Origin of the sequence: Vitreoscilla massiliensis, assembly GCF_001457815.1 — a bacterium.
Classification (GTDB): Bacteria; Pseudomonadota; Gammaproteobacteria; order Burkholderiales; family Neisseriaceae; genus Vitreoscilla; species Vitreoscilla massiliensis.
Genome location: NZ_LN898221.1, coordinates 1,027,520 through 1,442,721 on the forward strand (window position 1 = coordinate 1,027,520; position 415,202 = coordinate 1,442,721).

The following is a 415,202-nucleotide window of genomic DNA, read 5'->3' on the forward strand; positions in this document are numbered from 1 at the left end:
GGGTACGAATGGGATTTCTTCAGGAGCGAAATGCGGTTTACCCATGTCGACGGTGATGCGGCCATCGTCCAAGATGTTCAAGACGATGATGCCACGCATGGTTTCCACCATCACCGAGGTTTTGTCGGTTAAACCATGTTCGGTCACGTATTTGGCAAAACAGCGCGCACCATTGCCGCACTGCTCGACTTCGCCACCATCGGCATTGAAGATGCGGTATTTGAAATCGCAACGCTCATTGTCTGAGGCTTCAATCAACAATAACTGATCAAAGCCGATGCCAGTATGGCGATCAGACCAGGTTTTGATGTTGTCAGCAGTCCAAGTCACAGGCTGATTCAAGGCATTGATGACGATAAAATCATTGCCCAAACCGTGCATTTTGGTGAAATTCAATGTTGTCATGGTGGTAACCATAGGCCAAAGCGGATAAGGCTTTCATTGTGGCATAAATTGCCACGCGAGCACAGTCTCTGTGACCGCATTCACAGTGTTTGCAACAGAAACGCCATTTTAAATGCTTACAGGCCGCTTGTACCTGTGTACAAGCGGCCTGTAAGAAGACTCACGACTTACCAACGGTTGTGTTCAGATGTATCAAGCAAAGGCCGCAAATCGGCGGCGATGACTTCGCGGGCGCGGAAAATGCGCGAACGCACCGTCCCAATAGGGCATTGCATCACTTCGGCAATCTCCTCATACGACAAACCATCCATTTCACGCAAAGTGATGGCACGGCGCAAATCTTCTGGCAATTTGGCCACCGCACTTTCTACCGTTTGCAAGATTTGCTTGTTCATCAATTCGGCTTCAGGAGTCAAGTTATCCGCCACTTGTTCGACCACATCCAAGACCTCACCATCGCTGTTGGCAATGTCGCTGGACATGATGGGGCGTTTGTTGTTATTGGCCAAAAAGTTTTTCGCGGTATTGATGCTGATGCGGTAGAGCCAAGTGTAAAAAGCACTGTCACCACGGAAATTCGGCAAAGCCCGATAAGCCTTGATAAACGATTCTTGTACCACATCGTTGACCTCATGCTCATCTTTGATAAAGCGCGATAACAAGCGTCCCAAGCGGCGGTGATACTTGGCCACCAGCAATTCAAATGCTTTGGTATCTCCTTTTTTCGCCCGCTCCACCAACTCTTGATCGATTTGTCTTTCATCCATGATTTTTATCACTTATTGCTGATTAACCCGCTGCACCATGCATTAGGTTTTGACAATAATGTATTGTCTTAAAAAAGCCAAAGCTTCATTGGCAAGAGGATATTGTGTACGCACGTCCTTGTCTTGTACTTGTGCCACCAACACGGTTTGGCTCGATGCATCATACCAGCACGGCCACAAATCTATCAGCACCAATGGCACTTTGGCTTGCTTTAATACCGCAATCAATTTGGTCAGCATGGGCTGAGTCACTTGATTGCGCAACAAACTTAAAGACCGTATCTGCCACTTGTCGTTGATTTGAGTATTCACTATGCATTCTGACATTGCAAGAGAATTGGTAAAAAATTCTCGCTTTGAGCCCAAATCTGCTCCGTTCAGCGCCTGTATCGCCGCCATCGCTTGACGTTGTACATTGCCCCATGCATACAGACGCATTCTGTCTACAAAAATCAAGTCTTTACCCAACATGATTTGATGCCTGGATTGCGGTTTTAACGCCAATTCTGTCAAAAAATGAGTTAACTGGGCTTTTTTCCATGCAGTTAAGCGCTGCATCTTGGCAAAATACAGCAATTGCTGTTCCTGTCTCGCCACACTCAAACTTAAACATTTTTTAAGTTGAAAAACCCCATGTTCATGCACAAACTGCCAATCCTGCACTTGAATTTCGGTCAACACCGCCAATTCACGTTGCATTTGTTCCACGCTGGCAAGTATTTTGTGTGCAAGCTCTGGGTGTTGGCTCAACATGTTCGGCAATATTTGCTGGCGCAACCAATTGCGCAAATAGTGTTCATCGCTGTTACTGGGATCGTCAACATGTTGCAAACCCCACTCTTGCGCATAGTCCAATATGAGCTGCTTACCGATGTGCAACAATGGCCGCCACACATAAGGCAATCGCTGATCGTTTTGCAATGGTCGCCACGCCGGCATGGCCGCCAAGGCCCGCACGCCACCACCGCGCAACCAACCCAAAAAAGCCGTTTCAATCTGGTCATCGGCATGGTGGGCCAACACCACCGTATCGGCTTGGGTGTCGGCATACACTTGGTAACGTGCCGCCCGCGCCGCCGCTTCCAGCCCCAAACGCTGTTGGTCGGCCACTTGCACCGCCACCGTGCGCAGCGGTATGCCCCAATCGGCACACAAGCGCTGACAAAAACGTGCCCATTCAGCTGCAGGGCTTTGCAATTGGTGGTTCACATGCACGGCTGAGAGTGCAAAACCCAATTGGCCTTGCAATGATTTCAGTAGATGCAACAACACCACCGAGTCGACGCCGCCACTGAGCCCGACTTCCAAATGAAAATGGTCAGAACCGCGTTCTGACCATGATTGCAAAATAGCCTGTTCTAGCTTATTTTTCAGCATACGTTCCATACGCCATGATGCGATCGAAGCGGCGGGTGAGCAAATCGGCCATAGGCATGTCTTGCGCTTGGCGCAATTGCTCGGCAATCGCCTCTTTAACGCTGTTCATCACTTCGGTGAAATTGCGGTGCGCGCCACCCAAAGGTTCGGGAATGACTTTATCAATCAAATCCAAATCGTGCAAACGTTTGGCGGTAATGCCCAAGGCTTGCGCCGCTTCTGGTGCTTTTTCAGCGGTTTTCCACAAAATCGATGCACAACCTTCTGGTGAAATCACCGAATAAGTCGCGTATTGCAGCATATTGACATAGTCGCCCACGGCAATGGCCAAAGCACCACCAGAACCACCCTCACCAATCACGGTACACACCACCGGCACATGTAAATCGCTCATTTCAAACAAATTGCGACCAATGGCTTCGGATTGACCACGCTCTTCCGCACCGATACCCGGATACGCTCCTGGGGTATCTATGAAGGTCAAAATGGGCAAATGGAATTTTTCCGCCAACTTCATCAAGCGCAAGGCTTTGCGATAGCCTTCTGGCTTAGGCATGCCGAAATTGCGGTAGATTTTTTCTTTGGTGTCACGGCCTTTTTGGTGACCGATGACCATCACCGATTGACCATTGAAACGGGCCAAGCCGCCCACGATGGCAGGATCGTCAGCAAAACTGCGATCGCCGTGCAATTCTTGAAAATCGGTGAAGATGCCTTCGATGTAGTCCAGTGTGTAAGGACGTTGGGCGTGACGTGAAACTTGTGAAACCTGTGCTGGAGTGAGTTTCGCAAAAATGTTTTTGGTTAAATCGTCGCTTTTCTTTTGTAATCGTTTGATTTCTTCAGAAATATCTACTACAGAGTCATCCTGAACAAAACGCAACTCTTCAATTTTTTGGCTTAATTCTGCAATCGGTTGCTCAAAATCCAAAAATACTTGCTTCATGCAGTGGTATCCATATGTCGTAAATTATCAATAATCATACGCTATCTTCCCCAAAGACGCAGCTCTTTTGCGCTTTATCCGATGGCGTACAAATGAAAATTGGGGTAAAAAATCGGCGTTCATTATGGCATACGTCGGTTTTATTTCAAACACTAAAAAACCCGCTTGCCACACACAAAGCCAGCCTTTAACAGTACAATAACACACTTATGCTATGGGAAAATCGATTATGAGTGAAATCAACACCATGCGCCTGGACAAATGGTTGTGGGCGGCACGCTTCTTCAAAACCCGTGCTTTGGCTCAAAAACACATAGAGCTCGGCCGCATCAAAGTGAATAATGAGCGCGTTAAGAACAGTAAATACATCGTCGTTGGCGACGTCATCGACATGAGCCTGAACAGCTTGCCATTCCGACTGACGGTGAACGGTTTGAACATGCAGCGCCGACCCGCACCAGAAGCGCGCTTGCTCTACAGCGAAGACGCCGACACGGTGGCCAAACGCGAACATATCAAGTTGCTCAACCAAGCGGCCGACATGCAAACGCATTACCCAGAAGGCCGTCCAACCAAACGCGACCGCCGCCAATTGGACCGCATCAAGCAAGATTGGTAAACGTATATTATCGCCACTGCTGTCCTTTTCAACACAGCAGCAATATGGCGAAAATACACATATGATTGCTACTAACACAGCCCATCATCGGGCTGTATTTTTTTACAGGCCGCTTATGAGTATGGCGAGCATCAGATGCAATCCATTGCGCGCTGTTGCTTTTTAGATGAACACACATCCATCCCAACAGCCCCATATGAACTGCTTGCGGGCAATGTCGCCTACAGGCCGCTTATCAAGATGTCTCGACATGCCATCAAACCACAATTCGGCCACCTTATTGCCAATATGCAGCCATACGCACTCATCCCGTACACGCTATTATTGAATTATTGAGTGACCCCGTTTACAGGCCGCATGCTTCACACCCCTACCCAACTTTCCTCCAATATTAAATCGGTTGATTGGGATTTTTAGATAAGCCAAGCCATCCGCTATTATCTTCAATGCTGCCTGTAACTTTATTTAAAGTTCTATCACTGCTGCTTACTCAGTACATCTCTACCCATTCCTGTAAATACCAATGCGGCCTGTAAACCTTTACAACACAAAAAAACAGCCATCTTAACGATGGCTGTTGTGTTACAGGCCGCTTACTCAACATCTCTACCCAACTTTCCTCAAGAATTGAATTGATTAATTACGGTTTCAAGAAGTCCCAATCTATTGCCAATCTAGTGCGGCCTGTAACATTACTTGAAGCGCTATCACTGCTACTCACTCAGTACATCTGCACCCATTCCTGCCAATACCAATGCGGCCTGTAAACCTTTACAACATAAAAAAACAGCCATCTTAACGATGGCTGTTGTGTTACAGGCCGCTTGTGGCTTAGTCGAACATGTACAACAAGCCGGCGCCGCCGCCAACATCGCCCATGCGGTTGGCTGTGGCCGAAGCCTTGAATACCCAGTTACCGCCTTCAGAGATGGATGAGTAACCCAAGGCATAACCCACTTCACCTTTATGCACGCCGGTGGCGATGGCCAAACCGCTCTTACCTGGCAGATACACTTGCGGTAAGTTGGCCACGGCTAAGGCAGTTGCCACACCCGCACGCGATTCGTCTTCCAAGCCATCAATGCGCGCATTGATTTTGTCGCCCATTTTTTGCATTTGACCCAGATTCACCGCGTCGTTGGCAGCCTTACCATCGGCCACATTGCTCAATGTCACCGGGGCATCGCTGTCGGCGTCGCCTTTGAGGTTGAGTACGTTTTGCGCCTTGCCATTGCCGTCTTTCACGTATTGTACTGGGCCGCTTTCGCCTTTAATCAAGCTGTCTACCGCTTGATTGGTCGCATACAATTGTGAGCCATTGATGGCATCGGTACTGCTCGCATCAATGCGACCGGCCGCCACATTGGTGATGGTGCGTTCGGCATCTTTGCTGCCCACACTGATGGTACCTACTGGCGCTGAACCAGCAAAGTCATACGTGGTGTCGCCTATGGTGATGTTTTTGGTGCCCACGGCGGCATCGACCGAGCTGCCATTGCCTAAGCCTACCGAGCCGCCAAAGGTGGCGCCATTGGCTTTGCTCATGTCAGTGGCGTCTTTGCCTATGCTCACCTCATTGCCCAACACAAAGGAGTTGTCGGCGTCGATCTTATTGTTGTTACCGATGCTGTAAGAATCGTTGCCGTTGATGATGCTCGGGTCGCCGATGGCGCCAGAACGATCACCGTTCACCTCATTGCCCGTACCAATGCTGATGGAATTGTCACCATTGGCCTTAGAACCATGACCCATGGCCACTGAAGATTTGCCATTGGCTTCGGTTTTGCTGCCGACAGACACGCTATCGGTCGCACCTTCACCTACCTTGGATTGGTAGCCCATGGCCAAGCCATTGGTCGCGCTGTCATCCACAATGGCATTCACACCAAAGGCCGACGAGTTTTTACCACCAGCACTGGCCGAGTTGTTGTCTTTGTTTAACAAGCCAGGTTCTTCACTCTCATCCGCAGCATTGGTATGCGCGTATTTTGTGCCCTCTTGGTTGACGGTATTGATCGCCTCGGTCAAGGTCAAATCGCCGGTCTTGGTTTGGTTGGCCACATCGTAAATGTCCAAATCCAATTTCGGCTTGCCATCTGGACCTACGGTAATGCCCAAGATGTCATTGTTGATGTTGGTTTGGTTGTCTTGCATTTGTTGCAAGGCATCGTGCAACTGGCCACCATTGATGGCGTCTTTGCTGCCCGCTTCTACCTTACCATCGGCCACATTGGTGATGGTGGTGCCATTGGCGCCGCCACCCAAAGTAATGCTGTCTTTGTTGACCGTACCATCGGCATTCTTATCGTATTGCACGCCGCTGTTATTGGCCGCACCAATGCTGTTGTTCACATCAGAAATGGCTTGGTCCAACTGACCTTTGTTAATCGCATCGCCTGCCGCCGTACCATCGGCCACATTGGTGATTTGATTGCCACCGGCATCAATACCGCTGCCACCGATGCTGACACTGCCACCTTTGCCATTGCTCACGGTAATGTTGCCAGCCGACACATTGGTGCTGTCGCCTGCGGCATTGGTGATGGTGTTACCGGTAGCGCCATAATTGGCATTGTTACCGGCCGCATCGCTCACTTGCGTGCCTGAAGCGGTGACATTGGTCACATCACCTTTCGCATTGCTGATGTTGCTGCCAGCAGCACTGCTGTTAAAGCTGTTGCCAGCTTTGTCGGTGAATTGGTTGCCAATCGCGCCATAGAAAGCATTGTTACCCAATGCGTCCTGTACGCGGCTGCCAGTGGCATCGACATAATTCACATTACCCAAAGCGTCTTGCATGGTCACGCTGCTCAAGTTCAAATCGCTGGACAAGGTCAACAAGATTTGGTTATCAACATCGTTGCTCACGGTCAAATTGCCATCGGCGCTGGCAAAGTCCACCGTTTCACCCACAGTCACCGTGTCACCGGCACCACCTTGGGCACTGATGTTAAAGCCAGCGTTGTTGATCTTATTGTCCAAATCGGCAATTTGACCTTCGGTAGCGGCGCGGTCGGCCTGTATGTTATTCGGGTCGTATTTGGTGTTGCTCAAACCGGTGATTTCGCCGCTATTGCCGTCGATGGCAATGTTGTAAGTATTGCCTGCCACATTGATATTGCCCGCACCAATACTGGTAGAGACATTACCGGCCGCCTCGGCAATGCTGATGCCATTGGCACCATAAGTCGCATTGTTACCCAAGGCGTCTGCCACTTGCGTACCAGCGGCAGTCAACTCGGTTTTGTCACCAGCAGCGTTGGTCAATACTGAACCAGCGGCATTAGTGCTGTAAGTATTGCCCGCAATGTCGGTCAAAGTATTGCCCAAGGCATTGCTGATATTGCTGTTGCCAGCCAAATCGATGAACGAGCTGCCGTTGGCGCCGTAAGATGCTTTGTTGCCTTGCGCATCTTCAACTTGTGTACCAGCAGTGTTCAAGACGGTTTTATTGCCCTGACCATCATCGGCGGTCACGCTTTGTACCGAAATCGCATTTGCCAATTTGAATTGGATACCGTTATCAACATTGTTGCTGATTTCGATATTGCCATCGCTATTGGTGAAATCAACGGTTTCGCCCAATTTGACCGTATCGCCAGCGCCACCGTTGGCACTGATGTTAAAGCCTTTGTTGGTCAACTGTTGGTCCAAATCGGCGATTTGACCTTCAGTCGCAGCACGGTCGGCCTGTATGTTATTCGGGTCGTATTTGGTGTTGCTCAAACCAGTGATTTCGCCAGTGTTGCCATCAATGGCAATGTTGTAAGTATTGCCTGCCACATTGATATTGCCTGCACCAATATTGGTAAAGACATTACCAGCCGCATCGGCAATGCTGATGCCGTTAGCGCCGTAAGACGCGTTATTGCCCAATGCATCTGCAACTTGCGTACCAGCCGCAGTCAACTCAGTTTTGTCACCGGCAGTGTTGGTCAAGACCGAACCTGTAGCTGTGGTGGCATAAGTGTCACCAGCAGCGTTGGTCAGATTAGAACCAGCAGCAGTGGTACTGTAAGTATTGCCTGCAATGTCGTTCAAGCTATTGCCCAAAGCATTGCTGATATTGCTGTTGCCAGCCAAATCAGTAAATGAGCTGCCATTCGCGCCGTAAGATGCTTTGTTGCCCAATGCATCTGAAACTTGTGTACCAGCGGTGTTCAGTACGGTTTTATTGCCCTGACCATCGTCAGCGGTGACGCTGTTGACATTGATGTCGTTGGCCAAGTCAAACGTCAAGCTCGAACCAGCAGCGGTAATGTTGATGTTGCCATCAGTATTCACAAAGCCGACTGTTTGACCAGCGGCCACATTGAAGGTATTGCCAGCAGTATCAGCGGCATTCCAACCCAAATTCAGTTTGCTGTTCACGGTAGTGATGGCGTCATCCACAGTATTCGCACCGGTGCCACCAATATTGCTCCAAGTGATGGTATTGCCATCGTATTGGGCATTGCCGCCAAAAATGTTGTCAGCCAAATTGTTGCCCAAGTTATCGAGCTGGCCTTTATTCACCGCATCGTCAGCATTCACACCCGCGCCAACACCACTCAAGGTATTGCCACCGAAGTTGACATTGCCATCAGCGATGGTGATGGTATTGCCGGCGGCACTGCTGATGCTGATGCCATTGGCACCATAAGACGCGTTATTGCCCAAGGCATCTGAAACTTGCGTGCCAGCTGCAGTCAACTCAGTTTTGTCACCGGCAGTGTTGGTTAAGACCGAACCTGCGGCAGTGGTGCTGTAAGTATTGCCCGCAATGTCGGTCAAGCTATTGCCCAAGGCATTGCTGATATTGTTGTTGCCAGCGAAATCGGTGAACGAGCTACCGTTGGCACCGTAAGATGCTTTGTTGCCCAATGCATCTGAAACTTGCGTACCAGCGGTGTTCAAGACGGTTTTATTGCCCTGTCCATCATCAGCAGTCACACTGTTAACATTGATGTCGTTGGCCAAGTCAAACGTCAAACTAGAACCGGCAGCGGTGATGTTGATGTTGCCATCGTTGTTCACAAAGCCGACAGTTTGACCAGCGGCCACATTAAAGGTATTGCCTGCAGTATCAGCGGCGTTCCAACCCAAGTTCACTTTGTCGTTTACTGAGGCGATAGCACTGTCTACGGTATTGGCACCAGTACCGCCAATATTGCTCCAAGTGATGGTATTGCCATCGTATTGGGCATTGCCGCCAAAGATGTTGTCGGCCAAGTTATTACCCAAGTTATCGAGCTGGCCTTTATTAACCGCATCGTCAGCGTTCACACCCGCGCCAACACCACTCAAGGTATTGCCACCGAAGTTGACATTGCCATCGGCGATGGTGATGGTATTGCCAGCGGCACTGCTGATGCTGATGCCATTAGCGCCATAAGAAGCGCTATTGCCTTGTGCATCTTCAACTTGCGTACCAGCAGTGTTCAAGACGGTTTTGTTACCCTGTCCATCATCAGCAGTCACACTGTTAACATTGATGTCGTTGGCCAAATCAAACGTCAGGCTAGAACCAGCAGCGGTGATGTTGATGTTGCCATCAGTATTCACAAAACCCACGGTTTGACCAGCGGCCACATTGAAGGTATTGCCTGCAGTGTCGGCCGCATTCCAACCCAAGTTCACTTTGTCGTTTACTGAGGCGATGGCGCTGTCCACAGTATTCGCACCTGTGCCACCAATATTGCTCCAAGTGATGGTATTGCCATCGTATTGGGCATTGCCGCCAAAGATATTGTCGGCCAAATTGTTGCCCAAGTTATCGAGCTGACCTTTATTAACCGCATCGTCAGCGTTTACGCCTGCACCCACACCGCTTAAGGTATTGCCACTGAAATTAACATTGCCATCAGCGATGGTAATGGTGTTACCCGCAGCACTGCTGATGCTGATGCCGTTGGCACCGTAAGTCGCGCTATTGCCTTGCGCATCCTCAACTTGTGTACCAGCAGTATTCAAGACGGTTTTGTTACCCTGTCCATCGTCAGCGGTAACGCTGTTGACATTGATGTCGCTGGCCAAGTCAAACGTCAGGCTAGAACCGGCAGCATTGATATTGATGTTGCCATCGTTGTTTACAAAGCCGACTGTTTGACCGGCGGCCACGTTGAAGGTATTGCCTGCAGTATCGGCAGCGTTCCAACCCAAATTGACTTTGTCGTTCACTGAGGCGATGGCGCTGTCCACGGTATTCGCACCTGTGCCACCAATATTGCTCCAAGTGATGGTGTTGCCATCGTATTGGGCATTACCACCAAAGATGTTATCGGCCAAATTATTGCCCAAGTTATCGAGCTGACCTTTATTGATGGCATCATCGGCGTTCACACCTGCACCAACACCACTTAAAGTATTGCCACCGAAGTTAACATTGCTGTCAGCAATGGTAATGGTGTTGCCGGCGGCACTGCTGATGCTAATGCCGTTAGCACCGTAAGAAGCACTATTGCCTTGCGCATCTTCAACTTGTGTACCAGCAGTGTTTAAGACGGTTTTGTTACCCTGTCCATCGTCAGCAGTCACACTGTTAACATTGATGTCGTTGGCCAAGTCAAACGTCAGGCTAGAACCGGCGGCGGTGATGTTGATGTTGCCATCGTTGTTTACAAAGCCGACGGTTTGACCGGCGGCCACATTGAAGGTATTGCCCGCGGTATCGGCAGCGTTCCAACCCAAGTTCACTTTGTCGTTCACTGAGGCGATGGCGCTGTCTACGGTATTGGCACCGGTACCACCAATATTGCTCCAAGTGATGGTGTTGCCATCGTATTGGGCATTGCCACCAAAGTTGTCGGCCAAGTTATTGCCCAAGTTATCGAGCTGGCCTTTGTTGATGGCATCGTCTGCGTTCACACCTGCACCAACACCACTTAAGGTATTGCCACCGAAGTTGACATTGCCATCAGCAATGGTGATGGTATTGCCGGCAGCACTGCTGATGCTGATGCCGTTAGCGCCGTAAGAAGCGCTATTGCCTTGGGCATCTTCAACTTGCGTACCGGCGGTGTTCAAGACAGTTTTATTGCCTTGACCATCATCGGCAGTCACGCTTTGTACCGAAATTGCATTCGCCAATTTGAATTGGATGCCATTATCCACATTGTTGCTGATTTCGATATTGCCGTCGCTATTGCTGAAATCAACGGTTTCGCCCAATTTGACTGTATCGCCAGCGCCACCGTTGGCACTGATGTTAAAGCCTTTGTTGGTCAACTGTTGGTCCAAATCGGCGATTTGACCTTCGGTCGCAGCACGGTCGGCCTGTATGTTATTTGGGTCGTATGTGGTGTTGCCCAATCCGGTGATTTCGCCGGTGTTGCCGTCGATGGCGATGTTGTAAGTATTGCCAGCCACATTGATATTGCCTGCACCGATGTCGGTGGTTTGATTACCGGCCGCATCGGCGATGCTGACACCATTGGCGCCATAAGTTGCATTATTGCCCAAGGCATCGGTGACTTCTGTGCCGGCGCCGTTCAAAACGGTTTGATTGCCCAGACCATCATCAACAGTCACGCTGCCCAGATTCACATCTTTGGCCAAATCGACGGTGATGTCGCCATTGGTGTTTTTAAGCACCACATTGCCATCGTTATTGCTGAAATCAACGGTGTCGTTAGGCGCCACAGTGTAAGTGCTGCCATTTTCAGTCGACACTTTCCAGCCAGCATTCGCTTGTTGGTTCACCGCATCCAAAGCGGCCTGTACGGTATTAAAAGTTGTGCCACCGACTGCCAAACCGGCATTGACCGTGCCTGTCGCCGCATCGTAAGAACTGCTGCCACCCAAGGCATTGGCGATGCTGTTGCCCACTTGGTCTAATTGGCCCTTGTTCACCGCGTCGCCTGCGGTCACACCGGCGGCCACATTGGTCAAGGTATTGCCGCCAAAATTGATGTTGCCATTGCTGATGGTGATGGTATTGCCAGCATTGTTGATGACCAAACCATTGGAGCTGTAGTCGGTAGTATTGCCGTTTTTATCAAACGCGGTCATGCCATCGGCAGTCACGTGGGTGACTTCACCATCTTTATTGGTCAAGATGGTTCCGCCCACCAAATATTGAGCGGTATTGTCACCATCGCTTAAATTGCTGCCCATTGCCGTGGTCACATTGCTGTAATTGTTGGACACCAAGATGTTGCTGGAGGCGGTTTGTACATTCACATTGCCCAATGCATCTTGCAAAACCAAACCTTCGGCATTCAAAGTCATGGTATTACCATCGGCATCTTGGGCCACCACACTGTTCACCACCAAATCATCGCTGGTGTTGATGGTAATCTCATTGCCCACGCGGTTCACATCGATGTTTTTGCCGCTGTTAATGGCAACGGTATCGCCGGCACGCACCGCGCTGGCATTGTCGCCATCGCTTTGCAAGTTCCAACCTTGGCTTAAATCGGCGACTTTATTGTCCAAATTGGTCACATTTTGGTTGGTTTGGTACAACTGACCACCGTTCACCGCGTCTTTAGAACCCACGCCCACCGTACCATCGGCCACATTGGTGACTTTTTGGTTGCCCGCGCTGATGCCATTCAAACCAATAGACACATTGCTGCCTGGGGTGCCATTGCTAAAGCTCAATTGCTGCTGGTTCAAACTTGCCAATTGGGTGCCGTCTTTGTTCAGCAACACCATGCCTTTGCTGTTCACTTGCGTGGTGTTACCGGCCGCATCTTGTACTTCAGTGCCTGACGCATTGGTTGAAGTTTGATTGCCTTGGCCATCGTTGATGATGCTGCTGCCTGCGCCATAGCTGGCCCAAGCACCATTGCCTGAGTCGACTTGCAAACCACCGGCATCCAAGATGCTGCTCTTACCACTGCCATCGACGGTGGTGACGCTGGTCAAGACCATGTCATCGCTGGTAGCGATGGTCAAAGTATTGCCCACACGGCTAATATCAATGTTGTTACCGCTGTTGATTTGCACGGTATCGCCGGCTTTGACGCTGCTGTCCACATCGCCATCGCTTTGCAACTTCCAGCCTTGGCTCAATTGGTCAATGGCATTTTTATTGTCGGCAATGTTTTGATTGGTTTGGTAAAGCTGACCGCCGTTCACCGCATCGGTAGACGTGGCCGAACTGATGTCACCTGCGGCCACATTGCTGATGGTTTGGTTGCCAGCGCTGATGCCGGTTTCACCAACAGACACGGCATTGGCCGAACCGGGATTGAACACCAATTGGTCGGCACCATAATGCGCTTCGCTGCCGCTGCTGTTGCTCACGTTCAGGCCGCTTGCATCCAAGACGCCATAAGTTGTGCCTGATGCGTCCTGTAAACTCACGCTGTTCAAATTCAAATCATCGGCAGTGGCGATGGTCAAGGTATTGCCATCACGGCTGACATCGATGTTTTTACCGCTGTTAAACTGCACGGTGTCACCGGCCACCACGCTGCTGGCGGTATCACCATCGCTTTGGATGCGCCAGCCTTGGCTTAAGTGGGCAATGTCGGCGCTGTTTTGGTCGACTTTTTGGTCTACCGCATACAATTGACCACCATTGACCGCATCTTTAGAACCTACTTCCACTTTGCCATCGGCCAAGTTAGAAATGCCCACCGCATTGGCGGCACCCACACCACCTAAAGTGATGTGGTTTTTATCGGTGCTGTCGTATTGCACCGCCAAGCTGCCCAATAAGCCCGCTTCGTCTTCGGCTTTTTTGATGTGCTCTTGCATCTCTTGCTGGATGTCGTACAGCTGCGAACCATTGATGGCTTCTTTAGAACTGGAAGAAATCGCGCCATCGGCCACATTGGTGATGGTTTGGTTGCCGGCATTGACGCCAGTATTGCCTATGGACACGGCATTGGCTGTATTGGGATTGAACACCAATTGATTGCCATTGATGACACTGCTGTTGCCCGATGCGTCCTGTAAAGTCACGCTGTTCAAAGTCAAATCAGCGGCAGTGGCGATGGTCAAGGTATTGCCGACACGGCTGACATCGATGTTATTGCCACTGTTGATTTGGACGGTGTCCCCCGCCAACACCGCGCTGGCATTGTCGCCATCGCTTTGCAATTTCCAGCCTTGGCTTAAATGGGCAATGTCATTGGTGTTTTGATTCACTTGCGTGTTGGGTTGAAACAGCTGATTGCCGGTAACCGCATCGCTAGAACCAGCGGCGATATTGCCATCGGCCACGTTAGAAATCCCAACCGCATTAGAGGCACCCGCACCGCCTAAGGTAATGTGGTTTTTATCGGTGCTGTCGTATTGCACCGCCAAGCTGCCCAATAAACCGGCTTCGTCTTCGGCTTTTTTGATGTGCTCTTGTACTTCTTGCTGGATGTTGTACAACTGCGAGCCATTGATGGCGTCTTTAGAGCTGGAAGAAATCGCGCCATCAGCCACATTGGTGATTTTTTGGTTGCCCGCATTGATGCCAGCATTGCCGATAGACACCGCATTGGCCGTGTCTGGATTGAACACCAAGCTGTCGGCGCCGTATTGAGCACTGTTGCCAGCGCTGTTGCTGACGTTCAGGCCGCTGCCAGTCAAGACGCTGTTGTTGCCTGATGCGTCCTGTAAGGTCACACTGTTCAGATTCAAATCGTCGGCAGTGGCGATGGTCAAGGTATTGCCATTACGGCTCACATCGATGTTTTTACCGCTGTTGATTTGCACGGTATCGCCGGCCAACACGCTGCTGGCCGCGTCACCGTCGCTTTGTAATTTCCAACCCTGGCTTAAATGGGCAATGTCAGATGTGTTTTGGCTGACTTGTTGGGTGGTTTGGTTCAACACTTGGTTGGTTTGGTATAACTGTGAACCATTAACCGCCTCTTTGGATGTGGCGGTTTAGGCACCGTTGCCGACATTGCTGATGGCTTGGTTACCAGCACTGATGCCATTGCTGCCCACACTCACGGCATTGGCAGTATTGCCATCTTTGGTAAAGGTTAAGGCATCAGAACCATAGTTAACGCTGTTACCGGTTTTGCTGTTGCTGACTTTCAGGCCGCCTGCATTCAACACGCTGTTATTACCAGCGGTATCGCTGAAGCTGACGCTGTTCAAAGTCATGTCTTTGGCGGTGGCAATGGTAATGGTATTGCCGGTGCGTGACACATCCATATTGCTGCCACTGTTAATCGCGACAGTATTGCCAGCTTTCACCGCAGTGGCGGCATCACCATCGCTTTGCAATTTCCAGCCTTGCTCCAAGGTGGAAATCGAGGTTTGCATGGTGTTCACTTTGCTGCCCAAAGTGGTGATGTTATTGCCCAACACATCCATTTTGCTGGTCAAAGCACTGTTCACCGCTTTTAATTGCGACACGTTCACGCCGTCGGTATCGGCAGAACCAGCAGCCATATTGGTAATGCGGCGTTCGCTGCCAGCTTTACCAATAGACACTTCACCCATCGCCGTACCCGCTACAGCCACTGGATTGCCATCTGCATCCAAGGGTTGATAAGCAGCATCACCAATGTGGGCACCATCGGCCACACTGTTCACACCCAAAGCCACAGAATTGCTGTGAGTTGATGATGAACCCGCACCTATGGCCACGGCATTGTCGACACTGGCCACACTTTGGCCGCCAATGGCAATGGCATTTTTACCCGTGGCTTGCGAACCTTTGACCGAATTGCCACCAATGGCAATCGCGCCATCGGCTGTGGCTTTGGTAGCGGTTGCAGGCGTATTACCACCCGAGCCAATGGCTGTAGCGTTTTTTGCGGTAGCGGCGCTGTTCATACCAATGGCTACCGCTTGTTGCGCCGTCGCTTGGGAAGCTGTACCGATTGTAGTAGCACCCTTGTCCAAACCCTGTGAGCGCGCACCAATGGCAACCGAGCCCGAACCTTCTGTTTTAGACGTCATACCAATGGCGGTACTGAAGTTGCCAATGGCCTGACTTTGCACACCCACAGCCACCGAACCACCACCTTTTGACTCCGTACTTGTCCACTGACTTTTAATCAAAGTCGTGCCCGTTAAAGCGGTGTATTCGGCACCGAATTTGTCAATCACCGAATTCACGTCATCGCCGCCAATGGCCACACTGGAATCACCTGACGCACGGGTATCGTTACCGATAGCCGTTGATTGGTCACCCGCCGCTTGTGACATAGAACCAATGGCGATTGATTGGCCAGTGCCCGCATCCACACGCGCACCATAACCCAAGGCAGTAGAACGGTCGCCTAAAGCTTGGGCGCTGTCACCCAAGGAGTTGATTGGCCATACTGCGCTTTGGCGTTGTTACCAATCGCAATTGAATTATTGGCACTTTTAGAGGATGTACCTACCTGCGCACCTTCGCCTATGGCAACATAATTATTACCAAATTGGCTGGAGGCCGCGTCTGAGCTCTTAAACGACGCATGAGCGGTGCCGCTCAAACCCATGACCATCACAGGCACGCTCAAGGCAGCGATAACGGTTTTAACTGTGGTGCTGCTTTTTTTGCGGGCAGTGGTGTTTTCCGCTACGGCCACATAAGTGCCAGTCGAGTGGTTATAAACAACGCGGTAGGTACGATTCATTGACTGTGTCCTTCAAAACGACGAATCCAGTCCAGCGCCGGTTCATTTTGAAAAACATGAACCCATAGTGTGAGAGTTGCTGTGTGGCGCAGATTGGATGTTTGAGTGTGTGTGACCCTAGCGAGTCTGCAAGTTGAAGGGAAAGTAACACATTGGTTTTGAAAATTTAAGCCCAAAAACCCCGACTTTTTTGGCTAAAAACCCTAAAAAATGACTATGTGCACTAAAACATTTTTGACAAATGTTTTGCATTTGCACGCTTTGCAGTGCATTCATTGCAAAGAAAATTTTGAGTTTTTATGTCAATCATCATGACATGTAAATTGAGCTTTCCACTCCAAACCCAGCAAAAAATTAGCATCTTAACCAAATCCTAAACCAAAATACATATTGCATAAATTTTTTATATATCAACGGCAAATAGCGGCAATATTCAATCAGGTTTTCACTCTAATTTGGCCATCACTCTAGTGCCTTTTTTCGGCCCAAAATTCAGCCAATTTAGCGCTTGAAAATGCTTTACTCTAAGCCTTGACATTTGCCTGAACTTCTCAAAACACGCAACAATATTCCGACGCAACGGTATCTTTATTTCAACATTATTTGCGTTAAATCAAATAAAGATAAGCTTAGAAACTATGGTTTATATGCAACACTTTTTAACTGCAAAATTAGAATAAGCACTAAAATTAGCACAATATGCCAAATAACTGCCAAGCCCTGCACATCCGTACTCGACACCGATTTTGCCGCTGCCAAAGCCGCGTACACAGGACGCTAACGGCAATTTCCGCTACAATGCGTTTTTGCGTCCCAATCTAGCTCCCATGCGCCTTAGCCACATCAAACTCGCCGGTTTTAAATCTTTTGTCGACCCCACCACCTTGCACGTTCCCGGCCAATTGGTTGCGGTGATGGGTCCCAATGGTTGCGGCAAATCCAATGTCATCGATGCGGTGCGTTGGGTCTTGGGCGAAGCCTCAGCCAAGCAATTGCGCGGCGAATCGATGCAAGACGTGATTTTCAATGGCGCGACCACGCGCAAAGCGGTGTCGCGCGCCTCAGTCGAATTGGTGTTCGACAACAGCGACAACCGATTACAGGGCGCTTGGGGGCAATACAGCGAGGTAGCGATTAAGCGCACCCTCACTCGCCAAGGCGAATCGCATTACTACATTAATAACCAAGTGGTGCGCCGCCGTGACATCACCGATTTGTTCTTGGGCACTGGCGTCGGTGCGCGCGGCTATGCCGTCATCGAACAAGGGATGATTTCGCGCATCATCGAAGCACGCCCGGAAGAATTGCGCGCCCACATTGAAGAAGCCGCTGGCGTGTCCAAATACAAAGAGCGCCGCAAAGAAACCGCCGCGCGCTTAAAAGACACCACCGAACACTTGCAACGCCTCGCCGACATCCAAACCGAATTGGAACGGCAAATCGACAAACTCACGCGTCAAGCCGAAACCGCCGAACGCTACCAAGCCTTGTCGCAACAATTACACCAACAACAAGACATTGCCGATTTTGTGCGCTGGCGCGAAGCCGATGCGGCCTTAAACCTCGCCACCAGCACGCAACAAACCTTACAAACCCAATTGGAACAGGCCGAAACCGAGGCGCAGCAATTGGGCGATGCCCATTACCAAGTGCAGGTGGACGAGCAAGTGGCACAACAAGGCTTGGGCGCTTTGAACGAACAAAGAGCGCTGCTGCGCGAACAGGCCGCGCGTTTGGAAGAGCAAATCCAACACGCAAAGCACAGTCGCGAGCGCAACGAACGCGAGCAGCAGCAAACCAACCAACAATTGCACAACATCGGCAGTGAACGCCAACAATTGCAAGACAACATCGCCCACATACAAGTGCAATTGGAAGAACAGCAATTGGCGCATGAAGAATGGCAGCTGCAATTGGAAAGCCTGCACGAGGCACAGCCCGAGCACGAATTGGCCATAGACGCCAGCAACCAAGCATGGCAACACCAGCAAGACACACAACACCGCATGGAGCGCGAGCTGGCCTTGCTGGCGCAGCAATTAGAGCAAAGCCAAGCGCGCACACTGGAATGGCAAACGCGCCAACACCAATTGCGCGATGAATTGGCGGCGCTGGCCTTGCCCGAAGCCGAAGTGGTGGCGGCAGCGCAAGAGCGCGTCGACATTTTGCAATTGCAAACTGCCGAATTGGAAGCGGTATTAGAAAGCCAAGAAGAGCAAGCGCAAGACTTACAGGCCGCATTGCACACCGCACAGCAACAACAGCAACACTGCCAGCAACAAGTGATGCAATTGCAAGCCAAACACGATGCCTTGAGCGCCTTGTTACCGCGCAGCGATGACAACGATGTGTGGGCCGACAGCGAGGCGGCGGTATTGTGGCAACACCTACAAGTGGCGCCACAGTGGCGCGAGGCAGTGCAGTCCTTATTGCGCGAGCGCCAGCATGCGCGCAATGCCGCGCCCGCGCAACATCCCGTCAAGCAAGCCGCCACTTGGCTCACCGGCAATCAAATCCCACAACACGTGTTGCCCGACAGCTTGGCGCAGCAGATACAGGTCGATGCCGGCTTTCAAGACGCCATCAATCTGTGGTTTGGCCACATCCGCTGTGCCGACAATTTGGCCGCGGCCTTGGCCGAGCAAGCGGAATTAAGCCAATACCAATGCTTCATCACCCCACAAGCCGAATTGGTCGACGCGGTGAGCGTGCAGTGTTTGGCCGCCAGCACCGACCTGGCCTTGCAACACCAAGCCGAAATTAACGAATTGAATCTGGCTTTGGACAGCGCGTTGCCAGCGCAAACGCAAGCGCAGCAACAATTGGCTCACTTGCAAGAACAATTGCAACAAAGCCAGCTGCAACACAAACAAACGCAAGCGCAGCACAAATTGGCACACGAACAATTGCGCAGTGCCAATACCGAAGCGACCAAGCTGCTAGAACGCATGCAACAAGGGCAGTTGCGCCATGAACACATCGCGCAAGAATTGGCGCAATTGGCCGAGTCTCTAAGCAGTAGCCAAGCCCAACAAACACAGTGGCAGCAAGAACAACAGCAATTGACGCTGTCCAAACAGCAATTGCAACAAGACTTTGCCGGTTTGAGCGCCCAGCGCGAGGCCTTGCAACAGCAAGTGAAACACAGCCAATTGCAAATCTTGGAAGTGCAACGCCAACAAGGCTTGGTGACTTTGGCCTTGCAAAAAAACCAACAAGCCATCGCCCACCAACAACAGCGTTTGCAACAATTGCACGAGCAAGAAACGCAGTGGTTTGAGCGTCAACAATCGCTGGCCTTGTTCAATGCCGAAGATGAGGCGCTGCAAGACTTACTGGCCGCATTAGACGCCTTGGCCGCGCAAATCAAGACTTTGGACGAGCACATAGGCATAGGCCAAGAACAGCTCAAGCACTTGCAACAACAGCGCGCGCACTTGCAACAGCAGCAACAACAATTGGAACAACAGCTGCCGCAGTGGCGGGCACAGTTGCAACAGCAATTGCTCAATGCCCAACAAGCGCAAATGAACAAGCAGCGCTATGGTGAACAATTGCAAGAACGCGGCGCCAATTGGCAAGCCTTGCAAGACATCGCCGATGTTGACGCCGGCAAGTTGCAACAGCAAATCTCCAGCATCGCCAAACAATTGCAAGCAATGGGCGCGGTGAATTTGGCAGCGCTGCAAGAATTGACCGAGGCGCGCGAGCGTTTTGACTATTACCAAAACCAGCGCAACGATGTGCAGCAAGCGATGGATGCGCTACATGAAGCGATTGCGCAAATCGACAACGAAACCAAAACCCTGTTTCAACAGACGTTTGATGCGGTCAACACCCACATGCAAGAGTTCTTCCCCACGCTGTTTGGCGGCGGCGAGGCACATTTGCAATTGATAGGCGACGACATGCTCGACGCCGGTGTCGCCATCATGGCGCGCCCACCGGGCAAGAAAAACTCCACCATCCATTTGCTCTCAGGCGGCGAAAAAGCCTTAACCGCGATGTCGTTGGTGTTTGCGCTGTTCAGCCTCAATCCAGCGCCGTTCTGCTTATTGGATGAGGTGGATGCACCGCTGGACGATGCCAATACCTCGCGCTTCTGCCGTTTGGTCGAGCAAATGAGCCAGCACACACAATTCTTGTACATCTCGCACAACCGCCTCACCATGGAAATGGCCGAGCAATTGATAGGCGTGACCATGCAAGAAAAAGGCGTATCGCGCATCGTCGAAGTCGATATCAAGCAAGCATTGGAATTGGCAGCGCAATAAGGCGCGATGGTTTTCCAACCTGATTTCTGCTATAAACCCTGCAGCAATAAGCGGCCTGTAACTTACAGGCCGCTTTTGTACAACACACATGAAGGAAATCTTATGTCGTTTTCACAAGATGTTTGGGCACGCAATTTGGATTTGTACCAAGCCACCGTCAACCACCCTTTTAACCAAGAACTGGCCGCCGGTACTTTGGACAAAGACGCGTTCATTCATTACGTCATTCAAGACGCGCATTACCTGTTGGCTTACGGCCGCTCTTTGGCCGTGACCGGCGCCAAGGCTTACCATCCTGACGATGTGATTCAATTCACCGAAGGCGCCAAAGGCGCGATTGTGGTCGAACGCAGCCTGCACGATGGTTTTATGGCCGATTTTGGTATCAGCCAAGCGCAGTTTGAAAACACGCCTTTGTCTATGGCCTGTCATCACTATGTCAGCTTTTTGCAAGCGACTGCATGGAGCGAAACCTTTCCGGTGGTATTGGCCGCCTTGTTGCCGTGTTATTGGATATACGCGCAAGTGGGCAACGACATCGTCGCCAAATCGGCACCGAACAACCCGTATCAAAAATGGGTCGACACCTATGTGAGCGACGAATTTCAGCAAGCGGTGGAAAAAGTGTTGCAAACAATTGATAAACTGGCCGAAAATGCTGATGCAAACACTCTAGAAAAAATGCATGCGGCGTATACGCGCGGGGCAGAGCTGGAATGGCTGTTCTGGGATTCGGCTTACAAACGCGAGACGTGGCCGCACATGATCAAATGATAAAGGGATAAACCATGCAAGAACGATTGCAGCACGCTCGAAACCAGTGGCTACAGGCTTATTATGACGGGGATGTGCCGCAATTGGCACAGCATGAACACCCGCAATTCCAATTGCACAATCGTTTCAGTGGTCACATCGAAGGCAGCGAGCGCCATCAGCACATCGCCTTTGCCGTGGCTCACCAAGCATGGAAACCCGCTCGTTGGCTCATCGCCAGCGAGCGTTTTCAATTCAGCGACGACGGCATGACCTGCCATATCGAATCCATAGCCAGTGCGCCTGCCGCCTTGATACAAGAATTTTGGATGTTGGACGGCGCTTGGCACATCGTGCAATTGGTGTTGTCAGCGCTTGAGTCAAATGAAGACGGCGAAGCTGAAGAAGCAGAAACCATGCTTACAGGCCGCTTATGAAGACCCAGCCTGAGCTGTTACAAGCATGGTTGGCCACACAAAACCTGCCACCTCTCGACCGCACTTATTTGCGCTTTGCCGCCGCCAATGCCAGCGAAGTCTACAAAACCACAGTCGGTGGCGGCCGCGATTGGTTTTGGGCGCAGCCCAACCCTGCCCCAGCGCCATGGCGCAATCTGTTGGGCTCACGCCTGCAAAAAACCCTGCCTTATGTCGATATGGTGGGCAGCGACATCATCAGCAAGCCGCAAGCCTTGCGCGAGCTGCCGTTTCAATACCATCTCAGTTGGAAAGACGGTTTTAACATCGTGCTCATTATGCTGGTGAGCGTGGCGATGATAATGGTGTGGATGCGGGTGGGTACGGTCGAAATCTATGCATGGCTGTTTGGCCTGTATCTGTGTCTGCTGTGCATCAGCAGCGGTGGCAAATGGAGTCGGGTGCGCGCTTTGCGTGCCCCACTCAAGCCGTGGCAACGGGCGCTGCTGTACTTAGAACACAATGCTTTTTGGCGCACACTCTTGTGTGGTCTGGGCGGCTATGGCGTGGCTTGGTCCCTCTTTTGGGTGTGGCCCCAGCTGCCATTTGGCGCGATTTTGGTCGCTTACGTCGTTATTTCCATGCTGGATACCGTGTTCAACAGGTATTTAGACCGCCAATTGGTGCAACAACAGCAGACTGAGCATTACCAATTGTGGCTGTACAACCGCGATGGTCAACGCATGTTGTACGCCCGCGCCAATGAGCGCGCCAGTTTGGCCTTGTTACAACAATGGTTGAATGCACAACAGCAAGCGTATTTTGATGCCCATCCGTTACAACGACCGCATTTGCAGCTTACAGGCCGCTTATGAAACTTGATACCGACTTATTGCAGCCATGGCTATTGCAACAAGGCTTAAGCGCAGACGAGCTGGCCTTGTTCCAAGATGTGTCTTTCGATGGCACACATTTCTACCACTACGATGAGGCATTGATGGCCTATGCCCAAGTCGCCGACTACCGCATTGTGTGCAAACCTGGTTGGCTACAGGCGCGCAAGCGCCGCCATATTTGGGGCAAGGTCTTATTGCTGGTGGCCATCGTGTTGGTACCCCTCCTCAGCAGTGTGCTCAAAGAATATGTGCATGCCGATGTGGCCAAAACCGTTTTCAATCTGTTTCGCGGCATCTTGCTCATCTACATCGTCTGGGTGTTGTGGCAGCTGTTCAAAAAATGGCGCACGCTGCCAGATGAGCATTATGAATTAAGCCTGTTAGACCACAATGGCAATACCAAAATCTTCGCCTGCGCCTACCGCGAACAAGTGTTGTTGCAATTGCAAACATGGCTTCAAAGTGGTGATTTTGTTAGCCACACTGGCATCAACACCACTACAGCCAAACCGCAGCCAGCGCCGACCAAACCTGATAGGTAAGCGTTTGTGGATGGCCTCCAGACCATCCGCCGCACCCTCCACCCTTAATACCTGCCAATACTTTACAGGCCGCATCATGGTATCGCTGCTGGATGTATTAAGCCCAAACTCAGGCTCTCCCGACTGGACACCAGCAGACCAAAGCCAGCTGGCGAACCTGCGCCTAGAACAAGGGCAACTCTATCGCGGCCGCAAAGCCTTGTTTGCCTTAGAGCAAGTCCGTGCTTACAGCATAGAACGCTGTGATGGGGAATACCTGAGTTTACAGGCCGCTGTTGTTGCCCTGAGTAAAGACGCGGCGGTGATGTTGTTGGTGTTACTGATGGCGTGGCTGTTGACGCGGCTATTGCCCGCTGCGGCTCTGCAGCAGTTGCAATACTGGCTGTCTCTTATTGCCAACTTGTGGCTATTGGGCATGCTGTTATTGCTGCTGGGACTGGCTTGGCGCCGACGGGCACGCGAGCCAAGCACCACCACTGCTGTTGCACACTACCGCGTCTGCGCCCATTTAGCGCTTGGACCAGCGCCGCGCTTGGTGTGTGCCCTCAGCAGCGAAGCGGGCGCGCTCCTGCTGCAACACTGTTTACAACGCGTCACCCACAACTTACAGGCCGCTCATGACACCTAAACCCGACCTCTTGGCATTGTGGCGCCAGCAACATCCCAGCAACGCTGCCGACACCGCCACTTTGCAGCAATACCATTGTGATGGTGTGTTGTGGCAACGCCAACCCGAGGCATACATCGCTCGTCTGGCCAATATCCAAGCCAGCAGCATCCACAGCACCCGCACGCAGCCAGCCCCGACACCCGCGCCCACCATTGTATTGATCATGTTATTGCTGGGTATGATGTTGGGGGCGCGCTGGCTGTCGCCGTGGCTGAATCAAGTATTACCCTTACATGTGCTGTTGCTGCTGTTGGTGGCGGTATTGCTGTTGTTTTTTGCTGCCTTGCTGTATCCACATCTGCGCCACCACCGCGCCCGCCACCGTTATAACTACCAATTGTGGCTATACCCTCACCATACTCCACCCATCTTGGCCATCACCCTCACCGAGTTGGATACTGTGCAAGCCTTACAAACATGGTTACACCAATACATGCCGCCAAACAGTGTGTGTGAGCCACGCCTGAATGCCGATGTGATACAGGATTGGCTGGCCGAACAACACACTACCTTGGAAAACATGGCCTTGCTGGCAGATTTGCGTTTGCAACAACAGGTGTTGTACAGCCAGCAACAGCCATTTCTGCCGCTGCGCTACATGCAGGCCTTGCACATCCACAAAGTGGCAGGGCCTTATCAAGCGCCGCAGTTAAATGAATATGCTGATTTTGTCGTACAGGTGTGGGTGATGGTGCTCATCGGCCTGTATTTTTATTTGCCTGATGAGCCTGTGCCCGCGCTGTGGCTGTGGGCGGTATGCACACTGGTGGCGGTGTTAAGCGCCATCCTCATGTTCTTCTCTTTGCCCGATGTGTTCCCAGCCATCCGCAAAAAATCGGCGCCGGCCGCGGCAGAAGCACACTATCTGCTCATGGCCACCAGCTCGCTGAGTCACATGGATGTCCCCATAGCCGCCGCTTACGATTTCAATTTACTCATGGGTTTGCGGCAATTGCTGCTGGAGCAACAACAGCCACGTTAATCCGCTGCTGGACATCAAGCGCCTGTGGCATTGTCCTGCACATTGGCAACGCCCACCTACTAAAGTGATGGTACTGCAGTGCAGCATAGTCAACATCAAAGCGGCCTGTAAACACAGTCACACAGCGCCAACCCTATCGCCATTTGTCGCCGCGCACATATGCACATACAATAAGCGCACGACGCTACCGTCTCTCTTTACAGGCCGCTTATGAGCACAGCGATGGACGCATACAGCCATTTACAACCCTTGCACCTGCCTGAGGCCGATTTGGCCTTGCTGGCGCCATTAAAAATGCGCCAACACACGCTGTATCACGGCCACAAAGCCCTCACCGACGTGCGCAACATCACCCGCCTGCACATCAGCAAAGCATCTGGCACGCCACCTTTGCCTGGCGCCAAAATCACCAAGTGGCTGGTCATCTTATTGCTGTTGTTAATGGTGGTACCGATACCGAACTGGCTGGAAGCACAGGCAGGGGTGATGGCCAAAAATCTGTATGTCAACAGCGTGTTTTTACTCAGCATCGTGGCGAGTGTGGCCGATGTGGCATGGCAAAAACGCCGCCGCCGTTTCCTGCCCAAACAGCATTACCAATTGTGGCTGAACACGCGCATAAAAAAACATGTGCTGGTGGCGCAAACGTATGAGCAAGCCAGCTTACAAGCCTTGCAACAATGGCTGCTTGGCCACATTCCCGCCAACAAACACGCCCACATCATCACCAACAATGCCTTACAAACATGGCTGTCCACCCAAATCACCGAGCCGAAAAACCTCGCCTTGTTGTCCCACCTCAGCGTACACCAACACGCTTTGTACTTTCACAATCAATTCGCACTGCGTTTGGCGAGCGTGCAAAGCTATGTGGTGGAAAAAGTCGATGGCAGTTGTGAACCTGCCAGCGCCAGTACAGGCAGCTTTCATTCGCCTTTTTGGTATGTGTGTATAGTCATGATGCTGTATTTCTTTCCAATGCAGGTGTTTACTGTGTTCATGGTAAGCGCAGTAACATTGGAGTTACTGTTCATCGCATTTGTCGTGTTGGTTTTCTTGGCCGTCATTTGGGCGTTTGTGAGCAGACAAGTGGGTAATACCGACAAGCCAGCTAGCCGCTACCATTACCGCTTGGTGGCGCACACCCAACACGGCAGCCTCACCGTCGCCCACGCGCACGATGCCTTATTGTTGTCAGAATTAAAACATTGGTTGCAACACCAGCCAAGCCAAGCAGCTTCTACCGTCAATTCAAGCGGCCTGTAAGCCGCACCGCCCTCTAGCAAGGAACAATATGAGCTTAATCCAATTAGACATCCACCAACACGTGGCCACAGTCATCCTCAATCGCCCCGAGCAAGGCAACAGCATCGATTTGGCCTCGGCCAAGGAAATGATGGATGTGGCCATACAATGCTCTGAAGACAGCACCATCCGCAGCGTGGTGTTAACCGGCGCGGGCAAAGCGTTTTGTGTCGGCGGTGACATCAAAACGTTTGCCGCCGATGCCGACGAAATCGGCGCTTCCATCAAACAAATTACCTCGTATTTTCACCAAGCGATTTCGCATTGGGTCAATATGCAAAAACCGTTTGTCGGTGCCATCAATGGTGTGGCCGCGGGCGGTGGCATGTCGCTGGCACTGGGCTGTGATTTGCTCTACGCCAGTGAGCAGGCCAAGTTTGTCATGGCTTACAACCAAATCGGTTTTACCCCCGATGGTGCTGGCAGCTATTTCTTGCCGCGCTTGGTCGGTGTGCGCCGCGCTTTGGAATTGCTGTACACCAACCGCGCCTTATCCGCGGCCGAGGCTTTGGACTGGGGCATACTCAATGGCGTGTTGCCGGCAGAGGCATTGTTGCCACATGTACAAGAATTGGCGCAGCGTTTGGCGCAAGGTCCAACTCAAGCGTTTGGCCAGACCAAACGCTTGATGTATCAGTCTTACCACAACAATGTGGATGCGCAAATGGCTTTGGAAGCACAAACTTTGGCGGCGCAATCGCAAAGCAGCGAAGGCTTGGAAGGCGTGAACGCATTTTTGGCCAAACGCCCGCCTTTATTTAAATAAATAAGATGAAAACAATGTCTCATTTAAGGTTTCTTTAAGCTTTGTTTGTTCTCAAAAAACGTAAAACCTTGAATGAGAATGGTATTGATAATTTAAAGCTATCAATGCGTTCTTATTCATAACTAAATAAAAATAACTCTCATTTACATTGAGGCAAACTGCGGCGTAAAATGGCGACCATTATTGAGAGTGCAGGATTTCTAGCATGTTGGTTGCGTTTTTAATCATGTTGCGTGAAGGCATAGAAGCGGCCTTAATCGTCGGCATCATCGCAGGTTTTTTAAAGCAAGCAGGCAAAAGCCATTTATTACCGTATGTGTGGTCGGGCGTGGCCTTGGCCGCGGCCTTGTGCGGCGTCATCGGCTACGTCATCCACATCAAAACCGGTGAGATTCCACAGAAGCAACAAGAATTGTGGGTAGGCATCATCGGTTTGGTGGCGGTGGGCATGTTGACGTATATGGTGTTGTGGATGAAAAAAGCCTCACGCCACATCAAACAGCAATTGGGCGACTCGGTACAGGCCGCCCTCAAGCAAGGCAAATGGCAAGGTGTGGCCTTGGTAGGCATGGCATTCTTGGCCGTGGCACGCGAAGGTTTGGAATCCATCTTCTTCCTCATCGCGGTGATGGAACAAGCGCCAACATGGCACATGCCTGTGGGCGCCATCTTGGGCATCGTCGTCGCCATATTCATCGGCTGGTTGATTTTCCAATGCGGCTGGCGCATCAACTTGGCCAAATTCTTCAAATTCACTGGTGTCATCATCATAGTGGTGGCCGCAGGCTTGTTCTCAGGCTCTTTGCGCGCCTTCCATGAAGCCGGTGTCTTCAATGCATTCCAAACCATTGCTTACGATTTACACCAAGTATTGCCAGTAGACAGCACGGTAGGTGTGTTGTTGGCAGGTTTTTTTGGCTATCACGACGCGCCCACTGTCGGCGAAGTCGGTGCATGGTTGTTGTACTTAATCATTGTGTTGTTTTTGTTTTTCAAGCAGGCCAAACCCAATACTGCCCAAGCTTAAAATATCTCCATAAGGAAAAATCATGAAATTATTCACCCTATCCCCCATCGCTCTAGGCTTGAGTGCAGCGTTATTGTTGTCAGCTTGTGGTGGCGAACAAGCGGCCAAACCAGCTGACACCCAAGCCGCCAGTGGCGCCGCTGCCGCACCTGCTGCCGGTGGTGAAGTGCAAGTGGCGGTAGACGACAAACAATGTCAACCAATGGAATTGACCGTGCCTGCTGGCAAAACCACGTTTGTGGTGAAAAACAATTCCATGAAGGCTTTGGAATGGGAAATTTTAAAAGGCGTGATGATAGTGGATGAGCGTGAAAACATCGCGCCGGGCTTGACGCAAAAACTGACCGTGACCTTGCAACCAGGTGAATACGAAATCACCTGTGGCTTGCTCAGCAACCCACGCGGCAAATTGATAGTGACTGAAAACGCTGGCTTCAAAGCCGATGCCAAAACCACTGAAATCGCCGCCTTGGCCGAACCTTTGAGCGCATACAAAACCTATGTGCAAGAAGAAATGAAGCAATTGGTGGCCAAAACCGAAGCGTTTACTGCTGCTGTCAAAGCCGGTGATGCTGAAAAAGCCAAATCTTTGTACGCCGACACCCGCACCCATTACGAACGCATTGAACCAATTGCCGAATTGTTTGCGGAATTGGATGCTTCTATCGACGCGCGTGCCGATGCATTTGAAACCCAAGAAAAAGACCCTAATTTCACCGGTTTCCACCGATTGGAATACGCATTGTGGTCACAAAAGAACATCAAAGACATGGGCCCGATTGCCGATAAATTGTTGGCCGATGTGAAGACTTTGCAAACCGAAATCGACAATTTGGGTTTCCCACCTAGCAAAGTGGTAGGTGGCGCTGCTGCCTTGGTTGAAGAAGTGGCCGCTGGCAAAATCACCGGTGAAGAAGAGCGTTACAGCCACACCGACTTGTCAGACTTCTATGCCAATATGGAAGGCTCTCAGAAAATCGTTGATTTGTTCCGCCCACAAATCGAAGCCAAAGACCCTGATTTGCTAAAAAAAGTCGATGCGCAATTCAAAATTGTTGACGATATTTTGATCAAATACAAACAAGGCAATGGCTTCAAAACTTACGATGCCTTAAGCGATGCCGACCGCACCGCCTTGAAAGCACCGGTACAAACTTTGGCTGAAGAATTGGCCAAATTGCGCGGTACTTTAGGCTTAGACTAAGCCGCATTGCAGTTCAGACACAGGCTGCCTTTAGGGCAGCCTTTTGCAAAGGAAGTTGTCACATGACCGACAAAGAAGATTTACAGGCCGCATCTGTCGCCAATCCTAGCCGACGCTGTTTGTTTAAAACCGCCGCCGTAGGCGCAGCAGGTTTGGCAGTGGGCGCTGCCGGTGGTTATTTGGTCAGCCACCAAAACGATACCGCCACCGCAGGACACTCAAGCACCTCCATTGATTGCCACGGTGTGCACCAAGCGGGCATTTTAGTACCGGCACACCAGCCTTGCGCCATCATCACCGCATTTGACATCACCGGCACGACCAAAGGCGATTTGCAAAAATTGCTGCGCATCATCACCGACCGCATTGAATTCTTAAGCAAAGGCGGCCGCTATCCCGATGCCCATCCGCAATTGCCACCCGCTGGTAGCGGCATCATCGGCATGAATGTGCCACCGGATGAATTGACCGTGACCGTGTCTTTGGGCAGCAGCGTGTTTGATGAGCGCTTTGGTTTGGCCAGTTTGAAACCCAAACACTTGCAACCGATGATGCGTTTTCCTAACGACATGTTGCGCGCCGAATACTGCCATGGCGACATGACTTTGCAATTCTGTGCCAATAACCACGAAACCAATATGCATGCACTGCGTGACATCATGAAGGCGGTGACTGGCTTAGCGGTGGTGCGTTGGAGCATAGACGGTTTCTTGCCCAAGGGCGAACCGGGTGCGGCACCGCGCAATTTATTGGGCTTTAAAGATGGCTCGGCCAATCCCAAACCCAAACAAGCCGATGATTTCTTGTGGACAGGTATGGCACCAAACAGCCAAGACGAACCGGCTTGGACCAAAGGCGGCTCTTACCAAGCAGTGCGCTTAATCCGCAATTTGGTTGAATTCTGGGACCGCACACCACTGAAAGAGCAAGAAATGATATTCGGCCGCGACAAAGCCCACGGTGCGCCTTTGGGCATGAAGAGCGAGTACGATGAGCCCGATTACAGCAAAGATGTGGACGGCAAAAAAATCCCTATGGACGCGCACATGCGTTTGGCCAACCCGCGCACCAAAGAAACCCAAAAAAGCCTGATGTTGCGCCGCCCTTACAATTACTCGTTGGGCTTGCAAAAATCGGGGCAATTGGATGTGGGCTTGATATTCATTTGCTACCAAGCGAATTTACAGGACGGCTTTATCGACGTGCAAAAACGCTTGGACGGTGAACCCTTGGAAGAATACATCAAGCCTTTCGGTGGTGGCTTCTTCTTCACTTTGCCGGGCTTTAAAAAAGGCGAATTTGTCGGCCAAAGTCTGTTAATCGCCGCCGAACAATTGACTTAACTGCGACTGCTTCGCGCTCAAAACACAGCCACACCAACAAGACGGTGTGGCTGTGTCATAATAAACCCCTACAAACACAAAGACATTGGCATGCGTATTTTATTGGTTGAAGACGATTTGATGATAGGGCAAGTGGTGTACGAAGGCTTGCAACAACAGGCTTACGCCGTGGATTGGGTCAAAGATGGCGAAGCCGCAGTATTGGCCTTGGCCACACACGAATACGATGTGGGCTTGTTTGACATCGGTTTGCCCAAGAAAAATGGCTTACAGGTATTGGCAGAATTGCGCGAGCGTCATTCTACCCTGCCGGTATTGCTGCTGACCGCGCGCGACACCGTTGACGACCGCATCATCGGTTTGGATGCCGGTGCCGATGACTATTTGGTCAAGCCGTTTGAATTTAAAGAATTGTTGGCACGCATCCGTGCCATCAGCCGCCGCAGCCAAGGTCAGGCCGACCCGATACTCGACAATGGCGTGCTAAAACTCAATCCCGCCACCAAAGAAGTCAGCCGTGGCGAACAAGTGGTGCGCCTGTCCTCGCGCGAGTTTTCATTATTGCTGGCACTGATGCAACACCCCGGCACCATCATGTCACGCAGCGATTTGGAAGAGCGCATTTACGGCTGGAACGAAGAAGTGGAAAGCAATGCGATAGAATTCCTCATCCACAGCTTGCGCAAGAAACTCGGCAGCGACTGCATTAAAAACGTCAGAGGTTTGGGATGGTTCGTCGACAAAGCGGCATAAATCAATCATTGCAGTTTCGGCTGGCACTGACCATCAGCGTGGTGTTGCTGGTGTTGGCCGCTTCGGCCAGTGTGTGGTCGTTTGTGCGCACTTACAACCGCGTGCAAACCATGCAAGACCGCCAAATGCATGCTTTGGTCAATATGGTGCAAGACGACAATGTCAGTTTGGTTGAAGACGATACCGCCAGCAGCGATGCCAATGGCAGCGGCACCAACACCGCCAGTGCGACCAGTGCCAGCGCCAATACCCCCGCTGTCAGCCACACCAAGCCTTTACCAACACCACCGCCGAACCCTCCTGGCCGCATCCCGCCACCGCACGAGCAGCAAACCATCATCGACACCGTCGACAATCCTGATTTGGCCTTATTGTTTGATTACGACGATGTGGCGGCACATTTGGCCACCCTGCCCGATGGCTTTAACGATTTGCAAGGCAAAGACGATACGTGGCGCGCCTATTTGCTCACCCAGAAAGACCAGCGCATCATCGTGGCGCAGCCCAATGGCTTTCGCAACCAATTGGCGCGCAACAGCGCATGGGAAGCCTTAATCCCGATGTTGGTATTGTTGCCGCTGTTGATTTTGGTGGTCTACATCACCGTGTATCAAGTGTTCAAACCGATACGCAGCCTGACCGAAGAAATCGCCAGCGTGGACCAATTGCATGCGCCGTCGCTGGCCAAACACAATATCCCGAGCGAATTGCGACCGTTTACCCAAGCGGTAGACGATTTGTTCACGCGTTTGAACGAAGCGATGCAATTGAATCGGCGCTTGATAGCCAATGCCGCCCACCAATTGCGCACCCCGCTCACCGCCTTGAGTTTACAGGCCGAGCAATTGCAACAACAGAATCTCAGCGCAGAAGAATTGGCACAACGCTTGGCCCAATTACAGGCCGGTTTGGCCAGACAGCGCGACTTGGTGTTAAAACTGTTGGCCTTGGCGCGCAGTGAGGAAGTGCTGACGCAGCAACAGCCGGCTTTTTTGCATTTGGAAGAAGAAGTCGGCTTGGTGTTGCAACAATGCCTGCCTTTGGCCTTGGAAAAAAACATTGATTTGGGTGTAACCGAATTGATGGAGGTGCAATTGGCGCTGAGCAGTTTGGATTTTCAGACCTTGTTGCAAAATCTGATTGAAAACGCTGTGCGCTACACGCCCGATGGCGGCCAAGTCGATGTCGCCATCAGCCAATTGCCGCAACACATCCAAATCAGCGTCATCGACAATGGCATCGGCATAGACGATGCCCACAAAGACTTGGTGTGGGACGCGTTTTACCGCGTCGATGACAACCGCCACAACAGCTCTGGTTTGGGCTTGGCAATTGTCAAAAATTTGGTAGAACGCTACCATGGCAACATCGTCTTGAGCGACCACCAGCCCCAAGGCTTGGTGGTGACCGTAACCTTTCCTGTGAGTGAGCAAGGCCATGACTGACAACAGTGTTTCTAAGCGCGTGATTTGGCGTTTGCATGCCGACAAATTGATGTTGTTACACCAAAACAATGTCCATACCGCCATGCTCGGTTACCAAATGGTGGCCAATTGGTTTAACCACACGCCGCCGTCTACCTTGGATATCGAATATGCGATTCAATCCATAGAAGATGGTTTGTCGCCTTTGCGGGCGGCGCTGCCTGAAGGCGCACAGTTTTACAGTGATGATGTGATGTTGAATGAGCTCAGCCAACGCATGGGCATCTTCAAGCGTGAACTCACACGCGAACAAGTGGAAAGCGATTTTGATGCCTTGGTATCCCAATTAAACCGCCCGATGGCATTTGCCAGTGCCCCGCTTGGTCAGCAAGCGATTGCTTACCAGCTCGTGTTGCGCGAGGCCATGCACCATTTGGACATGGCGGTGTTGAACTTGGGCATTTGAGTGCGCGCAGATTTAACACGATTTAACATACATCTAAGTTTGTACTAAGTTTGGTTTCCTATACTGCAAGCCATATGAACGAGATATCCAACACAGAGTTCATATCGGTATTGCGAACCCCACAGCAGGCAGATTCCCCTGACAGACAGTCTGCCTGCTGTCGCAAACCAAACCCCTCTTTGGAGTTTAACCATGAAATTACCACTGTTGCTGTGTGTGTGTTTCAGCTTGATGAGTTTGCCAGCTTGGGCTGAGAAACCAGCGAAACCCTACCCACAGTCAACTGAGCGCCCCTATCCCGACCACGAGCGCATGCACAAGAAAAAAGACCGCCCCGATGGCATGACGGGTCCACGCGCTGACGAACCGCGGGTATACCGCAGCAAGAAATTGCGCATCCATAAAAACGGCCAAGGCCGTTACGGCATGCCCAACCAGCCACAATGGCCAAGAAGCGATGATTGACAACCCTAAGCGGCCTGTAAAGATTTACAGGCCGCTTATCGATATGTGGCACAGGTTTAAATCCATCATCCACACTCACGATGTACTCCATTCCCAAGTTATCTGGGCAAATCAACAACCCGTTCACGTATCAATTGTTTCAAAGTGGCAATAGCCGCACCGTCGTGCTGCCCCATGCCGTAAAACTGCAAACTAACCATAGGCAAAGGCTGTGGTGAGGGCAGAAATTTCAAATGTGCAGGCACACCCACCGCAGTGCGCACCGTCACCCCCAATCCTGCGCCCACCGCTTCCCAAATGCCATTGAGACTGATACTGCTACAATTGATGTGCCATGCTTGTTGCTCACGATTGAGCATGTCCAAACCGATTTTTTGCATGTGACAAGGCTCGTCAAACACCACCATATCAACCTTAGCATCGGGTTTTAACACCGATGTTTGCACCGCGCTGCCTATCCAACGCAGCGGAAACTCGCCCAAGGTTTCAGCATGAAACGCGCTGGGATTCAAAGCCCAAATCACCGCAAAATCCAATTCACCTTTTTCAACCGCACTAATCAACTCGGCATTGCGCTGCAAACGAACATTCACCTGCACATTCGGCAACGCGCGTTGGTATTTCCCCAACACCGAGCTCAAAAAGCCACTGCCAAAATCCTCTTGTATCCCGATGCGCACCACTTGTTGCGATTGTTGCTGTTGCAAAGCCAACACCGCTTCATCGTTCAAATCCAACAGCCTCTGCGCATAGGAAAACAACAGCTCGCCTTGCGGATTCAGGCTCAAACAGCGACCTGATTTTTCAAACAAGGTTTGACCCAGTTGCTGTTCCAATTTTTTAATTTGCGAGCTGATTGCCGAATTGGAGCGACCCAGCTTGGCGGCAGCTTGGTTGAATGTGCCCAACTTCACCCCCACCACAAAAGTGCGCAATGCCACCAAATCCAAAAGCGTTTGCATGTACCATCATCCTAAAATATCGAAACATTCATCAATTATTTTCTGATTTTCAGAATAATTATCCTGAACTACAGTAGCACTTGTGTCAATGCCTATCCCTTTGCGCTTATGTACCCACTAGCAGCCTCTACCCTGTTCATCATCGCCAGTTCGGTATTGCTGGCTTACACCCTTTTTGGCATCTCTGGTTTTGGTACGGCCTTAATCGCGGCGCCCTTGCTCAGCCTGTATCTGCCGCTTCCCAAAATTGTGCCGTTACTGGCCTTATTGGATGTGTTGGCCGCCTGCAATAACGTTTATCACGACCGAAAATTTGCGCAGCGTTCAGCCTTAAAAACCTTGTTGCCCACCTTGCTATTAGGTGCATGCATCGGTGCCACATTGCTCCTACAGGCCCAGCTGCACACCCTGATGTTGGGTATGGGCGTGTTGCTGGTGGTGTATGCCATTTATGGTTGGTGTAAGCGCCCGCCTTCGGCTCGCATGGCACAGGCATTGGCCCTGCCGCTTGGATTGACGGGTGGCGTATTGGGGGCGGTATTTGGCAGTGGTGGCTTTTTATACGCCATTTACCTCAGTGCCACTGTCCCCGACAAGCAAGCCATACGCGCCACACTGTCCACCCTCATCGCTTGTAGTACCTTGTTTCGGGTAGTGCTGTACATGACCATGGGCACTTATGCCGATACTCAATTACTGCTTTTATGCTTGTGTTTATTGCCCTGCATGCTGCTGGGAACTTACTTAGGCCGCCGACTCAGCCACACATTGCCACCCGCCCAGTTTCAGCAAACCATACACGGGCTGTTATTGCTGACCGGCATCCACATCCTGTATCGCTATTGGAATTGAAACCATGCTGCCACCACCAAGCCACGTTGTGCTGAATCCCCAGCAACAAAGCGTTGCCGACGCCCTCGCCGCCTTAATCAAGCAGCCGCAAGCACAGTATTTTTACCTGTGGGGGCAAGCAGGCCGAGGAAAAACCATGTTGATGGACGCCTTATTACAACACTATCCTCACCCAGCCAAACGCTGGCACTTGCACCAATTGATGCGCGAAATACAGCAATTTTCGTTTGTGCACCGCCAACAAGACGCCATTGTGATGTTTGCCCAACAGCTGGCCAGCCAATACCGCTTATTGTGCCTAGACGAAATGCACTTACACGATGTGGCGGACACCCACATATTAGAACGCTTACTCAGCGCATTATTAAGCCGCAAAACAGCCATCATCTTGACCTCTAATTACCCACCCGCAGCGCTGTTAAACATACCGGGAAGACAAATGCACGCGACAAAACTCATCGCCTTGATAGAACGGCATTTTCACATCGAGCATTTACAGGGCGACATCGACTACCGCCAACTGTCTGCCTTCTCATCCTTAGCATCGCAGTTTGTGATGGGAAAAGATGCAGAGGTACAAACCCAACTGCAGCACCGACTGGCGCAACTGGGCATACCGCTTGACCAGCACGCTATTACCGCACCCATACACATCAATGGCCGCTGGATACCCGTGCTCTCGCAGCAAGACAGCCATATTTGGTTTGATTATGAGCACATCTGTTTAAGCCCCCGCTCCTACAGCGATTATTTGGACATCGCCACTGCCTGGCCCTTAATCATCATCAGTGGTCTGAGTGCTGAGAACCTCCATGATGCCAATGGCTTGCGCCGCTTTATTTGGTTGATAGACGTTTTATACGATGCCAAACGCCCGCTATTGCTGGGCACAGATGCGCCCATTTTGGAGCTGTTAACTCCGCATGCGCAGGATTTGGATACCAAACGCTTGTACAGCCGCTTATGTGAAATGCAATTTTGGCCTTTGGACAGCCCGTGTGATATGGCGCATCAGCTTAAGATTGAATGATTTCAATATAAGGTCTACATCGAATTTCAGCATGAAAAAGCGGCCTGTAAGCACTTACAGGCCGCTTTAAAATCCTATTGGCTTATATTGCTGGGCACAGCAGCCTCTATTGGTACTGTTAACACCGCATGCGCAGGATTTAGATACCAAACGCTTGTACAGCCGCTTATGTGAAATGCAATTTTGGCCTTTGGACAGCCCGTGTCATATGACGCATCAGCTTAAGATTGAATGACTTCAATATAGGGTCTACATCAAATTTCAGCATGAAAAAGCGGCCTGTAAAGGCTTACAGGCCGCTTTAAAAACCCTATGGTCTTAATCAGACTATTGCGTTGCTTGTATCGCGGTTAAGGCGATGGTGTAAACAATGTCATCGACCAACGCGCCACGGGACAAGTCGTTGACTGGCTTGTTCAAGCCTTGCAACATCGGGCCCACGCTCAAGACATTGGCGCTGCGTTGCACCGCTTTGTAAGTGGTGTTGCCGGTGTTCAAATCGGGGAACACAAACACCGTCGCTTGGCCGGCAACAGGGCTGTCCGGCGCTTTTTGACGGCCAACGCTGAGCACGCTGGCGGCATCGTATTGCAACGGGCCGTCGATGAGCAAATCAGGGCGCTTTTGTTTGGCCAAGTCAGTGGCTTCTTTAACTTTCTCCACTTCCGCGCCCGCACCTGAGGTGCCGGTGGAATATGAAATCATCGCGACTTTGGGTTCCACCCCAAACGCCTTGGCAGAATCAGCCGATTGTATCGCAATGTCGGCCAGTTCTGCCGCCGAAGGTTCTGGATTGACGGCGCAATCGCCATACACCAGCACTTGGTCTGGCATCAGCATAAAGAACACGCTCGACACCAAACTGGCTTCAGGCTTGGTTTTGATCAATTGCAAGGCTGGACGAATGGTATTGGCGGTGGTGTGGATGGCGCCCGAAACCAAACCATCGACATCGTTTTGCGCCAACATCATCGTGCCCAACACCACCGTGTCTTCCAATTGGCGCAGTGCCAATTCCGGCGTCAAACCTTTGTGTTTGCGCAGCGCCACCATAGGCTCCACGTATTGCTGGCGCAGCAAATCCGGATCGAGAATTTCCAAATCCACAGGCAATGTCACATTCAATTTCTCGGCCACTTCTTGCACTTCAGCCGGCTTGGCCAATAACACACAGCGCGCAATGCCTTTTTGTTGGCAAATAATGGCGGCCTGTACCGTGCGCGGCTCCGAACCTTCAGGCAAGACGATGCGTTTGTTAGCAGCACGCGCCAATTGCATCATGCGGTAACGGAATGCAGGCGGCGACAAGCGCACGTCTTTGGATTGACCAAGATTTTGCAATAAGGCATTGATTTGCAAATTCTCCGCCACATAATCAACCATGCTGTCCATACGGCTCAAATCGTCGGCAGGCACGCCGCTGGGCATGTGCGACAAGATATTGGCCGTATTGAAGGTATCGTGTTCGGTCAACAATACCGGTAACTCGCTTTTCAAAGCCGGCGCAATCAAGGCTTGTAAATTCTGCGATGGGATTTCATTGCAGGTCAAAATCACCCCAGCCAGCGGCGTGCCACTGATGACGCGCAAAGCGGTGGCCATCATCACATCTTCGCGATCGCCCGAGGCGATGATGACGGCACCGGCTTTAAAACGGTCAACCATGTGCGTGGCCGAACGCCCTGCCACCACTAATTCTTTCACGCGTGAACTGTCCAAAAATTCAGCGCCGTGCAACACCCGCGCATTCAAATAACGCGCCATGTCTTTCATGCGGAACATCGATTTTTCCGCCGCGTATTTCACCGCGCCCAAACAAGCCAATGGTGCACGATTCGAGGCAATGCGGCGCGACACTTCTTCCACAAATGGCACAAACTCTTGTTCGGCCACATTGATGGAATTCAACACAAAACCGGCAATGCGCACATGATCGTCGTCGTAATCATGTACATACAACGCCACTTGCTCAGCCACTTGTTCGGCCGTGGCATTGTAAGCGCTGACCACCAAGATGATTTCGGCCTGTAAAGCCCGCGCCAAAGCCAAGTTTTTATCGGCCAAGAACGGTCGGTCGCTGTCAGGCGATACACCTTCTATCACCACCACATCATGGGCTTGCTGCAAACGCAATTCGCTCAGGCGCTGCACCACCAGCTCGATCATGTCATCGTCTTTGCCTTGCGAAATCAGCATTTCCACTTCGCTCAAGGCCAATGGTGCCACCGTGGGCAGGTGGAACAACTCTTGCGCAAAATGCACCGCTGGATCAATTTGCTGTTCCAATTGGGTGACGTAGCTTTGTTCTATTGGCTTGAAAAACAGAGGTTTGTTATTGCTTTGTTCAAATGCACGCAAGATACCCAAACTGACACTGGTGAGACCTGCACGGTTGCTGGTTGGTACAATGATGAATGCTGACATAAAGTTTCCGGTTGTTAACAAACAAAAAAGGCTTTCAGTCGCCTGAAAGCCTTTCACCATACCTGATTACTTGCCTTTTATCACCCCTAAAATGGTGCGGGTGATGCTGTCGCTGATGGTTTTGGTGAGTTTGTTGGAGATGGTATGCCCCACTTGGGCACCGATTTTATTGCTGATATTGGCATTGTTTTTACGTCTGCCACCAAAAAGTCCGGTTAACAAACCATCCAATAAGCCGGGGTCTTCTTCCTCGGCTGCGGCGGCTTTGCTTGGAGTCGGCTCGGCGGGTGCCGAGGCTGCGGCTTCTGCGGCAGTCGCTTGCTGCTGTTCATATTCCATGATGGCTTCGTAAGCCGAATACGCATCTACAGCATCTTTGTAAGTGGCATACAAATCATCATGGTGTATTTTATCGTTTAACACATCGGCCTGTAACGGCGTTAACAAGCTGCTCGGTGGCAATACCCATGCCCGCTCTACTGGGGTCGGCATGCCTTTTTCATCTAAGAAAGACACCAAGGCTTCGCCTGTGGCCAATTCGGCGATGGTGGTGACCACATCGACACCGGGATTGCTGCGAAAGGTTTCGGCGGCGGCTTTGACCGCTTTTTGATCGCGAGGGGTGAACGCACGCAACGCATGTTGCACCCGATTGCCCAATTGACCCAATACCGTATCTGGCAAATCCAATGGATTTTGGGTAACAAAATACACGCCCACGCCTTTAGAGCGAATTAAGCGCACCACTTGCTCGATTTGTTGCAATAAGGCCGGCTCTGCGCTGTCAAACAGTAAGTGTGCTTCATCGAAAAACATCACAAATTTGGGCTGTGGCAAATCCCCGACTTCGGGCAATTGTTCAAACAACTCTGCCAATAACCACAATAAGAAAGCGCTGAAGATGCGCGGCGAACGCATCAAACGCTCGCCTTGCATGATGTTGATGACGCCTTGGCTGCCTTCGGTTTGCATCCAATCGTCTAAATTCAGTTCTGGCTCGCCGAAAAACACATCGGCACCATCTTGTTCCAACTGCAATAATTGCCGCTGTATCGCACCGATACTGGCCGCAGAAATATTGCCATACGTCCCACGAAATTCTTTGGCATGGTCTGACACATATTTGAGCATGCCGCGCAAATCTTTCAGGTCGAGCAAATGCCAACCCTTGTCATCTGCGACTTTGAATACCAAAGTCATCACACCGGCTTGGGTATCGTTCAAGCCCATCAAATGCGACAACAATAACGGACCCATTTGCGAAATGGTCACGCGCAAAGCAATGCCTTTTTCCGCAAACACATCCCAAAAACGCACCGGAAAACGGTGTAAATACTCGGGGCTTAAGCCAAATTCGTCCATGCGTTTGGCAACCATGCCTGCATGTTCACCGGCTTCGGCGATACCCGATAAATCGCCTTTAACATCCAATAAAAAAACCGGAATGCCAGCATCGCTGAAGCATTCCGCCATTTTTCGTAAAGTTACCGTTTTCCCAGTGCCCGTGGCCCCTGCAATCAATCCATGTCTGTTCGCCATTTTAGCGACGATGTTCAATTCATGTGCAGCAGCAGTGCGGGCAATGGTAAACGGTAGACTCATATTAGTTAGCTTCCAAGCGATGTTGTAACACAGTTAAACCATCGTTGTATTGGGCCATGAATTCATCGCGCACATAAGGACGCAACAAATTGAACACTTGCAACAAGCCACGTACTTTGGATTTTTCATCCAATTGATGGTTGTTCAACGAACCATCAAATACAAACCAGTAGCGGCAAATCAACCAGATGTTCAAGGCCAAGGCATCGATGTCCAGAACTTCACCTTTCAATGCACCGCCATCAATCAAGCGTTGCAAATGAGTATGTACCATAGGTGATACTTGTTTCCAAGTGAAGTTTTGGTATTCACCAGATAACTCGCTGTTACGCATCAACAAAGTGTTTACATCAGCAAACAAGAAACGGTAACGCCACATCACATCGAATACTTCTAAGAAGTAATCAATCATACCGTTCATGTCTTTTGGGGTTTCGCTGCGATTCAAAATCTCAGACAATTCTGAGCGATAGCGTTTGAACAATTGCAAGATGATTTCATCTTTATTACGGAAATGGTAATACAGATTACCTGGGCTGATGCTTAAATGAGCAGCAATGTGATTGGTGCTGATTTTGCGTTCGCCCTCAGTATTAAAGAGCTCCAAACTTGCATCCACAATACGATCGTAAGTGTTGCGTTTTCCTTGCTTAGCCATGTGTAAAACCTTTTTAGTGTGTGTGTGTAGTAAAAACAACTGCTAAAACGAAACTCGCATCATATGACATATGCACATGAGCAAGTTTGACCAAACTCAATTCTGAGCTTGCTCTTTGGTCCCAACGCCATCCACTCAAAGCAACAGCTTTGTTACCAAAAATTGGGTTCTGGGTGCAATTCAATCCCAAACATCTCGAAAATAGTATTTTGGATGTATTGTGACAATTCCAAAACGTCGGTGTGTGTGGCACCGCCTAAATTCACCAAAACCAATGCTTGTTTTAAATGCACGCCTGCCTTGCCTATTTGATGCCCCTTCAATCCTGCTTGATCAATGAGCCATCCTGCTGCAATTTTTACCCTACCGTCCTCTTGTGCGTATTGAGGCATGTTAGGAAAACGCTGCTTTAAATCCGCAGCCACGTCTGCAGCGACGATGGGATTGTGAAAAAAGCTACCAACATTGCCCGTAATGTGTGGATCGGGCAATTTTTGCTGGCGTATGTGACAAACCGCATCGCTGACCACTTGGGCCGTCAGGGTTTGTCCACTTGCCATGCGATTGGACACTTCTTCCAAATCCCCATATTTAATATTTGGAATAAACCGTTTACTCAGCTCGAATATTACCGCCCAAATGACATAACGTCCATTTTCTGCGTGCTTAAAAAAACTGTCACGATAAGCGAACTGACACTCTACTTTAGAAAAAGTTTGCCATTTTTTAGAGTAAGAGTCAAAACAAATTACAGAATGAATTCGATCTTTTACTTCAACTCCGTAAGCACCAATATTTTGAACAGGAGCTGCACCCACCTGTCCCGGAATCAGACTCAAATTCTCTAAGCCATTGTATCCTAAAGACAAAGTCTTCAAAACAAACTCGTGCCACACCTCACCTGCTTGAGCTTTTACTAGTACAGTGTCATTATTCTCTGCAATCAGCTCTATTCCTTTGTTACACAATTGTATTACAAAAGAATTTAATTTAGGCTCTAGAATAATATTAGAGCCACCACCCAACCAAGCAACAGACTGTTGCAAAAATAATGCACTTTGCACTAATTCTTCGAGTTCAGCTGCAGTTTCGATGCGGCAATAATGCTGCGCCGTGCTTTTCAGGCCAAAAGTATTTAAAGCGTCTAAAGCGTAATCCGATTCTATTTTCATACTTGTTTGCTCACGAAGCGTTGGCTGACGCGTGATAATAAGACAATAAATGCGATGGCTGCCAATGTTAATGAAAAGATGAGCGCGCTCCAAAAGCCATAGATGCCCATATTAAAATGGAAGCACAACACATAACCCAAGCACAAACCAAACACCCAAAACGCGATTGCGTGCACCACCATAGGCAAGCGGGTCACTTTATAACCGCGCAGCGCGCCGGTGGCAATGGTTTGCATCGCATCTGGTAATTGAAACACCGCATTGAACACCAATAAAGTCGCACCTATGGCAATGACGGCAGCGTCAGTAGTGTACATGGAGACGATGGAAGTGCGGAAAATTAAGATGACCAACACGGTCACGCAAGAAGCAGCCAAACCGATGGTCAAGCCCACGCCTGCGATGTAACGTGCTCTTTGCATTTGGCCACTGCCTACGGCATAGCCCACGCACACGCTCAAGGCCGCGCCCAGAGATTGGGGCACCATGTACACCAAACTGCTGATGTTAATGACCACTTGTTGGCTGGCGACGTACTCTACCCCCAAATTGGCAATCAAAATTGAAATGAAGGTGAACAGGCTCACTTCGATTAAAAATGACAAGCCGATGGGGATGCCCAAGACCACGATGCGTTTGAGCACAGGGAAATCCAAACCACTGGCCAAATTCAAACGGCCAAATTGACGGAAATACGCATCATAGCGAATGTACAACCACAAACACACGGTATTGATGGCAAACACACACACCGTACCAATGGCGCAACCTATGCCGCCCAAGCCAGGCAAGCCCCACATTCCGTATATCAACGCATAGTTAATTGGAATGCTCATGCACAAGCCAAACAAGCTGATCCACATCATCGGTTTGGGCTTGTTCAAACTGCTGGCATAGGCATGGAGGCTGCGGTATACCAAGGCAAACGGCAAGGCCATGGCAATCCAAAACATGTAATAGGCAAACACATGTTTCACATACTCGCCCAATTCAAAATAGTGATTCAAGGGCGCAATCAAGGCCCACATGATGAGCATGCCCACCAAACCCAGCACAAAAGCCAGCCACACGCCTTGGCTGCCCACTTGGCTGAGGTCAGAAATCTTTTGTGCGCCGTACAATTGCGACAAGATGGGATTTAAGGCCGTGATGACCCCCATCAAGCTGATGTACAGCGTCATAAACAAACTGATGCCCAAGGCCACTGCGGCCAAATCTTCGGCACCATAGCGGCCCGCCATCACGGTATCCACTACCCCCACACCCACTTGGGCAATTTGGGCAATGAACATCGGCCAAGCCAAATGCACGATCTTGGCGGCTTCTTGTTTGTACGTGCCCGCTCCAAAGCGGTTTAAATCAAATAACATCTCTTTTTCTGCTTTCAGGCCGCATCATGCCGCCATACAATAAAAACGACGCTGGGTGTTTGCACACTCACAGCGTCGCTTACTGGGTGTAAACGGGTCAATCGATGATTAAGCGCGTTTACGGAATTCGTTGGTACGGGTATCGATTTCGATTTTGTCACCGTTTTCAACAAAAGCTGGCACGGCAATTTCAGCACCGCCAACCAAACGCGCTGGTTTCATCACTTTACCTGAGGTATCGCCTTTCACAGCTGGCTCAGTGTATTCTACTTCACGCACCACGATGGTAGGCAACTCTACAGAAATCGCTTTGCCATTGTAGAAAGTCACTTCGCAAATGTCTTCCATGCCATCAACGATGTAGTTCAAGGCATCGCCCATGTTTTCGGCTTCGATTTCGTATTGTTCAAATTCTTGGTCCATGAACACATACATAGGGTCGGCAAAATAGCTGTAATTGCATTGCTTGCGATCCAAAACCACCACGTCGAATTTTTCGTCGGCTTTGTAAACAGACTCGGTAGCCGCGCCAGTCAACAGGTTTTTCAATTTCATTTTAACCACGGCTGCATTGCGACCTGATTTATTGTATTCAGATTTTTGCACTACCATAGGGTCGTTACCGACCATAAACACGTTACCGGCACGTAATTCTTGTGCTGTTTTCATAATATTTGTTTCCGCTTGAAAAAGATTTAAAACACGCTATTTTAACTGAAGCCGCATGAAATTGGCTAGCTGTGTTGCTAAACTCTGTTGTTGCCACAATTGCTTTCGCCACAACTGCAAAGCCTCAGCCAACTCAGCTTGCTGATTCAACACGGTGTGCCAAACCTGTGCACGCTTGCCATCGTCCAGCTCCAGCACGCCATTGAGTTCATCCGACAAGGCTTGAAACGCCTGCCACACATCCTCATTCAATGCGGCCTGTAAACTTTGTAACTGCTGCCAACAACACTGCCAAAACGCATGCAGCTTCACATGGTGGGCATTGTCATCTTGGCGGTAAATCTGCCACCAAAACAGCCGCCCTTGCCACAAAGCCCTTAGCACACTGTCTTCACCGCGCACCACACACACATCAGCGGCCTGTAACACCTCATCAAACGCGTCTTGCGGCACAAACGGCACCAAACACACGCTGACAGACTTCATGCGCACCACATCGCCCACTTGCTGCAAAGCCAATAATTCGGGGAAATGGGTTTGCAAATCCTGCAGCAAACCGCCTTGCGCCAACCACACTACCGTGCGTTGCTCGCCGTGCTGCCACATGCGCAGCCATTTTGGCCACATCGCATCGACATAGCCAAACACATACACATGCAAGCTGTTGATAAATTCAGGTAAATGGTGTTTTTGGCGCAAATACTGTTGCTGAGCCGCATTCACAGGCAAGCTTTGCTTCAACAAGTCTTGCTCATATGACACGCCGCCGGTTTTGCCACTGAAGCCCGGACAGAAAAAGTATTTTTTCACACCATTGCCTTGCAGCGACGGCAATAAATGCACGTCTTCTACCCACGCTTCGGCGGTCAAATACTCCAAATTCAGCCACAATACCGGTTTGCCCACCATCCATTGCTTCACCGCATCCGGCACTTCACAAGCAAACGTCTCTATCACCACATCAGCGTTGGGGACTTTCTCTAACAAGGGCGCAATCGCCTCATCTTGCCAACGCAACACCGCTATGCCCTCATAGCGTGCGTGTAAAGCGGTGGTATCCACTTGTGGCAACAAGGCTTGCAGCGCCGTCACATCGTCCACCCACAACACCACTTGGCACTGCTGCTCTTGCACCAATTGCTTGGCCAAACGCCACGACACGCCGATGTCACCGAAATTGTCTATCACGCGGCAAAACAGCCACACTGTGTGTTTTTTTGTATCCATGTCTTTATTATGCCTGAATTCACCTCACCCTCACCAATCAGGTATGTAGTGGGTTTACAGGCCGCTTACGCTATATATGGTGTTTTGCTCGTGATAAAGCCCTAGGCTTGATTTGTATCAGTGTCGTTGCCTGCTGCCGTCCAGAGATAAGCGGCCTGTAGAGCCCCATCTGTGCTATAATTTTTGTCTCTATAGACCATACATTCAGAGTTATGACCGATTCCTTATTTGCCAAAGAAACCATCGCCATCAGCCTCGAAGAAGAGATGAAACGCTCTTACCTCGACTATGCGATGAGTGTGATTGTGGGTCGGGCCCTGCCCGATGTGCGCGATGGTCTGAAACCTGTGCACAGACGCGTTTTGTACGCCATGCATGAGCTCAATAACGATTGGAATCGAGCTTACAAAAAATCTGCCCGTATCGTCGGCGACGTGATTGGTAAATACCATCCGCATGGCGATACCGCGGTATACGACACCATCGTGCGCATGGCGCAAGATTTCTCCATGCGCTATATGTTGGTAGACGGCCAAGGTAACTTCGGCTCGGTCGACGGCGACAGCGCCGCCGCCATGCGTTATACCGAAATCCGCATGGCCAAGATTGCGCATGAATTGTTGGCCGACATCGACAAAGAAACCGTTAACTTCGGCCCCAACTACGATGGTTCTGAATCTGAACCCTTAATTTTGCCTGCCCGTGTGCCGGCTTTGTTGGTCAATGGCAGCTCAGGCATTGCCGTGGGCATGGCCACCAACATTCCGCCACACAATTTGCGTGAAGTCATCAATGCCTGCGTGGAATTGCTGCACAACCCTGAACTGAGCATTGATGAAATCATCGACTTGATTCCTGCGCCCGACTTCCCTACCGGTGCCACCATTTATGGTTTGAGTGGCGTGCGCGAAGGCTACCGCACTGGTCGTGGTCGCGTGGTGATGCGCGGTAAAACCCACATCGAGCCTTTGCCGAAACACCCAGACCGCGAAGCCATCATCATTGATGAGATTCCCTACCAAGTGAACAAAGCCAAATTGGTCGAAAAAATCGGCGAATTGGTGCGTGAAAAAATCTTGGAAGGCGTGTCTGACTTGCGCGATGAATCGGACAAATCCGGCATGCGTGTGGTCATCGAGCTCAAACGCAATGAAAACGCCGAAGTCGTGCTCAATCAGTTGTACAAACTGACCCAATTGCAAGACAGCTTCGGCATCAATATGGTGGCCTTGGTCGACGGTCAACCGCGCTTGCTCAACGTCAAACAAATCTTAAGCGAATTCCTGCGTCACCGCCGCGAAGTGGTGACCCGTCGCACCATGTTTGAATTGAAAAAAGCGCGTGAACGCGGCCACATCTTGGAAGGTTTGGCGGTTGCTTTGTCCAACGTCGATGAAATCATCGCCTTAATCAAAGCCAGCGCCACCCCACCCGAAGCCAAACAAGCCTTGTTGGCGCGTGCTTGGCAATCGGATTTGGTCAACGACATGCTCAGCCGTGTTGAAGGCGATTTGAGCCTGGTGCGGCCTGAAAACGTCGACGCGGCTTGCGGTTTGCACGATGGCGCTTACCACTTCAGCGAAGCGCAAGCGCAAGCGATTTTGGAAATGCGTTTGCAACGCTTGACCGGCTTGGAACAAGACAAAATCATTGCCGAATACAAAGACATCATGGCAACGATTTTGGACTTGCTCGACATTTTGTCCAAACCAGAACGCATCAACCAAATCATTGATGATGAATTGGTGGCGATTAAAGAGCAATACGGCGACGAACGCCGCTCAGAAATCAACCCATTCGGCGGCGACATTGCCGATGAAGACTTGATTCCACCGCAAGACATGATCGTCACCTTGTCACACGCAGGCTACATCAAAGCGCAACCTGTCACCGATTACCAAGCACAGCGCCGTGGCGGCCGTGGCAAACAAGCCGCAGCCACCAAAGAAGAAGATTTCATCGAAACCTTGTTCTCGGCCAATACCCACGATTACTTACTTTGCTTCACCAGCTTTGGCCGTTGTCATTGGATTAAAGTGTACAAATTGCCGCAAGGCGGCCGTCAAAGCCGCGGTCGTCCAGTGAACAATGTGTTGGAATTGCAAGAAGGCGAAAAAATCAGCGCCATCTTGCCGGTGCGCGAGTTCATCGACACCGAATACGTGTTCATGGCCACCGCCAATGGCACAGTGAAGAAAACCGCTTTGACCGACTTCTCACGTCCGCGTACCGCCGGCATCATCGCCATCAATTTGGACGACAACGACAGCTTGGTCGGCGTGGCCAAAACCACCGGCAACGACCATGTGATGTTGTTCTCCAGCAATGGCAAAGCCATACGCTTCGATGAAAACGACGTGCGTGCCATGGGCCGTACCGCAGCCGGTGTGCGCGGCATGAAATTGCTCGATGATGCCAAAGTCATCAGCTTATTGGTATCCAACCCTTGTGAAGATGGCGCGTGCATGGTGTTGACCGCCACCGCCAATGGCTATGGCAAACGCACCCCAGTTGAAGACTACCGTTTGTCTGGCCGCGCCACCCAAGGCGTGATTGCCATCGACACCGGCGAGCGCAATGGCGAATTGATAGCCGCATCCTTGGTAGCCGACAGCGATGACTTGATGTTGATTACCTCGGGCGGCGTGCTCATTCGCACCAAAGTCAACCAAGTGCGTGAAACCGGCCGTGCCGCTCAAGGCGTGCGCTTGATTAACTTGGACGAAGGCGAAAACCTGGTCAGCCTCACCCGCGTGGCCGAGAGCGAAGAAGACGAATGCGAAGCCGAAGAAGGCATGGAAGACAGCACCGACAGCAGCGTCGACACTTCTGTTGATACTGATAACGCCGCACCAGACAACAGCGACGACGACACTGCGGCCGAATAAGCGCTGTATCAGTAAGACTCAATCAGCAAAGCCCACTTCGGTGGGCTTTTTTGTTGGATACGGGTTTAGGCGTTGTGAACATAGGCTATTGTTGTTCATCGCATTGACAAATCATACCTGACTACTTGCGACTCTATACCTTCTTAAATAGGGTTTTACAGGCCGCTTATTGACAATCAAAGCGGCCTGTAAGCCATCTTCACAACATTATTTGCGCTTATTGAATGTTTGATATCAAGGTAACGGCTCATGTTTACAAGCAATGCGGTGTGTTTCGGTATGGTTTTGCTATCACGCATCGGTTTGTATTCGCAGCAAAGCACGTGTCTTGATTTGTTCACCAGCACAGGCCTGTGCAAGATAATAACTTTCGGCCTCGGCACATAACAGCGTGTATGCATGAACATAGCGGCCTGTAAATCCATTTTAAAACTGTCTTTGTGCACATACACTACTGGATGAACATGATGTCGCTCTAATGGGATAGGCAGTGTTGCTGCAATCCAAACCCTGTACCCTCTTTTCTGCATACACACACTAGCTGACTTGTGCCCTCCTCGATTGCCATGGCTGCGAAGCAAACACAAGCCACTTACGCCATCCACATTCACAAGAAAAATGCCATCCCCTTGCCTCACCGTGTTTACAGGCCGCTTATAAATGGCAATATCCAGCACAATAAGCGGCCTGTAAGCTTTAAAACACTCTCATTTTGACGACCATGATGGTGATTTATGCAGCTTGTTACACACTAATTGCACACAAACCCAAACCCACTGCCGTGCTTGCCCTATCCACCATTATTTGCCCTGTTCACCAGCATAGCAACGCGATAAGCAGCGATCGTTTGGGGCAAGGAAATACCCTCTGCAAACCATGCACCCTGTGCTGCATATTGCTTGTTTCCGTGTGCAGCCCAAGCAGCTCTCATATCCAGTTCATCAAGATGCTTACAGGCCGCTTAGGAATATTCAATACGGCCTGTAAACTTCTGCCCAACAAAAAAGCCACCCGTTTGCACGGATGGCTTGGTGTTGTTGCAGATTTAAATGCTTACCATTGGTAACCGACACCAGCAGTACCGCCGAAGTAGCCTTGGGCATTACCGCTGGCGGCGGCTTTAATCACCCAATTACCTCCCTCAGAGATGGTTGAGTAGCCCACTGCGTAACCGGTTTGACCGCGGTACACGCCGCCAGACATAGACACCATGCTCTTACCTGGCAAGTAAGCTTGCGGCAAACCTGCCACAGCCATCGCGGTGGCCGTACCGGCATCTGCATTGTCTTCCACCGAGTCGATGCGATTGTTGATGCTGGCGCCCATTTGCTGCAATTGACGCACATTCACCGCATCGGTAGGTGCTTTACCATCGGCCACGTTGGACAAGGTCACTGGCGCATTGACATCGGCACCGACCAAGGTGGCGTTATTGGTGACCTTACCACCATTAGACTTGGTTGGGCTGTCGGCATCAGAGTATTGCACCACGCCTGCACCACCGGTTTTGATGTTCTCAATGGCTTTGTTGGTTGCATACAACTGGCTACCATTGATGGCATCGGTACTGTCGGCACTGATTTGACCTGCGGCCACATTGGTTACCGTGCGCTCTTCACCTGCTGAACCCACGCTCACCGTGCCCACTGGTTTGCTACCGGCAAACTTGTACTCCGTTCCTTGGATGGTGGTGCTGGCCGTACCCACTGGTTTGGATACGGTTGAACCATTGCCCAGAGCCACAGAGCCCATGAAGGTGGCACCATTAGACTTAGACATGTCGCTGGCGCTGCTGTCTATGGTCACCTCATTGCCCAACACAAACGAGTTGTCTTGTGTGATGGTGTTGTTATTACCGATGGCATACGAACCATTGCCAGACACTGTATTCGGGTCACCCAAAGCACCTGAGCTATTGCCCGACACTTTGTTGCCAGTACCAATGCTGATGGACTGTTTGCCGCTGGCTACCGAACCATGACCCATGGCGATGGCGCTTTCACCCAAAGCCTGTGAGCCTGAACCGATGGCCACTGCATTGGTTGCTTTAGAAGACACAAACGTGTTGTGACCCATGGCAACCGAACTGTCCGCACCCGCTTCAACGATGGCACCGACACCAAACGCGCTTGAGTTCTTACCGCCGGCGCTGGAATCATTGGTGGTACCAATCTTAGTTGGGTCGCCACCGTCGTTGGTGTGCGCGTATTTCACACCAGTGGTGTTAATCGCGTTAATCGTGTCTACCAAGTTCTTACGATCGGTGGTGGTTTGACCCGACACATCGAAGGTATCGAACAAATCATCCATGTTGCCAATATCATCTTTGATGTCATTGATGTTTTTGTTGATGACCGTGGTGGAATCGTTGATCGCTTTGTTCAATTGACCCACGTTCACCGCATCGCTGTCGGCCACACCGTCTGCCACATTGGTGATGACTTTGCCGCCGGCATCAATACCGTCTTTGGTCACGCTTGGGCCACCGGCTATCACCATGCCATCGCTGCTGATGGTGGTATCGCCAACGGTCAAACCGTTTTTATCCAGTTTGTTGCCGCCCACTTCGATGCTGTCCACTTTCAGGTTGTCGGCCAAATCAACGGTGATGTTGCCACCTTTGTTGCTGATTTGAACATTGCCATCGGTGTTGCCAAAGTCAACCGTCGCTCCCGGAGCCACATTGGAAGCCGAGCCACCATTGGCAGACACATTCCAGCCTGACGATGCGGTTTGATTCACAGCATCCAAAGCGCTTTGGACATTGGTGTAAGTGTTGCCACCCACATTCAAGCCAGTCACCACTTTGTTGCTGCCTGCATCGTAATAGCTAGATCCACCCAAGCTGTTCGCCACGCTGTTGCCCATGCCAAACAATTGGCTGCCATTGACCGCATCGGTAGAAGTCGCGCTGATGCTGCCGGCGTTCACCCCACTCAAAGTCACACCGCCAAAGTCGAGCACATTGCCACCGGTATTGCTGATGGTAATGGTGTCACCACCGTTGTTGGCAATGCTAATGCCTTTGTCGCTGATGCTGATCAAATTGCCGCTGCTGGTATTGCCCACGCTGACTGCATTGGCAGTCACTGTATCAAATACTGGACGCTCAGCAATTTGGATTTTCAAATTACCGGCCGCATCGGTGATGGTTTTCACGTTTTGACCACTGTAAGTGCCTGCAGTGGTCGCATCACCAACGATGGACAAGGTTTGACCCAAGTCTTTGTGGACGGTACTGCCTGCGTTGCCGGCGAAGTTCAAACCAGCCAAGGTCGCGCTGTTGCCCGCATTGTTCACCATATTGGTGACTTGATCCAAGTTCACCGCATCACCGCCAGTCGTACCGGCATTGACCCCACTCAAGGTATTGCCACCGAAGTTCACATTGCCATCATTGATGACGATGGTGTTGCCACCTTTGTTGACAATGGTGATGCCTTCGGCACCATAAGTCGCGCTGTCGCCCGCTTTATTGGTCACTTGCGTACCCGCAGCCGTTACCTCGGTCACGTCACCATTATTGTTGGTAATGGTGCTACCACCTGCCGTGGTGTTGTAAGTATTGCCAGCGGCATCGGTCAAGCTGATGGCGTTGGCGCCGTAAGTGGCGTTATTGCCCAAGGCATCTTCCACATGCGTACCGGCAGCGGTCAAGCTGGTGGTATTGCCGGCGGCGTCGGTCAAGACACTGCCTGCGGCTGTGGTGTTGTAAGTATTACCGGCAGCGTCTACCAAGGTATTGCCAGCGGCAGTCGTGGTGTTGGTATTGCCGGCGGTGTCGGTCAAGGTGGCGGCATTGGCACCGTAGACGGCTTTGTTACCGGCCGCATCGGTGACAGTAGTACCACCGCTGCCCATGATGCTGAGATTTTGGGTACCGGTTTCACCTGCCAACACGCTGTTGAAGAATGGGTTCTCGGCAATTTGAATTTGCAAGTTGCCAGCCGCATCGGTCACAGTTTTAACATTCTGACCGTCGTAAGCTCCGTTGGCGGTGGCTTTACCGACGATGGACATGGTTGCACCCAAGTCTTTGTGGACGGTGTTGCCTGCATTGCCGGCGAAGTTCAGGCCGGCTTTGCCCAAGCCATCCAACTGGCCTTTGTTCACGGCGTCACCTGCGGTCACACCATCACCCACACCATTAATCACGTTGCCACCGAAGTTCACATTGCCATTGTTGATGGTAATGAAGGTAGAACCGGCGGTGTCACCGATGCTAATGCCGTTGGCACCGTAAGTGGTTTGATTGCCCAAGGCGTCGGTCACGGTGGTGCCGGCTGCGCTCAAGTTGGTGATGTCACCGTTGCTGTTGGTCAAGATGCTGCCTACGGCTGTGGTGTCATAAACATTGCCAGCGGCATCGGTCAAGCTGATGGCGTTGGCGCCGTAAGTGGCGTTATTGCCCAAGGCATCTTCCACATGCGTACCGGCAGCGGTCAAGCTGGTGGTATTGCCGGCGGCGTCGGTCAAGACACTGCCTGCGGCTGTGGTGTTGTAAGTATTACCGGCAGCGTCTACCAAGGTATTGCCAGCGGCAGTCGTGGTGTTGGTATTACCGGCGGTGTCGGTCAAGGTGGCGGTATTGGCTCCGTAGACGGCTTTGTTACCGGCCGCATCGGTCACAGTAGTACCACCGCTGCCCAACACGCTGAAGTTACCAGAAGCGGTATCGCCTGCGGTTACGCTGTTGAAGAATGGGTTTTCAGCAATTTGAATTTGCAAGTTGCCTAAAGCATCGGTCGCGGTTTGTACGTTGCGGCTGCTGTAAGTGCCTGCCACAGCGGCGGCATTGTCAACAGCAATACCTGCTGCTGGGGTCAATGCACCCACGATGGACATGGTTTGACCCAAGTCTTTGTGGACGGTACTGCCAGCATTGCCTGCAAAGTTCAGGCCGGCACTGGTCAAGCTCTTACCTGCATCGTCCAACTGACCTTTGTTCACCGCATCACCTGCGGTCACACCATCACCCACACCATGAATCACGTTGCCACCGAAGTTCACATTGCCATTGTTAATGGTGATGAAGGTAGAACCGGCGGTGTCACCAATACTGATGCCATTGGCTCCATAAGTGGTTTGGTTACCGGCCGCATCGGTGACAGTAGTACCACCACTGCCCAACACGCTGAAGTTACCTGCGACGGTATTGGCGGTCACCGCATCGAAGAATGGGTTTTCTACCAAATTTATTTGCAAGTTGCCTAAAGCATCGGTCGCGGTTTGTACGTTGCGGCTGCTGTAAGTGCCTGCCACAGCGGCGGCATTGTCAACAGCAATACCTGCTGCTGGGGTCAATGCACCCACGATGGACATGGTTTGACCCAAGTCTTTGTGGACGGTACTGCCAGCATTGCCTGCAAAGTTCAGGCCGGCACTGGTCAAGCTCTTACCTGCATCGTCCAACTGACCTTTGTTCACCGCATCACCTGCGGTCACACCATCACCCACACCATGAATCACGTTGCCACCGAAGTTCACATTGCCATTGTTAATGGTGATGAAGGTAGAACCGGCGGTGTCACCAATACTGATGCCATTGGCTCCATAAGTGGTTTGGTTACCGGCCGCATCGGTGACAGTAGTACCACCACTGCCCAACACGCTGAAGTTACCAGCGGCGGTATCGCCTGCGGTTACGCTGTTGAAGAATGGGTTTTCAGCAATTTGAATTTGCAAGTTGCCTAAAGCATCGGTCGCGGTTTGTACGTTGCGGCTGCTGTAAGTGCCTGCCACAGCGGCGGCATTGTCAACAGCAATACCTGCTGCTGGGGTCAATGCACCCACGATGGACATGGTTTGACCCAAGTCTTTGTGGACGGTACTGCCAGCATTGCCTGCAAAGTTCAGGCCGGCACTGGTCAAGCTCTTACCTGCATCGTCCAACTGACCTTTGTTCACCGCATCACCTGCGGTCACACCATCTGCAACACCCGTCAAGGTATTGTCACCGAAGTTCACATCGCCATTGTTGATGGTGATGAAGGTAGAACCGGCGGTGTCACCAATACTGATGCCATTGGCGCCGTAAGTGGTTTGGTTGCCCAAAGCGTCGGTCACGGTGGTACCACCGCTGCCAATCACGCTGTAGTTACCCGCAGCAGTATCACCTGCAGTCATACTATTAACGCTGATGTTGTCTGCCAATTCAAACGTCAAGCTGGTGCCGCTGTTGGCAATCTCGATGTTGCCATCGGTATTGCTGAAGTCTACGGTCGCACCTGGAGCCACGTTGGTGGTCGTGCCACCTTCGGTGCTCACATCCCAACCACGTGATGCGGTGGTATTCACTGCATCTAAGGCGTCCTGTACGGTGTTGTAAGAGTTACCACTTACATCCAAATTGGCCGTAACAGTACCAGTGCTGCTGTCAAAACTGCTGTTGCCTCCCAAGGCATTGGCAGTGCTGTTGCCCACTGCATACAATTGGCTGCCATTCACCGCTTCGGTTGAACCCGCACCAATCAGACCTTCGCTCACACCCGCCAAGGTATTGCCACCGAAGTTCACATTGCCATCGGCAATGGTGATTACTGGGGCGTTGCCTTGATTGATGGTCAAACCGGTTTGACCCAATTCGCTGTAATTGCCTGTAACTGTGTCACCGGCTTTGATGGTGCTCACATTCAAATTGTCTGCCAATTCAAACGTCAAGCTGGTGCCGCTGTTGGCACAATCTCGATGTAATTGCCTGTAACTGTGTCACCGGCTTTGATGGTGCTCACATTCAAATTGTCTGCCAATTCAAACGTCAAGCTGGTGCCGCTGTTGACCCAATTCGCTGTAATTGCCTGTAACTGTGTCACCGGCTTTGATGGTGCTCACATTCAAATTGTCTGCCAATTCAAACGTCAAGCTGGTGCCGCTGTTGACCCAATTCGCTGTAATTGCCTGTAACTGTGTCACCGGCTTTGATGGTGCTCACATTCAAATTGTCTGCCAATTCAAACGTCAAGCTGGTGCCGCTGTTGACCCAATTCGCTGTAATTGCCTGTAACTGTGTCACCGGCTTTGATGGTGCTCACATTCAAATTGTCTGCCAATTCAAACGTCAAGCTGGTGCCGCGGTTGACCCAATTCGCTGTAATTGCCTGTAACTGTGTCACCGGCTTTGATGGTGCTCACATTCAAATTGTCTGCCAATTCAAACGTCAAGCTGGTGCCGCTGTTAGCAATCTCGATGTTGCCATCGGTATTGCTGAAGTCTACGGTCGCACCTGGAGCCACGTTGGTGGTCGTGCCACCTTCGGTGCTCACATCCCAACCACGTGATGCGGTGGTATTCACTGCATCCAAAGCGTCCTGTACGGTATTGTAAGAGTTACCGCTCACATCCAAATTGGCCGTAACGGTACCGGTGCTGCTGTCGAAGCTGCTGTTGCCACCCAAAGCATTGGCGGTGCTGTTGCCCACTGCATACAATTGGCTGCCGTTAACCGCTTCTTTTGAACCCGCACCAATCAGACCTTCGCTCACACCCGCCAAGGTATTACCACCGAAGTCCACATTGCCATCGGCAATGGTAATCACTGGGGTATTGCCTTGCTTGATGGTCAAACCAGCCTGACCCAATTCGCTGTAATTGCCCGTAACTGTGTCGCCAGCTTTGATGCTGGTCACATTCAAATTGTCAGCCAATTCAAACGTCAAGCTGGTGCCGTTGTTGGCAATCTCGATGTTGCCATCGGTATTGCTGAAGTCTACGGTTGCACCCGGAGCCACATTGGTGGTCGCGCCACCTTCGGTGCTCACATCCCAGCCACGTGATGCGGTGGCATTTACGGTATCCAATTGACCTTTGTTCACCGCATCACCAGAGGTTACGCCATCACCCACACCACTCAAGGTATTGCCACCAAAATTCACACCGCCATCGGCTATGTTAATGGTTTGGCCGTTGCTTGGATTGCTGATGCTGATGCCATCATTGTCTATGGTCACCACATTGCCAAAAGTATTGCCCGCCACAATGCCATCAAATTCTGGGCGTTCTGAGAATTGCACTTGAATGCCATTGGCAGTATGAACGGTTTGCACGTTTTTGCTGCTGTAATCACCTGCAGTCGCAGCATCGGTGTTTTCAGTCAAACCTGCTACCGCAGTGCTTGCACCGACGATGGACAAGGTTTGACCCAAATCACGGTGTACGGTGCTGCCATCGTTGCCAACAAAGTTCAGGCCGGCTGCGGTCAAGCTGGCGCCCGCATCTTTGAGCTGACCCAAATTCACCGCATCACCCGCAGTCACACCTGCACCAATGCCAGTTAAAGTGGTGCCTCCAAAGCTGACATTGCCATCGGCAATCACGACATTGCCTGTGGTGTTGCTAGGGTTGCTGATGGTGATACCGTTGCCGTTTAAAGTCACCGCGTTACCAGTGGTAGTGCTGCCCGCAGTCACTGTCGTGCCTGCGACGGTATTGGCGGTCACAGTATCGAAGACTGGTTTTTCAGCAAATTGTATCTGCACATTGCCCGCGCCATCGGTCACGGTTACCACGTTTTTGCTGCTGTATGCGCCACCGGTTGCGGCGGTAGCGGCTTGGTAAGCCAAGCCAGTGACAGCAGCCGTGGTATTTGCACCAATAATGCTTAAGGTTTGCCCCAAATTGCGGTGCACTGTTGAACCAGCATTACCCGTGAAATTCAGGCCGCTGTTACTGGCCGCACCGATGGCTTCATACGCTGCGTACAATTGCGAGCCGTTAATCGCATCGGTACTGAGTCTAGACACATTGCCTGCGGCCACATTGATGACTTGACGGGTATTGGTACCAGAACCAACGCTGACCACGCCATTGGCAGCCGAGCCTTGGCCTGCAAAAGAATAAGCAACGCCATTAATGGTCGCGCCCATTTCAGTGGTGGCGACACGGTCAGTTGAACCTTTGCCTAAAATCACACTATTGGCTTGCGTTGATGTGATGTTATTACCCATTGCAAAAGTATTGCTTTGAGCGATATTGTTGTTGTTACCAATCGAATAGGCATAATCGCCAGTGACCACAGTTGGGTCACCGATGGCACCTGAATTGCGGCCTGTAACCTTATTGCCGTTACCAATACTGATGGCATTGACACCTGTTGCATTGGCATTCACACCAATGGCAATAGCATTGGCTTGACCTGCAATCGAATTGGTACCCCATGCCAATGCACCCTCACCCAATGCAGTGCTCTTTTTACCGATAGCAATAGAACAAGCACCAGCAGCAATGGAATTAGCACCTATTGCAGTGGCACTGGTATTATTCGCACTGGCAAATGCCCCAAGTACAGTTGTATAAGTTGCTGTACCAGCAGCATTTGCACCCATTACCGTTGCATAATGTGAATATGAGCCTGTTTTAGTAAAGACGCCTATGGCGATACCGCCATCCGCATTATTAACGTGTGCTGAAGGACCAATGGCCACAGTACCTGTAGTAGCCGCAGATCCACCTTGATCAGATATCGCCCCACTACCAATGGCCACTCCATATGCGTAAGCTTGAGTATTCGAACCCACTGCAACACCATTGGTATCGGTTGGACCACCACCCACAGTGACATTATTGCCTATCGCCACTGAATAACTGGATTGTCCAACAGTCGCTGCCGCACCCGTACCGCCACTACCCGTTGCGCCTATCGCTACACTACCTGTTTGCCCTCCTGATCCTAATGTAAATGTCCCCCCCCCTGCAGCATAAGAAGCATGCGCAAACGGCATGGCCAATGAGGTAAACACACCCAACAAGGTCAACGTGAGTTTGCTGAAGGCATGAATTTTTCGGATAGGTCGTTTGGCTTCTGCTTGAGGAACACATGACACTTGTGACTGTACGGATTTGCCTTGGCTGGTTTCAATTTCAGAAACCGCCACATAAGTACCAGTAGATTCGTTGTAAACGACTTTGTATGCCTTATTCATTTTGTCTTCCTCTGCCAAACAAAAAACGCGCTGCCCGGATTTACAGGCCGCTTAAATGGAAATATATCTTTAAAAAAACCGAATTTAAACAATCTATTATTAAAAAATCACTTAAAAATCATCTTTTAATAATGGATTTCACAACTTACATGAAGCATCAAAACTTTTTTCAAACACAAATACAAAAGACTAGCAAAGCAATTTTCATACCAAGGACGGGAAAGACCCGTGCTTGCTCAATTTGAGACGGTATTGCTTCAATTTTTTAAACAGAAATGGCGGTATACAGAGAATGTGCATGGCTATGGACTTTAGCTTGACGCTTTCTTGCACTTTGAAAACAAAGGCAAATAAACTTGCAAATCAATAACCATTAACCCTTAGAGGCAAGATTATAGGCAAACAGCATAGGGAAACTAGTCTAAATAAAAACCAGACCTGTTTCGAGGTCTGGCTTGAAGCTTTTATGACACATTTACTCAATTTGCGGCAGTATTTTCTTCTGCCATGGCGGAGATGGTCAGCACTTTATCAATTTGGGCCAACATCGCCGTTAATTGCGTTTGCACTGCAATCGCATCCAAAGCAGGCTCGCCTGCTTCATCAACAAAATTGTGGGTAAACGCATCGACATACGGTGCAAACGTGGATTTCAGCTGGGCGATTTTGACCACATCCAAACGGGTGTAATGCTCGCCACCAAAACCCAATAAACCATGGTCGCGTTGCCATGCTTCAAATTGTTTGCGACTGATGCCAACGATGTGGCACAAATCTTCGGTGCTGAAGTAACGTTGTGCCGGAATCTGAATCAGATTATCTTTGCTTGTCATAATGATGTTCCACCATGCCTTTTAATTTTTGGCTTGCGTGGAAAGTGACAACACGACGGGCGCTGATGGGTACTTCTTCGCCGGTTTTAGGATTGCGACCGGGGCGCTGTGGTTTGTCGCGCAATTGGAAGTTACCAAAACCTGAAATTTTGACTTCTTCGCCACTTTCCAAAGCCTGACGAATTTCTTCAAAAAACAACTCGACAATGTCTTTGGCATCATTCTTATTCATTCCAGCCACTTTGTCGACCAAAATATCTGCCAATTCGGCTTTTGTTAACGTCATAGTCCTACTACCTTTATACTTAATGTGCGCTATTATCAGCAAAAAAATCTAATTATTCAATCTCTTGACAAATCATGCTCGAAGTGTTGCACCGCTTTCTTGGGCAATTTTAATCAAACTTTGCATTTCTTCATCGACCACGGCGTCGATCAAGGTCGCAGCAGCGTCCTGTAACATCACTTTCAAAGCCATGGATTTGTGTCCTGCCTCTATGCCCACACCAGTGTACACGTCAAACAAGTCTACCGATTTCACCAATGGGCCTGCGGCTGCACGCAAAGTGTGCAATAAATCAGCGGCTTTGACGCTGTCAGCGATGACAAAGGCCAAATCACGGCGCACAGGTGGGAATTTTGATACCGCTTGGTAAGTCACGGCTTGGCTTTGCAACAACAGGCTCAGCTCTACTTCGAATAACACTGGCGCTTGTGGCAAATCGTATTTGTGTACCCATTGTGGGTGCAATTGACCAATCACCCCAACCACCACACCATCGAGCAACAATTGTGCGCAGCGGCCTGGATGGAAGGCTGGGTGTTCAAACGCTTGGTATTGTACCGAAAGACTGCGGTGGATGAGTTGTTCCAAATCGCCTTTCACATCAAAGAAATCCACCAAACGACTGGCTTCACCCCATTGTTCTGGCACGGCATAACCATAGGCCAAACCGCCGACACGTTCGTTTTGCACAAACGCGCCTTGCGCATCTTTCTTGAACACACGCGCAATTTCAAACAAACGCACACGGCTTTGTTTGTAATTCAAATTGTGTTGCAAGGTTTTGATCAAGCCACCGATTAAGGTAGAGCGCATCACGCTCATGTGGCTGGCCAATGGATTTTGCAAACGGATGGGGTTGGTATTGGCGGCAAAGTCTTGTTCCCAAGTCTCGTCCACAAACGCATAGCTGACAATTTCACGGTAGCCGCGTGCGGCTAAGGCGTGGTAAACCGAGAAACGGGTTTTGCGGTTTTCAGGCCGCTTGAGCATGTGTAAGCGGCCTGAAGTGTAATCATCAGGGATTTTGTCATAGCCATACACACGACCCACTTCTTCAATGATGTCGACTTCTTGCTCGATGTCAAAACGGAAGCTAGGCGCAGTCACTTCAAAACCCTCGGCCGTGGCCACAGGATTCAAGCCCAAATGGTTTAAGATGGTGGCAACGGTGTCCACAGGCACTTCTATGCCCAACACTTGGTTGATGCGCGCAGTGCGCACGGCCACTTTGTTGGCAACAGGCAAATAGCCCAAGGCTTCGGTCACGGCACCGACTTGGCCGCCACAAATGCTGTGCACCAAGAAGGCGGCACGTTCAATGGCATCGGCCTGTAAACGGTAATCGACGCCGCGTTCATAGCGGTAAGACGAATCTGAACCGAAACCGTATTGGCGGGATTTATTCGCAATGCTGTTCGGTTGGAACCATGCTGATTCCAAGACCACGTTTACGGTGTCATCCGACACGGCACTGGCAGCGCCGCCCATCAAACCAGCCATGCTCAACGCGCCCGCTTCGTCGGCCACCACCAAGGTATCGGCTGCCAAAACCACTTCTTTGTCGTTCAAACACAATAATTTTTCACCGTCTTCAGCGCGGCGCACAATAATCGAGCCAGTCACTTTATCGGCATCAAAAATGTGCATTGGCTGACCGAGTTCCAACATCACATAATTGCCAATGTCGACCAAAGCCGAAATCGAGCGGATGCCAGAACGGTTTAAGCGTTGCACCATCCAGCTAGGTGTTGCTGCTTTGGCATCGACGCCTTCAATCACGCGCGCCAAAAAGCGACCACAATCGGCAGGTGCATCTATGCGCACGGCTTGCATGCGGCCTGTAGACACTGGCACAGTCGGAATGCTGAAGGCATTGTGTTCGCACTGAGTCAAAGCCACCACTTCGCGGGCTATGCCTTTGATGCCCAAGCAATCGGCGCGGTTAGGGGTGATTTTTAAGGTGAATAAGGCATCATTCAAAGCCAAATAATCACGAATATCGGCACCGACAGGTGCATCTGCTGGCAATACCATCAAGCCATCGACATCATCAGGAATGCCCAATTCTTTGCCTGAGCACAACATGCCATTGGAAACCTGACCGCGCATTTTGGTCGGCTTGATTTTGAAATTACCCGGCAATACCGCACCCGGTAAAGAGCAAGGCACTTTGATGCCGACTTTGACATTCGGTGCACCACAAACGATTTGGATCAATTCACCGGTGCCCGCATCCACTTGGGTAATGTTCAAGCGGTCGGCATCGGGGTGTTTTTCAACTTGTTTGACTTCGGCGATGACCACACCTGAAAACTCAGGTGCTGCAGGCTCTACTTCCTCGACTTCCAAACCCGACATGGTGAGCAAATGTGCCAATTCATCGGCGCTTTTATTGGGTGACACCCATTTTTGTAACCAATCATATGAAAATTGCATGATGTGCCCCCGTTAGAATTGATTCAAGAAATTTAAGTCGTTATCGAAGAACAAACGCAAGTCGTTCACGCCATAACGCAACATCGCAAAGCGGTCTAAACCGATACCAAACGCAAAGCCGGTGTATTTTTCAGGGTCTATGCCGACATTGCGCAACACATTCGGGTGCACCATACCGCAACCGCCAACTTCCAACCAGCCGCGTTCGCCCAAGATGTCGATTTCAGCCGAAGGCTCGGTAAATGGGAAGAATGATGGACGGAAACGCACTTGCATGTCGTCGCGCTCAAAGAAGTTGCGGATAAATTCGGTAAACACCGCTTTCAAGTCCGCCATGGTCACACCTTCTTCCACCCACAAGCCTTCGGCTTGGTGGAACATCGGTGAATGGGTGGCATCCGAATCGACGCGGTACACGCGACCTGGCGCAATGATGCGGATAGGTGGGTTTTTCTTGTCCAACATATAACGCACTTGAATCGGCGAAGTATGCGTACGCAGCACATCGCCATTTTCCACATAGAACGTGTCTGCCATCGCACGCGCTGGGTGGTTTTCCGGAATGTTTAAGGCTTGGAAATTGTAGAAATCTTGTTCAATCTCAGGACCATCGGCCACTTCAAAACCCATGCCGGCAAACAAAGACACCACGCGCTCTAAGGTATTGGTCACCGGATGCAAACCACCGATGTTTTGACCACGGCCCGGCAAAGTCACATCCAAGCTTTCGGCTTTCAATTGTGCAGCCAATTTGGCCGCATTCAATTCATCGCGCTTTTGATTGATGGCGTCTTGAAAGCGCTGCTTCTCCACATTGATGGCGGCACCGAATGTCTTCTTCTCTTCGATAGACAATGCACCCAACCCCTTCATCAAGGCGGTGATTTTACCGGTTTTACCCAGATACTCAGCTTTCAGCACTTCCCATGCTTGCAAATCGCCAACTTGCGCCACTTGCGCAATGCCGCCATCCACAAGTGCGGTGACTTCTTTCATGTCCATATTAATATGACCCTGCGAAAATTGAACGGGACGCCTTTATAGGACGCCTTAAAAGACAATAGTTTGCCAATTGATTTAACAAACAAACCAATGGGCAAACCATCGACAAAAAAGGGAGGCTATTAGCCTCCCTTCTGAATCTTACTTATTAACCGAGGTTGGCTTTAGCTTGTTCAACCAATTTAGCAAAAGCTGGTTTGTCGAACACGGCCAAGTCAGCCAAGACTTTACGGTCGATATTGATAGATGCTTTTTTCAAACCGTTCATGAATTTGCTGTAAGACAAGCCATTTTCACGAGCTGCAGCATTGATACGCACAATCCACAATTGACGGAATTGGCGTTTGCGTTGACGACGGTCACGGTATGCATATTGACCGGCTTTCATCACTGCTTGTTTTGCTACACGGTAGACGTTTTTACGACGACCACGGAAACCTTTGGCTAAGGCTAATACTTTTTTGTGACGAGCACGTGCGGTAACACCGCGTTTTACGCGAGGCATAATCTACTCCAATTAAGCGTAAGGCAACATTTTTTTGACAGACAAAGTATCGCTGTCATGAACTTGAGTGGTACCACGTAAGTTGCGTTTCACTTTAGTGGATTTTTTAGTCAAGATATGGCTTTTGAACGCTTTAGCGCGTTTGATGCCACCACTGCCTTGCACGATGAAGCGTTTTTTCGCGCTAGACTTGCTTTTCATTTTAGGCATGGAAAACTCCAAATGATTTAATTAGGCATTGGGCGGTTAGTAAAACCCTTTTTACTGGCCCAGCACCACGGTTTTTATGCTGACAAAACAAACAAAACTGCCAAGTCAGTCAGCCTCAACTTGGCAGCGCAAAATTATAGCCTTATTTTTTCTTTGGAGCAACCATCATCACCATTTGGCGACCTTCCATTTTTGGAAATTGCTCCACAGAACCCACTTCAGCCAAATCTTCTTGCACACGTTTCAACAATTGGGCACCCAATTGTTGGTGCGCCATCTCGCGACCACGGAAGCGCAAAGTAATCTTAACTTTATCGCCATCAGCCAAAAAGCGCTGAATATTGCGCATTTTGATGTTGTAATCGCCATCATCGGTACCAGGACGGAATTTGATTTCCTTGATTTGCACCTGTTTTTGTTTCTTTTTGGCTTCATCGCGTTTTTTGGATTGTTCGTATTTGAATTTACCAAAATCCATCAATTTGCACACAGGAGGCGTTGCATTTGGGGAAATTTCCACCAAATCAATGTCTTCCTCTTCCGCCATAGACATGGCTTGACGGGTTGAAACAATGCCCAGCTGTTCACCGGTACTGCTAATTAAACGCACTTCCTTGACGGTGATTTCACCGTTAATACGTGCTTCGCGTTCTTGAGCGATGGTTATACTCCTTAAGTTCTATCATCAATGAGCAAAAGCGGTGGCGATTTCTTGTTGCATAAACGCAATAAACTCTGCCACAGTCATTTGACCTAAGTCTTCGCCACGACGGCGAATGGCCACTTTGCCCGCTTGTTTTTCTTTGTCCCCAATCACCAATTGATAAGGGATACGTTGTGCGCTGTGTTCTCGGATTTTGTAGCCGATTTTTTCGTTGCGCAAGTCGGTTTCAACACGGAAACCAGCTTGGGTAAATTGTGTTGCAATATTGCTGCAATACTCTGCTTGATCAGAGGTAATGTTCATGATGACCAATTGCACCGGCGCCAACCACAATGGGAACGCACCCGCATGGTGTTCAATCAAAATGCCGATAAAGCGCTCTAAAGAGCCCAAAATCGCACGGTGCAACATCACTGGACGGGCGCGACCATTGTCTTCGGTCACATATTCCGCACCCAAACGTTCTGGCAAGACAAAGTCGAGCTGTATCGTACCACATTGCCAAGAACGACCCAAAGCGTCTTTAATGTGATACTCCACTTTAGGACCGTAGAACGCGCCCTCGCCCGGCAACTCTTCCCATTCCACACCACAGGCACGCAAGGCATTGCGTAAGCCTTCTTCGGCTCTGTCCCAAGTTTCATCTGAACCGGCGCGTTTTTCAGGCCGCAACGACAATTTCACCGACACATCGTTAAATTCAAACTGTTTGTAAACCTTCATCACCAAACGGTTAAACGCTTGTGCTTCGGCATCAATTTGGTCTTCGGTACAGAAGATGTGCGCATCGTCTTGCACAAAGCCACGCACACGCATCAAGCCATGCAAAGCACCAGACGGCTCATTGCGGTGGCAAGAACCAAACTCAGCCAAACGCAAAGGCAAATCGCGGTATGAGCGCAAGCCTTGGTTAAACACCTGCACATGACCAGGGCAGTTCATTGGTTTTACCGCATAGTCACGCTTTTCTGACTCGGTAATGAACATATTTTCTTTGTAGTTTTCCCAGTGACCGGATTTTTCCCACAAGATTTTGTCCATCACCATAGGGGTACGAATTTCTTTGTATCCCGCAGCATTCAATTCACCACGCATGTGTTGCTCAATGACTTGCCACAAAGCCCAGCCTTTAGGATGCCAAAATGCCATGCCTGGCGCTTCGTCTTGCATGTGGAACAAATCCAATTGCTTGCCCAATTTGCGGTGGTCGCGTTTTTCGGCTTCTTCGATGCGTTGGATGTATTCTTTCAATTGCTTTTTATCGGCCCAAGCGGTGCCGTAAATACGTTGCAATTGTTCGTTTTTAGAATCGCCACGCCAGTACGCGCCTGACAATTTGGTCAATTTAAACGCTTTTAAGAAACGGGTGTTGGGCACGTGTGGGCCACGGCACATGTCCACGTATTCTTGGTGGTAATACAAACCCATTTCGGTTTCGTCTGGCATGTCATCAATCAGACGCAATTTGTAGGTTTCGCCACGCGCGGTAAAAGTCTTGATCACTTCAGCACGAGGGGTCATTTTTTTGATGACGTCGTAATCCTGATCTATCAATTGGTGCATGCGCGCTTCAATCGCTTCCATGTCTTCTGGCGTGAACGGTTTTTCACTGAACACATCGTAGTAAAAACCATCGTCGATAACTGGACCAATCACCATTTGCACATCTGGGTACAATTGTTTGACAGCATGACCGACCAAATGCGCACAAGAGTGGCGGATGATTTCCACGCCTTCTTGGTCTTTGGCGGTAATGATGTTTAAGGCCGCATCGGCATCAATCACATCGCTGGCATCAACCAAGCGACCATTCACTTTGCCCGCAATCGTGGCTTTGGCAAGACCTGAGCCTATAGATTGCGCCACTTCCATGACGCTAACAGGATGGTCGAACGATTTAATCGAACCGTCCGGTAAAGTAATTTGAGGCATGACCACACTCCGTGCTAGCTTTATTATTCAGTGCCATAAGGTGCTCTAGTGCGCCTTATTGGCGAAAAAACAGCGAACATTTGGTTCGCTGGTTAAGAAACTTGGTAGGCATGATTGGATTCGAACCAACGACCCCCACCATGTCAAGGTGGTGCTCTAACCAACTGAGCTACATGCCTATACAGATACTGCAAAATAAGGCGATTATTGTAGCCATAAACACATTAATTGGCAACACACGAGCGCAGTGAATCGCTTATAATGGCGGTTTTATTTGCGTGCAAACCCTATGCTTAAATTTGAACTTTTAAAACAAGATGGTCTTGCTCGTCGCGGTCGCATCACCTTAAATCATGGCACAGTTGAAACCCCAGTCTTCCAACCTGTAGGCACTTACGGCAGCGTTAAAGCGATGACACCCAAGGACTTGGATGACATCAACGCCCAAATCATCTTGGGCAATACCTACCATTTGTGGCTGCGCCCTGGCCTTGACATCATCAAAGAGTTTGGTGGTTTGCATGATTTTATGAATTGGCACAAACCCATTCTCACCGATTCGGGTGGTTTTCAAGTATTCAGCTTATCGAACATGCGCAAACTCACCGAAGAAGGCTGTACCTTCAAAAGCCCCATCAATGGTGACAAATTATTTTTGTCGCCCGAAATTTCGATGCAAATCCAAACCGTGCTCAATTCCGACATTGTGATGCAATTGGATGAGTGCACACCCGGCGATGCCTCCGCACAGCAAGCACAAAAGTCTTTGCAAATGAGTTTGCGTTGGGCCGAACGTTCTAAAAACGAATTTGCGCGCTTGAACAATCCGAATGCCTTGTTTGGTATTGTGCAAGGCGCAATGTTTGAAGACTTGCGCGATGAATCTTTAAGCGGCCTGAACGCTTTGGATTTCGATGGTGTGGCCATTGGTGGTTTGTCTGTCGGCGAATCCAAAGAAGACATGTACCGCATCTTGAGCTACATTGGTCCGAAACTGCCTGCCAACAAGCCGCATTACTTGATGGGCGTGGGCACACCAGAAGACTTGGTTGAGGGTGTGGCCAATGGTGTGGACATGTTCGATTGCGTGATGCCAACGCGCAATGCACGCAACGGTTGGTTATTTACCCGTTTTGGTGACTTGAAAATCAAGAACTCTGCACACAAATTCGACAAACGCCCATTGGATGAAAGCTGCACTTGCTACACCTGTCGCCATTTCAGCCGTGCTTATTTGCACCATTTACACCGTGTGGGCGAAATCTTGGGTGCGCAATTGAACACCATCCACAATTTGCATTATTACCAACAATTGATGCAAGACGTGCGCGATGCCATTGATGCAGGCGAATTTGCAGCCTTCCGTCTGCGCTTTGCCGCCGAGCGTGCGCGTGGGGTGTAAGTCGTTGTAAATCTGACTTAGGTCTTTTGACATTTACCCAAGAGGCTTTAAAATAGCTGTTTATTCAATTCAACTAGAGATACATTAAGGATAATAATGAACGAACAAGTCATGTCGTTTCTGCCGATGATTTTGGTGCTGGCCGTGTTTTACTTCTTGGTCATGCGCCCACAACAAAAAAAGATGAAAGCCCATCAAAACATGTTGGCTGAACTGAAAAAAGGCGAGAAAGTCATCACCAGCTCAGGCATGGTCGGCAAAATCACCAAAGTTTCAGAACGCTTTTTTACCATCGAAATCGCTCCTAATGTTCAAGTTGATTTTGAACGCTCAGCAGTTACAGGCCGCATTGATGCTACAGGTGCTGCCGTCGAAGAAAAAAAAGACTAAATTAATCCAACGGCAAACCGCTCTCACATGGGCGGTTTGTTGTGTTTCGAAGGTCTAGGGAATGAATCGCTATCCTTTATGGAAATACTTGTTGATTGCCGTGTTGGTGGTACTGAGCTGTCTGTACACCATCCCCAACTTCTATGGGGAAACACCTGCGGTACAAATTTCCACCAATCGCCAAGCCATCCAAATCAACGATGCTTTGGCTCAAAAAGTTTCCACTGCTTTAACCCAAGCCAAAATCAGCACAGACGGTCAATTCTTTGACGGCGGCAGTTTGAAAGTCCGTTTCAACTCCGAAGAAGACCAAATCAAAGCCCGCGACGTGATTGATAAAACTTTGGGTGAAGGCTACATCATTGCGTTGAACTTGATTCCGAATACCCCAGTGTGGATGAGCCAAATTGGCGCCCGTCCGATGTTCTTGGGTCTGGACTTGCGCGGCGGCGTGCATTTCACCATGCAAGTAGACATGGCCGCAGCCAAGCAAAAAACCTTGGAGCGCATCGCCGGTGACATCCGCCGCGAAGCCAAAAAACAAAAATTCACCATCAGTGATGCCAAAATTGGCGCTGATAAAGTCACCATTCCATTCCAAAATGCTGCCGATGCCCAAGCCATTGTGCGCAGCATGAGCCGTCAATTGGGCACCGAAGCCAACATCAATTTGGTCGGTGACAGCACGGTCGAAGCGTCTTTGTCTGAAGCACAATTGCTCTCCATCAGCTCATCTGCGGTGGCGCAAAACATGAACACCTTGCACAACCGTGTCAATGAATTGGGCGTGGCTGAACCGGTGATTCAACAAGCAGGTGCCGACCGCATTGTGGTGCAATTACCTGGCGTACAAGACACCGCCAAAGCCAAAGACATCTTGGGCCGCACCGCCACCTTGGAAGTGCGCATGGTGTCGGATGACCCTGCGTTGATGCAACAAGCGATGCTTGGCACCGTGCCTGAGGGCTATGAATTGTTGCCCAACTCAGGTGGTCAAGGCTCGACTTTGGTCAGCAAACAAGTGGAATTGACGGGCGACAACATCAACGATGCCCAACCGGGATTTACCGAAAACAACCAACCCTCGGTGAACTTGGTATTGGACAGCTCAGGTTCGGACATTTTTGCCGACTTGACCCGTGCCAACAAAGGCAAACGCATGGCGATGGTGTTGAAAGACCAAGGCACTTCTGAAGTGGTGACCGCGCCCAATATCAATGAACCGATTACCGGTGGCCGTGTGCAAATTTCTGGCAGCATGACGTCTGCCGAAGCCAATGACACTGCTTTGTTATTGCGTGCAGGCTCTTTGGCCGCTCCGATGAAAATCATTGAAGAACGCACCATAGGCCCTAGCCTCGGTGCGGAAAACATCAAAAAAGGCTTCCACTCTACCCTGTGGGGTTTCGTGGCCGTGGCCTGCTTTATGATTTTGTATTACCGCGTGTTTGGTGTGTTCTCGGCCATTTCCTTGACCTTCAACTTGCTGTTCTTGATTGCCATCTTGTCGATTTTACAGGCCACTTTGACCTTACCGGGCATTGCCGCCATCGCCTTGACGCTGGGTATGGCGATTGACTCCAACGTGTTGATTAACGAGCGCATACGCGAAGAATTGCGCGCCGGTCACAGCCCGCAAGTGTCGATTAACAAGGGTTATGAACACGCTTGGGACACCATTGTCGACTCCAACATCACCTCCTTGATTGCCGGTTTGGCCTTGTTGGTATTTGGTTCAGGTCCGGTGCGTGGCTTTGCCGTGGTGCACTGTATCGGTATTTTGACCTCAATGTTCTCATCGGTGGTGTGTTCACGCGCCTTGGTCAACTTGTGGTACGGCCGTCGCAGCCGCTTGAAATCAGTGTCTATCGGTCATGTGTGGCGTCCAGATGCCGCGCCCAAAGCCGCTGCAGCAGAAAAGGAATAAGCAATGGAGTTTTTCAGAATCAAACGCGACATTCCGTTCATGAGTTATGGCAAGCTCACCACTGCCATTTCTTTGATTACGTTTGTGTTGGCCGTGTTCTTCCTGGTCACCAAAGGCTTGAATTACTCAGTCGAATTCACCGGCGGTACGGTGATGCAAGTGCAATACCAGCAAGGCGCGGATGTGAACAAAATCCGTACCGATTTGCACAAGCTCAATATTGGTGAAATCCAAGTACAGGCTATGGGCACCACCCGTGACATCATGATCCGCCTGCCTAACAAAGGCTCAGACCATGCGGCAGAACTGTCTAACAAAGTGATGACGGTATTGAAGCAAGGCGACCCGAATGTGAAGCTGTTGCAAAACGACTTCATCGGCCCGCAAGTGGGTGAGGAATTGATTACCCACGGTTTGGCGGCCATCGCCATGGTGTGTATCGGCATCATCGTCTATTTGGCGGCGCGGTTTGAATGGCGTTTTGCGGTATCGGCCATCATCGCCAATATGCACGACGTGGTCATCATCTTGGGCTGTTTTGCGCTGTTCCAATGGGAGTTCTCATTGACGGTATTGGCTGGTGTGTTGGCCGTGCTTGGTTACTCGGTCAACGAATCGGTGGTGGTATTCGACCGTATCCGCGAAAACTTCCGCAAACCGCAAATGCGCGACCACACCATCCCTGAAGTCATAGACAACGCCATTACCCAAACCATGAGCCGTACCATCATTACCCACGGCTCGACCGAGGCGATGGTATTGTCGATGTTGATTTTCGGCGGTGCTGCTTTACACGGTTTTGCAATGGCTTTGACCATTGGTATTGTGTTTGGCGTGTATTCTTCGGTTTTGGTTGCCAGTCCGCTGTTGATGTTCTTTGGCCTCAATCGCCAGAATTTGGTGAAAGAGCGTAAGAAAAAAGAAGAAGCAGTGGTTTAGTACAATATAAGCGGCCTGTAAGTTTACAGGCCGCTGTCACATTCACCATCGAGTTACCATGGAATTTTTCAGTTTTATCATCGATTTCATTTTGCACATAGACCAACACTTAACCGAACTTGCAGCGCAATACGGTGTGTGGATCTACGGCATTTTATTTCTCATCATTTTCTGCGAAACCGGCTTGGTGGTTATGCCCTTGTTGCCAGGAGATTCGCTGTTGTTTGCCGCCGGCAGCATCGCCGCCATCGGCAGCATGAACATCCATTTGATGGTGTTATTGCTCATCATCGCCGCCATTTTGGGCGATGCGGTCAACTTCATGATAGGCAAGTTTTTTGGTGAGAAATTGTTCTCCAATCCCCACTCCAAAATCTTCAAGCAAAGCCATTTGCACAAAACCCAACAGTTTTATGCCAAACACGGCGGCAAAACCATCATCATGGCGCGCTTCATTCCCATCGTGCGCACTTTCGCACCGTTTGTCGCTGGCATGGGTCACATGCATTACCATACCTTTTTGGCTTACAACGTCATCGGCGCGGTATTGTGGGTGACTTTGTTCTCTTATTTGGGTTATTTCTTCGGCAATATGGACGTGGTCAAAGACAATTTGAGTTTGGTGTTGGTGGCCATCATCGTGTTGTCGGTGTTGCCGGCCGTGATTGAAATCATTCGCCACAAACGCGCTGCCAACAAAAGCAGCGCTCAGTAAAGATACGCTATGACACAACGCATTCTTGCCCTGCCCGACCATCTGGTCAATCAAATCGCTGCTGGCGAAGTGGTGGAACGCCCTGCCAATGCGGTGAAGGAAATTTTGGAAAACGCCTTAGACGCTGGCGCCACCAAAATCGACATTGCCTTGCAACAAGGCGGCATCAAACACATCCGCATCAGCGACAACGGCAGCGGCATAGACGCCGACGATTTGGCCTTGGCGCTGCACCGCCATGCCACCAGCAAAATCCGCTCGTTAGGTGATTTGGAAAGCGTTGCCAGCATGGGTTTTCGTGGCGAGGGCTTGGCCAGTATTGCCGCCATCAGCCGCTTAAGCCTCAGCAGCCGCCCTGCCGATGCAGCACACGCCATGAGCGTCACCGCCATCGACGGTGTGGTACACGCGCCCACCGCCATCGCCCATGGCTTGGGCACCACCGTGGAAGTGGCCGACATTTATTTCAACACGCCAGCACGGCGCAAGTTTCTGAAGTCTGACAGCACCGAATGGGCGCACTGCTTAGTGGCGATAGAGCGCATCGCCTTGAGCCGTCCCGATGTGGCTTTCACGGTCACGCACAATCAAAAAAGCGTCTACCAATTGCCCGCACAAAACTTGAGCGAGCGCATGGCCGCCATTGTCGGGCAAGATTTTGCCGACGCCGCCTTGAGCATAGACGGCGACAATGGCTTGATGCACATTCACGGTTTTATTGCCAAACCCACGTACAGCAAAGGCAAGGCGGATAAGCAGTTTGTGTTTGTCAACGGCCGCTTTGTGCGCGACAAAATCGTCTTGCATGCGGTCAAGCAAGCCTACCAAGACGTGTTGCATCTGGCCTTAACGCCGGCGTTTGTGCTCAATATCGCGTTACCGCCCGAACAAGTGGACGTGAACGTGCACCCGACCAAATCGGAAGTGCGTTTTCGCGATAGCCAATCCATCCACCGTTTGGTCTTCCATGCGCTGCACCAAGCCTTGGCGCAAACCGATGCCACCCACACCGAATCGGTCAACAATGCTGGCAAGATTTTGCAACAAGTACTGCACACCCCCGCGCCGACACAGCCCACACAAAACCGTTTCGATTGGAGCGGCGCACGCTCGCCTTCTAACGAGTCTGCCACAGCGCGAACGCACACGCCGGTTGGCAGCTACGCCAGCGGCAGCTCGCGCCCGTTGAGTTTGCGCGAAAGCCAAGCCGCACTCGACACCTATGCGCAGCTCTACCAACAGCCCAACAAAGATTTGGCCGACTTACAGGCCGCTTATGGCAGCACAACAAGCACAGACACAGCTGTGAGCAGCGACGTCAGCGCTGCCGACAACAGCGTTGATACCCTAGCCGATAGCGACAACGAACACCCGCTTGGCTACGCCTTGGCGCAATTGCTCGGCATTTACATCTTGGCGCAAAGTGCCGATGGCCTGATTTTGGTCGATATGCACGCCGCGCACGAACGCGTCACTTATGAAAAACTGAAGCGCCAACGCGATGCCGGCCAATTGGCGACACAACAATTGCTGTTGCCACACAGCTTTGCCGCCAGTGCCATGGAAGTGGCCAGCGTTGAGCAATTTCAAGACGAATTGGCCGATTGGGGTTTGGAGTTAAGCCCACTCGGGACATCCATCGCCATCCGCGCCGTGCCGGTGTTGCTTGCACGCGGCAATGTCGAAGCCTTGGTGCGCGACTTGCTGGCCGAATTGGCACAAGTGGGCAACAGCGATGCGCTGTTGGCGGCTGAGAACCAATTGCTCGCCACCATGGCCTGTCATGGCTCGGTGCGCGCCGGCCGCCAATTGACCTTGCCAGAAATGAATGCCTTATTGCGCGACATGGAACAAACGCCGCGCGCCAACCAATGCAACCACGGCCGCCCCACTTGGGTAAAACTCAAGCTCAGCGACTTGGATGCGCTGTTCTTGCGTGGACAATAATGTTTAACCGCTGCTGTCCTTACTCGACATGGTTGCGATGATTTACAGGCCGCTTGTCTCGCACATGCGGCCTGTAAATCTTTTATTTGGGCATCCATCGTTTTGGCTCAAGCATCACGCAGCACTTGGGTAAAACTCAAGCTCAGCGACTTGGATGCACTGTTTTTGTGCAAGCAATAGTGTTTAACCATTTCTGTCCTTACTCGATATGGTTGCGATGATTTACAGGCCGCTTGTCTCGCACATGCGGCCTGTAAATCTTTTATTTGGACAGCAAGCGTTTTGATTCACACTTCACGCCCCACTTGCACAAAGTCGTGTGGCGGCATTTAATAGCCACTCTTGTTTCTCAACCCCACCACGCCCATGCTGCTCACACCCATTTTCCTGATCAAACTTTGCCTCACGCCGCTGTTGATGTGGGGCGTTTCGGTGGCCGCCAAAAAATGGGGCACGTTTTGGGGCGGCTTGCTGTCGGGTTTGCCACTGACTTCAGGGGTGATTTTGACGTTTTTGGCGGTCGAGCAAGGCGCAGGCTTTACCCAACACGCGATTTTGGGCGCGATACCCGGTTTGGCGGCAGTGATGGCGGCGTATTGGACCTATGTGTGTTGCAGCAAGCGTTACGCTATGTGGCTGACCGGCTTGGCTGCTTTGGCCGCATTTGTGCTGATGTCACTGCTGCTGACGCGCCTGCATACACTGGCTTTGGATGGGGTGTTGTTATTGGTGTCGATGGCGGTGATTATCCGCAAAACCGGCCGCGAATATCGGGCGCAAACCCTGATTGTCAAACGCAACCCTTGGGATTTGCCGCTGCGCATGGGCGCGTCTACCGCCTTATTGCTGCTGATTACCAGCGCCGCGCCGCATCTGGGCTCCATCGTCAGCGGCGTTTTGGCCACCATCCCGGTGATTGCGTGGCCGCTAACGCTGTTTACCCATGCGCAATACGGCCGCAATGAAATGCTGACGGTGGTGCGCGGCAATGCCATCGGTGCGCTTGGGGTATTGGGATTTTATGCGGTGATGTATGCGCTGCTACCGCACTGGCATTTGTTGCCAGTGGTTTTGGCTGCGGCAGTGATTTCGGTCGCTCTGCCGCTGTTGCTGAGTGCGGGCTTAAAACGTGTTGCTGTTTAAGACACAGGCTAAGCGGCCTGTAAACCTATTACTGCTTCAGCTATTTGAATGCGGCCTGTAAGCCTGTGTTTATGATTAACCAGACTTACAGGCCGCATTAAGCTGATTGATGCACCCTAATCAGCATTAAAACTGTGCTGGTTATCAATCATCATCAGCATTAACCATGTGCATGCGGCTGGCCATCGCTGTGGCAAGAACCATCGGCCAAGCTTTGGATGATGCCGCAAGTGGCGATGGTTTTGACGCCACCGCATTTTTCGCGCAAATCCCACAAGTGTTGCTGCAAATGTTGCAAAGCGGCAATGCGCTCTTCCACGCTGACGATGTGGGCATCGAGCATGGCATTGACCTCGGCACAGTCTTGCTGCGGCGCGGCGCGCAAACTCAATATGGTTTTGATTTCGTCCAAAGACATGTCGAGCGAGCGACAATGGCGGATGAATTGCAAACGCTCGATGTGGCTGTCGTTGTAGAGGCGGTAATTGCTGCTGCTGCGCGTGGGCTCGGGCAACAAGCCCTCTTTTTCGTAATAGCGTATCGTCACCACTTTGCAATCGCTGATTTTCGCCAATTCACCAATTTGCACTTGCATCGCCTACTCCTTTGATTTTCCACATTCAATGTTAACAGGCCGCTGTTGACTCTATAGTGACTATAGGCATTCTAATGACCAATAACAAGTACTCTGTCGTGAGGATAGCGATGAAACAACACCAACATTCCCATTGTTGTGGCACGGCCCACGAGGCGGCGGCTTTGCCCGTGGTGGATTTGCGCCCGCAACACAGCGCCGCCAAGCACGTGTCTTACCGCATAGACAATATGGACTGCCCTACCGAAGAGGCGTTAATTCGCAAGAAACTCGGTGGCATGGACGGCATCGTGGCCTTGGATTTCAATTTGATGCAGCGCGTGCTCAGCGTCAGCCACACCTTGCCCGACACCCGCAGCATCGAGCAAGCCTTGCAACACATCGACATGCACGCGGTAAAACAAACCAGCACGCTCAACACCAGCCGCATCGCCATCCAAGAAATGGATTGCCCTACCGAAGAAGCGTTAATCCGCAAAAAACTCGGTGGCATGCAAGCAGTCGACGAAATGCAATTCAATTTGATGGCGCGGGTGTTGACGGTGGCGCATGCACCGAATGCCTTGCCGGATATTGTGGCGGCTTTGCAGTCGCTAAGCTTTAATCCACAAGTATTGGACAGCAACACCGCTGTTGCTGCGACCACAGAGCCAGCTCCCGCAACTGAGAGCAAGCCGTATAAAAAATACTTGCTGGGCGCGGCTTTGGTGGCGGCGATGGCCGCCGAAGCGATTAATTTTGCCGGTGGCAGCACGCTTATCGAAATGCTGTTGGCGGCGTTTGCCATCTTGGCCAGCGGTCTCAAGACTTACCAAAAAGGCTGGATCGCCTTAAAAAACCTCAATCTCAACATCAATGCGTTAATGGCCATCGCCGTCACCGGCGCCGTGCTCATCGGCCATTGGCCAGAGGCGGCGATGGTGATGGTGCTCTTTACCATTGCCGAATTGATAGAAGCCAAATCGCTGGACCGCGCCCGCAATGCCATTCGTGGCTTATTGGATTTGAGCCCTGAAAAAGCCACGGTGTTACAGGCCGATGGTTCATGGCAACAGGTGTTGGCCAGCGCAGTCGCCATTGGTGACACGGTGCGGGTCAAACCGGGTGAGCGCTTGGCGGTGGACGGCGTGTTGACCTCCGGTACGTCTAGCATCAACCAAGCACCGATTACCGGCGAGAGTTTGCCGGTGGAAAAAAACATTGGCGACACCGTGTTTGCCGGCACCATCAATGAAGCCGGCTCGTTTGAATACCGCGTCAGCGCCGCCGCCAACCATTCTACCTTGGCTCGCATCATCGCCGCGGTGGAATCGGCGCAAGGCAGCCGCGCGCCCACACAACGCTTTGTCGACCAGTTTTCCAAGTGGTACACGCCCATCGTGTTTGTCATCGCCTTATTGGTGGCCATTGTTCCACCATTATTGTTGGGCGGCGCGTGGTCTGAGTGGTTTTACCGTGCCTTGGTGATGCTCGTCATCGCCTGCCCGTGTGCCTTGGTGATTTCCACGCCGGTCAGCATCGTCAGCGGTCTGTCCGCCGCCGCCAAGAAAGGCATTTTGATTAAGGGTGGTGTGTATTTGGAGCAAGGCAAAGACTTGCAATGGCTGGCCTTGGACAAAACCGGCACCATCACCCACGGCAAGCCAGTGCTCACCGACATGCTGTCTTTACAGGCCGACTTGGCCGCGCAAAACCAGCAATGGGCCGCCAGTTTGGCCGCCCGCTCCGACCATCCGGTGTCTAAAGCCATCGCCCAAGCCGCGCAAGAGCAAGGGGTGAACGTGTTAAGCGTCGATGATTTCGCGGCCTTGGCCGGTCGCGGCACGCAAGGGCAGATTAATGGCGAGAATCTGTTTTTGGGCAACACCCGTTTGCTACAAGAACAAGGTTTGCTCACGCCAGACTTGGCCGCGCAAATCGACGCCTTAGAGCAACAAGGCAAGACGGTGGTGACACTGATGAACGCACAACACGCATTGGCCTTGTTTGCCGTAGCCGACACCATCAAAGACAGCAGCACCCGCGCCATCACTGAGTTGCATGAATTGGGCATCAAAACCATCATGCTCACGGGCGACAACCAGCACACTGCCACGGCCATCGCCGCGCAAGCCGGCATAGACGCCGCCAAAGGCAATATGTTGCCCGAACACAAGCTCGCCGAAATCGCTGGCCTCGCCGCACACAGCAAAGTCGGCATGGTCGGCGACGGCATCAATGACACGCCCGCCTTGGCACGCGCCGACATCGGTTTTGCCATGGGCGCGGCCGGTGCCGACACCGCCATCGAAACCGCCGACGTGGCCTTAATGGACGACGATTTGCGCAAAATCCCGCAATTCATCCGCTTATCGCAAGCAACGTCGGCGATACTGAAACAAAACATCGCGCTGGCCTTGGGCATCAAAGCGGTCTTCTTGGTGCTTACCTTCACGGGAGATGCCACCATGTGGATGGCGGTCTTCGCCGACATGGGCGCGAGTTTGTTGGTGGTGGGCAATGGGCTGCGTTTGTTAAAGAAATAAAGTCTTGTAGTGATTTTTGCAAATAAAAGCGGCCTGTAAACGTTTACAGGCCGCTTTATTCATGATTCTCTGCCATTGCTGCACACATTATGGTGAGGTACCTCACCTGTTACTCATTGTCGTGCAGGTTCCAACGGTTGCAACTCAAACCGCAACGGCTCACCTTGCCACGGCACGATAATACCGTTATGGCTGATTAAGTCGAATTTAGCCCAAATGGTGTCACCGTATTTAAAATCAAATCTTTCTTTACGCGTCTGGCAAGGGTCAAAAGACACGTTCACTGTTTGTCCATAACCAACATCGGTCAAAAATCCTTGTGCCTCCGAAAAATCGGCTTTGCGGGACAAGTTGACATAAACAAGATAGTCCCGCACATTCAAATTGGCTTGCATCTTCCAGCTGATGCGCCCCGCATCACCCACCGTGGTTTCACCTTGGCTCACCTCATGTAACTTGGGGTATTGCACCCAAGCAGGCAACGGCAGACTCACTGCAGGCAAGACAGTAAAACTGTTCACCCGCTGCGCTGCCTCTACCCACTCTAAATCCACAGTCTCAATGACGCCTTTCTGCCATTCATACTGCAATTTTTCTAGCGGTGTTTTGCTGGTAAATGTGTATTTAAGACCCACTTGTAAAGGCTTTTTTGGGCGCAATTGTGCAATGCCGTTCAGGTAATTGGTAACAGGCTGATAGCCTATGCCACGTTGACCCAACCGTTGAAACTGCATGTTGTGCACATCCAATTGCTCGGTTTGTGGCCTAGAACTGATCTCAAGCCAGAACACCGAATCGGGATACACATTTTGAGTCTGCGTGTGCAAGTTATACAAAAGCCTTGTGCCACACGAAGTCGCCCAAGCCGAAACGGGCACACTACACGCCAGCAATATGCCTAAGAATGTTTTCATAGCGCCTCCTGATGGATTTTTCATGCCAATGGCAACACACTTTCAATGTATTTTGTTTTGATACGCTGCATCTCAGTATCACATCATCATACACACAGTCGCTGCAGTGTAGACACCAAGCCCACTCTGTCAGTATGAAGCTGTGGCATTACCAACACTGGCATTAAAGAGCGCCTTGTGGTGAATCTAAGCGGCCTGTAAATATTGATAGGACGCTTAAATAACCCACGCTGGCGTGTTTATCGTAACGTTATAGCCTTATTTACTGGTTCTTTACTTAGCTACTCGCTATAGAAAACCACTGTTGCCACTCCAATGGCAAAACTTCTTTCTGCTACTGCATAATGTCTTTTTTATTGCTGAAATTCACGGCTTAAGTCACATTTTTCCCAAATGGTTGGCATATTTGAAAAAATCTGTCGCGCCTATCATCACAATCGTTATAGCCTATGGTCACAATATGCTTAGAATCGACCTGGCTTAAATCTCCACTTAACATCTGGAAAATCGGCTTTGTTGGCTACAGTCATGTACACACAGTAAAAATTCATACAGATTTCATATTTAACCCATGAAAATCCGACATGGATTTTTTATATTTTTTGCATGGCTTAATCATGAGGAAGCAGCAAAATGACTGTATTTTTGACAGCGTTTTGCCAATTTTTATGGGCAACTGTAAAAGTCATTTTGGTGTTTATTTTCGTCATTGGCATTGCAATTTGGCTTATGCTAGGTGCGAAGTCTGATGAATATTATGAAGAAAATTTCATATGGAAGCACACTTATGACCAAAAGATGTTTGCGTCTCTAAGTAAACCAATGTTTTTTTATACACGTAGGCATGCCGGCGATTCTGGTGTTTGGGTGGTGGTTTACCCTTTGGATCGACAAACAAAAAATCAATTTGCCATGCTGATGAACAAGCAAATAGGACAACTGGCAGCGCCACAATCGGCACAGCGGATTGAATGCATCAAGCCCACCATTAAAAAGCGATGGAAAAGCTTCAAGTCCAATCTTCACTATGTTGAACCCAATACTTGGTCGGCACATCATCGTGATCATAAAGCACATGATTCATTTATTGTGTATGGTTCGGAAACACACATAAAGACTGTCGAACAGGCATGTAAGCAAACCAAATTTTTTGTTTTAAAAGATGACAGTAATGATGATAAACATGATTATTGGGCAATTTCTGAAAGCGAAAATCTTTTGTTTAGTGTTTATACCCGCAATTAAATTCGTGATTGATTGCTGATGCGATAAAGATTGGTTTCTCACCAACATTGTTCTGTGCTATGCTTTATATGTGTTTATCCATATATAAGGATATAGCAATGCTTACTTTAGACATGGTCGGCTTGTTTAAGCTCTTGTCTGACCCCACGCGCTTGGATATCGTGTGTGTGTTAGCCAAACATGGCGAGCGCTGTGTGTGCGATTTGACCGCACACCTGCAATTGTCACAACCGAAAATCTCGCGCCATTTGGCCTTATTGCGCACGCAAGGTTTGCTCAGCGACCAGCGCCAAGGTCAGTGGGTGTATTACCGCTTGGCCGACAATTTGCCGATATGGGCACAACACATCATCCAAACCATCGCCGCCGAACGCGATGATTTAACCAACCTACCCGCTGGCTCGTGTAGTTAAGCGGCCTGTAAACCTTTTACCCCCACCCATCCCATCATGAATTTTTTATTTTTGTGTACTGGCAATTCCTGCCGCAGCATTTTATCCGAAGCCTTGTTCAACGCCGCCTGCCCACCCACTTGGCATGCTGACAGCGCCGGCAGCCATCCGACTGGCCGCGTGCATGCGCAAACCTTGGCCGCTTTGCAAGCCACAGGCATAGACATAGCCGGCTTACACAGCAAAGCGATTGCCGACATACACACGCCAGTCGATGTGGTCATCACCGTCTGTGCTGACGCCGATGCCGCTTGCCCAGCATTCCCCGGCTCGGTCTTGCGCGCGCATTGGGGCTTGAGCGACCCTTCTATTGGTTTGCCTATCGACCAAGTCAGCACCCACCCAACGGCTTTTTGCCTCACCATCGCCCGCATCCAATTGCGTTTGCAGCATTTGTTTGCTGCCGATTTTGAACATTTAAGCCGTGATGAGCAGCAAGCCTGTTTGGATGGCATAGGACGCTTGTGATGCCTGCTGCTGCCAAACTGTCGTTTCTCGACCGCCATTTAACTTTGTGGATCATCTTGGCCATGGCCGTGGGCATGGTGTTAAGCACGCTATGGCCGAGCTTGCCCAGCCAATTGCAGCGCTTCAGCGTCAATGGCATCAGCCTGCCCATTGCACTGGGTTTGATGTTGATGATGTACCCGCCGCTGGCCAAAGTTGATTACGCCGCTTTGCCCTTGGTCTTGCAAGACAAGCGCACGCTTTATCTGACTTTGCTGCAAAACTGGCTCATCGGCCCAGTATTGATGTTTGTGTTGGCGGTGGTGTTTTTGCATGACCAGCCTGAGTACATGGCCGGCGTCATCCTCATTGGCTTGGCGCGCTGCATAGCCATGGTGTTGATTTGGAACCAGCTCGCCGGCGGCGACAAGCAATACGTGGCCGCCTTGGTGGCGTTTAACAGCGTGTTTCAAATGCTGTTTTTCAGCGCCTATGCGTGGGTGTTTTTGAACTGGTTGCCGATACAATTGGGTTTGGCTGCCCACAGCGTGCACATTGATTTTGCCCTCATCGCACAATCGGTGTTGCTGTATTTAGGCGTGCCGTTTGCTTTGGGTTGGCTCAGCCGTGCGCTGTTAACCCGCAGCCACGGTTTGGAGTGGTATCAGCAGCGCTTTTTGCCCGCCATCAGCCCCGTGGCATTGATTGCCTTGCTGTTCACCATCGTGATGATGTTTGCCTTAAAAGGCGCGGATGTGTTGGCCTTACCGCTGGACGTATTGCGCATTGCCATCCCGCTGACGCTGTATTTTGTGTTGATGTTTGGCAGCAGCTTCTTCCTCAGCCGCGCCATCGGTAATGACTACACCAAAACCACCGCCATCTCGTTTACCGCCGCCGGCAACAATTTTGAATTGGCCTTGGCCGTGGCCATCGCCTCGTTTGGCTTGGCCTCACCGATAGCCTTTACCACCATCATCGGTCCTTTGGTTGAAGTGCCGGTATTGTTGCTATTGGTGCGTTGGGCCTTGCGTTTACAGGCCGCTTATTTTCAGAAAGACTGACCCTCATGACTGCCTCTTTATTACAAACCGATTTATTGCCCGCCATAGACCACAGCGCTTTGGCCATGCGTGAATTGCCGCATCCGCCGCGCATTTTATTGCTGTACGGCTCCAACCGTGAGGTGTCTTACAGCCGTTTGGCGGTATTGGAAGCCGAACGCATTTTGCGCCACTTGGGCGCAGACACGCAGATTTTTCATCCCAAAGGCTTGCCGCTGCCCGAAGATGGCGACGCCTCGCATCCGAAAGTGCAAGAGTTGCACCAAATGTTGGCTTGGGCCGAAGGCATGGTGTGGTGTTCGCCCGAGCGCCACGGTGCCATGAGTTCCATCCTTAAGGCGCAAATCGACTGGATACCGTTGGCGGCAGGGGCCATCCGCGCCACCCAAGGCAAGACTTTGGCGCTGATGCAAGTGTGTGGCGGTTCACAATCATTTAACAGCGTCAACCAAATGCGCATCTTGGGGCGCTGGATGCGCATGTTGACCATCCCCAACCAATCATCAGTGCCGAAAGCATTTACCGAGTTTGATGAACATGGGCGCATGAAGCCGTCGGCGTATTACGACCGCATCGTCGATGTGATGGAAGAATTGATGAAATTCACCTTGCTCACGCGCGGCCAAAGCGCGTATTTGACCGACCGCTATTCCGAGCGCAAAGAATCGGCGGCTGAATTGTCCAAACGCGTCAACCAAGCCAATATTTGAGTTTGACTGGGCACTCGCAAACACGCTATGTGAGCGAGTCTGACTTGATTGAATACACAACATTAGATATGTTGGAATGTTTACAGGCCGCATCAAGCGGCCTGTAACACTCATTTCAGCTTCAATTTAAAGCGCTCAGGCTTATCCGTCCATGCAGTGAGGTGACCATCGTGGCTGAGCAAATCAAACGTCGCCCATACTGTGCTGTTTTTGGCAAACACATAGGCTTCGGGGCCGTATTGGCATGGACCAAAGCTGACACCAACCACGGTTTCACCGTTTAAGTCTTCTGGCTTAAGCACAAACGTCTTCGCCTGCTGCATATCCGCTTGCGCAGCCAACTTCAACACCACCAAATAGTCTTGGCGCGGCACATTGGTTTGCAGCGTCCACATGATGTTGCCGCTGTCGCCCCAAGCTCCTTGATGATGGCCGACTTGTTTTAAACGCGGGCGCTGTTGCCATGCCAGCGTTGGCAATGGTTTCGCCGCCGCTACCGTAAAGCGATTGGCCACCTCGCGCATATAATCGCTGTCGCGGCTGACATCGCGTAACAACACTTGATAGCCCAATCCGCTTTGCAGCGCTGGCGCCGGTTTGAATCCCGTATAAGCACCGATGCGCGTCGGCAAGGTTTGCAATTTCGGCACAGCCTTGCCCTCTTGTAACACATCGACATCGCTCACGGTAATCGGCGCTTGTGAAGGCATTTCATCCGAACGCAACCACAATACCGAATCGGGATAGACATTGCCGGTGTGGGTGATGGTGTAGGCCGGCTTGGGCACACAAGACAGCGACCAAGCGGGTGCACTCAAGCCCAACAACAAACCCAAACCACACAATATGTGTTTCATCTTCGTTCTCCGCCCATTCATATGATTGCCCACTGTAACAGCCATTTATTGAGCAGCCGCAGCTTGCGCCACTGCTAGCATGTGTTGCTGCCAACAGTAGCAAGCCACGCCACCGGTGTCGCTGTGCCCAAGCGGCCTGTACGGTCATGGTTTACAGGCCGGTTTTTTAAAACCAGATTACGGTGCCAAACGTTCTTTCACCCATGCGCCCGAGTCTTGCAAACGGTATTGCACGCGGTCGTGTAAACGGCTGGGGCGACCTTGCCAAAACTCAATGCGGTCGGGTATCACCACAAAACCACCCCAATGCGGCGGACGCGGCACGTTTAACGGATGCTTGATGCCTATGCTGGCAGCGCGTTTCATCAGGTGCGCTTTATCGGGGATGACTTGGCTTTGCTCGCTCGCCCACGCGCCAATGCGGCTGGCGTAAGGACGTGAAGCGAAATACTCATCCGATGCCGCCTCATCGAGCTTCACCACGCGGCCTTCAACACGCACTTGGCGCTCCAACTCTGGCCAGAAAAACGTCACCGCTGCAAACGGCTGCTCGGTCAAGGCGCGGCCTTTGCGGCTTAAGTAATTGGTGAAAAACACCAAACCCGTTTCGTTTAATTCTTTTAACAACACAATGCGCGCATTCGGGCGGCCGTGTTCGTCTACCGTGGCCACGTTCATCGCCGTCGGTTCATTCACCTTGGCGTGCATGGCGGCCTGTAACCATTTTTCCAATTGTGGCAACGGCAAATCGGTGCAATCGGACAATTCCAAACTCTGTTTGGCGTAATCTTGTCTGACTTCGTGTAAATCCATTTCGATACTCCAAATTCGTACAAATTTGATTTGTGATAAATTCAATCTAATTAAGTGATTAAGCCACTAGATGAGGTGTCGTTTTGTGGCGAAATGCGGTAAAATAGGCAGCAATATTTTTGGAGGATGTTTTCAACATGCAACTGACCGCAATCGGTTTAAACCATCAGACTGCCCCTATCAGTATACGCGAGCGCTTGGCGTTTGCGGCACAGGTGTTGCCTGAGGCGGTAAAACAAATTGTGCAAAACCATGCCGCGCGCGAAGCGGTGATTTTGTCGACTTGTAACCGTACCGAATTGTATTGTGTGGGACAGTCCAGCGACATCGTCGGTTGGCTGGCCGATTTTCACCGTTTGCCCGAAAACGACATACGCCCGTATTTATACACGCTGGACAGCGACGAGACCATACGCCATGCGTTTCGCGTCTCTTGCGGTTTGGATTCTATGGTATTGGGCGAGCCGCAAATTTTGGGTCAACTCAAAGACGCGGTGCGGGTGGCGCAAGAACAGTCCAGCATAGACACCACCCTCAATAGCCTCTTCCAAAAAACCTTTTCCGTTGCCAAAGAAGTGCGCAGTAATACTGCCGTTGGCAACAGCTCGGTATCTATGGCCGCGGCGTCGGTGAAAATGGCCGAACAAATCTTCCCGAAAATCTCTGATTTGAATGTGTTGTTCATCGGTGCCGGTGAAATGATTGAATTGGTGGCAACGTATTTCTCGGCCAAATCACCTAAGAAAATCACCGTTGCCAACCGCACCATCGCGCGCGCGCGCGAATTGTGTGCGCAAATGGGCGGTCGCAGCGACGCGGTCTTGCTCAATGATTTGCCTGGCATCATTCACGAATACGATGTGATAGTGTCGTCTACCGCCAGTCCGTTGCCGATAGTTGGCAAAGGCATGATAGAAAGCGCCTTGAAACAGCGCCGTCACCATCCAATGTTCTTATTGGATTTGGCGGTGCCACGTGACATCGAAGCCGAAGTCGGCAAAATCGAAGACGCGTATCTGTACACTGTTGACGACATGGTCAAAGTGGTGGAAATGGGCAAGGAAGCGCGCCAACAAGCGGCGGCCGAGGCCGAAGCCATCATCGACACGCGTGTGCATGAGTTTTTGCAATGGCAACGCGAACGCCAAATCGTACCGATGATTAAGGCCTTGCGTGACGAAGGTGAAATCCAGCGCCAACAAGCGTTGGCCACCGCCTTGAAACAATTGAACAAAGGCGTGTCGGCCGAAGAAGTATTGGAAAAGCTGTCGCTACAGCTCACCAACAAGCTCTTACACGCACCGACCGTGGCCTTGCAGCAAATCAATCACCATCCTGAATTAAGCGACGCTGTTTCCAGCATTTACCGCCTGCCAGAACATTTGTAGCGGCCTGTAAAACACAAGCAAGATGTGCTATAAAGCGCATCTTGCTTGTTTGCGTTTACAGGCCGCATCAACTTACGAAAGTCATCATGAAAGCATCACTACTCGAAAAATTACACCAATTGTCCGATCGCTTAGAAGAAGTGACCCATTTATTGGCGAGTGAAAACGCCACCGACAATATGGACGAATACCGCAAACTGAACAAAGAGTATGCCGAGCTCACGCCGTTGGTGGAAACCTATCAAGCGTTTTTGCAAGCACAGCAAGACAAAATCGATGCCGAAGAAATGTTGTCCGACCCTGACATGAAAGAATTTGCGGCCGAAGAAATCAACAACGCCATTGCCAAAACCGAGCAATTGGAACTCGATTTGCAAAAACTATTGCTTCCCAAAGACCAAGACGACGATAAAAACGTGTTTATCGAGGTACGTGCCGGCACCGGTGGTGACGAAGCGGCCTTGTTTGCCGGCGATTTGCTGCGCATGTATGTGCGTTTTGCCGAGCGCCAAGGCTGGAAAACCGAGATGGTGTCCGAAAGCGAATCCGATTTGGGCGGCTACAAAGAAGCGATTGTGCGCATCATGGGCACGGGCGTGTACAGCCAATTGAAATTTGAATCGGGCGCGCACCGCGTACAACGTGTACCCGCGACCGAAAGCCAAGGCCGTGTGCACACCTCGGCCTGTACCGTGGCGGTGATGGCCGAAGCCGATGAGCTCGAAGACATCACCATCAACCCAGCCGACATCCGCATTGACACCTTCCGCGCCTCTGGTGCCGGTGGTCAGCACATTAACAAAACCGACTCGGCCATCCGCATTACCCACTTCCCTACCGGCTTGGTAGTAGAATGCCAAGACGGTCGCTCGCAACACAGCAATAAAGCGCAGGCGATGAAGGTATTGGCGGCGCGTTTGAACGATTTGCAGCGCCGCGAAGCGCACGAAAAAGAAGCGGCCGAGCGCAAGAGCTTGGTCGGCAGTGGCGACCGTTCTGAGCGTATTCGCACTTACAATTACCCACAAGGCCGTGTCACCGACCATCGCATCAATCTCACCTTGTACAAATTGGACTTCATCATGGACGGCGATTTGAGCGAAGTCACTGGCGCGTTGATAGCCGAACACCAAGCCGAATTGTTGGCATCCATCAGCGATTAAACGCCGGTTCTGAACCTTACAATTGTCATCATCATATTATCTTCAAGCGTCCTGTAAACTGTCAGGACGCTTGTTTTTTCTGCGTTTCGCCATCATTATTAGCTGCAAAACAGGCAACCATTTATGCACTGCAACACGCATTTATCCGGCGGGTTTGCGTTTAGAGTTCATTCGGTATATGGTTAAGCGAGAACGAGAATAAAAGGAATCCCATCATGGCACATTATGCAATTGGCGACGTACAAGGTTGCTGCGATGAATTGTTGAAACTGCTGTCCAAAATTGCGTTTAATTTTGGCACCGACACGCTGTGGTTGACCGGTGATTTGGTCAATCGTGGCCCCAAATCCTTAGAAGTATTGCGCTTTGCCATGAAGCACGATTACTGCGTGCAAACCGTCTTGGGCAACCACGATTTGCACTTGTTGGCCGTGGCTTATGGCGGCGCGCGCCTGAAAAAAGGCGATACCCTCGATGCCATCTTGAATGCGGTCGACAACAAAGTGATGTTGGAATGGCTGCGCCACCAACCGATGTTTGTCGCCCACAACCACTATGCAATGGTACATGCCGGTTTGCTGCCCGATTGGGACATCGAACAAGCGCATGATTATGCCGAACAAATTGAACAGACTTTGGTGTCCGACCGCTTTGAATGGTTGCTGCAAAACATGTATGGCAACAAACCGAAACAAGAAGCCGATATCAGCAGCGAGTTGGAGCGTTTGCGCTTCAGTCTGAATGTGATGACGCGCATGCGCGTGATCACGCAACAACACGAATTGGACTTTGATTTCAAAGGCGAAGTCGACGACATTCCTGCACATTTGATGCCGTGGTTTGCTGCCGAGCATCCAGCTTGGGCCGACCACAAAGTCGTCTTTGGCCATTGGTCGGCGCTGGGCTTGCATGTGGATGAACATGTCATCGGTTTGGACACCGGCGCGGTATGGGGACGCGAACTCACCGCCATCAGCCTGCCCGACGGCCGCGTCACTCAGGTCAATGGTCACAAACAAGCACAGGATACGATGGCATGACTTCCAGCACCGAATTAACCGAACAGTTTGCGGCGCTGTACAGCGCCAGCCGCCAAGAATTATCGGTGCCGTGGAGCACGCGCAAACGGCGCTTGCAGCAATTACAGGCCTTATTAAAAGAGCAGCAAAAGCCTTTATTGGAGGCGATTGCCGCCGATTTTGGCCAACGCTCGCACATCGAATCAACCATCTTGGAATTGATTCCGTCACACAGCGGCATCAAACACGCGCTCAAACACGGCGAAAAATGGATGAAACGGCGCAAAGCCAGCACTTCATGGCTGTTCAAACCGGCCACTTGCTATGTGCAGCCGCAGCCCAAAGGCGTGGTAGGCATCGTGTCACCGTGGAATTACCCACTGTTTTTGATCATTGGGCCTTTGGTCGATGCCTTCGTGGCTGGCAACCGCGCCATGGTGAAAATCTCCGAGCATGTGCCACAATTTGCCGAAGCGATGGCGACGCTGGTGCCGCAATACTTTCAGGCCGATGAATTGACCATCGTTACTGGCGGTGCCGACATCGCCGCCGCCTTCAGCACCTTGCCGTTTGACCACTTGCTGTTCACCGGCTCTACCGCCGTTGGCAAACACGTGATGCGCGCTGCCGCCGCCAACCTCACACCAGTCACGCTGGAATTGGGTGGCAAATCACCGGTCATCGTGTCTGCCGATGCCGATTTGGCCAAAGCGGTAGACCGCATCATGTATGGCAAGATGATTAACGCCGGCCAAACCTGCATCGCCCCCGATTATGTGCTGTTGTCACACAGCCAATTGGACGAATTTGTGCGCTTGGCGCAAGCATGGTTTGACCAACACTATCCAAATTGGGACAGCAATACCGACTTCACCCGCATCATCAATGGCGCGCAATTGCAGCGTTTGCAAACATGGCTGAATGAGGCGCACAGCAATGGCGCGCAAGTGGTAACTTTGGCCAAACAACGCGCCGATTTCTTAACCCCGTGTTTGGTCCACCATGCGCCCGATGCTTGCCAATTGATGCAACAGGAAATCTTCGGCCCCATCTTGCCCATCGTCACCGTCGACAACGTACAGGCCGCCATCGATTACATCAATGTGCGTCCGCGCCCGTTGGCCTGTTATGTGTTTGCGCAGCAGCCCGAAGTGATAGAGCAATGTGTGAAGCACACGGTTGCCGGTGGCATGTGTGTCAACGATGTGGTCTTGCATGTGGCACAAGACGATTTGCCGTTTGGCGGCATCGGCCCATCTGGTATGGGTGCTTACCATGGTAAAACCGGCTTTGAAGCCATGTCACACATGAAAGCGGTGTTTGTGCAAAAACCGAAGAACATGGTGGCTTTGATGAGCCCCCCTTACGGCAAACGCGTGAAAACGCTGTTGAAGTTTTTGAAGCCTTAAGCTGTCATGTCTTATGTCTGACCTCTGTATTTGCTCAGACATCTAACGCAATAAAGCGGCCTGTAAAGTTACAGGCCGCTTTATTGTTGCTGTTGCGTGTGGTTAGCAACAACTCAATATGTATCTGAATCACCTCATATTGAGTCTGTGTTTGGCTGTGGCTCACAAGCAAACAGATGCGGCCTGTAAGTTTACAGGCCGTATTCATCATATTGATCATGTTGGTATAGAACAAACAACCTTTATTCTGCTGCGTTTATTCCGCCCCATTACAGTCTTGCCAAGTCAGCGGCACCCGCACTTGTTGCTTATTCGGGAAGGCATACACCGACACCACACTCATGCCGCCTTGCAAATACGGCCACAGCGAGGAATCGCCGCAGATCAATTGCATGCTCAAAATTTGGCCGATTTCGCCTTGCATGTCTGTCGGGCCAGAATCGCTGCGATTGAGCGCGTATTCGATTTCGACTTGATTGCCCACACGCCGCATCGCCGTCACGCTCATGCCGGTGACCACTTCTTCCGGATAGCCACGGTTTAATTCGGGCAAACGTGCATCCAATTCTTGTTCCAGCTCTGGTGTGGCCTGCGCCGAGGTGTGTCCCCCTAAAGCCAATAATGCCCACAACAATCCTGTGTATCGGTATCGCATATTGCACTCCTTGAGGGGTGAGCAGTAGATGTAGACATCATAGCAATATGCGATGCGCTTGCACATGCAAGCGGCCTGTAAACCTTACAGATGCAGGTTTGTATCCACAAAATAACACACCAGCGGCTTCAATCATGGTTTACAGGCCGCATTGCCCAAACAGAAAAGCGTTCTGTGACCCAATTCACAGAACGCTTTATTCCTACCCCATCAAGGTCTTATGCTTTGACAGCGCTTTCATTGGCTACGGCTTTCACCGCTTCGCCTATGGTGCTGAAGATTTGGTCGATTTGTGCTTCGTTAACGATTAACGGCGGTGACAAGGCCAAGGTTTCGCCCGTCAAGCGCATCAACACGCCTGCTTCGTAACATTTTTGTTGTACCAAGCCTGCGCGTTTGCCCAAGCCTTCGGCGCTGGTTTCCAATTCAATACCGGCCACCAAACCGATGTTGCGGATGTCTTTCACAAACGGCAAGCCCTTCAAGCTGTGCGCGGCTTGCTCGAATTTAGGCGCCAATTGGCCGGCACGTTCAAACAAACCTTCGTCGCGGTACACATCCAAAGTGGCAATCGCTGCCGCACACGCCAATGGGTGCGCGGTGTAAGTATAGCCATGCGCAAATTCAATCGCGCCTTCAGGAGCGGCATCGACCACTGTGTTGTAAATCTCGTTGCCCACCAACACGGCGCCCATAGGCACAGTACCGTTGGTCAAACCTTTGGCACAGTTCAAGATGTCTGGGGTCACGCCCATGGTGTTGGTGGCCCAATCGCCGCCCGTACGGCCAAAACCGGTAATCACTTCATCAAAAATCAACAAAATGCCGTGTTTGGTACAGATGTCGCGAATGCGTTGCAAATAGCCTTGTGGTGGCACAATCACGCCAGCCGAACCGCTCATAGGCTCGATAATTACCGCAGCAATCGATTTAGGATCGTGCAAGGTGAAAATGCGGTTTTCCAACTCGTCGGCCCATTCGGCGCCGTAAGCTGGCAAGCCTTTGCTAAAGCCATTGCGCTCGATGTCCAAGGTGTGACGGATGTGGTCAACAAATGGCAATAAGTGGTTAAACGCTTTGCGGTTGCCACCGATGCCACCAACAGACGTGCCACCGAAGTTCACACCATGATAGCCTTTTTCACGACCGATGAATTTCACGCGGCCGGTTTCGCCACGCGCAGCGTGGTAAGCCAAGGCAATTTTCAAAGAAGTGTCGGCAGATTCAGAACCTGAGTTGGTGAAGAAGGCCTTGTCAAAACCCTTAGGCGCCATCTCTACCAAGCGCTCAGCGGCTTTGAAACCAATGTCATGGCTCATGTTAAAGAAAGGCGCGAAATCCAATTTTTTAGACTGCTCAGCAATCGCTTGGGTAATGCGCTCGTTACCGTGACCGGCATTCACACACCACAAACCGGCACAACCGTCCAAAATTTGACGGCCTTTGTCATCGGTAAAATACATGCCTTGGGCAGAGGTCAAAATGCGTGGGTTTTGTTTGAAGGTTTTGTTGGCCGAAAACGGCATCCATAAAGCATCTAAATTCATCAGGTTCTCCTCGTTATCATTATGCGTCGTTCATGGGCTCACTTTAACAGCAGTAAAATAAAAGAACAGTGACACTTTGCGAGATTTCAGACTTACTGTACAGGGCATATTTCCTGTACAGTTAGGTTTCCGCACATGTTTACAGGCCGCAGCATGAAAACCTTGGTAGAAGAGCTGATGCAAACCATCGCCGCGCAAATTGAGCGCGGTCAATTGCCGCAGGGCAGCAAATTGCCGTCCATCCGTCAGGCGGCAAAACTGTACGGTGTCAGCACTTTTACCGTGGCCGAGGCGTATTCGCGTTTGTGCACGCAAAACCAAGTCGAAGCGTCGGCCGGTCGTGGCTATTTTGTTGCCCAACCCAGTTACCAACAGCCATTAGAGGCAGTGTTGCGCCAACCCTTAAACCAAGATTGGCTGCTGCAAGGCATATACCAAAGCGACGACGCCTTGTTACAGGCCGGCTGTGGTTGGTTGCCGCACGATTGGCACGATCCCGAATTGGCCAGCTCGGCACTGCGCAAACTGGCGCGTGCACCGTTACAACTGAACCAATACGGCGAGCCCAAAGGCTTGTTGCCGTTGCGACAATTGCTGGCACAGCGCTGGGCCCACCACCATTTGCCGATTTCGGCCGGCCAAGTCTTGCTCACCCAAGGCGCGAGCCAAGCTCTGGACATCATCACCGCCACCTATTGCCAAGCCGGCGACACCGTCTTCATCGACAGCCCTGGCTACACCAATTTGCTCACGCGCTTGCGCAGCAAGCAATTGCACATTGTCGGCGTACCGTGGAATGACGACGGGCCAGATGTGGTGCAATTGGCACAATTATTACAGCAATACCGCCCCAAGCTGATGTTCACCAATCCGGTATTGCAAAACCCCACCAGCGCCAGCTACAGCTTGGCCACCGCTCACCAAGTCTTGCACTTGCTCAGACAAGCCAGTTGTCTGTTGGTGGAAAACCAAGTGTCGTATTGGCTGGCGCACAATCCACCGCCGCCGTTGTCGGCGCTGGACAGCATAGCCCACAGCTTGCTCATTGGCAGTTTTACCAAGCATTTGTCGCCGATGTTGCGCGTTGGTTATGTGCTTGGGCGCGATGAGCGCATTGCCGCCTTGATGCAGCAAAAAATGCTCAGCGGCATGACCACCTCGGCCATCAATGAGCATTTGGCCTTGCTGATGTGGCAAGACAACCGCAGCGACAAACAATTGGCACAGTGGCGCAACCGCTTGGCAGGCGCACAACAACACTTGCAAAAACGCTTTGCTGCCTTGGGTTGGCAAGTATTTGGCCAGCCGCAAGCCGGCATGTATTTGTATGCCAAACACCCTGCCATAGACGATGCCTACCAATTTGCGCAAAGCCACCACGAGGACAACATTACCTTGGCACCGGGTTTGTTGTTTGCCATAGACCAGCAACAGGCAAATCCGTGGCTGCGTTTCAATGTCGCGTATTGCATGCGGCCTGAATTTGAATCGTGGCTGGAACAGGTCACACCACAAGACAATAGCCTATTGAAATTGAAATAAAAATCTCCATATTCATACTCTATGAAAAGCGCGCAAGCCCTTGCGCCATCACGGAGAACAATATGACTGCACCGTTTATTTTGAACAAAGAAGTTGTCCAGTTTCGCCTGAATTTGAAAGACCCGTTTTTGTTTGCTGGCCACCATTTTGATGCCTATCCTGCTGGCAAACACGACATGACCCCAATCGCAATCGACCGCCATGTTGAATGGGGGCAAGACTTTGACCCCAAAGCACCGTTTCGCATGTACCACGGCAATACCATTCCCGGTTTTCCGGCGCATCCGCACACCGGCTTTGAAACCGTGACCATTGTCGAGCAAGGCTATGCCGACCATTTTGATTCGCGCGGCTCCAGCGGTCGCTATGGTGACGGCGATGTGCAATGGCTGACCACCGGCGCGGGCGTACAGCATTCGGAAATGTTTCCCTTATTGTCTGGCGAGCAAGACAATCCATTGGAATTGTTCCAATTGTGGTTAAACCTACCCGAAAAAGACAAACAAGCACCGGCGGCTTACAAAATGCTGTGGCACGAAGACATTCCGGTCATTAAGGCGCAAGACGCCGATGGGCATGAATACTCGGTAAAAGTGATTGCTGGACGTTTTGCCGATACCCAAGCTTTGGCACCGACTCCGCATTCTTGGGCCAATGATGCTGCGCACGGCGTCAATATTTGGTTGATCAAATTGGCACCGCATGCGCGCATGGCACTGCCTGCCAGCGCCGCCGGCACCACCCGTTTTGCCTATGTGTTTGAAGGCAGCCACATTGAACTGAATGGTGAGCGCATTGAGAATAAGGAATTGGTGGATTTGGACGCCAGCGTGGCACTGACTCTGGTCAATGGTGAGCAAGCGGCACGGGTATTGTGGCTGGAAGGTCAACCGATAGGCGAAGGCGTGGAACAATACGGCCCGTTTGTTGCCAGCAGCCGCGCCAAACTGCTTGAAGCGATACAGGCTTACCAAGAAGACGAATTTGGTGGCTGGCAATGGGGACGCAGCGATCCAGTGTTTCCGCGCGAACAAGGCCGCATTGCCAAATTTGATTACGGTAATCGCATCGAGCTTCCGCCTAGCGGACAAAATTTGTAAGCATCGGCCGCCGCAAGGCGGCTTTTTGCTGGAAGCCTCCAGCAGACAAATGGCATAATCATGCTTTCTAAGCCAATAATCCTGAGCTTATGGCCAACATCCTCGGCATTACCGCACCCATTTTCATCCTAATAGCGCTGGGTTTCGCCAGTGTGCGCAGTGAATTATTAAGTCGTGAACACATCCGTGGCATGGGCATCTTTGTCATCAAAGTTGCCTTACCGGCTCTGGTCATCAATGCCTTGATGCACAAGAAACTGAGCGAGATTTGGCAAGCGCCATATTTATTGGCCTATGGTGGCGCTTCGCTGTTGGCATGCGCACTGGGCTTGTATCTGTACCACCGCCGCTTCGGTGAACCCTTACACCACGCCGCCATCATGGCCATGGGCGCGTCGATGTCCAATACTGGCTTCATCGGCTATGGCTTGCTCAGCATGATCATCGGCAACCAAGCGGCAGTGTATTTCTCCATGACCTTAATCATCGAAAACCTGTTGATGATCCCGCTGATTCTGACCATCGCCGAACTCGGGCGCCAACAAAGCCAATCCACCCAAACCAGCCTCATCCGCATTGTGCTCAATACCTTTGCCCATGTTGCCCGCAATCCGCTCATCATCAGCTTGGGCGTGGGTTTGCTCTTATCCGGCTTACAGGCCGACTTACCGCAACCTTTCGAGCGGGTGTTGGCGATGTTGGCCAGTTGCGCCGCACCATTGGCGATTTTTGTCATCGGTGGCAATTTGGTTGGCACCAACATCAAGGCCGCCGGCAAACACGCCCTCATCATCAGCGCCCTCAAGTTGGTATTCATGCCTTGTATCGTGTTCGCCATCTTGAGTCTGTGGCCGGGCGTGAACGAGGAAATGCGCTTTGCTGGCACCTTGCTGGCATCGGTGTCTATGGCCACCATGTTCAGCTTGCTTGGTCAGCAATACGGCATAGGTGAACGCAGCGCCGCCGTCTTGCTCATCACCACTTTATTGATGTTTTGCAGCGTCAGCACGGTATTGTGGTATTGGTCACATTATTTGCACCATTAAAACCAACACGGCTGTTCAGTTTCATAAAGTGTTTTACTACAGAATGAAAGCGGCCTGTAAACCTACCATCCCCTCTGTGCACGGTTTACAGGCCGCTTATTGTTGTCCATACTGCGCACATCTGTTGCGACTGCCATGATAATGGCAATAATCGTGTCAGGCTTTTTTCAAATTAAGTAAATTCTTGCTGATTTGCGCTGCCAAGGCACAGTGACTGCTATCATAAAAACCGTCTGTCAGACAGCAACACACGCGGCTGCTTTGCCTCGCAACGGTCGCTTGTGTCCCCACTTGGAAAGAACACACAATGAACACTTCCTTAAAACGCGGCATACAAATATTGGGCACAGTGGCCATCTTGGGCACCAGTGCCTGTGTGGTTGACCCATATTACTCTGGCGTGGATTACGGCAGTTACGGTGCTTATGATTACGATAATAGCTACACCACAACCACCCGCGTTATCGGCAATGGCAGCAATTTCGCCCTCAGCACCGGTTTTTTGGTCGGTAATTACTATTACTACGACAATTATTACTACCCGGTCAATTACTACTCTTATGGCGGCAGCCGTTATTACCGCCCAATATTCGACCGCCCTTACCGCATCCATCCCGATGCGCGCTACCGCAACCTCAATCGCAACCAATTGGAACAATGGCGCCGCCATCAGGCCATCCGCTTTGATCCCAATTACCATCCACGCAGCTATTGGGATGACAATGGCCGTTACCGTTGGAACGATCGCAACAAGGATTACACCGATAGCAATCGTGGCCAAACGGGTTGGGGCAATAATCTCCCGAATACCACACGGCCGACTGAGTCCACCCGTCCGATAACCCGCCCGACTAGGCCTACTGAGTCTACACGCCCGATTGTACGCCCCACTCAACCCACCGAATCGACTCGTCCAATAGTAAGACCCACTCGTCCAATCGAGTCGACACGGCCTGTGGTGCGCCCAACCCAACCCAATGGCGGCATCAACCGACCACAGATACAACCGAGCCGACCCAGTGTGAACAACACGCGGCCGCCGGTGCAGCAAGTCAGACCAAGCGTACCGCAACAACGGCCACTGATACAAAACCGGCCTGTAAACCAAAGTGCTCAACAAAGCGTGTTGCAGCGCAATGACAGATACAATGTCATGCGAAACATGCAGCAACAAAATATACGCCAACAACCCCAGCCGCGCCTGCGCGAACGTTAATCACCCTTTAACCGCAAGCGTTCGTCAGCGAACGCTTTTTTAACGCCCATCCATTGAAACAACTATGAACAGCATTCCCCGTGGTATTTACCAACATTACAAAGGCCAACAATACGAAGTATTGGGCTGCGCCCACCATTCAGAAACCGAAGAAATGATGGTGGTTTACCGTGCTTTATACGGCGATTATGGTTTGTGGGTCAGACCGCTTGCCATGTTTACCAGCACAGTAGTGGTCGATGGCAACATCCAACCGCGCTTTCGCATCGTCCATGCGCACAGCCACAGCTAAGCCGTGCGCCAGCACCAGACACAAAAAAACCCGCCATAAGCGGGTTTTTTAATGGTAAGCAGCTTAACTGCCTTTTTTGATGTCTTGCCACAAACGCACCGCCATTTTCAAGCTGTCTGGTTTCATCGGCAACATCATAAAGCCGTTTTGCAAATCCGCTTCGGTTGGGAAAATCGAACGGTTTTCGGTGTATTGTTTTTCCATCAAGTCTTTGGCTGGTTTACTTGCTGGCGCGTAAGTCACGAAGTTACCGTTTTTCGCCGCCACTTTAGGGTCTAAAGTGTTGTTGATGTATTTGTAAGCATTGGCCACGTTGGCAGAGTCTTTTGGAATCATCCAAGAATCTATCCACACACCAAAGCCTTCTTTAGGTACCAATACCTCAATATTGACATTGCTCTTCGCTTCTTTGGCGCGACGCGCGGCAATGTTCAAGTCACCACCATAACCCAAGACCACACACAAATCACCGCGGGCCATGTCATCGATGTAACCAGACGAGCTGAAACGGCGAATGTCAGGGCGGATTTTCATGATCATTTCAGAAGCGGCTTTCAAATCCTCGCTCTTATCGCTGTGTGGGTCTTTGCCCATGTAGTTCAGCGCCATAGGGAAGACTTCGGCGGCACTGTCCAAAATGCTGATGCCACAAGACTTCAACTTGTTAGAGTATTCTGGTTTGAACAACAAATCCCATTGGTTGTCTGGCAATGGGCCACCCAAGGCTTTTTCCACTTTGTCTTTGTTAATCGCCAAAGTGTTGATGCCCCAGAAGTAAGGCACGGCAAACTCATTGCCCGGATCGACATCGTTCATCAATTTCAACAATTGTGGGTCGATGTTGTTGTAATTCGGGATTTGACCTTTGTCGATTTTCAAGTATGCACCCGCTTTGATTTGACGGCCCACGAAGGTATTGCTCGGTGCCACCAAATCATAGCCAGACTTACCGGTTAACACTTTGGCTTCCAAAGCCTCGTTGCTGTCATAATAATCGTAAGTGACTTTGATTTTGTTGGCAGCTTCAAATTCTTTCACGGTTTCAGGATCGACATAATCAGACCAGTTGTAGATTTTCAAGCTGTCGGTTGCGGCGGCTGCAGGTGCCGTACTGGCCGTCGTGCCACTGCTGGCAGTACCGCTGCCTGCATCAGAAGTTTTCGATTGTGCTGCATTGTTATTGCCACCGCCACAGGCGGCTAAAAACATGACTACCACAGAAGATGCCAGAAGTGTTTTTTTCATAATGTTTTCCCAAAAGTTCAATCCACCTTGCACATGTGGGTATTTAGTATGGTGCAAGACACGAAATATTGTGTTGGTAGGCACTACCAAACTGCGTTTATTAAACTGTGTTTTTTATAACATGACAAGTAATTTAGTCATTTTTGCGCTGCAAACTTGAGGCGCTGAAATAGGTAAAATCACAACGATTCAGATGAATTTTGCATGGCCTTGCTGAAATGTTTTATTTGCCAAACATTTACAGGCCGCATAAGCCTTGCACACAAAAAACCCGCTGGCTAGCGGGTTTTTTGTGTGCTCCATTCAACTGCCTTTTTTGATGTCTTGCCACAAGCGCGTGCTCAGCTTCATCGCGTCAGGCTTGATTTCGTTCATCATAAAGCCATTTTTCAATTGCTCAGCACTAGGAAAGATAGACGCATTGTCGGCATAGTCTTTTTCCATCAACTCTTTGGCGCCTTTGCTCGCGGGCGCATAGGTGACAAAATTGCCATTTTTGGCCGCCACTTTCGCATCCAAGGTATCGTTAATGTATTTATAAGCATTGGCTAAATTGCCAGCGTCTTTCGGTATCATAAAAGAGTCTACCCACACACCAAAACCCTCTTTCGGTACCAAAATTTCAATATTGACCTTGGTGCCGGCTTCTTTGGCACGGCGCGAGGCAATGTTCAAATCACCACCATAACCCAAAACCACGCACACATCACCGCGCGCCAAATCGTCGATATAACCCGATGAACTGAAGCGGCGAATATCAGGACGCACCTTCATGATGACGTCTTTGGCCGCCTTCATGTCCTCTGGTTCTGAACTGTTCGGATTCTTGCCGATGTAATTGAGCACCATCGGAAACACTTCAGTCGCGCTGTCTAAAATGCTGATGCCGCAGGATTTGAGCTTGTTGGTGTATTGCGGATTGAAGAGCAAATCCCATTTATTGTCTGGCAATTGCCCGCCCAAGGCTTTTTCCACTTTGTCTTTGTTAATCGCCATGGTATTGATGCCCCAGAAATACGGCACCGCGTATTTGTTACCTGGGTCTACGCCTTCGAGCATTTTCAATAAGGTCGGCTCGATGTTGGCGTAATTCGGTATCAGGCTTTTGTCGATTTCCTGATAAGCACCTGCTTTGATTTGACGGCCGACATGGGAATTGCTTGGCACCACCAAATCATAGCCAGACTTACCGGTTAACACTTTGGCCTCTAAAGATTCATTGCTGTCGTACACATCGTACGTCACCTTGATTTGATTGGCGGCTTCAAAATCCTTGACGGTTTGTGGGTCGACATAATCAGACCAATTGTAGATTTTCAATTCTTTGGTGGCCTCTAAAGCCACCTTGGGTGCGGTACTTTCACTGGCCTTGGCTGGCGTATTAGCGCTGCCAGACGCATCGGCGGTTTTCGGAGTAGCCGCTTCTTTGCTGCCACCTCCACATGCTGCTAACAAAATCAAACTCACTGCTGAAGCAATAAACGTGTTTCTCATCATGTCATCCTTTGATTTCTGCTCAAACCTTGCCAGATGTTGTTTTGAGTATGGGCAAGAACCTGTTACGCGCTGTCACACAACCTCTCTTACGCTTGCATTAAACCTGCTATTTTTACTTATGACAATAGTCTTAACGCATTTTCTATCCCGTTAAAATGTAAAGGAAATCTGCAGAAGTTCACACTCTAAATCACCCTCATAGCCTATGTTGCAACTGCACATTAATCAGGGCAAAGTGGCGCAAATTGAGCTACAATAAGGGTCTGTGATATGAGGAATTGAAAATGTTGGTCTTGGGTATAGAGTCTTCTTGTGATGAAACCGGTGTCGCCATTTACGACACCGAGCGCGGTTTAATCGGCAACCAATTGCACACGCAAATTGCCATGCACGCGCAATACGGTGGCGTGGTACCAGAATTGGCCAGCCGCGACCACATCCACAGACTCGTGCCTTTAACCCGCGCTTGTTTGGATGAAGCCCATGTGGACTTGCAAGACCTAGACGCCATCGCCTACACCCAAGGCCCCGGTCTCGGCGGCGCCTTGCTCACCGGTACCAGTTTTGCCAATGCCTTGGCCTTTGCCAATGACAAACCCGTTATTCCGGTGCACCATTTGGAAGGCCATTTGCTCTCACCGATGTTGGCAGAAGACAAACCCGAATTCCCTTTCGTGGCCTTATTGGTATCGGGCGGTCATACCCAAATCATGGCCGTTACCGGCGTGGGAAAATACGAATTATTGGGTGAGAGCATAGACGATGCCGCCGGCGAAGCCTTCGACAAAACCGGTAAATTATTGGGCTTGCCCTATCCTGGCGGTGCCAAATTGTCACAATTGGCCAAACTCGGCGTGGCTGGCCGCTTTGAGTTCCCACGCCCCATGCTGCACTCGCATGATTTGAACATGAGCTTCTCCGGCCTCAAAACCGCGGTATTAACCGCCGTCAACAAAGTGAAAGAAGCGCATGGTACCGTGGATGAACAAACCCGCAACGACATATGCTTGGGCTTTCAAGACGCGGTGGTCGATGTGCTCAGTCGCAAAGTACAAGACGCATTGAAACAAACTGGCTTTAACTCGTTGGTGGTCGCCGGCGGCGTCGGCGCCAACTGGAAATTACGCGAACGCTTAAACCAGCTCAAAGTACGGGTGTTCTTCCCTCCCTTGTCTTTGTGCACCGACAATGGCGCCATGATTGCCTTCGCCGGCGCCATGCACTTGCAAGACGCCCGCGCCGTTGGCGCCTTCGATGTCAAACCGCGTTGGCCATTGATTGCCACACGTTAAGCCTTCTACCCATAAAAAAGCGGCCTGTAAACTTTACAGGCCGCTTTTATCTTAATCGCTAATGCCTTATTTCAATGCCGCCAAGGCTGCTGCATAATCTGGTTCTTCGGTGATTTCAGGCACCAATTGTGAGTAGATGACTTGGTTGTTCGCGTCCAAAACCACTACCGCGCGGGCGCACAAGCCTTGTAAGGGGCCAGACACCATGTCCACGCCATACGCTTGTTTGAATGCTGGGCTGCGGAAGGCCGACAACATCACCACGTTTTCTATGCCTTCGGCACCACAAAAACGCGCTTGCGCAAACGGCAAATCGGCAGAAACACACAACACCACCGCATTGTCCAAGCCCGCTGCATCTTGGTTAAAATGGCGCACCGATTGGGCGCACACGCCAGTGTCCACGCTAGGGAAAATATTCAAGATTTTGCGTTTGCCCGCAAAATCGGCCAAGCTTTGCTCTTGCAAGCTGCCATTGACCAATTGAAAATCGGCTGCGGCGGCGCCCGCTTGAGGGAAGCTGCCTACTACTTCAACTGCATTGCCTTTTAAAGTCACTTGTGCCATGTGTTACTCCATGTGGGTGGGGAAATATTCTTATGTGTCAGCGCAGGCGATGAACCAACCATGCCACCCGCGCTTCCGTGCCATTATAGCCTGAGCATGCGCGCGTGACTGCGACTATTTCACCTGCCTGAAGTTCATCTTCAATCAGTAGTTTGTTAACAGTAAGCTGCCAAACACGCATGCATCAGCCTGCATTTAACGCCCGCGGCACCAACACTGCTTAAAACTCGGTAAGACAAAGCAATGCTCATCAAATCAGTACTAGCGTGCTGAATAACACCACAAAATGCCCTAAATTCAGCCCATACACACAGCAAATCTGACAGCGGCCAGTAAAGCGCTGCTGCAAGCTTTGCAGATGGTGTTAAAATGGCGGCTCGATTTATGTGTGTGACATCATGATTTACATTCAAAACCTGACACTACAACGCGGCACCAAAGTCTTATTCGAGCTAGCGAACCTCACCATCAACCCCAACCAACGTGTGGGTTTAATCGGTAAAAACGGTACCGGCAAATCCTCGTTGTTTGCCTTGCTCAAAGGCGAATTGCACAGCGATGGCGGCGATGCCTCGGTGCCGGCACATTGGCTGATTGCCTCGGTGGCCCAAAATACGCCAGCCTTGGAGTGCTCGGCTTTGGATTATGTGTTGCAAGGCGATGCGCAATTGCAAAACTTACAGGCCGCTTTAAAACAGGCCGAAGCCAACAACAATGGCGAAGAAATGGCGCATATCTTGGCGCAATTGGATGAAATCGATGCCTACAGCGCCCCTGCGCGCGCCGGCAAACTGCTCAATGGCTTGGGCTTCTCTACCGAAGAACAACAGCGGCCGGTAAAAACCTTTTCCGGCGGTTGGCGCATGCGTTTGAACTTGGCGCAAGCCTTGATGTGCCGCGCCGATTTATTGTTATTGGACGAACCGACCAACCACTTGGACTTGGAAACGGTGTTGTGGCTGGAGCAGCATTTGGCCGGTTTGAATTGCACCCAATTGATTATTTCGCACGACCGCGATTTCCTCAATGCCGTCACCAATACTACGGTGGAATTGTCACAGCAAAAACTCACCGTCTACGGTGGCAATTACGATTTCTACGAACAAGAGCGCGCACAGCGTTTGGCGCAACAACAATCGGCGTATGTGAAGCAACAAGCGCACATCGCCCATTTGCAATCCTTTATCGACCGTTTTAAGGCCAAGGCCACCAAAGCGGTGCAAGCACAGAGTCGCATCAAGGCTTTGGCACGCTTGGAATTGATTGCGCCGGCGCATTTGGACAGCGAGTTCGCGTTTGAATTCATCGAACCGGCACACCTGCCCAATCCCTTGTTGAAACTGGATGAAGTCGATTTGGGCTATAGCGATACCGCAATCGTGAAAAAAGTCAGCCTGTCGATAGAAAGCGGCGCCCGCATCGGTTTGCTCGGCGTCAACGGCAGTGGTAAATCCACGTTGATTAAAACCATCGCCGGTGAATTAACGCCGCTGGCAGGTCAAATCATCCGTGCCGAAAAACTCAATGTCGGCTATTTCGCCCAACACCAATTGGAAACACTGCGCTCCGACCAATCGCCAATTTGGCACATCCAGCAATTGAGCCCACAAGTGCGTGAGCAGGAAATCCGCAATTTTCTAGGCGGCTTCCAATTCCAAGGTGACATGGCGATGCAAGCCATCGCGCCGTTTTCAGGCGGCGAAAAAGCGCGTTTGGCCTTGGCGATGATCGTATGGCAACAGCCGAATTTATTGCTGCTGGACGAGCCGACCAACCATTTGGATTTGGACATGCGTCATGCTTTGACCGTGGCCTTGCAAAGCTTTCAGGGCGCATTGATTGTGGTGTCGCACGACCGCAGCTTGCTTGAAGCCACCACCGATGGCTTTGTGTTCATGCACGAACAGCGTTTGCACCATTTTGATGGCGATTTGAACGATTACCGCCAGTGGCGTTTGCAACAAGACCAATTGGCACACCAATCCAGCCAAGGCAACGCCCCATCTAGCAGCCAAAACCGCAAAGATGTGAAACGCCAACAAGCACAGCTGCGACAGCAATTGTCACAACAATCCAAGCCCTTACAGAAAAAAATTGCCAATGCCGAAGCGACAATGGCAAAATTGGGCACAGAACAACAAGCGCTCGAAACATTCTTGGCGACAGAAGACGCGTATTTGGCCGACAACAAAGCCCAAATGCAGCAAAGTGTCACCCGTTTGGGCGAAATCAAAACACAACTCGCCACTTTGGAAGAAGATTGGTTGTTGTGGCAAGACGAATTGGAACAATTGTCTGCCAGCATCCAAGCCGAATTTGGCGAATAAGGGAAAAATCATGAAACGCATCTTCCTTCTGGGCTGTTTGAGCGCAGTGCTGGTGCCGGTGGCACAAGCGAATGTGTACAGCTGCGTGGTCAATGGCGAAAAAATCTACACCAATAAAAAAGTGGGCAATTGCCATTCTGAAAAATTGGACAAAATCGGTTCTTATACCAGCGACCGCAGCATCATTGAGCGCCAAAACCGCTTGAGCAATGAAAAAATCGCAGCGCAACGCGGTGGCAACCAAGACAGCAATAACAATACACCGGCGGTACAACAAGCGGCCGCACCAGCTGTACGCAGCCGTCCTGTCGTGGCCTCGGCACCGCCAGCCAGCCGCCCAGTCAGCACCGCACCTGTCGTCGCCAACAACACCCCTAGCACGCCCGCACAATCTCACCGCGACCAAGGTCGCCGTGAGATTTTAATGTCGGAATTGACCAATGAGAAAAAAGCCTTGGCGCAAGCGCGTTTGGCTTTGACCAATGGCAAACTCATTCGCAACCAAGCCGACGCACGCAAACAGCAATCAATGAGCAGTTTGCAACGTGCGGTAGACGACCGTCAGCAAAACATCCAAGCTTTGCAAAACGAATTGGCGCGCATGTAGGATGAATGCTGCATGAGTTTGCCCACCGTCTTACGCCCTGCCAAAGCCAGCGATTGCGATGATATCTACCAAGCGCACCTGTATGCGGTGCGCTATACCTGTTCCAGCACTTATAACGAAACCATCTTAACCGCGTGGTCGGCTTTGTTGTCGCCTGAGAGTTATTTGGAAACCATGGCCTTGCCCAATAAGGCCTTGTGGGTTATCGAGTACAAAGGCCATGTACAAGGCTTTTTCCAACTCGATACCGCCGAAGCGCAGCTCGATGCCTTGTATGTGCACCCGTTCGTGTTCAAGCAAGGCTTGGGCACGGCTTTGTTGCAACGCGCCGAAAAAATCGCGTTTGAAGCTGGCTTAAGTTTTGTGAAATTGTATGCCTCGCTCAATTCGGTGCCGTTTTACGAACTCAATGACTATTCCACCTTGGGCGATGCTGCGCTGCATTTGAATCCCGAGGTCACCGTTGCCTGCCAATTGATGCGCAAGTATTTACAGGCCGATTGAGTGTGTGTTGCGGCCTGTAAACGGCAATAGATATGTTTACAGGCCGCATGAATGCATTTTCACACTGCTTGGTTTAAAGCCAATACAACAAGGCCATGACTTATATCATGGCCTTGAGTGTTCACGTTCACGCGCTTAAATCTGCTAACTCACTCCCATTCACCAAGCACGTTTTGCTGCAAATACGTGCTCAAGTCTGCACCGCGCAGTCCTGCGCTCAAGCCGACCAAGGCTTTGGCATACGCCGTTTCCACCGTCCAACTGCCTGCCATCAATACGCCAGCGTCGCGCAAGGCCTTGGAGGCTTCGTAGGCCGCAGCGACATGGCCATCGGCCACTTGCGACACATTGATGATGACGCCGCCCGTGGCTTGGAATGCTTGCATGGCGGCGATGTCGGCGGCGCTGAACAAACCATTGCCATGCCCGAAACTTTGCACTATCACCACATCGGCTAAGCCTGATTGCAACAACAAACGCAGCGCCCATTGTTCACTCACTGGCACACAGTAATGGCTGGCAATGCGGGCATCTGTTTGCAAGGGCACACGCGTTGAGGGAGTTGCACTGGCCAATGTCGCAGCAGCGGCCTGTACACACCACTTACCTTGCTGCCACAGCGCCAACGGCGCATGGTTTTTATTGGCAAAGCCGTGCGCACTGCGGGTGCTGATTTTGCGGCTGCCAACGGCGGCGATGATTTCTCCAGCAAACACCATGCTCACGGCCTTGGGAGCCGCGTGTTGCAACAAGGCTTGTACCGCTGTATCCAGATTGAATTCTGCATCGCCGGCCGGTGTGCCCAATGGGTGTTGCGCGCCGGTAATGACCACTGGTGTGTCCAATTCGCCCAAGGCAAACGCCAACACCTGCGCGCTGTAAGCCATGGTATCGGTGCCGTGCAAAATCAACATGCCATCACATGCTTGCGCCCACACCCATTGCTGCCATGTTTGCCAATGCTCAGGCTTAACCTGCGAAGAATCAATCAAAGGCTCGCACACTTGCACATGCCAATCGATGTCGTTTTGATAGCGTGCTAAGGCTTCCAAAACCGTATCACTGCTGGGTTTCAAACCATTGTCACCGGCTTGCATGCCTATGGTGCCGCCGGTGTACAACACGGCGATTTTGCGACGTGGTGGTGTTTGCTCTGTCATGGGTTTCCTTTAGTTACCAATGCGGCCTGTAAACGTTTACAGGCCGCATCCACATTCCATACAGCTTAATGTGAACGGATCGGCTTGTGCTTAAACGCATTGCGCGATAACAGCGAAATCACCGCAATCGCACCCAGCGTCGAGGCACACATCATCAACGGCATCACAATCATCTTGCCCCCTGTTTCGGCGTGCAAGTCGGTGGTGAGCCAACCGATGCCAAAGGCAATCAACTGCATGCCCGAGCCCAGCAAGGCATTGGCACTGCCCGCTTCGCGGCTGAAGTAAGACATGTAAATGGCTTGGTTAGACGGCACAATCAAGCCTTGCGCGCCTATGGTCAACATCACCAACAATACCAACACCGGAAACGGTGGCAAAGCAATGAGGCTCCACACCACCATAATCAAACCGGTACAGATTTGCACCGCCAAGCCGCTGAGCAAGATTTTATGCGGCTGCGCACCATTTTTCAAACGAAACGCAGTCAAGCGGTTAAAACAGGCCATGGCGACAATATTCAGCATAAACGCCCATGCATATTCTTTATTGCTCAAGCCATAATAATGTTTGTACACCCAAGACGATTCGGTCAAAAACACAAACATGCAGCTAAAGCAAAAGCCTTGTAACAGTAAAAAGCCCATCGCTTCGCGCGTTTTCAACACCGCGCGGTAACGGCTAAACACCCCGCTCCAAAATGCCTCACCCGCAGCGCGCTGCGGTTTGTTCATCGGCAAAAATCGCCCCATGCTGCACAACAAAGCCACGCCATAAAGCAGCAAGAAACCAAAAATGGCTTGCCAACCAAACCAATCGTGGATGATGGCGCCAAACATCGGTGCAATCGACGGCGCTATCATGATGATGATGCCGATGGTGGCAAACATTTGTGCGGCCTGTACGCCGGTATAGCGATCGCGCACCATCGCCGGCACGATGACGGTGGCCATGCCCGCACCCAAGCCTTGCACCATGCGCATGCCTATGAGCCATTCCACTTGGGTGACTTGGGTAATGATGGCGGTGGCGACGATGAAGATGCACAGCCCAATCAAACAAATCGGTTTGCGCCCTTTCAAATCCGACAAAGAGCCGCCGATGAGCTGACCCAAAGCCGCACCCAATAAATAAGTGCTGAGGCTTTTTTCCACCAAATGCACACTGCTGCCCAAAGAGGTAGCAACATCGGTCATGGCCGGCAAATAGGTGTCTATCGAAAACGGCATGATGGCCACCAACATGGCCAATAGAAACGACAATTGCTTGTCGCTTAATTGAGGTGAGGTTTTATTCTGATTCATGGCTGCTACACAAAGAATGAAAGCCCTAAAAAAGGGCAAACTTGCTATGGTACGTGAATCATTCAGCATTGCCAAATGGCTAAGTCACCAGCAATGAGTTTTTGAAACTGAAGACCACGTAAGTCAAAATCATGCACAGCCACAAAGTGGCCGACACATACGAGGCATACACACACACCACTGCCGCTTGGCGACCGTAAAACAGCTCCGGCTGCTGGTCGATTTCACGCATGGCGGTGCGCCCACTGAGTATGCCGGCCAAAGAGGCAATCATGGGCAAAAAACTGAACGACAATAAGGTAAACAACACACAGAAATACACATGGCTGTTCAAGCGACGGGATACGGCAGACACCTTCATTTACAACTTTTTTACATTAATTAACGACATAATACACTAAAACCGCAGATTCATCGAATCCATTCTGAAAAAAACCATGCTCACTTTTCAACATGGTTTGCTAGCAGCGGTTTTAACACCTTGAATACACTACAGCCCAGTCAAACCTAACATGGTACTGACGACTGGGCCGCGCACCCCTCAATGGCAGCAGGGCAGTTAATGCAAGCCCCCAGCCATCACAAACACCGCCAACAAAGGCAAACCCAATAGCAATAACACGCCATCGGCAGCCAAGGTAATCGGCGTGACGATGGTGGCACCCAAGGCTTTGGCGGCGTTGACACTGGTGCGCTCTTGCACCACCGGCACATTGTATTGGCGGTAAAAATGCTCGCTGTTGCCATAGCTCACGCCGGCTTTGGGTGCATAGCGGTGGCCATAAATCGCCACCACTTTCACCAAAAATTCACCGGTGCCATCGACATCAATGTCGCGCAATTTGGCCACTTCGACAGCTTTTTGCTTTTGACTGTCGCTGGCAATGTTAAAGCCCAAGGCACGCGCTTGACTGAGTTCGCTCGGGTTCAATTTGCTCACTGGCAAGGCAAAAAACAGATTGCCATTGATGGGCAATTCATTCGCAGCACTCGGCTCTGGCATGCGCATGTTTTGGATGTCGACGATGTAGCGGCTGCGCAAATTGGATTTCAATAAAGGAATCACGCCCTGAGTCTTGAAAATATAGTGAAAGCGGTCAGACAAAATCACAAACTGACTTTGGTCTTGGCTGATGTAAAACGCATTGATTTGATCGTAATACGTGTGGTACTTGGTATCGGCCACATCGTCCCAAACCGAACGTGTGGCGCAACCACTGAGACCTACCGTGCCCAAAGCCGCGGTAGCCAAACAAAATTGACGTCTGTTCATTGCAATCCCCTATACAAACATTGACAAGGCGCATGTGGGCGCAAAAACATGTTAGTACAGTTTTACAGGCCGCTTGTAAGATTGCGATGCGGTGTTACTATGTGGCGCTCACAGTACAGCCACTTGCGACAATTCAGGCATTTTGAAACAGCGCCCAGCCGAAAAACACCACCGCTGCGAACATCAGCGCCAACAATACCAATTGCACATAACCGATGATTAAGCCCAACAAGGCCATGACGCTGCTGGATTCGTTAGGCTGATAACGCAATTGCCCACGCGCAATATGGCCGCAGACCACGCCGACAATGGCGCCCAACAGTGGAATGATGACCCAAGCCAACACACTGCTGACCAAGCTGACCACGGCCAACACATTGGTCGGTTCATCTTTGGGATATGGCTGCGAACGCGATGGTGGGGTTTGATTTTCTGGCAACATAAAGACTCTCCCATATAAATACGGTTTGAAAGACACAAGAACACTGCATTATGACAAAGTTTGGCTGGAATTTTGACACAGCCCATTTTAAACGGTTTAGTATGAAATCATGCCTACACAAGCGTAAAGGAAGAAGCATGTGCGATGTGACCCTGATTTCACCCTCTTTTTTCACCAGCAAGAGCGATGTCTTGACCATGATACAAGAATGCACGGCCGATTTGCTGGTCTTGCCGGCATGGGCAGACACCGCCACTACCGACGATGCCGTGTTTGACTATCCCAGTGTCGCCGAAATTCAAGCGGTGTTAAGCAAAGGCCAATTGCTGTATTGCCAACAAAGCCGCAGCAACAAAGCACCGCGCAATCTGATTCTCAGCCGCAAAAATGCGACCTCGCTTGGTCGAGTGTTGAGTGCGGAAGAAATCAATGCCGATGCGGCGGCATTTTTAAAGCGCTTGCGCAAACGCCGCAGCGTGGAAATCAAAAAACACCGCATCGTGTTTGTGTTCGCCGATGAAGCCAGCGCCTTGGCCGATGTGCCTGAAGTGGATTTACAGGCCGACTTATTGCTGTGCCCATTGAGCGTGCGCCCAATGCCCTGGACCAAAATCAGTCGCCCCTTGAAAATCCTCTCCAAAACCGCGAGCTTGGGCATGGTGGCGCACAACAATGGCAACAATATCAAAACCCTCAGCAAAACCACCACCAGCATCAAACTCATCAACCACGGTGAGGAAAACAGCGATGCCAGTGTGTGGCACGCCGACAGCAAGACGTTTACCTTAAGCATTCCTTTGGCTGATTAAAGCAAGCAAAACACTGCCACACATGAGCACAAGCGGCCTGTAAAGCCTTTACAGGCCGCTTGTGCGTTTGCTGTTATCCTATCATGTATTGCCAAACCAACAACGCTGTAACACGACACTCAACCAGCACGCTGGCTGTGCATGGCTGTTGTATCAGCCAATTTTATCCGCTTGTTTGTCTGCCTGTATGAACGCGTGTTGCATAAACTCACATACAAGCTGCGACACTGGTTCAGCCAGCGCTACTGATGCGCCATTCAAATCAAGTCATAACACTGAACAAGATGTCAATTTACACTGCCACAACGTGTTTGACTGAGAAAACATCAATCCACAAAAAAGCGGCCTGTAAATCGTTTACAGGCCGCTTTTAAAATCACACAGACTTAATCAAACAAATCACGCAATTTGTCCATAAATGACTTTTGACGTGGCGTTTGTGAACGCTCTTGGCCAGTGGAAATGGTTTCAAACTCTTCCAACAATTCTTGCTGGCGCTCAGTCAAATTCACCGGTGTTTCGACGATGATGTGACAATACAAATCGCCGACGCTGCTTGAGCGCAAAGACTTGATGCCCTTGCCTTTGATGCGCATTTTGCGACCGAATTGGGTTTCAGGCGCGATTTTCAACTTCACGCGACCGTCTATGGTCGGCACTTCCACTTCGCCACCCAAAGCCGCAGTGGTGAAACCAATCGGCACTTCGCAATGCAAATCCATGCCATCGCGTTGGAAAATATTGTGTTCTTTCACTTCGATGAACACATACAAATCACCCGATGGTGCGCCGTGTGTACCGGCTTCGCCCTCGCCGCTTAAGCGGATGCGGCTGCCAGTGTCCACGCCTGCAGGCACGTTCACTTCCAAGGTGCGACTAGAACGCACTTTGCCGTGGCCTTTACATTTCACGCATGGGTCTTTGATTTCCACGCCTGAACCTTGGCAGGTTGGGCAGGTTTGCTGTACTTGGAAGATGGCTTGGCGGATGTGTACCGTGCCGCTACCATGACAGGTATGACAGGTCACAGGCTCAGTACCGGCTTTGGCGCCAGAACCATGACAGACATCACATTCTTCATAGGTGGCAAAGGTGATTTTCTTTTTCACGCCATGCGCGGCTTCTTCCAAAGAAATCGCCAAATCATAACGCAAGTCGGCACCTTGGTAATTTGGTTGGCGTGAACGACCGCCACCGCCACCAGCACCCCCAAACATTTGGCTGAAGATGTCGTTGATGTCGAAATCGGCGCCGCCGCCAAAACCACCACCACCGAAGCCGCCACCGAAACCACCGCCGCCCATATTCGGGTCGACACCGGCATGACCGTATTGGTCGTAAGCGGCTTTTTTCTCAGGAGTGGACAAGATATCGTAAGCTTTTTGAACTTCTTTGAATTTTTCTTCGGCTTCTTTATCGTCTGGATTGCGGTCAGGATGGTATTTCATCGCCAATTTGCGATAGGCTTTTTTGATTTCAGCTTCGCTGGCGCCTTTGGATACCCCTAACACCTCATAAAAATCGCGTTGACTCATGTTAGTTGGACAGATTCAGTGTTAACAATGGTCGTTATATATGGGCACAAATGCGGGTTACAAGTGCTGCCCATGTATTTTGATTATTTTGCTGAAGTTTCGCGCTGTGGATGGGGCGCATCTTGAATGGCCAAGTCTTGCTGCGTCTGCGCTTGCACCACTTCCAAGGTTTCAGTGTGTGCTGCCGTGCTCAGCACATTGCTGGTGGTATTGATGGCAGCGGGCTCAGTGACACCAGATGCAGATGCGGCCTGTAAATCTGCTGTATTTGCTTTGACTGCCTCAGCAGTGCTAACCGGTACATCGGCAAGCATCTCCGATTCAGGTGTGGTATTGGCCACATTCGCTGCGCCATCAGCCTCATCCGTCTGCATGCTTTCGTCCAATAACACACCACCCACACCCGATTTCACCGGCATGGACACATACGGGCCACGCTTGGGACGTGGAATGACGGCTTGGGTCAAGGCGAATGCCAATAGCAAACCGGCCAACACCACATATTGCAAGGTAAAGCCATTAGCGCCCAAATACTTCATCAAAAAGCCCAATACCAGCGGTGACAAGAACGAACCGATGCAATAGCTGAACAACATGCTGCGGCCGATTTCCACCACATTGGAATGCGGCGGAATGCTGTCGTTGGCGCGGGCGGAGCTGAGCGAGTACATGGTGAACACGCCGCAACCCATTAAAAAGGCTGAACCAACCAATACCCACGGAAATTGCCCCAATAACCACATCAACAAGGCCGCGGTCAGCGCGAACGAACACGCCAAAATGATGCCGCTGCGGCGACCGAAAGCGTAAGAGAATTTGCCCATTGGTATTTGCACCACCAAGCCCGCGCACATCGCCGCCAAGATAAAGTGTGAAGCCACTTGGTTGTCCAAGCCGCGCAAGGCCACATACACCGGCGCCATGGTGATGAAACCACCGACCAAAAAGCCGGCGGTAATGCTGCCGAGCAAGGCCAACGGCACCACTTCCCACAATTTGGGAAAGCTGATGCCCATTTTCTGTGGCAATTGCGGCTGTTCGATGCGGGTGAGCATGATGGGAATGATGGAAGCGGCGGCCAAGATGGCACACAAAGCATACATGGTGGCGCTGGCGATTGGCGTGGCTATCACCACCGAAGCCAACATAAACGCCATGTAGAATATCATCGTGTACACGGCCAAAATGCTGCTGCGGTTTTTATTGCTGCTGCGCGCATTGAGCCAGCTTTCCACCACCATTAACAGGCTGTAATCACTGAAGCCCAAAATCACCCGTATCACAATCAAGGCAATTTCTTGTTTCACCACCACATGCAGCAACATACAAATGGTGATAAACGCCGTAAACAAAGCAAACGCGCGGATGTGGCCTACTTTCGCCACCCAACGTTGTGCTATGATGCCACTGAGCAATGCACCTAAATAAAAACCGGCATTGATTAGGCCAATTTTTTCGGAACTGACGCCGGCATTGGTCAGCTCAATATTGGAGAAAAAAATGAACAAACCGACGCCAGTGAATACCAATGCAACAGCGGTGAATAATGAAGACAAGGCCATGGTGGATTTCATCAGTTAATTCCAATATCATTAAGGTTCATCTGGCGTTTGGATACAGCCGGCAAGATAGCTGGATTATCACAGAAATAGAGAAAAAACCCCATCCTAAACAATAATAAATTTTTGCCATTTGGATAAACTATGCGTTTATACGACAACAGCCGCACAGTCAGCGATGAAGCGGCGATATTGGCTGACTTTCAACAGCGCAGCCTGCAAGCCTACACACACCATCCCCACAGCAGCCATGCGTATGGCGTGCATCCGCGCCAGCAATACGATGTGTTTGCTTGCGGTGCGGTCGGTGCGCCCATTTTGGTATTCATTCACGGCGGTTATTGGCAATGGTGTGACAAAAGCGATTTTGGCTTTATTGTGAACGCACCCTTGGCCGCTGGTTTTGATGTCATCTTGCTTGAATACCCATTAACACCGGAAACCTGTTTTGCCGAAGTGGTCAACAGCGTGGGCGTGGCCTTGGATTTTTTATCCAACAAACCCGAATTCAAAAACCGCCAAGTGTATTTGAGCGGCCATTCGGCCGGTGGCCACCTCAGCGCTTATTGGCAACGCCATCCGTGGATACACAATGTTTGCGCCATCAGCGGCCTGTACGATTTGGAACCAATACGGCACACGCACTTAAACGAAGCGCTCAATCTCAGCTGTGAGGATGTGCAAGACTTCAGTCCGATTCATTTTCCGGCAATTAAAAAGCCTTTGTATTTGGTTTATGGCGGCCAAGAATTGGTGGAATTGCAATGGCAATCGACCAAGTATGCGCACGAACTGAGCGAGCATTCCAACCATGCCAAATTACAAGAATTGAGTGAGTGCAATCACTACAGCATTTTGGATGCGGTGTTTGGCGAACAAGGCTATTGGCTCACACAAGTGGCCGCAGCGCATGCCCAATAATATTCGCTAATACCTACTCAATACGTTTACAGGCCGCATGTACAATCACATGCGGCCTGTAAACCATCACAGCGGCTTACAACGGTTTTTGCTCCGTGCCCGCTTGCTGTTGTGGCTTGCGACGCATGATGTAATACAACACCACCAAAGCCACGGTAAACGGAATGCCGAACAACAGCGTCGACTTGAACACATCGGTGAAATACGTGGTAATCATGATGGCCGCCATCAATACCGCGCCTAAGATGGTGAACACCGGAAAGCCGGGTACTTTGAATTTCAAGGTTTGACCCGTGCGCGCAATCTGGCGGCGGAAGAACCAGTGCATGACAAAAATCATGCCCCACGTCAGCATCGCGCCAAACATCGACAAGGAAATCATCACTGGGAAGGCTTTTTCAGGATTGAAGCTGTACACCAACGATGCCACCGCAATGCCACTGGCCGACAACATCAGCGCGTTCATCGGCACGCCATTGTCTTGGATCTTGCCCAAGAACGCCGGCGCATCACCAGCACGCGACAAACTGAACATCATGCGGGTGGAAATGTACAACATCGAATTCATCGCCGACAAAGCCGCAATGATCACAATCACATTCAAAATACTGTCGGCATACGGCACGCCCAATTCACGCATCACCGTGATGAACGGACTGGTTGCCTCACCGCCTGTGAGTTTGTTCCAAGGCACCAACATCACAATTAAGGTCAACGACAGCAAGTAGAAAATCACCAAGCGGTAAATGGTGGCGCGAAAGGCTTTTTTCACCGACTCTTCTGGGTTTTCCGCTTCACCCGCCGCCACTGCAATCATCTCTATGCTCAAATAGCTGAAGATGGAAATGATCACGCCTACCCAAATGCCCCAAAAACCATTCGGTGCAAAGCCGCCGTGCGCGGTCAAATTGTTCACGCCATCGGCCACACCGTGTTTGCCAAACAACACCACCGCGGCCAAGAGCACAAAGCCCAAAATCGCGAACAGTTTAATCGTGGAAAACCAATACTCGACCGAGCCAAACGCCTTGACGCTGTAAGCATTGATGCCGATTAACACCGCCGAAAAGCCGATGATCCACCACCACGAACTGACGTCGGGGAACCACATTTTCATGTATTCCGCCACCGCCGTGACCTCAGTGCCCACAGCGAGCACGATGCACGACCAATAACTGTAGCGCACGATAAAGCCGGCCAAAGGATTGATGTAATGCTCGGCATAAGCGCCGAACGAACCTGAAGTCGGGTGTGCCACGCTCATTTCGGCCAAACACGCCATCAAAAATAAGGCGATTAAGCCGCCGATGGCATAGCTGACAATGACACCGGGGCCAGCAAAACTGATGGCAAACTTACTGCCCAAAAACAAACCCGTACCGATGGCACCGCCGATGGCAATCATGCTCATTTGGCGGGCGGTGAGTTTTTTGTGTAGGCCGGCTTCCCGCGCCTGTATCTTCTCAAAATCGCTCATGTGTTTCTCTCTTTTCTCTTTAGCAGTTTGGGTTTACAGGCCGCTTATATTGATTGTTGTGCAGCGGCCTGTAGCCTAATAGACTGAACCTTAAGTCACTTCGCCGCGGCGGTGAAATTCAGGCGTGTCCCAAGTTTTGTTGTCCAAAATGTCTTTCAGATGCTGTACCGCATGCCACACATCTTCAAAACTCAAGTACAGCGGTGTGATGCCAAAGCGCATCACCTCAGGCTCGCGATAATCGCCGATGACACCGCGCGCAATCAAGGCTTGGATGATGGCAAAACCGTGTTCGTGTTTGAGGCTGACATGGCTGCCGCGCACCGCGTGTTCGCGTGGGGTAATCATTTCCAATGGATGGTTCGCGCATTCTTGCTCGACCAAGGCTATGAACAAATCGGTCATGGCCAAAGATTTGGCGCGAATTTTCGGCATGTCGGCCTGTAAATGCACGTCTATGCCACATTCGACCAAGGCCAACGAGGTAATCGGTTGCGTACCGCTCAAATAGCGGCGTATGCCAGCAGCAGGCGCATAATCCGTCGCCATTTCAAACGGCTGCGCATGGCCCCACCAACCCGATAAAGGCTGAGCACAACGGTTCACATGTTTGGCCGGCACCCACACCATCGCTGGCGCACCCGGGCCACCATTGAGGTATTTGTAAGTACAACCGATGGCAAAGTCGGCATCGGCACCGTTCAAATCTATGTCGACCGCGCCGATGGAATGGCACAAATCCCAAATCACCAAGCCGCCGTGCGCGTGTATCGCCGCGGTGGTGTCTTGCATAGGCCACAAATAGCCGGTACGGTAATTCACGTGCGACAACACCACTGCTGCCACTTGCTCATTCAATGCGGCCTGTAATTCTTCTGGGCCAGAAATCAATTGCAATTGGTAGCCTTGATTAAGCCACTCCGACATGCCTTGGATGATGTACAAATCGGTTGGGAAGGCTTCGCGTTCGGCAATGATGATTTTGCGCTCACTTGAGGCTTCGCTTTGAATGCGCAGTGCCGTGGCCAAGACTTTGAACAAATTGGTGCTGGTGGTATCGGTGATGGCGACTTCGCCTTCTTTGGCGCCGACCACTTGTGCAACCTTATTGCCAATGTTTAATGGCAGGTTCCACCATTGGTTTTTGTTCCAACTGCTGATTAAGTCTTGCTGCCATTCTTGCTCTACCACCGCTTGGGCACGGGCAGAAGCACTTTTTGGGCGTGCACCCAAAGAGTTACCGTCCAAATAAATGGTGTTGTCAGGCAAGGCAAATTGCTGCTTCATGCCTGCCAAAGGATCGACAGCGTCTAACTGTCGGCAATACTCGAGTGTTAACATGGCGTTTCATCCTATGCTGTGAGATTGGTGAAAGGGTTGTCAGTGTGTGTGACTACATGGTTTAAGAATAAGACATCGCCGCCAATACCGGCTCAGGCAAGGCTGGCAAACGGTGTCTTGGCATCAAAAACGAGGTCAATTCGGCGATTTCTTTGAAGATCATGTGGCTGTCGGCAGCGGCTTTCAAATAGCCCGCGCCCGAGCTGCCACCGGTACCGACGCGTTTGCCTATGGTGCGGCCAACCATGTGGATGTGGCGGTAGCGCCACAGCGACAATTGTTCGTCGATTTCCAATAGCAAACTCAGCAATTCATATGGCAATTGCAACAGCGGGTAATCGCGGTACATCATGATGAACAAGGCATTTTTGCTGGCACTTTGGCTTAAGCGGCGCTCGCTTGGGTAGGTATCGGCCTGTATGAACAATTGGTCGAACACGGCCAAATTGGCGGCTTCGGCTGGCGACAAATCGGCGGCGTAAGCACTGCGAAACTGCTGCCAAAAGCCTTGTTGCTCGGTATGGTGGTCGCGCCAATGCTGGCTGTGCTCGGCCAAAGGCATGCGCTCTAACCAACGATTGAGCAATACCAATAGCGAAGTTTGCTGCTCTGCGTCTTGCACGCGTTGGCGGTCTTGCTCGCTCAATTGCGAAACATAGTATTCTTGGCCGTGGCGATTGGCGTATTCCAAACCCAGCAAGGCCTCGATGGTTTTGAACTGTATGCTTTGAAAGCCAGAAGCGGGACGCAACAAATCGCGAAAATCCAAGAAATCCAGTGCCGTCATGGTTTCCAACACCGAAATCTGTTTCACCAACACTTCCAAAATCTCGCACACGCGTTTCAAGCGACAGACGGCATTGTAAATATCGGGCGAATTGTCGGACACATTCGGTTTTAAGAAGATTTCTCGCACTATGTTGATTTCGTGCAAGATTTGTTTGAACCACAACTCATAGGTTTGGTGAATAATGATGAACAACATCTCATCGTCGGCGCGTATGCCCTCTTTGGCACTTTCGGGCTGTTGCGCATTGAGAATGTTGTCGAGTTGCAAATATTCGGCATAGTAAACCGGTGGTCGTTGTGGCTTCATGTGTCTGTTCTTCTGATGATGTGATTGTGGAATAAAGCCTTGAAAACATGCCTTATTCATGAAATCAGTGTATCACAAGGCCAATTGCATAAAATTGCATATTTAGGCAGCCACCAAGTCAATTTTCAAATATTATGCACACATACCCATCAATTTTCGCAGGAATCACCATGTTAGACCAAATCGATGTCAAAATTTTGCGCCAACTGCAAGCCAATGGCCGCCTGAGCAACCAAGATTTGGCCGACCAAGTGGCCTTATCGCCGTCGGCATGTTTGCGCCGCGTGAAGACTTTGGAACAAGAAGGCTATATTGATGGCTACCATGCGCTGCTGAACGCGCCCAAGCTTGGCTACCGTGTCGAGGCGTTTGTGCAAGTGCGCATAGACCAGAGCAACGACGATTGGCACGACCAATTCATTGCCACCATCGCCGATTTGGACGAAATCGCCGATGCTTACATCATTACCGGCAATGCCAATTACCTGCTGCGCATCCGCGCGCGCGATTTTGAGCATTTCTCCACCTTCATCATTCATACGCTGAACCGCATCGCTGGCGTGCGCGACATCCAATCGAATATGGTGATGCAGAATTTGAAGAACAACGGCAAATTATTGCCACTGCCAAACAGCGTGCCGAAATAACAGCGAAATATGGGCGATGAAAGAAATGCTGAACACTGACAACCGTTTTGCAGCAAGCAGATACAATACTGTTTGGGTGCAACCAACACACTTAAGCAATGTGTTTAAGGAAGATGCACAGGCTCAGGGAGAGGACTGCTGCTTGAGTTGACACACATACTGTTAAATTAAAAGCAATGTTGTGTATTATTAAGTCCAAGCGAAACTCTTGTTGTTATGTCTGCCAAACACACAAAAGCGGCCTGTAAATAAGTTACAGGCCGCTTTTAACACTTCAAGCGCTTTACAGCACTAGGGCTTAGTGGTGATGACCACCAGCGCCGTGTACGTGACCGTGAGCGGATTCTTCTTCAGTGGCATCGCGTACATCGACGATTTCCACATCAAAGTTCAAGTCTTGGCCAGCCAATGGGTGGTTGGCATCGACAGTCACTTGGTCACCGTTAACGGCTTTAACCGTAATCACTTGCACACCTTCAGGGGTGTTGGCTTGGAATTGCATGCCAGGCTCGATTTGGTCCACACCTTGGAAGGCTTCGCGCGGAACATCGTTAACCAATTGTTCGTGGTACTCGCCGTAAGCTTCAGCAGCAGGCACTTTAACGGTTAATTTGTCGCCGACTTTTTTACCAGTCAATTCTTTTTCCAAACCTGGAATGATGTTGCCAGCGCCATGCAAGTAAGGCATAGGTTGGTCTTGTGATTGATCCAATACATCGCCTTGCGCATTGGTTAAAGTGTAATGAAAACTTACGACTTTGCCGTTTTCAACTGTCATTATGTGTTCCTTCACGTTAAATGTTTGGGCATCTTACCTTGTTTTGCAAATAAGCATCAAACGCGAAATTTCAAGAGTTGGCGTGTAAATTTTCATTTCACTGTGTTTGTTCCAATTGCTGGCTTTGTTTTTCAGTGATGTCGTCCAAGGTGCGTTGCACCGCTTGTGGCTTGGTTTCGCCACTGGCAGGCGCCACGCCCCAAGCCTTTTCCATCGCCTCTTGCGCCGCTTTGTATTCACCATCTTTTTGCTGGTAAATTTGCTCTGTGGCCTTGCCTTGCAACATCATCACAATAATCCAAGGAATCACCAACACCGCCACCAACATGATGCCACCAGCCAAATAGCGCTTGTCCGAACCCACTGACAAACCATTGCGGCGTGCATGCATCTTGATGCCCATTTGCTTGTTGTATTGGGCACGGCGCTTGTCATCAAGCAGGTAATTCTCTGCCAATTTCAAATAGCGTTCTTCTATGTCTTGGCGGTCACGCGCCAAGCGTATCGCCCGTTGGATGGCAATCACATTCGCGTCTTCCGGAATGTTCAAAATATCGTACAAATTCACCATTACCCGCTCCAAATACAAGGTAAGCGGCCTGTAAACCTTACTGTACTTGCTGCAGTAGGTTTAGCTCACAGGCGTGAGCAATTGGCCCTTATTGATAAATGCCGCCACGTTTTGCAGCAGCAACGCATCCATGTCCATACGTGTTTCGCGTGTGGCGCTGCCGATGTGCGGCGTCAACACCACCCGCTCGTCTTGCAATAAAGCGGCTGGAATATTGGGCTCGTGTTCAAACACATCCAAAGCCGCACCAGCAATGTGGTTTTGCGCCAACGCCTGCACCAACGCAGCCTCGTCTACCACCGAACCACGGGCAATATTGATTAAAAAACCGTGTTCGCCCAAGGCTTGCAATACCGCCGCATCGACCAAGTGTTCAGTCGCAGCGCCACCGGGGCAAGCCACCAGCAAATAATCGGCCCAAGCCGCCAAGTCTTGCAGCGTGTCGGCATAAGCATAATCTAAAGCAGACACTCTATGGCGATTATGATAAGCGATGTGCATTTTAAAACCTTGCGCGCGCTCAGCAATGGCCAAACCAATGCGCCCCAAACCCAAGATACCGAGCTTTTTGCCACTGACACGGCTGCCCATGCCAAAACGCTGCTTGCTGCCCCACAAACCGGCACGGACATAACGGTCTCCTGCGCTGATGCCGCGCGACACATCGATTAACATGCCCATCGCCACATCGGCGACACAATCGGTCAACACATCGGGGGTATTGCTCAAAGCGATGCCGCGTTGTTGCAAAGCCTGCACATCAATTGAATCATAACCCACGCCAAAACTGCACACCGCACGCAAATTCGGCAGCGCCGCTATTTGAGCGGCGTTTAAACCATAGGCCGCCGAAGTCACCACCAACTCAAAATCGGCACCAGACTGTTGTAAAAATTCGCCGCTTTGTGTTTGTTGCCACAGCGCACAAGCACTGTATTGGCGTTCTAAATGCTGATTCACGTCATTGGACAAACGTCCGATTTGCAAGATTTGCATCGTACTTCCTTAAAATTCGGTTAAAAAACGCTATTTTTTTCATATCGATAAACGATGACACCTTATTTACAGGCCGCTTAGCTCGCTTGTTGCATCGCAATAGAAAAACCGTCATGGTTTTTTGAATGGTGATATAATGCGCGCTTACAAAAAAACGATTAGATTTCAACGAGATTATGAGCAAACAAATTCGCAACATCGCCATCATTGCCCACGTCGATCATGGCAAAACCACTTTAGTGGACCAATTATTGCGTCAATCAGGTACATTCAGCGCCCACCAACAGGTTGACGAGCGCGTGATGGACAACAATGACATCGAGAAAGAACGCGGCATCACCATTTTGGCAAAAAACACTGCCATTGACTATGAAGGCTACCACATCAACATCGTCGACACTCCGGGACACGCGGACTTCGGTGGTGAAGTAGAACGTGTATTGGGCATGGTAGACTGCGTGGTTTTGTTGGTTGACGCACAAGAAGGCCCTATGCCTCAAACCCGTTTCGTGACCAAAAAAGCTTTGGCTTTGGGTTTGCGTCCTATCGTGGTTGTGAACAAAATTGACAAACCAGGTGCACGTCCTAGCTGGGCCATCGACCAAACATTTGAATTGTTTGATAACTTGGGCGCCACTGACGAACAATTGGACTTCCCTATTGTGTACGCTTCTGGCTTGTCTGGCTTTGCCAAATTGCAAGAAGATGATGTCTCTGACAACATGCGCCCACTGTTTGAAACCATTTTGAAACACACTCCAGAACCAGCTGGCTCTGCCGATGCGCCGTTGCAATTCCAAATTTCACAATTGGACTACTCAACTTATACAGGCCGCTTGGGCATTGGCCGCATCTTGAACGGTCGCATCAAACCCGGCCAAATCGTGTCTGTGATGCAAGCCGATGAGCAAATCGCTCAAGGTCGTATCAACCAATTGTTGGGCTTTAAAGGCTTGGATCGTGTGCCTTTGGAAGAAGCTGGCGCCGGTGACATCGTGATTATCTCTGGCTTAGACGACATCAACATTGGTGTGACCATTGCCGAAAAAGAAAACCCAGTTGGCTTGCCTATGTTGTCTGTAGACGAACCTACTTTGACCATGGACTTCATGGTGAACACTTCGCCATTGGCCGGTACTGAAGGCAAATTTGTGACTTCACGCCAAATCCGTGAACGCTTAACGCACGAATTGTTGACCAACGTGGCTTTGCGTGTTGAAGACACTGAAGACGCTGATATTTTCCGCGTATCAGGTCGTGGTGAATTGCATTTGACCATTTTGTTGGAAAACATGCGTCGCGAAGGTTATGAATTGGCCGTTGCCAAACCTCGCGTGGTGTACAAAGACATCAATGGCGAAAAATGCGAACCTTACGAAAACCTGACCGTGGACATGGAAGACAACACCCAAGGCGCGGTGATGGAAGAATTGGGTCGTCGCCGTGGTGAATTGGTGAACATGGAAAGCGACGGCAAAGGCCGTACCCGTTTGGAATACAAAATTCCAGCACGCGGTTTGATTGGTTTCCAAGGCGATTTCATGACCATGACTCGCGGTGTGGGCTTGATGTCTCACGTGTTTGACGATTACGGTCCGGTTAAAGCCGACATGCCAGGTCGTCACAATGGCGTATTGGTATCGCAAGAGCAAGGTGAAGCCGTGGCTTACGCTTTGTGGAACTTGGAAGACCGTGGCCGCATGTTCGTGAGCCCAGGCGACAAAATCTACGAAGGCATGATCATCGGCATCCACAGCCGTGACAACGACTTGGTGGTCAACCCATTAAAAGGCAAAAAACTGACCAACGTGCGTGCCTCTGGTACTGACGAAGCGGTTCGTTTGACCACACCGATGAAATTGACTTTGGAAAGCGCGGTTGAATTCATCGATGATGATGAATTGGTGGAAATCACCCCACAATCGATCCGTTTGCGCAAACGCTATTTGAGCGAAACTGAACGCCGTCGTCATTTCAAAAAATTAGACTAAGCCATGTGCGGTCTGTCTTTATGTCAAAGCGTCCTGTAAGGGACGCTTTTTTTATCGCAGTAACTTAATTTAAACCAGATTTACCCAGTATTGGCTTGTAAAGCCAGTGCTTGCATCCATGTAAGCGATACTTAACAGATTCCGATGGGAACCCTCAACACCATGATCAAAAGCTTGGGCAAATTTTTATTGGGTTTGGTTTTGGGCGTGGCCGCGCTGGTGGCCGCGTATTACGCGTATTTCACCTACACAGGCAACAGCAAACTCGCGCAAAACCAACTCAACACCGTCAGCCGCGAAGGCATCGTCACCCAAATCCACGAGCTCAATCGTTTGGAAACGATGGCGTTTCACATCGACACGGTGGTGAAATCCGAAAAAGAAGGCACATGGTACAAATTGTGGCAAGACCATGAAAAAGGCTTGTTTGTGGTGAAAGGCCAAGTCATTGCGGGTGTGGATTTGTCCAAACTCACGCCCAGCGATGTCACCGTGTCTGCCGATGGCAAACAAGTGGCGATAGATTTGCCGCCGGCCGAAATTTTCACCATTTCCTTGGCCGACATTCAAATGTACGACTACCAACGCGGCTGGCTTAACCCCGAACCCGTTAACCCAGAAGTGTTGACGCAAGTGCAAAGCGTGGCGCGCAGCCAAGTCAAACAATCGGCCTGTAAAGCCGAGATTTTAAAACTGGCCAACGACAATGCCAGCAAACAAGTTGCGAAATTGTTTGAATTAACTGGTATTAAGGTCTCAGTACAAGCGGGTATCGTGCCTTCATGTTAAACTGAGCTCAGCATATATCAATATGACATATTTTTATGTCATTTAACCAGCTGAGACAGGCCGCCATGTTACTTCCAGACGACCAGCCCAAATTTGATTTACATCCCGACCGCTTACGCGCCTTGGCCATCTTATTGAATTTGCCCACGCCCGCCAAAGTCGATGGCGCATCGATTTTGTTTTTGGGCGTGAGTTTGGGTGCCAACTTACTCGCCTTGGCCAGTGAATACCCGAAGGCCAAATTCACCGCTGTTTGCCTGAACTCCAATGATGCCAGCCAATTACAGGCCGCTTATACGCATTTGGGTTTGAACAATATCCAATGGCACTTGCAAGACGGTTGGTTTGCCAGCGACGCCACGCCACGCTTTGATTACATCTTGTGCCATGGCTATTACAGCTATTTGACCGATGAAGCCAAACAAACCTTATTGCAAAACATTCGTCACAGCCTCAATGATAACGGTTTGGCCTATGTGGATTACCTGATCGAACCGGGTTGGCAAGCGTTCACCACCTTGCAACACCTGATCGTCAACACGTGCGATTTTGCCAACAAACCCAGCCTAGAAGAAATCAACCGCGGCATCAATTTGGTTTATGCCAGCCTGCCGGCGCACAGCCCGCTCAAAGCCAGCATTGAGCACATCGTGCCGCGCATGGACATGCGCCACCATCCGGATTTGAATGGCTATTGGCCTTTATTGCCGGCGTTTGCCGACACCACCGAACAATTCATCAGCCGTTTGCATCAAGCCGATTTGGGCTATGTGTGCGACAGCGACCTCACCCGCTATTATTTTGATTCTTTAAGTGAAGCATTGCTGCAATTGAGCGGCCACGACATCCACTTGCGTGAGAATTTGTACGATTTGGTGCACCAACAAGCCAGTCGTGCCAGTTTCATCTTGCCGATAGATACTTTGTTAGGCTTTCGCATTCCCACCCAGCAAGACTTGAGCACTCGCATAGGCAGTTTGCACATTACCGGCCATTTTGACCTCAATGCCGATAAAAGTGCGTGGATGAATGTCGATGTTGCCGGCATCACCATCGTCGCCAGCCCGTTTAACAATATGTTGGTAGACTCGATTAACCGCGTCTATGCCGCCGACAGCACTTTATCGGTAAGCAAACTGTTGGAAGTGATCAGCACCAAATTCAAACACGTGGCCGACATTGATTTGCACGCACAAAAATTGCTGACCGACATGATTTTGTCTGGCATGGTGCAGGTGCGCAGCCAGCGTCATAACGGTTTTTTACATCGCAACAAAATGCTGTCTTTGCACCGTTGGCGCATGCAACACAATCCCTACCTCACCCCTGCCAATAAATGGTTACAGCCGTGGTCGGAACAAGACATACAGGCACAACTGGACAGCAATCGCGCCGCTTCCATACCGGACTGATGCTTACAGTCCATGAACTTGGCCGCCAGCTCTGTTAAAATGGCGGTCTATTGATTCTGTGGACGCTTGCTGTGAACGCTTTATTACCCGATACCCGCCCTTTCCCTACCGATCCAGTCAAAAACGATTTGTTGATGTACGCCGGCCAAATGGCACAAAACCCCAACAATGCCCAAGGCAAATTGGCCGCCGAACAATTGCGTAACCAAATTGCCACCATGTTGTTTGAGCGCCATATCTTAGGCCTGTCTGTGGCCATGTCCATGGCCGCCAATCCAGCGGTATACCAACAATTGTGGCTGTCTTTGAATGAAGTCTTGACCTCGCAAAGCGAAGACGAAACTCAGTGGATTGCCTTGCCTGTGGTGTTGGTAGCCGGCAGCAAACAAGCCATGACGCTGACCAATGCGACTCCCGTTGCCGCCTTACAAGCCTTCTTTGCCCAATACCCACAATTTGCCGCTTTGCAAGACGCCACGTGGTTGCCACATTTGGTCGACGGCTCTGAATTGGCCGCCATCAAGTCTGACAAATGGTTTGCCGCCAAAGAGTCTGCAGCGGCAGCGGCGTCCTTGGCCGAAATCTTGCCTGCGGCCAATTTGCACTTTACTGCCGGTCAAGAAGTGGTGGTGGTGTATGCCTTGGCTTATGGCTCTCATGCCTTGAAACAGGTGTTGGGTTTGGCCTTGCAAGATGCGGCCATGCCGTTGATGCAATTGTGGACCGAACACTTCCACGGCAATGGCGCCACCGTGTTCGCCAATCCCATGCAGCCTATGACTCCGATGATGGCCTTACAAGATGCCTCAGCCTTGCGCACACGCATGGCTTTGGATGTGTTTGCCGCCAATGCCATCCGCGCCATCCGTTTACAAAGCCCACGCGCCGGCGTGGTGGTGGCCTCGCAAGCCGGCGGCAAAATCCTGTTTGGCTTCAACGCCACCGATGCGGTGATGAGTTTGGCACCACAAGTGTTCACTTGGACTTTGGCATCTAATGATGACATGGATTTGATTATGGCCAATTTCATAGATTTGATGGTGGAATGCCAAGTGGAACACATCCGCGTGTTGCACGAAGCCTTGCCTGAGGGCACGGAATTGCCGGGCTATGCCAAAGCTGTGGACATGCTCAGCAGCAATCCGCTGTTCCCACAAACCCATTAATCCTGTTTACAGGCCGCATCTTGGTATCGCTACCATTAAGATGCGGCCTGTAAACCCTATACTTCATCTATAAAGGCTTGCGATGCAAAACATCTTATTTGTGTGTTTGGGCAATATTTGTCGCTCACCGATGGCCGAATTCATCATGCGCGATTTATTGCAGCAACAAGGCTTGTCCGCACGTGTGCAGGTAGACAGCGCCGGTACTTCAGGTTGGCACGACGGCGAAGACATGCATGGCGGTACTGCTGAAATCTTGGATGAGATGCACATCAACAGCAGCGGCTTTCGCAGCAGCAAGGTCAAAGCCAGCGATTTTGAGCATTTTGATTTTTTGGTGGCGATGGACCACGACAATTTGCGCCAACTCGAAGCCTTGTTTGGCGTCCATCCCGATAAAATGTTTGTCATCACCGATTTGGTGCCCGAATTGGGCTATCACGGCGTGCCCGACCCTTGGTACACGCACGACTTCAATGAAACGCGCACTTTGTTACAGGCCGCTTGTCAACAATTGCTGCACAAACTGTGATTTCTTTCGAGTCTTTACACACTCATGCACAAATCTGGCTTTCAAATAGACTTTTTACATTTAAAATTTAAGCCTTAATGCGGCTGATTTGTGGTCTTTCCCCCTTACAAAACCATTAACCGATTCAGTGACCACTCGGTCAAGAAACCAACCAGCACGGCAGCAACACACAGTCTGAATCTGCCCTACCAGACCCAGGGCTTCCTTCTTAACCGTGACCAAGCCGCCAGTGAACCGCCGCTGCAGAAATGAAATCCCGCTCAATCGCGTCATAACAGCCTTGCGATGAACATCACACACAAACTTGTTTCATCACAAAGTCACTGATATTAACGGGGTTTAGCGAATTTTAACGTCGCTTTTAAACCATTTTCCGGCCGATACTAACATGCAAGTCTGGCAAATATCGGCTAGAATGGCGCCTTATTCCTAGGCACAGCCTATTTACGCACTCTAATTGGAAGGATAGTCATGTTCTCTCGCAGTGTTACCATCGAAGCTTTTGACCCAGAATTGGCACAAGCCATTGCCCAAGAAGTTCAGCGCCAACAAGACCACGTTGAGTTGATTGCTTCTGAAAACTATGTGTCTCCAGCGGTAATGGAAGCGCAAGGTTCACAATTGACCAACAAATATGCCGAAGGTTACCCAGGCAAACGTTATTACGGTGGTTGCGAATATGTGGACGTGGCTGAGCAATTGGCAATCGACCGCATCAAACAATTGTTCGGTGCTGAATATGCCAACGTGCAACCTCACTCAGGCTCACAAGCCAACCAAGCGGTTTACACCTCTGTATTGCAACCAGGTGACACCATTTTGGGCATGAACTTGGCTCACGGTGGTCACTTGACCCACGGTGCGTCTGTCAACATCTCTGGCAAATTGTACAAAGTCGTGCCTTACGGCTTGGGCGCTGACGAAGCGATTGACTACGATGAAGTAGAGCGTTTGGCAGTGGAAAACCAACCTAAAATGATCGTGGCCGGTGCTTCTGCTTACGCTTTGGAAATCGATTTCAAACGCTTCCGCGAAATCGCCGACAAAGTAGGCGCTTACTTGTTCGTGGACATGGCCCACTACGCCGGCTTGATCGCCGCTGGTGAATACCCTAACCCAGTGCCACACGCGCATTTTGTCACTTCTACTACTCACAAAACCTTGCGTGGCCCACGCGGTGGTATCGTGTTGACCAATGACGAAGCCTTGGCCAAAAAAATCAATTCAGCCATCTTCCCTTCATTGCAAGGCGGCCCATTGATGCACGTGATTGCCGGTAAAGCCGTTGCCTTCAAAGAAGCCTTAGATCCAAGCTGGAAAGACTACGCCAAACAAGTGAAAGCCAATGCCAAAGTCTTGGCTGATGTGTTGACCGAACGCGGTTTGCGCATTGTTTCAGGCCGCACCGAAAGCCATGTGTTCTTGGTAGACTTGCGCGCCAAAAACATCACCGGTAAAGACGCTGAAGCCGCTTTGGGCGCCGCTCACATCACTGTGAACAAAAACGCCATTCCTAACGATCCAGAAAAACCATTCGTGACTTCTGGTGTGCGTTTGGGCACGCCTGCCATCACCACCCGTGGTTTCGATGAAAACGATACGCGTGAATTGGCACATTTGATCGCAGATGTGTTGGATGCACCGCAAGATGAAGCGAACTTGAAAGCCGTTGCTGTCAAAGTCACTGCTTTGTGCGACAAACGTCCTGTATACGGCAACTGATTAAAATAGCCTTATATATCAACAGCGTCCTGTTTACAGGGCGCTTTTTTTCAGGCAAATTTTGCAGGGTTTATTTTATTTAAAGTGAATAAACTAACTAAATTTTTAGTCTAATTGATGCATTTTGCATAATGGCATGATTAATGCTTGCCTTATCATACACACACGACACCTTCACACAGTGTCACACCACACACAAGGTTTACTACATATGCAATTATGGAAAGAATGCTCCATGCGCGAACGCATGTGGCTGATATTCTTTACTGTATCGTATGCATTACTGTATGGATTTGGCAGCATATCCTTACTCACCGTCGCGACCGCCTTCATGGGCAGCGTGTGCATGTTTTTAGGGGCCAAAGCCAAAATCAGTAATTTCCTACCTGGTGCCATCTATACTTTATTGTATGCATGGCAGTGTTACCTATTCGATTTCAAAACCGTCCTGTATCTGCACCTGTTATTCCATTTTCCTTTACAATTCGTCGGCTGGTATTTCTGGCACAAAAACCGCGTTGGCCCTGCTTCGATGCAAGAAGACATCGTGGTGCGGCAATTATTTCCACACGCGTGGATTGCGGTCTTGCTCAGCCTGATTTTGGTCAGCACGTTTTTTGCGCAAGTGGTGTTCAGCATCGGCAATGGTCAAGCAGAATTGGACATTTTGGCGTTTATTTTCAGCATCGCTGCACAATTGTTGATGATAGGCAGATTTATGGAGAACTGGGTTGCGTGGTTGTGCCTGAATGTATTTAATATAGCACTTTGGACCTATACCGCCATTACCGTCACTCCTACTTTCAGCATCGCCTATATGTGGCTTATTTTCATGGGCAATTGCGCCTATGGCTGTTACCGTTGGGTACAAATTGGCAATAAACAGACACAAATGTTTGCAGGGCCTTACAGCAAGCTGAAATTACGCAAAGTTTGACATAGCGCAACATATTACTGTTTTAATGTATTTGGCATATTTTACGGCATTGAGTTTGCTCTCAGTACCATGGAAAATAATATGTGTATCAATGATACTCATATCTAAACTATGCATTAGTAATGAAAAATAATATCAAGAAAAAGTATTAATGATTTCAAGGCACAGCAAACCGAATTCACATGCTGACAGCCGATTTGATGAAGATATGAAATTTTTTAATTGTATAAACGGTTTATTTTTGACTTTAATGGACGTTTTTTGGCACTCTAAAAAAGCACAATGAAAGCTCAATGATGAGACTAATGGATAAAATCATTCGATTTTGGCAAGAATGCACGACATTCGAAAAAATATACTGCGTGGCTTTTTCAGTCACCAGCATCGCCATATCCATTATTCAAGACGCTACTTTCATCAGCGCCCTCGCCTCCATTACCGGCATGTGGTGCGTGTTCTTGGTTGCCAAAGGCAACATCAACAATTTCTATTTCGGTGCGGTCTTCCTGGCCTTATCTGGCATCATCACCTTGCAATACGGCCTGTACATTACCTTGGCCATGCACGTCGGCTTTTACCTGCCCATGCAATTTGTCGGCTATTGGTTTTGGAAAAAGGCACCGCCGCTGTATCAAATCCACCATGAAGACATCGTGATGCGAGAATTGTTTCCACGCGGTTGGTTGGCGGTATTGATAGGCGTCATCATTTCCTCATTGATTTACATCCAGTTTTTGACCTTGTTCAACGTCCATTACTCGCAATGGGACAGCGTCACCCTCATCATCAGCATTGTTGGACAAATCCTCACCACCTTCCGCTTTGTCGAGCAATGGGTCACGTGGTTGTGTTTGGACATCTTCAATGTGATTTGGTGGTTCTTGGTCTTGTACCCGCAAAACGGCGATTTGACCATGGCGGTGATGTGGGCATTCAAACTCGTCAACGTCTTTTACGGCTGGTATACCTGGAACAAATTGGGCAAGGCGCAAACCAAGCTGGTTTCAGGCCCGTATTGCCCATATGAGCCGCAATTCACACGGCATTATTGACATGACAAACCGCGCATAAGCCGTTAAGCTGTGTTTTCGACACCCATGCTAATAAGGAGAGAAGATGACAGCTTTGCGCACCGATATTGATCCCGATGGTTTGTTGGAATATTCAGTGGTCTATACCGACCGCTCACTGAATCACATGTCACAAAAATTCCAACACATCATGCGCGATTTATCTGCCACCTTAAAACAAGTCTACCATGCCGAAGCTGTGGCCATCGTCCCCGGCTCAGGCACGTTTGCCATGGAAGCGGTGGCGCGCCAACTCACGCAAGACCAAAAATGCTTGGTCATCCGCAATGGCTTCTTCAGCTTCCGTTGGACGCAAATCTTTGACATGGCGCGTTTGCCACAAGAAGAAATCGTCTTAAAAGCACGCCAACAAGACGCCAGCAATCCCACTTCGCCTTTTACGCCGATTCCCGTTGAAGAAGCCGTGGCCGCGATACGCGCCAACAAACCCAATGTGGTGTTTGCCGCGCACACCGAAACCGCCGCTGGCATGATATTGCCCGATGATTACATCCGCCAAATCGCCGCTGCCACGCACGAAGTCGGTGGCTTGTTGGTACTCGATTGCATTGCTTCAGGCTGCATCTGGGTAGACATGCAAGACTTGGGCGTGGACGTGTTGATTTCCGCACCGCAAAAAGGTTGGTCTGCACCGCCTTGCTGCGGCATGGTGATGCTCAGCGCCGCCGGCAAGGCCGCAGTGGAAAACAGCAGCAGCAACAGCTTTGCCATGGATTTGAAAAAATGGTTGGAAATCATGCAAGCCTACGAAAATGGCGGCCATGCCTACCACGCCACCATGCCGACCAATGCCTTGGCGGTATTGCGCGATGTGATGGTGGAATCGTCAAAAATTGGCTTTGATGTATTGAAGCAACGCCAACAAACCTTGGGCACACGCATCCGTGAAGTGATGAAACAACGTGGCGTGCAAAGCGTTGCTGCCGATGAATTTGCCGCACCGGGCGTGGTAGTGTGTTTCACCGATGACGACAACATCTCCAACACCAAAAAATTCATCGCTGAAGGCGTACAAATCGCCGGCGGTGTGCCTTTGAAAGTAGACGAACCCGCCAGCTACAAATCGTTCCGCATCGGCTTATTTGGCCTAGACAAACTCGAAGACATAGACCGCTCAGTGGCCTTATTCAGCGAGGCCTTGGACAAAGTCTTAGCGAAATAAACCCACACGATATGCGGCCTGTAAGCTGCCTTAATACAGCTACAATGCTCAAACATGTTTGAATAGCGGCCTGTAAACCTTCCCTACGTTTACAGGCCGCATTGTTTGATTCTTGTGCTGATTACTAGGTATTGCTAACACAGCTTGCATTGGTAATGCAGCATCCATTCACACCATTCATTTGAGTAAGCTCCGCAGTATTATGAGTAGCGCATCCAACAAGTATTAGCATCAGCGACGGCTGTGCACGCACAAGCGGCCTGTAAGCCTCATAAAGCCTGTTGTCACGTGACATCAGCCTTGCCCTAATACCTAGGCCTCACTTAAGCGCAGCAACGCCTATCAATACAGTTCTCATCCAATTATCACCCACTTCAAGCATCAACGGCTAAGTACTGTCTGCGTCTTAGATGAACCGCCATCTATGCGGCCTGTAAATCTTAAAATCGACCACAAGCTGCCACGAGATTACATCTGGCTTGATACGCAAACATGCAGTCTATAAAACCTCCAGCACCATCGTTAATACTCACACCTTTTACATCACGACATTATCATGTGACACATAAACATGCGGCCTGTAAGACGTAACCGACCATCGTCAACGCCCTTGAAGCTTGTATGCTTTTTCGTCACCGAGTCAGGTGAGGCTGCGGCCTATCACGTTATCCAAATCACCACCCTAGGCACTCAAAGGCAGTAAATACGCGCTCGCATGTTGTATCAAGGCCTGATTCAGACGTTGCATTTTCGGCGATTGCACCTGCCAATAATGCCAATACAGCGGCACGTCCACATACGCCCCAGGCAGCAAATCCAACACATCACCTTGCAATTGCTGTTGTTGCACATCCAAAATCATGCCATAGCCCAAACCCAGCTCCACCGCCCGATAAAATGCCTGCGTCGAGGGAATCGTCAGTTGCGGGCTGATATCGGCATTGAAATGGCAAAATTCGCGCAAAAAGTCATGTTGCAAAAAGTCTTTGTGGTTGTAGCGCACCATGGGTGCAGTGCGCAAAGTCGCATGGTTAATGCCAGCAGCAAAATAGCGCTGCTGAAACTCAGGACTGGCCATCAAACGATAGCGCACCGTGCCCAAAGGCTTGGCTTCGCAGCCTTTCATCGGCGTGTCCTTAGAGGAAATCGCCGCCACTACCGAGCCGTCTTGCAATTTTTGGTGGGTAAATTCTTGGTCGTCCACACTCAATTGCAGCAAAACTTTTTCGGCCGTCGCCACCGGCGCCAAAGCCGGCAATAACCATGTTTCCAAGGAATCATGGTTGGTGGCAATGGGCGCGTGAATAAACGCTTCAGAATCGGCAAACGCCGAGGCGAATTCCTCGGCCAGCAATTTGGAGCGGCGCAAATACTGCAATAAGGCCCGCCCCGAGGCCGTCGGGCGGCACGGACGTGTGCGCTCCACCAGCGGCATGCCCAATTGCGCCTCCAAAGCGCGTACCCGTTGCGATATTGCCGACGGGGTCAAACGCAGCTCTTGCGCCGCACGTTCGAAGCTGCCGTGGTCAAGCACGGCCAACAAAGCCTCGGTTTGTTTGTTATCAAAGCGCTGCATTTTTGCCCCTAAATGAAGAAAAATTTAATCTTACTAAAATTTATTCAGTTTTGTTTCATTTATTTGCCGCTGTCGTGATAATGGCGACAACAAATCACATTTAGAAAGCACTGCAATGGTTTTTTGGCATGGTTTAATGGTGAGCGCGGGCTTGATTGTCGCCATCGGCGCGCAAAATGCGTATCTGCTCAAGCAAGGTTTGAGCAAGCAACACGTGGCTGTGGTGGCGGGCATTTGCTTTTTGGGCGACTTTTGTCTGATGTCGTTTGGCATCATGGGCGCGGGCAGTTTGTTTGCCAAATTTCCGTGGCTCAGTCTCAGTCTTGCCATCGTCGGTGCCTTGTTTTTAAGTGTGTACGCGTATCGCTGTTTCAAAAGCGCGTATACCGGCTCTTCTGCCATGCATTTACAGGCCGACCAAGTACAAAAACAAACGCGCAAACAAGTGGCGCTGATGGCCTTGGCCTTGACCTTCCTCAATCCGCATGTGTATTTGGACACGGTGGTGATTTTGGGCGGCATCGCCGGCACCTTGAGCATGGCCGACAAATGGGCGTTTTTGGGCGGGGCCTTATTGGCATCGCTATTGTGGTTTTTTGGTGTGGGTTACGGCGCGCGTTTGCTGTTGCCTTGGTTTGAAAAAGCGCGCACTTGGCGCATGCTCGACACTGGCATAGGCTTGTTGATGTTGTGGTTGGCGATAGGTTTGTACCGCTATGCCTATGTTTTAAGCACTGGAGCGGCGGCTTAAATCCCAGCACAAATGCATCTTTTGTTTGACAATGATCATTAACAGCGCAATAATAGCCGTACAAAAAAAGCGCCCCCGACAAGCGGGGGCAAACGGAACACACCTCATAAACTCCGTACTAACCGATTGCCAAGGCAGTCGGTTTTTGTTTGGTTGGCGTTAATGCCTCATGCAAATCTGCGGCAGTCAACGCCACAATTTCATTCAAATCGGTCATCAAACGGCCTTGCACCGGGCGCAAGCGGTACAGCGCTTGGCATTCCATGTTCAATGCGGCCTGTAAATCCATCCCTGTGCTCGCACACAAGGCTGATAACAATTCTCGGTATTCGGGCGACTGATACACCACTTCGCTGGCCTCAACTATCCAAACCAATTGTGCACATTGTTGGCCATGACCTTGTTCCAACAACATCACACTGGCCTGACCCGCCAAACGCAAGTGGCGTATGCTTTCAGTCACATCGGCAATCCACACACAGTAAGCGTCTTCCGCCCACACATACGGCACGTGACACACATACGGTGTTTGTGCGGCATGTCCGGTCGCCAACATCAAACGCTTGGAGTTCGCATGAATGTTGCGTAAGGTTTGTGGAACATCGTCCAGTTTGCTGTGCATGTTTGCCTCCCCTCGCTCGTTCGTTTTAAGCTTACGTGCATCATAGCCGAATAGAATTACCTTGTAAATGATAATAATTACTATTTACAAATAAATCATGACTTTTAGCGCTATCTCTTTGTTTTACCGACAATAAAAAATCCAGTTTACACTGGATTTTTAAATACATTACTCCATGCCTCGCATCGGCTTAATCAACAATGCGCTCTTCTGGCAAACGCCCAACCCAATCGCACACAAATTGCCACGCCACCCGTCCAGAGCGGCCTCCACGGCTCAAAGACCAGTTTAACGCGGCTTTGCGGGCGGTGTCGTCATACACCACATCAGCGGCCTGTAACCAATTCTCCACCGCTTGCAAATAGGCAATTTGGTCAAATGGATAAAAGCTTAACCACAAACCAAAGCGGTCGGACAAAGACACTTTTTCCTCAACCGCTTCTTGCGGATGCACCTCGCCTTTGTCGCCGGTATAACCGGTATTCTCGGCAAAATACTCTGGCAATAAATGGCGGCGATTGCTGGTGGCATACACAATCACATTGTCAGCCCGCACCGACAAACCACCGTCCAATGCGGTTTTCAAGGCTTTGTAGCCATCGTCACCGTGTTCAAACGACAAGTCATCACAAAACACAATGAATTTTTCAGGCCGGCCTTGTAACAGTTTTAACAAACTCGGCAAGGACGCCAAATCTTGTTTGTCGACCTCAATCAAGCGCAAGCCCAAATCGGCATATTCATGCAATAAGGCTTTGACCAACGACGATTTGCCTGTTCCGCGTGCGCCTGACAGCAAGGCATTGTTGGCAGGACGACCAGCCAAAAATTGCTCGGTATTGCGCACCAATTGCTTCATTTGGTTGTCCACCGCCGCCAAACGCGACAGCGGAAACGTGTGCGGCTTGGGCAAGGCTTGCAACACCCCTTGCTGCCCTACTTGCTGCCAGCGAAACGCTTCGGCCGCCCAGTTTGGCTCTTGCAAAGGCTGCGGCAGCCACGCATCCAAACGCTCCAATACCGATACCGCGCGCTTGAAAAACGTGTTGATGGTCTTAATCTTGTAATTGCTCATGTCATCCTTTCAGGACGCGGTGTGTGGCGTCGCTGTTGTGTGTTCACGGCATTGCTGCAATTGAAATTGCACCCAACGTGGGTAGATTTCGGTAGGCAGATTGTGCAATGCCAATTCAATTTTGTACGGCGTGCGCGGATTGCGGTCTAACAAGCGGGCAATGTGGTAAGCCAAAGGCTTGGTGCCCATCGGGTGCACATACACCTGAAATTGCCGATACTGCGGCTGTGCCAAAGTGTCTTGCATGTGCTTGGCGATGCGGTATTGTTTTGCAGGCAAAGCTTGCCACAAACGCGCATCTTTCTCATACAGTAAACGCTCAAAATAACGCTCACCCACCATGGTCAGCTGCTGCGACCACAACCAAATGCGTTCGTTATCGGCATTGATGCGCTCAAAGCCTTGTGCGGCCTGTAACTGCTGTTGCGCCGCATCGCCCACATCGACAATGATAAAATTCTCGGCCTGATTGCTGATGTCATCCACAAAAGACTTGGGTTTCACATGTTCAATAAAACCCGGCGCACCCAACCAAGCTTGTTTGCCCATCGCTGCGGTCTTACGACCATTGCCATCGGCGAATTGCTCGCCCTTATGCCGACCCAATAAGATACTGTCGCTGTCGTGCAGCGACACAAACGTGCCTATGCTGAGCTCAGATGCGCTAAACATGCGGTCAAAACCTTCATCGCCAAACAATTCCCGCAACATGCTCAGTTGCGCAATTTGCCTGCCCGTGCCGCATTCGGTACGCAAACGTCCGTGCACAAACGCGTCAAACGCAAGACTGTTGCGCCACAGCGGTTCATAGCGGCGGCCAAAGCTTTTGGTGGCGCGCCACCCTTGTGCTTCGCTGCCACCGCTAAAACTCAACCAACCGCTTTGCACCCAAGTAAAGCGAAAGCCACGGTTGGCAGACAATTTACGTGTCGCCTCAAACACAGCGCGTCTGACCTGCATTTGAAACGCACAGCGACTGCTTTGGCCATACAATGCGGCCTGTAAATCATGGGCGTGCCCTACTTGCAATTTCAACAAGCGTTGCGCTTGCGCCGCCTCCAAGCTCTGGGCTTGGCACACCGCCACGCTGTTAACATCACTGCCCCTATCATCGGTGGACACTGTTGCAGCGCTGGTTTGCCAACCCAATTGCTGCAATACTGTCAGTTCGCAAGCATCGGCATATGCCGCCGCAGACAAGCAAACACCGGCCCAAAACACGCCCAGTTTACACACCAGTCGTTGCAGGCCGCTGTGCATGGCTTAGTGGGTATGCACGATGGGCCAGCCATGCTCACGTGCATGGGCCAGCAAGGTGTCATCGGGATTCACCGCCACTGGATTGCTAACGTCTTTGAGCAAAGGCATGTCGTTGCGCGAATCGCTGTAGAAATAGATTTTGTCATAATCGGCGCGGGTTTTGCCTTGCGCCTGTAGCCACTGCTCCAAGCGGGTGATTTTGCCGGCTTGGTAGCTTGGCACACCTATATACTCGCCGGTATAGCGGCCATCGGCGCCAATTTCCAAGCTCACGCCTATCACTTCGGTAATGCCAAATTCGTGCGCAATCGGGGTAATGATGAATTCATTGGTGGCGGAAATCAGTAATAAATCGTCACCGGCTTGTTGGTGTTGCGTCACCAAGCCGCGCGCTTTGTCGGTGATGGTCGGGCGTATAAAATCGCGCATGAATTCTTGGTGCATTTCGGCCAATTCTGCCATGCTAAAGCGCGTGAGCGGTTCTAATTGGAACTCGAGAAATTCGTCCACATTCAACTGGCCTTGCAAATACTGCTGATAGAAATAGTCGTTTTTCTTGGCCACAAACGCGGCGTCGACGATGCCTTTGTGCATCAGGTATTTCGGCCATTCATTATCGGAATCGCTGGCGATTAAGGTATGGTCTAAATCAAATATGGCTAAATTCATGGGTGTCTTCAAGCAGTTGTTTGAGGAGTGGTAAGGTGATGCGGCGCCCCGTCATCAACGAGTAATCGTCTAATTTTTGCACCATGGTCACCAAAGAGTCCATGTCACGGCGCCAGTGTTGCAACAGGTATTTGAACAAATCATCGCCTATGGCCAATTGCCGCGTTTGCGCCAGACTTTTCAAGGCCTCGAGTTTTTCATCATCGTTCAAGGTTTTCAGCTCATACACCAAGGCATAGGCCATGCGCGTGCGCAAATCCTCGCGCAAATCCAATTGCAGCGGCGGCACGTTGGCGCTCATCAGCAAATAGCCATGGTGACCATCGCGGATTTGATTGAACATGTGAAACAAATCTTGTTGTTCGGTGTCGTCCAGAAATTCGATGCCATCGATGGCGATGAATTCAGCTTGTGCCGACGCCAAAGCAAACGGCCGTGTGCGCACGTCCCAATATTGGGCCGCGTGACCCAAACTGACGGCTTGCGCCGTCCAAGCCTTGAGCAAATGGCTTTTGCCACGACCTTCTGCGCCCCAAACATAGACCAAACGCTCGTGCGGGTTTTGTAAGACCTGCAAAAGTTCGCGATTGGCCTGACCCAAAAATTTGGCAAAATTCGGGTAAGCTTGGTTGTCAAAATTGAAAATCAATTGCGACACAGAAGTGGCTTTAATATGTGAATAGGGATGAGACATTGTAACGTGCTGCCACAGCTTCGGGCAACCGACAGCACGCTATCTGGGCTTACAGGCCGCTTATTCTTGATTGTGGCGTTGGTAATAAGGGCTGCGGAAATAGTATTGGGTCAATTCGCGCAGCAACACCAAGCATATCGCCGCCATCGGCAAGGCCAATAACATGCCGACAAAACCCAATAATTGGCCAAATGCCATCAAGGCAAAAATCACCCACAGCGGCGTTAAACCGATGCGCTCACCGACCAAACGTGGGGTGATGACATAGCTTTCCAATAATTGCCCGACCAAAAACACCGACCATACCGATACCAAGCCGCCAAACGTGCCAAACTGCAAGGCCGCCGCCAAAGTTGCCAACAGCAAACCGATGAAGGCGCCTAAATACGGAATCACCACCAACATGCCGGCCACCATACCGATGGCAAAACCCGAATCCAAACCCACCACCGTCAAACCACCGCCGTAAATCAAACCGACGATGATCATCACCAACAATTGGCCGCGCAAATACTCGCTCAGGGTTTTGTCAATTTCACCGCCTATGCGCAGCACTTGCTCCAAATAGCGGCGCGGAATCAAGCGGTGGGTGCCATCGGCCCAACGCGGCCAATCGGCCAAGAAGTAATACAGCAAAATCGGCAATAAAAACAAATTGGCGGCCATCAGCATCAGTGCCGTGCCTTTGTTGGCCAAAAACGGCATGACTTTGGTCAGGCCAGCGCGGATTTCTTCGCTGTTTTGGGTCACGTATTGGGTGATGACTTGACCATTCAGGCTCAAATGGGTGTGAAATCTTTGATTGATCATCGGTATCAATTTGTGTTGCACATAATTGACCATGTCTGGCAGCCGTTGCCACGCCGCCTCGGCTTGCTGTGCCATCATCGGCAGGATGAACAAAATCAGCCCCACCACCAACGCAATCGCCAGCAAGGTCACCAACATCGCCGCCAGTCCACGGCCCATTTTAAGGCGCGTCAGTTTGTTGACCACGGGATTGAGGATGTAGGCCAAGATGGCCGCGGCGATGAATGGCGTCAAAATGGTGCGCAAGTTGTACACCAACACCATCAAAATCACAAATACCAAACTGCCTATGATCCAATGCACATAGGGATTGCGAGCACGCACATACATGGCTAAGCCTTTATGACAATGTAAAAAGAAAACCGTTTGCATCGTAACACAATGCCAACGGTTTTAGACACCTACCTCTATGTTTCAAAGCATTTTTCAGGCCGCCATCAATTGGCGCAACACATAATGCAAAATGCCTCCAGCTTTAAAATACTCCACTTCGTTTAAGGTATCGATGCGGCACAACACTTGCGTGCTCACGCTGCTGCCATCAGCACGGGTGATGTGCAATTCCAAGGTTTGCTGCGGTTTAATGGCATCGCTGAGGCCACGGATGCTGATTTGCTCACGTCCGGTCAAGCCCAAGCTGCTGCGGCTTTCGCCATTGATGAATTGCAACGGCAACACGCCCATGCCAACCAAATTAGAACGGTGTATGCGCTCAAAACTCTCGGCAATCACCGCTTTGACACCCAATAACAGCGTGCCTTTGGCCGCCCAGTCGCGCGACGAACCGGTACCGTACTCTTTGCCCGCCACAATCACCAACGGGGTGTGTTCGGCTTGGTAGCGCATCGCCACATCGTAAATCGCTTCTTGCTGGCCGCTTGGCACATGCACACTGAAGCCACCCTCTACCCCGTCCAACATCTCGTTTTTGATGCGGATATTGGCAAACGTACCGCGCATCATCACCTCATGATTGCCACGGCGCGAGCCATAAGAGTTGAAATCAATCGGTGCCACGCCTTTTTCTTGCAAATAGCGACCGGCAGGTGAATCGGCTTTAATATTACCCGCGGGAGAAATGTGATCGGTGGTGACCGAATCACCCAACACCGCCAACACTCGCGCCGCTTCAATATTGCCAATGCTGCGGGTTGGCTCGCCTATGTGTTCAAAGAATGGCGGGTGTTGGATGTAGGTGGAATCTGCATTCCAGTCATAAGTCTGACTAGGTTTCACCGCAATCGCTTGCCATGTGGCATCGCCATCAAACACTGCCGCATATTCTTTGCGGAACATGGCGGTATCGACTTGGGCCACGGCATCGGCAATTTCGGCTGAGCTCGGCCACACGTCTTTCAAATAAATGTCTTCGCCTTGGGCATTTTGTCCCAATGGTTCGGTGTCCAAATTGATTTTCACGCTGCCGGCCAATGCATACGCCACCACCAACGGTGGCGAAGCCAACCAGTTGGTCTTCACCAATGGATGGACACGGCCTTCAAAATTGCGGTTGCCCGACAATATCGACGCCACGGTCAAATTGCCTTGGTTAATCGCCTCTTCAATTTCCTTGGGCAAAGGCCCTGAGTTACCAATACAAGTGGTACAGCCATAGCCAACCAAATTAAAGCCCAATTGGTTTAAAGCGTCGGTTAAGCCGGCCTGTAACAAATAATCGGTCACCACTTTTGAGCCTGGCGCCAATGACGATTTCACCCACGGTTTGCGCTGCAAACCTTTTTCCAAGGCTTTTTTCGCCACCAAACCGGCCGCCATCATCACGCTCGGATTGGAGGTATTGGTACACGAGGTAATCGCCGCGATGACGACCGCACCGTGTTTCAATTGGTGGGTTTGACCATCAATGTTGCAGGCGATGCTAGGCTCGTCTTCCAGCGACTCTTCCGCGCCCACGGCCGCACCCGCGCCGCCCTCACCAATCAAACGTGCCAATTCTTTCTTGCTCACCGGCGCACTACTGTCGACGAATTGTTTAAATGCTTGCGGCACTTGCGCCAACACCACTTTGTCTTGTGGACGTTTCGGGCCAGCCAACGAGGCTTCGACCGTGCCCATGTCCAATTCCAATACCGCGGTGAACACCGGCTCATCGCCAGCATGGCGCCACAAACCTTGTTGCTTGCAATAGGCTTCAACCAAGGCTATGCGGTCTTCATCGCGACCACTGAGGCGCAAATAGCCCAAAGTCACCTCGTCTACTGGGAAGAAGCCGCAAGTGGCACCGTATTCGGGCGCCATATTGGCGATGGTGGCACGGTCGGCCAATGGCAAATCGGCCAAGCCATCGCCAAAAAATTCCACAAATTTGCCGACCACGCCTTTTTGACGCAGCATTTGCGTCACCGTCAACACCAAATCGGTGGCGGTAATGCCTTCACGCAGTTTGCCGCTGAGCTTGAAGCCGACCACTTCCGGTATCAACATCGACACTGGTTGCCCCAACATCGCCGCTTCCGCTTCAATACCGCCCACGCCCCAACCCAACACGCCCAAGCCATTGATCATGGTGGTGTGCGAATCAGTTCCCACCAAGGTATCAGGGAAGGCATAAGTCTTGCCGTCTATGTCACGTGTCCACACCGTTTGCCCCAAGTATTCCAAATTCACTTGGTGGCAAATACCGGTACCTGGCGGCACCACGCGGAAATTGTCAAACCCTTGTTGACCCCAACGCAAGAATTGGTAACGCTCTTCATTGCGCTGCATTTCCAATTTCACATTCAAATCAAACGCATTGCCACTGGCAAAATGGTCTACCATCACCGAATGGTCTATGACCAAATCCACTGGCGACAAAGGGTTGATTTTATTGGCATCACCACCGGCTGTTTGCATCGCTTGGCGCATCGCCGCCAAATCCACCACTGCCGGCACACCGGTAAAGTCTTGCATCAACACGCGCGCGGGACGGTATTGGATTTCCTGCGTGCTGGACGTGGTTTGCAACCATGCAGCGATGGCCTTGATGTCGTCGGCTTTTACCGACACATCGTCCTCGAAACGCAACAGGTTTTCCAATAAGACTTTGAGGGATTTGGGCAGGCGCGACACATCGCCTATGTGTGCAGATGCGGCCTGTAAATCAAAATAGTGGTAGGTTTTGCCTGCCACTTCCAGTGTTTGCTGCGATTTGAAACTGTTTAATGAAGTGCTCATAAGGATTCCTAAAACAAATTCAACTGGTTCGGGAGTGATGTTTCAATGTGTTTCTTATTATGCAGACTGCAAGCGCCGAAAAAAGTTTGACGCTTTGACTTAGGCTATCACATCCATAAAAAAACGCACCTCTTACGGGTGCGTTTTAACTTAATCTTGCATGCTTATTCGCGTATGCCTTCGACTTGGATGCGCAATTTGGTTTGCATTTTGAAACCAAAATCTTTGCCATAGCCTATGCCAAAGTCAGAGCGGTCAAACTTGGCTGAAGCATCGGCACCACAAGTCTCTTTTTTGCTCATCGGGTTCACAAAACACTTGAATGAATCGACTTTCAAGGTCAAAGGCTTGGTCACGCCGTGTAAAGTCAATTGGCCTACCACGGCTGTTGGTTTGCCTTGTTTGAAATGGCTTAAGGTGCCTTTGTAAACCGCAGTTGGGTATTTGGCCACGTCCAAGATTTCAGGGCCTTTGGCATGGGTGTTCAAGGCTGCATTGCCACTATCAAAAGAATCCATTTTGATGACCGCTTCCAATTGGCCGGTTTTTTTGGCCGCATCCAAGACCACTTTGCCTGAAGATTGGGTGAATTTACCGCGCCAAGTCGAGATGCCACCGAAATGGTCGGCTTCAAAACTAGGGTAAGTGTGGTCGGGGTCGAAATTATAGGTCACAGGTGCGGCTTGAACGGCCATTGCGGCCACCATTGCCATTGCGCCCATCAAGCCCATTGCGGTTTTTTTCATGTCGGTTATCCTGTTAAGCGTTTGCGGTTGAAATTGCAGCCACTGTAAGCGATATCCACTGTCCTAACAAGCCGGCTACAGTCAATGAAGATTAACTGTTGGTTAATGATAGCGATTAAAAAAGCGGCCTGTAAACTTACAGGCCGCTTGTAAAGACTTAAAAGATACTATGCCCACACCAACAAAGCATGCAATTTTTTACCCCGACGGATGATGGTGTATTTGCCAAAGCGTTGGTCGGCTTCGGTCAACAAATACGCATCATCAGGCTTTTCGGCTGCATGGTTGGGATTGTTGGCTGTGGCAAGCGCACCATTCAAGGCCACGGCACCGCTGGCGACAAAACCACGGCCTTCTTTATTCGATTTAGCCAACTCGGTCAACACCAAGGCTTCGACCACATTCATGCTGCCACTGGCTTTGAATGTGGGTAAACCATCCAAAGCCAATTGCTCGAAATCGCTTTCGGTCAAATCGCTTTGGTCTTCAGCAAACAAACTGGCTGAAATGCGCTGTGCTGCAGCCAAGGCTTCTTCGCCGTGAATTAAGCGCGTCATTTGTTCGGCCAAAATGCGCTGTGCTTCAGGCTTGCTGCCGCTGGCTTGGTCGGCCGCCTCGATGGCATCAATTTCTTCCACGCTTAAGAAGGTGAAGAATTTCAGAAATTTGTACACATCGGCATCGGCCACTTTGAGCCAGAATTGGTAGAACTGGTAAGGCGAGGTTTTCTTCGCTTCCAACCACACCGCGCCGCCTTCGGTTTTACCGAATTTGGTGCCATCGGCTTTGGTGACCAAAGGCAAGGTCAAGCCGTACACGGTGTCTTTGTTCAAGCGGCGGGTCAAGTCTATGCCGGCGGTGATGTTGCCCCATTGGTCAGAACCACCGATTTGCAATTTGCAGCCATGGCGGCTGTTCAATTGGGTGAAGTCATAGGCTTGCAACAGGCTGTAAGCGAATTCGGTAAACGAAATGCCGACATCGTCGCGGTCCAAACGCTGTTTCACCGATTCTTTGTTCATCATCGCATTCACCGAGAAATGCTTACCGATGTCGCGCAAGAAATCCAAACAGCCCATGCCGCCAAACCAATCGTGGTTATTGGCCATGGTGGCGGCATTGTCGCCGTCAAACGACAAGAATGGCGTCAATTGATTGCGGATTTTTTCCACCCAAGAGGCCACGGTTTCGGGCGTGTTCAGGCTGCGCTCTACCGCTTTAAAACTCGGGTCACCAATCATACCAGTGGCACCGCCGACCAAGGCGATGGGCTTGTGGCCAGCCAATTGGAAGCGGCGCAAGGCCAAAACAGGCAATAAGTGACCAATGTGCAAGCTGTCTGCGGTAGGGTCAAAACCACAATACAAAGAAATCTGTTCTTGATCCAATAATTGTTGTAAGGCTTCCGCGTCGGTGGTTTGGGCTATCAAACCGCGCTGTTGTAATTCGTTGATTAATCCGCTCATTGCTGCTGTCTTTACAAAACGATGATAGAAAAAAGAGCTTTCAGGACGCCTGAAAGCCTCATAACATTTGTGCTGTGCGCCATTTTACAGGATAGATGGCCTTGGGGTCTAACCCAATTGCCAGCGCGTTTTACTCCACCACGCGCTGCCCATGCAATCCGATTAAGCCTTCTACACCGACTTTGTCCAAATAGATGCAGTATTTGCGCGGTATCACCACCGCCAGCAAATGCTCAATATCGGTGTAACCACCGGCCTCGTAGCGCTTCACCAACAAGTCTAGCATCACCTCAAACCACGTTTCTAATTTGGGCAATAACACCGGATCGAAACTCCACAAACGCGTCATGTACATGTATTTGAAGCTGCCGCTGGTGGATGCATCCAGATAAGAATGATTTAAACGCAAAAAAGCACAGCGCCCTTGAAACTGCTCATCTTGATACACCTCTTGCTGAAACGGCGCGCACAAGCTGTAGCGGCCTGAAATCTTGAACACACGCCGATACGGGGCCAAATAACTCTGCTCGATGCACCATTGTAAAAATGCATGCATGGCGGTGATTTCGTTTAGATTCTTAATCGAACTGCCAGCAGGATCGCGCTCAGGGGAACACACTTGGTAATTGCGCTGCACCGCTTGGTGGCCAAAGAAATGCATCACCATCTTGGCACCGGCCTGTAAAAACATCTGCTCGTATTCATCGGGTATGCGTTCACGCGACAATTCCAATACCACGATGTCTGCGTCTAGCGCCCGCTCCCGTATGCTTTGCAAGGTTTGCATGGTTTGCGCCACCCTATCGGCGGTCGGCATCAAGCCATAAGAAGTGACCAAGGCCGAAGACACGATGAATAAATCCCGATATGCCGCCATAAATTCCCCAAAACTGCACAAATTATTTTTTAAACGCGAAATACACCGCGCACAAGATAAAACCAAAACTGATGAGGTAATTGGTTTTAAAGCCTTCTTTGAGGTAGAACACCGCAAACAAGGCAAACACCGTCAGCGTGATGACTTCTTGCATGATTTTCAACTGAAACGGGCGTATGCCCCAAGCCGCACCATAATGGTTGGCCGGCACCGCCAAACAGTATTCAAACAAGGCGATGCCCCAGGAAATCATCACGATTTTCCACATGGGCATCAGCGCATTGCCCGGCTTGATGTGCCAATACCACGCAATCGTCATCAATAAATTGGACAATACCAACAAGCTTAACACCGTTGCCGTCTTAATCAACATACTCACTCACATAAAAAAACGCGCTCCCTAGCGCGTTGTGTTGCCACTGCCCAAGCTTAAGCAGCGTTTTTCTTCACCCAGGCCACATAGGCATCGACCCAGTTTTGCATAAAGCTGCCGGTACGCTCATTGAACTTGTCCTCTGCATCTATCATGCCATCGCGCCATTGAATATAGGCTTCAGGCTGATTCAAAGCAGGCATATTACAAAATACCAAGGTATTGCGTAAATGCTGTTGTGCCATGGAAGTGGCTGGTGCACCACTTGAAGTCCCCATAATACCCACGGCTTTGCCACTCCACGAGTTTTGTCCATACGGACGCGAGCCGTGGTCTATGGCATTTTTCAAGACGCCGGGGATGGAACGGTTGTATTCAGGGGTGACAAAAATAATGCCGTGTTGTTGTTCGATGTGTTGTTTGAAGGCGCCCACGACTGCGGGCTGATTGCCATCCAAATCTTGGTTGTACAAGGGCAAATCACCGATTTCAATGAATTCGGCGCTGAAATCAGGCGGTAACAATTTCGCCACCGCTTGCGCCAATTGACGGTTAATCGATTCTTTGCGCAAACTGCCTACCACTATGCCTATTTTATAAGTGCTCATGGGCTGCCTTCCATTTTTCAACAAAAAGATTGAAAACAAGATGTGTCTGTGTTGACTGCTCAAACCTCTTACTGCTGTTTTACCGTGACCAAAGCGGCCTGTAAAAACTCGTCCAGAAAATCATAGCCTGCATGGCTACCACCTTCAATCAGTTGTACCTCTTCTTGCGGAAAAGCCTGCTTGGCAATGCGATAATCCAACACCTCATCGGCCGTGCCCAGCATCACCAAGCGCGGGGCGAAATTGGATTCGGTGTAAGTTGCCTCATTCTTATACGCAGCCAAGCCCGGGTATTTTTTCAAATGGGTGTGGTAAAACTTCAAGGCTGGATTGACAATCGCCGCCGCCACCAAATGCAAGACCGCACTGCGATTGGCCCAATAGCCGCCCAAACTGCAACCGATGCACGCCACCACATCGTGCAAAGAAAAGATTTCCGCCACAATCTGATCGATGACAGGTGGCGGAATGTCGGTGTAATCCACGTTTAAGCCTATGAGTTCATACCCTTGCGCGCTGAAAAATGCCTTGGTGCGCGCGAATTTCTCGGTTTGGCAATTGGACTCGAAGCCATGAAAATAAAGGATGGTCTGCATGGTGTGTTTCCAAAACAAAGCGCCTTAAAAAAGGCGCTGTTGTTAATCAAACATTGAATAAGAAGTTGATGACGTCGCCGTCAGCCACCACATATTCTTTGCCCTCAGCGCGCATTTTACCGGCCTCTTTGGCTTTCGCCTCACCGCCCAAGGCAATGTAGTCGGCAAATGCAATCACTTGTGCACGAATGAAACCACGTTCAAAGTCGGTGTGAATCACGCCCGCAGCTTGCGGTGCGGTGTCGCCTTTGTGTATGGTCCAAGCACGCACTTCTTTCACCCCTGCGGTGAAGTAAGTTTGTAAACCCAATAAATCGTAACCGGCACGAATCAAACGGTTCAAGCCCGGCTCTTCCAAACCCATTTCTTGCAAGAACTCGGCTTTGTCAGCGTCATCTAAGTCAGCAATTTCCGCTTCCATCGCTGCACACACTGCGACAACTGGCGCGTTTTCTTTATTCGCCAACTCAGTCAAAGCATCCAAGAATGGGTTGTTGCTAAAGCCATCTTCGGCCACGTTGGCCACGTACATCGCAGGTTTAACTGTCAACAAACACAAAGGTTTGATGATGGCCAATTCTTCTGCGTCTAAACCGGCTGAACGCACTGGCAAACCTTGGTCCAAATGCGCTTGCAATCGTTCCATGATGCTGACCAATTTTTGCGCATCTTTGTCACCAGACTTGGCTTTTTTGCCTTCACGGATGATGGCTTTTTCAACTGAGGCCAAATCGGCCAAGGCCAATTCGGTGCCTATGGTTTCAATGTCGGCAATCGGGTCTACTTTACCGGCCACATGCACGATGTTGTCGTCGTCAAAGCAACGCACCACATTCACAATCGCATCGGTTTCACGGATATTGGCCAAGAATTGGTTGCCCAAGCCCTCCCCTTTGCTGGCACCAGCGACCAAGCCGGCGATGTCGACGAATTCCACGATGGCCGGTTGGATTTTTTGTGGGTTCACAATTTTGGCCAACTCATCCATGCGGGTATCGGGTACTTCAACAATGCCCACATTCGGTTCTATGGTACAAAATGGGTAGTTTGCCGCTTCAATACCGGCTTTGGTTAAGGCGTTAAATAAGGTGGATTTACCCACGTTTGGTAAACCAACAATGCCACACTTCAAACTCATAAGGCGTCCTGAAAAATCTGATGCAAAATAAAGCGCCCATTGTAGCATAAGCCTCTGTTATTGCTTATGCCACATATGCAAAAAGCCGAACACTGGGTTCGGCTTGGCTTTTTAAGACAGTTTAACGGTGCGGTCCCTTGCCTTGGCTGTGACCATAAGCACTGTTGCCTGGGTGACCATGGTAACCCTGTTTTTTATAATGACCATGACCGTTGCCACGACCACCATCGTGATACGGCACAATACACGCACTTAATAATAAGGCCATCGCTGTGAGCAACAGCACAGAGCAGTGTTTCATCTCATTTCTCCCATTCAACGACGGTAACCGCGGTAATCATTGCGCGGACCATAGCCATAACCATAACTTGGACGGCCATAAGTCGGCCTGTAAGACTGTTGGTAACCACCATAATAGCCATTGCCACCATAATAACCACGGTTATTGTCGACCAAACTGCCCAAAGCACCGCCTATCAACGCGCCACCGATGGCACCACGGGCATCGTGGGTAATCAGCGCGCCGGTCGCTCCACCCAAAACTGCCCCTGCAGCCATATTGGGTTGGTTGTACGGCGCCACCACACAAGCGCTGAGCCATAAAGCCGCAGCACTCATTAACAACTTAGCTTTCATCTTGTTTCCAATGTGTTGATGCTAACCATGACAGACCGCCATATTATCGCAATGTTACGCAACAATATGGCGGTCTTTTGCCGAAACTAACCCAGCTTAACGCGGAAAAGTCACAGTATTACTGGCGGTACAATTTCACTGGGCAGTTTTGGCCGGTGACATCACTGCAAAACTGCACCATGTTTTCATTGTCCCATTTGAGGTAATGCGCGTCTTTTTGACCGGTTTGGTCTACCGTATTGCCAAAGCAATCGGTCATGTTGTTGTCACTGACAAACGCCATATTCATTTGTGGCAAGGCCGGTGTTGCTTGAATGTCATAGCGGCCTGTAACCCGTTCTTGGTCACTGGAAACAGCAAATTGGCCATCTGCATCAAAGCTGTAAAGCTCAGAACATTGGGGATTATTCGGTACGGGCATCGCCCATTGTCCCACGATTGAATTTTCTGCCCATGCCAACATCGGTACGGTCAAACACATCACAGCCAATATCTGTTTCAATGCCATTTAGGCCTCCAAATGAATTTCCAAATTATCAATTAAACGGGTTTTGCCCAAACGCGCCGCCGCCAACACCACCACATGCGCGTCTCCGGCATGGGCGATTTGCAAATCGCCCGCATGGCGCACTTCAATATAGTCCACCACCCAGCCTTGGCCTTGCAAGCGGACAATCGCGTTTTGTTCCAATTTCGCATAGTCTTGACGGCCTGCGCGTATCTCGGCGGCCATCTCGCTCAATACTTGGTATAACTGCGGCGCTTGTGCACGTTCGGCTTCGGTCAAATAACCATTGCGACTGGACAAGGCCAAACCATCGGCGGCGCGACCGGTGTCCACACCCACAATGCGGATGTCAAAATTCAAGTCTTCGACAAAACCACGAATCACCGCCAATTGTTGGTAGTCTTTTTTACCGAAACAGGCCACATTGGGCTTCACGATGTTGAACAATTTGCTCACCACCGTGGCCACACCGCGGAAATGACCGGGGCGGAAAGCGCCACACAATTCATTTTGCAAATGCGGTGGTTCCACTTGGTAGCTTTGGCTCACATGTGGGTACAATTCGGCTTCATTCGGTGCGAACAACACTTCCACACCGGCCGCTGCCAATTTGGCCGCATCCGCATCCAAAGTGCGCGGATAAGACATGAAGTCTTCGCCTTGACCAAATTGCAAACGGTTCACAAAAATACTCACCACCACATGCGCAGCTTGCTCTGTGGCTTCTTTCACCAAAGCCAAATGACCATCGTGTAAATTGCCCATGGTCGGCACAAACGCCACTTGGTCCACGCCGCTGCGCCATGCACGCAATTCTTTAATTGTTGTGATAATTTGCATCACTGAAATCCTATTCTGGCAAGCACACAGGCTGTCAATAACCGATATTGACAGCCTGTTACGCTTAGATGACGCGTATCTTACGCGTTAAATTGATGCTCTGCAGCAGGAAATTCAGATTTTTTTACCGCATTGACATAGGCGCTGACAGCGGCCTGTATGCTGTCTTGGCCTTGCATAAAGTTGCGCACAAAGCGGGCAGTTTTACCGGGGAACACGCCCAAAATATCGTGCATCACCAACACTTGACCATCGCACTCCGCGCCCGCACCTATGCCTATGGTTGGGCAAGCGACCGCACGCGTGACTTCTGCTGCCAAAGCCGCAGGCACACATTCCATCAATACCAAAGCCGCACCGGCAGCGTCATGTGCTTTGGCATCGGCCAACAGTGCTTGCGCTGCCATATCGCCTTTGCCTTGTACCTTATAGCCACCAAACGCATTCACCGATTGCGGCGTCAAACCAATGTGGGCACACACAGGTATGCCACGCATTTGCAAGAATTCGGTGGTTTCTGCCATCCACACACCGCCTTCTAATTTGACCATGTGCGCACCGGCTTGCATCAGTTCTACCGCAGCGGCAAATGCCTGTTCTTTGCTTTGCTGAAAGCTGCCAAACGACAAATCGGTCACAATCATGGCGTTTTTATTGCCACGCGCCACCGCACGGGTGTGGTAAACCATGTCGGCCAAGGTCACAGGCAAAGTCGAATCGTGGCCTTGCACCGTCATGCCGAGCGAATCGCCTACCAACAACATGTCCACGCCGGCATCGCTCATCAAACTGGCAAAACTGGCTTCGTAACAGGTCAGCATGGCGATTTTTTCGCCCGCTTGTTTCATTTTATTTAAAGTGCTTACAGTAATCATGTTGTGCTTCTTTTATTGAGGCGTGGTTTCATTCAAATTCAAATAATGACGTGAGCCACGCATGTTTTGCATGGTATTGAGCAATAATTGAAAATGCTCGTCATTGTGAATGAAATCCAATTCATCGGTGTTGGCGATTAACAAAGGCGCATGGGTATACAAATGGAAGAAATGGCTGTATTCATCGTCTACTTGCGTCATGTAACCATTCGGGAACAATTTGTAATGCGCCGATTGTGAGCCATTGCTGTCTTGCTTGTTCGCCGTTTGTTTGCCTTGCAGGTAAATCACCAAATCCGGTACGGGGTATTCGGGCAAGACTTGTTGCTTTACCTGCCAGTATAAAGTGGCTTCATCGTCTTGTAACACGATAGGCACAAAGATTTGGTCTTTTTCCAACAGGAAATCACTGACCACACGTTGGTGTTGCCGGTCTTCTTCCAAGACGATGCTGGCGGCGGCGGCGCGTTCCATCAAAAAATGCAATTGCGTCGCCAAACCATGGTTGGCGGCATTCAAATAAAACTTGGTTAAAAATGGATTTTGTTCTGGTGCCTCACTCAACAATTCACATTCAAAATGCTGTGCCAATTTGCGACTGAGGGCGGTTTTGCCGCTGCCGATTGAGCCTTCAACCACCAAATAGCGATAATCCATGTTGACTCCTAATTAATGTGATGTGGCATTGCCATTCCATGCAGGCACGCTTAAACGCTCGATGTCGCTGACATCCACACCCTGCAACAGCTGCAGCACCGACCCATGCGCTCCCAACTCATGTTTCGGTACAATATCAGCCAATGGAATCAACACAAACCCACGCTCATGTGCGCGTGGGTGTGGCAACACCAAACGTTCTGTTTGCCATTGCTGGCCCGCATAATCAATCATGTCCAAATCCAAGGTGCGCGGCGCATTCTGAAAGCTGCGTTCACGCCCAAATTCGGCTTCTATCTGATTGAGCACCCGCAACAATACCATAGGAGCCAAGCTGGTTTCTATGTGCACTGCCGCATTTATGAAATCGGGTTGATCTGTGTAGCCCACAGGTGCGGTGCGATACAAGGCAGATGCGGCCTGTAAGCTAATGTGCTCTTGTTCGGCTAAGCATTTGATGGCGCGTTGTATTTGCGTCACCGGCTCAGACAAATTGCTGCCCAAGGCGATTAATGCTGACTGCATCATCATGCACTCTCAGATTTGTTGGCGGTTTTCGGTTTGCGACGGCGGCGGCGTTTTTTGGTGGCAGGCGTGCCCTCACCCTCTATCGCCACTGGCTGCGCTTGCACCATGGCAGCGCGCTCATCGTCCGACACCGCTTGGAAATGCTGCCACCACACCACGCTGTCGGTATTGTCCTCACCCACTTCATGACGCAACAATAAGAAATCATAAGCGGCACGAAAACGCGCTTGCGCCAACAAACGAAACGGACGTTGGCCTCGCTGATTGTCAAACTGTGCTTGCATTTGCCAGATTTCACGGCACATGGCGGTCATGCGGTGTGGCAAACCCCAACTGCTGCTGTCCAATTCCACCCGCACTTGCTCTATCGCCTCATTCAAGGCAAATTGGCTTTTCAGGCCGCTGGCGATACAGGCTTGCCACGCACTGCGCACTTTCGGCCACAACAAAGCTGCCAATAAGAAACCGATGGAGACGTGTTTGCCTTGTTTGATACGGGTATCAGTGTTTTCCAAGGCCAATTGTATGAAAGGCTCGTCCAAATCTTGGTCGATCAACACCTGTAAAAATGGGTGTACCGAAGTGTCTATGCCCAAACGGCGGGTATTGTGCAAACAAGCCAAGGCATGGCCTGACAACAATAATTTGATTAACTCATCCACCAAACGGGCGGGTGGCTCTGCTCCCAACCATGGTGAACACTCGGCCATCACCGCCGCGATTGCAGCATCCAATTCAAAACCCAATTTGGTCGACAAACGCAGCGCCCGCAATACCCGCACTGGGTCTTCACGAAAACGCTGTTTGGGCTCACCTATCATCACCAAACGCTGCGCCTTGATGTCGGCAACACCGTGATGGTAATCAATCACTTGATTGGCCATGGCATCGTAATACAAGGCATTGCAAGTAAAGTCGCGGCGTAACGCATCCTCGGCTTGGCTGCCAAAGGTATTGTCACGCATGATGCGACCTTGTTCGTTTTGTGTCACCTCATCGCCGCCACGGTAAGTGGTGACTTCTATGGTTTCCGGCCCCACCATCACATGCACAATGCGAAAACGGCGGCCGATGATGCGGCTGCGTTTGAACAAGGCGCGCACTTCTTCGGGCGTGGCATTGGTGGCAATGTCAAAATCCTTAGGTGTCAAACCCACCATCAAATCGCGCACGCCGCCGCCCACAACCATGGCATCAAAACCACTTTGGTGTAATTGTTTCACTACTTTTTGCGCCGCATTGCTCAAGCGCGACAGACTCAAACCAAAGTCTTTGCCGTCCAAAACCAATGCTGGCACCGTGCTGCCGTCTGCGGCAGCTGTTTTTCTTAACCGCTTATTTGTCATAGATTCCGACGCCTTACAGGACGCCGCTGCTGATTGTATCGGCGTGCATTATACGCTAAATGCTTGCTTTTCATGTTTGAAAACTGCGTTTGTGCCTCATCAAACTACCTAGTCGAGACAAGATTGGTTATAATACGGCTTTATTTACACCTCAGTGTTGGTTGTCCTTAGACCAACCGCATTCGGCAGAACAACTATGTACAACTACCAATCAGAATTCACCCAATTCATGAATGACTATCTGGAGAAAAACCCAGATGTGGCAGAAGGTCGTTTGACCAACCGTGGCAAATTGTGGGACGTGACGTTAAAAGACGAAGAACAAAACAGCTTTGAAGCCGCTGAATTGCCTAAACCTGCTTACACTTACCAAACCAGCGCTGATTAATTGTTGTGACGGTAGAAACATGGAGTATTGCGCCCGAGTTGGCGCAATATTTGCACGCCATAGGCCCCAAAGAACCTGAAGTATTACAACGCTTGCGCGCGCGCAATACTGGGCATCGCTTAGGCAAAATGAGTCTTGCGCCGGAACAAGCACAACTATTGGTGTGGTTGGCCAAACTCACCCAAACCCGCAAATACTTGGAATTGGGTGTGTTCACTGGCTACAGCAGTACCGCCATGGCTTTGGCCTTGCCGGACGATGCGCACATCATCGCTTGCGATTTGAATGCCAGTTTTACCGACTTGGCGCAACAAGTGTGGCAAGAAGCGGGCGTGGCCGACAAAATCGAATTGCGTTTGCAACCGGCTTTGTTCAGCTTACAAGAGTTGTTGGAAGAAGGTCACGCTGGCAGTTTTGACATGGCATTCATCGATGCCGACAAAGCGCCGACGCCGCAATACGTGGATTTGTGTTTGGAATTGGTGCGTGTCGGTGGCATCATCGCCATAGACAATGTTTTGCTCGGCGGGCGGGTGTTACAGGCCACTCAAGCAGACAGTCCACCCAGTGTGAGCATCTTGCAGCAGTTCAACCGCGCCATGCCAGATGACCCTCGTTATGTGGCCATCACCTTACCTGTAGGCGACGGCATGACTTTACTGGTCAAACAAACTCAGGATTGAATCATGATGAAACGCGTTGGATTAAGTGGTGTCGCCTTCAGTGTCTTACTCAGCGCGTGTCAAAGCATCGCCCCTCCATCCAACACGGCCGCCACTGCCACACCCGAGCCTACTGTGGCTGCGGCTTCTGCTCCCAATCCCGATGGCCACATCAATCATGCAGCAACTGCGCCAGCCGTTGAATCAGAAGAAGCGGTGAATGAAGTGGAGATGCTGCAAGAGCATGTGAAACTGCTGGAACAAAACATCACCTTATTGCAAGAGCAAGTGCAGCGTTTGACCCGCCAACAAGTCGGCCTGAACCAAAGCATAGGCGTGTTGGCCAAGAACCAAGGCGTGCGTGCCAACACCACCCACATCGACACCACGGTCTTAAAAACCGACCAAACCTACAGCCGTGCCTATCAGCAATTTCAGCAAAAAAAATACAACCAAGCCATCCAAACCCTGCGCCCATATGCCAATGGTGGTGATGGCAGCAATGAAGCCAGCAATGGCATGTATTTGCTGATGCTGTCGCACAAAAACCTCAAACAATGTGAATCGACCATTGCTGTCGGTCGCCAATTCCAACAGCGCTTCCCGCAACACATTCGTGCGGCTGAGGCTTTGTACAGTGTTGGCCAATGCCAATACGACATGCAGCAAAAAGACATTGCACGCGAAACTTGGAAACGTGTGCGCGTACTCTACCCTCACAGTGCCGCTGCCAAACGCGCGGCACAACAATCGAAATAACAGGAAAGTTTACTATGGTACAAGTGGGCATCATTATGGGCAGCAACAGTGACTGGAACGTCATGCAACATGCTGCAGCCTTCTTACAACAATTTGGCGTGGCGTTTGAATGCAAAGTGGTTTCTGCCCATCGCACCCCGGATTTGATGTTTGAATATGCCGAACAAGCCCGCGCACGCGGCCTGAAAGCCATTATTGCTGGCGCTGGCGGTGCAGCACACTTGCCAGGCATGGTGGCGGCCAAAACCACTTTACCTGTCTTAGGAGTACCGGTTCCGAGTAAGTATTTGCGCGGCGAAGATTCTTTATTGTCCATCGTGCAAATGCCCAAAGGCGTGCCTGTGGCCACTTTCGCCATTGGTGAAGCTGGCGCTGCTAACGCTGCCTTGTTCGCCATTTCCTTGCTCGCCAATGACAATGCCGAATTGGCGGCGCAATTGGCCGAGTTCCGCCACAAACAAGAACAAACCGTTTTGGCCATGGACTTGCCTGAAATCGATATTTAAGGCACGACAAACGTTTACAGGCCGCATTATCGCTTGATTAGCCAAAGGATGCCCGATGAAAACCATGATGTCTGTTGCAGCTGCCACTGTGGCCTTATTGTGTGGTCAATACGCACTGGCAGAAATTGCCGCACCCGCCATAGCGGACAACACCGCACGCATCCGTTTGTTTGGTCAAAACGGCCACGCCAGCGTGGCCCATGTGGGCATAGACTGCAGCAGCAATGTGCGTGGCACCAAAATCAATGTTGGCGGCACTTTAGGCCAAGCCTTTGGCTCACTGGTCGGTGCGTCCAAAAACACCAGTTTGGGACTTGCGGCTACACCGGCCACGGAAAACTTAAAACAGCGCAATGGCATCTTGTCCAAAGCGTTTTATAAGGAAATCGTCGTACCGGCCGGCCTGCCATTGAATGCCAACAGCAGCGCCAACATCATGGGCACTTCGGCCTTGAATCCCGGCGTGAACTATGTCGTCAAAGACCGCAATTATGTGGCCGGTACGGTGTCGTTCATTCCAGAAGCCGGCCATGATTACGAAATTTTGTCGCTGCATGAAGGCCGCAAAGTGTTTATTGTTGTCAATGACATTACCCATGGCGACATGGTCAGCGTGACCACCCAACCCGCTTATACTTGCACATCACAGAAGCAAACATGACTCTCACTACCCCGATTTTACCCCCTGCCCGCTTGGGCATCTTAGGCGGCGGCCAACTCGGTCGCATGTTCACCGTGGCAGCCAAAACCATGGGCTACCAAGTGGTGGTATTGGACCCAGACCCATTGGCACCGGCAGCCGAATTTGCCGATGAGCATTTGTGCGCCGCGTTTACCGATGCCGAGGCTTTGGCCAAGTTGGCACAATGTGCGGCCGTCACCACCGAGTTTGAAAACGTCAACGCCGACGCCATGCGCCAATTGGCACAGCACACGGTGGTATCGCCCAGCGGCGACTGTGTGGCCATCGCCCAAAACCGCATCCATGAAAAAGCATGGATACGCAAAGCCGGTTTGCAAACCGCGCCTTACCAAGTGATAGAAAGCGCCGCCGACATCAGCGAGGCCTCAGCCGAATTCCTGCCGGGCATCTTGAAAACCGCCACCATGGGCTACGATGGCAAAGGCCAAATCCGCGTCAAAACCGTGGCTGAATTACAGGCCGCTTTTGCCGAACACAATGGTGTCGCTTGTGTGTTGGAAAAAATGGTCGATTTGCGGGCGGAAATCTCCGTCATTGTCTGCCGTTTGAACAATGAGCAAGCGCTGTGTTTCGACCCTGCGGAAAACCAACACATAGACGGCATTTTGGCCTATTCCATCGTTCCGGCGCGTTTGCCACAAGCCTTGCAACAACAGGCGCAAACCATGGCCAAACGCTTGGCGGATGAATTGGATTATGTCGGTGTGTTGGCAGTAGAAATGTTTGTGACCGGCGACGATTCAGTATTGGTGGTAAACGAGATGGCACCGCGCCCACACAACTCGGGCCATCACACCCTCAATGCTTGCGTAACCGACCAATTCCAACAACAAGTGCGCTTGATGTGTGGCTTAACCCCTGGCAATACCGCCTTGTTATCGCCTTGTACCATGGCCAATATCTTGGGCGATGTGTGGGGTGACGATGGCAGCGAACCAAACTGGCTCAACCTGCAACAACAAGCCAGCAGCCATTTGCATTTGTACGGCAAAAAGTCGGCACGCAAAGGCCGAAAAATGGGCCACTTCACCACGCTGGCAGACAATGCCGACGCCGCATTACAGGCCGCTCAAGCCTTGCATGGCAGCTTGAAAAAATAAGCATGCTTATATAATGTTATCAGTAACAACAAAAGCAGCCTTAGGGCTGCTTTTTTAATACCCATAGACTTTACAGGCCGCTTATCTTGCTTTACCAATGCATGCAGTAATACATCGCTTGGTCTTTATGTTCTCTGAATCTCATACTGCAAACACTCCTACTCGCCAACCGGCCTTATGTCTACACCGCCAAGGTTTACAAACCACCTAGCCGCTTGTTAAGGTAGGCTGTGCTGCCGCGCGGTTATGTCGCCTCGATGCAAACACAAGATTCGCCTTTTATCCTAAGCCAATGGACACCATATGTGGGAAACTTACCAACACTTTGCCCGACAACATTTTCCTGAACTGTGCCAACAGCGGCCTGTAGACAGCCACAAAGGCACGTTTGGCACGGTGGCCATCATAGGCGGCAATATCGGCATGAGCGGTGCCGTCATCATGGCGGCGCGAGCGGCATTGAAACTGGGTGCAGGCAAGGTCAAAATCGGTTTCGCCCAAGACAGTTTGCCGCTGCCGGTGCTGGAAAACCAGCCTGAAATCATGTTGTATACCGCCGATGCGCTGTTGCAACACCAAGACATCAGCGCTTGGTCTATCGGCTGCGGTTTGGACACGGATACGCGTGCGCTGCATACCATGCACCTTGCGCGCGAACGCTTCCAAACCGATACCCATGCGCAAGTGGTGTGGGATGCCGATGCCTTGAATCTGTTCAGCCTGCATGAGGATTTACAGGCCGCCATTCAAAGCCAACACATCATCACCCCTCACCCTACTGAAGCAGCGCGATTGTTGCACACCACGACCGCCAGCATACAGGCAGACCGCAAGACGGCAGTGGCGCAACTGCAGCAGCGCTTTGGCTGCATCAGCGTGCTCAAAGGCCACCACAGCTTGGTACAGGTCGCAGCACAAAATGCTTATGTGAACCTCAGTGGCAATGCCGGCTTGGCCACCGCCGGCAGCGGCGATATTCTGTCTGGATTTATGACAAGTTTATTGGCACAAGGAATGGATGCAGACATAGCTGCACCTGCGGCCGTTTGGCTTCATGCTGCAGCTGCTGAAGTTTTAGCTTTACAAAAGATCGGTCCTATTGGTATGGTAGCTACTGAGTTGATAGATGCGGCACGTTTCTTGCGTAATCAATTGAGTGTGGCAATTGAGATTTAATTTTTGATTGAACTTATGTTTCATCTGTTTGTCACACTAAGAAGCTAATATGCCCATATCAGCTTTATTGTATAACTTAATGATAATAACCACGAAAGGAATAAATCATGCAACATCGTCGCAGAATGCAGAACTTTCAAGCCTTATTGCAACACACGAACCGCCGTCAATTGGCAGAAAAAACTCAGCCACAACAACCTGCCCAACCGATAGAAACCCACTTGGTCAGCAGCGGTCGTTAAGCCATTCGGCAGAAACACTTAAGTCAGCAACAAAATAGCGCCATTCTTTTGAATGGCTTTTATTTTGCCATTTCCTTGCCACAAAGTTCCTTGCTCTAACTTTATTTTTTATTCATTCAATGTTAATGTTCTAGGGATTGTGTGCTGCAATATAAATGTGTAACCCACATCGTCTATGCAAGAATTTTGTGTACAAAGGAAAAAGAATGAACAAACTGTATCCCGATGCAGCCAGTGCATTGGCTGATGTGATTCAAGACGGCCAAACCTTGGCTGTCGGTGGTTTTGGTTTATGCGGTATCCCTGAAGCCTTGATTGCGGCTTTGCGCGATACCGGCAAAAAAGAACTGACCTGCATCAGCAACAATGCTGGCGTGGATGGTTTTGGCTTGGGCGTGTTATTGGAAACCCGCCAAGTGAAAAAAATGATTTCATCTTACGTCGGTGAAAACAAAGAGTTTGAACGCCAATACCTGTCTGGCGAATTGGAAGTGGAATTGACCCCACAAGGCACTTTGGCCGAAAAATTGCGTTCAGGCGGTGCCGGCATTCCTGCTTTCTATACCCGTACTGGCGTGGGCACACAAATTGCCGATGGCAAAGAAGTGAAAGTGTTTAACGGTCAAGAATACATCTTGGAAGAAACCTTGGTGGCCGATGTGGCTTTGGTCAAAGCCCAAAAAGCCGACAAAGCAGGCAATTTGGTCTTCAACAAAACCGCCCGCAACTTCAATCCAGAATGTGCGATGAGCGGCCGCATCACCATTGTTGAAGTGGAAGAAATTGTGGAAATTGGCGACTTAGACCCAGACCACATCCACTTACCCGGCATTTACGTACAACGCATCGTGTTGAATGCCAACCCTGAAAAACGCATTGAAAAACGCACTTTACGCGACGCTGAATAAGGAGCACAACAATGGCTTGGACACATGATCAAATGGCGCAACGCGCTGCACAAGAATTACAAGACGGTTTTTATGTGAATTTGGGCATTGGTTTGCCTACCATGGTGGCCAACCACATTCCTGAAGGTGTGGACGTGTGGTTGCAATCAGAAAATGGCTTGCTCGGCATCGGCGAATTCCCAACCGAAGCGACCATAGACCCAGATTTGATTAATGCCGGTAAACAAACCGTGACCGCACGCCCAGGCGCCTCATTTTTCTCCAGCTCTGAATCGTTTGCGATGATACGCGGCGGTGCGGTGAACTTGGCGATTTTGGGCGCGATGGAAGTGGCTGGCAATGGCGATTTGGCCAACTGGATGATTCCGGGCAAAATGGTCAAAGGCATGGGCGGCGCCATGGACTTGGTTGGCGGCGTGCAACGCGTCATCGTGTTGATGGAACATTGCACTAAAAAAGGCGATTCTAAAATCTTGCCAGAATGCACCTTGCCATTGACGGGCAAGCAAGTGGTGAACCGCATCATCACCGATTTGGGCGTGATGGACATCACTGCTGAAGGCTTGAAATTGGTGGAATTGGCCGATGGTGTGAGCTTCGATGATTTACAGGCCGCTACTGCAGTACCTGTGTTGAAATAAGCACTTGTCTCAATCAGGCAGCGTTCGCTGCCTGAACTTCTCCGTTCAATTTTTTCTTATCTTGCACTGCAACATTTGTGCTAACATAGCTCCAGCCTCTACTCTAAAGGATGGACTCATGGCAACAGAATTAAGCTCTCAATTAGCAGGTAAAGTCGCTTTGATCACTGGTTCGGCCAGTGGTATCGGTAAAGACATCGCAGAAACCTATGCACAAGCAGGCGCCGCTGTTGGCATCGCCGATTTGAACTTGGCCGGTGCGCAAGCTACTGCCGATGCCATCAATGCTGCCGGTGGCAAAGCCATCGCCATTGAAATGGATGTAACCAGCGAAGAAGCGGTACAGGCCGGCACTCAAAAACTCCTAGATGCTTTTGGTCGCTACGATATTTTGGTTTCCAATGCTGGCATCCAAATCATCGATTCCATCGACAAAATGCCGTACAGCAATTGGAAAAAAATGCTCGACATCCATTTGAATGGTGCATTTTTAACCACACAAGCGGCCTTAAAATCCATGTACGCTCAGCCTGAGCCCAGCACCGTAATTTACATGGGCTCAATACACTCACATCTGGCTTCGCCATTAAAAGCCCCTTATGTGACCGCCAAACACGCTTTATTGGGATTGGCTCGCACTTTGGCCAAAGAAGGCGCTGCTCATGGTGTGCGTTCGTATGTGATTTGTCCCGGCTTTGTGAAAACACCGCTCGTTGAAAAACAAATCCCTGAGCAAGCCCGTGAAAAAGGCATTACCGAAGAAGAAGTGGTGAAAAACGTGATGCTGGGCAACACGGTTGACGGCGAATTCACCACCACCGACGACATCGCACAATTGGCCTTATTCTTGGCCGCCTTCCCTACCGCCGCATTGACAGGTCAATCCTTCATTGCCAGCCACGGTTGGGAAATGAAATAAGGGATACTTATGGCCTTATTAGACACCGTCAAAAAATACGACAGTGTGGCGCTGCTGCTGCAAGGCGGCGGCGCTTTGGGTTCTTACCAAGCAGGCATTTACGAAGGCTTGCACAATGCCGGCATTAAAATCGACCGCATCATGGGCATTTCCATTGGTGCAATTAACTCTGCTTTGATTGCGGGCAATCCACATGGCAAACGCTTGGAAGCCTTGCGCGGCTTTTGGGACAAAATCACCCGCAACAATTACTCACCCAAAGGCGTGAACCCGTTTCGCTACACCCGCAAAACCTTAGAAACTTTGGACCACATTGATTTGTACGGCCATGCCATGCCGTACATCTTTGAAAACGATTTTCTGAAACAGCAATTGCGTGTGGCCGAATCCAGTTTTGAAGCCTTCCGCACCATGCTCGAAGGCCAGCGCGGCTTCTTTAAACCGCGCGGCTTTATCCCGTTTGATGCCACGCCCAATCACCTCAGCTATTACACCACTGACAAACTCAAGGAAACCTTGGCCGAGTTTGTGGATTTGAAACTGCTGAACAATCCCAAAAACATGAAGGTATCGGTGGGTGCGGTAAATGTGCGCACTGGCAATTACACGGTGTTCAGCAATGAAACCATGGAATTGACTTTCGACCACATCATCGCTTCGGGTGCGTTGCCACCGGGTTTTCCGGCGGTGGAAATTGATGGCGATTATTATTGGGATGGTGGTTTGGTTTCCAATACCCCATTGGACGATTTAATCGACAGTCCACAGTCGATTAATCAATTGATTTTCCAAGTGGATTTGTGGGATGCGCGCGGCCAAGTGCCGGAAAACCTGATAGGCATAGATGAACGCATCAAAGACATACAGTATTCAAGCAAAACCCGTTATGCCACCACGGTGATGAAAAAACGCCATACTTTTAATCACTTGGTGAAAGAATTGTTGAAACACATCCCCGAAGACCAACGCACGGCCGCTTGTTTCAAAGAAGCCGAAGCCATGACTTCGGTGGGCTTTACCAATGTGTTTCAATTAATCTACCGCAAAAAAGCGTTTGAACGTGGCCACAAAGACTACGAATTCAGTTCACACACCATGTACGAACATTGGAACACTGGCTTAGACGACATCAAAGCCACCTTGCGCCAAGAGCCTTGGTTTGAGATGTCGACCAATGGTGAAATCTTCGAGCAACACGACATTCATAAAGTGCGTCGTTACAGTTACGACAACGATTTGTAAGCTGTCTGTAACTCTGTATGTATCAAAGCGGCCTGTAAACATTTACAGGCCGCTTTTGTATGCCCTGCACTGATGCAACTTCAATATGAATGGCAATCAACACCCACATCCATAACATCCACATGAAATAATATTTACAATTTATTTTATTTATTAAAAACAAATAGATATAATTTATTTAATTCATTTATCATTTAATTATCGGTATGATTTCACCAAACAGGTGCGCTATTTGCTGTAAGCATTGCCAATAAGTGACCTGTCACCCAAATAAAATATCAAGAGGAAACAATGCAAATGGATCGTGGCCAAGCCTACCAATATGTGTGTGAATTACTGAAAGTGATGTTAAGCCAAAAAAGCAGTGATTTATTCATCACTGCCAACTATCCGCCAGCGATGAAAATCGACGGCAAAATGACCAAAGTAGGCCCGCAAAACCTCAGCCCTGCCCATACTTTGGCCTTGGTCAAATCGGTGATGATGGACAAACAAATACAAGAATTTGAAGCCAGTAAGGAATGCAATTTTGCCATTTCCCCCAATGGCATCGGCCGTTTCCGCGTCAATGCCTTTGTGCAACAAGGCTCTGCCGGCATGGTGATGCGGGTCATCCCGACCGAATTACCGACCATCGATGGCTTGGGCGCACCGCAGATTTTGAAAGAAGTGGTGATGAGCAAACGCGGTTTGTGCATCTTGGTTGGCGGCACCGGCTCAGGCAAATCCACCACTTTGGCGGCCATGGTCGATTACCGCAATGAGCATTCGTTTGGCCACATCATCACCATTGAAGACCCGGTTGAATTTGTGCACCCACACAAAAACTGCGTGGTGATGCAGCGCGAAGTGGGCATAGACACCGACAGTTGGGAAGTGGCATTGAAAAACACCTTACGCCAAGCACCTGATGTGATTTTGATGGGTGAAATTCGCGATGCCGAAACCATGGAGCACGCAATGGCCTTTGCCGAAACCGGCCATCTGTGTTTGGCCACCTTGCATGCCAACAGCGCCAACCAAGCCATAGACCGCATCATCAACTTCTTCCCCGAAGAGCGCCACCAACAGTTGTTAATGGATTTGTCTTTGAATTTGCGCGGCATGATTTCGCAGCGCTTAATCCCCAAAAAAGACAGCAAAGGCCGCGCCGCCGCCGTGGAAATCATGCTCAATACTCCATTGATTTCGGAATTGATTTTCAAAGGCGAAACAGGCGAAATCAAGGAAATCATGAAAAAAAGCCGCGAATTTGGCATGCAAACCTTCGACCAAGCCTTGGAAGATTTGTATAACGACGGCAAAATCAGCTATGAAGAAGCCTTGCGCAATGCCGATTCGGTCAATGATTTGCGCCTGTCCATCAAACTTAAGAGCAATATCAATGAGCCAAACGACCCCTTGTCATCCCTGAATTTAATGGATGATGCCGCCTTAGCAGAATCACTCAATTCATAGGCATAAATTAACCTAATTTAATGCCACAAATGGTCAGAAAACGCATTTGTGGTATTTTTTTCACGCTTCAAAAGCCTGCCCTACCTACCTCTTAGATTCTTACACGACCACTGCCGCTTCAAGTTTGACTCAATATCCCAATTTACATAAAGTGTCTATATTCAGGCACTAATATTGCATATCAATTACATAATTAAATTGCATGTTTTTGATTTTTATCATTGATTTTTCCACATAAAGCTCACATTACAAATCTTTCCTATGCTTTATGTGCTCAATTGAAGGAAGCCAACCATGAATAAGGCATACAAAGTCATCTACAATGAAACCACTGGCACGTATGTGGCCGTTTCAGAATTAGAGACCACACATGGCAAAGCAGCACATTCTATTAAGGGGATTTCATTTGCTCCATTGCGCGCACTGAAACCGTTCAAATGCATCCAACTCAGCCAATTCACACTGGCGACTTTGGGTATCTTTACCGTTTTGGCCATGCCCATGGCACATGCATCTTGGGTCAACCATTCCAGTGGTGGTGGTGGGGTTGCCAATGGGGGTACCAATATCGGCGGTAACGGTTATGGCGATGCCGCCACAGCCAGTTCTATTGCCATAGGTACCAATGATACAAGCGGTCGAGCCTTTGCTCGCGACAATAACACCACCGCAATTGGCGATGCTGCAGATGCCGTCAGCACAGGTGCCACAGCCATCGGCGCCAGCACCCATGCCGAGGGCAACGAATCTACCGCATTGGGTTTTAAAGCCACCACTTACAATGAAGGTGGAACCGCCTTAGGTTCAAAAACCATCGTAAAAGGCGTAGGTGCAACAGCCATAGGTTACAACGCCAATACCGATGGTGCCTCCAGCTTGGCAGTGGGCGCTGATACCGTGGTATTTGGCAATCGTGGCATTGCGATAGGCAGCAAAGCGCAAGCCTTAGCAGCACAAGCGATGGCCATAGGTACCGATGCGCAAGCCTTAGGCACTTACGCCATCGCCATTGGGGACCGCAATATAGCCTCTATGCAAGAATCCATCGCTGTGGGTTTACAAAACAAAGTATTGGGTGAAAAAGCCTCGACTTTTGGTCACCGCAATGTGGTTTATGATTACCATGGTTTGGCAGTAGGCCATGACAGTGTTGTTGATGGCGATGCCAGCGTATCAGTTGGTTCAGAAAGTTTGGTCGCAGGAGCCAACAGTGCTTCATTTGGCAATGACAACAATATTACCGGCACCTACAATACCGTCACCGGTATTAACAATAAAGTCGGCACCTCGACTTACGACGAACCTACCCTCACCTTTAATTTGGGCGATGCCTATGACAATGTTTCCATCTTAGGCTCAAACAATACCGCTTTAAGCAACAATGTCAGCATCATCGGCCTGAATAACACCATCAATAAAGGCTTAGACAATACCTTTATTATGGGTAACGATGTCAATATTGCCACCTCTGCCAATGATGTTTCCAAGGCCAATGGTGCGATATTCAATGGCTCAGTGGCTTTGGGCAATGACACCACCGTAACCGCTCCGATTGCGACCACGTCTTACACCATAGGCGGAGTGACTTACAATTTTGCCGGCATTAAACCTGTGGGTACGGTCAGCGTAGGCGCTTTAGGCAATGAACGTACCATTACCAATGTGGCCGCAGGCCGCATTTCAAACACCAGTACCGATGCCATCAACGGCTCACAATTGTTTGCCTTAGCACAACAAGTCAATTTACAAGCCAATGCCAGCACTTTGCATTATTTAAGTGTTAACGACAATGGTACTCAGGGCAATAACTATGACAATAAAGGTGCCCAAGGTAAAAACTCGGTGGCCATCGGCGTAAACACCTCTACTGCTGCGGCTGCCGACTATGCAGTCGCCATGGGTTACGCCGCTCAAGCCAATGGCATGAATACCATTGCCATAGGCACACAAGCCAAAGCCATAGGCAATGCCAACAACTCCAATACCGTCGTAATCGGCAATACCAGTACGTCTACCAACAGCAATGGCTCGCTCACTTTGGGCAATGGCAATATCACCAACGACAGTATCGAAACCATACAACTGGGTTCTGGCAATAGAGCCGATACTTCGCGCTCGGTTGCCGCCATAGGCGGCCTGAACCGTACTACTGGAAGCTTGGCTTCCAGCATGATAGGCATCAATAACTCATTGGTGGGCTCAAATAGCATCAGCATCACTGGCATCAATAATGATGTCGCTGGTTCGACATTGATCAATGTCAGCGGCTTCAATAACGATGTCACCAACAGCGTTAATAACTCGGTAATTGGTAACAACAATGCCTTAAATTCAGGCACCAATAACTTTATTGCTGGTTTTAACAATACCTTGGGTTCAGGTCTCAGCCAAACCCAAGTCTTGGGTTCTGGCATTACCGTCAGTAACAATGTCGGCTATGGCATCGCCATCGGCAGTGGCTCACAAATCACCCAAAACAATGCCGTGACCTTGGGTGCCAATGCCGTGGCCAGCCAAGTAGGCGCAGTGGCCATTGGTGCCAATTCCGTGGCCAGCACCGCTGCGGGCATTGCAGGTTATGTTCCTGCTTCTGCTAACGCAACCCAAACAACTGCCATTACCAATACCACAAGCACCGCAAGCGCTGTTTCTGTGGGCGATGCGCAAAAAGGTCTGTTCCGTCAAATCACTGGTGTGGCTGCCGGTACGGCTGATTCTGATGCCGTCAATGTGGCGCAATTAAAAGCAGTGGCAACTGCAGCCTCTGGTAACGCCATGCACTATTTCAGCGTCAACGATAATGGCGTAGCACGCAACAACTACAATAACGACGGCGCTACCGCTGTGAATGCCACAGCCATCGGTGCCAATGCTTTGGCCTCCAGTGCCAATGCTTTGGCGCTTGGTCACTATGCCAATGCAACCACCAACTCATCCATCGCCATCGGCACCGCCGCTTATACAGGTGGCGCACGTGCTGTCGCTCTTGGTTTACGTGCCAAAGCCAATGGACAAGATGCAATCGCCATAGGTGCAGCCGATGCTAAGGGTACTTATGCTGTGGCTATGGGTTTTGGAGCCACTGCAGCAGACCATACCGTCGCTATGGGTTATAACGCAAGTGCCTTTGGCTCATCCATCAATAGTGTTTACATAGGTTCTAACGCTGGTGATGGTGCGGCCAATATAGGCGCCAACAACACTGCTACAGGGTATGCATCATTTTCAAATGGCGCAGGTTCATTCAATTCCTATTTTGGCTCTCATTCAGGTAACCGTGCCACCGGTTCTAATAATATTGCTATGGGTCGATATGCAGGTGGTTCTGTATCTGGCGACAATAATATTGCCTTTGGTAATGCCGCGGGCTTTGGGGTAAGTGGTTCGCGCAATATCGCCATTGGTACTGATGCTGGATTAGACAATACCACTGCCAATGATACGGTTTCTTTAGGCACAGGCGCCATGGCAACTGTCGATAAGAGCGTGGCCTTGGGAGCTAATTCAGTCGCAATAGCCGCTGTAGGTACGGCATCCGCCAATTTACTCGGTACAACCTATACCTTTGCAGGTAGCAGTCCAATAGCCAGTGTCAGCGTGGGTGCAAAAGATGCCGAACGCACCATCACCAATGTGGCTGCAGGTCGTATCTCCGAAATCAGTACTGATGCCATCAATGGTTCGCAATTGTATGCAGCCTATGATGCCATAGGCACACTTTCTAGTATGGGCCTGAACTTCACTGGCAACAAAGGCGCTACCGTACACCGTAATTTGGGTCAAACCTTAAGCATTGTTGGTGCAGAAGACGGTACTTTGGTTAGCCCAATCAATTACCAAACCAATACCAAAGCCACCGCAGGTAATTACAGTGCTAAAAACGTCCAAACTGTGACCGGCAGCAATGGTCAAGTGCAAATTCAATTGGCTGAATATCCAGAATTTGTTGGCATTAAAGCCGGTGATGCGGCCGGTAATATTGTGAACATCAATAATACAGGCATCAACATTACCAAAGGCAGCAAAACCGTCATCATCGCTGGCGACAACATTAACTTTGGTGGCAATACCCTCACTGGTGTGAATCCGGGTGAAATCAGTGGTACTTCTACCGATGCCATCAATGGTAGTCAATTGTACAATTTGCAATTGGCCGCAGGTCAAGGCTGGAACATCCAAACCAATGGTGATACCGCTTCTTTGGTGAGTCCCGGAGCCACGGTAGACATTGGTACCAAAACCGGTGAAACCAACATCAAAGTCAGCCGCAATGGCAATACCATAGACTTTGAATTGAACAAAAACCTCGATTTGGGCAGCTCTGGCAGCATCTTATTGGGCAATACCACGGTGAATAACAACGGTGTCACCATCACCGGTGGCCCTAGCATCACCATCAATGGCATTGATGCTGGTGGTAAAACCATTACCAATGTCGCTCCTGGCGTGAGCTTGACCGATGCAGTCAATGTAAGCCAGCTCAACAATTTGGGCAGCAGTTTGACCGCAAGCGGCCTGAACTTCACAGGCAGTGATGGCGGTGTGGTACACCGTGATTTGGGTGCGACTTTGGGCATCGTCGGTGCCAGCAAAGTCGCTGGTACGGTTTATGAAGCAGCAGCCACAGGCACTGCCGGTGACTACAGCTCTAAAAACGTGCAAACTGTCACCGACCCCACTACTGGCAATATCCAAATCCAATTGGCAGAGCGTCCTGAGTTCGATGGCATCAAAGCCGGTGATACTGCTGGCAATGTCATCAATATTGATAACACGGGCATCAATATTGTTAAAGGTGGCAAAACGGTGATTATTGCAGGTGACACCGTCAATTTTGGTGGCAATGTCATCAACAATATTGCCGCAGGTGTGAGTTTGACCGATGCCGTCAATGTGAGCCAGCTTAACAATTTGGGCAGCAGCTTGACTGCAAGCGGCCTGAACTTCACTGGTAATAAAGGCGCTACCGTACACCGTGATTTGGGTCAAACCTTAAGCATTATTGGCGCAGAAGATGGCACATTGGTTAACCCGATTAACTACCAAACCAATACCAAAGCCACCGCAGGCGATTACAGTGCTAAAAACGTCCAAACCGTCACTGGCAGCAATGGTCAAGTGCAAATTCAATTGGCTGAATATCCAGAATTTGTTGGCATTAAAGCCGGTGATGCGGCCGGTAATATTGTGAACATCAACAATACAGGCATCAACATTACCAAAGGCAGCAAAACCGTCATCATCGCTGGCGACAACATCAACTTTGGTGGCAATACCCTCACTGGTGTGAATCCGGGTGACATCTCCAGCACTTCTACCGATGCCATCAATGGCAGCCAATTGTACAATCTGCAATTGGCCGCTGGCCAAGGCTGGAACATTCAAACCAATGGTGATACCGCTTCTTTGGTGAGCCCTGGAGCTACGGTAGACATTGGTACCAAAACCGGTGAAACCAACATCAAAGTCAGCCGCAATGGCAATACCATAGACTTTGAGTTGAACAAAAACCTCGACTTGGGCAGTTCTGGCAGCATCTTATTGGGCAATACCACAGTCAACAATAATGGAGTCACCATCACCGGTGGCCCTAGCATCACCATCAATGGCATTGATGCTGGTGGTAAAACCATTACCAATGTCGCTCCTGGCGTGAGCTTGACCGATGCCGTCAATGTGAGCCAGCTTAATAATTTGGGCAGCAGCTTGACCGCAAGCGGCCTGAACTTCACTGGCAGTGATGGCGGTGTGGTACACCGTGATTTGGGTGCGACTTTGGGCATTGTTGGTGCCAGCAAAGTCGCTGGTACGGCGTACGAAGCAGCGGCCGTTGGTACTGCAGGTGACTACAGCTCTAAAAATGTGCAAACTGTCACCGACCCTACTACTGGCAATATCCAAATCCAATTGGCAGAGCGTCCTGAGTTCGATGGCATCAAAGCCGGCGATACCGCTGGCAATGTCATCAATATTGATAACACGGGCATCAATATTGTTAAAGGTGGCAAAACGGTGATTATTGCAGGTGATACCGTCAATTTTGGTGGCAATGTCATCAACAATATTGCCGCAGGTGTGAGTTTGACCGATGCAGTCAATGTGAGCCAGCTTAACAATTTGGGCAGCAGCTTGACTGCAAGCGGCCTGAACTTCATTGGCAATAAAGGCGCTACTGTACACCGTGACTTGGGTCAGACCTTAAGCATTATTGGCGCAGAAGATGGCACATTGGTTAACCCGATTAACTACCAAACCAATACCAAAGCTACCGCAGGTGATTACAGCGCTAAAAACGTTCAAACCGTCACTGGCAGCAATGGTCAAGTGCAAATTCAAATGGCGGATCGGCCTGAATTTGCTGGCATCAAAGCCGGTGATACCGCTGGCAATGTCATCAATATCGATAACACAGGCATCAACATCGTTAAAGGTAGCAAAACGGTGATTATTGCAGGTGACACCGTCAATTTTGGTGGCAACGTCATCAACAATATCGCTGCAGGTGTGAGCCTGACTGATGCCGTCAATGTGAGCCAGCTTAATAATTTGGGCAGCAGTTTGACTGCAAGCGGCCTGAATTTCACTGGCAGCGATGGCGGTGTGGTACACCGTGATTTGGGTGCGACTTTGGGCATAGTCGGTGCCAGTAAAGTTGCGGGTACGGCTTATGAAGCAGCAGCCGTTGGTACTGCCGGTGACTACAGCTCTAAAAATGTGCAAACTGTGACCGACCCTACTACTGGCAATATCCAAATTCAACTGGCTGAACGTCCAGAATTTGATGGCATCAAAGCCGGTAACACTGCTGGTAACGTGGTGGTGATTGATGATAAAGGCATCAACATCACAGGTGGCAGCAAAACCATCGTGATTGCGGGCAATCAAGTGGATTTTGGTGGCAACACCCTCAGCGGTGTGAATCCGGGAGCCATTTCCAGCACATCTACCGATGCCATCAATGGCAGTCAATTGTATAACTTGCAAATTGCTGCAGGAACGGGCTGGAACATCCAAAGCAATGGCGATACCGCTACCCAAGTAAAACCGGGTGATACTGTGGACATAGGCACCAAAACTGGTGAAAACAACATCAAAGTCACTCACAATGGCAACACAATAGACTTTGAATTGAACAAAAACCTCGACTTGGGCAGTTCTGGCAGCATTGTCTTGGGCAATACCACGGTAAACAACAATGGTGTCACCATCACCGGCGGCCCTAGCATTACCATCAATGGCATCGACGCGGGCGGTAAAACTTTGACCAATGTCGCACCGGGTGTCAACGGTACCGATGGCGTCAACGTTAACCAATTGACCAACTTGGGCAATAGCTTGACCAGCAAAGGCTTGAATTTTGTTGGCAGCGATGGCGGTGTGGTACACCGTGATTTGGGTGCCACTTTGGGCATCGTCGGTGCCAGCAAAGTTGCGGGAACGGCTTATGAAGCAGCGGCCGTTGGTACTGCGGGTGATTACAGTGCGAAAAATGTCCAAACTGTGACTGACCCAACTACCGGTAATATCCAAATTCAATTGGCTGAGCGCCCTGAATTTGATGGCATCAAAGCCGGAAATGCAACTGGCAATGTGGTCACCATTGACAATCAAGGCATTAACATCACCGATGGCAGCAAAACCATTGTGATTGCGGGCAATAAAGTGGATTTTGGTGGCAATACCCTCAGTGGTGTGAACCCGGGAGCCATCACCAATACCTCTACCGATGCGGTTAACGGTAGCCAACTTTACAATGTCCAAACCTTAGCCAGCACTGGCTGGAAGATACAAAGCAATGGTGATGGCGCCACCCAAGTGAAACCGGGTGATACCGTGGACATAGGCACCAAAGTCGGGGAAAACAACATCAAAGTCACTCACAATGGCAATACCATAGACTTTGAACTGAACAAAAACCTCGACTTGGGTAGCACTGGCAGCGTCAAAATGGGCGATTTGACCATTAATAATGGTGGTTTGAACATCGTCAATGGCCCTAGCATTACCATCGACGGTATTGATGCGGGTGGTAAAACCATTACCAATGTGGCACCGGGCAAAAACGGTACCGATGCGGTCAATGTCGACCAATTGGAAGCAGTGCAAACCACGGCGGGCAAAGGTTGGAATTTGCAAACCGATGGTGACCAAGCCAGCCAAGTGAAACCGGGCGATACTGTCGACATTGGCGTGACCAAAGGTGAGAAAAACATCAAGGTCAGCCGCAATGGCAACACCGTTGATTTTGAACTCAACAAAAACCTTGATTTGGGTAGCACTGGCAGCATCGTCATGGGTGATGTGTTGGTGGATGGCAAAGGGTTCACCATTAACAATGGTCCGAGCATGACCGTTAATGGCATCAACGCCGGCAACAAAACCATTACCAATGTCGCCGCCGGTACCGCTTTGACCGATGCCGTGAACTTGAGCCAATTGAATCAAGCCATCGCTGGCTCGAAATACGCTGGCTTGCACGTCCAAAACGGCAGTGACACCATTTTGCCGAATGAAAGCCTCAACATTATTGGCAAAGATGGCACCACTGTGACTTACGACAAGGATTCCAACACCTATACCGTGTCTTCAAAAACCGGCGGCACGGGTACCGGCAGCATGGATGATTGGAATGTGACGGGCAAAGATGGCAAAGGTGGTTCTGTCAGCGTGCCAATTACCGATGGTAAAAACGTCGAATTTGCCGCCGGCAGCAAAAATGTCACCGTGACGCCAACGCAAACCACGACCGGTGCCCAAGTGCAAGTCGACATTGCCAGAGATTTGGACTTGAACAGTGTCACCACCAAAAATGCCGATGGCAGCAGTACCGTCGTCAATGGCAACGGTGTCACCATCAAGGGCAAAGACGGTAAAAACGGCGCCAGCATTACCCAATCCGGCATTGATGCGGGTAACCAAACCCTTACCAATGTGGCAGCGGGTAAGAACGACACCGATGCGGTGAACGTGAGTCAATTGAATGCGGTTAGCAACAACATCAACAACTTGAGCAACCGCATCAATGAGGTAGAAGACAATGCCAACGCGGGTACGGCCACCGCCATCGCCATTGCCAACTTGCCTCAGGCTTACGAACCAGGCGCCCGTGTATTTGCGGTTGCCGCAGGGACTTACGATGGTCAAACCGGTTACGCCGTGGGTTACTCAGCCATTTCTGATGGCGGTAACTGGATCATCAAAGCCTCTGGTACCACCAACTCGCAACAAAAATTCGGCGCGGGTGCAGGTGTTGGTTATCGCTGGAGATAAGCAATAGCATCATCCAAAGCGGCCTGTAATCATTACAGGCCGCTTTTTTGTTTGGCTTTAATACACCTGTAAGGGATATTTCCACCTCAAGATGGCATTCACCTAATGGTTAAACATGTATGGTATTGGGTCACAACTTGCTTCAATCCAGCGTAAGCAAAAAACTCAGCAGCGCACACATGGCAACCTAGCCACGATAACGCCACGTATGACTACATTATGACTGGCTGCACGTGGCAATAAACAAGCAGCCTCTCGTTAAGTGTTACGCTGAACAATTTTTCATCTTCCACATTTGCCCATGCTCGTGCATCAAATCCATCTGCCCACTCACATCCATTCAGTACTCATGCGTTTATATCCAACACACATAATAAGCGGCCTGTAAATGATTTACAGGCCGCATATCTATCTTCTAATGACCAAACAGGTTTGTATCTTTAAGCATCGACCAATGCTTGCACATGCACGGCAACGCTGCGCGACAGTGGTGATAACTCATAGCCACCTTCCAATACCGACACAATGCGCCCATCGCACAAAGTGTGGGCCCATTTGACGATGCGTTCGGTAATCCATTTGTAATCGGCATCGACCAAGCCAAAATTGCCCATATCGTCTTCCAAATGGCCATCGAAACCGGCACTGATGAAGATGATTTGCGGCTGGAACGCTTCCAATTTGTAATGCCACAAATCGGCCACCACTTCGCGCACTTCTTCACCTTTGGTGCCCGATTTGAGCGGTGTGTTCACAATATTGGGATTGCTGCCTATGGCCTTGTCGCCACAATACGGAAAGAACGGGTGTTGGAACAGCGACAGCAACATCACCCGCTCGTCGTTTTTGAAAATTTCTTCGGTGCCATTGCCATGGTGCACATCAAAATCCAAGATGGCCACGCGCTCAATGCCGTATTCGGCAATGGCATGCATCGCACCGACGGCAATATTGTTAAAGAAGCAAAAACCCATCGCCTTGCGGGTTTCGGCATGGTGACCGGGTGGGCGTATGGCGCAAAACGCATTCGGCGCTTGTTTGCCCATCACCATGTCTACTGCTTTGACCACCGCCCCAGCAGCATGGCGCGCCGCTTCCAAAGTGCCCGAATTCATTGCCGTATCGGTGTCCACGCGGTAAGTGCCGACGCTCGGTTGTACCGATTCCAAGTATTCGATGTATTTGGGCGGATGCACGCGCGCCAATTGTGCTTCGCTCACCTCCGGTGCATCTACTTGGTTGAGAAAATCAAACACTTGCGCCGCCATCAATCTGTCTTTGATCGCCGCCAAACGCTCCGGCCCTTCTGGATGTCCTTCGCCCATATTGTGGCCCAAACAGGCGTTGTGGGTAATGTAAGCGGTCATGCCGCTGCCACACAAGGATTGTTGTATCTCTTGTATCATTTGCCACCCTCTCCTCAAAATTTCTCTCACATGCATATCTTTATTTTTGATGAATTAAAAAACAGATGTTGATGTGTGGCGTATGAATTTTTTATCGTTGTGAACCCATCATACCCTCGTTTCATGGGACTGAACAGAATGCGAGCGCCGTCCACACGACAAAGCAGACTGCCATTTCCACTCGAATATGGTATGTTGGCGCTTTACCTATTTGAGACACCCCATGAAAATCGAAATTTGGTCTGATTTTGTTTGCCCGTTTTGTTACATAGGCAAGGCCAATTTATTCCAAGCCTTGGCCGAATTGAACATCGACAATGCCGAAATCGTGTGGCGCAGCTTCGAGCTAGACCCAACTTACCCTGCCAACGAGCGCCACAATCATTACCAATTGCTGCAAGACAAATACCAATTGGACTTACAGGCCGCTATCGACAAATGCGCTCAATTGGCGCACATAGGCAGCAGTTGCGGCCTGAACATGAATTTTGAAACGGCGTATTACGGCAATACCTTCTTGGCACAGCAATTACAGCAATACGCGACCACGCTCTCGTCTGCCACCGCCACCCAAATCAATGAAGCCTTATTTCAAGCCTCGTTTGAACAAGGCCGTGATTTGCATCAGATCGATACCTTGGTCGACATCGCCCAAGAACAAGGCTTGGATGCAGACGCTGTGCGCACTGCTTTGAGCACCAATGCGTTTGCCACCCAAGTGCGCGTCGATGAAACCGCGGCACAAGAATTGAATGTCAGCGGTGTGCCTTTCTTTGGTTTTGATGGGCGTTTGGCTGTCGCAGGTGCACAATCAATTGACGCATTCAAAGAAGTCATTCAACACATTTTGCACCATGATGCATCTGACGATGCCAAGATGTTAAGACACTAAACCAACAGAAAGGCCATATGGGCAGTTACGCGTATCGCAGTGTCATCATCGCCAGTTTGAGCACTTTGCTGGCTTTGGGTTTGTTCCGATTTGCCTATTCTGCCTTATTGCCTTTGTTGATACAGGCCGCATGGTTCAGCGCCGACACCGCCGTGTATTTGAGCGTGGCCAATTTGTGTGGCTATTTAATCGGCGCTTTGGCGGCCAATCCCCTCAATCGCCGTTTCAGCCATAAAGCCATCATCATTGCCGCTGCTTTGCTCGGTAGCCTCAGCCTGTTTGCCTGTGCCATTGCTCACCTGCCCATCGCTTGGTATGTGTGGTGGCGCTTGCTCGCTGGCATAACTGGCGCATTGCTGATGGTATTGGCGCCCGCTTGGGCCTTGCGCCAAGTCCCTGTGGCCGCTAAAAATCGCGCCTCGGCCTTGGTATTCGCCGGCATAGGGCTGGGCGTGTTGCTGTCGGCATTTTTATTGCCTTACATGCCGCTCTTAGGTTTGAAACACACTTGGCTCATCATTGCGGCCTGTAGCCTGCTGCTCAGTACCAGCATCATTGTCTTGTTTCGCGGTTTGCCCAAACCAGCAAGCACCGCCACTCTACCCACCGCTACCGTATCTGCCAACACAGCTACACCCGCGTCGAAACCGGCTTACCACAGCGCCATCTTCATCATCTTGGCTTATGGCTGTTTTGGCATGGGCTATTTGCCGCATGCCTTGTTTTGGGTCGATTATTTGGCGCGGGAATTGGCTTGGAACTTACACGCGGTAGACACACAATGGTTGCTGTACGGGCTGGGTGCGGCGCTCGGCAATGGCTTGGGATTTGTGTTGGTGAAACAATGGGGATGGATGAAGGCCAACAGTTTGTGTTTTATCCTCTATGCAGCCGCCATCGCCTTGCCTTTATGCAGTCAAAATGCCAGCATCTTGGCCTTATCGTCTTTTGTGTGCGGCGCTTTGGTGCCTGTGATGGTCGCCATGAGTTCGGGCTGTTTGCTGGTATTATTGGGCAGCGACGCCCATCAGCGTTTTTGGGGATATGCCACCGCTTTTTTCAGCGTGTGCCAATTTGGCGGCGGCCTCATCATGAGCCATGTGTTGAGCAGCAGCGGTCAATACGCATATTTATTTATGCTCGGCGCCGCCTTATTGTTTGGTGGCGGCCTGCTCAGCTACCGCCCTTATTACTTACAAAAACACTGATACCAGCGGCCTGTAAACTGTTTATTATTGGAAATCGCCATGCAACAAACCCTCAATACTCCCTCGCGCCAACTGCCTTTACAAGCCTGTTTCAACAGCCGTGATTTGGGTGGCTTGCGCAACCGCGATGGCCGCAGCATCCAAACGCAACGCTTGCTGCGCGCCGACGATTTAAGCAGTTTGAGCCACGATGACAGCGTGTATTTGCAATCGCTGCCCTTGACCACCGTTATTGATTTTCGCTCTGAAATGGAACGGCAACACAAACCCGATATTTTGCCCGCCTCTTGCCAACGCCATCTGCATTTGGACATTTTAAGCGGCAATATGGAGGTATATTTACAGCAAATGAAGTCGGCCAGCGCCAATGCTCGTGACATCATGTTTGAAATCTACCATGACTTGGTGTTAAACCCGCTCAGCCTGTCCCAATACCGCCAATTCTTTGCCGAATTGCAGCAAGCGCAAACGGGCAGCCTGCTCTACCATTGCAGCGCCGGCAAAGACCGCACCGGCATCGCCACCGCGCTGATTTTAGAAGCCTTAAACGTCGACCGCGATACCATCATGCAAGACTATTTGCTGTCGAATCAATACCTCATCAGCAAATACAGCCATTTGTTTGAAGCCTATCCACACGCTTACGATTTTCTCACAGTGTCAGCCGACTTCCTGCAATACGCATGGGATTTGATTGCGCAACACCACGGTAGCAGTGAACGCTATTTGACGGCAGTCTTACACATTGATTTAGACGCGCTGCAAACACAGTATTTGCAGCCGTAAACAACGGTGAATGCGGCCTGTAAAGCCAAACCACCTTGTGCGCTGGCAACAAGGTGGTCAAAAGGCGATGCTGGGGAGTGTTTAAGCGGCGATTTGCGCGCGGTGTTGGCGCCACAAGGTTTGCGCATAAGCACGAATGTAAGCGACTTGCACGGTTTTTAAGGCGATGGCCGGTCGGTTTTGCAAGCATTGTGCATCGCTGACATACAATTGCCCAAAACGGCGGCTCACGTCATACCAAGCATGGTGGGCATAATGGTATTGGCCCAAATGCAATTGCTGGCTAGGCTGAGCAGGATTCACCCACCACACGCCGACGATGTCGGAACCTTCTACGGATTTGAACACCAGTTCACATTGGATTTCTGCAAGATAACAATGGCTTTGCATGATTTGATTCTCTCTTATTTAGCGTTTATACGGTCGCAAGTCAGTTAAATCACCGGACATAAAAAAACCTTCCGCGAGGAAGGTGGCAGTGTTCTCCATACTCGCTTGTTTGTTGGCCGGGCCAACCTCATCTTTTCTCCACCTTGCCCGAGCGGCAGGTTGGCATGGCATAAAGCCAAGTCGGGATGAATGCTTAGCATCATAATGCCTCGCGTTTTGTTTGTCAAAATTTCTCTTCGCACTGCAGCAATGATTGCCACATCAATCACTTAGCCGTGACTTGCGTGTCTTCTTTTTTCGCTTCCGCCAACGATTCGGGCTCCAATTCCTCGGCCGCACTGTTCAATTTCACAAACACGCCCCAGCCAGCCAATAACAGCGCTGTTGCCACCAACAAAGCCGCTGCATACAGCAATTGCTGCGGTTCTTTCTGCGCTTTAAAACTGGCAATCAAACCCTCTATGGTCAAGGCCACCACCAACATCACCAAGAAACGCGACAAAAAACGGCGGATGCGACTGGGGCCGCTGATGTGCACATCGCGGATGATTTCTTCTTCCAAGATGGTTTGTGAAATTTGCACCGACACAATCGCCGCTGCCAAAATGCCCAAGGCTTCCACCACATACACCACCGCGCTGCCAAGCGCAGTCTCGCCCCAAACCTTAAGCCCAGTTTGCGCCGCCAAATAAACCAATAGCAACGCCGCCAACAAGAACATCAGCGCGATGACGGCGTGAACCAGCATGTACACATGGTGTATGAATTTGGGCATGGTTTTTCTCCATAACAAACATCAAACTGCAATCACAGACACATGGCAATATTGCCTGTTACAAGTGGCCTGTAAAACCATCTTATCCATCTTACAGGCCGCATCTGTCCATCAATGCTGGTCCATGTCTTGGTGCAAGATGCGCCGAATTTCCAAGATGGCTTGCGGGTTTTCTTGCACGCTGTGACCTGAAACGATGATTTTCTCCGATTGTGCTCGGGGCAGATGTGCACTCAAATACGGCACCACCCCATCGCTGCTTTGGCTCAACTCGGTTTTGGCGTTGAATTTGGCGATAATCGAATGGTAAGGAATGCGCTCAGAAATCTTGATGTTTTGGCTGGCGATGATGAACGGGTCTTTTTCATCCAAATTGTCTATGCTGTTGGGCACCAATACCCCCCGTTGTTGCAAACGGGTGAGTTCGCGTTTGTTATTGGAAAACGCATCGGTCAAGGCTTGGTCCAGTGTTTTTAAAGTGCGAAATGGCAATCGCACCACTTTGCTGACCAATTTACCGACTTTGCCGCCGGCAACATGGGTGCCATTGTGGGGCGCGGCAATGAAGATGACACGGCCGATTTGCGGCACCGGTTGAAAATGCGCCAATTCCGCAATGCTGGCAGGAATTTGTTTCGTGCCCAAGGCCTCGGTCAGCCAAGGTTGCAAAGCGCCATTGTCATCGGAAATCATCATGCGGCTGATGACACCACCCATGCTGTGCCCCACCACCACCATGTCTTTGGAGGCATTATGGATGCCATTCGGGTCGAAATGGCGCAATGTATCGTTGACCGCATGGCGTATGGCCACATGATTCAAGGCTATCGGCATATTGGTCGGGTAATACACTTGCCAAATTTGGTAATGCTGCCGGATGCGCACATCGCCCATCAAATCATTGGCCATATTCACCCATGCTTCAGGGCTGCTGGCCAAGCCGTGTACCATCAGAATAATGCGCCGATTCGGGTCGTAAGGCTGCATCAAAAACACATGCGGCCGCTCTATGCCCCCCTCGCGACCAAACAGCGTTTTCAACGATTGCTGCGCAAAACCCGAATCCGCCAGCCACACCCCATATGCACCGGTAAAATTGGCCGCCAACGGCACAGTTTGCTGATTCACCGTCACCGTATCATGGCTAAACGGGTCTATGCCTTGTAACACCACATCATGGCTGCGCAACACCTCGTCCAAAGTCTTGCCTTTGAAATGAAGCAACACCGTAGCTGGTGCCGCATTCATCTCACTGAAGGTGCGCTGCCTGTCGGCCTCTTGATTCTGATTCACCACCGCCACCAGCTCTGCCCCAAAACCATCGCGTTGCGACACATTGCGCAGGCCTTGAAAACGCAATTGTGTCGCCGCAATCAATTGGTCAGGCAAGGTCACATTCTGTGGCAAATGCAATTGCCCCAAATCCGAGCTCAAAGTCCATGCTCCCAGTTTGACCACCCCATGGCGGCGGCTGGCCTCGATTTCGGCATTGGAATAGCGTTTGAAATTCTCATTCACATAAGTCTGTACCGCATAATTGTAATAATCGGCCACCTGCATTTGGCGGCTATCTAACACCCGCTGATTGACAGGCGTGCTGGCAAAAAACAAATACGCATAAGCATAGCGGGCGCTTTCGAGCAAAGCATTGTGATAAGCATCCACTTGATTGGCCTGTTTTTGCAATTGTTGGGCTTGGTACAGCCACAACTCCGACATGGCAGCCAAATAAGCCGGCGATTGTTGCTGCAATCCAATTTGTTCAATGGCGTCGATGCAGGAGTTGATTTGGTGTTCACACTCGCGCCGATTCTTGGCCACCACCCCGACCACTTCCATGGCCGAAGCACTCAGGTGTTTGTCGCTTAACACATCGGCACGTTTGGACATAATGTAGTCGCGCGTGTCTTGTGTTTTCAACGACACCATGGCACAGCTGCACAACACACTCACCCACACACACAGCAGCAAATTTTTCAACATCGCATCCATCCCCCCCAAAGTAAGCGAGAATCATCATAATAGAGTGTCAAGCCAACTGACAATCATTTCGTATGCGAATTCACTTACAGGCCGCTGAAACTGTCTGTATCAGCACCATTTGCTATACTGACACATTTATTGACCCTCGCCACCATGAGCCACACCGACCTCGCCATCCGCGACCAATTACTATCGCTGGACTTAACACTGTTTCGCCTCAGCGTGACCGCCGCAGCCAGTCAAAAACTGCCGCTTAAAATCCCGTTAAAGCCGATGAAAACCGTCGCCCATGCCATAGACAAGGTCAAATACCTGCGCTTTAGCCGCAGTAAAGGCTACCGCATCGGTTTAATCCCCTTAGAGCCCACCACATGGTGTGTCTTGCAAACTCATATCGCAGCCGAGCTGCCCGCGCTGTTGGCCAGCTTTGGTATCCATGTCGCCTATTGCAATGTGTTTTCCGCCAGCGAGCAACAGTGTTGGATCAGCACAGACGCCGCCTTGCTATTGCAAAACCATGCCGAACTCATCGCCGCCTTAAATACGGCCAACATCGCATGGCACATCTTGCCTTGTGACACAGGACTGGGTTTGTTGGCTGGGTTTCAATACGACTAGATTTTCTAAGCAAGTGAAACATCAAAAGCGGCCTGTAAAGATTGACAGGCCGCTTTGAATACTCTTATTGATTCATGCGGATTTATTCATCTGGTTGTTGTGGGTTTGCTGGATTTGTATTTCGCAGCACACGCCGTTTGGCGCAAAGCTTGCGCACACGCCGGTATGTCCACACGCCCACCAGCAACAACACCCACAGCGGCCACACCGCCAACAGCACCACCACCACATTCAAAACCCCGTTCCAACCCCATTGCAACGCTTGCAGCGCCTGTTCACCAAACGTGGTTTCCACCACCGGCACGGCCGCGCCCACATCGACATCGTCGTATTCACGGATAAGGTTGTTTTGCTGCATGGTAATCACGATGGTGCTGTAAGCCAAACGGTCTTGTACCTCCAATTGCAGCAAATGGCTGATGTCGTTTTGCTGCTTCACCGGCGCATCAGCAGGCACGATTTGCACTTGCGCCATTTTCTCGTGCAACAATTGCAATTCATAACGCTTGGCGTGGTATTGCTGCTGATTCATAAACTGCATCAGCGGCAGCAATTGGTTCATAAACTCCGCCGCCTGCGCACTGAGCACACGCACCGTCATCTGTGCATACGGGCGCACTTTTTCATACACGCGCAGCTTGCCCTTGCCCAAATCATGCACCCTGCGCTCTAGCGATTCAAACTGGATGTCTTTTTGCTCGATAAACCCGCCAGCATTTTGCGCCAGCTTCTCCACTTCCAAACCGGCGGCAATCACATCTTTGGCAGTAAAATCCACCTTGGCCTCCCGCACCATGCGCCGCGTCGCCTCAACTGGATTGTTCGTCTGGCCGATGATGGCTGCCGGCCGATTCTGTTCTACCGTTGCCACCGCTGGTTCTGATTCTGACTCAGGCGCGGCCGCCGCAACGCCATCCATGCTCTTGGCCACAGGCGCCGCAGACAACTCAGCTGCCGCAGGTGCCGACGCCGCCATCGTCTGCGCATGCTCCGCCGCTTGCTCAGGCGCTTTGCCACACGCCACCAACATCCCCGCACACAGCCACACCGCCACATACCGTTTCATCGCCCTCTCCTTATTGTTAGATGCTGCTGGATAGATTGCGAATTCAGTATGGCGATGCTTGATGCTAAGGCCGTGAAGTCACAGTGAAATTTGCAGATAAAAAAGCGGCCTGTAAATGGGTTACAGGCCGCTTTAAAATCATTTCTTTGAATGCTCTTCTTCTATTACTTCATTTTTCAACAATTTTTTTTAAAAACTCAGGTTTAACAAATGTAATATTATCTTTTTTAAGTTTTTTCCAATTATCTTTTAACAAACCTGTAGTTAAAACCTCAAAGCAGAAAATCCAATACTTATCCATTTCATTTTCAGCCTTGAGTTTTGCATACTCTTTGTATTTACCAAGTACACTTTTACCAACTCTATTTTTCTTATCATACAAATATCCGAGCAATAGCAATACTGCATCATTAGACTTTTCAATTTTTTCATAGTTATGGGTAGATAAACTCAAATCATAGCCAATTGCAAAATAAAGTGCATAACTTACAGCTTCATAGGTCTTTTTCTCTAAACCCATGTAATAAATATCATTAACAACCTCTTCAAGCTTTTGCTTTGAAATCTCTCTTTGAGTAAATACATATTCCTCTAATAATGGAATAAGATAAGGATAAATCAAAATCCAGTGGTGCAAGGTATCAATAAAGTATTCATTGGCTGAATCTGTAAGCTTTGTATATTGCAAAATTTTAATCACATAATTCAGTATTGCTGAATTCTTGTGTATCAACATTAAATTCACAGCAGTATCTAAAATTGCAGCTAATTGGGGATATGTGCATTCAACATCTTCATCCAAATTTTGGGTACAGAGATTTAACTCTCTAATCCAATTTTGCTTACTTACCAATGGTAATTTTAATATTTCAGTTTTTTTATGGTTTAAGCTTAATCCATATTTTTTCAATGCATCAGATAAATCTAATAAAAACCGTTCAGCTTCCTCATGACTTTTTGTATAACATGAATAATCATCAACATTACGGATAAATTTGTAATTTCGACTCAACTCATTATCAACTGCCACTAAAATAATTTCTGATAAGACACTCGATGCATGTGGCCCAATTAGAATGCCATGTGTCTCCCCTTGTTTTAAACTTGACGATAACTTATCAATATCATTGTGCCATTTACCGAATCGCTCTTGTTTCGCAATGTCTTTCCCCACTAATGACCATGAAAGTGCATGTGTATAGATACTTCCAAAACAATTAGAAATATCTGCATTAACAAGATAAGTACTACGAATTAAAAGCTTTGAAACTGGATTTCCATCCTCTTTAAAATCTTTATAATTCATTGAAAACAGATTATCTCTATGACCACTTTCAAGCCAATACCAACTTGTGCCTTCATAATCCAATTGAAATATTTTTTTGCTATTTTCTGATATTTTCCTAATATGGATTCGACTTATTTTATGAGTCCAATCTTTGGAATTTTCATAGAAATGTTGACACAAATTTTCCCAATTTTTGGATAAGCACTCACATAAATTAAAGTATGCAAACGGGTTAGGAATGCCTAAAACCCTAGGAATATTAATATTTCGCATACTTTCATATTCAAAAAAACCTGTTTCTTTTACTGCTGTAAAATTTAAATTACTACCAGATTCAATATGGTTATAAAAAGCCTCTGAAGATAAAAATGGTGGTAGTTTTTCAGGAAATAGGCCATAACCAACCAATCCTTTTAACAATTCATCCTTCGAAATCCTATTCATTTGTTCAGAGTATGTTTTCATAACTTTCAATTCCAAATAAAAAAGCAGCCTGTAAACACTTACAGGCCGCCTCTTTATACCATACAACTAAATAATACTAAATCAGTCTGTTACAATACCGATTTCACTGCATTGACCACGTTTTCAGTGGTGAAGCCAAACTCTTTGAACAGAATCTCGGCAGGGGCAGATTCGCCGAAGTGGTCTATGCCCACCACCGCGCCGTCTAAGCCCACGTATTTGCGCCAGAAGTCGGTCACACCGGCTTCTACGGCCACACGTGGCAAGCCTTTTGGCAATACTGAGGATTGGTAGGCTTTGTCTTGTGCGTCAAACACATTGGTACACGGCATAGACACCACATTCACGTGTATGCCTTGCTCGGCCAATGCCGCTTGCGCGTTCAAGGCCAATTCTACTTCTGAACCGGTAGCCAAAATCACCGCTTGCGCGTCGCCGGCGGCGGCTTGCAACACATAACCACCTTTGGCGATGTTGGCCACAGTCGCTTCGTCGCGTGCCACGAATAGCAGGTTTTGACGGCTGAAAATCAAGCATGCTGGGCTGGTTTTGGCTTTCACCGCTTCAGACCAAGCCACCAATGATTCGGCGGTATCGCATGGGCGCCAAACTTTCATGTTGGGAATCATACGCAAGGTGGCGATTTGCTCTACTGGTTGGTGGGTTGGGCCGTCTTCGCCCAAGCCAATCGAATCGTGGGTGTAAACAAACAAGGTGTTGGTTTTCATTAACGCGGCCATGCGCAAGGCATTGCGGGCGTATTCGCTGAACATCAAGAAAGTGCCGCCGAATGGGCGCACACCGCCGTGCAAATTCATGCCGTTCATGATGGCGCTCATGCCAAATTCGCGCACGCCGTAATGGATGTAATTACCGCCGTTGTCGCGCGTTACCGATACCGATGCTTTCCAGTCGGTCAAGTTAGATGGGGTCAAGTCGGCTGAGCCGCCCACCAATTCTGGCAACACAGCAGCCAACACTTCAATCGCGTTTTGGCTGGCTTTACGCGTGGCAATTTTTTCGGCTTTACTGCAAATGTCTTGCAATGCGGCCTGTATGTGCGCATCGAAGCCCTCTGGCAATTCGCCTTGTTGACGGCGTTCAAATTCGGCAGCCAATTCTGGGTATTGTTGTGAGTAGTTAAAGAACAACTCAGTCCAACCTTGTTCCAATTCCGCGCCGGCTTCTTTGGCATTCCAAGCGTCGTACACGTCTTGTGGCACTTCAAACGCGCCATAATTCCAGCCCAAAGCCTTGCGTGTGGCTTCGATTTCTTCGGCACCCAAAGGCGCACCGTGGGTTTTGTGGCTGCCTTCTTTGGTGGCCGCGCCTTTACCGATTAAGGTTTTGCAGCAAATCATCGATGGTTTGTCGGTGACTTGTTGCGCTTGTTCTATCGCCGCTTTAATTGCAGCTTGGTCGTGGCCGTCTACGCCACCAACCACATGCCAACCGTAGCTCTCGAAGCGTTCTGGCACGTTTTCGCTGAACCAGTTGTCGATTTTGCCATCGATGGAAATGTTGTTGTCGTCATACAAACAAATCAATTTGCCCAAGCCCAACGTGCCTGCCAATGAAGCCACTTCGTGCGAAATGCCTTCCATCAAACAGCCGTCGCCCAAGAACACATAAGTGTAGTGGTCAACAATTGGGAAACCGTCGCGGTTAAATTCTTTGGCCAATAAATACTCGGCCAATGCCATGCCCACAGCATTGGCAATGCCTTGACCCAATGGGCCAGTGGTGGTTTCCACGCCATCGGTATAGCCGTATTCAGGGTGACCTGGGGTTTTGCTGTGCCATTGGCGGAAGTTTTTCAAGTCCTCAATCGACACATTGTAGCCAGTCAAATGCAGCAAAGAGTAAATCAACATAGACGCGTGGCCGTTAGACAATACAAAACGGTCGCGGTTAACAAAGTGTGGATTGGCTGGATTGTGACGCAAGAATTGGTGCCACAACACTTCGGCCATGTCGGCCATGCCCATGGGCGCGCCAGGGTGACCTGAGTTGGCTTGTTGAACTGCGTCTGCAGATAAAAAACGAATGGCATTTGCCAATTGAGAAGTCATGTTGCGATAGCCTTATCAATAAAATAATCGGTGTGCGAAGAATGGCAGCCATTTTACCTGATAGTGGCGTCTGTCGACACCTCAATTCAATATATACCATCAGGGTATATCTGCTATGGCAATTTACAGGCCGCATCCACACAAGCGGCCTGTAAACATTTCAAAAAGCGAAATCAATTACAAATAAATGTTCCAGTTTTCCGAACAAATTCATGAAATAAGCGTAACACAAGACAAATGATGCCGTGCTTGTTAGACTGGTCGTCTACACAGCAAAAGAGCACGGCCATGACAGAGACCGCGGTAAAGCCCACCATACAAGCGTATTTGGACATACTCAATCACAAAATCCTGCCCAAGCTGTTGGCTGAAGGCTTTAAGCCCAACATCATCAATGCCCGCGAAGCCTTGGCCAATGTCACCAAAACCTTGGTGACCAAAACAGTCGATTGCGCCAAAATCTGGGACGATACCTTAGACACGCAGCCTTATGCCGTGCCCGTGCGCATTTACCATCCACATCCCGAACAAGTGTTGCCGGTATTGATTTACTTTCATGGCGGCGGTGGCTCGGTTGGCAGCGTTACCGTGTACGACCCGATTTTGCGCCGTTTGGCCAATGCCACCTCGCACATCGTCATCGCCGCCGAATACCGTCTCGCACCTGAAAACCCCTATCCTGCTGGCCAAACCGATGCGCTCAATACCGTCAAGCATTTCAAACAAGTGCTGGAAGCGCGCGGCATAGACTACCAAAACCGCATCAGCATCGGCGGCGACAGCGCCGGCGGTGCCATCTGCAGCAATTTGGTGCGCCAATTGGATTTACAACAATACCCATTGGCGGCGCAGGTGTTAATCTACCCGTCGGTCGATTTTTGCATGGGCTCAGATTCGGTCCAGCAATTTGCCAGCGGCTATTTTTTAACCGCCGAACGCATGCGCTGGTATTTCGAGCGCTATTTTCAAAATGGCGAAGACTATTGCCAAATGTCGGCTTTGCATGCTGAAATTAACCCCTTAACGCCACCGACCTTAATCTTCACTGCTGGCTTCGACCCTTTGCGCGATGAAGCATGGGCATATGCGCAGAAATTACAGGCCGCTGCTGTTAAGGTAGAACACAAACAGTTTGATGACTTAATCCACGCCTACTTGAATTTGGAAGATTTGTGCGCTGAAGATTGCGCCGCCACTTACGCGCAAATTGGGGCGTTTTTGAATCGACCCATGCCTTAAGTTTTAAGGACACTTGCCCGCTTGCGGGTTTTTTGGTCATCACCATGAAATTGGTCTGACCAATAAAAATAACAACAATAATGCTATTGTGCTTTGATTATTAAGCAACTGTCTTGTAAGTACAGAAACAAAACCGATTGCTGACTTGACCACCAAACGGCCAACAGCATCAATCCCTCACAATAAGGTTTAGAAAAACCATGGAACAAACCCAGAGAAACCGATTAAGCAGCGCCGAGCGCGATGCATTGCAACAAAACCTCAAGCAAACGTGGCAAGACATGTATGTGTTGACCAAGCCGGAAGAAATCATTCCATACGAATGCGATGGCTTGGCCGCTTACCGCGAAATCCCATTGGCGGTGGTTTTGCCTGAAACTGAGGAACAGGTGCAGCGCGTGCTCAAGACGTGCAAGCAATTGAACATTCCGGTGGTGCCGCGCGGTGCCGGCACAGGTTTGGCTGGCTCGGCCATGCCGATACCTGATGGCGTGGTCTTGTCCATGGCCAAGTTCAACCGCATTTTGGAAGTGAACCAACAAGCGCGCACTGCCACGGTACAACCGGGCGTGCGCAATTTGGCCATCTCCGAAGCGGCGGCGCAATACCAATTGTATTACGCTCCCGATCCCTCCAGCCAAATCGCCTGCACCATAGGCGGCAATGTGGCGGAAAACTCAGGCGGTGTGCACTGTTTGAAATATGGTTTGACGGTGAACAATGTGCTGAAAGTGCGCGCCATCACCATAGACGGCGACATTGTTGAATTCGGCTCACGTGCTCCCGATGCACCGGGCTTGGATTTATTGGGTGTGTTAATCGGCTCGGAAGGCATGTTCTGCGTGACCACCGAGGTGGTGGTGAAGCTGGTGCCCAAGCCACAATTGGCGCAAGTGATTATGGCCTCGTTTGATGACATGGGCAAAGCCGGCGACGCGGTTGCAGCGGTGATTGCTGCGGGCATCATCCCTGCCGGTTTGGAAATGATGGATGGCCCTGCCACACAAGCGGCGGAAGACTTTTTGCACGCTGGCTACGACACCAGCGCCAAAGCGATTTTGCTGTGCGAGTCGGATGGCACACCTGAAGAAGTGGCCGAAGAAATTGCCCACATGGAAGCGGTGTTGAATGGCTGCGGTGCCACGCGCATCCAAGTATCGCGCAATGAAATCGAGCGTTTGGTATTCTGGTCTGGCCGCAAAAATGCCTTCCCTGCTGCTGGTCGTTTGTCACCCGATTACTATTGCATGGACGGCACCATTCCACGCCGTTCTATCGGCTCGCTGTTGCGCTCAATCGAAGAAATGGAACGCAAATACCAATTGCGCTGCATCAATGTGTTCCACGCTGGCGACGGCAATATGCACCCATTGGTGTTGTTCGATGGTCAAGACCAAGACGAATGGCACCGCGCCGAAGCGTTTGGCGCCGACATCTTGGAAGAATGCGTGCGCTTGGGCGGCACGGTAACTGGCGAACACGGGGTGGGCATCGAAAAAATCAATTCGATGTGTGTGCAATTCACCGAATTAGAGCGCGATGCGTTCTGGAGCGTGAAATTTGCCTTCGACCCCACGGGCTTGCTCAATTTCGACAAAGCCATTCCCACCCGCAACCGCTGCGCCGAGTATGGCAAGTTGGTGGTGCGCCGTGGCGAAACCTTGCCCCATCCTGAATTAAGCCGTTTTTAAGCAGCCTGAAAGACTCACAACATGCAAAACGAATTCAACCATTTACGCGAACAAATCTTACAGGCCGCATCTCAAGGCACGCGCTTGACCATACAAGGCGGTGGCAGCAAGGCTTTTTACGGTGAACAAGTTGCCACCGAGCACATTTTGGACACCAATGCTTACAGCGGCATCGTCGAATACGATGCGCCCGAATTGGTAATTACCGCCCGTTGCGGCACACCTTTATTGGAAATCGAAGTCGCCTTGGCCGAAAAAGGCCAAATGTTGGCATTTGAGCCACCGCATTTTGGCAAACACGCCACCATAGGCGGCGCAGTGGCTGCTGGCTTGGCTGGCCCACGCCGTCCTCATGCTGGCGCGGTGCGCGACTTTATCTTGGGCACCAAATTGCTCAATGGCAAAGGCGAACATTTGGAGTTTGGCGGCCAAGTAATGAAAAACGTCGCCGGTTACGATGTGTCGCGCTTGCTCACTGGCTCGATGGGCACTTTGGGCGTGTTGACTGAAGTGTCGCTGAAAGTGCTGCCGCGCCCAGTGGCCAGCAAAACCGTGGTGTTTGATTACGATGTCCACACTGCTTTGAAACAATTGAACGCGTGGATGGGCCGCCCATTGCCGATTTCAGGCACTTTGTGGCAAGACGGCCATTTGTATGTGCGCTTCAGCGGCGCGCGTGCGGCAGTGGATTACGCCATTGAAGTATTGGGTTGTACCTTGGTCGACGAAGACTTTGCCGCGACATTGTGGGCAGACTTGCGCGAGCAACAATTGCCCTTCTTCAGCGAACGCAAAGACAGTCAAACGCTGTGGCGCATCGCCGTACCCGATACCGCGCCGTATTTTGATTTGGGCGGCTCGCAAATCATTGAATGGGGCGGCAGCTTGCGCTGGGTCGCTACCCAAACCGATGCCCAAACCGTGCGCGATTTGACCGCACGCCATGGCGGCCATGCCACTGCTTTCCGTGGCGCTCAAGCAGACGTGCCTGTGTTCACCCCAGCAGAGCGCGCTCATTTGGCGATACAACAGCGCTTAAAAGACGCTTTCGACCCTGCGCACATATTCAATATCGGTCGTCTGTACCCACAATATTAAGCGGCCTGTAAAAGATAAAAACGAAGAGAACACCCCATGCAAACGACTTTAGCAGATTTCATTAAAGACACCGAGCAAGGCAAAATTGCCGCCTCGATTTTGCGCAAATGCGTGCATTGCGGCTTTTGTACCGCTACCTGCCCCACTTACCAATTGTTGCAAGACGAATTGGATGGCCCACGCGGGCGCATTTACCAAATCAAACAAGTCTTGGAAGGCACACCCGCCACGCCGAGCGTGCAATTGCATTTGGACCGTTGCTTGACTTGCCGCAGTTGCGAAACCACCTGCCCATCGGGCGTGGAATACGGCAAATTGATTGAAATCGGCCGCGAAGTGGTGGAACAACAATTGCCACGCCAAGGCGCTGACAAATTAAAGCGTCAGGCTTTGTTCAAACTCACCACCTCACCCAAAGCCTTCAATACCGCATACAAGGCCGGACAAATGTTCCGCTCGGTTTTGCCAGCCACTTTGCAAAAAAAGGTCATGGCCAAACAAGTATTGAAGCCGGTAAACGTCAGCAGCCACAGCCGTAAAATGCTGATGCTCGAAGGCTGTGTGCAGCCGTCTATGTCACCCAACATCAACCACGCCACCTTGCGTGTGTTAGACAAATTGGGCATAGAACTGGTGCGTCCCGCGGGTGCCGGCTGTTGCGGTGCCATTCATTTGCACAACCAAATGCACGACGATGGTTTGAATGACATGCGCCGCAATATTGACGCATGGTGGCCAGCAATAGAAGCCGGTGCCGAAGCCATTTTAATCAATGCCTCAGGTTGCGGCAGCACGGTGAAAGAATACGGCTTCCATTTGCAAAACGATGCTCGGTACGCTCAAAAAGCGCAGCGCATCAGCGAATTGGCCAAAGACATCGTGGAAATTCTCATTGGCGAAACCGAAGGCTTAAAAGCCTTGTTCAGCCAAGCACCAAGCGCGGCCACTTTGGCCTACCACCCTCCGTGCTCATTGCAACACGGCCAAAAACTCGGTGGCAAAGTCGAAACGCTGTTGTCAGGTTTGGGCTATCCCGTCTTGCTGCCGAAAGACAGCCATTTGTGCTGTGGTTCTGCCGGCACCTATTCTTTCTTGCAACCTGAGCTTTCAGGCCGCTTATTGCAAAACAAAGTCAACAATCTGGAAGCCTTGCAACCGAAAGCCGTGCTCTCAGGCAATATTGGTTGTATCGCCCACATCGGCAGCGGCACCGACATACCGGTGATGCACTGGATTGAATACTTAGACCAACAATTGGGTCTCTGAGATGAAGCTATTTTGGGCTTTGGTGTTGGTGGCTGTGGGCGCAGCCGTCAGTGCGTGCGCGCCCACACAAACACCCACCCAAAGCGCGGTTTCCACACCACAAGTGGATGAAGGCGCTTACAAAGCCCAATTCGACCAAAATTTTCAGCAATCGTGTTATGCCGGTTTTGAAAACAGCTTTGTCGAACAAAACATTGCTGCCAATGACGCAGATTTACAGGCCGCACAAAACGTGTGTGCCTGCATCGCTTACAACTTAGTCAATAACAACAGCGCCGCACAATTGCAAAGCCTAGAGAGTATGAGCGCCAGTGCCGCGCAAGAAGTCACCCAACCCTTGGTGGATTCTTGCAGCGAGCAAGTGTGGTCACACATGAACGCCGCTTCCGCACCGAACAGTGTCAGTGCGGCCAGTGGCAACTGACAAAAATTGTCAGCGTCATATTTAAATTACATAAGAGCATTTCAGATACGCTGATTATGCCTTCCCTTCCCATCTGTACATAAAGGATGCACATTATGCAAACCAAAGCCATTTTAGGTGAACAAGAAATCCAAGCCATGTTGCAAGCAGCAACTGCCAAAGCCAAAGAAAATCAATGGCAGGTGGCCATCGCCATCGTTGACGACGGCGGTCATTTATTGGGCTTTAGCCGCTTGGACGGTTGCGCACCCGTAGCAGCCCACATTGCCTTGGAAAAAGCCAAATCTGCGGCTTTGGGTCGTCGCGAAACCAAGGGTTACGAAGACATGATTAACGGTGGTCGTACCGCATTTGTATCAGCGCCGCTACAAGGTTTGTTAGAAGGCGGCGTTCCAGTTGTCATAAATGGTCAGGTATGTGGCGCGGTTGGTGTGTCTGGTTTGGCCAAAGAATTGGATGCCGAATTGGCAAAAGCAGCGGTAAACGCTATTATTTAAGATGATATTGACCCAAGTCAAAACGCCATCTCTTTAAGACGGTTTTGATTTGGGTTTATTAACAAAAGGCCGATGCCTACTGGATGATTTAAAGTATCTGTTAAAAACTTTCACTCTATTTACATATACATAAAAAGACAGAATTTATAATTCAGCTCCAACTCTAAGCCAGAAAAATTCCCTGCTCATATGGGTATTTACATGCAAGAAGCCTGCCAAAATCACTGATTTGCATCGAAACATTTTTGCTAAAAAAATGCAAAAAACGGTATCCTAAAGACGCAAAAAATCATCATAATATTACATCCGAATAGCACAGACAGAATGTGGATACCATGTCAGACCACCTCGCTCGTTATCCAGAATACAACCAAATCATCCAAGCGGTTTTGAAAGCGGATGCCTTGTTGTCTGGACAAAAAGAAGTCTTGGAACTGCTAGCAAAAAGAGCGCCACTTTTTCAAGTGTTGCACCGATTGGTATCCATCGTGGAAGAACAATACGATGGCACCTTCTGCTCTATTTTGTTGGTAGACAATGTCAACAAAACATTTAAAGCAGGCGTACGGGTAGAGTACGAAAAAAACTACAGCGAAGAAGAAACCGGCGTTTCCATCTTGCCGCCTTATATGGGACCGTGTTGTATGGCGTCGCATTTGCATGAGCCTGTTTTGGTTGCCGACATTGCCAACGATGCGCGCTGGCAAGCGCCGTGGCGCGATTGGGCCTTGAGCAATGATTTGCAGTCGTGCCGCTCGCAACCGATTTTCTCGTCTACTGGCGAGGTATTGGGCACGTTTGCGATGTACCACAAAAAATACGCTGACCCGACTTCGGCCAATTTGTACCAAATTGAAGTGACCTCGCACATTGCCGGTATTGCGATTGAGCGCAAAATGATTGAGCAAGCAGAATTGCTGAAAATCGAAGAAGAGCGCCGCTTGAATGCGGAATTAACCCAAGCGGTGAAATTGCGCGATGAGTTTTTGTCGATTGCCTCACATGAATTGAGCTCGCCACTGGCCTTGCTCAAAATGCAGACCGAATTGCACAAGGAAATGCTGGAAGAAGGCGAATTGACGCACGACGATATGGTGCAATTGTTTGACAACCATGCCACACGTTTGGACAAGGTCATCGCAGCAGTGCGTACCATGCTCGACTCTTCCAGCGCTTCTGCTGGCAAATTGGAATTGCGTTACCACGATTTTGATTTGGCCGATTTGCTCAAAGATGTGGTGCAACGCCTCAAGCCTTTGGTGGAAAAAGCCGGTACCCACATTAGCTTACAGGCCGATACCTCGATTTATGGGCAATGGGACCAATTCAAAATTGAGCAAGTGTTTACCAATTTGATTACCAACAGCATCAAATATGGTGAGCACAAACCCATCAGTATCCGCTTGACTTCAGACCAAGGCATCGCGCACTTGGAAGTGCAAGACCAAGGCATAGGCATCGCCCCAGAAGACCATGGCAAAATCTTTGAGCGCTATGAGCGCGTGGTGCCAACGGGCAACAAAGCTTCTGGTTTGGGTTTGGGTTTGCACATCGTTAAAGAAATCGTCGTCGCCCACCAAGGCACCATCCATGTGGAAAGTGATATCGGTTCGGGTTCCAAATTCATTGTGGAATTGCCGATACACGCCATGGCGATATAAGTCTGATTATTGTTATATTCATATTAAAAAGCGGCCTGTAAACATTTACAGGCCGCTTTTCTGCGTGTTTTTCTTACATGGCATCATTGGAAATCTTATCTGTTTCTTTTTTACTCTTCAAGAGGGAGCACGCCCACAGGGATTCGAACCCCGGTTGCCACTTTGAAGAAGTGGTGTCCTTGGCCAGCTAGACGATGAGCGCGACAGAAGATGACTGTGTTACAGCGCGCCAAGATAAACCAAAGCCTGTTGGCTGTCAAACACCCTGCCCCTTTCAGAAATATTAAAAATCGGTACAATAGCCAGCACAGGGGAATCAACACAATGAATATTTTAATTTGCAACGATGATGGCTATTTGGCACAAGGGATACGCACCTTAGCCAAAGTCACCGCCGAATTCGCCAATGTGCGTGTGGTCGCACCCGAACGTGACCGCAGCGCCGTCAGCAACTCACTCACACTAGACCGACCTTTGAGCATACGCCAAGCCGACAACGGCTTTTATTATGTCAATGGCACACCCACCGATTGCGTTCACTTAGGTTTGTATGCCATGCCTGATTTTGTACCCGACATGGTGTTCTCAGGCATCAATCACGGCGCCAATATGGGCGACGATACTTTGTATTCTGGCACGGTTGCCGCCGCCACCGAAGCCTACTTGCTTGGCATCCCCGCGGTCGCCTTTTCCTTGCATGATAAATCTGGCCGCTATTTTCACACCGCGGAAAAAGTGCTGTGGCAAGTGGCCGAGTATTTTTCCAAAAACCCACCCACGCAGCCCTTGCTGTGGAATGTGAACATTCCCAAAGTGGAACCGGAAGAACTCAAAGGCTTTAAAGTCACCCGCTTGGGTCGACGCCACCACATGCAATGCATCGTGCCAGCTGAAAACCCGCGTGGCCAACCGGTGTATTGGATAGGTTTACCAGGTGAAGCCGCCGACAATGAAGCCGGTACCGATTTTGCCGCCAGCGCCGAAGGCTATGTCACGGTAACGCCGCTGTCTTTGGACTTAACTGCGTACAATCAAATGGCCGATGTGGGCAAAGCCATACAATCATGGAGTCTGTGATGCCTCGCAGCGGCCATTGGCAAGGCTTTGACTGGCGACGCGAACGCATGGTGCACCGCTTAGAGCACATGGGCATACACAACCCTGCGGTTTTGCATGCCATGGCCAGCATTCCACGCCATTTGTTTGTGGAAGAAGCCTTGCGCTCACGCGCTTACGATGAAACCGCCCTGCCCATCGGTTTGGCCCAAACCATTTCCCAACCGTATACCGTCGCCATCATGACGCAATTGCTGCTGGCTGCCGGCAAAACTGGCCAAGAGAAAGTCTTGGAAATTGGCACTGGCAGCGGCTATCAAACCGCGGTGTTGCAACACATTTATGGCAACAATGTGTACTCAATAGAGCGCATTTTTGAATTGCATCAATTGGCCAAAAAACAATTGCGCAGCGTGGGTGCGAGTTTGGTGCGTTTGGCTTACGACGATGGCTATGCGGGTTTACCGCACGAGGCGCCGTTTGACCGCATCATCGTTACCGCCGCCGCACCCGAATTGCCATTGGCATTATTGCAACAATTAGCGATCGGTGGGCGCATGGTGTTGCCACTGGAAGAAGCCAATGGTGTGCAATACCTGTGGCTGATTGAAAAAACCCCACAAGGCTTTCATGAAACTTGCGTACAAGAAGCCAATTTCGTGCCGCTGATTAATGAGCAAGACGAAGAATTTTAAACCATGTAAAATAGCCGCTGTTTAAATGTCAGCGGCTGTGATTTAGCACTATACTGCTATTGAACCCCCATTCCAACTAACAAAGGTTATGCACAGATGCAACAATCGACGCTATTGAAAACTGGTTTGTTGACCATCGCCATCATGACTGTGGCGGCCTGTAACAATTTCAAACAACCCGCTGCTTCTGTAGAAAATGGCACCAGTTCCGGTACTGGCCAAGTGGTAACCAGCACCATTCCAGATAACAATCCCTATGGCACTGGCCCGATTACCGATAGCACCAATCCTTATACCCCACCTGTTACCTCTACCCCAAGCACGGGCACTTATGTCGGCAATTATGCGCCTGTGGACATCAATGCCATCTACCATACAGTGGCATCGGGTGACACGGTGTACAATATCACCAAACGCTATGGCATCAGCCAAGACCAATTGCGTGGTTGGAACAATATGGCCGACAACAATGTGCGTTTGGGCACGCGTTTGCGCGTGAAGTCGCCTGATTATGTGGCCAGCAACACCAGCAGCACGACCTCGACTTACACACCACCGGTAACCACAGTGGTGACCACACCACCTGTGCAAACGTCGACCACCACCACAACAACAAGCACCACCAGCAGCACTGCCAGTACCAGCAGCTCAGGCACACGCAGCGTCGGTGGCATCACTTGGATGCGCCCAACCACAGGTTCGGTGATTACCCAATTCAACGCCACCAATAAAGGCATTGATATTGCTGGTAACGCAGGCCAACCGGTGTTGGCCGCCGCCGATGGTAAAGTCGTGTACAGCGGCAGCGATTTGCGTGGCTATGGCAATTTGATCATCGTGCAACACAACACCACTTTCTTAACCGCTTACGGCCACAACCAAAGCCTGTTGGTAAAAGAAAATGACACGGTAAAACGCGGTCAAACCATTGCTTATATGGGCAATACCCATACCGATCGCAACAAATTGCATTTTGAATTGCGCCAAAACGGCAAGCCTGTGAATCCGTTGGATTACATTCCTAACTAAACATGTAAGCGGCCTGTAAAGCTTACAGGCCGCTTTTTTGTATTCAATATCGCCTGCGTGCGATATTTTTATTTGAGGCTATTATGTGGTTTAAACAAGTCAGCTTTTTCGTATTACCCCAAGACGCCGCATTGAATTTAGAAGACATGCAAACCAAATTGGAAGAAGCCCGTTTCAAACCTTGCCAAGGCTTGGATTGGAAAAGCGAAGGCTTTGCCCGTGCCGTACCCTTTCGTGAAGACTTGGTATTCAATGCCCAAGACAGCTGGCGCTTGAGCCTGCGCCAAGAAGACAAAGTCTTGCCAGCCAGCGTGATTCGCGAAATCTTGGATGAAAAAGTGGCCGAAATCCAAGCCACCGACGGTCGCAATGTCGGCCGCAAAGAAAAAATGGAATTGAAAGAGCAAATCACCGACGATTTATTGCCGCGTGCATTCACCCGTTCGCGTTACAGCGAAGCGATTATCGATGTGCCCGGCCAATTGTTATTGGTCAACCAAAGCAACAGCAACAAATCAGAAAACTTCGTCAGCCAATTGCGCCAAGCCTTGGGCGGCTTGCCTGCCAGTTTGCCACGCACCGCAGAATCGCCTACTACGTTGATGACCGCTTGGTTAGAGCAAAGCGAAGCGGCGGGCAATTTTGAATTGGACAGCGATTGCGAGCTCAAAGGCGTGGGCGATGTGGCTCCGGTGATTAAAATCAGCAAACAAGACTTGGCCGCCGACGAAGTCAAACAACACTTAGAACATGGTAAAATCTGCACCCAATTGGGTCTGATTTGGAATGAGCAAGTGCGTTTTGTATTGAATGAAGACTTGAGCTTAAAGCGCATTCAGTATTTGGACATGTTGCAAGAAGAAGCTGCGAATCAAGGCGACGACATGGAAAGCCTGATGACGGCCACCCAAATCATCATGACCCAAAACCTGAGTTTGTTAATCCATGAACTAATTGAACACTTGGGCGGCTTACAAGCGGCCTGAAAGAGACACTATGAGCATAAAATCCGACAAATGGATACGCCGCATGAGCGAAGAGCACGGCATGATTTCTCCATTTGAACCCAATCAAATCAAGCAATTAAATGGCGAAAAAATCATTTCTTATGGCACGTCCAGTTATGGTTATGACATACGCTGTGCGCGCGAATTTAAGATTTTCACCAACATCAATTCCACCATTGTTGACCCGAAAAACTTCGACACCCGCAATTTTGTTGAAATCGAAGACGATTACTGCATCATTCCACCGAATTCATTTGCATTGGCGCGCACCGTGGAATATTTCCGCATTCCGCGCAATGTGTTGACCGTGTGTTTGGGCAAATCGACGTATGCCCGCTGCGGCATCATCGTGAACGTGACTCCGTTTGAGCCAGAATGGGAAGGCTATGTGACTTTGGAATTTTCCAATACCACGCCTTTACCGGCAAAAATTTACGCCAACGAAGGCGTGGCGCAAGTTTTGTTTTTTGAGAGCGACGAAGACTGCGAAACCTCGTACAAAGACAGAAATGGCAAGTATATGGGCCAAGTTGGCGTGACGCTTCCTAAGGCTTAACTCTAATTTTATTTACCTGCGTTTGCAATTTAATGCTGTATTTTTGCAGGAAAATAGGTAGAATGGTTTCTGCAAATGTTTCCTCCTGAATATTTTGCATTATTCCCTTATTTTGAATTGATATTCAAACGCTGTATTGGCTATTCCCCTTGCCGTACAGCGTATTTTTTTGGAGGAAAGCATGAGCGTCTATTCCCATACACTCAACAGTTTGACTGGCGAATCCTTGGCTCTGAGCCAATTTCAAGGTCAAGCCTTGTTGTTGTTTAATTCTGCCAGCCACTGCGGCTTTACCCCACAATTGGCTCAATTTGAGTATTTACAAAAGCAATATGCATGCCAAGGTTTGCAGATTATCGGCTTCCCCTGCAATCAATTCAAACAGCAAAAACCTGATTCTAATCAAGAAATTTCTGAGTTTTGCCAAATAAACTACGGTGTTTCATTCTTAATGACTGAAAAAATCGAGGTCAATGGCCCGCATACCCATCCCTTGTGGCGAGAACTCAAAGCCGCCCGCCCCGGCGTTTTGGGCACGCAGCGCATCAAATGGAATTTCACCAAATTTTTGGTTGCTCCAGATGGCAGCATCGTCAAACGCGCCGCGCCTTACACCTCACCCTTAAAATTAATCAACGACATTGAACGCCTCTTAAGCCAAATAAAACCTTGAATCTTGGCCGTGATAAGCGGCCTGTAAACCCTGTGTGCACACCTGGGCAACTAATTCGGCCACAATCAAGCTCAAGCCTCGGTTTTATGGCAAAATAGGCCTTTTATTTGCGGCGAAGATTATGGCAGTTTTGGTATTGCAACACCCTGAGCTTACTCAATTGAATTGGCAAGCATGGGCCGATGTTTTTACACCCCCAACATCACCTTCATCTGTGTGGCGTTTGCCCGTAGCCGATGGTTTTGCCTTGAGCGCAGAACAAGACCAATTCTTGGCACAGCACCAAGTTGATGCGGTAATCATGCCGGATGTGGCGTTTGGCGATTTGGGTTTGATTATCAGCGACATGGATTCCACCCTCATTACCATTGAATGTATAGATGAAATCGCGGCTGGCAATGGTTTGAAAGAACAAGTCGCAGCCATTACCGAGCGCTCTATGGCTGGCGAATTGGATTTTGCGTCCTCTTTGCGCGAACGCGTGGCCTTGCTGCAAGGCTTGCCTGAAACCGAATTGGCTTATGTGTACGACCATGTATTGCAATTGACCCAAGGTGCTGAAACCTTAATTGCGGCCTGTAAACAATATGGCGTGAAATTCATGCTGGTTTCAGGTGGTTTTACCTATTTTACCGAGCGTTTAAAAGCCCAATTGGGTTTGGACTATGCGTATGCCAACGAATTGGAAATCATCGATGGTAAGCTCACCGGCAAACTTACAGGCCGCATGATAGATGCTCAGGCCAAAGCCGATTTGTTGCAGCAACATGCGCAAGAATTGGGCATCCCCTTATCCCAAACCTTGGCCATGGGCGATGGTGCCAACGACATCCCGATGATACAAGCAGCATGCTTTGGTGTGGCCTTCCATGCCAAGCCCAAAACCCGTGCTGTGGCAGACATTTGCATCAACTACGGTGGCTTGGATGCCATCTACCACTGCTTCGCTCATAAATAAATTTTATCATGCGTATTTAGCAACGACTTAATAGTTGACTGAATTAGTCGGAAATAAGATAATGTTCACATATTCAAGCAGGAAAGACGTATGCGACTAACCACTAAAGGGCGATTTGCGGTTTCAGCGATGCTCGATTTGGCCTTACACGACCAAGACGGCGCCGTGAGCCTGACCGCCATCAGTGAGCGCCAACACATCTCCCTCGCTTACTTGGAACAGTTGTTTGTGAAATTGCGCCGTGCCCAATTGGTCAAATCCATCCGCGGCCCTGGTGGTGGTTATGTGTTAAACCACCCCACCGACAGCATCAATATCGCCAATATTGTCAATGCGGTCGAAGACGGTTTGGATGCAACCCAATGCGGCGGCAAAGGCAATTGCCATGGTGATGCACCGTGTATGACCCACAGCTTGTGGGAAAACCTCAACAAAACCATAGACGATTACCTCAGCAACATCTGTTTAGACGATTTAGTAAAACAACAATACGCACCTCAGGAACACACGGTACGTTTTAACGAACCCACCATTAGTTAAAGAGAAAAATCATGGCTGTTCAAATCCCTGTATATTTAGACAATGCTGCCACCACCCGCGTGGACCCGCGTGTCGCTGAAAAAATGATTCCTTATTTGTCAGAAATTTACGGCAATCCAGCCAGCTCTAGCCATGCTTTTGGTTGGGTCGCTGAAGAAGCAGTTGAAACCGCGCGCGGTCACATTGCCGATTTATTGCACGCAGACAGCAAAGAAATCATTTTCACCTCGGGTGCGTCAGAATCAGACAACTTGGCCATCAAAGGTGCAGCCAATTTCTACCAAAGCAAAGGCAAACACCTCATCACGGTGAAAACCGAACACAAAGCCGTGCTCGACACCATGCGTGAATTGGAACGCCAAGGCTTTGAAGTGACTTACTTGGACGTACAAGAAAACGGCTTGATTGACTTGGAAGTGTTGAAAGCCGCTTTGCGCGACGACACCATCTTGGTATCGGTGATGTGGGTCAACAATGAAATCGGTGTGATTCAAGACATCGACGCCATCGGCGAAATCTGTCGCGAACGTGGCATAGTATTCCATGTGGACGCAGCACAAGCGGCCGGTAAAGTTGAAATCGATGTCACCAAAACCAAAGTTGATTTAATCAGCTTGTCAGCCCACAAAATCTACGGTCCTAAAGGCATCGGTGCTTTGTATGTGCGCCGCAAACCACGCATCCGCTTAGAAGCGCAAATGCACGGTGGTGGCCATGAACGCGGTTTCCGCAGCGGCACTTTGGCCTCTCACCAAATCGTGGGCATGGGCGAAGCTTTCCGCATCGCCAAAGAAGAAATGGCTGCTGAAAACGAACGCTTGTTGGGCTTGCGCAACCGCTTCTTAGAATTGATTGATGGCATTGAAGAAGTGTACATCAATGGCGACATGGAACACCGTTATGTCGGCAATCTGAACATCAGCTTCAACTTTGTTGAAGGCGAAAGCCTGATCATGGCAGTGAAAGAATTGGCAGTTTCCAGCGGCTCGGCGTGCACTTCTGCCAGCTTGGAACCTTCTTATGTCTTGCGCGCTTTGGGTCGCAACGATGAATTGGCTCACAGTTCATTGCGCATCACTTTCGGTCGCTTCACCACCATGGAAGAAGTCGAATACGCCGCCAATTTGCTCAAATCCAAAATTGGCAAATTGCGCGATTTGTCCCCATTGTGGGAAATGCACCAAGAAGGCATAGACTTGTCTACCGTGCAATGGGCAGAACACTAATTAACCTCATATTTTAGAGCAGCCCACGCTGCTCCCTAGGAGTACAACATGGCATACAGCGACAAAGTAATTGATCATTACGAAAATCCCCGCAACGTCGGTTCTTTTGACAAAGGTGACGACAGTGTCGGCACTGGCATGGTCGGCGCCCCTGCGTGTGGCGACGTGATGAAATTGCAAATCAAAGTCAGCGACACTGGCGTGATTGAAGATGCAAAATTCAAAACCTATGGCTGTGGCTCTGCCATCGCTTCTTCGTCTTTGATTACCGAATGGGTTAAAGGCAAGACTTTGGACGAAGCTTTGGCAATTAAAAACAGCGAAATCGCTGAAGAATTGGCTTTGCCACCCGTAAAAATTCACTGCTCTATTTTGGCTGAAGATGCCATCAAAGCGGCTGTGAGCGATTACAAAACCAAACACGGCGACAAATAAGACGCCTTACAGGCCGCATGTATCAATTCAGATGCGGCCTGTAAACCCTATCCTGTTTGAAGCAATACCAAGGATGCAACATGATTACCATTACTGAACGTGCCGCAACGCACATCCAAAACTTCTTGAACAACCGTGGCAAAGGCGAAGGCATACGCTTGGGCGTGCGCACCAGTGGTTGCTCGGGCATGGCTTACACTTTGGAATTTGCAGATGGTGCTTTGCCAGAAGACATGGTGTTTGAAGGCTTTGGCGTGAAGGTATTTGTGGACCCGAAAAGCCATGTGTATTTGGACGGCACCGAGCTCGACTACACCAAAGAAGGCTTGCAAGAAGGCTTTAAATTTGCCAATCCCAATGTCAAAGACGAATGTGGTTGTGGCGAAAGCTTTCACGTTTAAGCACAGCTAAGGTTTCAGGACGCCTGTTATGGCCATAGATTATTTTAAAATTTTTGCATTACCCAAATCTTATCCGTTAGATGCGGCAGTACTGGAACAAAGCTACCGCCGTTTATCGACCCAATACCATCCCGATAAAACAGCGCATTTGTCCGCTTTTGAACAAAAGCAAGCGGTGATGCTGTCGGCCACCATCAATGAAGCCTATCGCGTCCTCAAGTCTCCGCTAGACCGCGCTGCCTACTTATTGCAAGAACAAGGCATCAAAGCCGATGCGCCTGAAAACACGCATTTCGCGCCGGCTTTTTTAATGCAGCAAATGCAATGGCGTGAAGACTTAGAAGATGCCGGACATGATGAACAAGCCTTATTGGCATTGAATCGACAAATAGTGGTCGCCCGCGATGCCTTACAGGCCGCATTAAACCAAGACTTTGCTGATGAAAAATGGGAAGAAGCCGCCAATCACGTGCGTGAAGGCCGTTTCATTCACAAATTATTGCAACAAATCAAGCAAGCCTTACCTTAATCCTTTCAGACAGAACACTCTCATGGCTTTATTACAAATCGCCGAACCTGGCATGTCAGCAGCGCCACACCAACACCGTTTGGCTGTGGGCATAGACTTAGGCACCACCAACAGCTTGGTCGCTACCGTACAAAGCGGCAGCGCTCGTTGTTTACCCGATGAACACGGTCGGGTGACTTTGCCCTCGGTGGTGCGTTATGGCCAAGAGGTTGAAGTCGGTTTTGATGCCTTAAAAGCCCAAAAAATCGACCCACTCAATACCATCAGTTCGGCCAAACGCTTAATCGGTCGCCAAATCGGCGACTTGAATCGCAGCCAATGGTCGTACCGCTTCACCGACAACGACAAAATCATCGAATTGCAAACGCGCATGGGCTTAAAAACCCCGATAGAAGTGTCGGCCGAAATCCTCAAAGCCTTAAAAGCCCGCGCTGAAAACAGCTTGGGTGGCAGCTTGACCGGCGCCGTCATCACCGTGCCGGCGTATTTCGACGATGCCCAACGCCAAGCCACCAAAGATGCAGCGCGCTTGGCCGGTTTGAACGTGTTGCGTTTGCTCAATGAGCCTACCGCAGCGGCCATCGCCTATGGTCTCGACAACCGTGCTGAAGGCACGTTTGTGGTGTTTGACTTGGGCGGCGGTACGTTTGACGTGTCAATTTTGCGTTTGGAACAAGGTTTGTTCCAAGTCTTGTCTACCGGCGGCAACAGCGCCTTGGGTGGCGACGATTTCGACCACCGCTTGTATTGCTGGTTGCTTGAGCATGAAAAACTGTCGGCACTGAGCGAACAAGACAGCCAATTGCTGTTGAGCTTGGTGCGCGCGGCCAAACAAGAATTGACCAACAATGCCAGCACCACTTTGCGCGCGGTCTTGTCCGACGGTCGCGAAGTGGAAAGCAACATCACGCGCGAACTGTTCCAGCAATTGACGCAACACTTGGTGATGAAAACCATAGACCCCGTCAAACAAGCGATGCGTGACGCGGATGTCAGCAAAGCCGATATTGGCGGCGTCATCATGGTTGGCGGCGCCACACGCATGCCGCATGTGCAGCAAGCGGTGGCGACTTTCTTTGGTCAAACCCCGTTGAACAATTTGAATCCGGATGAAGTGGTGGCCTTGGGCGCTGCCATCCAAGCCAATGTCCTCGCTGGTAACAAAGCCGACGATGAATGGTTGTTATTGGATGTCACACCTTTGTCTTTGGGCTTGGAAACTTATGGCGGCTTGGTCGAAAAAGTCATTCCGCGCAATTCCACCATCCCAACGGCGATGGCACAAGAATTCACTACCTTTAAAGACGGCCAAACCGCGATGGCCATTCATGTGGTACAAGGCGAACGCGAATTGGTGGCCGATTGCCGCTCACTCGCCCGCTTCACCTTGCGTGGCATTCCGCCTATGGTGGCCGGTGCGGCGCGCATCCGCGTGACCTTCCAAGTCGATGCCGATGGCTTGTTATCCGTGTCGGCACAAGAACAAACCACCGGCGTACAGGCCGCCATTGAAGTAAAACCTTCCTACGGCTTGGACGACACCACCATCACGCAAATGCTCAAAGACTCAATGCAATTCGCGCAAGAAGACATGGCACAGCGTGCGCGCCAAGAAGCGGTGGTGGAAGCAGAAAGCATTATTGCGGCGGTGAGCGGCGCTTTGGAGAGCGATGGTGATTTGCTCAGCACCGCCGAACGCGCCGACATCGATGTGGTATTAAAACGCTTGCAACAGCAAATCGTGCAAGGCGATGCCGCCAGCATCCGCGCCAGTGTGGAAGCCTTAAACCATGCCACCGATGGCTTTGCCGCCGCCCGCATGGACCGCAACATCCAACGCGCCTTAACCGGCCAAAACATTGCCGATATTTAAGAGAAAGCGGCCTGTAAATGCCTTTGACTCCCGACCAAGTGACTGAAATGTTGGCTTTGCCTTATGTGGGCAAAACCGTCATCCAACGCCTGCAAGAAGTGGGCTTGGATGATGTGGCCGTGCTGGCCGACAGCGACAGCACCGAGGTCTTGGAGCTCATCGCCACGCATTTGCGCAGCAGCTGCTGGAAAAACAGCCCACAAGCCAAGCAATCCATCGCCAACATCATTGCTTGGGCAAAACAATACCCATAAGGATTTATATGCCAAAAATTACTGTGTTGCCTCATCCAGTATTGTGCCCCAATGGCGCGGAAATTACCGATGCACCTGTAGGACAAACCATTTGTGACGTGCTTTTAGACCACCATGTAGACATCGACCATGCGTGCGAAAAATCTTGCGCCTGCACCACGTGCCATGTGGTCATCAAACAAGGTTTTAACAGCTTGGAAGACGCCACCGATTTAGAAGAAGATTTACTCGATCAGGCTTGGGGCTTAACCCCAACTTCACGTTTGAGCTGCCAAGCGCGTGTGGCCGATGTGGATTTGGTTGTAGAATTACCGAAATACACCATCAACCACGCCCGCGAACATTAAGCGGCCTGTAAGCAAAGGAACACTCGATGAAATGGACAGACACCTTACGCATCGCCGAAGACTTGGTCGATAGCCATCCAGACATAGATCCCAGCACCATACGCTTTACCCAATTGCGCCAATTGGTGTTGGACTTGCCTGAGTTTGACGACGTGCCAGAACGCTGTGGTGAAAAAATCCTCGAAGCCATCCAACAAGCGTGGATAGACGAGCAAGAGTAAATAAAAACGTGCCCTAAAAGGCACGTTTTTTTGATGCTGCAAATCAGGGCAATCGCCCCAAGCTGCTTTTTAAATCTGCAAGGTATCGACCAAATCGATCAAATAATCAATGTCGGCATTGTCCTCCAGCACATGCCATTTGTGGATGTTGATGTCTTGCAACAAGCGCTGCTGGCCGCTGCCATTGATGAGGTTTAATTCTGATTTCAATCCTGCCACCAAATGTTGGTATTGCGGCGACAGCAACAACACATGGCTCAAACCCTCGACATCGTCTTTCATGGTTTGCACCAACGGTCGCATGCTGTTGCGCAGCGTCGCACTCCAACCCTCATAAATGTCAGTAGGCACAAACGCCAAATCCACTTCCGCATTCATCAATTGCTTGGCCGCCAGCAAATGGCTTTGGGTGCTGGAAAGCACCAATTCCTCATCGTTGACATTGGCCGCCTCCAACAAAATCAAACCCAAATGCTTCACCTCAGGGCTGTCAGCACAGGCGATGCGGTTTTGCCTGCCCTCCATGTCTTCAATGTGTTGGTAAGTGGCATCGTTGCGGCACAACACCACAATTTCGGTGACATCGCTCTCCGGCCTTGCCAAGGCGATAAAGCCTTTTTGCAACACCAAATAACTGCAATCGGAGGCACTGGCAAAAATCATGTCCACCTGCTCTTGCTCCAAGCCGGCGCGCAATTCCCCGAAATTGGCATAAGACGAAATGTCCATGCTCACATCGACCTGCTTTTGCAAATGGCGCAAAAAGATGTGCCACCCCGCCAAAAACTCAGGATGGATGTCGGGCGCAATCGACACGCGCAGGTTTGCCGTCACCATCATGCCACCCCATCGCGTTTAAAAGCCTCGATGCGGGCAATGGTTTCATTAACCTTAGAACGGGCGGGCTTGCGCCGCACCGAGGTGTAAGCCACCACGCGGCCATTGCGAAAATTCGGGTTAACCGATGCATACACCCAGTAATAACGGCCATCTTTGCGCAAGTTTTTCACATAGCCAAACCAAGACTTGCCGCTTTGGATGGTGCCCCACAAATCGCCAAACACGGCACTGGGTATGTCTGGATGGCGCAAAATGCACTGCGGTGCGCCGATTAATTCCTCACGCTCATAACCTGAAATATCAATAAAGGCTTGGTTGGCATGGGTAATGACGCCGTTTAAGTCGGTGCGCGACACGATCATGCGCCCATCGGGATAGGCCACTTCGTCGTCCACGGTGTACAAGCGACGTTGTTGGCCATCAGAAAAATGATGCAAATACTGCTTAGGTTCATGCGTCGTGGCCAAATCGGCTTCCGACATATCCTTCCATATATATGACATGATTTATCTCCTTGGTATGGATTATTTTTGGCTTTATAGCTCTTATCCATTACATTTCTATGTCATTGATTAGAGTAGAACTTTACTCCATTCCACCCATCTCCTCCTCGTGAACATCCCATAGGCGTCACGCTGATAAGAATGACAAATAGTTGATAAATTTTATTAACCTAGCTCAAACATTTGGCATAAAAAAAGACCCAGTGTCTTGAAACATTAGGTCTTTTTGCCATTGTTTGATGCAAATCAGTATTGCGTCATTTGAAATTATTTTGTCGCTTGTGCCAACAAATAATTCACCAACAAAGGTACAGGCCGGCCTGTAGCGCCTTTGCTCGCACCACTGGTCCAAGCCGTGCCGGCCACATCCAAATGTGCCCAAGCATAGTTTTCAGTGAAATAAGACAAGAACGCTGCGGCGGTAATCGTGCCGGCTGGGCGACCGCCAATATTGGCCAAATCGGCAAAATTGCTTTTGAGCAAATCGCGGTAGTCGTCAAACAAGGGCAATTGCCACACACGGTCGTTGACATCGTTGCCTACGGCCACCAAGTTATCGACCAAGTCTTGGTTATTGCCCATCACACCGCTGACTTCATGGCCCAAGGCGATGATGCAAGCCCCGGTCAAGGTCGCCACATCGACCACTGCTTGTGGCTTGAATTGCTCAGCAAATGCCAAGGCATCGCACAAAATCAAACGGCCTTCGGCATCGGTATTCAAAATCTCGATGCTGATGCCATTCATGGCTTTGACGATGTCGCCCGGTTTGGTCGCCGCACCTGAAGGCATGTTTTCACACGTTGGTACGATGGCTTTCAAATTAATCGGCAACTTCATCTCAGCCGCGGCGCAGAAAGACGCAATCACCGAAGCCGCACCAAACATGTCGTATTTCATCTCGTCCATGCCAGCGCCAGGTTTCAATGAAATGCCGCCAGTATCAAAGGTAATGCCTTTGCCGACCAACACATACGGTTGTTCACCCGCATTAGCTGCGCCGTTGTAAGTCAATTCAATCAAGTATGGCGCTTCGATGCTGCCTTTGGCCACCGCCCAGAATGAGCCCATGCCCAAGGCTTGGATGGCCGCAGCATCGTGCAACACGGCAGTGGCGCCAGCGGCTTCAGCGTGCGCTTTTGCTTGTTCGGCCAAGTAAGTAGGTGTGCAAATATTCGGTGCTTGGTTGCCCAAGTCTTTGGCAAAGGCCACCGCTTTGGCCAAGATGCTGGCTTTATTCAATGCGGCCTGTAAATCGCTGCTGCCAACCAATTGTACTTCAGTCAAGCTCACGGCTTTGGCATCGCGTTTGTGTTCGTCAAAACGGTAAGTCGCTTGTGCAAATGCCAACACCAACACATCGACCAAAACTGTCGCCAAAGCCGCATCAATACCGCGCACGTCCACGGCCACGCTGGTGGCTTTTTGTTCCACCACATACTGCGCCACTTTCAAGGCGTGCTTTTCCAATTTGGCACGGCTGGCATCGGCCGTTACTTGCAATACCGCTACTGCGTTCAAAACGCCTGCATTCACATCCAAACCACAGGCGCTGTCTGCTGCAGCGTCCGCATCCAAACCATTTTGCAATGCGCCCAACAGCTTAGCAGCCACCGCCGCTGTTTGATTTTCGCCTTTTACGCTGACCCAAACATAGGCAGCATTCTGTTCAAGCTGATTTTTTTCGCTAATTATGCTAAATTTCATGTCATTTATCTCCAGATTGTGGCGAATTGAATGCCCAAAACGTCAAACACACTGATTGTACCTGACGCGGCCTCCTGAAACCATGCCAGCTAGGCAAAAGCTTATATGATTTATCAACGCAAATTTATCAAAGAACTGTCCTTCACTGCCGTCGGTATTTTCGTGGTGTTGTTGGCGATTTTGCTGTGTACGCAAGTCGTTAACTTACTCGGCCGCGCCGCTGACGGTCGGGTCGCCATCGATGCCGTTGGCACCTTAATCGGTTTTTGGATGCTGGGCTTAACGCCTTTATTACTGATTTTAACCGCCTTCATCAGCCTGCTGACCGTGCTCACGCGCTATTGGCGTGACAGCGAAATGGCGGTCTGGCGCGCCGGTGGCCTGTCTTTAAGCCGTTGGCTGCGACCGGTGGCATGGTTTGTGGTGCCGTTTAGTTTATTGATTGCAGTATTGACCTTGGCAGTATTGCCGTGGGCCGAAAGCCGCAGCCAAGAATACGCGCAAATTTTGAAACAACAGCAAGCCTTGTCCATGGTCGAACAAGGCGTGTTTCGCGCTGTTGGCCGCGACCGTGTTTACTTTATTGAGCGCTTTGACAGCGAGCAAGGCATTGCCAAAAACCTGTTCATCCGCGAGCAAATGCCGGCCGGTAAAAGCGCCATCATCACCGCTCAATCCGGCAATTTCAAATTGGATGACCCGAAAGAGCGCACCTTGACCTTATTGAATGGCCGCCGCTATGTCGGCACCCCTGGTCAAGCCGATTATGAAGTAGTGAGTTTTGACAAGCTGGACTTGTTGGTACAAACCAATATCGACCCAGTGAAACCGAGCGAAGCGCGCCAAGCCATCCCCACCAGCAAATTGTGGAACAGCGACCAGCCACGCCACCAAGCTGAGTTGATGTGGCGTTTGTCCTTGCCTTTGTCTTTATTGTTATTGGGCTTGTTGTCCGTGCCTTTGTCGTATTTCAATCCCCGCGCTGGCCATAGCTACAATTTGGTGTTGGCAGTGGTGCTGTTCTTGATTTACCAAAATGGTCTGACCTTGCTGCGCCGTGCAGTTGAAGACGGCTTGCCATTTTGGCTGGGCTTTTTGCCGATGCATGTGTTGATGTTGTTATTGGGTTGGCTGTTGTTGCGTTACCGCAATCAACCCAGCGGTGCCTTTTGGCCGACATTGAAAGCCGCCTTGAAAGGAAACCGCTCATGAGTTTATTAACCCGCTACCTGCTCAAACGCTTGGGCGCGATGACGGTGTTCAGCCTGATTGCCTTGCTGGCGCTGTATGTGTTTTTCGATGTGTTGCAAGAAAGCGCCGACTTGGGCAAAAACGGCTATGGCGTGGGCAGCATGCTCGCTTATGTCGCCCTGCTCATTCCCGCGCACGTGTATGAATTGCTGCCGCTGGCGGTGCTGATTGGTGGCCTGATTGCCTTGTCTGGCTTGGCCAATAACAGCGAATTGACGGTGATGAAAGCCAGTGGTGTGTCGACCAAACGCTTTGTCAAAACCTTGCTGAGCTTTGGCTTAGTGTTTGCGATTTTGACCGCGGTGTTGGGCGAATGGGTGGCGCCGAAATCGCAGCAATACGCCGAACGTTTGAAAAACCATGTGCAAAAAAACGATGGCCCCGTCGGTCAATCGGGCGTGTGGATTAAGAATGAAGGCCGTTACATCAATTTTGGCGAATTGTTGCCAGACTTGAGCGTGCGCAACCTCACTATCTACAGCCACAATGCCAATTATGAGTTGTCCCAAGCCTTGCACGCTGATTCCGCCCACAATATCGGCGGCAACCAATGGCAGCTCAAACAAGTGGCCATCACCGATTTGAGCGCCAACGCCACCAAAACCCGCACCGAAGCGCAAACCACGCTGACCTTGGAAGTGGACGATGCGGTCTTGCGTGCCTTGCAAGTGGAGCCTGAGCAAATGTCATTGCTGGCCTTGGGCGACTACATCAAACATTTAAAAACCAATAGCCAACAATCTGAGCGCTATGAAATTGCCTGGTGGCGCAAACTCACTTACCCCATCGCCGCCTTGGCGATGGCCTTGATTGCGCTGGCGTTCACACCGCAAGCCACGCGCCGCACCAACACCACCATCAAATTGTTCATCGGTATTTTTGTTGGCGTCGGCTTTCACTTTGCCAACCGCTTCTTCGCCTTCAGCGCGCAGTTATACAATATCGCTCCAGCAATCGCGGCGATTCTGCCGACGCTGTTGTTCTTAATCGGCGCGATTTATTGGATACGCCGACAAGAAAGAAGATAAGTGCGCAGATAACAAGATTCATGTGTTTGCATGACCAAAGCGGCCTGTAATTGTTTACAGGCCGCTTATTTATTCTTAAAGCCACAATCAAACCTCTTATTCTATTTTTGCATCATTTTGTCATCACACTGCTGCGCCACAAAAGCACCATACTGTTTGTTTACGCAGCGTAATCCTGATTCACTGCTTTAACCGACAACGGCGCAGCACAACGATTGCATCGGTGTATGAAAGGTGACACCCCTTTGGAATAAGAAACCGACTGTGCATCCACACCCAGCGTTTGACCATTGAGTTTTTGAAACTGTTGGCAATATGGGCAAATGCCCAATACCAAGGTTGAAATGATGCTATAAACAATCCACACCGCAGCAATGCCAAACAACCAGCCCCAAACCACATTTGGCAGGGGTAAATGCAAGTATTTATGACAAAAAGCTGCAATTCCAAACAAAAAAACATACGGATAAAGCGCTTTGGATAGCAATAAACGCTGTTGAAATTTTTTGGCTGTGGCCAATGCTTCAGCTTTATCAATTTGGGCAGGGTCAAATTGAGCCGTAAACCCTGTTTTATTATTATCCACTTATCACCCCTTATCGTCAGTATTCACATTCCCATGTTTCAAACTAAGCATACTGCATGCCCTACACTCTGGCCACAAAAAAGCGGCCTGTAAACATTTACAGGCCGCTTTTTCAACATCAGCAAGGCTTATTGTGCCAAGGTCGCTACCATCACGGCTTTAATCGTGTGCATGCGGTTTTCGGCTTGGTCGAAGACGATGGAGGCGGCGCTTTCAAACACCTCGTCCGTCACTTCCAAACCGACAATGCCAAACGTTTCTTCTACCCAACGACCAACTTTGGTGTCGGTGTCGTGGAAGGCAGGCAAGCAATGCATGAATTTCACTTGGTCATTGCCGCTGGCGGCCATGATGGCGCTGTTAACTTGGTAGTCTTTCAATAAGGCGATGCGCTCAGCCCATGCCGATTCTGGTTCACCCATAGACACCCACACGTCGGTATGAATGAAATCCACGCCTTTCACAGCGGCCTGTAAGTCTTCGGTAATCAACACGCGTGCACCGCTTTTGGCTGCCAAGGCTTGGCAATGGTCTAGGACTTCGGCGCTCGGTTGCAAGGCTTTGGGCGCGGCAATGCGCACGTCCATACCCATCAAACAACCCAATTCCAACAAGGAATTGCCGGTATTGCAGCGGGCATCGCCAGTGTAAGCAAAAGCGATTTGGTTCAAAGGCTTGTCTGAGTGTTCACGCATGGTGAGCAAATCGGCCAACATTTGCGTGGGATGCCATTCGTCGGTCAAACCGTTGTACACCGGCACACCGGCGTATGCGGCCAATTCTTCGACGATGTCTTGACCGTAGCCGCGGTATTCAATCGCATCATACATGCGACCCAACACGCGCGCGGTGTCTTTGATGCTTTCTTTGTGGCCAATTTGGCTGCCTGAAGGGCCCAAATAGGTGGTGCTCGCACCTTGGTCGGCCGCGCCCACTTCAAATGCGCAGCGGGTACGGGTCGAGGTTTTTTCAAAAATCAAAGCGACGTTTTTGCCGCGCAACAACGGCTCTTCGGTGCCGTTTTTCTTAGCGGCTTTCAATTCGGCGGCCAAAGTCACCAAGTGCGCCACTTGTTCTTGGCTCAAGTCGGCCAATTTCAAAAAGTGTTTGCCATATAAGGATTGCATGTTGTTCTCTTATGCTGTTGCCAATTGTTGCAAAATGCGTTGGTAAATGTGCGATAAAGGCTCAATATCCGCCACATTCACGTGTTCGTCAATTTGGTGAATGCTGGCATTAATCGGACCCAATTCGATTAATTCGCGCGCGATGGCTTTGATGAAACGGCCATCGGAGGTGCCACCGGTGGTAGACAACTCGGCCTGTACGCCGGTTTCGGCCGCAATCGCCGCTTGCGCCACTTCGGTCAAACGACCTGCGCCGGTCAAGAATGGCTGACCTGATAGCGACCACTGCAAATCATAGTTCACGCCGTGCTCATCCAAAATCGCGTGCACACGTTGTTTGAGTTCGTCAGCCGTCACTTCGGTGCTGAAGCGGAAATTGAATTTCACATTCAAACTGCCAGCGATGACATTGGTCGCACCAGTGCCGGCATGGATGTTAGACACTTGAAAACTGGTGGCTGGAAAATACTCATTGCCCTCATCCCACACTTCTTGCGTTAACGCCAGCAAGGCTGGTGCAAACGTGTGCACGGGATTGATGGCCAAATGTGGGTAAGCGATGTGGCCTTGTTTGCCGATGACGGTAAGATTACCGGAGAGCGAACCACGGCGACCATTTTTGATGGTGTCGCCCAATTGTGCCGTGCTGGTGGGTTCACCGACAATGCAGTAATCAATCAGCTCGCCGCGCTCTTTTAATAAATCCACCACTTTGGTGGTGCCATCGTGGGCATCGCCCTCTTCGTCTGAGGTAATCAGCAAGGCGATGCTGGCTGGATAATCTGGTTGCTCAGTCAATAAGCGCTCACACGCGGTCACAAATGCAGCAATCGAGGTCTTCATGTCGGCAGCACCGCGGCCATACAATTTGCCATCGCGCTCTACCGGCACGAATGGATCGGATTGCCATTGTTCTAACGGGCCAGTCGGCACCACATCGGTGTGGCCAGCAAAACAGGTCAACGGTGCGGCGGTGCCACGGCGCAACCAAATATTATCGGTATCCCCAAAACGCAAACGCTCAGCCACAAAGCCGAGCGCAGTCAGTCTGTCGATTAAGATTTGTTGGCAACCTTCATCAAGCGGCGTTACCGATGCTCTGGCCATCAATTGCTTGGTCAATGCCAAGGTGGGATTCGTTGTCATACGCGGTCTATTCTTCAAAAGCAAAAAAGACTGTTTTTACAGTCTGGTTGTCTGTCAGGGTTGTCAGACTTAGCTTACCTGATATCCGCCGATTGTAAAAGTCTATTAAACCCGTTTCTACCGCACTGCAAAATACACTTGGCTCTATCTTCAATAAAGACACAGTTTTGCATCAGATAAAAACCCAAACAGAATAATGATACAGGCCGCTTAAAAAGCTGTGCGATAATAAATGCTTGCCATTCTACTCACCTCACACGGCGACCATGATGCAGTCTTTCTTTCAAAACACTTACTCGCGTTTGTTCCTGATTTTGCTGACCATGGGCAGCTTTTCCTTGGGCATGACCGAGTATTCGATGATAGGCTTCAGCGATGAAATGAGTGCTGATTTGCAATTATCATCGCAGCAAACCAGCCAAGTGATGAGCGCGTATGCACTGGGTGTGTTAATCGGTGCGCCCTTGTTGGCCATCTTGGGCTCCAAACTCAATCGCCACACCTTATTGGCGTATTTGCTGTTTTGGTGTGCCAGCGCCAATTTCTTGACCTCGTTTGCCGAGTCTTACGAGCAATTGCGCTTGCTGCGGGTATTCAATGGTTTTCCGCATGGCATTTATTTCAGCACCGCCGCCTTGTTGATTTATGAAGTCTTTCCCAAACACAAACGCGCCAGTTACATCGGGGTGATGTTTTCCGGCATAGGCATGGCCTTAATCATGGCCGTGCCGTTCAATACTTGGGTGGGAGAGGTGCAAGGTTGGCGCTATATGTACCGCTTCATGGCCTTGGTTGATTTGTTGATTTTGGTATTGCTGCACAATTTAAGCCCTGCCTTGCCTTTGCAACACCAGCGTTCGCTGCGCATGGGTTTGCTCTCCTTTAAAAATCCGGTGGTGTGGTGGATTTTGCTCATTGGCGCTTGTGTCATCAGTGGCAAAGTCAGCGTATTAACGTATGCCGAACACATTGCCTTAGACCTTGCCCATTTGCATGAAAGCCAGTTCCCACTGATTATTTTGTGCGTGGGCTTGGGCATGGCCAGCGGCAGTTTGGTGGGCGGAAAACTCGCAAGCATCCATCTGCACCGTACCTTGTTGGCGGCCATTTGTTGGGTCATTGCGGTGATGGTCATGGTACAGCTCTGTGGGCCACACATGCGCCCAGCGTGTATGTGGCTTTTTACCTGTTGGGAACAATTACGGTATTTATCCCAGCCTTACAAGTATTGATCATAGACCAGACGCAACCTTACGCCACCTTGCCCTCGGCCGCTTATCACTCCGCGCTCAATTGCGGCAATGCCGCTGGGCCTTTGCTCAGCAGCGTGTTGATTGGCGCTGGCTATGGTTATTTGTCCAGTACGTGGGTGGGGTTTGCATTGGCGGTGACGGCTTTGGTGATTTATGTGCTGGGCAAAACGTATTGGCGCCGCATGTGAATCACAAGACAGGTGTTTCTGCGGCTTCGAGACTTTCCGCCTGACTCAAGGCGGAACTGGCAATGCACAAACTCATGATGCAGGTAATCAACAAGGACACGAAAGGCACACCATCCAGCCATTCGATGTCCACCATCAAATACGCGCACATCAACAAAAAGCTGAACACGCAGACGATGTAATTCAAGCCAGCAATCACTTGAAACACGATGTGCACCCCGCGGCGTTTGGCGGAGGCATGCAAAAAGCGACGGCTGCTGTACCAGCCAGTGCCCACGCTCAGCAAGAATGCCGACATCCACACAGAGAACAACATTTTGCGCCTCGTTTTATGGCAAAAACAATGTAAACATTATAGCCATTTCTGTTAAAAAATACAGGCTTAAATGCAAATAGTCAAAATCATTGAGGAATGAAAACGGCCTGTGTTTACAGGCCGCTTGTGTGTTTCAATATGATATACAAATAATATTATTGGCGTTGATAATGCACAAACGCATAACCTATGCCTTTGGCACTGACATGGCTGCTGCGCTCGACTTCTTGCCACAGTGTTGATTCAAGCGCAGGGAAAAATGCATCGCCGTCCACATGCAAATCCACCTCGGTAATGCGCAAGTCGGTGGCCAATGGCATGGCCTCGGCATAGATTTGTGCCCCACCCATGATGATGATTTCAGGGGCTTGGTCACAAGCACGGATGGCGGCCTGTAAATCATGCACCACTTCTGCACCAAGGGACTCATAATCCCCTTGTCGGGTGATCACGATATTGCGGCGATTGGGCAACGGTTTCTTGGGCAAAGATTCCCATGTTTTGCGCCCCATTACCACCGGCTTGCCGCTGGTATAGGCTTTGAAAAATGCAAAATCTTCAGGGATGTGCCACGGCATGTCATTGTTGACGCCTATGCAGCCATTGCGAGCGGTGGCCACCACCAAGGTAATGTGTTGGCTCATACCGCTACCGCCGCTTTGATGTGCGGATCTGGGTCATAGCCGACCAATTCAAAGTCTTCAAAAGTAAAGCCAAACAAATCTTTCACCTCAGGATTGATGTGCATGTGTGGCAAGGCTTTGGGGGTACGTGTGAGTTGCAAACGTGCTTGTTCAAAGTGGTTGCTGTACAAATGCGCATCGCCCAAGGTATGGATGAATTCACCGGTCTGTAAGCCACACACTTGCGCCACCATCATGGTGAGCAAGGCATAGCTGGCTATGTTAAACGGCACGCCCAAGAAGATATCGGCGCTGCGTTGGTATAACTGGCAGCTCAATTTGCCATCGGCCACATAAAATTGGAACATCGCATGGCACGGCGGCAAAGCCATGTCGTCGACCAAAGCGGGATTCCATGCCGACACTATCATGCGGCGTGAATTGGGATTGCGTTTGATTTGTTCCACTACTGCCGCAATTTGGTCGATGTGCCGGCCATCGGGTGCCGGCCAAGAGCGCCATTGGTAGCCATAGACTGGGCCCAAATCACCGTTTTCATCCGCCCATTCATCCCAAATCGACACGCCGTGTTCTTTCAAATACTTGATGTTGGTGTCGCCTTGCAAAAACCACAGCAACTCGTGAATGATGGAGCGCAAATGCAGTTTTTTGGTGGTCAATACCGGAAAGCCCTCACTCAAATCAAAGCGCATTTGGTAGCCAAAAACCGAACGCGTGCCCGTACCGGTGCGGTCGCCTTTGTCATTGCCATGTTCCAACACATGGCGCATTAAATCGTGGTATTGCTGCATTTTAGAAAACCCAATATCTGAATGCCGTCATTGTACCCGATTCACTGTGAACACTAAATCGTCAGCTGTTTGCCACACCACCTGCTGCATGCGGCCTGTAAATTCGCACACAGCGCTTAAATCTTCATAATTCAATCATTTACATAAAATAAATACTCAAAATCAGGGTTGGTACAAGGTTTGCTTTCTATACTTTTGATAGCAAATTAACACAGTGTCTGGAACCATTATGCTCAACCCCAAAACCCCACGCATGCACCAACCGCTGCGTCTGCGCTTGTCCTTACAAGCGCGTTTACAATTTGCCCAATTGCTGTTGTGGCAGGTTTTGGCGTTTATGGCCTTGTTAGCGGTGTTTTTATTGCACCACTGTGATGTGCAAACGCTATTGTTGCAAACGCGTGATTTCACACGCATCAACACCTGGCAGCAATTGTGGCTACACGCCTCACCTGTGGATGTGTTTTGGCATGTGGGCGTATCGGTATTGCTCGTCCTGCTGGGCAAACACATCAGCATCAATTTCCACCGCGCCATTTTACCCACGCATTTGGTGATAGAGGGCAATCAATTATTCTGGCAAACCGCTGGTAACGGCAACCACATGGACATCGTGCCTTTGCAACATGTGGACACGGTGTTATTGCACGGCCATGCTTTGGACGATTTGTTACAGGCCGCAGCCAGTGACATCAGCGTGCATTTGAAACGCCGTTTTCACCCCACTGTCATCATCCGCCAAGAAGATTTCGAGCAAGCCGATGCCTTATTGCAATTGCTGCCTCGTCTGATGATCACCACCCATCCGAAAACCAAATTCCAGTTTTCTCGCCTGCCTTAACTGGCATCTGCGCTGTTTAAAGCCACATGCCAGTAGGCATATCCATGTGGTGAAACAGCGCGGATATGCAACAGTTTTTCAACATGGGCATATGGTCGCCCCGTGGCATTTATGCGACAATAATCACCATTCATTCTTATTGGGCGAACAGCATGTTAGACAGAGAAGGTTATCGCCCCAATGTTGGCATCATCATCGTCAACAACCGCAATCAAGTGTTTTGGGGCAAACGTGTCCGCGAATTCAACTGGCAATTCCCCCAAGGTGGTATCAAACCCGGCGAAAGCCCTGAAGCGGCCATGTACCGTGAATTGATGGAAGAAGTGGGTTTGTCGCCCCAACATGTCAAAATCCTCGGCCGTACCCGCGATTGGTTGCGCTACGATGTGCCCTCTACTTGGGTCAGACGCGAATGGCGCGGCTCTTACCGCGGCCAAAAACAAATCTGGTATTTGCTGCGTTTGACTGGACGCGAGTGTGATGTGTATTTGCGCGCCAACAGCAAACCCGAATTTGATGCATGGCGTTGGCATGATTACTGGGCACCAGTAGATGAAGTGATAGACTTTAAGCGCGATGTGTATTTGGGCGCTTTGCAAGAACTGGCTCGCTTTTTAAGACCCCTTGAAACTTGGGATGCCTTTTTGGAGCGCAAACAAGCCCTACCCGCCGCTGCCAGCAATCACCACGAATAACAGCAATGATGGTTCGCCATCATTGCTTTTTTAACGGGAGTACCATGAACACCAGCATTTTCATTGCAGCCGTATTATTTTCTCTGTTGTATCTGGTATTTTTATTGGGCTTGATGGCTTGGATGGCCAATAAAGCCGCCAAAACCAGCGCCCCTGCCATCAGCCACATTCCGGCCCAAGACAATATCCTTGCTGCGGTACAAGCGTTCGCCCAGAAAAATGGCTATAAAGAGCGGCCTGAATTGAGCAGTGAAGGGGAAAAAGTCTGGCGCAAAGGCATGGGTTTACTCACCAGTTTGACCCAAGTGCATGTTAGTTTACAGGCCGATGGCAGCGCCGAATTGGAAGCCCAAGAAGGCGCCAATTTCTTGGTGAAGATCTTGTTTTTCCCGATTACCGCTGGCACTTTTTTGGGTTTGCCTGTCAGACAGCGCAAAGTCAAAAAGCTCAATGTCTTGTTAAGCCAGTTGCAAGCCCCCTTATTGGAATTTCCCAAAGGCAAGCGCATTAAAGTGAAAAAGTCTTGATGCCACGCTGCTCGCCGTAATGCACTTAAACGCTTGAATTCAGCGCAACTGCCCTGATGTGTAGCACGTTGACACACGACCACCCGATACGCGGTATTTGTGGAAACCACTTAAAAACCGTTACACTAATCACTTATTCAGATGATTTAGCAGCCCATATGTCCGACTTACAGCAATATGATGAATCCAGCGTCACCGTCTTAAAAGGCTTAGAGCCAGTTAAGCAACGCCCCGGTATGTATACCCGTACCGACAACCCTACCCACATTTGTCAGGAAGTCATAGACAACGCGGCCGATGAAGCCTTGGGCGGCTATGCCGATACCATTGCCGTCACCATACACAGCGATGGCTCGATGAGCATCGAAGACAATGGTCGCGGTATTCCTGTCGGTTTGCACCCTAGCGAAAACGTCAGCGTGGTCGAATTGGTGTTTACCCGTTTGCATGCAGGCGGCAAATTCAATAAAAAAGACGGTGGTGCTTACGCGTTCTCTGGCGGCTTACACGGTGTGGGCGTGTCGGTAACCAATGCTTTGTCCACACGTTTGGAAGTGCAAGTCAAACGCGATGGCAAGATTTCGCAAATCGTGTTTTCTGGTGGCGACATCATCGAGCCTTTGGCCGAAATCGGCACTTGCGCCAAAAAAGACACCGGCACCATGGTGCGCGTGTGGCCAGATGCGCAATACTTTGAAGACGCACAATATTCCATTGCCGAAATCGAACGCTTATTGCGCGCCAAAGCAGTGTTATTGCCGGGGGTCAAAGTCAGCCTGACCTTGGCCAACGGTACCGAAAAAGAATGGCATTACCCCAATGGTTTGGAAGGCTATTTGCGCGATTTAATCGAGCAAAACAATGCCGAAATGGCCGTGCCGATTTTCCACACCGCCAATTACATCGGCAAGAAACACGAAGACTTTCAGGCCGGTGAAGGCGCGGCGTTTGCGATTACCTTCTTAGAAGACGGTCACATCAACAATGAAAGCTATGTGAATCTGATTCCAACGCCACTGGGCGGCACGCATGTGGCCGGCCTGAAACAAGCGATGTTTACCGCCGTCAGCAATTTTATTGAGCACCACAGCTTGTTGCCCCGTGGCGTGAAATTGCAATCGGACGATGTGTTTGCCAAATCAGCGTTTGTGCTGTCGGCACGCTTGCTTGACCCACAATTCCAAGGCCAAACCAAAGACAAACTGACCAACCGCGATGCCTTGCGTTTGGTGTCTACCGTGTCGGTGGATGCGATGGAGCTGGCCTTAAACCAAGACACCGAAATCGGCAAACGCATTGCCGAATTGGCGATTAAACAAGCGCAAGCACGCCAACGCTCGGTGAAAAAAATTGAAAAGCGCAAGGGTTCAGGCGTGGCCGTATTGCCGGGCAAGCTCACCGATTGCGAAAGCGAAGACATACGCGAAAACGAGTTGTTTTTGGTCGAAGGGGATTCGGCAGGCGGCTCGGCCAAATTGGCGCGCGACAAGGCCACACAAGCGATTTTGCCTTTGCGCGGCAAGGTGTTGAATTCGTTTGAAACCCATCCCGACCAATTGTTTGCCAACAACGAAATCCACGACATTTCCGTTGCCATTGGTGTTGACCCGCACCAAGTTGGCGACAAAGTCGATTTGTCCGGTTTGCGCTATGGCAAAATCGCCATTTTGTCCGATGCCGACGTCGATGGCGCGCACATTCAAGTGTTGCTGTTGACGCTGTTTTACCGCCATTTCCCAGAATTGATTGCGCATGGCCATATTTATGTGGCACAGCCGCCGCTGTTCCGTGTCGACGTCAATGCCATAGGCAAAAGCAAGCCAGCGCGCAAAATCTACGCGCTAGACCAACAAGAATTGGACGGTATCTTGGACCGCTTGGGCCAAGAAGGCGTGAAAGAAAACGCTTACAGCATCAGCCGTTTCAAAGGCTTGGGCGAGATGAATCCCGACCAACTCAAAGACACCACCATGCATCCCGATACCCGTCGCTTGATGCAGGTTTCCATCCCCGATAACGAGCACGATGACACGCTGGCCATTTTTGTCAAATTGATGGGCAAAGGCGAAGCCGCCAGCCGCCGTGCGTGGATGGAAGCCGAAGGCAACCACGTCGAAGTGGATGTGTAATCTTCTTTTTACAGCAACCTGCTACCCTGTTTACAGGCCGCATCTTGCGCCAGACAACAAGGACTGACATGAACGCTTACCCTTATTTGTTGCAACGCACACGCATCGGTGCGATGAACCTGCCCAATCGTGTCCTGATGGCACCGTTAACGCGCTTGCGTGCCAGCCTGCCCGGTGACATCCCGACCGATTTGATGGCCGAATATTACGCGCAGCGCGCCAGCGCCGGCTTCATCATCACCGAAGCCACACAGATTTCGGCGCAAGCCAAAGGCTACCAAGGCGCGCCCGGTTTGCACAGCGATGCGCAACAGCGCGCATGGGCCAAAGTTACCCAAGCCGTGCACGCACGTGGTGGTCGCATTGGAGTGCAATTGTGGCACACCGGTTTGATTTCGCACCAAAGCCTGCAACCGGATTTGCGCGCACCGATTTCTGCCTCGGCTACCCAAGATTTGCCTACCCGCACCAGCGTGCAAGATACCGCAGGTCAGGTATACCGCGTCGAAACCACGCCTTCGCGTGCGGCCAGCTTGGCCGAGATACAGCAAGTCATTGCCGATTTTGCTGCGGCCACCCGCCGCGCTCGCGCGGCCGGTTTTGACTTTGTCGAAATCCACGGTGCCCATGGCTATTTATTGCACCAATTCTTGGTGGCCGCCGTTAACCAACGCGACGATGCTTACGGCGGCAGCCGCGACAATCGCGCCCGTTTATTATTGGAAGTGGTCGATGCCTGCGTGGCCGCTTGGGATGCCGAGCACATCGGCATCCGCATTTCGCCAATAGGCAAATTCAATGGCATGCCCGGTGAATTCGGTGCCGACGATACCTTGTGGTTGGTGGATGAGCTGAACCAACGCGGCCTGATGTATTTGCACATTTCCGAACCCGATTTTGCTGGCGCCGCCTCATTAAGCGATGCCTACCGCTTGGAAATCCGCCGCCGTTTCGACCGTGCCATCATCGGTGCCGGCCTGTACACGGCTGCCAAGGCCAATCGTTTAATCGAAGCCGGTTTGATTGATGCTGCCGCGTTTGGTCGCGACTTTATCGCCAATCCTGATTTGCCTGAGCGCTTTGCCAACCAAGCCGAATTGAATCCCTACCGCGCCGAATTGGCCTATGGCGGCGGCGCAGCAGGCTATACCGATTACCCATTTTTAGAAGCACAATGCGAAGGAGCAGCGAATGACTGAAACAACAGCCAGTTTATTGCCTTACTTGGGCGTGTTGAAAGTCAGCGGTGAAGACCGTGCCTCATTCCTACATAACCAATTGTCTAACGACGTCAACAATTTGCCCATCGCACAAGCGTGTTACGCCACTTACAACACCCCCAAAGGGCGGGTGTTGGCGAATATGTTGGTGCTCAATACCGGCGACGAATTGTGGCTGATCATGTCGGCCGACTTGATTGAAGCCATCGCCAAGCGTTTGCGCATGTTTGTGCTCCGCAGCAAAGTGACTTTGGCAAACGCCAGCGACAGCTTGGGCGTGGCCAGCAACATCGTTCCTACCGACGAAGACTATGCCTTGCCAGAAGTGCCGCCTTTATTGCTCAATGCCGAATTGAACGATGGCGTTTGGCGCATTGCCTTGCCGCACGAAGGCGTGTTGTGCGTCGGCGATATCTCAGCCCTACCCGCTCACAATGAAAAAGCCGAATTGCAATGGCGCAGCCATGAAATCAACCACGGCTACCCTTGGATACGCGCAGCCAACAGCGAAACCTGCGTGGCACAAATGCTCAACCAACACTTGCTCGGCGGTGTGCATTTTCGCAAAGGCTGCTACCCCGGCCAAGAAATCATCGCCCGCGCGCAATACCGCGGCCAAGTCAAACGCGGCTTGGTGATGTATGGCTCCAACCAATTGGTCGAAGCCGGTGAAAAACTGTTTGACGATGCCGGTGAAGAAGTGGGCGTGGTCATCAATGCCATCCCGCAAGCAATGGGTTCATTGATTTTGGCGGTGGTGAAATACTCGGTCGAAAACGAACGTTTGAACACCGAAAAAGCCGCCGCTTTGGACTTCAAACGCCGTTTTTACACCGTGGCTGAAGAGGCGCAATAAGCATGAGTCTGAAGGCTTGGGCTTTTGCCAAACCGGTGCGCATGCGTCGGTTTATGAATGTGTGGCCACCGTTTTTGTTTGCCGGCATTTATGTGCAGGAGCTGTCAGATGACTACACGTTTTGCCGCGTCAAACTGCGCTCATGGCCGGCCACGCGCAACATCAATGGCAGCCAATTCGGCGGCAATTTGTTCGCCATGACCGACCCCATCTACCCGTTGATGTTATTGGGGGTGTTTGGCAAAGACTATTATGTGTGGGACAAAGAGGCGACCATCGAATTCATCAAACCCGCGTTTCGCGCCGCCTATTTTGAATGCCGCTTAAGTCTGGACACCATCGCCGCCATCAAACAAGCGTGTGCCGATGGCGACAAGCATTTTCCGGTATTGGAAAACCACATTGTCGATGCCCAAGGCAATGTCATCGCCAAGGTCAAACGCACGCTGTACATCCGTTTGAAGCCAGAACACCGGCCACAATAGTGTCCAATCTGTTTACAGGCCGCTTGTGGTATCTAAGCGGCCTGTAACTATCTACACACTTGCCAAGCCACTGCCCATGCTCTTTCAAGCTATACTGTGGTTTTGCCTCCCAGTAGATGGCCATGTCACACCTTCCCCAACTTGATGGCACACTGTATGTGCCCGACTTTATTGCTAAGCCCGATGCCTTGTTGCAGCATTTATTGCAACAAGTAGCGTGGGACACGCGCATGCAAGCGCGCCTCACCGCCAGCTATGGCAAGGCTTACAATTACTCGCAAATGACTTATCCCGAACAAGCGATGTTGCCCGCCTTGGCTGAGCTACTGCCAAGTATTGAACAGACTATTGGCTTTTTACCCAACAATTGCCTGCTCAACCACTATGCCGACGGCAGCGCCCGCATGGGCTACCATGCCGACCAAACCGAGGTATTGGACGGCGACACCGGCATCGTCATCGTGTCTTTGGGTTCTGAACGCAATTTCGTGTTTCGCAACAGCGCCGACCCCAGCATTAAAATCAGCCACACCCTCGCCCACGGCAGCTTGTTCTACATGAATCAGCAAGTTCAAACACAGTGGCAACATGCGATACCCACGTGCAAAACAGATGCCGTGCGTTTGAGTTTGACGTTTCGCTGTTTAAAATAAGAATGCACATGCTTACAGGCCGCTGTTTGCATGCTCATGTAGTCAAACCATGCCAGTGGCGCGTTGCTATCCATAACCAGCCTGTGCAGTGCTTTGCTGATTAAAGAACTGCTTTCAATCAGACTTTAACTGACAGGCTGTATTCATTGCTGATGCAACCTGTAAGCCCAATAAGGGTACTGTTGTATGCCTTCACAACATACTCATTTGCATTTTAAGCTTTATAAATGCTTACAGGCCGCATTAAGCGGCCTGTAAACATACATCCATACCAGTCAACAGACTAAACGAAACCAAAACTGCCTTTGGAGCCATTTTCTTTCAATGCGCATTCCGCTTGCAGCAATTCCAACAGGTGTTGGGCTGACGTAATCGGCGTGATGCGTGCGCACTTGGCCACCACGGCAAAGTCGCCGGGGGTGAGCATGTGTAACTTGCCCACGCTGTATTCCAAGGCCGCAGGGCATTCCAATTGGAAATGAGCGCAATAGGCTTGGAACAAACTCCAACGCTGCTCTAGGCGCAAAAAGCCAAATTCGATTTTGAAATCAAAACGGCGCAGCGCCGCTTGGTCCAAATGCTTCATCAAATTGGTGGTGGCGACAAACACCCCTTGAAACGCCTCCATTTGTGTCAGCATTTCGTTGACCTGTGTCACTTCCCACGATTGGCTGGCTTGGCGTCTGTCCATCAAGAAGCTGTCGACCTCGTCGAAAATCAGCACCGCGTTATCACGCGCCGCTTCTTCAAACGCAGCGGCGATTAATTGCTCGCTCTCGCCCACGTATTTGGACAGCAAATCCGAGCCTTTTTTGTACAGCAAGGGCTTGTCCATTTGCTTGGCCAACCATTTCACATACGCGCTTTTGCCTGTGCCTGGTGGGCCATACAAACACAAACTGCCCACTTGCGACTGGGCAAAACCATCGGCCAATTGCTGCAAATTCTGGCGGCTGTTAATCCACTGAATGTCGTAAACCGCGCCGATGTCGGCTTTGCGGTTCAGGTGCGAACTGATGCCTTGCGCCTTGAGGGTATTGTGCAATAACTGCTTGTACAAGACCGCTTGGTCGCGTTCGCTCAAGGCATCGCCCACTTCTTCGGTGACTTTGTGCGCACGTTCCAACATCGCCGGCACCAAGTCTTCGTGTTCGGCCAATTGTTCGATTTCTGCCTCGGTCAAAAAGCCGTGGGTCAAACGTGCAATCATGTCGCGGCGTTTGGCGCGTGGCGGCGCTTTCATCTCGATGACCATGTCAAAACGGCGTAAAAATGCCCTATCCATCACATCGACACGGTTGGTAATCCACACCGTTGGCACCGCATTTTGCTCCAACATGCGGTTGAGCCAGCCCTTGTTCAATTGGTAGTCTTTTTGGCCATCGTTGAACACATCTTCAACCTCATCAAACAACAGCAACATGTTTTGCTTGGCAAAAATGTGTTGTGCCGCGCGCAGTGCGCTCATGCGCGCCTCGCGGCTGGCAGGGTTGCCCTCATCATCGGCCCACGCCACTTCGATGCATTCCAAACCCAAGTCTTGCGACAAGGCGCGAGTGAATTCGGTTTTACCCGTGCCAGCCACGCCGTACACCAAGATATTGCAGCCTTTGTGCTGTTTGGCCACCACTTTGGGCAGGTAATGCTGCAAAGCCGGCACCAAAGTGCCCAAATGGCTGAAGTCTTGCAGATTCAATTCGGTGGTCGGTGCGGTGTGCACATGGCGCTTGAGCAATTCCACAGGGCTGATGACTTCTTGGCACATCCATTCGGCAAACTGGCTGCTCATCAAATCGATTTTGCTGCGCAGTGGGTATTCGCTTGAGTGGTCTATCTTCAACAAACCGGTGTGAAACAAGGCTTGCTCATGCCCCAAAGCATGGCGCACATCGGCCTCGGTCAATTGCAATACCACCGCCAAACACAACACCACTTGGCGGCTGTTGAGCTCGCCCATGAATTGCGCCGCCTGCGACAACACATTGGTTTGGTACATCATGATGACAAAGGTGAGGATTTTCGCCTCTACCGCGTTCAAACCTAGCAATTGCTGCCATGCCAAGATGTTTTGCTGCAACACTTCGGGCACGCCGTTTTGGTAAACCTCGTCCCATTTAATGGTTTTTTGCCATTTCACAAAATGCTTTTTCATGTGTGCACGCGCCGCTACCGGCTCGTAAGCATCGGCATCACTGAACCACAGATTGGCTTGCAATAAGGTCGCCACCGATTCATCATCGAAACCATGTTCGCCGATGAAATCGGACTGCCCGCCCAGCGGCAACATCATTTGCCATACCCACGCACGCAGCAAATCTGCGGTCTTAGGATCGATTTGATTTTGTTGCAAAATAGAAGGGGTATCGTTTGCGCTCATTGTTTCATTCACAGTATTCATCAAGACTCAGAGGGTGCAAAAAATCAAAGCATCAGTTTGATGCGGCCTGTAAAGCACTGTCAACCTTATCTTGCCACTATTGCACACTCTTTCAATCGCGGCGACAAATGTCCACAGCTTCTTGCAAAGATGACACACCATAAAGTGTCAGTTGAGGGAAATCTTGTTGATGGCGCGGCAAATTGGCTTTGGGCACGATGGCGTGGGTAAAGCCCAATTTTTCCGCTTCTTTAAGACGCTCTTGTCCGCGCGACACCGGTCTGACCTCGCCCGATAAACCGATTTCACCAAAGGCTATCATTTTCTCAGGCAATGGTTTGTTGCGGTAGCTGGACAACATCGCCAATATCACCGCCAAGTCGGCCGCAGGCTCCATGATTTTGACGCCACCGACGGCATTGAGAAACACATCTTGGTCAAAACAGGCAATGCCTGCATGGCGATTGAGCACGGCCAACAACATCGCCAAACGGTTTTGCTCCAGACCGACGGTCAAGCGTTTAGGGGTGAAGCCATGCGCATCGTCGACCAGTGCTTGGATTTCCACCAACAAAGGCCGTGAGCCTTCTTGCGTGACCAACACACACGAGCCGGGCACATCATCGCGGTACGAGGCCAAGAAAATGGCCGATGGATTGGCCACGCCTTTTAAGCCTTTGTCCGTCATTGCAAACACGCCCAATTCATTGGCGGCGCCAAAACGGTTTTTAATCGCGCGTATCATGCGGTAATTGCTGTGGCTGTCGCCTTCAAAATACAACACCGCATCGACCATGTGCTCCAACACCCGTGGGCCGGCTATGGCACCGTCTTTGGTGACGTGGCCGACCAGTAAGATAGTGATGCCTTGCTGCTTGGCCACCCGTGTCAATTGCGCCGCACATTCACGCACTTGCGATACCGAACCGGGTGCCGAGGTGATTTGGTCTGAATACAGTGTTTGTATCGAATCGATGACCGCCACTTTGGGCTGGCGCTCTTTCAGCATTTGCACAATGGCTTCAAGACGGATTTCGGCCAATAAATTGATGTGCTCAGGATGCAGCGACAAGCGCTGAGCGCGCAATGCCACTTGCTGCGCCGACTCCTCGCCCGACACATACAAGCAAGATCGGTCAGCGCCCATTAAGGCCGTTGCCTGCAACAACAATGTCGATTTGCCTATGCCCGGGTCGCCACCCAATAACACCACCGCGCCCTCAACCAAGCCACCGCCCAACACCCGATCCAACTCGGTCAAACCTGTTGTAGAACGTGGCACTTCTTCGGCAGTGACTTCGGCCAAGTTTTGTACCTTGCTGCTGGTTTGGCTCCACGCATCAAAACGGTTGTTGCTGGCGGGCAAGATGGCATTTTCTTGCAAGGTATTCCATTGCCCACAATGCGGACATTGCCCTGCCCATTTTGGGGTAGTACCGCCACATTCACTGCACTGGTATTGGGTTTTGACTTTGGCCATAGACTCTTTTGTAAACGCTATTTGCTTAATACCACCACTTCACCACTGCGTCCTCGTGATGCGCGGCTGGCCCAATACACAAAATCGGGCAGAATTTCGGCAATCTCATGACGCTCAGATTGGCTCTCACCGGGATGGGTTTTCACCCGCTGTGGGCTGTGCACCGGTCCAGGGATTAAAGTATTCACACGCAGATTGTCAAAGCGTTCCAACTCTTGCGCCAACACCTTTCCCAAATAGTTCAGGCCGGCTTTGGAAGCCCCGAAACCGCCCCAATACGCTGCAGGCTCTATGCTGTGGCTCTCGCTGACATAAATAATGCTGGCATCGTCCGATTTTTGCAGCAAAGGCATGCACGCACGGGTTAAGGCCATGGGCGCGACGGTATTGATCCGGTATTGGTTCATCCACTCGTCGACGGTTTGAAATGCAATTGGCGACAAGGTATACATATAGGCCGCGCAGTGCACGATGCCATCGAGTTGGTGTCCCGTCGCTTCGGCGATGGCAAACGCAAATTGATCAAACTCGGCTTCTTTGGCATGTAAAAAATCAAAACACAAGGCATAAGGTTCAATACTGCCTTGGGCCACAATTTGATCGTAAACTTTTTCCAATTTGCCTTGATGGCGGCCTGTAAGCACGACCGTGGCTCCGGCGGCGGCGTAAGCCAAGGCAACGGCGGCGCCCACTCCTTGGGATGCGCCTGTGATGAGGATGGTTTTACCGGCTAAGGCTTGCTTCATGCATTTTTCCAATCGGCCACACACATCGAAGCCGTAGCAAAGCCCGACTGCACGGCACCTTCTAAAGTCGCTGGATAGCGAGGATGACAATAATCACCAGCCAAATACAAACCTTGCTTGTTCAGCGCGGCCATCGGTGGCACAGCACGCTGCACGCACGCTTGTACCGTCGCCCGTTTTTCGGTAATGACCAGACTGTGGGTAGGCAAAGGCATATCGGCCTGTAAGGCCAACACATCTTGATGCACTGCGCTTACCCATTCATCTGGCGTTTTGTGTGCATGGGTTTCAGACACACTGATGACCGCAGCAAGCTCTTGTTTGGCGATGAGCAATTTGTCACGGTTAATCAGCCATTGGCTACAACCATACGCCGTGCCTTGTATCGTGTGCGGCAACGGCAATGGCACGTCATAGCGCAGATAAACCGTGGTGATGGCACTGTAACTTAATTGGTCAAAATGGGTTTTGACCGAAGTCGCATAGTGTTCACCCAAAACATCGACCACATGGTAAGGCGCTGTCGCAATCACCACCCGATCAAAGCTTTCACCTCCCACCACCCAATGGCGGCCATCGGCGGCTTTTTGCAAGGCGGTGATGCGGTTTTGAAAGCGGATGTTTACACCTTGTTGCTGCAAATATCGACATACCGGCTCAACCAACCAAGTGTGCAAGTCTGTCGTTGCCAAACAAAAATCGCTGGCGCGGCGCTTATTCAGCAAACCATCGTCCAAGACCACCGCCAAGGTATGCAAACTCGCCACATCCAGTGGTGTGTTCATGGTGGCCAACACCAATGGTCGCCAAAACTCTGCAATGTGTTTTTCGGGCACTTGGCGGCTGTTTAGCCATGCCAATACATTGGTATCGTGCGTGGGCAACCATTTCTGAGCGCGTTTTAGCGCATAAGCGTCCTGTAACCAACGGCGCTTGTCTGCAAACGTCCAAGATTTGGCAAGCAACATCCCCATTAATGCATGCAGCGGCGCCGGTAAGTGCCGTGTTTTAAAATCCAAACCATCCAATAAATGCCATTGCGACGGCAAACGCACCGTATGTTCTTCGGCATCGACACCACACATGGCGCGCAGGCGAAACACTTGCTCATACGCACCCAGCAACAAATGCTGACCGTTATCGATATGCACAAAGTCACTGTTGCTGTTTTTCAAACCGCGTGCACGCCCACCCGCTTGGCGACTGGCCTCAAACACCGTCACCAGCGCTTGCGAGCTTAACTGCGCGGCTGCCGCCAGCCCTGCCCAGCCTGCACCTATGATGGCAATTTTGGGTTTCATGGTTTAAATCCAAACAACCAAGTTTTTAAAGCAATGCGGAATTTACGCGGTTTGGGGATAGCAATTTTGTATTTCAACACGTTACCGCCACCATCTTTTTCAATTTCGCGCAATAACACATGGTAAATCGCTGCCATGACCAAGCCCACTTTTTGGGCTTTTTTGTCTGCTGCAGGCAGCAAAGCCATCGCCTCTTTGTACACTTGATTGGCCCTATCGATTTGAAACTGCATCAACTGGCTGAAAGCAGGTGTCACCTTACAGGCCATTAAATCGGCGGCAGGCACATTGAATTTTTGCAAGTCTTCTATTGGCAAATAAATTCGCTCTTGACGCACATCTTCACCGACATCGCGAATGATGTTGGTCAATTGCAAGGCCAAACCCATTTTATCGGCATATTCCAAGGTTTGTGTTTGCGTAAATCCCAAGATACGCACAATCAAACGCCCCACCACACCAGCAACACGATGACAATAAGTCTGCAACTCACGGTAGTTGTTATAGCGAGCTTGTTGCAAATCCATTTGCATACCATCGAGTATTGCCACAAATTCTTCTTGTGGCAATTGGTAGGTATCTTTAATAGTGGCAATGGCTTGGTGCACTGGATGTTCAGGCACAGCGCCTTCAATATAGACTTTAGCCAAATCTTGACGCCACCAATTTAAGGTTTGCAAGGCAACACTGCCATCGGTACATTCATCCACAATGTCATCGGCTTCACGACAAAATGCATAGACGATGGTCAAGGCATCTTTTTTGGCGGGTTCAAGAAATTTAAAACTGACTAAAAAATTAGAGCCGCTCGCGGCGGCTTTTTGCTGACAGTAGGCCAACGAATCCAAAACACGCTCCAATCATCCATTCTCTGTAATTCTAACGTGTTTTGGCAACATTAGCCTCAATTACACCAACTATATTTACATTTTCTCGCAGCCCGTGCGTGAGGTAACACTGTTAGCATCAGGGCATTTAAACGCATTACCGCTTTGATCCACATACAAGCCTTTTTTACTGGTATTAATCGGCGTGATATTGAAAAAATACTGCCCAGAACTTGTACCTGCAACTACATTAAAACCATAGTACTGATTCAGCCCATTTTCATTAATCATACCTTGAGCTTTAGAGTCTGTTAAAACATTTTGCACATTGACGACTATGGCTGCACTGTTAACACCTAAACTACCATCTCGTAATTTAATCCTTTGTACCTCTTGCTGTACTTGCGTTATAACAGCTCTAGCCTGAGTTAGGCGTGTTTTTTCAACATAATTTTGATACAACGGCAATGCAATAGCAGCTATAATCCCTATGATAATGACTACAATCATCAGTTCAGAAAGTGAAAAACCCTTATTTTTAATGCCACTTCCTCCCATAATTAACCTCCCCCAAACTAAACTACAGTATCAATTAATTTTATTTTCAACGCGAATAACAGATTGTAATGTTACTTGAGTGTTTGCATTTCGCCCCCATGCTCTCGCCGTCACTCGGTAGAGAGTGGTATCACCATCTTCAGCCAAACCTAAAAATTCAACAATATATCGAGGCTTCTTGGACACATCACTTCCTGCAACATTATATTCACGGCCATTGGTCTCTAAATACAACTTTCCAGTACCTGCATCTTTTCGTTCCCATGCGGGAATCTCCTCAATATGTGTACCTGCATTTAGATCTGTTGCAGCTGCAGCTGGCTCTTCAATGGCTGGCGAGCATTTACCATCTTCACAATCTGTTTTAAAAACTGAACCAATGAGAGTATCAAAAAAGTTTTTTGATTGTGGATTACCTGACAAAATCTCAGTTTTAATGGTGTTATCACCAAGTACATCATTTTTATGAATGTCAGTAAATGTATCTGCCTCAGCTGATTTTAATGTATCTTCAGCCAAACTGAATGCAAATTTTCGGTCTGCATCATTGGTACTTAATCTCATTTCTGAATTTAGAACTTGCCCCCCAACCAAAACCAAAATTGCGATAATGGCCATTAATACCAACACCATGTAAAGAGTAAATCCCTTTTGTTTTATCGATTGGCGCATGTATTGCCTCCTCGCATGGTTGCATCCATTACAATTGGTTCTAAATCTGTTGCATTTGTTGCAGTATCAGCTGTAGCATCTACAGCATCAATCTGAAAAGCACTTGGTGTTAGTGTCAATCTCACACCGGTTGGAGGATAAACTGCCCCGCCATCTTCCTTGAATGAATCTGTTCCAGTCACATACATTTCTGTACCAGCATTATTAGTAGAAGCTGCACATTTTGTGACATAAACGTAATTCGCTTCCATTTTACTGATATTGCGTGCCATTAGTTGGGGCGCAGACCAAGATCCATCATTTAACAACTCAAATCGGTATAATGAAGTGGCTTGAGTATCTCCAGGAATATTTCCAACAGCATAAACAACTGTTTGCAAATTACTTATGGTTGCTTGAACACCATACTGAACTTTCAATGGATCCGTAATAGCACCACCCGCAATTTCTTTAAATATCACCCCTGTTTTATAAAATGGGATATTTATTTGACTGGTAGCAGCTCCAGAATTTGCAATCGTAACCTCTTGACCAGAAACACTTAATTGATTTCTGTGCAAAATATCCACTCTGCCACAACTTGCTAAAACCACTCTAGCATCTGCAACAGTAGAATGAGAAAAATTACTAGCATTCTCTACCGTGAACTTACTTAATGAGTTGGTACCCACCAAGGTGGATGTCGACAATGATTGAGTGTTGACTCCATAGTTAAATATAATCATTTGTGAATCATTTTGAGGTACAAACGTACTATTGATATTTTGAATTACATTTCCAAATATGCCTCCTGCATCAGCAGCATTTAATATTCTTGATGAATAAACACGCTCAGCTACGGATACTGGATTTAAATCAAAATAGCTAGCATCATTATTAAAAGACAATTTAGTCGATTGATGATCCTCACTCAGTCCTGTTGAAGCAATATTTACCAAATTTGCACATCCAAATGTACCTGCATTACGAGCATCACGAATCAACATATTTCCAGCTAAGCGTAGCTCTTGTTGACGATTGACACGTGCTGTAGCGGTTTCATTAACTCTTTGGGTAGCCACATATGCGCCACCTATTGCAAGTAATACAATCAATCCCAAAATTGCGGCAACAATAAATTCTATTAATGTAAATCCAGTTTGGCGGGTTACATGAGAATATGCACCTAATCTTGATAGACTTGTTTTTTTTATCATTGGATTTGCTCACTAAATTATTCTCTATTGACCTAAAGTGGCTTGATAGCCATATAAAACAGCATTGTCTTTCAGTTTCAAACCTGAGTTTTGATATTTTTCAATATCTTCAACTTCTTGTGTCCACATGACTTTAATGACAGTATTCTCCCCACTCCCACCACATTCAATTGCAGTTCCTGCTGTATTTAATTGAGGCACTTTTGCTGAATCTGCAGAAGTTTCTTTACACATTTTCCAGTCGACAATTGCAGCGTTTGGAATTTGACTGATGCGTTTTACAAATGTACACAACTGTGCCGCTGCAATGGTATCTTTATCGATCCCAGTTGAAATATTCGTTACGTTTCCAGAAATCATAGACTGATCTTGATTACAAGAAGCCCCTGCCGCTTTAATAACACTGTAACTGTTTGTGTAACTTTCAAAACTTCGGGTCATCATTTCATCCCCTGAACTTAACGTTGATAACGTCAAATTTGGGTTCATCATCATACCTTCTAACAAAGTATCAGTTGCTTGTGCAACTATCGTTTGATTTTCCGCTTCACGCGCCGTCATTACAGTCTTAACTTGCATGGATACTAAAGCTAATAGGCCAAAACCCAACACGAAAACTGATACCAAAACTTCTAACAATGTTGAACCTTTTTGTTCTGTCTTGATAACATAACGTTGTTTCATATTCATTCCATTTCTATTATCTGAACCAGTTAAAATATCAAGACTCAAACTTGCATAACTTCGCAATTTTATTCCCAGAATTTTCTTTCTTAGCCTTTACACCGCAATTAATTACACGCCCTACTGGATCAAGTAACCCAACACTAGAAATCGTACTGTTATCCATGGATATCACACTCATTTGAAGAAAATTGCTGCCAATCAAAAATTCATCATCTGTACTACTTCCAACTCGCACTCCTACCTGGCCGTTAGGATAAAATTGTACAACGGGATTAGAACTTAAAGATGTACCTGAAACTGTGTTAGGCATTGCTTCGACATTGATAGTAACAACGGACTTCTGATTGCTATTTGGACTTTGAGTGACACGAATATTGATGTCTTTACCAGCTGTATAAGAATGATCACCATCCACATCACCAAATAGAAAAAGCCCTTCACTCCAATTCGCACCACAACCATTAGTTGTTAGTTGACCTGCCGAACTAAGATTTGCACCGCAGGCAACAACAGGAATATTCTGCCGAATCGCTTCATTTCGAGCAAAAGTTAAAGTGTTCATATATTTATTAACTGAACTTTTTACCTGTTGCTTTTCTATGAATGTTCCCATTGCAGGTAATGCGATAGCAGCCATGATTGCCATAACCGCAATGGTCACCATCAACTCAATTAACGTAAAACCAGTTTCTTTTCTCATCGCCTAACCTTATCGGGCATTTTACAGTGAGGATTCTTTACAATTACTTGCAGTATAGAGACATGCATTTCAATACTGAATTCATACCAGACCAATGGCACCTAGTCTAGATAAACGTTTTGCTATTAGGATATTTATTCATCATCAAATCCACCTTCAGGGATAGCGGCATTGTCAAACTTGGCAAACTGACCCAAGAATGTCAAATGCACTTTTCCTGTCGGGCCATTACGGTGTTTGGCGATAATGGCCTCAGCCAAACCTTTAAACTGTGTGTCTGGATTGTAATATTCGTCGCGGTACATAAAAATAATGATGTCTGCATCTTGCTCAATCGCGCCAGACTCTCGCAAGTCTGACATCATTGGGCGCTTATCGGTCCGTTGTTCTACTGAGCGAGACAATTGCGATAAAGCAATCACCGGCACACTCAACTCTTTGGCCAAACCTTTCAATGAGCGCGAAATTTCGCCCAATTCAGAAGCCCTATTGTCACTGCTGCGGCCTGAACCCGACATCAATTGCAAATAGTCGATGACAATCAAACCCAATTTGCCACCGTATTGGCGCGCCAAACGTCGCGCCCTAGCGCGCAATTCCAGCGCCGTTAAACCAGGGGTTTCATCTATGTACATCGGTGCGTCGGACAATTTCACTACGGCTTCATTGAGTTTGTTCCAATGTTCGTCACCCAATTGGCCTGTACGCAAGACATGTTGATCCAAGCGTCCTACCGATCCCAACATACGCATTACCAATTGCGTACCGCCCATCTCCATCGAGAATACCGCCACAGGCAAATGCTCATTAACAGCCACATGTTCGGCGATATTCATCGAAAATGCGGTTTTACCCATAGAAGGACGGCCAGCCACAATAATCAAGTCTCCCACTTGTAGACCCGACGTACGTTTATCTAAATCAATAAAACCGGTAGAAGTGCCTGTTACCTCATCAGGATTGTCGCGTGAATACAGCATATCGATGCGTTCAACCACTTCTTTGAGCAAATTAGGCATTTTTAAGAAGCCTTGCTGACCACGACTGTTGCTCTCAGCAATTTGAAACACTTGGTTTTCAGCTTCATCCAACAATTGACTGGCTTCACGACCTTGCGGGTTACGCGCCATTTCAGCAATTTCGGTTCCGACCTTGGCCAATTGGCGCCTGACCGAACGCTCGCGCACGATTTCCGCATAACGGCGGATGTTGGCCGCAGAAGGTGTGTTTTGCGCCAAACTGATTAAATACGGTAAACCACCGACAGCAGCCAATTCATCTTGTTGCTGCAATTGCTCTTGTACTGTCACCACGTCGGCAGGACGCGATAACTCTATCAATCTGGCAATGGCACGAAACACATAGCGGTGTTCTTGGCGGTAAAAATCTTCTTCGGTCAAAATGTCCGCAATGCGGTCATAAGCACTGTTTTCCAGCAATAAGCCACCCAAAACAGACTGTTCTGCTTCCACTGAGTGCGGCGGCAAGGATACGGCCATGACTTCATCATGAACAGCATCGTAATCGGGTGAATCAAAAGACTCAGACATGGTAATCCCCAAACAAATATACCAACATTTTAACATTGTTTGGTAAGCGCTTAAATCGAATAAACTTTGAACCTTAAGTTCTAAGCCCAGTCTGCTCGCATGGCTTACTTTATAGGTGAAAAAGCAGTAGAATAGGTAAGCAACATAATAGTTAATATGTTTAATTGATTAATGATGGATGATACGGAGTCACTCATGGAACACAAATTACCAGTTTTGCCATATGCTTTAGATGCTTTGGAACCACACTTGTCTAAAGAAACTTTGGAATACCACTACGGTAAACACCATCAAACCTACATCACCAACTTGAACAACCAAATCAAAGGCACTGAATTCGAAGAATTGTCTTTGGAAGAAATCGTGAAAAAATCTTCAGGTGGCATGTTCAACAACGCCGCACAAACTTGGAACCACACCTTCTACTGGTTGGGCTTCACTCCTAAAGGCGAAGGCAAACCTGCTGGTGATTTGGCTGCTGCCATCGATGCCAAATGGGGTTCTTTCGAGAAGTTCCAAGAAGCGTTTAATACCGTTGCTGCCGGCACTTTCGGCTCAGGTTGGGCTTGGTTGGTAAAAACCCCAGCTGGCGAATTGGACTTGGTATCTACCAGCAATGCCGCTACCCCATTGACCACTGACAACACTGCTTTGTTGACTTGTGACGTGTGGGAACACGCTTACTACATCGACTACCGCAACAGCCGTCCTAACTACTTAAAAGGCTTCTGGGAAATCGTTAACTGGGCTGAAGTAGCAAAACGCTTTGCTGCTTAATTCTGATTTATCAGATTAAAGCCTAAGTAATGATAGCGGCCTGTAAAGTTTACAGGCCGCTTTATTGTTTCTGTCTTAAGCATTTTCTTTTGTTTGTTCTGTACCTTCCGACCCTGCTCACACCCGCGCAAAAAACATGCTGACTTGCAATAGATAGTCATATTGGCTTTGGGATATCGCACACGCGCATGCGCAATCTAACCTTCACATAGCAAAACTACGGTCATTCATATTCTCCTGCCACCCACTCACCTGAACCTATGATGGCCAAACAGCAAAACGCCAATAAGCCCCAACCACAAACCAGGCTGACTCGTCTGCGTGTATGGTATTTGTTTGGAGGTCTGGTATTTCTCACCTTGGCGTTTGAAAAACTCAGCCATGCACAGAAAAAACACACTCGTGGCCACCATGAGTAAATACATCAGCAGTGATATTTGCATATGAGCCCCTCCTCTTATTCGCGCACACGAATGAGTGCGTTACCGCCTTTTAGATGACATCACATCACAAGACGCTGCTAGCTTTTTCTGTGTGTATTGCGCTTACTGCTCATAATAGACTCAACACCGATACTGACAATCTATTGCTAAATCCATTATGCAGGCTCAGGCTTCAAAGCCCTATCACCTTCCTGCTTGCTTACCAAGACAAGGCACTTATCATGACTGTGCAATCGCCTCTTATAGAGAACAAAATAAGAATAAGCGCTCCAGCAGACAACAAATAAGCTTGGTATGCGCGCACATGCGTGTGCCCATCTGCATCTTGCCAGCGCAGACTTAGCTGACAAGCACACAGGCTCTAGAGACCTATCATTTTAGCCATCGCATTTAGGGTATTAATCGCAATGAAAGCCATATAAATAAAGCGGCCTGTAAATGCTTACAGGCCGCTTCTTAATTTAATACGGTAATTGCTTAAGACTCAGAAGTGAGTTTTTGAGAACCAAGGACTTCTTTGAACTGGGTTTTCAGATAATTGATAAAGCCCATCAAGGTACCGTCGTTTTGGTTTTTCGCCAGCACATTCTTCATTTGATCATGCAACTCTGGCTGATCAGCCGCTTCACCAATTTTGTCCACCGCCACCAACACCGGTGCAGGCAAACCAGTTAGCAAGGTATAGCCGGGTTTGCCATTCACAGGGCTGACCGCAATCAATTCACGATACGCTTCTGGTGGCATGGTTTGCTGTGCTTGTTGTGGTGTTAACTCAGCCGCAGCCGACCATTTCAAGTCTACCGTTTCGCCTTTTTGCAATTTGGCCAAGGCATCTTTGGCTGCCGCCGCCGCCAATTTACCGCCTTCGGTCATCAATACCGCCTCTTTAACGCTTTCTTTTGCCTGTTCCAGCGTTAATTGGGTTTCAGGTCGCACTTCTTTGACTTGCACCACCCAATAGGTATTTTGGCCCACATCAATGGGCTCAGATACTTTTTTGTCTTTGATGGTTTTGGCATCAAACAACACTTTTTGCAAAGCTTCTGGCATTTGTGCCGACTTGGCTTGCGCTTCACTCACCCAATCACCCACAGGTTGCAGTTTCAGGCCGGTTTCTTTCGCCACAGCCGCAATGTCACTACCATGTTTCACTGCCGCGTCTACCAATTGCTTTTTCTTGGCATCGACAGCGGTTTTGATTTTTTCTTGCTGCAAAGTGTGGATGATGTCGGCTTTTTGGCTGTCAAAACCTTGGCTCACTTCCAACACTTTTAAAATGTGGTAACCGAATTGGGTTTCAACCAAATCGCTGACCTCACCTTGTTTCAAGGCAAAAGCTGCGTCTTCAAATGGTTTCACCATGGTGCCATCTTTGGCAAAGAAGCCCAAATCACCACCGTTTGGCGCAGAACCAGGGTCTTGTGAATACTGTTTGGCCAAGGCCGCAAAATCAGCAGGCTTGGCTTTCACTTTCGCCAATACCTCAGCCGCTTTGGCTTTGGCAGCCGCTTTGGCCTTATCATCCGCACCTTGTGGGAAAGCCACTAAGATGTGCGCCACATGGCGTTTGGCCGGTAAAGTGGCTTGATTTTTATCGAAGTAAGCCTTGGCTTCGGCATCGCTGACTTGAATTTGTTTGATGACATCATTGCCATTTAACACGATAAAGTCGAATTTCAAGCCTTGAGGCTGTTTGAAATTGGCCTTATGGGCATCGTAATATGCTTGCAAAGCCTTGTCTGAGGTGTCTACTTTGTCAAAAAATTGGTTTTGACTGAAGGTAAACGTGCGCACTGTGCGTGGCGCTTCAAACAAATGGATGGCTTGTTTGATTTGACTGTCCGCGATGATTTGGCTGGACTGAATCAAATTGAACATCGCTTGCAAGGTGAAATCGCTGCGCAAATTGTCCAAGAACGGCTCTTCTTTCAGATTGTTCTTGGCCAAGTAATCCTTGTACAAACTCTCTTTGAACACACCGTTTTCTTGGAAAGCGGTTTGTTGCATGATGATTTTTTTCAATTGCTCATCAGACACCACCACGCCCATGCGCTTCGCACCCTCAAGCAAATACGCTTGTTGGGTTAAGGCAGTGAGGATGTCTTTTTGCACTTGGTCGGTAATCTCACCATCACGCTGTTTGGCAATTTCACGTAATTTTTCCAAAGTGACCGGTTGATCACCTACTTTGACCAGATAACTGTCGCTTGCAACCGCGCCAGAACCCGCAACCACACCGCCAGCAACCACAAAAGTTAAGCCAATCACACCCAAAACGATTTTGGAAGCGGTGGAATATTTTTGAACAAAATCAAACATGATGGTATTCGTACCTTACAATAAGAAAAAAAAGGTGAACCAATTGTTCACCTTTTCATTAACGGCTATATGCCATTATAAAGCGTCTTTCAAAGCCTTACCAGCGCGGAATTTTGGTGATTTCGCAGCTGCAATGGTGATTTCCTCACCAGTTTTAGGATTGCGGCCTTTACGCTCAGCGCGTTCACCCACATAAAAGGTGCCAAAGCCTACCAAAGTAACGGTATCACCACTTTTTAAAGCTTCGGTAACGGCTGCAACCATACCGTCCAAAGCCTTGCCAGCAGCTGCTTTAGAAATATCCGCACTTTGTGCGATTGCATCAATGAGTTCAGACTTATTCACAATGAAAGTCCCTTTCTGTGGTTTATTCGTTGATAGAAATTATCGCTCTAAGCTTAAGCAATTCAATCCATACACGCTTTATAACAAGCCTAAAAACAGCATGTCAAGTGAGTGAGTGGTATTGCCGCTATTTTTACCACTGTTTTACCCACTCGCACACTATTGTTTGACAAAACTTAGTGCTTGGTCGCTTTACTGCGCGTTTTTGCAACAGATTTCTCTTTTGCAACCGGCAATTCCGCCGCCACTTCTTCACTGCCTTCTTCCCATATTTTCGGGGTTTCAGCCAAGCCCAAAGCCAATACTTCGTCTATCCATTGTACCGGATGGATGGTCAATTCTTGTTTCACATTGTCGGGAATTTCTTCCAAATCTTTGACGTTGTCTTTCGGAATCAACACATGTTTGATGCCACCACGCAAAGCCGCCAACAACTTCTCTTTCAGGCCGCCAATAGGCAATACTTCACCGCGCAAGGTAATCTCACCGGTCATGGCCACATCGGCACGCACAGGGATGCCTGTCAGCGCCGATACCATCGCCAACGTCATGGCAATGCCGGCACTAGGGCCGTCTTTCGGCGTCGCACCTTCAGGTACGTGCACGTGCATATCGTGCTTCTCATAAAAGTCTGGTGCAATGCCTACTGAAGCCGCACGCGTGCGCACCACGCTCATCGCCGCCGTAATCGACTCCAACATCACATCACCGAGTTTACCGGTGCGGATGATGTTGCCCTTGCCTTTTAAGGCTGTTGCTTCGACAGTCAACAATTCGCCACCGACTTCCGTCCATGCCAAACCTGTTACTTGACCAATGCGGTTCTCCGATTCGGCCACGCCGAAATCAAAGCGGCGCACACCCAAATAATCGTGCAAATTGGCCGCACTCACCACAATGGCAGCAGCAGTATCGGCTTTCACCTTGGCTTTGGCGGCTTTGGTTTTGGCCTTGTCTTCCGCCAATACCTGCTCCATCACCACTTTACGGGCAATGCGGGCGATTTCGCGATTGAGCGAACGCACACCAGCTTCACGCGTGTAATAGCGCACAATGTCGCGCACTGCCGATTCTTCAATCACCACTTCGTTTTCTTTGACACCATTGGCTTTGATTTGCTTAGGCACCAAATACTGCATGGCAATATTCACTTTTTCGTCTTCGGTATAGCCCGACAAACGGATGATTTCCATGCGGTCTAACAAGGCCGAAGGAATGTCCAAAGTGTTGGAAGTGGCAATGAACATCACGTCCGACAAATCGTATTCGACTTCCGCATAATGGTCGACAAAACTGTGGTTTTGCTCAGGGTCCAAGACCTCAAGCAAGGCACTGGCTGGGTCGCCACGGAAGTCTTGGCCCATTTTGTCGATCTCATCGAGCAAGAACAATGGGTTTTTCACACCGACTTTGGTCATGTTTTGCAGGATTTTGCCCGGCATAGAACCAATATAGGTACGGCGGTGACCGCGGATTTCGCTTTCATCGCGCACACCACCCAAGGCCATGCGCACGTATTGGCGGCCTGTAGCCTTGGCAATCGACTCACCCAACGAGGTTTTACCCACACCTGGAGGGCCTACCAAGCACAAAATCGGGCCTTTAATGCGGTCAACGCGTTTTTGTACCGCCAAAAATTCCAACACCCGCTCTTTGACTTTTTCCAAGCCATAGTGGTCGGCATTCAAGACCAATTCCGCTTTGGCGATGTCTTTGCTGACGCGGCTTTTTTTCTTCCACGGCAAATCCACCAAGGTGTCGATGTAATTGCGCACCACCGTTGATTCGGCCGACATCGGCGGCATCATTTGCAGCTTTTTGAATTCGGCCAAGGCTTTTTCCTCGGCTTCTTTGCTCATGCCTGCGGTTTTGATTTTTTGTTCCAGCGCTTCCAATTCGCCGCGCTCATCGCCTTCGCCCAGTTCTTTTTGAATCGCTTTCACTTGCTCATTCAAATAATACTCGCGCTGCGATTTTTCCATCTGGCGTTTCACACGACCACGGATGCGTTTTTCCACTTGCAAGATGTCCAACTCAGCTTCGAGTTGTTGCAACAAGGCGTCCAAACGCTCAGACACATTCAACATGCCCAGCAATTCTTGGCGCTGTTCCAATTTGATTTGCAAATGCGCAGCCACCGTGTCTACCAAACGGCTGGTGTCTTCAATGCCATTGACGGTATTGATGACTTCCGATGGGATTTTTTTATTCAGTTTGCTCAATTGCTCAAATTGCGACAATAAGGCACGGCGCATTGCTTCGGTGTCGACAGGGTCGTCTTGAAACTCTTGCACACGCTCAACGCTGGCGACGAAATAGTCTTGCTCACTATCGTTTAAAGACACCACTTGCGCGCGTTCTACGCCTTCGACCAAGACTTTGACCGTGCCATCAGGCAGTTTCAACATTTGCAACACATTGGCGATGGTGCCCATTTGGTGCAAATCTTTGGCCCTAGGATCTTCGTCGCTCGGGTTTAACTGCGCCAACAAGAAGACTGGTTCATCCTTATCCATTGCCGCTTCCAAAGCCGCAATCGACTTGTCCCGTCCCACAAACAACGGAATCACCATGAATGGGTATACCACCACATCGCGCAGTGGCAGCATGGGCAGGGTTTGTTTATTTTTTGCAGCAGAAGATCGTCCAGTCATACTGTCTCATCTTTCTATACAGGGTTTATACATTGTTTTGCAAATGGGTATCATTGGATAAAATTCAAGCCCTGATGGTGCAATACACCCATATGCCTTGGAAGTGTTTGCTTTTGCTGTCTATTCTGTTACAGGCCACATGGAGCCGAATTTTTGTCGCTTCGCCAACAATACTTGTTGATACCGCTTGAGCGCTGCCCAACCTTGCTCGCGCTCATCCTGAGCATACAACAACACACCTTGTAACAAATCCGCAATCGGCGCACCCAAGGCAAACATCACCGAATCGTATGCCAAATACGCAGGCGCTGGGCGCTTCCAATACCAGCGTTGCTGCAGCTCATGCGCCAATCGCAGCGCCGCCATCATCGCCTCATCGCCATGAGCAATCAATTGCAATAAGGTGTCTACACTGTCTCTGCTGGCAAACCACGGCAAAAACACCTGTTCAAAGTCAGCCAACAATCCAGATACGGCCTGTAAATCATACAATTTCATCTCACCGACCCCGACAGGACGCAAAAGACCATCAGACACAGGCTCCACCTCTTGAATCGGCACATAATCGCCCAAACCATCGTCCACCTCATCCTCATCCCAACTGTGATGCTGCTGCAAAAATGCACACACATCCGCCACCTCAGCATCGTCATGCGCTTGTTCGGCCAACCATGCCCACAAGCAGCGCAAATCCACGCCCACACCAAGCGACACATGCCATTGCTGCTCAAATTCGGTCAACAATAAAGACTGTTTCACCCCCGCCACCGCCGCCGTGCGCACCAAATAAAAATTTTTTGTCACAGGATGCACACGATAAGCATGGTCACGATGCTCCGTCACCAATACCTGCTGCCCTCGCACCGGATAAACCTGAAAGCCGTATTGTTCGGCCAAAGCGGTAACACTGTCTGCGCTGTTCATGCGTCTCCCTGTCTATTAATAGCCGTATACTTATTTATGTGTAGGACTTGTTTTTTGGGTTTACAGGCCGCTTCATATGAAGCATGCGGCCTGTAATGCTGTTTCACCATCAAACTAATGGTGCAAATGGAATGAGATGCTCTGCCTCCAGTTTGGCCTTAAATTCATCGGCGTAGCGATGGGCAAACTTCTCTTTTTCAGCTGTGGGAATTTGACAATATTGCTCATAACGCTCTTCTTCTTGCTGCATCGCCAGTTCATATGCAGCGTCATCCTCAGGGTATTCTGATGGCCCCACCACTTGCAAATACTGCACATAATGGCCTAACTCGTGTGGCAATGTGCGGTATAACTGTGTGGCACGGGCATACTTAGCTGTCATGTTCGCACGCAAACCGCGTTTGTCTGCTGTGAATTCATGGCCATCGGCAATCAGACGCTGCATTTCCACTTGGTCATCAAGCACCAATTTTCGGCGCCAGCGGATGCTAGAATTTAAATCAACCGCTTCTAAAATGATGGCAGGGAAATACGCGCCCTCAAACTCATAAGAATAAAGCAACCTGCCCCACACAGGTTCTAAAATGACTTCTTTGCGCTTGGGCTGTCTGAAGATGACCCATTTCAACTCACCATAGTCGCTGGCAGGAAGGTGGGACAAGATATACACCACATCGGCGACCGAACACACATGACAAAATCCTGCCGTGGTTTCCTCAAGCACAAACACAAACTCATGCCCATTGATGGTGTGCTTTTCTTTGCGATATTTGCCCAAACGCTCATAAAAAGCACGGCTGTCACTGCTGCTCTTACACCAATCATGGATGGTCAAGCGATTGTTTTGCCCGTGGCCTTGCTTCTTGGTACCAATATTGCGATTGCGTCTGACAGGATTGCCCATACTCATCTCCTCAACTCAAGCTTTACAGGCCGCATTCAGATACTTGGTGGCCGGCTTGTTGCCGCATATGTTGATACTGCAACAAAGCGGCTCGTCCTTGCACCCTATGACCATTGCAATACCACAACAGCCCTTGCAATAACTGCGCCAGCGCTGAGTCCAAGGCAAACATCATTGATTCATAATCGGTGTTAGCTAACGGCTGTTGCTGCCAAAACCAGCGCCGCTTTGATGCAAAACGGCGTGTCAACTCTGCCACCATCGCGGTATCACCTTGTTGAATCAGAGTTATCAAAGCAGCGACCTGTTGACGCTGTGCAAACCAAGGCACAAAGACATGTTCAAAGTCGGCCAATAAGTCTGTTGCGGCCTGTAAGCTGTACAATTTCTTGGCCCCCACTCCAATCGGGCGCAGACCACCATCAGGCAATGGTTCTACCGATTGAATGTGCAAAAACATGCCCAAACCATCGTCCACATATTCATCACCGTCTTCATTCATCGCTTCATCTGCGTCGTCCCAACCATATTCTTGCCGCAACAGCGACCACAACTCAATATCTTCAGCATACTCATGCGCTAAATTCTGCTGTGCCAACACCCGCCACTAGGCATGCACATCAAAGCCTGTGCCCAGCGACACCTGCCAGCGTTGTTCAAACTCGCTCAAGATGATTTTCTGTTTTAAGCCCACAGTGGCGGCATCACGCACCCAATAATGACTGCCGCGCACGGGGAAATATTCAAATCCATACTGCTGCGCCAACTTACCCACACTGTCCAAAGCATTCATGCATACCATCCTCACTGATGTTTACAGGCCGCTTATCCATCATATAAGTGAGTTGTATTGCGTGCCAGCCTAAAAATCAAACAAAAAACGCCACTGTCAGACACAGTGGCGTTTTGATTTATCAAGCAAAACTTAGCTGGCGGCTTTTTTGCTGCTGGCTTTGCGTTTGGGTTTGGTTTCACCATCGTAAACCAACTCAGGTTTGGCAGCGTCGTCGATAACAGCTTGGTTCACGATGACTTTTTTCAAGCCCTCGTGTTTCAAGTCGGGCAACAAATACATGGTTTCGAGCAAGACCGATTCCATGATGGAACGCAAACCGCGTGCGCCGGTTTTGCGCGCCAAGGCCAATTTGGCAATCGAGCGCAAAGCCGATGGCAAGAATTCCAATTCCACCCCTTCCATGCCAAACAACACTTGGTATTGTTTCACCAAGGCATTTTTCGGCTCGGTCAAGATTTCTATCATCGCCGCTTCGTCCAATTCGTTCAAAGTGGTGATGACAGGCAAACGACCGATTAACTCAGGGATTAAACCGAATTTAATCAAATCTTCAGGCTCAACGTTTTTAAACAATTCGCCTACCGATTTGCTTTCGTCTTTGCTGACCACTTCGGCGCCAAAACCAATGCCACCTTTTTCAGAGCGACGGCGGATGATTTTGTCCAAACCATCAAACGCACCGCCACACACAAACAAGATATTGGTGGTATCGACTTCGATAAACTCTTGATTAGGATGTTTGCGGCCACCTTGTGGCGGCACAGACGCAACTGTACCTTCCACCAGTTTCAGCAAGGCTTGCTGCACGCCCTCACCCGACACATCGCGGGTAATCGATGGGTTTTCGCTTTTGCGCGCAATCTTGTCGATTTCATCGATGTAAACAATGCCGCGTTGGGCTTTTTCCACATCGAAATCGCATTTGCTGAGCAATTTGGTGATGATTTGTTCCACGTCTTCACCGACATAACCGGCTTCGGTCAAAGTGGTGGCATCGGCCATCACAAACGGCACGTTGAGTTTGCGAGCCAAAGTTTGCGCGAGCAAGGTTTTACCCGAACCAGTCGGCCCTACCAACAAGATATTGCTTTTCGACAATTCCACTTCGTCTTGTTTGGCATGCGGGTAACGCAAGCGTTTGTAATGGTTGTACACTGCCACTGCCAATGATTTCTTGGCCGCATCTTGACCGATGACGTGATCGTTCAGGCTCACCACCATTTGCGCTGGCGTAGGCAAATCCTCGTCTGACCATTCGGTCACGGTGCTGGCATCATCGTCGCTAGACTGTTCAAACAACACGCTACAGGCCGCCACGCACTCGTTACAAATGCAACCTTGCTGACCTTCAATCAGATTGCGAACTTCGTTTTCGTTCTTACCGCAAAACGAGCATTCTTTTAATTTATCACTCATGCTTTTACGCTATCTCGGCTGTTAATCACTTGATCGATCAAACCATATTTATGGGCATCGTCTGCAGACATAAAGTTATCACGGTCGGTGTCTTTTTCCAATTGCGCCAAACGCTTGCCGGTGTGTTCAGCCATCAATTCATTCAATTTTTGCTTGATTTTCATCAGCTCTTTGGCATGAATTTCGATGTCTGAAGCCTGACCTGACAAACCACCCAATAAGGGTTGATGGATCATAATGCGGCTGTTAGGCAAGGCAAAGCGTTTGCCTTTGGTACCGGCAGACAATAAAAAAGCACCCATACTGGCCGCTTGGCCCAAGCACAAGGTCGAAACATCGGGTTTGATGAAATTCATGGTGTCGTAAATCGACAAACCTGCGGTCACAGAACCACCAGGAGAATTGATGTACAGGTAGATGTCTTTGTCTGGATTTTCACTTTCCAAAAACAACATTTGCGCCACCACCAAGTTGGCGCTCTCATCGGTGACAGGGCCTACCATGAAAATAATGCGTTCTTTTAACAAGCGCGAATAAATATCGTAAGCGCGTTCGCCACGACCGCTTTGTTCCACCACCATAGGCACTAAGCCCAAAGACTCAATAGTCGGTTGCATCAGGTCTCACCTCTTGTCACGATAGTCAAAAAAAGCACCAAAACAACACCTGCTGTTTTGGTGCTTATGTATTGTTACTGATTAAGCAGCAGTATTGCCCATTACTTCGTCAAAAGACAAGACTTTGTCAGTCACTTTGGCTTTACCCAAAACGAATTCTACGACTTTGGCTTCGGTCGCCAAGGCCGCTGGACCTTGTTGACGTTCAGCATCACCCATATACCATTCAATCACTTCCGCTGGATCTTCGTAGCTTTCAGCAAATTCGGCCACGATGTCACGGATGTCGTCGTTGGTAGGTTGCAACTGTTGTTCTTCTACCAATTGCGCCAAGATCAAGCCCAATTTCACGCGACGGGTTGCTTGTTCAGTGAACATGTCAGCAGGCAATTCTGGCAATTGTTTGGCATCGAAACCTTGGTTGATGAAGTTTTGACGCGCGTCTTGCATCATGCGGCCAGTTTCTTCTTGTACCAACGCAGCAGGCACATCAAATTCGGTCACGGCCAACAAAGCGTCCATTACCGCAGCTTTGTTTTTCTCAGCCACGCGACGGTTTACTTCGCGAGACACGTTTTTCTTCACTTCGTCGCGCATTTTGGCCACGTCGCCGTCAACGATGCCCAATTGTTTGGCAAATTCTTCGTTTACTTCTGGCAAAGTCGCTTCAGAAACATTGCGCACGGTGATGGTGAATACGGCAGTTTTACCGGCCACTTCTTTACCGTGGTAGTCTTCTGGGAAGCTCACTTCTACGTCTTTGCTTTCGCCTTCTTTCAAGCCTTCAACACCAGCTTCAAATTCTGGCAACATTTGACCTTGACCCAATACGAATGGGTAGTTTTCAGCAGAACCGCCATCGAAAGCCACGCCGTCAATTTTGCCAGCGAAATCGATGATGACACGGTCTTCTTTTTGCGCCGCACGTTCAACATGGTTGTAACGGGTGCGTTGACCGCGCAAAATTTCGATGGTTTTGTCAACTTCAGCATCGCTCACTTCGGTAGTGGCTTTTTCCACTTCTTGAGCAGACAAATCGCCCACTTTTACTTCTGGGAACACTTCAAATTGAGCATCAATTTTGAAGGTGTTTTCGTCGTCTTGGTTTTCCACTTCGTTAAAACGTGGCAAGCCAGCAACGCGCAATTTTTGAGCTTCAACCACTTCGTAGAAAGCTTTAACCACAGCGTCGTTCAACACTTCGTTGCGGATGTCAGCACCGTACATGGCATCAACCATTTTCAAAGGCGCTTTACCTGGACGGAAGCCTTGTACTTTTGCTTTGCGTTGGGTTTGAGACAATTTTTTGTCTACTGCAGCACGGATGCCTTCCCATGGCAAAGCCAAAGTGATTTTGCGGTTCAAGCCTTCCAAGTTTTCTACTGTTACGTCCATACCCATTAACCTTATCTGTTATTTAAATTAATCTTAACCACGCCCGCATCGGTTTACAGGACGCATATCAAAGCTCGCCCAGCCGTTATTTCTGCCAAAATGCCAAAAAACAGCTAGGACAAATAGTCCGCTAGTTTAGCATAATCGTATCAAATTGAAACCCGTCTACGCATTTTGCAAACACATCGCACGGCTGATTTCATGCCAATGCCCATCTGGCCGCAGTTGCAATTGTGCCCACCACACACTGTTCTCACTGCCGTCTTGACTGTGCGGCAGTGTCGCCTCAAGCGGCAAACGCAGCGGCGACAACAAGCGCTTCGATGGCACCGGCGCATAGCGACAGCCTTCTATGTGTGGCCACGCCGCTTGGTTTTCAAGGTAATCACCACGCCACGCATGCACATTAATCGGCGCAGCGACGGTATCGCCTTGCCAAAACCCCATGCCGCGCACAATCGATGCGGCCTGTAAATCCGCTTGCTGTATCTGATGTAGCTCACACCAAGCGGCAAACAAACCATGTTCATGCAAAGCCAATTGCTGCGTGAGTTTGGCGGCTTTGCTGGCCAAAGTGTCTTTGGCTTGTATGCCGCGCAAACCCTCGGGTGTGGCGCTGACATGGGCATAGTATTTACAGGTTAATTCCAAGTGGTACAGCCTATCGTTGATGCGCGTCACATAATCCAACGCGCCCACAGTCGGCGTTTGCGCCGTGGCTTGTAACACGATGTTCTGACCTAATAATTGGCAATGCGGCGCGTGCGCAAACCAAAACGCCAACAAATGCTCGGCATAAAAGCCCAAGCGGTGCGATTGCGGTTGGGCGGCCTGTAAATACTGGTATAAAGCCGCAGGCTGAGCATCCAAAGCGAGCAAATAGCGAAAGCCGCTGTCGCCTATCAGTTCGCGCCGCGACAATTCACAACCGCTGTGCCACAACGATGGCGCGGTGAGCAAACTGGCCAAATCGCGCACGGCGTCGCTTTTCAATTCCCACCACAAGGCATCCAATGAGTAATTCATGTCTTACAGGCCGCTTTCTCAGTCGTGTTTGACCTGTTTTTCAACGTTGTGAAAAAAGCCACGCAAGATGTCGATTTCTTCTCGCTCCAATTGGGCGCGGTCAAACACCGCTTGCATGCGGCGCATCAAGCGCTCAGGCGGACGACGATCGAAGAAACCCACTCTGTCCATAGCGGCCTGTAAATGGCCAACCATGCCAGTGACTTGCGCATGGGTGGCGTATTCGTGCTCGGGGCGCAAATAGTCCATGCTGACATCGACATGGCTGAACAATTCATAACACACCACTTGCACCGCTTGCGCCAGATTCAATGAGAAGTAATTTGGATTACCATTGATGGTCATGAGGCGGTTACACGCCATCACTTCTTCGATGCTGAGGCCAAACGTCTCATTGCCAAACACCAACGCCACTTTTTCACCACGACGCGCGGCGTCGATTAAGCTCGGGCACAGTTCGCGCGGCGTGTGCATGGTGGCGGTGAGTTCGCGTTTGCGGCTGGTCAAGGCGCAGCTCATGGTGGTATCGGCCAAGGCTTCTTGTAAAGTCGCGACGATGCGCGCATTTTCCAACACATCTTTGGCGCCGGAAGCCAAGACAAAGCTTTCTTCTGGCAACACAAAATCGGCGGCGGCTTCAGGGTTAAACACCGGCACAGACGGCGTCATCGGCGTTTCAATCAGATTCGGAGCCACCAACACCAATTGGGTCAAACCCATGGTCTTCATCGCCCGTGCGGCCGAGCCTATGTTGGCTGGATGCGAAGTGCGCGCCAGCACCACGGTAATATTCTGTAAAAAATCAGGTAATTGGGGTTTTTCCATGTCGTTTGCTTCTTGGGGTTGGGCGCGAATTCGTTTATAATGCGCGCCAAATTATAGTATTTCGATCTTTAACAGCTTTTTCTTTGCCGCCTCGTCGCACCCGCGACGAAAGAGGCTATTGTAACGCTACACCCGATTATTTTGGAACTCACAACATGACCCCATTTTTGAACACGGCCTTGAAAGCCGCTCGCCGCGCTGCCAGTATGATGACCCGCGCTTCTAACAATTTAGATGCCGTGGTTTACGACAGCAAAGCGTTTAACGACTTTGTTTCAGAAGTCGACAAAGAATCCGAACGCATCATCTTAGAAGTGTTGTCAGAAGCCTATCCGCACCACCGCATCACCACCGAAGAATCGGGCAGCCACGGCAAAGCAAAAGCTGAATACGAGTGGATCATCGACCCATTGGATGGCACCACCAACTTCTTGCATGGCCACGGTCAGTACGCCATCTCCATCGCATTCTTGCACAAAGGCTTGGTTGAAGAAGCCTTGGTCTTCGCCCCAGAACGCAATGAGTTGTTCACCGCTTCTAAAGGCAAAGGCGCTTTACTCAACGACCGCCGCATCCGTGTTTCCAAACGCAAAGAAATGAATGAGTGCTTAATCGGCACTGGCTTCCCTGTGGTAGACCAATCGATGATGGACCAATACTTGGCCATCTTGAAAGACTTCTTGGGCAAAACCGCTGGCGCACGCCGCGAAGGCTCTGCAGCATTGGATTTGTGCAATGTGGCCGCTGGCCGTTTGGACGGTTTCTTTGAATTCAATTTGAAACCTTGGGACATCGCTGCCGGTTCTTTGATTGTGCAAGAAGCGGGCGGCATCGTGACCGACTTTGAAGGTGAACAAACTTGGTTACAAACTGGCAATATTGTTGCCGCTCCTCCTAAAGTATTGGCACAAATGTTACAAGTCATCGAATCACACAAATAATCATTGCTGATTAAATCCCAATAGCGGCCTGTAAATTGTTTACAGGCCGCATTTTTATGTCCACACACCTTGTGGATAAATCTCCATCTGCGTGCACTGCAACAGCATTGCCTAATATTTCAGCAAGCGCAATTTTTCTTTGTAAGTTCAAGGCTTGAGACAGTTATCAACACCCTTATGCACACTAACTGTGCATGGTTGGCTGTTGATAAGTGCGCGCATCGGCGTCAATGCGCCAGTTTTAACCACAATAATGGCAAGGATTGCCACAATTGCAGCAGCGCCATCGCCGCCAACATCATCAACACCACTTTTTGAAACAACACCGGCGACAAACGCTGTTGCCATTTAAACCCAACCAACCACAACAGCAAGGCCACCACACACACCGCCAGCATCATGTCGGCGTCTTGCCAAGTAAACAGCCATTGCCCACCGACCACTAAGCCAGCCAGTTGACACAGCTTGGACAAAATAAAACACAGATTGGCCACTTGTATGGTTTCGCGGCGGTCTTTTTTCATCGCCAATAAGGCAATCATCAAAATCGGAGCCATCGCATTGGTGGCGCTGCCAACCACGCCAGCCAAGAAACCCAAGCTGTTAAACTGCCATGCCGGCATCGCTGGCGTGTTCAAGCTCGCTGGTTTCAACCATGCCCGCCCCACATACCAAATCATCACCACTGCCAACAGCAATTGCAGCCACAAAGCCTCAACCAGCAACAGCACATACACGCCGAGCAAACTGCCCAACGTCGCCAATATCGCAAACAGCGCATAACGCTTGAACAGCGTTGTCATGCTCACACCTTGCAGCAAACTCACCCCATTGAGCAATAAAGACGGTAAAATCGTCCACGCCACCGCGGTTTGAAACGGCATAAACAGCGTCAGCAACATCGTCATTAACATCGGAAACGCAAAACCGCTCAAGCCTTGCAACAAAGCCGAAACCGCCACTATGGCCAATAAGGCCCAAGACAACACATCCATACCACCCCTCATCTGATTCATGCCAGTTTAACCAAAACGCATGTCAGTCACCACCTTACAGGCCGCTTATGAATGTTTTATTTGTGTGCAGTAAAAACCAATGGCGCAGCCCCACTGCCGAGAAAATCTTTGCCGATTATGCGGGTGTGCGCACGCGTTCGGCCGGTACCAGCAGCAGTGCCCGCCATCGCCTGAATCGGCGTGATTTGGATTGGGCCGAGATGGTGATGGTGATGGAAGAGCGGCACAAAACCATCATCAAACAGCAATTCTCCGATTTAGGGCACAAAAAAATCATCGTGCTCGATATCGCCGATGATTACGCGTTTATGGATGAGGAATTGATTGCGCTGCTGCAAGCGAGTGTCACGCCGTATTTGCCATAAACAGCAACATGCTCAAGACAACACAATGCGGCCTGTAAACCCATTGCTTTATTCATGCACAAGGTTTACAGGCCGCCTCTTATTGCTGGTAATGCCGTGTCTGTGTTTATTTCAACACTTAATTTATTTCAAAACAAAGGTAATTTTCAAATTAACACGGTATTCCACCACTTTGCCGTCTTTCACCACCACTTTTTGCTCGTTAACCCACGCGCCTTCGATGTTGTCTATGGTTTTGCTGGCTTTGGCGATGCCGGAAGTCACGGCATCATCGAAGCTTTTCTTGCTGCTGGAACTGATTTCAATGATTTTGGCTATGCTCATAGTGCGCTCCTTGGTTGGTAGACAGATGCGTTAAAAACGCCGCCATTAGACAGATGCACACAGGATAAAAGTTCAATGACATATTCAGACTGCGCATTTAAAAACAAATATTTACACTCCATCCGCATACAGCTATGCTCTTCAACACCATCACAACCCCACCCGCCAGCATGCAAACTGTGTTTGGATCGAACGGCGCCAACTTAAGCCTACTTTGCTGTTGTTGGCTTATGTTGCGCAATACACGTTAAATACATGGGATGAAGACGCCATCCATATGGGTTTAAGCGCTACCGATACTTGGCAAGAACGGTATTATGATGATGTCTTCACAGGTATTCACACGCTGCGTTTGGCATTTGCACAGGATGAAAAAGACAGCACCGATTTGGTTTTTATCCGCATTGAATATGCAGCGCAGTTAAAGGCGCCGATTGATGTGGTGGTTTATGCTGCCCAAACACTGCTCTGACAGCCATCAAATTAAAATATTCTTAAACTTACAGGCCGCTTCTGTACTGATGCCTATCCTAGGCCAACGGCTTAATCAAGGTTTACCTGTCGGTGTTCACACCATTCGCCCGTTCCATGATACAAAGCAGTATTGCACTGGAAACCCGCCTCGCCATGAAATTCAATCCCAAGCGCCCTTTTTGGCAGCAATTTTTGCTGTTTTTACTGCCTTTGATCGCCACCAATATTTTGCAATCGCTGTCGGGCACCATCAACACCATTTTTGTCGGTCAAATGATGGGCGTGAACGCGATTGCGGCCATTTCGGTGTTTTTCCCGATTTTGTTTTGCCTGCTGGCCTTTATCATCGGTTTATCGGCTGGCGCCACCGTGTTGGTCGGTCAGGCTTGGGGCAAGGGTGAAAACGAGCAAGTGCAAGCAATTACCGGTGCGACTTTGTTCATGACCTTAATCGGCGGCGTCGTCATCGCCGCATTCGGCGTGTATTTCGCGCAAGACATCTTGCTCGGTCTGGACACTGACCCCAGCCTCATTCCACTGGCCTTGCCGTATGTGCAAACCATGCTCGCTGGTAGCCCGATCTTGTTTGTCTACATCATTTACACCTCGATTTTGCGCGGCGTGGGCGACAGCAAAACGCCGCTATTGGCCTTAGGGCTCACCAGCGGCATAGGCTTGATCGTGACGCCAGCGCTGATTAAGGGCTGGTTGGGCTTGCCGCAACTGGGCATCTTGGCGCCAGCGGTAGCAACGATATTGGGCTATGTGTTGGTGTTGTTGTTTTTAACCGTCTACCTCAATCGCCGCCGCCACATTTTGCGCATTAACCGCCATTTGTGCGCACGCATACGCTATTCGCCGACTTTATCGCCGCTCATCCTCAAGCTGGGCGTGCCCACGGGCATACAAATGGTCACCAATTCACTAGCAGGTTTGGTCATCATCGGCTTGGTCAACGGCTTCGGCCCGCAAGCCACCGCGGCTTATGGCGCGGTCAACCAAGTCAACAATTATGTGCAGTTTCCGGCGATGTCGATTGCGATTGCGGCGTCGATTTTTGCCGCCCAAGCCATAGGCTCGGGACAAATGCAGCGCTTGGCCAAAGTCACCTTAACCGCCTTGAGCATGAACCTCTACCTCACCGGCGGTTTAATCGTGTTGGCGTATTTGTTTTCTGAAAACTTGATGGCCTTGTTCATTACCGATGCGGCGGTGGTGGAGCTGGGCGGCGAATTGCTGCACATCATTTTGTGGAGCGTGTTGTTTTTTGGCGCGGCAGGCATTTTTGCCGGCATCATGCGCGCCAGCGGCACTGTGATGATACCCACCCTCATCAATATGGTCGCCATCTTGGGCATAGAATTGCCGGCCGCGTATTGGTTTAGCCACATTTGGGGCTTGCACGGCATTTGGATGGCGTATGCCTTGGCATTTGTGTGTTTGTGCATCATGCAAGGCCAGTATTACCACTGGGTATGGAAGAAAAAATCCATCCAAGCTTTGGTGTAAGATACCGCAGTATTTCGGTTTAACCCGTTGCGTGTTTAATGGCTAAGGAGTCTTACCATGTCAGAACCCATTTATCCGAGCGAAACCCGTTTTTGTGCGGTCTGTCAGCAAGATACGACGCACACCCTCCATGGCGTTTACATCCAAACGCCGAATTTTCTGCGTTTACCAGCCTTGGATTGCGCGCGTTGCAGCGTGTGCAGCCATTACCAAATCGATGCCGATGGCCACACTGTCTACACACAAGCGCCCACACCGTAAACACTGTTACAGGCCGCATTGTCTGAGCCAAACACACGAAAAGCCAAGATGCGGCCTGTAAACCCTACACACATTATTTGCAGACACTTGCAGCCAGTTCCGTCCAAGCCACACTGTGGCCAAGACTTGAATACTGCCTTTGAACGACACAAGTAAGGAGTTTTGTATGGGATTTTTCTCCAAATTGTTTGGCCAAAGCGCTGGCCATAAGCAGCTATCGAAACGCGAATTCACCGAACAATTGGCGCAAGAAGTTCAGCAAACCGTGCCAGATGCGCGCGTGGAAGTCAAAGATGCCGATGACGACGCCGAAATCAGCATCCACATTACATACCCGAATGCCGAAAGCAATATTGTCTATCCCGACAATTTGTACGCCAGTTACAGCCAAGGCCGTGCTGACTATGAGTCGTACAAGCAAAACATCCTCAACAATATTTACGACTATTATTACGGCGAAGAAGAAACCGCTACCTTGATGCCCAACATCAAGCACATAGACTGGGTGGCCGAGGTGGAACGGGTGACCGCCACGCAAGGCAAAGACGATGCACCACCACAACGCTTGGTCACCTTCCCGTTCGCAGGGGATTTGGTCACAGTATTGGCGCTGGATTACCCCAATAAAATGGGCTATGTGTTTGAAGCCGACTTGGCTGAGCACACGCCCGATGGCAGCAAAGACACGGCTTTGCACATGGCTTTGGAGAATTTGCGCGCTTATAGTGAGCATGTCAGCGTCGAAACGGTGGACGACACTTGGCACCGTGTCAGCTTAGATCAAACCTATGACGCCAGTTTGGCCTTAATATTGGACACGATTTTGCCGCAATTAGCATTATCGGCCGAGCCGGTATTGGCCTTGATTGCCCGCGACCAATTCATCGTCGTCGATGGCAATGCCAGCCGTGACCTAGAAGTATTACAACAATTTGCGGCCGAACAAGTCAAGCAAGTGCCACATGCCTTATCGGCGCACCTGTACCGCTATCGCGATGGCCGCATCAGTGTGTACGAGGCATTGCAATAAGGCCCATCTTCGCCTAAGGTAAGACCTCCACACCATAGGAGTCACCCATGAAATTGCGCTACCCTTTTGCAGCCGCCGTGTTGGGTCTGGTGATATGGGCAGCTTGGCCAGATGCCGCACCGACACCGGCGGCAACCACCGCCCCCAGTGTCAGCCCCGATCATGGCCGCGATGTCATCATTTTGCCCAATCCGCTGCATCCTGCTGCGTCCGATGCCCAAACCCAAGCGGCGCGAGCTTCGCCGCCACTGGTGGCCGCCGCGCGCAGCCAAATCGGCAAGACGCTGCATTACGACCCGGCTTACACCGAAATCGCCTACCCCAATGGCGATGTGCCCTTAATCAAGGGCGTGTGTACCGATGTGGTGATACGGGCGCTGCGCAGTTTGGACATAGACTTGCAGCAATTGATACACGAAGACATGCGCACCGCGTTTAGCGCCTATCCGCAATTGTGGGGACTCAGCCAAGCCGATGCCAATATCGACCACCGCCGCGTGCCCAACATCCGCCGCTATTTTGAACGCCAAGGCTATCAAGTCGATAATGGCGTGTTTCAAGCCGGCGACATCATCACTTGGGATTTGGGTCAAGGTTTGGTACACATCGGCATCGCCTCAGACCGAAGCAATGCCAAGGGCGAGCCGCTGATCATTCACAACATCGGCCGTGGCACCCAAGAAGAAGACATCTTGCACCGCTATGCCATCACCGGCCACTATCGTCTTCCTGCCACTGCAGCGCATCTGCTCGCTTAAGCTTAAGCAACACTTGCAAACCGCCACCGGCCACATTGTGCAAACTCAACTCGGCCTGATGCAAATCGGCAATGCGTTTGACGATGCTCAGCCCCAAACCATAGCCTTGTTTGACTTGGTCGGCGCGAAAAAAACTGTCGGTCAATTGCCCCAATAATTCTGGCGCCACTCCCAGCCCATTGTCGCTCACTTGCACCACCCAATCCTCGCCCTCAGCCAACACCGCCACTTTGATTACAGGCCGTTCTCCAGCATATTTGCGTGCGTTTTCGAGCAGGTTTTTCAACGCAATTTGCAGCAAAGGCGCTGAAGCCACGCAATACGCAGCGCAGGGCAGCTGCCACTCGGTTTCGATATCATCGTACCACTCAAATTCTTGTTGCAAAGGCACACACACATGCGCCACCACATCCAAGCGCTCCATACCCAACAAGCCAGCGCGGCTTTGCTGACTGGCGCGCGCCAATTGCAGCAATTGGTCGGTCAATTGCATCAAATCATCGATGCGCCGTATCAATAAGGTCATGGTTTCGGGAGATTCAGAGGTCAACAGTTCCAAATGCATGCGTATGCCTGCCAGCGGCGTGCGCAATTCGTGCGCCACATCGGCGGTAAAACGACGCTCATGCTCTAGACCTAAGGCGATGCGCTGCAACAAGCGATTGGTGCTGTCGACGATGGTGATCACTTCGGCACTGGCGTTTTTTTCCAACGGCAAGACGGCCAAATCATGGGTGGAACGCTGGTTTACCCCTTGCGCCAAATGCTCTAAAGGCTCAGTCAGGCGGCGTATCAAGAAATACAAGAACCCGACCGACACCCCCACACAAAAAAGCGCTGGCAACACAAATGCCAGCACCGATTCCATTTTTTCATGCTCAATTTTGGCTTCGATTTCGGCATCGCTTAAGTCGGCCTGTACCAAGATGGCCACTTGTTCTTGGCTTTCGTGCCACAGCCACAAAGCGGTAATGGTTTGCGTGAGCACCAAGACCGTGACCACCACCAATAACAAGCGTACTTTTAAGCTGCGTGTAAACATGCGGACACCAAGCGATAGCCTTGCCCACGCACGGTTTCGATTGCCCCTGCTGGCAATTTTTGGCGCAAATGGTGCACATACACTTCCAAGGTATTGGAGCCCAATTGGTCGCTCCAAGTGTAGACATCGCTGAGCAACAGTTCGCGCGCAACAATTTGGTCTATGCGCAGCAGCAAGCGGTTCAGCAGTGCGTATTCCCGCCCGGCCAATTTCAAATCCACACCGGCCCAATACACAGTTTTTTGTCCCAAATCCAAACTTAAGTTACCGCTTTGCAGCAAATTCAAGCTGCGCCCCTCACTGCGGCGCAATACCGAACGCATGCGCGCCAGCAATTCGCTGATGGCAAACGGTTTGACCAAATAATCATCGGCGCCCGCATCCAGTCCTGCCACGCGGTCTTGCACCTCATCGCGAGCGGTTAAAATAATGATGGGCACGCTGTTTTGCTGCGCGCGCAGGTGTTGCAATACTTCCAAACCATTGCCATCGGGCAAACCCAAATCCAATAAAATTAACGCATACTCGGTGGCATCCACCCATTGTTTGGCCTCGCGCACCGTGGCCGTGGCCTCGCAAAACCAACCATCACGGCGCAATGCTTCTTTGATGCCACTTTGCAATAAAGCATCGTCTTCTACCAACAAAACCTTCATCTTCCGTCCTTATGCCTTGCCTTGTGAACACGCATTCAATACATCCAGTTTGCCACTATACGCTTGCGTGTGCACGTTTAGGCCGCCCAATACCGTGTGGAACAAATTGTCTTGCGATACCGCTTGGCTTTTGGCCATGTTTTGCAAACAGCTGGGGTTTACCGCATGTTGTTGGTAAAACTGCGGATTGGCCCAGAACAGCATTTGGATATGGGTTTGCTCTGTCGGCGCAATCGCATACGGTGTGCCATGCAAATACAATCCTTTTTCACCCAAAGACTCACCATGGTCAGACAGGTATATCATCGCCGTGTTCACATCTTGTTGCTGCTTCAAGGTTTCGATCAAGCTGTTTAATACCGCATCGGTGTATACAACAGTATTGTCATAGACGTTGTTCAAGGCTTCTTGGCTGCAAGTATTGATTTCATTGGTGTTACAGGCCGGCTTAAACACCTCATATTGCTTAGGATAACGCTGATAATAAGCCGGACCATGGCTGCCATTCATGTGCAAGACCAAGAATTGGTCGGCCTGTAACGGCTGCTGCAAACGCTGCTGCAACGCACCTACCAATTGCTCGTCGTAACACAAGCCTTCGGGGCAATCTTGTTTCAATTGCTGTGTTGGCACCCGACCACACGTTTCTTGGCAACCGGAATTGTTGTCTACCCACTCGACTTTCACACCAGCGCGTTGAGTGATGTCGAGCAAATTGTCGCGCATAGGTGCATTGTCGATGTTGATGTCTTGACGACTCAAATCTGAAAACATGCACGGCACCGAATAGGCGGTGGCCGTACCGCAAGACTGGGCATTTTGAAAGCTGATGACGCCTTGTTGCTTGCTCAATAAAGGATTGGTATTGCGCGCATAGCCATTGAGCGAGAAGCGGTCACCGCGACCGGTTTCACCGACCACCACCACAAACAGCGTGGGCTTGTTCACCGTTGCAGGTTTGACTTGTTTGGCATCCATGCCCACATGCACATACACTTGGTGGGCATCGCGGTATTGGTGTTGCGCATAACCGACGCTGGCGGTAATGAAGTTAAACGGCACCAGCATTTTCACCACTTGCTTGTTATTGCGGAAAAAGCTGGCGTAGTTTTTGTAAATCGGCAAACTGGCAGCCAAACCCAAGGCCACACCCAATAGCGCAAACAACAGATGAAAACTCAGATTGCGCCACCATTTTTGTATTGGTCGACGTCCCACGCCCCACACATACAACATGGCCGGCAATAAAAACACCACCATCCACAGCAACAGCTTCAAAGACAGCAAATCTTTTGCCTCATGCACATCGGTGCGCATCACATTGGTGAGCATGTGCCGGTCTATGTAAACCTGATAATTGAAAGAAAAATACGCGCAGGCAATGCTGATGACAAACAACAGCGTCAACAGCGGTTTGGCAAATCGTCCCCAGCAAAACAGCAACAACACCGCCGTGGTCACCCCCAATACCAACAGCATTTGCGACAGCATAAACACCGCATCCATCAAGCTGGTAAGGTGCAATAATTGGTAAGTGCGCAGCCAATACGGGCTGTTAATCCAAAACGTCAACAAGGCCGCCGCACCAAACACATAGCCTATTTCAGGCAGGCTGTGCTTGAGCACGACTTTACCGGCAGCCTTGTTCGGCACGGTTTCCAAGGTTTCAACCAGACGCATAGCAATCTTTCTTAGACAGTATGCATACAGTTTAAAAAGCCAAGATTAATAAAACCTTAAGTCGCTGTCTTCCCTGAAAAAACCCTATAAGTAAACCCTATTAACAAAACCACATAACAAAGCGGCCTGTAATCGTTTACAGGCCGCTTATTCAGAACACACTCAGGCTGTCAGTTCTTATCGCCAGCCATCGCTTTGTACAACACCGCACCGATGACGGCACCGACGATAGGCGCCACCCAGAACAACCACAATTGCCCCAATGCCCAACCACCTTGGAACAAAGCCACGCCAGTAGAACGGGCGGGATTGACCGAAGTATTGGTCACCGGAATGCTGATTAAGTGAATTAAGGTCAAAGCCAAACCGATGGCAATCGGTGCGAAACCCGCCGGCGCACGTTTGTCGGTTGAGCCCAAGATGATGATTAAGAAGAAGGCGGTCAACACCACTTCAATGACCAAAGCGGCCATCATGCTGTAGCCGTTAGGCGAATGTTCACCAAACCCATTACTGGCGAAACCCGAAGCCGTGGCATCAAAGCCGGCTTTGCCCGAAGCGATGATGTACAACACCGCACCGGCCGCAATCGCGCCTATCACTTGTGAGGCGATGTAAGGCAATAAGTCTTTGCCATCAAAGCGCCCACCCACAAACAAGCCGACCGATACCGCAGGATTGAAATGCCCACCTGAAATATGTCCCACGGCGTAAGCCATGGTCAACACGGTTAAACCAAACGCCAGCGAAACCCCGGCGAAACCTATGCCCAATTCAGGGTAGGCCGCAGCCAATACGGCTGAACCACAGCCACCAAAAACCAACCAGAATGTGCCGAAAAATTCAGCCAAATACTTATTCATGTTTATGGACTCCCATAGTGTGATGAAAACGCCACAGTAGCAACCGTATTGCCCAGCCCGAACCTGCAACTGTTAACATCGGCATCAAGTTGTCACCAGACTGACAAACGACTGCAAAAAAACGGGTTACATGACATCAAAACACTCAAGCATTGCGGCCAAGCCCACCCATACAGATGGGCCATAAACTATTCGGCGGTCACTATCGGACGGCTGTTGTCGCTGGTCCACTCACTCCACGAACCCACATACAAACGGCCATCGCCCAAACCGGCGTGTTTTTGCGCCAATAAATTGACACATGCGGTCACGCCACTGCCGCATTGGTGGATCAAAGGCTTGCCATGCGCCACCGCTTGCCACAGTTTTTGTAAAGCTTGTGCGTCCAAAAACTGTTGCTGTGCATCCAAATTCAGTTGGAAAAACAAATTGGCTGCACGCGGGATGTGGCCTGAAACCTTGTCCAATGGATGCGGTTCGCCTTCAAAACGCTCGCTGCTGCGCGCATCCACCACCAATGCTTCTTGGGTTTGAATGTTGGCCATCACTTCGTCTGCACTGACCACTTGCAACAGGCTCTCGCCCGCTTGCCAGTCTGTCGCCGCAGGTTTTTCCGGCACTTCGGTACTCATCACACCACCGGCGCGCAACCATGCAGGCAAGCCCCCATTCAACACCGCCACCGCCTCATGGCCCAACCAGCGCAGCAATGCCCACGCACGCGCGGCAAACATGGTTGAACCTTGATCGTAAATCACCACTTGTGTGTCAGATGTCAGCCCATGGTTACGCAACCAGTGTGCCAAATGTTTGCGCTCAGGCAACGGATGTCGGCCATTGTGACCGCTCAGCACACCAGACAATTCCCTATCCAGATGCAGATAATGCGCACCGACGATGTGGCCTAGGTCATAAACCTGTTGTCCAAATGTGGCATCATTCAAATCAAAGCGCACATCCAACAGCAATACCTTGCCATTGCCTTGTAACAATTGTTGTAATTCTGAAGCGCTGATCAGTGTGGTATACATATGCTGCTCCTTTATGCAGATGCAATGTAGAACCACGCTAGCGCAAGCCCAGTCTTTTGTCCAGTGGCGGCTGGGCGAATTTGCCCTTGTTTGCGACTTATGGCTACAATCGCCACAAGCTCGGAGGAAACACCATGATTGCGATTATTGGCGGCAGCGGCTTGACCCGTCTGCCAGAAATGAATTTAAGTCGTCGCCAAATTGTGCGCACGCCTTATGGCTTACCCAGCTCCACTTTGCTGTTTGGCAACATCGGCAAACTGGAAGTGGTGTTTTTGGCGCGGCATGGCTTTGGCCACACCATCGCGCCACACAAAATCAACTACCGCGCCAATGTGTGGGCTTTGCACCATGTCGGCGCACGCTCCATCATCTCGGCGGCAGCGGTGTACAGCATGAACGAGGCCTTGCGCCCTGGCAATTTGGTGTTGCCATCGGACATCCTCGACTACAGTTACGACCGCGAACACACGTTTTACCAAGGTGAACACCAACAAGTATTGCACACGGCATTTGACGAACCTTACGACAGCGGCCTGAAAAAAATGATTGCACAATCGGCAAGCCAATTGGCGCAATTGGAATTGAAAAAAGAAGCGGTCTACGCCTGTTTGCAAGGCCCGCGCTTCCCCAGCAAGGCCGAAGTGCGCCGCCTCAGCCGCGATGGCGCCGATGTGTTTGGCATGACCGGTATGCCCGAAGCGATATTGGCCAAGGAATTGGGCATGCGCTATGTGCACTTATGCGGCATCATCGGCTGGGCGCCAGGAATGGAAGACACTTGCGCCACGTGCAGCCGCGCCCCAGGCGAGGAAACCGAATACCAAGCCATCGCCCACATCCGCGCCTTATTGGCGGCTTTGAGTTAAACCATTGCCTTTTTGTGGGTTTTACCATGTTTACAGGCCGCATTAAGCGGCCTGTAAACACATCTGATGCTGATTTAAAGCAATTTTTGTTTGAATCGGTAGGAATGAGCAGAATTATCAAATTATCGTTTAAAAATGATTTGAACTGATGACACCAAGCCAAATTTGCAAGTATGCTCGAATTGACAAGTTTAAATTGACCAAGCTTCCTCACAATAAACACATCTCAATAGGTGGTTTATGTTTCAAAAACTGCTTAAGCATATTCAATATTACTTTTTTACGCCCCACCAAGGTGTTCCACCTTGGTGGGTGAACTTAACTGTATTTTATATCGCTTTCTTTTTAATTTTTATGGTTTGGGCACCCATTAAAGTGAACACGGCAGAACCCATGAAGTTTTCTATGGAAAACAAGGATGATGTTTTTATTGTAGAAATGACTGGATACAGTTATATCAATATGAAGTCATTTTCAGACTGGATGAAGATGGAGTTTAATGGTCAAGCATATTGGTGTAACAACATATTGGTAAATAGAACTGCAAATACAAAACAAATTAGAAATCATCTTAAGCATCAAAGAACTAGGATTGATAATATTGAGATTTTAGTTATCAATAAAAAATATTGCCTTGTAACAAGTATCAATGAGTACAAAAATTCAAGTTCATTAAATGAGAAACAGATTCAAACCATGTTGAAAAGAATTGGCCCCGTTTCTACCTATTTTTTGTACAAGTTAATTACATTTATTCTATTAGGATTTTATTTATATTGGATTTACAGTAAAGCCGCGAAATCAAAGACACAATCATAAGAGAATCATTGAGATGGTCATCTGGTGATTGCAAAATGGCATACGCTGCAAGCAGTTAATGGCACAGCTATGCAGCTCACACAAGCAGTGGCATGGTTTCAGTAAACACACAGATTCGGCGATTTTGTCATGCACACATCACAATATGGGCAATAACATGGCCAACATCACTTGCACAAATGGATACGCTTTACGGCCATGCGCTACAAACATCCCTATCCATCCTTGCCCCTCCACAAACTTACAGGCCGCATTAAGCGGCCTGTAAGCTGGGTCAGATTCGGATTCAACTCAGTTTAAATCAGCTTTTTATTGCGCTGACACGCGCGTATCAGCAGCGTTTCCAATGAAGTGCCGCTGGGTGGGTAGACCATTTTGGCGCGGTGGTTTTCCCATTCTTTGATGACGCCGCCGGTGACATCGCGGGTGATGTCGCGCACGTATTTGAGCTTGCCTTGTTTGCAATCGGCCTCAAACATGGCCACGGTGGTACAGGTGTCCATGCGGTATTTGCTGACGCATTGCACGATGTCGGTTTTCACCAAGAATTGTGCCGGATGGCCGGCCTGAAAATGCGCGGTGTCCATAAACGTCTTTTGGCCAAACGCATCTTTGGCAATCAATTGCCATTTGCCGCTGTCTTTGGGGTCGCCAATGGCGGCCTGTACCGCCAAGCTACACCCCAACACCAGCAAGCCCAAGCAGATTGAGGTTTTCATTTACAGCTCAACCACCTCAAAACTGTGGCTCACCTCTGCGGCTTTGCCCAACATAATCGACGCCGAGCAGTATTTGTCTGCTGATAAACTCACCGCCTTGCCTATCGCTTCTTCGCTCAGATTGCGACCGCTGACGATGAAATGGATGTGAATTTTGGTGAACACACGCGGTGTGCTGTCGGCACGCTCGGCTTCCACCCGCGCTTTGCAATCGACGATGTCTTGGCGCTGTTTTTGCGCAATGCTGACCACGTCTATGCTGGAGCAACCTGCCATGCCCATTAACAGCATTTCCATTGGACTGGCACCGCGTTTTTCACCTTGGGTGCTGCTGCCGTCCATCACCACGGTGTGGCCCATGGCATTGCTGGCGACGAAGCAATTGCCGTCTACCCATTGTGAGGTAATGATCATGATACTGTCTTTCTGTAATAAATAGGTTAAGCCAAAGGCTCGGCGCTGACCAAGATGCCGTCTTCATCGCTGTACAAATAAGCACCGGGGGCGAAGTCAACGCCACCGAAGCTCACCAACACATCGACCTCACCAGCACCGTCTTTGGCGCTTTTGCGCGGGTTGGTGCCCAAAGCCTTGAGGCCGAATTCCATGCGGTTAATCACCACGCTGTCACGAATCACGCCATAGATGATGACACCGGCCCAATTGTTTTTACAGGCCGCTGCGGCAATTTGGTCGCCCATTAAGGCACTGGCCAAAGAACCGCCGCCGTCTACCACCAGCACTGCGCCCTTGCCTTCGCTGTTGGCCAATTGCTTTACCAAACCGTTGTCCCGAAAACACTTGACGGTGCGGATGCGGCCTGAAAAGCGTTGGTGTTTGCCAAAGCGTCGAAATTGCACCTCGCACGAAGGCGTATCGGGATGCAAATCAATCAAATCAGCGGTTTGTATGGCTTGGTACAAAGGCATGGCGGTTTCCTTTTTTGCAGTGGTTTAAGCCGTTCCGAACAAGCATGTAGGGCAGCGCAACGGATGCGTCGCAAGTTTGCATCAAGCGGCGCCCAAAGTAAAGGCGTCCTTGAATCAGGACGCCCATTGTAAATCATGGCATTACACTGTTTGCGAATAACGCGGCAGCGGCGAGGTTTCGGCTTGGCGCTGGCGCAAATACTGGTCAAACACCATCGCAATATTGCGGATTAAGAAGCGGCCTTTGGCGGTGACATTGAGGCCGTGTTTGTTGATTTCCAACAGCCCTTGCTGTTGTTGCAACAGCAATTCTGGCCACTCACGTCCAAAATACTCTTTGAATTGGATGCCGTATTGTTCTTCAAATGGCGCGAACAACAGGCTGAATTGGCACATCAAGGTTTGGATCAAATTGCGGCGCAGTAAATCGTCTTGCTTGAGCAGCAAGCCGCGCATCACCGGCAATTCGCCGCGGTCTATGCGCGCATAATACTCGGGCAAGTCTTTTTCATTTTGGACGTAGCTGACACCGACTTTGCCGATGCTGGACACACCTATGCCGATTAAATCGCAATCGCCGTGGGTAGAATAGCCTTGGAAATTGCGCTGCAAACGCCCTTGCTCCAAAGCTTGTGCCAATTCATCATCTGGCTTGGCAAAATGGTCCATGCCGATGAACACATAGCCTTGCTCGGTCAACCACTCCACTGCCCATTGCAAGATGTCCAATTTTTCCGTGCTCGAAGGCAAATCTTCGCTGGCAATGCGGCGTTGCGGTTTGAACAAATGTGGCATGTGCGCATAGTGGTACAAGGCCAAACGGTCGGGATTCAGCGCCAATACCTGTTCTAGCGTGGTTTGCATGCTGGCCAAGCTCTGATGCGGCAAGCCGTATATCACATCGACGCTGATGGATTGAAAGCCAGCATCGCGCGCCGCCGCCATCACTGCAGCGGTTTCTTCTATGCTTTGGATGCGGTTCACCGCGGCCTGTACTTTGGGATCGAAGTCTTGTATGCCCACGCTCATGCGGTTAAAACCGAGTTCACGCAAACGATACACCGTGTCGGTGCTGACTTTGCGCGGGTCGATTTCGATGGAGTATTCGCCGCGCGGACTGAACTGAAAATGGCGCTTGATGTGTGCAAACACCTGCGCCAATTGTTCGTCATTCAGAAAAGTGGGGGTACCGCCGCCAAAATGCAATTGCGCCAATTGGTGTTGGCCTTGCAAATACGGGGCAATCAAATCCAGTTCACGCCCCAAATAGGCGATGTATTCATCGGCGCGGGCGGTGTCTTTGGTGATGATTTTGTTGCAACCGCAATAATAGCAAATGGTATTGCAAAACGGCACATGCACGTACAAAGACAAAGGCCGATTGAGCGCGCCGACATTGCGTTGCTGCAAGGCATTTTGGTATTGCTTGGCATCAAAGCCTGTATGAAAGCGATCCGCAGTCGGATAGGAAGTGTATCTTGGACCATTCTTGGCCAAGGTTTCTACCAAATGCCGATCAAAGTCGACTTGCCGCTGTGGAATGTGCACTTTAGTAGCCTGTTCAGTTTTGTCATTGTAAACAAATTAATAATTACGCGGATTTTGCCACTTCCTAGCTGACCAAGACTTGATTTAAATCAATACATGATGTTATATGAGTAAGAATTGCGTTTTTTGATTCACATCATGTACTTAGTGAAGTAGAATAGCCATGGTAACTCATCACTCATTAGAATGTTAATTCGGATATTGCATTAAGTTTAAATTACACGCAATGAAACACCGAAGATGAGATGCCTCTTTATTCATCATTATAAAAAGTCTCTGCATGCAACTGAAAACTTTGTGCTCGACCTGTTCTTTGCGCGAACTGTGTTTACCTGTTGGGTTAAATCCTGAAGAAATCACACAATTGGATGCTGTGGTTCGCCAAAGTCGCCGCATCAAACGCGGTGAATATTTATTCCGTGCCGGTGAAGCTTTCACCTCTTTGTTTGCAATCCGCATTGGTTTCTTCAAAACCGTGATTGCCAGCCAAGATGGTCGTGATCAGGTGACGGGTTTCTCTATGTCTGGTGAATTGATTGGTTTGGATGGCATATCTTCTGGCTTGCATACTTGTGATGCCGTGGCCTTGGAAGACAGCGAAGTGTGCGAATTGCCGTTTGATCGCATGGAAGACCTAACCCAAGAAATCCCTTCTTTGCAAACGCATTTTTACCGCTTGATGAGCCGTGAAATCGTGCGTGACCAAGGCGTGATGCTGTTATTGGGCAATATGAAATCGGAAGAACGCATTGCCGCTTTCTTGCTGAACCTGTCGCAACGTCTGCAAAAACGGGGCTTTGCCGCGACGGATTTTATCTTGCGCATGTCGCGTGAGGAAATCGGCAGTTATTTGGGTTTGAAGCTGGAAACGGTCAGCCGCAATTTGTCGAAATTCCACCAAAGCGGTTTGATTGCGGTAGACCACAAACACATCCGCATTAACGACATCCAAAAATTAAAAGACATGGTCTCAGGCTGTAGCCATCAGGCACACTGATGGGGTTTTGATTTAACACGACAGCGCCCTGTTTACAGGACGCTGCTGTGTTAAATACGGTACGGTGTCACGGTATAACCACGTTCTCTGAGCAACACGATCAAACCACTGCCGCCAAACAAGTGCGCCGTTCCTACCGCCACCAATGTTGGCTCGGCCTGTAAATGCGCTTCTATCTTCGGCATCCACGCCACATTGCGCTGTTGTAACAAATCACCAAACAACCATTGCTTCCAAAACTGTCTGTCCTGCTTGGGATAATGCTTGACCGCATCATCGGCATCCAAAATCTTCGCTACCAACGCCTTGCTGTTGCCGCTGTGATATTGCTGCAGCATTTGCACCTGCTCTTGTTGTGCAATCTGCGCATAGTCTAAATCGGCGTCTATCGCACGTAATAAACGCGCAGTGGGAATGCGTTTGAACAGGTACAAAGGTTCTAAGGTTTCCAAAGCGACAATCTTGCGTTTCCGAGATTTAGCGGCCTGTAACAACAACACGTCTATGCCCGTATTCATGCTGTAACCGGGCATATTGTAATCGGTGGCCATCGCCATCCATGCCATCCACGGCGCCATGTCATCATCGGCCTGTAACATCAAGCTGCTGCCATTGCGGCGAAACGCGGCATTGATTCTCTTGACCCTGTCCATGCCTATGCTGTGTTTAAGCGGTGCATCGCCCACAATCAAAGCCGCCATTTGGCGCTGCAAACGCTGTCCTTGCGCCCCACTCCAATCGTCTTCATTCGATTCCACCAGCAGTGTTTTTTGCGTGGCCACTATGCGCGCATACGCAGGAGGCAAGACCGCGCCTTGTTTGCCCAAATGCACAGTGCCGATTAAATACGATACCGGTTGGCCTTGTTTGTGTACCTTCCACACAAAACCGCCATCGGTATCACCCGCCCACGCGCTGTTCAGCAACAGCCAACTCACACACCACAACAGCCACAACATTTGCGCCATGCACAATTTTACCCAAGCACATCTTGGCAATAGGCTCAAAACCTCATTAAGATGGCCGTTGTGCTGTAACAGACCATTTCCGACATGAATATTTTTCATTTTTCACCTTGACAAACCGACACTCAAACCCATATGGGATACATGAGAAAACCCGATACAGGAGTGTGCAATGCGTTTTGAACAGTTGACCCAGCGTTTTCAGCAAGCCTTACAGGACGCCCAAAGTTTGGCGATGCGCAATGATAACGGCTATCTGGAAGCGGTGCATGTCTTAAAAGTATTACTCGATGATTTTGATGGCGGCAGCCAGTCCTTATTGCAACAAGCGCACGTCGATGTGGCGCGTTTGCAAGGCGAAGTGCAAACCATGATACACGGCCTGCCCAAAGTGACCGGCCAAGGCGGCGAAATTCTACCCAGCCGCGAATTGCAAAATACCCTGAATTTAATGGACAAAGCAGCGGCCAAACGCGGCGATACCTTTATTGCCAGCGAATTGTTTTTTGTCGCTTTGTTACAAGAAAACGGTGCCACTGGCAAATTATTGAAACAAGCTGGCGCTTCCGAAGCCAGCCTGAACAATGCCATTGATGCCATACGTGGAGGACAAAGCGTGGACAACGCCAATGCAGAAGACCAACGAGAAGCCTTAAAAAAATACACCTTGGATTTGACCCAACGCGCACGCGAGGGCAAGCTCGACCCAGTGATAGGCCGCGATGACGAAATACGCCGCGCCATCCAAGTGTTGCAACGCCGTACCAAAAACAACCCCGTGCTCATCGGTGAACCGGGTGTGGGTAAAACCGCCATTGTGGAAGGCTTGGCGCAGCGCATCGTCAATGAAGAAGTGCCTGAGTCTTTAAAAGGCAAACGCTTATTGGTATTGGATTTGGCCAGTTTGATTGCCGGTGCGAAATTCCGCGGTGAGTTTGAAGAACGCTTGAAAGCGGTGTTGAACGATTTATCCAAAGACGATGGCCAAACCATCATTTTCATCGACGAAATCCATACCTTGGTCGGCGCAGGCAAGGCCGATGGTGCAATGGACGCCGGCAATATGCTCAAACCGGCATTGGCGCGTGGCGAGTTGCACTGCATAGGCGCGACCACTTTGGACGAATACCGCCAATACATTGAAAAAGATGCGGCCTTAGAGCGCCGTTTCCAAAAAGTGATGGTGAATGAGCCCAGTGTGGAATCGACGATTGCGATTTTGCGCGGCCTGAAAGAGCGTTATGAAATCCACCACAAAGTGGAGATCACCGACCCTGCCATCGTCGCTGCAGCCGAATTGTCGGCGCGCTACATCACCGACCGTTTCTTGCCTGACAAAGCAATCGACTTGATTGATGAAGCCGCCTCGCTGATTAAAATGGAAAGCGAATCCATGCCCGAAAGCATGGACAAACTCAATCGCCGCATCATCCAATTGAAGATTGAAGAAGCGGCCTTGAAAAAAGAAAGCGACGACGCGTCGAAAAAACGCTTGGAATTGATGCAAGAAGAATTGCTCGATTTGCAAAAGCAATTCTCCGATTTGGAAGAAGTGTGGAAAGCCGAAAAAGCCGTGTCACAAGGCTCGGCTGGCATCAAAGAGCAAATCGACCAAATCAAAATCAAGATGGCGCAATTGCAACGCGAAGGCAAATGGGAAGACTTGGCCAAACTGCAATACGAACAATTGCCTAAGCTTGAAGCGCAGTTACAGGCCGCTGAAACCCACCCTGCGGCCGAGAGTGGCAATAAATTATTGCGCACCGAAGTGGGCGCAGAAGAAATTGCCGAAATCGTCAGCCGCATGACCGGCATTCCGGTGGCGAAAATGATGCAAGGCGAGAAAGAAAAACTGCTGAACATGGAAGGCGTGTTGCACCAACGTGTGGTTGGTCAAGACGAAGCCGTGACAGCTGTGGCCAATGCCATCCGCCGTTCACGCTCTGGTTTGTCCGACCCGAACAAGCCTTATGGCAGCTTCTTGTTCTTGGGCCCGACTGGCGTGGGCAAAACCGAGTTGTGCAAAACCTTGGCCGGCTTCTTGTTCGACAGCGAAGACCATTTAATCCGCATCGACATGTCGGAATACATGGAGAAACATTCGGTATCGCGCTTAATCGGTGCGCCTCCGGGCTATGTCGGCTATGAAGAAGGCGGTTATTTGACCGAACAAGTGCGCCGCAAACCTTACAGCGTGGTACTTTTGGATGAAGTGGAAAAAGCCCATCCGGATGTGTTCAACATCTTGTTGCAAGTGTTGGACGATGGCCGTTTGACCGATGGTCAAGGCCGCACCGTGGACTTTAAAAACACCGTGATTGTGATGACGTCTAACATCGGCAGCATGCACATCCAAACCTTGGGCGAAACCGCTTCTTACCAAGACATCAAAGACGCGGTGATGGAAGACGTGAAAATCCATTTCCGTCCGGAATTGATTAACCGCATTGATGAGGTGGTGGTGTTCCACAGCTTGGGTCAGGCGCAAATCCGTTCCATTGCCAACATCCAGCTCAAAGGCTTGCGCAAACGCTTGGAAGGTTTGGACTTGCATTTGCAAATTGATGACGCGGCTTTGGATGTGTTGGCCGAAGTGGGCTTTGACCCAGTATACGGTGCACGCCCATTGAAACGTGCCATCCAAGCGCAAATTGAAAACCCATTGGCGCAAAAATTGTTGGCGGGCGTGTACGCACCTGAGTCCACCATCATGATTACCGCCAAAGACGGACAATTGGCATTTGAATAAAGTTTTAAACATAAAGCTGTGAATATGTTGTAATGCTTGCTGCAAAAGCGGCCTGTAAGTTTACAGGCCGCTTTTTTTATATCCAGATACCATTCACTATGTCTCTTGATATCCAGTAATCACCGTATTGAATCACTGTCTTTCATGGTCAAAAAAAAGCAGCCCTAAGGCTGCAAAAAAGGCAAAATCAAATCATCAAACCCAAGGCATAGGCGCTGACATCAAGTTCGTGGATGGTGATTACCGTCACTCGTACCATAAATATGGAGTTGGCAATGCTTGAGTAATACTATTTAAGAGCGTCATTTCATGATTTTAAGCACGACGTGTGGTTTTGATGAAATACGGCATTGTATGCCCCTCTGTTGCATCAATACATACCACTACCATCAACACAGCTTTAAGCAGCAAGAAACCCATCTACCAACTGATGCCAAGCAGTGACAGACAAAAAAAACGGCACCACTTATTAAAGTGATGCCCTCAAACGCTTAAGGTAAGCAATGAAACTGGTTTATGCGACTTTTTGAGAATTGCGGCTCCCCTTCTCTTGTAGCCATTGTTTGCGCAAATGTTGTGCTGCACGGCTCCATACCACGTAGCGCCCTGCATCGGCCCACTCGGCGTCCTCTAACTCGATGCCTTCTGGGAGGCTTTCGCGTTTGATTTGTGCCAAGACTTCCTCCAATTGATTCCCTATTTGTTCTGCTTCGTTCAAAAACACTTTTTCACTTTGCATGTGCTCATGCACATCTACCAACTTCTGCACATCGTCTAAGGCGATGTAATCGACCACGTCTGCCAATTGCTCGGTATTGAAATCCAAGGCTTGCGATTTCTCTGACACTTGCAATTGGTAATGCCCTGCTTCTTGTACCAAGCGGCCTGAAGCATGTGCCAACAACAGGTGTTGGCGTATCAATTCGCGATTGCGGTTGATGCTGTTTTTTTGCATCACCGTGATAGCCGCATTGCTGCCATCGATGTGCAAGTGCAGCAAGGCCTCATCGCTGTGATTGAACTGGCGGTATGCATGCAAAAATGCCGGCAGCTCTACCCATTCGTCCAAATAACAGGTGCTGGCATAAATGAATTGCGCGCCATTCACGCCTTGCAGCGGAATGACTTTGGCTTTGGGCAGGCTTTGCTGCGCCGAATGTGCCAACCACGAAGTCACCAATTCATGTTGCTGTATGTGCTCGGCACAAGCCAAGCAGGCGCTTTCATTGACCGTGTATTGCGTGGTCAACACATGCCCCAAAGGCTGTATCAGTTTGTGGAATTGCTTGGTCAAATTGCTCAACGCGTATTTGCCCAAATACTGCACTTGTTGCTGATCCAGCTCGGTAATGCGCTGCTCCAAGATGTTTTCCATCACCTCAGGCTCGTTGTGCAAAATGGTCTTGGCCACTTGCGCCGCCGCCACACGCACATCGTCTTGCCATTTGCCCGCTTGGATAAAGGCCACCAATTGGTCAAACCCGCTTTGTTTGCCCAAGCTTTGGGCACACTTGGCATTCACCGCCGGTGCCACATCGCGTGCCGCATTGCGGGTAGCGTTAACCAAGGCTTGCAAACTGGCTTTGTTCGGTTGCAACAAATAGCGGTAATGCATCGCCTGCACCACTTGCTCCAGCCAATTACTTTGTTGGCTGTCCAAGGTTTGGTTCAGATTTTTCTGAATTTGCGTGGCCTGTAACAACCAAGCTTCAGAAGCGTTATACAGTTTTTGTTGCAAATCCAATAAATACGGCTGCATCGCCAAAATCATTTTTTCGGCAAACAAATTGGCTTTGTACTTACAGCGCTCGATGAACAAGCGGCTCATGTGATCGGCCACGGTATCCAAGCTGTATTCTTTTGCCAACAAGCCGCGTTCTTTTTTATTCGCACGCTGCCATTGGCCTGACAAATCCTCCCACCAAGTGGCACAAGCCTTAATCGCATCAATGTTGTTTTCTTGCTGTAGCAAGAAATCTTGGTGCCATTGCACATAATGGATGATGATGCCTTCAACAGCGGCCTGTAAATCACTCAAACTGCTGTGACCTTGCTGCCAAGCGTGCCACATCTGGGTTTCCACAAACGCCACATGCGCTTCGGCCATTTGATTCAAGCGCGCATCGCTGTTTTCATAAAACAGCTCCGCCCCCACTTTGCGAAATTGCTTGTCGTAAATCGCGCGCAATTGGCTGGCGATGCTTTCTGCCTGTTCAAACCAATCGCCGCTGCTTTTTTGTTGCAATACCGTGGCGCTGTGTTGTTGCCAATCGATGTCGATATTGCTCCACACACCGATGTGCTCGCCGCAACTGTCTTCGTCCAATGTCAATTGCGTTTGCGTTAACACGCAGCCCATGGCCGTCAATTCCGCTATTTCCATGCTAATGGCTTGCGCAGGCGCCACGGTATTGGTCAATGAAGCCAATAATTTGGACTCACATTGCTCTACCAATAAGGTTTCCAAGGCTTCGATATCGAAGTCTAACGACGCTTGTAACATCGAAGCAAAGCGCGGCAACATCTTCGCGCTTTTGGCATTGCTCGGTTTCAAAATCTTTTGGTACTCTTGCGTCAGCGTTTGGCGCAAAGTGCCGTAATCATTGTGTCCGACATTGGACAAGGTCAATAAGGCATCAACAAATTGCAAGAATGTAGTGTCGTTTTGCACTTGCGGGCATTGCTGCAAATACGCGACCGCCCACAAGGGCTCGCCGCAAGGATAGTCTTCACCGCTATTGATGTCGCTCGGTGTCCAACGCCCTTGGCTGAGCTGACTCAATTCGGTTACCGCTGCACCGATTACCGCCGCTTCTTCTATGGCCAAGTTTTGCATTTGTGGCAATAAAAACACTGGGTAGAAACTTGCCAGTGGATAGCGCTCTTTTAAACCAAACAAACAGTCTATCCACACCGCACTGGCAAACGAATCGGCCATGTCAATTAAGATGATGATGTTGTGCGCTTCCACATTCGCTTCGCGCAAACTGCTGACGATGCTGCTCCACACCCAATCTTGGTGTTGCGAAAACAACAAACGCGCATAACGGCGCGATACATCAAAACCAGAAAACGGTGTTTTTTGCTCAAAAGCACCGGTGCGATTCAAAAATGGCAGCAGTTGTTTGAGCAATTGCCGCCGCATGTCTATGCAATGCGGCTGACCCAAAAACATGCTGTCAGTCAGGTTTTCTTGTGTCTTACTGCTGCATATCCGCACGGCGGCGTATTTCGACCCTGTCGTTGCGGGCACATAAGCATCGACATTGGCTGATGTTTTGAACAAATCACCCAAGCCTATGATCAGTTTTTGCTCGGCATCCATGTGCGCTCTCCGCTTCAGAAGCTGATGTGACCCAGCCCTACCCACTTGTTTTTATATAAAGTACTTATTTGAACGACAAATTTACCAGCATAGTCTTCATAACCATCAAAATAAATTAAAGTAAAAAACTTTAAAGTATCAATTCAGTTAACAATTAGTTGCATTAATCGAAATCTACTTTAAATAAGTTATCCACTCCAATTGATTTTTAAAATCATTCTAATCACTTCAATAAATAACAATTTTGGAAATAATATATTGCGGATATTGCAACTGTATACTAAGATTTATTGACTTAAAAAACTAATTTTTAAGCTTAACGAATTTAGAATAAATGCACATATTTATTTTTTCCGTTAAGCTAAGTATCAAAAATATAGGCGTTTTTCTGAAAACCACCGCTGTCATTGATATTGTTACCATTGAAATTACCACATATGTCATGAACATTAATATTGCACAGTGAGGCGACATCATGCAGCAAAAAAAATCGAATGAGATGTTGCAAACCTTGAAGCAACAACGGGTGTTATTGGCTATCTCCGTCTTCACCATTGTCACCGTATTGCTATTGATAAACAATTATCAGTTACTGCCCAGTAGTAATGAATCGGGTCGTTACGCGCAATTATTGGGCATCGCTTTGGCTTTGTTTGTTGGCATCATCGCTTATTTCAACATCACCCAGTCCAAACGCAAACAAGCGCAGCTGTTGGACACGCAACAACAAACTCACGCCATCTTAAAATCGGTTGGCAGCGGCTTATTCTTAATCAATACCGACTTAAAAATCAGCAATGAATATTCCAAACAATTAGAGAGCATTTTGGGGCAACACGATTTGGCGCAAAAAAGTTTGTTGCAAATTTTGTCACAACTGGTGTCAGAACCCGAATTATTGGTGATACAAGGCTTTTTAAAACAGCTGTTCGACAGCAAGGTCAACGAAAAACTGATACAGGAATTGAACCCGCTCAACCAAATCGATGTGCGCATCGTCAATACCCAAGGCAAACGCAGCAACCGCTGTTTGGATTTTCAATTCACGCGCATTTATGAGCACAAACAAATTGTGTCGGTATTGGTGAATGTGACCGACATCACCCGTTCGGTACAGCAACAACAGCAAACTGTGTTTCGCTCCGATTTACAGGCCAACTTATTGCTCGCCATCATGCATGCCGACCGCGATGAGGTGGCGCAATTCAGCAAACAAACCAAGCTGCAATTGGAAACCATACACGAGGTCTTGTCGCAAGAAAGCGGCTCAACCAAATCGCAAAAACTCAAAATCGAACCGCTGACCCAACACATACACCAATTGCGTTGCAATGCCAATCAGCTCAATTTGCAAATGTTGGTGTATTTAAGCGATGAGTTTGAACAGCATTTGCTGTATTTGAAACAACAAAACTACCTCAATCACGACGACTTCTTGCCTTTGGACATCACCTTAGACCAAATGGATCATGTGTTACAAACCATCAATCAAGTCCACACCCGTTTGCAACAAGCCGAAGTCCCTGTTACCGCCGCACCGACCGTCAGTATCGCCTCGCCGGAAACCACCTTACAGCGTTGGCAACTCGATGTGCAGCAATTGGCCAAGCGCCAACACAAAAACATCCACCTGATTTGTACCAATGCCTCGTTTCAAAACCTGCCGATACAGTGGGTAGACAAAATCCAAGATTTGACTTGGCATTTGATCAGCAATGCGGTGGTGCATGGCATAGAAAACGCGGATGAGCGCGAAGCCATGGCCAAAACCGAGCACGGCCAAGTCACGGTATCGCTGCTGGACATGGGACAAGAATACCGCTTGAGCATAGAAGACGATGGCAAAGGCATAGACTATGAAGCGGTACAAGCACATGCCGCTGATTTGGGTTGGTGCCAAGACGAATTGGGCGCACCGATTAACAAAGTACAAATGCTGCAATACCTGTTTCAGGCCGAGTTCTCTACCCTAGGACAAATGAGCAGCGATGCTGGCGACGGCATGGGTTTGTATTGGGTGCAAACTTGGGTAGATGAAATGCGCGGCCACATAGATGTGGTGACACAGCCACACCAATTCACCCGCTTCATCATCACCATACCCAAACCAACCAATGCCGCAGCGCTGTCAGACCAAGATGAGATGGAGCCAAACTCCGCTGCCAGCGATGCCGATGATGAGGAGCATTACATTGTTTGAACACAAAATCATATTTACCGGCCCAGTGGGTGCGGGTAAAACCACGCTGATTAAGGCTTTCAGTGGCACCGAACCGGTCTTAACCGAAGTGCGCGCCTCCGATGAAGTCTCTGAATTGAAAGAACAAACCACTGTTGCCATGGATTACGGTTCGGTGGTTTTGGATGAAGAAACCAAAGTGCACATGTACGGCACACCGGGGCAAAAACGCTTTGATTTCATGTGGGACATCTTAAGCCGTGGCAGCATGGGTTTGGCCATCTTGGTCAATGCCAAAGCACCCAAACCTTTGGACGATTTGCGCTTTTATCTGGATGCGTTCAAAGGTTTGATTGTTGAGCAAGATTTGCCGGTGGTGGTGGGCATAAACCAAGTCAATAAAGACCAACCCGAACCCAGCCGCGCCGAATTCAAGGCCGTGGCCGAAGAGTTTCGCCTAGGCATCCCCGTATTGATGATAGACGCACGCGAAGAAAAAGACGTGCGCCGCATGGTGATGACCTTATTGTTCAGTTAAGTTTCACACGCCCGACTACACACACCAAGGGCTAGCGGTCTGCAACCACCCACACAGGTTACAGGCCGCTTTTTTATGCCTGCCATCACCTCAAGCCTGATAAAACGCTTGCCTTACTTCAACCAACACCTGCAATACCGCCGCACTGTCAGGCACCTCTGGCAAACGGCACACCGCATACGCTTGTTCCACCTGTTGCATCAAGCGCTCAGCCCGTGTCAGCAAATCCGCATACGCAAATTCACCGGCCTTAATCGCCAACAATTCATCGCGATTGTCGCGCCATACCCGCACCTCACCATAAAGCGCAATGTCCAACGCCGTGTACAACAAGCGAAACGTGTGCATCATGTTTTTGCTGTCATATTCGGCGCCATGGGCAACATTGGTCTGATAGCGCACCTCGTTGCGCTCCGCCACCCAGCGCCAATACGCTTGGTATTCGCGCAAATAACTGCTGTAACCGTCTTGATTGAAACTCAAATACGCGCGCATGGGCACATGTTCAGGCACCGAACTCAAGCGCAGCGACGTTGATTCAGCCGCGGCCACACCGTGAAAACCCAAGCTGCCGTCTTCATCCACAAACAGCGCGTACACATCGTGGGCATGATTGAGTTTGACCAAGCCAATATGTGCGGCCTGTAAACCTTGCTGTTGCAACCATTGCAGCAAAGGCACAGTAGCAGCGGCCTGTAACACATGGCAAAAATCCAACAGCGTTTTCTTCTCCGCCGCCATCGGATTGACGATTTTCTTGTTCAAGCCGCGCGCTTTTTTAATCTGACCATAGGCATAGCCGGCAAATGTGTGCAGACATTGCTTGGACAACAGCCATTCAGGCCGCAATGCCTCCAGCAGTGGATGGCGGTATAACAAAGCGTGGGCAGGAGTATGGAGCAATTCCAATAAATTGGGGTTGCTGGCCAGCAGCAAAGACACGAATTTGCGCCATTCGTAATACACTATGTCATTGCTGGGATTGTTCAATTGCTCTGGCGGATTGAGCGCGTAAAAGTCGCACTCAGGCAACACAAACACGCCTTTGATGTCGGTGTCCGACTCGGGCGTGTCCAAACCATACGCGCGCGAACCCGACAGCGCTCGCAGCAACAAATGTTGTGTGCTGTGTTCCAGCTCAGACACATTCAGCATCGCGCCCTACCCAATTGCGGAAAAAAGCATTGATGTCAGCGCCATCGGCAATATCGCGCTCAGGCAACACCACCTCGGTTTGCTGCCACAAATTCGCTATCAATTGTTGCAAAGCCGCATCAGGCGTGAACACATGTGCTTCGGCTTGCTCATTTTTAAACATCACCAAATCCCACACCCGCTGCTGGGTGTCGCTGTCTTGCCCTTGCAGCAACTCGTCCAAAGTCATCGGCGGGATGGTTTGCCGCTGCGCCACCCACAAAGCCGCCAACAATGGCCGCAACACATAAAACCATTTTTTCAAACGGATAGCATCATCGTCCTGAAACGCCGCACTGGCGGTTTTGGCAATGCCACGGTAATGGTATAAGGCATTTTTAGGCTGAAAATACGCTTGCGCCAAGTCCCAAATCTGCGCATGAAATTCCAAATCGCCCTCGTAAATTTGCGGCGATTGCAACCATTCCAACACCACCGCATTCGAGCCGCGCAACAAGCGCAGCGTCTTGCGCAAGTCCCATGCACCCACATCAAACCAGTCGTCTTCTATCCATTCAAAGCCTTCTTCGGCCGCATCCACTTGCAAATATTGCTCAGGCGCTTGCACATACACCGCGCGCACATCGTAATCACTGTCGGGCGAAGCAAAGCCCCAGGCGCGGCTGCCGCTTTCTATCGCCCACAAAATCTGAATGTGGCGTTCGCGGGCGATGTGGCGCAATTTGGTTTGTATCACGGCTTGCATGGTCTGTCCTTGTATTGAAGCCCCATCATAACAGATGCGGCCTGTAAAACACTTGACCTGTGTTTACAGGCCGCATGTCACTGCTTGTGACACCTAATCTGTGCTGTCGCTTTGCCAATCAGGTAACGGATTTGCTATGCTGGCACACACCGTCAGAGCCAATGAAAGCCCGCCATGCCATGGAATCCGCAGGTATACGACCAATTCAAAGCCGAGCGGCAGCAGCCGTTTTTTGATTTAATCGCCCACATACGACCACAAGCGCAGATGCGCATTGTCGACTTGGGCTGTGGCACCGGAGAGTTAACGCTGGCGCTGGCCGAGCGTTTCGAGGATGCAGAAGTCATCGGCATAGACAATTCGGCCGAAATGTTGCAACAAGCACCAACCCACGCACGCGTACAATTTCGCCAGCAAACCATCCAAGACTATGTCGCCAACGGCGAGAGCGCCGATGTGTTGGTGGCCAATGCTTCGTTGCAATGGCTGGATGGGCACACGATTCTGTGGCCACAATTGATACACAAGTTGCGACCGCAAGGACAATTGGCGGTGCAAATGCCCAACCAAGCGCACAACCGCTTGAACCAATTACTGGGCTTGTTGGCACAACAAGCGCCGTATGCCGACTTATTACAAGGCTGGCACCGCCCAAGCTCAGTATTGGAATTGGACGATTACGCCCAAATACTGTTTGGCGCCCAAGCCCAAACGATGACCTTATACCAAAAAGTCTACCCACAAATCGCCGCCAGCAGCGAGGACTTGTACCAATTCATCGCCGGCTCCGCCCTTATCCCGTATTTGGAACACTTGCCTACCAGCGCCCATGCGGCGTTTATCGCCGCCTTCAAACACAGCATAGAACAAGCGTTTCCACACATGCCCGCTTTATACGCATTCAAACGCGTCTTGATGCACGCGCAGTTTGCTTAAACCACACAAAAGCGGCCTGTAAAGCCATAGTGAATGGTTTACAGGCCGCTTTTGTAAGAGAGTGAGCTGAGTTATAAATAGATGCCATAAACAAACTTACAGGCCGCTTATAAGAAGTGCGCTTGGTTCCAATTGATGCCTTGAACAAGACAGCGCTGTTGATGCCCATCTCATTGCCCCGCGCTTAAGGCACAGAATGGGATTAAAACAAGTCCGCACACGCGCTGGCCGAACAGATGCCGTAGCAGTCTAGGCACAATCACTGAAATTGGCGCAGCGCTGACGCGTTCAAACGGCTCAGTGGCACGGCATCGCATTCTCCGCACCACAGTGGATTGTGGGATTGCCATTGCCAATGTGCGCGGTTTTGACGCAATACGGCGATTCGCTGCGGTGTTCACGCGCTATGATTCCCCCCTGTCCACGCCCAGATTCAGCCACATTGTTATCTTCGCCACCACTCCAACGGCCTTGTCCCGCATGCGTGTCATGCATAAAAAAACACCACCTTGCTGAACAAGATGGTGTTTTTATCATTGCATAAGGCTTAAGCGTTGCCTTCAACCGCTTGGCCTTGTGATTGGTACATGGCTTCGAAGTTAATCGGCGCCAACATCACTGGTGGGAAGCCAGCGCGGGTTACCGTGGTTGAAATCGCTTCACGAGCATAAGGGAACAAGATGTTAGGACAAGCGACGCCCAACAACAAGTTGATGTCTTCTTCGTCGATGTTGGCAATGCGGAAAATACCGCTTTGTGTCACTTCAGACAAGAACATGGTTTTGTCTTCGTTTTCCAATTTGGCGGTCACGGTCACGGTCACGCTCACATTGTAAAAACCTTCTTCAATCAATTCACCGCGGGTGGCAACTTTCATTTCCACTTCGGGTGATTCATTGGTCAAAAAGACTTGCGGTGCGTGTGGCACTTCCAAAGACAAATCTTTTACGTAAATTTTTTCAATGCTGAACACAGGTTGGGTTTCAACTGCTTGGTTTTCTTCTGCCATTTGGTTTTCCATCTAAGTTACAAATTATTCGCCAGCGAGCAAAGGGTCCAGCTTACTGGCGCGATTGAGCGCATTCAAATCATCGAAACCACCTACATGGGTGTCACCGATGAAGATTTGAGGCACGGTACGTCGGCCTGTAATGTCCATCATGTGTTCACGCATTTTCGGATCGGTGTCTATGCGAATTTCTTCCACTTCGTTGACGCCTTTTTGCTTGAGCAAATTTTTTGCCATGGTGCAAAATGGGCACTGGGCGGTAGTATACATAATCACTTTTTGCATCGCATCTGTCCCGTTAACAAAACGTGATTCCAAGATAGGGGCAAACGGCACAAATTGCAAGGGCAGTGCCCAGACTAATGTGGCATGGCCATGATTTTGGTCACCACATTGTCCATTTGCGTTAAGGTTTGCGGCGTGTCTTTGCCATTGACCATCACCACGATGGCCAGCGTTTGCCCCGCGTCGTCCACGCCATAACCTGCCAAGGCATGCACATTGTCGAGCGTGCCGGTTTTCAAATGCAAGCGGCCTGTAAGCGGCTTAAAGCGTTTGCGCAGCGTGCCATCGACGCCGGCAATGGGCAAACTGTTCCAAAATGGCTCACGGTAAGGGCTGTGATAAGCTTTATTGAGCAAGCTGCCCATCATGCGCGCGCTGACGCGTTCGCGCCGTGACAAGCCCGAACCATTTTCCAATACCAATTGGCCATCGTTAATGCCATCGCTGTTCATTTGCTGCTGCAATTGCTGCAGCGCTTGCGTAGCCTCTACCTTATTGCCGGTGTCCGACAGCATCACCAAGCTGCGGGCGATGACGTTATTGGAATACTTGTTCATGGTTTCCACCACCTTGGCCACAGGTTCAGACTGGTGTTTGGCCAAGATGCGCCCCGCCGCAATCGGCGTGGTACTGACACGGTACGAATCGGCACCCATGCCGCCCATGCCGCGCCACAAGCCACTGAACGCCCGATACACAAACTCATCGCCGACCACGCCTTTGCTGTACATGGTTTGATCGGTACAGGCCGCATTGATGCTGCCTTTGAGCAAAATGGTGCTGCCCAACCACTGACTTTGCACTCGATTTTTCAATAGGCCGCAGTTTTTTTGGCCATTCCAGCGCAATTGGCTGTCGTCGACATTGACGCCGGCCAATTGCGGAAACAATTTCCAGCGCTCTTGCTCTTGATTGGTGAATTGCAGCCACACCACATGGTAGTCGAGCATGTGCGTATCGGGGTCGACGGTAAACGCGGCGTCGCTGTCATCGTGAAACGCCTCAGCCGTGGGCACGCTTTGCCACAGGCTTTTGTCCAATACCAACTGCCCTTGGATGTGGCGCACGCCCGCCGCTTGCAATTGCTGCATCATTTCTTGCAGCGCATTGTGGTCTAACGTTGGGTCGCCGCTGCCGCGCCAAACCAAATCGCCTTGCAACACGCCGTTTTCAATCTTGGCCTTGCTGTGCCAATAAGTGCGGATGCGGTAATCGGGACTTAAACGATTGAGGCTGTACCAAGCGGTGAGCAGCTTCATCGTCGAAGCCGGATTCATCGCCGCATCGGCGCGGTGCTCCGCTATGGTGCGGCCTGTGTCCATGTTTTGCACAAACACCGCCACCTCATTGTCTTTCAGGCCGCTTAAATCCAGCGCCAGTGCGGTCGGTGAACATACCACCGCCAGTGCAGCCAGAGTAAGACTGAATAGCGGCTTTGGTTGATGGTGAAACAAATGAATTAATTTTTTATTCAACATATTCAATGGATTGTTTATTTGTTTCATGAAATGAGACCTTGACACATTGTTGTCATGCAGCATTTGTCGTTATGATGAAAACACAAGAGCTAAAAGCCAAGTTATCACAATTACATAAAAAAGACTGTTTTTCTTGAGAGAGGGCCATTCAACACACCCATTAGGAGGTTGTATGCCCCAAGAAGCAATGTTTTTCAACGAGGTCGATGCGCTGCGCAGCCATCCCTCTCACTTCCAAGCCATGCACCGCTGGCTGGAAACCAACAGCCATTTCAAGCTGATGACGCTGAATCAGCAGGCTTTGTCTGCGTTTCACCGCAAAGGCGTCACCTTCACCGTTTACAGCGATGCCAAAAACACCGAACGGGTGATTCCGTTTGACATCATTCCGCGCATCATTACCCAACAAGATTGGGAGATACTGGAAAGCGGCTGTACCCAGCGCATCAAGGCTTTGAATGCGTTTATTCACGACATTTACCACCAACAAAACATCATTGCTGCTGGCATCATACCAGCAGAACAAATCCTCGTGAACGACTGCTTTGAGCCGTGGATGGTCGACATCGACTTGCCACAACCCATCTACACCCACGTCAGTGGCATAGACTTGGTGCGCAATGAAGATGGGCAGTTTTATGTGTTGGAAGACAATTTGCGCACCCCTTCCGGCATCTCGTATTTGCTCGAAAGCCGCCAAATCAGCGAACACTTATTGCCTGAGCTGTTCGAGGAATTCGACATCGCGCCCGTGCACCATTACCCCAGCATGTTGTTGCAAAGCCTGATTGAGTGCAGTGGCAAACCGAATCCGAAGTGGTGGTCTTGACCCCTGGTCGTTACAACAGCGCTTATTACGAACACACGTTTTTGGCGCGCAAAATGGGCGTGCCTTTGGCCAACAGCTACGATTTGTTCGTCGAAGACAATAAGGTTTACATCAAAACCATAGGCGGACGCGAACAAGTGGACATCGTGTATCGGCGCTTGGACGATGCCTTTCTTGACCCATTGGCCTTTCGCCCCGATTCGATTTTGGGCGTTCCCGGCTTGATGAGTGCTTACCGCGCCGGCAATGTGATGATTGCCAATGCCCCCGGCACCGGCGTGGCCGATGACAAGTCAATTTACCCGTATGTGGACGAGATGATTCGATTTTACCTGCAAGAAGAACCAATCTTGCGCAACGTTCCCACTTGGCAATGCCGCAAAAAAGACGATTTCGACTATGTGATGACACATTTAGACGAATTGGTGGTGAAAGAAACCCAAGGCTCAGGTGGCTATGGCATGTTGATTGGCCCCAAAGCCACCCGCGAGGAAATCGAAGCCTACCGTTTGCGCATCATCGCCGACCCTGCAGGCTTTATCGCCCAACCCACTTTGTCTTTGTCCACCTGCCCCAGTTGCGTGGAAGAAGGCATTGCCCCACGCCATGTGGATTTGCGCCCGTTTGTGCTCACCAGTCCGGAACAAGTGCGCATTGTGCCGGGCGGTTTGACCCGCGTGGCTTTGCGTGAAGGCTCGTTGGTGGTCAATTCGTCGCAAGGCGGTGGTGTCAAAGACACTTGGGTCTTGCGCAATGGAGGTTTGTCATGAATTTACTGCTTTCCAATGCCTACCATTTGTACTGGCTGGGCCGTTACATGCAACGCACCACTTGTTTGAACGAACGCAGCCACAACAATCACCCATCGGCACTGTTTCCGATGTTGCGCCATGTCGGCTTTCAAAATCCGATTAACCAACACAATTTTACCCACCACATCAATACCGAGGTGATCCCCGAATATCTGGCCTTGATTAACGACAATTTCCAAGCGGTGCGCGGGGTGATTGAAGACGAGGCGTTTGAATTGTTCCAATTGATGAATCGCCTTAACCAGTCGGGCAGTTTGCAATCGGCCTGTTTCCAAATTCGTGCCTGCGATGCCGCCATGCACGCACATGCGGCACCGGTGTCGACGTTTTGGCTGCTGGGTCATGCGGTGGAAACCATAGACGAGCGTTTGCGCTATGGCGACATTCAAGACCAAGACTTGCGCATTTTTGCCGATGCAGTGACGCGTTTGCCGACCTTCAGCGCTTGGGAAGCCTTGAAACAGCCGGCACAGGCATTGGTGTATTTGGCCAGCAGCCAGAAGTTTTACCAACTGACCGCACAATTGGAAACCTTATTTGAGGACGGGCTATGAACATCACCATCCACCACAACACCACTTATTTTTACGAGCATTTCAGCAAGAAAAGCATCCAGCTCATCCGCATGACACCGCAAAATTTGGCGCACCAACGGGTGGTTTTTTGGCAATTGAACCTGCCCAATACCAGCAGCCGTGGCTTTGATGGTTTTAACAATGTCTGCAATTTGCTCACCTTACAACAGCCGCACCAAGAGTTGTCGGTATTGGCACAAGGCGAGGTGCACATCGACAATGGCACCGAATACCAAATTGACGACAGCTTGCCGGCGCTGATGTATTTGCGCCAAACCGAATTGACGGAACCTGATGCCGCCATTTTGGCTTTTTGCCAAGGTTTACAGGCCGCCTCTGTGGCCGATTTACAAGCTTTAAGCGCGGCGATTTTAGTGCACATGCCGTATCAAACCGGCATCACCCATGTCGGCAGCAGCGCCGCCGAAGCGTTTGCCTTACAGGCCGGTGTGTGCCAAGACCACACCCATGTGTTTTTGTCGTGTTGCCGCGTGTTGGGCATCCCCGCGCGCTATGTGTCGGGCTATATTTACACCAATTCCACCGACCATTTGGCCAGCCATGCTTGGGCTGAGGCGTATGTCGACGGCAAATGGTATGTGTTTGATGTGTCTAATCAACATTACGCCATCCAAGGCCATGTGCAATTGGCAGTGGGACGAGACTATAACGATGCCGCGCCGATACGCGGTGTGCGCCAAGGCGGCGGCTTAGAAAGAATGGAATTCACTGTACATGTGTCCACAATTGACCAATAATTTGGCTTCAACTGCTTCATTACCCAACCCATAGAGCCCGAGCATGACTTACTGTGTTGCCCTCAATTTGCAAGAAGGCATGATATTTGCCAGCGACACCCGCACCAATGCGGGTGTTGACCATGTATCGACGTTTAAAAAAATGTTTCGCTTTGCCACTGAAGGCGAGCGGGTCATCTTCATCATGACTTCCGGCAATTTGGCCACCTCGCAAGCGGTCATCGAATTATTGCAACAAGACATACAATACAATGTGGAAAAAAACCTGCTCAACGTGCCAACCTTGTTCGATGCGGCGCAATTGGTCGGTCGCTGTGCCAGCCAAATCGCCCACGATTCGCAGCAAATTGGCCATACCCAAGACACGATGTTTGGCAGCAATTTCCTCATTGGCGGCCAAATTCGAGGGCAAGCGCCCAAATTGTATTCGATATACAACGAAGGCAATTTCATCACCGCCACCCAAGACACACCATTTTTCCAAATCGGTGAAAGCAAATACGGCAAACCCATACTCGACCGCGCCGTGTCGTATACCACTTCGATAGACGACGCCTTGCGTGCAGTATTGGTGTCGTTCGATTCCACCATACGCTCGAATTTATCGGTGGGTTTCCCGATAGATTTGGTGGTGTATCCGAAAGACAGCTTGAGCATGCCACAAGGCATACGCATTGAGCGCGACGATGCTTACATGAGCACCATACGCGCACAGTGGTCACATGGTTTGATACATTTATTGCAGCAATTCGATTCTCCACCAACGGATTACCTGCGTTAAGCACACGCATATCAAACCAGCGGCCTGTAAACCCCATATCCGAGTTTACAGGCCGCTTTTATGGCTTTGGGCACACGCTCACGAGCTTTTAAGCATCTTGCACATCCATGTCCAAACTGTAGCGCCATGCGCTTTGGTGTGGCAACAGCGCCGTCAACTCGGCCTGAAACAAACGCCCAGCCTTGTGCAGCGCTTGGCGCGACGGCGATTGCACAAACACTTGCGCCCGCTCGCGCCCGTTCAAACGCGCCATCAACATTGGCACCGGCCCAAACACGCTCACGTCGTCCGGCAATTCCAAACCATCCAATACTTGTTGCAATAATTGTTGCGCCTCATGCATCTGCGGCGCATCCACGCGCACCGCCAACATATGGCTGAACGGTGGAAATTCGTATAGCTGGCGCGAAGCCAATTCTTGCTCGGCAAAGCTGATGTAATCGTGTTGTTGCAAAGCGGCGAACAAGGGATGGTCGGGCAATTGCGTTTGCAGCAACACCTTGCCTTTTTGTTCGGCGCGACCGGCGCGGCCCGACACTTGCAGCAATTGCGCAAACAAATGCTCGGGCGCACGAAAATCGCTGGAGTACAAAGCGCCATCGGCATTCAAAATCACCACCAAATTGAGGCGGGCAAAATCATGGCCTTTGGCCAGCATTTGCGTGCCGATGAGCACATCCACCGCATCGGCCTGTACTTGTTCATATAACTGTTGCCAATCCTGCTTGCCACTGGTGGTGTCCCTGTCCACGCGCACAATGTTCGCGTGTGGCATTAAGGCATTCAGCGCCTCTTCCACCCGCTGCGTGCCCTGACCCAACGGGGTTAAATCGCTGTTATGGCATTCGGGGCAAAACACCGGCACCGCCTCGCGCAAATCGCAATGGTGGCAGCGCAATTGGCGTTGGCGTTGGTGCCACACCATTTTGGCCGAGCAATTGGGGCAGTCAAATGTGTGGCCACACGCGGTACAAGCCAATACAGGTGCAAAGCCACGGCGATTCAAATACACCAAAGACATGCCGCCTCGCTGCCAATTCTTCAACAGCGCTTGCCGCACCGGCTCGCACATGCCCTCTTCCAGCGGCAGTTGGCGCACGTCTATGATGTGGATTTTCGGCAACACCGCTTGCGCGTTCGCACGCTCAGGCAAACTGAGCAATTGATAGCGGCCTGTAGCGGCATTGTGCCAACTCTCCAAACTCGGGGTGGCGCTGCCCAATACTATCGGACAGGCCGCTTGCTTGGCGCGCCACAGCGCCACATCGCGCGCATGGTAGCGCAATTCATTTTGCTGTTTGAACGAGCCATCGTGTTCTTCATCGACCACAATCAAGCCCAGATTTGGCATCGGTGTGAGCACACTCAAGCGCGTGCCGATGATGAGTTTGGCCTCGCCGGTCATCGCACGGATGAAATCATGGCTGCGCGCACCAGCCGCCGTTTGGCTGTGCAAGACCGCTGGCTCATGGCCAAAAAAGCGGCTGTTGATGCGCGCAAGCAATTGTGGCGTCAGATTGATTTCTGGCAACAGCATCAACACTTGCTGACCGCGCGCGAGCACCTCGGCCATGGCAGCAAAATACACCTCGGTCTTGCCGCTGCCGGTAATGCCGTGCAGCAAAAATGCTTGAAACTCGCCCAGTTTGGCGCTTATCGCCGCATGCGCTGTTTGCTGTGCGGCATTGAGGACAAAATCGCTGTGAAAGCCGAGTTCGCTCGGCTCAGTGTGGATGTCTAACCACTGCTGCGCCGCGTATTCTTGCAAGATTTTGCCCGCTTGCGGATGGATTTGTTTCAGCTCGGCCAAACCCAACAGCTGTTGCTGCAAGCCTTGCCACAGCGCGTGTTTTTTGTAATGGCGCGCCGCGGGTTCGGGCGCGTGTTGTTTGCCCAATTCATTAAAGCGATACCAGCGCTTGGGCTCGGACAGACTCAAGGCCTCGCTGTTGCGCAAGCCTTGCGGCAAGGCGGTAAACACCGTCGCACCTATCGGATACAGATAATAACGGCTGCAAAACGCCATCATCGCCCGCCATGCCTCGCTTAGCGGCGGCGTGTCGTGTAACACTTCCACTATGGGCAAGACTTTGTTGGCGTCGAAATCCAATTCGTCGGTGTGCGCCCACACCACGGCGACGCAGCGCTTGCCGCGGAAGGTCACCAGCACACGTGTGCCCAAAGGCAGTGGCTCGGGATGGGAATAGGTGAACAAACGTTCTAAGGGCACGTTCAGTGCCAATTGATGCCAATACATGACTTACAGGCCGCCTTTATAACAATGGGCTCATCAAACGCACGGTGTTTTCCAATAAGGTGCGCCACACCGAACGCTGTTGCCAACGGGTGGCATCGATGTAAATGCAATCGCGCAAATACGCTTGCTGTTGCAAAGACAGGGCGTGGATTTCGGCCTTGCTGTACAAAGCCATGGTCAATTCCAAATTCAAATAAAAACTGCGCATGTCCATGTTCACCGTGCCAAACAAGGCAAATTCGCCATCGACCACCACGCTCTTGGTGTGCAACAAACCGCCGGTAAACAAGGCGATTTTCACCTCGCTTTGCAACAACAGCCGATACGACGCTTGCGAAGCATAGCGCACCAAAAACGAATCCACTTTTTGCGGCACGATTAAAGTCACGCTGACGCCGCGTCGCGCCGTGGCGGTCAAGGCCAGCATCAAGGCTTCATCGGGCACGAAATACGGCGTGGTCAATACGATTTCGCGCTGCGCTTGGTGCAAAGCGCAAATCAAGGTGTCGTAAAACACATAGTGATTTTGGTCGGGCGATGAGGGGATGGTTTGCAACACCGAACAGGCTGAGGCGGCCTGTAAACCGACAGATTCGACATAAGGCCAGCGCTCGCGCCACAAAGCTTGAATGTCGGCAAAGTTTTGCCGATTCTCTACCGCCACATCGGCATAAAACATCGCCAGCAATTGTATCACCACCGGCCCTTGCACCCGCAGCATCACATCCACCCACTGCCCCACGCCCGCACCTTGCTTAAACACTTTCGGGTCGACCAAATTGTAACTGCCGGTATAGGCAATGTGTTCGTCTACCACCAACAGCTTGCGGTGGTTGCGCAAATCGCTGCGCACCAAGATGGCTTTAATCAGCCCGATGGACAAGGATTGGTGTATCAACACACCTTGTTTTTTCAGGCGCTCGCACCACGGCGTGGAGAAAAACTGTGCACTGCCGACGCTGTCGGCCAAAATCTCACAGCGCACGCCGCGCTGCGCCGCTTGCTCCAAGGCAAGGAACAGGTTTTCCACCTCACCTTTGACATCAATGATGTAAAACATCAACACCACCGCGCGCTCGGCGCGTTCAATATCGTCTATCATCGCCGCAATCATGGCGTCGGTATCGTTTAAGAACTGACACTGATGGCCGCTTAAGGCTTGAAAACCAGTGCTGTGGTGCGCCAATACCGCCAGCGATTGCCATTTGTCCGACAAACCCACATCGCTGGGCACGTTGCGAAAATTCGGGGCGGTAAATTCATTGTAGAAATTGACGATTTCTTGCTTGCGCCGCTCGCGCGTGCGCCCCAATTTGGGCTCGCCGATGATGAGGTAGGCAATCAGCCCTATCAGCGGCGCCACAAACAAAATGCCCAACCATGCCAAGGCCACCCCGTGATTCTTTTGGTGGTAGAGCACACGCAAGGCGCAACTGAGCGTCAATACCGTGTGTACCAGTACCAAAGTTTCCGAGGTGGTGATGGGGCTCATTATTGGCGCAATCCTTTGTACGAGAATTCAAATTGGCTGTGGTCTTGGTCGGGCAAAGTCACCTTCACCACGCCATCGTTGCGAAACGCATTCACGGCGCTGTCGCTCAGCGGCGTCATCCAATAGTTGTCACTGGCTTTGGCCGGCAAGGAATAGCGGTTATCGACATCAAACGCCAATTGGATGCGACACTCGCCCGAACAAGACACAGGGCCATCGGCATACATCACCAATTGCGCTTGCTCACCTTGCGGCAAGAACACCACCAGCTTCATCTCTTTGAACACGCTGCTGTCCGACAGCAATTTCTTGCTCGTCAGCATGTATTCTGGCCCGTGAGCCTCCTCATTGTCCACCGAGATGCTCGATTGGTGCCAATCTTTCACCCGTACTTGCACATCGGCATCGTTGCTGCTGCCATCGACCATGCGTTCTTGCGCCTTGGCTTGCTGCTGCGCGTGGCGGATTTGCGCTTCTTCGTTTTTGGCCTGCGCGTCTTTGCGCACCCATTGCAAACCAACCATGCCCGCACCCAAGATGGCCACAATAATCAATACCGGTATCCAAAACGGCGTGTCCGATTTCAAGGCCGAGCGTGCACGCGCACGCGTGGCCGCATTGATGCCCATTTTTTTGTCATACGCCTTGCGCATTTTCGGATCGATGAGAAAATTGCGCGCTTGGCTGAGAATTTTTTCATCCACATCGCCACGTTGGCGTGCCAAACGGATTGCTTTTTCAATGTCCATGGACGTGGCATTGGTGGGCACGCCCAATACTTCATAAAAATCCAACATGTTTTCCCCTGACTTTATCGTGTGTTTGTGGTGTGCAGTAACGGCGCCGCATTGTAACTGTGCGAATAAGCGCCAGCCATGGTGTCTGGTGCTTGCCAAGCACCTTGCAAGCGAGCACCCGAGTGTAACCAAAAAAGCGGCCTGTAAGAGTTTACAGGCCGCTTTTTAAGACATTTATTTAAACTGCGTGGTAAGGTTTAGACAATCGGTGCACCGCATCAATCAACACCTTGGCATGTTCGGGATTGGTGTGTTGGTTAATGCCATGGCCCAAATTGAACACATGGCCATTGCCTGCGCCAAACTCGGCCAAAATGCGCGCCACTTCTTGCTCTATCGACTCTGGTGTGCCAAACAAAGCCATGGGGTCGAAATTGCCTTGCAAGGTCACTTTGTCGCCCACACGTTGACGAGCGGCCTGTAAGTCTACCGTCCAATCCAAACCCAAGGCATCAACACCGATATCGGCCATCGCTTCCAACCACAAACCGCCACCTTTGGTGAACGCAATCACCGGCACTTGGCGACCTTCGGCCTCACGCTGCAAGCCAGCAACGATTTTTTGCATGTAGCGCAACGAGAATTCACGGTAAGCAACATGGCTGAGCGCGCCGCCCCAAGTGTCGAAAATCTGCACCGCTTGCGCGCCTGCGGCGATTTGCGCATTCAAATACACAATCACCGAATCGGCCAACACATCCAAAATGGTGTGCAACAAATCAGGGCGTTGGTACATCATGGTTTTGATGGTACGGAATTCCTTGCTGCTGCCGCCTTCTATCATGTAACAAGCCAAGGTAAACGGACTGCCTGAAAAGCCGATTAACGGTACACGGCCATTCAAAGCCTTGCGTATGCTGGACACCGCATCGGTGACATAGCGCAATTTGTCCATGTCCACCAATTGCAAAGCGGCCACATCGGCCTCAGTGCGCACAGGACGCTCAAATTTCGGCCCTTCGCCTTCGGCAAAATACAAACCCAAGCCCATGGCATCGGGGATGGTCAAGATGTCGGAAAACAAAATCGCCGCATCCAAATCAAAGCGTTCCAACGGCTGTATCGTCACTTCTGTGGCCAATTCGGTGTTTTTGCACAAAGACAAAAAATCGCCGGCTTGGGCACGCGTGGCACGGTATTCAGGCAGGTAACGCCCCGCTTGGCGCATCATCCACACAGGTGTGTAATCCACATCTTGTTTCAATAAAGCACGTAAAAACACATCGTTTTGCAATTCGGTCATGGGAGGGCCGTCACTAAAATCAATCAAATGCGTTATTATAGGCTAAGATGAAAACAATTACCCTGAGTTAGCGCAAGTCGCGGCAAATATGCTATAAACCATTGCATTTGAGTAGGCAATCTAAGTCTGTTTCACCACCTGAGCCCTTAAAAGGAGTAAGCATGTCTGAATCTGAACAAAACCCGCAAAGCCCAGCCCCTAGCGAAGAAACGGCAGCCGTTCAGGCCACCGCCGCCCCCACTCACAGTCCCATCAAACCATCGTCTGGCGGCACCGACTTGCGCCAATACACGATGATTATTTACATTTTGTACATGGTGGCCATTTTGGTGGGCATTACCTCCATCGTCGGCGTCATCATGGCGTATGTGAAGCGTGCCGATTTTGCCGGCACCGAATACGAAGACCACATCACCTATTTAATCCGCACGTTCTGGATCAGTTTGATTGGTTATGTGATAGGCGCGGTATTGTCGGTAATAGGCATCGGCCTCATCATCATCATCGCCGTAGGCATTTGGTATATCTACCGTTCCATTGCCGGCTTCATCAAATTCAACGACAACAAACCCATCAATGCTTTGGGTTGGATGTAATATGATGAATTGATTTGAAAACACACAAAAGCGGCCTGTAAACGATTTACAGGCCGCTTTTTAATAGGGTCAAACCATGTTTAAGCTGTTTTGGCTTTGCCCACACCGAGTTTTTGCATCGCCCACATCACATAGCCTGACAGGCTGTAGGCCAAGAAGAACAAGAACAAAATCAGTGATGGCTCCCAGAACAGCAGCAAAATCACCGCCACAATGATGAGCATGGTGAAGAACGGCACTTTGCGGCGCACACCCAATTCCTTGAAGCTCCAGAATTTGATTTGTACTATCATCGACAAGCCGGCAAACAGCGTCAACACCAAGCACACATATTTGATGCCCGGAATATAAGCAAACTCATGGTATACCCACACCAAGCCGGCAATCAAAGCGGCAGCGGTAGGACTGGGCACGCCGATGAACCAGCGTTTGTCAACTTTGCCAATTAAGGTATTGAACAAGGCCAAGCGCAAGCCGGCGCAAGCGCAGTAAATAAACGCCACCGCCAAACCCAAATGGCCAAAATCAAACAACTGCCATTTGTACGCCACCAAAGCCGGTGCCACACCAAAGCTCACCATATCGGCCAAACTGTCCATTTGTTCGCCAAACGCGCTTTGGCTGTTGGTCATGCGCGCCACACGGCCGTCCATGCCGTCCAAAATCATCGAGGCAAAAATGTAAAACGCGGCTTTTTCAAACTCATTGTGCACGGTGGCCAAAATAATCGCTTGAAACGCGCAAAACAAGGCCGCGATGGTAAACGCATTGGGCAACAAATAAATCGCATTGTCGCGCAAGCGCTTTTGTTTGTATTCGTCTTGTGTTGCGACCGCGTCAGAATGGGCATCTGCCCCAGTTTCTGCCACTTGCTTGTCGTCTTGCTCCATACTGCTCGTCCTTATAAAGATTGTGCTTGTTCCGCCATCCACTGGCGCAAATCTGCCAAGCCCTCGCCATTATGCACCGATATGTGCATCGCCACCACGCCGCCTTGCGCATTGAGCACCGCACCTGCGGGCAAGGCCGCCTCTGCTGGCAGCAAGTCGATTTTGTTCAATACCAATAAGCATGGGATGTTTTCGGCACTGATTTGGTTCAACACCTCGTTGACATCGTCGATTTGGCGCGACCACTCCGCATGCGAACGGTCAACCACATGCAACAGCACATCGGCCTCGGCGGTTTCTTCCAAAGTGGCGGCAAACGCTTCCACCAATTCGTGCGGCAAATCGCGCACAAAACCGACGGTATCGGTGAGCACCACATTGGCATTCGGCCCCAAATACAAGCGCCGTGCGGTGGTGTCCAGCGTGGCAAACAATTGGTCTTTGGCCAACACATCGGCCTTGGTCAGACGGTTGAAGACGCTGGATTTGCCGGCATTGGTATAGCCGACCAGTGCGAAAGTCGGTGTGCCATTGCGATTACGACTTTTGCGTTGGGTCTGACGCTGTTTTTTCACCTGTTGTAACTCGCGTTTCAAGCGGGTGATTTTGTTGCCGATTAAGCGGCGGTCGGTTTCCAACTGCGTCTCGCCCGGCCCTTTCATGCCTATGCCGCCTTTTTGGCTTTGCAAATGCGCATAGCCGCGCACCAAGCGACTGGACAAGTGGGTTAACTGCGCCAACTCCACTTGCAATTTGCCCTCTTGCGTGCGCGCACGTTGGGCAAAAATGTCCAAAATCAAACCGACGCGGTCGATGACGCGACATTGGCACACTTTTTCCAAATTGCGCTCTTGCGTTGGCGTCAATGGGTGGTTCACCACCAACAAATCCGCTTCGGTTTGGACGATGATGTCGGCGATTTCTTCGGCCTTGCCGCTGCCGATGTACAAGGCGGGCGATGGTTTGTCTTTTTGACAGGTGACGGTTTCCACCAATTCACCGCCGGTGGCGCATATCAACTCTTTGGCTTCGGCCACAGCGGCCTGAAAGTCGTTTTGGCGCACAACACGGTTGCCGGCGAAATCGGTTAAATCCACTGCCAAAAGCACGATGCGCTCTGGGCGCACCGTGCTGTTATCCATTTGGTATTGAGTCATTGTGGGTTTTCAGGCCGCTTAATCAGCGTTTTGAGCTGGCAAATGTGCCAAGATGGTAGTGGAAGCAGACACTTTTTCGCCTATGGTCACTTGCGCTTGCGCGTCTACCGGCAAATACAAGTCCACACGCGAACCGAAGCGAATAAAGCCATAGCGTTGGCCGCGGTACAAATGGTCGCCCACTTTGGTGTAACACAAGATGCGACGCGCCACCAAACCCGCCACTTGCACAAAGGTGATGTCGCGACCGCTATCGGTTTTCATCAATACCGCATTGCGCTCGTTTTCCAAACTGGCTTTGTCCAAATCGGCATTGACAAAAGAGCCGGCAAAATACTCGACGCGCTCTACCGTGCCTTCAATCGGTGCGCGATTGGAATGCACATTGAACACATTCATGAACACGCTGATTTTCAAGGCTTCGCATTGGCGGTAAGGGTCTTGGGTTTTTTCAATCACCACGATGCGGCCGTCAGCAGGGCTGGTGATGGCATTGGCATCGTTCGGGGTTTCGCGCGCTGGGTCACGGAAAAACTGCACCACAAACGCGGTAATCAACCAAAATGGCAACGACCATGCGCCAAACATGCAGGTAATCAACAGACTCGCCACCACGGTGACGATGATAAATGGCCAGCCTTCTCGGGCTAAAATCGGGTGCGGATAATGTGCTTTGGCCACTGTGGCTCCTTGGGTACGCGGAAAGTTAAGTTCGCCATTATAACCGCATTCATTCGACTGCTGCCAATTATGCAAAACAGGTTTACAGGCCGCATTTGCCTGCCCAAACCCAAAGCCAGACAGATGCGGCCTGTAAGTTTGCTCTTGCCTTGCCTGCGTGTGGATTCAATTACTTGCCGTCAACACCCGCGCCAATACCGCAAACACACGCTCATCCAAACACTGCGCCACATTAAAACGCAGACTGTCGCCGGCATTTTGCGACAAACTAAACGCATTACCCGGCGCCAACACCAGCCCTTGTTGCAAACACGCTTGCGCCACTTGCGCCGCATCACAGCCCGCTGGCAAACGACACCACACAAAAATACCCGCAGACGGCAACAGCCACGGCTCTATGCCCAAGGCTTGCAGTTTGGGCACCACGATTTGCATCGCCTGCGCCAAGCGCACGCGCATCGCCTCCACGTGTTTGCGGTAGCCACTGTCGGTGAGCGCGTGCCACACCAATTCTTGCGCCAAACGCCCACCGGCAAACGTGGTGGCAATTTTCAAATCCACCAAAGCCTCTAACCATTCGGGTTTGGCGGCGATGTAACCGACACGCACCGACGCCGACAGGGTTTTGGAGAAGCTGCCGATGTGGATGACGCGTTCCAAACCATCAAACACACTCAAGCGCGCCGCCGCTGTCAATTCAAAATCGGCAAAAATATCGTCCTCAACCACCACCAAATCGCTGCCATCAATCAATTTGAGCAGGCGGTGCGCCACCACCGGCGACAAGGTCGCGCCGGTCGGATTGTGTATGCCTGCATTGGTGACGTACAAACGCGGTTGATGCTCAAGCAAAGCGGCCTGAAACGCCTGCAAATCTGGCCCATGTTCGGTATAAGGTACACCAACCACCTTGACCCGATGCGCCTTGAGCAAGGCATGAAAATTGAAATAGCACGGGTCGTCCACCAAGACGGTATCGCCGGCTTGTAAAAACAAGCGGCAAATCAAGTCTATCGCCTGCGTGCCCGATTCGGTCAACACAATTTGCTCAGGCGTGGCTTCCAAACCCATCGCCGCCATGCGTCTGGCCAACAGCAAACGCAGTGGCGGCAAACCCAAAGGCGTCGCGTATTCGCTCAAACTGTCGACCTCAGCACGCGCCACCGTCCGCAAAGCGCGGCGCATGCCGTCTTCAAACAACCATTGCGGTGGCAACCAGCCACAGCCTGGGCGCAACATCTGCGCATCGCCTTCTAAGGCTTGGCGCGAAATCCACAACGGGTCTATGGCACGGTCTTGCGGTGCACCGGCTTGGCGCAAATCCAGTGGGGCAACACTGCCTTGCACATAATAACCCGAGCCCGCTTTGGCCAAAATCAGCCCCTCGGCCACCAAGCGCTCATACGCTTCCACCACCGTCGACACCGACACCTTCAATAATTGTGCTTGCGCCCGCACCGACGGCAAACGCGCACCGGTGACCAAGCTGCGTTGGTGTATTTGGGTGCGCACATGCGCCATCACTTGGGCGATGCGGCCTGTAGTTGTGTTCATCGTTGACTCGCTGGTGTGATTGGAAAGCATGACTGCAATTGTATGGGTCAAACACCAATACAGTTCTTTAAAATTGTATTGGATTGTAGCTGTTTTGGCGTGGCTGAGCATGATTTACTGTGAACACACACAACACAGGAACACATGATGAAACAACACACTCTGGGCTGGCTCAATGGCATGGTTGGCGTGGCCATTTTTTCAGGCTCTTTGCCCGCCACCCGCGTGGCAGTACAGCAATTGTCACCGTGGTTTGTCACCGGCGCTCGCGCTTGCATCGCCGCCGCGCTGGGCGCGCTGTTATTGCAGCTCTTGCAACAAGCACGACCACAAGCACGGCAATGGGCATCTTTGGGCATGGTCGCCATCGGCGTGGTCTTAGGCTTTCCCTTATTAACCGCCTTGGCCTTACAACACGCCTCCTCGGCGCACACCATTGTGTTCATAGGCTTGCTGCCTTTGTGCACGGCGATGTTTGCGGTATGGCGCGGCGGCGAACGCCCATCGCTGTGGTTTTGGCTGTTTGCCGTGGTCGGCGGTGCCAGCGTTGCGGCCTATGCCTTGATGAACAGCGACGGCGCGCCGTGGTACAGCGATGCCTTGATGGTGGCCGCCATCATTGTGTGCGGCATGGGTTATGCCGAGGGGGCTAAGTTGTCACATGCGCTCGGTGGTTGGCAGGTCATTTCATGGGCATTATTGCTGTCTGTGCCCATCATGTTGCCATTGGCGCTGTGGTCGTGGCCCGATGAGGTGAGCGCCATCAACGCCAACACGTGGTGGGGCTTGGCCTATGTGTCTTTGTTCAGCATGTTGATTGGCTTTGTATTTTGGTACAAAGGCTTGGCGCAAGGCGGCATCGCTGCGGTGGGACAATTGCAATTGTTGCAACCGTTTATGGGCTTGGCCTTGGCGGCGCTGCTGCTAGGGGAAACGGTGAACTTCGGCATGGTTGTGGTGACTTTATTTGCAGTGGTGTGTGTGGCAGGGGCGAAACGCACGGCGTGATTGATAACATCGTCCTACCTCACAGCATCAATAATAAGCGGCCTGTAAGCCTTACAGGCCGCTTATTTCTTGTTTATACACATCATTTATCTGAGCGACTCAACACCCACCCAGCAAACACTACCACAAGCAGCACCCGCCACTACTGCCCCACAAAAACCTTGCCGCACAGGTATGGCTCTTGCTACACCTAGCAACATCTGAACCTCACGACATCACGACCATGTGGACTTACCGTTGTTGGCAATTGCTGTGGGCTTGGGGCTGTGTTGGCGCTTGCTACACACTGGCTTCGCTGTGGCCTACGGCGTCGCCTTGGGTGTTAAGCCCGTCGGCGCTAGACCAAGCCATCCGTTTACAGCCACTGTGGATGCCTGTGTATCTGTCGTTTTTCGCGTTCATTCCGTATGGTTTTATGCAACTGGAGCGCAGCGCCTTGCCCACTTTGCGCGTGGCATTTCAATGTTGTGGTGTGTTGTCGGCGCTGGTGTTCATTGCCTTTCCCACTTCCTTGGCCTACCCCAGCAGCATCGCACTTGAAACTCATAGCGGCCTGTTTTGGGCATGGTGGCACCAAATGGACACACCGCAAAACTGCCTGCCCTCGCTGCACGCCAGTTTGACCACCATGGTGGCCTTAGCCTGGCTCAAATCGCCACAAGCGGCCTGTAAGCCGCGTTGGGCAATACTTTTATGGTATGGCTGCATCTTGTTCAGCATCTTGGCGTGCAAACGTCATTTCGCCATTGATGTCGCCGCCGGCATGGCGCTGGGCACACTCTGCTATATTGGCGCTGCCTATTTGCACGGCACACGCCCACTCTCTTACAAGGTGAAAACATGAATTATCTTGCCATCGCCTTATTGTTGATGCTCATCATGGTGGTGCTGGAATTGGCCTACATCCAGTGGGTGAAACGCCAAAGCGCGCCGTGGCTGGACATGGTGTTCAATCTTAATTCTGGCCATGTGTTGCTGTGGCTGTTTCGCGGCGTTGAGTTGTGGGTGTATGGGCTGGTGTTTCATTATGCTAATTGGCATGTGGTCGATGCTGTGCCGCTGTGGGCGCAGTGGCTGTTGGCTTTTGTGGCGTGGGATTTCGGTTTTTACTGTCTGCATTATTGCCACCACAAATCGCGTTTGCTGTGGGCAATACACTTGGTGCACCACACCGGCCAAGACTTCAACCTATCGTTGGGCATACGCAATTCGTGGTATTCGTCTTTGAGTTCCATCCCGTTTTTTGCGTGGATGGCGGTGCTCGGTTTCACGCCCACGCAGTTTCTCATCGTGTCGGTGGCGCATTACGCCATCCAGTTTTACAACCACAACAGCCTCTATACCCAACCTACCCTGCTCGATACAATTCTGGTCACCCCTTACAGCCACCGTGTGCACCACGCGCAGCAAGCGCCGTATTTGAACCGCAATTTTGGCAGTTGCTTCAATGTGTGGGACAGACTGTTTGGCACTTTTCAAACCCCACAAGCCGATGTGCCCATGTCGTATGGCGCCAGTTTTCCGCACACCCACGACCCGTATGTCGCCAACCAATGGCCGCTGCGGCGCTTATTGGGGCTGCGCCCGCCGCTGCGCCAATTGTTGGGACAACAAGCCACTTCGCCCTTATTGGTGGCCAGTGCCGGCATCGCGCTGTTTCTGACCGTGATTTACTATGTGTTGTTTGAATACCGTTGGCAACACTTACAAACCGCGGTGTGGGTGGTGGCGCTGACCATCGCCACCATCGCCATTGGTCGTTACAGCGATGGCCACCGCAGCCAAGCCAAAGTCTGGTGCGGCATGGCGCTGGGGTTGGCGGCATGGGTGGCGTGGCAAGGCTATTCGGATTGGCGCTGGCTGCTGGTAGGCGTATTGTTGGCGCAAGTGCTCTTGTCGCTGCGGGTATTGCGCCTCAATACTTACCGCTATTGAAACGCTGTGTATTGTCTTTTGTGGCCTGTAAACATAATAAGCAGCCTGTAAATCGTTTACAGGCCGCTTATTGATTGCTTTAGGCTTACAAAGACAAGGCTTGAAACTCAGCCACAAACTCAGGGTGTCGGCAAATCGCCGAAATCACCGCAACACCGTCGGCACCGGCGGCAAACACCGCCGGCGCGCGCTCTAAATTGATGCCACCAATGGCAACGATGGGCAGCTGTGGAAACGCTGCGCGCGCCTCTTCCAACCAACTCAAACCAGTGGGTGCGTTGGCATCGGCTTTGGAAACGGTTGGATAAATCGGCCCCAAGCCGACATAATCCGCACCCGCTGCTTCAGCACTGTGCACTTCAGCCACGCTGTGCGCCGACACGCCCAAGATTTTGTCGCCAATGCGCGCGCGCATGGCGGTGATGTCGCCATCGTCTTGGCCGATGTGCACGCCTTCGGCATCCAGTTTCAGCGCCAAATCGACATCGTCGTTCACCAAAAATGGCACGCCGTACTGCCGACACAAGGCCAAACAATCGCGCGCGAATTGCTCATACGTTGCTGTTTGCCCATACAAACTGCCTGCGCCTTTTTCGCGCCATTGAAACAAGGTAATGCCGTCTTGCAAGGCGGTGCGCAAGATGTTCAATGCGGCCTGTACATCCCCATCAACATCTTGGCTGCCCATGATGAAATACAGCTTCAATTGTTCACGCCCAAACACAGTCCACCTCGCATTCGCCCTTGAATTGTTGGTAAGCAAAATGGTTGGTCGGGCCGTGGCCATGGCCCAAATGCAAATCGTGCACAATGCCCAAGTGAATAAAGCGCTTGGCCTCAACCATCGCCTCAGGCAAGGCCAAGCCTTGCGCCACAAATGCGGTCAAAGCAGCCGAGAAAGTACAACCGGTGCCGTGGGTATTCGGCGTGTCTATGCGCGGCATTGCCATGCTGAAACGGCGGCCATCGGCCAAAAACACATAATCGCGCGCCATTTCTTCTTGGCTGTGGCCGCCCTTCATCACCACATTTTTTACCCCCAAATCCAGCAACACTTGCGCTGCCGCCACCATATCGTCGGCATGGTTGATTTTCAGGCCGCTTAAGACTTCGGCTTCGGGAATATTCGGCGTGATGACCGTGGCCAAAGGCAATAATTGCGTGCGCATCGCCGCCACCGCTTGTTGTTGCAGCAAAGACGCGCCGCCTTTGGCGATCATCACTGGGTCGACCACCAACACGCCGCGATAGTCTTGCAAACGCTTGGCCAATACCTCGATGATGTCGGCCGAAAACAACATGCCAGTCTTGATGGCTTTGACTTCAAAATCGGCCAATACCGCATCCACTTGTGCCAACACAAATTCTGGTGGTGCCGCGTGTACGCCGGTCACGCCCAAAGTGTTTTGCGCGGTTAAGGCGGTAATCGCCGAGGTGCCAAAAGTGTTTAATTCTTGAAAAGTCTTTAAGTCGGCCTGTATGCCGGCGCCGCCGCCCGAATCCGAGCCAGCGATGGTCATGGTCACATTCATGCGGCAACTCCCACAGATACTTGCTGTAAGGCATTTAAAAAGCCGATTTGAAAATCGCCGACTTGCGTGCTCTGTGCCGCGGCGATTTCGGCCACGCGTTTGTAGTCTTGCAACACCGCTACTGTGGCGGTGTAAGCATCGTCGCTGCCGACCAAACCTGCCGCCACCACCGCACTCAACAGGCAGCCCGTTCCTGTTACCAACGGTGTCAGCGCCGAGCCGCCGCTGATTTCGCTCACGCGCTCGCCATCGGTCACAATGTCGGTTTCCCCTGTGACCGCCACCACCACGCCATAGCGTTGCGCCACTTGCTTGGCGACTTCGACCACGGCCAAATCGCCGTCGCCGCTGTCAACGCCTTTTTGCTGCCACGGCACTTCAGCCACCGCTGCCAATTCGCCAACATTGCAGCGCAATACCGTGTGTTTGACCTCGCGCATCAACTCGCGCACGGTTTGGCGGCGAAACTCGGTCGCGCCGGCGCCGACCGGGTCAAACACCACTGGCGTGCCCAAGGCATTGGCGGCTTTACCGGCGGCCAGCATGGCTTTGACCGACTCCGAATTCAGCGTGCCCATATTGATGGACAAGGCGCCAGCAATGGCGACCATTTGCGCCACTTCTTCGGGCGCATCGGCCATCACCGGAGACGCGCCGATGGCGAGCAAGCCATTGGCTTTGAAATTGGCCACGACAATATTGGAAATGCAATGCACCAATGGTGCATGACGGCGGATGTGGTTCAAACTCATGTTGGTTACCTTTTCAAAAAGACAAAAAACCAACACCGTGCAAAGTGATGAATCATGTGGCCTGTAAGCCTGAAACAGCTTACAAATGGGACACTTGCTCCCTACGCCGGTCTTAACCGACAGGTTCAAAGGGTCAGACGTACCGTCTTTCTCAACGCGTTAAGTGCGTTCCCCTGCAACGATGTGATGGGCGAAACTATATCACTGTGGCGCAAACTTGTCAGTGTCGAGTATGATGTCAGGGCATGCTTGGAATACGTGCATACCATAACCTGATACCACGATTACACCAGAATAATATCAATATGATGCTGAATTTATATGCAGTATTGGGTGTGTCAGAAATCGCGACCGTGGCCGCCATAGCCGAAGCGATAGACGCAGCCGAACAACAAGGGGACTTATCAAGTAAGGTGTTGCAATCGGCACGCTTTTACTTGTTACAGGCCGATAAACGCACCGAATACAATCGGGCTTTGTCGCGCGCCAAACAAAAAGGCACGGCCACCACCGATTGGCAAGCGGCCTTGGCCGAAAGCGAACGCAAACAATCGCTGCCCGCCACCACCGCCCAGCGCTCACAACACGTCGCCGTGTACCAACAACCGGTTGCCTTGGCCAGCGGCGGCAACAGCACGCTCGCTTATGCCGAAGCGCCGGTACACAAAATGGGCAAACGCCATTGGCTGGGTTTGCTGTTGTGCCTGTTAATCACCGGCGTGTTGGTAGCGGTCTTGTGGCAAATGGCGCAAGTGCAATTGCATCAAAACGAACAAATCACCGCCTTGCAAAAAATGACGGCCGAGCGCCGCCTGCCTGAAGATTGGCCGACATGGGAGCAGCTGGAGGGCGAAACCTTCTTAAGCGCCAAAGAGCAAGCCAATACCAAGCTCACCATTTACAAAAATGCCACCCAAGACTTGCCAGTAATGCTGTTGCCGTCGAATAAACGCATAGACTGCGGCGAACGCGGCAACCAAAACTGCGCCGTCACCTTTATCTTCGATGGCAACAACCCGCGCACGTTTGATGCCCAAATCGTTGGCTCCAGCTTGGTATTCAACGACATGAAGCAATTGCCCATCTTGATGCACGAATTGAGCGGTGCCAGCAGCATTGCGGCCAGCTTTCCCAAAGCCAAAGACATGATCAGCCTCACTTTCGAGCGCGCCAATCCTGCCAGCGCCAGTGAGCCGAAAAACAGCGCCAAGAGCAAACACAAGGGCTAAACCATGTTAGATTTGCAATTTTTAGGCACCTCCGCCGGCATTCCCACCAAAAGCCGCAATGTCACCGCCTTGGCCGTAGGCCAAACCGCCAATAAGCCGTGGCTGCTCATCGATTGTGGTGAAGCAACACAACAGCAATTGCTGCACACGCATTGGTCGGCCAATACCTTAAGCGCGATATGCATCACCCATGTGCACGGCGACCATTGTTATGGCTTGCCGGGCATGCTCGCCAGTGCCGGCCTGAACAAACGCACCCAACCTTTGACCATCATCGCACCGCTGCCTTTGTGGCAATGGCTGGAGCACACCATCGCGCTGACCGATTTGTTTTTGTCGTTTGAATTGCAATTTGTCGATGTCACCACTTTGCTGGAGGAGCGCTTTTATGTCGATGATTTTGAAATTTCGGCCGTGGCCTTAAGCCACCGCGTGCCCAGTTATGCCTATAAAATCCGCCACCGCCGCGAAGTGCGCCAACTCGACCGCGATGCTTTGTTTGCGCACGGCTTGCCGGCAGGGCCGCTGTGGGGCATGTTGCAAAACGGCCAAGACGTGTATTACGAAGGCCGCAACTACCCCGCCTCGCTGTATTTGGAACAACACGAACAGCGTGTGTGTGCCTTAATTGGCGGCGACAATGACAGCCCAAGTTTGTTACAGGCCGCTTGTGACGGTGTGCAAGTGCTGGTGCATGAAGCGACGTACACGCAAGACATCGCCGACAAAGTGGGCGCGTTTCCGATGCACAGCTCAGCCAAACAAACTGCCGAATTTGCCTACCAAGCGGCGATACCGAATTTGGTCTTGACCCATTTCAGCGCCCGTTATGGCGATGCACAAGCCTTAGAGCCTTTATTGGCCGAAGCCAAGCGCTATTACCATGGCCATGTACACTTGGCTGAAGACTTTGCGCAATACCGTTTGCTGCCCAGCGGCGAATTCCAACCCTTAACAACGAGAGACGCATGAGCCAGTCCCCGATGATCAATTTGTATGCCTTGCTCAATGTCGCTCCCTATGTTGATGCCGCCAAGATTGAAGCTGCCATTAGCAACAGCCGCCAAACGGGCAGCATCAATGCCGCCATTTTGGACAAGGCCGAACAATGGCTGCTCAATCCCGTCATACGCAGCCGCTACGATGCGCAATTAAAACAGCAACAGCCTGAATTTTTCATGGCCACGCCGGCCACCGATGCATGGCAATTGGACGATGGTGAAGACGAAGTCAGATTGGGGGTGTTGCAAAAGAAAAACCACGATGGCGTCAGCATGGAGCCGGTGTCACAACTGGACAATTTGGTCTACATCCGCGAGCAGCAACGCTATAACGCTTTGACCAAAACCATTATTTACGGCGGCATTACCATGGTGGTGGTGGGCATCATCTTGGCGATTGCTTGGCCCATGCTCAAAAAAACCGTGTTTGCCACCAGCGATTGGGAAAAACACCAATACTTGCAGGAATTTGTGCAAAAAGGCTGGCAAGAAGACACCGACATGGGCGAGGTGTATTTGGAATCGGATGAATACACCTCACGTTTGGCGGTGAAATATGTCGACAACGACGCGGTAGCAGTATTGACCAATACCTCGTGCGACATGTCGAAAAAAGGCTTGTGCAACATCAACATTACCATAGATGGCGAACGCTTGAACAACGATACCGATGTGGGTGTGGGTTTGATGGACGATGTGCCGTTGGCCACGCGTGCCGACCGTGACAAAACCTTAAAACGCTTACAGGCCGCTCGCAAAATTGAAGTCAGCTACATGAGCCAAGGCCAACCGATTACACAGACGTTTAAACTGCCTTAAAACCACACCGTTGCGTAAAATACAAACCGCAGCGGTGTGGTCATACTCACTTCTTACTCATTGAACGCAATTTGCTCGGATGTCATTCGGGCAATCAAGGTATACACCGGCATGTGGTGTTGCCAGATGTGGTGAAACGCCAGCGCTTTTTGTTTCAAGTCCTCATCGTCCATGTGGGTGCCAAAACGTGAGGAGTTGTGGAAACACGGCAAATCAATCACCACCCCCTCAAAGCCAGCTTCTTGCGCTCTTAACACTGCCTCTGTTCCGTAGAAATGAAACCCCAGCTCGGGTGACATCACAGGCAACAAACGGTCTTTGCGAAACACCAACACCAATTCGTCCAATGAGTCACAGCGCTCAGGCAACCGTGCCGGTGGCGCATACGTCTTGAGTCGGTCTATGCACAAGCCCAAATGGCTGATATGGTCGGCGTCCACTTTGCGTATGCCCGCCACACCCACTACTGCCACGGGTTTGCCCAGTTGCTCCTCAGCCTCGTGCCAAGCATATTGCACTTGCGCAAGCCAACCTGCCGGCAAATACACATCTTGGTGCACCAACACAATGTAATTGTGCTCGGCATGCACTTTCGCATGCTCCCACGCTTGCGCCATGTTTTGTGCGCCTGTCATCGGCAATAATTGGTGGCCTTGGTCATTGCTGGCCAACTCCGGCGAAGCGGCGATATTGTTGCTGTATTGCAAGGCATTGTTCATCGCTACCGCTACCGTACACGGCAAGGTGTCGACTTGGTCTTGCCAAGTCTGTGCACGAGTGAGGTTGGCATGTTGTATCTTGGCGGAAACAATGTATTGAAACGCCTCAAACACGATTTTGGCATGTTCCGGTGCGGTGCCCAAATAGCCCAATACCGGTTGCAAACTGGCAAAAAATCCCGCATCCATTTCGCCATTGAAAATGGCTTGTTTGACCTCAGGCACATAGCCCGCGTCCAAAAACATCTTGAACATATTCGGCAGCGTCATCAAATTGACATGGGTTTTGTCCAATAAACCCGCGCCGTGGTATTGGAAATTTTGCGTCAACATTTGTTGTAACACTGAAAAGTGCTGCAGATTGGGGATACAGGCGATGACTTGACCATCGGGTTTCAAATACGGCAACAGCTTTCTGAGCACCGCCGTGGCCTCGGTCAGGTGTTCCAACACATCGCCACAAACGATACAATCAAACGATTGCAACGCAATGCTGTCGGGCAAATCATTATTTTGAATGTCGAAAGCATACACTTCATCCAAACGCGTTTTCGCGACTTCCGCGATTTCCGGCACATACTCGACGCCGACGATGTAACGGTCAGGATTTTGCTCTTTTAAGGCCGCGCCAAACTTGCCACCGGCACAGCCGATTTCCAAGATGCGCAGTGCCGTTGCCGGTACTTGATGAAACAATGCCACGTTGATGCTTTGGTAATAATTGCCCGGCTTTTCCATTGAATTCCCTTGTATTATTGTTGTGTGCTGAAATACCGCTTTGCAGCAAAAAGCATAGCATTAATGCTGTCGATTTGACGACAAAGATTTGCTTAACAGCTGCTGTAATTCTTGCGCCGCCTCATGCCGATTGGCGGCGGCTTTGCTTTCTTTCACGCCATTTAAGGCCGACCATTCGGCATGGCTGCGGGCACGGCGCAAAGGGCTGGGCAAATTGCTGTTCGGCCAAATCACCGCAGCGGCCTGTAAATCCAAGGCTTGCTGCGCCGCATGGCCGCGTTGCATTAAGGCCAAAATCAAGCCTTGCGCACGCGTCGCCAGCAAGGTAATGGTGGCGGGGTCTATGTGTATGGTTTTGACACCACTGAGCCGGTCCGACAAACTGCCCATGTTCGACAACACCCCACCGATGACGCCGCCTATGGCCGCACCCATGCCACCGGACAAACCAGCGGTGGCCGCATCCACGCCCAAACCGATTAACGCGCCCACCGCCGCACCGGTACTGGTGCGCAAGCCAAATTGCTTGAGCAATTCGGGGTCAAACGGGTCTTGGCTAAACGCCTTGGGCATCCAATCGGCCGGTAAATCCGCTTGTTGGTAAAAACGAAACGCTTGCAACACATCTTGTTGAAAATGGCGCTCGCGCTGACGCACCTTGTTTTGCATTTGTGCCAATACCGGCTCAACCGGGTCTTCGTCTTTAACGGTTTCCACCAAGGCCGCCACTTCCAGCAAGAAATGCGCCATCAAACGCCACGCCGCGTCTTGCAAACCTTGCCATTCCAAGGTGCGCACGGTTTGCAGCTGTTCCAACACCGCTTTGCGATTGAGCAAGGTATCCAATTGCCGCCACAAACGCATCTCGCCATCAAAATCAAACGCCACCGTGTCAAACTGGCTGTGCACATGCAAACCGCGCCGCGCCAGCATCTCATGCCACGCTGCCGCATCGCCTTGGACGCTGAAATTAAACACCGGCATCACCGGCTTGGCGCACCACGACAACACCGTCAATTCGTCTTTGTATTTGGCCAACACCGGCTCGCGCGCATCGATGACATACAGGCTGACATCGCTGCCCAACACTTGCCGCAATACCTTGGCCTCTTGGCTAAACACATCTTGTGCCACATCGGCCTGTAACAATTGCTGGATGCGCTCTATGCCATCGTGGCGGCTGGACGTGTGTTGTTCTAACCAGTCCAATACGCCTCCTGCATCTTCCAAACCGGGGGTGTCAAACAAACGCAACAACACCTGCTCGCGGCTGCTGATTTCCGCCGCTTCGACATGACGCGTGGTCGCCGGCGCGTTTTTGACTTCGCCAAAACCCTCGTCACGCAGCAAAGTGCGCAGCAGCGAGGTTTTGCCAGTATTGGTGTGCCCCACCACCGCGATGTTCAAGGCCTCATTCTTCATCACTTGCACCATTCCATTGCCATTCTATCGCCTGTTCATTCAAGGCTTGCTGCCACAAGCGCAAGCGTTCGCCGTCTTCGTTTTCGCCCCACAAACACACCAACAAACCGCCTTTGGCCGCATCGGCATAAGCATCGAAGCGGCGCATGCTGCCGCGTTCGGGCAAACTGTTCACGCGCACCGCCAAATGCAAGCGCACAGGAGCGGCCTGTAAGTGTTGCAACAAGGCTTCTTGCTCACTGCGGCTGTCGATGATGCCCAAGTCTTGCGCATTTACAGGCCGCATTTGCAGCAAACTCGCGCTGTCAGGCAGGCTTTCCCACGCGGCGAACACAATGCTTGCTGTCGCTAACGGAGCATGGCTGCGTTCGCGCTTGGCGTCGGCGCGGTAATCGCTGCCACTGTCGACAATTTGGGTTTGCCACAAGCGGCGCAAGCGCTGGTAATACGGCAGCTCCAGCGGCAACTGCGGCCTGTAAGCCCGCACGCGCCAGCGGCACAACAGCCACGCCAACAAACGCGGCACAATGCCATACACCAATAAAGACGACCACAGCAAATTCGCCCACTGGCGTGAAAATGCCACATCGCCAACGCTTTGACTGGCGGCAACGGTGTGCGCATCGGGCACGTTCAGACCCAATACATGTGGCAGCCATGCCAGTGCCGCCACCACGGTGTTCAAACTGCCTTGGTCTAGCAGCGTCGATTGCCAGCTGAACGTGTATTGGCGCACCAACAACATCATCACCACGCCCAATAACAAGCCGCCCAAACTCGCCAACCACATGCTGTGGCTGATGGCACCGACCAACCACTTCATGGACGGCTGTGCCAAGTGTTCACGCAACAAGGCCAATAAGGCTTGTTGTTCGGGCTTGCGCTGCACGCCCCAACCCAAACCGGCCTGTAACCACGTTGGCAAGCGCACTTGCGGCTTCAACAAATACACGAGCCACCACAAGAACACCAAGGCATTCACGCCCAACACACTGACCAACACATAAAAGAAATTCAGCGCCGGCGTTTGCATCAAACCGACGGCGGTGAAAATGCCCACCACCAACCACAGCACCCACAACACTTGCTTGAGTAACAGCGCCCGACTGACATAGTTTTGCAACAGCGTGTGCACATGCTGGTCGCTGTCTATGCGCTGCGCCCGCAGCCACAGCTTGCTGTCAAAATCAGCAGCGCTGTGTTTTAACTCGGTATTGATGCGCGCAGGGTCGCTGGCAAACACATGGTGTTGCTCCTCCAAGCGGCGCACCAATTCTATGTAGGCATAACGAAATGGAATCACAATAAGCCTAGGTGGTAACAGATTTGGCATTGTATCGGGGGAAATTGGATTTAGACAATGTTTACAGGCCGCTGCAAGCGGCCTGTAACTAATGCTTTACTTAAAAGCGATAAGAAGTATTCAAATACAGCGAGGTTTGCGCATTCGGCGCATCGCCCACTTGCGCCAACACACCCGCGCCCACTTGCCACTGCGGCGTGACATTGCCATTCACACCCAGCTCCAACACGCCGCTGTTTTTGGCATCGCCGGTTTTCACGGGCAACACAAAATGCATTTTGTCGACGCTGTTCAAACGCGCACCGACCACATCGTCAACGTCTTTGAACTCATGTTGCCACTGCGCCGAGCCATACACGTGCCAAGCATCGTTCAGCGCCACTTGTGCTTGGTAGCCCAAACTCGATTGGATGGAAATGTGCTCTTGCTCGTCAAAACTCATGGCGGTAGAGAGTTTGCCATCTTCTTTGAGCGATTTCACCGTCGCTTTTTGCGCACTCACCCCAATCATCGGTCCATGGGTGACGCGGCCTTGTTGCCAATTCAAACCGGCACTGATTTTGCCGCCGTATTGGTCACCATCGGCGCTGCTGTTGTGCACGCGTTCGGCCACACCCAATTGCACACGGCGGTGGCTGTCGACATCCAAATTGGCATAATACACTTGGCCGTTCAGCCACAGGTTTTGCTGCTGCCAACGCCCGTACAGGCCGCCTGCCAAGCGTTGCTGTTCATAGCCACTGCCTGCCGCCAACTTGCCATCTAAGTTGTCATAAGCCAAAAACGCACCGGCCGTCCAAGCACCAATGCGCTTGTCCACGCCCAACATCCATGCGCTGCCGGTGCCATCCAATTCCGTGCCCAAAGCATCGCCACTGCCCAACACCGCCGCGCCTTGTCCCCACACCGCCACACCGCTGTCTTGTACCTCAGCCACATTGTGCAAGCGGCGATCGATTCTTTGCATTTGTGCCACACCGGCTTGATTGGCCGCCGGTGCCAACACCACCACTTGTTGCGGCGCGGTCAAGACCGCCGCAGCATAATCGGCCAAGACCGTGTGCCCAGCCGTGGTTGGATGCACGCCATCGGCAAACAAATACGTCTTATCGGCATTGGGCTCGAGCAAATTGGCAGGGCCGCATTGCAAAGACGACACCGCACCACACGCCGGCGTGGTGACGTTTTTCAAACCAAAGCTGGCGGGATTGGCCGCCGCTTCATGCAGCAAACCAGCCACATCCAACGGAATCACATTGGCTTTGGTATTGGCCAATTGACCGTACAAAGCCTGATTGTAAGCCGTGCCCAATTGCGTGCCCGCAGCGGCATTGCCTGCAAACGCTGGCGTCATGCCCAAATCGGGAATGTTGGGCACCAAGATGTAGCGCGCGCCGGCTTGCGATAAGGCGCTGACCACAGTGACGTGTTCAATAATCGCTGAAGTAATCGTGGCCTGTGCCGGCGCACCAGCGGTAATGGCGAACAAATCATTGGCGCCGCCCCACACCGTGTACAAAGCATCGCTGTCCAAGCGATTGCCTTCTACCGCACGCAATTGCTGCAATTGTGTGCGCAAAGACGGAATCGGCACAGTGACGCCACCAACGGTGGTGCTGCTGTCCACACCGACGCGCGCACCGCCTACGGCATAATTCGTCCCTTGTTTGCTACTCGGGTCGGCAGACGTGCCCAGTTTGTCAGCCAATTGTTGCGACCACACTGCACCCGGATTGGTGGTAAAGCGTTGGCCCATGAATTGACCGCTGTCGGTCAAGCTGTCGCCCAAGAAATAGGTATTGGAAAACGGTCCTGCATGCGCCGCAGCGCTGAAGCCCAACAAAGCGACCCATGCCGCCAATTGCGTTTTTTTCATTATTTCTCCTTATTGGTATTGTTGCTTGCTCCTGCCAACTTGAGCATAGCAGAAACAGGCCTACTTCGAGCGGCCTGTAAGCTTGCTTTCATACAAACAACATATTTACAACACCCGTTTACAAGCGCAGCGCATCGGTTTATGTTGTCGCCATGAACACAGCCCCACTGAACATCGCCATCATCGGCAGCGGCATGGCCGGCCTGACCGCCGCCTATGTCTTAGGCCAACACGGCCACCGCGTCAGCATATTTGAAAGCCAAGCCAAAAACGGCTTGGCCGCCCACAGCACCGCTTTTGGCGGCGGCATGATAGACGCGCCACTGCGGGTGATGAACCCACAATTGTGGTCGCACACCTTGGCCTTGGCCGCGCACGTGGGCTTAAACCTGTACCGCGTGCGCACCGACATGGCGTGCAGCTGGACCCAACACGGCCACATCGGTGCCACTTGGTTCAGCAGCCGTCGCCATCCGCGCGTGAATTTTCCGCTGCTCGGTAATTGGCGCCACATGGCCGCGGTGCCGCAATTGGCTTGGGGGATATACCAACTCAAGCAAGCGCTGACGCGAGTGCATGAGCTGGATAAAGACATCAGTTTGCACGCTTGGCTACAGCGCCACCCGATGCCATCCTTATTGTGGCAAGGCTGTGTGGTACCGGTATTGCTCACCGTCTGCACTTGCGATGTCGCCACCTTGCTGCAATGGCCTGCCCGCCCCTTGCTGTGTTTTGTCGATTTGTTATTGCAAGATGCCGGCCTGTACCGTCTGCACGGCGGCACGCAAGCCTTGGCCAGTGCCTTGCAACAAGACACGCTGCTATACAGCCACCATGCCGTCACCGCGGTATACCAACAAGCGCAGCAAGTGTGGCTGCGCGATGCCAGCGAGCACAGCCATTGTTTTGACCACGTCATCGTTGCCACCCCAACGCAAGCGTGCGGCTTTCTGGACAACGCCCAATACGCCACCGAAAAACGCCTAATGCTGCAATTGCCGTACAGCAGCGGCGACTTGGTCAGCCACACCGACACCAGCGCCATGCCCCAACATCGCCGCGATTGGTCGCCGCTGCACTACAGCATGAGCCGCGATTTTCAAAACCACAGTTTCAGCGTGTGGCTCAATCCTATTGAAGCGAGTTTGGACAATGATGCCACACCCGTATTCCAAACGTGGAACAGCTTAACGCCGCTGCAAGACTCCGCCATCGTGCAACACACGCGCTTGAACCGCTCTGTCTGCACCGTCGATTCATTGCGCAGTGTCCAAGCTTTGCAAGACTTACAGGCCGCTTCCAGTAACACAAGACGCTTGTGGCTGTGCGGCTCGTGGAGTTGTGACGGCTTGCCGGTATTGGAGTCGGCAGTGACTTCGACCTTGAGCGTGTGTGCACATTTGGGTGCAAACCTCGATTTGCGCCTAGGCAGCGCCCAAGTGGTGACGGTGTCACCATGAGCAACCGCCGCGACCGCATTAACAGCGCCCTGTTGGGCGATGCGCGCGCACAAGCTTGGAGCAATTTAGGCTATTGGCAAGAGGGTCACAGCGATTACCCAACGGCAGCCAAAGCTTTGGCGCTGCAATTGGCCGAACAAATAGGCTTACAGGCCGCGGATGCGGTTTTGGATGTGGCCTGTGGTTATGGTGCTTCCTTGAATCTGTGGCATGAATGGGGGCTGCGCGAGATTGTGGGTTTGGAACAGCAAACGGCGTGTGTGGCGGCATGGCAAGACGATGCGCGCTTTCAGTGCCTGCATGGGCGCATACAAGACAGTGAGGCGCTGGTGCAGGGGCGGCGCTTTGATGCCCTTATCGCCATTGATGCGGCGTATCAGTGGGAGTTATCAGCATGGCTGACGCAAGCGCATGCTTTATTACACAACAACGGCCGCTTAGGCTTTCATTTTTTGCTGTTGGCAAACGATTTTGCCCAGCGTCCTCGTGCACAACAAGCGTGGACACGGCGATTGTTGCAACTGGTCGGTGTGCAGACTTTGCTCAATCAAGCGCAATTACAGGCCGCCTTGCAAACGCCTACAGCGCATTGGCAAGATGTGTGCATCACCGACCTCAGCCACCAAGTCTTGGCCGGTTTCGGCCGCTATGCACAGTCCTTGCCCTGTACACCATTGGGTTTCGATGGCTTCAAAATCCATGCCACTGGCTGGCTGTGTCGCCATTTATACCGACAGCGCAGCGTGCGCTATGTCAGCGTGAGCCTGCGCAAGGCCTGAAACTGCGTGCCTGCAACACCTCAATACTACATGACTATCAACAAGCGGCCTGTAAACCGTTACAGGCCGCATCAATTGCTGGTTTCACATCAGCTTAAGGTTTTGCCCACACTGACCTTCCCTTGCAACAGTGCTGCCACGCTCAGTAATACACATACTCAGCGATGGCAGCACCGTGGTAACGATCGAAAAAACCAGGGCTGGTCACGCCGATTTCCATGCGGTAAACCACTTTGCCCTGTTTTTTCCATAAAACTCGATACTCTTCACGGTATTGGCTCAAGTCATGATCGTATACCAGCGTTTCCGTAGGCGAGATATCGATGTATTTATTCTTATACTGCGGCAACTCTGCCAACACATATGGCTGCACCGATGCGGGCAATTTCTTTTTCATCTCTTTTAAATGGTATTCATACGCAGCCGGCATGCTGGTGTTTGAATACCAACACACATAGCGCACATATTCGTTCTTGTACACCGGCTCTTTGCAGTGTTTGCTCATCAGCGCCCAAGCACTGGGGCTGAGCAGACACAGTGACACCACCATCCATTGCATGCGCATACACCCTCCTTTCCAGCGCCACCATACTCAGCGCGGCAGCAATTGCAATAAGCGTCCATTGCTGCCGTCTTCCAGCAGCCAGATTTCACCGTTTGCCCCTTGCGACAATGCGCGCATGCGCTCGCCCATATCGTAACGCCCCACTTCTTGCGCGTGCTCACCATCCAAAGCCACGCGGATTAAGGCTTGTGACGACAGGCCGCTGATAAGCATTTGCCCTTGCCAAGCCGGAAATTGTTGTCCACTGTACATCAACATACTCGAAGGCGATATCACCGGCGTCCACGTGATTTTCGGCGCGATGAATTCAGGACGGGTGTCGTGATCGGGAATGACACGGCCGCTGTAATGGTCGCCATTGGAAACGATGGGATAGCCATAATTGCCGCCTTTTTGTATCAGATTCAATTCATCCCCGCCTTTGGGCCCCATTTCGTGCGCCCACAAACGGCCGTCGCTGTCCCAGCCCATGCCCAACACATTGCGGTGGCCTAGCGACCACACTTGCGCCGCCACCCCGCCTTGGCTGACAAACGGATTGTCATTAGGCACGCTGCCATCGTCGTTCAAACGCACGATTTTGCCCAAATTGCTGCTCATGTCTTGTGCCGGCGTGAATTTTTGCCGCTCGCTCGACGAAATCCACAGCTTGCCATCGCGGCCAAACAGCAATCTGTGGCCGTAATGGCCGTCACCCGTTACCTTCGGCACTTGTCGCCACAACACTTGCAGGCCGCTTAAACGCGCGCCTTGTCCATCCACATCCAATCGTGCCCGCGCCACCGCCGCACCTTGCTCATGTGCGTCACCCGCTTCGGCATAACTCAAATAAATGAAATGATTGTTGGCAAAATCCGGATGCAAAGCGACATCGCCCAAACCGCCTTGGCCCGCATCTACCACTGCCGGTACGCCGCTGATGGCGGTTTTTTGCCCGCTTTGCGGCTGCACCAACCACAGCTGTCCTGCTTTTTCAGTCACCAATAAGCGCCCATCGGGCAAAGCCGCCAAAGCCCACGGCCGCTTGAACGCCATCACTGTTCGCACCGTGAACGGCGCTTGGGTTTCCACTGCCACCACATTGCTGGCAGGACGCTCAGTACGAGCCACACTGTCGGCAGAACAGGCCGCAAGCGCAGCCCAAACCATCAACCACATCGCTGTTTGTTTGCCTTTTTGCATAGACCATCCCCTCCATATCATCTGATACACGGCAGTGTAATGGAAATGCGGCCTGTAAATGCTTACAGGCCGCTGTTTTAATGTGTTTTTTCATTTTGATTGCTGTGTACCGCTGGCTTGCCAATGAAACAACGGCCCGGTGACCAACAGCACGCACACCATGCGCGCTACTTGAACGGTGGTCACAATCGGCACGCCCAGTTGCAACACTTTGGCGGTAATCGTCATTTCGGTGATACCACCCGGCGCCAAGCTGAGAATTAAGGTGGGCACCGACACTGGCAATACCCAACTGAGCGCATACGCCACCAGCACAGACGCCGTCAAGGCGATGGCATTGCACACCCCCACCACTGCCAAAAATTGCGGCGCGCGTTTGAAAAAATCGGGGCCGAATTTACAGCCCAAAGACCAGCCTATGAACATCTGGCTGAGGTTTTGAATTTCAGGCGGGATGGCCGATAAGTGGATGCCATTCAAGGTCAGAAGCGCTGCCGCCAACAATGGCCCCAATACCCAAGGGTTAATCCAATTTCGCCATTGAAACCACAAGGCGCTGCTGACGGTCAGCGCCACCAAAGCCAGCAAGCCCCAAGCATCAAACACGGTATTTTTGGTGAATTGACTGGCATCACTGCCGTGTATGCCCAAGTATTGAAACGCAAATGGGATGCTCACCACCACCATCAACACGCGCAAACTGTGCGCCGATGCGACCTTGTCCACTTCGGCACCATAGCGTTCGGCCAAGGTCGACATTTCACTGGCACCGCCTACCGAAGAAGAAAACCATGCGGTCTTAAAACCCACACCGCCAAAACGCACCAACATGCGCGAACCAAACCAATCTTGCCATAAGGCAAACGCAATCGCCGCCACGATTAACCACACCGTGTCTTGCAATACCGTGACAATGGCCGGCATAAAATACAAACCCAAACTGCAGCCTATGCACCATTGCCCAGCTTTGCGACACCAAACGGGACAATACAGATACAGGCCGCTATAACGACACACGGCAGTCAATAACAACGGCCCCATCAACCATGGCAAAGGCAGGTGCAACAGCAAGGCCAGTTGCGCGCCAAGCATGGCAATGATGACGCTGCTGGCCAAAGATTTGAACTGCATGATGTGCCTTCTGTGAGCGAATTCAAAAAAACAGCCAGTAAGCTCGCTTATCTGGCTGTGACAAGAACAACAGACTAGAAGCAGCTACGATTTATTCCATTACTTGGGTTTTGCGTTTGTTGCGCAAGGTGCGGTATATCGGCAACACGATCATCAAGGCCGCCAAAGCCCACAAAGTCAATACGATGGGTCCTTGGAACAAGATGTTGATGTCACCATGCGAAATCGACAGCGCGCGGCGCAAATTCGACTCCATCATTTCTCCCAACACATAGCCCAAAATCAAGGCCGACAGCGGGAAATTCAGTTTGCGCATGCAATAACCCAAGATGCCCAAAGCCACCATCAATACCAAGTCAAAAGTATTGCTGTGAATGGCGTACACGCCGACAAAACTGACGGTAGCTATGGCCGGTATCAAGATGTAATTGGGGGTATTGAGCATTTTGGCAAACAAGCCCACCAATGGAATGTTCAAGATTAACAAAATCACATTACCGATGAACAAAGAAGCAATCAAACCCCACACAATGTCAGGCTGCTCAGTGAACAATTGTGGCCCTGGGGTGATGTTGTACAAAGTCAAGGCGCCCATCATCACCGCGGTGGTGCCCGAACCCGGCACACCCAGCGTCAACATCGGAATGAACGAGCCACAAGCAGAGGCATTGTTGGCCGCTTCAGGCGCAGCAATACCGCGCAAATCGCCTTCGCCAAACTTGCCGTCTTTACCCGCCAGTTTGCGCTCGGTGGTGTACGTCAAGGCACTGGCAATGGTTGCGCCCGCCCCCGGTAACACGCCGATGATGAAACCCATCACGGAGGCACGGATGGTGCTGACCATGGTGAACATCATTTCTTTGAAATTGAACAAAGTGCGTTTGCCTTGTGACATCACTTGCTGACCGGCATGGGTGTGTTCCAACATGATGAGGATTTCACTGATGCTGAAAAAACCGATTACAATGGTGGTGAATTGAATGCCGTCACTGAGATTGACCGAATCAAAGGTAAAACGGTACACCCCAGTCACCGCATCCACACCGACCATCGCCAAACCCAAACCCATCAACGCTGACACACCGGTTTTCACAGGTTGATCGCTGACCAAACCGCTCAAACAGGTCAGGGCAAACACCATCAGCACAAAATACTCAGCTGGGCCAAACGCAATCGCCCATTTCGCCAACATCGGCGCAAACAACACCACGCCCACTGTGGCAATCATGCTGCCCACGAAAGAGCTCCATGCCGATATCGACAAAGCGATGCCTGCCTTGCCCTGCTTGGCCAACGGATAGCCATCGAGGGTGGACATGATGGCCGCCGCATCTCCCGGTACGTTAATCAAAATCGCCGAAATGCGCCCGCCGTATTCACAACCCAAATACACCGCCGCCAACAATATCAGCGCACTTTCTGGCGCCAAACCCATGGCATAGGCAAATGGCAATAAAATCGCCACGCCATTGATGGGCCCCAAACCGGGCAACATGCCGACTATGGTGCCGATAAACGCACCAATCAAGGCAATCAACAGATTCTCAGGCAACATCGCCACCTGAAAACCGTGCATTAAATAGTTAAATACATCCATAACGGTTTTCCTTATTCAAATGTAATGCGCCTATAAGCCCATCGGCAACGGAACGTCTAAGAAACGGTCGAACAACACATACGAAGCCACACCCATCACCACACCGGCAATGATGCATTTCGTGTACGACCCACCAAACAAACGCCCCACCACAATGGCCATTAAGGCCGTTGAAACAGGAAAACCGATCATTTCAAACAACACTGCATACGCCATCATGGTCGCCATACAAATGGCGATTTTTTTACCCAACTCAGGGCTGAGGCCCAAATCGTCCTTATCAGCCAATTTGGCCGGCCTGAACACCAAGTAAATGCAGCACAATGCAAACAAAGACAAAATCAAAATCGGATATGGACGCGGGCCTATCGGATCATAGGCGATGGGCGCGGTATAGCCCCAAGCCAATACCAACAGTCCCAATGCCGCCAGTGCCAAGATTGCACTGAAGATACGCAATACCATGGGGATGTCCTTCACAAAAAAGTGGCTCACCGCCAGCGGCAAACCACTTAAATCAGGGGGGAATTATTTGCTTTGTAAATTGAACTCTTTAGACAAAGTCCGCATTTGCTTGGTTTGCTTGGTCACGTATTGGGTCAGCTCTTCTCCGGTTAAAGAGAAAGGCAACAAATCCCGTTGGCCACGCAATTGTTCAAATTTGGGATCTTTCATCATGGTTTCAAAAGATTTTTTCCACCAGTTGTAAGATTCATCGCTGACTTTAGGTCCCATGTAATAGCCACGTATCACCGGCCATTCAATGTCATAACCTTGCTCTTTCGCCGTAGGCACATCGGCAAACTTGCCCGGCAAGCGCTCAGGCGAGAATACCGCCAACACACGCACTTTCTTCGATTCCACATAGGGGCCCATTTCGGCAATACCGGCACTCACGACTTGAATGTGATTGCCCATCACCGAAGTCACCGCCTCACCGCCGCCTTCTAAGGCCACATACGTCATGTTTTTCGGGTCTATGCCGGCGGCTTTGGCCAACATTGCCGTTTGCATCCAGTCTTGGCCACCGACACTGCCACCGGCACCAAAACTTACCTTGGCCGGATCGGTTTTCAGCGCTTTGACCAAGTCTTCGAGGGTTTTGAATGGAGAATCGGCATTGACGGCCACCATGCCATAGTCGGTGCCGACACCGGCCAGCCAGCGCACGTCTTTTTCAGAGTATTGACCGAATTTGCCTTGCGCCAAATTCAACAAAGAGCCAGTTGAAAATGCCACGATGGCATCGTTATTGGCAGGATCGTTGGCCACAATTTTGTTATACGCCACCGCACCCACACCACCAGGCATGTAAGTCACACGCATCGGTTCACCAAATTTATTGATGTCTTTCAATGCTTGTTGTGCCAATTTACACGTCAAATCAAAACCACCGCCCGGTTTGGCTGGGGCGATGCATTCAGGCCGCTTGGGAGCACCTGCTTCGGTTTTGCCTTTATTACATCCGACTAATGCCGTGGCCATCACCACCACAGCCAAGCACTGATATGATTTACTCATCTGGTCTCCAATCAAAGACATATTTTGAATTTTTCTGTGCGTGTCTTATTGGGCTGGCAAGCCGCCGCACCCAAAACAATTCCAATTTTCGTTAATGTTTTTTAAGTTGCGAAAATCCACTTTTGGAATTGTTAGTGGTTAGACCAGATGCAAACAGAGGAGAGTGTGTGAGAATAATTTCATTGTTTTTTTAAATTAAAAGCTCAGTCATATTAAAATAAATATTTATACTCAAAATGAATCAAAATATTCAGTTCAATTGAAATCAATGCTCAAAACCCATAGTGACTGATATTTTTTACAGGCCGCACAATTTCAAACTCAGATATTAATAAATTGACGCATTGCCACAATTACCGCTGTATTTGAGCTATTGACTGCGCTTTTTCTGCCCCAAACCATGTAAATTTACACTTTATGGTGGAACTCAAACCCGCACACTGGCTGAAAAATTTTTTACAAATGGCTTACAGGCCGCCTTTTGGAGCTGAAAAAATGCCGTTAACTGGCTGCATATTTTTTCAAACTTCCTGTGATGAAGCGTTTCAAAATGCCATACATGTGTATTTTGCTGTGGATACCGATGAGCATTTCAGTCACCCAATCTCGCCTCTAACCGTGAGACGTTACCACCATAGTCGGCATTGCGACTGTTCATTTGAATAGCTGCCCACTGCTGCCACAGCACAGTCATCTGTAAGAGTGTCCTGCCTCTCATCAACCACACTGTAGGCCATACCCTTGATTGACTGAGTACAAAAAAGCGGCCTGTAAACATTTACAGGCCGCTTGGGATGGTTTGCTGACTTAATAAAATCGCTTACGCCACTTTTATCGCATCGCTGCGATTCAATAAGGTCAATAAGTCTACCAAACCTTGCTTCATCTCACGACGGTCAACGATTTGGTCGATGGCGCCTTTTTCCAGCAGAAATTCGGCACGTTGGAAGCCTTCTGGCAAGGTTTCGCGCACAGTTTGTTCAATCACGCGCGGACCTGCAAAACCAATCAAGGCATTCGGCTCGGCCAACACCACATCGCCCAAGAAGGCGAAACTGGCCGACACACCGCCCATGGTAGGGTCGGTTAAAACCGAGATGTATGGCAATTTTTTATCCGCGAGCAAATGCAAAGCCGCTGAGGTTTTGGTCATTTGCATCAAAGAATTCAAGCCTTCTTGCATGCGCGCGCCACCGGAAGCAGCCACACAAATAAAGGCACAATTCAAGCGCACGGCTTCGCGCACGCCGCGCACAAAGCGCTCGCCCACCACCGAGCCCATAGAGCCACCGATGAATTTGAATTCAAACGCGGCAATCACCACCGGCAAACCGCCCATTTTGCCACTCATCACCACCATGGCATCGTCTTCGCCAGTAGCTTTGCGCGCCGCAGTCAATTTGTCTGGATACTTTTTACTGTCTTTAAACTTCAAGATGTCGACAGGTTTGACGCTGGCGCCGATTTCTTGGCGGCCGTCTGCGTCCAACATGATGTTCAAGCGTTCGCGCGCACTGATGGCATGGTGGTGGCCACATTTTGGGCACACTTGCATGTTTTGTTGCAAATCAGTGGCATACAATACCGCTGCACACGATGGACATTTCACCCACAAACCTTCAGGCACAGACGAACGGTTGCTGTTGTCTTTGCTTTTGATTTTGGGTGGTAAAATTTTGTCTAACCAACTCACGTCAGTCCCCTTATACCGCTGTTTGCACAGCTTGGTTCAATTCTTTAACAATTGCTGCTACTGCAGTCGTCTCTTGTTTGGGATGGTCTTCAATCGCTTGGACCAAACGGCTACCCACAATCACTGCATCGGCCACGGCAGCAACGGCGCGGGCACTGTCGGCATCACGGATACCAAAGCCCACACCGACTGGCAATGGCACATATTGTTTGATGAGGGCAACTTGCTTCGCTACCGCGGCCACATCCAAGTTGGCGGCACCGGTCACCCCGTTCAAAGAGACGTAGTATACAAAACCACTGGCCTCCTGAGCAATTGCTTGTATGCGTTCTGGCGGCGTTACCGGCGAAATCAAGAAAATACAGTCGATGCCAGCGGGTTTTAAGTGTTGATTTAACGCTGAAATTTCTTCAATCGGGCAATCGACGGTTAACACGCCATCCACGCCCGCAGCCGCAGCCGCTTGCGCAAATTCGGCATAACCCATGCGGTGTATGGGATTCAAATAGCCCATTAACATCACCGGTGTGGTGGTATTGGTCTGTCTGAATTCACTCACCACTTGCAACACATTGCGCAAGGAAATGCCGCGCTCCACCGCACGGGTAGCCGCACGTTGAATGACCACACCATCGGCCGATGGATCGGAAAATGGCACGCCCAATTCAATGATGTCGGCACCGTTGTCCACCAAGGTGTGCATCAATTGCAAAGTCGTACCCAAGTCTGGATCGCCCGCTGTGATGTAAGGTATCAAGGCTTTTTTTTGATTTAAGGCAGCAAATACTGCACTGATTCTGCTCATGTCGTCTCTCTTTACAGGCCGCTTAATCGATCACAATGTTGCGCAAAGTCGCAACCGTATTGATGTCTTTGTCACCACGACCAGACAGATTCACCAAGATGACTTGGTCTTTGCTCATTTTTGGCGCTTCGCGTACTGCCCAAGCCACGGCATGGCTGCTTTCCAAAGCAGGGATGATGCCCTCTTTGCTGCACAACAAATCAAATGCCGCCATCGCTTCGTCGTCGTCGACCACATCGTAAGTGACTTGACCGCTGTCTTTTAAATAACTGTGCTCAGGGCCCACACCAGGGTAATCCAAACCCGCGGAAATCGAATGTGTGGCCAATACTTGGCCGTTTTCGTCTTGCATCAAATAGCTGCGGAAGCCATGCAATACGCCCGGTGTGCCCGCGTTCAAAGGCGCCGCATGTTCACCTGTGGCCAAACCGCGACCAGCCGGTTCTATGCCCACCAATTTCACTTGTGGCTCAGACAAATACGGATGGAATAAACCGATGGCATTGGAACCACCGCCGACACAGGCCACGGCCACATCGGGTTGTCGACCAATTAATGCTGGCATTTGCACCTTGGCTTCTTCACCAATCACGCATTGGAAATCGCGCACGATTTGCGGATATGGATGCGGGCCAGCGGCCGTACCCAAAATGTAAAACGTGGTATCCACATTCGACACCCAATCGCGCATGGCTTCGTTCAACGCGTCTTTCAAGGTTTTGGAACCGCTATCTACTGGTACCACGGTTGCGCCCAATAATTTCATCCGAAACACATTTGGCATTTGGCGCTTGATGTCTTCGCTGCCCATGTAAACCACGCATTCCATGCCAAACAGCGCTGCCACAGTGGCACTGGCCACGCCGTGTTGACCGGCACCGGTTTCGGCAATCACGCGTTTTTTGCCCATGCGCTTGGCCAATAAGGCCTGACCCAAGGCATTGTTGACCTTGTGTGCACCAGTATGGTTCAAGTCTTCGCGTTTCAAATAAATTTGGGCGCCGCCCACATGTTCGCTCAAGCGTTTGGCGTAATAGCAAGGGCTGGGACGGCCAACATAGTGACTCAGATAGTAATCCAGCTCTTTTTGAAATTCAGGGTCGGCTTGGGCTGCTGCGTAAGCCTGTTTTAATTCTTGCAGTGCAGGAATAAGGGTTTCCGCGGCAAACACGCCACCATATTCGCCAAACCAACCGCGTTCATTGGGTAAATTCTGTTCCTGCACGTTTTGCTCCTTGTATGAATTCACGCATTTTTGCTGCGTCTTTAATGCCTTTTGCGGCTTCTACCCCACTGGAAACATCCACCGCCAGTGCTCGGGTTTGTGTCACCGCGTCAGCGATATTAGCGGGGTGTAAGCCACCCGACAAGACCCAAGCCTGTTTTAAATCACTGGGCAACATTCGCCAATCAAATGTTTCGCCCGTACCGCCATAGCTGCCAGCGACATGCGCATCAAACAATAAGGCACGAGCATCGGGGTAATCCAATGCGGCCTGTACGATGTCGGCAGCGCTGTTGACGCGCACGGCTTTGATGTACGGGCGCTTGAATTGGCGGCAATAGTCAGCGCTTTCATCGCCATGAAACTGCAAGATGTCTAGCGGCACTTGCGCCAACACTTGTTCGACTTCTGCGGCACTGGCATTGACGAACAAACCGACAATGCTGGTAAACGCCGGAATGTGCGCGGCAATCGCCGCCGCTTGCTCGATACTGACAAAACGTGGGCTTTGGGCATAAAACACCAAGCCTAAAGCATCAGCGCCCAAAGCCACCGCTTGTTTGGCATCTTCCTCACGGGTAATACCGCAAATTTTGACTCGCGTCATGTTGTTTGTCCCCACAACCAAGCCGGTATGGTGGCACGAGGCACACCAAAATGCTCGGGATAATCGACACCGGTTAAATACAAACCATCGGGCATGAAGGTCGGCGGCGCCAAAGTGCGGTCTTTGGCCGCCAATAAGGCGGCGAAATCCGCCACACTGAGCTTGCCATAACCAACATACACCAAAGCGCCGACCAAATTGCGCACCATGTGGTGCAAAAACGCATTGGCCTGAAAATCAAAACACACCATGCTGTCATGGCTGTGAATGTTGACGCTGTACATGGTTTTAATCGGTGATTTGGCCTGACACTCAGATGCCCGAAAGCTGGAAAAATCATGTTCCCCCACCAAGCATACCGCCGCTTGCTGCATTGCAGCAACACTCAAATCGCGAAATGCCCAACCGACTTTACCGGCCAAGATGACTGGACGCACCGCTTCATTGCACAACACATAACGGTAAGAGCGGCGATAGGCATCAAAACGGGCACTGAATTCGGGTGACACCTCATAAGCGGCCTGTACGGCCACACTGCTGGGCAAATGGGCATTGATGCCACGCACCCACGCCGACAAAGGCCGTGTGGCAGTGGTGTCAAAATGCACCACTTGCGCCGTGGCGTGCACGCCGGTATCGGTGCGACCGGCAACAATGGTGGCGACCGGATGCAGGGCGATTTTGGCCAAGGCGTGTTCTAAAACGGTTTGTACGGTGGGAACACCAGCGGGTTGCACTTGCCAGCCATTAAAAGCGCTGCCGTCATAGTGCAAAATCAGGGCGATACGGGTAGTAGACATGGGTTTATTTTACCTGAAAGCAACGGCATGGTCTGTAGCAAGCCCACAAATGATGGTGCATGCCTTATAATGGCTGCGATAAAGTTTAAGGATAACCACCATGTCTGAGCACAGTACGCACGTCAATGTCGACCCCAGTGAAATCGATAAATTCAGCCAATTGGCGCACAAATGGTGGGATGAAGAAAGCGAATTCAAACCACTGCACAAAATCAACCCTTTGCGTTTGCAATACATTGATGGTTATGCCCAATTGAATGGCAAACAAGTGGTCGATGTCGGTTGCGGTGGCGGCATTTTGACCGAAGCCTTGACCAAAAGTGGCGCTACTACTTTAGGTGTAGATTTGGCGGAAAAATCGCTGAAAATCGCGCAGTTGCACGCTCTGGAAACCGAATTACAAAACGTGTCTTACCGCTGTGTCAGCGTCGAAGACTTGGCGGCAGAACAAGCCGGACAATACGATGTGGTCACCTGCATGGAAATGATGGAACACGTGCCCGACCCTGCCAGCGTCATCCGCTCGTGTGCGCAATTGGCCAAAGACGATGGCTGGGTGTTTTTCTCTACCATCAATCGCAACCCGAAAGCCTATGCCCAAACCATCTTGGCAGCCGAATACATCATGGGCTTGTTACCACGCGGCACCCACGATTACAAAAAATTTGTCACCCCTGCCGAAATGGCGCGCATGTGTCGCCAAGCTGGGCTGGAAATCGTCAATTTCACCGGTTTTACCTACAACCCACTGAGCAATGTCTACAGTTTGTGCGACAGCATAGACGTCAATTACATGGCAGCATGTCGCAAAACAGCATTGGTTTTATAAAACACCTACCGTTAGGATAAAAAAGCGGCCTGTAAACGATTACAGGCCGCTTTTTCATTATTCTAAATCAATACACGCATGCTTATTGCTTCAAAAATCTGCACTATTGGTATATCTTACACTAAAGACACTTAACTCTATTTATCAAATAAGTAATACCTGCTAGCAAGTGGTGCTGAAGGAGACTGACATGATTTTAATCGCAGCCATGTTGTTGTGTGCATGGATACAAACCCACAATGACAACACTTCGGCTTGGGTGTATGCCGCAGTTCTGGCCTTGGGCAATGCCGCCTTCGCCATCTTCACCGGTGGGGATTTGGTCGCCAATGCCATTTTTGCTGGCATCTTGTTTTTGTATTTGTGGCTGTATTATTTCTTATTGGATTATTTCTCAGAAAGTGTGATTGGATGGTGGGCCATCTTATTGCTGGGCGCTGCCGGCATGTACTTGGCACCACTGGCGTTGATGTCGCTCATCAGCAAATTCGTGCAATAATGCTTGCTTAAAATAAAAACAGCCTGCATAAACAGGCTGTTTTTATTTTGTCTGACTCAGACAAACCAAGTCGTGCGTAAAACAAACGCTGAATTAATCCAATTTCGATGCCAACAATTGAATGGCATATTGCACCGCTTGTGCTCTGATTTGGTCACGCTCACCATTAAACAATTTGGATTCTGCCCAAATGCGTTTCTTACTGGCCAAACCAAACCACACCAAACCCACGGGTTTGTCTTCGCTACCGCCGCTTGGTCCAGCGATGCCGCTGATGCTTAAGGCGTAATCGGCCTTGCTGGAAATCAACGCACCCAGCGCCATTTCACGCACCACTTCTTCACTGACAGCACCGTAATGCGCCAAAGTGGTGGGATTCACATTCAGCAATTGTTGTTTGGCCTCATTGCTGTAAGTGACAAACCCCATGTCAAACCAAGCCGAGCTGCCTGGTAAACGGGTCAGATTGGCCGCCAACAAGCCACCGGTGCACGACTCGGCACAGGTGACTTTGAGGTTTTGACTGGCCAAATTAGTGGCCAAGTTCTGCAGTTGTTGTTGAAACATGATGCTCCCGAAAATATGAGATTAAGGCCAAGGTCGACGCATCGTGCTGCGCGTCTCCCTGTCCTGCTAATTCTGGTTCTATGGTTTTGGCCAACACTTTGCCGTATTCCACACCCCATTGGTCAAATGAATTGATGTCCCAAATCACCCCTTGCACAAACACCTTGTGTTCGTACATGGCTATGAGCATGCCCAAGCTGTGCGGCGTGATGGCATCGACCAAGACAGACGTGGTCGGCTGATTGCCGGCAAACACTTTTTGCGCCGCCAATTGCGTGTCTTTGCCGGCCTGTAACAATTCTGTTTCCGCCTCCAACAAGGTTTTGCCGCGCATCAAGGCTTCGGTTTGGGCAAACGCATTCGCCACCAATACCTGATGTTGCTTGCCCAATGGGTAATGGCTGTTCATCGGCACGATAAAATCGCTGGGAATCAAACGCGAACCTTGGTGCAGCATTTGAAAATAAGCGTGTTGGCAATTCACCCCTTGGCTGCCCCAAATAATCGGGCCAGTCGCACATTCCACTGGCAAGTCTTGCTGGGTCACATTCTTGCCATTGCTTTCCATATCAAGCTGTTGCAAGTATTCGGTGAGTGCGCGCATGCCGTAATCATATGGTATCACCGCATGACTGTGGGCATCAAAGAAATTGTTATACCACACCCCGATCAAGGCCAATAACACCGGTACATTGTGCCGCCACGGTTGCTGCAAAAAATGCTCATCCATGGCACGAGCGCCCGCCAAAAACTGCATAAAGCCAGCGCGCCCTATCGCACACATCACCGGCAAACCGATGGTAGACCACACCGAATAACGGCCACCGACCCAGTCAAACATCTTAAACACATGGCGATTGTCGATGCCAAACGCAGATGTGGCCTGTAAATTGGTGGAAATGGCGACAAAATGCGGCGCGATGGCGTCTAAATCCCAACCGGTTTGCGCCAATAACCACTGCTTGGCCGCTTCGGCATTGAGCAAGGTTTCTGGCGTGGTAAACGATTTACTGGCGATGATGAACAAAGTGGTTTCGGCACGCAAATCCTGCAAGGTTTGCGCCAGATGCGCACCATCAACGTTAGACACAAAGCGCACTTGCACGCCAGCATCGGCATAGCTTTGCAAGGCTTCCACCACCATTTTCGGCCCCAAATCCGAACCACCAATGCCAATGTTCACCACATGGCGGATGCGTTCACCACTGTGACCGACATGCTCGCCACTGCGCACACGTTCGGCAAAGGCCAAAGCCTCATCCAAAGCGGCATAGGCTTGCGCCACCACATTGACACCATCCACTTCGATGACTGCCTCGCGTGGCTGTCGCAGCGCCGTGTGCAATACCGCACGGTGTTCGCTGAGGTTGATTTTGTCGCCCGCAAACATGCGCTCGCGCCACTGTGCCAAATCGGCTGCATCGGCCAACTCGGTCAACAATTGCAAGGTCTCATCGGTGATGCGGTTTTTACTGAAATCGACCAACATGCCATCCAAACGCTCATGCATGCGCGCAAAACGCCCATGGTCTTGTTCAAACCAATGGCGCATGTGCGCGTCGGCAATGTGCTCATGGTGCACCAATAAATGCGCCCATGCGGGGGTTTGGGTGATGTCGAATCCCGGCATGCTAGTCCTTTAAGCGCAAAAAATGGTCGCGGTAATGGCGCATTTCTTCAATGCTTTCTTCAATGTCGGCCAAAGCTTGGTGCGCGCCTTTTTTGACCACGCCTTTGGCCACTTCTGGGTGCCAGCGTTTGGCCAATTCTTTTAAGGTCGACACATCCAAATTGCGGTAATGGAAATAGGCTTCCAATTTTGGCATGTATTTCTGCATAAAGCGGCGGTCTTGGTGTACCGAGTTGCCACACATCGGTGAGGCTTTTTCAGGCACGTATTCGGCCATAAACGCCAGCAATTGCGCCTCAACATCGGCCTCGCTCAATGTCGATGCTTTCACACGCTCGACCAAACCGGTGCGCGTGTGCGTGGCAGTATTCCATTCGTCCATCGCGGCCAATAAGGCATCGCTTTGGTGTACCACCAATACTGGTGATTGCGCCAAGATGTTCAAATTGGTGTCGGTGACGATCATCGCGGCCTCGATAATCCGTTCTTTATCGGCATCCAAACCGGTCATTTCCAAATCCAACCACACCAAATTACTTGCGTCCATCATGTTTTTTCCTTATTTAAGTGGGCTATTTTGCCGCAGCCACACCGTCATATCAAGCAATGCGCATGCGCGTAAGTAATCATGCGATAATGCGCTCACTCTTATTTTTGTGTGGCCACCCATGCTTACAGGCTATTTTTTACTGTTTTTTGTCGTCAGTGTCTTGATTCAATTGTATTTGTCGATACGCCAAAGTTTGGCGGTGCGCAGCCACCGCAGCTTCGTACCTGAAGCTTTTGTGTCACAAGTGAGTTTGGCTGAGCACCAAAAAGCCGCCGACTACACTTTAGCCAAACAACGTTTACACCGTTATGAAATCCTGTTTCAGGCCGCTGTCTTGTTGCTGTGGACTTTGGCAGGCGGCCTGAACGTCATCGCCGCCATTGCGATCAAATGGCTGCCAAACACACCGGTGTTGCAAGGTGTGGTGTTAATCGGCTTGTTCACCCTCATCAGCGGCTGTTTGAGTTTGCCGTTCTCGCTCTACCGCACCTTCAAACTCGAAAGCCGCTTTGGCTTTAACCGCAGCACACTTGCCACGTTCATCGCCGACCAAGCCAAAGGCGTGTTTTTGGCCGCCATCATCGGCGCACCTTTGCTGTATCTGATTGTGTATTTGATGGGCGCAATGGGCAACACATGGTGGTTATATGTGTGGTTGGTGTGGGCAGGGTTTTCGCTGCTATTGATGTGGGCGTTTCCCAAATGGATTGCGCCTTTGTTCAATAAGTTTGAACCCATGCCCGAAGGCGGCCTGAAAACCCGCATCGAAGCCTTGCTCAGCCGCACTGGCTTTCACAGCAATGGCTTGTTTGTGATGGACGGCTCCAAACGCTCCGGCCATGGCAATGCCTATTTCACCGGTTTGGGACAGCAAAAACGCATTGTGTTTTTTGATACCTTATTGAAAGACTTGAACGACGGACAGGTCGAAGCTGTGCTGGCGCATGAATTGGGCCATTTCAAACACGGCCATGTGTTCAAACAAATCGCCATCAGTTTGGGACTGGGCTTATTGGTGTTGTATGTGTTGGGCGCTTTGCTGCAAATGCCTGATTTTGCTTTTTTCCAACAATTGGGCGTGCACTACCCCAGCCATGCCATGGCTTTATTGCTGTTTTTATTGGTGTTACCGGTGTTCACCTTCCCGTTTTCGCCTTTGTCCAGCATCATGTCGCGCAAAAATGAATACGAGGCCGACCGCTTTGCCGCGCGCAACAGCGATGCCCACGATTTAATCACCGCTTTGACCAAACTCTACCGCAGCAATGCCAGTACCCTCACCCCAGATGCTTGGTACTCACGCTTTTACGACTCACACCCCAATGCCAGCGAACGCATCGCGGCCTTGAACCAAGCAGGAAAACGCTGATGCAAACAGCACAAATCATCACCAGTTACGGTCGCCACTACATCGTGCGCGACGAACAAGGACAAACCTTTCAAGCCACCACCCGCAGCAAGCGCGTGGACTATGCTTGTGGCGACCGCGTCCACATCAAATCCATCAATGCTGAGCAAGTGGTCATCGAAGACTTTCTTGAGCGCAGCAGCTTGCTTTATCGCCAAGACGCGTTCAAAAGCAAACTCATCGCCGCCAATGTCACGCAATTGCTGATCGTGGTGGCCGCCGAACCGTCACCGAATGAAACCTTGGTACAACGCGCCTTGCTCGCCGCCGAAGCGGCGCACATCCAAGCCCACATCGTGCTCAACAAAGCCGATTTGGACGGCACGGCCAAATGGCGGCCTGTATTCCAATTCTATGCCGACTTGGGCTATGGCTTTAGCAGCCTCAGTGCCTTAGAAGGCGCGGAGGCATTGCATCCGATTTTACAAGGCCACAGCAATATCTTCTTAGGCCAATCCGGCATGGGCAAATCCACGTTGACCAATGCCATCTTGGGCGAAAACATCGCCCGCACCGGCGACATCTCGACTGCCTTGGATTCGGGCAAACACACCACCACCCATGCCCAACTGTATCAACTCGATGCCGACACCCAACTCATAGACTCACCCGGCTTACAAGCGTTTGGCTTGCACCATTTGGAGCGCGCCGATTTGCTGCATTACTTCCCCGATTTGCACCATTTAATCGGTCAATGCCGCTTTCACAATTGTACTCACCGCAATGAACCCAATTGCGCCGTCAAAAACGCCGCCGAAACCGGTGATATCGCGCCGCACCGTTTGCAATTCTTGCAAACCATTACCGACGAATTATCACGTTAAGCTGCTAACCATCATGATAAAAGCGGCCTGTAAAACAATTACAGGCCGCTTTTACATGTAAGTGCACATCTCATTGTGATACTTAAGCTGTGGTATGGATATATGCTCTTAACCACCCATTTAGCCAGCACAATCAGGCTATTTCCCTGTTCAGTGCACACCAGCTGCCCAGCAACACTGCCACTGCATCTGTCCTGCCACCTCATCAACTCCCACATACACTAGAGCGCTTGCACCCCATGCAAGCGCTCTAGTAGTTCCGTTTAAAACACAGTATTGACCATACCAGCGCTGATATAGCCCATGTATTACCCACACACTCATCCCAAGCATTCATATGCCATACCCATTAACACCCATACAAAAGCGGCCTGTAAACATTTACAGGCCGCTTCACTTGCTTTTAAGCTACAAAGTACTTATTGAGCTGGCGCCACTGGCGCTTCAGGAATCTCCAAGCCATTGGCTTTGAACAAGGCTTTCAATTGTTCTTCTACTTTGGCGTTTTTCGCTTCAGCAGCCAATTGGTCTTTGATTTGTTCAAATGCAGGCGCTTCTTTGCTGGCACGTTCGTCAGCCACACGGAACAAGTAGAACTTGCCTTCCAAGGCTACAGGCTCAGCCGTAATTTGACCTTTCACCAAGCCACGAATCTCGGCAGGGAATGAACCCATTTGTGCAGCAGGCCACCAATTGCCTTCCAAGTTTTGTTTTTGCTCAGGCAAAGACTTAGCCAAATCAGCAAAATTCGCGCCTTTTAACAACAATTGCTGCGCTTTTACCGCATCTTCTTTGCTGTTGAATTCAGCAAATTGCAATTTCAATTCGCGCGTCATTTCGCGGTATTTGGCTTGCAAATCGGCTTCACTGATGACGATGGTGTTTTTCAATTGTTCCACATAGGCTTCGGCATACACTTGCGATTCCAAGTTTTTCAACATCGCTTGAACTTCAGGTTTTTTGTCCAAACCTTGTTTCAACGCTTCTTGTTTCAAAATTTCTTGGCGTTGCAAAATTTGTTTCGCTTGCTCTTTGATTTGACCCAATTGTGCCGCTGGAATGGCTTGGCCTTGGTTCATTTGTTCAAACTGTTTGACCATGGCATCAACACGGGCATCTTCTACTGCAGGCACAGCAGCAACTGCCACACCCACCATGCATGCCATCACCATGGCAGCAATGCTTGCTTTTTTCATATCTTACAACCTTCTTTATTGTTTAATGTCTGCGTTTTGATACAACTGGCCAATGGCGTTGTTGATGCGCTCGTTGTTCAATTGATTCAAGATGGCAGGCTTCATTTTAGCAAATTCAGGCACATCCACGGCACGCTTGTCATCCACTTTGAATACCGCCCAGACGTTTTGCGCAGAAACTGCTTGCGAATACTGGCCTTTTTTCAATTTTGCGACTGCACCATAAACCAAAGGCGCTGACTCTTGCAAATCTTTCAATGGCATATAACGTGGGTTTACACCGCCGGTTTGTTTGGCCGCGCCATCAATGCTTTTGGCTTTGGCCACATCTGCAAAGCTTTGGCCTTTTTTCAAATCGGCCGTCACTGCTTTGGCATCAGCTTCATTGGCCACAAAGATTTCTGACAATTTCACTTCGTCCGTACCTTTGTAACGGGCTTGGTAATCATTGTAGAATTTTTGCGCATCGGCTTCAGTGGCTGGATTTTGGCTGACCACGTGGTACATATAGGTATCACTCAACAAATCGCGCTCGTAAGTGGCAAATTGTTGTTTGAAATTGGCTTGCTTGTCCGCACCTTGTTGTTTGGCAGCGGCGCGGGATTTTTCCAACGCGTCTTTATACGCAGCCGATTTTTCCAATTGCAGTTTTTTCGCTTCTTGGTTCACCAAAGTTTGCGTCACCATGCGGTTTAACAAACCAGCGCGCAATTGTTGGCTGTCTTGCACTTGGCCTTTGCTTTGTTCAGTAATCAATTGCACTTGCGTATCGATGGCTGAGCTGTCGATTTTTTCGCCATTCACAGTCACCAAAGTTTGAGCGTACGCAGATGTGGCAAAAGCCGCCATCAAGATGGCAGCTGTTAAAGTTGTTTTCATGCGAAATCTTTCTGTTGTGATTCAGACCATTCTTGTGGGCTTAAAGCCTTGATGCTCAAAGCGTGTATCTGCACGGGAAACAAGTCTTGTACCAAGGCATTGACCATGCGTTGGCGCGCCAAGCGATTCACACCATCAAACACAGTGCTGACGATGAACAAGGCATAATGACCGCCGCCTTTGTTGCCAGCATGGCCGATGTGATGGTGGCTCTCGTCTTCGCACACGCACACGCTCGGTTGCAGACTTTGCATGCGCGCTTCAATTTCAGCAACCAAACTCATAATGGCAAGGTGATGCGAAACGGTTTGATCAACACTTCTTCATACACACCTTCTAAGGCGAATGGGTCTTGGCCAGCCCAAGCTTCGGCCGCGTCCAAGCTGTCAAATTCAGCCACGATCAAGCTACCAGACACCCCTTCTTGCTCTGGATATGGGGTAGGACCTGCCAATACCAAACGGCCTTCCGCATTCATTTTTTCCAAGCGAGCCAAGTGGGCAGGACGATGTTGTTGGCGCAAAGCCGTGCTATCGTCTACATCAGTCGCTAAAATCATGTACAACATGTGTTTGTCCTTATCTTAATCGTGCTTATCGGCTTGATTGCTGGCGCGCATCTCAATCCAAGTCCTCATGCACCGCCGCAAAAATTCGATGTTACAGCACTTGCCTTGATAGATAAAGAGTCTCAGCCTCGCACAGGCGCTCTTAAGCCCGTCCTGCTTGATAGCAGCAAAAGCAGATTTTCAAAACCGCATCGTTTGTGAATATCTGGCACTGTTGCAAACATGCCAAAGCTTCCGCTGTCTTTGGCACTTTTTTGTATGGTTTTGTAGCGCATGGCGAGCGCAAAAACAGCGACTCTTGTGTACCGTCAATGCGGCCTGTAAAGTTTTTACCTAAAATAGCGGCGCAGTCAGAGCCAGCACTGCCATACTGAAACTGTGGTATTTTAGAAACAGAAACTGCTCTATGTTGTAGCAATCACAATACAATACGCACGCAATCCATCAAGGATTACCCGTTTCGCGTACAGTTAATGTTAAGCTAACATACCAATAATAAATATACGTTAAAATGACGCCGAGATTTGTGGTCGAACTTGTGCGTCTTGGTTTGGATTTACACACTATATTAATGTATAGATACAACGACTGAGGGATTATGTCTAAATCGAATATGAATTTAAAACTGGTAACAGGTTTGTTGGTGGCCAGCGGCTCTACGGTTGCGGTCGCGTCCATGAACAATCTGGATGTGCAATCCAATCTGGGGGAACAATTCTCTGGATCTATTGTGGTTACCGGTCCGACAGCGCAGGAGATTTTAAAATCTCCTTCTTCCATCAGCGTTTCAGGTGCACCTGTTTCTGCTCGCGTGAGCAAACAAGGTTCTGCCGCCGTCATTCATTTGCGCTCCAGTGTGCCGATTAATGACCCCGTCTTGCGCTTGAAAGTACAGGCCGGCTCAGAAAGCCGCCAGTATTCGGCCATCATAGACCCGAAAAATACGGTGCACCAAAGTGCACAAGTCAACCCAGCCAAAGCCATCCCTCACCCACCGGCATTGGCCAGCAACAACCAAGCAGCGACCAAACCCACTGCAACACCAAGCAACAAAGCCGCCGCGCCCAAACCCGCGCAGCGCACCATCCAAAACAACCGCCCGCATACGCCTACTGTGGCAGCGCCTGGCAACATCGCCATTGCTGAGCAATACAAAGTTCAGGCCAAAGACAATATTTTTGAGATTGCCCGCCGCTACCAACCAGATGGTTTGAGCACTGCCCAAACCGTGCAAGCCTTGATGCGCGCCAATCCGCAAGCATTCCGCAATCACAATCCAAACTTGCTCTACGGCGATGCAACCTTAAAAATCCCGTCTGCCGATGCCATGCACCAACTGGCCAAAGGCCGCTCGGCCAAAACCGTGGCCGCAGCAGCCACTGCAGCAACAGCCGCCGTGGCAACGGGCAGCACCACCACAACCGCACCAACGACCAACGCCGAAACGCCTGCTGATGTGGCTGCGATTGAAAAACAGTTGGCCGAATTGGAACAGCAAAAAGCCCAATTGGAAAAACAATTGGCACAAGCACAACAAGCCAGTGCCACAGCTGAAGCCACTCCACCTGCTGTGGCCGCTTCTACGCCTGTGGCTGCCAGCACGCCAGCTACCGTAACCGCATCCGCTCCTGTGGTTGCCCAACCTAAAGTAGCGCCACCACCAGCACCGATTCCTGTGCCTGAAGAAAAAGGCATCATGGACTTGCTGATAGACTACTTGCCATACTTGGCTGCTGGTTTGGTGGCCTTGTTGTTATTGGCGATGTTGATTGTGCGCTCACGCAAAAAAGCCGCAGCAGAAAGTTTTGCCGAAATCGATGATGGCAATGACGATGCGGTTGAAATCTTCAATTTTGACGATGCGCCTTTGGACACACCCAAAGCGACCTTGGCTGACGCTGATGATGCCAACAACCAATTGACTGCGGCTGAATTGGCTGCCTTGGATTCTTTCAATCCACAAGAAGAAAAAGCCTTCCACCAATCCACAGCCAAACCAACGGCTGCGCCTAAAGCCGATGGATTAAGCAAAGGCGCAACTGCCTTAGTGGGCGGCGCTGCGGTTGCCGCCGCGGCGCATGCGGCCAGCGACGACTTCATGCCCAGCGATGAAGAATTGGCACAATATGCACAACCCAATGCCACTGCTGCACCTGCTGCCGATGATTTCAATTTGGATGACTTGGACGCCTTGCTCAAACAAGGTGAAGTGGAAAGCGAAGCCATTGTTAGCACCGCCGCCGCGCCTGCTGAGACCAATGAAGACTTTAATTTTGACTTTGATGTTAATGAGCTGGCACAGAATAACAATCTGAACCTCACCAGTCCTGCGTTCGACTTCCCTGATTTTGAAACTGTGGCGGAAGCACCAGTAGCGACCCATTTGCCACAGGTTGAAGATGTTAACTTCAACGATTTTGAAGCCGAAGTGATTGCGACACCAGCGCCTAGCAGCGAATTCAATTTGGATTTGGGCGCTGTGGCCTTGGGTGCTGCCGGTGTGGCTGCTGCCAGCCACCTCAGCCAAGATGAGCCGCAAGCTGCGGTCAATGAAGGCCTGACCTTAAGCCAAGATGACATCAATGCCATCAATTTCGATGACTTTGCCCCAGCCAGCATGGACATCAGCAATACCACTGCTGCCGATGCGGCCTTGGACATCGATGCCTTGTTCCAAGCAGAAACCGAAACCAGCGAACCGCAACATGAGGTGGTGAGCAAGTTCAACAGCATTTCTATGGACAGCGGCCATGAATTGGCATTTGACGACAATTTTGATTTGAACTTTGATGAGTTGTTGAGCGTAGACGACACTGCCAGCACCAGCAGCACGGTAGTTGACGACACCCCAGCCTACACACCAGAAGAAATCACCTTTGATACCGTGCTAGAAACGCCAGTAGTAGAAGCCGCGCCAGTGGTGGCTGCTGTGGTAGAAGAAAGCAAGCCAGCACAAGCGTGGGCAGGTACGGGTAATTTTGGTAACCGCATAGTGGAAGAAACTGCCGTGGTGGCAGCACCAGCCGAAGCTGCGGCTGAACAAGCATTTGATTTGGACTTCACCACTACCGACAGCACGCCGGTAGTTGAAGCAAGCCCTGCCGCGAGCGAAGAAGTGGCCTTCGCCACTGACGACATCATGTCTTTTGACTTGGATGCCTTAAGCACCGAAGCGGCTCAAACGGATGCTGTCGCAGCTGTAGCCAGCACTGAAACCCAAGCCGATGCCTTAAGCTTTGACTTGAATGATTTGAACTTGGATGCACCTGTAGTTGAAACCACAGTTGCTGCGGTTGAAACCCAAGCCGACGATTTGAGCTTTGACTTGAGCGACTTGAACTTGGATGTGCCTGCAGCAGAAACCGCTGCCGTTGCCATCGAAGACAAAGCCGACGACTTGAGTTTTGATTTGGATGCCTTAAGCCTAGACACTACCGTGACTGAGCCAGCCATCCAACCTGCACCAACAGCCACACCAGACAGCACCCACAATTTCGACTTTAGCTTGGATGATGTCAGTGCCGACTTGAACACTGCTACCAGCAGTGTCGTAGAGGCTCCTGCAGCAGCAGACAGCAACTTCTCATTGGACGAATTCAACTTGGATGAATTCGCCTCAGTAGAAACCCCTGCTGCCGTCAATGCATTGGCCGAAACACCAGCCGTACCTGAAATTGACTTCAGCTTGGACAACTTGAGTTTGGATGCTGCACCTGAGATGGCTGCTGCGGAAGTTGCGGAAGTGGCTGCACCGGTTGCAGCAGTGACTGAAGTGGCCGCAACTGTGCCTGATGACAATTTGGTCTTGCAAACCTTGCAACACACCCAAGACGCGAAATTGGATTTGGCGCAGATGTACATTGAAATCGGTGACAAAGATGCCGCAGCTAACATCTTGGTAGACTTGATGGAAAATGGCAGCAACGATGCCGCTGAACGTGCCCAGAAACTGTATCAAGCCTTGTAAACACATTTACAGGCCGCATTAACAACAAAACCGCTCTTTCGAGCGGTTTTTTATTGGTTGGGCTGCACAATATTATCGCTATCAAGCCGCCACGATTTTGCGTTGCCATGCTTCGGCATTGGCCAAAATTTCCGCCTGATCCAAACGCGTCAACACACGGTTTTGCACCACTGCCTCGCCGTTCACCCACACATGCGACACCTGATTGCGATCGGCCGCATACACCAAGTGTGAAATCGGATCGAACACAGGTTGAGTGGCAATCGCTGACAAATCCACTGCAATCATGTCGGCTTGTTTGCCCGCTTCCAAGGAGCCGATTTTATCGCCCAAATGCAAGGCTTTGGCACCATTGATGGTGGCCATTTTCAACACATCATAGGCTTTGACATCGGTTGGGTTTTGGCTAAAGCCTTTGGCAATCAAAGCCCCCAAACGCATGTCGGCAAACATGTCCAATTTGTTATTGGAAGCAGCGCCATCGGTGCCCAAACCAACATTCACACCGGCATCGAGCATGGCCTGTATCGGCGCACAGCCCGAAGCCAGTTTCATATTAGAAGCCGGATTGTGAGCGACGCTGATGCCACGCTCTGCCGCCAAAGCCACTTCTTCGACATTGGTGTGCACCATGTGCGCGGCAATCAAACGTGGGTTTAACACCCCCAAACCATCCAAACGTGCCAATGGGCGCTTGCCATGTTCCGACACCGAGCTTTCCACTTCAAACGCGGTTTCGTGGATGTGGCAATGAATCAACCAATCGTGTTTGTCGGCCAAGTCCACCACGGTGCGGAAGGTATCGTCGGACACGGTATACGGCGCATGCGGTGCCCACACAAACTGTACCAATTCCTCACCGGTAAACTCTTGCGCTTCGGCCAATGATTTTTCAATGTATTGCGCCGAGTTTTGCGCATAATTGGTGGGGAATTCCAAAATACTGCAACCGACAAACGTGCGCATGCCTGCTTTCAGGCCAGCACGGGCTACGGCACCATGGTAGAAATACATGTCGTTAATGGTGGTGGTGCCACCCAGCAACATCTCAGCCATCGCCAACACCGAACCATCGTGTACAAACGCATCACTGACGTGTTTGCCTTCGGCTGGCCAAATGTGGTTATTAAGCCAATCCATCAAAGCCAAGTCATCGGCCAAACCGCGCAATAAAGTCATGGCACTGTGACCATGCAAATTCACCAAACCGGGCATCAACACATGTTGGGGCAGATGCAAGGTTTCATCGGCGACGATGGTTTGGGCTTGTTCGGCAGTCACAATCGCCTCAATGTGCGCATCTTTTAACACCAACACATGGTCGCGCAACACCAATGGCTCATCCGCCATGGGCAAAATCCAACCTGCATGAATAAGAGTGGTACGGCTCATACTGCTTCCCTTTTAAAATAAGGCATCAAACTGTTGTTTGTGCACCAAAACAAAATGTTCATAATCTTCACGCGGTCTGTGGCCTTGCCACAGAATTTGCCAACCGCCCGCCACTTGCGCATCATCGGCCTTCAATTGCAGCAAGCGATAATGACAGGCTTGCGCGTCTTCCATATTGATGTTCACGCTGCTGTACGCCTGCCATGCCAATACGCCCGCCTTATTGTCTTTGGCATTGATGTAGAGGCAATCGCTGCCGTTTTGCAAACGCTGCAAGGTATTGGGATGTAAGGCAGCTTCAAACTGCGTCACTACCGGCCTGTAACTTTTGGCCGCATCCAACCATGGCAAAAACAGCGTCATCAACAGGCTCCACCCCAAAGTCATGCCCGCTGCCCAGTTGGTCACCGCTTGGCGACCGCGCACATGTTTGCGCGTTACCGCCCACAGCCACAACAAAGTAAACAACAAGGCGATGGTGATGGGGAAATAATCAAAATCAGGATGATAATACGGGCTGAAATACGCCGAACGCTCGGCCAATTTGGCCGGCCAGCCAAAATTCATCGCCGCAAAACCCAACCACAAGAAAATGGCCAAAGCGCCAAACAACATCACCCCGAACCAATTCAAAAACGACACCGCCCCGCGGCGCAAAGAATCCAATTGTGCCGCACCCAATACCGCCAACGGCAACAGCAAAATCAAGGCATTTTCGGTATAGGTTTCACGCATCAAACCCAACCACAACACCCCGATTAACAACCACACCCCACACACTTGCCAAACGCGGTGGTCGACCTTGTCGCGTTTCATAAACGTCCACACCGCCAAAGGCCACGCCGGAAACACATACCACAAAGCCACTTCAAAATAATAGCCAAATTCATGCCCAAGAACGCTGTGGTTCCATCCGCCAAAGCCACCAAACGCATAGTGTTGCCACCACACGGCAAACGCCGCTGGATTGGATTGGTACATCGCATACGGCCACACACACAATACCGGTACCGCCATCAGCAAGGCCATAACCAAGATCATCGCATAGCGGCGGCTGCGCCAGCGCGCAAATACCAACATGCTGATGGCGATGATGATGACCAGAAACAACTCACTCAAACTGGAAGAAAGAAACACCCACACCCAGCCCAAAGCCAAGCCAAAGCCCGCCCAAGCCGTGTGGTCATTGGCACGCGTCATCGCATACAAACTCATGGCAAAACCAGCAAACGTGATTGCCCAAGCATCCATGCGGTGCCCCGCCAACATCAAGCCCACGCAGCCTATCAGGATTAACACCACACTGCGGCCATGACGCCGACCCAATAAATGCCTGCCCGCACCACCTGCACAAGCCAAGCCTATGCTCATGAAAATCACCGTAGTCAAACGGATGGCGGTAAATTCACTCATCAACCACGGTGATAAAGCGGCCTGTAACACACTGCCCACCCACACATACAGCGGTGGCTGCTCCACATACACTTGCCCTGCCACTTCCGGCACCCATACATTGCCACCAGCGAGCAACGACTGAATCGCCGCATGCAAAACCGGTTCATTGGGCTTCCACAAATCATGGTCTATGATGCCGGGCCACAACCACACAAAGGCCAACAACAACAGCAACCACGGCTTTTCTGTCGGTTTATTGGCAGGTCTGCGCTCGGGAGGGATATAAGTTAACATCTAACATTCCGCATAAGAATCGCCGCTCAGTGTAGCACTTTCGGCACTGTTTCCAAACTGAGCATGAAATACTGGCAATAAAAAAGACAGCCTAAGCTGTCTTTTTGGCAAAGTAACGAATTAACGTTTGAACATATTGCCGAATTTTTGGTTGAAGCGGTCAACGCGACCTGCAGTGTCAACGATTTTTTGTTTGCCAGTGTAGAATGGATGGCATTCAGAGCAAACCTCGATGTTGAACGCTTCTTTGTCCATAGTAGATTTGGTTACAAAAGCATTGCCGCAAGAGCAAGTTACTTTAACGTCATGGTAGTTAGGTTGGATATCAGCTTTCATGTGCTTTCCTTGGGTGGGCGGGCATAGGGATTGTGCCTATGCTGCATTAAACGAATCAGAGATTATAGTCAAGATATGCGACCAAATCAAGATTTTTCAACCCGCTGCTGTCGATTCTGACACCCATTCCCACAGTTTTGCTGGCACGCCTTTGGAATTTTGATTGAAACCAAAAAAGCGCGTGTCACCGCCGGCATTGTAAACCGCCAATACCTTACCGGTTTTGCTGTTCACCGCAATTGCCGCACTGCTGGCGCCCGCACCACGCGGATCATAACCACTGCCGACCAACCAATCACCTTGGCGCTCCATTCGTCCCGACACCGTCAACGATTCTTTGATGCCGCCGTAAGACTTGCCGGTCAATTGTTGGAAACGTGCTTTCCAAGGAGCGGCCTGAAACACATCATAAGGCAGCTTGCCATCCGGTTTGGCCATGCCGGCATTGGAAATTGGCCGAGTGCCACATTGGCGCTTAATCGCCGCCTCAACACCGACAACGCCCACTTCTTGCGAATCCACCGTACGGCCTACCCGCTCAGCGCACTGATCCCATTGCTGCGGCGTTTGCGCCTCGGCCCAAGAAGCCGCACCCAATACCAACAAAGCACCCAAATACACTTTCTTCATATCTGTCTCCTTGTTTACAGGCCGCCTCTTGAGCTTCACATCGAAGACTTATTGACGTCTCCAAGTGGTCACACCTGCTGCATCTTCTAAAATGATTCCTGCTGCGGTCAATTCATCACGGATGCGATCCGATTCGGCCCAATTTTTGGCCACACGTGCCGCTTGGCGCTCGGCAATCAACGCATCGATGGCCTCATTGCTCAAGCCATCATCGCCACCTGCGCCGCCTTGCAAGAATGCCACAGGGTCACGCTCTAACAAACCCAAAACATTGGCCAAGGCTTTTAACACACCTGCAAGGTGCGCATCATTAGACTTGTTCACTTCGGCGGCCAATTCAAACAAAACCGCCATCGCTTCCACCGTGCCAAAGTCATCGTTCATGGCCGCAAAGAAGCGTTGCGTGTATTCATTGCTGTTGGCGTTGATGCTGACGGCTTCGGCGGCGGTGTTTTTCAACGTCGTGTACAAACGGGTTAACGCGCCTTTGGCATCGTCTAAATGCGCATCTGAGTAATTCAATGGGCTGCGGTAATGGGCGCGCAAAATAAAGAAGCGCACCACTTCGGCATCGTATTGTTGCAAGACTTCGCGGATGGTGAAAAAGTTGCCCAAAGATTTGGACATTTTCTCGTTGTCAACGCGGATAAAGCCATTGTGCAACCAGTATTTCACATGGCTTTGCGTGTGTTTTCCGGCCAAATCATCGTGGCTGTGGTCGCACACACCTGTGGCACCGCAGCTTTGCGCGATTTCGTTTTCATGGTGTGGGAATTGCAAATCAGCACCGCCGCCATGAATGTCAAACACGCGACCAAACATCTCTTCGCCCATGGCCGAACATTCGATGTGCCAACCTGGACGACCATTGCCCCAAGGGCTTTCCCATGCAGGCTCGCCCGCTTTGGCCGCTTTCCACAACACAAAATCCAATGGGTCGCGTTTAAAGCTGTCGACTTCCACCCGCTCACCAGCGCGCAAATCGTTCAAAGACTTGCCGGACAATTGGCCATAAGCCGGGAATTCACGCACGGCATAATACACATCGCCATTGTCGGCAGGGTAAGCCTTGCCATTGGCAATCAAGCGCTCAATCATCGCAATCATTTGCGCGATGTGTTCGGTCGCTTTGGGCTCGATATCGGGTTTTTGTACCCCCAACGCCGCCGCATCTTCGTCCATCGCTTGAATGAAACGTGCGGTCAATTCGCCTATGGTTTCGCCATTTTGCGCCGCACGGGCAATGATTTTGTCGTCGATGTCGGTGATGTTGCGCACATAAGTCAATGGATAGCCCGATTGGCGCAACCAACGTGCCACCATATCAAACACCACCATCACCCGCGCATGGCCCAAGTGACAGTAGTCATACACCGTCATCCCACACACATACATGCGCACGTGATTGGGATCGAGTGGATTGAACTGTTCTTTTTGACGGGTTAAGGTGTTGTATACGGTTAACATAGCTGTATGCTTACATTCTTGTGTTCATGAAGAAATCCGATTATACGGTATTTGTTCGCCGCACAAACCACAGAAGCATTCTAATTGTGCGATTTTGCATACAAATGCGGCCTGTAAACTGATTTACAGGCCGCATTTACCTTGTTTTAACAAGGTGTTAAACAATAATGTCGATGTTCATTAACGCTTATTCAAAAAGCTGCCGGCCAATTTGAACAAATCGCCCGCGCCCAATTGGCCGTCGCCATCTTGGTCTAACATACTGGTCAACAAACTGCCGCCCAAACCACCTTGTTGTTGTGATTGGGCTTGTTCTTGTTGCAATACCTGACCCAAGCCACCCGCATCCAAGCCATTGCCTTGGACTTTATTGGCCAAAAACGACATCACAATCGGTGCCAAAATCGCCAACAATTGGCCGGCATTGCCGCCGCCCAAACCAGAGGCTTGACCCAAATTACTTTCGGCTTGTTGTTGTTGACCGCCAAAAATATGACCCAAGATGGCTGCACCGGCATTTTGGCCTTGGCCGCCGCCCAATACTGAGCCCAACACGCTACCGAGCAAGTCACCCCCGCCAAAGCCTTGCGCCTGTGCTGGCGCGTGGTCACGCATCAATGCACCAAACAAAGCATCTGCACCGCCGCTTTGACTGGCATTATTGCCCATCATGCCCAATAACATAGGCAAGGCTGCGCCAACCGCACTTTCGGTTTGCTGTTGGTCTGCGCCCAATTGTGAAGCAATTTGCGCCATAGGCGCGCCTTGTAACTGAGACAACAATTGTTCTACCAACGATGTTTGTGCATTCATGCTGCTTACTCCTGATTGAGGATGTTTATTCGGGTTTTAAGACATTGCGGTCAGTGGTATCGGCAACGGATGTTGCTGCAACCTCATCAGCTGCTAGCAGTTTTGTTGCCAATTCTTTGTTGCGTTGAATGTAGCGATGGATGGCGTAAACCAAATCGGCCGTACCTTGGCGGTTAATCGCTGAAATTTCAAACACGCGCGGGGTCTCCACATCGAATTCAAATTCATCGTCAGGTTTTGGATGATTCCAACCCACCGCAGCCAAGAATGCCGCCACGCGCTCGGCGCGTTCTTCTTCTGGCAACACATCCAATTTGTTCAACACAAACCAACGTGGCTTATCGTATAAGGCTTCGTCATATTTGCGCAACTCCTCAGCTAGAGCCAAAGCTTCAGCCGCAGGGTCTACGCCCTCATCGAACGGTGCCAAGTCCACCACATGCAATAACAAACCCGTGCGCGACAAATGGCGTAAGAAACGATGGCCCAAGCCAGCGCCTTCGGCCGCACCTTCAATCAAACCCGGAATGTCGGCCATCACAAAGCTGTGGTTTTCATCCATGCGCACCACACCCAAATTCGGGTGCAAAGTGGTAAACGGATAATCGGCCACTTTTGGACGCGCTGCCGACACCGCACTGATTAAGGTCGATTTACCCGCGTTCGGCATGCCGAGCAAGCCCACATCCGCCAATACTTTCAACTCCAAGTGCAATAAGCGGTTTTCACCGTCTTCACCTGGCGTGCATTGGCGCGGCGCACGGTTGGTAGACGATTTAAAGTGGATATTGCCCAAACCGCCTTTGCCGCCTTTGGCCAAAATCACTTCTTGACCGTGTGCGGTCAAGTCGGCAACGATTTCATCGGTGTCGATGTCACGAATCAAAGTGCCCACCGGCATGTGCAAGACGATGTCGTCAGCACCGCGGCCATAGCGGTCGGCACCGTGGCCTTTTTCACCGTTTTTGGCCATGTATTTTTTCACAAAGCGGAATTCGACCAAGGTATTGATGTTTTCATCGGCAATCGCAATCACGCTGCCGCCTTTGCCACCATCACCACCATCAGGACCACCACGCGGTACAAATTTTTCACGGCGAAAGCTCGATGCGCCATTGCCGCCCTTGCCCGCCACCACTTCAATCTTGGCTTCGTCAATAAACTTCATGTTTAAACCTTTATTTGTCTGTATTCTTATCAGCTTGTGCAAAACCGATTAAGCGGCCTGTAAGGCATGTGTTTCGGCTTACAGGCCGCTTAATCAGTCTTGAAGCAAATTATAAATAAAAAAAGCCCCATCATGCGATAGGGCTTTCTTCACGAACTAACGAATTATTCTGCTTCGCCAGTGTAAGGCACTACGTTCACAGTTTTACGGTTCAAAGCACCTTTGGTGGTGAATTCAACATAACCGTCAACTTTAGCGAACAAAGTGTGGTCTTTACCCATGCCCACATTGTTACCAGCGTGGAAACGAGTACCACGTTGACGCACAATGATAGAACCAGCTGGAATCAATTCGCTACCGTAGGCTTTAACGCCCAAGCGTTTAGCTTCTGAATCGCGACCGTTTTTTGAGCTACCGCCTGCTTTTTTGGTTGCCATTTAATTTTACTCCTAAGATTAAGCGATTGCGTCGATGCGAATTTCAGTGAAATTCTGACGATGACCTTGGCGTTTTTGGTAGTGTTTACGACGACGCATTTTGAAAATGCGTACTTTGTCGTGACGACCATGAGAAACCACTGTAGCAGTGACTTTAGCACCTGCAACCAATGGAGCACCAATTTGAACATTGTCACCGTCCGCAACCATCAATACTTCTTCAAGTACGATTTGGCTGTCGAGTTCGGCTGGTATCTGTTCTACTTTTAATTTTTCACCTACGGTAACTTTATACTGTTTACCGCCGGTTTTTATGACCGCGTACATACTCAACTCCAGATTAATAAACATTTGCCAACACGGCAAAAAGAATCCAAGATTGTACGGCACTTTTATCACTGCGTCAAAAATAAAACGCAAATCAATTGATTAAGCGGCCTGTAAAGCTGAATTTGCAGTCAATTTAACCCAATTTAAAACCAAATACCTTTACTCTAAGCGTCCCAAACACCGCAAAACTGTACAGCACGGGCAACAATGATATAATCAACGCCGTTGTTTTGACCCCTCACTATCAAAAGCCGCCAATATGTTAGAAACAGTGCCTTATTTTCAAAGCCATTTAGAAGATGATTTAGCCCGTGTCAACGTGGTCATCAACAAAGCTGTGATGTCAGATGTGGCATTGATTTCACAAATTGGCCAATACATCATCAGTGCCGGTGGCAAGCGCTTGCGCCCCATCATGACCATTTTGTCCGGCAAGGTATTGGGTTACGACCATGAGCAACTGTACTCATTGGCCGCCATGGTGGAATTCATCCACACCTCAACCTTATTGCACGATGATGTGGTAGACGAAAGCGACAAACGCCGTGGTCGCGCCACTGCCAACAATATGTTTGGCAATGCCGCCGCCGTATTGGTCGGTGACTTTTTGTACACGCGCGCGTTTCAATTGATGGTGCACACCAAAGACATGCGCATCTTGGAAGTGATGGCAGACGCCACCAACATCATCGCCGAAGGCGAAGTGATGCAGTTGATGAACATCGGCAATACCGACATCAGCGAAGCCGAGTATCTGCAAGTCATCCAATACAAAACCGCCAAATTGTTTGAAGCGGCCGCCCAAGTCGGCGCTTTGCTCGCAAAGGCCACACCTGAGCAAGAGCAAGCGTTAAAAGACTACGGCATGTATGTCGGTACAGCGTTCCAAATCATCGACGATATTTTGGACTACTCCGGCGATCCTGAACAAATCGGTAAAAACGTCGGCGACGACTTGGCCGAGGGCAAACCGACCTTGCCATTAATCTACTTGATGCGCCAAGGTTCAGAACAGGCGGCAACAGACGTGCGCCATGCCTTAGAACACGCCGACCGCGAATACTTTGATGCCATTTACGCCCATGTGCAAAATTCCGATGCCTTGGCCTATTGCCATCAAGAAGCCGAGAAAGCCGTCGCCAATGCCGTGGCATGTTTGGAAAACTTGCCCGACAACGAGGTGCGCTTCGCCATGCGTGAATTGGCCGAGCAATCAATTGCCCGTTTGAATTAATCCAAGCGGCCTGTAAACTTAAAACAGCGCATTGAAACGCGTTTTTAAGTTTACAGGCCGCATATTACTGTACACAGCAGTATTCATGGCCATACCAAAGCCGTATGCCCATACATCTTTCACTTACCTCGCCATAGTTCAACGGATAGAACGTATGCCTCCTAAGCGTAAAATACAGGTTCGATTCCTGTTGGCGAGGCCAAAGCCAAATTTCAACACCATTCAAACCCATCCAAATATAATAATTATCTTTATAAAACAATAAAATATATTCAAAAAACTGTCCAACCCCTCCTAACAACTCCTCATTAAAGCCCATAAAAATGTTGCTACCAATGTTGCTACTGGGATAAAAATTCAGCCATAATACCTAGATAGCAATTATTAAATTCGCACTTAAATGAAAATGTCTATACTTATCAAGTATATAAATTAAAATTGAGTAGCAACAAAAGGTGAGCATATGGCATTAACTGATAGAGAAATCAAATCCTTAAAGCATCAAGGTAAAAGCAAAATCCGTGAATACATCTCTGATGGTCATGGTCTGTATTTAACGATAAGCACCACCAATCACAAATCATGGATTTGGAAATATCGCTTTCAAGGTAAGCAAAAAAATCTAACCATAGGCACTTACCCTGAAGTAAGTTTGGCTGATGCAAGATATTTGGCACAAGAGGCACGGCAAACACTCAATAAAGGTGTAGATCCAAGTTTACAGAAAAAAATAATTAATAATGATAACAATTTAGATTTTCAAGCAATTGCAGAGCAATGGTTTGATACTCACAAGCCAAAATGGACTCCCAAATATGCAAGACAAGTGATTCGACGTCTTGAAACGCACGTTTTCCCACATATTGGCAAACTGAACATAGCCACCATTACCGCTAAAGACATTTTAACTACCATGCGTAAAATGGAGAGTAAAGACATTGGTGAAACCACAACCAAGACTTTACAACACGTGCGGTCAGTATTTGATTTTGCAGTCATTGAAACTCACATCAATAGCAATCCGGCCAATCGCCTAGCCAATAACTTGAAACCAGTGAAAACCTCCAACTTACCAGCATTACCACAACATCAAATTCAGCCCTTTTTTAAGGCTTTAATGACGACGGGCTCCAGTAAAATAACTAAGAATGCCTTACTACTGATTATGCTAACGGCAGTACGCATGGGTTCTTTACGTACATCCAAATGGGTCGATTTTGATATTGAGAACAAGTTATGGAATATACCAGCGGAAAACATGAAACAAAACCGCCCTTTTACAGTGACATTATCAACATGGGCTTGCGATATTTTACGTGATTTACAATCTCTACATAACAATTCCGAATATGTGTTTCCAGCGTCAAAAAAAGGCGGGGGTCAACATCCTTATATGAGTGAAAATACTGTAGGTAAACTGATATCTAGCATGGGTTTTGATGGCACTCAGGCTAATAAGCCCAAAGTGGTACCACATGGTTTTCGCAGTTTATTTACCGATGTGTGTAATGAACAAGGCATGAATCCAGATGCCATCGAACGCGCACTGGACCACCTAGAGAAAAACACCACGCGTCGAGCTTATTTACGCAGTGATTTTATGGAAGAGCGATTTAAAATCGCAGAATGGTATTCAGAATGGCTGCAGGAGTACTATATGGCAGCCAAACAAGAAGTATTGAATGAGATTCGGGCCACTACCGAACAAGCCAAGTACGCAGAGTTGATTTTTAAAGAAAATAACTGAACACAAACTCGCACAAGCAGCTCTCAGATGAATACATAAAAATAACAAACTCAGGCTCTCAGCAATGCATCATCCGCCATACAACTAAAGAAACGTAGAACTCTCTCATTAGATGTTTCTACTGAAAGAGTGATTTATTTGGCAGCGATGAATATCTCGAAAAAATGAACAACGCTGACTCAAAATTAGAGGTTAGCAATTAGTTGGCTTACGGCACTCTTAGTTGAGTACTTACGCAGCCATCATGAATGAAAGTAACTTACACAAAATCAAATATGGGTTCAAAGCCCAATAAAATACTTTACGAATAAATTATTTTATTGGGCTATATTTACAAAGCTAATCTAACGTCAAGAATCAATTGAATTTGGAAGTTCTATTTTCAATCGCCGAATAAAATTAACAATTGTAGGCACTGACACCTTTGTACCCTTTAACTGAAGATACCTTTGTATTTCCATATAAGTCACATCTTCAACTACCAACTTAATAATATCTTCCTTATGTGCATCAAGTCGTTGCTTTTTTTTCCGACGTTTTGCAGTTTGTAAAAACTCTTCTAACTGAATTGTCATATAACCTCCATTTCTATTAATTAACAATCCCGTAGCCATTAACTTCAATCTCTACCCGTCTATTGGGTTGTAAGCATGCAATTAACTTATTTCTTTCAAGGCTAGGTGAACATTGCTTTACTGGCTGCTGTTCACCAATTCCTATTGCCTTGATTTTGTCAGGATGAACTCCTTTTATAATTAAATAATGTTTAATTGAATTTGCACGCTCTTGCGAAAGAAGCAAGTTATATACTTCAGAACCCAAGAAATCTGTATGACCTAAAATAATGATAGTATTCAACTCTTTTAATTCATGAAGCTGTTTTATAAAGATATCTAATTCCTCTTGTCCTTTAACACTTAAATCTTTCAATCCAGCTTTATTAAACTCGAATAATGCATCTGTATTCAAAGTAAACTTTTGAGCTCTCATGATTGGCTTACTTTCTGGTTTACCTCCTGGAGGACAAACACCACTTTTAGGATTTACTGCCTTCCAATAAAATGTTTGTGCAGTGCTTTTCTTATCAAAAAGTACCTTAAACTGACATGTTGTTACATCATTCTCACCTTGGCCAGGAGTATGAAAATGAAATAAATAATTCCACTCTCTGACATATACAAAACCTTCACTATAGTGCGGTCTTCCAAGTAAATAATACAACTGGTGCTTGGTTAAACCTGATTTAACTTGCTCTAAACTTGATGGATCAGGAAATATCCCCAAACTCATATTTAAAGTAGATTCGCTAGCTTTTGGCCATACCAACGTTTTGGCAGCACCATCTTTTTCTGATTTTGTATAACTAGTACAAGCAGTTAAGCCAAGTAAAATATTAATCAATACAACAATGCTACTTATATAAAACTTGTTCATATTTAATTCCTTTATTTGATATACGTTATTTTTTAAAATCACATATATCAGCGCCATCTATAACCAACGCCAGCACCAACACTATAGTTTTTCTGTGAATTTGCAGTTCCTGAGGCCTTAATAATCCAGTTACCCCCATCAGAAATTGCTGAAACACCTAGTGCGTAACCAACTTCTCCTTCATAAATACCCGTAGCAATTGCTGCCACTCGAGAACCTGGCTCATATGCTTGCGGTAGATTTGCTATAGCAACAGCGGCTGCAATACCAGCATTTGCATTGTCTTCAACTGTATTGATTCTATTTTCTAATTTACCTGCAACTTGGTTTAACTGACCAACATTTACAGCATCGGTGACTTCAGAACCGGCACCTACGTTATGGATAGTATTTCCACCCATATCAATATTAGCGTCTTCTTTCACAGTAATATTATTATTCACAACAACACTATCAGCCTCAACAGTCCCAATTTTGATATTGTCCGAAAGGCTAACTTGCACACCATTGGAGGTTGTGACTGTTTTAATGTTACCGTCTCCTGTAATTGTGACAGTATCGCCTAGCTTCTTATTCACAGTACTACCTGAATCAGCACTGAAATTCAGACCTTTATCCAAAGTTTGATTAATATTAGTAATATCTGCTGTGTTTTGGGTCACCTTGTTGTTTGTTTCAAAAAGCTGGCTACCATTCACTGCCTCAGTACTGTTTTGACTAATTTCACCTTCACCAACGCCAGCAATAATCGTATTCCCTTTATTGTCAACTTTACTTTGGTCAATTGTTACAGACCCTACAGTAACTTGTTTAAAATTAACTTTATCAGCGGTAGCAACCTCATAAATCGTTTGGCCATCTTTACCAATACTGCTTTTCACTACCATATTATTGCCAGCAGTAACTTCTGTTTTAGATGCAGCAACATTGTGATTGATGTCACTTACCACAGTTTGCAGATCACCTACATTCACCGCATTGTTTAAATCCTTACCTGATACATCTGTAAGCTTATTTCCTCCTAATCCACTTGCAACCCCAGTAATTTGCTTATCACCCGCATCAATGCCATTTTTTGTAATGCTAGGACCATTAACAATGGTGATGCCATCTTTACTGATTGTGGTATCTCCCAGTATTACTTTACCGTTATCGCCATCAATAGTTACAGCATTATTGCCTGTACCCAATGTCACTTTACTTGCTAAGTCAACGGAAACATTATTACCATTATTAGTTATAATTAAATTGTTATCTCCGTTACTAAAATCAACAATATCACCGGGCTTCACATTACTGCTACTTGCGGAACCATTTGTTGTTAAATTCCACCCCTTATTAGCTGTATTATTTACATCTGTTAATTGATCCATATTGACGGCATCTTTACCATCTTTACCAGCAGTAACATTCGTAATACGTCCATCATCAGTGAAACTCACTCCATCTTTACCATTTACACCAACGAAGGTTAAACCTTGCTTACCATCAATTCCATTTTTACCAACAATGGACATTCCTGCACTTCCATCACTAGCAATAAAGTTTATAGAGGCATCTTTACCGTCTTTACCATTAATGACTAATCCTGAAAACTCAGGTCTATCCGCCATCTGTATTTGAATTCCATTACTATTCGAAATAGTTTGCAAATTTTGCGAACTGTAAGCACCGTTGACTGCACTGGAAGTATCCCAAGATAGTGTCTGCGACAGACTCACAGCATTAGCCCCTACAATCCCCAACGTTTCTCCCAGTTTTTTGGCTATCGATGTACCATGATTACCTGCAAAATAGATTGGTGAATTTGCCAAATCATCAATTGAATTATCAACATAGTTTTTATTCACAATGTGATCACCATCGGTAATGTCACCTGTGTAATACACATCACCTGCATTGTTCACAGTGAAGTTATTACCTAACTTGGTTTCACCTGTGGCATACAAGTTAGTGGTATTCACATTGGTGAAAGTCACATCATCTGCTGTCGCAACTTCAATACCACCATTTACTGCAGTGAGTTTGATATTACTACCAGTAACGAAATTGGCTGTGTTGTCAGCTTTATTGATGGTCTTAACATCCGAACCATCAATTTGTGTGACCACTGATTGCAATGCAGTGTCTGCATTCACCAAACTGTCTTTGGTATCTTGGCTTAAATCAACTACGTAGTCGGTTACATTGCTTGCATCTTTATTAGCTGCTGTAACACTCACAGCTGTAGAGCCTGCGCTGACTTTAGCGCCATCGGCATTGACGGTATAAATGGTTTGTCCATTGGTACCCGTAGATGAATCTACGCTGGCAACATTGGTACCTTTAATTACCTCTGTTTTAGCGGCTGCTGATGTTTGATCAACATAGTTTTTATTCACAATGTGATCACCATCGGTAATGTCACCTGTGTAATACACATCACCTGCATTGTTCACAGTGAAGTTATTACCTAACTTGGTTTCACCTGTGGCATACAAGTTAGTGGTATTCACATTGGTGAAAGTCACATCATCTGCTGTCGCAACTTCAATACCACCATTTACTGCAGTGAGTTTGATATTACTACCAGTAACGAAATTGGCTGTGTTGTCAGCTTTATTGATGGTCTTAACATCCGAACCATCAATTTGTGTGACCACTGATTGCAATGCAGTGTCTGCATTCACCAAACTGTCTTTGGTATCTTGGCTTAAATCAACTACGTAGTCGGTTACATTGCTTGCATCTTTATTAGCTGCTGTAACACTCACAGCTGTAGAGCCTGCGCTGACTTTAGCGCCATCGGCATTGACGGTATAAATGGTTTGTCCATTGGTACCCGTAGATGAATCTACGCTGGCAACATTGGTACCTTTAATTACCTCTGTTTTAGCGGCTGCTGATGTTTGATCAACATAGTTTTTATTCACAATGTGATCACCATCGGTAATGTCACCTGTGTAATACACATCACCTGCATTGTTCACAGTGAAGTTATTACCTAACTTGGTTTCACCTGTGGCATACAAGTTAGTGGTATTCACATTGGTGAAAGTCACATCATCTGCTGTCGCAACTTCAATACCACCATTTACTGCAGTGAGTTTGATATTACTACCAGTAACGAAATTGGCTGTGTTGTCAGCTTTATTGATGGTCTTAACATCCGAACCATCAATTTGTGTGACCACTGATTGCAATGCAGTGTCTGCATTCACCAAACTGTCTTTGGTATCTTGGCTTAAATCAACTACGTAGTCGGTTACATTGCTTGCATCTTTATTAGCTGCTGTAACACTCACAGCTGTAGAGCCTGCGCTGACTTTAGCGCCATCGGCATTGACGGTATAAATGGTTTGTCCATTGGTACCCGTAGATGAATCTACGCTGGCAACATTGGTACCTTTAATTACCTCTGTTTTAGCGGCTGCTGATGTTTGATCAACATAGTTTTTATTCACAATGTGATCACCATCGGTAATGTCACCTGTGTAATACACATCACCTGCATTGTTCACAGTGAAGTTATTACCTAACTTGGTTTCACCTGTGGCATACAAGTTAGTGGTATTCACATTGGTGAAAGTCACATCATCTGCTGTCGCAACTTCAATACCACCATTTACTGCAGTGAGTTTGATATTACTACCAGTAACGAAATTGGCTGTGTTGTCAGCTTTATTGATGGTCTTAACATCCGAACCATCAATTTGTGTGACCACTGATTGCAATGCAGTGTCTGCATTCACCAAACTGTCTTTGGTATCTTGGCTTAAATCAACTACGTAGTCGGTTACATTGCTTGCATCTTTATTAGCTGCTGTAACACTCACAGCTGTAGAGCCTGCGCTGACTTTAGCGCCATCGGCATTGACGGTATAAATGGTTTGTCCATTGGTACCCGTAGATGAATCTACGCTGGCAACATTGGTACCTTTAATTACCTCTGTTTTAGCGGCTGCTGATGTTTGATCAACATAGTTTTTATTCACAATGTGATCACCATCGGTAATGTCACCTGTGTAATACACATCACCTGCATTGTTCACAGTGAAGTTATTACCTAACTTGGTTTCACCTGTGGCATACAAGTTAGTGGTATTCACATTGGTGAAAGTCACATCATCTGCTGTCGCAACTTCAATACCACCATTTACTGCAGTGAGTTTGATATTACTACCAGTAACGAAATTGGCTGTGTTGTCAGCTTTATTGATGGTCTTAACATCCGAACCATCAATTTGTGTGACCACTGATTGCAATGCAGTGTCTGCATTCACCAAACTGTCTTTGGTATCTTGGCTTAAATCAACTACGTAGTCGGTTACATTGCTTGCATCTTTATTAGCTGCTGTAACACTCACAGCTGTAGAGCCTGCGCTGACTTTAGCGCCATCGGCATTGACGGTATAAATGGTTTGTCCATTGGTACCCGTAGATGAATCTACGCTGGCAACATTGGTACCTTTAATTACCTCTGTTTTAGCGGCTGCTGATGTTTGATCAACATAGTTTTTATTCACAATGTGATCACCATCGGTAATGTCACCTGTGTAATACACATCACCTGCATTGTTCACAGTGAAGTTATTACCTAACTTGGTTTCACCTGTGGCATACAAGTTAGTGGTATTCACATTGGTGAAAGTCACATCATCTGCTGTCGCAACTTCAATACCACCATTTACTGCAGTGAGTTTGATATTACTACCAGTAACGAAATTGGCTGTGTTGTCAGCTTTATTGATGGTCTTAACATCCGAACCATCAATTTGTGTGACCACTGATTGCAATGCAGTGTCTGCATTCACCAAACTGTCTTTGGTATCTTGGCTTAAATCAACTACGTAGTCGGTTACATTGCTTGCATCTTTATTAGCTGCTGTAACACTCACAGCTGTAGAGCCTGCGCTGACTTTAGCGCCATCGGCATTGACGGTATAAATGGTTTGTCCATTGGTACCCGTAGATGAATCTACGCTGGCAACATTGGTACCTTTAATTACCTCTGTTTTAGCGGCTGCTGATGTTTGATCAACATAGTTTTTATTCACAATGTGATCACCATCGGTAATGTCACCTGTGTAATACACATCACCTGCATTGTTCACAGTGAAGTTATTACCTAACTTGGTTTCACCTGTGGCATACAAGTTAGTGGTATTCACATTGGTGAAAGTCACATCATCTGCTGTCGCAACTTCAATACCACCATTTACTGCAGTGAGTTTGATATTACTACCAGTAACGAAATTGGCTGTGTTGTCAGCTTTATTGATGGTCTTAACATCCGAACCATCAATTTGTGTGACCACTGATTGCAATGCAGTGTCTGCATTCACCAAACTGTCTTTGGTATCTTGGCTTAAATCAACTACGTAGTCGGTTACATTGCTTGCATCTTTATTAGCTGCTGTAACACTCACAGCTGTAGAGCCTGCGCTGACTTTAGCGCCATCGGCATTGACGGTATAAATGGTTTGTCCATTGGTACCCGTAGATGAATCTACGCTGGCAACATTGGTACCTTTAATTACCTCTGTTTTAGCGGCTGCTGATGTTTGATCAACATAGTTTTTATTCACAATGTGATCACCATCGGTAATGTCACCTGTGTAATACACATCACCTGCATTGTTCACAGTGAAGTTATTACCTAACTTGGTTTCACCTGTGGCATACAAGTTAGTGGTATTCACATTGGTGAAAGTCACATCATCTGCTGTCGCAACTTCAATACCACCATTTACTGCAGTGAGTTTGATATTACTACCAGTAACGAAATTGGCTGTGTTGTCAGCTTTATTGATGGTCTTAACATCCGAACCATCAATTTGTGTGACCACTGATTGCAATGCAGTGTCTGCATTCACCAAACTGTCTTTGGTATCTTGGCTTAAATCAACTACGTAGTCGGTTACATTGCTTGCATCTTTATTAGCTGCTGTAACACTCACAGCTGTAGAGCCTGCGCTGACTTTAGCGCCATCGGCATTGACGGTATAAATGGTTTGTCCATTGGTACCCGTAGATGAATCTACGCTGGCAACATTGGTACCTTTAATTACCTCTGTTTTAGCGGCTGCTGATGTTTGATCAACATAGTTTTTATTCACAATGTGATCACCATCGGTAATGTCACCTGTGTAATACACATCACCTGCATTGTTCACAGTGAAGTTATTACCTAACTTGGTTTCACCTGTGGCATACAAGTTAGTGGTATTCACATTGGTGAAAGTCACATCATCTGCTGTCGCAACTTCAATACCACCATTTACTGCAGTGAGTTTGATATTACTACCAGTAACGAAATTGGCTGTGTTGTCAGCTTTATTGATGGTCTTAACATCCGAACCATCAATTTGTGTGACCACTGATTGCAATGCAGTGTCTGCATTCACCAAACTGTCTTTGGTATCTTGGCTTAAATCAACTACGTAGTCGGTTACATTGCTTGCATCTTTATTAGCTGCTGTAACACTCACAGCTGTAGAGCCTGCGCTGACTTTAGCGCCATCGGCATTGACGGTATAAATGGTTTGTCCATTGGTACCCGTAGATGAATCTACGCTGGCAACATTGGTACCTTTAATTACCTCTGTTTTAGCGGCTGCTGATGTTTGATCAACATAGTTTTTATTCACAATGTGATCACCATCGGTAATGTCACCTGTGTAATACACATCACCTGCATTGTTCACAGTGAAGTTATTACCTAACTTGGTTTCACCTGTGGCATACAAGTTAGTGGTATTCACATTGGTGAAAGTCACATCATCTGCTGTCGCAACTTCAATACCACCATTTACTGCAGTGAGTTTGATATTACTACCAGTAACGAAATTGGCTGTGTTGTCAGCTTTATTGATGGTCTTAACATCCGAACCATCAATTTGTGTGACCACTGATTGCAATGCAGTGTCTGCATTCACCAAACTGTCTTTGGTATCTTGGCTTAAATCAACTACGTAGTCGGTTACATTGCTTGCATCTTTATTAGCTGCTGTAACACTCACAGCTGTAGAGCCTGCGCTGACTTTAGCGCCATCGGCATTGACGGTATAAATGGTTTGTCCATTGGTACCCGTAGATGAATCTACGCTGGCAACATTGGTACCTTTAATTACCTCTGTTTTAGCGGCTGCTGATGTTTGATCAACATAGTTTTTATTCACAATGTGATCACCATCGGTAATGTCACCTGTGTAATACACATCACCTGCATTGTTCACAGTGAAGTTATTACCTAACTTGGTTTCACCTGTGGCATACAAGTTAGTGGTATTCACATTGGTGAAAGTCACATCATCTGCTGTCGCAACTTCAATACCACCATTTACTGCAGTGAGTTTGATATTACTACCAGTAACGAAATTGGCTGTGTTGTCAGCTTTATTGATGGTCTTAACATCCGAACCATCAATTTGTGTGACCACTGATTGCAATGCAGTGTCTGCATTCACCAAACTGTCTTTGGTATCTTGGCTTAAATCAACTACGTAGTCGGTTACATTGCTTGCATCTTTATTAGCTGCTGTAACACTCACAGCTGTAGAGCCTGCGCTGACTTTAGCGCCATCGGCATTGACGGTATAAATGGTTTGTCCATTGGTACCCGTAGATGAATCTACGCTGGCAACATTGGTACCTTTAATTACCTCTGTTTTAGCGGCTGCTGATGTTTGATCAACATAGTTTTTATTCACAATGTGATCACCATCGGTAATGTCACCTGTGTAATACACATCACCTGCATTGTTCACAGTGAAGTTATTACCTAACTTGGTTTCACCTGTGGCATACAAGTTAGTGGTATTCACATTGGTGAAAGTCACATCATCTGCTGTCGCAACTTCAATACCACCATTTACTGCAGTGAGTTTGATATTACTACCAGTAACGAAATTGGCTGTGTTGTCAGCTTTATTGATGGTCTTAACATCCGAACCATCAATTTGTGTGACCACTGATTGCAATGCAGTGTCTGCATTCACCAAACTGTCTTTGGTATCTTGGCTTAAATCAACTACGTAGTCGGTTACATTGCTTGCATCTTTATTAGCTGCTGTAACACTCACAGCTGTAGAGCCTGCGCTGACTTTAGCGCCATCGGCATTGACGGTATAAATGGTTTGTCCATTGGTACCCGTAGATGAATCTACGCTGGCAACATTGGTACCTTTAATTACCTCTGTTTTAGCGGCTGCTGATGTTTGATCAACATAGTTTTTATTCACAATGTGATCACCATCGGTAATGTCACCTGTGTAATACACATCACCTGCATTGTTCACAGTGAAGTTATTACCTAACTTGGTTTCACCTGTGGCATACAAGTTAGTGGTATTCACATTGGTGAAAGTCACATCATCTGCTGTCGCAACTTCAATACCACCATTTACTGCAGTGAGTTTGATATTACTACCAGTAACGAAATTGGCTGTGTTGTCAGCTTTATTGATGGTCTTAACATCCGAACCATCAATTTGTGTGACCACTGATTGCAATGCAGTGTCTGCATTCACCAAACTGTCTTTGGTATCTTGGCTTAAATCAACTACGTAGTCGGTTACATTGCTTGCATCTTTATTAGCTGCTGTAACACTCACAGCTGTAGAGCCTGCGCTGACTTTAGCGCCATCGGCATTGACGGTATAAATGGTTTGTCCATTGGTACCCGTAGATGAATCTACGCTGGCAACATTGGTACCTTTAATTACCTCTGTTTTAGCGGCTGCTGATGTTTGATCAACATAGTTTTTATTCACAATGTGATCACCATCGGTAATGTCACCTGTGTAATACACATCACCTGCATTGTTCACAGTGAAGTTATTACCTAACTTGGTTTCACCTGTGGCATACAAGTTAGTGGTATTCACATTGGTGAAAGTCACATCATCTGCTGTCGCAACTTCAATACCACCATTTACTGCAGTGAGTTTGATATTACTACCAGTAACGAAATTGGCTGTGTTGTCAGCTTTATTGATGGTCTTAACATCCGAACCATCAATTTGTGTGACCACTGATTGCAATGCAGTGTCTGCATTCACCAAACTGTCTTTGGTATCTTGGCTTAAATCAACTACGTAGTCGGTTACATTGCTTGCATCTTTATTAGCTGCTGTAACACTCACAGCTGTAGAGCCTGCGCTGACTTTAGCGCCATCGGCATTGACGGTATAAATGGTTTGTCCATTGGTACCCGTAGATGAATCTACGCTGGCAACATTGGTACCTTTAATTACCTCTGTTTTAGCGGCTGCTGATGTTTGATCAACATAGTTTTTATTCACAATGTGATCACCATCGGTAATGTCACCTGTGTAATACACATCACCTGCATTGTTCACAGTGAAGTTATTACCTAACTTGGTTTCACCTGTGGCATACAAGTTAGTGGTATTCACATTGGTGAAAGTCACATCATCTGCTGTCGCAACTTCAATACCACCATTTACTGCAGTGAGTTTGATATTACTACCAGTAACGAAATTGGCTGTGTTGTCAGCTTTATTGATGGTCTTAACATCCGAACCATCAATTTGTGTGACCACTGATTGCAATGCAGTGTCTGCATTCACCAAACTGTCTTTGGTATCTTGGCTTAAATCAACTACGTAGTCGGTTACATTGCTTGCATCTTTATTAGCTGCTGTAACACTCACAGCTGTAGAGCCTGCGCTGACTTTAGCGCCATCGGCATTGACGGTATAAATGGTTTGTCCATTGGTACCCGTAGATGAATCTACGCTGGCAACATTGGTACCTTTAATTACCTCTGTTTTAGCGGCTGCTGATGTTTGATCAACATAGTTTTTATTCACAATGTGATCACCATCGGTAATGTCACCTGTGTAATACACATCACCTGCATTGTTCACAGTGAAGTTATTACCTAACTTGGTTTCACCTGTGGCATACAAGTTAGTGGTATTCACATTGGTGAAAGTCACATCATCTGCTGTCGCAACTTCAATACCACCATTTACTGCAGTGAGTTTGATATTACTACCAGTAACGAAATTGGCTGTGTTGTCAGCTTTATTGATGGTCTTAACATCCGAACCATCAATTTGTGTGACCACTGATTGCAATGCAGTGTCTGCATTCACCAAACTGTCTTTGGTATCTTGGCTTAAATCAACTACGTAGTCGGTTACATTGCTTGCATCTTTATTAGCTGCTGTAACACTCACAGCTGTAGAGCCTGCGCTGACTTTAGCGCCATCGGCATTGACGGTATAAATGGTTTGACCATTGGTACCCGTAGATGAATCTACGCTGGCAACATTGGTACCTTTAATTACCTCTGTTTTAGCGGCTGCTGATGTTTGATCAACATAGTTTTTATTCACAATGTGATCACCATCGGTAATGTCACCTGTGTAATACACATCACCTGCATTGTTCACAGTGAAGTTATTACCTAACTTGGTTTCACCTGTGGCATACAAGTTAGTGGTATTCACATTGGTGAAAGTCACATCATCTGCTGTTGCAACAATATATTTAGTACTTCCATCATTATTTACATTTGGCGTTACTTTAATATTACTACCTTCAATAACTTCAGTTTTAACTGAAGCTATTGCTTCATGAACAGTATTTTTACCAGTTCCGCCAATATCACTCATGGAAATATCGCCATCCAGATTTAACTCTGCATCTCCACCCAATATATTTGCCACACTGTTAGCAACATTGCCTAAAGCTAAATTAGTTGCATATAACTGGCTACCATTGATTGCATCAGTGCTTAACGCCGAAATATTTCCAGAACCTACATTTTTAATTTGTCGCTCTTGGCCAATCGAACCAACTGAAACTTGTTTTCCACTATCTGAAACCTGACCGGCAAATGCGCCATAGGAAATGCCATTTAAACTAGTTGATACAACTTTTGTAGCATTGGTTGTTGTAGTTGAGTACGCTCCAAGAGCAATTGCATTACTCTTAGAAACTTCAGCGAAACGTCCCAAAGCAACTGCATCCTCAGCCCAATTAAGAACTTTTGAAGAGTTTCCTATTGCAACTGCACCTTTGCTACCATAATGAGTATATGAATCTGATCCAATTGCTATCGCACCATCTACTTTTAAAGTACCAGGTTGATCAGCAACTGCATTTGCACCCAGAGCTATACCATAAGCATAGCCCGTTGCTCCAGTGCCAATAGCAATAGCATCCGTGTCCGCTCCTGACCCCCCTTGGGCGCCAGTACCTATAACAATATCATTAATTTGATTAGCTTTTGTGTGTGCACCCAATGCAATTGAATTAGCACTTGTAGCTAAAGATGCAGATCCAATTGCGATTGCATCTTCACCATTAGCTATAGTACGACTACTTCCCCAACCCAATGTACCAATAGATCCAATTGCAATTGCACGAGATCCACTGGCTTGCGCAGATGCCCCTACAGCCACAGAACCATCCGAAGTTGCCGCAGTAGCAGTACCAATAGCAACTGATACCGTTCCAATAGCCGCACTTTCTCGCCCAAAAGCTAAGCTAGAAATTCCTGTTGCCGTTGTTCTATTTCCTATTGCAGTTCCTGAATTAGAACTATAGCTATATGGGCCTATTGCAATCCCTCCCCCATATCCGATACTACCAGACACAGTTTGAGCATTGGCACCAATCGCTATAGAAGAACGATCATTTGCATTTGCACTATAACCAATAGCAGTAGAGCCATTCCCATATAACGTCCCACTTTTCCAAAATGCATAAGGATTATTCCAATAATTCAATCCCAAATTAGTATCATTTGCTATAGCATCTTGTCCTAGTTGGATACCGGCTCCAGAACCTGTGACTGTAACCGTTTGTGCAGCGAATGATTGCTCTGACAAAAGTAAGCTAATTAAACTGAATGCAACCAATTTTACCGTCTTACTCTTTTTTTTACTTTTACCCAACTCTGATACAGCTACCCAACTTTTTGTAGTTTCATTCCAAACACTTTTATAAACTTTATTCATTGATCTAACCCTGCTAAAAATTTAAGTTAAACTCTAATACCAATCTGTTATGCGAGTTGAATAAAATTTTAGCAACAGTTATAAAGAACTCTCAAATATTCATAATAAAGTTTTATATGTAAACAATTTATTTATTACAAACCCCCCCACTTAAACTACCAAATTTAATTACAACATACTGATTTATAAATAATTTTAAAAAAATATAGTATAAGGAAATTTCAAATAAATTATTATTAATATATTTATAATTAGTAAGATACCAAATATTGCCTAATAAATATCGAAATATAATTTCAATATTCATAATTATTAACTTACGATGCTTTAATTTATTTTACTAATAGTGTAGAAACTATCATAAAAAATATTAGCTTCCGTCTATATAACCAAAAGGACTAATGCCACCAAGATTTCTCTATATATTTTTATTTTTAACAAAATCATAAAGATAGAATATTTACAACATACAACACTTTCTATATTTTCATTTATATAAATATATTAATAAAAAAATATAGCCTATTTTTTTGTTATCTTTTTTACAACATACTTTAACTTTAAATATTGAGCAAATACATTAAAACCATTTAATTACATATAGTTAATTAATAACTCTAATTGTATTTAATATGTTTTATCTTCAGTATTAGTTCTACAAATTTCAATACCAAATTAAAATCTTGTTAATACATACTATTTATTGAAGGCTTTAAATAGTGTTTAAGATCAGCATGAAAGCTGAAGCTGGCCATAAGTTTAATGAAATGCTTTATTGTTAGTCCCCCTACCATTGTTAATTCCCCTTTTCATTGGTCTTTCTGGTTCGACAAAACAAGCAGTGATGTATTCAACTTATTTTTATAATGAGGTTACCTTCAAACCATATTGCATGGAGCTTTTCGAACATAAGGCTTACAGAACTATTCTCTTGATTATTGCTCAACCCAACCAAAGACAAAAAATGGCGTCCTGTACATTACAGGACGCCTTTTAAAACCCTTTTTTCCATACATGGTCTCACTCTACGATAAAATTCAGACTGTTCAGCTGTCAAATATGGTTTAAAAGTGTGCCACTGTTATGGTCTAAAAGTGGTCCACTTTAAGAGCGGTTTTTGAACCGGTAAGACTCATTTCCCGTCTCAAATATTTCACAGTGATGTACCAATCTGTCTAACAAAGCTGCCGTCATTTTTTCATCAGCAAACAGATTGACCCACTCACTGAAAGCCAAGTTGGTGGTAATCATTAAGCTGGTTTGTTCATGCAGTTGACTGATTAAATGAAACAGCAAAGCCCCTCCTTTTTGACTGAAGGGTAAATAACCCAACTCATCCAGAATCACCAAATCATAACGATTTTGCTGTGCTGTCAGTTTCAGTTCACCACTGTTCTTGTCTTGTTCTAATTTATTGACCAGATCCAACACATTCCAGAATCTGACTTTGTATCCCATCGTAGCGGCCTGTATCCCCAGCGAGGTGGCAATGTGGGTTTTGCCTGTACCTGGCCCTCCCACCAAGACCACATTGCGCTTTTGTTCGATGTAGTGACCATCGTTCAGCAGCTCAATTGTGGGTTGATGCAGAGGACTTTGTTCGAAGTCGAAATCCGTGAGTGATTTGCTCTGTGGGAATTTGGCCTGAGCAATGCGGTATTGAATGCTGCGAGTGTGTCTGGCCAATTGTTCTACATTCAAGAGCCGGCTTAAGATATCCAGTGTAGAGCGCTTTCAGCGAATGCCATCTACCATGATTTCATCCCAATTCTCCATCATGGCATTGAGTTTTAATTGGCCAAGCAGCACCATCAACTCATCCCTTTGCATAAGACCCTTTCGTTAATAAACTGTCGTATTGCTGGCAATTAACGCTGGTGCGCAAAGTACCTGGTTTGCGTTCCAGTAAGTCCAAATAGTGCAAGGGCTGGTAACTGATGCCGCTGCGTTGAAAGCTGCGTGTGTATTCTGCAAGCAATTGCGATCTATTGGTTAAACGGATGGTGTGGGCAGTAATGGCTTTGCCCACACAAGCAACAGGTACACAGTATTGGTGGTCATCAATGCGCACCAATGATTGACTGTTGACCCGCAACACCTCCAGTCTCAAACCCAAATAACGCCGGTAAGTGTTCAGTGCCAAACGCACTTGCTGGAATGCTTGAGATAAATTTAATCCCGTCATTTCTGGATGTTTGCTGCCCTCCATCAACCTTAAACACTGTTACTTAAATAGGTATTGAGTTCATGCAGTGAGTGAAAGGCCAACATGGATTGATTTCGATTTTGAAACTAAATTATGGAACATTCCTGCAGAACACATGAAGCAAAATCGGCCATTCACAATAACTCTACCGATCTAGGCTTGTGAAATCTTACTTGATTTACAATCATTAAATGGTCAGTCTGAATTTGTATTTCCTGCTTCTAAGAAAGGCGGGTCGATTCAAGATTATTCACTTCGATATAGGCACCGTTAGCACTCTAATAAGCTCTGGGACGACCACTTAAACCACATTTAGGTTAGTATTGAGAAATGAAGAATGTGCGAATGTTTTTACCTGTAGCATCTGTAAAAGCCTTATTGGCTTGATTACAGTCATTCTTAGCCAAGTAAGCCAATGCATACTTCACATTATTAATCTTATCAGCCTCGCTGTAATGCACCATTCCAGCTTTACATTTCTAAATTTCACACTGCCATTTAGGCCAACTTTAAACAAAAAAAATATTGGTAATGTACAAATGGACATACGCAACAGTAGTTGCGTATGTCTATTTGTTCGTAAAAGCAGCCAGTGTCTAAAACATCAACCTACATGTAGAAACTACCGTGTATGGTCTTTTCACATGCTCACTGGTTTAAATTACTGATCGTATTCTTTAGCTGCAATGGCTTCTAATTTGCGAGTATAAGCACGACAACCCTGTGAACGGCTTTTTTCACACATGCGCTCCAGCTTATTGCATGGAGTTACATCTAATCCGTAACAAATTTGTGCGGATTGTGCAGTGGCAGACAGGACTTTAGGCACAGTAACATTGTATTCACGTTTCATCATGTTTCTGAATGCGGCAGTGGTTTCTACCGATTCTGCAAAAACCAATGCATTACATGCCAATAAAATGCTGGTTAAAATAAGTTTTTTCATAGCTACTCTTTTCATTAAATTAAAGATAAAAGTTGAGGTGTTAAGCCAGCCTACTGGCTACTTGCTTGTACCAAGCAGGGGTAATCTCTGAAACTACCAAGCACAAACCTTAAAATCGCTTCCTACCCAACAGGCTTTTTGATTTTGTGAGCGCGTTGCTTCACCCCAGCGTGAATTATGACCACCTGAAAGTGAGCCTCGTACTTCTGCATGATTGCGCTCAGTGATATAAACACTGACATCCATAATGTTTCTAAACAGTGGCTTGTTCGGGCTCTGGCTCATCAAAGTAAAAGACCCTCCAGCACTGGGAATAAACGTACATTTTCCTTTAAATGCAGTTCGCCCGTTTTCATCAATCTGACATGTGGCGGATTTAGGTGCAGCAACCACCATATTGCTGTGTGCCAAGATACTGATACCCATTAAAAGCACCGCTATTTTTGTTTTCAATTTCATTTCCCTTTGCTGATGAGCTCTCGGTTAAAGACAGAATAAAGTCAGCAGTGGACAGGATGTGTTCACTGCGGTTATTAAATATGTGGCTTTTTATGTTGCGGATGTAAACTATGTACTGTGATATGGGTGGCTACATTACATGTCGGTAATGTAACCATCATTGCTAGGGCTGCAATTGCGCTCAAACCCAGCTAAATCGATTCCTGCTTTCATGCGGTTGGTTTCTTTGTTGGGATTGACGGGGTAATCCACTAGCTTGATGTCCAAATTGATGACATCACCTATGTTGGCATTCAATGTCCCACAATTGGCTTCTTTCAAATAATGGACATAAACCCCTGTCTCAATGTCTTGCAGTTGGAAATACCATGGCCCAGACCCCAGCGGCGATTTAACGTGCAAGATTTTAAAATCACGGGGCTTAAAAGTTGAGTAGCTTAATTGATCGTAAAGCGGTTTGAAGCCTTCGTTTACCTCAACGTATTTGAGTGAGTCAGGCAACATGATGTCTTGCTGTTCGAGTTTCCTGGCAAAATCTTCACCACAAGCACTCAGCCCAATTGCCATTAGAATGGCTAAAAAATATTTCTTCATGATAAAAATCTTTCTGAAAGAGTTAAAAGTAAAGTGCGACCACAGCTGTCTTAATGCTTAAGTCAGCCGCAGTGCTTGCTTTAAATAGAGATATTGAAATGTCAGAATTAAGCTGGCTCACCAAAGCGGTTCTCACCCTCACTGCTGGTCAAGCTGAACAACACGATTAAGGCGATGGTGCCAAAGATGGGAATAAGACCCAATAACAGCCACCAGCCTGATTTATCAGTGTCGTGTAAGCGTCTGGCACTGACCGCCAATTGAGGGATGACCATGCCCAATGCAAAAATCACAAAAGGCAGAGCCAATAACAGGCCGAGGTTGTCAGAGATGGCAAAACCCAAGGTGTAGAGCAATTGCAGCGCAAATGAAATCAACACACTGAACAACATCACGGCCCAAAACTCTTTGCGAGATGCCCGACCATTGAACAACAGGTATTTGTGTTTCACGGCACTGATGGCCAAATCCAATAAAGATGGCTCTTTGTTAACTATGGCTTTAAACGGCTTGGCTTTGATAGTGGGTGTCGCAGCTTGAATTTGTGGCACGGTTTGCGCCAACAAATAGACACCTTTGGCATATTGACCAGCCGCTTCAAAATCCACCACCACATCACGCAGCGGGAAGCTTTGCTCTTGCCATTCGCTGGTAACAAGCAAATAGCGTTGTCCATCGTCTCCTAAAATCAAACCGCCGCCTTTTTGGATGGAGAAATCCAAAACTTTTCCTTTCATATGCATTTCCCTTAGCGAGTAAATCGGTATTCGCACAAACAATGTGCTCAAAGTGTGGGCATTGAGCCCAACGATTCAAGATGAAAATCCACCTAATAGGACTATATAAGTTGAATTACACCTTTTAAGGTTGTTCATGTCAATGAGTTTGTACGCAACCATTGAGGTTGATTAAAAGTGGTGTGTGACATGGACAAAGTAAGCATCAAACAAAAATTGGGTAAGTCGATTGCCAAGGCACGCATTGCCCAAGACATGACTCAAGAAGCGGTGGCTGAGAAACTGGGCATAGGCAATGAGGCGATGTCACGCATAGAGCGTGGTATTGTCGAGCCGTCGATTACCCGTATTTTTGAATTGGCCGAGATTTTGAAGTGCGATGTGCAAACCTTGTTGGGAGAGGCTACCCCCAATTTGAATGACAAGGTATTGGAGTTGTCGCAAAAGATGGAGCAACTCAATACCCAAGAACAAGGCTTTGTGCACCTGCAAAGCCTGCAACTGATTGAACAATTACAACGCTACAAATAAACCAAGCCACCTGAACGTGGCTTGGTTCTATGCCCACATGGCTTCATGTTGGTAATGTTCATCTTCTTGGTGATGTGACAGACCATACAAGCATGCCTTGGCATTGTGGTATTGGTACACGCAAACTACCTCTGGCCACCGCGCCATCAAGGCTTGGTAGACTTTTACAGGCGGTGACCATATCGTGCTGAAGTTAAGTTGCAATGAGGTTTCGGTTTCCTCCTTATGGGTTAATACACCATTACTGGCTGTACTCCAGTGTTGGGTACGCCAACGCTTGAGCTGCTGCACAAACACATGATTGCGTTTGGCCAGTTGCAGGGTTTGCGGTGGTGGTAACAGCAGACTGAAATCCAGTACAGGCTTGGTTGAGGTAGGTTCAAGCAGTAATGACTGCTTGATTGCAGCGATGCTCTCAGCATTGCCCATCAGCAATAACACATTGTGACACTGATGTTTCATGGTGCAGCCTCCTGTGTTTTGGGCAATAACTTCTGTTTCAGACTGGTGGTGGATTGCACTTCAATACCTGACGGTGGTTCTTGATTGGTAGTAGGATAAAACTCTTCCACCACTTCCAAGCCTTCATCTTCGGTGACTTCGAATTCACCATTGGCAAAGCCCAGTTTGGCCGCATGGTCTAGGGCTTGTTGGTCAAAGCCAGCTTGTTGTCGGTTAAGATTGGTTTCTGTGGCCATGGCAATGGACTGAGCCAAACTGTGTTCAGGCCGTGTGGTGATATCCACATAGAAGATGGCTTGCCGAAAAGATTGTGTGGTGGATTTACCGCGGATGCGCAGTGCCAACGGTAAACTGGCCAATTGATTGTTAGACACGGCACTGAAATAATGCAAACGGCTGAGTAAGGTACGGATGCTGTTGTAACCTGTGGTGCGAAACACAAAAGTGCCCAACTCGTCTTCGTCACCTATCAATACATTCAAACGACCATACGGTTTGCAATAGCCTGCTTGGCCATATTCACAAGCCATAGGGCTAGGACAAGCCAATGATTCCATGCCTTTGGCTGTCATGCGTTTACAGGTTTCACCATTGCCCACGCACACAGGCCGACCTGTTTTGTGGTCAAACATGGAATACTGAGCACGAAAGTTTAAATCAGGGTCATTGAACAGCAAGCGAATGGGGATGATGCGTAACTTACTGCTGTCTTCTCCTTGCCGCAATTCTGTGTCCAATGGATGTTTCACCCACTGGCCTTTGCTTTGCACTTGGGTGGTGATGGTGAATTCATCGTCTTTCTCGGGCATGCGTTTGCCGTTCTTCTCAACCACTTTACCGATGGAGATGCGCCCCAATACGGGAGGGGTAATGGCGAGTCCTTTGATCATGGTATGACTCCTTAAATAAAAATATTCCCCCAATGGCAAACAGCCCCACTGCAAAGTGAGGCTGTTGGTTTGAGGGGTATGGAACAGTGTTGCTGGGAATGCCCTTACTTAATGCAGCAGAAATGAACATGCATGCGGTAAGATATGAGTGATTAATGGTTGCTTAATCTATCAATTTCAGAATGGTGTTGCTGCTTGGGTGTTCCAAAGCAAAGTCACGCAAGGCATGGAAACTGGTGATCACTTTGTGCAATTCGTCTGAATCGGTCTGTAAATTAAAAGACAAGTCTGACAAGGTCATCAAACTAACCACAATCGAAGCGGTTTCCGCATCCACTGTGGCACTGCTGCCATTGGGGCTGTTCACTGTGATGGTATTGTCGTCATCCAGTGCCATCACAAAGCCACCCTTACTGAGGTGGTAAAACTCCCAATAACCACCGTCGTATGGCTCCAAAAATTGCTTGGCAAGGTAAAACAGGCAGTTTTGAAATACCGCATGGGCTCTGCCCAAATAGTGAGGTAGGAAATACAGCCTTTGGCCGATTGCACACTGGGTTTTGTTGATGGGTGTGGTTGCAAGAACATTGGTATTGGTGCTTACTTGGCTTAGGGTTTCTTTATTGGTTTGAATATCGGACATGGTTTTTCCTTGGGGTGGGTTAAGAATGGGTGTAACGGGATAGAGGGTGTAGAGACATCAGCAGTACAACGCTTTAATGCCTCACAAACAAAACAGCCACCTTCGGGTGGCTGTGTGTCAGGTGATGCTAATTAATGAGAAGGACTTGGTTTGAATTGAATTCTTTTGAATCATGTGTAAGAGTTAAGCCAGTACCGTAAACCGTCTGCTGCCTGCTCTAGTAGTGAAGTATGGAGCCACCAAGTCTGGATGTTCTTGGCTCAGTGTTTTGCTGTCCAATACCTTGGCATCAGCGGTTTTCTTCCACGCAACCGAGCCGTTGCGAAACTGGGCATGGCTGTGTTCGGCCATGGTTTGTTGGATGCGTTGCTTTAACAGGCTTTCTTTGGCTTTGTAATCGTCCAAATGATTGCGTATGGTCAGCAACTCATCAAACACCGCATTCATATCGGCATCGTAAGTCAAATCCAGAATGTGGCCATTGTCGTGTTGAAACAAGGCTTGTAAGGCCTGGGCAGCAGAATCACTGCCATCGGCTGCGGGAGGAATGTTGTTTTCTACATGCCACCAGAACTGTGCTTCCAATTCAATCAGCTGGGCAATCAAGGCTTCATCTCGATACACACGATGTATCTGCAAATCTTGCCCTGCTATCAATACCGCGACATCGGCAGCTTGTTTGCCTGTCACTGCCAATTGGTGCATCACCTGTACCAATACATATTCAGGCACACTGTCTTTCCATGCCTTGGCACCATAAGCGCCTGCGGTTTTGCATTCCAAGATTTGTACATCGGATTGGCCTATGACCTCACGGTCGATATTGGCCAACATAAAAGGATGCTCAGGGTGTTGCAGGATGGCATTGACCTTACGTACCTTATTGCCTGTGCGTTTGCTGTAATGGGTGGCTACTATCGGCTCCAATACTGTGCCCCAATAAGTGGGGTGGGTATCATCGCTGGGATTAATCTGATTCAAGCTCTGTTCAGGTTGGGTTTTTTCTATCCATAGAGCCAAACGGGATTGATAAGGGTTTAAGCCCAAAGCAGTGGCTGCATCAGAACTGCCCAAGCCTGAGCGTCGGGCTTCTAGCCATTCATCACGGCTCAAGTCTTTGGTCTTAACCAAACGCAGTGGTGATTTGGCTTTGGCGATGTGATGGGTATTGTTACGGGTTTTCGGGAGGTTCATCTTCATTCCTTTCAGACATAAAAAATCCCCCAGCGGCCACAGCCACCAGGGGAGCAAGTCATTCAAGATAAGGGAATAATACAGTATTTAAGATAAAGGTCTAAGCCACCAATTGCAAGGCTTGTTCCAAGGCTTTTTGTTTCATTTGTGCGCCATTGCCAAACCAAGCAGAGTCTACGCGGTTTTCAGAAGAGCGGGCTTGGCGTTCATGGTCCACAAATTCGGTCACCGCACAGAGCAAACCCCAAGCCGTGTCTTTGGCTGCGGTCAATTCGGCACCTCGGCCTTGACCGTTATACATGGCCTGTAACTTCTTATAGGCACGCTCATTGGGAATGATGTTGTCTGCTGGACCATTCACCAATTTCAAATGGGATTTGTGGCCAAGGGCTGGAACCACATCTGTTGAATTACTGCTTAATAAGGTTTCAAAGTAACGGTTGGCTTCTTTGACATTGACCTTGCGTTCAGACAAGACTTTCATCTCGTACATGAATTGATCCCACTGTGAGACCGCAATGCCCAGCCGTTGTTTGACCGCATCGGCATCGAAGTTAGAGCGGTGAGACACTTTAACCGCTTGCTCAGACCCACTTACTGCAATCGATAAAGTGTTGTTACACACCACACGCACCGTCGTGGGCATCGCTACCGTAGCCAAGCTGCCATCACAAGAAGTGGCCAATAACACATAGCCATTGATCACATCAGTGCCTTTCAAGACCGTGGCCTTGCCTGTGCGTGCCAATGCCCAAAACTTGCGCCCACCCTTGAGCACACCTGCGGTTTCCAATTCAAAACCTGCATACTCGGTTAAGTCACGGTAAAACTCCAATACCTCCATGGGCTGTACCACTTGGTAGCGGTTAGAAACCACTGACAAAGCTGTGTTGGTATCGCTGCGGTACAAGACTTTTTGCTCAGGGGATGAGCCAAACATGGAGACGTGACTGGGGGCATCAATGGCAAAGTGCACAGGTGACTCTTTGATTTGCCAATCCATGCCAGCGGCCTGAGCCCATACTTCTATTGCTTGTTTCTTAGGTAGTTGCTCACCTAAGCCATGCCAAGGGGTTTGGCCTGTGTAGGCCATGGTTTCAATTAAATGTGCCATAGTTCGCTCCTAGTCCCAATATCTGCGTTGTTTGAATTCATGCCCACAAGCCATACACACGCAGTTGTTTAACAAATGCTCATCAATGACCATGCCGATTTCACCACCCACCAACGAGCCAGTCTTGGCAAACGTGATGTATTGGTAAACCTGCTGTGGCAATTTGGGTATCGGTAATTTGTTTCCAAAGAAAGGAAACAACATACCAACAGCGATACCTCCCACCGCCCCTAAGACTTGGCCAACGGTTTGAGCGGTTTTTCTTTGTTGAATATGGTGTAAGCCACATTCAGGACAACAGTGATAGTCCATGTTTCACCTCACGAAAAAGCCCAAGACATTGCTTGGGCGGGTTAATGACACATGGATGGTATGTGTTTGAAATTATCTATAATCAATTCTCATTCATTCACATCGGCCTTCAATACAGTCTGGGCCTGCCTGCATTGTGATTAATACTGCCTTTTAGCTGCCCTCTAAAGAAAGTGCGAGGAGTACGTTGCCCAGATGGGAATTGGCTCAGTGTCATTTCATCGAATTTACAAAAGTAAGCTGCCACATCATTCAATACCCTGCGCTTGTCTATTTCATGGTATTCCACCATACCAATGCCTGTTTGTTCATACTGCCTGGCATGACAGTTAAAGTAGTAAGCCAATTGTTGTCCCACTATGGTATTGACCCAATAGTCTCCAATTCGAATTGCTTTGTGGGAAGCATTAATAACTTTATTCCCATCAAAAAAGAACATGGCATGTAAATGCCAACCTTTCTGCTCACCATATTCCAGTTTCATTAGATAAGTTAGCATATGGTTGAATATGCTGTTACTACGACTGTAGTTTCTGAGTTTGGCAATATAGTCTTTGATATGAGACTGCTGTAGTTGGTGCGCATAGGCATCGTTAAAGCATAAATCCAATCTGACCACCAATACCTTGGAGTAGTTGGTAAACAGGTCATCAAGCAATTGATGGACTTCTCTGAGATTGCGTTGGTTGTATGCGTATTCTGAAACAAAGGTTTGATTTTGGTACATTGTGATTTCCTGATATTGATTGCATCTCGCACTTTCATCAGGGAAGGGTTTAATACTGGCTGGCTGAATGGATTTAATATTTGGCTATAATTAATTGAATACTTATAAATTATATTTAAATCCTAAATTACGATTGCCAGTCAAAGGCCGTAAATAACCCATGGTGAATGATAAAAATGATGGAGATTTAAACAATAAATAATAGATTTGAGCTACATAGTTAAGATAAGTATGGAATTCGATGCCCCAAAACAAATGACCCCAATCTTTTAAAATTGAGGTCATTTATTGGAGTTCGATGCAAATAGGCAAGATATTAGGAAGTTAAATTCTGATTTGGATTTCTTTTGCTCATTACCCAAGCATCAATCTCAGATTCTATCCAGCGGTTTATACCACCCATGTTTTTAAGGGGTTTAGGGAAATCAGGTTTATAGCGTTTTGACTTAGGATTCATCCAATCGTAAATGGTCGATTTACCAGCTGAAATCTTTTGGGCAACTTCGCGTATGTTTAATAAGTTGATGTCTGATGCCATGATTTGAACTCCATTTGAAATATAAAGATGGAAGTGAATGTGCAATTTGATACTGCTGACAACTCACTCTCATACATGGCTATTGCTGAGAAATTTTATATATAAATAAAATCTCATTATTCAAATCTCTCATTTATATGTCTGAATATTTCAATTCAAAATGAAATTTATCAACTATCTTAATAACTTCACCATTTCATTCCACTGAGTACTTTTAAGTAAATATGTGTGTTTTGGACTAGATACTCTTATGCATCTTCTATCCAAATTTTAAATACAAAAAATTCATCAATGAGAGTGCTGAATAAACCGTCAATGCTAAGTTTTAAATATGATAAGCAAAATAAAGAATCAAAAAATAATTATATATACTATATTTAAAGATAATTTATTACAGACATTATGATAAATATCTTTATTTATCATAATGATAATTTTTTAAGTATGCTTATATATATACATAAATATGATTTAAATATATAAATAATGCCGATAAAATATTATTTATATAAATAAAAAATATTATTTAAATAAGGATTAAATATGTTGATAAATTTAAATAAAAGTCCAGACTCAGAAGTATTATTTTGCATTTTGGGATCTAAGTTGAAAGACAATATTAAAATTTTTGATTATGCAAATTTACCAATTAATGAATTAAAGCAAATAATTGAAACTAAGCTCATAAGAAATCAACCAGTAATTAGCAAAAATGACTTGACACCAGATGAAAAGATAGCTGTAACTTGGTCGAATTATATAAAGCAATTTAAAGGTTTTACGACCAATTGGAATGTATTTTGGGAATCATCAGAACGCATGACATTTTTTGTATGGTTATGCATTAAACGAAAAGGGTATTACGACAATAGCGGTAGATATATTAGGCCTTATTTGGATATCTTTAATTTCCCAAATGACCTACACAATATTAATCAACGCAAAGATTATATAAGAAGATACTTGATTTTGATGTCATTTATTGAAGATATTCAATATATTTTAAATGAACTTAAACGTGACTGGGAACGAATAGCTGCATTAGGTGTAGATATTGGAAATATTAAAACAATTGATTCGGATTTAGAAATTTGGTTATGGGAAAAATTTCAACTCATTAAAATGAGATGGTTTAGGCCTTCTCATAATTTAACAAATATCAAAAATCTCCCAAACGTTCAGGGATATGCAGTAGCTAGTGATAATAAAAATCATTTATATAATTCTGTTTCACGTCCTCTTGATCGAAAAGAAATGCTAAATGTAATACAAGGAGAAATTGACCTAGCTTGTCTAGATGATTATACAAATAAAACAATTAAACAGAAGCTAAGTATGGCTTATAGTAATAAAATATTCCAATTGAAAAAAAAGATGCTTTCACCATTGAATACCCATTTAGATGAAAAAACATTTAAACAATTGAAACAACTTCAAATGCTTTATGGATTTAACAAAGCTGATATGCTGACTTACCTGATTTCAGAAAGTTACAATTTAAATAATAAAGGCAAAACTAAAAATTGATTCCAGCTTAAATGCGTGATATTAACTAGGAGCTACTCTCATTTGTCTTTTCCGAGCGTGTAATGCTCCTCCACCTGAGTAGCCCTAGTTTTTAAATGAATTCAATTTACATATCCCTACCAATAAAAGCATACAAAATTAGCGAGCTAAAATGTTGCTACAGATGATGCTACTAACATAAATAGTATCAATAAAAAATTATAAATTACAAACAATTAGACAATATTTACAACACCTGTTGGCGAGGCTTAAAGTCCCATTGCAATACCATTCCAAACTGTAATACCTTCCTCAAAAAACACCACCATCCATCATCAATCTGTATTCCTTTCAGACAGCACTGTTGCGGTGATGGCATCGCGGTGGCTTATGCACGCTGTTTTCTGCTGCATACCTCACTGTGCCAATCGACAATGGGCGCATTTTGGGTTCAAATACCATGGGCATTTGAGCACCCACCAAGACACTGTTGTGGCCTACAAAACCACCATTGCACACCTCTCTTTACATCAACAAGACTTGTTACCATGCGCCAGCGTACCGACACCTTAGACACGACCATAGCCTACATCGAAATTTTACGCATCATCCCCAAAACCCGTTACATCAGTGCACAAGACATTGCTGAGCATTTAAAACATTTGGGTTTTGAGCGTGACATACGCTCCATCCAACGCATCATGAACAAACTGTGTGAGCATTTTGAAATTGAATGCAATATGCAGAGCAAGCCTTATGGTTATCGTTGGAAAGCCTATGCCAAGGGTTTGGAAGTCCCCATCTTGAATGCCAAAGAATCATTGATGCTTAATTTGGCTGAAAAGCAACTGAAGTATTTATTGCCAGCCAATATCTTAAAGAGCTTGGAGCCCATCTTTTATCAGGCAAGAATCAAGCTGCAAGCATTTGATGCGTCCAACCACGCAGAACAAGAATGGGTGAATAAAGTGGTGGTGGCTCCCACCAGCCAAGTATTGTTGCCGGCCAAAGTGGATGAAACGATTTTAGACGAGGTCAGTGCCGCCTTATTTGCCAACCGTTGGCTAGATGTGGCGTACCGAAACCAAACCGGTGTCAGTCTTTGCAAACGGGTCATGCCACTGGCCTTGGTACAGCAAGGCCCCACCCTGTATTTGGTGGTGCAATTTGAAGGCTATGAAGACATACGCCACTTGGCCTTACACCGCTTTTTGTCTGCCACCATGACCCACTTTTCTTTTGAACGGCCCGCAGATTTTAATTTACAACATTACCAATCCGAAGGCCGTTTTGGCTTTGGTACGGGCAAGAAGATTACCTTGCGCTTCAAGATAGGCCATACGTCTGGCTTTCATTTAACCGAAACACCGTTATCCACTGACCAACAGATTCTCGAAGCAAGCCAAGAGCATTACCACATTCAGGCCACGGTCTACGACAGTGAAATGTTGGATTGGTGGTTGGCCAAATTTGGCGACGATGTTTGGGAGCTAGAAAAAATTCCTGTCGACCAATAAGATCAATGCACAGAGCCGTTTGCACCTTGCAGGCGTTTGTATGCGACACAACTTGTCGCATACTACGCTTTTAATGTCACAGCCAGCGAAGACAGCGACAGCTGCATGCATCAAGCTGCACAACCCAGAACCCAACCCTTGAGTCGAGAAAGACATGAGTCTACACCCAACGCCAGACATTGCGACCATACTGCCCATACAACAAGTATTGGATTTAAAGCCCCGAATTCCCGACTACCAACGGCCATACAAATGGCAAGCACAACATGTGTCCCAATTATTTCATGACCTCTTGCTGCATTTTGAACAAGGAAAGCAATACCGCATCGGCACCGTGGTCTTGCACCAACACCCACATGGTCAAATTCATGACATTGTAGATGGGCAGCAGCGTCTCATTACTTTGTCTTTATTGCTGCACGCACTGGGAAACGATAACAGTCATTTATTGCATGAAAAATTGGGTCACAGCATCAGCCATAACAACCTCATGCAAAACCACCAATTTATTCAGTATCTGCTCAGTGACTGTGCGCAAATTGATAAAAAGCGCTTTGCCCAATACATCTTGGGCAAAGACGAGGACAATAATGTGGGCTGCGACATGGTCTGCGTCACCTTAAACAATTTGGATCAAGCCTTCCAATTTTTTGACAGCCAAAATGCCCGCGGCAAGCCATTAGAAGCTTACGATTTGCTCAAAGCCTATCACTTGCGTGCCATGCAAAACCGGCCTGTAAACACGGTGCACCAATGTGTGGCCAATTGGGAAAGTGCGGCACAGGCGGATGAACACAGCCCCAATTTGTACAAAATCATCAATTTGGTTTTGTTCAGGTTGCGGCGTTGGCACCAGCAACAAAGCGGCGACCAATTCACCAGCCAAGAACTGGATACCTTCAAAGGCATTGCTGAAACGGCTGAATATCCCTATTTGCACAACACCATCGCCGCGCGCACCATGTTGCAAGCGGCTAGCCACAATCCCATGATGTTCCATCCCCGCTTTTTACAGGCCGGTTTTCAAGCCCAGCAAGCATTGATTAATGGCGAATGGTTTTTTCACTATATTGAGCATTACCGCCAACTGTATGCAGAATTGTTTCATCCTCAAACAGGACTGTTGGCGCACATACGCACACTGGGACAAGTGGCTTTCGACACCAATCTCATCGATTATTTAAATACTTACAAGAACAATTGGCGTGCGGGGGATCAGTATTTGCGTGAACTGTTTGAATGCACCGTGCTTGCGTATGTTGATAAGTTTGGCGCCACCCAATTGGAGCCTTTTCTGTATAAAGCCTTTGTTTGGGTCTACCAAAAACGTTTGCAATGGCAGCGCATCACTTTTAATACCATCGATCAAGTCGCACTAGATCGTGGCAGTCTGTTGCTCTGTATAGCGCAAGCATTGCAGCCCAAAGCCGTGATGCAATTTATGAATCAACCCTTATCTGACATGCGCTTTGACAATGTGGATGACAAAATGAAAGAATTATTGGGAGTAAGCGATGCAAAATAATCAACAATCCATACAAACCCTGTCGGTTGACTCCTTACTGAATCACGATCAATACATCATCCCCATCTATCAGCGCAATTATGCGTGGGGCAATGATGAAATTGAAGCCTTAATCAATGACATCAACCATGCCATGGCGCGCGATGCTCAGAGCCAGTATTACATAGGCAGCTTGGTGGTGTTTAAGCGCGATGATGGGCAATTTGAAGTCATCGATGGGCAACAGCGCTTAACCACTCTCGGCATTTTAAGTGCCTATTTGCAGCAATTGGATCATTTACAGGCCGATATCAAAGCCTTGCTTCCACTTGAACGCAATACGGGCTTTGAATACCGTGCCGATTCTGAGCATGCTTTCAATCATCTTTTTTCGACAACGGCAGATTTGCCCAGCAATTTCCAAGCCGCCATCCAAGCCTTTAAAAAGCATTGGCCTGAGAATGATGAGCAAAGCCAAGAGCGGGCCCGTTTTTTGCTGCACAAAGTGCACATCATTCGCACAGAAGTACCACCGCAAACAGATTTAAACCATTATTTTGAAATCATGAATACCCGTGGCGAACAGTTGGCCAAACATGAGGTGCTCAAAGCCCGCTTAATGAGCCGCCTTGCCGCCCAAGACTGTAGCAGCCATGAACAATCTGCTTTTGCCGCCATCTGGGATGCCTGCTCAGACATGAACCGTTATATGGTGTTGGGCTTTCCGAGTGACAGCAGAAAAAATATCTTTGGCGATGCTTGGCAGCGCTTGCCACAGGATTTTGATGCCATCAGCACAGCATTGACCCAGCAAGATGAGCATACAGAGCGTAAATCCATACTGGAAGTGATACAGGGCAAGCACATCAATCAGGTGTCAGCCGCAACAGAGGCTTCAGGACGATTTAATCCTGTCATTGATTTTCCCAACCTGTTGATGCACGTATTCAAAATTTTCAACCACGACGCGCACTTGGATATAGATGCACGCGCTATTGCCTTGGATGAAAAAACCTTATTGGAAAGTTTTGCGGTCTTGGTACAAAAAGATGCCGATGAGATTAAGCGTTTTGCCATGGCATTGTGTCAATGTCGTTTCCTTTTTGACAAATACATCATCAAAGCCGACACATCCAAACAGCAAGATGACCATTGGTCTTTGGCCACCATCAAGCCTTACAATAAACACTCCTACCAATACCACAATGCGTTTGCAGACAATAAGCGGGTCGAGCTGTTGCTGTCCATGTTCCATGTTTCACACCCATCGCGCATTTACAAAAACTGGCTGTACGCAGTTTTAAAATGGTTGTATGACTCGCCTGCCCGTACCCACCTGAATACCGAGCTGGATGCTGAGTCTTACATCGCCTTTTTAGAAGACTTAAGTGACCGCTATTATTTTGGCCATTACGGCGCAGGCACCGACTTTTTTGATTTAATCAATCAAGCAAGCTTTGTTCGGCCTACTTATCCATCTGATGAAGTCATGTCCGAAAAATTGCAAAATATGCTTAACAGCGGTGGCACCGCCATTCCCAATTTCATCTTCAACCGCTTGGATTATTTATTGTGGCAAAAAGAGGGACAAGATTTCAGATTCACGTTCAGAAATTCGGTTGAGCATTTTTATCCTCAAAATCCACCAGATGAAATATTTAAGTTGGCAGACGATGAAGACTTACACTGTTTGGGAAATCTCTGCCTGATTTCTCAAAGCCATAACTCTCGCTTTAGCAATAATATGCCCAAGGCCAAGAAAGCAAACTTTATCAACACGGAGCACAACAGCCTTAAATTGCAAATCATGATGCAAGAGGCCGACACTTGGGATAAGGCCAGCATACGAAATCACCATCAAGCAATGATCAATGTGCTGAATCAGCCATAACCCCATCGCCAAACACACATGCCATATTGAATTCAATATGGCATTGCTCATTTGTAGCGACACAGAATGTCGTATGCAGCCGCCATAATGGTCATGGTCTCAGGCTCAGCGCCTCCATCAACCATGACTTAAAAGGACGACACCATGACGCAAGCAAAATTCTCTGCAGACATACACGATACCGAAGCGCAACTGTTTGTGGCCTTGGAGTTTGAAGCCTTGAACATGGAAATCATCAGCATAAAACAATTGCAACAGCATTTTTCCTTGGGATACAACCAAGCAGCACGTTTTATGGCGTATCTGGCGAGCTCACCAATGTTTGAGGAAACCACGGTATTGGCGGCCAAACCAGAGTACCAAGACATTGAAATTGCCTTTCAGTATCTGGATTTGGATGCCCAAAAAAATACCCTGTCTGACTACAAGCAAGCCGTATTAGAAAGAAAAAATAGGATTGAAGAGCTGCAACTTCATTTCAGGCAACTCATGGAGGCAAGAAGATTAGAACGGAACGCGGCCAAAAAAGCTTAGACCCTTTTTCTCATATGTGTTGCAGTGCTTTTGGCAGATAAGGGCTGAGCTGGCAACTCACCCTATCCTCACCCAATCTCCACATCAGGACGGTGTAGGGAATATGCGGCCTGTAACACCTTTTATTCAATACCATTATTTAATGAAGGAAGACGATGTTACAACTGGCTTATTTTCAAATGGCAGGCAGTGGCAAAACCAAAAACCAAGATGCCTTATTTAATGGTGAAAACATGTGTCACGCCATTTTGCATAAGACCCGTTTGCTAGAGCCTCACCAGCTGCCTGTTCGCATTGCGGTTGCCGATGGGGTGTTTAACAGCCCTGCCGCACATTTGGCCAGCCGCTTTTGGATCAAGGCTTTTGCCCAATATGGCGATGAGCAAGGCCGGTTTTTGCGCCGGCATCATGGTCAATTTTGCGATGCGATGGCGGCACAGTATTTTGGTTCTGCCACCACGTTTGTGTCGGCCACCGTCTCTGCCCAGCAAATCTGCCATATTTGTAATGTCGGCGACAGCCGTGCCTACCGCATTGCCGCCTCCGGCGCATGGCAGCAAATCAGCCATGACCACACCGTGTTGGCTGATTTAATCGAACAAGGCGAAGCACTGCCCCAGCAAGAGTATGCCGAAATCTACCATGGCCTCGCCCACTGCTTGATTGCCGACAGTGACGAAGCCAATTTTAAAATCCATACCATGTCGTTCACCTTACAGGCCGGTGAAACCGTCTTGCTGTGTTCAGATGGCTTGTCCGATGCGCTGAGCCATGCCCAACTTGAACACATTTGGGGCGCCCATCACAGCCTTAGCGACAAACTGGAAGCACTGCGCAAAGCCATCAAAAAGCAAGGCTTTTATGATGATTGTTCCGTCGTTTGCGCCACATATCATGCCCCTCAAGACTGAACAGCCTCAGTGTTACCCATGCTCAATAGCCTTATTGTAGTAAGCTGCTGTTAAACCCTGTGACACACTGCCAGCACCAAAAAAACAGAGCCTCCCGATGGGAGGCTCTTAAAATACATTGCTCATTCACATTGCCGGCCACTGACATCAGCCCCATCAGTTACAGGCCGCATGCTAGGGGTTTAAGCCTGTAATTGGCTGCTGATGCCAACGCGGTTCCAAGTGTTCATGATAATGGCCAACCACTCTATGGCCGCGATTTGTTCCTCGGTATACAGCGTCAACGCATGTGCATACGCATGCTCAAACAGTGCGGGATTTTGAATGTGTGTTACCGCTTCGGCCAGCGCAAAGCCGGCTTTTTCGGCTTCGGAATACACGCCGGTTTCTTCCCAAGCCGAGGTCAAGGCGATGCGTTCTAGGTTTTCACCACATTTGGCCGCATCTTGTGCATGCATCTTCACGCAAAAAGCGCAGCCATTCAGCTGTGACACACGCAAGCGCAGTAAATGGCTGTAGCCGCTTGCCAAGCCCGCTGCCTCAAACAGTTTGTTGATTTCTGCATCCATGGCTGCCAATTTTTTATACGGCGTCGCATCCGGTTTTGCCAACACAATTCGTTTCATCGCTGTGACTTTCATCTTGATTGAGAAAGTCACATCGTATAAGTTAACGGTATCAAAAACGGAAACCTTTAACATGAAAAAAATCATTCTGTTGCATCAAATGGAGGTTTTCATCAAACATACAGGCCGCTTTACGCTGGCGCAATTGATGCAAGAGTTTCACATCTCTCGCAGCACCGCCTTGCGTTATATCTCGTCTTTAGAGGAATTGGGCGTGCCCATTTATTCTGAGCAAGGCCGCTATGGAGGCTATGTCATCGCCGACAGTTACCGCATTGACCCAGTGCGCTTTAGCGAAGAGGAAATCCATGCCATTTTGTTTGCCTTAGATGGCTTGGAAGTATTGAAAAGCAGCCCGTTCAAAAGCCATTTCTCCAACATCAGCACCAAGCTGATGCAGGTTTTGTCCAAGCAAAGCTACCAAACCTACGAGCGCATGCAAAAACACTTACAAATTCGCAACACCACCCAAATTTACCATGCCAAGCATCTGGAACAGCTGTTGCAAGCCATCTTGCAGCGAGTATTTTTGCGCATACACATGAATAAGCAAACCCATGTCATTAAGCCTTTGGCCTTGTGGTTTCAATCTGGCAAATGGTTATTGGCGGTCTTTGACATAGGCATCCATGATTTGCGCGTATTCAGGTGCGATTTAATCGACAAAGTTGCAGTCACACAAGTGCCCGAAGCGGTATTACAGGCTTTGCCCGATTTTCAGCCCATCCATTTGGGCAATTTCAATGAGTTAAGGCAAGAGCCACAGCAAGCGTATTTTGCCATCACCATCCGCAAAGAGGGCATGCCCTTGTTTTACAGCAAATCGTTTCCACAAATGGTTTTAAGCGAATTGGAAGATTGTGCGGTGATTACAGGCCGCTATAATGCAGAAGAAATGGATTATCTGCTGGATTACTGCAATCGCTTTTACCACTATTTGATCAATATTGAGCCCGCATCCTTAAAGCAGCAGCTCATCGACTTAACCAAAACCCATTTACAGCATTTGGAAGCTTAGTTCCACCCTATGCCCGTAACTGCGTGCCTGAGTACACCATTACGCGGCTTGCTCTTGCCCCACTGCGTGATAAGCGCGATTGAAATACACCAAGCTGGGATGGATATGGTTTTGTTGTATCGCGAGCACACGGCAAATCACAATGGCGTGGGTGCCGACTTCCTCTACTTGTTCAATCTGACAATCAAAACTCACCAAGGCATCGTCGAGTATCGGTGCGCCTGTTTCCAGTTCTGACCACTCGCCATGACTAAAGCGCTCTTCGGGGCTGATTTTGGCGGCAAACGCCTTGGAAATGTGCTCGTGTTGCGCGCTCAATACATTCACAGACAGGGTTTTATTGTGCATAAAATGCGCGTGTGAGCCAGATTGCGTATTCATACATACCAATAAGGTCGGGGGATTGTCGCTCACACTGCACACTGCCGAGGCAGTGAATCCAAAGCGGCCTGTAAGCCCTGCTGTGGTCACCACACTGACGGCACTGGTCAGCAAAGACATGGCATTTCGATGTGTGCTGGCTTCTATCATAAGAGGCTTTCTATTGTTTATTTTTTTGATGTTTGCATGCCTTAAACCTTTTCTCATGCGGCTAAGCTTTAGGCATTTGCACAAGAGATATGGCGATTTTTCGGTGCAATAAGGACAGCCACCGCTGCAATGAATTCACCTCATCACAGCGGCAGCCCTTAAGCCATACAGCAACAATGGCGATTACGCCGTCAATTCTTGGCGAATGATGGCAGCGCCGTCACTCAAAGCTTTGAGCTTGCCGCGTGCCACTTGGCGCGGCAACGGTGCCATACCGCAATTGGTCGACGGGTACAGCTTGTCGGCATCGACAAACTGCAAGGCTTTGCGCAAGGTATTGGCCACTTCCTCGGCGGTTTCTACTGTGTGGCTGGCGACATCAATGGCGCCTACCATCACTTTTTTGCCGCGGATTAACTCGATTAAATCCATAGGCACGCGCGAGTTTTGGCATTCCAACGACACGATGTCAATTTTAGACTGTTGCAATTTCGGAAAGGCTTCTTCGTATTGGCGCCATTCCGAACCCAGTGTTTTTTTCCAATCGGTATTGGCTTTGATGCCGTAACCGTAGCAAATGTGCACCGCGGTTTCGCACTTCAAGCCTTCAATCGCCCGCTCTAATGTGGCCACACCCCAATCGTTGACCTCATCGAAAAACACATTGAATGCTGGCTCATCAAATTGGATGATGTCGACACCGGCCGCTTCCAATTCTTTGGCTTCTTGATTGAGGATTTTGGCAAATTCCCACGCCAATTTTTCGCGGCTTTTGTAATGACCATCGTACAAAGTGTCGATCATGGTCATCGGCCCAGGCAGCGCCCATTTGATTGGCTGCTGGGTTTGGCTGCGCAAAAATTTGGCATCTTCCACAAACACCGGCTGTTTGCGCGCCACATCGCCCACCACCGTCGGCACGCTTGCATCATAGCGATTGCGGATGCGCACTGTTTCTCTGTGCTCAAAATCCACTCCTTCTAGGTGTTCGATAAACGTGGTGACAAAATGTTGGCGGGTTTGTTCGCCATCGCTGACAATGTCTATGCCCGCATATTGCTGCTCTTGCAAAGACAGGCGCAGCGCATCTTGTTTCGCGTCCAGCAATTCCTCACCGGCCAATTTCCAAGGTGACCACAGTTTTTCAGGTTCCGCCAACCAAGAAGGTTTTGGCAAGCTACCAGCAGTGGAAGTGGGTAACAGTATTTTCATCATGTGTCGTCTTTATGTGTGTGTTTATGCCGTGGCATATTGCTTAGTGGTGTAGTTTTTCGCCCATTGTTCCAACGTGTGTTGGTAAGGCTTGATGAACTGTTCCTCAGTAAACTTGCCCTGTTTCACCGCCAATTGGCTGCGCTCTTCGCGGTCATACACGATTTGGGTGAGCGAATAATCCTGATACTCCAAGCTTGGTTGGTAGCATTTGCCTGCCACCGAATTGGCATTGTAGATTTCAGGCCGGTAGATTTTTTGGAAGGTTTCCATGGTGCTGATGGCGCTGATGAGTTCCAGATTGCTGTAATCGCTGAGCAAGTCGCCAGCAAAATAAAATGCCAATGGCGCCACACTGTTGGCAGGCATGAAATAGCGCACTTTTAAGCCCATTTTGCTGAAATACTCATCGGTCAAGGAATAGGCATCTTGCTGATATTCAACCCCCAAAACCGGATGTTGGTTGTCGGTTTGGTGGTAAGTCTTGCTGGTGGACACGCTCAGGCAAATCACCGGCGCTTTGCTGAACTGCGCTTGATACGCGTCAGAATGCACCAAAGATTGAAACAATTTGCCATGCAAATCACCAAAATTATCGGGCACACTGAACACGGCTTGCTGTTTGCTGTGTTCCAACAACAACACGCTGAAATCGTAATCGCGCACATACGATGAGAAACTGTTGCCAACCAAGCCATCAATGCGTTTGTCGTTGTTGTGGTGATCAACAATGGTGGTTTTCAACATTTCGATGACTGGAAATGCATCGCCTTTGCCGTCTATGTCCATATCGGCAGAAATGATTTCGACTTCCACCGAATAGCGGTCGCCCTTAGGATTGTCCCAATGTGCCAAATCATTGAAGCGGTTGTTCATCATGCGCAAGGTATTGCGCAAATTCTCTTGGCGGCTCTCACCCCGCGCCAAATTGGCAAAATTGGTGGTCAGACGGGTGCTGTCTGCTGGATGGTAGTTTTCGTCAAAACAAATGCGCTTAATGGCAAATGTGAACGCGGTATTCATTGTCATTGGGTGCCCTAATTCTTCTCAAATCAAATCTCATTTAATTTGCACAGCGAAGCTTGCTGTTCATCCGCTTGGATGTGACCAAGCTTTGCTGTGCAAATGCATAAGATAGGTTTGTACCGAAGTTAAGCCATGAATGAAAATGATTTAATTTCATTTAAGCATGAGTGAGATTCATGTGAGAGTGTAGTCGTTTGGAATAGCAGGCATTAATCGCTGACAGTGGCGACAAGAAAGCGGCTAAGCGTTTTCATCTCCAGCAGAAAAAGCAGTAAACGAGGGGGCAAACAATGTGTAGGGAAACCTGTGTTGGCAAACCAAGGCGGCAAAACACCGAAGAAACACTTTGCAATGGCGCATCAATGGGACAGCTTGGATAATGTTGTGCTCTGTCCAATGATAATGTTAGCGCTGCGCTTCTTTTTTAATCGCTTGGATGATGCGGTCCAAACTGGACAAAAATGCCGAACGGTCGCGCGCTGCAAACGGCGCAGGCCCGCCGCTGACTTGTCCCATCTCTCTTAATTCGCGCATCAATTCACGCATGGCCAGAGCATGACCTATCATGTCATCGCTAAACACTTCGCCACGCACATTCAATGCCCGCGCCTGTTTCTTCAAACAGCGATCGGCCAAAGGAATGTCGGCGGTAATGCAAATGTCGTCTTTTTCAATGCGCTCGGCAATCCAGTTGTCCGCTTCATCCAAGCCTGAAGCAACCACCACCTGTTCAAACAAGGGGTTCAGAGGCACGTTGATGTAATGATTGGCCACCACTTTGACCGGCAATTGGTAGCGCTTGGCCACTTTGTACACTTCCTCTTTCACGGGGCAGCCATCGGCATCTATGTAAATCACCAACATGTTTAGTCTGTATCCTTAACATTCATAAGCGGCGCTGTGTGATTCACCACAGCGGCCTGACATTTCATTTAAGCCTTACGGCATTTTAATATCGCTACTGCTAACGCCTCACATCAACACCATGCCAAAACGCTGTAACACACTCGCCCAAATGACAAAAATCACCACCGTCAAAGCGCAACACGCAATGAGCGTTGGCCAAAAGCCCCAAGATGGGTATACCAAGGGAAACACTAGAAACATCGGCAGCGTCGGCACCACATACCAAAATGTGTACCACGCATGGTTGGCAATCTTTTGCGCGCTTTGCCCTTCTAACTTCATCCAAATCAATACCAACACCGTTACCAACGGCAAAGCAGCAATCAAGCCACCCAAACGGTCGCTGCGTTTGGCCACTTCAGAAATCAACACCACCATCGCCGCCGTGAGCGCATATTTGGAAATCAGTCAAAGCATGGAAAACTCTTTTCAAGCGAAAATAAAGGGAAAGACCCATTTGGCCGCATCTACTTGTTTTATCAAGACATGGCGGCTGCCACTCATGATACGCTTTTTTTCTGAGCCTTGAATCAACACACACTGAGTACTGGATACCCAATAGATAACAGCAACGCTGCCTTACCCACGCCATGCATCAAGGCCGCGAACATGGTGTGCTAATACTGCTGCATCTCTATCGAGCCATGTATTTCCACATCGGTAAACGCACAACCAGTTGTCCTACTCATCATTCCCCACCACCACCCGACGAACCCGAATCACAAGCAGCGCTGTCAGAAGCGGATGCGCCATCACAATGAGACGAGTAAGTATGGGATGCATCGCTGTGGTGATGGTTGGAATGCGGATTGGCAGTCGTGTGTTGCTCATGACTGGCCGTGTGAGTGGTATGGGTGTGTTTGTGATGTGGGTGGTTTTTGTGCAGCCACCAACGCAACAGCCAAGTCATCATGGTGTCACTCCTTATGCACGCGGTGTTCACATTCTGTGTTGAATCTTGCTGAGTCCTAGCTACAAAGACATCTGCAGCATCCATATCAGGCCATGCTAACACGCCAACCATGGTTTGAAACCATTAACCAGTGCCAAAACTCATGACAAGACATACAAGCGGCCTGTAAACCATTGTGAAGGTTTACAGGCCGCTTTTAAATGCCGATTAATACGGATTGTAACTGTACTGCGTAATCGCTTCGATTTCTTCCAATGGCAACATGCCGACCAATTCTGCTTCCAAATAGTCCAAACAGACTTTGACTTTGGACGATTGGGTCAAGCGCGCGGGGTAAACGCCGAAGATGTCGGCGCGTTCCCAAAAGTCTGGCAACACGTGCAGCAACTCGCCTTGTTTCAAATAATCGAGCACGTCCCACAAGGAATGCATCATGATGCCGTGGCCTTGCAGCGTCCACAGTTTGATGATTTCGCTGTTATTGGAAGACAGGTGTGGGCGCAATTTAATCGTGTGTTCTTTGTTGCGGTTTTCCAGTTTCCAAGTACCGAGCGGGTAATCGGTTTCTTTGATGAACAGGCATTGGTGGTTGTGCAAATCCTCCAAGCCTGTGGGTTCACCCTTGCGCTGTAGGTAGCTCGGTGCGGCGCACAAGATGCGTATGCTCGGCGCCAAACGTCGGGCGATGACATTCGGGTCCAAATCATTGCCGACGCGGATGTCCAAGTCGATATTGCTTCTGAGCAGGTTTTGGCGTGTGTCCAAAGTGTTCATTTGCAGCTTGAGTTTGGGATGTTCTTCCAACAATTGCGATAACAGCGGCGCAATGTATTGCCTCCCCAAACTAAAGCCACAGGTGATGTGCAAATTGCCGGCCAACATGTCTTTCTTGCTCGACAAGGCTTCGGTCATGTATTCCAAGTCCACCAAGATGCGGCGCGATTGCTCGTAAATGTATTTGCCGTCTTCGGTGAGGCTGAGGTTGCGGGTGCTGCGGTTAAGCAATTTGCAATCTAAGGTTTTTTCTAAAATTTGAATGCGTTTGCTGATGAATGCAGGCGACACGCCCAATTCTGAGGCGGCACCGACAAAGCTGTGGCTTTCAACAACCACACAAAAAACGTCGAGATCAGAAATCTGCGGCTTATTCTTCACGATTCGTGTCCTTTGTATTCATGTTTCTCTTAATTATCTTGAATCCATTTCGCGGTATTCTCTGTTTGCGCTAACGAAGTGGGTATTCAAAATACTTACATTGACTATAAATACAATAAAGGACGCTACGAACCCATGAACAAAGTCTACAAGATTGCCGCTATTCCCGGTGATGGTATTGGGATAGAAGTGTTACCAGAGGGCTTGAAAGTCTTACAGGCCGCTGCAGACAAACACCAGATTGCTTTAGAAATCACACAATTCGATTGGGCGAGTTGTGATTATTATCTTGAGCACGGCACCATGCTACCCGATAACTGGTTTGAGGTGTTGAAAAACTTCGACGCCATTTATTTCGGTGCGGTGGGTTGGCCAGACAAAGTGCCAGACCACATTTCGCTGTGGGGCTCGCTGCTGCAGTTCCGCCGTCGTTTCGACCAATATGTGAATTTGCGCCCTGTGCGCTTGTTGCCTGGTGTGCCTTGCCCATTGGCCGGTCGCGAACCGGGCGACATTGATTTTTATGTGGTACGCGAAAACACCGAAGGCGAGTACACCTCGGTGGGCGGGCGCATGTTTGAAGGCACGGAACGCGAATTCGTGTTGCAAGAATCGGTGTTCACCCGCCATGGTTCCGACCGCATCTTGAAATACGCATTTGAAATGGCGAACAACCGCGACAAGAAAAAAATCACTGTTGCCACCAAATCCAATGGCGTGGCCGTGAGCATGCCGTATTGGGACGAACGCGCCGAAGCAATGGCCGCGCAATACCCTGAGGTGGCGATGGACAAGCAACACATCGACATCTTGTGCGCACGTTTCGTGTTGCAACCAAACCGCTTTGATGTGGTGGTGGCAAGCAATTTGTTCGGCGACATCTTGTCCGATTTGGGCCCTGCTTGCACCGGCACCATCGGTTTGGCTGCATCAGCCAATTTGAATCCAGAACGCAACTTCCCCTCTTTATTTGAACCGGTACACGGCTCAGCACCGGATATTTTCGGCAAAAACATTGCCAATCCGATTGCGATGATTTGGTCGGGCGCAATGATGTTGGAGTTTCTAGGTGAGCAAGATGAACGCGCCCAAACAGCGGCGGCAGACATCATGCAAGCCATCGAAAAACTGTTACTTTCAGGTCCAAAAACACCTGATATGGGCGGCAGTGCTTCCACCCAAGAAGTGGGCAGCACCATCGCGCAATACCTGCAGAGCAGCTAAAAGCGGCCTGTAAAAAAACAACAATAACAATTTAATCTACAAATCCAGAATCAGAGGATCACGCATGAACACGAAAGCGACTTACATCGATAAGCCGCTGGCTATCCTTAGCCTAGCGGTGGTGTTTACATCTGTGGCAGGTTTGGCAATTTATTCCAAGGAATCGATTGCCATGGCAGAGAAAGCACTGTTTTGGGTGACAACGGCTTTTTCCGCGCCGGTGTTGATTTTTACATTTTTATCAGTGGTGTTTTGCCTGTCTTTGGCTTTTAGCAAATACGGCAAAATCAAATTGGGCGAAGGCAAACCTGAATACTCTACGCCAACATGGATATTCATGTTTATCTTGTCGGGCATGGGCTCGTCCGCCTTGTATTGGGGCTTTTTGGACTGGGCGTATTACTACCAAACCCCCGGTTTAAATCTGGCACCGAGCTCACCTGAAGCCTTGAAATTCAGTGTTGCCTATTCCTTTTTCCACTATGGTCCCAGCGCTTGGAGCATTTATGCCTTGGCCGCCATTTCCATGTGTTACCACTACCATGTGCGCAAAAACAAAGGCTTGAGTTTGGCTGCGATGGTGGAGGCAGTGACTGGTTACAAAGCCACCGGTGTGGTCGGTCGTGCCGTGGACTTGTTGTTCATGTTGTGCATGTTTGGCGCCTTGACCATTTCTTTGGTGTTAACAGCCGTCACCTTCACCAACATCTTGTCGCTGCTTACCGGCATACCGAACACATTTGCCACCAAAGTGGTCATCATCTTGCTGGTGTCCATCGTCTTTGCCTTGAGTTCTTACATCGGCATGGATCATGGCATGAAACGCTTGAGCCAATTTGTGTGTTACGGCGTGGTCTTGTTTGCGGTGTATGTGCTGGTGTTTGGCCCGACCCAATTCATCATGAACAACACCATTAACAGCTTGGGTTTGATGACCACCAATTTTGTCGACATGAGCTTGTTTGCCGACCCGTTTGGCGATGGCAAGTTCACGCGTGAGTGGACGGTGTTTTACTGGTTGTGGTGGATTTCTTACGCTCCAGGTGTGGCCTTGTTCGTGACCCGCGTGTCCAAAGGTCGCAGCATCCGTGAAGTGATTTTGGCAGTAATCATCGCTGGCTGTATCGGCATGTGGTTTGTGTATGGCGTGTTTGAAAACTTCAGCGTACACGGTTTCATCAACCAAATCGTCAACGTGCCGGAGATACTCAGCAAACAAGGGGGTGAAGTCGCCATCGGCCAATTATTGGGCACCTTGCCTATGGGCACACTGATGATGTGGATTTTCTTAATCATCATGGTGGTGTTCTTGGCAGCGCACATGGATGCAGTTGGTTATGCGGTATCGGCCACGTGCACCCGCGGTTTGGAAGAAGGCCAAGACCCATCGCCAAATACCCGTTTGTTCTGGTGTGTGATGCTGACTTTGGTGCCGATTGCGATGATTTTCTCGAAAGCACCGCTAGACACCATGAAAGCCGCCACCGTGATTACCGCCGTACCGTTTATCGCCATCATCTTGGTGCAAACCTATGGCTTGGTGAAATGGTTGCAACAAGACTATGGCCATGTGCCTGCACACAAAATCGATGAAGCCAATGTGGCCGAAGCCGAGCGTTTACAGGCCGCTGCAACAGCTGATGTGACTCCCAATGCCGTGGTCACTGATTTGAATGTAGCAAAAGCAACGTCAAATGGAGAAACGTCATGAGACCCGCACACACGGCCTATCAGTTTGACGATGATATGGCTTACTTTGTGCACTGGTACAGCGTGTTCAAACCAGCGGACGACGACATTGATTCCAAACGTGCCACTTATGAAGCTTGGTGTCACAGCTATACCCCGCCCATCGATGAAGACATAGACGTCATCGATACCGCAACCGCCAACGGTGTGGCCTTGCGCTTGTACAAGCCGCAACGCCCTGCCCCAGAGCAAGGTTGGCCGTGGGTGGTGTATTTGCACGGCGGCATGTGGACGTATGGCAGCTTGGACTCGCATGAATACATCACCGCGCCTTTGTGCAAAGACTTGAACGCCATCGTGATTGCGGTGGACTACAGTCTGGCGCCTGAGGCAGCCTATCCCGCCGCCCAGCAAGACTGCATCGCCGCCATCGAGCATGTGTTGGCACAAGCGGCGGCATGGCAGTTGAACGCCAATGCCGGCATGTTGATGGGTGACGATGCCGGTGCGGTGTTGGCCTTGGAAATCGCCCGCAGTCACAAGCGGCCTGAAATCCAAGCGGTGGTGGCAATCAACCCGAATTTGGTGTTGGAAAGCAGCGCTGAAGAACACCCAATTTTAAGCCAAGCGTCCATCCGCTATTTTTGGCAACACTACGCCGGTACGGTCGATTTGCACGTACCGGAAGCATCAGCCTTGCAAGAGCATGTGCCGACGGTGTTTTTTGTGCCCGAGTACGATGCGGCCAAGACGGCGGTGGCGCGCTATGCCGCCAACTTACAACAAGCCGGCAACACCGTTGCTGTCATAGAAGGTATCGGCATGGTGCATGGCTGCTTGAAAGCCATGCGCATCAGCCCCGCGGTCAAGTCTGTGTACCAGCAATTGATAGCGGCCTGTAAACCTTATTTGTCTTAACCCATTGCAATACCGAACAACCATAACAAGGAGAAATACCATGGAATTCATCGCCAAACTGCCAGCAGATTTCTGCGAAAAACCTGAAGTGGCTTACACCTTGCCCAAGGCGTATTACACCAGCGACACCGTGTTTGAACATGAAAAAGAAGAGATTTTCTACAAAACATGGTTGTGCATGGCCCATGCCGGCGAAGTGGCCAAACCCAACGATTACATCACCCGCCAAATCATCGGCGAAAACATCTTGATTGTGCGCGGTAAAGATGGCGTGTTGCGCGCGTTTTACAATGTGTGCCCACACCGCGGCCATGAATTGTTGCAAGGCAGCGGCAAAGCCAAAAACGTGATTACCTGCCCTTACCACGCTTGGACCTTCAAATTGGACGGCAATTTGGCCTTGGCGCGCAACTGCGAGCATGTGGCCGAATTCGACAAAGAGCGTGCCAACTTGGTGCCGGTGAAAGTGGAAGAATACGCCGGCTTCATCTTCATCAATATGGACCCGAACGCCACTTGCGTGGAAGACCAATTGGGCGGTTTTGCCAAGAAATTGGCCGAAACCACCAGCATCGTCAAAGATTTGAAAATGGCGGCGCGTTTTGTCACCGAAACCCCAGCCAACTGGAAAATCGTCGTCGACAACTACATGGAATGCTACCACTGCGGCCCGGCTCACCCAGGCTTCTCTGACTCGGTACAAGTGGACAAATACTGGCACACCATGCACGGCAATTGGACTTTGCAATTTGGCTATGCGCGCTCGTCTGAAAAATCGTTCAAGCTCGATCCATCGGTCACCGATGCGTCATTCAGCGGCTTCTGGACCTGGCCATGCACCATGTTCAATGTGAACCCAGGTGGCGACAAAATGACGGTGATTTACGAATTCCCGAAAGACGCCAACACCACTGTGCAACACTACGAGATTTTCTTCTTGAACGAAGAATTGACCGAAGAACAGCAAAACTTGATTGAATGGTACCGCACCGTGTTCCGCCCAGAAGATTTGGGTTTGGTAGAAAGCGTGCAACGCGGCCTGAAATCACGTGGCTACCGTGGCCAAGGTCGCATCATGACCGACGATACCTTGTCTGGCATCAGTGAGCATGGCATCGCTTACTTCCACCACTTGTGTTCTAAGTATTACCAACAAGATTTGCCAGTGGCGAAAGAAAACAAAGTCATCCCGATTGCCGCCGCGCAAGCGTGATGTTTTGAGGACACAGGCATGGCTCGCGCCATGCCTTTCTTATCAGAGTAGCGCATTATGAATACCTCTTTATTGTTACAGGCCGCTTACATCAATGGTGAGTGGATTGCTGCAGACGACAGCGTTGCCGTCGACAACCCTGCCACTGGCGCCATCATCGGCAGCGTGCCGAATTTAGGCGCTGTTGCCACCGAACAAGCGGTGACAGCCGCCCATGCCGCATTGGCACCGTGGCAAGCACTGACGGCGCAACAGCGTGCCGATATATTGTTGCGCTGGTATCAATTGATGTTGGAGCACGCCGACGATTTGGCGGCGTTGATGACGCTGGAGCAAGGCAAGCCGCTGGCCGAAGCCTTGGGCGAAGTCAAGTATGCCGCTTCGTTTATGCAATGGTTTGCCGAAGAAGGCAAGCGTTTGTACGGCGATGTGATCCCGTCACCGTCACCCGACAAACAATTGTTGGTCAGCAAAGAAGCCATAGGCGTGGTCGCGGCGATTACACCGTGGAATTTCCCGTTGGCAATGATTACGCGCAAAGCCGCACCGGCTTTGGCCGCAGGTTGCACCATGGTATTGAAACCGGCCAATGAAACGCCGTTTTCCGCCTTGGCTTTGGCCAAGCTGGCCGAACAAGCCGGCATTCCAGCAGGTGTGCTCAATGTGGTCACTGGCGATGCGGTTGCCATCGGTTCGGTGCTCACCTCGCATCCCGAAGTGCGCAAACTGACGTTTACCGGCTCTACCCCTGTTGGCCGCTTATTGATGCAGCAATGCGCCGCCACGGTGAAAAAAATGTCGCTGGAACTCGGTGGCAATGCGCCGTTTATCGTGTTTGACGATGCCGATTTGGACAAAGCCGTACAAGGCGCGGTGTTTGCCAAATTCCGCAATGCCGGCCAAACCTGTGTCTGCGCCAACCGCTTTTACATCCACCGTTCGGTCTATGCCGAATTTGCGCAAAAATTTGCCGCCGCCGTGGCGCAATTGCAAGTGGGCAATGGCATGGACGCGGGCGTGAACATCGGGCCTTTAATCAATCAAAAAGCCGTGAGCAAGGTCGAAACCTTGTTGCAAGACGCACTAGACAAAGGCGCACAAGTCTTAACTGGCGGCAAAGCGCATGCGCTCGGTGGCAATTTCTTTGAGCCGACCGTATTGAGCAATGTGAACGCCGACATGGCCTTGGTCAGCGATGAAATCTTTGGCCCAGTTGCACCGTTGATTGCATTTGATGATGAAGCCGAGGCCATCGTCGCCGCTAACAACACCATTTACGGCTTGGCCGCCTATGTGTACAGCGAAAACCTGTCGCGCATCATGCGCGTGAGCCGCCAATTGGAATATGGCATGGTCGGCATCAACACCAGCGCCATCTCCAACGAGGTCGTGCCCTTCGGTGGCGTCAAGCAATCGGGTTTGGGACGCGAAGGCTCGAAATACGGCATAGAAGACTTTATTGAAACCAAATACCTGTGTGTGGCGGTTTGATACACACACTACATGCAACAGCAAATGGCTACAAAGCCATCACTTAAGAATCAGCAGTCCGCAAGAAGAGGAAATACCATGGCCAATCACTACACCATGATGGACGTTGTCGTGAGCGACATCCAACAATTGACGCCGTTAATCAAACAATTCACGTTTCAAAAAGCCGATGGTGGCGACTTTCCGGCCTTTACTGGCGGCAGCCACATCATTGTGCAAATGAGCGACAAATTGTCGAATGCCTATTCCCTCATGAGTTCGCCGGCGCAATTGTCCGAATACAAAATCTGTGTGCGCAAAGACGTGGACGGCAAAGGCGGCTCGGTACACATGCACGATGCCGTACAAGTGGGCGACCACATCCACATCACCGAACCTAAGAATTTGTTTGCCTTATCCGAACGCGGCGAGCGCCATATTTTGATTGCTGGCGGCATCGGTATCACCCCGTTCATCCCACAATTGGAAGAATTGGCGGCGCGCGGCGTCGATTACGAATTGCATTATGCGTTTCGCGCACCTGAGCACGGCGCATTGTGGGGCGATTTACAGGCCGGCTCGCATCAGTCCAACTGCCACAGCTATGTCAACAGCGACGGCAAAGACTTGGATGTGGAAGCCTTGGTACAAGCACAGCCTTTGGGCACGCATGTGTATGTGTGCGGCCCCAAAGCCTTGATCGACGCCACCATCGCGGCCTGTAACCGTGCCCGTTTTCGCGATGAACACATCCATTGGGAACAATTCGCCTCGACCATGCCCACTGATGGCGCTGGCTTTGAAGTGGTGTTGGCGCAAACTGGCCAGACCATTACCGTAGCGCCAGACGAATCCATTTTGCAAGCAGTGGAAAAAATTGGCATCAGCGTCGATTGCCTGTGCCGCGAAGGCGCGTGTGGCACCTGTGAAACCGCGATTTTGGCCGGTGAAGCCGAGCATTACGACCAATATTTGGACGACGATGAAAAAGCCAGCCAGAAAACCATCATGATATGCGTGTCGCGCGCCAAAGGCAGCAGCATTACTTTGGATTTGTAAGACGGTGACAAGCGCATTGTGCTGATTAAGCGTTTGCATACGCAGTAAACATGCAAACCCACTACAAGCGGCCTGTAAACCTATTACGGATTTACAGGCCGCTTTTCTATATGAGAAGCCTTTAACCATTAGGATTTATGCGTCTCTCGACCAAGGCAAGTATTACCTTGGTTTAGTAAAACCCTGCCTAGCCCATTGTGCGGATGGAAATCTGAATTCTCGGTTCATATAAACATCGTTTATAAGCGGCCTGTAAACCTTTTTAAAAGCTTACAGGCCGCTTATTTCTCCATTTATGCCATGTTTGTTTATCAACCAAGTGTTAATTAACACCTCACATAGTATGCACCTTCTTGCTGGCCTCACCCCTCACACCACCACAACGGCACAATAAAAAAGCAGAAACCTAAGTTTCTGCTTTACTGATATGCGGTCTGATAACTCGAATCAATCCTGAGCTAAACCGGCGCTGTCGACACACAAATCATCCAAACGCAATTGGGCTGGGATAAAGCCATGTTCGGCGGCTTTGGAATAACACTGTTTGGCGTGTTCAATATTGGCGGCCAAACCTTGGTAACCCGATTGGTACATCAAGCCCAACACAAATTGCGCGGCGGGGTCGAATTTTTTGGCACGTGCTTGCATGGTGCGCACATCGATTTGCGATTCTTCCACATACTGTGGGTTCAAATCCCACATCGCCGCCCAGTTGTAATACGCGGCCAATGAGGTGGCTTCACAATTAAGCAAACGTTCAAAGTATTCATACGCACGTTCAGTGTTTTGCGCGATGCCATTGCGACCGATGGCATAGTCTATTGCGACGGCAAACTGGCTTTGCGGTGTGCACGCCACACTCACCGGTGCCATCACAGCGGCCTGTAAATTCATGTCTTTCACCGCCAACCATTCATCCTCGTCCACATCGTAAGCATCCAAGTCTTGCGCGGCCAATACCTCTATGCCTTGCATAAACAAATGGGGGTGGCTGTGTTCGAGCGGAATGTGCGCAAATTCAAACGTCACACCGGCGTCAGCATCGACACTGATTTTGCACTGCGTCCACACCTTGCCTTGCAACAAATCGTTTTGTTTCAACTGTTGCAACAAATCCAAGGTTTCGTCTAACACGCTGTCGCTCAACACATCGGCGGTCACGCGCTGCTCGTTTTGATGCAATGCCGAAATGGCGCTGAACGAATACTGAGGATACACATGTGCATATAACTCAAAAGCCTTAACACTGCGTGGCAATGCACTGCGGATATTGGTCGCGATGGTTTGGAATAAGTTTGCCATGTCATTCACCTCTAAATAAACGGTTAGCTTTAGTGCTTAAACGGTAGTTCAGTGGCGGGATATTTAGAGCTTAATTACAGGCTTAATGCCTGTTACCCGCCTGCCGAAGTCTTTGTTTTTATAATGCAAACTGCATGCCAAACCCATTTACCGAGGCCAACTATATTAGTGTTATTAACTTAGCAAACAAGATGAAAAACAGATTCAAGCAATGGTATCGCACTTTCATAACTTGAAATTGCCGCAATAGTGAGTTTCAAGACAGACTATTCTAGAGTAATGCATTCCAACTAATTTAGTTGCAATACACTAAACAATGCATAGCAAACTTTTCGTTATATAGATGGGCAGATATGCTGCTTATGCCCTGTTGCAGGCAAGCATTTCGCTTGCACATATACCAAGATTAGTGCACCCGCTGCAATGGCCGCGCCCACATATGATACGGCGGCATATCCCCAATGCATGCTGATGGCCAAACCACCGGCAGCCGCGCCCAACGCATTGCCCAAATTGAACGCACCAATGTTCACCGACGATGCCAAACCGGGCGCCTCATGTGCCACCGCCATCACCCGCATTTGCACCGGTGGCACGATGGCAAACGTGGCAACACCCCACAACAACAGCGCCAGTGCCGCACCGACTTGCGTCTGTGCCAACCACGGCAACAGCAACATCACCACCATCAACATCAGCAAAAAGCCCACCACGGTTTTTTCCACCGACACATCGGCGAATTTGCCGCCCAAATGGTTGCCTATGGAAAAGCCGACTCCGATTAACACCAACATGGCGGTGATAAAGCCGGCGCTGGCGTGGGTCAAGTCGGCCAAGACTGGCGCAATATAGGTATATAAGGTAAACATCGCGCCCGCGCCCAATACCGTTGTCAACAAAGCCAATACAACGGGCAAACGGGTCAAGGCTTTCAATTCGGCACGCACATTCGGTTTGGCTGCCGCCGTACCCGCTGGCAAGGCGCGGTATAAGGCGATGATGGTGATGACACCAAGCAGCGCAATCGCGGCAAAGGCGCTGCGCCAGCCAATGTGTTGTCCTAACCAAGTCGCCAACGGCACACCACCAATATTGGCGATGGTCAAACCCATGAACATGCTGGCGACGGCGCTGGCTTGCTTATCGGGCGCGACCACGCTGGCTGCCACCACCGAGCCTATGCCAAAGAAAGCGCCGTGATTCAAACTGGTGATTAAGCGAGCCACCATCAAGCTGGCATACGAAGGCGACAACGCCGCCACCACATTGCCGACGGTGAAAATCGCCATCAACAGCATCAAAGCCTTGCGTTTGCCAAAGCGGCCAAACCACAGCGTCATCAATGGTGCGCCCAACATCACGCCCAAGGCATAGCCGCTAATCAACATACCGGCGCTGGGGATGCTCACGCCCAAATCGCTGGCCATATTCGGCAGCAAACCCATAGGTGAAAATTCGGTAGTGCCGATGGCAAACGCGCCTATGGCCAAAGCCCATAAGGGCAGATTGAGTTTCATGTTGTATTCCTGTGAGGTATGTGGTGGGATGTTAACGACTGTGGTTTATCTGATGGCCGCGCCTGAGCTGGCTACTGGTCGCCGATTCAAACAGACAAATGGATACAGCCAGCAAGGATACGCAGTTTGTTATTGCCAAAAAATACCGAATCACTCAAAATATTTTTGCGTATGAATCACGAATGACTGCCATGAAATCCAGCTTAGAAGAATTGCACGCCTTCATCACCGTGGTCGACACCGGCTCGATTGTGGCGGCGGCAGACAAATTGCAGCAAACCGCATCGGGCGTCAGCCGCTCGCTCAACCGCTTGGAGGGCAAGCTGGGTGTGACCTTACTCGAGCGCACCACCCGCAAAATGAAGCTCACCCAAGAAGGCATGCTGTTTGTCGACAAGGTCAGGCGCATCCTCGCCGACTTAAACCATGCCGAAGACTTGTTATTGCAATCGGACAGCGACACCGCCGGCTTAATCCGCTTGGATTCGGCCACACCGTTTGTGCTGCATGTGTTGGTGCCGCTGATGCACGAATTCCGAGCGATGTATCCGAATATTGAAATCGAATTGCAAAGCAACGACCAAGTGATAGACTTGTTGCAACACAAAACCGACATTGCTTTTCGCTTTGGCACCCTCAGCGATTCCAGTTTGCATTCCAAACTGGTGTGCACCAGCCGCCTTTATATCGTGGCCAGCCCCGACTATCTGGCCGAACATGGCACACCCATCACAGCACAAGACTTACTCAGCCACGCGACTTTAGGCTTTACCAAACCTGCGCACCTGAACACTTGGCCGCTGGCCATAGATGGCAAACGCATCACTGTGAAACCGGTGCTCAAAGCCTCCAATGGCGAAACCGTGCGCCAATTGGTGTTACAAGGGCATGGCATCGCCTGTTTGTCCGAATTCATGGTGTGGCGAGACATACAGGCCGGCCGTTTGGTCGCCTTGTTTGAAAACGAGATAGAAACCCACATCCAACACATCCACGCGGTGTATTACCAACAAGAACACCTGCCCAAACGCATGCGCTTGTTCATCGACTTTTTGGTGGAGAAGCTACAAGGCGGACATTTGATGTCGGCACCCACACCTTAAAAAGAACAGGGTCGCAACAACCCAATACAAGCGGCCTGTAAACAATAAAAACGTTTACAGGCCGCTTATTGATGTTGATAGCGGCTATAACAAATCAAGCAAGGTGATGTTGATGGTGCTTATGCTCTTGTGCAGCGAGCCTGATGTTTGCCACAATCTAACCCATACGATGGGTTTCCCTTCTAGCCAGCGATTACCACGATGATTTACGCCAATGAATTGCCTAACCAAGCCGTGCATGTGTATGCCGGTGAGTATGCCGCCAACAGTGTTGAGGATTGGCATGAGCATGCGTGTTTTCAATTGATATATGCGATTTCAGGCTTGCTGCGGGTGCGCACGCGTGCAGCGGTGTGGATGCTGCCGTCAACCTATGCGGTGTGGTTGCCGCCGCACACGCCGCACCGCTTGGAAATGCTCAGCGATGTGGCGGCGCGCAGCGTGTTTGTGCAGCCGTTGGCGCGCGCCGATTTGATTCCGCATCCGCAAACCTCGCAAGTGTCACCCTTGCTGCGTGAACTGATCATACGCGCCGCCACCTTTGAGGCCATAAAACCCCACTCCATGCAAGAGCGCGTGTGCGAGCTGATTTTGGACGAATTGCGTGCCTTAAAACAAGAAGCGCTGTATGTGCCTTTGCCGCAAGAAGGCAAGCTTAAAGCCGTGTGCGATGTGTTGCTGGACAGGCTGCATTTCCCGTGGCAATTGGCCGATGTGGCGCAATTGGCTGGTGTGAACGAGCGCAGCATCAGCCGCTATTTTCGCCAAGAAACCGGCTTAAGCTTCCAAGAATGGCTGCGCCGCCAGCGCTTGCTGACGGCTTTGTCTTACTTGGTGCAAGGCATGAGCGTGATGGACACTGCCATCGCCGTCGGTTACGACAATGCCAGCGCCTTCGCCACCATGTTCAAATCCTATATGCAGCAAACGCCATCCGAATACCAAGCCGAATTCAAACTGCCGCTTTAAGCGCTGGCGCTTGCAAAACCACCGCATTCAATACCGCTTGCAGCGCCGCCTTGCTCGCATCTTGTTCTATGGCCACCGCATACACAGGCGCGCCGCCATCGAATTGACAGCCCACATAGGCCACGGCTTGGCTGTGGGTGTTCTGCCCCAAGCTGTGCTCATCGTAATGCAACACGCTCACGTCTTGCTCACGCCACGTTGACAAAGCATGCACCCACGCCGCGATCATGCCTTTACCCTTGCCTACCAAGCTTTCCAAACCGTGCTCTGTGTGCACACGCGCTTGTAGCACGCCGCTTTCGGCATCGTACACATAGTCTTGTACGCGCCAAGTTGGTACAGCGTGCAAACCATATTGCTGACGGAACAACTGCCAAATCGCGGCTATGCTGATTTCTTGGCCGTGTTGCTCGGTGTGCGCTTGCACACACTGGCTGAAGTGTTTTTGCACATAGGCAGGCAAGATTAAGCCGTGGTTTTGCTGCAAAATCCACGCGGCGCCGCTCTTGCCCGATTGGCTGTTCACACGGATGACCGCCTCGTAAGTGGCGCCCACATCTTGTGGATCTAGCGGCAAATACGGCACTTGCCACAGGTTTACAGGCCGCATCTCGCGCCAAGCAAAGCCTTTTTTAATCGCGTCTTGGTGCGAACCTGAGAATGCGGTAAACACCAATTCACCGGCATATGGATGGCGCGGATGCACGGGCAAAGCCGTCATTTTCTCCGCCATTGCCACCGCTTTGCGCATATTGGAAAAATCCAATTGCGGATGTATGCCTTGGCTGTACAGATTCAGCGCCAATGTCACCAAATCGACATTTCCGGTGCGCTCGCCATTGCCAAACAAACAGCCTTCCACCCGCGTTGCCCCTGCCAACATGGCCAACTCCGCCGCTGCCACACCAGTGCCACGGTCGTTGTGCGGATGCAAGCTGATGGTGGTGTGCGCATCAATGGCCAAGGCATCTATCATGGCTTCGATTTGGTCGGCATACACATTCGGCGTATTCACTTCCACCGTCGCAGGCAAATTCAAAATCAATGGCCTGGCGGCACTTGCTTGCCACACCTCCTGCACCGCTTGGCAAATAGCGATGCTGAAATCCAATTCGGTCATGCAAAACGTCTCTGGCGAATATTGCAGCGTCCACTGGGTTTCGGGATGGGCATCACACCACGTCTTGATTTGCGTCACCGCCGCCACGGCCAAAGCGATGACTTCGTGTTTATCCATGCCAAACACCTGCTCGCGAAACACCGGCGCGGTGGCATTGTACACATGCACTATCGCTTGCTTCGCCCCCAGTAGCGATTGCAATGTGCGTTCTATCAATTCAGGCCGCGCTTGGGTGATGACTTGGATGGACACATCATCTGGGATGTGTTGGCCTTCAATCAAATAGCGCACAAAATCATAATCGGTGCTGGAAGCGGCTGGAAACGCCACTTCAATCTCCTTGAAACCGATTTCCACCAAATATTGAAAATACTCCGCCTTGCTCGCCCCATCCATGGGCTGAGCCAAGGCCTGATTGCCATCGCGCAAATCGGTGGAACACCAGCGCGGTGCTTGGCTGAGTACCTGATTTGGCCAACGGCGCTGCGGACGCTCAAGCACGGGATAAGGCGCGTATTTGTGTTCGGGATGGGTGTGCATCATGGTGAGTCTCTCCTGGTTAACTGATGCACTCAGTGTAAACAAGGCGCATGGGCACTGCTGTTGCGAAGCAGACAGCCATGCTTGTGCACAAGACACAAGCGGCCTGTAAAAGGTTTACAGGCCGCTTCAATATTGCCATAACAGATTAATCAAACAGAGTTGAGCAGCCTAGGATTTAGAAAATCTCACGCCACGACAAGCGTTTATAACCAATGAAGCTCGGCGTCGTCGGCTCTTTCGGTATTTTCAAGCCCACATAAGTCAGCGTGCCATCTTTGCGTTTGACTTGCAGATACGGAATGCCATCCACCACGATGATGACCACATCACCCATCGCCCCATACGGCATCGCATACGCACCTTTCGTGCCCACAAACATATCGTCTATACCCTTGCCGGTGCTGTAATCCAGTCCATACGTCATGCCACTGGAGTCTATCGGCTCACAAGTGGCCACCGAGCTGACCCCGTCGATATAGGTATTGAACAACACCGCCGTTTCATACACCGCTGGGTTGTAAACCACTTGCTCGTATTGCAATACCGTGCCCACTCTTTCAGAACGCAAATCGCGATACCAACCATGACTGGGACTGCCTTTACAGGCCGCCACATCGGCCCAACACACCTCGTTTTGGCTGAGCAAATTGCTGCTGTCCATGGTTTGCTTGGTCAAGTTTGCACGGCTGGGCAGAGTGGTACTGGTCAAAACACGGTATTGCACCCGGCTTTTGCTGTTCCACTGGCCCAATTGGCTGTCCCAAATGCCATACAGGCTTTGCGTGGCCTTCATGTACTCATCTTGCTTGGCCAAATAGCCAGCGGCACGCTTGCCCGTACCAAAATTAAGCATCACCCGTTTGTCGCGGTTGCCGTGCGTGACCACTATCTTGCTGCTGATGGGTTGATTGGCTTGGGTTTGAAACAACTTACGTATCGAGGTAGACGCTTGCCACTCAGATACGGTCTTGGCGCTGACATCAAAACGCCACACATTGCCATAGGTATCGCCGGCGTAAATAAAGTCGGTGATGTTGTCGCCGTCCAAATCCACCGGTGTGACTTCGGCGATACCATTGGGCAATTTGGCCGTGCCGGTTTTGGTATTCAAAAATTCAAACTTGATTTTACCGCTGTCACTGTCCACCAGCATCAAATAAATGCCCGCTTCGCCAGTGGCGGTTTTGCTGCAATTGCCATTGGCGGCATCTTGGTCTTCACACCAACCATTGCCAAACACAAAACCCCATTGCCCATTGTGCAAACGCACGGCTTCAGGTTTGCCATAAGTATTGCCCAAATACTGCCACACACTGTCTTTGCTGTCGTAAGACCATTCACCCAACACATGTTCAGAGGCATTGCCCGCATGAAAATCAGGGCGCGTTACGTCTAAGGCATACACGGTAGCGCCACCATTGCCCAAACCCGACACCAACCAAGTGTGCCACTGATTTTGATAAAACACATCACCGCTGCCGATGGCAGAGTCATGGTAGTAATTGTGCGCATAACGGGTATTGCTCAGATTCAGGCCTTCTTGCGTTTGCCCATGCACGCGCTTTAATACCGCATTGGGCATAAACGCCAACACCTCGCGCCCATCATTGGGTTTGGCGGCATCGTTACCGATAAAGCGCTTGCCCGTGGCATCGTAGGCTCCGGCTCTGAAACCGTGCACAAAACCATCGTTGGCACCAATATAAGCCACATTCAACCTGTCATTATTTTCCTTGGTAAACTGTTGGTAAGTCTGGGCACCATTTTTGTTTTCGGCCAATTTCAGCTCAGGATAAAGCTGGTCACGCCATGTGTTTTGGTATTGCTGGTTCTTTTTGGGCGGGCCGATTACCGCCGCACCAGCATGCACAATGTCGCCCAAGATGCCTTTGCGTTCGCGAAATACGGTGCTGGCGCTGCCGACGGTTTTGCCTTCATAAGTGCGCACGCCTTGCAAATATGCCACCCGCTCTTCACCCAAATTGTCGCCCGTATCGAGTATTTTTTGCGTTTCTTTGTCCAATTGGCTCCATTTAAACGCAATGCCATCACCATTCTTGCTGGTCCACAACACGCGGTTGGCAGGCGATAATGGGCTGACATCGCTGTCGGTGGCCGCACACGCACCGCCCAGCAAACCACAAGCACCATCCCAATTGGCCTTGCTGCTGGCGACCAAGCCGCCTTGAGCGGTTTTGGTTAAGGTAGTGGCGGTAAAATTGCCTATCCAGTAATTGGAATTGTAATAAGCGCTGAATACCTGAGTGTCGGTTCTGAATTCCCCATCTGGGGTATTGGAAGGCGAAGTGCCTATGGACAAATTGGCCGGTGCGGCTTTAAAACACGTCACCTCATGGTTATTGGTGGAACCACCGGTGGCACCGGCAAAGGCAAAGCGAAAAGAACTGGGCAATTTGCCATTGCTGCTGATGATGTTTTTGTCGATTAACAGCGGTTGGTAAGCACCACCATTGTAGCTCCACCAAAAGCTTAACAAGCCTTCAGAGGTGATTTTCAAACGGTAATTGATTGGTATCGCCTGACTGCGGTTATTGGCTTTGGAGCCTATCGGCATATTAGACGGCAATTTGACATAGTCTATGACTTTGTAATTGTCGACTTGCAAACTTGCCAAGGTATGCGTTTTGCCGCTGCCACTGACCCTGCCATCTTTACACAAGGACACACTGCGGTTTTCACCTATCGAATTCAAAGGAAAGAATGACCTGTCTAAGGTATTCAAATACTCCAGATTGATGTCGCCCTTGCCTCTGATGCCGATATAGCCTGCATTGGTATTGCCGAATGGGCCATTGCCACTGTTGTCATTGCGATTTAAGAAATTGCCCCATTCATCTATGCCCACACCCAAATACGCCCCACGCATGCCGCTGCCGCGCTCATTGTAACCTGTGGCCGGGCAGCTATAACCGAGTGCCCCACCCAAGCCACCCAACGTAATCGGCGCAGCACCATCAATCAAGGCAAACGACATGCCATCCGCACCAGTGCCGCCATAGGTATAAGTGGTAAACGAAATCTCGACGCCCTCATCGGTGGCAAAGGTAAAATCAGACACAATGCCACCAGATTGGTATAAATCCGCCGGGGTTAAACGCAAAGCCCCGTTGCCGGTAGTGTCATTGCGCGATGAACAGCGCGGCGGTTTGCCCGCTTGGGTAATTGAGCCTGTGCCTTTGCCATCCCCCGCCGTCAGACAGGCTTGATTGGGGCGGCGCGCAAACGCGGCCGAGGATGAAGAACTGTGTAAACCACCAATTTTCGGAAAAATCCAATTGTGGCTGGTGGTGGCACCGCGAAAGTCCTCGGAAATGACTTTGGCAAATACCTGATTGCCCAAAAGCAAAGGCAAACACAATAAGCCTTTACATACAACAAACTGTGTGGATTTCTTTAACATCACTCCCCCAAGCCATAAACAAAGTCTTTATTTATGTGTTTGCTGGTTTCATGAGCCATCCTCAATTAGCCATCCCATATGCCCGCACAAAACCAACCCACGCTGCGTGCATGGATACTAACAGCGCTGTTTTTTGAGCGAAAATTCAACCCCCCCTCTCATGACCTAGAGCAAAAAATTAAGAGTTTGATTCTATATTTATGTACAACTCCCCCAAGCTGTGCGCACAATAAAGCGGCCTGTAAATCGTTTACAGGCCGCTTTTACTGCATTTCAATGCCAAATATTTAAGATATTTAAGCGATGGCAGGTTCCAAATAACTGCTTACCGCCGCCGTGTTTTTAAAATACACCGCCTCGCCATCGCTCTCACCATCAAAAATCACCAAAGTATTGGGCATAAACACCAACACATCACCGACCTCAGCCACGTATTTGTGATTGTTGGCATCGCGCACCACCATCTTGCCTTTGGTGACGATTTTGACTTCGATAAAATCGAAATGCGCCTCATAGCTGACCGAGGGTTGCAGGGCAAAATAACCCAAAGTCAGCGGCGTGTTCTGCGCCGCCGCCAATGGCACATCCAAAATTTGCCCTTGCAAAGCCGGCATATTTTTCAATTCCGACAATTCATTCATGCGCAACGCACCGGCTTTCAACAAATGAATGCCTGCTGTCAATGTTGTTTGAGATGACATGTTTACCCTTATCTTTCAGTGATTTAAAAAAGATGGCATGGCCACACAAACATGGTAAGCGTTTTACCAAATGGCTAACTGTCTGATTGCCACAAAAACCACTCTGAATGCGACATTGCCTAGTGTTCATCTACAAAAATAAAGCGGCCTGTAAGATAACAAACCGATTTACAGGCCGCTTTAAGTATTGATGATGTATTTGTGTTGTTACAGCAAGCACGTATGAGTATGTGAGTTGTTGGGTCTGGTCAGTTGTGGATTATTTACTGCTTATATTTGTGATTTCAGTGATGCTTACATGCCGCTTGTACCTAGTATGTTGCTAGGAATTCTGCTGTATTGTGTGGTCTGCGTCTGAAATGAATAAAGCCCTGATGCATTGCATCAGGGCTTTAGAATGGGGAGTTTGGCGGTGACCTACTTTCACATGGGTAATCCACACTATCATCGGCGCTAAATCGTTTCACGGTCCTGTTCGGGATGGGAAGGCGTGGGACCAACTTGCTATGGCCGCCAAACAAAAAGGGTATTAGAAAGCCGTTTTGTGAAGCGTCTTTGGACTGTTTTCACAAGGTTCGCTTTTTGTAAGTCGCGTATTATGCGCCTTACGTAAACTTAAATCAACAGGTAATGAATTGTATGCTTATTGTAGTAAGCTTCATCATTCGAAGTTCTTCAAATGATAGAGTCAAGCCTCACGAGCAATTAGTATGAGTTAGCTTCAAGCGTTACCGCTCTTCCACACCTCACCTATCAACGTCCTGGTCTCGAACGACTCTTTAGTGTGGTTAAACCACAAGGGAAGTCTCATCTTCAGGCGAGTTTCACGCTTAGATGCTTTCAGCGTTTATCTCTTCCGAACTTAGCTACCCGGCTATGCCACTGGCGTGACAACCGGTACACCAGAGGTTCGTCCACTCCGGTCCTCTCGTACTAGGAGCAGCCCCCGTCAAACTTCCAACGCCCACTGCAGATAGGGACCAAACTGTCTCACGACGTTTTAAACCCAGCTCACGTACCACTTTAAATGGCGAACAGCCATACCCTTGGGACCGACTACAGCCCCAGGATGTGATGAGCCGACATCGAGGTGCCAAACTCCGCCGTCGATATGAACTCTTGGGCGGAATCAGCCTGTTATCCCCGGAGTACCTTTTATCCGTTGAGCGATGGCCCTTCCATACAGAACCACCGGATCACTATGTCCTGCTTTCGCACCTGCTCGACTTGTGGGTCTCGCAGTTAAGCTACCTTTTGCCATTGCACTATCAGTCCGATTTCCGACCGGACCTAGGTAACCTTCGAACTCCTCCGTTACTCTTTGGGAGGAGACCGCCCCAGTCAAACTGCCTACCATGCACGGTCCCCGATCCGGATAACGGATCTGGGTTAGAACCTCAAAGTCACCAGGGTGGTATTTCAAGGACGGCTCCACAGAAACTAGCGTCTCTGCTTCAAAGCCTCCCACCTATCCTACACAAGTGACTTCAAAGTCCAATGCAAAGCTACAGTAAAGGTTCACGGGGTCTTTCCGTCTAGCAGCGGGTAGATTGCATCTTCACAACCACTTCAACTTCGCTGAGTCTCGGGAGGAGACAGTGTGGCCATCGTTACGCCATTCGTGCGGGTCGGAACTTACCCGACAAGGAATTTCGCTACCTTAGGACCGTTATAGTTACGGCCGCCGTTTACTGGGGCTTCGATCCGATGCTTGCACATCTTCAATTAACCTTCCAGCACCGGGCAGGCGTCACACCCTATACGTCCACTTTCGTGTTAGCAGAGTGCTGTGTTTTTAATAAACAGTCGCAGCCACCTATTCTCTGCGGCCCCACATCGCTTACGGAGTAAATCCTTAACGTTATGGGGCATACCTTCTCCCGAAGTTACGGTATCAATTTGCCGAGTTCCTTCTCCCGAGTTCTCTCAAGCGCCTTAGAATTCTCATCCTGCCCACCTGTGTCGGTTTGCGGTACGGTTCGATTTAAGCTGAAGCTTAGTGGCTTTTCCTGGAAGCGTGGTATTGGTCACTTCAGTTCCGTAGAACCTCGTTATCACTTCTCGGTGTTAATGAATTCCCGGATTTGCCTAAGAATTCCACCTACCGGCTTGAACAAACTATTCCAACAGTTTGCTGACCTAACCTTCTCCGTCCCCACATCGCACTTAAATCAAGTACAGGAATATTAACCTGTTTCCCATCGACTACGCATCTCTGCCTCGCCTTAGGGGCCGACTCACCCTACGCCGATGAACGTTGCGTAGGAAACCTTGGGCTTTCGGCGAGGGGGCTTTTCACCCCCTTTATCGCTACTCATGTCAACATTCGCACTTCTGATACCTCCAGCATGCTTCACAACACACCTTCGCAGGCCTACAGAACGCTCCCCTACCACATACGCTTACGCGCACATCCGCAGCTTCGGTTATAGATTTGAGCCCCGTTACATCTTCCGCGCAAGACGACTCGACTAGTGAGCTATTACGCTTTCTTTAAATGATGGCTGCTTCTAAGCCAACATCCTAGCTGTCTGGGCCTTCTCACTTCGTTTACCACTTAATCTATCATTTGGGACCTTAGCTGGCGGTCTGGGTTGTTTCCCTCTTGACACCGGACGTTAGCACCCGATGTCTGTCTCCCGAGGAATCACTTGATGGTATTCTTAGTTTGCCATGGGTTGGTAAGTTGCAATAACCCCCTAGCCATAACAGTGCTTTACCCCCATCAGTGTACCTCGAGGCACTACCTAAATAGTTTTCGGGGAGAACCAGCTATCTCCGAGTTTGTTTAGCCTTTCACCCCTATCCACAGCTCATCCCCTAATTTTGCAACATTAGTGGGTTCGGACCTCCATTACCTGTTACGGCAACTTCATCCTGGCCATGGATAGATCACTCGGTTTCGGGTCTACGCCCAGCAACTAATCGCCCTATTAAGACTCGATTTCTCTACGCCTCCCCTATTCGGTTAAGCTCGCTACTGAACGTAAGTCGTTGACCCATTATACAAAAGGTACGCAGTCACGGAACAAGTCCGCTCCCACTGTTTGTATGCATCAGGTTTCAGGTTCTATTTCACTCCCCTCCCGGGGTTCTTTTCGCCTTTCCCTCACGGTACTGGTTCACTATCGGTCGATGATGAGTATTTAGCCTTGGAGGATGGTCCCCCCATATTCAGACAGGATTTCTCGTGTCCCGCCCTACTTGTCGTTAGCTTAGTACCTTAATTGAGATTTCGAATACGCGACTATCACGCTCTATGGTCATACTTTCCAGAATGTTCTTCTATCTCGACTAATATCACTAACAGGCTTTTCCGTGTTCGCTCGCCACTACTTACGGAATCTCGGTTGATTTCTTTTCCTCTGGGTACTTAGATGGTTCAGTTCTCCAGGTTCGCTTCTCTAGACCTATGTATTCAGTCTAGGATACTCAATAAATTGAGTGGGTTTCCCCATTCGGACATCGCGGGATCAAAGCTTTATTGCCAGCTCCCCCACGCTTTTCGCAGGCTTACACGTCCTTCTTCGCCTATCATCGCCAAGGCATCCACCTGATGCACTTATTCACTTGACTCTATCATTTCAAGAACCTCTGACTTTGTTTAACTGGACAGTTGACGTGTCTTCCTTAAACTTGATTCTCTCTTACAATAAAGCTTACTACTTGGTTGTTACGATTAACGCCTTTTGAATTCGTTAATCGCAGATACAATCATCACCCAAATTACTGTGTTATTTAAGCGGCCTGTAAAGGCTGACTTACGTCTTGCTTAAACAACAACATTGTCTTTTGTTTGTTGATTTCGGCTTTCTAATTTTTTAAAGATCAATGCGTTGCTTTTTATGTGTTTCGCTTTGTACTGCTTATCCGCTCACACGCTTCGCAAATCAAAGACGACTAGTATACCATTTCCTTATTAACAAGGAAACAAATAACAGCCGCAGCTGTTAATCTTCTTTGATTTGCAAAGTTACTACAGCAGTCAGTGGTGGAGGCAAACGGGATCGAACCGATGACCCCCTGCTTGCAAAGCAGGTGCTCTACCAACTGAGCTATGCCCCCTCTGATGTATTGATACTTCGTTGCTCAGTCGCTCACATACATAAGTATGCTTCGCTTCTTCTCGCCTCGTCTGAATACATCATACTCAGCTAACTCCGTACCAACCACAACCATCACCTATAAGTCTTACTTAATAAGTGGTGGGTCTGGGAGGACTTGAACCTCCGACCCCACGCTTATCAAGCGTGTGCTCTAACCAGCTGAGCTACAAACCCAGGTCGTTGCTGTTTCTTCTTGCATCTTCATTTCAGTTTACCGATAAGTGTGAATGCGTCAAGCCTCTTCTATCTCTAGAAAGGAGGTGATCCAGCCGCAGGTTCCCCTACGGCTACCTTGTTACGACTTCACCCCAGTCATGAAGCATACCGTGGTAAGCGGACTCCTTACGGTTATCCTACCTACTTCTGGTATCCCCCACTCCCATGGTGTGACGGGCGGTGTGTACAAGACCCGGGAACGTATTCACCGCAGTATGCTGACCTGCGATTACTAGCGATTCCGACTTCACGCACTCGAGTTGCAGAGTGCGATCCGGACTACGATCGGCTTTATGAGATTGGCTCCACCTCGCGGCTTGGCTACCCTCTGTACCGACCATTGTATGACGTGTGAAGCCCTGGTCATAAGGGCCATGAGGACTTGACGTCATCCCCACCTTCCTCCGGTTTGTCACCGGCAGTCTCATTAGAGTGCTCAACTGAATGGTAGCAACTAATGACAAGGGTTGCGCTCGTTGCGGGACTTAACCCAACATCTCACGACACGAGCTGACGACAGCCATGCAGCACCTGTGTTACGGTTCCCGAAGGCACTCCTCCGTCTCTGGAGGATTCCGCACATGTCAAGACCAGGTAAGGTTCTTCGCGTTGCATCGAATTAATCCACATCATCCACCGCTTGTGCGGGTCCCCGTCAATTCCTTTGAGTTTTAATCTTGCGACCGTACTCCCCAGGCGGTCAATTTCACGCGTTAGCTACGCTACCAAGAGCTTTTAATCTCCCAACAGCTAATTGACATCGTTTAGGGCGTGGACTACCAGGGTATCTAATCCTGTTTGCTACCCACGCTTTCGAGCATGAGCGTCAGTGTTATCCCAGGGGGCTGCCTTCGCCATCGGTATTCCTCCACATCTCTACGCATTTCACTGCTACACGTGGAATTCTACCCCCCTCTGACACACTCTAGTTATCCAGTTTCAAATGCACGTCCCAAGTTGAGCTCGGGGCTTTCACACCTGACTTAAATAACCGCCTGCGCTCGCTTTACGCCCAGTAATTCCGATTAACGCTTGCACCCTACGTATTACCGCGGCTGCTGGCACGTAGTTAGCCGGTGCTTATTCTTTAGGTACCGTCATGACTCATTGGTATTATCAACAAGCTTTTCTTCCCTAACAAAAGTACTTTACAACCCGAAGGCCTTCTTCATACACGCGGCATGGCTGGATCAGGGTTCCCCCCATTGTCCAAAATTCCCCACTGCTGCCTCCCGTAGGAGTCTGGGCCGTGTCTCAGTCCCAGTGTGGCGGATCATCCTCTCAGACCCGCTACTGATCGTCGCCTTGGTAGGCTTTTACCCCACCAACTAGCTAATCAGACATCGGCCGCTCAAATAACGCAAGGTCCGAAGATCCCCTGCTTTCCCCCTTAGGGCGTATGCGGTATTAGCCACTCTTTCGAGTAGTTATCCCCCATTACTTGGTACGTTCCGATGTATTACTCACCCGTTCGCCACTCGCCATCAGGTGCAAGCACCCATGCTGCCGTTCGACTTGCATGTGTAAAGCATGCCGCCAGCGTTCAATCTGAGCCAGGATCAAACTCTTATGTTTAATCTCTAAGCTAATATAACTTCTGGTCTGCTTCTCAAAAGAAAAGAACGAGAAATGATCCC

365 protein-coding genes, 5 tRNA genes, 3 rRNA genes, 2 pseudogenes and 2 riboswitches (1 of these 377 cut by a window edge) are annotated in these 415,202 nt (G+C 49.7%); of the genes and pseudogenes, 165 read left to right on the plus strand and 210 right to left on the minus strand.

Annotation, left to right across the window (positions count from 1 at the left end; translation table 11 throughout):
- The 4 genes from dapF to BN3003_RS16440 all read right to left on the minus strand — a co-directional run.
- A protein-coding gene (dapF, locus tag BN3003_RS16425; RefSeq protein WP_058358095.1) for a diaminopimelate epimerase crosses the window boundary here: on the minus strand, positions 1 to 405 show its start. It extends 438 nt beyond the left edge of the window; the window shows 405 of its 843 coding nt (coding positions 1–405); the start codon lies at positions 403 to 405; its stop codon lies beyond the left edge, outside the window.
- A gap of 167 nt (positions 406 to 572) precedes the next feature.
- A complete protein-coding gene (gene rpoE, locus BN3003_RS16430; RefSeq protein ID WP_058357696.1) occupies positions 573 to 1,172 on the minus strand; it encodes an RNA polymerase sigma factor RpoE in 600 nt (199 codons plus the stop codon).
- 42 nt (positions 1,173 to 1,214) lie between these two features.
- Positions 1,215 to 2,549 carry a tRNA lysidine(34) synthetase TilS gene (gene tilS / locus BN3003_RS16435; RefSeq protein ID WP_058357697.1) on the minus strand — a complete coding sequence of 445 codons (1,335 nt, stop codon included), beginning with the start codon at positions 2,547 to 2,549 and terminating at the stop codon, positions 1,215 to 1,217.
- Entirely contained in the window at positions 2,536 to 3,495 is a 960-nt protein-coding gene (locus BN3003_RS16440; protein WP_058357698.1) for an acetyl-CoA carboxylase carboxyltransferase subunit alpha, read from the minus strand. Before BN3003_RS16440 ends, tilS begins: the two co-directional genes overlap by 14 nt.
- 229 nt (positions 3,496 to 3,724) lie before the next feature.
- Between BN3003_RS16440 and BN3003_RS16445 the strand changes: the two genes are divergently transcribed.
- A complete protein-coding gene (locus BN3003_RS16445) occupies positions 3,725 to 4,114 on the plus strand; it encodes an RNA-binding S4 domain-containing protein (protein ID WP_108721549.1) in 390 nt (129 codons plus the stop codon).
- Between the two features lie 831 nt (positions 4,115 to 4,945).
- On the opposite strand, the gene BN3003_RS16450 is transcribed toward BN3003_RS16445, so the two are convergent.
- The 4 genes and pseudogenes from BN3003_RS16450 to BN3003_RS16460 all read right to left on the minus strand — a co-directional run bounded on the left by BN3003_RS16450 (position 4,946) and on the right by BN3003_RS16460 (position 16,620).
- On the minus strand, positions 4,946 to 13,801 hold the full coding sequence (locus tag BN3003_RS16450; protein WP_267886159.1) for a YadA-like family protein: 8,856 nt from the start codon (positions 13,799 to 13,801) through the stop codon (positions 4,946 to 4,948).
- Positions 13,796 to 14,896: pseudogene (locus BN3003_RS19250) on the minus strand (hypothetical protein); the annotation flags it as partial. The pseudogene BN3003_RS19250 and the gene BN3003_RS16450, both read right to left, overlap by 6 nt.
- A gap of 30 nt (positions 14,897 to 14,926) precedes the next feature.
- Positions 14,927 to 16,303, minus strand: a complete 1,377-nt coding sequence (locus tag BN3003_RS16455) for a hypothetical protein (RefSeq protein ID WP_058357700.1) — start codon at positions 16,301 to 16,303, stop codon at positions 14,927 to 14,929.
- Positions 16,279 to 16,620 carry an ESPR domain-containing protein gene (locus BN3003_RS16460; RefSeq protein ID WP_058357701.1) on the minus strand — a complete coding sequence of 114 codons (342 nt, stop codon included), beginning with the start codon at positions 16,618 to 16,620 and terminating at the stop codon, positions 16,279 to 16,281. Before BN3003_RS16460 ends, BN3003_RS16455 begins: the two co-directional genes overlap by 25 nt.
- 827 nt (positions 16,621 to 17,447) lie before the next feature.
- Between BN3003_RS16460 and smc the strand changes: the two genes are divergently transcribed.
- The 16 genes from smc (at position 17,448) to BN3003_RS16540 (ending at position 33,906) form a co-directional block, all read left to right on the plus strand.
- Complete coding sequence (gene smc, locus BN3003_RS16465; RefSeq protein ID WP_058357702.1) at positions 17,448 to 20,894, plus strand: chromosome segregation protein SMC; 3,447 nt, start codon at positions 17,448 to 17,450, stop codon at positions 20,892 to 20,894.
- A 102-nt stretch (positions 20,895 to 20,996) separates the two neighbouring features.
- A complete protein-coding gene (gene tenA / locus BN3003_RS16470; RefSeq protein ID WP_058357703.1) occupies positions 20,997 to 21,668 on the plus strand; it encodes a thiaminase II in 672 nt (223 codons plus the stop codon).
- 14 nt (positions 21,669 to 21,682) lie between these two features.
- Positions 21,683 to 22,084 (plus strand): hypothetical protein, encoded by a 402-nt coding sequence (locus BN3003_RS16475; RefSeq protein WP_058357704.1) that lies wholly within the window; start codon positions 21,683 to 21,685, stop codon positions 22,082 to 22,084.
- Complete coding sequence (locus BN3003_RS16480) at positions 22,081 to 22,938, plus strand: hypothetical protein (protein WP_058357705.1); 858 nt, start codon at positions 22,081 to 22,083, stop codon at positions 22,936 to 22,938. Before BN3003_RS16475 ends, BN3003_RS16480 begins: the two co-directional genes overlap by 4 nt.
- Positions 22,935 to 23,501: a hypothetical protein gene (locus tag BN3003_RS16485; RefSeq protein WP_058357706.1), complete on the plus strand. Its 567-nt coding sequence runs from the start codon at positions 22,935 to 22,937 to the stop codon at positions 23,499 to 23,501. The genes BN3003_RS16480 and BN3003_RS16485 overlap by 4 nt, the downstream gene beginning before the upstream one ends.
- 10 nt (positions 23,502 to 23,511) lie before the next feature.
- Positions 23,512 to 24,129 carry a hypothetical protein gene (locus BN3003_RS16490; protein ID WP_147645458.1) on the plus strand — a complete coding sequence of 206 codons (618 nt, stop codon included), beginning with the start codon at positions 23,512 to 23,514 and terminating at the stop codon, positions 24,127 to 24,129.
- Positions 24,119 to 25,153, plus strand: coding sequence for a hypothetical protein (locus BN3003_RS16495; RefSeq protein ID WP_058357708.1), 1,035 nt, complete (start codon positions 24,119 to 24,121; stop codon positions 25,151 to 25,153). The genes BN3003_RS16490 and BN3003_RS16495 overlap by 11 nt, the downstream gene beginning before the upstream one ends.
- A 222-nt stretch (positions 25,154 to 25,375) precedes the next feature.
- Positions 25,376 to 26,419, plus strand: coding sequence for a hypothetical protein (locus tag BN3003_RS16500; RefSeq protein ID WP_058357709.1), 1,044 nt, complete (start codon positions 25,376 to 25,378; stop codon positions 26,417 to 26,419).
- A gap of 28 nt (positions 26,420 to 26,447) precedes the next feature.
- On the plus strand, positions 26,448 to 27,224 hold the full coding sequence (locus BN3003_RS16505; protein WP_058357710.1) for an enoyl-CoA hydratase/isomerase family protein: 777 nt from the start codon (positions 26,448 to 26,450) through the stop codon (positions 27,222 to 27,224).
- 205 nt (positions 27,225 to 27,429) lie between these two features.
- Complete coding sequence (gene efeU / locus BN3003_RS16510; protein ID WP_058357711.1) at positions 27,430 to 28,251, plus strand: iron uptake transporter permease EfeU; 822 nt, start codon at positions 27,430 to 27,432, stop codon at positions 28,249 to 28,251.
- Positions 28,252 to 28,273: 22 nt separating this feature from the next.
- Complete coding sequence (efeO, locus tag BN3003_RS16515; RefSeq protein WP_058357712.1) at positions 28,274 to 29,455, plus strand: iron uptake system protein EfeO; 1,182 nt, start codon at positions 28,274 to 28,276, stop codon at positions 29,453 to 29,455.
- 62 nt (positions 29,456 to 29,517) lie between these two features.
- A complete protein-coding gene (gene efeB, locus BN3003_RS16520) occupies positions 29,518 to 30,798 on the plus strand; it encodes an iron uptake transporter deferrochelatase/peroxidase subunit (protein ID WP_058357713.1) in 1,281 nt (426 codons plus the stop codon).
- A 90-nt stretch (positions 30,799 to 30,888) separates the two neighbouring features.
- Positions 30,889 to 31,551 carry a response regulator gene (locus tag BN3003_RS16525; RefSeq protein WP_058357714.1) on the plus strand — a complete coding sequence of 221 codons (663 nt, stop codon included), beginning with the start codon at positions 30,889 to 30,891 and terminating at the stop codon, positions 31,549 to 31,551.
- Entirely contained in the window at positions 31,527 to 32,996 is a 1,470-nt protein-coding gene (locus BN3003_RS16530) for a sensor histidine kinase (protein WP_058357715.1), read from the plus strand. The genes BN3003_RS16525 and BN3003_RS16530 overlap by 25 nt, the downstream gene beginning before the upstream one ends.
- A complete protein-coding gene (locus BN3003_RS16535; protein WP_058357716.1) occupies positions 32,989 to 33,441 on the plus strand; it encodes a hypothetical protein in 453 nt (150 codons plus the stop codon). Before BN3003_RS16530 ends, BN3003_RS16535 begins: the two co-directional genes overlap by 8 nt.
- Before the next feature lie 192 nt (positions 33,442 to 33,633).
- On the plus strand, positions 33,634 to 33,906 hold the full coding sequence (locus tag BN3003_RS16540) for a hypothetical protein (RefSeq protein WP_058357717.1): 273 nt from the start codon (positions 33,634 to 33,636) through the stop codon (positions 33,904 to 33,906).
- Between the two features lie 98 nt (positions 33,907 to 34,004).
- Here BN3003_RS16540 and BN3003_RS16545 read toward each other — a convergent pair whose 3' ends face one another.
- A complete protein-coding gene (locus BN3003_RS16545; protein WP_058357718.1) occupies positions 34,005 to 34,868 on the minus strand; it encodes a LysR family transcriptional regulator in 864 nt (287 codons plus the stop codon).
- 108 nt (positions 34,869 to 34,976) lie between these two features.
- On the opposite strand from BN3003_RS16545, the gene BN3003_RS16550 reads away from it, so the two are divergent.
- Entirely contained in the window at positions 34,977 to 35,720 is a 744-nt protein-coding gene (locus BN3003_RS16550) for a sulfite exporter TauE/SafE family protein (protein ID WP_058357719.1), read from the plus strand.
- Positions 35,721 to 35,724: 4 nt separating this feature from the next.
- Positions 35,725 to 36,750, plus strand: a complete 1,026-nt coding sequence (gene zapE, locus BN3003_RS16555) for a cell division protein ZapE (RefSeq protein WP_058357720.1) — start codon at positions 35,725 to 35,727, stop codon at positions 36,748 to 36,750.
- Positions 36,751 to 37,077: 327 nt separating this feature from the next.
- Here zapE and pta read toward each other — a convergent pair whose 3' ends face one another.
- The 7 genes from pta to earP all read right to left on the minus strand — a co-directional run bounded on the left by pta (position 37,078) and on the right by earP (position 45,872).
- Positions 37,078 to 39,174 (minus strand): phosphate acetyltransferase, encoded by a 2,097-nt coding sequence (gene pta, locus BN3003_RS16560; protein ID WP_058358097.1) that lies wholly within the window; start codon positions 39,172 to 39,174, stop codon positions 37,078 to 37,080.
- A 66-nt stretch (positions 39,175 to 39,240) separates the two neighbouring features.
- Positions 39,241 to 40,776 carry a helicase HerA-like domain-containing protein gene (locus BN3003_RS16565; protein ID WP_058357721.1) on the minus strand — a complete coding sequence of 512 codons (1,536 nt, stop codon included), beginning with the start codon at positions 40,774 to 40,776 and terminating at the stop codon, positions 39,241 to 39,243.
- A gap of 1 nt (position 40,777) precedes the next feature.
- Positions 40,778 to 41,434: a TetR/AcrR family transcriptional regulator gene (locus BN3003_RS16570; protein WP_058357722.1), complete on the minus strand. Its 657-nt coding sequence runs from the start codon at positions 41,432 to 41,434 to the stop codon at positions 40,778 to 40,780.
- Between the two features lie 152 nt (positions 41,435 to 41,586).
- Positions 41,587 to 42,606: a UDP-N-acetylmuramate dehydrogenase gene (gene murB, locus BN3003_RS16575; RefSeq protein ID WP_058357723.1), complete on the minus strand. Its 1,020-nt coding sequence runs from the start codon at positions 42,604 to 42,606 to the stop codon at positions 41,587 to 41,589.
- Positions 42,603 to 43,976: an MATE family efflux transporter gene (locus BN3003_RS16580; protein ID WP_058357724.1), complete on the minus strand. Its 1,374-nt coding sequence runs from the start codon at positions 43,974 to 43,976 to the stop codon at positions 42,603 to 42,605. The genes murB and BN3003_RS16580 overlap by 4 nt, the downstream gene beginning before the upstream one ends.
- A 108-nt stretch (positions 43,977 to 44,084) precedes the next feature.
- Positions 44,085 to 44,645 carry an elongation factor P gene (gene efp / locus BN3003_RS16585; RefSeq protein WP_058357725.1) on the minus strand — a complete coding sequence of 187 codons (561 nt, stop codon included), beginning with the start codon at positions 44,643 to 44,645 and terminating at the stop codon, positions 44,085 to 44,087.
- Between the two features lie 36 nt (positions 44,646 to 44,681).
- Entirely contained in the window at positions 44,682 to 45,872 is a 1,191-nt protein-coding gene (gene earP, locus BN3003_RS16590) for an elongation factor P maturation arginine rhamnosyltransferase EarP (protein WP_058357726.1), read from the minus strand.
- 212 nt (positions 45,873 to 46,084) lie between these two features.
- On the opposite strand from earP, the gene gyrA reads away from it, so the two are divergent.
- The gene (gene gyrA / locus BN3003_RS16595; RefSeq protein WP_058357727.1) at positions 46,085 to 48,760 is read left to right on the plus strand and encodes a DNA gyrase subunit A; all 2,676 of its coding nucleotides are present in this window, start codon (positions 46,085 to 46,087) and stop codon (positions 48,758 to 48,760) included.
- Between the two features lie 1,053 nt (positions 48,761 to 49,813).
- Here the strand turns inward: gyrA and BN3003_RS16605 are convergent.
- The 13 genes from BN3003_RS16605 to BN3003_RS16655 form a co-directional block, all read right to left on the minus strand.
- Positions 49,814 to 55,420 (minus strand): YadA-like family protein, encoded by a 5,607-nt coding sequence (locus BN3003_RS16605; RefSeq protein WP_058357729.1) that lies wholly within the window; start codon positions 55,418 to 55,420, stop codon positions 49,814 to 49,816.
- Positions 55,417 to 55,572 carry a hypothetical protein gene (locus BN3003_RS18935; RefSeq protein ID WP_159061476.1) on the minus strand — a complete coding sequence of 52 codons (156 nt, stop codon included), beginning with the start codon at positions 55,570 to 55,572 and terminating at the stop codon, positions 55,417 to 55,419. Before BN3003_RS18935 ends, BN3003_RS16605 begins: the two co-directional genes overlap by 4 nt.
- A gap of 38 nt (positions 55,573 to 55,610) precedes the next feature.
- Positions 55,611 to 55,772 carry a hypothetical protein gene (locus BN3003_RS18940; RefSeq protein WP_159061478.1) on the minus strand — a complete coding sequence of 54 codons (162 nt, stop codon included), beginning with the start codon at positions 55,770 to 55,772 and terminating at the stop codon, positions 55,611 to 55,613.
- A 38-nt stretch (positions 55,773 to 55,810) separates the two neighbouring features.
- On the minus strand, positions 55,811 to 58,678 hold the full coding sequence (locus BN3003_RS16610) for an ESPR-type extended signal peptide-containing protein (RefSeq protein WP_058357730.1): 2,868 nt from the start codon (positions 58,676 to 58,678) through the stop codon (positions 55,811 to 55,813).
- 479 nt (positions 58,679 to 59,157) lie between these two features.
- Positions 59,158 to 59,511 carry a hypothetical protein gene (locus BN3003_RS16615; RefSeq protein ID WP_058357731.1) on the minus strand — a complete coding sequence of 118 codons (354 nt, stop codon included), beginning with the start codon at positions 59,509 to 59,511 and terminating at the stop codon, positions 59,158 to 59,160.
- A complete protein-coding gene (locus tag BN3003_RS16620) occupies positions 59,495 to 59,797 on the minus strand; it encodes an integration host factor subunit alpha (protein ID WP_058357732.1) in 303 nt (100 codons plus the stop codon). Before BN3003_RS16620 ends, BN3003_RS16615 begins: the two co-directional genes overlap by 17 nt.
- Before the next feature lie 72 nt (positions 59,798 to 59,869).
- On the minus strand, positions 59,870 to 62,233 hold the full coding sequence (gene pheT, locus BN3003_RS16625) for a phenylalanine--tRNA ligase subunit beta (protein ID WP_058357733.1): 2,364 nt from the start codon (positions 62,231 to 62,233) through the stop codon (positions 59,870 to 59,872).
- 12 nt (positions 62,234 to 62,245) lie between these two features.
- Positions 62,246 to 63,229, minus strand: a complete 984-nt coding sequence (gene pheS / locus BN3003_RS16630) for a phenylalanine--tRNA ligase subunit alpha (RefSeq protein ID WP_058358098.1) — start codon at positions 63,227 to 63,229, stop codon at positions 62,246 to 62,248.
- Positions 63,230 to 63,383: 154 nt separating this feature from the next.
- The gene (gene rplT, locus BN3003_RS16635; RefSeq protein ID WP_058357734.1) at positions 63,384 to 63,740 is read right to left on the minus strand and encodes a 50S ribosomal protein L20; all 357 of its coding nucleotides are present in this window, start codon (positions 63,738 to 63,740) and stop codon (positions 63,384 to 63,386) included.
- 12 nt (positions 63,741 to 63,752) lie between these two features.
- Entirely contained in the window at positions 63,753 to 63,950 is a 198-nt protein-coding gene (gene rpmI, locus BN3003_RS16640; protein WP_058357735.1) for a 50S ribosomal protein L35, read from the minus strand.
- Positions 63,951 to 64,092: 142 nt separating this feature from the next.
- Entirely contained in the window at positions 64,093 to 64,617 is a 525-nt protein-coding gene (gene infC, locus BN3003_RS16645) for a translation initiation factor IF-3 (RefSeq protein ID WP_082625711.1), read from the minus strand.
- A gap of 18 nt (positions 64,618 to 64,635) precedes the next feature.
- Complete coding sequence (thrS, locus tag BN3003_RS16650; protein ID WP_058357737.1) at positions 64,636 to 66,546, minus strand: threonine--tRNA ligase; 1,911 nt, start codon at positions 66,544 to 66,546, stop codon at positions 64,636 to 64,638.
- Between the two features lie 102 nt (positions 66,547 to 66,648).
- Positions 66,649 to 66,725 (minus strand) — tRNA-Val (locus tag BN3003_RS16655).
- A 110-nt stretch (positions 66,726 to 66,835) separates the two neighbouring features.
- On the opposite strand from BN3003_RS16655, the gene tgt reads away from it, so the two are divergent.
- From tgt to BN3003_RS16690, 7 genes are all read left to right on the plus strand, one after another.
- Positions 66,836 to 67,948 carry a tRNA guanosine(34) transglycosylase Tgt gene (tgt, locus tag BN3003_RS16660; protein ID WP_058357738.1) on the plus strand — a complete coding sequence of 371 codons (1,113 nt, stop codon included), beginning with the start codon at positions 66,836 to 66,838 and terminating at the stop codon, positions 67,946 to 67,948.
- A gap of 96 nt (positions 67,949 to 68,044) precedes the next feature.
- A complete protein-coding gene (gene yajC, locus BN3003_RS16665) occupies positions 68,045 to 68,338 on the plus strand; it encodes a preprotein translocase subunit YajC (protein ID WP_058357739.1) in 294 nt (97 codons plus the stop codon).
- Between the two features lie 61 nt (positions 68,339 to 68,399).
- Positions 68,400 to 70,265 carry a protein translocase subunit SecD gene (gene secD, locus BN3003_RS16670; protein WP_058357740.1) on the plus strand — a complete coding sequence of 622 codons (1,866 nt, stop codon included), beginning with the start codon at positions 68,400 to 68,402 and terminating at the stop codon, positions 70,263 to 70,265.
- A gap of 3 nt (positions 70,266 to 70,268) precedes the next feature.
- The gene (secF, locus tag BN3003_RS16675) at positions 70,269 to 71,204 is read left to right on the plus strand and encodes a protein translocase subunit SecF (RefSeq protein ID WP_058357741.1); all 936 of its coding nucleotides are present in this window, start codon (positions 70,269 to 70,271) and stop codon (positions 71,202 to 71,204) included.
- A 58-nt stretch (positions 71,205 to 71,262) separates the two neighbouring features.
- The gene (locus tag BN3003_RS16680) at positions 71,263 to 71,919 is read left to right on the plus strand and encodes a DedA family protein (RefSeq protein ID WP_058357742.1); all 657 of its coding nucleotides are present in this window, start codon (positions 71,263 to 71,265) and stop codon (positions 71,917 to 71,919) included.
- Positions 71,920 to 71,928: 9 nt separating this feature from the next.
- Complete coding sequence (gene mutL, locus BN3003_RS16685) at positions 71,929 to 73,866, plus strand: DNA mismatch repair endonuclease MutL (protein WP_058357743.1); 1,938 nt, start codon at positions 71,929 to 71,931, stop codon at positions 73,864 to 73,866.
- A 342-nt stretch (positions 73,867 to 74,208) separates the two neighbouring features.
- Entirely contained in the window at positions 74,209 to 75,009 is an 801-nt protein-coding gene (locus BN3003_RS16690) for a hypothetical protein (RefSeq protein WP_147645459.1), read from the plus strand.
- 160 nt (positions 75,010 to 75,169) lie between these two features.
- Here the strand turns inward: BN3003_RS16690 and cadR are convergent, their stop codons facing one another.
- The gene (cadR, locus tag BN3003_RS16695; protein WP_058357745.1) at positions 75,170 to 75,604 is read right to left on the minus strand and encodes a Cd(II)/Pb(II)-responsive transcriptional regulator; all 435 of its coding nucleotides are present in this window, start codon (positions 75,602 to 75,604) and stop codon (positions 75,170 to 75,172) included.
- Between the two features lie 110 nt (positions 75,605 to 75,714).
- On the opposite strand from cadR, the gene BN3003_RS16700 reads away from it, so the two are divergent.
- On the plus strand, positions 75,715 to 78,129 hold the full coding sequence (locus tag BN3003_RS16700) for a heavy metal translocating P-type ATPase (protein WP_058357746.1): 2,415 nt from the start codon (positions 75,715 to 75,717) through the stop codon (positions 78,127 to 78,129).
- A gap of 113 nt (positions 78,130 to 78,242) precedes the next feature.
- Here the strand turns inward: BN3003_RS16700 and BN3003_RS16705 are convergent, their stop codons facing one another.
- Positions 78,243 to 79,043: a hypothetical protein gene (locus BN3003_RS16705; RefSeq protein WP_058357747.1), complete on the minus strand. Its 801-nt coding sequence runs from the start codon at positions 79,041 to 79,043 to the stop codon at positions 78,243 to 78,245.
- A gap of 633 nt (positions 79,044 to 79,676) precedes the next feature.
- On the opposite strand from BN3003_RS16705, the gene BN3003_RS16710 reads away from it, so the two are divergent.
- The 5 genes from BN3003_RS16710 (at position 79,677) to arsH (ending at position 82,961) form a co-directional block, all read left to right on the plus strand.
- Positions 79,677 to 80,288 carry a hypothetical protein gene (locus BN3003_RS16710; RefSeq protein ID WP_058357748.1) on the plus strand — a complete coding sequence of 204 codons (612 nt, stop codon included), beginning with the start codon at positions 79,677 to 79,679 and terminating at the stop codon, positions 80,286 to 80,288.
- Between the two features lie 98 nt (positions 80,289 to 80,386).
- Positions 80,387 to 80,701 (plus strand): metalloregulator ArsR/SmtB family transcription factor, encoded by a 315-nt coding sequence (locus tag BN3003_RS16715; RefSeq protein WP_058357749.1) that lies wholly within the window; start codon positions 80,387 to 80,389, stop codon positions 80,699 to 80,701.
- A 36-nt stretch (positions 80,702 to 80,737) separates the two neighbouring features.
- Positions 80,738 to 81,208: an arsenate reductase/protein-tyrosine-phosphatase family protein gene (locus BN3003_RS16720; RefSeq protein WP_058357750.1), complete on the plus strand. Its 471-nt coding sequence runs from the start codon at positions 80,738 to 80,740 to the stop codon at positions 81,206 to 81,208.
- Positions 81,208 to 82,251: an ACR3 family arsenite efflux transporter gene (arsB, locus tag BN3003_RS16725; RefSeq protein WP_058357751.1), complete on the plus strand. Its 1,044-nt coding sequence runs from the start codon at positions 81,208 to 81,210 to the stop codon at positions 82,249 to 82,251. The genes BN3003_RS16720 and arsB overlap by 1 nt, the downstream gene beginning before the upstream one ends.
- A gap of 5 nt (positions 82,252 to 82,256) precedes the next feature.
- The gene (gene arsH / locus BN3003_RS16730; RefSeq protein WP_082625712.1) at positions 82,257 to 82,961 is read left to right on the plus strand and encodes an arsenical resistance protein ArsH; all 705 of its coding nucleotides are present in this window, start codon (positions 82,257 to 82,259) and stop codon (positions 82,959 to 82,961) included.
- Between the two features lie 110 nt (positions 82,962 to 83,071).
- Here the strand turns inward: arsH and BN3003_RS16735 are convergent, their stop codons facing one another.
- Both BN3003_RS16735 and pdxH read right to left on the minus strand, forming a co-directional pair.
- On the minus strand, positions 83,072 to 83,818 hold the full coding sequence (locus BN3003_RS16735; protein ID WP_058357752.1) for a hypothetical protein: 747 nt from the start codon (positions 83,816 to 83,818) through the stop codon (positions 83,072 to 83,074).
- A gap of 177 nt (positions 83,819 to 83,995) precedes the next feature.
- Positions 83,996 to 84,631 carry a pyridoxamine 5'-phosphate oxidase gene (pdxH, locus tag BN3003_RS16740; protein WP_058357753.1) on the minus strand — a complete coding sequence of 212 codons (636 nt, stop codon included), beginning with the start codon at positions 84,629 to 84,631 and terminating at the stop codon, positions 83,996 to 83,998.
- Between the two features lie 137 nt (positions 84,632 to 84,768).
- Between pdxH and hemA the strand changes: the two genes are divergently transcribed.
- From hemA to BN3003_RS16760, 4 genes are all read left to right on the plus strand, one after another.
- A complete protein-coding gene (gene hemA, locus BN3003_RS16745; RefSeq protein ID WP_058357754.1) occupies positions 84,769 to 86,019 on the plus strand; it encodes a glutamyl-tRNA reductase in 1,251 nt (416 codons plus the stop codon).
- An 86-nt stretch (positions 86,020 to 86,105) separates the two neighbouring features.
- The gene (prfA, locus tag BN3003_RS16750; RefSeq protein WP_058357755.1) at positions 86,106 to 87,182 is read left to right on the plus strand and encodes a peptide chain release factor 1; all 1,077 of its coding nucleotides are present in this window, start codon (positions 86,106 to 86,108) and stop codon (positions 87,180 to 87,182) included.
- Positions 87,183 to 87,397: 215 nt separating this feature from the next.
- Positions 87,398 to 88,222 (plus strand): symmetrical bis(5'-nucleosyl)-tetraphosphatase, encoded by an 825-nt coding sequence (locus BN3003_RS16755; RefSeq protein ID WP_058357756.1) that lies wholly within the window; start codon positions 87,398 to 87,400, stop codon positions 88,220 to 88,222.
- Positions 88,219 to 89,610, plus strand: a complete 1,392-nt coding sequence (locus BN3003_RS16760; protein ID WP_058357757.1) for a coniferyl aldehyde dehydrogenase — start codon at positions 88,219 to 88,221, stop codon at positions 89,608 to 89,610. The genes BN3003_RS16755 and BN3003_RS16760 overlap by 4 nt, the downstream gene beginning before the upstream one ends.
- Before the next feature lie 256 nt (positions 89,611 to 89,866).
- Here the strand turns inward: BN3003_RS16760 and BN3003_RS16765 are convergent, their stop codons facing one another.
- Positions 89,867 to 90,265 (minus strand): hypothetical protein, encoded by a 399-nt coding sequence (locus BN3003_RS16765; RefSeq protein ID WP_147645460.1) that lies wholly within the window; start codon positions 90,263 to 90,265, stop codon positions 89,867 to 89,869.
- 218 nt (positions 90,266 to 90,483) lie between these two features.
- Positions 90,484 to 91,812 carry an omega-aminotransferase AptA gene (locus tag BN3003_RS16770; protein ID WP_058357759.1) on the minus strand — a complete coding sequence of 443 codons (1,329 nt, stop codon included), beginning with the start codon at positions 91,810 to 91,812 and terminating at the stop codon, positions 90,484 to 90,486.
- A 153-nt stretch (positions 91,813 to 91,965) separates the two neighbouring features.
- Between BN3003_RS16770 and BN3003_RS16775 the strand changes: the two genes are divergently transcribed.
- From BN3003_RS16775 to BN3003_RS16795, 5 genes are all read left to right on the plus strand, one after another.
- Complete coding sequence (locus tag BN3003_RS16775) at positions 91,966 to 93,354, plus strand: aminotransferase-like domain-containing protein (protein ID WP_159061480.1); 1,389 nt, start codon at positions 91,966 to 91,968, stop codon at positions 93,352 to 93,354.
- A 62-nt stretch (positions 93,355 to 93,416) separates the two neighbouring features.
- Positions 93,417 to 94,454 carry a pirin family protein gene (locus BN3003_RS16780; RefSeq protein WP_058357761.1) on the plus strand — a complete coding sequence of 346 codons (1,038 nt, stop codon included), beginning with the start codon at positions 93,417 to 93,419 and terminating at the stop codon, positions 94,452 to 94,454.
- An 89-nt stretch (positions 94,455 to 94,543) separates the two neighbouring features.
- Positions 94,544 to 95,500, plus strand: coding sequence for an AEC family transporter (locus BN3003_RS16785; RefSeq protein ID WP_058357762.1), 957 nt, complete (start codon positions 94,544 to 94,546; stop codon positions 95,498 to 95,500).
- 307 nt (positions 95,501 to 95,807) lie between these two features.
- The gene (locus tag BN3003_RS16790; RefSeq protein ID WP_058357763.1) at positions 95,808 to 96,716 is read left to right on the plus strand and encodes a hypothetical protein; all 909 of its coding nucleotides are present in this window, start codon (positions 95,808 to 95,810) and stop codon (positions 96,714 to 96,716) included.
- A gap of 64 nt (positions 96,717 to 96,780) precedes the next feature.
- Positions 96,781 to 97,008, plus strand: coding sequence for a DUF1653 domain-containing protein (locus BN3003_RS16795; RefSeq protein ID WP_058357764.1), 228 nt, complete (start codon positions 96,781 to 96,783; stop codon positions 97,006 to 97,008).
- A gap of 63 nt (positions 97,009 to 97,071) precedes the next feature.
- On the opposite strand, the gene BN3003_RS16800 is transcribed toward BN3003_RS16795, so the two are convergent.
- Positions 97,072 to 98,253: a polyamine ABC transporter substrate-binding protein gene (locus BN3003_RS16800; protein ID WP_058357765.1), complete on the minus strand. Its 1,182-nt coding sequence runs from the start codon at positions 98,251 to 98,253 to the stop codon at positions 97,072 to 97,074.
- Between the two features lie 303 nt (positions 98,254 to 98,556).
- Entirely contained in the window at positions 98,557 to 99,747 is a 1,191-nt protein-coding gene (locus tag BN3003_RS16805; protein WP_058357766.1) for a polyamine ABC transporter substrate-binding protein, read from the minus strand.
- A gap of 287 nt (positions 99,748 to 100,034) precedes the next feature.
- Between BN3003_RS16805 and tsaD the strand changes: the two genes are divergently transcribed.
- Positions 100,035 to 101,042 carry a tRNA (adenosine(37)-N6)-threonylcarbamoyltransferase complex transferase subunit TsaD gene (gene tsaD / locus BN3003_RS16810; protein WP_058357767.1) on the plus strand — a complete coding sequence of 336 codons (1,008 nt, stop codon included), beginning with the start codon at positions 100,035 to 100,037 and terminating at the stop codon, positions 101,040 to 101,042.
- 66 nt (positions 101,043 to 101,108) lie between these two features.
- On the opposite strand, the gene tpx is transcribed toward tsaD, so the two are convergent.
- Positions 101,109 to 101,609 carry a thiol peroxidase gene (gene tpx, locus BN3003_RS16815; protein ID WP_058357768.1) on the minus strand — a complete coding sequence of 167 codons (501 nt, stop codon included), beginning with the start codon at positions 101,607 to 101,609 and terminating at the stop codon, positions 101,109 to 101,111.
- Positions 101,610 to 102,007: 398 nt separating this feature from the next.
- Here tpx and BN3003_RS16820 point away from each other — a divergent pair, with 398 nt between their 5' ends.
- Genes BN3003_RS16820 through BN3003_RS16830 form a run of 3 tightly spaced genes read left to right on the plus strand, consistent with a single transcriptional unit; the run spans position 102,008 to position 105,047 of the window.
- On the plus strand, positions 102,008 to 103,936 hold the full coding sequence (locus BN3003_RS16820) for an ATP-binding cassette domain-containing protein (protein ID WP_058357769.1): 1,929 nt from the start codon (positions 102,008 to 102,010) through the stop codon (positions 103,934 to 103,936).
- Positions 103,937 to 103,946: 10 nt separating this feature from the next.
- Positions 103,947 to 104,543: a hypothetical protein gene (locus BN3003_RS16825; protein WP_058357770.1), complete on the plus strand. Its 597-nt coding sequence runs from the start codon at positions 103,947 to 103,949 to the stop codon at positions 104,541 to 104,543.
- A gap of 12 nt (positions 104,544 to 104,555) precedes the next feature.
- A complete protein-coding gene (locus BN3003_RS16830; RefSeq protein WP_058357771.1) occupies positions 104,556 to 105,047 on the plus strand; it encodes a GNAT family N-acetyltransferase in 492 nt (163 codons plus the stop codon).
- Between the two features lie 149 nt (positions 105,048 to 105,196).
- On the opposite strand, the gene BN3003_RS16835 is transcribed toward BN3003_RS16830, so the two are convergent.
- The 5 genes from BN3003_RS16835 to BN3003_RS16855 form a co-directional block, all read right to left on the minus strand.
- Positions 105,197 to 106,207, minus strand: coding sequence for an asparaginase domain-containing protein (locus BN3003_RS16835; RefSeq protein ID WP_058357772.1), 1,011 nt, complete (start codon positions 106,205 to 106,207; stop codon positions 105,197 to 105,199).
- Positions 106,208 to 106,272: 65 nt separating this feature from the next.
- Positions 106,273 to 107,511: a multidrug effflux MFS transporter gene (locus BN3003_RS16840; protein ID WP_058357773.1), complete on the minus strand. Its 1,239-nt coding sequence runs from the start codon at positions 107,509 to 107,511 to the stop codon at positions 106,273 to 106,275.
- A gap of 79 nt (positions 107,512 to 107,590) precedes the next feature.
- Positions 107,591 to 107,872 carry a hypothetical protein gene (locus BN3003_RS16845; RefSeq protein ID WP_058357774.1) on the minus strand — a complete coding sequence of 94 codons (282 nt, stop codon included), beginning with the start codon at positions 107,870 to 107,872 and terminating at the stop codon, positions 107,591 to 107,593.
- Between the two features lie 198 nt (positions 107,873 to 108,070).
- A complete protein-coding gene (locus tag BN3003_RS16850) occupies positions 108,071 to 108,784 on the minus strand; it encodes a hypothetical protein (protein ID WP_058357775.1) in 714 nt (237 codons plus the stop codon).
- 133 nt (positions 108,785 to 108,917) lie between these two features.
- Entirely contained in the window at positions 108,918 to 109,226 is a 309-nt protein-coding gene (locus tag BN3003_RS16855; RefSeq protein WP_058357776.1) for a DUF4190 domain-containing protein, read from the minus strand.
- 137 nt (positions 109,227 to 109,363) lie between these two features.
- Between BN3003_RS16855 and BN3003_RS16860 the strand changes: the two genes are divergently transcribed.
- Complete coding sequence (locus BN3003_RS16860) at positions 109,364 to 110,035, plus strand: hypothetical protein (RefSeq protein ID WP_058357777.1); 672 nt, start codon at positions 109,364 to 109,366, stop codon at positions 110,033 to 110,035.
- Between the two features lie 386 nt (positions 110,036 to 110,421).
- Here the strand turns inward: BN3003_RS16860 and dnaJ are convergent, their stop codons facing one another.
- Together dnaJ and BN3003_RS16870 are read right to left on the minus strand one after the other, a co-directional pair.
- Positions 110,422 to 111,570 (minus strand): molecular chaperone DnaJ, encoded by a 1,149-nt coding sequence (dnaJ, locus tag BN3003_RS16865; protein WP_058357778.1) that lies wholly within the window; start codon positions 111,568 to 111,570, stop codon positions 110,422 to 110,424.
- 83 nt (positions 111,571 to 111,653) lie between these two features.
- Complete coding sequence (locus BN3003_RS16870) at positions 111,654 to 113,144, minus strand: MFS transporter (RefSeq protein WP_058357779.1); 1,491 nt, start codon at positions 113,142 to 113,144, stop codon at positions 111,654 to 111,656.
- Positions 113,145 to 113,273: 129 nt separating this feature from the next.
- Between BN3003_RS16870 and BN3003_RS16875 the strand changes: the two genes are divergently transcribed.
- Positions 113,274 to 114,050 carry an alpha/beta hydrolase gene (locus BN3003_RS16875; RefSeq protein WP_058357780.1) on the plus strand — a complete coding sequence of 259 codons (777 nt, stop codon included), beginning with the start codon at positions 113,274 to 113,276 and terminating at the stop codon, positions 114,048 to 114,050.
- 76 nt (positions 114,051 to 114,126) lie between these two features.
- Here BN3003_RS16875 and BN3003_RS16880 read toward each other — a convergent pair whose 3' ends face one another.
- The 3 genes from BN3003_RS16880 to BN3003_RS16890 all read right to left on the minus strand — a co-directional run bounded on the left by BN3003_RS16880 (position 114,127) and on the right by BN3003_RS16890 (position 117,964).
- Entirely contained in the window at positions 114,127 to 115,527 is a 1,401-nt protein-coding gene (locus tag BN3003_RS16880; RefSeq protein WP_058357781.1) for an amino acid permease, read from the minus strand.
- Positions 115,528 to 115,617: 90 nt separating this feature from the next.
- On the minus strand, positions 115,618 to 116,868 hold the full coding sequence (gene kynU, locus BN3003_RS16885; protein WP_058357782.1) for a kynureninase: 1,251 nt from the start codon (positions 116,866 to 116,868) through the stop codon (positions 115,618 to 115,620).
- Positions 116,869 to 116,929: 61 nt separating this feature from the next.
- Positions 116,930 to 117,964, minus strand: a complete 1,035-nt coding sequence (locus BN3003_RS16890; RefSeq protein WP_058357783.1) for a tryptophan 2,3-dioxygenase family protein — start codon at positions 117,962 to 117,964, stop codon at positions 116,930 to 116,932.
- Positions 117,965 to 118,134: 170 nt separating this feature from the next.
- Here BN3003_RS16890 and BN3003_RS16895 point away from each other — a divergent pair, with 170 nt between their 5' ends.
- Positions 118,135 to 118,611 (plus strand): Lrp/AsnC family transcriptional regulator, encoded by a 477-nt coding sequence (locus tag BN3003_RS16895; RefSeq protein ID WP_058357784.1) that lies wholly within the window; start codon positions 118,135 to 118,137, stop codon positions 118,609 to 118,611.
- A gap of 298 nt (positions 118,612 to 118,909) precedes the next feature.
- On the opposite strand, the gene BN3003_RS16900 is transcribed toward BN3003_RS16895, so the two are convergent.
- The 3 genes from BN3003_RS16900 to BN3003_RS16910 all read right to left on the minus strand — a co-directional run bounded on the left by BN3003_RS16900 (position 118,910) and on the right by BN3003_RS16910 (position 120,956).
- A complete protein-coding gene (locus tag BN3003_RS16900; RefSeq protein WP_058357785.1) occupies positions 118,910 to 119,389 on the minus strand; it encodes an FKBP-type peptidyl-prolyl cis-trans isomerase in 480 nt (159 codons plus the stop codon).
- A 97-nt stretch (positions 119,390 to 119,486) separates the two neighbouring features.
- Positions 119,487 to 119,960, minus strand: a complete 474-nt coding sequence (locus tag BN3003_RS16905; protein ID WP_058357786.1) for a J domain-containing protein — start codon at positions 119,958 to 119,960, stop codon at positions 119,487 to 119,489.
- 60 nt (positions 119,961 to 120,020) lie between these two features.
- Positions 120,021 to 120,956: a 2-hydroxyacid dehydrogenase gene (locus BN3003_RS16910; RefSeq protein ID WP_058357787.1), complete on the minus strand. Its 936-nt coding sequence runs from the start codon at positions 120,954 to 120,956 to the stop codon at positions 120,021 to 120,023.
- Between the two features lie 176 nt (positions 120,957 to 121,132).
- Here BN3003_RS16910 and typA point away from each other — a divergent pair, with 176 nt between their 5' ends.
- The 9 genes from typA (at position 121,133) to BN3003_RS16955 (ending at position 131,758) form a co-directional block, all read left to right on the plus strand.
- A complete protein-coding gene (typA, locus tag BN3003_RS16915; RefSeq protein ID WP_058357788.1) occupies positions 121,133 to 122,947 on the plus strand; it encodes a translational GTPase TypA in 1,815 nt (604 codons plus the stop codon).
- Between the two features lie 144 nt (positions 122,948 to 123,091).
- Positions 123,092 to 123,736 (plus strand): DUF4230 domain-containing protein, encoded by a 645-nt coding sequence (locus BN3003_RS16920; RefSeq protein WP_058357789.1) that lies wholly within the window; start codon positions 123,092 to 123,094, stop codon positions 123,734 to 123,736.
- Positions 123,737 to 123,801: 65 nt separating this feature from the next.
- Positions 123,802 to 125,148, plus strand: a complete 1,347-nt coding sequence (locus BN3003_RS16925) for a class I SAM-dependent methyltransferase (protein WP_159061483.1) — start codon at positions 123,802 to 123,804, stop codon at positions 125,146 to 125,148.
- Positions 125,149 to 125,219: 71 nt separating this feature from the next.
- Entirely contained in the window at positions 125,220 to 126,314 is a 1,095-nt protein-coding gene (locus BN3003_RS16930; RefSeq protein ID WP_058357791.1) for a hypothetical protein, read from the plus strand.
- 82 nt (positions 126,315 to 126,396) lie between these two features.
- Entirely contained in the window at positions 126,397 to 126,846 is a 450-nt protein-coding gene (locus tag BN3003_RS16935; RefSeq protein WP_058357792.1) for a low molecular weight protein-tyrosine-phosphatase, read from the plus strand.
- A gap of 471 nt (positions 126,847 to 127,317) precedes the next feature.
- Entirely contained in the window at positions 127,318 to 128,568 is a 1,251-nt protein-coding gene (gene glyA / locus BN3003_RS16940) for a serine hydroxymethyltransferase (protein WP_058357793.1), read from the plus strand.
- Positions 128,569 to 128,779: 211 nt separating this feature from the next.
- Positions 128,780 to 129,505: a nicotinamide riboside transporter PnuC gene (gene pnuC / locus BN3003_RS16945; RefSeq protein ID WP_159061485.1), complete on the plus strand. Its 726-nt coding sequence runs from the start codon at positions 128,780 to 128,782 to the stop codon at positions 129,503 to 129,505.
- Positions 129,506 to 129,810: 305 nt separating this feature from the next.
- Complete coding sequence (gene pnuC, locus BN3003_RS16950; RefSeq protein WP_058357795.1) at positions 129,811 to 130,557, plus strand: nicotinamide riboside transporter PnuC; 747 nt, start codon at positions 129,811 to 129,813, stop codon at positions 130,555 to 130,557.
- Positions 130,558 to 130,621: 64 nt separating this feature from the next.
- Positions 130,622 to 131,758: an aminotransferase class V-fold PLP-dependent enzyme gene (locus BN3003_RS16955; protein ID WP_058357796.1), complete on the plus strand. Its 1,137-nt coding sequence runs from the start codon at positions 130,622 to 130,624 to the stop codon at positions 131,756 to 131,758.
- A 682-nt stretch (positions 131,759 to 132,440) separates the two neighbouring features.
- Here BN3003_RS16955 and BN3003_RS16960 read toward each other — a convergent pair.
- A complete protein-coding gene (locus tag BN3003_RS16960; RefSeq protein ID WP_058357797.1) occupies positions 132,441 to 133,334 on the minus strand; it encodes a LysR family transcriptional regulator ArgP in 894 nt (297 codons plus the stop codon).
- A 115-nt stretch (positions 133,335 to 133,449) separates the two neighbouring features.
- Here BN3003_RS16960 and BN3003_RS16965 point away from each other — a divergent pair, with 115 nt between their 5' ends.
- The gene (locus BN3003_RS16965) at positions 133,450 to 134,085 is read left to right on the plus strand and encodes a LysE/ArgO family amino acid transporter (protein ID WP_058357798.1); all 636 of its coding nucleotides are present in this window, start codon (positions 133,450 to 133,452) and stop codon (positions 134,083 to 134,085) included.
- Between the two features lie 118 nt (positions 134,086 to 134,203).
- On the opposite strand, the gene BN3003_RS16970 is transcribed toward BN3003_RS16965, so the two are convergent.
- The 22 genes from BN3003_RS16970 to pcnB all read right to left on the minus strand — a co-directional run bounded on the left by BN3003_RS16970 (position 134,204) and on the right by pcnB (position 153,586).
- Positions 134,204 to 134,707, minus strand: a complete 504-nt coding sequence (locus BN3003_RS16970) for a hypothetical protein (protein WP_058357799.1) — start codon at positions 134,705 to 134,707, stop codon at positions 134,204 to 134,206.
- Positions 134,708 to 134,897: 190 nt separating this feature from the next.
- A complete protein-coding gene (locus BN3003_RS16975) occupies positions 134,898 to 135,782 on the minus strand; it encodes an ATP-binding protein (protein WP_058357800.1) in 885 nt (294 codons plus the stop codon).
- Between the two features lie 9 nt (positions 135,783 to 135,791).
- Positions 135,792 to 137,042 (minus strand): hypothetical protein, encoded by a 1,251-nt coding sequence (locus tag BN3003_RS16980; protein ID WP_058357801.1) that lies wholly within the window; start codon positions 137,040 to 137,042, stop codon positions 135,792 to 135,794.
- A 3-nt stretch (positions 137,043 to 137,045) separates the two neighbouring features.
- Positions 137,046 to 137,711, minus strand: coding sequence for a histidinol-phosphatase (locus BN3003_RS16985; RefSeq protein WP_058357802.1), 666 nt, complete (start codon positions 137,709 to 137,711; stop codon positions 137,046 to 137,048).
- Positions 137,692 to 138,369, minus strand: a complete 678-nt coding sequence (gene hda / locus BN3003_RS16990; protein WP_058358100.1) for a DnaA regulatory inactivator Hda — start codon at positions 138,367 to 138,369, stop codon at positions 137,692 to 137,694. Before hda ends, BN3003_RS16985 begins: the two co-directional genes overlap by 20 nt.
- Positions 138,370 to 138,465: 96 nt before the next feature.
- A complete protein-coding gene (locus BN3003_RS16995) occupies positions 138,466 to 139,545 on the minus strand; it encodes an AI-2E family transporter (protein ID WP_058357803.1) in 1,080 nt (359 codons plus the stop codon).
- Between the two features lie 96 nt (positions 139,546 to 139,641).
- Positions 139,642 to 142,392, minus strand: coding sequence for an aconitate hydratase AcnA (gene acnA, locus BN3003_RS17000; protein ID WP_058357804.1), 2,751 nt, complete (start codon positions 142,390 to 142,392; stop codon positions 139,642 to 139,644).
- Positions 142,393 to 142,556: 164 nt separating this feature from the next.
- The gene (locus BN3003_RS17005) at positions 142,557 to 143,138 is read right to left on the minus strand and encodes a YceI family protein (protein ID WP_058357805.1); all 582 of its coding nucleotides are present in this window, start codon (positions 143,136 to 143,138) and stop codon (positions 142,557 to 142,559) included.
- Positions 143,139 to 143,305: 167 nt separating this feature from the next.
- Entirely contained in the window at positions 143,306 to 144,604 is a 1,299-nt protein-coding gene (tyrS, locus tag BN3003_RS17010; RefSeq protein ID WP_058357806.1) for a tyrosine--tRNA ligase, read from the minus strand.
- 130 nt (positions 144,605 to 144,734) lie between these two features.
- On the minus strand, positions 144,735 to 145,481 hold the full coding sequence (locus BN3003_RS17015) for a hypothetical protein (protein WP_058357807.1): 747 nt from the start codon (positions 145,479 to 145,481) through the stop codon (positions 144,735 to 144,737).
- A 22-nt stretch (positions 145,482 to 145,503) separates the two neighbouring features.
- Positions 145,504 to 145,854 carry a DMT family protein gene (locus BN3003_RS17020; RefSeq protein ID WP_108721550.1) on the minus strand — a complete coding sequence of 117 codons (351 nt, stop codon included), beginning with the start codon at positions 145,852 to 145,854 and terminating at the stop codon, positions 145,504 to 145,506.
- A gap of 56 nt (positions 145,855 to 145,910) precedes the next feature.
- Positions 145,911 to 146,462: an NADPH-dependent FMN reductase gene (locus BN3003_RS17025; RefSeq protein WP_058357809.1), complete on the minus strand. Its 552-nt coding sequence runs from the start codon at positions 146,460 to 146,462 to the stop codon at positions 145,911 to 145,913.
- Positions 146,463 to 146,530: 68 nt separating this feature from the next.
- Entirely contained in the window at positions 146,531 to 147,058 is a 528-nt protein-coding gene (locus BN3003_RS17030) for a YqiA/YcfP family alpha/beta fold hydrolase (protein WP_058357810.1), read from the minus strand.
- A gap of 46 nt (positions 147,059 to 147,104) precedes the next feature.
- Complete coding sequence (gene ychF, locus BN3003_RS17035; protein WP_058357811.1) at positions 147,105 to 148,196, minus strand: redox-regulated ATPase YchF; 1,092 nt, start codon at positions 148,194 to 148,196, stop codon at positions 147,105 to 147,107.
- 121 nt (positions 148,197 to 148,317) lie between these two features.
- The gene (locus BN3003_RS17040) at positions 148,318 to 148,497 is read right to left on the minus strand and encodes a hypothetical protein (protein WP_058357812.1); all 180 of its coding nucleotides are present in this window, start codon (positions 148,495 to 148,497) and stop codon (positions 148,318 to 148,320) included.
- A 14-nt stretch (positions 148,498 to 148,511) separates the two neighbouring features.
- A complete protein-coding gene (locus BN3003_RS17045; RefSeq protein WP_058357813.1) occupies positions 148,512 to 148,832 on the minus strand; it encodes a glycine zipper domain-containing protein in 321 nt (106 codons plus the stop codon).
- A gap of 118 nt (positions 148,833 to 148,950) precedes the next feature.
- Positions 148,951 to 149,340 (minus strand): hypothetical protein, encoded by a 390-nt coding sequence (locus tag BN3003_RS17050; protein ID WP_058357814.1) that lies wholly within the window; start codon positions 149,338 to 149,340, stop codon positions 148,951 to 148,953.
- Positions 149,341 to 150,180, minus strand: coding sequence for a pantoate--beta-alanine ligase (gene panC, locus BN3003_RS17055; protein WP_058357815.1), 840 nt, complete (start codon positions 150,178 to 150,180; stop codon positions 149,341 to 149,343).
- Positions 150,181 to 150,260: 80 nt separating this feature from the next.
- A complete protein-coding gene (gene panB / locus BN3003_RS17060; protein WP_058357816.1) occupies positions 150,261 to 151,055 on the minus strand; it encodes a 3-methyl-2-oxobutanoate hydroxymethyltransferase in 795 nt (264 codons plus the stop codon).
- 12 nt (positions 151,056 to 151,067) lie between these two features.
- Entirely contained in the window at positions 151,068 to 151,712 is a 645-nt protein-coding gene (locus BN3003_RS17065) for a deoxynucleoside kinase (protein ID WP_058357817.1), read from the minus strand.
- Between the two features lie 12 nt (positions 151,713 to 151,724).
- Complete coding sequence (gene folK / locus BN3003_RS17070) at positions 151,725 to 152,243, minus strand: 2-amino-4-hydroxy-6-hydroxymethyldihydropteridine diphosphokinase (RefSeq protein WP_058357818.1); 519 nt, start codon at positions 152,241 to 152,243, stop codon at positions 151,725 to 151,727.
- Positions 152,240 to 153,586 (minus strand): polynucleotide adenylyltransferase PcnB, encoded by a 1,347-nt coding sequence (gene pcnB, locus BN3003_RS17075; protein ID WP_058357819.1) that lies wholly within the window; start codon positions 153,584 to 153,586, stop codon positions 152,240 to 152,242. The genes folK and pcnB overlap by 4 nt, the downstream gene beginning before the upstream one ends.
- A gap of 196 nt (positions 153,587 to 153,782) precedes the next feature.
- Between pcnB and BN3003_RS17080 the strand changes: the two genes are divergently transcribed.
- The 14 genes from BN3003_RS17080 (at position 153,783) to BN3003_RS18715 (ending at position 173,560) form a co-directional block, all read left to right on the plus strand.
- Positions 153,783 to 153,974 (plus strand): DUF3460 family protein, encoded by a 192-nt coding sequence (locus tag BN3003_RS17080; RefSeq protein ID WP_058357820.1) that lies wholly within the window; start codon positions 153,783 to 153,785, stop codon positions 153,972 to 153,974.
- Between the two features lie 5 nt (positions 153,975 to 153,979).
- Entirely contained in the window at positions 153,980 to 154,657 is a 678-nt protein-coding gene (locus BN3003_RS17085; RefSeq protein WP_058357821.1) for an O-methyltransferase, read from the plus strand.
- A 3-nt stretch (positions 154,658 to 154,660) separates the two neighbouring features.
- Positions 154,661 to 155,395, plus strand: a complete 735-nt coding sequence (locus tag BN3003_RS17090; protein WP_058357822.1) for a tetratricopeptide repeat protein — start codon at positions 154,661 to 154,663, stop codon at positions 155,393 to 155,395.
- 14 nt (positions 155,396 to 155,409) lie between these two features.
- Positions 155,410 to 155,901, plus strand: coding sequence for a 5-(carboxyamino)imidazole ribonucleotide mutase (purE, locus tag BN3003_RS17095; protein WP_058357823.1), 492 nt, complete (start codon positions 155,410 to 155,412; stop codon positions 155,899 to 155,901).
- 55 nt (positions 155,902 to 155,956) lie between these two features.
- Complete coding sequence (locus BN3003_RS17100) at positions 155,957 to 156,562, plus strand: hypothetical protein (protein WP_058357824.1); 606 nt, start codon at positions 155,957 to 155,959, stop codon at positions 156,560 to 156,562.
- A complete protein-coding gene (locus BN3003_RS17105) occupies positions 156,559 to 157,704 on the plus strand; it encodes a 5-(carboxyamino)imidazole ribonucleotide synthase (RefSeq protein ID WP_058357825.1) in 1,146 nt (381 codons plus the stop codon). Before BN3003_RS17100 ends, BN3003_RS17105 begins: the two co-directional genes overlap by 4 nt.
- 303 nt (positions 157,705 to 158,007) lie before the next feature.
- Complete coding sequence (locus BN3003_RS17110; RefSeq protein ID WP_058357826.1) at positions 158,008 to 158,880, plus strand: NAD(P)H-hydrate dehydratase; 873 nt, start codon at positions 158,008 to 158,010, stop codon at positions 158,878 to 158,880.
- A 107-nt stretch (positions 158,881 to 158,987) separates the two neighbouring features.
- Positions 158,988 to 159,122 carry a hypothetical protein gene (locus tag BN3003_RS19255; RefSeq protein WP_267886154.1) on the plus strand — a complete coding sequence of 45 codons (135 nt, stop codon included), beginning with the start codon at positions 158,988 to 158,990 and terminating at the stop codon, positions 159,120 to 159,122.
- A gap of 206 nt (positions 159,123 to 159,328) precedes the next feature.
- Positions 159,329 to 160,030 (plus strand): CoA transferase subunit A, encoded by a 702-nt coding sequence (locus tag BN3003_RS17115; RefSeq protein WP_058357827.1) that lies wholly within the window; start codon positions 159,329 to 159,331, stop codon positions 160,028 to 160,030.
- A gap of 11 nt (positions 160,031 to 160,041) precedes the next feature.
- The gene (locus BN3003_RS17120; RefSeq protein WP_058357828.1) at positions 160,042 to 160,671 is read left to right on the plus strand and encodes a 3-oxoacid CoA-transferase subunit B; all 630 of its coding nucleotides are present in this window, start codon (positions 160,042 to 160,044) and stop codon (positions 160,669 to 160,671) included.
- 118 nt (positions 160,672 to 160,789) lie between these two features.
- Positions 160,790 to 161,590 (plus strand): 3-hydroxybutyrate dehydrogenase, encoded by an 801-nt coding sequence (locus tag BN3003_RS17125; RefSeq protein WP_058357829.1) that lies wholly within the window; start codon positions 160,790 to 160,792, stop codon positions 161,588 to 161,590.
- 9 nt (positions 161,591 to 161,599) lie between these two features.
- Entirely contained in the window at positions 161,600 to 162,832 is a 1,233-nt protein-coding gene (locus tag BN3003_RS17130) for a patatin-like phospholipase family protein (RefSeq protein WP_058357830.1), read from the plus strand.
- 297 nt (positions 162,833 to 163,129) lie between these two features.
- Complete coding sequence (locus tag BN3003_RS17135) at positions 163,130 to 164,290, plus strand: PilT/PilU family type 4a pilus ATPase (RefSeq protein ID WP_058358101.1); 1,161 nt, start codon at positions 163,130 to 163,132, stop codon at positions 164,288 to 164,290.
- Between the two features lie 294 nt (positions 164,291 to 164,584).
- Positions 164,585 to 173,560, plus strand: a complete 8,976-nt coding sequence (locus BN3003_RS18715; protein ID WP_058357831.1) for a YadA-like family protein — start codon at positions 164,585 to 164,587, stop codon at positions 173,558 to 173,560.
- 440 nt (positions 173,561 to 174,000) lie between these two features.
- Here BN3003_RS18715 and BN3003_RS17145 read toward each other — a convergent pair whose 3' ends face one another.
- A complete protein-coding gene (locus BN3003_RS17145) occupies positions 174,001 to 174,966 on the minus strand; it encodes a histone deacetylase family protein (protein ID WP_058357832.1) in 966 nt (321 codons plus the stop codon).
- A 223-nt stretch (positions 174,967 to 175,189) separates the two neighbouring features.
- On the opposite strand from BN3003_RS17145, the gene BN3003_RS17150 reads away from it, so the two are divergent.
- From BN3003_RS17150 to BN3003_RS17160, 3 genes are read left to right on the plus strand one after another with little or no spacing between them, the layout of a single operon-like run.
- Positions 175,190 to 175,858, plus strand: a complete 669-nt coding sequence (locus BN3003_RS17150) for a DsbA family oxidoreductase (protein WP_159061487.1) — start codon at positions 175,190 to 175,192, stop codon at positions 175,856 to 175,858.
- Between the two features lie 17 nt (positions 175,859 to 175,875).
- Positions 175,876 to 177,066: a YbfB/YjiJ family MFS transporter gene (locus BN3003_RS17155; RefSeq protein ID WP_058357834.1), complete on the plus strand. Its 1,191-nt coding sequence runs from the start codon at positions 175,876 to 175,878 to the stop codon at positions 177,064 to 177,066.
- Positions 177,067 to 177,105: 39 nt separating this feature from the next.
- Positions 177,106 to 177,852: a tyrosine-protein phosphatase gene (locus BN3003_RS17160; RefSeq protein ID WP_058357835.1), complete on the plus strand. Its 747-nt coding sequence runs from the start codon at positions 177,106 to 177,108 to the stop codon at positions 177,850 to 177,852.
- Positions 177,853 to 177,933: 81 nt separating this feature from the next.
- Here BN3003_RS17160 and BN3003_RS17165 read toward each other — a convergent pair whose 3' ends face one another.
- The 3 genes from BN3003_RS17165 to BN3003_RS17175 form a co-directional block, all read right to left on the minus strand.
- Positions 177,934 to 178,242: a hypothetical protein gene (locus tag BN3003_RS17165; RefSeq protein WP_058357836.1), complete on the minus strand. Its 309-nt coding sequence runs from the start codon at positions 178,240 to 178,242 to the stop codon at positions 177,934 to 177,936.
- Positions 178,243 to 178,337: 95 nt separating this feature from the next.
- Positions 178,338 to 178,436: riboswitch (SAM-I-IV-variant riboswitch) on the minus strand.
- 71 nt (positions 178,437 to 178,507) lie between these two features.
- Complete coding sequence (locus tag BN3003_RS17170) at positions 178,508 to 179,017, minus strand: hypothetical protein (protein WP_058357837.1); 510 nt, start codon at positions 179,015 to 179,017, stop codon at positions 178,508 to 178,510.
- A 111-nt stretch (positions 179,018 to 179,128) separates the two neighbouring features.
- On the minus strand, positions 179,129 to 181,000 hold the full coding sequence (locus BN3003_RS17175) for an esterase/lipase family protein (protein WP_199822607.1): 1,872 nt from the start codon (positions 180,998 to 181,000) through the stop codon (positions 179,129 to 179,131).
- Positions 181,001 to 181,153: 153 nt separating this feature from the next.
- Between BN3003_RS17175 and BN3003_RS17180 the strand changes: the two genes are divergently transcribed.
- On the plus strand, positions 181,154 to 181,618 hold the full coding sequence (locus tag BN3003_RS17180; protein WP_058357839.1) for a hypothetical protein: 465 nt from the start codon (positions 181,154 to 181,156) through the stop codon (positions 181,616 to 181,618).
- Between the two features lie 82 nt (positions 181,619 to 181,700).
- Here the strand turns inward: BN3003_RS17180 and BN3003_RS17185 are convergent, their stop codons facing one another.
- The 3 genes from BN3003_RS17185 to tkt form a co-directional block, all read right to left on the minus strand.
- On the minus strand, positions 181,701 to 182,684 hold the full coding sequence (locus BN3003_RS17185) for a DUF4349 domain-containing protein (RefSeq protein ID WP_058357840.1): 984 nt from the start codon (positions 182,682 to 182,684) through the stop codon (positions 181,701 to 181,703).
- A 169-nt stretch (positions 182,685 to 182,853) separates the two neighbouring features.
- On the minus strand, positions 182,854 to 184,437 hold the full coding sequence (locus BN3003_RS17190; protein WP_058357841.1) for an RNA-directed DNA polymerase: 1,584 nt from the start codon (positions 184,435 to 184,437) through the stop codon (positions 182,854 to 182,856).
- 89 nt (positions 184,438 to 184,526) lie between these two features.
- Positions 184,527 to 186,509: a transketolase gene (gene tkt / locus BN3003_RS17195; RefSeq protein ID WP_058357842.1), complete on the minus strand. Its 1,983-nt coding sequence runs from the start codon at positions 186,507 to 186,509 to the stop codon at positions 184,527 to 184,529.
- Between the two features lie 288 nt (positions 186,510 to 186,797).
- On the opposite strand from tkt, the gene BN3003_RS17200 reads away from it, so the two are divergent.
- The 7 genes from BN3003_RS17200 to BN3003_RS17230 all read left to right on the plus strand — a co-directional run bounded on the left by BN3003_RS17200 (position 186,798) and on the right by BN3003_RS17230 (position 194,385).
- Positions 186,798 to 187,748 carry an alpha/beta hydrolase gene (locus BN3003_RS17200; RefSeq protein ID WP_058357843.1) on the plus strand — a complete coding sequence of 317 codons (951 nt, stop codon included), beginning with the start codon at positions 186,798 to 186,800 and terminating at the stop codon, positions 187,746 to 187,748.
- A 200-nt stretch (positions 187,749 to 187,948) separates the two neighbouring features.
- Positions 187,949 to 189,439, plus strand: a complete 1,491-nt coding sequence (locus BN3003_RS17205) for an FAD-linked oxidase C-terminal domain-containing protein (RefSeq protein ID WP_058357844.1) — start codon at positions 187,949 to 187,951, stop codon at positions 189,437 to 189,439.
- A 21-nt stretch (positions 189,440 to 189,460) separates the two neighbouring features.
- Positions 189,461 to 190,537 (plus strand): glycolate oxidase subunit GlcE, encoded by a 1,077-nt coding sequence (gene glcE, locus BN3003_RS17210; RefSeq protein WP_058357845.1) that lies wholly within the window; start codon positions 189,461 to 189,463, stop codon positions 190,535 to 190,537.
- Between the two features lie 36 nt (positions 190,538 to 190,573).
- Positions 190,574 to 191,803, plus strand: coding sequence for a glycolate oxidase subunit GlcF (glcF, locus tag BN3003_RS17215; RefSeq protein WP_058357846.1), 1,230 nt, complete (start codon positions 190,574 to 190,576; stop codon positions 191,801 to 191,803).
- Between the two features lies 1 nt (position 191,804).
- Positions 191,805 to 192,227: a hypothetical protein gene (locus tag BN3003_RS17220; protein ID WP_058357847.1), complete on the plus strand. Its 423-nt coding sequence runs from the start codon at positions 191,805 to 191,807 to the stop codon at positions 192,225 to 192,227.
- Between the two features lie 95 nt (positions 192,228 to 192,322).
- Entirely contained in the window at positions 192,323 to 192,724 is a 402-nt protein-coding gene (locus tag BN3003_RS17225) for a heme-binding protein (RefSeq protein WP_058357848.1), read from the plus strand.
- Between the two features lie 335 nt (positions 192,725 to 193,059).
- Positions 193,060 to 194,385, plus strand: coding sequence for a GAF domain-containing sensor histidine kinase (locus BN3003_RS17230; RefSeq protein WP_058357849.1), 1,326 nt, complete (start codon positions 193,060 to 193,062; stop codon positions 194,383 to 194,385).
- 128 nt (positions 194,386 to 194,513) lie between these two features.
- On the opposite strand, the gene BN3003_RS17235 is transcribed toward BN3003_RS17230, so the two are convergent.
- Positions 194,514 to 194,587: transfer RNA gene (locus BN3003_RS17235), tRNA-Glu, on the minus strand.
- A gap of 122 nt (positions 194,588 to 194,709) precedes the next feature.
- Here BN3003_RS17235 and surE point away from each other — a divergent pair.
- From surE to iscX, 16 genes are all read left to right on the plus strand, one after another.
- Positions 194,710 to 195,462, plus strand: a complete 753-nt coding sequence (surE, locus tag BN3003_RS17240; RefSeq protein WP_058357850.1) for a 5'/3'-nucleotidase SurE — start codon at positions 194,710 to 194,712, stop codon at positions 195,460 to 195,462.
- Complete coding sequence (locus BN3003_RS17245; protein ID WP_058357851.1) at positions 195,462 to 196,136, plus strand: protein-L-isoaspartate(D-aspartate) O-methyltransferase; 675 nt, start codon at positions 195,462 to 195,464, stop codon at positions 196,134 to 196,136. Before surE ends, BN3003_RS17245 begins: the two co-directional genes overlap by 1 nt.
- A 96-nt stretch (positions 196,137 to 196,232) precedes the next feature.
- Complete coding sequence (locus tag BN3003_RS17250) at positions 196,233 to 197,165, plus strand: peptidoglycan DD-metalloendopeptidase family protein (RefSeq protein ID WP_058357852.1); 933 nt, start codon at positions 196,233 to 196,235, stop codon at positions 197,163 to 197,165.
- 83 nt (positions 197,166 to 197,248) lie between these two features.
- A complete protein-coding gene (locus tag BN3003_RS17255; protein WP_058357853.1) occupies positions 197,249 to 198,151 on the plus strand; it encodes a recombination-associated protein RdgC in 903 nt (300 codons plus the stop codon).
- 10 nt (positions 198,152 to 198,161) lie between these two features.
- Positions 198,162 to 198,728: a dCTP deaminase gene (gene dcd, locus BN3003_RS17260; protein WP_058357854.1), complete on the plus strand. Its 567-nt coding sequence runs from the start codon at positions 198,162 to 198,164 to the stop codon at positions 198,726 to 198,728.
- 181 nt (positions 198,729 to 198,909) lie between these two features.
- Positions 198,910 to 199,401 carry a glutathione peroxidase gene (locus tag BN3003_RS17265; RefSeq protein ID WP_058357855.1) on the plus strand — a complete coding sequence of 164 codons (492 nt, stop codon included), beginning with the start codon at positions 198,910 to 198,912 and terminating at the stop codon, positions 199,399 to 199,401.
- Positions 199,402 to 199,522: 121 nt separating this feature from the next.
- Positions 199,523 to 200,359, plus strand: coding sequence for a phosphoserine phosphatase SerB (gene serB / locus BN3003_RS17270; RefSeq protein WP_058357856.1), 837 nt, complete (start codon positions 199,523 to 199,525; stop codon positions 200,357 to 200,359).
- Between the two features lie 90 nt (positions 200,360 to 200,449).
- On the plus strand, positions 200,450 to 200,899 hold the full coding sequence (locus tag BN3003_RS17275; protein WP_058357857.1) for a Fe-S cluster assembly transcription factor: 450 nt from the start codon (positions 200,450 to 200,452) through the stop codon (positions 200,897 to 200,899).
- 11 nt (positions 200,900 to 200,910) lie between these two features.
- Positions 200,911 to 202,125, plus strand: a complete 1,215-nt coding sequence (locus tag BN3003_RS17280) for an IscS subfamily cysteine desulfurase (RefSeq protein WP_058357858.1) — start codon at positions 200,911 to 200,913, stop codon at positions 202,123 to 202,125.
- Between the two features lie 48 nt (positions 202,126 to 202,173).
- On the plus strand, positions 202,174 to 202,560 hold the full coding sequence (gene iscU / locus BN3003_RS17285; RefSeq protein ID WP_058357859.1) for a Fe-S cluster assembly scaffold IscU: 387 nt from the start codon (positions 202,174 to 202,176) through the stop codon (positions 202,558 to 202,560).
- An 80-nt stretch (positions 202,561 to 202,640) separates the two neighbouring features.
- Positions 202,641 to 202,961 carry an iron-sulfur cluster assembly protein IscA gene (gene iscA / locus BN3003_RS17290; RefSeq protein WP_058357860.1) on the plus strand — a complete coding sequence of 107 codons (321 nt, stop codon included), beginning with the start codon at positions 202,641 to 202,643 and terminating at the stop codon, positions 202,959 to 202,961.
- A gap of 28 nt (positions 202,962 to 202,989) precedes the next feature.
- Entirely contained in the window at positions 202,990 to 203,490 is a 501-nt protein-coding gene (gene hscB, locus BN3003_RS17295; RefSeq protein ID WP_058357861.1) for a Fe-S protein assembly co-chaperone HscB, read from the plus strand.
- A gap of 22 nt (positions 203,491 to 203,512) precedes the next feature.
- Positions 203,513 to 205,363 (plus strand): Fe-S protein assembly chaperone HscA, encoded by a 1,851-nt coding sequence (hscA, locus tag BN3003_RS17300; protein WP_058357862.1) that lies wholly within the window; start codon positions 203,513 to 203,515, stop codon positions 205,361 to 205,363.
- 17 nt (positions 205,364 to 205,380) lie between these two features.
- Positions 205,381 to 205,617 carry a hypothetical protein gene (locus tag BN3003_RS17305; protein WP_058357863.1) on the plus strand — a complete coding sequence of 79 codons (237 nt, stop codon included), beginning with the start codon at positions 205,381 to 205,383 and terminating at the stop codon, positions 205,615 to 205,617.
- Between the two features lie 8 nt (positions 205,618 to 205,625).
- On the plus strand, positions 205,626 to 205,964 hold the full coding sequence (gene fdx / locus BN3003_RS17310; protein ID WP_058357864.1) for an ISC system 2Fe-2S type ferredoxin: 339 nt from the start codon (positions 205,626 to 205,628) through the stop codon (positions 205,962 to 205,964).
- Between the two features lie 26 nt (positions 205,965 to 205,990).
- Complete coding sequence (gene iscX, locus BN3003_RS17315; RefSeq protein ID WP_058357865.1) at positions 205,991 to 206,185, plus strand: Fe-S cluster assembly protein IscX; 195 nt, start codon at positions 205,991 to 205,993, stop codon at positions 206,183 to 206,185.
- 69 nt (positions 206,186 to 206,254) lie between these two features.
- Here iscX and BN3003_RS17320 read toward each other — a convergent pair whose 3' ends face one another.
- The 3 genes from BN3003_RS17320 to BN3003_RS17330 all read right to left on the minus strand — a co-directional run bounded on the left by BN3003_RS17320 (position 206,255) and on the right by BN3003_RS17330 (position 209,235).
- Positions 206,255 to 207,025, minus strand: coding sequence for a PhnD/SsuA/transferrin family substrate-binding protein (locus BN3003_RS17320; RefSeq protein WP_058357866.1), 771 nt, complete (start codon positions 207,023 to 207,025; stop codon positions 206,255 to 206,257).
- Positions 207,022 to 207,528 carry a PAS domain-containing protein gene (locus tag BN3003_RS17325; protein WP_199822608.1) on the minus strand — a complete coding sequence of 169 codons (507 nt, stop codon included), beginning with the start codon at positions 207,526 to 207,528 and terminating at the stop codon, positions 207,022 to 207,024. Before BN3003_RS17325 ends, BN3003_RS17320 begins: the two co-directional genes overlap by 4 nt.
- Before the next feature lie 267 nt (positions 207,529 to 207,795).
- The gene (locus BN3003_RS17330; protein WP_058357868.1) at positions 207,796 to 209,235 is read right to left on the minus strand and encodes a leucyl aminopeptidase; all 1,440 of its coding nucleotides are present in this window, start codon (positions 209,233 to 209,235) and stop codon (positions 207,796 to 207,798) included.
- Positions 209,236 to 209,340: 105 nt separating this feature from the next.
- Between BN3003_RS17330 and lptF the strand changes: the two genes are divergently transcribed.
- Positions 209,341 to 210,447 (plus strand): LPS export ABC transporter permease LptF, encoded by a 1,107-nt coding sequence (gene lptF, locus BN3003_RS17335; protein ID WP_058357869.1) that lies wholly within the window; start codon positions 209,341 to 209,343, stop codon positions 210,445 to 210,447.
- On the plus strand, positions 210,444 to 211,514 hold the full coding sequence (lptG, locus tag BN3003_RS17340) for an LPS export ABC transporter permease LptG (protein WP_058357870.1): 1,071 nt from the start codon (positions 210,444 to 210,446) through the stop codon (positions 211,512 to 211,514). The genes lptF and lptG overlap by 4 nt, the downstream gene beginning before the upstream one ends.
- A gap of 160 nt (positions 211,515 to 211,674) precedes the next feature.
- Here lptG and BN3003_RS17345 read toward each other — a convergent pair whose 3' ends face one another.
- From BN3003_RS17345 to dapE, 3 genes are all read right to left on the minus strand, one after another.
- The gene (locus BN3003_RS17345) at positions 211,675 to 212,100 is read right to left on the minus strand and encodes a hypothetical protein (RefSeq protein WP_058357871.1); all 426 of its coding nucleotides are present in this window, start codon (positions 212,098 to 212,100) and stop codon (positions 211,675 to 211,677) included.
- Positions 212,101 to 212,228: 128 nt separating this feature from the next.
- Positions 212,229 to 213,227, minus strand: coding sequence for an ornithine carbamoyltransferase (argF, locus tag BN3003_RS17350; RefSeq protein WP_058357872.1), 999 nt, complete (start codon positions 213,225 to 213,227; stop codon positions 212,229 to 212,231).
- Positions 213,228 to 213,236: 9 nt separating this feature from the next.
- Positions 213,237 to 214,373 (minus strand): succinyl-diaminopimelate desuccinylase, encoded by a 1,137-nt coding sequence (dapE, locus tag BN3003_RS17355; protein WP_058357873.1) that lies wholly within the window; start codon positions 214,371 to 214,373, stop codon positions 213,237 to 213,239.
- Between the two features lie 266 nt (positions 214,374 to 214,639).
- On the opposite strand from dapE, the gene BN3003_RS17360 reads away from it, so the two are divergent.
- A complete protein-coding gene (locus BN3003_RS17360; protein ID WP_058357874.1) occupies positions 214,640 to 215,605 on the plus strand; it encodes an MFS transporter in 966 nt (321 codons plus the stop codon).
- Positions 215,602 to 215,814 carry a hypothetical protein gene (locus tag BN3003_RS17365; RefSeq protein WP_058357875.1) on the plus strand — a complete coding sequence of 71 codons (213 nt, stop codon included), beginning with the start codon at positions 215,602 to 215,604 and terminating at the stop codon, positions 215,812 to 215,814. The genes BN3003_RS17360 and BN3003_RS17365 overlap by 4 nt, the downstream gene beginning before the upstream one ends.
- 1 nt (position 215,815) lies before the next feature.
- On the opposite strand, the gene BN3003_RS17370 is transcribed toward BN3003_RS17365, so the two are convergent.
- The 3 genes from BN3003_RS17370 to BN3003_RS17380 form a co-directional block, all read right to left on the minus strand.
- Entirely contained in the window at positions 215,816 to 216,130 is a 315-nt protein-coding gene (locus tag BN3003_RS17370; RefSeq protein WP_058357876.1) for a hypothetical protein, read from the minus strand.
- A gap of 155 nt (positions 216,131 to 216,285) precedes the next feature.
- Positions 216,286 to 216,774 carry a dihydrofolate reductase gene (locus BN3003_RS17375; protein WP_058357877.1) on the minus strand — a complete coding sequence of 163 codons (489 nt, stop codon included), beginning with the start codon at positions 216,772 to 216,774 and terminating at the stop codon, positions 216,286 to 216,288.
- Positions 216,771 to 217,565, minus strand: coding sequence for a thymidylate synthase (locus BN3003_RS17380; protein ID WP_058357878.1), 795 nt, complete (start codon positions 217,563 to 217,565; stop codon positions 216,771 to 216,773). The genes BN3003_RS17375 and BN3003_RS17380 overlap by 4 nt, the downstream gene beginning before the upstream one ends.
- Positions 217,566 to 217,794: 229 nt before the next feature.
- On the opposite strand from BN3003_RS17380, the gene BN3003_RS17385 reads away from it, so the two are divergent.
- From BN3003_RS17385 to BN3003_RS17420, 8 genes are all read left to right on the plus strand, one after another.
- Positions 217,795 to 218,406: a hypothetical protein gene (locus tag BN3003_RS17385; protein ID WP_058357879.1), complete on the plus strand. Its 612-nt coding sequence runs from the start codon at positions 217,795 to 217,797 to the stop codon at positions 218,404 to 218,406.
- A 152-nt stretch (positions 218,407 to 218,558) separates the two neighbouring features.
- The gene (locus BN3003_RS17390) at positions 218,559 to 219,101 is read left to right on the plus strand and encodes an RNA pyrophosphohydrolase (protein WP_058358102.1); all 543 of its coding nucleotides are present in this window, start codon (positions 218,559 to 218,561) and stop codon (positions 219,099 to 219,101) included.
- A gap of 44 nt (positions 219,102 to 219,145) precedes the next feature.
- Positions 219,146 to 219,628, plus strand: a complete 483-nt coding sequence (locus tag BN3003_RS17395; protein WP_058357880.1) for a hypothetical protein — start codon at positions 219,146 to 219,148, stop codon at positions 219,626 to 219,628.
- A gap of 158 nt (positions 219,629 to 219,786) precedes the next feature.
- On the plus strand, positions 219,787 to 221,757 hold the full coding sequence (locus BN3003_RS17400; protein ID WP_058357881.1) for a DNA topoisomerase IV subunit B: 1,971 nt from the start codon (positions 219,787 to 219,789) through the stop codon (positions 221,755 to 221,757).
- A gap of 68 nt (positions 221,758 to 221,825) precedes the next feature.
- Positions 221,826 to 222,956, plus strand: coding sequence for an N-ethylmaleimide reductase (gene nemA, locus BN3003_RS17405; protein WP_058357882.1), 1,131 nt, complete (start codon positions 221,826 to 221,828; stop codon positions 222,954 to 222,956).
- A complete protein-coding gene (gene ygfZ, locus BN3003_RS17410) occupies positions 222,949 to 223,833 on the plus strand; it encodes a CAF17-like 4Fe-4S cluster assembly/insertion protein YgfZ (RefSeq protein ID WP_058357883.1) in 885 nt (294 codons plus the stop codon). Before nemA ends, ygfZ begins: the two co-directional genes overlap by 8 nt.
- A gap of 2 nt (positions 223,834 to 223,835) precedes the next feature.
- A complete protein-coding gene (locus BN3003_RS17415; protein ID WP_058357884.1) occupies positions 223,836 to 224,318 on the plus strand; it encodes a DUF4442 domain-containing protein in 483 nt (160 codons plus the stop codon).
- A gap of 122 nt (positions 224,319 to 224,440) precedes the next feature.
- Complete coding sequence (locus tag BN3003_RS17420) at positions 224,441 to 224,971, plus strand: alpha-ketoglutarate-dependent dioxygenase AlkB family protein (RefSeq protein ID WP_058358103.1); 531 nt, start codon at positions 224,441 to 224,443, stop codon at positions 224,969 to 224,971.
- Positions 224,972 to 225,254: 283 nt separating this feature from the next.
- Here the strand turns inward: BN3003_RS17420 and BN3003_RS17425 are convergent, their stop codons facing one another.
- The 11 genes from BN3003_RS17425 to dnaB form a co-directional block, all read right to left on the minus strand.
- Positions 225,255 to 227,348: an AAA family ATPase gene (locus BN3003_RS17425; protein ID WP_234333111.1), complete on the minus strand. Its 2,094-nt coding sequence runs from the start codon at positions 227,346 to 227,348 to the stop codon at positions 225,255 to 225,257.
- 112 nt (positions 227,349 to 227,460) lie between these two features.
- The gene (radA, locus tag BN3003_RS17430) at positions 227,461 to 228,828 is read right to left on the minus strand and encodes a DNA repair protein RadA (protein WP_058357886.1); all 1,368 of its coding nucleotides are present in this window, start codon (positions 228,826 to 228,828) and stop codon (positions 227,461 to 227,463) included.
- Between the two features lie 17 nt (positions 228,829 to 228,845).
- Positions 228,846 to 229,574: an SDR family oxidoreductase gene (locus BN3003_RS17435; RefSeq protein ID WP_058357887.1), complete on the minus strand. Its 729-nt coding sequence runs from the start codon at positions 229,572 to 229,574 to the stop codon at positions 228,846 to 228,848.
- Complete coding sequence (gene hpnE / locus BN3003_RS17440) at positions 229,571 to 230,875, minus strand: hydroxysqualene dehydroxylase HpnE (protein ID WP_058357888.1); 1,305 nt, start codon at positions 230,873 to 230,875, stop codon at positions 229,571 to 229,573. The genes BN3003_RS17435 and hpnE overlap by 4 nt, the downstream gene beginning before the upstream one ends.
- A complete protein-coding gene (gene hpnD, locus BN3003_RS17445; protein WP_058357889.1) occupies positions 230,872 to 231,723 on the minus strand; it encodes a presqualene diphosphate synthase HpnD in 852 nt (283 codons plus the stop codon). Before hpnD ends, hpnE begins: the two co-directional genes overlap by 4 nt.
- Positions 231,724 to 231,798: 75 nt before the next feature.
- Positions 231,799 to 232,260 (minus strand): type IV pilin protein, encoded by a 462-nt coding sequence (locus tag BN3003_RS17450; protein WP_058357890.1) that lies wholly within the window; start codon positions 232,258 to 232,260, stop codon positions 231,799 to 231,801.
- A gap of 30 nt (positions 232,261 to 232,290) precedes the next feature.
- On the minus strand, positions 232,291 to 232,932 hold the full coding sequence (locus BN3003_RS17455; protein ID WP_058357891.1) for a pilus assembly PilX family protein: 642 nt from the start codon (positions 232,930 to 232,932) through the stop codon (positions 232,291 to 232,293).
- Positions 232,917 to 234,128 carry a PilW family protein gene (locus BN3003_RS17460; RefSeq protein WP_058357892.1) on the minus strand — a complete coding sequence of 404 codons (1,212 nt, stop codon included), beginning with the start codon at positions 234,126 to 234,128 and terminating at the stop codon, positions 232,917 to 232,919. The genes BN3003_RS17455 and BN3003_RS17460 overlap by 16 nt, the downstream gene beginning before the upstream one ends.
- 24 nt (positions 234,129 to 234,152) lie before the next feature.
- The gene (gene pilV / locus BN3003_RS17465; RefSeq protein WP_058357893.1) at positions 234,153 to 234,812 is read right to left on the minus strand and encodes a type IV pilus modification protein PilV; all 660 of its coding nucleotides are present in this window, start codon (positions 234,810 to 234,812) and stop codon (positions 234,153 to 234,155) included.
- A gap of 37 nt (positions 234,813 to 234,849) precedes the next feature.
- Positions 234,850 to 235,515, minus strand: a complete 666-nt coding sequence (locus BN3003_RS19175) for a GspH/FimT family pseudopilin (protein ID WP_058357894.1) — start codon at positions 235,513 to 235,515, stop codon at positions 234,850 to 234,852.
- A gap of 134 nt (positions 235,516 to 235,649) precedes the next feature.
- The gene (gene dnaB, locus BN3003_RS17475; RefSeq protein WP_058357895.1) at positions 235,650 to 237,065 is read right to left on the minus strand and encodes a replicative DNA helicase; all 1,416 of its coding nucleotides are present in this window, start codon (positions 237,063 to 237,065) and stop codon (positions 235,650 to 235,652) included.
- A gap of 195 nt (positions 237,066 to 237,260) precedes the next feature.
- Here dnaB and BN3003_RS17480 point away from each other — a divergent pair, with 195 nt between their 5' ends.
- Positions 237,261 to 237,842, plus strand: a complete 582-nt coding sequence (locus tag BN3003_RS17480) for a superoxide dismutase (protein ID WP_058358104.1) — start codon at positions 237,261 to 237,263, stop codon at positions 237,840 to 237,842.
- Between the two features lie 920 nt (positions 237,843 to 238,762).
- Here BN3003_RS17480 and BN3003_RS19280 read toward each other — a convergent pair.
- The 12 genes from BN3003_RS19280 to BN3003_RS17550 all read right to left on the minus strand — a co-directional run bounded on the left by BN3003_RS19280 (position 238,763) and on the right by BN3003_RS17550 (position 251,506).
- Positions 238,763 to 240,604 (minus strand): peptidyl-prolyl cis-trans isomerase, encoded by a 1,842-nt coding sequence (locus BN3003_RS19280; RefSeq protein ID WP_058357898.1) that lies wholly within the window; start codon positions 240,602 to 240,604, stop codon positions 238,763 to 238,765.
- A gap of 75 nt (positions 240,605 to 240,679) precedes the next feature.
- Positions 240,680 to 240,949 carry an HU family DNA-binding protein gene (locus tag BN3003_RS17500; protein WP_058357899.1) on the minus strand — a complete coding sequence of 90 codons (270 nt, stop codon included), beginning with the start codon at positions 240,947 to 240,949 and terminating at the stop codon, positions 240,680 to 240,682.
- Between the two features lie 176 nt (positions 240,950 to 241,125).
- On the minus strand, positions 241,126 to 243,603 hold the full coding sequence (gene lon, locus BN3003_RS17505) for an endopeptidase La (protein ID WP_058357900.1): 2,478 nt from the start codon (positions 243,601 to 243,603) through the stop codon (positions 241,126 to 241,128).
- Positions 243,604 to 243,723: 120 nt separating this feature from the next.
- The gene (locus BN3003_RS17510; RefSeq protein ID WP_058357901.1) at positions 243,724 to 244,527 is read right to left on the minus strand and encodes a hypothetical protein; all 804 of its coding nucleotides are present in this window, start codon (positions 244,525 to 244,527) and stop codon (positions 243,724 to 243,726) included.
- 109 nt (positions 244,528 to 244,636) lie between these two features.
- Positions 244,637 to 245,431 carry a hypothetical protein gene (locus BN3003_RS17515; RefSeq protein WP_058357902.1) on the minus strand — a complete coding sequence of 265 codons (795 nt, stop codon included), beginning with the start codon at positions 245,429 to 245,431 and terminating at the stop codon, positions 244,637 to 244,639.
- Positions 245,432 to 245,453: 22 nt separating this feature from the next.
- Positions 245,454 to 246,029 (minus strand): hypothetical protein, encoded by a 576-nt coding sequence (locus tag BN3003_RS17520; protein ID WP_147645461.1) that lies wholly within the window; start codon positions 246,027 to 246,029, stop codon positions 245,454 to 245,456.
- A gap of 9 nt (positions 246,030 to 246,038) precedes the next feature.
- Positions 246,039 to 246,224: a hypothetical protein gene (locus BN3003_RS17525; protein ID WP_058357904.1), complete on the minus strand. Its 186-nt coding sequence runs from the start codon at positions 246,222 to 246,224 to the stop codon at positions 246,039 to 246,041.
- A gap of 132 nt (positions 246,225 to 246,356) precedes the next feature.
- Positions 246,357 to 247,643 (minus strand): ATP-dependent Clp protease ATP-binding subunit ClpX, encoded by a 1,287-nt coding sequence (gene clpX, locus BN3003_RS17530; protein ID WP_058357905.1) that lies wholly within the window; start codon positions 247,641 to 247,643, stop codon positions 246,357 to 246,359.
- Positions 247,640 to 248,260, minus strand: coding sequence for an ATP-dependent Clp endopeptidase proteolytic subunit ClpP (gene clpP / locus BN3003_RS17535; RefSeq protein WP_058357906.1), 621 nt, complete (start codon positions 248,258 to 248,260; stop codon positions 247,640 to 247,642). Before clpP ends, clpX begins: the two co-directional genes overlap by 4 nt.
- 81 nt (positions 248,261 to 248,341) lie before the next feature.
- Positions 248,342 to 249,655 (minus strand): trigger factor, encoded by a 1,314-nt coding sequence (tig, locus tag BN3003_RS17540; protein ID WP_058357907.1) that lies wholly within the window; start codon positions 249,653 to 249,655, stop codon positions 248,342 to 248,344.
- Positions 249,656 to 249,820: 165 nt separating this feature from the next.
- Complete coding sequence (locus tag BN3003_RS17545) at positions 249,821 to 250,681, minus strand: DUF1853 family protein (RefSeq protein WP_058357908.1); 861 nt, start codon at positions 250,679 to 250,681, stop codon at positions 249,821 to 249,823.
- A gap of 18 nt (positions 250,682 to 250,699) precedes the next feature.
- Positions 250,700 to 251,506, minus strand: coding sequence for an RNA methyltransferase (locus BN3003_RS17550; protein ID WP_058357909.1), 807 nt, complete (start codon positions 251,504 to 251,506; stop codon positions 250,700 to 250,702).
- A gap of 155 nt (positions 251,507 to 251,661) precedes the next feature.
- Between BN3003_RS17550 and BN3003_RS17555 the strand changes: the two genes are divergently transcribed.
- Complete coding sequence (locus BN3003_RS17555; RefSeq protein WP_058357910.1) at positions 251,662 to 252,447, plus strand: inositol monophosphatase family protein; 786 nt, start codon at positions 251,662 to 251,664, stop codon at positions 252,445 to 252,447.
- Positions 252,448 to 252,674: 227 nt separating this feature from the next.
- Here the strand turns inward: BN3003_RS17555 and BN3003_RS17560 are convergent, their stop codons facing one another.
- A complete protein-coding gene (locus BN3003_RS17560; RefSeq protein WP_058357911.1) occupies positions 252,675 to 253,442 on the minus strand; it encodes a sulfite exporter TauE/SafE family protein in 768 nt (255 codons plus the stop codon).
- A 68-nt stretch (positions 253,443 to 253,510) separates the two neighbouring features.
- Here BN3003_RS17560 and BN3003_RS17565 point away from each other — a divergent pair, with 68 nt between their 5' ends.
- Entirely contained in the window at positions 253,511 to 253,828 is a 318-nt protein-coding gene (locus BN3003_RS17565) for a low molecular weight protein tyrosine phosphatase family protein (RefSeq protein WP_058357912.1), read from the plus strand.
- A gap of 123 nt (positions 253,829 to 253,951) precedes the next feature.
- Here the strand turns inward: BN3003_RS17565 and BN3003_RS17570 are convergent, their stop codons facing one another.
- Positions 253,952 to 254,152 carry a dodecin family protein gene (locus BN3003_RS17570; protein WP_058357913.1) on the minus strand — a complete coding sequence of 67 codons (201 nt, stop codon included), beginning with the start codon at positions 254,150 to 254,152 and terminating at the stop codon, positions 253,952 to 253,954.
- 220 nt (positions 254,153 to 254,372) lie between these two features.
- Here BN3003_RS17570 and BN3003_RS17575 point away from each other — a divergent pair, with 220 nt between their 5' ends.
- The 5 genes from BN3003_RS17575 to BN3003_RS17595 all read left to right on the plus strand — a co-directional run bounded on the left by BN3003_RS17575 (position 254,373) and on the right by BN3003_RS17595 (position 258,184).
- The gene (locus BN3003_RS17575; RefSeq protein ID WP_147645462.1) at positions 254,373 to 254,624 is read left to right on the plus strand and encodes a hypothetical protein; all 252 of its coding nucleotides are present in this window, start codon (positions 254,373 to 254,375) and stop codon (positions 254,622 to 254,624) included.
- Positions 254,625 to 254,716: 92 nt separating this feature from the next.
- Entirely contained in the window at positions 254,717 to 256,135 is a 1,419-nt protein-coding gene (locus BN3003_RS17580) for an MATE family efflux transporter (RefSeq protein ID WP_234333114.1), read from the plus strand.
- 57 nt (positions 256,136 to 256,192) lie between these two features.
- The gene (locus BN3003_RS17585; protein ID WP_058357916.1) at positions 256,193 to 256,396 is read left to right on the plus strand and encodes a hypothetical protein; all 204 of its coding nucleotides are present in this window, start codon (positions 256,193 to 256,195) and stop codon (positions 256,394 to 256,396) included.
- A gap of 166 nt (positions 256,397 to 256,562) precedes the next feature.
- On the plus strand, positions 256,563 to 257,426 hold the full coding sequence (locus BN3003_RS17590) for a DUF1444 domain-containing protein (RefSeq protein WP_058357917.1): 864 nt from the start codon (positions 256,563 to 256,565) through the stop codon (positions 257,424 to 257,426).
- Positions 257,427 to 257,473: 47 nt separating this feature from the next.
- The gene (locus tag BN3003_RS17595; protein ID WP_082625718.1) at positions 257,474 to 258,184 is read left to right on the plus strand and encodes a DUF1287 domain-containing protein; all 711 of its coding nucleotides are present in this window, start codon (positions 257,474 to 257,476) and stop codon (positions 258,182 to 258,184) included.
- Here BN3003_RS17595 and BN3003_RS17600 read toward each other — a convergent pair.
- From BN3003_RS17600 to BN3003_RS17620, 5 genes are all read right to left on the minus strand, one after another.
- Positions 258,135 to 259,226, minus strand: a complete 1,092-nt coding sequence (locus BN3003_RS17600) for an ATP-binding protein (RefSeq protein WP_058357918.1) — start codon at positions 259,224 to 259,226, stop codon at positions 258,135 to 258,137. The two genes, BN3003_RS17595 and BN3003_RS17600, sit on opposite strands and share 50 nt — an antisense overlap.
- A complete protein-coding gene (locus BN3003_RS17605; RefSeq protein ID WP_058357919.1) occupies positions 259,208 to 259,882 on the minus strand; it encodes a response regulator in 675 nt (224 codons plus the stop codon). The genes BN3003_RS17600 and BN3003_RS17605 overlap by 19 nt, the downstream gene beginning before the upstream one ends.
- Positions 259,883 to 259,891: 9 nt before the next feature.
- On the minus strand, positions 259,892 to 261,562 hold the full coding sequence (locus tag BN3003_RS17610) for a phosphoethanolamine transferase (RefSeq protein WP_058357920.1): 1,671 nt from the start codon (positions 261,560 to 261,562) through the stop codon (positions 259,892 to 259,894).
- 170 nt (positions 261,563 to 261,732) lie between these two features.
- Positions 261,733 to 262,425 (minus strand): aquaporin Z, encoded by a 693-nt coding sequence (aqpZ, locus tag BN3003_RS17615; RefSeq protein WP_058357921.1) that lies wholly within the window; start codon positions 262,423 to 262,425, stop codon positions 261,733 to 261,735.
- Between the two features lie 188 nt (positions 262,426 to 262,613).
- The gene (locus tag BN3003_RS17620; RefSeq protein ID WP_058357922.1) at positions 262,614 to 263,456 is read right to left on the minus strand and encodes a sulfurtransferase; all 843 of its coding nucleotides are present in this window, start codon (positions 263,454 to 263,456) and stop codon (positions 262,614 to 262,616) included.
- A 134-nt stretch (positions 263,457 to 263,590) separates the two neighbouring features.
- Here BN3003_RS17620 and BN3003_RS17625 point away from each other — a divergent pair, with 134 nt between their 5' ends.
- A complete protein-coding gene (locus BN3003_RS17625) occupies positions 263,591 to 264,325 on the plus strand; it encodes an S-methyl-5'-thioinosine phosphorylase (RefSeq protein WP_058358106.1) in 735 nt (244 codons plus the stop codon).
- Between the two features lie 240 nt (positions 264,326 to 264,565).
- Complete coding sequence (locus tag BN3003_RS17630) at positions 264,566 to 265,144, plus strand: hypothetical protein (protein ID WP_058357923.1); 579 nt, start codon at positions 264,566 to 264,568, stop codon at positions 265,142 to 265,144.
- Between the two features lie 296 nt (positions 265,145 to 265,440).
- Here the strand turns inward: BN3003_RS17630 and BN3003_RS17635 are convergent, their stop codons facing one another.
- From BN3003_RS17635 to hemN, 4 genes are all read right to left on the minus strand, one after another.
- A complete protein-coding gene (locus tag BN3003_RS17635) occupies positions 265,441 to 265,863 on the minus strand; it encodes a hypothetical protein (protein ID WP_058357924.1) in 423 nt (140 codons plus the stop codon).
- The gene (locus BN3003_RS17640) at positions 265,864 to 266,277 is read right to left on the minus strand and encodes an OsmC family protein (protein WP_058357925.1); all 414 of its coding nucleotides are present in this window, start codon (positions 266,275 to 266,277) and stop codon (positions 265,864 to 265,866) included. It lies immediately after the preceding gene.
- Positions 266,278 to 266,303: 26 nt separating this feature from the next.
- Complete coding sequence (gene rraA / locus BN3003_RS17645; protein WP_058357926.1) at positions 266,304 to 266,792, minus strand: ribonuclease E activity regulator RraA; 489 nt, start codon at positions 266,790 to 266,792, stop codon at positions 266,304 to 266,306.
- 141 nt (positions 266,793 to 266,933) lie between these two features.
- Positions 266,934 to 268,340 (minus strand): oxygen-independent coproporphyrinogen III oxidase, encoded by a 1,407-nt coding sequence (gene hemN, locus BN3003_RS17650; protein ID WP_058357927.1) that lies wholly within the window; start codon positions 268,338 to 268,340, stop codon positions 266,934 to 266,936.
- 280 nt (positions 268,341 to 268,620) lie between these two features.
- On the opposite strand from hemN, the gene fnr reads away from it, so the two are divergent.
- A complete protein-coding gene (gene fnr, locus BN3003_RS17655; RefSeq protein WP_058357928.1) occupies positions 268,621 to 269,337 on the plus strand; it encodes a fumarate/nitrate reduction transcriptional regulator Fnr in 717 nt (238 codons plus the stop codon).
- A 50-nt stretch (positions 269,338 to 269,387) separates the two neighbouring features.
- Here the strand turns inward: fnr and BN3003_RS17660 are convergent, their stop codons facing one another.
- Positions 269,388 to 270,305, minus strand: a complete 918-nt coding sequence (locus BN3003_RS17660; RefSeq protein ID WP_058357929.1) for a TraB/GumN family protein — start codon at positions 270,303 to 270,305, stop codon at positions 269,388 to 269,390.
- Between the two features lie 169 nt (positions 270,306 to 270,474).
- Between BN3003_RS17660 and clpB the strand changes: the two genes are divergently transcribed.
- The gene (clpB, locus tag BN3003_RS17665; RefSeq protein ID WP_058357930.1) at positions 270,475 to 273,051 is read left to right on the plus strand and encodes an ATP-dependent chaperone ClpB; all 2,577 of its coding nucleotides are present in this window, start codon (positions 270,475 to 270,477) and stop codon (positions 273,049 to 273,051) included.
- 514 nt (positions 273,052 to 273,565) lie between these two features.
- On the opposite strand, the gene BN3003_RS17670 is transcribed toward clpB, so the two are convergent.
- Positions 273,566 to 276,376 carry a hypothetical protein gene (locus BN3003_RS17670; protein ID WP_058357931.1) on the minus strand — a complete coding sequence of 937 codons (2,811 nt, stop codon included), beginning with the start codon at positions 276,374 to 276,376 and terminating at the stop codon, positions 273,566 to 273,568.
- Positions 276,377 to 276,851: 475 nt separating this feature from the next.
- Between BN3003_RS17670 and BN3003_RS17675 the strand changes: the two genes are divergently transcribed.
- Together BN3003_RS17675 and BN3003_RS17680 are read left to right on the plus strand one after the other, a co-directional pair.
- Positions 276,852 to 278,576 (plus strand): ATP-binding protein, encoded by a 1,725-nt coding sequence (locus BN3003_RS17675; protein WP_058357932.1) that lies wholly within the window; start codon positions 276,852 to 276,854, stop codon positions 278,574 to 278,576.
- Entirely contained in the window at positions 278,569 to 279,093 is a 525-nt protein-coding gene (locus BN3003_RS17680; protein WP_058357933.1) for a GTP-binding protein, read from the plus strand. The genes BN3003_RS17675 and BN3003_RS17680 overlap by 8 nt, the downstream gene beginning before the upstream one ends.
- Positions 279,094 to 279,183: 90 nt before the next feature.
- Here the strand turns inward: BN3003_RS17680 and BN3003_RS17685 are convergent, their stop codons facing one another.
- On the minus strand, positions 279,184 to 280,248 hold the full coding sequence (locus BN3003_RS17685; protein ID WP_058357934.1) for a nucleotidyltransferase domain-containing protein: 1,065 nt from the start codon (positions 280,246 to 280,248) through the stop codon (positions 279,184 to 279,186).
- Entirely contained in the window at positions 280,232 to 280,993 is a 762-nt protein-coding gene (locus BN3003_RS17690; RefSeq protein WP_058357935.1) for a nucleotidyltransferase domain-containing protein, read from the minus strand. Before BN3003_RS17690 ends, BN3003_RS17685 begins: the two co-directional genes overlap by 17 nt.
- 174 nt (positions 280,994 to 281,167) lie before the next feature.
- On the opposite strand from BN3003_RS17690, the gene BN3003_RS17695 reads away from it, so the two are divergent.
- Positions 281,168 to 281,929 carry a methyltransferase domain-containing protein gene (locus BN3003_RS17695; protein WP_058357936.1) on the plus strand — a complete coding sequence of 254 codons (762 nt, stop codon included), beginning with the start codon at positions 281,168 to 281,170 and terminating at the stop codon, positions 281,927 to 281,929.
- A gap of 297 nt (positions 281,930 to 282,226) precedes the next feature.
- Here BN3003_RS17695 and BN3003_RS17700 read toward each other — a convergent pair whose 3' ends face one another.
- The 4 genes from BN3003_RS17700 to dacB form a co-directional block, all read right to left on the minus strand.
- On the minus strand, positions 282,227 to 282,424 hold the full coding sequence (locus BN3003_RS17700) for a hypothetical protein (protein ID WP_058357937.1): 198 nt from the start codon (positions 282,422 to 282,424) through the stop codon (positions 282,227 to 282,229).
- Positions 282,425 to 282,476: 52 nt separating this feature from the next.
- The gene (gene secB / locus BN3003_RS17705; RefSeq protein ID WP_058357938.1) at positions 282,477 to 282,938 is read right to left on the minus strand and encodes a protein-export chaperone SecB; all 462 of its coding nucleotides are present in this window, start codon (positions 282,936 to 282,938) and stop codon (positions 282,477 to 282,479) included.
- 24 nt (positions 282,939 to 282,962) lie between these two features.
- The gene (gene grxC, locus BN3003_RS17710) at positions 282,963 to 283,223 is read right to left on the minus strand and encodes a glutaredoxin 3 (RefSeq protein WP_058357939.1); all 261 of its coding nucleotides are present in this window, start codon (positions 283,221 to 283,223) and stop codon (positions 282,963 to 282,965) included.
- Positions 283,224 to 283,297: 74 nt separating this feature from the next.
- Positions 283,298 to 284,728, minus strand: coding sequence for a D-alanyl-D-alanine carboxypeptidase/D-alanyl-D-alanine endopeptidase (dacB, locus tag BN3003_RS17715; RefSeq protein WP_058357940.1), 1,431 nt, complete (start codon positions 284,726 to 284,728; stop codon positions 283,298 to 283,300).
- A 145-nt stretch (positions 284,729 to 284,873) separates the two neighbouring features.
- Between dacB and BN3003_RS19380 the strand changes: the two genes are divergently transcribed.
- The 5 genes from BN3003_RS19380 to BN3003_RS17735 are packed head-to-tail and all read left to right on the plus strand — an operon-like array spanning position 284,874 to position 288,456.
- Positions 284,874 to 285,530 (plus strand): circularly permuted type 2 ATP-grasp protein, encoded by a 657-nt coding sequence (locus BN3003_RS19380; protein ID WP_267886155.1) that lies wholly within the window; start codon positions 284,874 to 284,876, stop codon positions 285,528 to 285,530.
- A complete protein-coding gene (locus BN3003_RS19385; RefSeq protein WP_267886156.1) occupies positions 285,494 to 286,300 on the plus strand; it encodes a circularly permuted type 2 ATP-grasp protein in 807 nt (268 codons plus the stop codon). The genes BN3003_RS19380 and BN3003_RS19385 overlap by 37 nt, the downstream gene beginning before the upstream one ends.
- Complete coding sequence (locus BN3003_RS17725; RefSeq protein WP_058357941.1) at positions 286,297 to 286,896, plus strand: hypothetical protein; 600 nt, start codon at positions 286,297 to 286,299, stop codon at positions 286,894 to 286,896. Before BN3003_RS19385 ends, BN3003_RS17725 begins: the two co-directional genes overlap by 4 nt.
- Complete coding sequence (locus BN3003_RS17730) at positions 286,893 to 287,675, plus strand: transglutaminase family protein (RefSeq protein ID WP_058357942.1); 783 nt, start codon at positions 286,893 to 286,895, stop codon at positions 287,673 to 287,675. The genes BN3003_RS17725 and BN3003_RS17730 overlap by 4 nt, the downstream gene beginning before the upstream one ends.
- Positions 287,676 to 287,718: 43 nt before the next feature.
- The gene (locus BN3003_RS17735) at positions 287,719 to 288,456 is read left to right on the plus strand and encodes a proteasome-type protease (RefSeq protein ID WP_058357943.1); all 738 of its coding nucleotides are present in this window, start codon (positions 287,719 to 287,721) and stop codon (positions 288,454 to 288,456) included.
- A gap of 88 nt (positions 288,457 to 288,544) precedes the next feature.
- On the opposite strand, the gene BN3003_RS17740 is transcribed toward BN3003_RS17735, so the two are convergent.
- The 4 genes from BN3003_RS17740 to hemE all read right to left on the minus strand — a co-directional run bounded on the left by BN3003_RS17740 (position 288,545) and on the right by hemE (position 294,245).
- Positions 288,545 to 290,713, minus strand: a complete 2,169-nt coding sequence (locus tag BN3003_RS17740; protein WP_058357944.1) for a primosomal protein N' — start codon at positions 290,711 to 290,713, stop codon at positions 288,545 to 288,547.
- 16 nt (positions 290,714 to 290,729) lie between these two features.
- The gene (gene cls / locus BN3003_RS17745; RefSeq protein ID WP_234333118.1) at positions 290,730 to 292,205 is read right to left on the minus strand and encodes a cardiolipin synthase; all 1,476 of its coding nucleotides are present in this window, start codon (positions 292,203 to 292,205) and stop codon (positions 290,730 to 290,732) included.
- Entirely contained in the window at positions 292,205 to 293,002 is a 798-nt protein-coding gene (locus BN3003_RS17750; RefSeq protein ID WP_058357946.1) for a J domain-containing protein, read from the minus strand. The genes cls and BN3003_RS17750 overlap by 1 nt, the downstream gene beginning before the upstream one ends.
- A gap of 178 nt (positions 293,003 to 293,180) precedes the next feature.
- Complete coding sequence (hemE, locus tag BN3003_RS17755) at positions 293,181 to 294,245, minus strand: uroporphyrinogen decarboxylase (RefSeq protein ID WP_058357947.1); 1,065 nt, start codon at positions 294,243 to 294,245, stop codon at positions 293,181 to 293,183.
- Positions 294,246 to 294,406: 161 nt separating this feature from the next.
- Between hemE and BN3003_RS17760 the strand changes: the two genes are divergently transcribed.
- Positions 294,407 to 294,841: a DUF4870 family protein gene (locus BN3003_RS17760; protein WP_234333119.1), complete on the plus strand. Its 435-nt coding sequence runs from the start codon at positions 294,407 to 294,409 to the stop codon at positions 294,839 to 294,841.
- Positions 294,842 to 294,921: 80 nt separating this feature from the next.
- On the opposite strand, the gene pssA is transcribed toward BN3003_RS17760, so the two are convergent.
- From pssA to BN3003_RS17780, 4 genes and pseudogenes are all read right to left on the minus strand, one after another.
- Positions 294,922 to 295,731, minus strand: coding sequence for a CDP-diacylglycerol--serine O-phosphatidyltransferase (pssA, locus tag BN3003_RS17765; protein ID WP_082625721.1), 810 nt, complete (start codon positions 295,729 to 295,731; stop codon positions 294,922 to 294,924).
- A gap of 11 nt (positions 295,732 to 295,742) precedes the next feature.
- Positions 295,743 to 296,888 carry a GTPase HflX gene (hflX, locus tag BN3003_RS17770; RefSeq protein ID WP_058357948.1) on the minus strand — a complete coding sequence of 382 codons (1,146 nt, stop codon included), beginning with the start codon at positions 296,886 to 296,888 and terminating at the stop codon, positions 295,743 to 295,745.
- Positions 296,889 to 296,918: 30 nt separating this feature from the next.
- Positions 296,919 to 297,569: pseudogene (locus BN3003_RS17775) on the minus strand (phosphatidylserine decarboxylase); the annotation flags it as partial.
- Between the two features lie 165 nt (positions 297,570 to 297,734).
- Positions 297,735 to 299,123, minus strand: a complete 1,389-nt coding sequence (locus tag BN3003_RS17780; protein WP_058357950.1) for an aminotransferase-like domain-containing protein — start codon at positions 299,121 to 299,123, stop codon at positions 297,735 to 297,737.
- Positions 299,124 to 299,267: 144 nt separating this feature from the next.
- Here BN3003_RS17780 and BN3003_RS17785 point away from each other — a divergent pair, with 144 nt between their 5' ends.
- The 3 genes from BN3003_RS17785 (at position 299,268) to BN3003_RS17795 (ending at position 302,066) form a co-directional block, all read left to right on the plus strand.
- Positions 299,268 to 300,131, plus strand: coding sequence for a DMT family transporter (locus tag BN3003_RS17785; protein WP_199822609.1), 864 nt, complete (start codon positions 299,268 to 299,270; stop codon positions 300,129 to 300,131).
- Between the two features lie 223 nt (positions 300,132 to 300,354).
- Entirely contained in the window at positions 300,355 to 300,975 is a 621-nt protein-coding gene (locus BN3003_RS17790) for a phosphatase PAP2 family protein (RefSeq protein ID WP_058357952.1), read from the plus strand.
- Positions 300,972 to 302,066, plus strand: coding sequence for a sterol desaturase family protein (locus BN3003_RS17795; RefSeq protein WP_058357953.1), 1,095 nt, complete (start codon positions 300,972 to 300,974; stop codon positions 302,064 to 302,066). The genes BN3003_RS17790 and BN3003_RS17795 overlap by 4 nt, the downstream gene beginning before the upstream one ends.
- Before the next feature lie 85 nt (positions 302,067 to 302,151).
- On the opposite strand, the gene thiE is transcribed toward BN3003_RS17795, so the two are convergent.
- The 3 genes from thiE to thiM are packed head-to-tail and all read right to left on the minus strand — an operon-like array spanning position 302,152 to position 304,350.
- The gene (gene thiE, locus BN3003_RS17800) at positions 302,152 to 302,790 is read right to left on the minus strand and encodes a thiamine phosphate synthase (RefSeq protein ID WP_234333121.1); all 639 of its coding nucleotides are present in this window, start codon (positions 302,788 to 302,790) and stop codon (positions 302,152 to 302,154) included.
- Positions 302,777 to 303,598, minus strand: coding sequence for a bifunctional hydroxymethylpyrimidine kinase/phosphomethylpyrimidine kinase (gene thiD / locus BN3003_RS17805; protein WP_058357954.1), 822 nt, complete (start codon positions 303,596 to 303,598; stop codon positions 302,777 to 302,779). Before thiD ends, thiE begins: the two co-directional genes overlap by 14 nt.
- Positions 303,595 to 304,350, minus strand: a complete 756-nt coding sequence (gene thiM, locus BN3003_RS17810; RefSeq protein WP_058357955.1) for a hydroxyethylthiazole kinase — start codon at positions 304,348 to 304,350, stop codon at positions 303,595 to 303,597. The genes thiD and thiM overlap by 4 nt, the downstream gene beginning before the upstream one ends.
- Positions 304,351 to 304,431: 81 nt before the next feature.
- Positions 304,432 to 304,535, minus strand: a riboswitch (TPP riboswitch).
- Between the two features lie 120 nt (positions 304,536 to 304,655).
- Here thiM and BN3003_RS17815 point away from each other — a divergent pair.
- The 3 genes from BN3003_RS17815 to BN3003_RS17825 are packed head-to-tail and all read left to right on the plus strand — an operon-like array spanning position 304,656 to position 307,399.
- Positions 304,656 to 305,579: a hypothetical protein gene (locus BN3003_RS17815; protein ID WP_147645463.1), complete on the plus strand. Its 924-nt coding sequence runs from the start codon at positions 304,656 to 304,658 to the stop codon at positions 305,577 to 305,579.
- 3 nt (positions 305,580 to 305,582) lie between these two features.
- Complete coding sequence (locus tag BN3003_RS17820) at positions 305,583 to 306,551, plus strand: ribonuclease Z (RefSeq protein WP_058357957.1); 969 nt, start codon at positions 305,583 to 305,585, stop codon at positions 306,549 to 306,551.
- Positions 306,548 to 307,399 (plus strand): hypothetical protein, encoded by an 852-nt coding sequence (locus BN3003_RS17825; RefSeq protein WP_147645464.1) that lies wholly within the window; start codon positions 306,548 to 306,550, stop codon positions 307,397 to 307,399. Before BN3003_RS17820 ends, BN3003_RS17825 begins: the two co-directional genes overlap by 4 nt.
- 53 nt (positions 307,400 to 307,452) lie before the next feature.
- Here the strand turns inward: BN3003_RS17825 and BN3003_RS17830 are convergent, their stop codons facing one another.
- The 4 genes from BN3003_RS17830 to BN3003_RS17845 all read right to left on the minus strand — a co-directional run bounded on the left by BN3003_RS17830 (position 307,453) and on the right by BN3003_RS17845 (position 313,457).
- Entirely contained in the window at positions 307,453 to 308,856 is a 1,404-nt protein-coding gene (locus tag BN3003_RS17830) for a class I SAM-dependent methyltransferase (protein ID WP_058357959.1), read from the minus strand.
- Between the two features lie 60 nt (positions 308,857 to 308,916).
- Positions 308,917 to 310,278, minus strand: coding sequence for a GTPase/DUF3482 domain-containing protein (locus BN3003_RS17835; RefSeq protein ID WP_058358110.1), 1,362 nt, complete (start codon positions 310,276 to 310,278; stop codon positions 308,917 to 308,919).
- Positions 310,268 to 311,581 carry a DUF2868 domain-containing protein gene (locus tag BN3003_RS17840; protein WP_058357960.1) on the minus strand — a complete coding sequence of 438 codons (1,314 nt, stop codon included), beginning with the start codon at positions 311,579 to 311,581 and terminating at the stop codon, positions 310,268 to 310,270. Before BN3003_RS17840 ends, BN3003_RS17835 begins: the two co-directional genes overlap by 11 nt.
- Positions 311,582 to 311,681: 100 nt before the next feature.
- A complete protein-coding gene (locus BN3003_RS17845) occupies positions 311,682 to 313,457 on the minus strand; it encodes an autotransporter domain-containing protein (protein WP_058357961.1) in 1,776 nt (591 codons plus the stop codon).
- Positions 313,458 to 313,609: 152 nt separating this feature from the next.
- Between BN3003_RS17845 and BN3003_RS17850 the strand changes: the two genes are divergently transcribed.
- On the plus strand, positions 313,610 to 314,917 hold the full coding sequence (locus BN3003_RS17850) for an FAD-dependent oxidoreductase (protein WP_058357962.1): 1,308 nt from the start codon (positions 313,610 to 313,612) through the stop codon (positions 314,915 to 314,917).
- Positions 314,914 to 315,696 carry an SAM-dependent methyltransferase gene (locus BN3003_RS17855; protein WP_058357963.1) on the plus strand — a complete coding sequence of 261 codons (783 nt, stop codon included), beginning with the start codon at positions 314,914 to 314,916 and terminating at the stop codon, positions 315,694 to 315,696. Before BN3003_RS17850 ends, BN3003_RS17855 begins: the two co-directional genes overlap by 4 nt.
- A 142-nt stretch (positions 315,697 to 315,838) precedes the next feature.
- Here the strand turns inward: BN3003_RS17855 and BN3003_RS17860 are convergent, their stop codons facing one another.
- The 11 genes from BN3003_RS17860 to truA all read right to left on the minus strand — a co-directional run bounded on the left by BN3003_RS17860 (position 315,839) and on the right by truA (position 326,822).
- Entirely contained in the window at positions 315,839 to 316,261 is a 423-nt protein-coding gene (locus BN3003_RS17860) for a hypothetical protein (RefSeq protein WP_058357964.1), read from the minus strand.
- A gap of 27 nt (positions 316,262 to 316,288) precedes the next feature.
- The gene (locus BN3003_RS17865; RefSeq protein ID WP_058357965.1) at positions 316,289 to 317,443 is read right to left on the minus strand and encodes a PQQ-dependent sugar dehydrogenase; all 1,155 of its coding nucleotides are present in this window, start codon (positions 317,441 to 317,443) and stop codon (positions 316,289 to 316,291) included.
- 90 nt (positions 317,444 to 317,533) lie between these two features.
- Positions 317,534 to 318,574, minus strand: coding sequence for an AbrB family transcriptional regulator (locus tag BN3003_RS17870; protein WP_058357966.1), 1,041 nt, complete (start codon positions 318,572 to 318,574; stop codon positions 317,534 to 317,536).
- 91 nt (positions 318,575 to 318,665) lie between these two features.
- A complete protein-coding gene (locus BN3003_RS17875) occupies positions 318,666 to 320,171 on the minus strand; it encodes a tripartite tricarboxylate transporter permease (protein ID WP_058357967.1) in 1,506 nt (501 codons plus the stop codon).
- 30 nt (positions 320,172 to 320,201) lie between these two features.
- Positions 320,202 to 320,636: a tripartite tricarboxylate transporter TctB family protein gene (locus tag BN3003_RS17880; protein WP_058357968.1), complete on the minus strand. Its 435-nt coding sequence runs from the start codon at positions 320,634 to 320,636 to the stop codon at positions 320,202 to 320,204.
- Positions 320,637 to 320,699: 63 nt separating this feature from the next.
- Positions 320,700 to 321,692: a Bug family tripartite tricarboxylate transporter substrate binding protein gene (locus BN3003_RS17885; RefSeq protein ID WP_058357969.1), complete on the minus strand. Its 993-nt coding sequence runs from the start codon at positions 321,690 to 321,692 to the stop codon at positions 320,700 to 320,702.
- Between the two features lie 820 nt (positions 321,693 to 322,512).
- Positions 322,513 to 323,385 (minus strand): acetyl-CoA carboxylase, carboxyltransferase subunit beta, encoded by an 873-nt coding sequence (accD, locus tag BN3003_RS17895; RefSeq protein ID WP_058357971.1) that lies wholly within the window; start codon positions 323,383 to 323,385, stop codon positions 322,513 to 322,515.
- Between the two features lie 10 nt (positions 323,386 to 323,395).
- Entirely contained in the window at positions 323,396 to 324,190 is a 795-nt protein-coding gene (gene trpA / locus BN3003_RS17900) for a tryptophan synthase subunit alpha (protein WP_058357972.1), read from the minus strand.
- 22 nt (positions 324,191 to 324,212) lie between these two features.
- Positions 324,213 to 325,415: a tryptophan synthase subunit beta gene (gene trpB / locus BN3003_RS17905; RefSeq protein WP_058357973.1), complete on the minus strand. Its 1,203-nt coding sequence runs from the start codon at positions 325,413 to 325,415 to the stop codon at positions 324,213 to 324,215.
- Positions 325,390 to 326,022, minus strand: coding sequence for a phosphoribosylanthranilate isomerase (locus tag BN3003_RS17910; RefSeq protein WP_058357974.1), 633 nt, complete (start codon positions 326,020 to 326,022; stop codon positions 325,390 to 325,392). Before BN3003_RS17910 ends, trpB begins: the two co-directional genes overlap by 26 nt.
- Positions 326,019 to 326,822 (minus strand): tRNA pseudouridine(38-40) synthase TruA, encoded by an 804-nt coding sequence (truA, locus tag BN3003_RS17915; protein ID WP_058357975.1) that lies wholly within the window; start codon positions 326,820 to 326,822, stop codon positions 326,019 to 326,021. The genes BN3003_RS17910 and truA overlap by 4 nt, the downstream gene beginning before the upstream one ends.
- A 100-nt stretch (positions 326,823 to 326,922) precedes the next feature.
- Between truA and ubiG the strand changes: the two genes are divergently transcribed.
- Both ubiG and BN3003_RS17925 read left to right on the plus strand, forming a co-directional pair.
- Positions 326,923 to 327,651, plus strand: a complete 729-nt coding sequence (gene ubiG, locus BN3003_RS17920) for a bifunctional 2-polyprenyl-6-hydroxyphenol methylase/3-demethylubiquinol 3-O-methyltransferase UbiG (RefSeq protein ID WP_058357976.1) — start codon at positions 326,923 to 326,925, stop codon at positions 327,649 to 327,651.
- A gap of 190 nt (positions 327,652 to 327,841) precedes the next feature.
- Positions 327,842 to 328,150, plus strand: a complete 309-nt coding sequence (locus BN3003_RS17925) for a hypothetical protein (protein WP_058357977.1) — start codon at positions 327,842 to 327,844, stop codon at positions 328,148 to 328,150.
- A 93-nt stretch (positions 328,151 to 328,243) separates the two neighbouring features.
- Here the strand turns inward: BN3003_RS17925 and pncC are convergent, their stop codons facing one another.
- The 3 genes from pncC to orn are packed head-to-tail and all read right to left on the minus strand — an operon-like array spanning position 328,244 to position 330,897.
- Positions 328,244 to 328,717, minus strand: a complete 474-nt coding sequence (gene pncC / locus BN3003_RS17930) for a nicotinamide-nucleotide amidase (protein ID WP_058357978.1) — start codon at positions 328,715 to 328,717, stop codon at positions 328,244 to 328,246.
- Positions 328,683 to 330,347, minus strand: coding sequence for a glucose-6-phosphate isomerase (gene pgi, locus BN3003_RS17935; RefSeq protein ID WP_058357979.1), 1,665 nt, complete (start codon positions 330,345 to 330,347; stop codon positions 328,683 to 328,685). The genes pncC and pgi overlap by 35 nt, the downstream gene beginning before the upstream one ends.
- A 1-nt stretch (position 330,348) precedes the next feature.
- The gene (orn, locus tag BN3003_RS17940; RefSeq protein ID WP_058357980.1) at positions 330,349 to 330,897 is read right to left on the minus strand and encodes an oligoribonuclease; all 549 of its coding nucleotides are present in this window, start codon (positions 330,895 to 330,897) and stop codon (positions 330,349 to 330,351) included.
- A 118-nt stretch (positions 330,898 to 331,015) separates the two neighbouring features.
- Here orn and BN3003_RS17945 point away from each other — a divergent pair, with 118 nt between their 5' ends.
- The gene (locus BN3003_RS17945) at positions 331,016 to 332,266 is read left to right on the plus strand and encodes a M48 family metallopeptidase (protein ID WP_058357981.1); all 1,251 of its coding nucleotides are present in this window, start codon (positions 331,016 to 331,018) and stop codon (positions 332,264 to 332,266) included.
- Positions 332,266 to 333,129: a ribosome small subunit-dependent GTPase A gene (gene rsgA, locus BN3003_RS17950; RefSeq protein ID WP_058357982.1), complete on the plus strand. Its 864-nt coding sequence runs from the start codon at positions 332,266 to 332,268 to the stop codon at positions 333,127 to 333,129. The genes BN3003_RS17945 and rsgA overlap by 1 nt, the downstream gene beginning before the upstream one ends.
- Before the next feature lie 419 nt (positions 333,130 to 333,548).
- Here rsgA and BN3003_RS17955 read toward each other — a convergent pair whose 3' ends face one another.
- From BN3003_RS17955 to BN3003_RS17970, 4 genes are read right to left on the minus strand one after another with little or no spacing between them, the layout of a single operon-like run.
- On the minus strand, positions 333,549 to 334,325 hold the full coding sequence (locus BN3003_RS17955) for a peptidylprolyl isomerase (protein ID WP_058357983.1): 777 nt from the start codon (positions 334,323 to 334,325) through the stop codon (positions 333,549 to 333,551).
- Between the two features lie 15 nt (positions 334,326 to 334,340).
- Positions 334,341 to 335,204 (minus strand): peptidyl-prolyl cis-trans isomerase, encoded by an 864-nt coding sequence (locus BN3003_RS17960; protein WP_058357984.1) that lies wholly within the window; start codon positions 335,202 to 335,204, stop codon positions 334,341 to 334,343.
- A complete protein-coding gene (locus BN3003_RS17965; protein WP_058357985.1) occupies positions 335,201 to 335,488 on the minus strand; it encodes a BolA family protein in 288 nt (95 codons plus the stop codon). Before BN3003_RS17965 ends, BN3003_RS17960 begins: the two co-directional genes overlap by 4 nt.
- Positions 335,485 to 335,772: a YciI family protein gene (locus tag BN3003_RS17970; protein ID WP_058357986.1), complete on the minus strand. Its 288-nt coding sequence runs from the start codon at positions 335,770 to 335,772 to the stop codon at positions 335,485 to 335,487. The genes BN3003_RS17965 and BN3003_RS17970 overlap by 4 nt, the downstream gene beginning before the upstream one ends.
- Positions 335,773 to 336,370: 598 nt before the next feature.
- On the opposite strand from BN3003_RS17970, the gene BN3003_RS17975 reads away from it, so the two are divergent.
- Entirely contained in the window at positions 336,371 to 339,739 is a 3,369-nt protein-coding gene (locus BN3003_RS17975; RefSeq protein WP_082625724.1) for a FimV/HubP family polar landmark protein, read from the plus strand.
- Between the two features lie 81 nt (positions 339,740 to 339,820).
- Here BN3003_RS17975 and BN3003_RS17980 read toward each other — a convergent pair whose 3' ends face one another.
- The 9 genes from BN3003_RS17980 to rplU all read right to left on the minus strand — a co-directional run bounded on the left by BN3003_RS17980 (position 339,821) and on the right by rplU (position 347,998).
- Positions 339,821 to 341,131 carry a TRZ/ATZ family hydrolase gene (locus BN3003_RS17980; protein ID WP_058357988.1) on the minus strand — a complete coding sequence of 437 codons (1,311 nt, stop codon included), beginning with the start codon at positions 341,129 to 341,131 and terminating at the stop codon, positions 339,821 to 339,823.
- A 12-nt stretch (positions 341,132 to 341,143) separates the two neighbouring features.
- Positions 341,144 to 342,820: an ArnT family glycosyltransferase gene (locus tag BN3003_RS17985; RefSeq protein ID WP_058357989.1), complete on the minus strand. Its 1,677-nt coding sequence runs from the start codon at positions 342,818 to 342,820 to the stop codon at positions 341,144 to 341,146.
- Between the two features lie 120 nt (positions 342,821 to 342,940).
- Entirely contained in the window at positions 342,941 to 343,156 is a 216-nt protein-coding gene (gene rpmE, locus BN3003_RS17990; RefSeq protein WP_058357990.1) for a 50S ribosomal protein L31, read from the minus strand.
- Positions 343,157 to 343,252: 96 nt separating this feature from the next.
- Positions 343,253 to 343,786 carry a hypothetical protein gene (locus tag BN3003_RS17995; protein ID WP_058357991.1) on the minus strand — a complete coding sequence of 178 codons (534 nt, stop codon included), beginning with the start codon at positions 343,784 to 343,786 and terminating at the stop codon, positions 343,253 to 343,255.
- A 48-nt stretch (positions 343,787 to 343,834) separates the two neighbouring features.
- A complete protein-coding gene (gene cysS / locus BN3003_RS18000; RefSeq protein WP_058357992.1) occupies positions 343,835 to 345,253 on the minus strand; it encodes a cysteine--tRNA ligase in 1,419 nt (472 codons plus the stop codon).
- Positions 345,254 to 345,433: 180 nt separating this feature from the next.
- Positions 345,434 to 346,066, minus strand: coding sequence for a DUF937 domain-containing protein (locus tag BN3003_RS18005; protein ID WP_058357993.1), 633 nt, complete (start codon positions 346,064 to 346,066; stop codon positions 345,434 to 345,436).
- Between the two features lie 25 nt (positions 346,067 to 346,091).
- Positions 346,092 to 347,234 (minus strand): GTPase ObgE, encoded by a 1,143-nt coding sequence (gene obgE, locus BN3003_RS18010; RefSeq protein WP_058357994.1) that lies wholly within the window; start codon positions 347,232 to 347,234, stop codon positions 346,092 to 346,094.
- A 164-nt stretch (positions 347,235 to 347,398) separates the two neighbouring features.
- Positions 347,399 to 347,671, minus strand: a complete 273-nt coding sequence (gene rpmA, locus BN3003_RS18015) for a 50S ribosomal protein L27 (RefSeq protein ID WP_058357995.1) — start codon at positions 347,669 to 347,671, stop codon at positions 347,399 to 347,401.
- Between the two features lie 18 nt (positions 347,672 to 347,689).
- Positions 347,690 to 347,998 carry a 50S ribosomal protein L21 gene (gene rplU, locus BN3003_RS18020; protein WP_058357996.1) on the minus strand — a complete coding sequence of 103 codons (309 nt, stop codon included), beginning with the start codon at positions 347,996 to 347,998 and terminating at the stop codon, positions 347,690 to 347,692.
- Positions 347,999 to 348,260: 262 nt separating this feature from the next.
- Between rplU and BN3003_RS18025 the strand changes: the two genes are divergently transcribed.
- The 3 genes from BN3003_RS18025 (at position 348,261) to BN3003_RS18035 (ending at position 350,982) form a co-directional block, all read left to right on the plus strand.
- Positions 348,261 to 349,235 (plus strand): polyprenyl synthetase family protein, encoded by a 975-nt coding sequence (locus BN3003_RS18025; RefSeq protein WP_058357997.1) that lies wholly within the window; start codon positions 348,261 to 348,263, stop codon positions 349,233 to 349,235.
- Positions 349,236 to 349,362: 127 nt separating this feature from the next.
- A tRNA-Arg gene (locus tag BN3003_RS18030) sits at positions 349,363 to 349,437 on the plus strand.
- A 261-nt stretch (positions 349,438 to 349,698) separates the two neighbouring features.
- Positions 349,699 to 350,982, plus strand: coding sequence for a tyrosine-type recombinase/integrase (locus BN3003_RS18035; protein ID WP_058357998.1), 1,284 nt, complete (start codon positions 349,699 to 349,701; stop codon positions 350,980 to 350,982).
- Positions 350,983 to 351,332: 350 nt separating this feature from the next.
- Here the strand turns inward: BN3003_RS18035 and BN3003_RS18040 are convergent, their stop codons facing one another.
- From BN3003_RS18040 to BN3003_RS18080, 9 genes are all read right to left on the minus strand, one after another.
- Positions 351,333 to 351,557: a hypothetical protein gene (locus BN3003_RS18040; RefSeq protein WP_058357999.1), complete on the minus strand. Its 225-nt coding sequence runs from the start codon at positions 351,555 to 351,557 to the stop codon at positions 351,333 to 351,335.
- Positions 351,558 to 351,573: 16 nt separating this feature from the next.
- Positions 351,574 to 352,416: an OmpA family protein gene (locus BN3003_RS18045; protein WP_058358000.1), complete on the minus strand. Its 843-nt coding sequence runs from the start codon at positions 352,414 to 352,416 to the stop codon at positions 351,574 to 351,576.
- Between the two features lie 47 nt (positions 352,417 to 352,463).
- Positions 352,464 to 364,391, minus strand: a complete 11,928-nt coding sequence (locus BN3003_RS18050; RefSeq protein WP_082625725.1) for a YadA-like family protein — start codon at positions 364,389 to 364,391, stop codon at positions 352,464 to 352,466.
- Between the two features lie 1,104 nt (positions 364,392 to 365,495).
- Positions 365,496 to 366,113: an IS21-like element helper ATPase IstB gene (istB, locus tag BN3003_RS18055; protein ID WP_342353784.1), complete on the minus strand. Its 618-nt coding sequence runs from the start codon at positions 366,111 to 366,113 to the stop codon at positions 365,496 to 365,498.
- 94 nt (positions 366,114 to 366,207) lie between these two features.
- Positions 366,208 to 366,576, minus strand: a complete 369-nt coding sequence (locus BN3003_RS18060; protein ID WP_147645465.1) for a Mu transposase domain-containing protein — start codon at positions 366,574 to 366,576, stop codon at positions 366,208 to 366,210.
- A gap of 682 nt (positions 366,577 to 367,258) precedes the next feature.
- Positions 367,259 to 367,543: a hypothetical protein gene (locus BN3003_RS18065; protein WP_058358003.1), complete on the minus strand. Its 285-nt coding sequence runs from the start codon at positions 367,541 to 367,543 to the stop codon at positions 367,259 to 367,261.
- Positions 367,544 to 367,636: 93 nt separating this feature from the next.
- A complete protein-coding gene (locus tag BN3003_RS18070) occupies positions 367,637 to 368,002 on the minus strand; it encodes a hypothetical protein (RefSeq protein ID WP_058358004.1) in 366 nt (121 codons plus the stop codon).
- A 135-nt stretch (positions 368,003 to 368,137) separates the two neighbouring features.
- Positions 368,138 to 368,596 (minus strand): hypothetical protein, encoded by a 459-nt coding sequence (locus BN3003_RS18075; protein ID WP_058358005.1) that lies wholly within the window; start codon positions 368,594 to 368,596, stop codon positions 368,138 to 368,140.
- A 107-nt stretch (positions 368,597 to 368,703) separates the two neighbouring features.
- The gene (locus BN3003_RS18080) at positions 368,704 to 369,333 is read right to left on the minus strand and encodes a DUF805 domain-containing protein (RefSeq protein ID WP_058358006.1); all 630 of its coding nucleotides are present in this window, start codon (positions 369,331 to 369,333) and stop codon (positions 368,704 to 368,706) included.
- A gap of 189 nt (positions 369,334 to 369,522) precedes the next feature.
- On the opposite strand from BN3003_RS18080, the gene BN3003_RS18085 reads away from it, so the two are divergent.
- Positions 369,523 to 369,864 carry a helix-turn-helix domain-containing protein gene (locus BN3003_RS18085; RefSeq protein WP_147645466.1) on the plus strand — a complete coding sequence of 114 codons (342 nt, stop codon included), beginning with the start codon at positions 369,523 to 369,525 and terminating at the stop codon, positions 369,862 to 369,864.
- A gap of 27 nt (positions 369,865 to 369,891) precedes the next feature.
- Here BN3003_RS18085 and BN3003_RS18090 read toward each other — a convergent pair whose 3' ends face one another.
- The 8 genes from BN3003_RS18090 to BN3003_RS18125 form a co-directional block, all read right to left on the minus strand.
- Positions 369,892 to 370,326, minus strand: a complete 435-nt coding sequence (locus BN3003_RS18090) for a DUF1281 family ferredoxin-like fold protein (protein ID WP_058358008.1) — start codon at positions 370,324 to 370,326, stop codon at positions 369,892 to 369,894.
- On the minus strand, positions 370,323 to 371,216 hold the full coding sequence (locus BN3003_RS18095) for a recombination directionality factor (RefSeq protein ID WP_058358009.1): 894 nt from the start codon (positions 371,214 to 371,216) through the stop codon (positions 370,323 to 370,325). Before BN3003_RS18095 ends, BN3003_RS18090 begins: the two co-directional genes overlap by 4 nt.
- Positions 371,217 to 371,379: 163 nt before the next feature.
- A complete protein-coding gene (locus BN3003_RS18100) occupies positions 371,380 to 371,859 on the minus strand; it encodes an antirestriction protein (protein ID WP_058358010.1) in 480 nt (159 codons plus the stop codon).
- A 183-nt stretch (positions 371,860 to 372,042) separates the two neighbouring features.
- A complete protein-coding gene (locus BN3003_RS18105; protein ID WP_058358011.1) occupies positions 372,043 to 373,053 on the minus strand; it encodes a YqaJ viral recombinase family nuclease in 1,011 nt (336 codons plus the stop codon).
- Positions 373,054 to 373,153: 100 nt separating this feature from the next.
- Positions 373,154 to 374,167 carry a DUF932 domain-containing protein gene (locus tag BN3003_RS18110; protein WP_058358012.1) on the minus strand — a complete coding sequence of 338 codons (1,014 nt, stop codon included), beginning with the start codon at positions 374,165 to 374,167 and terminating at the stop codon, positions 373,154 to 373,156.
- Positions 374,168 to 374,176: 9 nt separating this feature from the next.
- On the minus strand, positions 374,177 to 374,479 hold the full coding sequence (locus BN3003_RS18945; RefSeq protein WP_147645467.1) for a hypothetical protein: 303 nt from the start codon (positions 374,477 to 374,479) through the stop codon (positions 374,177 to 374,179).
- Between the two features lie 109 nt (positions 374,480 to 374,588).
- The gene (locus BN3003_RS18120; protein ID WP_058358014.1) at positions 374,589 to 375,206 is read right to left on the minus strand and encodes a YagK/YfjJ domain-containing protein; all 618 of its coding nucleotides are present in this window, start codon (positions 375,204 to 375,206) and stop codon (positions 374,589 to 374,591) included.
- Between the two features lie 316 nt (positions 375,207 to 375,522).
- A complete protein-coding gene (locus tag BN3003_RS18125; RefSeq protein WP_058358015.1) occupies positions 375,523 to 375,744 on the minus strand; it encodes a helix-turn-helix transcriptional regulator in 222 nt (73 codons plus the stop codon).
- Between the two features lie 543 nt (positions 375,745 to 376,287).
- Between BN3003_RS18125 and BN3003_RS18130 the strand changes: the two genes are divergently transcribed.
- The 6 genes from BN3003_RS18130 (at position 376,288) to BN3003_RS18155 (ending at position 383,607) form a co-directional block, all read left to right on the plus strand.
- The gene (locus BN3003_RS18130) at positions 376,288 to 377,271 is read left to right on the plus strand and encodes a hypothetical protein (RefSeq protein WP_058358016.1); all 984 of its coding nucleotides are present in this window, start codon (positions 376,288 to 376,290) and stop codon (positions 377,269 to 377,271) included.
- Between the two features lie 527 nt (positions 377,272 to 377,798).
- A complete protein-coding gene (locus BN3003_RS18135) occupies positions 377,799 to 378,767 on the plus strand; it encodes a helix-turn-helix transcriptional regulator (protein ID WP_058358017.1) in 969 nt (322 codons plus the stop codon).
- A gap of 154 nt (positions 378,768 to 378,921) precedes the next feature.
- Positions 378,922 to 380,292 carry a DUF262 domain-containing protein gene (locus BN3003_RS18140; protein ID WP_058358018.1) on the plus strand — a complete coding sequence of 457 codons (1,371 nt, stop codon included), beginning with the start codon at positions 378,922 to 378,924 and terminating at the stop codon, positions 380,290 to 380,292.
- Positions 380,282 to 382,162 carry a DUF262 domain-containing protein gene (locus BN3003_RS18145; RefSeq protein WP_058358019.1) on the plus strand — a complete coding sequence of 627 codons (1,881 nt, stop codon included), beginning with the start codon at positions 380,282 to 380,284 and terminating at the stop codon, positions 382,160 to 382,162. The genes BN3003_RS18140 and BN3003_RS18145 overlap by 11 nt, the downstream gene beginning before the upstream one ends.
- A 144-nt stretch (positions 382,163 to 382,306) precedes the next feature.
- Positions 382,307 to 382,696 carry a hypothetical protein gene (locus BN3003_RS18150; protein WP_058358020.1) on the plus strand — a complete coding sequence of 130 codons (390 nt, stop codon included), beginning with the start codon at positions 382,307 to 382,309 and terminating at the stop codon, positions 382,694 to 382,696.
- A 155-nt stretch (positions 382,697 to 382,851) separates the two neighbouring features.
- The gene (locus BN3003_RS18155) at positions 382,852 to 383,607 is read left to right on the plus strand and encodes a PP2C family protein-serine/threonine phosphatase (RefSeq protein WP_058358021.1); all 756 of its coding nucleotides are present in this window, start codon (positions 382,852 to 382,854) and stop codon (positions 383,605 to 383,607) included.
- A 182-nt stretch (positions 383,608 to 383,789) separates the two neighbouring features.
- Here BN3003_RS18155 and BN3003_RS18160 read toward each other — a convergent pair whose 3' ends face one another.
- Positions 383,790 to 384,308: a carboxymuconolactone decarboxylase family protein gene (locus BN3003_RS18160; RefSeq protein ID WP_234333123.1), complete on the minus strand. Its 519-nt coding sequence runs from the start codon at positions 384,306 to 384,308 to the stop codon at positions 383,790 to 383,792.
- Between BN3003_RS18160 and BN3003_RS18165 the strand changes: the two genes are divergently transcribed.
- Positions 384,307 to 385,251: a helix-turn-helix transcriptional regulator gene (locus BN3003_RS18165; protein WP_058358022.1), complete on the plus strand. Its 945-nt coding sequence runs from the start codon at positions 384,307 to 384,309 to the stop codon at positions 385,249 to 385,251. The two genes, BN3003_RS18160 and BN3003_RS18165, sit on opposite strands and share 2 nt — an antisense overlap.
- A 39-nt stretch (positions 385,252 to 385,290) precedes the next feature.
- On the opposite strand, the gene BN3003_RS18170 is transcribed toward BN3003_RS18165, so the two are convergent.
- The 7 genes from BN3003_RS18170 to BN3003_RS18200 form a co-directional block, all read right to left on the minus strand.
- Positions 385,291 to 385,752: a flavin reductase gene (locus BN3003_RS18170; protein WP_234333125.1), complete on the minus strand. Its 462-nt coding sequence runs from the start codon at positions 385,750 to 385,752 to the stop codon at positions 385,291 to 385,293.
- Between the two features lie 213 nt (positions 385,753 to 385,965).
- Positions 385,966 to 386,997: a methionine synthase gene (locus BN3003_RS18175; RefSeq protein WP_234333128.1), complete on the minus strand. Its 1,032-nt coding sequence runs from the start codon at positions 386,995 to 386,997 to the stop codon at positions 385,966 to 385,968.
- Positions 386,998 to 387,018: 21 nt separating this feature from the next.
- Positions 387,019 to 388,023 (minus strand): DUF1852 domain-containing protein, encoded by a 1,005-nt coding sequence (locus tag BN3003_RS18180; protein ID WP_234333129.1) that lies wholly within the window; start codon positions 388,021 to 388,023, stop codon positions 387,019 to 387,021.
- A 402-nt stretch (positions 388,024 to 388,425) separates the two neighbouring features.
- The gene (locus tag BN3003_RS18185; RefSeq protein WP_058358025.1) at positions 388,426 to 388,884 is read right to left on the minus strand and encodes a YaiI/YqxD family protein; all 459 of its coding nucleotides are present in this window, start codon (positions 388,882 to 388,884) and stop codon (positions 388,426 to 388,428) included.
- A 108-nt stretch (positions 388,885 to 388,992) separates the two neighbouring features.
- Complete coding sequence (locus BN3003_RS18190) at positions 388,993 to 389,334, minus strand: DUF3147 family protein (protein WP_324609312.1); 342 nt, start codon at positions 389,332 to 389,334, stop codon at positions 388,993 to 388,995.
- Positions 389,335 to 389,614: 280 nt separating this feature from the next.
- Entirely contained in the window at positions 389,615 to 389,839 is a 225-nt protein-coding gene (locus BN3003_RS18195; protein ID WP_058358026.1) for a hypothetical protein, read from the minus strand.
- Positions 389,840 to 390,046: 207 nt separating this feature from the next.
- Complete coding sequence (locus tag BN3003_RS18200; protein ID WP_058358027.1) at positions 390,047 to 390,994, minus strand: LysR substrate-binding domain-containing protein; 948 nt, start codon at positions 390,992 to 390,994, stop codon at positions 390,047 to 390,049.
- Between the two features lie 135 nt (positions 390,995 to 391,129).
- Here BN3003_RS18200 and BN3003_RS18205 point away from each other — a divergent pair, with 135 nt between their 5' ends.
- The 6 genes from BN3003_RS18205 (at position 391,130) to BN3003_RS18230 (ending at position 398,567) form a co-directional block, all read left to right on the plus strand.
- A complete protein-coding gene (locus BN3003_RS18205; RefSeq protein ID WP_058358028.1) occupies positions 391,130 to 392,218 on the plus strand; it encodes a tartrate dehydrogenase in 1,089 nt (362 codons plus the stop codon).
- Positions 392,219 to 392,282: 64 nt separating this feature from the next.
- Positions 392,283 to 393,929 carry a BCCT family transporter gene (locus BN3003_RS18210; protein WP_082625729.1) on the plus strand — a complete coding sequence of 549 codons (1,647 nt, stop codon included), beginning with the start codon at positions 392,283 to 392,285 and terminating at the stop codon, positions 393,927 to 393,929.
- On the plus strand, positions 393,926 to 394,825 hold the full coding sequence (locus BN3003_RS18215) for an alpha/beta hydrolase fold domain-containing protein (RefSeq protein ID WP_058358029.1): 900 nt from the start codon (positions 393,926 to 393,928) through the stop codon (positions 394,823 to 394,825). Before BN3003_RS18210 ends, BN3003_RS18215 begins: the two co-directional genes overlap by 4 nt.
- A 40-nt stretch (positions 394,826 to 394,865) precedes the next feature.
- Positions 394,866 to 396,038, plus strand: coding sequence for an aromatic ring-hydroxylating oxygenase subunit alpha (locus BN3003_RS18220; protein WP_058358030.1), 1,173 nt, complete (start codon positions 394,866 to 394,868; stop codon positions 396,036 to 396,038).
- Between the two features lie 57 nt (positions 396,039 to 396,095).
- On the plus strand, positions 396,096 to 397,529 hold the full coding sequence (locus BN3003_RS18225; RefSeq protein ID WP_058358031.1) for an NAD-dependent succinate-semialdehyde dehydrogenase: 1,434 nt from the start codon (positions 396,096 to 396,098) through the stop codon (positions 397,527 to 397,529).
- A 78-nt stretch (positions 397,530 to 397,607) separates the two neighbouring features.
- The gene (locus BN3003_RS18230) at positions 397,608 to 398,567 is read left to right on the plus strand and encodes a PDR/VanB family oxidoreductase (RefSeq protein ID WP_058358032.1); all 960 of its coding nucleotides are present in this window, start codon (positions 397,608 to 397,610) and stop codon (positions 398,565 to 398,567) included.
- A gap of 447 nt (positions 398,568 to 399,014) precedes the next feature.
- Here BN3003_RS18230 and BN3003_RS18235 read toward each other — a convergent pair whose 3' ends face one another.
- Entirely contained in the window at positions 399,015 to 399,869 is an 855-nt protein-coding gene (locus tag BN3003_RS18235) for a tetratricopeptide repeat protein (RefSeq protein ID WP_058358033.1), read from the minus strand.
- A 335-nt stretch (positions 399,870 to 400,204) separates the two neighbouring features.
- The gene (locus tag BN3003_RS18240; RefSeq protein WP_058358034.1) at positions 400,205 to 401,386 is read right to left on the minus strand and encodes an MFS transporter; all 1,182 of its coding nucleotides are present in this window, start codon (positions 401,384 to 401,386) and stop codon (positions 400,205 to 400,207) included.
- A gap of 191 nt (positions 401,387 to 401,577) precedes the next feature.
- On the opposite strand from BN3003_RS18240, the gene BN3003_RS18245 reads away from it, so the two are divergent.
- Complete coding sequence (locus tag BN3003_RS18245) at positions 401,578 to 402,489, plus strand: LysR family transcriptional regulator (RefSeq protein ID WP_058358113.1); 912 nt, start codon at positions 401,578 to 401,580, stop codon at positions 402,487 to 402,489.
- Between the two features lie 201 nt (positions 402,490 to 402,690).
- Positions 402,691 to 403,458, plus strand: coding sequence for an AraC family transcriptional regulator (locus BN3003_RS18250; RefSeq protein WP_058358035.1), 768 nt, complete (start codon positions 402,691 to 402,693; stop codon positions 403,456 to 403,458).
- Here BN3003_RS18250 and leuA read toward each other — a convergent pair.
- The 8 genes from leuA to BN3003_RS18290 form a co-directional block, all read right to left on the minus strand.
- Positions 403,442 to 405,121, minus strand: a complete 1,680-nt coding sequence (gene leuA / locus BN3003_RS18255) for a 2-isopropylmalate synthase (protein ID WP_199822610.1) — start codon at positions 405,119 to 405,121, stop codon at positions 403,442 to 403,444. The two genes, BN3003_RS18250 and leuA, sit on opposite strands and share 17 nt — an antisense overlap.
- 175 nt (positions 405,122 to 405,296) lie before the next feature.
- Positions 405,297 to 408,542: a pilus assembly protein gene (locus tag BN3003_RS18260; protein ID WP_058358036.1), complete on the minus strand. Its 3,246-nt coding sequence runs from the start codon at positions 408,540 to 408,542 to the stop codon at positions 405,297 to 405,299.
- Positions 408,543 to 408,838: 296 nt separating this feature from the next.
- Positions 408,839 to 409,243, minus strand: coding sequence for a cupin domain-containing protein (locus tag BN3003_RS18265; RefSeq protein ID WP_058358037.1), 405 nt, complete (start codon positions 409,241 to 409,243; stop codon positions 408,839 to 408,841).
- A gap of 404 nt (positions 409,244 to 409,647) precedes the next feature.
- A 5S ribosomal RNA gene (gene rrf, locus BN3003_RS18270) occupies positions 409,648 to 409,761 on the minus strand.
- 166 nt (positions 409,762 to 409,927) lie between these two features.
- Positions 409,928 to 412,819, minus strand: a 23S ribosomal RNA gene (locus BN3003_RS18275).
- Positions 412,820 to 413,232: 413 nt separating this feature from the next.
- Positions 413,233 to 413,308, minus strand: a tRNA-Ala gene (locus tag BN3003_RS18280).
- 138 nt (positions 413,309 to 413,446) lie between these two features.
- A tRNA-Ile gene (locus BN3003_RS18285) sits at positions 413,447 to 413,523 on the minus strand.
- A gap of 79 nt (positions 413,524 to 413,602) precedes the next feature.
- A 16S ribosomal RNA gene (locus BN3003_RS18290) occupies positions 413,603 to 415,140 on the minus strand.
- The 16S, 23S and 5S rRNA genes sit together here with 2 tRNA genes alongside, the layout of an rRNA operon.
- Between the last annotated feature and the right edge of the window lie 62 nt (positions 415,141 to 415,202).

Coding starts and splice junctions, on each gene's coding strand:
- BN3003_RS17635 (WP_058357924.1), bottom strand. CDS start 265,863: ATGAAAACCTCAATCTGCTTGGGCTTGCTGGTGTTGGGGTGTAGCTTG.
- BN3003_RS17400 (WP_058357881.1), top strand. CDS start 219,787: ATGTCCGACTTACAGCAATATGATGAATCCAGCGTCACCGTCTTAAAA.
- dapE (WP_058357873.1), bottom strand. CDS start 214,373: ATGACAACGAATCCCACCTTGGCATTGACCAAGCAATTGATGGCCAGA.
- tkt (WP_058357842.1), bottom strand. CDS start 186,509: ATGACTTCTCAATTGGCAAATGCCATTCGTTTTTTATCTGCAGACGCA.
- BN3003_RS17135 (WP_058358101.1), top strand. CDS start 163,130: ATGGATCGTGGCCAAGCCTACCAATATGTGTGTGAATTACTGAAAGTG.
- BN3003_RS18005 (WP_058357993.1), bottom strand. CDS start 346,066: ATGAATGCACAAACATCGTTGGTAGAACAATTGTTGTCTCAGTTACAA.
- BN3003_RS17200 (WP_058357843.1), top strand. CDS start 186,798: ATGACAGAGACCGCGGTAAAGCCCACCATACAAGCGTATTTGGACATA.
- aqpZ (WP_058357921.1), bottom strand. CDS start 262,425: ATGAATAAGTATTTGGCTGAATTTTTCGGCACATTCTGGTTGGTTTTT.
- BN3003_RS17415 (WP_058357884.1), top strand. CDS start 223,836: ATGAGTCTGAAGGCTTGGGCTTTTGCCAAACCGGTGCGCATGCGTCGG.
- BN3003_RS17835 (WP_058358110.1), bottom strand. CDS start 310,278: ATGAAGAATGAGGCCTTGAACATCGCGGTGGTGGGGCACACCAATACT.
- BN3003_RS18045 (WP_058358000.1), bottom strand. CDS start 352,416: ATGAACAAGTTTTATATAAGTAGCATTGTTGTATTGATTAATATTTTA.
- rraA (WP_058357926.1), bottom strand. CDS start 266,792: ATGCCTTTGTACCAAGCCATACAAACCGCTGATTTGATTGATTTGCAT.
- iscU (WP_058357859.1), top strand. CDS start 202,174: ATGGCATACAGCGACAAAGTAATTGATCATTACGAAAATCCCCGCAAC.
- BN3003_RS16615 (WP_058357731.1), bottom strand. CDS start 59,511: ATGACAAGCAAAGATAATCTGATTCAGATTCCGGCACAACGTTACTTC.
- ychF (WP_058357811.1), bottom strand. CDS start 148,196: ATGAGTTTGAAGTGTGGCATTGTTGGTTTACCAAACGTGGGTAAATCC.
- BN3003_RS16580 (WP_058357724.1), bottom strand. CDS start 43,976: ATGTTATTTGATTTAAACCGCTTTGGAGCGGGCACGTACAAACAAGAA.
- BN3003_RS17065 (WP_058357817.1), bottom strand. CDS start 151,712: ATGGATTATCGCTATTTGGTGGTTGAAGGCTCAATCGGCAGCGGCAAA.
- BN3003_RS18175 (WP_234333128.1), bottom strand. CDS start 386,997: ATGATGAAAATACTGTTACCCACTTCCACTGCTGGTAGCTTGCCAAAA.
- pilV (WP_058357893.1), bottom strand. CDS start 234,812: ATGAAACAACGTTATGTTATCAAGACAGAACAAAAAGGTTCAACATTG.
- BN3003_RS18225 (WP_058358031.1), top strand. CDS start 396,096: ATGAATACCTCTTTATTGTTACAGGCCGCTTACATCAATGGTGAGTGG.
- BN3003_RS18110 (WP_058358012.1), bottom strand. CDS start 374,167: ATGGCACATTTAATTGAAACCATGGCCTACACAGGCCAAACCCCTTGG.
- BN3003_RS16905 (WP_058357786.1), bottom strand. CDS start 119,960: ATGGTGAATTTGTACGATATTTTGAACATTCCGGAAGACGCGAATGTG.
- BN3003_RS16500 (WP_058357709.1), top strand. CDS start 25,376: ATGGACGCATACAGCCATTTACAACCCTTGCACCTGCCTGAGGCCGAT.
- BN3003_RS16955 (WP_058357796.1), top strand. CDS start 130,622: ATGACAGCTTTGCGCACCGATATTGATCCCGATGGTTTGTTGGAATAT.
- thrS (WP_058357737.1), bottom strand. CDS start 66,546: ATGCCTCAAATTACTTTACCGGACGGTTCGATTAAATCGTTCGACCAT.
- BN3003_RS17395 (WP_058357880.1), top strand. CDS start 219,146: ATGAACACCAGCATTTTCATTGCAGCCGTATTATTTTCTCTGTTGTAT.
- BN3003_RS16840 (WP_058357773.1), bottom strand. CDS start 107,511: ATGAATCAGAATAAAACCTCACCTCAATTAAGCGACAAGCAATTGTCG.
- BN3003_RS17885 (WP_058357969.1), bottom strand. CDS start 321,692: ATGAGTAAATCATATCAGTGCTTGGCTGTGGTGGTGATGGCCACGGCA.
- obgE (WP_058357994.1), bottom strand. CDS start 347,234: ATGAAGTTTATTGACGAAGCCAAGATTGAAGTGGTGGCGGGCAAGGGC.
- glyA (WP_058357793.1), top strand. CDS start 127,318: ATGTTCTCTCGCAGTGTTACCATCGAAGCTTTTGACCCAGAATTGGCA.
- BN3003_RS16565 (WP_058357721.1), bottom strand. CDS start 40,776: ATGAGTCTACCGTTTACCATTGCCCGCACTGCTGCTGCACATGAATTG.
- BN3003_RS17150 (WP_159061487.1), top strand. CDS start 175,190: ATGAAAATCGAAATTTGGTCTGATTTTGTTTGCCCGTTTTGTTACATA.
- BN3003_RS18155 (WP_058358021.1), top strand. CDS start 382,852: ATGTTACAACTGGCTTATTTTCAAATGGCAGGCAGTGGCAAAACCAAA.
- BN3003_RS17255 (WP_058357853.1), top strand. CDS start 197,249: ATGTGGTTTAAACAAGTCAGCTTTTTCGTATTACCCCAAGACGCCGCA.
- BN3003_RS17830 (WP_058357959.1), bottom strand. CDS start 308,856: ATGGAAAAGCCGGGCAATTATTACCAAAGCATCAACGTGGCATTGTTT.
- BN3003_RS18245 (WP_058358113.1), top strand. CDS start 401,578: ATGAAATCCAGCTTAGAAGAATTGCACGCCTTCATCACCGTGGTCGAC.
- BN3003_RS17585 (WP_058357916.1), top strand. CDS start 256,193: ATGTCAGAACCCATTTATCCGAGCGAAACCCGTTTTTGTGCGGTCTGT.
- BN3003_RS16610 (WP_058357730.1), bottom strand. CDS start 58,678: ATGAATAAGGCATACAAAGTCGTTTACAACGAATCTACTGGTACTTAT.
- BN3003_RS17480 (WP_058358104.1), top strand. CDS start 237,261: ATGGAACACAAATTACCAGTTTTGCCATATGCTTTAGATGCTTTGGAA.
- BN3003_RS19380 (WP_267886155.1), top strand. CDS start 284,874: ATGCCCCAAGAAGCAATGTTTTTCAACGAGGTCGATGCGCTGCGCAGC.
- trpA (WP_058357972.1), bottom strand. CDS start 324,190: ATGAGCAGAATCAGTGCAGTATTTGCTGCCTTAAATCAAAAAAAAGCC.
- BN3003_RS16700 (WP_058357746.1), top strand. CDS start 75,715: ATGAAACAACACCAACATTCCCATTGTTGTGGCACGGCCCACGAGGCG.
- BN3003_RS17910 (WP_058357974.1), bottom strand. CDS start 326,022: ATGACGCGAGTCAAAATTTGCGGTATTACCCGTGAGGAAGATGCCAAA.
- BN3003_RS18095 (WP_058358009.1), bottom strand. CDS start 371,216: ATGATCAAAGGACTCGCCATTACCCCTCCCGTATTGGGGCGCATCTCC.
- BN3003_RS17280 (WP_058357858.1), top strand. CDS start 200,911: ATGGCTGTTCAAATCCCTGTATATTTAGACAATGCTGCCACCACCCGC.
- BN3003_RS18210 (WP_082625729.1), top strand. CDS start 392,283: ATGAACACGAAAGCGACTTACATCGATAAGCCGCTGGCTATCCTTAGC.
- BN3003_RS16960 (WP_058357797.1), bottom strand. CDS start 133,334: ATGCAGCGCTTTGATAACAAACAAACCGAGGCTTTGTTGGCCGTGCTT.
- hflX (WP_058357948.1), bottom strand. CDS start 296,888: ATGACTCAATACCAAATGGATAACAGCACGGTGCGCCCAGAGCGCATC.
- BN3003_RS17105 (WP_058357825.1), top strand. CDS start 156,559: ATGACTCTCACTACCCCGATTTTACCCCCTGCCCGCTTGGGCATCTTA.
- BN3003_RS18085 (WP_147645466.1), top strand. CDS start 369,523: ATGGACAAAGTAAGCATCAAACAAAAATTGGGTAAGTCGATTGCCAAG.
- BN3003_RS18230 (WP_058358032.1), top strand. CDS start 397,608: ATGGCCAATCACTACACCATGATGGACGTTGTCGTGAGCGACATCCAA.
- BN3003_RS17595 (WP_082625718.1), top strand. CDS start 257,474: ATGAAATTGCGCTACCCTTTTGCAGCCGCCGTGTTGGGTCTGGTGATA.
- BN3003_RS17220 (WP_058357847.1), top strand. CDS start 191,805: ATGAAGCTATTTTGGGCTTTGGTGTTGGTGGCTGTGGGCGCAGCCGTC.
- BN3003_RS16965 (WP_058357798.1), top strand. CDS start 133,450: ATGGTTTTTTGGCATGGTTTAATGGTGAGCGCGGGCTTGATTGTCGCC.
- BN3003_RS17145 (WP_058357832.1), bottom strand. CDS start 174,966: ATGATACAAGAGATACAACAATCCTTGTGTGGCAGCGGCATGACCGCT.
- BN3003_RS18265 (WP_058358037.1), bottom strand. CDS start 409,243: ATGTCATCTCAAACAACATTGACAGCAGGCATTCATTTGTTGAAAGCC.
- purE (WP_058357823.1), top strand. CDS start 155,410: ATGGTACAAGTGGGCATCATTATGGGCAGCAACAGTGACTGGAACGTC.
- tilS (WP_058357697.1), bottom strand. CDS start 2,549: ATGCTGAAAAATAAGCTAGAACAGGCTATTTTGCAATCATGGTCAGAA.
- BN3003_RS16880 (WP_058357781.1), bottom strand. CDS start 115,527: ATGAGCGATTTTGAGAAGATACAGGCGCGGGAAGCCGGCCTACACAAA.
- BN3003_RS17795 (WP_058357953.1), top strand. CDS start 300,972: ATGAATTATCTTGCCATCGCCTTATTGTTGATGCTCATCATGGTGGTG.
- BN3003_RS17690 (WP_058357935.1), bottom strand. CDS start 280,993: ATGCAAGCCGTGATACAAACCAAATTGCGCCACATCGCCCGCGAACGC.
- BN3003_RS17995 (WP_058357991.1), bottom strand. CDS start 343,786: ATGAAGAAAGTGTATTTGGGTGCTTTGTTGGTATTGGGTGCGGCTTCT.
- BN3003_RS16765 (WP_147645460.1), bottom strand. CDS start 90,265: ATGCGATACCGATACACAGGATTGTTGTGGGCATTATTGGCTTTAGGG.
- BN3003_RS17730 (WP_058357942.1), top strand. CDS start 286,893: ATGAACATCACCATCCACCACAACACCACTTATTTTTACGAGCATTTC.
- thiM (WP_058357955.1), bottom strand. CDS start 304,350: ATGAGTTTGAACCACATCCGCCGTCATGCACCATTGGTGCATTGCATT.
- BN3003_RS18125 (WP_058358015.1), bottom strand. CDS start 375,744: ATGGCATCAGACATCAACTTATTAAACATACGCGAAGTTGCCCAAAAG.
- pssA (WP_082625721.1), bottom strand. CDS start 295,731: ATGGAGCAAGACGACAAGCAAGTGGCAGAAACTGGGGCAGATGCCCAT.
- BN3003_RS17660 (WP_058357929.1), bottom strand. CDS start 270,305: ATGGCGCAAATGTTGTGGCTGTTGTGGTGTGTGAGTTGGCTGTTGCTG.
- BN3003_RS16525 (WP_058357714.1), top strand. CDS start 30,889: ATGCGTATTTTATTGGTTGAAGACGATTTGATGATAGGGCAAGTGGTG.
- BN3003_RS17420 (WP_058358103.1), top strand. CDS start 224,441: ATGTCACACCTTCCCCAACTTGATGGCACACTGTATGTGCCCGACTTT.
- prfA (WP_058357755.1), top strand. CDS start 86,106: ATGAAAGCATCACTACTCGAAAAATTACACCAATTGTCCGATCGCTTA.
- acnA (WP_058357804.1), bottom strand. CDS start 142,392: ATGAGCACTTCATTAAACAGTTTCAAATCGCAGCAAACACTGGAAGTG.
- arsH (WP_082625712.1), top strand. CDS start 82,257: ATGACTGCCTCTTTATTACAAACCGATTTATTGCCCGCCATAGACCAC.
- BN3003_RS17130 (WP_058357830.1), top strand. CDS start 161,600: ATGGCCTTATTAGACACCGTCAAAAAATACGACAGTGTGGCGCTGCTG.
- BN3003_RS17760 (WP_234333119.1), top strand. CDS start 294,407: ATGTCTGAATCTGAACAAAACCCGCAAAGCCCAGCCCCTAGCGAAGAA.
- BN3003_RS16530 (WP_058357715.1), top strand. CDS start 31,527: ATGGTTCGTCGACAAAGCGGCATAAATCAATCATTGCAGTTTCGGCTG.
- BN3003_RS16545 (WP_058357718.1), bottom strand. CDS start 34,868: ATGCAAACGCTTTTGGATTTGGTGGCATTGCGCACTTTTGTGGTGGGG.
- radA (WP_058357886.1), bottom strand. CDS start 228,828: ATGGCCAAAGTCAAAACCCAATACCAGTGCAGTGAATGTGGCGGTACT.
- tpx (WP_058357768.1), bottom strand. CDS start 101,609: ATGGCACAAGTGACTTTAAAAGGCAATGCAGTTGAAGTAGTAGGCAGC.
- BN3003_RS17250 (WP_058357852.1), top strand. CDS start 196,233: ATGCAACAATCGACGCTATTGAAAACTGGTTTGTTGACCATCGCCATC.
- BN3003_RS17685 (WP_058357934.1), bottom strand. CDS start 280,248: ATGCTGAATGTGTCTGAGCTGGAACACAGCACACAACATTTGTTGCTG.
- BN3003_RS17630 (WP_058357923.1), top strand. CDS start 264,566: ATGTTTCAAAAACTGCTTAAGCATATTCAATATTACTTTTTTACGCCC.
- BN3003_RS16920 (WP_058357789.1), top strand. CDS start 123,092: ATGGGAACCCTCAACACCATGATCAAAAGCTTGGGCAAATTTTTATTG.
- BN3003_RS16970 (WP_058357799.1), bottom strand. CDS start 134,707: ATGCACAGCAAACTGGACGATGTTCCACAAACCTTACGCAACATTCAT.
- BN3003_RS16485 (WP_058357706.1), top strand. CDS start 22,935: ATGAAACTTGATACCGACTTATTGCAGCCATGGCTATTGCAACAAGGC.
- rplT (WP_058357734.1), bottom strand. CDS start 63,740: ATGCCTCGCGTAAAACGCGGTGTTACCGCACGTGCTCGTCACAAAAAA.
- rplU (WP_058357996.1), bottom strand. CDS start 347,998: ATGTACGCGGTCATAAAAACCGGCGGTAAACAGTATAAAGTTACCGTA.
- BN3003_RS16535 (WP_058357716.1), top strand. CDS start 32,989: ATGACTGACAACAGTGTTTCTAAGCGCGTGATTTGGCGTTTGCATGCC.
- BN3003_RS18130 (WP_058358016.1), top strand. CDS start 376,288: ATGTTGATAAATTTAAATAAAAGTCCAGACTCAGAAGTATTATTTTGC.
- BN3003_RS17695 (WP_058357936.1), top strand. CDS start 281,168: ATGCCATGGAATCCGCAGGTATACGACCAATTCAAAGCCGAGCGGCAG.
- BN3003_RS17670 (WP_058357931.1), bottom strand. CDS start 276,376: ATGGATGCCGAGCAAAAACTGATCATAGGCTTGGGTGATTTGTTCAAA.
- BN3003_RS19280 (WP_058357898.1), bottom strand. CDS start 240,604: ATGTTTGATTTTGTTCAAAAATATTCCACCGCTTCCAAAATCGTTTTG.
- rpmE (WP_058357990.1), bottom strand. CDS start 343,156: ATGAAAGCTGATATCCAACCTAACTACCATGACGTTAAAGTAACTTGC.
- secB (WP_058357938.1), bottom strand. CDS start 282,938: ATGGCAGAAGAAAACCAAGCAGTTGAAACCCAACCTGTGTTCAGCATT.
- BN3003_RS16540 (WP_058357717.1), top strand. CDS start 33,634: ATGAAATTACCACTGTTGCTGTGTGTGTGTTTCAGCTTGATGAGTTTG.
- BN3003_RS17370 (WP_058357876.1), bottom strand. CDS start 216,130: ATGTTGTTCTCTGTGTGGATGTCGGCATTCTTGCTGAGCGTGGGCACT.
- tenA (WP_058357703.1), top strand. CDS start 20,997: ATGTCGTTTTCACAAGATGTTTGGGCACGCAATTTGGATTTGTACCAA.
- hpnE (WP_058357888.1), bottom strand. CDS start 230,875: ATGAAACCCAAAATTGCCATCATAGGTGCAGGCTGGGCAGGGCTGGCG.
- rsgA (WP_058357982.1), top strand. CDS start 332,266: ATGCAAACAGCACAAATCATCACCAGTTACGGTCGCCACTACATCGTG.
- BN3003_RS16770 (WP_058357759.1), bottom strand. CDS start 91,812: ATGAATTTAGATGCTTTATGGATGCCGTTTTCGGCCAACAAAACCTTC.
- BN3003_RS16780 (WP_058357761.1), top strand. CDS start 93,417: ATGACTGCACCGTTTATTTTGAACAAAGAAGTTGTCCAGTTTCGCCTG.
- BN3003_RS18220 (WP_058358030.1), top strand. CDS start 394,866: ATGGAATTCATCGCCAAACTGCCAGCAGATTTCTGCGAAAAACCTGAA.
- BN3003_RS17025 (WP_058357809.1), bottom strand. CDS start 146,462: ATGAGCACTTATAAAATAGGCATAGTGGTAGGCAGTTTGCGCAAAGAA.
- BN3003_RS16830 (WP_058357771.1), top strand. CDS start 104,556: ATGAGTTTGCCCACCGTCTTACGCCCTGCCAAAGCCAGCGATTGCGAT.
- BN3003_RS16850 (WP_058357775.1), bottom strand. CDS start 108,784: ATGAACAGACGTCAATTTTGTTTGGCTACCGCGGCTTTGGGCACGGTA.
- BN3003_RS16995 (WP_058357803.1), bottom strand. CDS start 139,545: ATGTATGTGCGTGCTCGCAATCCCTATGTGCATTGGATCATAGGCAGT.
- glcF (WP_058357846.1), top strand. CDS start 190,574: ATGCAAACGACTTTAGCAGATTTCATTAAAGACACCGAGCAAGGCAAA.
- BN3003_RS17460 (WP_058357892.1), bottom strand. CDS start 234,128: ATGATAAAAAAAACAAGTCTATCAAGATTAGGTGCATATTCTCATGTA.
- murB (WP_058357723.1), bottom strand. CDS start 42,606: ATGAAAATAGAATCGGATTACGCTTTAGACGCTTTAAATACTTTTGGC.
- BN3003_RS16480 (WP_058357705.1), top strand. CDS start 22,081: ATGAAGACCCAGCCTGAGCTGTTACAAGCATGGTTGGCCACACAAAAC.
- BN3003_RS16440 (WP_058357698.1), bottom strand. CDS start 3,495: ATGAAGCAAGTATTTTTGGATTTTGAGCAACCGATTGCAGAATTAAGC.
- BN3003_RS17955 (WP_058357983.1), bottom strand. CDS start 334,325: ATGAAAAAAGCAAGCATTGCTGCCATGGTGATGGCATGCATGGTGGGT.
- earP (WP_058357726.1), bottom strand. CDS start 45,872: ATGGATACAAAAAAACACACAGTGTGGCTGTTTTGCCGCGTGATAGAC.
- BN3003_RS17600 (WP_058357918.1), bottom strand. CDS start 259,226: ATGTTTACACGCAGCTTAAAAGTACGCTTGTTATTGGTGGTGGTCACG.
- BN3003_RS18080 (WP_058358006.1), bottom strand. CDS start 369,333: ATGAAAGGAAAAGTTTTGGATTTCTCCATCCAAAAAGGCGGCGGTTTG.
- rpmI (WP_058357735.1), bottom strand. CDS start 63,950: ATGCCTAAAATGAAAAGCAAGTCTAGCGCGAAAAAACGCTTCATCGTG.
- BN3003_RS17700 (WP_058357937.1), bottom strand. CDS start 282,424: ATGCATGACACGCATGCGGGACAAGGCCGTTGGAGTGGTGGCGAAGAT.
- iscA (WP_058357860.1), top strand. CDS start 202,641: ATGATTACCATTACTGAACGTGCCGCAACGCACATCCAAAACTTCTTG.
- pncC (WP_058357978.1), bottom strand. CDS start 328,717: ATGTTTCAACAACAACTGCAGAACTTGGCCACTAATTTGGCCAGTCAA.
- surE (WP_058357850.1), top strand. CDS start 194,710: ATGAATATTTTAATTTGCAACGATGATGGCTATTTGGCACAAGGGATA.
- BN3003_RS17510 (WP_058357901.1), bottom strand. CDS start 244,527: ATGAACAGCGCAGACAGTGTTACCGCTTTGGCCGAACAATACGGCTTT.
- BN3003_RS17785 (WP_199822609.1), top strand. CDS start 299,268: ATGATGAAACAACACACTCTGGGCTGGCTCAATGGCATGGTTGGCGTG.
- BN3003_RS17725 (WP_058357941.1), top strand. CDS start 286,297: ATGAATTTACTGCTTTCCAATGCCTACCATTTGTACTGGCTGGGCCGT.
- BN3003_RS17610 (WP_058357920.1), bottom strand. CDS start 261,562: ATGCGTCTGGTTGAAACCTTGGAAACCGTGCCGAACAAGGCTGCCGGT.
- BN3003_RS17970 (WP_058357986.1), bottom strand. CDS start 335,772: ATGTTGTACATGATTTTAGCGACTGATGTAGACGATAGCACGGCTTTG.
- BN3003_RS16490 (WP_147645458.1), top strand. CDS start 23,512: ATGGCCTCCAGACCATCCGCCGCACCCTCCACCCTTAATACCTGCCAA.
- BN3003_RS18090 (WP_058358008.1), bottom strand. CDS start 370,326: ATGAAACATCAGTGTCACAATGTGTTATTGCTGATGGGCAATGCTGAG.
- BN3003_RS16985 (WP_058357802.1), bottom strand. CDS start 137,711: ATGAATTTAGCCATATTTGATTTAGACCATACCTTAATCGCCAGCGAT.
- BN3003_RS18945 (WP_147645467.1), bottom strand. CDS start 374,479: ATGGACTATCACTGTTGTCCTGAATGTGGCTTACACCATATTCAACAA.
- BN3003_RS16800 (WP_058357765.1), bottom strand. CDS start 98,253: ATGAAAAAAACACTTCTGGCATCTTCTGTGGTAGTCATGTTTTTAGCC.
- BN3003_RS16570 (WP_058357722.1), bottom strand. CDS start 41,434: ATGGCTAAGCAAGGAAAACGCAACACTTACGATCGTATTGTGGATGCA.
- BN3003_RS17015 (WP_058357807.1), bottom strand. CDS start 145,481: ATGGCGGCATATCGGGATTTATTCATCGTGTCTTCGGCCTTGGTCACT.
- BN3003_RS17360 (WP_058357874.1), top strand. CDS start 214,640: ATGATGCAGTCTTTCTTTCAAAACACTTACTCGCGTTTGTTCCTGATT.
- BN3003_RS17170 (WP_058357837.1), bottom strand. CDS start 179,017: ATGCCCAAATTCATACACCATGTGTACATGCTGGTTCACGCCGTCATC.
- BN3003_RS18150 (WP_058358020.1), top strand. CDS start 382,307: ATGACGCAAGCAAAATTCTCTGCAGACATACACGATACCGAAGCGCAA.
- BN3003_RS16805 (WP_058357766.1), bottom strand. CDS start 99,747: ATGAGAAACACGTTTATTGCTTCAGCAGTGAGTTTGATTTTGTTAGCA.
- BN3003_RS17165 (WP_058357836.1), bottom strand. CDS start 178,242: ATGCAAAGCCATTGTTATCTTGCAGAAATCCAATGTGAACTGGTGTTC.
- BN3003_RS16795 (WP_058357764.1), top strand. CDS start 96,781: ATGAACAGCATTCCCCGTGGTATTTACCAACATTACAAAGGCCAACAA.
- BN3003_RS17275 (WP_058357857.1), top strand. CDS start 200,450: ATGCGACTAACCACTAAAGGGCGATTTGCGGTTTCAGCGATGCTCGAT.
- BN3003_RS18205 (WP_058358028.1), top strand. CDS start 391,130: ATGAACAAAGTCTACAAGATTGCCGCTATTCCCGGTGATGGTATTGGG.
- BN3003_RS16785 (WP_058357762.1), top strand. CDS start 94,544: ATGGCCAACATCCTCGGCATTACCGCACCCATTTTCATCCTAATAGCG.
- fdx (WP_058357864.1), top strand. CDS start 205,626: ATGCCAAAAATTACTGTGTTGCCTCATCCAGTATTGTGCCCCAATGGC.
- BN3003_RS18100 (WP_058358010.1), bottom strand. CDS start 371,859: ATGTCCGATATTCAAACCAATAAAGAAACCCTAAGCCAAGTAAGCACC.
- pnuC (WP_159061485.1), top strand. CDS start 128,780: ATGCAATTATGGAAAGAATGCTCCATGCGCGAACGCATGTGGCTGATA.
- BN3003_RS18145 (WP_058358019.1), top strand. CDS start 380,282: ATGCAAAATAATCAACAATCCATACAAACCCTGTCGGTTGACTCCTTA.
- BN3003_RS18170 (WP_234333125.1), bottom strand. CDS start 385,752: ATGTCTTTGCTGACCAGTGCCGTCAGTGTGGTGACCACAGCAGGGCTT.
- BN3003_RS17560 (WP_058357911.1), bottom strand. CDS start 253,442: ATGGATGTGTTGTCTTGGGCCTTATTGGCCATAGTGGCGGTTTCGGCT.
- BN3003_RS16620 (WP_058357732.1), bottom strand. CDS start 59,797: ATGACGTTAACAAAAGCCGAATTGGCAGATATTTTGGTCGACAAAGTG.
- pnuC (WP_058357795.1), top strand. CDS start 129,811: ATGGATAAAATCATTCGATTTTGGCAAGAATGCACGACATTCGAAAAA.
- BN3003_RS17850 (WP_058357962.1), top strand. CDS start 313,610: ATGAACACAGCCCCACTGAACATCGCCATCATCGGCAGCGGCATGGCC.
- BN3003_RS17100 (WP_058357824.1), top strand. CDS start 155,957: ATGAAAACCATGATGTCTGTTGCAGCTGCCACTGTGGCCTTATTGTGT.
- folK (WP_058357818.1), bottom strand. CDS start 152,243: ATGATGATGCAGTCAGCATTAATCGCCTTGGGCAGCAATTTGTCTGAG.
- cls (WP_234333118.1), bottom strand. CDS start 292,205: ATGAGCCCCATCACCACCTCGGAAACTTTGGTACTGGTACACACGGTA.
- BN3003_RS16870 (WP_058357779.1), bottom strand. CDS start 113,144: ATGAAATCCACCATGGCCTTGTCTTCATTATTCACCGCTGTTGCATTG.
- efeO (WP_058357712.1), top strand. CDS start 28,274: ATGAAATTATTCACCCTATCCCCCATCGCTCTAGGCTTGAGTGCAGCG.
- BN3003_RS16505 (WP_058357710.1), top strand. CDS start 26,448: ATGAGCTTAATCCAATTAGACATCCACCAACACGTGGCCACAGTCATC.
- BN3003_RS17115 (WP_058357827.1), top strand. CDS start 159,329: ATGAACAAACTGTATCCCGATGCAGCCAGTGCATTGGCTGATGTGATT.
- yajC (WP_058357739.1), top strand. CDS start 68,045: ATGAACGAACAAGTCATGTCGTTTCTGCCGATGATTTTGGTGCTGGCC.
- BN3003_RS17110 (WP_058357826.1), top strand. CDS start 158,008: ATGTGGGAAACTTACCAACACTTTGCCCGACAACATTTTCCTGAACTG.
- BN3003_RS18165 (WP_058358022.1), top strand. CDS start 384,307: ATGAAAAAAATCATTCTGTTGCATCAAATGGAGGTTTTCATCAAACAT.
- iscX (WP_058357865.1), top strand. CDS start 205,991: ATGAAATGGACAGACACCTTACGCATCGCCGAAGACTTGGTCGATAGC.
- BN3003_RS17735 (WP_058357943.1), top strand. CDS start 287,719: ATGACTTACTGTGTTGCCCTCAATTTGCAAGAAGGCATGATATTTGCC.
- BN3003_RS16705 (WP_058357747.1), bottom strand. CDS start 79,043: ATGAAAACATTCTTAGGCATATTGCTGGCGTGTAGTGTGCCCGTTTCG.
- BN3003_RS17620 (WP_058357922.1), bottom strand. CDS start 263,456: ATGTATACCACACTGATCAGCGCTTCAGAATTACAACAATTGTTACAA.
- BN3003_RS18050 (WP_082625725.1), bottom strand. CDS start 364,391: ATGAATAAAGTTTATAAAAGTGTTTGGAATGAAACTACAAAAAGTTGG.
- BN3003_RS17570 (WP_058357913.1), bottom strand. CDS start 254,152: ATGAGCATAGCCAAAATCATTGAAATCAGTTCCAGCAGCAAGAAAAGC.
- glcE (WP_058357845.1), top strand. CDS start 189,461: ATGCAAAACGAATTCAACCATTTACGCGAACAAATCTTACAGGCCGCA.
- BN3003_RS16680 (WP_058357742.1), top strand. CDS start 71,263: ATGGAATTTTTCAGTTTTATCATCGATTTCATTTTGCACATAGACCAA.
- BN3003_RS17865 (WP_058357965.1), bottom strand. CDS start 317,443: ATGCAAAAAGGCAAACAAACAGCGATGTGGTTGATGGTTTGGGCTGCG.
- argF (WP_058357872.1), bottom strand. CDS start 213,227: ATGCAATCCTTATATGGCAAACACTTTTTGAAATTGGCCGACTTGAGC.
- BN3003_RS18120 (WP_058358014.1), bottom strand. CDS start 375,206: ATGTACCAAAATCAAACCTTTGTTTCAGAATACGCATACAACCAACGC.
- BN3003_RS16495 (WP_058357708.1), top strand. CDS start 24,119: ATGACACCTAAACCCGACCTCTTGGCATTGTGGCGCCAGCAACATCCC.
- smc (WP_058357702.1), top strand. CDS start 17,448: ATGCGCCTTAGCCACATCAAACTCGCCGGTTTTAAATCTTTTGTCGAC.
- rpmA (WP_058357995.1), bottom strand. CDS start 347,671: ATGGCAACCAAAAAAGCAGGCGGTAGCTCAAAAAACGGTCGCGATTCA.
- kynU (WP_058357782.1), bottom strand. CDS start 116,868: ATGTTAACACTCGAGTATTGCCGACAGTTAGACGCTGTCGATCCTTTG.
- BN3003_RS17205 (WP_058357844.1), top strand. CDS start 187,949: ATGGAACAAACCCAGAGAAACCGATTAAGCAGCGCCGAGCGCGATGCA.
- BN3003_RS17325 (WP_199822608.1), bottom strand. CDS start 207,528: ATGTCATATATATGGAAGGATATGTCGGAAGCCGATTTGGCCACGACG.
- rpoE (WP_058357696.1), bottom strand. CDS start 1,172: ATGGATGAAAGACAAATCGATCAAGAGTTGGTGGAGCGGGCGAAAAAA.
- orn (WP_058357980.1), bottom strand. CDS start 330,897: ATGATGGACGCAAGTAATTTGGTGTGGTTGGATTTGGAAATGACCGGT.
- BN3003_RS16760 (WP_058357757.1), top strand. CDS start 88,219: ATGACTTCCAGCACCGAATTAACCGAACAGTTTGCGGCGCTGTACAGC.
- BN3003_RS16900 (WP_058357785.1), bottom strand. CDS start 119,389: ATGACAGTTGAAAACGGCAAAGTCGTAAGTTTTCATTACACTTTAACC.
- BN3003_RS16790 (WP_058357763.1), top strand. CDS start 95,808: ATGAACACTTCCTTAAAACGCGGCATACAAATATTGGGCACAGTGGCC.
- BN3003_RS17815 (WP_147645463.1), top strand. CDS start 304,656: ATGATGCTGAATTTATATGCAGTATTGGGTGTGTCAGAAATCGCGACC.
- serB (WP_058357856.1), top strand. CDS start 199,523: ATGGCAGTTTTGGTATTGCAACACCCTGAGCTTACTCAATTGAATTGG.
- BN3003_RS17605 (WP_058357919.1), bottom strand. CDS start 259,882: ATGAAGGTTTTGTTGGTAGAAGACGATGCTTTATTGCAAAGTGGCATC.
- BN3003_RS16735 (WP_058357752.1), bottom strand. CDS start 83,818: ATGAAACACATATTGTGTGGTTTGGGTTTGTTGTTGGGCTTGAGTGCA.
- BN3003_RS17825 (WP_147645464.1), top strand. CDS start 306,548: ATGAGCCAGTCCCCGATGATCAATTTGTATGCCTTGCTCAATGTCGCT.
- BN3003_RS18075 (WP_058358005.1), bottom strand. CDS start 368,596: ATGAAGAAATATTTTTTAGCCATTCTAATGGCAATTGGGCTGAGTGCT.
- BN3003_RS17625 (WP_058358106.1), top strand. CDS start 263,591: ATGATTGCGATTATTGGCGGCAGCGGCTTGACCCGTCTGCCAGAAATG.
- BN3003_RS17005 (WP_058357805.1), bottom strand. CDS start 143,138: ATGAAAAAAACCGCAATGGGCTTGATGGGCGCAATGGCAATGGTGGCC.
- lptF (WP_058357869.1), top strand. CDS start 209,341: ATGATTTATCAACGCAAATTTATCAAAGAACTGTCCTTCACTGCCGTC.
- BN3003_RS16715 (WP_058357749.1), top strand. CDS start 80,387: ATGCTTACTTTAGACATGGTCGGCTTGTTTAAGCTCTTGTCTGACCCC.
- BN3003_RS17230 (WP_058357849.1), top strand. CDS start 193,060: ATGTCAGACCACCTCGCTCGTTATCCAGAATACAACCAAATCATCCAA.
- BN3003_RS17985 (WP_058357989.1), bottom strand. CDS start 342,820: ATGTTAACTTATATCCCTCCCGAGCGCAGACCTGCCAATAAACCGACA.
- tgt (WP_058357738.1), top strand. CDS start 66,836: ATGCTTAAATTTGAACTTTTAAAACAAGATGGTCTTGCTCGTCGCGGT.
- BN3003_RS17515 (WP_058357902.1), bottom strand. CDS start 245,431: ATGGGCAATCCTGTCAGACGCAATCGCAATATTGGTACCAAGAAGCAA.
- BN3003_RS17555 (WP_058357910.1), top strand. CDS start 251,662: ATGACCCCATTTTTGAACACGGCCTTGAAAGCCGCTCGCCGCGCTGCC.
- BN3003_RS17545 (WP_058357908.1), bottom strand. CDS start 250,681: ATGAATTACTCATTGGATGCCTTGTGGTGGGAATTGAAAAGCGACGCC.
- pdxH (WP_058357753.1), bottom strand. CDS start 84,631: ATGGATTTACACGAAGTCAGACAAGATTACGCCAAACAGAGTTTGGAA.
- pheT (WP_058357733.1), bottom strand. CDS start 62,233: ATGCAATTTTCATATGATTGGTTACAAAAATGGGTGTCACCCAATAAA.
- lptG (WP_058357870.1), top strand. CDS start 210,444: ATGAGTTTATTAACCCGCTACCTGCTCAAACGCTTGGGCGCGATGACG.
- BN3003_RS17435 (WP_058357887.1), bottom strand. CDS start 229,574: ATGAAGCAAGCCTTAGCCGGTAAAACCATCCTCATCACAGGCGCATCC.
- BN3003_RS17225 (WP_058357848.1), top strand. CDS start 192,323: ATGCAAACCAAAGCCATTTTAGGTGAACAAGAAATCCAAGCCATGTTG.
- BN3003_RS17590 (WP_058357917.1), top strand. CDS start 256,563: ATGGGATTTTTCTCCAAATTGTTTGGCCAAAGCGCTGGCCATAAGCAG.
- dnaB (WP_058357895.1), bottom strand. CDS start 237,065: ATGTCTGAGTCTTTTGATTCACCCGATTACGATGCTGTTCATGATGAA.
- fnr (WP_058357928.1), top strand. CDS start 268,621: ATGCAACTGAAAACTTTGTGCTCGACCTGTTCTTTGCGCGAACTGTGT.
- pta (WP_058358097.1), bottom strand. CDS start 39,174: ATGTCAGCATTCATCATTGTACCAACCAGCAACCGTGCAGGTCTCACC.
- BN3003_RS18065 (WP_058358003.1), bottom strand. CDS start 367,543: ATGAAAAAACTTATTTTAACCAGCATTTTATTGGCATGTAATGCATTG.
- BN3003_RS17945 (WP_058357981.1), top strand. CDS start 331,016: ATGCTTACAGGCTATTTTTTACTGTTTTTTGTCGTCAGTGTCTTGATT.
- BN3003_RS17525 (WP_058357904.1), bottom strand. CDS start 246,224: ATGAATGCTTTGGACAGTGTGGGTAAGTTGGCGCAGCAGTATGGATTT.
- BN3003_RS16550 (WP_058357719.1), top strand. CDS start 34,977: ATGTACCCACTAGCAGCCTCTACCCTGTTCATCATCGCCAGTTCGGTA.
- clpB (WP_058357930.1), top strand. CDS start 270,475: ATGCGTTTTGAACAGTTGACCCAGCGTTTTCAGCAAGCCTTACAGGAC.
- BN3003_RS17050 (WP_058357814.1), bottom strand. CDS start 149,340: ATGGCATTGAAACAGATATTGGCTGTGATGTGTTTGACCGTACCGATG.
- BN3003_RS16935 (WP_058357792.1), top strand. CDS start 126,397: ATGCAAAACATCTTATTTGTGTGTTTGGGCAATATTTGTCGCTCACCG.
- grxC (WP_058357939.1), bottom strand. CDS start 283,223: ATGCAAAAAGTGATTATGTATACTACCGCCCAGTGCCCATTTTGCACC.
- BN3003_RS17855 (WP_058357963.1), top strand. CDS start 314,914: ATGAGCAACCGCCGCGACCGCATTAACAGCGCCCTGTTGGGCGATGCG.
- dacB (WP_058357940.1), bottom strand. CDS start 284,728: ATGAAACAAATAAACAATCCATTGAATATGTTGAATAAAAAATTAATT.
- BN3003_RS17045 (WP_058357813.1), bottom strand. CDS start 148,832: ATGAAAGCTAAGTTGTTAATGAGTGCTGCGGCTTTATGGCTCAGCGCT.
- BN3003_RS16755 (WP_058357756.1), top strand. CDS start 87,398: ATGGCACATTATGCAATTGGCGACGTACAAGGTTGCTGCGATGAATTG.
- gyrA (WP_058357727.1), top strand. CDS start 46,085: ATGACCGATTCCTTATTTGCCAAAGAAACCATCGCCATCAGCCTCGAA.
- BN3003_RS17925 (WP_058357977.1), top strand. CDS start 327,842: ATGATTTTAATCGCAGCCATGTTGTTGTGTGCATGGATACAAACCCAC.
- BN3003_RS17425 (WP_234333111.1), bottom strand. CDS start 227,348: ATGAGCGCAAACGATACCCCTTCTATTTTGCAACAAAATCAAATCGAT.
- BN3003_RS16855 (WP_058357776.1), bottom strand. CDS start 109,226: ATGTTGCCAGAAAATCAAACCCCACCATCGCGTTCGCAGCCATATCCC.
- BN3003_RS18135 (WP_058358017.1), top strand. CDS start 377,799: ATGCGCCAGCGTACCGACACCTTAGACACGACCATAGCCTACATCGAA.
- BN3003_RS17565 (WP_058357912.1), top strand. CDS start 253,511: ATGAATGTTTTATTTGTGTGCAGTAAAAACCAATGGCGCAGCCCCACT.
- BN3003_RS18235 (WP_058358033.1), bottom strand. CDS start 399,869: ATGGCAAACTTATTCCAAACCATCGCGACCAATATCCGCAGTGCATTG.
- BN3003_RS17550 (WP_058357909.1), bottom strand. CDS start 251,506: ATGGAAAAACCCCAATTACCTGATTTTTTACAGAATATTACCGTGGTG.
- BN3003_RS16460 (WP_058357701.1), bottom strand. CDS start 16,620: ATGAATCGTACCTACCGCGTTGTTTATAACCACTCGACTGGCACTTAT.
- BN3003_RS16445 (WP_108721549.1), top strand. CDS start 3,725: ATGAGTGAAATCAACACCATGCGCCTGGACAAATGGTTGTGGGCGGCA.
- BN3003_RS17120 (WP_058357828.1), top strand. CDS start 160,042: ATGGCTTGGACACATGATCAAATGGCGCAACGCGCTGCACAAGAATTA.
- BN3003_RS17980 (WP_058357988.1), bottom strand. CDS start 341,131: ATGAGCCGTACCACTCTTATTCATGCAGGTTGGATTTTGCCCATGGCG.
- efp (WP_058357725.1), bottom strand. CDS start 44,645: ATGAAAACAGCACAAGAATTACGTGCCGGTAACGTGTTTATGGTCGGT.
- BN3003_RS18160 (WP_234333123.1), bottom strand. CDS start 384,308: ATGTTAAAGGTTTCCGTTTTTGATACCGTTAACTTATACGATGTGACT.
- BN3003_RS17125 (WP_058357829.1), top strand. CDS start 160,790: ATGGCAACAGAATTAAGCTCTCAATTAGCAGGTAAAGTCGCTTTGATC.
- BN3003_RS17675 (WP_058357932.1), top strand. CDS start 276,852: ATGCAGCAAAAAAAATCGAATGAGATGTTGCAAACCTTGAAGCAACAA.
- BN3003_RS16825 (WP_058357770.1), top strand. CDS start 103,947: ATGAAACGCATCTTCCTTCTGGGCTGTTTGAGCGCAGTGCTGGTGCCG.
- BN3003_RS18180 (WP_234333129.1), bottom strand. CDS start 388,023: ATGACAATGAATACCGCGTTCACATTTGCCATTAAGCGCATTTGTTTT.
- BN3003_RS16975 (WP_058357800.1), bottom strand. CDS start 135,782: ATGAGCAATTACAAGATTAAGACCATCAACACGTTTTTCAAGCGCGCG.
- BN3003_RS17450 (WP_058357890.1), bottom strand. CDS start 232,260: ATGGGAGGAAGTGGCATTAAAAATAAGGGTTTTTCACTTTCTGAACTG.
- BN3003_RS17780 (WP_058357950.1), bottom strand. CDS start 299,123: ATGAACACAACTACAGGCCGCATCGCCCAAGTGATGGCGCATGTGCGC.
- BN3003_RS17320 (WP_058357866.1), bottom strand. CDS start 207,025: ATGATGGTGACGGCAAACCTGCGCGTGTCGATTGCGCCCGACATCCAT.
- hscA (WP_058357862.1), top strand. CDS start 203,513: ATGGCTTTATTACAAATCGCCGAACCTGGCATGTCAGCAGCGCCACAC.
- lon (WP_058357900.1), bottom strand. CDS start 243,603: ATGACTGGACGATCTTCTGCTGCAAAAAATAAACAAACCCTGCCCATG.
- BN3003_RS17750 (WP_058357946.1), bottom strand. CDS start 293,002: ATGTTGGATTTTTATGAAGTATTGGGCGTGCCCACCAATGCCACGTCC.
- BN3003_RS18070 (WP_058358004.1), bottom strand. CDS start 368,002: ATGAAATTGAAAACAAAAATAGCGGTGCTTTTAATGGGTATCAGTATC.
- BN3003_RS18035 (WP_058357998.1), top strand. CDS start 349,699: ATGGCATTAACTGATAGAGAAATCAAATCCTTAAAGCATCAAGGTAAA.
- BN3003_RS17640 (WP_058357925.1), bottom strand. CDS start 266,277: ATGATCATTACCTCACAATGGGTAGACGGCAATTGCTTCGTCGCCAGC.
- BN3003_RS17160 (WP_058357835.1), top strand. CDS start 177,106: ATGCAACAAACCCTCAATACTCCCTCGCGCCAACTGCCTTTACAAGCC.
- clpX (WP_058357905.1), bottom strand. CDS start 247,643: ATGAGTGATAAATTAAAAGAATGCTCGTTTTGCGGTAAGAACGAAAAC.
- BN3003_RS16910 (WP_058357787.1), bottom strand. CDS start 120,956: ATGCAAATCTTGCAAATCGGACGTTTGTCCAATGACGTGAATCAGCAT.
- BN3003_RS17090 (WP_058357822.1), top strand. CDS start 154,661: ATGATGAAACGCGTTGGATTAAGTGGTGTCGCCTTCAGTGTCTTACTC.
- BN3003_RS16775 (WP_159061480.1), top strand. CDS start 91,966: ATGAAAACCTTGGTAGAAGAGCTGATGCAAACCATCGCCGCGCAAATT.
- BN3003_RS16475 (WP_058357704.1), top strand. CDS start 21,683: ATGCAAGAACGATTGCAGCACGCTCGAAACCAGTGGCTACAGGCTTAT.
- dcd (WP_058357854.1), top strand. CDS start 198,162: ATGAGCATAAAATCCGACAAATGGATACGCCGCATGAGCGAAGAGCAC.
- BN3003_RS16820 (WP_058357769.1), top strand. CDS start 102,008: ATGATTTACATTCAAAACCTGACACTACAACGCGGCACCAAAGTCTTA.
- BN3003_RS16835 (WP_058357772.1), bottom strand. CDS start 106,207: ATGACAGAGCAAACACCACCACGTCGCAAAATCGCCGTGTTGTACACC.
- leuA (WP_199822610.1), bottom strand. CDS start 405,121: ATGATGCACACCCATCCCGAACACAAATACGCGCCTTATCCCGTGCTT.
- hemA (WP_058357754.1), top strand. CDS start 84,769: ATGCAACTGACCGCAATCGGTTTAAACCATCAGACTGCCCCTATCAGT.
- mutL (WP_058357743.1), top strand. CDS start 71,929: ATGACACAACGCATTCTTGCCCTGCCCGACCATCTGGTCAATCAAATC.
- BN3003_RS17020 (WP_108721550.1), bottom strand. CDS start 145,854: ATGTTGATTAAGACGGCAACGGTGTTAAGCTTGTTGGTATTGTCCAAT.
- BN3003_RS17960 (WP_058357984.1), bottom strand. CDS start 335,204: ATGAAAACAACTTTAACAGCTGCCATCTTGATGGCGGCTTTTGCCACA.
- BN3003_RS17040 (WP_058357812.1), bottom strand. CDS start 148,497: ATGAAACACTGCTCTGTGCTGTTGCTCACAGCGATGGCCTTATTATTA.
- dnaJ (WP_058357778.1), bottom strand. CDS start 111,570: ATGAGTCAACGCGATTTTTATGAGGTGTTAGGGGTATCCAAAGGCGCC.
- BN3003_RS17820 (WP_058357957.1), top strand. CDS start 305,583: ATGTTAGATTTGCAATTTTTAGGCACCTCCGCCGGCATTCCCACCAAA.
- panB (WP_058357816.1), bottom strand. CDS start 151,055: ATGATTACTGTAAGCACTTTAAATAAAATGAAACAAGCGGGCGAAAAA.
- BN3003_RS17390 (WP_058358102.1), top strand. CDS start 218,559: ATGTTAGACAGAGAAGGTTATCGCCCCAATGTTGGCATCATCATCGTC.
- secF (WP_058357741.1), top strand. CDS start 70,269: ATGGAGTTTTTCAGAATCAAACGCGACATTCCGTTCATGAGTTATGGC.
- BN3003_RS16890 (WP_058357783.1), bottom strand. CDS start 117,964: ATGAAGCCACAACGACCACCGGTTTACTATGCCGAATATTTGCAACTC.
- BN3003_RS17875 (WP_058357967.1), bottom strand. CDS start 320,171: ATGGATGTATTTAACTATTTAATGCACGGTTTTCAGGTGGCGATGTTG.
- tsaD (WP_058357767.1), top strand. CDS start 100,035: ATGTTGGTCTTGGGTATAGAGTCTTCTTGTGATGAAACCGGTGTCGCC.
- thiD (WP_058357954.1), bottom strand. CDS start 303,598: ATGAATGTGACCATGACCATCGCTGGCTCGGATTCGGGCGGCGGCGCC.
- cysS (WP_058357992.1), bottom strand. CDS start 345,253: ATGTTAACCGTATACAACACCTTAACCCGTCAAAAAGAACAGTTCAAT.
- BN3003_RS16980 (WP_058357801.1), bottom strand. CDS start 137,042: ATGCACAGCGGCCTGCAACGACTGGTGTGTAAACTGGGCGTGTTTTGG.
- BN3003_RS16720 (WP_058357750.1), top strand. CDS start 80,738: ATGAATTTTTTATTTTTGTGTACTGGCAATTCCTGCCGCAGCATTTTA.
- secD (WP_058357740.1), top strand. CDS start 68,400: ATGAATCGCTATCCTTTATGGAAATACTTGTTGATTGCCGTGTTGGTG.
- pgi (WP_058357979.1), bottom strand. CDS start 330,347: ATGCCGGGATTCGACATCACCCAAACCCCCGCATGGGCGCATTTATTG.
- BN3003_RS18240 (WP_058358034.1), bottom strand. CDS start 401,386: ATGAAACTCAATCTGCCCTTATGGGCTTTGGCCATAGGCGCGTTTGCC.
- BN3003_RS17965 (WP_058357985.1), bottom strand. CDS start 335,488: ATGAGTTTGGTTGCTGAAATTGAAGCGCGCATGCAAAGTCTGCAACCG.
- zapE (WP_058357720.1), top strand. CDS start 35,725: ATGCTGCCACCACCAAGCCACGTTGTGCTGAATCCCCAGCAACAAAGC.
- pcnB (WP_058357819.1), bottom strand. CDS start 153,586: ATGACAAATAAGCGGTTAAGAAAAACAGCTGCCGCAGACGGCAGCACG.
- BN3003_RS17860 (WP_058357964.1), bottom strand. CDS start 316,261: ATGCGCATGCAATGGATGGTGGTGTCACTGTGTCTGCTCAGCCCCAGT.
- BN3003_RS17740 (WP_058357944.1), bottom strand. CDS start 290,713: ATGTATTGGCATCAATTGGCACTGAACGTGCCCTTAGAACGTTTGTTC.
- tig (WP_058357907.1), bottom strand. CDS start 249,655: ATGGACGTAACAGTAGAAAACTTGGAAGGCTTGAACCGCAAAATCACT.
- BN3003_RS18260 (WP_058358036.1), bottom strand. CDS start 408,542: ATGTTAAAGAAATCCACACAGTTTGTTGTATGTAAAGGCTTATTGTGT.
- truA (WP_058357975.1), bottom strand. CDS start 326,822: ATGTCTACTACCCGTATCGCCCTGATTTTGCACTATGACGGCAGCGCT.
- BN3003_RS18215 (WP_058358029.1), top strand. CDS start 393,926: ATGAGACCCGCACACACGGCCTATCAGTTTGACGATGATATGGCTTAC.
- BN3003_RS18060 (WP_147645465.1), bottom strand. CDS start 366,576: ATGACGGGATTAAATTTATCTCAAGCATTCCAGCAAGTGCGTTTGGCA.
- BN3003_RS19175 (WP_058357894.1), bottom strand. CDS start 235,515: ATGAGAAAAGAAACTGGTTTTACGTTAATTGAGTTGATGGTGACCATT.
- BN3003_RS18025 (WP_058357997.1), top strand. CDS start 348,261: ATGTTAGAAACAGTGCCTTATTTTCAAAGCCATTTAGAAGATGATTTA.
- BN3003_RS17375 (WP_058357877.1), bottom strand. CDS start 216,774: ATGAGCCAACACATTACCTTGGTGGTGGCCACCGCTCGCAATGGCTGC.
- BN3003_RS17455 (WP_058357891.1), bottom strand. CDS start 232,932: ATGCGCCAATCGATAAAACAAAAGGGATTTACTCTTTACATGGTGTTG.
- ygfZ (WP_058357883.1), top strand. CDS start 222,949: ATGACTGAAACAACAGCCAGTTTATTGCCTTACTTGGGCGTGTTGAAA.
- BN3003_RS17185 (WP_058357840.1), bottom strand. CDS start 182,684: ATGAAACGGTATGTGGCGGTGTGGCTGTGTGCGGGGATGTTGGTGGCG.
- BN3003_RS16710 (WP_058357748.1), top strand. CDS start 79,677: ATGACTGTATTTTTGACAGCGTTTTGCCAATTTTTATGGGCAACTGTA.
- BN3003_RS18195 (WP_058358026.1), bottom strand. CDS start 389,839: ATGATGACTTGGCTGTTGCGTTGGTGGCTGCACAAAAACCACCCACAT.
- hscB (WP_058357861.1), top strand. CDS start 202,990: ATGGCCATAGATTATTTTAAAATTTTTGCATTACCCAAATCTTATCCG.
- BN3003_RS17175 (WP_199822607.1), bottom strand. CDS start 181,000: ATGTTGAAAAATTTGCTGCTGTGTGTGTGGGTGAGTGTGTTGTGCAGC.
- BN3003_RS17880 (WP_058357968.1), bottom strand. CDS start 320,636: ATGGTATTGCGTATCTTCAGTGCAATCTTGGCACTGGCGGCATTGGGA.
- BN3003_RS17190 (WP_058357841.1), bottom strand. CDS start 184,437: ATGAAAACATACTCTGAACAAATGAATAGGATTTCGAAGGATGAATTG.
- BN3003_RS17245 (WP_058357851.1), top strand. CDS start 195,462: ATGCCTCGCAGCGGCCATTGGCAAGGCTTTGACTGGCGACGCGAACGC.
- BN3003_RS16860 (WP_058357777.1), top strand. CDS start 109,364: ATGTGCGATGTGACCCTGATTTCACCCTCTTTTTTCACCAGCAAGAGC.
- BN3003_RS16450 (WP_267886159.1), bottom strand. CDS start 13,801: ATGCAAGAGCACATCAAAAAAGCCGAAGACGAAGCGGGCTTATTGGGC.
- BN3003_RS17845 (WP_058357961.1), bottom strand. CDS start 313,457: ATGAAAAAAACGCAATTGGCGGCATGGGTCGCTTTGTTGGGCTTCAGC.
- BN3003_RS17380 (WP_058357878.1), bottom strand. CDS start 217,565: ATGCAGCAATACCACGATTTAATGCGCCATGTGTTGGAACATGGCAAT.
- BN3003_RS17265 (WP_058357855.1), top strand. CDS start 198,910: ATGAGCGTCTATTCCCATACACTCAACAGTTTGACTGGCGAATCCTTG.
- BN3003_RS17975 (WP_082625724.1), top strand. CDS start 336,371: ATGTCTAAATCGAATATGAATTTAAAACTGGTAACAGGTTTGTTGGTG.
- clpP (WP_058357906.1), bottom strand. CDS start 248,260: ATGCAACCGACTATTGAGTCTTTGGGCTTAGTGCCTATGGTGGTGGAA.
- efeB (WP_058357713.1), top strand. CDS start 29,518: ATGACCGACAAAGAAGATTTACAGGCCGCATCTGTCGCCAATCCTAGC.
- BN3003_RS16875 (WP_058357780.1), top strand. CDS start 113,274: ATGCGTTTATACGACAACAGCCGCACAGTCAGCGATGAAGCGGCGATA.
- BN3003_RS17385 (WP_058357879.1), top strand. CDS start 217,795: ATGCTCAACCCCAAAACCCCACGCATGCACCAACCGCTGCGTCTGCGC.
- BN3003_RS19255 (WP_267886154.1), top strand. CDS start 158,988: ATGCAACATCGTCGCAGAATGCAGAACTTTCAAGCCTTATTGCAACAC.
- cadR (WP_058357745.1), bottom strand. CDS start 75,604: ATGCAAGTGCAAATTGGTGAATTGGCGAAAATCAGCGATTGCAAAGTG.
- hemE (WP_058357947.1), bottom strand. CDS start 294,245: ATGACCGAATTGCAAAACGATGTGTTTTTACGTGCTTTATTGAAACAA.
- typA (WP_058357788.1), top strand. CDS start 121,133: ATGAGCAAACAAATTCGCAACATCGCCATCATTGCCCACGTCGATCAT.
- nemA (WP_058357882.1), top strand. CDS start 221,826: ATGAACGCTTACCCTTATTTGTTGCAACGCACACGCATCGGTGCGATG.
- panC (WP_058357815.1), bottom strand. CDS start 150,180: ATGCAAATTATCACAACAATTAAAGAATTGCGTGCATGGCGCAGCGGC.
- BN3003_RS17180 (WP_058357839.1), top strand. CDS start 181,154: ATGAGCCACACCGACCTCGCCATCCGCGACCAATTACTATCGCTGGAC.
- arsB (WP_058357751.1), top strand. CDS start 81,208: ATGCCTGCTGCTGCCAAACTGTCGTTTCTCGACCGCCATTTAACTTTG.
- BN3003_RS17870 (WP_058357966.1), bottom strand. CDS start 318,574: ATGCAGTTCAAATCTTTGGCCAGCAGCGTCATCATTGCCATGCTTGGC.
- BN3003_RS18185 (WP_058358025.1), bottom strand. CDS start 388,884: ATGTTGGTGATTTACATAGATGCCGATGGCTGCCCCGTGAAAGAGGAA.
- BN3003_RS16845 (WP_058357774.1), bottom strand. CDS start 107,872: ATGAAGGTGTCTGCCGTATCCCGTCGCTTGAACAGCCATGTGTATTTC.
- BN3003_RS18105 (WP_058358011.1), bottom strand. CDS start 373,053: ATGAACCTCCCGAAAACCCGTAACAATACCCATCACATCGCCAAAGCC.
- BN3003_RS18040 (WP_058357999.1), bottom strand. CDS start 351,557: ATGACAATTCAGTTAGAAGAGTTTTTACAAACTGCAAAACGTCGGAAA.
- BN3003_RS16895 (WP_058357784.1), top strand. CDS start 118,135: ATGTTAGACCAAATCGATGTCAAAATTTTGCGCCAACTGCAAGCCAAT.
- BN3003_RS16925 (WP_159061483.1), top strand. CDS start 123,802: ATGTTACTTCCAGACGACCAGCCCAAATTTGATTTACATCCCGACCGC.
- ubiG (WP_058357976.1), top strand. CDS start 326,923: ATGTCTGAGCACAGTACGCACGTCAATGTCGACCCCAGTGAAATCGAT.
- BN3003_RS18715 (WP_058357831.1), top strand. CDS start 164,585: ATGAATAAGGCATACAAAGTCATCTACAATGAAACCACTGGCACGTAT.
- BN3003_RS17080 (WP_058357820.1), top strand. CDS start 153,783: ATGTACAACTACCAATCAGAATTCACCCAATTCATGAATGACTATCTG.
- pheS (WP_058358098.1), bottom strand. CDS start 63,229: ATGAAAGAAGTCACCGCACTTGTGGATGGCGGCATTGCGCAAGTGGCG.
- efeU (WP_058357711.1), top strand. CDS start 27,430: ATGTTGGTTGCGTTTTTAATCATGTTGCGTGAAGGCATAGAAGCGGCC.
- BN3003_RS18140 (WP_058358018.1), top strand. CDS start 378,922: ATGAGTCTACACCCAACGCCAGACATTGCGACCATACTGCCCATACAA.
- BN3003_RS17330 (WP_058357868.1), bottom strand. CDS start 209,235: ATGAAATTTAGCATAATTAGCGAAAAAAATCAGCTTGAACAGAATGCT.
- BN3003_RS17155 (WP_058357834.1), top strand. CDS start 175,876: ATGGGCAGTTACGCGTATCGCAGTGTCATCATCGCCAGTTTGAGCACT.
- BN3003_RS18250 (WP_058358035.1), top strand. CDS start 402,691: ATGATTTACGCCAATGAATTGCCTAACCAAGCCGTGCATGTGTATGCC.
- BN3003_RS17030 (WP_058357810.1), bottom strand. CDS start 147,058: ATGCAGACCATCCTTTATTTTCATGGCTTCGAGTCCAATTGCCAAACC.
- BN3003_RS17305 (WP_058357863.1), top strand. CDS start 205,381: ATGCCTTTGACTCCCGACCAAGTGACTGAAATGTTGGCTTTGCCTTAT.
- tyrS (WP_058357806.1), bottom strand. CDS start 144,604: ATGAGCGGATTAATCAACGAATTACAACAGCGCGGTTTGATAGCCCAA.
- BN3003_RS17790 (WP_058357952.1), top strand. CDS start 300,355: ATGTGGACTTACCGTTGTTGGCAATTGCTGTGGGCTTGGGGCTGTGTT.